The following is a 452,978-nucleotide window of genomic DNA, read 5'->3' as shown; positions in this document are numbered from 1 at the left end:
CTATTGCCCACGGACCGGCTGACAGGTATCGAGGACGCGCGGCTGTGGATCGTCGCGGGCGTCAACTACTGGCGCGCCGCCTACGAGAACTGGCGATACGTGGAAAAGGTGCTGAAGCTGCCGCTGTTGCGGACCCAGGTCGGTTTCGCCGCCAACTCCATCTATGGCCGTACGCAGGACCAGCTGCATATCCATATCACTTGCATCCGTCCCGACGTCGCGGCCACGCTGGCCGAGCGTATCGGCACGCTGAGCGACAAGCGGTGGACGTGGCTGCCGCCGATGGCCGGCAGCTCATATGCCTATCGGGCCATCCTGACGGACGACGCCGCGCTGGCGCGGACGGATCCGGTCCGCCTGTTGGCGCGCGACGTGTATCCCGACGGCTCCATGCTGCCCCACACGTTGTTCATGGCCCCCGTGACGTTGCCCGACGGCCGGCCGGGTTTTGCCATTCTGGACAGCGAAGCCGGCCAGGACGTCAGGCATGGCCAGGGAACGGCCGCCAGCAACCGCGGCGCCTCGGAGGAATTGCTCGACGATACCTGCGCAATCGCCAAAAGCGGTATCGCCGACCGATCCGCAAACTAGCCGCGCCGCCTCGTGTCGATCCGTCGGCGGCGCCTGATGGCGGGCGGACACGCCGCCTGTCGGGGGCGCGACGCATTGACGACGGATTGGGGCACCTTCAGGTGCGCGCCGCGCCGGCCGTCCGCTTGCGCCGGCGCGAGGTCAGCTCCGCTGCGAGGGGTCCCGTCCCTCGGCCAAGGCCTGCACGGGCGCGACGTCCGTGGGCTCGCAGCTGCCGGGCAGTACCCGCACCGGCTGGTGCGTGCGCCCGGCCGGCACCAGGCTGTCCGGAGACGCCGGATTGGTCCAGGCCGGGTCGTCGATTTCCGCGAATACCTGGCGCAGCTTTTCGCCCCAGCTGTTGCGGATCATGCGGAAGTAGGCATTGTTCTCGTCGATGTTCGCGAAGCGGGTGACCCGCAGCGTATCGGCTTCGTAGACGAGCAGGTCCAGCGGCAGCCCGACAGAGATATTCGAGCGCAGCGTGGAATCCATTGAGATCAGCGCGCATTTGGCCGCTTCGTCCAGCGTCGTGCCGGGCTCCAGTACCCGGTCCAGGATGGGCTTGCCGTACTTGGATTCGCCGATCTGGAAGTAGGGGCATTCGGCATGTGCTTCGATGAAGTTGCCCGCCGCATAGACCTGGAACAGCCGGCAGCGCTCGCGGCCGATCTGGCCGCCGAAGATCAGTGTGACGTTGAATTCCACGCCCTGTTCGTGCAGTGCCTCGGCATCGCGCCGATGCACTTCGCGGATGGCCTCGCCAACGATGCGGGTGGCCTCGAACATATTGGGCGCGTTCCAGATGGAACCGGGATCCGCGCTGTCGTGCATGGACAGCATGGTCATGATGGACTGGCTGATGGCCAGATTGCCGGAGGTCATCAGCACCATGACGCGTTCGCCCGGACGTTCGAAAACGTTCAGTTTACGAAACACGCTGATCTGGTCCACGCCGGCATTGGTGCGTGAGTCCGCGAGAAAAACCAGGCCCTCGTGCAAATGGGCCGCGACACAGTAAGTCATGGATGCTCGACAAGAGGCAATCCCGATATTTTAGTTATCCCCGGCATGCCACGCCAATCACCCCCCTTGAACTGCCGATAACCCATCGCCAGCAAACAACACCCGCACCTATCCCGCCCCGCAGCGCGCCGCCCAGCGCCTCAACCCTCCCCAGCCCACGCAAAAAACAGGTGTCCCCAGAGCAGTGACGCCGAGGACCCGACTCCGCCGGTCCCCAGCGCCACCCAGCGCCTCAATCCTCCCCACCCCACGCAAAAAACAGGTGCCCCCAGAGCGGGGACGCCGAGGATCCGGCTCCGCCGGTCCTCCAGCGGCGCCCCCCTGGGGGGGAAGCGCGCAGCGCTTCGGGGGGGAGCCTGCTTCAGGGGGAGCCTGCTTCAGGGGGCCTACTGCTGGACTTGCACCGTAACCACCATCGACTCATTGCCGCCGCCGTGGCGCACGCCGCGTACCGGGCTGGCGGAATCGTAGTCGCGCGCGACGGCCAGCCTGCAGTGACAGTCGGAAGCGAACTGGCGGTTGGTGATGTCGACGCTGCACCAGGCTCCGCCGGGCAGCCAGACGTCGGCCCAGGCGTGGCTGGCGGCATGGTCGGTAACGGTGTACAGATAGCCGCTGACATAGCGCGCGGGTACGCCCAGCGCGCGCGCGCAGGCCAGGAACAGGTGGGCATGGTCCTGGCATACGCCATGGCCGAGCGCCAGTACCTGGGAAGCGACGGTGGTGACGTCCGTGATGCCCGGCTCGTAGGCGACATGGTCGGAGATCGCCTGTGCCAGCTTCAGTACATCGGCCGGCTCGCGCAATCCGCCCGGCAGGACCCGCGCGCAGAAATCCAGGATCGTGGCGTCGGGCAGCGTCAACGGCGTGGGCACGCGGTAGGCATCCACGGGCAGCCGGTTTTCCTCGCTGGTGAGCAGGCCGTCGGTCAGCGGGTCGATTTCCACCTGGCCCGTGACCAGCAGGTCGATTTCGTCGTGCTGGCGGTTCAGCGTCAACGTATGGGTGGTGTTGCCGTAGGCGTCCACCTGTTCGGCCAGGTCGCCCGGCGCGTAGATGTGCCAGCGCAGCGAGCGCTGGTGGTCCTCGCCGCGCGGCGTCAGGCGCAAGGTCTGGATGCTGTAGCTGACGGGCGCGGTGTAGCGGTACTGGGTAACGTGTTTGATGAAGTGTCTCATGGCCGTTTTCCTGTGGCGGACGTGCCGCCTCGCTATGCCGAAAGCGGCAGCAGAAAGTCCTGGCTGATGCGATTGCCCAGGTCCTTGATCCTTTCCAGGAATCGTTCCAGGAAGTCGTGCAGGCCCGCTGCCATGATGTCCTCCACCTTGCCATAGCGCAGTTCGGAACACAGCATGCCGGCGCGGCGTTCGGTTTCGGCCGAACGGTCGTTGGACACCAGCGCCAGGTCGTCCCGGACGGATTGCACCGAGCTGAGCAGCGAGCGCGGCATATCGCCGTGCAGGATCAGCAGTTCGGCCACGCGATCCGGCGTGACCACGTCGCGGTACACCTTGCGATAGACCTCCAGCCCGGAGACCGAACCCAGGATCGCGGCCCAGCGGTAGAACTCCTCGCGCACCGCCATGCCGCGCTGCGCCCCGGTGCGGCCCGCTTCGGCATCGTCGGATTCGTGGAATTTGACGTCCAGCATGCGCGCGGTATTGTCGGCGCGCTCCAGGTTCATGCCCAGGCGCATGAAGTACAGCGCCTCGTCCTCCAGCATGGTGCCCAGCGTCACGCCGCGCGCCACATGCGAACGGAATTTGACCCATTCGAAGAACTCTCCCGGGTTGCGTTCGGGAAGCTCCGAGCGCAGGTGGCGCAGCAGCTCCAGCCAGGTGGTGTTGTAGGTCTCCCAGAGTTCGGTCGTCAGGCTGCCGCGCACCGCGCGGGCGTTCTCGCGGGCGGCGTGCAGGCAGGCGTAGATGGAGGACGGGTTGTCCGGCTCGCGCATCATGAAGCGCAGCACGTCGCGCGCGCTGCCCTCCGGATAGCGCTCGTCGAACAGGGTTTGCAGTTCGGAGATGCGCATCAGCGCGTGCCAGGACCGTTCGCGCGTGGCGGGGTCCTGCGGCAGCAGCGACATTTGCATGCTCACATCCAGCATGCGGGCCATGTTCTCCGCGCGCTCCATGTAACGGCACATCCAGAACAGATTATCGGCAGTGCGGCTCAGCATGGTCATTCCTCCAGCACCCAGGTGTCCTTGGTACCGCCGCCCTGGCTGCTGTTGACCACCAGCGAGCCCTCGGTCAGCGCGACGCGGCACAAGCCGCCCGGCACGGTATGGATTTCCTTGCCGCACAGCACATAGGGGCGCAGATCGACGTGGCGCGGCGCGACGCCGCTTTCGACGTAGGTGGGCACGGTGGACAAAGCCAGCGTGGGCTGCGCGATGTAGGCCGCGGGATTGGCCCGCACGCGTTCGCGGAAGGCATCGACCTGGGCGCGCGTGGACGCCGGTCCCACCAGCATGCCGTAGCCGCCCGCTCCATGTACCTCCTTGACCACCAGTTCATGCATATTGGCCAGGACATGGGACAGCTCGTCGGACCGCGCGCAGCGCCAGGTGGGAACGTTCTGCAGCAGCGGTTCCTCGCCCAGGTAGAAGCGGATCATGTCCGGGACGTACAGGTAGGTCGATTTGTCGTCGGCGATGCCCGTGCCGACGGCGTTGGCCAGCGTGATGCGGCCGGCGCGATAGACCGACATCAGCCCCGGCACGCCCAGCGCGGAATCGGCGCGGAAGGAGAGCGGGTCCATGAAATCATCGTCGACGCGGCGGTAGATGACATCCACGCGGCGCGGGCCGCGCGTCGTGCGCATATAGACGGTGTTGTGGTCGACGAACAGGTCGCGGCCCTCGACGAGCTCGACGCCCATCTGCTGCGCCAGGAAGGCATGTTCGAAGTACGCGGGGTTGTACATGCCGGGCGTCAGCACGACCACCGTGGGATCGTCGTTGCCGCGCGGCGCCACTTCCCGCAGGTTGTCCAGCAGCAGGTCCGGATAGTGCGCCACCGGCCCCACCTTCAGGCGGCTGAAGGCATCGGGCAGCAGGCGCATGGACATCTTGCGGTTTTCCAGCATGTAGGACACGCCGGACGGGACGCGCAGATTGTCCTCCAGGACATAGAAATCGCCCGCGCCGGTCCGCACCACGTCCACGCCGGCAATATGGCAGTAGATGTTCTCGGCGACATCGACGTCCTGCATTTCCGGGCGGTATTGCGCGTTCAGGAAGACCTGTTCGGCCGGGACGATGCCGGCGCGCACGATGTCGTGGCCATGATAGATGTCGTGAATGAACATGTTCAGCGCGCGCACGCGCTGCTTCAGTCCCGCGTCCAGGTGGCGCCATTCGGCGGCCGGGATAATGCGCGGAATCAGGTCGAAGGGAATCAGGCGCTCGGTGCCGGCTTCGTCGCCGGCCACGGAAAACGTGATGCCCACCCGGCGGAAATTGAAATCGGCTTCCAGGCGGCGGGCGGCCATGACCTCGTCGGTCTGGGTCGCGAGCCATTGCCCGAGGGCGCTGTAATGCGGACGCACTTCGCCCGCGCTGTCGTACATCTCGTCGTAGGCGCGGATAGTGCCGGACGGTTGGTCCATGGTTGCGCTCCTCCTGTCAGGGGCGGCCGGTCTCGCCCTTTGCCTGGGGCGATGGCCGGCATCGCTTGTTACACCGCAATGGAAGCAACACTTGTGCCAATTTTGCGGTTATGGGGGAAAGCGCATGGGGCGCCGACCTGGTGCGTCGCCGGCGTTCCGCCGGCGCCGGGCGGTGCACCGTGATGGTGCGGCGCCCGGCGGGGTGGCGGACGCCGGTTTGGTTGTGTCTGCGTTGCTCAGGGCGCCTTGGGCACCCAGCCGTCGGGAGTCAGGACGGCATCCAGCCGGACGTCGTGGGCCTCGGGTATGTGAGTATCCTCCAGTCGCCCTACCGTCCAGGCGATGCCGATCGTCGTGAATGCATGTCCCGCCGTTTTCAACGCCGACAGCGTGCGGTCGTAGTACCCGCCACCGTAGCCGACCCGGTCGGCCTGCCCGCTGTACCCCAACGTGGGTACCAGGATCAGATCGGGGATGACGGTGGCGCCGGGCAGCGGTTCCTGGATGCCGTAAGCCCCTTCCTGCATGGGCGCGTCGGGCACCCAGGGGCGGAATTCCAGGGGCTGGCCGGCGCCGCGCACGGCGGGCAGGGCTACGGTGATACCCGCTTCCGCCCATTGTGCCAGCAAAGGCCGCAGATCCGGCTCGTCCTGCAGCGGCCAGTAGGCGGCGATGACGGAAGGTCCCGGGCGGCCCGCGTTGCGCGCCGCTTCGCGCGCCAGCGCCACCCAGGTGAAAAGGCGGCCACGCATGAGCAGGCCACCGCGTTGACGCTGTGCCTCGTTCAACGATGCGCGCGCCTCCCGCAATCGCTTGCGCAGCGGTACTGCGTTATCCTTCAACGTGTTTTTGGTGGTCATTCGGGTCCAGGCGTTAAGGAGAACTGATGCGTAGGGGGGAATCGGGACGTTATCAGAAATCGCCCGGGGGCGATGGCGGGCGCTTGTTGCGTCGCGCATTGCCGCTGCTGGCGCTGCTGACGTCCGCCTGCGCGCCGGTGGATGCGCAGCAGCGCGCCGGCCAGGATTCGCCGGCGATCGCGGCGCCGGCCGGTACGTCCGCCGCCGCGATCGCGACGGATGCTCCGCTTACCACCCTGGCCGACGATCCCTCCGCCAGCGCGCGCCCCGAAGACGTGTCGATATCGAGCAACGAGCCACCGACCCCGGCGCGACAGGCGGTCATGACCGCGCGCGACGCCATGCTGCGCAAGCAGTGGTCGGCCCTGGCCGTGGTCGTGCCGCAGGCGCGCGACGATATCCTCGGCATGTATCCCGAGTACTGGCTGCTGCGCTACCAGGTGTGGAACATGCCGCGCGCGCAATGGCCGGTGGACCAGTTGCGGCGCTTCATCGAACGCAATCCGGACGCCTACCTGGCCGACAAGCTGCGGGCCGACTGGCTGCTGGCGGCGGCGCGTTCGGGCGACTACGACACCGTCAACAAGCTCGCGCCCGTCAAGAATGGCAACGCGCAGACCGAGTGCGCGACGCTGGAAGCCCGCTACATGACCGGCAGGAAAGTCGGCGGCGCCGAAGCAATGCGCGCCTTTGCCCCGGGGGTGTGGTGCTGGTCGCTGTATGACGACCTGGTCGCCAACCACATCCTGGGCTGGAACGACCTGCAGCCCAGGCTGCGCGATGCGATCGAGGACAACAAGCTGGCCGACGCGCGCAAGTACGCGGGTTATCTGTTCGAGCCCCCCGAACAGAAAGCCTACGACGCCATGATCAAGGACCCGATGAAGTGGCTGGTGCGGCAGTCCAAGCCGCCACGCACGCAGGCGGAGACGGAACTGGTAACCATCGCGCTGGCGCGCCTGGCGCGCGGCAACCTGGACGTGGCCGATGCCTATGTCCGGCGGGAATGGGCGCGCGCCTTGCCGCGCCAGGACCTGGCGTGGGTGCGGGCGCAGCTGGCGCTGGTGGCGGTGCTGAACCAGGATCCACGCGCCCACGACTGGTATGTCGAAGCCGGCCATATCCGGCTGACGCAGTACAACGAGGAATGGAAGGTACGCGCCGCCCTGCGGCAGCAGCGCATCGACTGGAAATGGGTGATCGCGTCCATCGAGGCCATGTCGCCGCAGGCGCGCGACGAACCCGCGTGGATCTATTGGCACGCGCGCGGACTGGCTGCGACCGGCCGGCGCGAACGGGCGCAGCAGGAATACGAACAGATCGCCGGGCAGTTCACCTTTTATGGCCAGTTGGCGGCCGAAGAGCTGGGCCGCACGATCACCGTGCCGCCGCGTGCCGCCCCGCCCACACCGCAGGAAATGGCGAGCGCGCGCGCCGACGCCGGCCTGCAGCGGGCGATCGCGCTGTTCCGCCTGGGCTGGCGCGGCGACGCTGTGCCGGAATGGAATTTCGCCCTGCGCGGCATGGACGACCGCCGATTGCTGGCAGCCGCCGAACTCGCGCGCCGCGAGAATATCTACGACCGGGTGGTGAATACCTCGGACCGTACCGAAAAACAGTTCGATTTCACGCAACGCTATATCGCGCCTTTCGAAGGCCGCGTGGCGGCCAAGGCCAGCCAGGTGGCGCTGGACCCGGCCTGGGTCTATGGCCTGATCCGCCAGGAGTCGCGCTTCATCATGGACGCGCGTTCCTCGGTGGGCGCGTCCGGGCTGATGCAGCTGATGCCGGGCACGGCCAAATGGGTGGCCGGCAAGATCGGGTTGAGCAATTTCACGCCGGGCCAGGTCAACGACTTCGATACCAATACCCTCCTGGGCACTTCCTACCTGAGCATGGTGCTGCAGGACCTGGACGGATCGCAGGTGCTGGCCAGCGCCGGCTATAACGCGGGCCCGCGCCGCCCCATCCGCTGGCGCGCCACGCTGACCCATCCGGTGGAGGGCGCGATCTTCGCGGAAACCATCCCCTTTACCGAAACCCGCACCTACGTGAAGAACGTCATGGCCAACGCCACGTATTACGCGGCGATGTTTACCGGCCAGCCGCAATCGCTCAAGCAGCGGCTGGGCGAGATCGCGCCGCAGCCGCCGGAACGGACGGATCTGCCGTGAACGGGGCCGGTGGCTGCTTCCCGGGAGTGTCCTGGTGACCGACCCGGTGCTGGAAGGTTTGCAGGCCTATATCGTCGGGGGCGCCGTCCGCGACGAGCTGTTGGGCCTGCCGGCGGGCGACCGCGACTGGGTGGTGGTGGGCGCGACGCCGGAAGCCATGACGCGACGTGGCTTCGTGCCCGTCGGCGGTGATTTCCCGGTGTTCCTGCATCCGCGGACCCACGAGGAGTACGCGCTGGCGCGCACCGAGCGCAAGTCCGGGCGCGGCTACAAGGGCTTTACGTTCTACACGGGCAGCGACGTCACGCTGGAGGAAGACCTGGCGCGGCGCGACCTGACCATCAATGCCATCGCGCGCGATGCCGACGGCCGGCTTATCGACCCCCTGGGCGGCGTGCGCGACCTGCGCGCACGGATTCTGCGCCATGTCGGCGAGGCCTTTGCCGAAGACCCTGTGCGTATCCTGCGCCTGGCGCGCTTCGCCGCGCGCTTCGACGATTTCGAGGTGGCGCCGGAAACCCTGGCACTGTGCCGCGCCATGGTCGATGCCGGGGAAGCGGACGCGCTGGTGCCCGAGCGGGTGTGGAAAGAGTTGTCGCGCGGCCTGATGACCGCGCGTCCCTCGCGCATGTTGGACGTGCTGGCGCAGGCTCAGGCCCTGCCGCGCATCCTGCCCGGCCTGCTCGTGGACGAGGCCGTCAAGGCCGACGTGGACGAGGCCGCGCGGCGCGGCTTGCCGCTGCCCGGGCGCTATGCCCTGTTGTGCCTGGCCTCGCCGCAACGCGCGGATCTGTCGGCGCGCTTGCGGGTGCCGACCGAATGCGCGGACCATGCGCGGCTGCTGCCTATCGTGCTGGACGATCCGCGCGTCCTGGCGGCGGGACCTGCCATCGCGGATGGCGCGGCTTCCGACGACGCCGCTCCCACGGGCGGCGCTGCCGACGCCCCTGACGCCGCCGATGCACGGCTGGCGCTGATGGAGCGTTGCGATGCCCTGCGCAAGCCCGATCGCTTCCTCGATCTGCTGCACGTGGCCAGCGTGCGGCAAGAGGTGGACCTGCCGGCGTGGCAGCGCGCGTTGGCAGCCATACGGGGGCTGGACGCCGGCGCCATCGCGCGGCGGTACCCGGGCCAGCCGCGGCAGATCCAGCAGGCGCTGCGCGCCGCGCGCCTCCAGGCGGTGCGGGCGGCCGCCGCGCAATAGCCGCGCAAACTGCTTCTACAGCATGGCGCGCCGGTCGCCGCGCCGGAAACCGAGCAGCGGCGGGTCCACGTCCCGGCCCACGGCCAGCACCTTGAACAATTCCCCCATCTCGGCCTCGGAGAGCAGTTTCTGCACCGGCGCCACGGCACGCGCATAGGCCGCGGCGTCGGCCGGGTCCAGGCTTCCCACGCGTTCCACCAGGCCGGCGTTCACCAGGAAATTCGCCTGCGACAGATAGCCCAGCACATCCAGGCCGCCGGCCAGCGCGGCGTCGGCCATGGCCGTGAAATCGACGTGCGCGGTGATGTCCTGCAGCCCGGGTGCCAGGAAAGGGTCGGCGTGGGCGTGATGGCGCAGGTGGCACATCAACGTGCCGGCGGCGCGCTGCGGATGGTAGTACTCGTGGCGGGGAAAGCCGTAATCGATGATCAGCGCCGCGCCGCGCCGCAGCCATTGCCCCATGCCGCGCAGCCAGGCCTCGCCTTGCAGATTGACTTCCGAGACATAGCCCTCCAGCGGGGGCATGCGCTCGCTCATGACTTGCAGCAGCCGCGGCGGCGCGGGCCGGTCCGACCAGGCAAAACCACCTTCGGCCGTGGCCACGACGCCCCGTTCAAGCAGGGCGCCGGTCTCGTCCCAGCGAAACACCTGCACCGGCATGGCGTCCAGCACTTCGTTGGCCAGCACGCACCCTTCGAAGGCGTCGGGCAAGCGGTCCAGCCAGGCGACGCGGTCGCCATGCGGCGCCAGCCGCGCCTGCTGGCGCGCGCGCAGGTCGGCGGAGACTTCGACGATGCGATAGCGCGCGTCCAGGCCCTCCGCGTCCAGCGCGGCCAGGACCTGTTCGGCCAGGGCCCCGGTTCCCGCGCCGAACTCCAGTACGTCCAGGGTGCCGGTCTGCCGCAGCACTTGCGCGGCCTGCGCCGCCAGCGTCGCGCCGAACAAGGGGGTCAGCTCCGGCGCGGTCACGAAATCGCCCGCGATCCCCGTGCCGCCGGCCGGCTGGGCCAGCTTGGCGCTGCCCGCGGCGTAGTAACCCAGGCCGGGCGCGTACAGGGCGTCGGCCATCCAGTGTTCGAACGACAACCACCCGCCGGCCTGGGCAATCGCCAGGCGCAGATGCGCGGCCATGCGCTCGGCGTGGGCGCGGGATGCGTCATCGAGTGGCGGGGGGAAGGTCTGTGGCATGAAAACCGGGGCGGAAAACGTCGAAACCGCCATTGTTTCAGGAAATCCGGCGGGTCGGAAATCGCGCCGCGGTCGGCAGCGGAACCCGGGCACCCGGGCCGTATCCCCGCCTGACGACGCGGTACTTCACGAACGGGATCGTTGCGGAAGCGGAAAAGAACACGGCGCGGTCATGCCGCGCCGTGTTCCAGCTACATACAGGTCAAGCCACTATCCGCCATGGGGCCGATAGCGGCTTGCGCGCCAGGTCAGTCCCGGCGGCCGGCGTAAGCCGGCTTGAAGGACTTGGCCGGACGGGCGGGGCGCTTGTCGAAGGCGGGCCGGGCGGCCCGTTCGGCAGAATGGCCACCCGCGCCGCCGCCTTCGCGAACAGCCTTGTCCGCGCGCAGGCCACCTTCCGAACGCGCCGCCCGGAAAGCACCTTCGGTGCGCTGTGGACGGTCGCCATGGGTGAAGCCGCGTTCGGGACGGGCCGCGCCTTCGGCACGAAAACCGCGATCGGCCGGACGGAAACCGCCTTCGGTGCGCGCAGCGCCCTCGGGCTTGCGGAAGCCGCCTTCCGACCGGAAGCCTTCGGCCGGCTTGCGATACCCGCCTTCCGGACGGAAGCCACGCTCGGCGCCACGGAATTCACCGTCGGCGCGGAAAGGGCGGTCGCCTTGCGGGCGGGCCGGGCGATCGCCGGCGGCCGGGCCGCTGTATTGCGGGCCGGCGCCTTCACGGCGCGGACGATCTTCGAAGGGGCGTCCGCCGGCGTACGAGCCGCGGTTGTCGCGGTTGAACGGCCGCTTGCCGAAAGACGGCTTGCCGCCGGTGCGCTCGTAGGCGGGGCGCGCCGCGCGCTTGGGTTCCAGGCCGGCGATGACCTGAGGGGTCAGCGTCTGGCCGGTGAAATGCTCGATACGGCGGACCTTATGGCGTTCGGCATGCGTGGCCAGCGTGAAAGCCAGGCCGTCGCGGCCCGCGCGGCCGGTGCGGCCGATGCGGTGCACGTAGTCCTCGGCCTGCATGGGCAGATCGAAGTTCACGGCGTGGCTGATGCCCTGCACGTCGATGCCGCGGGCGGCCACGTCGGTGGCCACCAGCACCTTCAACTGGCCACGCTGCAGCATGCCCAGCGTGCGGGTACGCTGGCGCTGGTTCATGTCGCCATGCAGCGCCGCCGCGGCGAAACCCTGGTCGGTCAGGCGATCGGCCAGGTCATCGGCGCCGCGCTTGGTGGCCGTGAAGACGATGGCCTGGTCCAGGGCGGCGTCGCGCAGCACGTGATCCAGCAATTGCATCTTGTGCGCGGCATCGTCGGCGTACAGCAGGCTCTGCGTGATATTGGAATGCTTTTCCTTGTGGCCGGCGATCTCGATGCGCTGCGGATCGCGCATCATCTTCGCGGCCAGCTTGGCGACCGTGCCGTCCAGCGTCGCCGAGAACAGCAGCGTCTGGCGTTCGGCCGGCAGGCGGCTGATGATGGTCTCGATATCCTCGATGAAGCCCATGTCCAGCATGCGGTCGGCTTCGTCCAGCACCAGCGTATGCACCGTGTTCATCTTGACGCGGCCGGCCTGCAAATGGTCGATCAGGCGGCCCGGGGTGGCGACCAGCACGTCGACGCGGCGCGACAAGGCCTTCAGCTGCGCGCCGTAGGGCATGCCGCCAACGACCGTGGCGGTCCGCAGGTCGCGCAGATTCTTGCCGTACAGGCGCGTCGCATCGTTGACCTGCAGGGCCAGTTCGCGCGTCGGCGTCAGAACCAGCACCTGCACGCCGGTGCCCTTGTTGGCGGGCATTTGCGCGATGCGATTCAACGCCGGCAGCATGAAGGCCGCGGTCTTGCCGCTACCCGTCTGCGAAGAGACCATCAGGTCCTGGCCGGCGATGGCTTGCGGAATCGCGGCGGCTTGTACGGAGGTGGGAGTGGTGAAGCCCGCTTCTTGCAGGGCGGACAACAGGGTGGGAGCGAGTCCCAGTGTTTCGAAAGACATGACTTTCCCTTGCCGCTTTTGGCGGCGAGTTTCTAGGCCGGGCCGGGGTGTGTGTGCCGGATCCAGCGCAGGTTGATGGAGCATCGACGCCGACCGGATCAACCATGCGCATGTCGCGTCCCAGTTTGGGACGCTGGCGAAAGGAAAGGGGTCAGGAAGCGATGAAGACCGGCATCACCGGGTTTGTTCTACCCGGGAAAGCTGCAGACACCGTGACTTGTTTCGAGGCCGCCAGGAGCGCTGGCGGCGGACTAACAGTAATGCCGAAAAATGCCGTTCTTTTTGTGCAGCGCAGAAATCATAACCTGAATTCCTGTTGCCGCGCCAGTGTTTTCTCGGGCAAACCCCAATCGACAATTTCCTGGCCGTGCGTCAGAAGCCACTCGTTGGCCTGGCGGAAATGGCCGCAGCCCAGGAAGGGCACTGGGGGGCGCGATGCCGACAGCGGCGAGGGATGGTTGGCCATGAGCACCAGCGTGTTGTGGTCATCGGGCAACAGCGCGCGCTTGGACTGGGCATGCGCGCCCCACAGCATGAAGACCTTGGGCTGGGGCTGGCGGGCCACCAGGGAGATCAGCGCGTCCGTGATGGCTTCCCAGCCGCGCTTGGCATGCGAGGCGGGCTGCCCGTCCTCTACCGTAAGCGAGGTATTCAGCAGGAGCACGCCTTGAGCCACCCAGGGCGTCAGGTCGTTGCCCGTGGGGATGCCCTTGTCCGGATACTCGGCGGCGATCTCCTTGAAGATATTGCGCAGGCTGGGCGGTCGCTTGCACTGGTCCGGCACGGAAAACGCCAGGCCCTGCGCCTGTCCCGGCCCGTGGTAGGGGTCCTGCCCCAGGATCACCACCTTGACCTCGCCGGGGCGCAGCATTTCCAGGGCACGGAACGGGGTGCACGGGTAGACGATGGCGCCGGCCTCGATGCGGCGGTCGACGTGGCCGCAGATTTCCGGCAGCGCCCGCGCGGCGGCGGGAATGGCCAGGGCCGGGGCCCAGTCCCGCGGCAGTTGGGCAACCAGGGCCGACAGGGACGTGCGAAGACGGTTTTCCATTCAGTAACAGACCACTTGCACCGCGCCGCCGGGCCGGCGTCGATCGGCCAGGTATTGCATCATGTCGCACTGGCTGATGTTGTCCGCGAGCTTGCGCACGGCCAGCAGGTTCGTATCCGTATAGCTGCACCCGATCCAGTAGCCCTGCTCGTCCGGCTGGAAATGCCAGGTCGAGGCGTAGCCGCGGACGGACCGCTTTTCGGTGTCCGGCGCCAGCGCGACCATATTGCGCGGGTCGCCGGCGAAGAAGGTAATGCCTTGCAGGTGATGATCGGTATCGCGCCGGGGGTCCGGCATCACCGACCACCCGCCCGGGGTATTGACCGGCGTCTGCGTGATTTGCAGCAGGGCGGGGCAGGGCGTGGTGACAGGCCGGGCGGCCAGGCATGCCGGCGCGGCGGCCGCCAGGCCGAGCGCGGCGACCAGCTGCTGGACGGAATGGACCGGAAAGCGGGATCTCATGGCACGCGTAATCATGTATTCAACGGCGATCGATCAATGGCGCGGCAGTGCGTTCAGGGTTTCGAGCAGCCGGTTGCGATAGCGCTGCATCACGGCCTGCAGGGCGGCCATGCGCGGCGCCCATTCGGGTGGTTCCTGGCCGCGCGGGATCCGCGGGGGCGCCCAGACGGCGTCCGGAAAATGCCGGTCGCCGCGCCAGCGCGGGATGATGTGCCAGTGCAAGTGCGGCACCATGTTGCCCAGCGAGGCGACATTGATCTTGTCCGGATGCAGTATCTCTCGCTGCGTTTCTTCCACGCGCCAGACCGCCTCCATCATCAGTTCGCGGCCGTGGCGCGACAGGCTGGTCATCTCCGCCATGTGCGCGTTCCAGATTACCCGGGTGTAGCCGGGATAGTCCGCGTCCTCGACTTCCACCACGCGCAGATGCGTACCCTGCCACAGCAGGGCGCCGCCGGGCTGCTGACAGAGCGGACAGTCGGGAAGCAGAGTGGCCATGGGCAGTCGGTCCAGGCGCCGTTCGGCGTCGATATGCGGAAAAGGCCATGATAGTAGGCCGTTTTGGCGACTCTTTGTAGGGGGCGGGCCGCGGCCATCCGGCCGCGGGTTCGCCGGTGCTATCCTTTTGCGGCTTCCCTGGAGATTTCTCATGACCCAAGACGCAAGCGCCGGCGCGGCCCCGCGCCTGACTTCGCTTTCGCACGGCGGCGGCTGCGGTTGCAAGATCGCGCCCGGCGTGCTGGCCGATCTGCTGGCCCGTTTCGCCCCCACGCAGGCCTTCCCGGGCTTGATGGTCGGCACCGAAACCGCCGATGACGCGGCGGTGTACCGCCTGAACGACGAGCAGGCGCTGATCGCCACCACCGACTTCTTCATGCCCATCGTCGACGATCCCTACGATTTCGGCCGGATCGCCGCCACCAATGCGCTGTCCGATGTCTACGCCATGGGCGGCACGCCCATCATGGCGCTGGCTATCGTCGGCATGCCCATCAACGTGCTGCCGCGTGAAGTCATCGCGGAAATCCTGCGCGGCGGCCAGGACGTCTGCGCGCAGGCCGGCATTCCCGTGGCCGGCGGCCACACCATCGATTCCGTCGAGCCCATCTACGGCCTCGCCGCCATGGGCCTGGTGCATCCGGCGCGCGTCAAGCGCAACGCCGACGCGCGCGCCGGCGACGTGCTGATCCTGAGCAAGCCGCTGGGCGTGGGCATCCTGTCCGCCGCGCTGAAGAAGAACCAGCTGGACGCCGCCGGCTACGACGCGATGATTGCCAGCACCACCCGGCTGAATACGCCGGGGCCGGCGCTGGCCGCCCTGCCGGGGGTGCATGCCCTGACCGACGTCACCGGCTTCGGCCTGTTGGGCCACGCCCTGGAAATGAGCCGCGGCGCCGGCCTGCGCGCGCGCATCGACCTGGCGGCGCTGCCCTGGTTGCCGGGCGTGCGGCAGATGGCGCAGGCGGGCATGATCACCGGCGCGTCGGGGCGCAACTGGGCATCCTACGGCGACGCGATTTCGCTGGCGCCCGGCGTGGACGAGGTGTCGCGCGCGCTGCTGACCGATCCGCAGACCTCCGGCGGCCTGCTGGTGTCCTGCGATCGCGAAACCGCGGCGCAGGTGCTGGCCGTGCTGGCCGAACAAGGGTTCACGCAGGCTGCCATCGTGGGCGGGATGGTGGCCGGCGAAGCGGGTGTGGAAGTCGTGGCAGGCTGACCGGACGGGAACAAGAACGCGTCGCGCGGCATACCGGCGCACGGTTCGATCGCGCGGAAGACAGCAGGCCGGTCGCTGGCCGGACCGGCCGTGGACAGGGCCCAGGCCCAGAGTAAGGGAGACAGCATGACCCAAGCGAACGGCGCATCCAATGGCGCGAAGCGGCTGGAAATCTGGTTCGACTTCGCCAGTCCCTATAGTTTCCTGGCGATCGAACGCATCGAAGCCATCGCCGCCGCGCAGGGCGTGACGGTGGACTACCGGCCCTTCCTGCTGGGCCCGATTTTCAAGGCGCGCGGCTGGGACGACTCTCCGTTCCGCCTGTTTCCCGACAAGGGCGAATACATGATGCGCGAGGTCGCGCGCCTGGCCGCCAAGTATGGCGTGCGCTATCGCCGTCCCACCGTCTTCCCGCGCGTGGGCGTGTTGCCCTCGCGGGTGGCGCTGATCGGGCTGGAAGCGGATTGGGGCAAGGCATTCTGCCTGTCCATGTATCGCGCCAATTTCGTCGACGATCTCGATATCCAGCAGCCCGGCGTTGTGCGCGAGCGTCTCGCGGCCCTGGGCGTGGATGCCGATGCCGTACTCGCGCGCGCCGGCAGCGACGAGATCAAGCAGGCATTCCGCGCGCAGGTCGATCGCGCGCAGTCGCTGGGAATATTCGGCGCCCCCATGATGTTCGCCGGTAGTGAAATGTTCTGGGGCAACGACCGGGTCGAAGACGCCGTACAGTGGGCGCGCGACGGCGGCGGCCGCGCTGCCGGGTGACCGCTGGCGCCCCCGGCCCGGGCAATCCCGGGGCGCGCGGGCGCTGACCTTTGCCTATGCGCCCGGTCCTGGCGTGGCCGTCTGCCACGTCCATGCGCCAGGGCATTCCGCCGATCAGGTGGAATTGATGCTTAAAGGCGGGCAAATGGGCCCCCTGGCCTGTTCGTGGACCTGCTCGCCGGTCCAGGATGATGCCCCGCGCCCGGGCGGAATGTTCCGTCCGCGCGCCTTGCTTATGGGACTGGTCCGAATATTGCCTCTGTGCTTGGCGATTTCGGGACGTTTGCCGGCTATCACGCACATACGCGGCCTCTTCAACCGGTAGGCCTTATGCAGACGCCTTTCCCTGTATTTTCGTCGCTGGCGGCCTCTGATGTCGCCGTTGCGATGGAACCCGCATCCGGTCGCATATCCGGTACCGCGGCCGCCCGTGATTCAGCGGCCTTGCACGCCGCTTGGCAATTCGAAAAAGCACAAGCGTCGCGCCCCGCCGTTGGCGGCGCCACGCCGCCGGACCGCTCGTCGCCCGCGATGGATGCGATAAGCAGCGTGCCGCCTGGCGGCGCACCGTTTATCGGAGACGACCCTCTCTATCGCTATCAATGGCACCTGAAGAACACCGGACAGCGCGTCTTTGCCGATGGCCTGCCCAAGCCCGGGATCGACTTGAATATCGGTACCCTGCATGACGACGGCGTAACGGGCAAGGGCGTGGTCGTGGGGCTGTCGGAATTCGGACGGCCCGATGCGACACACGAGGACCTTGCCGCCAATATGGCGCGGCCGGGCACCGGCGACAATGTGTCGGCGCATGCCACCATGACGGCGGGGCTGATCGCCGCCGTGGGCTGGAACGGCATCGGAGCGCGAGGCGTCGCGCCGCAGGCCCGCATTCTGGATATGACCGACGTCGATGACGAAAACGCCGAGGTTATCCCGCGGGTGATCAACACCAGCACCGGTTTTGCCGAACGCACGCTGGAGCCCTACCGCAGCGACCACGATCCGGTCGAATGGACCAGGCGCTGGACGACATACAACGGCCCGGTGCTGATCAAGAGCGCCGGCAACGATTTCCTGAGCGATCCGGATATCGGCGCGACCGAGCAGGTGTGCCAGGCGGCCACCCTCGATAGCGGCAGCGGTTGCGTGTCGCCCCAGACGGATAGGCAGAACGGCAATCCCAACACCGTTACGGTAGCCGCGGTAAACGCGATGGGCGTCAAGGCGTCGTATTCATCCGTCGGGTCGGTGATTTGGGTGTCCGGGCTGGGGGGTGAAACCGGGCTGGAACGGGCGTCGTCACCGGACGGCGTGACGCAGGTGCCCGTCGGCAGCGTGCCCGGTTTCGCGTTCGAACCGGCATTGGTGTCCCTGGACGTATCGGGCTGCGGAAACGGCATCGACCAGATGCTGCCCGCGAACACCTGGCCCAATCGCCTGGACCGGCCGGGCGGTTCGCCGCTGAACCGGGATTGCAGCTATACGGCGCTGGCGAACGGCACCTCGGCCGCCGCGCCGACGGTCGCGGGGGTGGTCGCCCTGATGCTGCAGGTCAATCCGGATCTGACGTGGCGCGATATCAAGTACATCCTGGCCGTCACGGCAAGAAAGATCGATCCCGGCCTGGCCCCCCGGCAACACAACGGCGTGCGTGTCGACGATGGCTGGGTGGTCAATGCCGCCGGTCGGCCTTTCAGCAACTGGTATGGCTTCGGCCTGGTCGATGCGACGCGCGCCGTGGAGCGGGCGCGCAACTTCACCACGCTGCCCGCGTTGCGAAGCACCGGCCAGTTGGCATCGCGGAGCGAGCCTATACCGATTACGTACGGGAAGGAAAGCGGCGGCTACGCGGAGATCGATGTTCCGGTCGATATGCGAACCGAAATGGCCTATGTGCGCCTGCGCACCACGCACAAGGAGCCGCAGTATCTGCGCATTGCGCTGACATCGCCGTCCGGTACGCGCAGCATCGTGCTGCCGCCGCTGACTTACCTGCGTAGCGAAGGCGGCGGCGACTTCACCACGGATGCGCTCTTGAGCAATGCCTTCCTGGACGAGAACGCCAAGGGAAAATGGAAGTTGCAGGTCGTCGATGTCCGCGAGCCTTGCGCCGACAAGGCCGCCTTGCTGTCCTGGGAATTGCAGGTACTGGGGCATTGAAACCGGCAAGTGCCCCGAATGCCGGGCGCTGCTATGCCGGCAGCGCCACCGTCGCGGGCTTGCCCTCGGCGCAGGCGTGCAGCGCCTGGCGCAGCCGTACGATGCCGGTGCGGATCTGTTCTTCGTTCATGGTGGCGAAGGACAGCCGCATCGCCTGCATGTCGGCCTGTGCCGGGTCGATATAGAACGCCTTGCCCGGCACATAGACCACTTCATGGTCGATGGCGTAGGGCAACAGCCGCGTGCTGTCGATGCCGCCGTTCAGGCGGGCCCAGCAGAACATGCCGCCTTGCGGTTTGCGAAAAGACAGCTGGTCGCCCAATTCCTCCGATAGCGCCCGGGCAAGGGCGTCGGCGCGCGCGGCATACGAGGCACGGATGCGCGGGACGTGGACGTGGTAGCGGCCGTCCTCGACGTACTGCGCGACGATTTCCTGTATCCATGCGGAGGACGCCATATCGTCGGATGCCTTGGCGCTGACGCAGCGCCGGCGCACCTCGGCCGGCGCGATCATCCAGCCTATGCGCAGCGCCGGCGCCATGGTCTTGGACATGCTGGAGATATACACCACCCAGTGGCGGGCGTCTCCTTCGGCCAGCGCCAGCAGCGGCGGGACGGTTTCGCCTTCGAAGCGCAGCTCGCCGTAGGGGTCGTCCTCGACCAGCAGGAAACGATAGCGCGCCGCCAGTTCGACCAGGCGCCGGCGGCGTTCGAGGCTTAACGTGGCGCCGCAGGGATTGGAGAACGTGGCGACCACGCTGACCAGCTTGGGCCTGACCCGCTCGACCAGTTCCTCCAGTGCATCGACGTCCACGCCGTCCGGCCCCGACGGCGCGGTGTACAGGGTGGCCCCGGTGTAGTGCAGGGCCTGGCGCGAGTTGGGAAAACAGGGACTCTCGATCACAGCGGCGTCGCCCGGTTGCAGCATCACCCGGGCCAGCAACGCCAGCGACTGCTGGGAACCGCCGGTCACGGCCAGTTCGGTATCGGGATCGCAGCGTATGCCGCGTTCCTCGGACAGCCGCGCCAGCTGCGCGCGCAGCGACGCCTGGCCGTCGATATTCGAGTACTGCAGGCAGTCGGACAGCCGCGCGCCCACCTTGGCCGACGCGGCGTTCAGGCCTTCTACGTCGAATAGGTCCGTGGCGGGATAGCCGCCCGACATGCTGATCGTGCCGGGGCGGTTGGCGTAGACTGCCAGCGAGCGGATGGGGGAAATGGCGGGAACGCGAAAAGGCGCCGCGAACGCGTAGTCGGGCACGGAGGATGGCGACATGGTGGTGTGTGCTGGGCCAGGAACGGGATGCCGCCGATGGCGGTCCGGATGCGGGAAGATTCTAAACTAGCGGCTTAATAACCGCTAATTTTCGTTCACAAACCTTTGTGCTGCATGTCCTGCCGCACACCTTGCCGATTTCCGTCATGTCCACCCCCGATACCTTCGCGGCCCGCCTGGCCGACCTGCAATCCCGCATCGCCGCCGCCTGCGGCCGCGCCGGCCGCGATCCCGGCGAGGTCGCCCTGCTGCCGGTCAGCAAGACCTTCGGCGCGGATCGCATCCGCGCGGCCGCCGCGCTGGGGCTGCGACGCTTCGGCGAAAGCAAAATGCAGGAGATCCGCGAAAAAGCCGAGGCCCTTGCCGATTGCGCCATCGACTGGGTGGTCATCGGCTATTTGCAGACCAACAAGGCCAAGGATGCCGCGCGGCTGGCCGCGGAGGTCCAATCGCTGGATCGCCTGGACCTGGCGCAGGCCCTGGACCGGCGCCTGCAGCAGGAAGGGCGGACGCTGGACGTGCTGGTGCAGGTCAAGACCTCCGACGAACCCAGCAAATACGGCCTGGATCCGGCGGGCCTGCCGGCGTTCGTCCGCGCGCTGGCGCGCGACTATCCCAGCCTGCGGGTGCGCGGCCTGATGACGCTGGCGGTCAATTCGGACGATACGGAGGCAGTCAGGGCCTGCTTTCGCGTCCTGCGGGGCTGGCGCGACCGGCTGCGCGACGAGGCGATCGAGGGCGTCGACATGACGCGGCTTTCCATGGGGATGAGCGGCGACTTCGAGCTGGCCATCGAGGAAGGCTCCACCGAGGTGCGCATCGGCAGCGCGCTGTTCGGCGCACGCGACTACGGCACCGCCGGGACTTGACGGCATAATGGGCGCCGACCCGCGCGTTTCGACGCGGGCGTCACGGAGATAACACCATGCACGCAATCCTCAGGCGCGCGGCCATGATCGCCGCGCTGGTCGCCGCTGCCGTCACATCCGCCCACGCGCAGAACTGGCCGACGCAACCCATACGGTGGATCGTGCCCTATCCCGCCGGGGGCGGCTCCGACGTCGTAGCCCGCACCGTCGCCAGCTCCCTGGAAAAATCCCTCGGGCAGACCATCGTCGTGGAGAACCGTCCGGGCGCCGCCACCATCATCGGCGCGACGGCCATTGCGCAAGCCACGCCCAACGGGGACATGGTGGGGACGGCCGACTCCGGCACGCTGGCCTACAACCCATCGCTTTACGCCAAGCTTTCCTACGATCCCGGCAAGTTCACCTATATCGGCGGTCTCGCGAAGCTGCCGCTGCTGCTGGCCGTCAACACGAATTCGCCGTACAAAACCGTCGCCGACGTGCTGGCCGCCGCGCGCGCCACGCCCGGCAAGCTGACCGTGGCGTCCGCTGGCTCCGGTTCGCCGCACCATCTGGCGCTGGAGCTGTTCAAGCAGCGCGCCGGCGTCGATTTGCTGCATGTTCCGTACAAAGGCGCCGCGCCCGCCATCCAGGATCTGCTGGGCGGCCAGGTGGACATGATGTTCATCGACCTGGCCGCGGGCCTGCCCAACGTCAAGGCCGGCAAACTGCGGGTGTTGGCGACCGCGACGCCGCAGCGCCTGCCGCTGTTGCCCGATGTGCCGACCATGGCTGAACAAGGGGTAAAGGACTTCACCGCCTACGCCTGGCAAGGCGTGGTCGGTCCGGCCGGGCTGCCGGATGCGGTGGTGAAGAAGTTCAGCGCCGATCTGCAGAAAACCCTGGCACAGCCCGAGGTTGCCGGCAAGCTCCAGGACATGGGCGTGATTCCCATGCCGATGTCGCCCGCGGAGTTCAAGGCGTATGCGGAGCAGGAACGGGCGATGTGGGCGGGCGTGATCAAGAAGGCCAATATCAGGCTGGAGTAGGGTGGGCCGTAAGCGGACGAGCGGCAAGTCCGGCGGCGGGTGAAACCTGGCTGCCGCCGCGGCGACATAGGGTCTCTCGACGCGATCACAAGGAGACATCGTGACCCCTCATGAAATGACCAGGCCCGGTTCATCCGATTCCGCGGACGCATGCCTGCTGCAGGCCCGCAATGGCGGCGTGCTGGTACTGACGCTGGATCGGCCCGAACGGCGCAACGCCTTGAGCCCCGCCATGTACGAGGCCTTGCTCGGCGCCTTGCAGGCCGCGGCTGCCGATCCAGAGGTCGGCGTCGTGGTTCTGACGGGGGCCGGTCCGGCGTTCTGCGCGGGCGGCGACGTGGCACGCATGGCCGGCAATGCCGGGATGCCGCCGTTGCCTTTCGAGGGCAGATTGCGCGATCTGCGCCGCCGCACCGGCATTTGCGAATTGCTGCACACCATGCCCAAGCCGACGATCGCGATGATGCGGGGATATGCCGTGGGCGCGGGCCTGAGCCTGGCACTGGCCTGCGACCTGCGTTATGCCGATACAACGGCGCGATTGCGAACCGGTTTTGTCGATGTGGGTTTGTCCGGGGATTTCGGCGCGCACTATTTCCTGCCCAGGCTGGTGGGGATGGCGAAGGCGCGCGAACTCTATTTCACTTCGCCGACGCTGGACGCCGCGGCGGCATTGTCGCTGGGCCTGGTCAATACCGTCTTCGAACCCGATGCATTGGAATCGGCTGTCATGGACGTGGCCGGTCGCCTGGCTGACGGTCCGCGTACCGCCATTGCCTATATCAAGGACAATCTGAACGATTCGGCGCATTTGCCCTTGGGCGACATGCTGGATCGCGAATGCTGGCGGCAGCTGCGCTGCATGGAAACGGCGGACCACCACGAAGCCGCCCGCGCCTTCGTGGCGAAGCGGCCGCCGCGTTTCGGCTCGAATCCGGATGCCGCCCATTCCGCCCCGGCACCGGTTGTCGCCACCAAAGGAGCCTGACGGTGCAAACCGCAATTACCCGGCTGCTCGGAATCGAGCATCCCATTGTGCAGGGTGGCATGCAGTGGGTCGGCCGCGCCGAGTTGACGGCGGCCGTTTCCAACACCGGCGCGCTGGGCGTACTGACCGCGCTGACCCAGCCTTCGCCCGAGGCCTTGCACGACGAAATACGGCGGGTCAGGTCGATGACGGATCGCCCATTCGCGGTCAACCTGACCATCCTGCCGACGCTCAAGCCCGTGCCTTACGAGGCTTACCGCGATGTCATCATCGATAGCGGTGTGAAGATCGTGGAGACCGCGGGGAACAACCCGGCCGCGCATGTGCCTGCCCTCAAGGCTGCCGGCATCAAGATCATTCATAAGTGCACGACGCCGCGCCATGCGCTCAAGGCCGAACAGATCGGCGTTGACGTCGTCAGCATCGACGGCTTCGAATGCGCCGGCCACATCGGCGAAGAGGATATCCCCGGCCTGGTCCTGATTCCCGCGACGGTGGCCAGGCTGCGTATTCCGGTCATTGCCTCCGGCGGCTTCGGGGATGGGCGCGGGCTGGTCGCCGCGCTGGCCCTGGGCGCCGAGGGCATCAATATGGGCACGCGCTTCATGTGCACCCGGGAATCCCCGGTGCACGACAACATCAAGCGTGCCATCGTGAACAATACCGAAGCAGACACCTGCCTGATTCTGCGCAGCCTGCGCAACAGCAGCCGGGTGGCGCGTACCGCGCTGGCGCAAAGCGTGATCGACATGGAAAAGGCGGGTGCCGGGATCGACCGGATCGGCCCCGCGGTGGCCGGCGCCAAGGGCCGGCGCGTCTACGAAGAGGGCGATGCGGAAGCCGGCATCTGGACGGTCGGCATGGTGCAAGGCCTGATCCACGACATACCGACATGCGCGGAACTCGTGCGGCGCATCGTATCCGAAGCGGAAGTGCTGGTGAACGAACGCTTAAGCAGGCTGGTGGGCTTGAGCCAGCCTTCGTCTGACAGGTAAGGGCAAGCCCCGCGATTGCGAACGGCAGCTGCTGTATCGCGGCTTCAGGTCGACGGACGGTTACGCACGTTTGATCCGCGAGAAGTGTGCGGGACAAATAAGGCCACTGGGTTACTTAGCCACGCCGTTGCCGCCAGGCGCGGTTGATGAAAGGCAAACAGAATACCAGTGGAGGCGATATGTACTTGTGCAGACGAGAGCTCGCGGCTATTACCCTAGTCGGAAGCATTCTTCCCTTCGGCGCGATGGGATCCGACACGGAAGCAACCTATCCGCAACGGCCGATCACCTTGGTAATCGGCTTTACGCCCGGAGGAACGACCGACTCGCTTGCTCGGCTGCTGGCAAAACATATGTCGAACGATCTGGGATACAAGATCATCGTCGACAACAGACCCGGCGCCGGAAGCAACATCGGCGCAGAAGCTGTCGCGCGTGCTGTACCCGACGGATACACGCTGTATTTCAGTTCACGTCCCAATACCATCCACAAAACCATGTACGGGAACCTGAAGTACGATTTCGCGCGGGATCTAACACCGATAGGTATGGTTGCGACTGTCCCGACGATAGCCGTGACCGGAAAGGACTCGCCAATACAGAGCATTCAAGATATCGTAGGACTCGCCAAGGCTTATCCGGGCGGGGTGGCCTGTGCGTCCCCTGGCATCGGTTCGACCAGCCACCTGCTATGCGAACTGTTTCAGCAGGAAGCACGGATCGATATGATGCATGTTCCCTATCGTGGCGATCTACCGGCTTTGGCCGATGTGATGGAGGGACGTGTGGATATGCAGTTTGTCACCTTGCCATCCGTACTATCCCATCTCAAAGCAGGGAGCCTTCGGGGTATTGCGATTATGTCCCGGCTCCCGATGCCTAGTGTCCGTCATATCCCTACTATTGAAGAGCTTGGATTTCCGGATCTTGCGCTTGACGCCTGGTTTGGCCTGATGGCGCCGACCGGGACACCCGAACATGTGGTCAGACGTCTGAACCAGTCCCTGAACCTGGTATTGAGCGACCCGGAGCTGCAATCTTCGATGATGCAATTGTCGTACATGCCTCCGTTGCAGCCGAACACCCCGGATGAATTCGCAGAACTGATCAGCGGGGAAACCGAGCGGTGGACGGCGATTCTGCGCGAGCGCAACATCAAACCGTTGCACTGATTTCACGTTCGCTATCAACGCAGCGTTCTGCCATCGGAGAGACAGGCCTGCGAATGGGCTTGCATGTGCGGTCTTTGAATCTCGCCCAGGTTGGTGACACTGATCATAATCGTTGGGTGGGCCGGCACGGCGGCGACTTCGTCGAACGTCATGCCTAGGGTATCCGCCCACCGGGATGTCAATGCGACATGTGGCCGCTCATGCCGCCCATATTCCCCATATTTCCCATATCGCCGCCGTGGTTCATGTGCCCGCCCATGGTCGGCGCCTTGTAGGTCAGGGGCTTCACCTTGAATTTGATCTCGACGTCGCCGGCCTGCCGGAAGGTCAGCGTGGCGGGGATTTCCATGCCCTCCTTGAACGGCGCCTTCAGCTTTTCGAACATGACGTGATAGCCGCCCGGCGAGAACTTGACCTCGCCCTTGGCCGGCACCGCGACGCCGCCATCGACTTCGCGCATGGTGGACACACCATTGGCGGTAACCGTCTGGTGGATGCTGACATTGTCCGCGGCGGGCGATTTGATGCCCACCAGTTGGTCGGGCGTCGTACCGTCGTTCTCGATCTCCATATAGCCGCCGCCCGCCGTCTGGCCAGGCGCGGTGGCCCGTACCCACGCATCGTCGATTTCGATGTCGCGGATCTTGTAATCGCTGGCCAGCGCGGTGCCGTGCAGGGCCAGTACGGTGGCCGCGAGGGCCAGGCGGGAAAGCAGCATACGAAGTCTCCAGGGATATTGAGGGTGTTCGCGCGGGGCTGGGCACCGGGTGCGCGTGACGCGCAAATGGAAATAACCGATCGCATAGTTTACCTAGCCGGCCGCGCGCAACGTCGTTGAAGATAGCGCCGTGCACAACCGCAACAGGCCGTGCGCATTAGATAATGCGTGCAGGCAACAGACCGTGCGCTGTCGCATCAGGTAATGCGTCCAGGCATCAGGCCGTGCGTTGACGCATCACAGTGCGTCGACGCATCGGGCGGCGTGCCGCCGCATCAGGGGCCGCGCCGGCGTATCAGGCCCCGCGAGGCCGCCAGCACCGCGTCCGTCAGTGCGGACATGGTGTCGGATTCGATACGCCAGTGCTGCCAGTACAGCGGCGTGTCCTCGAACGCGCGGGCGCGCAGCAGCACCAGGCGCCCGGTGTCCAGCTCGGCCTGGACCAGCGGCAGCGGGTTCATGGTCCAACCCAACCCGGCCAGGGAGGCGCGTACGAAAGCGCGCGCCGACGGCAGCCACCACACCGGTGGCTGCCAGGCGGCATCGCGCATGATGCGCCGCGCGAATCGGCCCTGGAGGGCGTCCTTGCGGTTGTAGACCAGGACGGGGGCCTGGGCCAGCGATCGCGCGTCCACGCCGGCGGCAAAATGGCGCGCATGGAATGCCGGGCTGCAGGTCGCGGCGTAGCGCATGCTGCCCAGCGGATGCAGCCGGCAGCCCTGCACGGGTTCGGCAAGCGTCGTGACGGCGCCCAGCACCGCGCCGCCGCGCAGCAGTTCGGCCGTATGGTCCTGGTCTTCCGCGCGCAGATCCAGGGTGGCACCGGTGCGCTCGGCAAAATCCTCCGCCGCATCCATGAACCAGGTTTCCAGGCTGTCGTGGTTGACCGCGACGGGCAGCGTGGCGCGCGGGATGTCCTCGGCCACCCCCAGGCGGTTCAGCGCATCGTGCTCCAGCAGGGCGGACTGCTCGGCCAATTGGACGAGGATCCGTCCGTCGGCCGTGGCGGCGGCAGGCGTGGTGCGCTGTACCAGCAGGCGTCCGACGCGATCCTCCAGCGCCCTGATCCGTTGCGACACGGCGGAAGGCGTGACGTGCAGCGCGGCTGCCGCGCGTTCGAAGCTGCCTTCCCGCACGACGGCGGCCAGCGCACGCAGCTGGGCGTGATCCAGGTTCATGATCGTCATTAGCGCCGCTAAATATGGATTAGGAACATTAGCTGTTCTTTATCCGGCCGGCAAGCCAGAATGCCGCCATCATGAACGCCGTTTTCTCCTTCTATCTTCCCTGGATATCCGGGCTGGGCACGGGCCTCGGCCTGTTCGCCGCCGTGGGCGCCCAAAGCGCCTTCATCCTGCGGCAGGGCCTGCAGCGTGCCCATATCGGCAGTGTGCTGGCCGTATGCGCCGCCGTCGATGCCCTGTGCATCGCGTCCAGCGTCCTGGCGTGGCGCGCGGTGGCGGACCGGGCCGTCTGGATGATGCCGGCGATGGCCTGGTGCGGGGCGGCCTTCCTGGCGATATACGCGGTGCGTTCGGCCCGGCGGGCATGGTCCGCCGGCGGCGCGCTCGCGCCCGCGCGCCGGATCGCGACGACGCGCCGGGATGCCATGCTGGCGGCGTTGGCGTTCACCGTGATCAATCCGCACTTCTGGCTGGACATCGTGCTGATTGGCACGCTGGCGCAGGCGTTCGGCCACAACGCGGCGGCCTATGCCGCCGGCGCGATCACCGCCAGCGCGCTATGGCTGCTGGTCCTGGGTGGAGGCGCGCGGCTGCTGCGGCCGCTGTTCCGCGATCCCCGCGCCTGGCGCGTCCTGGACGGCGGCATCGCCATCGTCATGGCGACGCTTGCCTTGCGCCTGCTGGCGCGCGTGGTGTGAGGCGCCCGCTTGTCGACATTATTCGCTCGCCTTACGACATAAACGCCACCGAACGGTGCTCGTTCGATGGCCGTAAACACGCATCGGCGCGATAGAACTTACGCGAAACTTTCGGCGCGCGGGCAATCCCTAATGCAACCGGCATTGAGCACGTGACGTGTGCTCACTATCATTGGACGCGGAGCGGACAGCGTGTCCGGAAGGACGCGTATCGAACACGGCAGCATGGCGCGACGGTGCCGTGCGCATACAAGAAGACCAAGGGAGACCGCATGATTTCCGCCACCGCGGAATACGAGCCCACGGACGTCGCCGTCGATGCGATGCGCCGGCCGCAGGCTCGTATCCACGGGCCGGTTCCCCACCTTACGAGCATCCTTCTTCCATTCCTGTCGCACCATCGCCGCGCATCGGCGCGGCGGCGGCAGCGCGTGCCCGCCGGGTGCGTCGCCGCCGCGATTGAACGCAAGGCCTCTGCTTTTCCAACGCAGCATCGATATCTATAACGGAGACAACGATGACTCATCGTATGAAACTGCTGGTAGGAACACTTGCTTTTGCATTGGCCGGTGGCGCATACGCCGCCGATCCCATCAAGATCGGGGTGTCGGGCCCGTACACCGGCGGGTCGTCCTCCATGGGCGTCAGCATGCGCGACGGCGTGCGCCTGGCCGCGGAGGAAATCAACAAGAACGGCGGTGTGCTGGGACGCCAGTTGGTGCTGGTCGAGCGCGACGACGAGGCCAAGAACGAGCGCGGCGTGCAAATCGCCCAGGAACTCATCAACAAGGAGCAGGTCGTCGCGACCGTCGGTTTCATCAACACCGGTGTGGCGCTGGCCTCGCAGCGCTTCTACCAGGACGCCAAGATTCCCGTGTTCAACAATGTCGCGACGGGCAGCGTCATCACGCATCAGTTCACCGATGCGGACAACTATGTATTCCGCAATGCCGCGCCCGACAATATCCAGGCGCCCATGATCGTCGAGGAAGCCGTCCTGCGCGACGGCTACAAGAAGGTCGCCATCCTGGCCGATTCCACCAATTACGGCCAGCTCGGCCGTGAGGACCTGGAAAAAGCCCTGGCCGCCAAGGGTGTCAAGGCGGTCGCCGTGGAGAAATTCAACATCAAGGATGTCGACATGACGGCGCAACTGCTGAAGTCCAAGCAGGCCGGCGCCGAAGCCATCCTGACCTACGGCATCGGCCCTGAACTGGCGCAAATCGCCAACGGCATGGCCAAGCTGGGCTGGAAAGTACCGATGGTAGGCAGCTGGACCTTGTCCATGGCCAACTACATCGACAACGCCGGACCCAACGGCAGCGGTGCCCGCATGCCGCAGACCTTCATCCAGGAGCCCAACACACCCAAGCGCAAGGCCTTCATCGACGCCTATCTGGCCAAGTTCAAGCCGAAGAACAACCGCATCGACTCCCCGGTCTCGGCGGCCCAGGGCTACGACTCCGTGTATCTGCTGGCCGCGGCCATCAAGCAGGCCAACTCCACGGAAGGTCCCAAGATCCGTGCCGCGCTGGAAAACCTGCAGACGCCGGTCGAGGGCGTGGTCATGACCTACGACCATCCCTTTACGCATGACGACCACGATGCGATAACGCCCAACCTGGTGGTGTTCGGCGAGGTCAAGGACGGCCGCGTCGTCTATGCCTACCCGGACGATATCAAGACCACTGCGCAGCCGCGCAAGAAGGACGTAAGCGCCAAGGTCGATTCCCCGCGTTCGCAATGAATCGGTAAACGGGCCGCGCGGCGTCCGGCGCCGCGCGTCCGCACCCGGCGCCAGGCCGATGCGGTCGCCGCCGGGGCGGATATGCCCGGACCGCCGCAACGCGGCCCGGGCGCCCGGCCGGCCTGTCCGCGCGCTGGCGGCGGACGATGTTCTCTTTCGTGGAAGCCCCATGATTCTTCTACAGCTTATCTACAGCGGTATCGCGCTGGGCATGATCTACGCGGTGATCGCCTTCGGCTACCAGCTGACTTTCGCTACCTCCGGGACACTGAATTTCGGCCAGGGCGAGGCGCTGATGCTGGGCGCATTGGTGGGCCTGTCCCTGGTGGGACTGGGCGTGAACTACTGGGTCATGATCCCGCTCGTGTGCCTGTTCGGTTTTGCCCAGGGTGCGCTGGTCGAACGCGTGGGCGTGCGGCCCGCGATCAAGACGCGATCCGAATTCGGCTGGATCATGGCGACCATCGCGCTGGGCATCATTTTCCGCAACGTCGCCGAAAACGTCTGGGGGCGCGACGACCTTCCATTCCCGTCGCCCCTGCCGATGGCGCCGATCCAGCTGGCCGGCGCCAACGTGCTGCCCATGGAGTTGCTGGTGGTGGTCGGCGCGCTCGCCATGATGCTGATCGTGGAGCTTTTCAACCGCAAGTCCATCTATGGCAAGGCCTTCGTGGCGACCTCCGCCGACCGCGCAGCGGCGGGCCTGATGGGAATCAACACCAATCTGGTCATCACCTTCTCCTATGCGCTGTCGTCGTTGACCGCCGCCTTCGCCGGGGTGCTGATCGCGCCGCTGACATTGACCGGGGCGACCATGGGCGCCGTGCTGGGCCTGAAGGCCTTCGCTGTGGCCATCATCGGCGGGCTGTCCAGCGGCACGGGGGTCATCGTCGGCGGGCTGATCCTGGGCATCGCCGAAACCACCACGGGGTTCTATCTCTCCACCGGATACAAGGACGTGCCCGGACTGGTGCTGCTATTGCTGGTGCTCGCGATCAAGCCCGCCGGCCTGTTCGGCAAGACCGCCATTAAGAAAGTATGAGGCCCACCCCCGAAGCGTTTCGCGCTTCCCCCTCAAGGGGGCGACGCCAGAGGACCGGCGGAGCCGGATCCTCGGCGTCCCGGGTCGGCGGCACCTGTTTTTTTCGTGGCGGTGGGGTGGGTTGGCCGCTCTCGAAGCGCTGCGCGCTTTCTTCGATGTGGTTGTACCCGATTCATGCGGTGTGGATGGCGCTAGGCGCATTGGACGACTGATATGAGATCTCTGACTTTCGCAGCTTCGATCGTGGGCATCGCCGTGCTGGTCGGGTTGCCGCTGGCCGTGTCGAATCCCTATTACCTGCACCTGGTCGAAACCATCATGATCTACGCCATCCTGCTGTTCGGGCTGGACATCGTGGTGGGCTATACCGGCCAGGTTTCGCTGGGTCACGCCGGCCTGTTCGGCATCGGGTCGTATGTCGCGGGCGTGCTGGTTTTCCATCTGCACATGCCGATCGGCATCATCCTGCCCGCCGCGATCGTGATCGCGGCGGTGTTCGGCGCGGTGCTGGCGCTGCCGGCGTTGCGGGTGACCGGTCCCTACCTGGCGATGGTGACGCTGGCTTTCGGCACCATCATCCAGATCCTGATCAACGAGATGACTTTCCTGACCGAAGGGCCACTGGGAATCAGGATCAACAAGCCTTCCTTCAATGGCCATGTCCTGACCAAGCAGGAGTATTTCTGGCTGGTGGCGGTCCTGCTGGTGCTCTCGCTCATTGTCGTGCACCGCATCCTGAAGTCGCATATCGGCCGCACCTTCGAAGCCTTGCGCGACAGTCCCATCGCGGCCGATTGCATGGGCGTTTCGGTGTACCGCTACAAAGTGGTTGCCTTCGTGATCAGCGCCGGCTTCGCGGGACTGGCGGGCGCCCTGTATTCCTACTCGGAGCAATACATCTCGCCCAATACCTACAATTTCGAGCTGACCATCCTGTTCCTGCTGGCCATCATCATGGGCGGACGCAAATCCCGTGTCGGCGCGCTGCTGGGCGCGACCATCGTCGTGCTGCTGCCCAAGATGCTGGATGACGTCGGCACGTTCCGCATCATCGCCTTGACGCTGGCCATCCTGATGGCGGTGGGCGCGGCGATCGCCATTTCCCGGGGGCGCGCCACGCCCAGGCGCCTGGCCGTGCCGGTGGCCGGCACCATCCTGCTGGCCGTGTTCTCGTTCTGGGTCGAGGCCTTGACGGACTGGCGCCTGACCATCTTCGGCGCCATGATCCTGTTCGTCGTCTACTACCTGCCCGACGGTATTGTCGGCTTCGTGCGCAGCCTGTTCTTCCAGACCGGCCGCAAGGCGCTGGCGGTCAGCACGGAACTCGCGCACCGTATCGAGGCGGTACCGCAGGCCTCGGGCACCGGCGCGGCCGGCGATGTCCTGCTCAACGCCCGGGGCGTGATCATGCAATTCGGCGGCCTGAAAGCACTGAACGAGGTGGACCTGGTGGTCAGGCGCGGGACCATCCATGGTTTGATTGGCCCTAATGGATCCGGAAAGAGCACGATGATGAATGTGCTGACCGGTATCTATATCCCCACCAGCGGCACGATCGAGTTCAACGGCCGCCCGTTGGCCGGCATGGTCCCGGCCGAGATTGCCGACGCCGGCATTGCCCGGACCTTCCAGAACGTGGCGCTGTTCGGCGAAATGACCGCGCTGGAAAACGTGCTGGTCGGCCTGCACCATAGCTTCGGCACCGGGCTGACCAATATCGCGCTGCGCACGTCGCGCTGGAAGGCGGAGGAAAACCGCGCCCGGGCCCGGGCGCTGGCGCTGCTCGAATTCGTCGGCCTGGAATCCTTCGCCGCCGAAGAGGCGCGCAATCTGCCGTATGGCAAACAGCGCCTGCTGGAAATCGCCCGCGCGCTGGCGCTGGATCCGCAACTATTGTTGCTGGACGAACCGGCGGCTGGCCTTACGGCGCCCGACATCGCGGAACTGCTGGAGATCATCCGCAAGGTTCGCGACCACGGCATCACCCTGATCCTGATCGAACACCACATGGACGTGGTCATGGGCGTCTGCGATACCGTGTCGGTCCTGGACTTTGGGCAAAAGATCTCCGAAGGCCAGCCGGCGCAGGTCCAGGCGGACAGCCGGGTGGTCGAGGCGTATCTGGGCGGCGCGGTGACGGCATAAAGGAGCGGACCGGTATGTTATCGATCAAGAACCTGGAAGCCGGCTACGGCAAGGTCAAGGTACTGCACGGCATCAGCATGGATGTGCCGCAGGCGAAGGTGGTGACGCTGATCGGCTCCAACGGGGCCGGCAAGACCACCACCATGCGCGCGCTGTCGGGCATGATCAGGCCCAGCGCCGGCGAGATCACGCTGGACGGCCGTCGCATCGATGGGCTGGAGTCCCATCGCATCGCGCGCCTGGGCCTGGCGCATTCCCCCGAAGGGCGGCGCGTGTTTCCGACGCTGTCCGTCACGGACAACCTGCTGCTGGGCGCCTACCCGCGATTGACGGGCAGCCGGCCGCGCGGCGATGTCCAGGCCGACCTCGAACGCGCGATGGACTTGTTCCCCCGGCTGAAGGAACGGCGCGAGCAATTGGCCGGCACCTTGTCCGGCGGCGAACAGCAAATGCTGGCGATGGCGCGCGCGGTCATGCTGAACCCGCAGCTGGTGCTGCTGGACGAACCGTCGATGGGGCTTGCCCCCATCCTGGTGGAAGAAGTGTTCCGCATCATCGCGCGGCTGAAATCGGAAGGCGTGACCATGCTGCTGGTCGAGCAGTTCGCATCAGCCGCGCTGAATGTGGCCGACTACGGCTACGTGCTGGAGAACGGGCGCATATCCGTGCACGGCACGCCGGAGAAGCTGAAGGGCGATCCTGCGGTCGTGGCCGCCTATCTGGGCAGCAGCCACTAGCACCCGTACGATAGCGTCGCCGCGCGCGGGGCGATCAATCCAGGTCGCTCAATCGCGGTCCGTCCGCATGCGATATCCCGGTCCCGGCCGGCGGCTTCGGCATGTTCGTGGATCTCAGGTCAGGGAGATGCGCGTCGATGTGCGGGCGGATCGCGGGATCGTCCAGCATGGCGTTATAGGCCGTGATGGCGGCGTTTTGGCCGTATAGCGTCGCGTACGAGAAGCCCGACGTTCCATCCTTGTTCTTCGTTGTCAGCAGGTGGGGTAGCATGCGCAGCATTTGCGGCGCGATCGTGGGGTCTTGCAGCAGGTCCTTCAATAAGGCGTGGTAGGTCTCTATGATGCCGGCGTGCCCGTTCTCCAGCGCATTCGAGAGGCCTGGCTTGCCCTGGGTATCCCGGCCGTTCAGCAGGTTCGGCATCACATGCCGGATGTGCGGCTTGATGCGAGGATCCTTCAGCATCGCGTAGAAGGCCTTGATGGTGGTGGTACCGCGGTTTCTCATCGATTGCGACAGCGCGGACGCGCCGCGGCAGACCCGGGCGGAGAGCAGGTCGGGCAGCGCGCTGGCGATAGTCGGAGCGATCTCCGGATCGTCCAGCAGGTTTATCACAAGGGTATGGAAGATCCCGATGATCGAGGTATTGCCGCTTTCCAGCGCGTACCCCAGCCCCGAATCGCTGTTGCCTTTCCTGCCGATCAGCAGGTCCGGCAATGCCGCCAGCAAGCCGGGGCGGATGGTCAGCGCCAGAAGCGGATCCGTCAGCAGGTCCTCCAGGCAGGCGTAGTACGCCTCGACAGCCCTGGTGTGTCCGTCCGCCATGGCATTCGACAATGCGGGGATACCATACCAATCCGTGGCGGCAAGCAGGCCCAGCAGTGGGCCCTTGATATGCCACCGTATCGTCGGATCCTTCAATAAATCCTTCACGAGGGCGTGAAACGCGATGACTGCGGCTGTCCGGCCGGCGTTCAATACATGCGAAAAGATCGGCGATCTCCCGCATCGGATTTCCAGTAAGTCGACCAGGCGCGGAGCGACCAGGGCCAGCAGGCCGGACTCCCGCAGCGGCCGATACCAGGCGTGCACGGCGGCCGGCGGGTCTTCCCCCTGCATCGCCAGATGAAATGCCGGGATGGCTTCGCGCGCCAGCACGTCATGCACCAGATCCACGCGCCTGGATTCATTCGGCACCCATAGTTCGGCCAGGGGGCGGATGGCATGGCACAGGTCCAGGCGAAGAAGTTCGGCGAACAGCTCATGGCGTTCCCGGTTCGTGTATCTGGCACCCACGGCGCCGAGCTCGGCAAGGTTGTGGGCCAGGTAGTCGCGGCCCGCGTCCGTGCCGAGTCGCCGCAACAAGCGTTGGAGGTCGGGAGCGTCCGTCAGCCAGCGCGCGGGCATGCGCGCGAGCTGCGAGGCGGCAGTGGCCCGGATGGCGTGGCGTATCGCGGCCGCAGGCGGATGCGCTTCGCTCGTCCGGGTGGCATGCCACAGACGGAGGTCGGGCTCGGTGACCGGTTCGATTTGCGTGTCCGCGCTGTTCCACACCGGATCGCCGAAGGACGCTCCGGCGTGGATCCTGACCACCCATGCGAGTTCGCCGTAGAGGAACAGGGCGGCGCGCATCCCTGCCTCATCCACCCATTCGCCGCCATTGCACGGGTATGTCTGCGTTTGCAGCAGTCGCCGATCGCCGAAGTTGCGCAGTACATCCAGGGCGATCAACGAAGGTTCCGCCCGCAATGCGTAGGTATAGGCGCCGTTGTTCTCGTCGAGCTGGAAAAAGCTTTTCATGCGCAGATCGCTGGCACGTAGCGTCGGGGTTTCGCCGTCGTCGCCGAGTTCCAGGCCGTCCGTCGAAGTCAATCCGAACTCGTCGCCGATTTCCTCCAACATCGCCGCGACTGCCGCTTCGGTGCCGGCTGTCCATGGACCGGCCGGCGGGGTGCGCGCATCGGCAAACCCGCTGTGGAGTCGCGCCTGGCATGCCTCGGCGATGAGAAGGGCAAGCCGGTCCGGTGTCAGCGCGGCGCTGATGCCGGCAGCACATAGCGCAAGGAAGTCATCGCCGGTTGTCTCCGCCATCGTGATACCGTCCGGGACTTTCTTCAGCCCGAACTGGTCGGCGAGAATGTTCCATACCGTATGGACGAAGTGGATCTCGTTGCCCTGGTAGTTTTCCTCGTGGCCGAATCGCTTATCCAGCAGTTCGCGCAATACGCCGCGTGCCGTCTCTTCCTTCAGTTCCCATAGCTTTCCACGGATGCCGCCGATGGTCTTGGCGAGCGTGCAGGCGGCGGACACCAGGTTCGATACGGCGCCATCGGCGCACAGCGTCACGCCTTGGGCCAGGTTCCGGATAGCGGATTTTCGCCGGTCCAGGTCGGCGGCTTCATTCAGGATAAGGGCACAGAATTCATCCAGCGAGCGCTTGCCGACCGAATCGACGATGCCGGCGCGGGTATCGAAGTAGTGATATTCATCGAAGCGATGGGCGAAGAAGATATCGAAATTTTTCTGGATGGCATCCGCGTCGGGCATGCGATGCCGCCGGCAGAACGCGACAAGGAATGCCAGTCTTTCGCGGACTTCTTCCCGGTATCGCGGGAACTCGTCGCTACCGCAGAAATCGGCGTGGGTGCCGTGCGATTCCGGCGTATAGCTCAGCCCCGGCGCGCGGGTGGCGGAGACGGTATCGCCCGGGCCCGCCGCCGGGATGTAGGGCTGCCAGAAATCCACGCTGAAACCGGGCAGGGGAATGGAAAGGGAATCGGGTGTCATGGCGACTCGAACGGGAAAGGATGAAAGGAAGGCGCCCGCCACCGGCGGACACGCGTGTGCGTCCGGCGCGCGGGACGCGGGTTCCTTTCCTTCGCCGTGCCTGTCTATCGTCGCTGTGCCGTCTCGTATCCCTTCAAACCTTCCAGATCCAGCACCCGTACACCCCGGTATTCCACCTTCAGCAAGCCGGCCCGCTGCAGGTTGCACAAGGCGCGATTGGCGCGCTGGCGCGACACGCGCGCCAGATAGCCGACTTCCTCCTGCGTGATGCTCAGGCGCAGCCCCATGCCGGGATACAGCATGGGGTTGAACAGTTCGGCCAGGCAGCGCGCCACGCGCGCGTCCGCGTCGAGCAGGCGGTCGTTTTCCGCCTTCCCGATGAATTGCGCCACGCGCTCGTTCAGCAACTGCAGCAGATAGCGATTGAAAGGAATGCTGCTATCCAGCAGCGATTCGAAGGTGGCCGCCGGCAGCCGTGCGATGACCGAATCGCGCAGCGCCACGACGTCGTACTTGCGCGCCTCGTGTTTCAGCAGCGAGCCTTCGCCGAACCAGCCGCCGGCCGGCACGCCGGTCAGGGAGGCCATTTTTCCTTCCGCATTGCCCACCGAGACCTTCACCAGTCCGGCCAGTACCCCGATCCAGGCCTGGGCCATCTGCCCTTTGCGCTCGATGATCGTTCCCGCGGGGACCTGCTGCACCGTCAGGTCTTTCTGCACGCGCGCTTGCTCGCCCGGAGTCAGGAGGCGGAACCAGGCTGCAGCCAATTGCAAGGAGTCGATGACCTGCATCGGGATATACCCTACTTCGTCCCTGAATCGCCCGGAATTGTCGCGATCGCGACAGTTGGGCCCGATGCAAGCTTATACCTTAACCGCACGTTAAAGCGCACCTCTCACCCATAAATGCGCGCTCCGCGTCTTCACGAATCCAGCGCCGGCCACAGCGGGCGCGACGGTCCGGTCGGGCGCGGAAACAGACAGGAGACAACGTGGCGCAATCCCAGCCCGCACCCCCGACGGGGCCGGCGGCGGATACCTTCCCCGCCTTGCTGCTCTTGCATGCGCACGCACGCGGCGACCGCCCCGCCATCCGCGAGAAAGACCTGGGGATCTGGCAAACGCTGACCTGGGCGCAGGTGGCGGAGCTGGCCGGTCGCGTCGCGCACGGGCTGACGGCGCTGGGCGTGCGGCCGGGCCAGCACGTGGCGGTCATCGGGGAGAACCGGCCGCGCCTGTACATCGCCATGATGGCGGCGCAGGCCCTGGGCGCGATTCCGGTGCCGCTGTACCAGGATGCCGTCGCGCAGGAAATGGCGTTCGTGCTGCGGGATGCGGAAGTCGGCGTGGCGATTGCCGAAGACCAGGAGCAGGTGGACAAGATGCTGGAGGCGCGCGCGCTCTGCCCCGCGTTGCGGCATGTGGTCTACGACGATCCGCGCGGATTGCGCCATTATGACGATGCCGTACTCATGCCTTTCGACGAGCTGCTGCGCATCGGTGCCGAACGCGCGCGCACCGACGCGGCGTTTTTCGAACGCAGCGCGCGGGCGGTCCGGCCCGAACAGACCGCCGCGATGTTCTATACATCCGGCACCACAGGCAAGCCCAAGGGCGTCGTGCTGACCCACGCCGCGCTGATCGACCGGGCGCGCGCGGTCCAGGCCATGGAGAACCTGACGGATCGCGAGGATGTCCTGGCCTATCTGCCGCCGGCCTGGATCGGCCAGAACATGTTTTCCTATACCCAGCTATTGGTTACCGGCTTCACCGTCAATCATCCCGAATCGCCCGCCACCGTGGCGATCGACATGCGCGATATCGGGCCGACCTATTACTTCGCCCCGCCGCGCATCCTGGAGGACCTGCTTACCCATGTGATGATCCGCATGGAGGACGCGGGCCTGCTGAAGCGGCGGCTGTTCCAGGGCTGCATGGCGCTGGCACGGCGGGTCGGCGTGCGCCTGCTGGACGGCCAGGCCGTGGGTTTGCGCGACCGCGCCTTGTACGCGCTGGGCAATCTGCTGGTGTACGGCCCCCTGCGCAATGCGCTGGGCATGAGCCGTGTACGGGTCGCCTACACCGCGGGCGAGGCCATCGGCCCGGACCTGTTCACCTTCTACCGTTCCATCGGCATCAATCTCAAGCAGCTGTATGGGTCCACGGAGACCTCGGTGTTCGTATGCGTGCAGCCGGACGGACAGGTGCGCGCCGATACGGTAGGGCCGCCGGTGCAAGGCGTGCGTATCCGCGTGACGGACAATGGCGAGATCCTGGTCCACAGCCCCGGCCTGTTCAAGGAGTACTACCGCAATCCCGAAGCCACCCGGGCCGCGCGTGACGACGAGGGCTGGTTCCATACGGGGGATGCGGGTTTCCTGGATGCCGATGGCCATTTGAAAATCATCGATCGCGCCAAGGACGTGGGCAAACTGGCCGACGGCAGCCTGTTCGCGCCCAAGTACATCGAGAACAAGCTCAAGTTTTTTCCCTACATCAAAGAGGCCGTGGCTTTCGGCGCGGGACGGGAGGCGGTGTGCGCCTTCATCAATATCGACCTGGAAGCGGTGGGCAATTGGGCCGAGCGGCGCGGGCTGCCTTATGCCGGCTATACCGACCTGGCCGGCAAGCCGGAGGTCTACGACCTGATCGCCGACTGCATCGAGAAAGCCAATGCCGAACTGGCGCGCGATGCCCGCCTGGCGGCATCCCAGGTGTGCCGCTTCCTGATCCTGCACAAGGAATTGGATCCGGACGATGACGAGCTGACTCGCACCCGCAAGGTGCGGCGCGCCTATATCGCGCAAAAGTACGCGGTGCTGGTCGATGCGCTGTTCGATGGCAGTCCATCGCGTTTCATCGAAACGGAGGTCAAGTTCGAGGACGGGCGCGTGGGGCGCATCGCGGCCGACCTGCCTATTCGCGACGTGCGTCGCTTCCCCGCCCTGGCCGGGAGTGGGAGCCCACCCCCCGAAGCGCTGCGCGCTTCCCCCCTAAAGGGGGGCGACGCTGGCGGACCGGCGGAGCCGGATCCGCGGCGTCCCCGGTCGACGGGCATCCGTTTTATGCGGCGCGCGTAGCGCTTGGCGTCTTGGAAAAGTGATATGACATACAGCGCTGCCATACCGATCCATGCCGCGGACGGTCAGGCTGTTGCGGACGCGGCGCCGTCCGTGCAGGCGGCACGTCCCATCCATCCGGAGCGCGCGCGGCGGATCGGCGGGGTGATCCTGGACATGCAGAACATCTCGCTGCGCTTCGGCGGGGTCAAGGCGCTGACCGATATCTCGCTGGATGTGCGCGAACACGAAATCCGCGCCATCATCGGTCCCAATGGCGCCGGCAAGAGTTCGATGCTGAACGTCATCAACGGCGTATACACCCCGCAGCAGGGGGCCATCGTCTTCCAGGGCCAGCGCTACACGCGGATGACCCCGCGGCGCGCGGCCGAGATGGGCATCGCCCGCACCTTCCAGAACCTGGCGCTGTTCAAGGGCATGAGCGTGCTGGACAACATCATGACCGGCCGCAACCTGCGCATGAAATGCGGGCTGCTGGCCCAGGCGCTGCGCATCGGCCCGGCCGCGCGCGAGGAGGTGCGCCACCGCGAATTCGTCGAGAACATCATCGACTTCCTGGAGATCCAGGCGTATCGGAAGGTGCCCGTGGGCCGCCTGCCGTATGGACTGCAGAAGCGCGTCGATCTGGGCCGTGCCCTGGCCATGGAGCCGCGCATGCTGCTCCTGGACGAGCCCATGGCGGGCATGAACATCGAGGAAAAGCAGGATATGTGCCGCTTCATCCTGGACGTGAACGACGAATTCGGCACGACCATCGTGCTGATCGAGCACGACATGGGCGTGGTGATGGATATTTCCGATCGCGTTGTGGTGCTGGACTACGGGCGCAAGATCGGCGACGGCGATCCGGAGCAGGTGCGCGCCAATCCGGATGTGGTGCGCGCCTACCTGGGCGTGTCCCACTGACGGCGCGGAACAAGGAGAGCACGGTGGGTTTCTTCCTGGAAACGCTGTTCGGCGGCCTGATGAGCGGCATGCTGTATGCGCTGATCGGCCTGGGCTTCGTGCTGATCTTCAAGGCATCCGGCGTCTTCAACTTCGCGCAGGGCGCGATGGTGCTGGTCGCCGCGCTGTCGATGGCGCGTTTTTCGGAATGGATTCCGCGCTGGCTGGGTTTCGACAACGCCCTGCTGGCCAATGCGCTGGCCTTCGTCGTCAGCGCCGCGTTGATGGTGGCGCTGGCTCGCGCGGTAGAGGGCCTGGTCCTGCGGCACCTGGTGAACCAGGAGGCGACGACGCTGCTCATGGCCACGCTGGGCATCAGCTACTTCCTGGACGGAGCGGGACAGATCGCGTTCGGCAGCTCGGTGTATTCGATCAACGTCGGCATGCCCAAGGACCCCGCGCTGATCCTGGACCGGGTGTTCGAAGGTGGCCTGCTGTTGAACCTGGAGGACCTGACCGCCGCCGTGATCGCGGCGCTGCTGGTGGCCGCCCTGGCGGTGTTCTTCCAGTACACGGGTACCGGCCGCGCGCTGCGCGCGGTAGCCGACGACCACCAGGCCGCGCAGTCCATCGGCATCCCCCTGAACCGGATCTGGGTCGTGGTGTGGAGCGTCGCCGGCCTGGTCGCGCTGGTGGCCGGCGTGATCTGGGGCTCGAAATTCGGTGTGCAGTTCACGCTTTCCACGGCCGCCTTGCGCGCCTTGCCGGTCGTGATCCTGGGGGGGCTGACATCGGTGCCGGGCGCGATCCTGGGCGGACTGATCATCGGCGTGGGCGAGAAACTGTCGGAGGTCTATCTGGGCCCCATGGTCGGGGGCGGCATCGAGATCTGGTTCGCCTATGTACTGGCCCTGGGCTTTCTGCTGTTCCGGCCGCAAGGCCTGTTCGGCGAGAAGATCATCGACCGGGTCTAGCGGGCACCGGCCCCGGAAAAGCGCGAGGCTCCTTTCACGTCAGCATTCCCGGACCACGGCGGGCACAAGGAAAGCACCATGCTGTATCGCGAGAACGGACAATTCAAGACCAGCTACCTGGCCGACCAGCAGATCTTTCCGATCCGCCAGGACCGGGTGTTCGTGGGTCTGCTGCTGGCGGTGGCTTTCGTTGCCGTACCGCTGCTGGCCAGCGATTACTTCCTGCGCGCGCTGCTGATTCCCTTTCTGATCCTGTCGCTGGCGGCCGTGGGGCTGAACGTGCTGGTCGGCTATTGCGGGCAGATATCGCTGGGGACGGGCGCCTTCATGGCGGTGGGGGCCTATGCCGCCTGGAATTTCGGCGTGCGCGTGCCGGCGATGCCGCTGCTGTTGCAGATCGTGCTGGGCGGGCTGTGCGCGACGGCGGTGGGCGTGGCCTTCGGCATACCCAGCCTGCGCATCCGCGGGCTGTACCTGGCGGTGGCGACGCTGGCGGCGCAGTTCTTCGTCGATTGGGCCTTCCTGCGCATCCCCTTCTTCACCAACTATTCGTCCTCGGGCAGCGTCTCGGTGCCGCCGCTGGAGGTGTTCGGCCTGCCGCTGCAGACCTCCGTGCAGAAGTATCTGTTCGTGCTGACGCTGGTGGCGGTATTCAGCCTGCTCGCGAAGAACCTGGTGCGGGGGGCGATGGGACGGCAATGGATGGCGATACGCGACATGGACGTGGCGGCCGCGGTCATCGGCATCCGGCCGATGTACGCCAAGCTGACCGCCTTTGCCGTCAGCTCCTTCATCGTCGGCGTGGCCGGCGTGCTGTGGGGCTTTATCCACCTGGGCTCCTGGGAGCCGCTGGCCTTCGACCTGACGCGTTCCTTCCAGCTGCTGTTCATGGTGATCATCGGCGGCCTGGGATCGATACTGGGCAGTTTCTTCGGCGCGGCCTTCATCGTGCTGCTGCCGGTGCTGCTGACGAATATTCCGCGCCTGTTGGGCCTGCCGCTGCCGGTCGATACCGCATCGCACATCGAACACATGGTGTTCGGCGCGCTGATCGTGTTTTTCCTGATCGCCGAGCCGCACGGCCTGGCGCGGCTGTGGAGCATAGGCAAGGAGAAGTTGCGCATCTGGCCGTTCCCGCACTGAGCATGCGCCGCCTCGATGCGGTACGCGCATCGGGGCAGGCCCGTCGGACCGTATTGAGTCATACCCATAACGTGCCGGCATCGCACCGGACATAACCGGTGTTCCGCACACCACCAGGAGGACATGGAGATGAAGCGCTTGAATATTCGATACGCGGCGATCGCGGCGGCCACCGCCGCCGCGCTGGGTACGGCCAGCCCGGCGGCCTGGGCGGACGAGCAATTCGTCCCGCTGCTGGTCTACCGCACGGGATCCTTCGCGCCGCTGGGCATACCCTGGGCCGACGGCAAGCTCGATTACCTGAAGCTGGTCAACGCCCGCGACGGCGGTATCAATGGGGTGAAGATCACCTACGAGGAATGCGAGACCGCCTATGCGACCGACCGCGGGGTGGAATGCTACGAACGCCTGAAGACCCATCCGCCTACCGGCGCGTCCGGTTTCGATACCCAATCGACGGGTATCACTTTCGCCGTCAGCGACAAGGCGCCGCTGGACAAGGTGCCGGTGGAAACCGTGGGCTATGGCTTGTCTCAGGCCGTGGACGGGTCGGTTTTCCCCTGGAATTTCCCCTTGCTTGGTACGTACTGGACGGCGGCGGATGTCATGATCCAGGACATCGCCAAGAAGGAAGGCGGCAACCTCAAGGGCAAGAAGATCGCCCTGGTGTATCACGATTCGCCCTATGGGAAGGAACCCATCCCGCTGCTTCAGCGGCGCGCCGCCAAGGACGGGTTCGAACTGCAGCTGTATCCGGTCACCGCGCCCGGGGTCGAGCAGAAATCCACATGGCTGCAGATACGGCAGTCGCGGCCCAGCTACGTCCTGCTGTGGAGCGCCGGCATCATGACGCCGACGGCGATCCGCGAGGCCCAGGCCAGCGGCTATCCGCGGGAGAAGATCTACGCGATCTGGTGGGCCGGTTCGGAAGGGGACGTCAAGGACCTGGGCGGCGTGGCCAAGGGCTATAACGCCATCACCATCCACAATAGCGGCGAACCCGGCAAGGTTTCGCAGGACTTGAAGAAGTTCGTGTACGACAAGGGCGAAGGCAGCGACAAGACGGGCAACTCCGTGGGCACCATCGCGCATATGCGCGGCATGATTATCTCCATGCTGCAGGTCGAAGCCATCCGCACGGCCCAGGAAAAATACGGGAAGGGCAAGTCCATGACGCCGGAGCAGGTGCGGTGGGGCTTCGAAAACCTGAACCTGACGCAGGACAGGCTGAACCAGCTGGGCTTCGGCGTCATCATGCGGCCCGTCAAGACCTCGTGCGCCAACCACCTGGGCGCGGACTGGGCGCGCATCGTGCAATGGGACGGCGCGAAGTTCAAGGTGGTGTCCGATTGGTACCAGGCCGACAAGAGCATGGTCGATCCCCTGGTGAAAGAGGCGGCGGCCAAGTATGCCAAGGAGAAGAACATCACCCCGGTCAACTGCGAGGCCCAGGGATGACGGGCGGGATCTTCCGCCGCCCGGCATGGGCGACCGCGCCGGCGCCCCTGCGCGAGCACCGCGCGCGCAAGGCGCCGCCGGGCCCGCTCCCGGCGGCTCGCCCCCTGCAAGGACGGGAGGACCAGGCATGAGCGCACAACCCGCCGCGGCCGGCGCGCCCGGCATCCTGCTGGACGTCAACGGCATCGAGGTGATCTACAACCACGTCATCCTGGTTCTGAAGGGGGTATCGCTGCACGTGCCTGAAGGGCGGGTCGTGGCGCTGCTCGGCGCCAACGGCGCCGGCAAGACCACCACGCTGCGCGCGGTGTCGAACCTGCTGCGCGGCGAGCGGGGCGAGGTCACCAAGGGCAGCATCCGCTACCGCGGCGAGCGCGTCGACCGCTTGTCACCGGCCGACCTGGTACGGCGAGGGGTGGTACAGGTGATGGAGGGACGCCATTGCTTCGCCCACCTGACCGTGGAGGAAAACCTGCTGACCGGCGCCTATACGCGGCGGCTGGACCGCGCCCGGACCGCCGAGGCGCTCGAACGCGTCTACCAGTATTTTCCGCGGTTGAAGCAGCGGCGGGGCAGCCAGGCCGGCTATACGTCGGGCGGTGAGCAGCAGATGACCGCCATCGGCCGCGCGCTGATGGCCAGTCCCGCGATGATCCTGCTGGATGAACCGTCCATGGGCCTGGCGCCGCAGATCGTGGAGGAAATCTTCCAGATCGTGCGCGACCTGAACCAGCGCGAAGGCGTCAGCTTTCTGCTGGCGGAACAGAACACCAACATCGCGCTGCGGTATGCGGACTACGGCTACATCCTGGAGAACGGCCGCGTGGTGATGGACGGCGACGCGCAGGCGCTGGCCAGCAATGAAGACGTCAAGGAGTTCTACCTGGGGATCTCCAGCGGGGCGCGGCGCAGCTTCCGCGACACCAAGTTCTACCGACGCCGCAAACGGTGGCTGGCCTAAGGCCCGTCAATGCTGGAGGGGAACCGCGCACGGGCATTCGCGCCCGCGCGGATTCGCGGAGATATCCATGTCTGATTCACCCTACTTCGACGCGCTGGAAACGCGCCCCGCGCTGGCGCGCGAAACCTCGCTGATGGCCGCGCTGCCCAATGCCATCGCACGGGCGATGGCGCGGGCGCCCGCCATCGCCGAGCAGCTGGCCGGCGTGGATCCGGCGCGCATCGTTTCGCGCGCGGCGCTGGCCGGTCTGCCGGTGTTGCGCAAGGCCGAACTGCTGGCGCGCCAGCAGGCCAGCCGGGACGGGCCGGCCGCCGCGGGCGCCGCCAGGTCCATGGGCGGGTTTTCCGCCGTCGGATGGGGCGAAGCGCTACGGGTCTTCGCGTCGCCCGGCCCGATCTACGAACCCGAAACCGCGCGGCGCGACTATTGGCGCTTTGCCCGCGCCCTGTATGCCGCGGGCATCCGCCGCGACCAGCTGGTCTATAACTGTTTCTCGTATCACTTCACCCCGGCGGGGTCGATGATGGAAACGGCGGCGCACGCCATCGGCTGCACGGTATTCCCCGGCGGTACGGGGCAGAGCGAACAGCAGGTGCGCGCCATTCTCGATCTGGCGCCCACCGCCTATACCGGCACCCCGAGCTTTCTGAAGATCATCCTGGACAAGGCCGATGAACTCGGGATGCCGCTGCCTTCGCTGCGCCACGCCCTGGTATCGGGCGAGGCCTTCCCGCCCGCCCTGCGGGACGCCCTGTCGGCACGCGGCGTCGACGCCTACCAGGCCTATGGCAGCGCCGATCTGGGGCTGATCGCCTACGAGACGACGGCGCGCGAAGGCCTGGTGCTGGGCGAGGAGATCATTGTCGAAATCGTGCGCCCGGGTACCGGGGATCCCGTCCAGGACGGCGAGGTCGGCGAAGTCGTCGTGACCACGCTGAACCCGGACTATCCGCTGGTGCGCTTCGGTACCGGGGACCTGTCCGCGGTGCTGCCGGGGCCGTCGCCCTGCGGCCGGACCAATACGCGCATCCGCGGCTGGCTGGGCAGGGCGGACCAGGCTACCAAGGTACGCGGCCTGTTCGTGCACCCGTCGCAGGTGGCCGATATCCTGCGCCGCCACCCCGAGGCGCTGCGCGCCCGCCTGGTCGTGGGCGGGCTGGTGGGGCAGGACACCATGACGCTGCACGTCGAAGCCGCCGGTACGCCCGATGGCCTGGCGGATGCGGTCGCGCGGTCGGTGCGCGACGTCGCCAAGCTGCGCGCCGACGTGGTCCTGTGCGCGCCGGGCAGCCTGCCCAACGACGGCAAGGTCATCGAGGACGTCCGCGATTACGGATGAGGTCCAAGGCAAATACCGGACGCCGCGCCGGGATTGCCTGTCCCGGGCGGCGGGCAGGGACCGGCCTTCAGGGGCTGCCGTGCGCGTGGCGCGCCAGCCGGTCCGCGGGACGCCTATAAGCTTACGGTTTTCACGATCGATGCGGGCGCGTTAAGCTTGGCGCCCGGCGGTCCCGTTCGCGCGGGGCGCACGCATTGAATCGAAGAAGGAAACACCCCATGCGTATCAAGCTTATCAAGGCATTCATCGGTGCCGTCCTGTTCGCCATTGCCGGACAGGCGGCGCATGCCGCCACCCTGGATACCGTGCGCCAGCGCGGCGTCCTGTTGTGCGGCACCACGACCGGCTTTGCCGGTTTCTCCGCGCCGGACGCCCAGGGCGTGTGGCACGGCCTGGATGTGGACCTGTGCCGCGCCGTTGCCGCCGCCGTGCTGGGCGACGCGAACAAAACCAAGATCGTTCCGCTGGATGCGCAGCAGCGCTTTACCGCGCTTCAATCCGGCGAGATAGACCTGCTGGCGCGCAACACGACCGTGACGCAGCAGCGCGATACGGCCCTGGGCATCATCCATGCCGGCGTCAATTTCTATGACGGGCAGGGCTTCATGGTGCCGAAGTCGCTGGGCGTGAAAAGCGCCAAGGAACTGAACGGCGCGACGATATGCCTGCAGGCCGGCACCTCGAACGAGAACACGCTGGCCGACTGGGCGCGGGCCAATCGCGTCGAATACAAGCCGGTGGTCATCGAGCAGTTCAACGAAGTGGTCAACGCTTTCGCGTCGGGACGCTGCGATGTGTTCAGCACGGATGCATCCGGCCTGGCATCGATCCGCATTTCCAAGCTGCAGCATCCCGACGACTACGTCGTGCTGCCGGAAATCATTTCCAAGGAACCGCTCGGCCCGTTCGTGCGCAAGGGCGACGACAACTGGCTGAATATCGTTTCCTGGTCGTTGTCGGCCATGATCGAGGCCGAGGAATACGGCATCACGTCGGCCAACGTCGACGATCTGAAGGCCAACAGCGTCAATCCGAATATCAAGCGCATACTCGGCGTCACCGCCGGGGCGGGAAGCAACATGGGGCTGCGGGAAGACTGGGCCTACAACATCGTCAAGCAGGTCGGCAATTACGGCGAAAGCTTCGAGCGCAACGTGGGGCAGGGCAGCCCGCTGAAACTGCAGCGCGGCCTGAACGCGCAGTGGAACAAGGGCGGGCTGATGTACGCGCTGCCGATACGCTGATCGCGTCAGCCGGCGGGCGGCGGCTTGCCCTGGTAAGTCGCCGCGATATGCATGAACGCGCGTTCGAGCTCGCGCGTTCCGCCCTGGAAGACCATGGGCCGTCCGGCACGGCTGATCACGATCAGGCGCTTGGAAAACACCAGGGAGACGAAGCGCGCGCTGCGGATATCGTCCCAGGCGATTTCACGCCGTGTCAGCCAGGTCTGGCGCAATCCCGTACTGTCTATCGTGGTGATCGAGGTCTGCATGGACCACGCGACCGCCGCCAGCGCCAGGAAGCACACCAGTACCCCGCCCAGCAGGAAAGGGTTGAGGCTGCCGTTGTACATCCGGATGATGGTGGTGACGATTTCCCACCCAAGGATGGCCAGCAACACCCATGTCAGGATTTTGACCCAGTCGGGCCAGGCCTGGCCGGTCAGCGGCAATGGGCCGATTTCCTGTAGCAGCGCGGCAAGCGGGATATAGGTCGGCGGCTCGGCGGGGCGGTTCATGGGATCGCGCGTCGGCGCCTCCAGGGACTGATGGGTGGCGGCGCTAGGCCGCCCGCTTGGCCGCGATGGCATTGCCCGCGCGGCTGGAAGATTTGCGATGCAAATGAGCGGACATCCATTGTCCGATATCGACGACGGCATCGAAGTCGATGCCGGTCTCGATGTCCAGCCCCCGCAACAGATACAGCACGTCTTCGGTCGCCACATTGCCGGTCGCGCCCTTCGCGTAGGGACAACCGCCCAGTCCGGCGACCGAGGTATGGAAGATGCCGATGCCGGATTCCAGCGCCGCAACGATGTTGGCCAGCGCCTGGCCATAGGTATCGTGGAAATGTCCGGATACGCGCGCCGGATCGACGATTGCCGTCACCGCGTCCATGACCTGGCGGACGCGCTTGGGCGTGCCCACGCCGATCGTGTCGGCCACATCGATTTCGTCGCAGCCCAGCGCCATGTAGCGCCGCGCCACGTCCACCACCGATTCCACCGGCACGTCGCCCTGGTAGGGACAACCCAGCGCGCAGCTGATGGAACCGCGCAGTCGCAGGCCCGCTGCCTTGGCGGCCGCCGCCACGGGCTCGAAGCGCGCCACCGATTCGGCGATGGAGCAGTTGATGTTCTTCTGCGAGAACGCTTCGCTGGCCGCGCCGAAGATTACGACTTCATCGGCGCCGGCGTCGCGTGCCGCCTCGAAGCCCTTCATGTTGGGCGTCAGGACCGAATAGATGACGCCCGGCTTGCGCGCGATGCCCGCCATCACCTGTGCCGCGTCGGCCATTTGGGGGACCCATTTCGGCGATACGAAGGAAGTGGTCTCGATATTGGGGAAACCCGCCTCGGCAAGCCGGTTCACCAGTTCGATCTTTACCTCTGTCGGGATGAATTCTTTTTCGTTCTGCAGGCCGTCGCGCGGGGAAACCTCGACGATCTTGACGCGGGATGGGGAAGACATGGCGTGTTTTCCTAGACTTGGTGCTGCGATATAGCGGGATATTAGCCCTTGCCGGCGCGCCGCGCTCCCGCCAAACGCTGGAAACGCCCGCCATCCAGCCGGGCGACGACACCGGCCAGTTCCAGGGCCAGCAAACGCGCGCCCAGCGCGGGGACGTCCAGGCCGGTGCGCGCCATCAGGGTGTCCATGTGGACCGGGTCGTGTCCCAGCGCCGCCAGCACCGGGTCGGCGTCGTCGTCGACGATGTGCGGAAGGTCCCGTCCGTCCGGGTCGTCGCCGGTCACCCGTCCAGCCGCGATATTCCGTGCGCCGGCGGCATCGGATCCATTCGCGGCATCCGGTCCGGCGGCGATGCCGCCCAATTCGTCGGTGATGTCGCGCGCGGTTTCGACGAGTTTGGCGCCTTGCCGTATCAACGCATGGCAACCGCGCGAAAGCGGCGAATGAATGGAACCGGGAATGGCGAAGACCTCGCGGCCGTTTTCCGCCGCCAGGCGCGCGGTGATCAGCGACCCGCTCTGCCGCGCCGCTTCCACCACCAGGACGCCGCGCGCCAGCCCGGCGACCAGCCGGTTGCGGCGGGGAAAGTGGCCGCGCAGCGCCGGGCTGCCCAGCGGCAGTTCCGTGACCAGGGCGCCTTCAGCGGCGATGCGCTCCGCCAGCCCGGCATGGCGCGGCGGGTAGACGCGGTCGATGCCCGTGCCCATGACCGCCACCGTGCCGGCGCCGCGTGGGCCGGCGTCCAGGGCGCCTTCATGGGCCGCCGCGTCGACGCCTTGCGCCAGCCCGCTGACGATGCACCAGCCGTGCTGGGCCAGGAAGCGCGCGAAGGCGCGGGCGTTTTCCATGCCCCCGGCCGTCGCGCTGCGGGCGCCCACCACCGCAAGGGACGGCCGGGCCAGATACGCCGGGTCGCCGCGGACGTAAAGGAGCAGCGGCGGGTCCGCGGTGTTCAGCAGCGCGCGCGGGTAGCGGGGATCCGCCAGGGGCAGGATGTGGCAGCCCGGGCCTTCCACCCACCGCAGCGCATCGTCGATCAGCGCGGCCATGTCCGGTGCGGGAGTTCTCGCCAATTGGCGCGCCAGGTCCGGCGCGACGTGGCGGGCCAGGGCAGTGGCACCCATGGCGTAGATATCTTCGGGCAGGCCCACCGCGCGTAGCAGGCCGATGGCCCCGATCGGGCCCAGATCGGGTTCCAGGGAGAGCCGCAGCCAGGCGGCCAATTCGTCGGGAGTATGGTCCAGAGGCATGCGCGCAGTGTCGCACGATCGCGGGCCCGGGCGGGCGGCCCAGTGACGGGAACGCGCCATGCGTCCCGCTATAACAGCCTTAGGGGGAAACTATTAGAAATCAAGCGCTTGATGAATTATCATTACATATCTCCCAACCTTTTCCGTGACCTCCCGCCCGTGTGAACGCGGCCGCGGGATATATCGCTTTCCATGGCTTTGCTCAATATCCTCCACTATCCCAATCCGCGGTTGCACATCAAGGCCAGGCCGGTGGCGGAAGTGGACGATCGCATCCGTCGGCTGGTCCGCGACATGGCCGACACCATGTATGACGCCCCCGGTGTCGGCCTGGCCGCCACCCAGGTGGACGTGCATGAGCGCGTCGTCGTCATCGACGTCTCCGAGGAAGGCAACGACCTGCTCGTCCTGATCAACCCGGAAATCACCTGGAAGAGCGAAGAACGGCAAACCTACGAAGAGGGCTGCCTGTCCGTTCCCGGCATCTACGACGAGGTCGAACGCGCCGCCCGCATCCGCTTCAAGGCGCTGGACGCCGACGGCAAGCCCTACGAAAGGGAAGCCGAAGGCCTGCTGGCCGTCTGCGTGCAACACGAACTGGACCACCTGGACGGCAAGGTATTCGTCGAGTACCTGTCCTCCCTGAAGCAGAACCGCATCAAGACCAAGCTGCGCAAGGCCGAACGCGAAGCTGTTCGCTGAGGGGTGAGGCCCCCCCCGAAGCGCTGCGCGCTTCCCCCCAAGGGGGGCGACGCTGCGGACCGGCGAAGCCGGATCCGCGCGTCCCCGGTCGGGGGCGCCCGTTCTTTGCGTGGCGATGTGTTTAGTGGGTGAGGTTGTGGCGCGGGCGGGTTTTCATTTGGGTTGGGTGATGCATAGCGCTATGGAGTATTGACACGATGCGCGTCGTTTTTGCCGGTACGCCGGATTTTGCCCGTCTGGCGCTGGAAGCGATCCTGGCGGCGGGCCACGCGGTTCCCCTGGTGCTGACGCAGCCCGATCGTCCGGCCGGACGCGGGCTCAAGCTGACGCCCAGTCCGGTCAAGCAGGCCGCGCTGGCGGCCGGCATTCCGGTGGCCCAACCCCGCAGCTTGCGGCTGGATGGGCGCTACCCCGAAGAGGCTGTCCTTGCGCGCGACCAGTTGCGGGCCGCTGAGCCAGACGTCATGGTGGTGGCGGCCTATGGGCTGATCCTGCCGCAGTGGGTGCTGGACCTGCCGCCCCATGGCTGCCTGAACATCCATGCCAGCCTGCTGCCGCGCTGGCGCGGCGCCGCGCCCATCCAGCGCGCCATCGAGGCGGGCGATACCGAAACCGGGGTGACCATCATGCAGATGGACGCCGGCCTGGATACCGGCGACATGCTGCTGGTGCGCAAGGTGCCTATCGGCGCGGAGCAGACCGCGGCGTCCCTGCATGACGACCTGGCGGCCGCGGGGGCTGCCGCTATCGTGGAAGCCCTGGCCGCGCTGCCCGCCGGCAAGCTGACGCGCGTGCCGCAGCCGGCCGAGGGCGTGACCTATGCGGCCAAGCTGGACAAGGCCGAGGCGGCACTGGATTTTTCCCTGGGCGCGGACGTCCTGGCGCGACGGGTGCGGGCGTTCGATCCCGTGCCGGGGGCAACGGCACGTTTGCCCGGCCTGGACGATCCGGTCAAGGTCTGGCGGGCCCAGGCGCTGCCGGGTGTATCCGCCACCGTACCCGGTACCGTGCTGCGCGTGCTGCCCACCGGCATCGATATCGCCACCGCGGACGGCATCCTGCGCCTGCTCGAATTGCAGAAGGCCGGCGGCAAACGCCAACCTGTCGACGTTTTCGTGCGGGGATGGCAGGGCGGGTGAGGGAAGGCGCGCCGCCGCGGCGGCGCGATTCAATACAGTGTTTTTTGCACGCGGTCCGGCAATTCGCGATCGTATTGTTCGCCGTCGAAGCCCGCGCCGATCAGGTCGCGCAGCATGCGGCCCGTGCTGGGCAGGGCGTCGCGCTGCAGTTGCGTGGACGGATCCCACAGCCTGGATCGGATCACCGCGCGCGAGCACTGGAAGAACACGGTTTCCACCCGAACGACCAGCACCGACCGGGGCGGCTTGCCATCCATGGCCAGCCGCTCCAGCAGGGCAGGCTCGATGCTGATGGCCGCGCGTCCGTTCACGCGCAGCGTTTCGCCGATGCCGGGAATCAGGAACAGCAGGGCCACGCGCGGGTCCGCGATGATATTGCGCAGGCTGTCGACGCGGTTGTTGCCGCGGCGGTCCGGTAGCAGCAGAGTGCTTTCGTCCTGGATCTCCACGAAGCCGGGCGCGTCGCCGCGCGGCGACACATCCAGGCCGCCTGGTCCGCTCGTGGCCAGCGCAACGAACGGCGCGGCGCGGATGAAGGCGCAATAGTTCGGATGCAAGGTGGCGCTTTCTTTCAGCACGGAGGCTTCCTTGGGTTGCCCGTAAAGCGCGGTCAGGGCATCCAGGTCGGTGATCCGGTGCGTGTCGTCGGTGGTCATCGCGGTCTGCTTGTCGATGGACAAAAGGAAGGGCGGCCGGGCGGCGCGCTGTGGCTATCGTAGCCCAGATGCCTGTCATCGAATTCCACCGTTCAGTGTTTTCCGACGCGCTTTTCAGCCGGGACTATGCCGCAAAAGCATGGATGCCGATGATGGTGCGCGGGCATGTCCCCTACGATGGCCGGTTGCGGCGCGGCGGCGATACGCCGGGGTTCGGCGGCGCGGGCGCGTAAGGGCCCGTGCATGGGGCCAGGCCGTATCCGGGAGAGCATGTGATGGCGGTAAGGGATGTGGGCCCTATCGGTGGTGTTTCCTACGCGGCGCCGGCGGTGGACGTCGGCAGCGCGGCCCCATTCCGGGCACGGGCCGGGCGGGGCAAGCGGCTGATGCGCCTGGCCCGCGACATACGCGAAGCGCCTTCCATGCGGGGCAAGCTGTCGCTGCTGTATGCCCGGGTGCGCGCCGATAGCCGGGTGCGCGAGCTTCAAAGATGGTCCGACATCGGGCGCGGCGCGGCGGTCAGCCACGACGACATGCGGCAGCTGGTGGATCGCGTCACCGGCAAATGCCGCGGGCCGGTGAACTCGCGCGTCTTTCTCCGCATCGCCGAGCGATTCTGCGAAAACAGCGATACGGGGCAATTGGCCGCGCTGCGCCGCAGGTTGGCGACCGCCACGCAAGACCCGGACGATTGGCTGAACGGCGCGCCCGGCAACGATGCGGCACGCCGGGCATGGACCACCTTGAGCGCCATGCTGGACGACGAACTCGCGCGGCGGACATTGCTGATGCCGCTCAAACAGATCGCCCGGGCCCTGTCCACCCCGGGCGATGCGCATACGCTGGATCTCGCCTGCGCCCGTCTCGGCGTCAGCCTGAGCCGCGTCTCCGACGAAGGTACTGTCCGAGGGCTGCTGGCCGCCGCCTTGCCGCAATTGACCCATGCCGAATTCCGCTTGCTGGCCCGCCACCTGGCGGCGACGCATCCATCGTCCGAAGGAAGCGACACGGAGCATTGCGCCATGGCGCGGGCGCTGCGCGGCCGGCGCGCCTCGTCGCAATTGTGGCAACAGCGGCTCGATCTTATCGGCGCGTTGCAAGGCGCGATGCGCGACGCCGTGGGCAAGCGCCTGGACTACTTCGTCGACACGACCGCGAAGCTGATCGATTTCCAGCTCGGGCAGGGGCGCTCGAGCCAGGAGGTCTACGACCTTGCCTTTGCCTCTCTTTCGAAAAGCCTGGAAGACGTCGGCTATACCGGTGTGTTGGTTCCAGACAGCAACGCGCTGGCGCCGCGGTTGATCGCCGCCGCGCTTATGGCTAAACCGCTGAAGGACGTCCTGGCCTTCGCCGGCAAGCTCAGTATCCAGACGCTGGGCACGCTGCTGCATGCCATGGAGGACGCGCGCGCCGATTACGCCGACGCGGCCTGGCTGATACGCGGCATGCGCGACGATCGCGTCCGGCGTTATCGCGACGAGCTTACCGGCTGTCTTGGCAATTTACGGCGGTGCACGGAGGACGGCGGACGCTGGTCGATCGTGCGGGCGCTGGAAGCCCTGGGGACTGCGCTCCAGGCCTGGGAAAGCGATGGACCTTGCGCGGGCCAGCCGATCCCGCAGCCCCTCCGGCAGGATCTGCGCATGGCCGTGCGCCTGGCCGTGCCGCGCATTGTCGGCGAGGCCGGCAGGCGCGCGGAAGCCCTGGATCTGGACAGCATCCGGATGCTGTCCGATGAAGAGATCCGGTGCCTGCGCAGGCACGAGTCCGTCCTGAAGCAATACGGCCTGCGCCTGGACCGGGGTGCGCTCGAAACCCTGGCACGGGAACGCGCGCCCTATGTCGCGGAAAGTATCGAGCACCTCGCCGCCGTGGCGGATGCCCTTTCCCGGTATGACGCCAGGCCCGACCTTACCATCCGGGCGCTGCGCGACGGCGCGGCGTCGCTGGCGTTGGCGTGCGCGCAGTACGGGTGCTTTGTCGATCTTGGCTCCGACGGCATCGCGAAGCTTTGCTCGGAGATCGCCGGCGCCGCCTGGCATGGCTTCCTGGAACGGCACCCGGCGCGCCGCGCGGACGCCAGCGCCGCAATGGCGAAGCTGGGCGCTCTCCTGGCCAATGGTTTGAGCGATGCGGCATCGTGCCTGGTCCCGGATGTCGGCGACCGATTCCCTGGCGATGACGAGCCGCTGTCCCACCCGGCCCCGCATGTGGCCTGGCGCCTGAGGCTGGCGTCGCGATTGATGGAGGCCATGGTCATCGCGTCCCTACCGGAAGACGACGACGCCGCGCGCGCCGCCGCGGGCGCCGGCTTCGTCGCCCATTGGGCGGCCGGGCTGGAGCAGCTGCTCCCGGAGCACTTCGGCGTACGCTACGACGCTGCGAGCGCACGGGCGGAACTTGTCATGGCCCCGGCGCAGCTGCACGCTTTTGCCCAGGAACTGCTTCGCCGCGAAATGACGGTCCCAGCGCTGGCGTCCCTGCAGATCCCCGGCCCGGACGGGCCCGTGGCCATCGACCTGGATCGTCAGTTCGTCCTGGATGGGATAGACCGGCCGACCATCGTGTTTTCCGTCACGGGCGTCGACCGCCTCGGCCACTACATTCCCTATACGAGCTCGCCACGCGTGCCGGGCGGCGAAGCGTCCAGCGAAGGGGTAGAGCGTGCGCTACTGGCCTTCCATCGACTGGCGGGCCCGGACATGCCGATGCTCTCGACGTATATGGTCCAGACGGTGGTGGCGGAACTTCTGAAAGGCCTGTGGGTATTGGGGCCGCAGGCGCCCATCAAGCTGGACGATGGCAGCCCCGTCTTGCCGGGCGGCCCCGGCCTGATACGCACGGACCTGGCCCGGCTGGCCGATGGTTCGTACCGGCTGCGCATCGCCGTGGCATGGAACGAGCTCGTCAGCGTGTGCGGATTCGCAGGCAAAGGCACGAAGATGGACGTCGCGCAGAGCTACGCCTACATGGCTTGCGACCTGCATTTGACGCCGGCGCCGGAAGGGGGCTGGCACCGCGAGGTCACCCGGCCTGCCGAGGTCGGCTATCGCTTTGTTCCGATCATCGAGTCCGACGACGAGGACTGATGGCGGAAGGGGACGGTGGCCGGTCGCCGGAACGATCCCTTAGCGCGCCAGGGTTCGCAGGCTTTCCAGGCCCGGCAGCGCCGGCATGCCGCGCAGGGACGCGCGATCCAGCCAGGGGTAGGGCAGGGACGTGATCCACGCGAACACGGCGGGCATTGTGTCGGCCGCCAGCGTTTCCATCGACTCGATGGTGATCGTCAAGTGCCGGACGCGATGCGGCTCGGCCTGGAAGCGCCAGTCATAGCGGCCGTGGCCCACGCGCACTTTCCCGGTCGCCTTCTCCGTCATCGCTACCATCCAATCGCAGCTGAACTCGGCCAGCACGGCACCCTGCGCCGGGCGATCGAAGTAGAAGGTGTATACGTTGTCGTAGGTCTGCCCGAAGGCGCGGACCAGCGTGTCGGCGATGGCAGGTTCGCCCGTGACCTCCGACGGGAAGGCGATGGCTGCGGTTTTCAGCACCATTTCCAGGCGGGCATCCGGCGCGAAGGTGTCCGCCATATACCAGGGGCGGTTTTCGTCCTTGGCATGGAAGTAATCGCGCAGCAGCTGTTCTGTGGTTTTCTTCATGGTTTATTTCGCCGGCTCGATCCATTTGGACACCGTCGGCGCCGTGTAGGCGGCGAACCGCTCCAGCAGCCTGGCCGGGTCGCTTTCTACGGCCAGCATCGCACGGTGTTGCGGGCGCATGAAAGCTTCCTGGACGGTGTGATCCAGGAAGGCGGTCAGCTTATCGAAATAGCCCGCGATGTTCAGCAGCCCGCAGGGCTTGCCGTGAAAGCCCAGTTGGGCCCAGGTCCAGGTTTCGAAAATCTCTTCCAGCGTGCCGACGCCGCCGGGCATGGCGACGAAGCCATCGGCCCTTTCCGCCATCATCGTCTTGCGTTCGTGCATGGAGGTGACGATGTGCTGCTCGGTCAGGCCCCGGTGGGCCAGTTCCTTCTTGACCAGGGCTTCGGGGATAACGCCGATGACGCGGCCGCCGTTTTCGAGCACCGCATCGGCCAGGATGCCCATGATGCCGGCGCTGGAGCCGCCATACACCAGGCCCACGCCTTGTTGCGCGAGTTCACGGCCGAAGCCGCGCGCGGCCTCCGCGTAGACCGGTTGCCGCCCGGCATTCGAGCCGCAGTAAACACAGATGTTTTCGAGTTTCATGGCTTTGCACCGCTTGCATCGTGGCGTCTGTCCGCCAGGCCATGGGTGTGGTGCGAGCTGTCGTGCGACGTACCCGCCACCAGGCCGGGCGGCCGGCCCGGGCGCGAAACTTGCTAACCGCCACGGACCGTAGACCGAAGCCCGGTAGTTTACGCATATTTTCCCGCGGCGATCCGCGGCCTTCGCCGGGCGGCGATACGTTTGGACACAGCGGCTTTTATCGAGCCGGCGGCGCATGGCGCCGGTCCGCCCAACCCCGATACAAGGAGAATACGGATATGGATATGCCAAGCAAAAAGACGGCCGATTTCCACGTCGATGTGCAGGCCATGCGCCAGAAAGCCCGCCAGGGCCTGAAGGATGGCGCGGTCACCGACACCTACCGCGCGGACCGGCAGACGGTACTGCGCCTGCTGAATGACGCGCTGGCGACCGAGCTGGTCTGTGTGCTGCGCTACAAGCGCCACTTCTTCATGGCGCGCGGCATGAATGCCGAGCCCGTGGCGGCGGAATTCGCCGAGCACGCCACGGAGGAGCAGGACCACGCCGATCGCATTGCCGAGCGCATCGTCCAGCTGGGCGGCGAGCCGGATATGAATCCGGCCAACCTGGCAAAGCGCAGCCACTCGGAATATGTCGAGGCCTCCACGCTGGAAGACATGATCAAGGAGAACCTGGTGGCCGAGCGTGTCGCCATCGACAGCTATCGGCAGATGGTCGAGTACCTGGGCGAGGATGACCCGACGACCCGCCGGCTGCTGGAAGAGATCCTGGCGGTAGAGGAAGAGCACGCCGACGATTTGTCGGACTTCCTGGCCTAATGCAGGCGTAACGCTGGCGTTACGCGAGTGGCGGTGCGGCCCCCTTTGCGATGGCGGGCCGCCCGCACCTGGACCGTTTACCGTGCTTCTACGGCATCGGCCCACAGGTCGTATTCGTCGGCGTCCGTGACGGTGGCGCGTATCAGGTCGCCCGGCTTGAGCGGTGCTTCCGACGCCACGTAGACCGAGCCGTCGATTTCCGGCGCATCGGCGCTGCTGCGGCCGATGGCGCCGTCTTCGTCCACCTCGTCGATCAGTACTTCGATTTCGCGACCCACCCGTGCCTGCAGGCGCTGGGCCGAGATGCCTTGCTGGTGCGCCATGAACCGTTCCCAGCGCTCCTGCTTGACCTCGTCCGGCACGGGGTTGTCCAGCGCATTGGCCGGCGCGCCTTCCACGGGCGAATACTGGAAACAGCCGACGCGGTCCAGTTGCGCTTCGCTCATCCAATCGAGCAGGTACTGGAAGTCCTCTTCCGTCTCGCCCGGGAAGCCGACGATGAAGGTCGAACGCAGCGTCAGGTCCGGACAGGTCTCGCGCCAGCGCTTGATGCGGGCCAGGGTCTTGTCCTCGAAGGCCGGGCGCTTCATGGCTTTCAGGATGCGGGGGCTGGCGTGCTGGAAGGGAATGTCCAGATAGGGAAGGATCTTGCCTTCGGCCATCAGGGGAATGACTTCATCGACGTGCGGGTAGGGGTAGACGTAATGCAGCCGCGTCCACACGCCCAGTTCGGACAGGGCCGCGCATAGCTCGGTCATGCGCGTCTTGACCGGCCGGCCGTTCCAGAAGCCGCTGCGGTATTTCAGGTCCACGCCATAGGCGCTGGTGTCCTGGGAGATCACCAGCAATTCCTTGACGCCCGCCTTGACCAGGCGTTCGGCTTCGTTCAGCACGTCGCCCACCGGCCGGCTGACCAGGTCCCCCCGCATGGACGGGATGATGCAGAAGCTGCAACGGTGGTTGCAGCCTTCGGAGATCTTCAGGTAAGCGTAGTGCCGCGGCGTCAGCTTGACCCCTTGCGGCGGGACCAGGTCCGTATAGGGATTGTGATCCGCGCGGGGCGGCGCGGCGTCGTGCACGGCACGCACCACCTGTTCGTACTGCTGCGGTCCTGTCACTGCCAGAACGCTGGGATGCACGTTCCGTATGGCGGATTCTTCCACGCCCATGCAACCCGTGACGATGACCTTGCCGTTCTCGGCCAGGGCTTCGCCGATCGCTTCCAGGGACTCGGCCTTGGCGCTGTCGATGAAACCACAGGTGTTGACCACCACGACGTCGGCATCGTCGTACGACGGCGTGACTTCGTAGCCTTCGGTACGAAGCTGGGTCAGGATACGTTCGGAATCGACCAGGGCCTTGGGACAGCCAAGGCTGACGAACCCCACTTTGGGAGTGCGGTCTTTGTTTTGCGTTGAATCAGAAAGGGTTTTCATGGGGCTTCCGTGTGCGGCCCGGACCGGGCGCAGCGGGGTGCCCAGAGATACGAAGCCAGGCGGCGATTTTAACTCGGCGCAATTTCACGGCTGCTGCGGCGGCGAAGAGGCCCGTTGGAAGACGGTGCGGCCCTGTTTTTTCCGCTTGAGGAGCCGCGCAGCCACCGCCCGTGGGACATGCTCTAGCGTGGCGACAATTGCGGCGCATAAGCGCCATCAGGGCACGCGGCTCGTGCCTTTTACGACGACCGGTCGTGCCGCATGCGCTTATGGAGTCTGGCCTCGCGCCGCAACAAGGCAAGCTGCGCGGTGCCAAGAAGAATGACCGCCCCGGCCTGCGACACCCATAGAGGGACTGTCGGCGGATCATTCATTGCAGTCGGGAATGCGCATGTCATCGCCGTACCGAGCGCACAAAGAATCCACCAGAGCGTTGTCGCCCGGAGCCCCAGGAAACGTTCGTACTCCGCAGGATTGCGGAAGGATGGTTGTATGTATGTAAGGCAAATGAAGAAAAGCGATGTGCTCAGGAAGACCACAATGGAAGGTGCGACTACAAGCCACATAAAGTAAGACCTTCCAAGGGGAGAAAACGGTATTGCCCCCAGTAATAGAAGTAGCCCGGCATAGAAGCCCAGGCGCGCTCGGTATACAGGTAGTGCTTGCATGCGTGTACGCCTAGGGGTCTGTATTAGCTGTCACCATCCTGGGTTGAAGAAGACACGATATAAGTGCAACCCGTCGTAGCCAGAACATTGATCAAGCCCTGCGGGTGTTTCCCGGCGGGAAGATCCCTAACGTAACCTTGCCCACGCTTTGCTCCACTACGACGATAAGATGCTCTTGAGAGTCGAGCTCCGTGGTCGTCAGTGGAGGAAGGTTCCTATCGGCTTGCAGGGGCCGGCGGCGGATCAAGGCACCAGGATGATCGCGCCGACGCCTTGGCGTTGTTCCGCGTATTCGTGTGCCCGGGCCGCCTCGTCCAGCGGGAACCGCGCGCCTATGTTCGGCTTTATGGCCCCGCTGGCCAGCGCATCGAACGCGTCGCGCGCGTTTTCGCGGAAAGTCCTCACGTCCGCGTTGTGGGGAAAGACGGAGGGGCGCGTCAGGAACAGGCAGCCCTTTTTGTTGAGGATCTCGGGGTCGATCGAAGGGGCCGGCCCGGAGGCCGCGCCAAAGAGGACGACGGTACCGAATTGGGCCGCGCAGTCCAGGGACCCCATGAAAGTGTGCTTGCCGACCGAGTCGTAGACGACATTCGCCTTGCGGCCTTGCGAGGCATCGATGACTTCTTTCACCCAGTCGGGCCGGCTGTAGTCTATGGCGACGTCGCAACCCGCTTGAACCGCGGTCTGGCATTTCTGGGGGCCGCCGGCCGTGCCGATCACATAAGCGCCGAGCGATTTCGCCCAGCTGCTCAGGATCTGCCCCACACCGCCCGCGGCAGCGTGAACGAGTACGACGTCGCCTTCGCCGACGCGATAGGTTTTTCTCAGGAGATATTGCGCCGTCATCGCCTTGAAAAATATCGCGGCGGCGACTTCATCGGTGATGCCGTCCGGAATCCTGACCAGCCGGTTGGCGTCCACATTGCGGCGATCGGCATATGCCCCTATGCCGGCATTCATGTACACCACGCGATCGCCGGCCTGGAAGCCGGCGACATCGCGGCCGACACGCTCGACGATACCGGCGGCTTCGTGGCCGAGGCCTGTGGGAAGCGGCAGCGGATACTTTCCCGAGCGCTGATAGACATCGATGTAGTTGAACCCGATTGCCGTCTGGCGCAATTGCACTTCAAGGGGAAGCGGTTCGGGAATCGACGTGGTTTCGACCTTCATCGCATCTGGCGAGCCGAACTGTTCAAGCACGATCGCTCTGGCCGGCGTACCGCTGGAGTCAGTCATCGAGTGGCCTCTTGGGATGTGGAAGTTGGAACGCCGACGCGATCGTCACGAGGGGCGTACACGTTCAATGCCGTTACGGTGCCAAAAGCATACCGTACCGTGGCTTCCAGTCCGCTGGCGAGCGCGAATCGTTTTCAACGAATCTTGTCCGTTTCGGTTCGATGCGCGAAGGCGATCGCCGCGCCAGCGGATTCCAATCCCGCGTGTTTTGAATCGTGGCGTCTATCGTCCGGCCAGGGCGCGCGCGGCGGCGGTCGGGCGACCGGCTTGCTGCTTCCATTGGGCGTCGTCCATCGCCAACCGGAAGCCGAGGTGCGACATGCTGTTGTAGGGATCGGTGCCGCGCCGGGCGCTGGGCCGATAGCTAAGGCAATACGACTCGTTGCAAAGGAAGGATCCGCCGCGGGTCACGCGCTTCGGCGCGTTGGCCGGCACGCCAGGCTCGTAGGGGTCGTAGCTATCGGTCGGGCCGCGGGGATCGACGATGGGCTTGCCCAGCGCCGCCTCGCGCGCGAACTGGTCGGCGCGATACCAATCGGCCACCCACTGCCATGCGTTGCCCGTCATGTCGGACAGTCCATAGCCGTTGGGCGGGAATGTCCCCACCGGGCTGGTGCCGGGGGAGGTCCGGGTATTGCCGGAAGCGACGGGAAAAGGTTGCTGCTGCTGCCCCTGCCATACATTGGCCATCTGTTTGCCGTCCGGCGCGAAGTCGTCGCCCCAGGCGTAAGTGGCCTGTTCCAATCCGCCGCGCGCGGCGTATTCCCATTCCGCTTCGGTCGGCAAGCGCTTGTGCGCCCAGTTCGCATAGGCCAGCGCATCCTCGTACGAGACCTGGACCACCGGATGATCGTCCTTTCCGTCGATGTTGCTGCCCGGGCCCAGGGGATGCCGCCAGTCCGCGCCCGGCACGTAGCGCCACCACAGCGCGATGTTATCCAGCGCGACGGGGCCCGACGTGCCGACGAACACCATGCCTCCGGCAACCAGGGCCGCGTCCGGCGGCCGCGGGGTGCCGGGCGGCAGCTGTACCCGCAATGTTTCCCAATCTGGCTTGCGCTCCGCCGTGGTCACATACCCGGTCGCTTCGACGAACCGGCGAAATTCCGCGTTGGTGACGTGATGCTGGTCGATCCAGTATCCGTGCACTTTCACCGGATGGGCCGGCCGCTCGTTCGGCTGGGCCGGGCGCGCGTCGCTGCCCATCTGGAAGGTCCCGCCTTCGATCCACACCATGCCGGCGGGACCGGAGACACCGTCGCCCACCCGCGGCTCGCGGTGTTCGCCGGACGCGAGGATACGGGAGGCGCCGATCGCCAGGCCGACGCCGATCAGGCTGGCCGCCGCCAGCAGCAGGTACCGTGATTTGGCCGCAAGCTTCATGGCTGGACTCCAGGAGGGCAGCAGGCTCAATTGCCCGCATGTGATTCCATGGCTCTTTGGATCTGTTCCTTGACGGCGTCCAGATTGAAGCTCGCGCCCCGTTGCATCGGCGGGAATTCGAGGGCCGTTTCAGCGAGCTTGGCGATCTCCTGTTGCACGAATTGGAAGCGCCAGAACTCGTAGATGAACCAGCTGTAGTAATTGAGCGATCCGCCGTTCGCGTTTGGAATGCCGGTCCGTTCGAAAGGATCCAGCCGCAGGTTGGACAGGATGGGCCAGTCGACTTTTATCGTTCCGCCCAGCCATCCGCTGGGCTGGTCCGTGAAGCGGTACTTGTAGTCGTCGATTCGCACCGCCGAAAGCGTGGTTTCCGTGAAGTAGATGATTTCGTGGCGCGCCGACGGTCCCTTGCCGGTGATGAGCGCGGTCTGGTCGTATCCATCCAGGTGGACCTTGTACGTCCTGTCGCCCAGTTGCTTGCCTTTTCTGAGTTCTTCGGCAATGTTCGGGTTTCCGGCGGCCGCGACGAAGGTCGGAAACCAGTCCATGCCGGACATGATGCCGTTTTCGACCTTGCCCGCCGGGACTTTGCCTGGCCAGCGCAGGATCGCCGGTACGCGGAAGCCGCCTTCCAGCGCCGTGCCCTTGCCGCCCGCGAACGGCGTCTGGCCGCCATCCGGCCAGGTGAAATTCTCCGCGCCGTTGTCCGTGGTGAACACGACGATGGTGTTGTCGTCGATGCCCAGGTCCTGCAATTTCTTCAGCACCAGGCCGACATCGTCATCGAGTTGCGCCATTCCGGCTTCATAGACGGACCAGCCGTTCTCGGGCGTCCGCATCTTTTGGTACTGCTCCGACAAATGCGTGACCACATGCATGCGCGTGGGATTGAGCCAGACGAAGAATGGCTTGCCGTCCGTATGCGCCTTGTCGATGAACTTCAAGGCGAAGTCGCGGATCTCGTTGTCCACGGTTTCCATGCGCTTCGGGTAGAGGGGGCCCGCGTCTTCGATTCTCTGCTTGCCGATCTTGCCCCAGCGCGGCTGAACGGTCGTATCGTCGGTGTCCGTGGCCCAGCTATGCACCATATTGCGCGGTCCGACCTTGTCCTTGAGTGCCTGCGGATAATTCGGATGGGCCGGGTCTTCCATCGCATCCAGGTGATAGAGGTAGCCGAAGAACTCATCGAACCCATGCACGGTCGGCAGGAACTTGTTGAGATCGCCCAGATGGTTCTTGCCGAACTGTCCCGTCGCGTAGCCCATGGATTTCAGGACCGTGGCAATGGTGGCCGCTTCCGCCGGAATGCCGAGTGGCGATCCGGCCTGCCCCACGGTCGTCAGGCCCGTGCGTATGGGTAACTCGCCGGTGATGAAGTTGGCCCTGCCGGCGGTGCAGCTGGCTTCCGCGTAATAGTCGGTGAAGCGCATTCCCTCCGTCGCCATCCTGTCCAGGTTCGGGGTCCTGCCGGCCATGATGCCCTGGTTGTAGGCGCCCACGTTGGACCAGCCGATATCGTCTCCCATGATGACGAGGATGTTGGGTGGGCGACCGTCGGACTGCGATTGGCTGCCGGTCTGGCATAGCGCCGGGGCGGCCCACAGCAGGGTCGCGGAAACGCACAGGCTCTCCAGAATTCGTTGCTTCATGTCAGCGCTCCTAGGTGGGTTTCACGCAGGAACCGGATCGAGAGCCGCGTAACCGTCCCGTATCCGCGTTCGGGGGGCGACATCGATTTATGAGAGCAGCAACAGTGAGGCTTCGTCAGGCAGCGCGGGCCGGGCCGGTAATGAGCCGAAAAGGAGGCGCCGCCGGATTGCTATACGCTGACATCGCGAAGGCTACGCGGCCGGCTTAGGGCGACGCAGCCTCGTTTACCCGGTCGTAGCCGTTAGTGGCTGCGCCTAACAACGTAGTCGAGCCGGGCGCATCCAGGCTCCCGCATCGAAGGGTCGGCGCCGGCGGTTTACGCCCTGCCGTGCCTGCCGCGGCCGCCCTGTGAGAAGAGGGCCTCTCGTTGGCCTCCGTGGGCATCGTCGCGAATATCGGATGCCGCCGGTGGGGCAAAGAGACACTTACGCGATCTTGATAAGTGGCTAATTATATTTAATAATAAGCTTATTTCCTGAAGTCATTAAATAGCGTCATGATCGCCACTCTGCTCGGCTTGTGTATCGGCATCTCGCTGGGGCTGACCGGCGCGGGCGGCGGCATACTCGCCGTCCCCGCCTTGATGTTCGGACTCGGCATGACCTTGGCCCAGGCAGCCCCGGTCGCCCTGATCGCCGTCGGCGCGGCCGCGGCGGTGGGGGCGGCGGAAGGCCTGCGCCGCGGGCTGGTCCGCTACAAAGCCGCGCTGCTCATGGCAGTCGCGGGCGGGCTTGCCGCCCCGGTCGGGCTCAGGCTGGCGCACCAGGTACCCCCGGCATGGCTGAACTGGGGATTCGCGGCGGTCATGCTGCTGGTCGCGGCGCGCATGTTCCGGCAGTCGCTGCCGCGTGCCGCCGGCGCCGGCCATACATCGGCGCCCACCGGCAAGGCGTGCCGGCTGTCGCCGGAAACGGGAAGGTTCGTCTGGACCCGGCGGGCGGCGACGACGCTGGGTTCGATCGGCGCGGCCTCCGGGCTATGCACGGGAATGCTGGGCGTGGGGGGCGGATTCATCATCGTGCCGGCGCTGGCCCATTTCAGCGACGCGCGCATGCACAGCATCGTTTCCACATCGCTGATGGTGATTGCGCTGGTATCGGCTGCGACCGTCGTCTCGGCGGCCGCGCATGGACTGTCGATCTCGGGCGCGCAGTGGGCTTTCGTCGCGGCGGCAGTCGCCGGCATGGCGGCCGGCCGTGTGCTGGCGCCCCGCGTGCCGCAGACGGCGCTGCAGCGGGTGTTCGCCGCGGTCTGCGCCGTCGTTGCCGCCGTGCTGATGTGGCGCGCCTGAGGCCCGGGCAATGTCCGGCTCGGCGGCGCTCGCTCAACTCTGCGCCGGCTCCAGGCGCCGCGGCGCGGTAAGCCATTCGCGGCCCTTGAGCATTCCCTTCCAATAGATCGCCGGCAGGGCCTCCGACTTCAGGTACCAGGCCAGGCGCGAAGGGCGCCGGCCATCGATCAACCATGTCGGGAAGCTGGGCAATAGCTTGCCACCATAGCCGAATTCGGCCAGCACGATCTTGCCTCGCTCGACGGTCAATGGGCAGGACCCGTAGCCATCGTAGGCGGCGGAAAGCGGCTTTTTTTCCAGGGTGGCGATGACATTCTCGGCCACGACGGGGGCCTGCTTGCGGGCCGCCGCGGCGGTCTTGGCGTTGGTCGTCCCGGCGGCGTCCCCCAGCGCGAAGATGTTGCTCCATCGCGCATGGCGCAGGGTTGCCGGGTCCACGTCGATCCAGCCGCTGGCCGCGGCCAGCGGGCTGGCGCGGATGAAATCGGGTGCCGTTTGCGGCGGGCACACGTGCAGCATATCGAACGGCTGTACCGTTTCCGTACGCTTGCCGTCGCCGTCGGTCCGCGCGAACGTCGCGGTCCGGCCCGGGCCGTCGACGGCCACCAGCGTGGATCCGAAGTTCAGCCCGATGCCATACCGCGTCACGTATTCCATCAATGCCGGCACATACGCCGGCACGCCGAACAGGACGCCGCCGGCGTTGTGAAACTCGATGCGCGTTTGCGCCAATGTGCCGTGCCTGCGCCAATGGTCGGCCGACAGGTACATGGCTTTCTGCGGCGCCCCCGCGCATTTGATCGGCATGGGCGGCTGGGTAAAGAGCGCCTTGCCGCCACGCAGTCCCTGTACGAGCTTCCAGGTATAGGGAGCAAGGTCATAGCGGTAGTTCGACGTCACGCCATGTTGGCCCAGCGCTTCGGCAAGGCCCGGGATGGCCTGCCAATCGAGCTTAAGACCGGGCGCGGCGACCAGGGCGCGGTACCGCATCCTGCTGCCGTCCTGCAGGAGCACCTCGTCGTTATCCGGATCGAATCCGGCGGCGGCCTGGCGTTCCCATGCGACGCCATCCGGGATCACCGAGCGCATCGGCCGCACGGTATGCGAAGGCGAGAATACGCCCGCGCCGACCAGGGTCCAGCCGGGCTGGTAATAATGCTCCGTGGCGGGTTCGATCAGGCAAATGCCCAATCGCGGGCGGCGCCGCAGCAGGCTGGCCGCGCAGGCGATGCCGCTGGAGCCGCCGCCGACGATCACGACGTCGAAGTGCCTGATGCCGCGTGGCGACGTGCCGTCCTTCGCGATCGGGGCTGGCGTGGCCGACGTTGGGCCGGATGCCGGCGCGCTTTCCTTGGTTTCCATACGCATGATTGCTCCGGGTAATGCTTTCAGGACCGGTCGCCGCGCGAGCCCGGGCGCGCCTGCCAGGCGCCCTGCAGGGCCATGCCTATCAGCATGGCGATCACGAAGAGAAAGAAGCGCGGATCCAATACCGTCAATGCCGCGATCGCGGGCCCCGGACACAAGCCCGCCAGGCCCCAACCGATCCCGAAGATGGCCGCGCCGGCCAGCAGGCGCATGTCGACCGGACCCCTGGGCGGGATCTGCAGCGGGTCGCCCAGGACCGTGCGGCCTCGCTTGCGCGCATACAGGTAGCCCAGGGCCGAGGGCACCAGCGCGGACGCCATGACCAGGGCCAGGGAGGGATCCCATGCGCCCGCGACATCCAGGAATGCCAGGACCCGCGCGGGATTCATCATGTCCGAGATGGCCAAACCGGCGCCGAACAGGGCCCCGCAAAACAGGGCGACGAGCCATTTCATGGGGTGCCTCCCGCGACATGCCGGACGATATATACGGTGATGGCCGCCGCCGCCATGAAGGTGATCGTGGCGGCGATGGAGCGCGGCGAAAGGCGGGCCAGGCCGCATACGCCATGGCCGCTGGTGCAGCCCGAGCCCATCCGCGTGCCGAAGCCGACCAGCAGGCCCGCGGCGGCGATCAGCGGCCAGGATGCCGTCATGGAAAGGACCGGCGACCTGACGAAATGGCTGGCGGCCACGGCGCCCAGCATCAAGCCGGCCAGGAATACGGCGGGCATGGCCTGCCATCGTCCCGCCGCGATGCCGGCGGCGGAGGCCGCCATCCCGGAGATTCCCGCGATGCGGCCGGCGAATACCAGGTATAGCGCGGCGGACAGGCCGATCAGCGTGCCGCCGACGACGGGCCAGAGCCAGAAAAGAGGTGCGGGTGCCATTGTCAGAGGACGTTCAGGGGAAGCTTGAGATAGCGCACGCCATTGGCTTCGGGTTCGGGCAGATGGCCGGCACGCATATTGACCTGCACGGAAGGCAATATCAGCCTGGGCATTGCAAGCCCGGCGTCGCGCTCGCGCCGCATCGCGACGAATGCGTCTTCGCCGATGCCTTCGCGCGCGTGGACGTTGCCGGTGCGTTCGGCGCCGATGGTGGTTTCCCAGGCGTAGGTGTCGCGGCCCGGCGCCTTGTAGTCGTGGCACAGGAATACGCGCGTCTCGTCGGGCAATGCCAGCAGGCGCCGGATCGACCGGTATAGCGTGCGGGCATCGCCGCCGGGAAAGTCACAGCGCGCCGTGCCGTAGTCCGGCATGAACAGGGTATCGCCGGTGAACACGGCGTCGCCGATCACATACGCCATGCAGGCCGGCGTGTGTCCCGGTACGTGCAGGGCAATGCCTTGCAGTGCACCGACGGAAAAGCGTTCGCCATCCTCGAACAGATGATCGAACTGGCTGCCGTCGCGGGCGAAATCCGACCCGGCGTTGAAGATCTTGCCGAAGACTTCCTGCACGGCGGTGATGTGCCGGCCGATGGCCAACCGGCCGCCGAGGCGCTGCTGCAGCAGGGGCGCGGCGGACAGGTGATCCGCGTGTGCATGGGTTTCCAGCTGCCATTGGGCGTGCAGTCCGTTTGCCCGCACATGGTCGGCGATCCGCGTGGCGGAGGTATCCGCGGTGCGGCCGCTGGCGGCATCGAAGTCGAGCACGCTATCGACGACGGCGCACCAGGACGAGTCGGGGTCGCGCACGATATGGCTGGCGGTGAACGTGGCTTCGTCGAAGAACGAATCGATGTGGGGCCGGGGCTGTTCGCCACGGCGCGCGGCATTGACGATCGCGATGGCCTCGCGCACCGAAGGGTCGGAGTGATGGGACGTCATGGCGACCTCCGGATCTCTTTGCAGGTGCTAATTACGCGATTAATGTAATATAGTAAATGTACCCAGTCCAGTTGTTTTTGGGTGCCTGCCGCCGGCGCGGTAGCATTGGCGCTCTTTCAGCCGCGTGATCGCCATGGACCTGTCCCCCTCGATTTCCCACCCTCCGCTGCGCATCAATGAACCGGCCCCGGGGTTCAAGGCGCGCACGACCATGGGCGAGGTCGCGCTGGGCGACTACCGCGGGCGATGGCTCCTGCTGTTTTCGCATCCCGCGGATTTCACTCCCGTCTGCACCAGCGAATTCATCGCCTTCGCCCAGGCCAAGCCGCGCTTCGACGCCTTGGGCTGCGACCTGCTGGCCTTGTCCGTCGATGGACTGTTTTCTCATCTCGCGTGGATCCACGATATCCATGCCCGGTTCGGCGTGAAGATCGACTTTCCCATCGTCGAGGACCCTTCCATGGCGATCGCGCGCGGCTACGGTATGGTCGACGCCGCCGCGGCGGACAGTTCGACGGCGCGCGCGACCTACGTGATCGACCCTGAGGGCATCGTGCGCGCCATGAGCTGGTATCCCGCGAATATCGGCCGTTCCATCGAGGAATTGCTGCGGCTGGTGGCCGCGCTGCAGACGGGCGACCGCGAGCGGGCGTCCACGCCGGAGGGCTGGCAGCCCGGCGAACGGCTGCTCGAACCGGCACCGGCCGATGCGGCCGCCGCGCTGGCCTGCGCGCCGGGTGAAGGCGAATCCTGGTACTTCCGCTGGAGAAAGCCGTGAACGGCGGCATGAGCGACGCCAAGGGCAACGCGCTGGACGCCATGAAGGCGGCGGTGCCCGAGGCCGCCGAGATCCTGCGGCTGCTCGCGCACCCCATACGGTTGCTGTTGCTGTGCGAGATCGCGCGCGAGGAATGTTCGGTGGCAACGCTGGAGCGTACCCTGGGCCTGCGGCAGCCGGGTCTTTCGCAGCAGTTGGCGGAGCTGCGCCAGAACGGCCTCGTGCGGACGCGGCACCAGGCCCGGTCGGTGTTCTACAGCATCGCGGATCCCCGCATCAAAACCCTGCTGGACTGCCTGTACGCGGTTTTCTGCGGCGGTCCCGCGGCGCCGTCCACGGGTGCGGACATCCCCGCGCCCACGCCGGCACCCACCCCCGCGGTCCGGCCGCAAGGTCCCGCCACGCCGGCCGACAGCGCCCGCTTCGCGCGGGTCGAACGCCAGGGTTGACCTATCCGCGGTTGGCGCCGGGCGCGCTATGGCGTGGCGCCGCGCAAGCGTCCGCCCGCAGGTGGCGCATGAGCCCCCAGCAATTGTCCATTGACCTCCAGGCCGTACAGGGAATCGCTGTCATCGTGATACTTCCTGCGGGTCTCGGCGACGTCGCCGCGATAGCGCGGATCCTGCGGACGCTCGTGCGCATTCATGAAATAGGCGACGTCCCAGGCCTCCTGCACCGACAGCAGGCCGCCCTGGCCCAGCGGCATATTGGCCTTGATGAAGCCCGCGGCGTTGCCCAGCTGGTGCATGCCGGCGCCCCAGTTGAACGAATCCGCGCCCCAAAGGGCGGGAAATACCCAGCGACCGTCCTGGGTTTTACGGCCTTCGCCGTTGGCACCGTGGCATAGCGCGCAGTTCTGCCCGTAGACTTCCTGCCCGCGCAGGTAGTCGGCCTTCAGGGCCGGCTGCGGCAGCTTGGGATAACCCTGGCCGGATAGCTTCACGCCGGTCGGCGCCTCGCTTGCCAGCCAGAACATATAGGTCTGCAGCGCGGTCATGATCGGATCGTCCTGCGGCGGCGCCTTGCCGTTCATGCTGTACATGAAACAGCCCTGGATTCTCTCGGCCAGGGTATTCACGTGCTTGTTCTTGCTGCGATACGCGGGGTAGACCACGTACGCCGCCCACATGGGCGCGGAGTCCGGCCGCCGGCCGGCATCGAGGTGGCAACTGGCGCAGTTCAGGTTGTTGCCGACGTACTGGGCCGCGCGCCCGGGCGTGTTCATGAAGATCCGCTCGCCTTCCCGCACGACCTTGCCGAATTCGTTATCCGGTATGGCCGACTCCGGCGGGGGCTGGAAGACGGGCGCTTTCCCGGCGGCCAGGGCGGCAAGTGGCAGGGCCAGGACGGCTGCGGCGACGATGCGCGCGAAGGACGGGCGGTATGCGCCGCGTGCCTCGCGGTCGGCCGGTGCGGTGTCACTCATGTTTGTCTCCCGCTTTAGCCGTGACGCCGGCCGATGTTCCCGGCAGGCCGGCGTAATACGCCGAGACGGCATCGATGTCCTGGGGGCTTAGCCGCGTGGCGATCGCTGGCATCAGGCCCAGCGGCAGCGGCGAACGGCGTCCCGCCTGCCAGGCCTTCAACTGGTTCGCCAGGTAATCCGCGGACTGTCCCGCCAACGCGGGAATGGCCGCGCCGACGCCCACGCCGCCCGGGCCATGGCACTGGTTGCATGCGGGCAGATTCTTGCCCCAATCTCCCCGCGTAGCCAGCCACGCGCCGCGCTGGGCGGGCGTAACGGCCGCGTCGGCGGAAGCCTCTACCGCCGCGGCGGAATAGGGCGGCGGCAGGCCGGCGTAATACGCTGCTACGGCCTTGCGTTGCGTCGGGTCCAGGCCTTTGGCGATCGGGGCCATGAGCGGGCTGGGCCGCACGCCGTCGGCGATGTCATCCAACTGCTTGGCGAGATACTCCGCGCCTTGCCCGGCAAGGCGGGGAAAGCCGCCCGCCGGGTTGCCTTCGCCCTTCGCGCCGTGGCAGGCCGCACAGGCCGCCACGCCATTGATGCCGTTGTCGGCGATGCCGCGTCCGGTCTGCACGCCATCCGCCGCAACGGCCAGGCCGCCGGACGCGGCGGAACAGGCCAGCAGCAGCGCGGCGCATCGTCGGTATGTCGTCCGGCGCGGCGCTTCCTGGCGCGGCGGCGTGCCCGTGGGTTGTCCCTTCATTCCTGTCCCCTGCTTGCGATTTTTTCGTATATTACATTCGATAATAAATATATATCCATATGGAATTAGCAGGCGCCGCGCCGCCCGGGACGGCGCCTTCCTAAGTCGGCGCTAAGTATTCGCCGCTAAGCTGCCGACCGATGAACCAAGAACCGGAATTCCAGGCATGAGAGTCCTGCTGGTCGAAGACGACCCCATGATCGCTTCTGCCGTCCTGATCGCCTTGCGCGACGCGGCTTATGCCGTCGACCACGTGGCGGACGGCGAGGCCGCCCTGGTGGCGGTTGCCACGCATGACTACGATTTCATGCTGCTGGATCTGGGCCTGCCGGGCCGCGATGGTTTGGGCGTGCTGGCCGAACTCAGGCGCCGGGGCGACACGCTGCCCGTGCTGGTCATCACGGCGCGCGACGCGCTCGCGGATCGCGTTGCCGGCTTGGACATGGGCGCGGACGACTACATCGCCAAGCCTTTCGAAACCGCGGAGCTGGTGGCTCGCATGCGGGCCGTCATGCGCCGCCAGGCAGGCAGTGCCGCGTCCGTGCTGACCAACGGCCACCTCAGCCTGGACCTGGTGCGCCGCGTGGCCGCCATCGACGGGCAGGAGATCCGGCTGACCGCGAAAGAGTTCGCGCTGCTGCAGGCCCTGATGCTGCGTCCGGGGGCCATTCTGTCGCGCCACGAGCTGGAAGAGCGGGTCTACGGCTGGAACGAGCAGGTTGAAAGCAATGCCGTCGAATACCTTATCCACGGCCTGCGCCGCAAGCTGGGCAGCGCGGCCATACGCAATGTCAGGGGGCTGGGATGGAGCGTCGCGAGCGCCCGATGAAGGTTTCGCTACAGGTTTACCTGTCCTGTTGGCTGGCCGCCATCGTCGCCGTCGCGGCGGTGCTCGCGGGCGTGTCTTCCTTCTTCACCGCCATTCATGAGGCGAATGAATACCAGGACGCGCAGCTGCGGCAGGTTGCCGCGCTGATGGACCAGAACGCGCTCTCGCCCATGGCGCCGGCGATGCCGTTCGCCAACGATCACGAGATGCGCAAGCGCGCGGTGGTGATCCAGTTGCTGGATCGAGGACAAGCCCGCGCCGCGGCATGGCCGGGCAGCCTGAGCCTGCCCGACGATCTGCCCGACGGCTTCCAGACCCTGGATGCGAACGGCGCCCGCTGGCGCTTCTACGTCACCCAGCTGCGGTCCGGCGAAAGGCTGGCCGTCGGCCAGCGCACCGCCGCGCGCGATGAGCTTGCGCGCGGCAGTGGGTGGCGCACGCTGGTCCCTTTCATGATCCTGATTCCCGTGCTGATCGCCGCGATCGCCTTGATGATACGGCGCGGCCTGTTGCCGGTCTCGCGCCTGGCGCGCGGCATCGACGCCCGCATCCATCATGATCTGCGTCCCTTGGACGACACGCAGGTGCCGCGCGAGATCCGGCCCTTTGTCGCGTCGATCAACGGCCTGCTGGGCCGCGTGCGCGAGTCCATGGAAATGCAGCGGCGTTTCGTGGCCGATGCGGCGCACGAGCTGCGCTCGCCGCTTGCGGCCATGTCGGTGCAGCTGGACAACGTGTCGGCCGCGCAGGTATCGCCGGACGCCGCCGCGCGCCTGGCGGAGTTGCGCGGCGGCCTGCGGCGCACGATCGCGCTGGCCGAGCAGTTGCTGTCACTGGCGCGTTCGCAGGACGCCGCGCCGCGGCCGGCGCCGTTGATCGATGCGAAAGCCGTGATATCGCGCGTCGTGGAAGACTTATTGCCGATGGCCGAAGCCCGATCCATCGACCTGGGCGTGCAGGTGGACGATGCCGTGCGGATCGCCGCGACGCCGGTCGACCTGGCCACCCTCGCGCGCAACCTGCTGGACAACGCCATCCGCTATACCCCCGCGGGCGGCCGCGTCGATCTGCGCCTGCGCGGCGACAGCTCGGGAACGGTGCTGGAGGTCGAGGACAACGGCCCCGGTATCGCGCCGGCGGAACGCGACCGCGTCTTCGACCGCTTCTACCGGATCGTCGGCAGCCGCCAAAGCGGATCCGGCCTGGGTCTCTCGATCGTCGCGGCCATCGTGAACCGCTGGCAGGCCCGCATCGCATTGTCCGATGCCCATGCATCGCCCCCCGTCGGCCTGAAGGTCAGGATCGACATTCCTCCCTATCCCATCAACAGTACGAACTGAGCCCGCTCACCAGACGCCATGTCCAATACAACCTTCCATGCGCCGGCCGCCGCGTTGGCCGCGCCCCGCTACGATCGGCTATCGATCGCTTTCCATTGGCTGACCGCCGTGCTCGTGGGCCTGGCCTATCTGGCCATCGAAATCCGCGGTCCGTCCGGTACCGCCTCACGGTCGCTGTGGACGTCCGTGCATATGGGCGCGGGCCTTTCCGTCCTGACGCTGTCGGTGGCGCGGCTGGCCTGGCGGGCCTTCCGGCGCGCGCCCCCGCCCGCGAACGAGACGCCGCTGCTGCGCCGCCTGGCCGCTGCCGCGCACGCGGCCCTGTATATCTTCCTCGTGGCACAACCCATACTGGGCATACTGATGCTGAACACAGGCGGCTACCCGGTGGTCGTCCCGGGCCTGGGGTGGTCCATCCAGGTTGTGCCGGCCTGGCCGCTGCTGCATGGCGTCATCAAGGAAGCGCATGAGCTGATCGGCAACGCCTTTTATTTCGTCATCGGGGCGCATGCGCTGGCGGCGCTATGGCATCACTTCGTCGTCAGGGACGATACGCTGCGCCGCATGGCGCCCCGCTAGGGCGCGGGCCGGCGCCGGCGGGCAGGATCGGCCTCGGCCTTGTTCGAGATCAATAACGCCCGGCGCGCGGGGCGGTACACATGGGGCACCGGCCGCGAACGCTCAGGTCGCTGCATCCCCATCGGCAGCGCAAGGACCTGGACCCGCGGCACATCCATCGTGAAGAGCGAGCCAACCTATGGATCAGCCGTTAGGCCTGGACGGCGCTGCCGGCATGGCGGTGCCCGATCGTCCCCACACCCTGGGGGTGACGGAGCTGCTCCATCGGCTGCGCGTCGCCAGCGCAGAGGGGCTGCGGGACGAGGACGTCCCCGCGCGGCGCCAGCGTTTCGGGCCGAACATCATCGCCTCGCCGCGCGCCGCCAGCATGACCCGGTTGCTGCTGCATCAATTCAAAAGCCCCGTGGTCTGGCTGCTGGGCGGCGCGGCCGCGCTCGGCTTTTATTTCGGCGAGCTGGAAGAGGGCTTTACCATCGCGGCCGTACTCGTCGTCAATGCCCTGATCGGTTTCGCCACGGAATTGAAGGCCACGCGCTCGATAGAGGCGCTGCGCGCGCTGGGTGGCCGTACCGCGCGCATCCGGCGCGATGGCCGGGTGCGCCTGGTCCCGGCGGAGGAACTCGTGCCAGGCGATATCGTCCTGCTGGATGCCGGAGACGCGGTGACGGCGGACGTGCGCCTGATCGAAGCGTCGCGCCTTGCCGCCGACGAATCCGCCCTGACCGGCGAATCGATCCCGGTCGACAAGCAGGTGAATCCGGTGGTCGCGGACGCGCGCATAGGCGATCGCGCATGCATGCTGTTCAAGGGCACCGCCGTCACGCGCGGCAGCGGCGCCGGGGTCGTGGTCGCCACCGGCTTGTCGACCGAGCTCGGGAAAGTGACGCGACTGGTCGTGGATGCCCATCCGGGCGATTCGCCGCTGGAGCGCCATCTGGCCCGGCTGTCCGCGCAGCTGTGCTGGGTGACGCTGGCCGTCGCGGCCGCCATCGGCACCGCAGGGCTGCTCGCGGGCCGGGCCGCCTTCACCATGATCGAGGCCGCCATCGCGCTGGCCGTGGCGGCCATACCGGAGGGCCTTCCCATCGTCGCGACGCTGGCCCTCGCGCGCGGGATGTGGCGCATGGCGCGGCAGAACGCGCTTGTGGAGCGGTTGTCCGCGGTAGAGACCCTGGGGGCGACGACTGTCATCCTGACTGACAAAACCGGTACCTTGACCGAGAACCGCATGACGGTGCGCCGGCTGTGCGTCGGTTCCGGCGATGTGGACCTGGCGCCCGCCCGCCCGAAGGCAGGAGAGCGCCCCTGGCCGGCCGACGACGCCCAGGTCGCGGCGCTGCTGCGGGTGGGGGTGCTTTGCAACGATGCCCACCTGGACCGTGCCGACGGTAGCGGCGGCACGGGCGACCCCATGGAGGTCGCCCTGCTGCGCGCCGGGCTGGAGGCGGGCATCAGGCGCGCTGCGTTGCTGCGCGGCCATCCCGCCGTCCAGAAGCATGCCTTCGATCCCGCCACGAAAATGATGGCGACCATACACAAAAGCGGGGACGGGTATCTGTTTTCGGTGAAGGGCGCGCCCGAGGCGGTCGTTGCCGCCGCAACGCGCGCGATGGGCATCGAGGGCGAAGCGGCGCTCGATGATGCCATGCGGGCCGAGTGGCTGGCCCGTGCCGACCAGCTCGGCCGGCACGGGCTGCGCGTGCTGGCCTGCGCGATGAAGATGGATACCCGCGCGGACGGCGAACCCTACGCCGGGCTGGTGCTGCTGGGCCTGATCGGCCTGGAGGATCCCGCTCGCGCCGATGTGCCGCAGGCGATCCGGGACTGCCGTCAGGCCGGCATCCGCGTCGTCATGGTGACGGGCGATCACGCGGTGACCGCGGCCAGCATCGGTCGCGCCGTCGGATTGGATGCCGATGCCGCGCGTATCGTCGAGGGCAGGCGCGTCGCGCACCTGATCGCGGAGGGCTGGCCCGCTTTGCGCGGGATCGGCATCTTCGCCCGCGTAAACCCGGCTGAAAAGCTGGCCCTGGTCAAGGCGTATCAGGCCGCGGGCGAGATCGTCGCCATGACGGGCGACGGCGTCAACGACGCGCCCGCCTTGCGGCAGGCCGATATCGGTGTCGCCATGGGCCTGCGCGGTACCGACGTCGCACGCCAGGCAGCCGCCATGGTCCTGCTTGACGATGCCTTTCCCACCATCGTCAAGGCGATCCGCGAGGGCAGGGTCATCTACGGCAATATCCGCCGCTTTGTCGTTTACCTGCTGTCATGCAATTTCGGCGAAGTCATGGCCGTCGGGCTGGCGGTGTTGACGGGGCTGCCTTTGCCGCTGCTGCCGTTGCAGATTCTTTATCTCAACCTGGTCACCGATGTATTCCCGGCCTTCGCGCTGGCGATGGGCGAGGGCGAGGCCGGCGTCCTGCGCCGCGCGCCGCGCGATCCCCGCCAACCGATACTGGGTCGGCGGCAATGGCTGGCGATCGTTCTATACGGAACCGCATTGAGCGCCAGCACGTTCGGCGCACTGGCCGCGACGCGCTGGCTGGGCCTGGACGCGCGGCAATCGGTCACGGTGACATTCCTGACCCTGGCCTTCGCCCAGCTATGGCATGTGCTGAATATGCGCGGCGCGGGATCCGGACCGGTCGTGAACGAAATCACGCGGAACCGCTGGCTATGGGGCGCGCTGCTGCTGTGCGCCGTGCTGCTGGCAGTTCCGCCTTATCTGCCTGCCGCGGCCTCCTTGCTGCAGATCGCCCCGCCATCCGCCGGCATGTGGTCGGTCATCGTCGCATTCAGCGTGGCGCCCCTGCTGCTCGCGCAAGCGGTCTTATGGGGAATAGGCCGCCGGCGCGCCGCCCGGTGAGCAGGTACCATTAGGGGTTCTGCATACCGGTCTTCCCCGTCCCATGTCCGACTCCACATCCTCGCCGGCGGCCGTCGCCGCCCCATTGCGCGATTTGCTCGCGGAAAGTGCCGGCGTTGTGCGAGCCGTGTTGGCGGGGCGGTCCATGACGGACGCCATCGGACAGGTACCCGCGCCATTGCGCGCCGGCACGCAGGCTCTGTCCTTCCATACCATGCGCCGGTTGGGCGAGGCGCGTGCGGCGCGCCGCATCCTGGTCCCGCGCACGCCGCCAGAACCCCTGGCCGAAGCCCTGTTGCTGGTCAGCCTGGCCCTGCTGCTGCCCGGCCCCACGGGCGCGGCGGCGATCGAACACGCGCCACAGGCGCCCTTTTACGTGCCGCCCGGGATTACCCAAGCGATCGCGCCAGAGACCGCCGGGACGCCTGCCGCCGGGGCGCCCGCCTATGCCCCGTACACGGTGGTCGACCAGGCGGTGGAAGCTGCCGGGCGCCTGCCTCGGGTGGCGCCCCTGAAAGGGCTGGTCAACGGTGCCTTGCGGTCTTTCCTGCGTGACCGCGACACTTTGCTGCCGCAACTGAGCCGCCAGATCGAGGCACGCTGGAATCACCCGCAGTGGTGGGTGGACAAGCTGCGCTCGGCCTATCCCGATGCATGGGAATCGATTCTGGCGGCGGCCAACGTGCCCGCACCCATGACGCTGCGCGTGAACTGCCGCCGCGCGACGCGCGAACAGGTACTGGCTGCGTTCCTGGCGGCCGGCGTCGACGGCCAGCCGGCCGGCGCGGCCGGCATCGTCCTGGCCCAGCCCCGGCCTGTGCAGCGTTTGCCGGGTTTCGAGGACGGCTGGTGGTCCGTGCAGGACGCGGGCGCGCAGCTGGCGGCGCCGTTGCTGGGCGTCAAGGACGGCATGCGCGTGCTCGACGCGTGCGCCGCGCCGGGCGGCAAAACGGCGCATCTGCTCGAACTGGCCGATATCGATTTGCTGGCTCTCGATGCCGACGCGGGGCGGCTGCGGCGCGTCGGCGACAATCTGCGCCGCCTGGGCCTGGATACGCCACGCGTGTCGCTGCGCGCGGGCGATGCCGCCAACCCGGATGACTGGTGGGACGGGCAGCCATTCGACGCGGTGCTTGCCGATGTGCCGTGCACGGCATCCGGCATCGTGCGGCGCCACCCCGATATCCGTTGGTTGCGGCGGCCCGATGATGTCCCGCGCACCGTCAAACTGCAGACGCGCATCGTCGACGCGCTGTGGCGCACTGTCGCGCCGGGCGGGCGACTGCTGTATGTCACTTGCTCGGTCTTCCCGGAAGAAGGCGAACGCCAGGCCGCCGCGTTCGCCGCGCGCCATGCCGACGCCCGCCGCCTGGAGGCGCCGGGGCAACTGCTGCCAGTGGCCGCCGGCGCAACAGAAACGGCGCAGCATGACGGCTTTTTCTATGCCTTGTTTGCCAAGGCCACCTGAATCGCCAAGAATAGTAGGGTCGCAGCGCTGATTCCTCGTATGCCCATTTCCACGCGCCTGTTTCTTTTGTTGCTGGCCACCGTGCTCTCGCTGCCCTGGGCGGTCACGGCGCGGGCGGCCGACCCCAGGGTCGTCAATGTCGACCCCGTCATCCGCAACGGCAAGGTCGAAATCGATGCGGACATCCGCTTCGAATTGAACGACCAGCTGCGCGAGGCCGCGGAACGGGGCGTTCCCCTCTATTTCACCGCCGACATCGTCATCACGCGTTCGCGCTGGTGGTGGCTCGATACCACCGTGGCCGATACCAGCATGACGTGGCGTATCATCTATAACGCCCTGACCCGGCAGTGGCGCGCCGGTGTCGGAGAGCTGAACCTGCCGGTGCAGTCCCTGGACGCCGCGATGGACATGGTGCGGCATATACGCGGCTGGCCCGTGGCCGACGCCGGCGATCTGTCCACGGGTGTCCGCTACGACGGCCGCCTGCGCCTGCGGCTGGACACCTCCATGCTGGCCCGGCCCTTCCAGGTCAACGCATTGAACAGCAGCTCGTGGTCCGTGGCCACGCCCTGGAAGGACTTCGATTTCGCCATCGCCGATCCATCGGGGGACAAGCGATGAGAATGCTCCTGCGCATCGCCTTGGTCGCGGGCGCGCTGGCGGGCATGCTGTTGCTGGGGCTGTTGGCCTGGTCCACCGGCAATGCCTCGCGCCTGGCCCGCTACTACGATGCCTTGCTGCTGTTGAACGGTGTGGTCGCGCTGGCGCTGTTCGCCTGGGTCGTGGCGCTGACGGTCAAGCTGGTGCGGCAGATACGGCGGCGTCAGTTCGGGGCGCGGCTCACGGCGCGCTTCGCGCTGGCCTTCACATTGATCGGCGTGGTGCCGGGCGCCCTGATCTACACCTTGTCCGTGCAGTTCATGTCGCGGTCCATCGAGTCCTGGTTCAACGTGCGGGTCGATAGCGCGCTGGAATCGGGCCTGAACCTGGGCCGCGCCGCGCTGGACTCGCTGCTGGCCGACCTGGACGCCCGGGCCCGTTCCATGGCCACGGAATTGAACCGCTCCAGCGATACCAATATCGCCCTGACGCTGACCCGCCTGCGCGAAGCCAATGGCGTGCAGGAAGCGATGGTGTTCACCGGCGGTGGCCGGATGATCGCCTTTTCGACGAATCAATACGGCCAATTGCTGCCCGAGCTGCCGCCCGCCACGGTCCTGAATCAGTTGCGGCTGTCGCGCGGCTATTCCGCCGCCGAGGCCGACGACCCGCTGGACCGCGGCCAGGGCGGCCTGCACTTGCGGGTGGTGATCCCGCTGGTCGCGCCCGATCGCTTCGACACGCTGGGCAACTCCGGGGGCGAACCGCGCTGGCTGCAACTGATCCAGCCCGTGCCGGAGCAGATCGCGCACAATGCCAACCGCGTGCAGCAGGGCTTTCGCGATTACCAGGAACTGGCGATCTCACGGCTGGGGCTGCGCAAGCTCTATGGCATCACCCTGACGCTGGCGCTGCTGGTTTCCGTATTCGCCGCCATTGCCGTGGCGCTGTCGCTGTCCAAGCGGCTGGTGCGTCCGCTGTTGCGGCTGGCGGCCGGCACGCAGGCGGTCGGCATCGGCGACTACCGCCCCTTGCCCGAGCCGCCCGAACGCGACGAGGTCGGCCAGCTCACGCGCTCCTTCAACGCCATGACGCGGCAGCTGGACGAGGCGCGCCGCATGGTCGAAAGCAACAGGCAGCAGCTCGAACGTTCGAACGTATATCTGGAAAGCGTGCTGTCCAACCTGTCCTCCGGTGTCCTGGTCTTCGATGAAAGCTTTCGCGTCACCACGGTCAACCAGGGCGCGCAGACCATCCTGCAGGCGGACCTGCGGTCGGTAATCGGCAGGCCGCTGGAAACCGTGGAGGGCATGCTGCCGTTCGCGCAAATCGTGCGGCAGGCGTTCGCCGCGCATACCGCGGTGGGGTCCGAGCGCCTGCACTGGCAGCAGCAGTTCGAAATCCAGCTCAGTCCGGCCGCGCATCCGGCCGGCGCGCCGCAGACCGTCACGCTGCTCGCGCGCGGTACGCACTTGCGCGTGGACGGACGCGGCAACGGCTACCTGGTGGTGTTCGACGACATCACCGAACTGATGTCGGCCAATCGCGCGGTGGCCTGGGGCGAGGTCGCGCGCCGGCTGGCCCATGAGATCAAGAACCCGTTGACGCCCATCCAGCTTTCCGCGGAACGCCTTGCCATGAAGCTGGCCGACAGGCTCGAGCCCAACGACCGCCGCATGCTGGAGCGTTCCACCAACACCATCGTCAACCAGGTCTCGTCGCTGAAGCACATGGTGGACGATTTCCGCGAGTTCGCGCGCACGCCGCCGGCCGTCATGAAGCGCATCGATTTCAACGACCTGGTGGCCGATGTGTTGTCCTTGTACGGCTGGGATCCGGTGGAAGGCGTGTTGCGCGATCACGTGAATTCCCTCAACCTTGAGGTCGAGCTCGAACCGGGCCTGCCGGCCATCGAAGGCGATCCCACGCAATTGCGCCAGGTCATACACAACCTGCTGGCCAATGCGCGGGACGCCATCGTGGACCAAAAGGACGGCAAGGTGCGCGTGTCGACGCAATTGACCCGTGCGCGCCAGGGCGATGGCGAGGAGCAGCTGGCGCTGCGGTTCACGGTGGCCGACACCGGGCCGGGGTTCTCTCCGCAGGTCATGCAGCGGGCTTTCGAACCTTATGTCACCACCAAGTCGCACGGGACTGGGTTAGGATTGGCGATTGTCCGCAAGATCGTTGAAGAGCACGGCGGGCGTATCGATCTCGCGAACCGCCGCGAGGGCGGTGCCCGCATTTCGATACTGTTGACCCGCCTGGCGGGCGGAGTCGATACTCTGGACGCAACCGCACAACAACAGGATAATGCGGCTACGCAATAGGTGGACGGGTTTATGGCCAGAATTCTGGTGGTTGATGACGAAGTTGGCATTCGCGAGCTTCTGTCAGAAATCTTGTACGACGAAGGACACACGGTTGAACTGGCCGAGAACGCGGCTCAGGCCCGTGCCGCTCGTCTACGGTCGCGCCCCGATCTGGTTCTCCTGGACATCTGGATGCCCGATACCGACGGCGTGAGCCTGCTGAAGGAGTGGGGTTCCCAGGGCCTTCTGGACATGCCGGTCATCATGATGAGCGGCCATGCCACCATCGACACGGCCGTGGAGGCCACCCGTATCGGCGCCCTGGACTTCCTCGAAAAGCCCATTACGCTGCAGCGGTTGTTAAAAACTATTTCGGCGGCGCTCTCGCGCGGCCGTGCACCGCACCCGGCGCCCGCCGCGGCATCCCTGGCGGCGGTACCGCTGGAAGACGAGCTGGACGCACCGTCCCTGCCCGCCAATTCGGTGGAAGCCCCTCCCGGCTCCAATGGCCTGTTGGGCAGCATCTCCCTGGACCAGCCCTTGCGCGAGGCGCGCGACGCCTTCGAGCGCATCTACTTCGAATACCACCTGGTGCGCGAAAGCCATAGCATGACCCGGGTATCCGAAAAAACCGGTCTGGAACGCACTCACCTCTACCGCAAGCTCAAGCAATTGGGCATCGAGTCCGCGCGCAAGCGCAGTACATGAAGATCCTCATCGTCGGGGCGGGACGGGTAGGCACCAGCGTGGCCGAGAACCTCGTCTCGGAACACAACGACATCACGGTTATCGACATCGATGCGCGCAACCTGCAGGACCTGCAGGAGCGCTGCGACCTGCGCGGGTTGCAGGGCGACGGCGCACAGGTTTCCGTGCTGCGCGAAGCGGGCGCGGAGGACGCCGACCTCTTCATCGCCTGTGCCGCCTCCGATGCGGTCAATCTGGTGGCCTGCCGCCTCGCGCGCCAGGTATTCAACATTCCCCGACGCATCGCGCGCATACGGTCCTCCGATGTGGCGGAACATCCCGAGCTGCTGGGCGACGAGGGTTTCTGCATCGACGCGCTGATCAGTCCCGAGCGCAGCGTCACCATCTATCTGCAGAGCCTGATCGAGTTTCCCGAAGCGCTGCAGGTGGTCGAATTCGCCGGCGGCCGCGTCAGCGTGGTCACCGTGCGGGTGGGGCGAGGCAGCGCCATGGCCAACCGGTCATTGGATGCACTGCGCGAGCTCTGGCCCGATGTTTCCGCGCGTATCGTCGATATCGTGCGCGACGGCCGGCCCTTGCTGGCGGGCCGCGACACGGTCATCCTGCCCGGCGACGAGGTCGTGGTGGTGGCGGACACGCGCCACGCTCGGCGCGCCGTGCGGCAGCTGCGCACGGCGGAAAAAACGGCGCGGCGCATCATGATCGCCGGCGGCGGCAATATCGGGCTGCGCCTGGCCAGGGAACTGGCCGACGAAAACTACAGCGTGCGCATCATCGAGCACGGCGCGGCGCGCTGCCAGTACCTGGCGGAAAAGCTGCCATCCAACGTCCTGGTCCTGCATGGCAATGCCACCGACGAAGCCTTGCTGGAACGCGAGAATATCCAGGATATGGATACCTGGCTGGCGCTGACCAGCGACGACGAAGACAACATCATGTCGTCGCTGCTGGCCAAGCGACTGGGCGCGCGGCGCGTCATCGCTCTGATCAACCGGCAGGCCTACGGTGAATTGATGCAGGGCAGCCATATCGACGTCGCGGTATCGCCCTCGCACGCCACCATGAGCGAACTGCTGCGCCACGTGCGCCGCGGCGACGTGCTGGCCGTGCATCGCCTGCGGCAGGGCGTGATCGAGGCGCTGGAAGCCGTCGCGCGCGGCGACCGCAGCACCTCCCGCGTGGTCGGGCGCCAGGTCTGCCAGCTGCGCCTGCCGAAGGGCGCGGTCATCGGGGCGCTGGTTCGCGATGACGAAATCATCATGCCCGAGCCCGACACCGTCATCCAGCAGGACGACCATGTCATCGTCTTCGTGCCGGGCCGCAATCAGATGGCCCGCGTGGAAAAGCTGTTCCAGGTATCCGCATCGTTTTTCTGACCCACCCGGCCCCATGCCTACCATCCGTCTGATCGTTTCCCGGCGGCGCAAGGCGCCGGCGATGTCCGCGCGGCGCCCGCGCCATGTCCTCCGCGCGGCCGGGCCCATGACGGGAGGCCGCGGGTGACCAGGCTCGCCTCCGTATTCAATCTGCTGGGCCTGATCATGGCCTTGTTCTCGCTGGCCATGATCCTGCCTTTGGGGCTGGCGATCTATACCGGCGACGCGGCCCGGGAAGCCTTTCTCTATGCTGCCGTGGCATGTATCGCGGCTGGCGGACTGCTTTGGGCGCTGACCCGCCGCCGCCGCTCGGAACTCCGTCCGCGCGACGGTTTCCTGCTGGTGTCGATGGTGTGGACCGTCCTGCCGGCGCTGGCGGCCATTCCGCTGCTGCTCTATTTTCATCGTGCCGGCACCCCGCTGTCCTTCACGGACGGCTACTTCGAGGCGATGTCCGGCCTGACCACCACGGGGGCGACCGTGCTGACCGGCCTGGATCGCCTGCCGCCTTCCATCAATCTGTGGCGGGCGACGCTGGTCTGGCTGGGAGGCATGGGTATCCTGGTCCTGGCGGTGGCCATCCTGCCGCTGCTGGGCGTGGGCGGCCATCAGGTTTTCCGGGCCGAAACTCCAGGACCGATCAAGGACGAAAAGCTGACCCCGCGTATCGCCAGCACCGCCAAGGCGCTGTACGCGGTCTATTTCGGCTTCTCCCTGCTATGCCTGCTGGCTTACCGGCTGGCCGGCCTGTCGTGGTTCGAGGCCTGGTGCCATATGGCGACCACCATGGGCCTGGGTGGGTTCTCCACCTGGGACGATGGCTTCGCGCATTTCGATTCGCTACCCGTCGAGATCGTGGCGATTGTCTTCATGCTGATCGCCGGCATCAACTTCGCCACCCACTTCGGTGCCTGGCACACGCGCAGCCTGCGGCCCTACCTGACCTGCCCGCAAACCATTCCTTACCTGGTCGTTACGCTTGGCGCCGCGCTGGCGATCGCGGTTTTCCTGTATGTCGACGGCATCTACAACACGCCCGGCGAGGCGATGCGGTATGGGATATTCAACGCCGTGTCCGTGATCACCACCACCGGATACGCCAATGTGGATTACACCCAGTGGCCGCTGTTCGCCACCTTGCCGATGCTGCTGTTGTCCGGCGTGGCGACCTCCGCCGGTTCCACCGGCGGCGGCATCAAGATGATCCGCGCCATCCTGCTGGCCAAGCAGGGGCGCACGGAACTGGTCACCATGCTGCATCCGCATGCGGTCAGCCCTGTGCGGCTGCGGGGCAGGGTGGTGGATAACCGCGTCATGGCTTCCGTGCTGGCGTTCATGTTGATGTACGGCATGTCCATCGCCGTATTGACCATTCTGATGCTGGCTTCCGGGCTGGATCCCGTGGTGGCCTTCAGCGCCGTGGTGGCCAGCGTCAACAACACCGGCCCGGGGCTGGGCCCCATCGGCCCCATGGGAAGCTTCTCGGTCCTGACGGACTTCCAGACCTGGCTCTGCACCTTCGGCATGCTGATCGGGCGCCTGGAGCTGTTCACGGTGCTACTTCTTTTTACGCCAGCTTTCTGGCGGAGGTGAGAAATCCCCGGAGATACCCTAAGAGGTAAGTACTTGCTTACCCCGCAGGGCGGAGAAGCCCGCAAGTTACGCGCGGTTGCGTATTAATGTCACGATTTTCACCGCTTATGACGCCAACAGGCGGCTAAACTGCGGCTTCGCGTCTCACACCAGGCACCCCGGGAACCGCCGGGCTTCAAGACCGCCTGACGCAGCCCCCCGACATAAGATACATAGGAGCAGGAAATGGAACAGATTCCGTTCGTCCCTTCCGCCCCCAATACCCTGGGCATCGAACTCGAACTGCAACTGATCGACCCACGGACGTTTGACCTGACCGCTGCTTCGGACGAACTGCTGGCCCAAATGGCCGATCATCCCATTGCCGACCGGGTCAAGCCGGAAATCACCCGCTCGATGATCGAGCTGAACTCCTCCGTGCACGAGCATCCCATGGGCTTGCTCGCCGAAATGCGCGAAATGCGCACCGCCCTCTGCGAAGCGGCCGATGCCGTGGGTGTCTCCGTCGCCGGTGGCGGGGCCCATCCCTTTATGCGCTGGCAGGAACGCTCGATTTCCGACACGCCGCGCTTCCAGTACCTGGCCGAAATGTACGGCTACCTGGCGCGACAGTTCACCGTATTCGGCCAGCATATCCACCTGGGCGTCAAAGGCGGCGACCAGGCGATCGCGCTGACGCGCCAGCTCTCGGCCTACGTGCCCCACTTTATCGCCCTGTCGGCCTCGTCGCCTTACTATGAAGGCGTGGACACGCTGTTTTCCTGCTGCCGGCTCAATGCCGTCAACAGTTTCCCGCTGGCCGGCCATATGCCGCCGGAGGTCACGGACTGGTACCGCTTCGAGGCCCATCTGGCCCAGCTGCGCAACCTGGGCCTGGCCGAAAGCATCAAGGACTTGTACTGGGACATCCGTCCCAAGCCGGAATTCGGTACCGTGGAAATCCGCGTGTGCGATACGCCGCTGACGGTCGAGCGCGCCTGCCAGCTGGCGGCTTTCGCCCAGGCGCTCGCCGTCCTGCTGCAGCGCGAGCCGCAGCCGGAAGGCGGCCTGTGGCTGGCCTATCGCAGCAACCATTTCCAGGCCTGCCGTTTCGGCCTGCAGGGCAGCTACGTCACCGCCGAAGGGCACCGCCTGCGGCTGATCGATCATCTGCGCGCGTTGTTCGGCCGCCTGATTCCGGTGGCGGACGAGCTTGGCACCACCGATATGCTCACCGCGCTGCGTGACGACGCCTTGCGCGCCGGCAACGACGCGCGCTGGCTGCGGGCCCAGTTCCATCGCCTGCGCGACCTGCCTTCCGTGGTGGAATCCATGACGGGCGCCTTCCGCGGCGAGATCGGGCTGGTGGGAATGGCCGGGACGGACCCCACCGCCGTGGTGCGCAGGCGCGTCCGGGCAACGTCCGAGCCCCTGGGTGGCGTGGGGGTGCAGACGCTGGCGGAGCCTGAGCCGGGCACCGCGCCGCGGCGCCTGCATTGACCGGGCTTGCGCCCCTGCCGGCTCCGAGCCGGCTTTACCCGCCGGCCCGCGCTATTGGGCCGTCCGCTGCCTGCCGCCTATCGCGCTGAAGGACAAGTGCGTTTCGCCTGGCGCGGCGCGCCGGGCTGCGGCGCGCCAGGCGTGTCCGTAGGCGACTTCTATCGTCAGCGCGATGGTGCCGTCCGGGCGGCGCTGGGCCTCCAGCGCCGCGCATAAGCGGTCGCGCCAGGCCCGCGAGGCCAGCGAGGCCTTGCGCCCCGCGACGGGGTTGCCGCCCAGTGCCCGCACGTCCTCCAGCAGCCGCTCCGGCGTCCGGTAGGTCAGCGTCAGGGTTTCCTGGTCCATCACGGGATCCGCGAAGCCGTTCTCCACCAGCAGGTCGCCGAAATCGTGCATGTCGACAAAAGAGGGCGTCGCCGTGCGCAGGCCGGCGTCTGTCACCGCCTGGCGCAGTTCCCGAAGGGTGCCCGGGCCGAGGCAGGAGAACATGGCCAACCCATTCACTTTCAGGATGCGCCGCCATTCCGCCAGGGCGGCATGCGGGCGTGGATGCCAGTGCAGGGCAAGGTTGGACCACACCAGCTCCAGCGATTCCGGCGGCAGGCCGGTATCGGCGAGATCGCCCTTGACGAAACGCGGGGCCGGGGTTTTATCTGCGCCGCGAACCAGGTTGGCCGCCAGGCGGCCCAGTCCCAGCAGGCCCGCGCGGCCGCGTGGGCCATGGCGCTGGCGGGCGATGTCCAGCAGCGGAGCACAGGCGTCCAGCCCGATGTATCCGGCCTCGGGATAGCGTTCGCGCAGTAGTGCAAGGCTGGCGCCGGCGCCGCATCCCGCATCCAGCAACTGCACCGGCTGCACCCGGATGTACCGCAGGCGTTCCAGCATGCGTTGCCCGATTTCGCCATACAGGAACTGGGCGTCTTCCAGATCGCCGCGGCGGGCGAACTGGCGCGCCACGTGGGCGCTGACGATGGGCAGGTCGGGGAGGGAGTCGGACATTTCGGTCGCACCGGATCGAAAACGGCGGCGCGCATGTGGTGAGATACGCCTTCCATTATTGCGCATGGCCGGGCGCGGGGCCGCGATGGGCCCCCCCGCCATGCGGGATTTCATCGATGGAGACACCATGCGAGGCTGGCGCGCGGCGCGATGCCGGATGCTTTCCATGATCGGCACGGATTGCCCGATGTGCGGCGGACGGTCCGCCGGCGGTGCACCTTGTGCGCCATGCCTGCGCGATGTGGTGGCGACCATGCATCCGGACCAGCCGCGTTGTCCGCGGTGCGCCTTGCGGCTGCGTGCCGCGCAAACCCCCTGTCCCGACTGCGCGCGGCGACCCTGGCCTCTGGCGGGGGTGACGGCCGGATTCGATTACGAATCTCCGGGCGACATGCTGATCACGCACTACAAGGTGCAACGGCGCTATGCGTTGGCAGAGCCGCTGGCCGATCTGATCCTGCGCGCGCCCGCAATGCCCCGCGAGCGGGATGGCCAGCCCGGATTGCCGGCGGATACCGTGCTGGTCCCCATCCCGTCCGCCCGCGCTTCGCTGCGCCGGCGCGGCTTCAGCCCGGCGGCGGAGCTGGCGCGTGCCATCGCGCATCGCACCGGGCGGCCCGTACAATCGCGCTGGCTGGCGCGCGGTCGCGAAGGTCCCAAGCAAAGCACCCTGACGCGCCGGGCCCGGTTGCATCTCGCGCCCGATGCCTACGTCTGCCCGGCATCCATCCCTGCGTGTACCATCGCCCTTGTCGACGACGTCATGACGACCGGCAGTACCCTGCATGCCGCGGCCCTCGCCTTGCGCGCGGCGGGCGCCGTCAGCATCATCGGGCTGGTCGCCGCGCGCGCGCCGGCGGATGACGGCGGCGTGCTGGCACAATACCGTTTGCCCTAGCGTTGACAGGGCCCTGGCTTTTACCGATATGTTCCACGTCATTCTCGTCGAGCCCGAAATCCCGCCCAATACCGGCAATGCGATACGCCTGTGCGCCAACACGGGCGCCCAATTGCACCTGGTCGAACCCCTGGGCTTCGAACTGGACGACGCGCGCTTGCGCCGCGCGGGCCTGGATTATCACGAATGGCAGCCGGTGCGCGTGCACCCCACGCTTCCCGATGCGCTGGCGGCCATAGGCGCGCCGGCGGATCGCGTATTCGCCTTGACGACGCGCACCGAACACTCCCTGGCCGACACCGCGTTCCAGCCGGGCGATGTATTCGTGTTCGGGCGCGAAACCGCCGGGTTGTCGGATGAACAACTGGCATTGTTCAAGCCCGCGCGGCGGCTGCGTCTTCCCATGCGTCCGGGGCAGCGCAGCCTGAACCTGTCCAATGCCGTGGCTGTCGTGGTCTTCGAGGCCTGGCGCCAGGCCGGCTACGTCGGCGGCGTCTAGCGTCCAAGGCCCGCGGCGCCATCGCGCCATGCAATGAACGATGTCGGTTTCCGTACTTGCGCGGACATCGTCAGAGGCTTGCGTCTCATTTTGCGAACGCGTCGATCCGGCGCGCGCTTGCGCGGAACCGCCTATCTGCGCCATGCACCCATAGCATGACTATTCGTGTCGCAGCAGAAGGATCGCATATGCTTCATCTCGTCTCCTCCCATTCCAACGCCGCCGGCGGCTCCGCGGGCTCGCTTCCATCGGACAGCATCGCGCAGCAAGCGCCATCCCATTCCGACGATAGTGCCGCCGCCACGCTCATCGAGGGCAAAGCGGACACGAAGCATCATCGCCTGTACCGCTACGCACGCAAGACCACCCGTGCCGTCACCGATGTCTGCGTCGTCGCTGCCACCGCGACGGAAGGACGGTTGCGCAAAAAGCTCAACAAGACGCTGGTCAAGGTGGAAAACCTCTGCATCGACACGGGCTTGCGCGCGCTCCAGACCGTGCAGCCCGCGTTGAAAGGCGTGCCGGCGCTGAAAGCCGCCGCGCCTATCGTCGATCCGACCTCCGTCCAGGCGCGCCAGCGCATCGATGCCGCGATCGCCGACCTGCGGTCCCATAAAAAATCCTTGAAGAAAGAGCAGCCCAGGTTCAAGGCCGCGCTCAAAAAGGTTGGCCGCCTGAAAGCCGCGGCCATCAAGCGGCGGATGGACGCGCGTTCGCACCTGGAAAAGGATTGCGCCTATCTGTGCAAGTCGCTGCCGGCGCTGGCGCAGGGACAGGCACGCAAGGATGGCGGCCAGGGTCCCGGCGTATTGCAGGCCGCGATGCAAAAGGGTAGGGAAGCGATGGGTTTTGCGTCCGGCCCGACTGCCGACGACGCTGCGAAAACTGTAGACCGGCTGTGGGAATACGGCTACGACGAAGCGCGCGCGGACGGCATCGACCGTGCGCTGGATCACCTGTACCGCGACATCGATCCGGGCAGCCGCCTGAAAGACGCGATCGGCGCATGCAGGGATCTGCAGGAACGCGGCCGGGCGCTGCGCTTGCAGTTCCGTCCGGACCTCACATCCTGGCAGGAAGCGGTGCGCGCCTTCGAGGATGGCCATGTCGAGTCCTGGCGCGCCACGCTGGAAGAAAAGAAATTGCTGGATGGCCTGCCGAATCCGGGCCGGCAAAGCTGGATCGCCGATTTGTCCGATGCGCTCAAGCTGCACGAGCCGGCGCCCGCCGAGGTCAAGCGGTTCGTCCAGAACCATGTCGCGCGCTCGTTGCGCGAATTGTCGGACAGCGCGTTCGACGATGTCTGCCGGACGGTGGCGCCCGGCGGATACATGGGAACGCTCCTGGTGCATACGGACCGCGCCAAGTCGGCCGATGTCCTGGATGCCTGGCGCCAGGCGGCGCAGGACGAACGGGTACGTCGATACGAAACCGAACCCCTGCATGCCTTCGCGGCACTGACCGAGCTGATCGAATCGAACGCCGTCCAGGGCATGAGCGACAGCGGCCAACATGCCAATGAAGTGCCCCTGCCGGATCAACCGGAAATCTACACCCAGGCGCGCGATGCCATGCACCGCCTGCTGCGCGGCATGTGCCTGGCGACACACGGCAAGGAAGGTCGCGCGGAATATCTGTCCACCCTGGTCTTCGAGCGCGCAGCGCCGGAAGACCGCGAAGCACTGCTGCGAAATACCACCTGGCGGCAACCCGATGCGATCCAGGGCAAGGAGCCTCCCGTATTCCAGGCGTTGATGGATCGTGTGCTGCGCATCACCCACAATGCGGAACTCATGGGGCCTCAATACAGGCGGCTGCTGCAGGAAATGCGGGTGGTGCTGGAACGCAATGTGCTGGCGGCGGCCGACACCCGCACGTACTCCGGCTGGCGCCAGCCATCGGACTACGACAATCTGCAGGGCGCGCTGCCGGAGCGCGCGCGCAGCGGATTGCGCGTGGCCTGGGACACCATCCGTTTCTGGAGCGGCTATTTCGTCTTCGGCAGCAGCGCCGAAATGGAAGCGAAGCGTTTCGCCTACCACCAGTCCCATGTGGACAAGGAATTGCGTGGCCTGGTCAAGCTGCTGTCGCGCGATTCCGTCGAGCCGCGCGAATTGCGGCGTGCCTATCGTGATTTCCTCGACGTGGCCGACGACTTGCGTGCCGAATTCGACGCCCGGCAATTCCGGGATACGGCTTGCGACGAGTATCTGCGGCTGGAGTTCTCGCAGGCAGTCAGCCGGCTTGGGCCGAAAGGCATCAAGAACCTCTACCAATGCCTGCAACAGCCGTGCCCCGACACAAGAAGCGCGCCTCCCCGCTTTCCCGCGCTCGCCGGCCTGCAAGCCTGGTGGCGCAACAAGTTCGTGGACGAGCATCGCGCGACGCCGCGCGATTCCGTGCAATGGCAGCGTACGGCCAGCCGCTGCTGGACCGAACTGCGTATCGCGGTAGAGCAGGAACCCGAGGCGCGCAGCTATGCCTTCCACCTGGAAAGGCTGGCCAGCAAATTCAGCCGCGACAGCCGCAAGGACTACGAAGGCATGAAGATCGCCCTGGACGGCATTATCCAGAGCGACGGCAACACCTGGTCGGCACCGGGCGCCGGCGCCTTCACGGCCTATGATGCGGCGTGGTCGCGTATCAGGCCGGAATGGAGGCAGAACCTGTTGAATCGCCTTGCCCGCTACGAAGCGCGCATGGACGACTTTCTGAAGGCGGATGCCGTGATCGGCTCGATCGCCGAGGAAAACCGCTTCATGTACCGCTACTTTCTGGAAGGACTCCTGGCATCGGGCAGGACGTTTGTCCAGCGTAATCCCATGAACCGCTATGCGGATCTGGGCGATGCCCACGCGATGACGGCAAGCGAACCGGCCCCGGGGGCGCCGGCCGCGGACAACCCGGCATCGACCTCGGCGGACGCGTCGGCGACCGCACTTGCCGCCGCATCCGCAAGCGCGGTCTGACCGGCAGCATGATCGCCCTGGGGGCCGGCGCCCCCAGGGCGATTATTCCAGCGACAGATTCAGCTTCTCGATCACCGCGTCCCAGCGCGCTTTTTCATCGCGCATGCGCGTGGTCAACTGTTCGGGCGACGATGGCGCCGGCGTGAAGTACTGCACCGCCATCTGTTCGCGGACCTTCTCGCTGCTGATGATACGGGCAAGTTCGCTATTGAGTCGTTCCACGATCCCACTGGGCGTCCCCGCCGGGACCAGGATGGCATCCCACGAGATCGCCTCGAAGCCCGGATAGCCCTGTTCGGCCATGGTGGGCACGTCGGGCAGCGTGTCTGCCCGCTCCAGGCTGGTGACCGCCAGTACCGTCGCCTTGCCATTGCGTGCTTGCGGCATGGCAATCGCCGGGACCATGAACGACGCCTGGATGTCGCCCGAAATGATGGCGCTGATCACCTGCGGAAAGCCGGGGTAGGGGATATGGGCGATGTCCAGTCCGGCCTGGCCCTTGAACATCTCCATGGCCAGCTGCGAGGCGCTGCCCGGCCCGACGGAGCCATAATTCAGCGCGCCAGGCTTGTCCTTGGCCAGTTTCACGAATTGGTCCACGGTCTTGATATTCAGGCTGCTGGGCACTACCAGCACGTTGGGGCTGGTCGCCACCAGCGTGACGGGCGCCAGGTCCGTGAACGGATCGTAGCCCAGCGTCTTGCGATACAGCGTGGGCGCGGTGGTCAGCGGCCCATTGATCGTGAACAGCATCGTATAGCCGTCCGGCTTGGCCTCGGCGGCGACGCGCGTGCCGATGTTGCCGCCGGCGCCCGGCTTGTTCTGCACGATGATGGGTTTGCCCAAGGCCTGGGATAGCGGCTCCGATACGATGCGGGCCAGCAGGTCCGGCGACGACCCGGCGGGGAAGGGCACGATCAGGTCTATGGGACGCTCCGGCCATTCCGCATGCGCCGGCGCGCCCATCGTCAGGGCGGCGGCAAGGGAGGCCAGTGCCAGCCACAACCGGGGCATGCGCGCACCGCGGCGGCTGGGGACGTACTGGAACATCGATTTCTCCTTAGGCTGATTGCGTCGGTCGCGCCGGGCGACCACTTTTAATCCGGTACGCGCAAGTCGCCGCTTTCCGGGCGGGCGTCGCGCGCCAGCAGGGTGGAGACGGCCGTCATGGGCGACACGCCGTCGAACAGGACCGCGCAGACGGCGGCGGTAATGGGTATATCGACACCGAGGGCACGAGCGCGGGCCAGGGCCGAGCGGGCCGCGCGCACGCCTTCCGCCGTCATGCCGCCGGCCAGGATATCGGCCAGTTTGCGGCCGGCGCCGATTTCCAGGCCCACGCGGCGATTGCGGGATAGCTCGCCGGTGGCGCTGAGCACCAGGTCGCCCAGGCCGGTCAGGCCGGAGAACGTATCCGCACGCGCGCCCAGCGCCACGCCCAGCCGTGTCATTTCGGCGAGGCCGCGGGTGATCAGCGCCGCGCGGGCATTGGTCCCCAGCATCAGGCCGTCAGACACGCCGCAGGCGATGGAAATGATGTTCTTCATCGCGCCGCCCACCTCCACGCCGACGATGTCCGAGCCGGCGTAGACACGCACGGCGCCGCCATGCAGGGCGGCCGTGGTGGCCGCGCACAGGGCGGCATCGCTGCTGGCAACCGTCAGGCCCACCGGCAGGCCCTGGGCGACCTCGCGCGCAAAGCTGGGGCCGGATAGCACACCGGTGCTGACGCCGGGGAGTCGGCCCAGGGATGACCGCGCCACTTCATGCGGCAGCCGTCCCTGTTCTTCGTCGAAGCCCTTGCAGGTCCAGACCACATGCCAGCCGTCGCAGCCCAGCGCGGGCAGGCGCGCGGCCAGCTCCTGGCACATTGCCTCCAGGCCGGCGACCGGCACCCCCAGGATGAGCAGCGGCACGCCACCGTCGGCGGCCGCCCAGGCCAGCGCCTGGCCCAGATCGCTGACGACGTCCAGCGTGGAAGGCAAAGAAACGCCCGGAAGATACCGGGCGTTTTCATGGGTAGCGTTAATGGCCGCGGCTTGCGCCGCCTGGCGCGCCCACAGCAGGGTGGGGCGGCGGCGCGCGGCCACCGCCGCCAGCGCCGTGCCCCAGCTGCCGGCGCCCAGCACCGCCACCCGGGGAGGCGCCGGCCGGCTGGCGGCCGGGCGCGGCGTTTCGCGCTCTTCGTTATTGGCGGGTGACATTGGGCGGCAGGATGATGCCGGAATCATTGCCGGACTGCTGCGATTGCTGCTGCTGCAGTTCGGCGATGCGTTGTTCGTACAGGGCCTGGAAGTTCACTTCCGCCAGGTGCAGCGCGGGCAGCGAGGTACGCGTGATGGCGTCGGCCACGTTGGCGCGCAGGTACGGATACACCATGGTGGGGCAGACGATGCCCAGCAGAGGATCCAGCTGTTCGGCCGGGATGTTGGCCAATTCGAAGATACCGGCTTGCGTGCCTTCCACCAGATAGAGCACTTTGTCGCTGACGCGCGTCGTCACGGTGACGGTAACGCTGGATTCGAACAGGGTCTCGGTAAGCCGTTGGCCGCCGACGTTGATGCTGACCTCCACCTGCGGCGTTTCCTGTTCCAGGAACACGTGCGGCGCATTGGGCATCTCCAGCGACAGGTCCTTCAGGTAGACGCGCTGCAGATTGAACGACGGAGCGTCGTCGCCCGGTTGCTGGTTGTTTTGATCGGCCATGAGAATTCCGGAAAGATAGGTAAAGCCCGGTCAGGCACGGGGGCCTGAGGCAGGCAGGGGGCGCCGCCCGCGGGGAGCGGCGCGAAAAAGTCAGCCCAGCAGGGGAACGAGCTTGTCCGCGCGATCCAGCGCGGCCAGGTCATCGTAGCCGCCGACATGCGTTTCCCCAATATAGATCTGGGGCACGGTGCGGCGGCCGGTACGCTGGATCATCGCATCGCGTTGCGACGGGTCCGTGTCGATGCGGATCTTTTCGATTTCGGCGACGCCACGCTGCTTGAGCAGGGCTTCGGCGCGGATGCAGTATGGACAGACGCCAGTGCTGTACATCAGGACTTTTTTCATCGTGGGCAGCTCTCTACGTTGAAAAGGGGCGGAAAGAAAGCGCGCGGGCGGGCGCGCTCAGGCCTTCTGCGTAACGGGCAAGCCCGCCTGGCTCCAGGCCTTCATGCCACCCTGCAGGGCGACGACTTCGGCGAAACCCTGGGCCTTCAGCCGGCTCACGGCACGGCTGGAGTCGCGACCCTGCTCGCAGACCACGACCAAAGGCTTGTTTTTCGGCAAGCCCGCGGCTTTCTTTTCCAGATCGGTGACTGGCACGCTCCGTGCCTGGGCGATATGCCCGGCCTGGTATTGTTCGGCGGGCCGCACGTCCACCCAGACGGCTTGCCGCTGGTTGACCATCTGGATGGCTTCCGCCGTGCCGATGGCTGAGCCGCCGCCGCTCTTGCGCAGGGCCGGAATGGCCAGCATGATGCCGGATACGACCGCTGCGGCGACGATAAAGATATTGTTCTGGCTTAGCAGAAAATGCAGAAAATCCACGGAACGTCCTGAAATATGACCGTTAATGGGCGGACCAACCGCCCATCGGGAGCCGCCGGTCCGGGCGTTCGCACGCGAGGGTCCGGAAGGGGCATAACCTTCCCAATTATAAAATGATGCCATCCCGGCATCTTTCAACTCTGTTTCAAGCGACCTGCACTATGCACAAACTCGTTCTGATGCGTCACGGCGAAAGCCAATGGAACCTGGAAAACCGCTTCACCGGCTGGACCGATGTCGACCTGACCGACACCGGCCGGGAACAGGCCCGCGCCGCCGGCCTGTTGCTCAAGCGCGAGGGCTATACCTTCGACCTGGCCTACACGTCCGTCCTCAAGCGCGCCATCCGCACGCTGTGGATCGCCCTGGATGCCATGGACGCGATGTACACCCCCGTCGGCAACAGCTGGCGCCTGAACGAGCGCCATTATGGCGCCTTGCAAGGCTTGAACAAGGCCGAGACCGCCGCCAAGTTCGGCGACGAGCAGGTGCTGATCTGGCGCCGCGCCTATGCCATCGCGCCGGACCCCATCCCCCTGGACGACCCCCGCCATCCGCGTTTCGACAGCCGCTACGCCCGCATCCCGGCGGACCAGCTGCCCGCCACGGAATGCCTGAAGGACACGGTCGCGCGCGTCCTGCCCTTCTGGAACGAATCCATCGCCCCGGCCATCCGCGCCGGCCGCCGGGTATTGATCTCGGCACATGGCAACAGCCTGCGCGCCCTGATCAAGCACCTGGACGGCATTTCGGACGACGATATCGTCGGACTGAACATCCCCACCGGCCAGCCGCTCGTCTACGAACTGGATGACGAACTGCGCCCCCTGCGCCACTATTACCTGGGCGATCCCGCCGAGATCGAAGCCGCCATGGCGGCTGTCGCCGCGCAAGGCAAGGCGAAAAAGGCCTGATCGATGCGGCTTGCTGCAAGGGGGTGGAAGGCCGCCGCGCTGACGCTGGCGCTGGCCGCCGGTAGCGTATGCGCGGCGCCGGCGGATCTCGCCGAAAAGCAGACGGAGGCGCAGCGCCAGCAATCGGCGCTGCGCGAGCGCATCCAGTCCCTGCAGAAGACCATCGACGAACGCGAGTCGGCGCGCAAGGAAGCCGCGGACGCCCTGCGCCAGTCCGAAACGGCGATCTCGCAAATCAACCGCAGGCTGGCCGAACTGGGCATCCAGAGCAAGCAGGCGGAAGCCGATCTGGCCGGCCTGGAGCGCCAGATGACGGCGCAGCAGGCCATCCTTGCCCAGCGCCGCGAAGAACTGGCCAAACAGCTGCGGGCCCAGTACACCAGTGGCCTATCGCCCTGGACCGCCCTGCTTTCCGGCGACGATCCGCAGCAGTTGGGCCGCAATCTGGCCTACCTCGGATACGTCTCCCAGGCCCGCGCCGAGGCCGTCCAGGCCTTGCGCCGCGACCTGGACGAGCTGGCCCGCCTGCAAGGCCAGGCCGATGCGCGGCGCCAGGAAATCGCCCAGGTCGTCAAGGAAACCGCCGACCAGAAGACCCAACTGGTCGCACAGCAGAAAGAGCGCGCCAGCGTACTGGCCCGCCTCGAAGGGCAGATCACCGCGCAGCGAGAGGAAGCGGTCAAGCTCGGGCGCGACGATCAGCGCATGACGCGGCTGATCGACGATCTGCAAACGGCAATCGAGAAACAGGCCGAAGAGGCGCGCAAGGCGGAAGAAGCCCGCCGCAAGGCCGAGGAGGCCCGCCGGCAGGCCGCGGCGGAGGCCGCCCGCAAGGCCGAGGAAGCGCGCCGGCAGGCCGTGGAGGATGCCCGCCGCAAGGCGGAAGAGGCCCGCAAGCGCGCCGATGACGCGCGCAAGGCGGCCGAGGCCGCACGCCGCGCGCAGGAAGCGCGTGATGCCACCCAAGCCCGCGAACAGGTCGAAGCCGCGGCCCGGCGCGATGCCGAGGCGGCAGCCGCGGCAGATAAGCAGGCCGCGGCCGCGGCCAAGCAGGCGGATGATGCGGAAGCCGCCGCGCGGCGCGCGGCGCAAGCCAGCCTGCCGGTCGCCCGCGGCAACATCGAAGGCTTAAAACCGGCTGAATCCTCAAGCGCGTCGCAGGCGCCCACCGCGCGCCCGCAACCGTCCGCCGGACGTGGCCTGCGGCAGGGCCTGCCGATGCCGGTGCAAGGGGCCACCATCCAGGGCCGCTTCGGCCTGGGACGCCCGGACGGCGGCGTCTGGCGGGGCATCGTCCTGCGCGTGCCGGAAGGCACGCCGGTGCATGCGGTGGCGCCCGGTACCGTGGTTTATGCCAATTGGCTTAGAGGCTTCGGCAACCTCATCATCGTGGACCACGGACAGCAATATATGACCGTATATGGCTATAACCAGTCGCTGCTGAAGCAGGTCGGCGATCACGTCGCCGCGGGGGACACTATCGCCTTGGCCGGCGCGACAGGCGGGCAGGTGGAATCGGGCCTATACTTTGAAATTCGTCATGGTGGCGCGCCGGTGGATCCAGCCCAGTGGTTGGCCCAGTAGAAGCGTTTGGCTAAACCAATTCAGGAAGTGTGCATGAGCACTCGCAAGTTTCGTAGTTTCGGCCTGGTATCGCTCGGCGTAGTGGCCGGGGTTTTGCTCAGTGTCGGCGTGACCGCGGTCGCGCAGCGCGGCGGCAGCCCCTTGCCTCTGGACGAACTGCGGCAATTCACCAATGTATTCGGTGCCATCAAGAACAACTACGTCGAGCCGGTCGACGACAAGACACTGATCGATAACGCCATATCGGGCATGGTGTCCGGCCTGGATCCGCATTCCGCCTACCTGGATGCCGATGCCTATCGCGACATGCAGACCGCCACGCAAGGCGAATTCGGCGGCCTGGGTATCGAGGTCGGCGCCGAAGACGGCTATGTGAAGGTGATCTCGCCCATCGAGGACACGCCGGCCGCGCGCGCGGGTGTCATGGCGGGCGATCTCATCACCAAGATCAACGACACACCCACCAAGGGCATGTCGCTGAACGACGCGGTCAAGCTGATGCGCGGCGCGCCCAAGACGCCGATCACGCTTACCATCATGCGCGCCGATCATCCGCAGCCCATCGTGCTGCGCGTCGTGCGCGACATCATCAAGGTGCGCAGCGTGCGCAGCAAGATGCTCGATGGCAACGTCGCCTATGTGCGCATCGCCCAGTTCCAGGAGAAGACCGGCGCCGACATGGCCCGCCAGCTCGCGGAACTTGGCGCGAAGCAGCCGCCGCGCGCGCTGATCCTGGATCTGCGCAATGATCCGGGCGGCCTGCTTACCAGCGCGATCGGCGTGGCCTCGGCGTTCCTGCCGGCGGATTCGCTGGTGGTCTCCACCGATGGCCGCACCCCGGACGCGCGCCACAAGTATCTGGCGACGCCGGCCGAGTACGCCCGCGGCGAAGGCAACTACCTGGCGGGGCTGCCTGGCTGGGTCAAGACCGTTCCCATGGTCGTGCTCGTCAACGTCGGTTCCGCCTCGGCTTCCGAGATCGTCGCCGGCGCGCTGCAGGACCACAAGCGCGCCAAGGTGATGGGCAACCGGACGTTCGGCAAGGGCTCGGTGCAGGTCATCCTTCCCTTGACCGAAGATACGGCCATCAAGCTGACCACGTCGCGCTACTTCACGCCCAGCGGCCGTTCCATCCAGGCAACCGGTATCGAACCGGATTACGTGGTTGCCGATACGGCGACCGGCGACCTGTTCCGCCTGCCGCGCGAAGCGGACCTGCAGCGCCATCTGGCCAACCAGCAGGCGCCCAACGGCGAGATCAAGTCGGCCAACGATCCCGCCAATATCGAGCTGCCCAAGACCTTCGAGTTCGGCGGCAAGGACGACTTCCAGCTGAAGCAGGCGCTCAATCTTCTGGATGGCAAACCCATCCAGAAAGCGATCCCCAAGACCGCGGCGAACGACAAGGCCTCCAGCCAGCAGTCCGCCGCGCGTCCCGGCACGGAGCCGCCGACGGAGCGCATGACCATCACGCCGTCCGGAGTCCAGCCCGCCAAGGCAAAATGAACGACCGGCAGTTGCTGCGCTACGCCCGCCATATCCTGCTCGACGAACTCGGTATCGAAGGGCAGGAAAAATTCCTGGCGGCGCACGCGCTGATCATCGGCGCGGGGGGGCTGGGTTCCCCCGCCGCCATGTACCTGGCCAGCGCGGGCGTGGGCCACATCACCCTGGTCGATGACGACGTCGTCGAACTCAGCAATCTGCAGCGCCAGCTTCTGCACACCACGGAAAGCCTGGGGCAGCCCAAGGTGGAATCCGGGCGCAGGGCACTGCATGCTTTCAACCCCGAAGTCGTCGTCGAGACCATCGCCCGACGCCTGCAGGGCGATGCGCTGGATGCGGCCGTGGCGCGCGCGGATGTGGTGCTGGATTGCTCGGACAACTTCACCACGCGGCACCAGATCAATCGGGCCTGCGTGCATCACCGCAAGCCCCTGGTATCCGGCGCGGCCATTCGTTTCGACGGACAGGTCGGCGTCTTCGATATGCGCGATGCTGCCTCGCCCTGCTATCACTGCCTCTTTCCCGAAGCCGACGATGTCGAGGAAGCCAATTGCGCCACCATGGGCGTGCTGGCACCGCTGGTCGGGATCATCGGCAGCGTGCAGGCCGCCGAGGCGCTGAAGGTCCTGGCGGGCATAGGGCAGACCCTGGCGGGCCGCCTGCTTTGCCTGGACGGCCTTGCCATGCAGTGGCGCAGCTTGAACGTACCGCGCGACGAAGAATGCGCGGTGTGTGCGGGTAGATAGTCCTACCCCCGAAGCGCTGCGCGCTTCCCCCTCAAGGGGGCGACGCTGGAGGACCGGCGGAGCCGGATCCTCGGCGTCCCGGGTCGGCTGCACCTGTTTTTTGCGGGGCGGTTGGTGGGTTGGCCCACCCCCGAAGCGCTGCGCGCTTTCCCCCTCAAGGGGGCGACGCTGGAGGACCGGCGGAGCCGGATCCTCGGCGTCCCGGGTTGGCTGCACCTGTTTTTTTCGGCGGTATGGTGGGTTGGCCGACCTCCGGAGCGCTGCGCGCTCCCCCTTACATCGGCGTCAGCCCAGTGCGAGGCGCAGTTGTTCGTCCAGGTGCGCGGTCGGCGCGACGCGCCAGCCGCTTTGTGCGTAGCGCAGCCAGCGGCCCAGCACGAAATGCGTCAACAGGCTCGCATGCGCGCTGACGTCGGCGTTGGCGGGCAGGCCGCCGTCATGGACCGCGGTACGCAAGGCCTGCCGAAAGGACGCCTCGATGCGGTCGTTGATATGGTTGATGCGATCCTGCAGGCGGTTGTCCTCGGTGACCAGCGCATCCCCCGTCAGCACGCGCGTCATGCCCTTGTTGCGTTCGGAAAACGTCAGCAGCATATTGACCATGCGCCGTGCCTGGCCCAGGCCTTGGGGCTCCGCCGTGCCGATCTGGTTGACCAGCGTGAATATGGTCTGCTCGATGAACTCGATCAGGCCTTCGAACATCTGCGCCTTGCTGGCGAAATGCCGGTACAGGGCGGCTTCCGAAACCTGCATGCGAGCCGCCAGGGCCGCTGTCGTGATTCGCGCCGCGTGGGGCTGCTCCAGCATCTCCGCCAGGGTCTGCAGGATCTGCGTTTTCTTCTCGCCGGGTCTGCTTGCCATGGGTCTGGCCGTCCGCGAGGCGGCCGATAGGGAAAAGTTCAGGAAGAAAGGAAAAACCGAAAAACAGGTTCGCTAGCGGCGCAGGGGCCGGCGTTGCAGGAGCAACTCGCTGACCGAGTTTACCCGCAAGTCCACATAGCCCGGCCGGTTGCGGCCGCCCTTGCTGAAGGGCGTGCCGGGGTGGTGAATGTGTACCGTGCGCAGTCCCACGCGGCGCGCGCCGCGCAGGTTTTCCAGCGTATCCTCGACCAGCACGGTATGCGCGGCGGCGACGCCTTCGCGCGCCAGTACGCGGCGCAGCAGCGTGGCCGAAGGCTTGGGCCGGAAGTTGCCGTGCCAGTTCATGTGTTCGATGGCCCACAGGCTGTCGAACTGCCCCAGCAAGCCAAGATGGCGCAGCACCGCGCGCGCATAATGCAGCGGCGCATTGGTCAGCAGCACCTTGCGTCCGGGCAGGCGGCGCAGCTTGGCGGGCAATCCGGTTTCCGCCTTGATCAGCGGACGGACATCGAAATCGTGGCTCATGCGCAGGAAGGCTTCGGCATTCACGCCATGGTGGCGCACCATGCCGATGACCGTCGCGCCATAGCGCTTCCAGTAGGTGGTCCGCAGGGTGTTGGCCGTGTCCATGTCGACCCCCAGCGTTTCCGCCACCGCGCGCGTCATGCCCGCGTCGATGCGCGGAAAGATGGCGTGCGAGGTGTTGTGCAGCGTGTTGTCCAGATCGAACAGCCACAAGCGCGCGGGCGCGGCGGCGGCGATCCGGCGCGAGCGGCGCAGGCGTGATGCCGGCCGCAACAAATACCGGTGTATGTGCATCAGCGCGACGTGATCATGGTGCCCACGCCTTGATCCGTCAGCAGTTCCAGCAGCAGGCAGTGGGGTACGCGTCCGTCGATGATGTGCACCGAATTGACGCCGCTGCGCGCCGCGTCCAGCGAGGAGGATATCTTCGGCAGCATGCCGCCCGAGATCGTACCGTCGGCGAACAGATCGTCGATCGCGCGCGCCGACAGGCTGCGCAGCAGCTGGCCATTCTTGTCCAGCACGCCCGGCGTATTGGTCATCATCAGCAGCTTTTCCGCGCCCAGCACTTCGGCCATCTTGCCGGCGACCACGTCGGCATTGATGTTGTACGCCTTGCCGTCCTGGCCGTAGCCGATGGGCGAGATCACCGGGATGAACTGGTCGTCCTGCAGCGCCTTGACGACGGCCGGGTCGACCTGCGTGATATCGCCGACGAAGCCGATATCCAGCGGCTGGCTGGGATTTTCCTTGTTCTCCATCAACTTCTTGCGCGCGCGGATCAGGCCGCCGTCCTTGCCCGTCAAGCCGACCGCCTTGCCGCCGGCTTCGTTGATCATCATGACGATGTCCTGTTGCACCTGGCCGCCCAGAACCCATTCCACGACTTCCATGGTTTCCGCGTCGGTCACCCGCATGCCCTGCACGAAGGTGCCGCTCTTGCCGATACGGCGCAGGGCATCGTCGATCTGCGGACCGCCGCCGTGAACCACCACGGGGTTCAGGCCGACGAGCTTGAGCAGCACGACGTCGTGCGCGAAGCTCTGCTGCAACCGTTCTTCCGTCATGGCATTGCCGCCGTATTTCACGACGATGGTCTTGCCGTGGAACCGCCGCAGGTAGGGCAGTGCCTCGGACAGCACGCTGGCCTTCAGCGCGGGGGACAGGGCGGCGGTTTCGGAGGTATCGGTCATGGCGGCAGCAAACGCGATGATGATGGATAAAAGGGGGTGGGTGCGGCAGGGGGCGCCGCTGACCGGCATTGTATTACCCGTTGGGTCTTATGCCAGCGCGTAATAAACAGATGGAGTACAAAAAACCCGGGTTCATGTAGATTTGATCCCTTTCGTTTTAAACGGTCCATGCTGGAACCCCGGACAAGGAGGAAAGAAATGACTCAACCATTGACGCGGCGCGCAGCCGCGCATCGCGCGGCGGACGCGATTTCCCACCTGGCTGTCGCCGGCCGCGTCCGCCGCCGGCTGGGCGCCTGGACGGCCATGCTCCTGGCCGGCCTGGCCACTGTCCTGATGGCCGCCGCGCCGGCCCTCGCGGCCGACAAACTGATCGTCGCCGCCACGCAGGTGCCGCACGCGGAAATCCTGGCCTTCGTCAAGCCAGCCTTGGCGAAAGAGGGCGTGGACCTGGACATCAAGGTATTCAGCGACTATGTGCAGCCGAACGTACAGCTGGTGGACAAGCAGGTGGACCTGAACTTCTTCCAGCACCAGCCCTACCTGGATACCTTCAACCAGGACCGCAAGGCCAACCTGGTCGCGATCGCGAAGGTGCACGTCGAGCCTTTCGGCGCCTATTCGCGGAAGATTGCCAACGTGTCGGAACTGAAGACCGGCGCGACCGTGGCCATTCCCAATGACCCCACCAATGGTGGCCGCGCCCTGATCCTTCTGCAGAAGCAGGGGCTGATCAAGCTGAAGGACCCGAAGAATATCCGCGCGACGCCGCTGGATGTGGTCGAGAATCCCAGGAAGCTGAAATTCCAGGAGCTCGAAGCCGCCATGCTGCCGCGTTCGCTGGACGATGTGGACCTGGCGCTGATCAACACCAACTATGCACTGGAGGCCGGCCTGGTGCCGACCAAGGACGCGCTGTTCATCGAGGGGCCCGACTCGCCCTATGCCAACATCCTGGTGGCGCGGCCGGACAACAAGGACAAGCCGGCGGTGCAGAAGCTGGTCAAGGCCTTGCACACGCCCGAGCTACGGCAGTTCATCCTGGACAAGTACAAGGGCGCTGTCGTTCCCGCGTTCTGACGTCCATTGGCGGGATCGCGCCACGGTGCGATCCCGCGTGTGGCATCAACGTCCGATGGTGGGCAGGCGGCGGCGCAGGGATTCGAAAAACAGCGTGGATTGCAGCCGCTCGCCCTGTATCTGCATGGCCACATGGCGTGCCATGGTTTCGGGCACCGGCTCCAGCGGCAGGCCCGTGGACAGCGCCAGCACTTCGGCCTGGCATGCCCGCTCCAGGAAATAGAGATCGTCGTAGGCGTAGTCGATCCGTTCGCCGCAGACGACCACGCCGTGATTGCCCAGGAAGAGCACGTCGGCGCCGCTCATGGCCCGCGCGATGCGTTCGCCTTCCGCGGTGTCGAGCGCCAGCCCGTCGTAGCGGGGATCGATCGCCACCCGGCCATGGAAACGCATGGCGTTCTGCGACAGCCGCGTGTCCAGGCCCCGGCGCGCGGTCAGCGTCAGCGACGTGGCGTATGGCATGTGCGTGTGCAACACGCAGGTCTTGCGCGCGATGCGATGGATCGCCGCATGAATGAACATGGCGGTCGCTTCGACGTCGTGCTGTCCGGCGAGTTTGGCGCCCTTGGCGTCGACCATGACGATGTCGTCGGAATCGATCTCGCTCCAGTGCAGGCCGCGCGGATTGATCAGGAAGCGGTCGCTGCCGTCGGGCAGGGCGACGCTGAAGTGGTTGCAGACCCCTTCCTCCAGCCCGTGATGCGCGGCCGCGCGCAAGGCCAGCGCCAGGTCGGCCCGCAGGGCCAGGGTCTCTGAAGAGTGGGGGAGGCTATCGGGTTGGGCGGACATGGTATCGGGGAGGGCAGGCAGGCAATGGCCGGAAGGCCGATTTAAACCGAAAGCCGCGGCGCCGCACAGCGGATTCCGTCCTGGTTGACCGGGCAGCTTAAGATCTCTGTCAGCCGGTCAGGCGATATAATAACGTAGGTTATTAGTTGTGCCCGCTCTCCGATGCCTTCGTCTTCCTTCGAGCCTTTCGAACAGGCCATGGACGAACTGTCGCTGCGACTGGCCTCGCGCCACCAGCTGCGCGAGTCCGTCCTCAGCCGGCTATTCATGCACGTCGCGGCGCGGCTCGGGGACCACATGGACGCGCCGCTGCGCGAGCATGGATTGAACTCCACCCTGTGGACGTCCCTGGTCGTCATCTATGCCAGCGATCAGCACCGCCTGAAGCCGTCGGACCTGAGCATCTTCATGAACTCCTCGCGAACCAACAGCACGAGGGTGGCGCGCGAGCTCGAACGCCAGGGCTACGTCGTTCGCCAGGTGGGCGAAAGCGATCGCCGCCAGGTATTCCTGCAACTGACGCCCAAGGCGCTGGCGTTCGTGCGGCTGTATCTGCCCAGGCGACGGGCGCAATTGAAATCGCTGTTTTCCGGCTTCGAAGCGGGAGAGGCCGACGAACTGGAGCGCCTGCTGCGCAAACTGCTGTCCCATGTCGATTGAACGCCAATGTCCGCCGTTTTTTTTGCCCAAATAGTAACGTAGGTTATTAATTTTATGTCCGCCACCGGTCGCCCGAGTGCCGTCCCGCACAAATCCATGATTACGGTCTCCATCATGCTGGCGACCATCATGCAGACCCTGGACAGCACGATCGCCAACGTCGCCTTGCCGCACATGGCGGGCGGCCTGTCCGCCTCCCAGGACCAGATCACCTGGGTTCTGACGTCCTATATCGTCGCCGCGGCCATCGCCACGCCGGTCACCGGCTGGCTCACCGGACGCTATGGACTGAAATCGGTCTTCCTCGTCTCCATCGCGGGCTTCACCGTCATGTCGCTGGCCTGCGGCGCGGCGGGCAATCTGGCGCAGATCGTCGCGGCCCGCCTGCTCCAGGGCGCCTTCGGCGCCGCGCTGGTGCCTTTGTCCCAGGCCGTGATGCTGGACGTCAACGAACCCAAGGACCATGCCAAGGCCATGGCGGTGTGGGGCATGGGTGTCATGCTGGGGCCCATCCTGGGCCCCACGCTGGGGGGCTGGCTGACCGACAATATGAACTGGCGCTGGGTGTTCCTGATCAACCTGCCGGTGGGTTTGCTGTCCTTTTATGGCGTGGCCCGTTTCATCCATGACGACGGCGCGCGCCGGGACGGGCGCTTCGATGTGTTCGGCTTCGCCACGCTGGCCGTGGCCATCGGACTGCTGCAACTGATGCTGGACCGCGGCGAGCAGGCCGACTGGTTCGATTCGATCGAAATCCGTGTCTACGCCATCTGCGCGTTCGTGTCCTTCACGTTTTTCATCCTGCACACCGCGACCAGCGGCGAGCATTCTTTCTTCAAGGTGGCACTGCTGCGCGACCGCAATTTCGCGATCGGCCTGTCGTTCTACTTTCTGCTGGGCCTGCTGTTGTACGCCACGCGGGCCTTGCTGCCACCGCTGTTGCAGACTCTGCTGGGCTATCCGGTCGTTACCACGGGCGTCGTCACCGCGCCCAGCGGCCTCGGCACCATGGTCTCCATGCTGGTGGCCGGCCGGCTGGTAGGCCGGATGGACGGGCGCCTGATCATCGCGCTGGGTTTCGGCCTGACCACCTTGTCGCTGTGGCAGATGTCCGGCTACACCCCGCAGATCACCGAATGGGATGTCATCGTCCCGGGCTTCATCCAGGGGCTGGGCCTGGGATTCACCTCGGTGCCGCTGACCACGATGACTTTCTCCACCCTGGACCGTTCCCTGCGTTCCGACGGCACGGCAATCTACAGCCTGTCGCGCAACATCGGCAGCAGCATCGGGATTTCGGCGATGCAGACGCTGCTGGTGCGCAATAGCGCCACGCTGCATGCGTCCCTCGGCGCCTATGTCACCGGCGCTGCATTGATGATGCATCCCGACGCGCTGTCGCGGACGTTCGATGTCCATACGGCCCAGGGACTTGCCGCGCTGAACGAAATCGTGACCAATCAGGCTTCCTTCATCGCCTACCTGGATGATTTCCGCTTCATGATGTGGATGACGCTGGCGGCAATACCGTGCCTGGCCTTCATGCGGACGCGGCGCGCGCAGTCCCCCGCGGAACAGGCCGCGGAGCAAGCCGAGTTGCAGCACGTGGCGGCGGAATGATCCGCTACGGCGACGGCAGGCCGGTCTAGCGCGGATCCGCCCGCGCGGGGCCGGATGCGTCCGCCGTGCGCGGCGCATCGGCCGCCTCCGGCGCGGGGCCGCCATCGTTTGCCGTGCTCCTGTCCGCCGACTGGCCATGCCGCGTCGTCGCGCCGTTGTGCGCCCCGGTGCCGTTGTGGGGCGCCGCGCTGCGCGATCGTTGCCGCGCGGGGCCCTGGGCCTGCAGCAGGTTGTATGCCGTATTGACCAGTCCGATGTGCGAGAACGCCTGCGGGAAGTTGCCCACCATGCGTTGCCGCACCGGGTCGTATTCCTCCGCCAGCAAGCCCAGGTCGTTGCGCAGGGACAGCAAGCGCTCGAACAGCGTGGCTGCCTCGTCCAGGCGTCCCTGCATGGCATAGGCGTCCGCGAGCCAGAAGCTGCACGCCAGGAATACGCCTTCGTTCTGCGCCAGGCCGTCATCCGATTGCTCGGGCACGTAGCGCATGACGAGGCCGTCGCGCATCAGACCTTTCTCGATCGCCTGTATCGTGCCCGCCACGCGCGGGTCATCGATGGCAAGGAAACCGACCTGCGGAATCAGCAGCAGGCTGGCATCCAGGGCCTTGCCGCCGTAGTGCTGCACGAAGCTGTTCATGCCGGCGTCGAAGCCATGCCGCAGGATATCGGCGCGGATCTCGTCGCGCAGATGGCGCCAGCGTTGCACCGGACCCTCCAGGCCGAAACGCTCGGCTGACTTGATGGCCCGGTCGAACCCCACCCAGCACATCAGGCGCGAATGCGTGAACGAGCGGGGTGCGCCCCGGACCTCCCAGATGCCGTGGTCCTGCTGTTTCCACTTTTCCTCCAGCGGCGTCAGCAGGATGCGCTGCAGGCGCCACGCCTGTTCCAGCGGCGCCAGTTCGGCCTCGCGCGCCGCGTGCAGCGTATCGATCAATTCGCCGTAGATATCCATCTGGACTTGCGCCGACGCCGCATTGCCGATACGCACGGGCCCGCTGTTCTCGTAGCCGGGCAGCCAGGGAATCTCCATCTCCGGCAGGCTGCGCTCGCCGGCGATGCCGTACATGATCTGCAACTGGTCGGGATGGCCCGCCGAGGCCCGCATCAGCCACATGCGCCAGGCTTCGGCCTCTTCGCGATAGCCGGCGTTCAGCAGCGCGTAGAGTGTCAGCGAGGAATCGCGCAGCCAGCAATAGCGGTAGTCCCAGTTGCGCGTACCGCCCAGGTTTTCGGGCAGCGAGGTGGTCGGCGCCGCCACGATGCCGCCGGTGGGCCGGTAGGTCAGCAGCTTGAGCGTGATCAGCGAACGCACGATGGCCTCGTGCCATTCCGGAAAACGATGGTCGGTGCGGCAATGCTTGGCCCATTCCTTCCACCAGGCTACCGTGCGGTCCAGGCTTTCCATGCGGTCCGGCACGAAGTGCGGCACTTTGTGCGAAGGATGATAGGACAGCGTGAAAGGAACGTGCTCGCCGGCCCGCACCTTGAAACGCGAAACGGTACGCAGATCCTTGCCCTGCAGCGGCGCCTGCGTGTGCAGCTCGACCGCATCGGGTCCCGCTATGGCGCTTAGCCCGTAATCGCGCCGGCGCACCCACGGGACGGCCTGGCCGTAGTTGAATCGCAGCACCAGCTCCATATCGATGTCGACGTGGCCGTGATCGCCGCGCACGATGCGCACCACGTCCACGCGTTCTTCGTCGTCGCTCAGCGGCATGAAGTCGAAGAGGGTGACGGTGCCGGTGGCGGTTTCGAAGCGCGTTTCCAGCACCGCCGTGCCGGGAATGTAGCGGCGGCGGGACTGGTATGCGTCGCTTGGACACAGCTTCCAGAAACCATGGTCTTCCGTGCCCAGCAGCGCGGCGAAACAGGCCGCCGAAGCGAAATGGGGCAGGCACAGCCAGTCGATGGAGCCGTCGCGCGATACGAGCGCCGCCGACAGCATGTTGCCGATGATTCCGTAGTCTTCGAGTGGTTTCGACATGAAGTCCGACCCTCCTTGTTGTCGTCGGGCCACCGAAGGAGTGCTCCGTAAAGGAAGCGGCGATGCCCGCGCGGCGTGGGGCCCGTCATGGATGAGCCTTAGCCTATCATGGACCCATCCCCGGGGCCGGCTGCGCTGCCGTGTATCGTAAGAAAATATCCCGCACCCGCTGCAACACGGCGTAACAGCCTCGAGCCCGGTCCAACTGCTGTAATGGTTGTACGAAGAAATGGGAGGCTCGGTGGATAAAGCCATGCAAGTATTGATACTGGCGCCGCAAGGCGAGGATAGCCAGGTCATACGCAGTACGCTGGCGAACGCGGGCGAGCAGTTCGTCGCCTGCGAGGATGCGCCGCAATTGCTCCGCGCCCTGCAGAGAGGCGCGGGGTGCGCCATTGTGGCGGGGGAATCCCTCACCGGCTCCGCGCTGGATGGCCTGGCGCAATGGGTCGGTCGCCAGGATCCCTGGTCGGACTTTCCGTTCCTGGTCATCGAGCCCGCGCGGGCGCCGGGGGCCGCGGCGGGACCCGATACGTACGAGCCGCTGGGCAACCTGATATTGCTGCAGCGGCCCTTGCGGGAAGACGTCATGCGCAGCGCCATTGCGACGGCGCTGCGCGCCCGCGGCCGTCAATATGACGCGCGGTCGGTGCTGCAGCGCCAGGCCGAAACGGAAGAAACGCTGCGCACCTTCAACGAGACGCTGGAAACGCGTATTTCCGAGCGCACTCACGCCCTGGCGCGCGCCAACGACCGGCTGATGAAGGAGATCCGCGAGCGCGAGCGTACGCAAAGCGCACTGGTGCAGTCGCAGAAGATGGAGGCGATCGGCCAGTTGACCGGCGGGCTGGCCCACGACTTCAACAACCTGCTCAACGTCATCATGGGCAGCGTCGAACTGATACAGCGCATCTCGGCCGACGACCGCGCGCGGCGCCTCGCCGTCAATGCGCGGCATGCCGTGGAACGCGGCGCCAAGCTCACGTCCCAGCTGCTGGCGTTTTCGCGCAGCCAGAACCTGGACCTGCGCCCCACCGACGTCAATGCGCTGCTGTCCGGCATGCGCGAACTGCTTGGGCTGTCGCTGGGGCCCACCGTGCGGGTACTGACCGATTTCGCCCCCGACCTGCCCATGGCTACCGCCGACGCCAACCAGCTCGAGCTGGCGGTGCTGAACCTGTGCCTGAACGCGCGCGATGCCATGCCCGCGGGCGGCGAGGTCACCTTGTCCACCGGGTTGCGCCAAAGCGGCGAAGGCGAGCTGGCCGCGGGCCGCTACGTGGTGATCTCGGTCAAGGACACCGGCACGGGCATTCCCGCGCAGACGCTGAGCAAGGTATTCGACCCGTTCTTCACCACCAAGCCCGTAGGCAAGGGAACCGGCCTGGGATTAAGCCAGGTCTACGGAATCGCCCGGCAATCAGGGGGCACCGCGTGCATCGCCAGCGAGGAAGGACGCGGAACGGAGGTGGAAATCTGGCTGGCGCTGGCGGATCCCGCCGCGGTGGACGATACGGTGGCGGCGGCCGGCACCGCCGCGGGGCAGCCGCGGGCGGTAAATATCCTGGTGATCGACGACGACGCGTCGGTGCGCCACCTGATCGTCGAATGCCTGGAGATACTCGGCTATGAGGTCAGGCAGGCCGCCGATGGCGAGGAAGGGCTGGCGATGATGCGCGAAGCGCCGCCGGACCTGCTGGTGGTGGATTTCATCATGCCCAAGCTTAACGGCGCCGAAGTCATCGAGCGGGCCCGCGCGATGCTGCCGGATCTGCCTGTCATCCTGGCGACGGGCTACGCCGACGCGCAGGTCGGCGCCAGCGTGCTGGAGCACGAGCGCGTGCTGCAGAAGCCGTTCAACCTGGACCAATTGTCGGCCATGGTCAGCGAGGCCCTGCGTCCGCCACATTCTGCTTGATGGTGACGTGGCGACGCTGCATTTCCTGCCGCAGCGCGCGGCGCTGGTCGGCGGCTTCGAAGCGTTGGCGTTCTTCTTCGTTGCGCGGCTCCAGCGGCGGTACCGGCGTCGGGTTGCCCAGCTCGTCCACGGCCACCATGGTGAAATAGCAGCTATTGGTATGGCGCACCAGCTTCTGGCGGATGTCCTCGGTAATCACCTTGATGCCGATCTCCATGGACGTCCTTCCGGTGTAGTTGACCGAAGCGAGGAAGGTCACGAGCTCGCCGACATGGATCGGCTCCCGGAATACGACCTGGTCCACGGAAAGCGTGACCACATATTGGCCGGCATAGCGGCTGGCGCAGGCATAGGCGACCTGGTCCAGGTATTTCAGGATATGCCCGCCATGCACGTTGCCGGAAAAATTGGCCATATCCGGCGTCATCAGGATGGTCATCGACAACTGGTGGCTGAAAGCTTCATCCATGGAAGAAGTGTCCTGTCTGGGGGGCTGGGGCAGGGACGCCCGGGATGGGCGCCGGTCCCTGCAAGCGGCCGACGCGCGGGCGCCACGCCGCGATCTTAGCAACCCCGGCCGTCGGGGAAACGGTCAAGAAATACGCCTGGAATGCCGTTGTTTGACTGGCGGCCGTCGATACCGGGGGCAGGCATGGGGCCTAGGGCCGGGCGGGCCGCGCGCGCCAGGGCGGCCAGGCAGCCTGGCGCGCGATACCCGGCCGGGGCGCCTGGTGGATTCAGGCGATGAGCCTGGCCAGTTCCGCGCCCGGATCCGCGGCGCGCATGAAGGCCTCGCCCACCAGGAAGGCTTCGACCTTGTGGTCGCGCATCATGCGGACGTCCTGCGGCCGCAGGATGCCGCTTTCGGTGACGATGCGGCGGCCGGCGGGCACTTGGGGCAGCAGGTCCAGTGTGGTCTGCAAGGTGGTCTCGAAGGTGCGCAGGTTGCGGTTGTTGATACCGATGAGCGGGGTGCGCAACTGGACCGCCACTTCGAGTTCGGCGGCATCGTGGACTTCGACCAGCACGTCCATGCCCAGGTCCATGGCGCACGCTTCGAGTTCCTTGAGCTGGGTCGGGGCCAGCGCCGCGACGATCAGCAACACGCAGTCGGCGCCCAATGCCCGGGAGAACACGACCTGGTAGGGATCGATGATGAAATCCTTGCGCAGGACGGGCAGGGGGCAGGCCGCGCGCGCCTGCCGCAGATGGTCGTGCGAGCCCTGGAAGAACTGCACGTCGGTCAGCACGGAAAGGCAGGCGGCCCCGTGCACCGCGTAAGAGGCCGCGATTTCGGCGGGGCTGAAGTTTTCGCGCAGCACGCCGCGCGACGGCGAAGCTTTCTTGATCTCCGCGATGATGCCGGGCTTGCCAGAGGCGATCTTGTCTTCGATCGCCTGGGCGAAGCCGCGCACGTCCTGCCGGGCTTGCGCTTCGCGCAGCAGCTCCGCCTCGCTGCGCATTTGTCGTGCGGTGGCGACTTCCTCCGCCTTGACGGCAAGGATCTTCGCAAGAATGTCGTTCATTTCAAAACTTCCGGGTGTAAGCGCAAAATTCTTCAAGCTTGCCGCGAGCGGCACCTGATGCAATCGTATCAGCCGCCAGTTTCAGGCCGGCTTCAATCGTTGGAGCGACGTTACCCGCATAGATGGCCAGTCCGGCGTTCAGGACGACGATATCGCGCGCAGGACCCGGTTTGTCGTTCAGCGCTTCCAGGATAAGGTCGCGCGACTCTTCACGATTGGACACCTTGATTCCCCGGTTGGACATCATGGATAGCCCGTAGTCCTCCGGATGGATTTCATATTCGCGGATTTCGCCGTCCTTCAGTTCGCCGACCATGGTCGCGGCCCCGAGGGATGCTTCGTCCATGCCGTCGCGGCCGTGCACCACTAGGACGTGGCGCGACCCCAGCCGCTGCAGCACCCGGACCTGGATACCGACGAGATCGGAATGGAAAACGCCCATCAGCTGGTTCTGCGCGCTGGCGGGGTTGGTAAGCGGTCCGAGGATGTTGAAAATGGTGCGCACGCCCATTTCCTTGCGCACGGCCGCGACATTCTTCATGGCGCCATGATGGGCTGGCGCGAACATGAAGCCGATGCCGACCTCGGCGATGCATTCGGCGACCTGCTGGGGGGCCAGCTGCAGGTTGGCGCCCAGGGCTTCCAGCACGTCGGCGCTGCCGGAGGACGACGACGCGCTGCGTCCGCCATGCTTGGCGACTTTCGCGCCCGCCGCGGCGGCGACGAACATCGCGGCGGTCGAGATATTGAACGTTCGGCTGCCGTCGCCACCCGTGCCGCACATGTCCAGCAGCCGTTCGGGGTAGGGGGTTTCGACCGGCGTGGCGAACTCGCGCATGACCTGCGCCGCCGCGGTGATTTCCCCTATGGTTTCCTTCTTGACTCGCAACCCCATGAGCAATGCCGTCGCGATCTGCGGCGAGAGCTCGCCGCTCATCAGCATGCGCATCAGGTGCAGCATTTCGTCGTGAAAAATTTCGCGGTGTTCGATGCAGCGCGTCAGCGCTTCGGTCGCCGTTATCGTCATGATCGATTCCCCCTCTTCGGAATGGTCTTTTATCGGATTTCCAGGAAATTCCGCATCAATGCATGGCCGTGTTCGCTGAGCACGGATTCGGGATGGAACTGTACCCCGTATATGGGCAGCGCTTTGTGACGCACGCCCATGATGTCGCCGTCTTCGGCGGTGGCCGTGGCCTCCAGGCAATCCGGCAGGGTGGCCGGATCGATGGTGAGCGAGTTGTAGCGGATGACGGTGTAGGGCGTGGGCAGCCCGGCGAAGATGTCGGTGCCGGTGTGGGAAATACGCACCGTCTTGCCGTGCATGATGCGCGGCGCGCGGACGATATCGCCGCCGAAAGCCGTACCGATGGCCTGGTGGCCCAGGCAGACACCCAGGATGGGCATCTTGCCGGCGAATTCGCGTATTACCGCCACCGAGATACCGGCCTCGGCGGGCGAGCAGGGACCGGGCGACACGCAGATGCGGTCCGGCTTCATGGCGGCGATCTCTTCCAGCGTGATCTGGTCGTTGCGCGCGACGCGCACATCTTCGCCGAGCTCGCCGAAATACTGCACCAGGTTGTATGTGAAGGAATCGTAGTTGTCGATCATCAGAAGCCTAGCCATAATAACTCCTTGATTTCAAAAGAAATTTTCATTACACACAAGCTCCGTTACACACTCTATTACACACATTGGCATTGGATTGCCTTGGAGTCAGCGTATCCATGATCCAGTGGTGCCACGATGTCGGGTGGAGTGATGCGTGTAGATGACGATAGTCGTCATGGGCGTGCCGGTCAGCACCGGCCCGTGCAGCGATCTGCGTGACCGCGCAGATCGCTGCGTCCCGCGATGTCGAGAGGACGCGCAGGAAGAGGTTCAACAGATAAGAAAGTTGGGGCATGAAAGCAGTCTCCTTGAAATTGGGAGCCGCCTTGCCGGGAGCGCGATGACACTGAGCCTTGCCGGTTCGGCGGCAAGGTGCGGCGCGATGCCGCAGCGACGTGCCGCTTCTATGAGAAGCGCCACCACCAACGGAGGTTGGACGTCGCGGAAAAATTCATCTGAAAGAAGATCCTATCGTTCTTTTCGTCAACTGGCCTGACGTAATTTGTCAGGCGCATGTACAGCGCGCTCCATTATAGCATCTGTCCAGAAGCTGGGCGATAGGCCAAGAAAAATTTCTACCTGCACCACAGCACGATACCGAAGCTTGTTCGAGTTGCGCAGCCAAAGCTTGCAATGGTTCAACGCCATTGACCTCGGGACGCTGGGGGTTCAAGCCCTTGGCAGATTGTCATTATTTTTATTTCATCTAACAGCATTCTTTTTAGACCCAGTCACTCTCCGTATCCCACCTAATAGCTGCGCTTTTACTCTGGAATCCACATCCCAAAGCGCATGGCTCACTCTCTTAGACCTATGTAGCCAAGCGGTTATGAAAATTCAGACTTGTTGAATATTGGTCTATCCATAACTCTCACGTAGGTGCGCAGAGTAAATGTCGAGCTGGTTGAACATTCCGCCATGACCTGGATTGGCGCTCGTCGATCGAACATAAATTAGCTCATATTTTCGACGAAACGATGACATTTTAAATACGTGTGCACGGCGCCAGCTAGTTCTTAAGGCTCTCGAAAAATCAAAATCCGAAAGTCGGAAATTAATCTGACTTACAGGGAATGATTTAGAGAACGCGATAGGAGATGGATGCATGCACGATAGTCCGCCTATTTCAAAAGTCTACTATCTTCCCATCGAAGCAGCTATACGCTGGGCCGGTTTATTGAGATATACGAATGAAATTCTGCCGTCGATATCTTCGTATCGACACTTACCGAAGACGATCGACTGCCCGAGATGGAATGAGCTGCGTTTGTTCTTGGAGCGAATCTATGACGCAATTCAGAACGGGGAACTCGCATATGGGCGCGATGGCATTACATCGAATGACAAATCGCTTTGGGATTCCCCAAACCTGACCGTGCGGCACGTGGACCTTAAGCGATGGATGCGTGAACACTATCCAGAGCACCGACCAGGGTTCCTCTTTACTCGCAGCGAGCGTATAGCTCATCCCATCATCACACTAGAAACCGGGCAAGCCATGCTTGTCGAACGGCTGGCCCTGAAATCCGCCTTGGACCAGTACAAGCGTCAACTGAACGAATTACAGGAAAAATACGACGCTCTGCTCAAACAGTCCACCATGATTCCCGCCTGCGCCCAATGCCCAATCAGTGATCGAGCCGAGGCCACCTATCTAAACATAATCGGCGGGATGCTGGATCTGATGCTCGGCCAGTCTCCATCGGGCACCTCGTACTCCAGTTTCAAAACCCAGGAGGCCGTGGTGAGCGCATTGGTGGCTCATCACAGCGGAGCCATGGGCATCGCGGAGCGGACGTTGAACGGCAAGTTCGCAACGGCAAGGCGTCGCCTGCGTAGCGCAAACGTTTGAGGTTTGCCAGCTTGTATGTGCAGTCGCGGATATTGCATTTGCAATGTCTTTCCGCAGCCATGTCTATTGAATAGAGGTCACGCCAACAAACGCCACTGAGCGTTCAGGAGTGACCGCCATGTCGCAAACACCTGTACTGCAACCGAACGAGCGCCGCATCCTGCGGCTGGATGAAGTCGAAGCCAAGTCTGGCTTCAAACGCGCCCACATCTACAACCTGATGAAGAAACGCCAATTTCCCCAGGCGCTGCGTCTAGGCGTGCGCGCGGTGGGTTGGGACTCGATCGAGATCGACCAGTGGATCGCCGAACGCCTCAACAACCGCACGTGACTCGCTCTCCCTCGGAATTCCCTATCCCCTGACGGAGAGCGCCATGCAGGTTGTATCCATTATCTCGACCAAGGGCGGTGTCGGCAAAACGACCACCGCCGCCAACCTCGGCGGACTTGCCGCTGACGCGGGTCTGCGCGTGCTGCTGCTCGACCTCGACGTGCAGCCCACCTTGTCCTCCTACTATGAGCTGGCACACCGCGCTCCCGGCGGCATCTATGAGTTGCTGGCCTTCAACGAGCGCGACCTCGTCCTACTTGTGTCCCGCACGATCATCGCCGGCCTAGATCTGGTGCTGTCCAACGACCACCGGGGCGAGTTGAACACCTTGCTGCTGCACGCGCCCGATGGTCGCCTGCGACTGCGGCACCTGCTGCCAGTGCTGGCCCCCCTCTACGACCTGGTGCTGATCGACACTCAGGGCGCGCGCTCGGTGCTACTGGAGATGGCCGTGCTTGCCTCCGACCTCGCGCTGTCGCCCGTGACCCCGGAGATCCTCGCGGCCCGTGAGCTGCGGCGCGGCACCATGCAGTTGCTGGAGGACATCGCACCTTACCGGCACGTGGGCATCGAGCCGCCACCACTGCACCTGCTCATCAACCGCGTTCATCCCGTATCGGCGAACGCACGGCTGATCCAGCAAGCCCTGCGCGATCTGTTCCAGGACCACGCCGGCATCCGCGTGTTGGCGACCGACGTGCCGGCCATCGAAGCCTATCCGCGCGCCGCGACGCGCGGTCTGCCTGTGCATCGGGTCGAGTACCGCCAGCCACCAGGGAGAGTCGCCCCCGCCGCGCTCGACACCATGCGCGGTCTGGCTGCCGAATTGCTCCCGCAGTGGCAGAACCGATTTGCCACGGTGTCCGGCCGTCCGCCACACCCTCTTGATACCAGGAGGCCTCATGGCGAACGCACATGATCTGGCCCGGGGCCACAAGCGACTGCGCGCCCTGATCGAGTTCGCTGTCGGTGAGGGCTGGCACGTCAAGCGCACGCCTGGTGGCCACCTCAAGTTCACCAAGACCGGTTGCGCCGCGATTTACACCAGCTCGACCGCCAGCGATCACCGAGCGGCGCTCAACGCCCGCGCGCAGATCCGCCGTGCCGAGCGCGAAGCGCAGTTCCAGGTGCAGGAAAACGACCATGGCTGAGATCACCTCCCAGCAGATGGCCGGCAAACTGCTTGCGGCGGGGTTCGAGCGCAGCGGCCCGTCCGCCTCGGCCCTAAGCGATCCCATCGCCGACACGCCGATGGTCGTGACCCTGGACCAGTTGCGCCCCTACGACCACGACCCCAGGAAGAAGCGCAACTCGGTCTACCAGGAAATCAAGGCGTCCATCCGCGAGCGCGGCCTGGACGCGGCACCGGCCATCACGCGGCGCCCAGGCGAGGACCACTACATCATCCGCAACGGCGGCAACACGCGGCTGGCGATCCTGCGCGAACTGTGGTCGGAGACGAAGGACGAACAGTTCTTCCGCATATCGTGCCTGTTCCGGCCCTGGCCCAGCCGTGGTGAAGTGGTCATGCTGACCGGCCACCTGGCCGAGAACGAACTGCGCGGGGGCCTGACGTTCATTGAACGGGCCTTGGGCGTGGAGAAGGCGCGCGAGTTCTACGAGCAAGAAAGCAGCGCCGCCGTGAGCCAAACCGAGTTGGCCCGCCGCCTCGCTGCCGATGGCTTCCCGGTCCAGCAGTCACACATCAGCCGCATGAGCGACGCGGTACGCTACCTCCTGCCCGCGATCCCGACCGTGCTCTATGGCGGCCTCGGCCGCCACCAGGTCGAACGCCTGTCGGTCATGCGCAAAGCTTGCATGTTCGCGTGGGAGCGCTACGCCAAAGGCCGCTCGCTAGTGCAGGACTTCGACGAGTTCTTCCAAGAAGTACTCTCGCAGTTCGACACGCAGGGCGACGAGTTCGCCCCTCAGCGCGTACAGGACGAGTTGATCGGTCAGATGGCCGAGCTGCTCGGCGTCGATTACGACGTGCTTGCTCTGGACATGACCGAATCCGAGAGTCGGCAGCGCGCGTTGGCCAGCGATCCGACACCGCTCTCGACGCCACCCGTACTGCCGGAGCCGCGTGCCATCGCGCGCCCACCTGCCACGACCGAGCCGCCCATCGCAGGTCCCGCACTTGCCGCACCGCCTGCAGATCGGCCAGCGGCCACCACTTCGACGCACGAGAGCGAGGCAAATGCCAGCCAGGCGGGCACGGCCAAACCCGCAGCGGATGGCGATCTGCTTGCCGAGCACATCGTCTCGCCGGCGCCGACGACCGAACGGCTCCAGTCCATCCAGCGCATGGTCGCCGACCAGTTGGGCGACGCGCTGCCACCGGACTTCTCGGAGAACGTCTTGCAGTCCATCCCCGTGCAGGCCGGCGGGCTCTATCCGATCTCCGATGTCTGGTACATCGAGCCCGGACTGGACACGCCCGAGCGTTTGCGCGCCCACATCGCGCAGTTCGCCCGCGAGATCGCGGGCGAGGCTGGACTGGACGAGTGCATCGATGACCGTCCAGACGGCATCGGTTTTGCCTGCCGGGCCCGCACCCAGGCCCCGGCGCCGCTGGGCCGTGCCGTCCTCACGCTGTTGGCGTGCCTGGCCGGTCAGCAGTCCGCCGACATCGGCCGGGGTAACGAACAAGTCCTCAGCAGCCTACCGGCGCTGCTGCACGGTCAAGGCGATGCGGCCAGGCGATTGAGCGACACCGCACTGGTCAAGCTGTTCCGGCTACTGCGGCTGGCCCGCCGCTTGCTCGATCTGGAAGCCGGCGCGGCTTCTGGAACGTGAGCGAGGGAAGCTAGCATGTCCGCACCCCACCCACTCAACCAGGCCGTCATTGCCCAGGCCCTCTACGACCTGCGCAATGGGCAACTGCGCCGCTGCAAGCTGATGGGGTTTGGCGAGGAAGAACTGGACGCCCTCAAGCATCCTGCGCTGATCAGCGTGCTGGCCAACGCCAACGTGTCCTGGTGCTCGGTGACGGTCAACCGCGAAGTGCTGCGGCGACTGCTCAAGCAGGCGCAGGATGTGGAGAAGGAAATCGCGACCGTTGATCGCATGCTACGCCTGGGGGGCAGCACGGAGATGGTCTGCCGCTTCTACGGACTCACCCACCAGGAAGTGGCGCTGCGCCGCGAAATCCTCGGCCTGCCCAAGCGCAAGGGCCGCCACCCCGTGCTGGATGAGAAGCAGGACACGGAACTGTGGCGGCAATGGAAGGCCGTGACCGGCAGCAGGAACGTCGATCTCGAAGACGAAACCTCCATCCTCGATGCCGCGATGGACTTGGCCGAAGGCATGTCACTGCCCCTGTCGGTGGTCTGGGCCTCAATCAAGGGCTGGGTCGATCAGGGATTGGGCTGAGCCATGGCCGTGGACGACACCGCACCACGCCGTGGCCCCATCCCAGTGGCAGACCTGTTCGACACTGCGCTGCAAGGCCTTGCGCCCAAGTCCCAGTCCCAACCCAGCCCCGGCGCACCTGCAACTGCGGCAGCACCATCGCCTACGCCCAGCACATCCGGCGATGCCTTCCTGTTCAGCGGGAATCGGCATGAGACCGTGCCGCGGCGGCTGTTCCTGGATCGCCGCCTGACGCCGCTGGAACGCAACGCCTGGCAAGTCTTCCGGCTGATGCTCAACCACGATGGCGTGACCGCATTCCCGACCTATGAGCAACTTCGACCGTGGCTGGGCTCGATGCCTTGCGCCGGGCAGGCATCGCATGAAACGGTGGCGCGGGCGCTGACGCTGCTGCGCCTCACCCGATGGTTGAGCCTGGTGCGGCGACGACGCGACCCGAAGACCGGCCGCATCCTCGGCAACCTCTATGTCCTGCACGATGAACCCCTGACGCCGTTCGAGGCCATGCAGCTCGACGCCGACTACTTGGCGCTGGTCAGCCAATCCCTGGGGCATTCGGCTAAGGCTGTGCAGATCGTCGGGCTGAATACGCTCAAGGAGATCGCGGACGATCCATTGCTCTCCGGTCGCACACTGCCTTCACGGTTGCAGGTCCTGGCCGAACGTCTCACCAGTCAGGACATCGCGATCAGCGAAAGTTATCCACAAGAGGATGCCTCTCACGATTCCGAAGAAGGGGTTGCGAGCCTTCTTCGGAATCGTGATGACCCCACTTCGGAATCCGAAGCAGGGACGAAACCCGCGCAAGACGCCTCTCTTCGGAATCCGAAGCAGGCCCGTACAGTACGTAGTAGTTGTATTAATGAAGTACGTACTACCGCGCACGAGCGCGGGCATGCGCGCGCACTGGGCGATCTGCAATGGCCCAAGCGCTTTACGGAATTGAAGGAAGAGCAGCAGACAGGTGCCAGGGTGGCATTGCAGCAGGTCGATGCCGCGCTGAGACAGGCCGTGCTGGACGAATGGGCCACACGATGCGGAAGCCACGGCATTCGCAATCCTGCGGGCTATCTGTTCGGCATCATCCAGCGGGCGATCCATGGCGAGTTCAACGCCTGGGCCAAGAAGGACGCGCCATCGGCACCCGTCACGCCAAACGAGCAGCGACCCGGAACACCACCACCTCAACCGCAGGGCAAGCCGGTGTCGTCAGAAGTCGCCAGGCAGCACATCGAACGGCTGCGCGATCTGCTCGCCAACAAGTGAAGCGGCCGGCAAGGCTGTGAAAGCAGACGCCCATGGATGCCAGTGGAACTATCCCCAGGGGATAAATCCACTGACGGCTACGGCATCGAAGCACTACGCACCAGGCCTTGATCGCCTGTCGAGGAATCAGCCTTGTCCGCGCTGATCCAGCGCCTGCAGCGTTCCTTGGCGCTCGATGGAACTATCCCCAGGGGATAGCTCGCGCCACATCAGCCCGCCACACCTTGAACCGGGGTCAGGCGGGTTTCGGTTTGTTGACTGACTGCCTTCCGCTTCCTGCCGAAGCTGGCTGCTCCTTTTCCAAAAACGAGCGGACACCATGGCAACCAATGAACCTCTGCAACTGAATCTCGGAGCGCTGCGCAGCGCGATGTCGCTCACGCTGCACACGCACCACGCTTCCCGCATCTGGCACGGCCGCGCCGCTGCCGAAGGACGACCGGGCATCGTCGGCTTGAACGGCTACATCGCCCAGATGAACAAGATGCGGCGCGGCTCGGAGCAGGACGACCCGTATTCGGACGGGTGGATGTTGCGCATCGAGGACAAGCTCGACCAGACCAAGGCCACGCTGCAATCGCTGCGCGAGCAGGTGGAACAGGCGCTGGCGAACGTGCCAGCGGCACTCAGCCTGGGCGAGAACCTCAACGTCCAGCCCGTCAAGCTGCCCCTGTTCGTCAATGCGCAGCTCGGCTTTGCCGCCGTCTATCTGCTGGCCGACTACGACGACATTGCCCGCAAGCTGATCCTCGCGCATCACACGGCGCTCATCGATCGCTCGACGCTCGAACGCTGGCTCAATGAAGGCGCGCATGCGTTGCGCAGCCTGTTCTCGCTGGCCCAGCAGTACCGCTATTCGGGCTGCACCCGCGACGACTTCGCCGCGAAAAATGCCGCAGCGCGGGCGGCGTTGGAGAAATTTGGCGAACTGCCGCAGGACGTACTGGAAGGCACACGCCGCTCGAAGTTTGCGCCGCCCATCGTGCGCCGTGGCCTGCAGCAGCGCGGTGATGAGCCTGCCGCAGCACCGTCCCCCGGCGAAGAAGCGCCTGCCGCCAATCCGGCCGAGGGCAACACCGGCGAGGACGAGCCGGCATGAGCGGCCCGAATCACGAAACCCGATACTTCCGGGATCTGCAACAGACAGCCTTCATGCGGCTGGAACACGCGGCCTCTCTAAAAGGCCTTTTAAAGCCTTTTAAAGGTAAAGGGGACTTGGAGGCCTGGGCCAGCCAGTGCTTCGCCATGCGCGACGCGTTGATTGGCCTGGCGCAGCGACAGGTGCTGCAACAGGCGTTCGGTCATCCCTTTCACCTGCTGCCTGTGGAACTGGCCCAGCAGACCACTGGCGCAGGAACAACCTTTCTGCGCTGGCGCAGGCACGACCGCTCGGTCATGGGCGTGGCCCTGTGGCAGGAACTGATGGCGAGCACCGCCACGCCGGTCAACCTGCTGGCCGATCTGCATGCCATCGAGCTTCAACGCATCACGCTGAACATGCAGATCAGCCTGTTGCACACCCTGGGCAGGCAGGCGCAGGAATGCGCCAGCAAAGCCGCCGAGGCGGATGACGCCTACCTGCGCCGGCTCAAGTCAACCCCACCCGCACTGCGCGATCAGTGATCGCGCCGGGCAACCTGCGCCCGCTGCCGACCAGGTGCGGGTATTTCAACCACCATGGAGATTGCAACATGAGCACGCATTTTTCCGGCGAAGGCAACATCGGTTCGCCCCCTGAGTACCGCGAATTTCCCAGCGGCAACGATGAACCGCGGCGCTTGCTGCGGCTGAACGTCTATTTCGACAACCCCGTCCCCACCAAGGGCGGTGACTTCGAGGACCGCGGCGGCTTCTGGGCTCCCGTCGAGATTTGGCATCGCGATGCCGAGCACTGGAAGGACCTGTATCAAAAGGGCATGCGCGTGCTGGTCATCGGCCGCATGGAGCGCGAACCCTGGACGGACAACGAGGAACAGCCGCGCGAAACCTGGCAGATCAACGCCCGTAGCGTCGGCATCCTGCCGTACCGCATCGAGTCTGTGACCCTCAGCCCGAAGCCGCAGCAGGAGGCAGCAGAGCCAAAGCCCCAGGCCAACGACGATTCGGCTGCGCCGAAAGAGACCAAGCGCAGGAAGTAACCCGGCATGGAGGGCGGCCAGCATTCTTCGCCGCCCTCCATGCAATCAGTGCGGAGAAGGCCGAACCCTCGGCAGGCAATCAAGACCTGGTGTACAGAAGTTCGGTGCCGTAGCCATTGGTGGAATTATCCCCTGGGGATAACTCCATGGAAGTCCACTGACTTCCACGCGCTCCCGGAAATCGCGGCTCCCGACGTACACACCCTCGGCCACGCGCCATTTCCCCTCCCGTCATTGCACCCCGTGAAAGCGGTCGCCACCGCATGCGGCTTGTTTGCTGCTGCCTCTGGCAGTGATCGGCATCCTCGAATCCAGCAACTCCATGAACTACGGAATTCGGATGGACGGACATGCGGCTGTTCTTGTGCGAGAAGCCCTCTCAGGGCAAGGATATTGGCCGTATTCTCGGCGCCACGCAGCGCGGTGAAGGCTGTCTCAACGGCTCCGGCGTCACCGTCACCTGGTGCATCGGCCATCTTGTAGAAGCAGCAGCACCCGAGGTTTATGACGCAGCGCTCAAGCGCTGGTCGCTGGAGCAGTTGCCCATCATTCCCCAGCAGTGGCGGGTCGAGGTCAAGCCGAAGACCGCCACGCAATTCAAGGTCGTCAAGGCCCTTCTGGCGAAGGCGACCCATCTCGTCATCGCGACCGATGCCGACCGCGAAGGCGAACTGATCGCCCGCGAGATCATCGAGCTTTGCGGCTACCGCGGCCCCATCGAACGCCTCTGGCTCTCGGCGCTCAACGATGCGTCGATCCGCACCGCGCTCGGTAAGCTGCGGCCTTCAGTCGACACGCTGCCGATGTACTACTCGGCGCTGGCACGCTCGCGCGCCGACTGGCTGGTGGGCATGAACCTCAGCCGGTTGTTCACCGTGCTGGGCCGGCAGGCAGGCTACGACGGTGTGCTTTCGGTTGGCCGCGTACAGACGCCGACATTGAAGCTCGTGGTAGACCGCGACCGCGAGATCGCGGCTTTCAAGTCGGTGCCGTTCTGGGCCATCGACGTGTCCCTGTCCGCAGGCGACCAGGCTTTCAGTGCGCAGTGGGTTCCGCCCGATGGCTGCACCGACGACGCCGGCCGATGCGTGCAGCAGCCCGTCGCCCAGCAGGCCGCGCAGCAGATTCGCGCCGTGGGTAGCGCCCAGGTGGTATCCGTGGAAACCGAGCGTGTGCGCGAAGGCCCGCCGCTGCTGTTCGACTTGGGGACGCTTCAGGAGGTTTGTTCCAAACAGCTCGGGCTGGATGTGCAGGAGACATTGGAGATCGCCCAGGCCCTGTACGAAACGCACAAAGCCACCACGTACCCGCGTTCGGATTCCGGCTATCTGCCCGAGAGCATGTTCGCCGAAGTACCTACGGTCCTGGACAGCGTGCTCAAGTCCGATCCCTCTCTGCGCCCAATCATGGACCAGCTCGATCGCTCCCAGCGCTCACGCGCCTGGAACGACGGCAAGGTCACCGCCCACCACGGCATCATTCCCACGTTGGAGCCCGCCAACCTCTCCGCCATGAGCGTGAAGGAACTGGCGGTGTACCGGCTCATCCGGGCGCATTACCTCGCCCAGTTCCTGCCCCATCACGAGTTTGACCGCACCGTGGCGAATCTCGCCTGCGGTCAGCAGACGCTGGCGGCCACCGGCAAGCAGGTCATCATCAGGGGCTGGCGTCTGGTGTTGGCCGAGCCGCAGGCAGACGAGGACAGCGAAGGCGCAGCGCGCAGCCAGGTACTGCCGGCGCTGCGTGACGGCCTGGCATGTCAGGTGGCCGAGGCCGACATCAAGGCGCTCAAGACGCTGCCTCCGAAGCCCTATACGCAGGGTGAACTGGTCAAGTCGATGAAGGGCGTTGCGCGCTTCGTGACCGACCCGCGCCTGAAGCAGAAGCTGAAGGACACGACGGGCATCGGCACCGAAGCCACGCGCGCCAACATCATCACCGGCCTGCTGACGCGGGGCTATCTCGTGAAGAAGGGTCGCTCCATCCGTGCATCGGAGGTAGCTTTCACACTGATCGACGCCGTGCCCGCAGCGATTGCCGACCCCGGCACGACTGCCGTGTGGGAGCAGGCGCTCGACATGATCGAGGCCGGACAGCTCACCCTGGATGTGTTCATCGGCAAGCAGGCCGCCTGGATCTCGCAACTGATCGCGCAGTACGGCAGCACCTCGCTGTCCATCAAGGTTCCCCAAGGACCGCCTTGCCCGCTCTGCGGTGCTCCCACGCGCCAGCGCACCGGCAAGAGCGGCCCATTCTGGTCGTGCAGTCGCTACCCCGACTGCAAAGGCACGCTGCCGGTCGAGTCCGGCACGTCCAAGCGTGGTGCCTCGCGCGCCCCGCGCCGCAGCGGCACAGGCCGCAAGGGCGCCTGACCGACCCCGTTCCCCGTGAGCCGTCCCCGCCATCGGCGGTGTGGCCCGTGTCCCGCATGCCCTGCGGGACGCCCAGCGCGCATTGCCTTCCCGATTCGTGTGCGCGTCCCGCCCGGCCGTCCCCGGCCGTGGGACCTGAAGGTGGCTTCTTCCGCGAACAGCGCTGCGCGCGTTCTCCTGATCTGCGCTTCTTCCGCCCCTGCGAAGGGTCCCCCGATGGCTTGCCTTTCCAGGCTGCGCGAACCATCGGGAGACCCTTCGTGGTCAGCGGTATTCGGTGCCGGTGCCCGCCGGTGCAAAAACGGGCTCCCTTTGTGCGCGGATGTGCGCCTAGACGATGCCGGCCCCAGCCACGACATGGGCCGGGTGTGATTGCTGACAGCAGACGGTTCTAGCGACGACCGGGCCTGCAACAGCCCACGGGTGGTTATTCATTCCTCCCGAGCCGAAGGCCGCAGGGCCTTCGGCACCTTTCTCCTGCCCATCAACGTCCCGGCCCGCCTTGACTCCAGTTCAAGCCCTGGGCCACACGAACAGGAGATCCGACATGCACCTTCAACACCCTTGCGTCACCGCTGCGCCGCGCGCCGCACCGCTGCTCTACGGCAGCGTGTGCAGCGGGATTGAGGCCGTGAGCCTCGCCTGGCAACCCCTCGGCCTCAAAGCCGCGTGGTTCGCCGAGATCGATGCCTTCCCGAGCGCCGTGCTCGCCCACCACTACCCCCGCGTTCCCAACCTGGGCGACATGACCGCGATCGCCCGCCAGGTGCGGGCCGGCGCTGTGCCCGCGCCGGACATCCTGGTCGGCGGCACCCCGTGCCAGTCGTTCAGCGTGGCCGGCGCGCGGCGCGGTCTGAATGACCCACGCGGCGCCTTGACCCTTGCCTATGTGGAGTTAGCCAATGCCATCGACCAAACCCGCCACCAAGACCGCCGCTCGCCGGCCACGCTCGTCTGGGAAAACGTCCCGGGCGTCCTCAACGACCGCAGCAATGCCTTCGGGCACTTCCTGGGCGCATTGGCCGGAGAAAGCCGTGCGCTCCAGCCGCCAGGGGATCGGTGGGCGCACGCAGGTTGTGTGTGTGGACCCCGCCGCCGCATCGCCTGACGCGTGCTCGACGCCCAACATTTCGGCGTCGCCCAACGCCGCAAGCGTGTGTTTCTTGTGGCAAGTGGTGGAGATGACCTCGATCCCGCCGAAGTACTTTTTGAGCGCGCAGGCCTGCTCGGGGATTCTTCTGCGGGCTGCGCGCCGTGGCAAGAAGCTGCCCGCACTGCTGGATCTGGCGCTCAAGCAGCAGGCAGCGGGTACGCAGGACTGAAGCAACCCTATGGCAAGGTCACGACGACGTTCGGGTTCAGTGGCGGCACTGGCCCCGTCGATGTTGCGGCATGCCTGATGGCCGCAGGCCCCAAACACGACATCCGCACCGAGACGTTCATGGTGCAGTCGATCGCCGGAGACATCGCCCACACCCTCGATACCGCCAACAACGGCAAGGGCAGCAGTGAGGACGGCACGGGCAAGGGTGTCCCGATCATCGCCTTCACCGCCCAGGGCAGCGGCGCGGATGCCACGCTCGACCGGTCGCCGACGCTGCGTGCCGGCGGGCATCGCAACAGCCATGCGAACGCCGGCGTCGTGCCCGCCATCGCCTTCGCGCAGAACAACCGCGGTGAAGTGCGCTTCGAGTCGGGCCATGGACAGGTGGCCTGCACCGTCCTGTCCAGCGGCAAGCCGGGATACGGAGTGCCAATGGTGGCTTGCGTTGCCCTGCGGGGACGGCAGCAGGGCCTTGCCGCCGAGCTGGGCGGCGACGTTGCGGCGGCCTTGCGCACCAGCGGCGGCGGTGCCGACAAGCTCCACGTGCTGGCTCCCGACTTCGAGGCGTATTTCCGCTACGACTGGAACGACCCGGGCCCCGGTGACTGGTCGCACTGGCGGGTGCGCCGGCTGATGCCGGTGGAGTGCGAACGGCTGCAAGGCATGCCCGACGACTACACGCTGATCCCGTATCGCGGCAAGCCCGCCGCCGACGCCCCGCGCTACAAGGCCATTGGTAACTCCATGGCCGTCCCGTGCATGGCATGGTTGGGCCAGCGGCTGGTGCAGCGCCTGCACAAGACGGACGCAACCGATTCGGATTGATGCGCGACGCGAAAGGCGGCTGACGCCATTCTCATCCCTGCATGGCCGAAGCGTCGGCGACTGCCAGCAGCCACGGTCTTTCAGGCTGCGCCGCGGACTCTCCCGCGTCGACCTCCTTGTCCGCATCGCACCGTGCCACGGACACGCGCCCGCCCCGGGCGTTGGTGCTGCATCTCCATCGGGCCTGTCCGCCCATTTCCCCCAGACCGGCCATTGCCGCCCAGCACGCCATCGCGGCGGGCTTCGGTGTGCGCCGCTTCCATCCCCGCGCCTGACCGGCGCACCACCTCATCCAAGGAACCCTGCCATGAGCACCATCCGTCTTCAGACGAACCAGAACCGCCTGATCGAAACCTATCGCTATGCGTTCACCCAGGCCTCGATGCTGGGCGAGCTGCTACAGAACGCCCGGCGCGCCAAAGCCCGCCACATCCACATCTCCACCGAAGGCGACACGCTCACCGTCAGCGACGACGGCGAAGGCATCGCCAACCTCCAGAGCCTCATCTGCATCGCCGAATCTGGCTGGGACGAGGAACTGAAGGTCCGCGAAAACCCTTTCGGCATCGGTGTCCTCTCCACGCTGTACTTCGCGCGCAGCCTGCGGGTGCATTCGCTGGACATGGCGTTTCGCGCCACCACCGCTGCGATCATCAGCGGTGAAGACATCGACGTCATCGCCGCGCCAGCGCGCATCGGCACCGAGATCCGCTTGTGCGGTGTCGAGCCCCCGTACAAAGGCCCGACACTGACCCAGTGGGTCGCCCAGCAACTGGTGCGGCTGTGCGAAGCCTTCCCCGTCCGCGTGACATTCAACGGCACGGAGTGCGAGCGCCCGCTGTCCCGGCCAGGTTTGGCCTGGCGGGATACGGACGTCGGTCAGGTGCTCATCGACCTGGAAGGAGCGCCGTCTCAGTACCGCTGCTACCTACAAGGACTTCCCATCGGAAGATGGCCATCTTCGCAGCGGCACCAGATCGTGAAGTTGCGTGACGACATGATCGCCCGTCCACCGGATCGCCAGCATCTGCTCCATGAGGAAGAGGATGGCAAGCGCATCCAGGCTGCGGTCGAGCTGGCCTTTCGGCAGGCACTGATCGAAGCCAAGGAGCGGCTGTCCGGGGCCGAGTTCGTAATGCTGTACGCATCCACGTGCCTGTCTTCATCGAACGCCGACCTGCTCAGCAGCATCCCCTTCGTGCCGCGCAGTTGGTTCCGCGACTGGCCCCATGAACCGCCAGGCTTTCGCAGTCACTGGGCCAGGTACTGGGATCGCCCTCATGCCGAGGGCGTTGTCGCTCGCGAAGCACTCCAAGAAGCCGGTGTCTGGTCCATCGACGCCGAAGACGATGACGATGTGCCAACCGCCGAGGTCTACCTGGCGGCCAGACAGGCATTTCTGCTGGAAGAACACCGTCTCGATGGCGACCACTGGCTGTTCGAGCTTCTCCACCATGCGGACCCGGATCAGGTCGGCATCCACCACGGCGAGGTTCTCCACGCGGATGACAACCTTCCATTCAACGGCGACATCACTGGCGTCACCTTAGTCGGAACACTGTCCGCCAGCTTTGGGGGAGACACCCGCGAATATGCGGTATCTGCCATCCGCAGGCACGGCCGACTCTACGTGACGCCCCACGCGGGAGACGTCACCAGTCTCTTGTCGGACTACATCTTCGATGACCGCTACGACCAGGCTCGCGAGGACGCGGATGCGCAGACCATCGCCACGTTCATCGCGGTCGGCTGCTCGGTTTCGCCTGCCCGTGCCATTGAGGAACTGCTGCCCAGGTCCTGGCGATACACCCCGCAGCCCAAGCTCGCCGGTGCCACCGTGCGCCTGAGCTTCGACGCCGATGGCAAGCTCGCCAGCGTGCAGTGATCCTCCTTTGCAGCTCCCTTCGGGGAGCTGTTTTTCATGGGGCACGCCAATCCGGTGGCGATGAATTCAGATTGCCGGATGACGCACGGCGACGCTGGGCCGATGCTCCATCGCATGTGTTGCTGCTGTCGCAGCGCCATGCCCGCAGCCAGGGTGTCCAGGCTGCCGTGGGGTCCGCCCACGCCACCCGCCAGTTCGCCTCGGCATCTCACCGGCGAACGCTGCCCACCGGGGCACCGATGCCTCCTTTCTCCAACCCACGGGATGGTCGCCACATCCCGCCAGGGGCGTGTCGCCTGCCGGTCAATTTCAGGACTTCCCATGGAAAACATCACCAAGCAAGACCGTATCACGCTGAAGAACCTCAAGGTGGCCGACTTCGCCAGCGAGGAAACGCTGTGCTTCACCGCCACCGTCGTGTTCGACGGCGCTGCCATCGCCGAGGCCCGCAACGACGGGCACGGCGGTTCGACATTCATCCGCGCGCTCACCGGCAAGGCCGCACTGCTGGCCGATGCCGAGTCGTTCGCCAAAGGCCTGCCGCCCGCCTTGTTCGACCCCGAGCACGAAGGCGCAGAGCCTCTTTCCATCGACATGTCGCTCGATTTCCTTGTCGATCAACTGGCCGATGCCATGCACTCGGAGCGCACGGTGCGTACCGCGTTCAACCGCGACATCGGCAACAAGGTGCTGTTCATCAAGGACGGCAAGCTGAAATACCTCAAGGGCATCAAGCTCAAGGCCATCGCCGACCGCGAGGCGTACTTTGCTGCGCTGCGCGACCGGCAAGACAAGCCCATCGTGATCCTCGCCGAGCTTGCGCCCGAGCAGGCATTCGACTTGTGGAAGCAGCATGTCCTGGGCGACAAGCCCGACTGACCCGGCGCCTTCGCTCCGTCCTGACGGCCCCGCACGACGCGCGGCTGTTTCTTTTTCTGCTGCGCATGAATCGGGACGGGGCCGGATGCGGTTTTTCAACTGACGCAGCGCGGCTCGCGCACGAAGCTGCCCGCATGTTCGCTGATTCGTCAGCACATGCCAGCAGCCAGGGTTCCAGGCTGCGCGGAATTCACTCCGTATCACCCACCAGTCCGCCCAGCATCGTCCTGCGGACGAGCGTCCTCGCGACGCCGATGCACCTTCGTCAACCCCAGCGGGAGCTGCCATCCCGTACGGGCCTGGTCGCCTCGCATCCTCCAAGGAGTCCGACCATGCCACGCGCCTCTTTCGGCGAACTCGCCTTGTTCTGCACCGGCAAGCAATTGCCGCTCGAAGTCCTGCATAGCGCCGCCGGTCACTACATCGGAACGCGCGATTCCCAAGGGCCTGTCTCGCGGGAGTCCCGCGAGTACTTCCGCAGCTTCGCTGCCGCGGAACGCGCCCTCGCAAGAGGCGGCTGGTCTCAGCTCGCCATCCCTTGATCCACTCTATAAGGAATCTCTCATGAGCCAGCTTCCCCTGGAAGTTGCCGAGCAGATCGCACGGGAGCGGCAGCACTTCGTTGCTGCTCCCGATGCGTTCTTCAAGGCATGGAAACGTGGTGTGCAGATCGCAGGCCCCCGGTGGTTTGGCGACTGCACCAAAAAGGGCTTTGAACAAGCCCGCGACAAATGGGATCTATGCCCCAACGTGCGGCAGATCAGCAGGTCCCTGGGCTTACTGAGCAGCGGGGAACGCATGTTCCTCGCCGCGATGGTGAGCTTCTACAACGCCCGCAGGAGCGCGTCTTTGCTGCGCCGCTGCGGGTTTGAAGGCCTGGCCGATCTGAGCGGCCTCGACCTTGCTCGCCGCCGGGTCATCGCCAGCCTGGTGCTGCACTACAACGGCTGGTAAGGCCCTTGCGGGTCACGCCGCCATTCCTATCCACCCCAAACGAGGGACACGTGCCCTCCGGGGGCCGTGTCCCTCCGACTTTTCTGAAGGAGCGACACATGTTCCCCCATCCCAGCTTCGCCGTCGTGCTCGAAGGCGGCCTTGTGCAATCCGTCCTGGTCCAGGACTGGCCGCCGTACAGCCCGACAGCGCCGATCTCGACGCATTGCTTCTGATCGCCACCTGTCTGAACGACGGCCATCACCTGACCGCCATTCAATTCGAGGGGTGCTGGTATTGCAGCAAACCGCGATTGTTCGAGTTCGGTGGCGACGGCAGCTATCTGAGCCGGGAGGTTCAGGTCGCCCGAGCGTCTTCACAGGCCCTCCAACTCGGAGACCAGTTGCGCAAAGCCATTCTGGCCTCCGACGCAGAAGAGGCCTCGGCCGTGATCGCCATGGAGGCCGGCAGCCTACTCGCCGGCATCAATGACGGGCAATTTCGTATGAATGTACGTCGCCGCGTTGCAGAGCGGCTGGCCCAAGCGCCAGCACTCAGTGCTGCCTGACGCATTTTCCACTTCCAACCCACCGGGGTCTCATTCCCCGATGGGGAGCGGCCTCGGTATTCTCTATCCAGGAGTAATCCATGTCCGAGGCCGACAACCCCTTCATCCGCGGTTATTCGAATCTGCGCATTGTTCGTACACTGCTCATCACCTGCGAGGACGATTCTCCGCCGGTATGGCGGCCGCTGCATTTAAGCCAGGCACACCTGCCTGACGATCAGGCAGCACAGTTCCCATGCCTGGTCGGTGCCGACTTCGCACTGATCACCGAGGGCCAGGAGGTACCTGCCGATCTGGAGGCACTGTGCCAAACCGAAGGCATCGTGCGCTCGGTGGTCTACGCAATCGAGGGCTATGACTTCGACGGTCGCCCATGCCATATCGGGGACACCTACTCTGAAGAGTCAGCTCGGGAGGTGATTCGACGGCTGAGCTTCGAGACCGGCTACTACAGCCGGTGCTGGGAAATCAGCAGTGCACACATCAGCCACGAAACCGGCCAGTACCTCGCCAATCTGGCAGACCTCGCCACGCCAGAGGCCTTCCTGTTCATCGCCTTCCGGGTGCCGTACAGCCCGGCGATCGGCATCAAGCTGATCTCCACGCCCTGGACGGATAAGAACCTGGAGTATTCCGAAGGCATCAGCGCGGAACAGCTTCGCCAAGAGCACCGGAGCAAGGGCATGCCCGACGACCTGGCGAACATCCTTGACCTGGCTGGCCAGGCCGATGTCCGCATCCTCATCCTCGACGCAGACGCGCCCGTGTTGCTGGGTCTGCCGTTGGGCGAGTCGTAGTAGCCGCGTTACGCGCCAACATTCCTCTTTGTCCCCCATGCCGGTCCGTCTCCTCACCAGGAGCCGGGCTAGTCCATTTTCATAGGAGCAACCCCATGTTCCCCGACCTCATCTCGCCCGCATGCGACTTCGAGCATCAGCTTGGAGCCTGCGTCAACGCCATGGGCCAGGACGACGCCATCGGCCAGATCCTGGTCTTCGAGCGTATGAGCGGCACGCTGCACATGCGCCATATCGACAGCGCCGACCTGGCGGACACCGACATTGACGACTACGAAATGGTCGTCTTCGACGGTGGCAGCACCAGCGGCGACACGTGGAAGCATGTGTTCTTCCCGCGTCAGCGCGAGCACTACTTCGTGTACGAAGCTTGACCTACCCAGCCCCTTCCGAGGGGCTTTTTCTTCTTGACCATGGCTCCAGATCGGTATTCGCTGAACTGCACCGCAGCTCGATAAAGTCGATTTATCAAGAAATACCGCGCGTGCATCACATGCATGTGCTTTCTGAAACTTGAACTGACGATGCTTTGCAGCCTCAACGAATTCCTGGCCTGCCGCTCAGATCGCCGCTTGACCGACCCGCCGGCTCAACGCCTCGGCGCTTTCCTTGCGCTCGCTGTACCGATCAACCAGATACGGCACCGCGTCGCGGGTGAGCAGCGTGAACTTCATCAGTTCTTCCATCACGTCCACGATGCGGTCGTAATAGGCCGAGGGCTTCATGCGTCCGGCCTCGTCGAACTCCTGGTATGCCTTGGCGACCGAGGACTGGTTCGGGACGGTCAGCATCCGCATCCAGCGGCCCAGCACGCGCATCTGGTTGACGGCGTTGAACGACTGCGAGCCGCCCGACACCTGCATCACCGCCAGCGTCTTGCCTTGGGTCGGGCGCACCGCGCCGACCGACAGCGGAATCCAGTCGATTTGCGTCTTCATCAGGCCGGTCATCGCGCCGTGGCGCTCCGGCGAACTCCACACCATGCCTTCGGCCCATTGCACCAATTCGTGCAGTTCCTTGACCTTCGGGTGATCGGCCGGCGCATCGTCCACCAGTGGCAGGCCGGACGGATTGAACAATCGGGTTTCGCCGCCCAGCGCCCGCAGGATGCGCGCGGCTTCTTCGGCTGCGAGGCGGCTGAACGAGCGTTCGCGCAGCGAGCCGTAGAGCAGCAGGAAGCGCGGCGCATGCGTGGCCCGTGCCGGCGCGAACAGGTGTTCGGTGTCCGGTTGCTGGAACAGCGCCGCGTCGATGTTCGGCAGGTCGAGACGGGATTCAGACACGGCGGCCTTTCTCATCGACCACTGGCTCGCCGTCCTCCTTGTTGAACGCGCCGCGCTGCGGCTGCGGCAGCAGGTCGAGCACGGCTTCCGAAGGCCGGCACAGGCGCGTGCCTAGCGGCGTGACCACGATAGGCCGGTTGATGAGGATGGGATGCTGGAGCATGAAGCCGATCAGGTCGTCGTCGCTCCACCTCGGGTTGCCCAGGTCGAGTTCGGCATAGGGCGTGCCTTTCTCGCGCAGCACGTCTCGCACCGGCACGCCCATCGCCGCGATCAGCGCCTGGAGCGTGTCGCGGTCGGGCGGCGTTTTCAGGTACTCGATGACGGTAGGTTCCTCACCGCTGTTGCGGATCAAGCCGAGCACGTTGCGCGAGGTGCCACAGGCCGGGTTGTGGTAGATCGTGATGGTGCTCATGGATGCCTCTTGGAGATTACGAAGTAGTCGGGCGGCGCTCGTACCAGCCGCGCGAGCGGTTGACCACGCGCACCACCAGCAGCATCACCGGCACCTCGATGAGCACGCCGACCACGGTGGCCAGCGCCGCGCCGGAATGGAAACCGAACAGGCTGATGGCCGCGGCCACGGCCAACTCGAAGAAGTTGCTGGCGCCAATCAACGCGGATGGTCCAGCGACGCAGTGCTTTTCGCCCGCCTGGCGGTTGAGCCAGTAGGCCAACCCGGAATTGAAGAACACTTGAATCAGGATCGGCACCGCGAGCATGGCGATCACCAGGGGCTGGCGGATGATGGCCTCACCCTGGAAGGCGAACAGCAGCACCAGCGTCAGCAGCAGCGCGGCGATCGACAACGGGCCGATGCGTTCCAGTGTCCGATCAAATGCGGCTTGGCCCCGGCGCAGCAGCGCACGACGCCAGAGCTGCGCAAGGATGACCGGAATGACGATGTACAAACCCACCGACACCAGCAAGGTGTCCCACGGCACCGTGATCGAGGACAGGCCCAACAGCAGGCCGACGATGGGCGCGAAGGCGAACACCATGATGGTGTCGTTCAAGGCCACTTGCGACAGCGTGAACACCGGATCGCCGCCGGTCAGCCGGCTCCAGACGAAAACCATGGCGGTACACGGCGCGGCAGCCAGCAGGATCAGGCCGGCGATGTAGCTGTCGAGCTGGTCGGCGGGCAGCCATTCGGCAAAGACGTGGCGGATGAAGATCCACGCCAGCAGTGCCATCGAGAACGGCTTGACGGCCCAATTGATGAACAGCGTGACCCCCATGCCGCGCCAATGCTGGCGCACCTGGCCGAGCGCGGCGAAGTCCACCTTCAGCAGCATGGGGATGATCATTACCCAGATCAGCAGGCCGACCGGCAGGTTGACCTGGGCAATCTCCATGCGGCCGATGGCCTGAAATGCGGCGGGCGCGAACTGGCCGAGCGCGATGCCAGCGACGATGCACACCGCCACCCATAGCGTCAGGTAACGCTCAAAGCCGCTCATCGCGGAGTTTGAGGGCGCGGCGCCGGCGGTATCGGTTGCGCTCATCGGGCGGGCCTCACTGGCGGCCGATGTCGCGCAGTTCGCGCTGCAACGACATGGCATCGAGACTCTTGATCGGCAGCGACAGGAACAACTCGATACGTCGGCGCAGCGTCATGGCGGTGTCGAAGAATGCCTTGCTTTGTCGTTCCAGGGAGCCTTCTACGGCTGCCGGGTCAGGCACGCCCCAGTGCGCCGACACCGGCTTGCCCGGCCACAGCGGACAGGCCTCGCCGGCGGCGTTGTCGCAGACAGTGAAGATGAAATCGAACACCGGCGCATCGGGCTTCAAGAATTCGTCCCAGCTCTTGCTGCGGTAGCCCGTTGTCGGCAGGTGCAGCCGCTCTAGCGTAGCGAGCGCCAGCGGGTGAACCTCGCCTTTCGGATGGCTGCCTGCCGACCAGGCGTGAAACCGCCCCTGGCCTATGTCGTTGAGGATGCCTTCGGCGAGGATGGAGCGGGCCGAATTGCCCGTGCAGATGAACAAGGCGTTGTAGGTGGTGGCGGTGGTCATGGCATCAGCAGTCGCAGTGGGTGGTGGTGTTGGAAACCTCGCAGACACCGCCTTGGCAGCAATGCTCGGTCAGGTAGCCAATCAGGCCGTTCATGTGGCTGTACTCGGCGCGATAGATCAGGTTGCGGCCCTGCTGCTCGATAGTGACGAGGCCGGCGTGGGCCAGCTCCTTCAGGTGGAAAGACAAGGCATTGCGGGCCACGTCGAGTTGGTCGGCGAGGACGCTGGGTGTGAGTCCTTCCGGCCCGGCCACGACCAGGGCGCGGAACACGCGCAGGCGTTGGGTGTGCGCCAGGGCGCTCAGGGCGGAAACAGCTTGATCTTCATTCATTATTCAATGATACATCATTTATTGAATTAATGAAGACGCAGCCCACCTTCAAGGCGAAAAGGCATCTCGGCAACAGGGCCAGCTGCGCTCCTCGCGCCAACCGCACGGGACAGCCAGTTGATGGTCCTTGCCATTACCGACGATCGCACCGCGCAGAAAACCTGCTTTCTACGACGCCCCGCAGTTCCTTGCACTTGTACGAACGCCTCGTCAAAAGGGAATTCGACGCCTACCGCCATCCGCTGGCATGCCTCATTGGTCTGGACAGCTACGAACTCACAGCGCGGGAAAGCGGGCACGGCGCGGTGCGGATTTCCACGAGCGCGCCGGTCTTTCCTGGGCCATCCTCGGCACCATGTTCGTCGGCGCTGCCGATACATGCCCAGGCAGTCGAGACCTTCGAGGCTGCAAGCGCGGGAAACCGTGTTGGTCGAATCTTCCTACGGACGCACCGCGTCTATCCACCCACAAGGGATCTCTCCCTTGTGGGCCGGGAATCCCTTGTTTCATCTTCAAGGAGATTTCCCATGGATCGCTCTCTCATCAAGACCCTGATGCCTTCGCTTGTCGCAGGCCATGTCCCCCGCAACGTGCGGTCGTTCAAGTACCGAGTGTTCGACGATCAGCCGAAGTCCTCGACGCTGGGCTTCGCCATCGATCCCCAGCCCTTCGACGGCAAGGTGGTTGCGGCGACCAACGACGCCATTGTCGTCAAGCTCAAGCCCAGCGAGTTCGCGGTGCTCGATCCCAACCTGGTGAGCACTGTTCCCAGTGAAGGCGCCAAGGTGCATGTCCAGCCCTACGCTCGGCGCCGTTTCGACGGCCTGCGCGCGGACACCCCGGAAGTCATCACCGAGACAACCTCGGACGGCAAGCCTTACACCATCACGAGGCACATCCTCGGCTCCGCGCCGGCCAAACTGCCCATCCCCGAGCCGAAGTGCATGGAACTGGGCCAGCTCATCGAGCAGATGGAGGAAATGCCGGCACCCGATGGCTTCCGGCGTATCACCCACATGCTGGTCGATGCGGGCGCCACCGACTTCACATGGGTCGATCCCGCCCCGTCCAAGATCATCGAAACGCCTCCGGCGATTAGCTTCACGGTCTCGACCGCGAAGTTCGTGGGCCAGGTAACGATCCTGTACGACCGCGCGGGCGATACCTACGTGGTGGAACTGAACCGCAATGATGGTGAATCACTCGAACTGGTCGATCGGCACGACGAGGTGTATTTCGACATGCTCGGTGAAGTGCTGAATCGGCTCATCGACGACGGGCGCTGGCGTCAGATCCAGGTGAACGTCATCGATGCCAAGGCGACCCGGCGACGTCAGGCGCTCTCGGCATGACGAGCGAAGTTGGCGACGCTTGGGTGGTGTATTCGCCCAACGAGTCGGCCGTCGGCGACAGCGCCGGCTTCTGGTCCAACGAGTTCGGCTGGGTCACGCTTGACCAGGCCACGTGCTTCTCGGCGGAAGAGATCGGGCGCTTGCAGCCTCCCATCTCAACTGGCGGCGATGCGTGCTTCGTCCCATGGCAGGAAGCGCAGCAGCACTACGGCTGAATACGCATGCCTCTACAGGCCTTCCATCCATTCGGGTGGAAGGCCCTTTCTTTGTGCGCCCAGCATGTGCGTGCTCCTGCGGGTGCAAGTCCCGCCGTAAGTGGATCACGACGAACGAAGCGAAACGCAACTGCATGAGGGCGACCAAATGTGGGGAGGAAGCGTGGAGCGTAAATCGCGAGCCGATGGACAAGAACCGCATAGAAGGCGTTGCCGAGCAGGGGGAGCGGGCAAGGAACCGCGAAGCTCTTGTGGTCAAGGCGAGGCGGCGTAGATGCGGCGGTTGTGCGATGAAGGAGTGCGTGCTTACCTGGGGAGGCCTCGCCTCGATCCTGAAAGGGTAACGGTGTTGAGCCGGAGCGAGGCGTCAGCAGAGGTCGTAGTAGTGCCGCCGTGTGGCCGGTGAGGCCGAAGCGGGGCGCGAAGGGCCGAACGAGAGGGAGTGTCTGAAACCATGTCGATATCTGGGGCCATGCGTCAGAAGCCTGCGCAAGCGGGGCGTTGTGCCGTAGGCCGGGGTGAAGCCCCGGCTGGGGTGTGTCGTGACGAAGCCGAGGGTCCGCGGCCTGGGCAGGAGGGCACAGGGTCGGCGCTGTTGGAAGCGGCGCTGACGCGAGAGAACCTGAAGCGGGCGCTCAAGCGGGTGCGGGCCAACCGGGGCTCGGCAGGCGTGGACGGTCTGGACATAGACCAGACGGTTCAACGGTTGAGGACCAAGTGGCCGCGCATCCGTGAGCGGCTGTTGCAGGGGACGTACCGGCCCAGTCCGGTACGGCGGGTGACGATCCCGAAGCCCGACGGGGGCCAGCGCGAGTTGGGCATCCCGACGGTGACGGATCGGCTGATCCAGCAGGCGTTGCTGCAAGTGCTGCAACCGTTGCTCGATCCGAGCTTCAGCGAGCACAGCTACGGGTTCCGTCCTGGGCGACGTGCGCACGACGCGGTGTTGGCCGCGCAGTCGTACGTGCAGTCGGGGCGGCGCGTGGTGGTGGACGTGGACCTGGAGAAGTTCTTCGACCGGGTCAACCACGACATCCTGATAGAGCGGTTACAGAGGCGCGTTGCCGATACTGGAGTGATCCGGTTGGTGCGGGCGTACCTGAACGCGGGGATCATGGATGGCGGGGTGGTGATGGAGCGGGACCAGGGAACGCCGCAAGGCGGTCCGCTGTCGCCGCTGCTGGCCAATGTGCTGCTCGACGAGGTGGATCGGGAGCTGGAGCGGCGGGGGCATTGCTTCGTGCGCTACGCCGATGACTGCAACGTGTACGTGCGCGGTCGTCTGGCGGGCCAGCGGGTGATGGTGCTGCTGCGCCGGTTGTACGGTCGGCTCAAGCTGAAGGTCAACGAAGCCAAGAGCGCGGTGGCCAGTGCGTTTAACCGCAAGTTCCTGGGATATGCCTTATGGGTGGCCCCGGGCAAACAGGTCAAACGCGCAGTGGCGGCCAAGCCGCTGGCGACGTTCAAGCAGCGTATCCGGGAGATGACCGGGCGCAGCGGCGGACGCAGCCTGGGGCAAGTGGTGCAGAAGTTGCGTGCGTACCTGCTGGGTTGGAAGGCCTACTTCGGGCTGTCGCAAACGCCGGGTGTGTGGCGCGGGCTGGACGAGTGGCTGAGGCATCGGCTGCGGGCAATCCAGCTCAAGCACTGGAAGCGCGGCAAAACCATGTTCCGGGAACTGCGTGCCTTGGGCGCGAGCCACGATGTGGCCCACCAGATCGCGGCCAATGGCCGCCGTTGGTGGCGCAACAGCGGCAAGTTGCTGGGCAGCGTACTGACCGTGGCCTGGTTCGACCGCCTGGGCCTACCTCGACTCGCCTGACCTCAACCTCTCGAACCGCCCGGTGCGGACCCGCATGCCGGGTGGTGTGGCAGGGGCGCAGCCCTAAAGGGCTGCCCCCTATGCCGATCTCTTTCCACACCGGAGATTTCAATCATGTCACTGCGATTCAAAGGCACCGACCTGCGCCCCGTACTGGCCGAAGCCATTGCCAACCAAGGCCGTATCGCCCTCGCCAAGGACCAAGGCGTGTACTTCCTCGCCGAGCACGGGGAACGCCGCCCGGACGGTCGGGTGAAGCTGCTGGCCTATGCCGTCGGCTGCAACCCGGACATCGATCCGTTCGATGACTGGTGGGAACTGGCGCGTACCGAACTGGGCGGCGACGACTTCGGCGAGTTCTTCGACCCGAAGGAAGGTGTCTTCGCCCGCATCCTGCACGGCACCGACGACCTGATGTTGTCCGCCACCGCCACGCACCTGTCGCTGGAGGTGGTTTCACCGGCCTGATGCGGCGATTGCCGCACAGCCTTCACAGCCCCCGACATACGCCACATACGGGGGCTTTCTTTTATCCGCACGCGCAGCCTTTGCCGCGCGTGCGCTTTCGTCTCCGGCCGCCATGGCCTGCCTCGTCGGCCCGACCGCCGACATGCCTACGGAGACGACCGCATGCACGATCCATTCAAGATCACCCAACCAACCTGCATCAGCTTTTCCGGCGGACGCACCAGTGCCTACATGCTCTGGCGTGTGCTGCAGGCCAACGGCGGCCTGCCTGCCGACACCGTGGTCTGCTTCGCCAATACGGGCAAGGAAGTGGAAGCGACTTTGCGCTTTGTGCGCGATTGCGCCGAGCACTGGCAGATCCCCATCCACTGGCTCGAATACCTGTCCACGGAACCAGGCTATACGCAAGTCGATTTTGACCGGGCCAGCCGCCAGGGTGAGCCGTTCGAGGCGCTGATCCGCAAGCGCCAGTATCTGCCCAACCCGGTGGCGCGAGGCTGCACGACCAGTCTGAAGATTCGCCCGATGCACCGCTATCTTCGGCATCTGGGCTGGACGGACTGGGACCAGATGATCGGCATCCGCGCCGACGAGCAGCGCCGTGTCGCCAAGATCCGTGCGCGCGGCCACTCGACTGAATCGATCCACGAGACCATGTGCATGCCGCTGGCGGACGCCCGCGTCACGGTGCGCGACGTGGGCACGTTCTGGCAGGCGCAGCCGTTCAATCTCGAACTGCTCACGGTGAACGGGCGCACGCTCGAAGGAAACTGCGACCTGTGTTTCCTCAAACCGCGCGGGCAGCGCCTGGCGCTCATCAAGGCCAGGCCCGAAGCCGCCGTGTGGTGGATTCGCATGGAGTCTCTGAACCTGGCGAGCAAGCCCAGCGGCGCCCGGTTCCGTGCCGACGGCCCCAGCTACGCCGACCTGGCGCGCTTCGCCGCCGCCCAGGGTGACCTGTTCGACGCTGCAGAGGAACCGATCGCCTGCTTTTGCGGCGACTGACAAATACGGAAGCCCCTGGATGCCGATTGATTGCGGCGATACGCGCAAGGCTCGGCCATGCTGTCCCCATGCCTGCTGACGTTGTCAGCGACATGCCAGGCAACCATCGGTCTTCGAGGTTGCGGCGCAGTTCCCACTGCGTGACCGAGCCAGCTCGCTCCGCATCCGTCCGCGAGCGGCCACCAGTTTCTGGTGGCGGATGCTTTCGCCTTATCAACCCACCGCGGGGTTACGCACCTTTCCCCGCATGCGTGGGGCCGGTGTGTCTCCGCTTCATCCCTATGGAGATTCACCATGAGCACCACGTCCAACGAACAATCCTATTTCGACATCCACACCTCGGGCATTGGCTACATCCAACGCGCCCGTGAAGTACCCGTCAAGGGCGGCCGCCGTGCACAGCCTTTCCTGGCATGCATGATCGCCGCGATGGTCGGCTCCCCCAAAGACCCGATCTACCGCTACTTCGACGTCAAAGTCTCGGGTGCCGAGGCCAAGAAACTTGTCGAGAGCTATATCGGCGTTGACGACCCGAAGCAGCGTCCGCTGGTGCGCTTTCGCACCGGCGATCTGCGCGGTGATCCATTCATCCGCGATAAGGGTGACAAGAAGGGCCAGGCCGGCGCGTCCCTCAAGGCACGTCTGCTCAAGTCCGAACTGTTGGACCGGGCCGAACTGGCTTCGATCAAGCAGCATGAACTGATCACCCGTGGCATCGGCTACCTCAGCCGAGTGAAGGACGTCACCCCCAAGGATGGCGATCCCTTCCTGTCGTGCACCATCGCCGCCCTGAACGGGCCCGTCGATGAACCGGAGTACCGGTACTTCGACACCATCGTCGCCACTCCTGAAGCCGAGCATCTGGTTCGCCGGTGCATCCAGGCCATCGAAGGGGACCGCAAGGTGCTGATCAGCTTCAAGTTGAACGACATGAAGATCGATCCGTACATCCGCACCAAGGGCGAGCGCGCCGGGGAACCGGGTGCGAACCTCGAATCGACACTGGTCCACATCGGTCTGATCAAGATCGATGGCGTCCAGGTCTATCCGACGAGCCAGGCGAAAGCCGAGCCGCCGCAAGCTGAGGACGCACTCGCGCCCGAAGCCGAGGACGTTGCCGACACCGCTGCCGAACAACCCGCCGAGTCCGCTGAGCGCGAGCCCGAGGCGCAAGTCGAAGAGCAGGAGCCGGCGCTGGCTGATCCGTTCTGATCCGGCATGGCCCCTCACGGGGCCTTGCCTTTTTCCTATTTCCCCAAGGAGAACCATCATGACAGCCACAACGGCACCCACAAGATCAGTCCTGCCCATCGTCGTCCCGGGCCAGCTCACGTTGCGGACCATCCGCGGCAAGAATGGCCCGTTCACGGTCGGTCGACTGACCACCCCCATCGGCGAATTCGCGGTCAAAGACGCGGAGCTGGAACAGTACCCCGAAGGCAAGTACGACGGGGACTTTGTCATTCGCTACATCTTCGCAAAGTCCTATCCGGTCGCGGGCGGTGCACGGTTAGAAATCCGCGCCAACCTCGACGGCATGACGCTCAATGGCATCGACAAACTGAGCCGTGACGAAGCTCGCAGCTTCGCCACCCAGGAAGTCGATCCGCTCGATGAAGAGCAAGGGGCGCAGCCTGCGGCAACGCCGACCAAGCCCGTCAAAGCATCCAAGCCCGCCAAGCCAGCACCCACGCAGGCGTCGGCGGACCCGCTGGTCGATACCACGCCCTTCGGAGTGGATGCGCCGAAGCCTGCTGCTGCCACTGTTTCCGGCAGTGCCGAAGACGGCGACGCCGCACTGTTCGGCATCCTGTGGCCGCTGGGCGAGTCCGTGAAACTGGATTCGACCATCGACCGCCGCGCCCTGCGCGCGCAGATCGCCCGCCTGGGCGAACTGCGCTATGCGTTGGACTTCAAGACGCAGGAGTGGAGCCGCGAGGCCGAACTTCAACCTGCATGACTTGTGCGTAAACACGGGCACCGCATCCGCAGTGCTCTTCATCACCCGCTGGGGCACCTTCCCCTCGCGGGGAAGGACTCCAGTTCCTTTCTGGAGGTTTTCACCATGTCCACCATCGCTTGCGATACCCCATCACAGCCCACCGCAGATGCCCGCCCGCTGGATGAACCCGCCTGGCGGGCGATCTGCGACACCACGGCTGAACAAGCAGCCAAGGGCTGCGGGCTGTCTTACGACTACTACGTCGAACGCTTCAGCTCGTCAATCGGCGCTCAAGCTCGTCAACTGCCCGAGGACCAGCGCACCCAGGCTCTGCAAATCGCACGGGAATGGGGCTACGAAACACCTGCCGAACGGCAGGAGACCCAAGACTGGAACGCTGCACACGGCTACTGCTCACATGGCATCGAACTGGGTTGTTGCCCGGCTGGTTGCGGTTCATAAGGCCGCACTGGCATCCATCGCCGCATAGACGGCATTTCACCACCCGCTGGGAGCTTTCCCCGGAAGGGAAGCCTCCAGCCTGACTTTTCCAGGAGGCTCTCATGGGCTGGTATTTCTCTCACCAATCGCGGTCCGAGCTGATCGCGGAACTCATCGCACCGCAGGAGACCGAGCGCGCGAGCGTGAAGGTCATCGCCCACACGCTGCGCGGCAATGTCCTTTGGTCCGTGCTCGAAGTGACGGCCAAGGCCGAAGGCGTGCATCGTGAGCTCGCGCCGGGCCAGTCCCTGCGCCATATCCGGTGCGATCTGCTCGAACGCAGCGACGGCCAATGGGGCTACAAGCCATTGGACGAGTCCATGCACCCGTACTACTACTCGTGCCCCTTGAGCTACCTCGACATGGCACCTGAACAGTCCGCCGACTGGCGTGCAGGCGTTCGCGCCTACCACGTGCGACGGCGCACACCCACGGCATCCGCCGAGACACTGACGGCCTGAGAACGGCATACGCCACCCAGCCCGATCTTCTTTTCCTGCATCTGCTGCATTTCACACACCCGCCGGGTCTGCTTCCCATCGGGGAAGCGACCGGCGATTTCAATCACGGAGCTTCACCATGAGTCAGCACTACTTCGAGACGTCCCACAAGGGATTTCCCATCACCGTCATTCTCGGCTGGGACCGGCCGATGCAGCACTTCTTCCTGCTCATCCGCAAGCCGGCCGAGCTGGAAGACGACACCATCCAGGCCCTGGACGAGAACTTCCTCTACAGCAACCTGTACGAGGCAGACCCGTTCGGCCATGACCTGGACTACTACCGCGAAGTCTTGCGGCGCTTTCAGGTCAGCGTGCCCGAAAGCATCTTCAACCAGGTTCAGATCGACGCCGTGATGAATGCGGGCAACCGTTTCGTCAAGCATGAGGCCGATGGTTCGTTCGCCGAACTGTCAGCCTGACGTCGCCTGCGACGCAGCCGGAGCATTCCCTCCGGGCACTGCGCGCTTTTCATCCCTAACGGGGCATTCACTGCCCTGGCGGGCGGTGCGCCCCTCACATTGAGGACACCACCATGCCTGCACCTTCATCCAACCAGCCCCTGTACCGCATCGACGAATGCACGGACCTCATGGCCGATGCCTGCGTCTGCAGCGATCAGGGCGACTTGATCTTCCTCTCGGTCTGGGCGCGCGACACCGCCATCCAGCAGTTCATCGGGCGGCTCACCCTGGGTCGCAGCGAAGACGGTCTGGACCAGTTCCACGTCATCACCGATCAGGGCGGCTCGCTGCCCGTATTCGTCGGTTCGGTCGAGCGCCTTGAGAAGCGCCTGACCCGCAGTTATCGCCGCACGCTGTTCGGCTCGATGGTCAATCTCTGGCTGTTCGACCGGCGCTGCATCCGGCCCGACAAGAGTTCGGCCAGCGCCTTGGCGCTGCTGCCGCGTTCTGCGGCCGATCCCACGTCACGCCTGTGGCACCTGGTCAAGGACACGTGCCCGCTGCCGCTGCTGGACCACTGGCAATCGCCAGTGCTGGCACTGCTGCGCGAGCGCGAGATGCTGCGTTCCCTGCCTATGGCCCTCGGGCCGCTACAAGGGTTCCGGCTCGCCATCGACGTGCCCGTGCTCACCAACGCGCTGGGCGACTTCATCCGTGACGGTGTGCTCACCGCCCATCCGCACCGGGAGCCGGCTTTGGCCGACCTGGAAACGACCGTCGCCTGACGTTCCGCCGATGGATGCGTGCCTTGCGCGCATCCGTCTTTCCCTTCATCCCCGCCAGACAGGAGACTTCCCATGGCATTGATGTTCCCCCGGCTCGCTCGGAATTTTGCCAAAAACGGCTACTACCCAACTGACGAAGCCACACTCGAAAGAACCCTCGGCGCACTGATGCCCAGCGATGGGCCGATGTGCATTCTGGACCCCTGCGCCGGCGAAGGCGTCGCCATCGCCGAAGCCGCTCATGCCCTCGGGCCTGAGCAGGCCAGCGCCTACGCGGTCGAGTTCGATCAGGAGCGGGCCAACCATGCCCGGCTGCTGGTCGACCACTGCATCCACGGTGACCTGATGGACACCATGATCTCGCGGCAGGCCTTCGGCCTCTTGTGGCTCAACCCGCCCTATGGCGATCTCGCAAGGGATGCCAACGGCAACATGGGCTACGAAGGCAAGGGCCGCGGCCGGCTGGAAAAGCTGTTCTATCAGCGCACGCTGCCCTTTTTGCAGTACGGCGGCATCCTGGTCTTCATCATTCCGTCCCACGTGCTGGATCAGGAGATGGTTGGCTGGCTGACACGGCATTTCGCCGATCTGTCCGTCTTCCAGGCTGTGGACAAGCAGTTCAAGCAGATCGTGATCTTCGGCCGTCGTGTCCGCCAGCGTGAGCAGGCGGGCGATGACGTGAAGGCCTCCCGCGCCCGACTGCTGCAGATCGGCCTGGCCGAACTGGAGCCGGACGAGCTGCCGCCCGAATGGACGCTGCTGCCGTATGTGGTCCCCACGGCTCAGGCCGAGCCGGAGTATTTTTACCGGATCAGCATGGAACCCGAGCAGTTTGCCGACGAAGTGCGGCGTCTCAAAGGCCTGTGGCCCGCGTTCGAGACTCATCTGGGTGCGACCCAGCAGACCCTGCGTGCTCCGGCACGCGCCTTGTCCCAATGGCACTTGGCTCTGGCCCTCGCGGCCGGCGCTATCTCCGGTGTCGTGCAGTCACCCAGCGGCCGCACCCTGGCCGTCAAGGGCGACACGTTCAAGCAGAAGTCTTCCGCCGTGGAGTACCGCGAGCGCGATGACGGCTCCTTGGCCGAGACCCGCATCCTCACCGACAAGTTCGTCCCGGTCATTCGTGCCTGGGACCTTACCCCTGACTCAGCCACGCTGGGACAGATTCTCACCATCCACTGATCCCTATGGGCGACTCACCGTCCGATCTTCAACCTTTGCAAGGAGTATTCCCATGCTGTCCATCTTCCAGGGGCGTAAGCCCCAGGTTCCACCACTGTTCGCACTGGGCACGCTCAAGCTGAGCGAGAAAGTGCATTGGCTGGCGAGCAAGAGCCTCATCGACCCCTTGCCCTATGTGCAGCGCCACGTGCGCGGCGACTGGGGTGAAGTCGGCGAGCCAGAGCGTCAGGCGAACAACACCGCGCTGGAGCAAGGCACGGCGATGACTTCGCGCTTTCCGATCACGGCGCGGCTGTACCTGCTGGTCGTCACCAGCGGCGACCAGCGCACCACGGTCGTGCAACTGCCAGAAGAAGGCGCAGTGAACTGATCGCCAAACACCCGCAGTCGCGGCGTTCTTTCTTTCCACCGTCCAGGCCCCGTTTGGGGCTTTGGGCCTTCCACCATCAGGAGCCCTTCATGGCACCTAATGTCTTTCCTGCAAACGCGCCCATTTCGGTGTCGCCAACGGCGCTATTCGCCACTGGACTTATAGTCCTGACGCCTGGGGTGAAAGCTCTGGCGCGTCGCGGCTACATCAATGTCCGCACCTGCCTCGACCGGCATCGGAGCGGAGATTGGGGCCAGATCGACGCCGATGAGCGTTTCATCAACGACCACATCGGTCTCAAAGGGCGAGAAAAACTCTTCTCGCGCTATCCCGTGTCACGCGGCATCTGGATGGAGATTTGGACCATGTACGACCGCAGCATGACGGTTCTTCTCCTGCCTTACGAGTAACCGCATTCGTGTACTCACCGAGCGCCTGCACCAGCGGCGTTCTTTCTTTTCACCCACCGGGGCACTTCACCCCGATGGGGCGAGGTGCCTCTTTTCTGAAGGAGTCACCTCCATGTCCACCCCTGTGCAACACGCTTTTCCCAGGTTCAGCCCCGGCCAGGTCGTCATGACCTCGGGTGTCGCCAACCTGGTCCAACAAGGCCAGCTCAATCCGCGTCCCTATCTGCTGCGGCATCTGTCCGCCGACTGGGGGGACCTCGATGACAGCGACCGACGTCAGAACGACGCCGCGTTGAAGTCGGGCGAGGACCGCTTGTTTTCGGCCTATGAGATCGGCCCAAGCCTGAAGGTCTGGGTCATCACCGAATGGGATCGCAGCGTCACGACGGTGCTGCTGCCCAGCGAGTACTGATCCTCTTAATCACCGGCCAGATCCCGAATCCAGCCGGCTCTTCCTTCCCACCCTGGGGCATGTCACCGCCCCTTGGGGACTGGTGCATGCCCCGTTTTCTTGGAGCATCACCATGAACGCACAAGTCATCGAAGCGGCCCCAGCCGTAGATCCTTCGTCCCTGGACGACGACCTGCTCGAACAGGAATCGTCCGAACTGTCCCTGAGCCTTCAGGACTTCGTTTCCGAGTTCGGCGACGAGTTGCTGGAATCCCTCAACCGGGCCAACCCGCCCGTCTACAGCGGCACGCCGCGCCCGCACCGCCAACTGGTGCTGGCCGGCCTGAAACGCCAGTTGTTCCCCGCCCAGGCCGAGGTTGTGCATGCGGCCTCGGAACTGCTCGTCAACCAAGGCGAGCGGGCCGTGTTCGTCAACGGCGAAATGGGCACCGGAAAAACCACGATCGGCATTGCGCTGGCCGCAGTCCTGCATGCCGAAGGATATCGCCGCACGCTGGTCCTGAGCCCGCCACATCTGGTCTACAAGTGGCGCCGGGAAATCCTCGAAACCGTCGCAGGCGCAAAGGTCTGGGTGCTCAACGGCCCAGACACGCTGCTCAAACTCATCAAACTGCGCGAGCAACTGGACGTGCCATCGCCAGCGCAGGAGTTTTTCGTCCTCGGCCGTGTGCGCATGCGCATGGGGTTCCACTGGAAGCCCGCATTCGCGCGCAAGCGTACCCGTCACGGTGACGTAGGGGTCTGCCCGCACTGCGGGGAGGTCGTCACCAACCTCGACGGCGAGCCGATTAGTGTTCAGGAGCTGGAGGCGGAGGAATTCCGTCGCAAGTGCAATGGCTGCGGCGGCGCGCTGTGGACGTTGATGCGTCCTCGGTCACTGTCCGGCAGCGACCAGTCCTCGGCCGTGCTGCGTGCCTTGAAGCGCATTCCGACCATCGGCGAAGCCACCGCGCAACGCCTGATGAAAACCTTCGGGGACAGCTTCCTGGCTTCGATGCTCGGCGACAACCTGCACAACTTCATCAACCTGATGGATGCGAGCGGGAAGTTGGTGTTCTCGGATCGTCAGGCACATCGCATGGAGCGGGCCATGGCGAACATGGAGTTCGGCTTCGGTGAGGGTGGCTACCAACCCAGCGAATATGTGAAGCGGTATCTGCCGCGCAGCACGTTCGACCTTTTGCTATGCGACGAGGCGCACGAGTACAAGACGGGTGGGTCTGCGCAAGGCCAGGCGATGGGTGTCATCGCATCCAAGGTGCGCAAGACGGTCTCGCTCACCGGCACGCTGATGGGCGGCTACGCGGAGGACTTGTTCCACCTGCTGTTCCGCGCGCTTCCGGGCCGCATGATCGAAGACGGCTACGTCCCCAGTCGCAACGGCAGCATGAACGCCGCCGCGATGGCTTTCATGAGGGACCACGGTGTCCTCAAGGACATCTATTCCGAGTCCGATGGTCCGGCGCACAAGACGGCCAAAGGCAGCAAGGTCACGGTCAGAACGGTCAAGGCCCCAGGCTTTGGCCCCAAGGGCGTGCTGCGCTGCATCCTGCCGTACACCATCTTCCTGAAACTGCGAGACATCGGTGGCGTGCTGCCGCCGTATGACGAGGAGTTCCGGGAGGTGCCGATGAGCGCCGAGCAAGGCGAGGCGTATCAAAAGCTGGCTTCCAGCCTGACCCAGCAGCTCAAGAAAGCCCTGCGCAAGCGGGACACCACCTTGCTGGGCGTGGTCCTCAACACGCTTTTGGCTTGGCCCGACTGCTGCTTCAGGGCAGAGACGGTGCGCCATCCACGCACGCGCGACGTGCTGGCGTTCACTCCGGCCCAGTTCAACGAACTGGCGGTGATGCCCAAGGAGCGCGAACTGATCGACATCTGCCGTCAGGAGAAGGAAGCGGGTCGCAAAACCCTGGTGTATTCGGTCTACACCGGCACGCGGGACACCACGAGCCGGTTGAAGATGCTGCTGGAGCAAGAGGGCTTCAAGACGGCGGTTCTGCGCGCAAGCGTCGATGCCAGCCAGCGAGAAGACTGGATTGCCGAGCAGATCGAACGGGGTATCGACGTGCTCATCACGAACCCCGAACTCGTCAAGACCGGGTTGGACCTGCTCGAATTTCCGACGATTGTTTTCCTCCAATCGGGCTGGAACGTGTACACGCTGCAACAGGCCGCGCGTCGCTCATGGCGCATTGGTCAGAAGCTCACTGTCAAGGTCATCTACCTGGGGTATGCCGCCTCTTCGCAGATGGCCTGCCTCGCGTTGATGGCCAAGAAGATCCTCGTGTCTCAAAGCACGTCGGGCGACGTGCCCGAATCCGGGCTGGATGTGCTCAACCCGGACGGTGATTCCGTCGAAGTCGCACTGGCCCGGCAACTGGTCGCCGCCTGATCCCCACGCCAACGCCGGCCTTGCGCCGCCGGCTTTTCATTGTTCCCACCTTGCAGCCATGCCCACGTTTTTCGTGGGCATGGCTGCGCTTTCTTTTTCAAGGAGCTTTCCATGAACACCCATACCCAAGCCATGCCCGAAACCGTCAAAGTTCGCCTGACGCTGGACGTGGCCTATGACCTCAACGGCGAAGAACTCGATGACGTCCTGATTCGCCTGCAAAAGCGCTGCGAACGTGCCATTGGCGACGGACTGCTGACGGGCGAAACGGACGCGCTGGTGGACACCTGGTCGATTGACGTATCCACTCCGCCTTCGATGCCTGACAGCCTCGCGCTGGAAACCAGTATCGCCACCTTCATGCAACAGCGCATCGAGGACGGCAACCTTGATGCAGAGGAAATTCCCACGCGCCTGGCGCGCTACGGTCTGATGGACCCCGAGGCGTTCGCCGACGAAATGCGCGAACGCATGGGCATGGACGACAAAGGCGAGGTCGAAGGCAAGGCCGTTGTCACTGCGTCGACTGCTTCCACAAATCCGCGTGAGTTCGACATGCAGATCGCGGTCGTCTGCGTCAACACGTCCGGCATCCCCGACATACCTGTCTTCTCCGTCAGGAGCACGACCGAGGAACATGTCCTGGGCATCCACTACGACAAGGCCAAGGAACTGGCCGAGGATGCCGGATACGAAAGGCCATTCATCTGCCTGGATGCAGCCGAGCAAGGCGTCGTCCTGTCGGCGGCACGCGAGTTGGGCCTTGTTCCGCAGGTCGTCGTGGTCGATATGACCGACGGCCAGATCCACTCGATCCGCTGCGACAGCGGCGAGATCAAGGTCATCTGCTACGACACCAGCGACACCGAGGAGTATTCGGCGGCGGTGGCAGACCGCCCGGTCGGCGAGAACGGCCAGTTCGTGCGCTGCTGGGCGCATACCCAGTTGGCGCAGGTCGATCCGGGTCTGAAATCGGCTCAGAACTGATCCGGCGATTGCAGCATTCCCTTTCACAGGCCCTTCGGGGCCTTTTTTCTTGGCAGACCTGGGAAGGTGCCCATGCCAGGTGACGGAATACGCCTCGCGCACGATCCGCCACCACCACCATCGATCCGAGCAGCGTGCCCAAGGGCCGTCACTGTGTCAGCAGGTCAACGTAAGCTTGGTAGCTGTAGCTGCGGTTCTTCTTCTGTCCCGTCACCTCGACCACGATGCCCAGTTGCTCCAACATCTGCACGGCTGCGTTCGCAGTCGGGAACGTGGTTTGAAGCTGTTGCCGTACCCGTTCCACGGTAAAGCGCGGCATCATCGGCAACAACTCGAACAGCCGGTAGCTGGCCGGACTGGCCTTCGGGGATTGCAACAGCTTGCGACGGTCGGCGGCGATCAGGCTGGCGACGGCGATGATGCTCTGTTCGGCTTGAGCTGCCGAGACCGCCACGCCTTCCAGAAAAAACGAGACCCACGATTCCCAATCGCCCTCGGTACGGATCACCGACAGGCGACGGTAGTACTCGGCTTGGTGTTGCTTTAGGTAGCCGCTGAGGTACATCAGTGGCTCGGCCAACAGGCGCCAGTGTTCCAGCAACGCTGCAATCAACAGGCGGCCGATGCGTCCGTTGCCGTCCAGAAACGGGTGGATGGTCTCGAACTGCGCATGGACCAGTGCGATCTTGACCAAGGCAGGCAGGTCGTCCTTCGTATCGTGGATGAACTGCTCCAGGTTGGACAGCAGTTCCGGCACGCGCTCCGGCGGTGGCGGCACAAACACCGCGTTGCCGGGCCGCGTGCCGCCAATCCAGTTCTGCGAATGCCGCAGTTCGCCCGGTTGCTTGCCTGCACCACGCGCACCATCAAGCAACAGTTGGTGTGCGTCGCACAGCAGGCGCACGCTGATGGGCAACCCCTTGGGGTCGCGCAACTGGTCCTGGACCAGGCGAAATGCACGCAGGTAGTTGCTGACTTCGGCCACATCATCGGTGTTGCTGACCTTGAAGCCCGCTTCCTCATCGAACAGGTCGGTCAACGTGGCCTGAGTGCCTTCGATCTGCGAGGTAAGCAGGGCTTCCTTGCGCACGGCGCTGTAGAGCAGCCAGTCCACCGATGGCACCAGCCCCGACACCCCCGAAAGCCGGGCCAGTGCCAGTTCCGCCTGACGGTTCAGGTCGGCAAAGGACGCCGCCGCCAGAGGCGGCTCGGCGGGCGGCAGCGGATGCGGCACGAAAGCCCGCACTGGCTCGCCCAGCGTGGTGGATGTGGCATAGGTGCCTGTGTTTCGTTTCATTTAAAGCTGGCTTTCACTGCGAACCATCACATTAAAGCACAGTTTAATTTGAATTTCCACAATGAAAGCAGACTTTGATAAGACCCCCGTGGCGAACGGCACCCGTTCGCCACTCGAAAAAACGGGCAAGCGCCAGTTCGCATTCCTGGCTGACCGCACGACAGTGCTCAGCCAAGGTGTCGGCACCGCAACAGAAGAGCCGATGCCATGTGCCCCTTTCCATCCTGGTTTCACCATCCCAAGCGCCGCCTGCTGGCGGGACTGCTCGGCCTGATCTGGTCGGCGCTGGCTGGCGGCTGCGCGACGACCACTGCGCCACGCGCACCCGATGTCATTGAAGAGGTCTCGGCTCCCGCCGAAGTCGAGGCACCGGAGTTCATCCCGGTCGTGCGCTATGGCCGCTACACGCTGGTCGAGTTGGCCCCCACGGCAGCGCAACGCGACTTGCTGCTGCAAACCATCGACGTGTCCATGCCCGAGGACGCCCGCGCCACGGTCGGGGATGGACTGCGGCATGTGCTCAAGCGCAGCGGCTACGGCCTGTGCCAGACGGCGAACGCGGTGATCGAGCTGTACGCGCTGCCGCTGCCGGCGGCGCATCTGCATCTTGGCCCCATGACCGTGCGCGACGCGCTGCTCACCCTGGCCGGGCCGGCCTGGGAACTGCATGCGGACGATCTGGCACGGCAGGTTTGCTTCGAGCAGCCCGGCAGCGACGTTGCCACCGATCCGGTTCCCGAACAACCCGCCGCCGAAGCCGTGCAGACGTTCCCGCTGATGCCGTCCATGTCGGGAGGCCAGCCATGAACGCCCCGCAGTCTCTGCGCCGCCCGACTACTGCTGTGGTGGTGCAAAGCCTGATCTGGCTTTGGTTGATCGGCCTCAGCATCTTCGTGGCCCTGGCCTACCAGGCGACGAACGACCAGGCCGGCCAGCAGCGGCTTGATTCCCGCCTGCAACGTCTCGAAGCGCAGGTCACCGCTCTGGACGAAACCGCCCAGGCCTTGCAGCAGCGGCCCACCGCCGCGACCGCCGCAGGCCTGCAAGACGCCCGCCAGGCCTTGGAAGCACGCATTACCCAGGTCGAGCAGGCGTTGAGCGGCCATGCCGCTGCCGATGCGCTTCAGGCGCTGCGCGCCGAGGTCGAGCAGATCAAGGCACGCCAGACCGCCGCGCGGGCCGCGCCACCCACCCAGCCTCGCACCACGAGGCAACCCGCCGCCAAGCCGGAACCGCCGCCGCTGCCGTTCCGTGTCATCGGCGCCGAACTGCGCGCCGGCCAGCGCAGCGTCTCCGTCGCGCCGAGCGCCGGGGACTTCTCGCCCGACCAGCTCCAGGTGCTGCTGCCAGGCGATGCGGTCGGCCCGTGGCGCTTGCTGTCCATCGAAGGCAGCACCGCCGTGTTCCAGGCCGGTGGCCATACCCGCCGCGTGGCGATTCCTTGAGGCCCATGCGATGAAACATTCCCTCATTCCCGTCCTGTTGCTGGCCACGCTGCACCTGCCGGTGTCGGCGCAGCAGACGCCGCAGCAAGCCGCCAACGTCCAGCCCGCCCGCACCAGCCAGAGCCAGATCACGCACAGCCAGGAAGCGCGTCAGGCGAAGGAATGGGGTTTGCGCGATGACGAATTTGCCCGTTACCGCGAGCTGATGGAGGGGCCGATCGGCGTTTATTCGCCCAACCTGGACCCGCTGTCGGTCCTGGGCATCGAGGCCCGCGCTGACGAGGAACGGCGACGCTATGCGGAACTGCAGGTGCAGGTCGAAGCACGCCGCGTCGAGAAGCTGCTCGCCTATCAGCGCGCCTATGACGACGCCTGGCAGCGTCTGAACCCCGGCATGCAGCGCGTGAACCTGCCCGACGACAAGCCTGGCGCTGCCACAAGCACCAGTCCCTTGCGCGGTAGCGGCCGGACTGCGGTGTTCGTGAAGGACGGCTGCGAAGCCTGCGGACAGCTCGTACAGCGCCTGCAATCCTCGGGCACCGAGTTCGACCTGTACATGGTCGGTAGCCGCCAGGACGACGCACGCATCCGCGACTGGGCCAAGCGCACGCAAGTCGACCCGGCGCGCGTGCGCGGTGGCAGCATCACGCTCAACCACGATGGCGGCCGCTGGCTGTCGCTGGGCCTGCCCGGCGAACTGCCCGCAGTCGTGCGCGAGGTGAACGGCCAATGGCAACGCCAACCCTGACGGCACGGTTACGCGCACTGGTGGTCGCCGCAGGCTTCTGCGCCTGCGCGGCCCAAGGCCAGGAGGTGCCGCCACCGGCCTACCAGCTTGCCGCGCAGCGTGCAGGCATCCCTTCGACCGTGCTCTACGCCGTGGCCTTGCAGGAAAGCGGCATCCGACGCAACGGGCGCCTCATCCCCTGGCCCTGGTCGCTCAACGTCGCCGGCCAGTCGCGCCGCTATGCCACCCGCGCCGACGCCTGCACTGCCTTGCAGCAAGCGATGGCGTCCACCCCGCACACGCGCATCGACGCCGGCCTGGGGCAGATCAACCTCGGCTACCACCAGCAGCGCGTTACCCGTGCGTGCGATCTGCTGGACCCGTACCGCAACCTCGCCATCGCCGCCGAGATCCTGAAAGAGCAGCACACCCCCGGCGAGGACTGGCTGTTGGCGATCGGCCGCTACCACCGTCCCGCAGGCGGCGAGCCTGCCGCCCGCTATCGGCGCAGCGTGTCGCGCCACCTCGCCCGCGTGCAGGGCACGCGCCCAACCGCCACGGCACTCGCCGCGCGCCAGGAGACCTCCCCATGACAAAACCCCATTTGCCCAATCTCACCTTGAAGGGCCTGCTCGTGTCGCTGGCAGTGCTGCCGCTGGCCTCGCTGGCCGGCGAGCCGCTGATCGTGGTCGAGGACCGCGGCGGCACGTCGGCGCTGCCGTACTACGAAGCCCTCAACCTCCAGCCGCGTGCCAATGCACCGGCCCGGCCCCCCGTCCCGACGCCCCAGATTCCCGCGACACCGGCGGACGAGGCCGCCATGCTGCCGGTGCGCAGTGCCAAGCTCACGCCCGGCACCGTTGCGCGGCGGGTGATCGAGGCCCCGGGCCTGCGTCCTTTCGTGGTCGTCGGTGACGACGAGGCTTCGCAGGCCTGGCTGCGCCGCCAGGCAGATTCGCTGCGCGAGCGCGGCGCGGTCGGCCTGGTGGTCAACGTCGAGACGGTGCAGGGCCTGGCGCGGCTGCGTGCCCTGGTGCCCGGCGTGCCACTGGCACCCGTGGCCGGCGATGACCTGGCCGAGCGCCTGGGCCTGCGGCACTACCCGGCGCTGATCACGGCCACCGGCATCGAGCAATGAAGCCATGTCGGGGAAACAGCCCGTCGAGGTGCTGCTTCGCCCAGCGGTGGAGCTATACACCGTCGCAGCGTGTGCAGGCGCCGCGTTCTTGTCCCTGGTGGCCCCGTGGTCGCTCGCGCTAAGCCCGGCCATGGGCGTCGGCAGCGCGCTGGCGTTCGCTGCCTACGGCGCGATCCGCTACCGAGATGCCCGCGTCATCCTGCGCTACCGGCGCAACATCCGCAGGTTGCCGCGCTACGTGATGACCAGCCGCGACGTGCCGGTCAGCCAGCAGCGGCTGTTTGTGGGACGCGGTTTCCTGTGGGAGCAGAAGCACACCCATAGGCTGGTGCAGACGTACCGGCCAGAGTTTCGCCACTACGTCGAGCCGACGCCGGCATACAAGCTGGCGCGCCGTCTGGAGGAACGGCTGGAATTCGCGCCATTCTCGCTGTCCCGGCTGCCTGCGCTCACGAGCTGGGACGTGTCTTTCAACCCGCTGCGTCCGCTGCCGCCCGTGGGTGGCCTTCCACGCTTGCACGGTATCGAGCCGGAGGAAGTGGATGTCAGCCTACCACTGGGCGAGCGCGTCGGGCACTCGCTGGTGCTGGGCACCACGCGTGTGGGCAAGACCCGGCTGGCCGAGTTGTTCGTGACCCAGGACATCCGGCGCAAGAACGCCGCAGGCGAGCACGAGGTCGTGATCGTCATCGACCCCAAAGGCGATGCCGATTTGCTGAAGCGGATATATGTCGAGGCCAGGCGCGCGGGCCGCGAAGGAGAGTTCTATGTGTTTCATCTCGGGTGGCCGGAGATCAGCGCCCGCTACAACGCAGTGGGTCGCTTCGGGCGCATCTCGGAGGTCGCCACCCGCATCGCAGGGCAGCTTTCCGGCGAAGGCAACAGCGCGGCCTTCAGGGAGTTCGCGTGGCGCTTCGTCAACATCATCGCCCGCGCATTGGTAGAGCTGGGGCAGCGTCCGGACTACATGCTGATCCAGCGCCACGTCATCAACATCGACGCGCTGTTTCTGGAGTACGCCCAGCACTACTTCGCTAAGCATGAACCGAAGGCTTGGGAAATCATCGTCCAACTCGAAGCGAAACTGAACGACAAGAACATCCCGCGCAACATGATCGGGCGCGAGAAGCGCGTCGTGGCGCTGGAGCAGTACCTTTCCCAGGCGCGCAACTACGACCCGGTGCTCGACGGTCTGCGCTCGGCGGTCCGCTACGACAAGACGTACTTCGACAAGATCGTCGCCAGCCTGTTGCCGCTGCTGGAGAAGCTCACCAGCGGCAAGATCGCCCAGCTTCTGGCCCCGAACTACTCCGACCTGACGGACCCGCGCCCGATTTTCGATTGGATGCAGGTGATCCGAAAGCGCGCCATCGTCTATGTGGGCCTGGATGCGCTCTCCGATGCAGAGGTTGCCGCAGCGGTCGGCAATTCCATGTTCTCCGATCTGGTGTCGGTCGCAGGCCACATCTACAAGCACGGGATCGACGATGGCTTGCCGGGGGCATCGGCTGGCACGCGCGTGCCGATCAACGTCCATGCAGACGAATTCAACGAGCTGATGGGCGATGAATTTGTGCCGTTGATCAACAAAGGCGGCGGCGCGGGGCTGCAAGTGACCGCCTACACGCAGACGCTCTCCGACATCGAGGCCCGCATCGGCAACCGCGCGAAGGCCGGTCAGGTCATCGGGAACTTCAACAACCTGTTCATGCTGCGCGTGCGCGAAACCGCTACAGCCGAACTGCTGACGCGACAACTGCCGAAGGTCGAGGTCTACACCACCACCATCGTGAGCGGCGCGACCGATAGCTCGGACATTCGCGGAGCTACGGACTTCACCTCGAACACTCAGGACCGGATCAGCATGTCCAGCGTGCCGATGATCGAGCCATCGCACGTCGTCGGCCTGCCCAAGGGCCAGTGCTTCGCGCTACTGCAGGGCGGCCAGCTTTGGAAGGTCCGCATGCCACTGCCGGCACCGGACCCCGATGAGGTCATGCCTCAGGATCTGCAACAGCTCGCGGGCTACATGCGCCGGAGCTACAGCGAGGCCACGCAGTGGTGGGAGTTCACCAGTTCCCCTGCCTTGCAGGATGCGGCCTTGCCCGATGACCTGCTGGATGATGCTGCTCCGGCCGAGCCTGCTGCGGTGGCCACCGACACCGACCACAGTGCCGACGAGGCCGCGCCATGAAGGACACCGCCTCGACCGCGCTGCGGGAGCAGAACCAGCGCCAGGGTCTGATCGTCGGCACTATCACCTTGCCGTTTCGCTTGCTCGGGGTGCTGATCGGCTCGCTGCTGTTCTCGATCGTGGTGGAGTGCGTCGGCATGCACCTGTTCTGGAAGGACCAGGGCTGGCGGCACTCCCAGCAGATGTTGCAATACGAACTGGGGCACCTGTCGGGGCATTTCCAGCGCAGCGTGGTGGTGCAAGAGCCAGGGCGCACGGCGCACGAGCTGGTGGATACCGGCTACGAATGGGTGTTCGTGCGCTCGGGGCTGCTGGACCGGATGAACAAGACCGCCGAACGTGCCCGCGTGCCCAGCCACGGACAGGCGCGCAACTTCCGTTACTACATCAGCCAGGTCTATGTCTGGACAGAGAGCTACCTGATCGCCGCGGCCTTCACCATGTTGACCTTCCTGGTGCGCCTGTTGGTGCTGCTGCTGACCCTGCCGCTGATCTTCACGGCGGCATTCGTCGGCCTCATCGACGGTCTGGTGCGGCGGGACGTGCGACGGTTCGGCGCGGGCCGGGAATCCGGCTTCATCTACCACCGTGCGAAAGCCAGCCTGATGCCACTGGCCGTGCTGCCGTGGGTCACGTACCTGGCACTGCCCATCTCGGTGCATCCGCTGCTGATCCTGCTGCCCAGCGCCGCCTTGCTGGGACTGGCCGTGAGCCTGACGGCGGGGAGCTTCAAGAAGTACCTCTAGGCCATCAATCCGGTTGTGGGCGAGTTCCTATTGTTTGCGGCCTAAATCCACCTCTTTCTCCACGATCGAGCCATTGCTGATCACACAGGAATGGCTCGATGTTGGCTCCGATCTGGCAGCGCGCCGCGCATTGCGGCGTGCCCACTTTTCTCGTGATGGCCCTCCTGCTGGGCCAGTCCCCGATGACGTTGGCCGAGTCCCCGGCGCAGCGCCAGGAGCTGGCTGCCGCGCTGCGCCAACTCGATGCGCTGGAGCGCACCGTCGCCGACAGCGCCTCGCATACCCCGATCCAGCCGGGCGAGCGCTACCACTTCGATTACCCGCGGCTGCTGGCTGACCTGGCGCGTGTGCGCGCCGGCATCCAGGCCCATCTCACACCGTCGCGTGCCCAGCCGCGCGATCTCTCTGAACTGGCCGGCAGCTACCGCACCGAGCGGGCAGCCGAGCCACTGCCGACGACGACTGCGCAGGGCAAGCCATGAACGGCGCCCAGGTCTCGGCATTTCAAGCCAACAGCGGCATCGCGCCTTCCGCGATGGCGACCGTCCTGGTCGGCGTCGTGTTCGCGGTCCTGCTCGTCTGGGGCGTCTGGGCCATCCGAACGGCCTACGTGGGGTGGTCCGAGAGCCGCCTCAACCAGCGCCAGTTCCTCGGCGTCTGCATCCGCTTCGTCGCGATGTACCTCGTACTGACGTTCTTCCTCCTCTCCTGACCTGAAAGGCCTGACCATGCAAAACCGCATCCTCCATTCCCGTCTTGCCCAGCGCGCCGCCGTGGCCCTGGGCACCGCCGCGCTGCCAGCGCTGTCGTTCGCACAGGGCCTGCCCCAGTTGGAGAACCCGACGCGCGGCACCGGCAACGGCATCATGGAGACCATCCGCAACTACGGCTACGACATCATCATGCTCGTGGCCCTGCTGGTGGTGGCATCGATGTTCATCGGCGTCTGCTACCACGCCTACGGCACCTACGCGGAAATCCACACTGGCCGCAAGACCTGGGGCCAGTTCGGCCTTACGGTCGCCATCGGCGCAGTCCTGCTGGTGATCGGCATCTGGCTGCTCACCGAAGCCACCGGCATCCTGTAAGGCGTGGCCGGTATGTCCGAGCAGCAGCACGTCCGTGCGGACGGGACCGTCACGTTCCTTCCGCACCGGCTCAACCGCCATCCCATTGTCGTGCGCGGCCTCACCGCCGACGAGCTGTGGATCTGCTGCGGCCTGTCCGGCGCCGCCGGCCTGCTGGTCGGCGCGCCGCTGTCGTGGGTGTTCCGCACCATCGCCATCGCGCCGACGTTCGTCGTCCTGGGCGTGGCCTTCGGCGTCTTCATCGGCGGCGGCATCCTGCGCCGCCTCAAGCGCGGGCGCCCCGACACTTGGCTGTACCGGCAACTGCAATGGCGCATCGCCACGCGCTATCCGCTGATGGCAGGCTGGGTGGGCGGCCATGTGCTGATCTCGCGCTCCGGCTTCTGGACCACCCGAAGGTCTGCTTCAAGGGGGGCACGATGAGTCGCTTCAAGAACGAGATTGCCCACCTGCAGGCGCACATCAGGACGCTTCGTCTGGGTGCCGGTGCGCTGGTCATCGTCGCCCTGGTCATGGGCGGCGGCTGGTGGAGCGCCCCGCGCGATCTGACCATCCATGTCCCGCCCGACCTGCGTTCCGGTAGCACCCGCAAGTGGTGGGAGGTGCCGCCCGAGTCGGTCTATGCGTTCACGTTCTACGTGTTCCAGACCCTCAACCGCTGGCCGACGAATGGTGAGGAGGACTACACGCGCAACCTCCACACGCTCTCGCCATACCTCACCCCATCCTGCCAGGCCTTCCTGCGCGCCGACTACGACTACCGCCGCAGCACGGGCGAACTGCGCCAGCGCGTGCGCGGGATTTATGAGATCCCCGGTCGTGGCTACGGCGACGACCCCACGGCGCGCGTGCGCGTGGTCTCCGACCGCGACTGGGTCGTGACGCTGGACATTAGCGCCGACGAGTACTACGGCGCCGAGCAGATCAAACGCGCCCTGGTGCGCTACCCCATCAAGGTCACGCGGGTGGACGTCGATCCCGCGCGCAACCCGTTCGGCCTGGCGCTCGACTGCTACGACGGCACGCCCCAGCGCATCAGCGCACCGGAGCCGACGCGCCCGGCATCCGGCGGCCTGTCTCCGCAAGCGCCTCAAGAAGGAAACTCCCCATGAAGCATCCTGTACTCGCGCTGTTGGGGCTGCTGGCCTTGGCTGCGGCTCCTGCTGTCCATGCGGTGGAAATCCTGCGCTGGGAACGCATGCCGCTGGCGGTTCCGCTGAAGGTCGGCCAGGAGCGCATCGTGTTCATCGACCGGAACGTCCGCGTGGGCGTGCCCGCAGGCATCGGCGAGCGCCTGCGCGTGCAGAGCGCGGGCGGCGCGGTGTACCTGCGTGCCAACGAGCCGATCGAGCCAACGCGGCTGCAACTGCAAGATGCCGACACGGGCGCCCTGATCCTGCTCGACATTGCGGCTGAGCCACCCAAGGACGGCGAGGCCGAGCTGGAGCCGGTGCGCATCGTCGAGGGCAACAGCCCCCCGGCGCGCTACGGCGATCAGCCCGGCGATGCCGACGAGACCCCGGCACGCACCCAGGATCACGCCGGCACGCGGTCGGCGCGGCGCGAAACCCCGGTGCCGGTGGTCCTGACGCGCTTCGCCGCGCAGAACCTCTACGCGCCACTGCGCACCGTCGAAGCCTTGCCCGGCGTCATGCGGGTGAACCTGCGCCGTGACCTCGATCTCGCCACGCTGATGCCGACGCTGCCTGTTCGTGCGATCGCGATCGCGTCGTGGCGCCTGGAAGACCAATGGGTCACCGCCGTGCGTCTGACCAACCGTGGCGCGGGTTGGGTCACGCTTGATCCGCGCGTGCTGCAGGGCGATTTCCTCACCGCCACCTTCCAGCATGAGGCACTTGGCCCCCGCGGAACGCCCGAGGACACGACCGTCCTGTACCTGGTGACGCGCGGGCGCGGCCTGGCGCAGTCGCTGCTGCCCGCGATCCAACGCTTCGACCCAGCCGTGCATCTGCCGCAGCCGCAATCTCCGCCGGAACAGGGACGCGAAGCTACGGAAAGCCAGGAGGCCGGCCATGCGCAGTAACGGACTTCTGAAGTGGTTGCTGATTCCCGTGGTCCTGCTGGTGCTGTTCATCGCCATCCGGCTGTTCTCGGGTGGAAGCGCGTCGGTGCCACCCGCTGGGGATACCAGCGCCCAACTCACGCCCGAGGAAATGAAGGCGCTGGGCATCGAGGGCGATACGCCCCGCGATACGGTTGCAACCCTGGTGGCGCAGGTGAAGCAGTTGCGCACCGAACTTCAGGGCGCGCTTTCGGACAACAAGTCACAGCGCGAGGAGAACCAGCGGCTGCGCCAACGCGAGAACGCCATCGACCAGCGCATCAATTCAGCCCTCGAATCCGAACGGTCCAACCTGCGCCGTGATCAGCAGCAGGCGGCCAGCGAGCGCCAGCAGACCGAGGGGCTGCTCGCCGATCTGCAGCGCCGTCTGGACGGCATCGGCGGGCGCGGCGGCCATGCCGATCTGCCCGTGGGCCTGGGGTTGCGGGATGGCGACGAGGCTGGAATGGAAGGCGGCATGCGCTGGGTCGAGCCGGACGACGCCAAGCCCGCTGAAGGGCGCAATGGCGGTCGCGGCACGGGCAGCGCCATGAACTTCCCGACGAGCTTCGGCCCCGCGCAGGGCACGCTGGAGAGTGCGGCGGAAACCGCAGCGAACGCGGGAGCCCGCGCCGCAGGCGTCAAGAGCGCCAAGCCTGTCTATACCGTGCCGACGAACTCGACGCTGATGGGGTCTGTCGCGATGACGGCGCTCATCGGCCGTGTGCCGATCGATGACACGGTGAACGATCCCTATCCGTTCAAAGTCCTGGTCGGGGCGGACAACCTCACCGCGAATGGCATCGACATCCCCGACGTGGCCGGCGCCGTGTTCTCCGGCACCGCCTCGGGCGACTGGACGCTCTCGTGCGTACGCGGCCAGGTGCGCAGCATCACCTTCGTCTTCCACGACGGCACGATTCGCACGGTCCCCGATGACCGCGACGGCAATCAGCAGAACAGCCAGCAGCAGAACGCTCAAAGTGGGGGCCTGGGCTGGATCAGCGATCCCTATGGCATTCCCTGCGTCAGTGGGGAGCGGCGCAGCAACGCCCAGCAGTACCTCGGCTCGCAAGCCCTGATCACGGCCGCTGGTGCCGGTGTGGCCTCACTGATCGACAGCGACAGCGGCCAGATGTCCTACGTGGGCGCTGATGGCTCCATCGGTAGCGTCGGCATCTCCGGCAACGAGGCCATGGGCCGCATTCTGGCCGGCGGCGTGCGCGACATGGCCGACTGGGTGAACAAGCTGTACGGCCAGGCCTTTGCCGCCGTCTACGTCCAGCCCGGCGCGAAGGTCGCCGTCCATCTCGAAAAACCGCTCGCCATCGACTTCGATGCCGAAGGCCGCAAGGTCGATCACCGCGCAGGAGAAAGCCATGCACTCGAACTTGACTAACCCGGCCCGGGGCCTGGTGCTGGCCGTTGCCGTCGCCGTACTCGGCGGCTGCGCCACCAGCAAGGAAAAGCTGCTGCCCCACGGCGACAGCACGATGATGGACATCTGGCAGCGGGAGGCCGGTGATAGCGGCGGCAGGGCCGGCCAGGTCGCGGGCAGGCAGTTGCTCGATGCACGCCAGAGCCTGCGCCGGCCTCTGACCGACGCTGACGTGCTGGCCGCGCCCGCCGAACAGATGCGCTACACGCGCACCGCACGCAACGAGGTCTATCGCCAGTTCCACCGGCTGCCCAATCCCGATCTGGTCATGTACGTGTACCCGCACCTGTCGGGCACGGACCCTGTCCCTGTGCCAGGCTACAGCACGGTCTTCCCGCTGTATCAGCGCATCCAGTACGCCATGCCCGGCGAGCGCGTGGAGGACTACTGATGCGGTGGAAACTCTCCTGGCCGAAGCTGGCCGCATCCGGCGCAGGCGAAGACGAACAGCCGGACGGCTGGCAGCGCCACGTCGAGACCTTGCGCCAGGCTGGCATCCCGGAACCCGGCGCAGCGGTCCAGGGCCGCAGGCCAGCGACCGTGGCCGACGAGAAAGCGCTGTATGACGTCGCGCCGTCGTTCGTGGAATTGCTGCCATGGGTGGAGTTCCTGCCCCAATCGAAGTCCATGCTGCTGGAGGACGGGCAATCGGTGGCCGCGTTCTACGAGCTGGTGCCCCTGGGCACCGAGGGCCGGGAACCCGGCTGGCTTGCCCATGCCCGCGATGCGCTCGAAAACGCCTTGCAAGACAGCTTCGATGAGCTGGACGAGAACCCCTGGGTGCTCCAGCTCTATGCCCAGGACGAACCCAACTTCGATCAGTACATGCAGACCTTGCGCGACTACGTGCAGCCGCGCGCCCGCGATACGGCCTTCACCGAGTTCTACCTGCGCTTCTTCGGCCACCACCTGCGCGCGGTGGCCAAGCCGGGCGGGCTGTTCGAGGACACGGTGGTCACGCGGCTGCGCTGGCGCGGACAGACGCGGCGCGTGCGCATGGTGGTCTATCGCCGTGCCACCAGCCAGGCAAGCCGCCGCGGCCAGACGCCCGAGCAGATGCTCAATATCGTCTGCGACCGCCTGTGCGGCGGGTTGGCGAACGCCGGCATCCAGGCCCGGCGCATGGTCGCGGCCGATGTCCACGACTGGCTGCTGCGGTGGTTCAACCCTAACCCCACGCTGCTCGGGCCTGGGGCGGAGGATCGGGAGCGTTTCTACGCACTGGCACGCTACCCCGACAGCATCGGGGACAGCGAAGACGGCGAGATCGAACTGGCGAGTGGGCGTGATTTCAGCCAACGGCTGTTCTTCGGCCAGCCTCGCTCCGACGTGAAGCACGGAACCTGGTCCTTTGACGGCATGCCGCACCGCGTGCTGCTCACCGACCGCTTGCGCATGCCACCCGGCACGGGGCACCTGACTGGGGAGACGCGCAAGGGCGATGCCATCAACACGCTGTTCGACCAGATGCCGGAAGACACCTTGATGTGTCTCACCATGGTCGCCACGCCACAGGATGTGCTGGAAGCGGACTTGAACCACCTGGCGAAGAAAGCCGTGGGCGAGACGCTGGCATCAGAACAAACGCTCAAGGACGTGCATGAGGCGCGCTCCCTGATCGGCAGCGCGCACAAACTCTACCGGGGAACGCTGGCGTTCTACTTGCGCGGGCGCGACGAGGCGGAACTGGATCGGCGCGGCCTGGACCTGGCAAACGTCATGCTCAATGCCGGCTTGCAGCCCGTGCGCGAAGACGACGAGGTGGCGCCGCTCAACAGCTACCTGCGCTGGCTGCCGTGTTGCTACAACCCCGCCCAGGACAGGCGCAAGTGGTACACGCAGTTGATGTTCGCGCAGCATGTTGCGAACGTGTCCCCGGTATGGGGCCGCGCTCAGGGCACTGGACATCCGGGCATCACCTTCTTCAATCGCGGCGGGGGCAGCATCACGTTTGACCCGCTCAACCGCCTGGACCGGCAGATGAACGCCCATTTGTTCCTGTTCGGCCCCACCGGCAGCGGCAAGAGCGCAACGCTCAACAACCTCTTGAACCAGATCACGGCCATCTACCGGCCACGGCTTTTTGTGGTGGAAGCCGGCAACAGCTTCGGCTTGTTCAGCGATTTCGCCAAACGCCTCGGCCTGACCGTGAACCGGGTCAAGCTGGCTCCTGGCTCGGGTATCAGCCTCGCGCCATTCGCGGACGCGCGCCGGCTGATCGAAACACCCAGCGATGTGCGGACGCTTGATGCCGATGCGCTGGACGAAGACCTGCCGCCGGATGCCACGGTGATCGAGGCGGACGAACAGCGCGATGTCCTCGGTGAACTGGAGATCACTGCGCGGCTGATGATCACGGGCGGCGAGGACAAGGAGGAAGCCCGGATGACGCGGGCCGACCGCTCGCTGATCCGCCAGTGCATCCTTGATGCTGCCGAGCACTGCCACGGTGGTGGTGGTAGCGAGAAGCGCACGGTACTTACGCGAGACGTGCGCAACGCGCTGCGCGAACGCGGCCAGGACCCGACGCTGCCCGAGATGCGGCGCGTGCGGCTGCTGGAGATGGCGGACGCGATGGATATGTTCTGCCAAGGCACGGACGGCGAAATGTTCGACCGCGACGGATCTCCGTGGCCGGAGGCCGACATCACCTTGGTCGACCTGGCAACGTATGCCCGCGAGGGCTACAACGCGCAGCTTTCCATCGCCTACATCAGCCTGATCAGCACGGTGAACAACATCGCCGAACGCGATCAGTATTTGGGCCGTCCGATCATCAACGTAACAGATGAGGGACACATCATTACCCGTAACCCGCTGCTTGCACCCTACGTGGTCAAAATCACAAAAATGTGGCGCAAGCTGGGGGCCTGGTATTGGCTGGCTACACAAAATATCGACGACCTGCCGCGCGCCGCGGAACCGATGCTCAACATGATCGAGTGGTGGATCTGCCTGTCGATGCCGCCCGATGAAGTAGAGAAGATCGCGCGGTTCCGCGAACTGAGCCCAGCACAGAAGGCGCTGATGCTCTCGGCCCGCAAAGAGGCCGGCAAGTTCACCGAGGGCGTCATTCTCTCCAAGAGCATGGAAGTGCTGTTCCGCGCCGTACCGCCGAGCCTGTATCTCGCGCTCGCGCAAACAGAACCCGAAGAGAAGGCCGAGCGCTACCAGCTCATGCAGCAATACGGCTGCACCGAACTGGAAGCGGCCTTCAAGGTGGCCGAGAAGATCGACCGGGCGCGCGGCATCGAATCGCCCGCCCTGAACCTACCGCAGTAGCAGCCGGAGAACATCATGAAGCCGAAGCGTCCTTCCATCCCGATACAGGTCCAGGCGTACCGCCGTCGCCGTGGGCGGCTTCATTGGCCTTTGGCCCTGGTCGCTGCACTGGTCGCGCTGCTGCTGATCTGGTTCGTGTCCCGGCCGCCCGGCGAATCCTTGCCGCAGCCGCCCACGCCAGTCAGCACGGCCCAGGTCGATGGGCCACCTTGGCAGATGGGCAACCCGGAGGGCCGTTTCACTCTGACGCTCTATGCGGACCTGGAATGTCCGTTCTGCCGGGAGTACTTTCCGCAGATCAAGCGGTGGGTGGGCAGCAACGCCGATGTGGCACTGCGATGGCACCACCAGCCGCTGGCCGCACACGAGCCTGCCGCGTTAACCGAAGCACGCCTGGCGGAATGCGCCGCCGAAGCGGGCGGACATGCCGAGTTCTGGCAAGCCGTCGAATGGGTCTATGCCCATACGCGCAGCGATGGCCAGGGCTTGCCTGATGGGTTGCGTTATCCCGAATCCACGCCGGCCATTGAGCAGTGCATGGCAAGCGGCCGGGCAGATGCCGCCATCCGCGCCCAGGCCGCTGAAGCCACGAAGAGCGGTGTGACCGCCACGCCATCGCTGCGTGTGCTCGATCGCCATACGGGACAAGCCATCCTGCTGCAGGGTCCAGTCGAAGGCGATGCCTTGCTTTCTGCCATGGACATGCTGGCGGTAGGCGAAGGTCCCGCCGCTCAAGCGAGCGAACCGCCTAACACCTCAATGCAGTAACCCCAAAAGAAGGTCGATTTACCGGAGCGAGCGGCATAACGCATGTCGACAATCCGGCTGCTCATTCGGCGGTCTGCTTGCGGGCCTCGCGCACACCCATCTTGAGCACTTCGCGCACACGCACCAGTTGCGCCTCGCGCGGGGTGACCTTCCCTGTTTCCCATTTGTAGACGCTCAGCGACGAGACACCAAGCAAGCTCGCCATTTCCTTCTGGGTCATGCCGAATGCCTGCCGCTTGGCCGCGAGCGCTTCATGGCTGAAAACAAATGCACGCCCCCGGCGCTTGCCTGGTTCCTGGCCGGAGGCATTCTCCGCTTGTTGCTGCGGTGCTTGGCGTCCGGCTGCCGCCATCGTTCTTTCCAGCGCCTTGGCCAGGCTGTGCACCTGGCTCGTGAGTTCCTTGACGTCGCGCTTGAGCGCAGCAATGTCTCCCCGCTGGCTCATTGCCGCCTTGCGCAGAGATGCCATCTCTTTCTTGTTGTCCTTGCGCGCAATGCGAGCAACCTCCGATCTGAACGATTCAGAAAATGCAGTCATGGCCTATGGCTCCGTCGCCGATGAGTTGAATGAAGGTCACTCGCAGAACCAATGCCGCCAAGTGTCCGCCACCCGCAGCAAGCCCCACGTGAACTTACTTACCCGCCTTGCGCTTCGCAGCCTTGGGATCGACAGCCGCCTTGAACCTGGCACCTGCCACGAACTTCGGCACGGTTGACGCAGGGATTTTCAGGGCCGCGCCGGTAGCAGGGTTCTTGCCGGTGCGCGCTGCGCGCTTCGTGGACTTGAAGGTGCCAAAGCCAACCAACTGGACGACATCGCCTTTCTTGACAGCCGTCTGGATGCTGTCGATCAGCGTATCGAGAACGGCATTGGTGGCCGCCTTGGACAGATCGTTCTTGGAAGCAAGGATTTCCACGAGTTCGGCGCGATTCATAGGAATGGGTATCCGGTGAGAGTGAAGAATCATGATTTATAACCGATCGTCAGCTATGTGTCGCCGAAGGCTGTCGCTGAGCCTGCGGACATCGTTTTGCGGCCGAAGCGGTTTGTCGGAATTGCACGGATCCATTCCGGCAATGTAGAAATTCAGCCTTCCTACTTCTCAATAAACCGTGATTCCCGCAATCCCAGGTTGACGCTTGGCACAACCTTTTGTGCCTGAGAACAAGCCAACCATTTCTTTGGGCTGCGTGGTGTCCACTGACAAATAGGACACGCCGGGTTGCGCATTGTTTTCCCCTGAAGAACCTGCATCAGCGTCTCATAGGGATCTGATCAATTTTAGGGGCAATCGACATGTCGGCATCTCATTCACGGTTCGCTCCGGGCTGGCGAACTCTCGGCCTGACCGTGGCACTGCCGGCCGCCCTGGCGGTTTTCAGCCCGGCCACCTTCGCTGCGGACGTGGTGGTCGTCACCGACAGCCATCACCCGGTCAAGGCCATGGGCGGCGAGCGGCTGATCGAGTTGGACGAAGCCCGCCAGATTGAAGCGGAGCTTTCAGGAGATCTGCCCACCAATCCCGAGCAGGCCACGGCCATCGTCAAGCGCCGGCTCTCCAGCGGCGGCGCTGATCTGCAGCGCCGCATCGCCTCCGCATACCAAGGCGTCACCGATGCCTGGAGCCTGGGCGTCACCAGCATTCCAGCGATCGTGGTGGACCAGCGCTACGTGGTCTATGGCGAGCCAGATGTGGCCCGCGCCGTAGCGCGCATTGAACAGCACCGGAGGGCCCAGCCGTGACTCGTTCATTTGACCTGATGCGCCGCTTGCGCGCAGGCGTGGCGTCCGTACTGCTGCTCAGCGCCACGGGCAGCTACGCCCTCAACACCGCCACCATCGTCGGCTCGGTGGCATCGCCCGACTGTCTCGAATATCGCGTCGTTGGCATCTGCTACTGGCTCTACTGCACCTGGACCGGCTGCACGGTACGCACGTCCATCAAGGTGCGCCACTACGTTCCCGATGCGGTCGTCTCCAGCTACAGCAACACCGGAGAGAACCCCTGGATCGAAGTTCGTGCCATGAGCACGCCCAACCCATCTGCCCAGGCCGGCGGGGACGGAACGACGAACGAAGACCATGAGAACAACCTCGCGAAGTTCAAGAACGCGGATGTGATCGGCCATCCTGGTTCTCTGGTCTTCAGCGAGTTCGCTTCATCGTCCGGCTACATCTGCGAGGGTGCAGGCACGGCATTCATGCCGTATCTGCTCAGCACCCTGGACACGCTGGCCTGGCGCTACAACGTACCGGAGATGGCCTACCCCGAAGCGCTGATTCCAGGGATGCGGGAGATCGGCGCACGCACCACGTTGAACCTTTGGGGCAACGTGTATCCACGCGGTGGGTTCCTGCACCAGAGCGACGACCACAAGGCAGGCGCGGTTGTTGCCCAGCGCGCGGGCGATGTCGTCACGCGCCGCGGGCAGATCCACGTCTACCAGCCGCTGCTCGCCAATTCGCGGCCCGGCTACTGGCCTGCCGGCGCACTGGTGGAAGGCGATGCCTCGACCGGCAAGTGGCAGGAACTCACCCCTGTTCTGTCCTCGTCCTGCACGGTCTTCCCTCGCAGCGGCTTCCTGACCCAGGCCCAGCAAGGCGACTACGCCTGGGCGCTGTGGCGGCCGTATGCCTGCTGCGAACGCCGCGGACAGGTGTTCCTTGGCAGCGTTGATTTCCTCTGAGGTGACGCGATGAAGCATCGTGAATTCAAACCGTTCTCCGTTCCGGTGCGTCGCGCGAGGAACGCTCTCGCGTTGGCGAGCGCACTGACGCTGGCAAGCGGCGTGGCCTGGGGCCAACTGGGCTACCAGACCAGCGGCAACGTCATCGGAGATGACGTCATGTACTCGATCGGCGGCGGCAGCGCGGTGTCCATGGGCCATGCGGCCGGCATGCGCTCGATCGGCGTCGGCGTAGGCTGGAACAGCAATCTGATCTGCGGTGACATGAGCATCCAGACCACGCTGAAAAACCAGCTCAACGGTATCACCAACGGCTTCCAACAGATCATGTCGTCTGTGATCCAGAGCGCCACCAGTGCGGTGGCGTCCCTGCCCGCGCTGATCATCCAGCGGGCCGATCCTGGCCTGTACAACCTGCTCACCAATGGCGTGCTGCAGGCCCGGCTGGATTTCGACCGCTCCAAGCTGACGTGCCGGGCCATGGCCGAGAGGATGGCCGACACGGCGGGCGGCCAACTCGGATGGAGCCAGATGGCCGAAGGTATGGCATTGCGCGATGCCGTTTCGAGTACCGATGCGGTCTCGGCCATCGAGCAGGCCGAAACGCGGCGGGGCAACGACGGAGTGCCCTGGGTGGGGGGCAGCAATGCTGGCGGTTCGGGGCAGTCCGCCATCAAGGTGGTCGGCGACGTCACCCGTGCAGGATACAACCTGGTCAATGGCCGCGGCGTGACCGACACGTCCTCCATCTCGACCGCCAGTTGCGCGAGCCTGTCTTGCCAAACCTGGACCTCGCCGCAACAAGCGGTTGAATGGGCCACGCGGGTGCTCGGGGAGCAGGAGCAGCGCACGTGCGATTCCTGCACCAAGACCGAGACGGTGCCCGGCGTCGGGCTCACGCCTTTGATTCAGGAAGAGTACGAAACCAAGCTGCAGGCACTTCAGGATTTGGTTTCCAAGACCAAGAGCACGACGCCTGAAAACCTGCGCGAGGCTGGCAGTGCTTCGCTGCCCATCACGCGCGGCGTCATCGAAGCGTTGCGCGACGAGCCGGACCAGCACCTGCTGTCGCAACGCCTGGCGTCCGAGGTCGCGCTGTCATCGGTGCTGGAGAAGGCGCTGCTGCTGCAACGTACGCTGCTGACCGGCAAGAAGGAGCCCAATGTGGCGGCCAACGAGCTTGCCGTGGAGGCCGTGAACAAGGAGAGCGACACGCTCGACCGCGAGATCCGCAACCTCAAGACGGAATTGGAACTGCGTCGCGAACTGGCGAACAACTCGCCGATGGCGATCATCCAGCGGCACAGCACGCGCGCGGCTGGGTCGCGCGGTATCTATCAGGGCGATCCGGTGCCTGACCGCCTCGACCAGTTGCGGAAGGGCAACCCGGGAGGCAACCCATGAGCCCGTTGCGCGCGAGCGGACTGCGGCCACGCCAACTGTTCAGCCGGCGTGCGGCGAAGGCGCTGCTGTGGACGGTAGTGATCGTGGCTGCCGTCGTGGGCGTCAACATCGCCGGCATCTACCTGGTCGGCAGCGTCGCTGGCTGGGAGCGGTGGCTGGCGGCCACTGCGGGCTACTTCCTGGTCTGGCGGCTGTGCCTGTACGGTGCGACGGCCTACGGCTGGGCGTGGATGCGCCGCCGGCTGTTGGCGCGCGAGGCCGATCCCACAGCCGTGCAACAGGCGCGGCGCCGCCTGCTGCGCAGCGAGGTCGCCGGCATCGTCGCCATCGTGGCGCTGGAAACCAGCCTGCTGATGCAGGGTTGAGGGAGGATTCGGGCCATGACGCTTTTTACGACAGATTACCTGGAGTACTACCTGACCCTGGTGTCCTGGATCGTCCACAACGGCATCTGGGCGGTGCTGGTATCCAGCGGGGTGTTCGCATTACCCTTCGTGGCGATCATCGTGCAGGAATGGCTGAAAGCGCGTTCCGAAGGCGCCGACGAAGGCAACAAAGGCGTACTCTCGGCCGCACGTATCGAGAACCGCGTGTTCGTCGCCATCGTGGTGGTGATGTTTGCCGGAATCCCGTTCATCGACGTCGACCTGAACACCATCAAGTACGACAACTCGCGCTCGACCCAATGCCAGGTCAGCGTACCGCTTCCCGCCGACACGGGCTGGTCGCAGTCCTTCAGCACCATTAACAATCAGTCAGCGAAGGTGCCGGTCTGGTGGGGGTTCATGCACGCACTCTCGCGCGCCGTTACCGGCGCTTCGGTGGCGGCAATCCCGTGTGGGACAGACCTGCGGCAGATGAGGATGGAAATCGACGCAACCCGCATCGACGACCCGGTACTGGCTCAGGAAGTGGTGGATTTCAGCCAGGATTGCTACGGGCCAGCCCGTGCCAAGCTGTTCATGCAGCGTCCGGACCTCGATGAGGATCAGATGCACGACGTGACCTGGATCGGTTCGCGGTATTTCACTGACACGGGCGGCTACTACGACAGTTATCGGTCCAGCACGGCACGGGAGTCCTGGCCCTATGACAGCAGCCGGGATGCGGGCTTGGCGCAGGTCGCCAACGGCGGCGGCTATCCGACCTGCCAGCAGTGGTGGGCCGATGGCAGCAACGGCCTGCGGGCACGGCTGCTCGGGCAAGTGGACCCGAGCCTTTTGAACCGCCTGGCGGGCTGGGCCGGGTTCCTGAGCCGCACCGAGGTTGACGACTCGGTGATCCGCGCGATCGCTTCGCCGCGGCAGCAGAAGCTGAACCAGGGCAGCGTCTATACCGACTATGGCGGCCAGATCGACAAGACCTTGCCGAACATCGTGACCCGGGCCACGGGCGACGTCGGGATGGCGGTCGGGGCGATTGCGGCGTTTCCCGCCATGGACGTGGTGCGCCAAGCTTTGCCCATGGTGCTTGCCTTGCTCAAGATGGCATTGGTCATCTGCATTCCGCTCGTGCTGGTCGTGGGCACCTACGACCTGAAGACGGTCGTCACTGTCAGCGTCGTACAGTTTGCGCTGTTCTTCGTCGACTTCTGGTTCCAGCTCGCGCGCTGGATCGACAGCACCATCCTCGATGCGCTCTACGGGTGGGGCTGGGGATGGAACCGGCCGCACAGCAATTTCGACCCGGTGGTGGGGCTGAACAACGCCTTTGGTGACATGCTCTTGATGTTCGTCATGGGCACGATGTTCCTGGTGTTGCCGACCTTCTGGGTCGCAGCACTGGGGTGGGCAGGTGTTAGGGCCGGTGCGATTGCACAGAATCTCGCGACGGGATCAAAGGAAGCGAAAGACAGTACTTCATCGGGGGTCAACAGGGTGACGCGCTGAACGCCTAGTCGTCATACGGATTGTTCGGGTCGTGCGGGTCGAGACGATGTCCGTCGGACGAATACAGGCCGAATCCTGCTTCACCATGGCGCAGTTCGTCTCGTGGCAGCGAGAAGTCATCAGTGCCTTTGCCAAGACCGCGAGCCACAACCAACAGGCACACCAGCAGCAGTGCCGGCCAGAAAGCAACGTACAACAGCAGTCCCAGCACAACCAGCTTGACCGCCCACAGCAGTACGGTGGTGCCCGTCACCGGAACTCCCTTGGAGACCAACCAGTTCGACGTGCGCCGCTCACCGTGCGCGTAAGCGCGCCACCCTCGGCCAAAGGCTCGGCCGATGCGTTCTGCGAAGCTGATGCGGGTTGTAGTGTTCATGGTCGTCTCCTGCTGCTGAGGAAGATTTATTCCAGTTTGCTCCACGTCATTCGGTTCGGGGCTTCAATGTGTTCTCTTGCTGTTTCAGGGCGCTTCGTCCGGCTCCACCGGGCCGGGGTCAGGTTCCACGCCGATGCGATAGGCGGCAACGAAACGCGGCCAATCCACATGGTCAACCAGGTCGATGTCCTCGATGACGCTGACCTTCGTTCCCGCACGCTCGAACAGAGCGATGCTCGTGTCGGGATAGTTGTTGCGCGACGGATAGAGCAACCCGTCGAACAGTGGCTGGCCGTCGTCATCGAGCATCGCATGCACCTGGGCAGACACCTGCTGCGTATGCGTGTAGTTGCGGTTGGCCAGCTGCTCCAGATTCAGGCCGAAGTAGCCCGCCATGATGCCCGGCGCCGTGAGGTCGGCCAGGAGCACGTCGGCCATCACGCCTACTGCGCGCACCATCCGGCCCTTAACTTCTTTCAGCGCGATCGAGCGCTCCGTGTCCGCAAGCCACTGGTGCTTGTGAAACACCGACTCCATCAGCGCCGTGGGCAGGTCGCGCCCCAGGTACAGCACGCCATAGTCCCGCGCCGGGTCATCGTAGCGATTGGTGCCGCTGCGGCCATAGTACAGCGGGCTGCCCCGATAGACGATGCGGCTCACATGCTGGAGCAGTTCACCGGCATCGATCAGGAACGAAGGCAGTTCGCGGCTCATGGCGGTCTTGCCTCAATGCACCTGGACGCCCAGCACGTTGAACACCGCTTCGGCCACGTCATCGATCGTGCCATGCGTCACCGCATCCACCGGCGAGCGTCCGCCCAAGCCTTCGAGCGGTTCGGATAGTGCGCGGTAGATCGTCCAGTGGTCGATGCCCTCGACCTCTTGAAGCACGGTTTGGGTCAACTGCTGCTTCACCGGGTCGAGCTGCCAGTCGGGCAGCTTCTGGCCGCGCGGCCCCACATTCAGCGCCAGCAGCCGGCGCGCGAGGATGTCCTTGTAGATCTGCTGGCGCGACTTGTCCGCCAGCTTGGCGTACTCGGGGATCGGCAGGTTGTGCGGCTGGTTGAAGGATTCCAGCAACACGGCGCGGCCTCGCTGGACGTCGGTTTCAGTCGGGGTCCAGCGCGTTTCGGTGCGCAGCGCGGCCGCCTTGCGCGCCAGGGCCTGCTCCACCGTTTCGCCTTCGAGGTTGGCTGGCAGTTTTACCGCCTCCACGCGCTCGTGAATGAACGCCTGCAACTCGGCCGCGAAAGCCGGCGCATCCAGGATTTCAACGGTATCCGCGAAACGGCGCACGTCCTCCACGGTGACGCGCGGCAGACGATCGGCAATGAATTCAATGGCGGTGGGCATGGTCATCTCCCAAGCAGGTTTGAGACAGGATTCACTCTAGTCGCCCTTGTCGCATTTGTCAACTTAGTCGCCTGAGCGAGAGCCTACCTGCCGGGGGTAGCGTCCCCGCAGCATAGGCAGGGGCCAGCGCCAGGTCTCCGTCCAATCCATTCGTGCGGGTTCCACATTGACGCTGGAGACGCAACCCAGGCCCGGCTATACCGAAACGGTTAAAGGCCAAAGGGCCGAAACGGCAAGGGAATGGGGTGCAAGGGGAAAGGCCCTACCTCGAAAAGGCGAAAAGGCCTCCCGGCCGGCCCCCCAGAGGACACCCGCATGCTCTCCCTGTTCCAGCGAAAACGGCCCCCGGTCGCTGCCCCGTCGCCAGCGCCCGCCACCGACCTCCCGAAAGGGTTGCTGCGGCCCGAATCGGCCGCATCGCTGCTGGCAACACCGCGCCGGCAGAAGCTGCTGGAACACATCTGGCAGCGCACGTCGCTGTCGCGGCGGCAGTTCGCCACCCTATACCGCACGCCGCTGGAGCACTACGCCGAGTTGGTCCAACAATTCCCCGCATCGGAAAGCCATCACCACGCTTACCCCGGCGGCATGCTGGATCACGGGTTGGAGATCGTCGCCTATGCGCTCAAGCTGCGGCAGTCCCATCTGCTGCCTATTGGCGCCAGTCCCGAAGACCAGGCGGCGCAGTCTGAAGCCTGGACTGCCGCAGTCGCCTATGCCGCGCTGCTGCACGACATCGGCAAGATCGCAGTCGATCTGCACGTCGAACTGGCCGACGGCAGCACCTGGCACCCGTGGCACGGCCCGCTGCACCAGCCATACCGATTCCGCTATCGCGATGATCGCGAGTACCGCCTGCACAGCGCCGCGACGGGGCTGCTCTACCGCCAACTGCTCGACCGTGAGGCCCTGGACTGGCTCAGCGGCTATCCCGACCTGTGGGGACCGCTGCTCTACGTCCTGGCCGGCCAGTACGAGCACGCCGGCGTGCTAGGCGAACTTGTCGTGCAGGCCGACCGGGCTTCGGTGGCCCAGGAACTGGGCGGCGATCCGGCCCGCGCCATGGCTGCGCCCAAGCACGCGCTGCAGCGCAAGCTGCTCGACGGGTTGCGCTACCTGCTCAAGGAACAGTTGAAACTGAACCAGCCGGAAGCCTCCGATGGCTGGCTCACCGAGGACAGCTTGTGGCTGGTGAGCAAGACGGTCTCGGACAAGCTGCGCGCGCACCTGCTGTCTCAGGGCATCGACGGCATCCCCGCGAGCAACACCGCCGTCTTCAACGTGCTGCAGGAGCATGGCATGTTGCAGCCCACGCCGGACGACAAGGCGGTCTGGCGCGCGACCGTGACCAGTGCGACCGGCTGGTCCCACTCGTTCACCCTGCTGCGCCTCGCTCCCGCGCTGATCTGGGAAGCCGGCGAGCGGCCGACGGCCTTTGTGGGCACGGTAGCGGTCGATGCGACACCCGCAGAAAACGACGTCGGTGCACCGGCCACGCCACCTGTGGCTGGAGCGCCGCCAGCCCCGGAGGGCCAGGAGACGCCGCCATGGGAGGGTGGCAACACCGTCGTCACCGCGTCGCCGCCCACCGCCCAGCCCATGCCTGATGTGATGGAGGACATGCTGGTCATGGTGGGCATGAGCGACACGCCCGACGTTCTCCGGGATGAGCAGACCGATTCAGCCAAAGTTGCTACCGCACGCTCCCAAGTACCCATGCCGACGACTGCCGTGACCTCGCCACCATCGCTTGCACCCATAGCTGCGTCGCCATCCTTGAGCGCACAGCCGTCCGGTGAGCATTTCATGGAGTGGCTGCACCAAGGGATCGCGTCGCGCAAGCTCATCATCAACGACGCGAAGGCGCTCGTGCATACCGTGAGCGATACCGCGTACCTGGTCAGTCCAGGCGTGTTCCAACGCTACGCACAGGAGCATCCGCTGGTGGGCACGTTGGCCAAGCAGGAAAGCCAGCAGGATTGGCAATGGGTACAAAAGCGCTTTGAGCGGCTGCAGCTACATCGCAAGCATCCCAATGGCCTGAATATCTGGACCTCTGACGTCTCGGGCCCAAGAAAGTCCCGCCAACTGCATGGGTATCTGCTGAAGGATGCTTCCCTTGTATTCGCCGAGATACCGCCAAACAACCCCTATCTTTCATTGGCCAAGGAAGGATGAATCATTTCGGAGAAGCCTGATGAGAGAGGGTCCGCGGCTAGATGCGACTATGTGACTGCATCAGCGTGGCCTTCACGCCATCGCAATGCCTCGATCACCAACGCAAGCGCCGGTGAAATCTGCTTGCGGTTCGCGTAGTACAAGTGATAGCCCGGAAACGACGGCCACCACTCCTGCAGCACCGGTACCAACCGGCCCTCATCAATGTGCGGCTGCATGATGTCGAGGGGCACAAAGGCAAAGCCCATGCCATCCAAAGCGGCCCGGAGCATCAGGAAGGTGTTGTTGAACGTGGTCTGGCCGCCCACGCGCACATTGATCGACTGCCCATCCTTCTCGAAGTCCCACGCATACAGGCCCCCGTGGGTTGGTAGCCGTAGATTGATGCAGCGATGGTCGGTCAAGTCATGCGGCGTGACTGGCAGCGGCTTGCCGGCGAGGTACTCGGGGGATGCGGCCACCGCCATGCGCAGATTCGGCGCGATGCGCACGGCGATCATATCCTTGTCCACGCGGTCGCCTATGCGCACCCCAGCGTCGAAGCGGTGCGCCGCGATGTCGGTGAACGCATAGTCCACGCTGAACTCGACGTGGACGTCGGGGTAGTCCTTCAGCAGCGGCAGCAACCGAGGCCAGAGGACGGTGGAGATGGCGTGGTCGTGCGCCGTGATACGCACCGTGCCGGCTGGCTTGTCGCGCATGGCGCTGAGCGAGCCCAACTCCAGTTCGATCTCGTCAAGTCGGGGCGCCACTGCATCCAGCAGCCGCGCGCCGGCCTCCGTGGTGGACACGCTGCGGGTGGTTCGCGTCAGAAGCCGCACGCCCAAGCGGGCCTCCAGGGCCAGCATGGCGTGGCTCAGCGCAGAGCGGGACAGTCCCAGTTGCGCCGCGGCCCGGGTGAAGCTGCGTTCACGGGCCACGGCGACGAACGCTTGCAGGTCGTTGAGGTTCTCTTTTGCCATTGGTGAATCCTTTGCATCACCGTATATCAATTTTACGGTCTTCTAAACCAATGAAGAGAGCACTACAGTTCCATACGGACGATATTGCCTGCCAAAGGCAGTGAGCTGTCGAGGGATTCCTTGGCAATTACAGGCCACGAGCGAGACCCTGCTTGGGTGTTCCGCATTTGCCAACGCAGGCCTCGATCAAACCAGGAGGAAACCGATGCGATCTCGCTGCGCATCTGCGGCTTTGCTATTGGCATTGGCGGGGGCAATCACGCTGGCACATGCCGAAAAAGGGACGGATGCACCTCGGTCCATGCCCGCGCAGCGTTCAGCAACACCGAATCAAGGAGCCAGCTCGATGAATATCAGTTTGACGATCAACGGACAGGTGCTCTCCGCGACCTTGGAGGACAACGCCGCTGCGCGCGACTTTCTCGGCTTGCTGCCGTTGACGCTGGACTTGGAGGACTACGCCTCTACCGAAAAGATCGCGCAGTTGCCCAAGAAACTCTCCACGGCTGGAGCGCCAGCGGGTATCACACCTTCCGTTGGCGACATCACCTACTACGCCCCCTGGGGCAACCTCGCCATCTTCTACAAGGGCTTCGGCCATGCCAATGGCTTGGTCAAGCTCGGCCGCATCGAAGGCGACATCCAGGTGCTACGTGGCCGCGGCCCGTTGAACGCTCGAATCGAGGCCGTCGGGAAAGACTGATGCGCCGGCCAACGCTCACCCTCAAACATTGAAAGGAACAGCCATGGAACTCAAACGCGCTGGATCTCAGCCTTCCACCAAAGGGCCTGCCGAGTGGTTCACCGGCACGGTTCGCATCGACCCGCTGAACAACCCGCCCGCACCGGCCCGCGTGTCGTGCGCTGCCGTCACCTTCGAGCCGGGCGCACGCACGGCCTGGCACAGCCATCCGCTGGGGCAGACGCTGATCGTCACCGCCGGCTGCGGCTGGACGCAGTGCGAGGGCGAGCCCATCGTGGAGATCCGCGCAGGCGATGTCATCTGGTGTCCGCCCGGTCATCGGCACTGGCATGGCGCTTCGCCGACCACGGCCATGACGCACATCGCGATCCAGGAAGCCCTGGATGGCAAGAACGTCGAATGGATGGAACACGTCACCGACGATCAGTACCTCGCCGGGCCGCGCGGCTGAGCCGTCTTACTTCAGGAAAGGAAACTCATGCACTCGTTCCTCAAACTCGCTCTATGCGCGACCGCTCTGCAGGCCACGATGGCCTTGGCTGCAGAGCCGCAGGCCAACACGTCCGCTGATGCGCAGCAGATCACGCGCGCGGGGGACCAGCCCTCGGCTGCTGGCCCCGCCGAATTCTTCACCGGCCGCGTGCGGGTCGATCCTGTCTGGCCCGCCGACAAGAACATCAATGCCTCTGGCGGCCTGGTCACTTTCGAGCCCGGCGCGCGTTCGGCTTGGCACACCCATCCAGCGGGACAGCGACTGGTCGTGACCTCCGGCGTCGGGCTGACGCAGGAATGGGGCAAGCCGGTGCAGGTCATCCGCCCCGGCGACGTCGTGTGGTGCCCGCCCGGCGTCAAGCACTGGCACGGCGCAGCGCCCGGCACGGCCATGAGCCATCTGGCCGTCACCGGCACGGTGGATGGAAAGAACGTCACATGGATGGAGAAAGTCACCGATGAGCAATACAACGCACGCTAAACACCGTGGGACGCGGGCTCGTGCCGGTGTGCTGGCCTTGGCGCTGACCGCCGCATTGAGCCACGCATCCCATGCACAGGAGACCCAGCCGATGAACCCAGCACCCGCCAGCGCGCCCAGCGCTTCCGAAACTCTTTCTGCACGCCAGCAGGCCATCGTGCCCATTGCGGCATTTGCCGCCGCAGGCGACATGGCCAAGCTGAATGCCGCGCTCACCCAAGGGTTGGACGCCGGCATGACGGTGAGCGACGCCCGTGAGATCCTCGTGCAACTCTACGCCTATGCCGGCTTTCCGCGCAGCCTCAATGCGCTGGGTGAGCTGATGAAGGTGCTGGAGGCCCGCAAGCAGCGCGGCATCCAGGATGCGCCGGGCAGCGCGCCCAGCCGCCCCATCCCGAAGGGCGACGCACTGCTGGCCGCGGGCACGGCCAACCAGACCAAGCTGTCGGGCGGGCCAGTCGAAGGGCCGCTGTTCGATTTCGCGCCGACGGCGAACGAGTACCTGCGCACCCACCTGTTCGGCGACATCTTCGAGCGGGACAACCTCGATTGGCAAAGCCGCGAGCTGGCCACCGTGGGCATGCTCTCGGCACTGCCCGGGGCCGATTCGCAACTGCAGGCGCACATGCGCATCAGCATGAACGTGGGCCTCACGGCCGGTCAATTGCGGCAACTCACCCAGGTGCTGGCTGCGCGAGTGGATGCCGAAATGGCTCGCCGTGCGAGCGCGGCATTGGATCGCCATCTGGCGACCACGAAGGGGAAGTGAACATGGCATCCCCCATCCAACGCCGGCTCGGATGGGCGGGTGGCCTGACAGGGGGCGCCGCCTTGGGAATGGCGGTGTGGGCCAGCGAGATATCCAGTCCCGTGCAGTTCCCCGAGAACTACAAGCAAGGCGTCCACTACGCCACCGTGGAGCGCGGCAACGTGCGCGAGGAAATCTATACCAGCCGCGAAGCCATCGAGGCTGCCAGCAAGAACCAGCCGTTGCCCGATGGGACGGTGATTTTCATGGAGGACTACCGCGACGGCAAGCTGCTGCGCTACATCGCCATGGAAAAGCGGGCTGGCTATGGTGATGCGCAGCCAGAGGACGTGCGCACCGGGGACTGGGCCTTCCAGTCCTTCGGGCCGGATCGCCGCATCAACCGCAGCGAAAACCTGGCCCGCTGCATGGCCTGCCACAAGCCGCAGGCCCGCAATGACTTCGTCTTTACCTATGCCCGCATGCAAACGTTGGGGAGCAAACAACCATGAAAGCCACCATGCTGTACGGGCCGCGCGACATCCGCTTCGAGGAGCGGCCCGACCCGGCCATTCTCAAACCGACCGACGCCATCGTGCGCATTGCCGCCACCTGCGTGTGCGGCTCCGATCTGTGGCCCTACCGGGGCATTCAGTCCACGCCCGATCCCATGCCGATGGGCCATGAGTATTGCGGCGTGGTCGAGGATGTGGGCAGCGCCGTGCGCAGCGTCAAGCCCGGCCAGTTCGTCATCGGCTCTTTTTTCGCCTCCGACAACGCATGCCCGGTCTGCAACCATGGCTACCAGTCGTCCTGCCAGCAGGCCGAATTCGTCGGTGGCGCCCAGGCGCCGCTCCTGCGCGTGCCGCTGGCCGATGGCACGCTGGTCGCCACCCCGTCGATGCCCTCGCAGGCCATGCTGCCTGACTTGCTGGCTCTGTCCGATGTGATGGGCACGGGTTGGTTCGGCGCGGCAGCGGCTCAGGTTCAGCCCGGCTCCACGGTGGCCGTGGTGGGCGATGGGGCGGTGGGCCTGCTGGCGGTGCTGTCCGCCAGGCAAATGGGAGCCGAGCGCATCATCGCCATGAGCCGGCACGCAGCGCGCCAGCAACTGGCACGCAGCTTTGGCGCCACCGACATCGTGGAAGAGCGCGGCGACGAAGGTGTTGCACGCATCCAGGACATGACCGAAGGGCTGGGCGTGGACTGCACCATCGAATGCGTGGGCACGCAAGAGTCCCTGTGGCAGGCCATCCATGCCACGCGCGTGGGCGGCCATGTGGGCTACGTGGGCGTGCCCCACGGCGTAGAACTCAAGGGCGAGGAACTGTTCTTCGAGCACGTGCATCTGCACGGTGGCCCGGCGCCGGTGCGCCAGTACCTGCCGAACCTGATCGGGCTGACGCTGGATGGCAAGATCCGTCCCGGCCAGGTGTTCGATCTGACCTTGCCGCTGGCGCAGGTGGCCGAGGGCTACCAGGCCATGGATGAGCGCCGCGCCATCAAGACGCTGCTGATGCCGTAATGTCGCTAAAGCCGAGCGGTGGGTTCACGCATGCAGCGGATGCCTTGGCGTCAACGGAACGGCGCCGCGCACAGGCGACACTGACTGCGGCACTCCTGGGGTTCTTCGTCATCACCCTGGATGCGGTGGTGGTCAACGTCGCCCTGCCAACGTTGGCCCACGATCTTGGCGCCAGCGTGGACGGGCTCCAATGGGTCGTTGATGGCTACACGCTGATGTTCGGCGCGCTGCTGCTTTCGGCCGGCGCGCTGGCTGACCGCATCGGCGCACGCCGAGCCTTCGGCATCGGTCTGGCGGTGTTCGTCGTGGCCTCTATGGCCTGTGGATGGGCGCCGACTCTGGCGGTATTGGTCGCGGCACGCCTGGCACAAGGCGTCGGCGCAGCGGCGATGATGCCGGCCTCCATGGCGCTGATCCGCCAGGCGTATCCAGACCCGGTTCGGCGCGGTCATGCGGTAGCCCTGTGGGCCATGGGCGGCTCCGTGGCGGCCACATCCGGCCCGGTGATCGGTGGCTGGCTGGTTTCGCTGGACTGGCGCTGGATCTTCTTCATCAATCTTCCCGTCGGCCTGCTGACCCTGATATTCCTGGCGCGCACACCAGCGTCACCGCGGCGTCCCGCGCCCTTTGATGCGGCGGGACAGATGACGGCTGTACTCGCCATGGGGGCGTTGATCTACGGGGCCATCGAGGCGGGTGCGCAGGGGCTGGGTGCAACGCCGGTGTGGCTCGCCTTCGCGCTGGCATTGTTGGCGCTGGGTGCCTTCGTGTGGTCGCAACGCCGTGGGGCGCACCCCATGGTGCCCTCGGGCCTGTTGGCGCCACGCAATGCCCGGATTTCCATGGCGGTGGGCTTCACGTTCATGGTCGGCTACTTCGGTCTGCCGTTCGTGATGAGCCTGTACTTGCAACAGCAGCGCGGCCTGTCGGCGCCTGCGACGGGGATCGCCTTCCTGCCGATGATGTTGATTGGGCTCGTGCTGACGCCGTTCAGTGCGCGGCTGGTGCGCCGCTTTGGCGCGCGAACCATGATCGTGAGCGGACTGATGAGCATGGCCGTCGGGCTGGCGGCCGTGGCAGCACTGCCGGCGTCGGCGCCGGTCGCCTGGATCGCCGCGCTGATGGTGCTGGTGGGCCTGGCCGGCCCGTTTGTTGCGCCGCCGGTGACGGCGGTGTTGCTGTCCAGCGTACCGGCGGCGCTGGCGGGCACGGCCAGCGGCGTGTTCAACACCAGCCGCCAAGTGGGCGGTGCGCTGGCGGTGGCGGTGTTCGGCGCACTGCTGACGCAGGCGTCCAGTTTCATGGCGGGGATGCGCACCAGCTTGTTCGTGGCGGCTGGCATCGCCCTGATCACCGCGGCCGTGGGAACGCGCCTTCAGTCATCCGGTTCATCCGAGACGCCCGAGAGCACCTAGGGTGTGTTAACAATCGTTTGCTATGATTTGAGGAGCAAAACTACAAATCTGTGCAATGGCGAGAGAGCTTCTAAGTGACGCCAAATGGGCAAGGATCGAGGCGATGTTGCCCGGCAAAGCCAGCGACAGCGGAGTCACCGCAGCAGACAATCGGCGATTTATAGAAGCCGTTCTGTGGATCGCCCGAACAGGCTCACCCTGGCGTGATCTGCCCACAGAGTTGGGCAACTGGCACAGCACATACACGCGCTTTAATCGTTGGTGCAAACGCGGCAGATGGCTGGGCATCATGAGCGTGCTGGGGGTGGACCAGGATTTGGAAGCCCTCATGATTGACAGCACCATCGTCAGAGCCCACCAACATGCAGCGGGAGCCCAAAAAAAGCAGGCGATCAAGCCCTTGGACGCTCCAGAGGCGGGCTGAGTACCAAAATCCATGCGGCAGTCGATGCGCTGGGCAACCCGCTGCGCTGTTTGCTCAGTGGTGGACAGGTAAGCGATGTGACGCATGCGCAGGCATTGATAGAAGGGTTTGAAGCCGATGCCGTGCTGGCAGACAAAGGCTATGACGCCAATCATGTGCTGGAGTACCTTGCGCAGCGCGATATTGAGGCGGTTATACCGCCCAAAGCCAATCGCGTGGAGCAAAGAGAGTATGACCGTCATGTGTATAAGGATCGCAATTTGGTGGAACGGTTCTTCGGTCGTCTCAAGCAGTTTCGCCGCATCGCCACGCGATACGAAAAACTGGCGCGTAACTTCTTTGGCATGCTCAGTCTCGCTTGTGCCTATATCTGGTTGGCTTGATTGTTAACACACCCTAGGCGGATCGTGTTGGCCCGCTCGGTGATACGCCGGACCATCTCGTCCGCGATGCTGCGCTGGACGATCAGCCGGGAGCCCGCCATGCATGTCTGCCCCGTGGCAGCGAAAATGCCGGCGATCACCCCGTTGACGGCCGACGGAATGTCGGCGTCATCAAACACCACCTGAGGCGACTTGCCACCCAACTCCAGCACGACGCCATTGAGCTGGGTCGCCGCAGCCTGCGCCACGGCGCGGCCAGTAGCGGTGGAGCCGGTGAAGACCACCTTGTTCACACCTGGGTGGCCCGCCAGATGCGCGCCGATGTGGGGGTTCATGCTAGTTACCACATTGAACACGCCGGGCGGAAATCCTGCTTCCGCTACCAGCCGAGCAAAAGCCAGCGTGGAGGCAGGTGCATGTTCCGAGGGCTTGATCACGAAGGTGCAGCCCGCGGCCAGTGCCGGTGCCAGCTTGAATACCATCAGCATCAATGGGGCATTCCACGGCGTGATGGCGGCGACCACGCCCACGGGCTTGCGCTGGGTGTAGACCAGAAAGTTATTCTTGTCGGTCGGGATCGTGCGCCCTTCAATCTTGTCTGCCAAGCCCGAGTAATAGTTAAACCACTCCGGCAGGTAACGCAGCTGGAAGATCATCTCGCGGTACAGCTTGCCGGAGTCCCGTACCTCCATGCGTGCTAGCCAATCGGCGTTCTGCTCGACCAGTTCGCCCAGGCGGCGCATGAGCTTCGCACGCTGGAAGCCGCTCATCCTGCCCCAAGGCCCGTTCAGGGCCCTGCGCGCGGCCGCCACGGCCTGGTCGATATCCTCGGTGTCGGCATCGGGCACGTTGGCCCAAAGCTCGCCGGTGTAGGGATTCACGGTGCCGAATGTCTTGCCGGAGCGTGACGACACGTACTTGCCGTCGATGAACAGGTCGAATGTCTCCAGATTTGTGGTTGGCGCGTCGGCCAGGGCTTCTTGATTCATATACTGCCTCCAGGTGAAAATTGCTTCGGACCCTCGTTCGAAGCACGGGATTTGGAATGGAGGCAGTCTAGAAAATTGCGGTCAAAAGCTGTACTGAAACGTTTTCCTGCGCGTATAACCGGAAGTGATAGGGCCCCGCGTCATTACCCATTCAAGGCTAGGCAATTCATCGGATGAGGGCGTCCGCGTCCCACTGCCAATGATGGAAGATCAAACGGTCGTGGTGGCAATTCGACGGCTGACAAGGCGCAGTTGCTCGATGAATGCGCGCGCGGCGGGCGTGGGTAAGCGCTTGCCAAGCCACACTACGCTGATCGGCGGTAGTGTGAGATCAAGAGCAAAGGGCAGCAACTGCGTCAAGCCCAACTTTACGTCGTCCTGGAACACCTCGACCGGCATCGGGCAAACGATATCTGAATTGAACATCAGCGAACGCATGACCAAGTAGGACGTGGATTCCACCGGAGTCTTTGGTGTCCCCACCAGTGCGCGACGAAACATGTCTTCGAGCGCCGGTCTCGTCCGCACACCGGTCGGAGGCAGTATCCAAGGATAGGCCAGCACGTCGCTCCATCCGGGATGGGAGAGAGTAGTCAATGGATGTCCTGTCCTCACACCCAACCGGAAGACCGATTCGTACAAGGCCTCGGTGCGCAGTTCCTTGTCCTGTCCCGCGTAGAAGCGCCCTACCAGAAGGTCAATGCCGCCGGCCTTGAGATCTCTGAACATGGCGTCGGAGTTACCTTCGAGCACGGTGGTCGTGATGCGGGGCGCAGCCTGTAAGAGCTGCGATAACGCCAGCGGAACCAGATGCGGCGTCGAGACCGGAAGCGTGCCAATAGTAATGTGCCCGGCGGCGCCACTGTGCCATAGTCCCAGCTCTTCTTCAGCATCCTGTAGCTCCGCCAACACCAGGCGCGCGCGACGACACAGTATTTCCCCTTGCGGGGTCAAGACACTGCCCATTCCGCTGCGCTGCACCAAAACCTCACCCGAACCTTGTTCGAGTTGCTGCAGTGCCTTGGTGGCCGCCGGCTGCGTCACGTGGATCGCTTCGGCCGCGCGTTGCAGTGAACCTGTATCAGACAGAGCCACCAAGAGTCGAAGCTGGCTGAGGCGGATGCGGTGGTGAAGCGGTGACGTACTCATGATCAGAAAGATCCTCTAACGACCATCAGATCATGCCCGAAAGGCGCGTCCTGTACGCCTGGACGCGTTAGCGGAGTTACTCCGGTTGCAGCCCCAGGCTCTGGATCAGCCTGGCCATTTTTTCGTCGTCGCGGCGCAGTTTCAGGGCCAGCGCCGCTGAGCTGGTATCCGGCACAGCCCCCATGCCTACAGACTTCATGCCTTTGACGACCTCCGGCTCGGAGAGCACCGCGGCGATGTCGCGGTTCAGGCGCTGTGCCACGGCAGGCGGTGTACCGGGAGGGGCGAAAACAGCGAACCAGAACTCGCTTTCGTACCCTGGGGCCACCTCCGCGATCGCCGGTATGGACGGAAAGTCCGTCAACCGCTTGGCGCCCGACACACCGAGTGCAACCAGTGCACCGCTCTTGATGTGCGGCTCTGCCGTGCTCATCACGATGAACATCAGGTCGGCATGCCCAGCCAGCACGTCGTTGAAGGCCTGCGGCCCCCCTTTATAGGGGACATGATTCTGCTTGAGTCCGAGTTGCTGCTCAAGCAGGGCCATGTTCAGATGGTGGGGTGACCCGAGGCCCGCCGAAGCGTAGGCGATCTTTCCCGGTTGGGCGCGCGCCTTGGCCACGTATTCCGCCATCGTGGCGACCTTCAGCGAGGGGTGCGCGACCAGCACCATCGGCGATGCTCCCAGCTCGATGATCGGAACCAGATCCTTGAAGGTCTGTGCGGCCGCACCCTTAAGCAAGCGCGGCGAAACCGTCAGGTACGAGTCCGCGACGATGACGAGCGTGTGGCCATCGGCTGGCCCCTTGGCGGCCTGTGCGACCCCCAGGGTGCCTCCCACCCCCGGCCGGTTGTCAACGACGACAGACTGGCCGAGCCGAGGACCGAGTCTCTGCGCGATCAGCCGTGCCACGGCATCCATTGCCCCACCGGGGACCGTAGGGGCAATCAGCGTAATGGCCTTGCTCGGAAATTCGGCCGCGGCTGCGGTGGCGGAAAAAAGCGACAGCGCCGCAGTGGTGATGGCCGTGGCGGCTGCGTAAAGCAGGCCGCGGCGACTGAGGTGCGTTCCGTACATGTCTTTGTTTCCTGAGGTCAATAGAGTGAGGATCGCCGTCAAGCGCGTCCCATCGGAAAAGGAGATCGATCGTCGGCCAGCATGAGTTCGCGCGCCAGTGTCTCGAACAGGGCGGCGCGCGCACTGGCATGCGCCGGATCGTCGATCAGGTTGACGCTCTCATCCGGATCCTTACGCAGGTCGTACAGCTCGCTCCAGTAGGGTTGGTCGTAGGTCGTGAGCCGATGGGTATCGGTGATGACTGTGCGTGCACGAACGGGTACCTTGAGGCCGAACGTCGGTGCATGGCCATCCTCCTCCACCAACACGGCGTCCCGGCCTGCCTTGCCGTGTTCTGAGAGCACCGGCAGCAGATCTCGCCCTTGCATTCCGTAGAAGGGGGCCAAGCCGGCCCTGGCCAGGATCGTAGCGGGTATATCGATGGTTGAGGCCAGCGCCAGCGTCGAATCGACTTTGGCTTGCGAAGATATCGTGCCTGGATCAGACCAGATGAAGGGCACGCGTACCAGACTCTGGTAGTGCAGCGCCGCTTTCAGTAGCAGACCGTGGTCACCCATGAAATCTCCGTGGTCGCTGGTGAAGATCACAATCGTGTTGTCGTCAAGCCCCAGGTTCTTCAGCTGCGCGAAGATACGGCCCACGACGTCATCGATCATTGTGATCATCCCGTAGGTCAACGCCAGCGCAACCTTTGCCTCACGTTCATGGGCTGCGAAGCTCACTGTCGAATGGATGCGCCCCACTCTTTCTGCACGTTCGCGATGCAATGTCGCCACGGGTGCAAAGGAGTCGTCGCCAGCTTGATAGAAGGAGCGCGGCAGAACCATTTGCGCCGGGTCATACATATCCCAGTACTTGCCGGGGGGCGTGAAGGGATGGTGCGGGTCGGCGAAGGAACAATGCAAGAAGAAGGGTTGCTCGCGTCGCGCTGCGTCGTCCAGGAACGCCAAGGTCCTGTCGCCTACCCAAGCCGAGGGGTACTGGTGCTCCGGCACCCGCGTGCGGTAAGCCTGTGGTGCCGGATACCGATCATCGGGAATCGCGTTCCCAGGCCCACGGAGGCGGTCAATGTCGCCAGCCACCTCGCCCAGCCAGCGCGCATAGTCGCCTTCGACCATGTCGCCATGCATCGTGCATAGATCGACGTGATCGAAGCCGTAGTAGGGGGTCTGCACGCGGTGTGTCGGGTCGGTGCGCCAGCGACGAACCATCTCCTGTTCGTAGCCGCCTTCGCTCCAGCGCGAGGTAATGGCATCCGCATGCGCGTCCTGGGGGGCCTGCATGCCATCGGGCACCGGATCACGTGGTGCTTCAGCCGGCATGTCGGTCATGTTCTGAAGATGGCATTTGCCGACCAGACCGGTTCGATAGCCGTCGTCGCGCAGCAAATCCACGAAGGTGGTGGCATTGCGTGCCAGTGGAATGCCATTGCAGCGCGTTCCATGCACTGATGGCATGCGGCCAGTCATTAACGACGCTCGATTCGCCATGCACACGCCCGTTGCGACGTACATGCGTTCGAAGCGTGTTCCACGTCCTGCCAGTGCGTCGAGGTGGGGGGTGCGTACCTGTTGGTTGCCGTAGCAGCCGAGGTGGTCGGCGCGCTGCTGGTCGGTAGTGATCAGGAGGAAGTTGGGCTTATGGCGCATGGAGGCTTGTCCTGTGGTCTGCGTGAGTCGATACGCGCTCGTGTGTGTGCGCCGCAGTCTAGGGATGCCTGCTCTGTGTCGGTAGTGAAACTAATTCCCTTGGCCATAACCAACGGTGATATGCCCGCAACTAGATTCGGGCGGCTGTGCGTGACGATCTGACGGAAAAACCTCCTGGCCACAGGCGGGTGGCGCGATGCTGCGAGCCAACAAGTCACCGGTGCGCCGCGTTCGGAGCACTCGCAGATACGGATTCAATTGGAGCGCCCCAAACTTCGGTCTGCATGGGAATCGGCGCCTGCTGATGGCGTTGGTACCGCTGACAGGCTTGCTGCGACGGCATCGTTGGGCGCCACTCGCGCCCACGTGATCCCATCTGTGCACGACGCCTTCGGTGGTTGCAGAGGCTCCAAGATGGCTAGGCTTGGGTCCAAGGTGTCGAGCACCTTGAAAATCTCGAGTACGCATTCGTTCGGTTGGCTGATGTTCGCTGTCTACCGTCTCTTGATAGGAATGGCGTTGCATCAATACCTCATCCAACGTCGTACAGGTGGCCGTGTTGGATCCCGGGATGGTGGATCCAGCCGCGTGTCGTGCTACTGACGATGTTGGTTGTCGCGGTGATGGCAAGCATTGCCACGCACATCATGATCCCCGACTTCAGATCGTGGCCAAGCGACCGGACTCCCGCGCCCGCTGGGCATCCGGGAAACGGTGACATCAGCGCGCTCGTCTTACGCTGCGGCAGACTCGCGCGTGGTATCCGCCCCGAACAACTCGAACACCATGCCGCGCAGCCATTGGTTGACTGGCGTACGGTGCACCCTGGCATGCCAAAACACATTGATCGGCACATCGGGCAGCTTGACCGGATGCGTGCGTAGCGTCAAGCCAAACGGATCGGTAAGCGTCTGCGCCAGGCGCTCGGGCACGGTGGCGACCAGCGCAGAGCGCTGCAGGATATGGCCCACGCTCACGAAGTGCGGCACCGTCAACCGCACCACACGCTCGATGCCCGCTTTCTGGATCAGCTCGTCCACCTTGCCATGTCCTGTGCCAGCCGACACGATCACCAGATGCTCGGCGGTCTTGTAGTCAGCCAGCGTCAGGCGCGGACGGTCCAGAGCATGTCCGCGTCGGAACAGACACACATAGCGCTGACGAAACAGGCGCCGCTGGAAGAAGCCGGCCTTCAACTGTGGAAGCAGCCCGATAGCCAGATCCACCTTGCCGGCTTCCATGTCGTCGCGCAGGTTCACTGCGGTGTTCCGCACGGTGTTCAGTACCACGCCAGGCGCCTCGCGCCCCAGCCGCTCGATCAGCGCCGGCAGAAAGACAATCTCGCCGATGTCAGTCATGCCGATCGTGACGGTTCGCTTCAAACTGGCAGGTTCAAACTGCGTCCCCTGGTTCAAGCTGCTGTGGATCATACCCAGTGCATATCCCACAGGCTCGCCCAGTTGCTCTGCGAACGAAGTGGGCACCATGCCGCTGGGCGTGCGAACAAACAGCTCATCGCCGAAGATGCGGCGCATCTTGGCGAGCGCATTGCTGACCGCGGGCTGAGTTAGGCCCATGTTTTCGGCCACCTTGGATACACGCCGCTCCACCATGAGTTGCTGAAACAAGACCAAAAGGTTCAAGTCGATGTCCGACAGTTCCATTGCCGCACTCCATCACTATGAATGATATGAAGAATGAATGTTATTGTAAATGGTGATTATTTGGCACAATCTGCGACAGTGCCTTCAGGCCACCATTCATGGATATCCTCGTTCAGCCTCTCAATCATGTGATCAGAGTCACGCCAGGTGCAAACCTGCTCGAAGCGCTGCGCGCGGCGCAGGTGCCGATGTCGTATTCCTGTTTATCCGGACGCTGTGGAATCTGCCGGTGCCGTGTACTCGATGGTGAGGTGCTGGATGTTGGTCGTGAGCAACAACGGCCCGTAGACGGCATGGACAGTACCGTCCTGGCATGCCAGACCTATTTGACCGAGCCGTGCACGATCGAGGTACCCGCGCCCAACGAAGCGGTAGTGCACCGCGCGCGCATCGTTAAGGCCACAGTTGTCAACGTCGCGCCGATCGCTCAAGACATCATCCGGTTGTTGATTAAGCCTACCAAGCCAATGGCGTTCTCACCTGGACAGTATGCGCAGATCGCGTTCACGCCGACGCACACGCGACCGTATTCAATGGCCGGCATCTCCGACGACGAACTGCTGGAGTTCCACGTGCAGCACATCCCCAACGGCAGGGTCAGCAGCTATGTTGCTAACAGCCTCCGCGTTGGCGATGTCGTGAAAGTCAGTGGTCCTCTGGGTGCCGCCTACCTGCGGCACCAGCATGACGCCCCGACGCTGTGCGTGGCCGGTGGCACGGGACTGGCACCCATCCTATCGATAGTCCGCGGCGCCGTTGCGGCCAAGATGCTCAATCCGGTCCATCTGTATTTCGGCGTGCGGTCACCGCGCGAGCTATACGGCATGGATTGGCTCTCCGATCTACAGCGAGCGTATCCCGCGCTGAAGGTTCATGTGGTCGTCGCATCAGGCGCGAACTCGGCGACGCAGCGCCGGGGCCTGGTTACTCAGGCGATTGCCCAAGACCATACCAGCCTGCACGGATGGCGCGCTTACCTGCGTGGCTCACCACCGATGGTGGAAACCGCTATGGTGGTGATGCGCAGCAAAGGCATGGAAGCGGCGCACATCTATGCCGAGGCGTTCTACATGCAGGGAGACTGAGAGCTTTTTAGCCCTCAGCCAGCGTCCGGCTGCACCCCTGGGGACGCCTTGCGAAACGCCTCCATTTGCGCACAGGCTGCATCGACCGCCTGCACCAGCGGCCAGCGCCCGATGTCCATCTTGAAGCGGCGTGCACTCTCGACCTGCGGCACCAGGTAGACATCGGCCAGCGTGGGGCTGTTGCCGAAGCAGAAGTCACCCCGCCGCGTATCGGCCGCCAGCAGCGCCTCGATGGCGTCGAAGCCCGCGCTGATCCAGGTGCCGCACCAGTCGTTGACCACCGCCTCGTCCGCTCCGAAGCGATGGCGCAGCGCCTCCAGGATGCGCCGGTTGTTCACCGGGTGGATGTCGCAGCCCACGATGGCCGCGAGAGCACGCACGTGTGCTCGCTCGCCAGCATCGACGGGCAGCAGCGGTGGGTTCGGATGTCGCTCTTCGAGCCACTCGATGATGGCCGGCGACTGTGTCATGCGGTGGCCATCGGCTTCGAGCACGGGCACGAACTGCTGCGGGTTGATGGCCTTGAAGGCGTCGGCAAGATGCTCCTCGCGCCGCAGGTCGATTGCGACCTGCTCGTAGCGGAGGCCCTTCAGGTTCAGCGCGATGCGCAGGCGGTGCGAGGTGCCGCTGCGAAAGAAGGTGTAGAGCTTCATGGTCACAGGTCCATCAGTCCAGAGAGATCTTGGCGCGTTTGACGACGTCGCTGAACATGCGCGAATCGCGTTCCATGGCCTTGGTGAGTTCACTCGGCGGGCCGATGTAAGGCTCGAAGCCGAAGGTAGCCAAGCGATCCTTAACCTCGGCGGTCGCCAGCACCTTGCCGACGTCGGCGTTGAGCTTGTCGATTGTCGCCTTCGGCGTACCAGTGGGCGCGAACAGGCCGACCCAAGTCTTCACCTCGAATCCAGCCGGGCCGCCCGCCTCGCTGACCGTCGGGACATCGGCGTAACCCGGCAGCCGCCTGGGTGCGGCGAACGCCAGGAACTTGACCTTCTTCGCCTGGAACATCGGCCCGGCGGTCGCCGCCGTACCGAAGGCCCACTTGATGTCACCCGTAGCGACCGAGGTGTATACGTTGCCCATGTCCTTGAAAGGCACATGCGTCATCTTCGTGTCAGTTGCTGCTTCGAGCATCGTTGCGCCGACGTGGGCTACGCTGCCGATGCCCCAGGAGCCATAGGTGATGTCACCAGGCGCCGTCTTAGCCGCCTTGATCAAATCGCCTACATCCTTCCACGGCGAATTGGCGGCCACGACGACAAAGAAGTTCGTGAAATAGACAGGTGCGACCGGTTCGAAGTCCTTCACTGGATCATAGGGCAGTTGCTTGAACAGATGCGGCTGCAAAGCCATGTGGGTGTTATCCACCTGAAGCACCGTGTAGCCATCGGGCGCTGCGCGCTTGGCGTCACCGATCGCGATGAAGCCGTTGGCACCTGGCTTGTTGTCGATGACGAGCTGCTGCCCCCCAGTTGCGAGACAAGCGCTCGCCGAGGATGCGCATTACTGCGTCGGGGCCACTCCCCGGCGAGTACGGTGCTACCGAGCGCACCGGCTTGATCGGGTAGGTCTGAGCCACGGCGGCGGGCAGGTGCGCCGCAACTGCGAAGGCGAACGCGCACATCGCAAGCGCGCGGGCGATGGAACGTGAACAGATATAGTCAGGCATGGCGGTGGCTTTCTGGAACGGTGTGGATGGGATTAGAGGGGCGTGATTTGCATGCGCTCTGCACGCTCAACCAAGCACCTGGCTGCGGTGCGCGTGGAGCGCCTCGAAGATCGGCGCGTCGCTGAAGCGGAACAAGTCCAGCGCCGTGGCGTCCGACGCCCTTGCCGTGAACGGCTGCCACGACGGCACCACGAACAGATCACCTCGCGTCACCTCCCAGGTGTTTTCACCCACGGTGACAGTGCCACCGCCATCAAAAACCTGGAACACCGACGAGCCCACTTCGCGATGCGTCAGTGTCGAAGCGCCTGCGCGCACGCGGTGCATTTCGGTCCGCATTGTCGGCAGTACATCGCCGCCTGTTGAGGGGTTAGTGAAGCGCACGGCCGCGTGGCCGGGGCTCACCGTGCCGGCCTGGCCTTCGGCCTCCAGCGCGAGTTGATCGGCCAGCGCTCGATCGGTATCAACCCAGCGGTAGGCCAGTAGTGGCGTGGCGGGCAAGGCCGACTTGCTTGAGACCGGACGCAGGCCTGGATGGCCCCACAGCCGCTCGGAGTACGAACGCTCGGCCGTGGTGCGCTCAGCCGGCGTGATCTTCTCGCGACCCACCTCGAAAAACTGGCTTTCGGTGTAGTACGAGAACGGGATGTCCAAGCCATCGATCCAGGCCATGGGCGCGGTGGCTGCGTTGTGGTGGGCGTGCCAGTTCCAGCCGGCCTGCGGCAGGAAGTCGCCACGCGACATGCGCACCGCATCGCCATTGACGACCGTCCAGACGCCTTCCCCCTCCACCACAAAGCGAAAGGCGTGTTGCGTGTGGCGGTGCTCCGGTGCATCCTCGCCCGGCATCAGGTATTGGATCGCCGCCCACAGGGTGGGCGTGGCGAAGGGGCGGCCGCCGAGCGCCGGGTTGGCCAGCGCGATGGCTCGACGCTCGCCGCCACGGCCCACCGGCACGATCTCGCCGGCCTGCGCAGCCAGCGCCTTCAGGCGGTCCCAGCGCCACAGATGTGGGACGGCCTTGGACTTCGGGTGCTTCGGCATCAGGTCGCCGATCTCGGTCCACAGCGGCACCAGCAGCTCCTGCTCGAAGCCGCGGTACAGCTGCTCCAACGCGGGAGACGGGTCGGGTTGCCCGCGGCCAGCGACTGCGTGCAGCCGCACGGGGGAAGGTGTCAGATCGATGGTCATGGTGGGGTCTTCTTGTTTCAGTTCACGGTCATTCGGCGGCACCGACGTTCAGCACAATCCCGCCCACGCCTTCGATTTGGCCGTCGATGCGGTCGCCCGGCTGCAGCGGGCCGACGCCCTCGGGCGTTCCCGTGAAGATCAGGTCGCCGGGCAGCAGGTGGTAGAACTTGGACAGGTCGGCGATCAGTTCGGGGATATTCCAGATCAGCTTGGACAGGTCGGACTTCTGCCGCACTTTGCCGTTGACCGACATGGACAGGTCTCCCTGGCTCAATACCGTTTTCGGCATGGGCACAATCTCAGAGACGATGGACGACTGTTCCACGTCCTTGCCCAGGTCCCAGGGGCGGCCCTTCTCGCGAGCCACGAGTTGCAAGTCACGACGCGTCATGTCCAAACCGCAGGCGTAGCCGTAGATGAGGCTGGGCGCATCGGCTTCGCTGACGCGAAAGCCGGGCGCACCGATGGCCAGCACCAACTCCATCTCGTGGTGATAGTCCTTGGTGCCGGGCGGGTAGGCCACGGTGGCACCGGATTCGACGAGCGTGGACGGGGCCTTGGTGAAGTAGAACGGCACCTCGACCGACTTGTCGACCGGACGGCCCATCTCGACCGCATGCGCGTGATAGTTGCGCCCGACGAAGAACAGGCGCTGGATCGGCAGGCGCTCGCTGCGGCCACGCACGGGCAGTGAGTAGACAGGAGGCGGGGTCCAAAGGTATGTGGTGGTCATGGAGTTTTCCTTTAAGGTTTAGGGGGTGGGATGAGGGATCCGGCGTTGGCGGCGCGCGCGTTTCGGGCTGCGGCCTCACGGGCTGCATGCTGTACCGATGCGGACTTGCCGTGGTCGATCAGCAGCACGGCCAACATGCCGATGGCGCCGGGGATGGCGATGGCAAAGAAGTTCTGCTGCAGAGGCAGTTGTAGGCTGACCAACACACCGATGACGATGGGCGCCAGGATCGCGCCACCGCGGCCGATGCCCAGCGCAAAGCCCAGACCGGTGGAACGGATCGCCATCGGATAAAACTGCCCGGTGTAGGCGTTGGCTACGATCTGTGTGCCAATGGTTGAGGCCCCTGCAAGGGCGATCACGATGAACAACAGTTCCTGCGGCATGGCAAAACCCAGCAGGCTGACAGACACCGCAGCCAGCGCGTACATGGACGCCAATACGGTCTTGATGTGAAAGCGGTCAGCCAGCCAGCCGCCGCCCACCGCGCCGACGATCGCACCGACGTTGAGAACCAACACGAAAGTCAGCGCCGAGCCTAAGCTGTAGCCAGCACCGGCCATCAGCTTGGTCAGCCAGGAACTCAGCGCATAAACCATGAACAGGCACATGAAGAAGGCTATCCAGAACATCAGAGTGCTCCAGCTTCGGCCCTCGGCGAACAGTTGCCGCGTGGGCGCGCCCTGTGCCTTGTCGCGCGCCGGCACGGTGAGATGGTCAGAGTCCTGCGGCTGGTAGCCGGGCTCGATGCGTGCGGCGATGCGCTTGAGCTCCTCGTGCCGGCCCTTGGCCAGAAGGAAGGGCATGGACTCGGGCAGCGACTTCAGGATGAAGGGGATCAGCAGCATCGGCAGCGCGGCGGCGAAGAATACCGACTGCCAGCCGTAGCTCTCGATCAGCCCTTTGCCCAGAAGCGCCGCCAGAATGCCGCCGACGGCGTAGCCGCTGAACATCAGCGTGACCAGCGTGGCGCGCACCTTCTTAGGCGCGTACTCGGTCATATGGGCGACCACGTTGGGCATGACGCCGCCGATACCCAGGCCGGCCAGGAAGCGCGAGGCGGCGAACAGCAGCGGATCGCGCGTCAGGCCCGCCGCCGCCGTGAACAGGCTGAACAAGGTGATGCAGATGACGATGGACCAGCGCCGGCCGATGCGGTCGGCTACCGCGCCCAGGAAGACGGCGCCAAAGGCCATGCCAAACAGGGACGAGCTGACCATGAGGCCGGCTTGCGTCGGGTCCACGCCCAGGTCTTTCATGATGGAGGGCAGTGCGATGCCGACCACCGCCAGGTCATAGCCATCGAAAATGATGATCAGGGCGCACCAGAACAGCACGAGGCCGTGGAAGCGGTTGAAGCGGGCATCGTCCGCGAGTTGGTGAACGTCGATGTGACGCATGGCTTTGTCTCCTTGAATTTCTTGCAACGGGTGGCCGTGCCGTCAGAGCTTGGCCAACGGCGTGCCCAAGTCGGCCAGGCGGGCCGCATCGACGTTCTTGCGCTGCTCGATCAGCCGGCGCGCAAAGCGCAGATCGCGCGCGGCGTTGATGCCGATGGCGGCTTCGATCACGTCGCCCGCCAGATAGAGCAGCAGGCCGCTGCCCGCGCCTGGGTCGCCGCGGGTGACGACCTGGTGTCCGGGCCTGGGCAGGCCATAGATCTGCAGATTCATGCCGTACTGATCGGACCAGAACCAGGGCAGCGGCTGGTAATCGACCTTCATGCCGAGGGCTGAGCGCGCGGCGGCAATGCCTTGTTCCTGTGCGTTCTGCCACGACTCCAGCCGCAACGGGCGCCCGGCCCAGGGGTTGGGCGCGACGGCCACGTCGCCGGCGGCCAGGATGTCGGGATCGGAGGTCTGGCAGCGCGCATCGACGATGACGCCGCCGTCGCAGGCCAGCCCCGCGTCCCGCGCCAGCTCATCGTTCGGGACCAGGCCCACGCCCAGCACGATGGTGTCGCAGCGCAGTGCGCCGCCATCGGCCAGCAGGACTTGTGCGCGCCCATCGGCATTGGCCGCAAAGCCCGCAACCCTGGCCCCGAGCAGCACCTCGGTGCCCTGCGCGCGGTGCAGCGCCAGCAGGTGCGCGGACACCTCGGGTGGCACCGTGCGTTCGCACAGGCGTGTCTGTGTTTCGAGCACCACGACCGCGGCGCCTTTCTTGCGCGCCGTGGCCGCCACTTCCAGCCCGATCCAGCCACCGCCGACCACCGCCACGCTGCGCCCTGGGGCGAGCAGCGGCGCCAGCGCCAGCGCGTCGTCGATGGTGCGCAGCGTATGGATGGCGGCGGCATCGGCGCCAGGCAGCGGCAGGGTGCGCGCGCGCCCGCCGGTGCACAGGATCAGCTTGTCGTAGGCCAGCCGCTCGCCGCCGGCCAGCACGACATGCCGAGCAGCGCGGTCGATGCGGCGGACCGTGGCGCCGGGGCGCCAGTCGAGCGCCAGCGCCTCGAAGGCCTGCGGCGGCATCAGCCGGGTGCTGTCCGGCAAGGCCTCGCCGGCCAGCACGGCCTTGGACAGCGGCGGGCGCTCGTACGGCGCATGGGCCTCATCGCCGATCAGCACGATGCGGCCGGCAAAGCCTTCCTGGCGCAAGCCATGGGCGGCCCAGCCGCCGGCCTGGCCGGCGCCGACGATCACGATGGTGGCGATCGGGCATGCGGCAGCCGCGACCGCAGGTCGCTCAGCGTTCATGCGGGTCTCCTTGTGGGTGGTGGGCGGCGTTCAGTCGAGGGCCAGCCAGACGCGGCCGCCCTCGATTTTCACGGGGTAGCTGCGCACGGCCTCGGTCACGGGCGCACAGGTCGGCCGGCCGTTGCGCACGTCGAACTTGCCCTGGTGCAGCGGGCATTCGATTTCGTGCCCTTCCAGAAAGCCGTCGCACAGCCGCGCATGGCCGTGGGTGCAGAGGTTGTCGGTGGCGAATACCTCGCCCCCGACCTCGTACAGCGCGATATCGTGGCCCGCGACGGCCACGCCGATCACATCGCCCTCGGGCACCTCGTCCCGCGCGGCGGCATCCGTCCAATTCAGGTTGTCGGTCGTCATGGCAGTGCTTTCAGATCGGGTAGATGAGCGAATTGGGGATCATCTCGCTGTCGTAGACCACGAGGCGGCTGGCGAATTTGAGGCCCTCGGGCGTGCGCACCACTTCGTCGAGGTAGCGGCCCACATTGAACACCGTGGATTCCTTGGACAGTCGGGTGCGCAGCACCGCATAGTTGGCCTCGCTGTGGATGCGGCCGTCCGCATCCACCCGGTGCACGATGGGCGCGCCGACCACATGGCGCTGGTAGTAGGGATCGTGGAACAGCGTCTCGCGGATGCCGTAGACGCGGTCCTTGAGCATGCCCTTGCTATCGAAGGCCAGCGTGGCCAGCGGAAAGCCGCGTTCATGGTTTTCGCGCGGCTGCAGCTTGTAGACGCAGGCTTCGGTGAAGAACTCGGGCCAGGCTTCCCAGTCGGCGGCGTCGAGCGTGGCAGCATAGCGGGCATAGAGCTGGGTCAGCTCGAAATAGTGGGGGAACTGCATGATCAAGCCTCCATCACCGTGCGCCAATATTCATACATGCCCCGGATCAGCGTCTCGGTGACCATGTGGTCGGTGTCGCCCACCTCGCGCCCGCCCAGCTCGGCCAGCGTGCGGTGGCTGGGCTTGGTCTCGAAGCCTTCCTGCGACCATTCGATGACCTCGCCGTCGTCGGCCGAGACGAAGCCGGCCGGGCCGAACAGATTGGCTTGGCGCAGGCGGCGCTGTGTCATCTCCTCGTTGTCGTCCTCGAAGCCGAAATGCGTCCAGACGAAATCGAAGGCGCCATGCCCGTCGGGCTGGATATGGCGCGTGGAGACGCTGTTGACTTGCTGCTGGAAGATAACGCTCGGGAACACGGTCATCATCACCGCCGTCGGCTCGCCCCACCAGTCCTCGTGGACGATGTCCAGAAAGCGTGCGTCATGGAGCTGCATACTGTCCTTGAAGCTGGATACCTGCGTGACCTGCTCGGCCTTGCCGGAGGCGCCGCGCCTGGAGACCATGGCGGCGTGGCGATGGCGCGCGTCCATCAGCATCTGCGACTTGTTGTCGGCGCGCCAAAGCCCGAAGGTGACGAACCAGGTGTGCAGCAGGCCCGGGTGGTACGGATCCTTGATGTTCTCCTGCATCAGCTTCCAGTTGCCGGGGATGCGCTGGCGGTTGTAGCCCAGGATCCTGAGCTTGCGGCCGTTGAACAGGCGATCGAAGTAGCCGAGGATCACCGGACCGAGGAAGTCCTCCAGCGACTCCACGTCATGGTCGAAAGACGCGAAGACAACACCGCCTCGCGTGGCCACCTTGAGCTTGGTCAGACCGTGGTCGGCTGGATTGAAGTCTGCCGGCATGCCACCGTTGACCTTGCCATCCTGCTTCACGCCGCGGCGAAACGGCACGCCCTGCAAATCGCCAGACAGTGTGTAGTTCCACTGGTGGTAGGGGCAGGTCAGGCTTTCGCGGTTGCCATGCCTCTCGCGGCAGAAGGCCATGCCCCGATGCGCACAGACGTTCTCGACGACATGGATCGAACCGTCCTTGTCGCGCACCAGCAGCACCGAGCGCTCGCCGATGACCGTGCGCTTGAAGTCGCCGGGGTTGGGGATCTCGGCCTCCAGGCCAACGTAGTTCCAATGGTTGCGGTAGAAGAGCCGGTCCAGTTCCTTGCGATACAGGATCTCGTCGGTGTAGGCCTGAAACGGGATGCGGCTGGTGCCGTCGGTTTCCCAGCGGATCTGCTGTGGAAAGACGGTGACGGGGCATTCATGCATGGGCGTCTCCTTTGTTGTGCTGTGGGTGCACGGCGCGCTGGCGATGCCACGCCGCGTGCTTTTCTGGACGCGATGACGGGCCTTATGTCGGAGAAAAACCGTACCTCGCGTCTGGATACGGATCATTCGCTACCAGGCTATATCAGTCAATGGAATGTCTGTGATACACAACATCACCGACATGAATGTAGACACGGATGCTGCGCCCCTCGCGCAAAAGCTGGGGCGTACTGAATCGATCTTCAGCAAACCGCCCACGCTCTCATGGTTTCAACACGTCCGCCTGTTTGAATTAGGTGCGCCGCAGAAAAAACAAGAAAATCAAGTACCCCGAAAGTCCATTGAACGCCCGAAACGATCACCAATCTCAGATCCGTGATTTCGCCTGCGACCTGGTCATCTCCCTTGAGTTCGTCCGACCACCCAGTCTGCCCGCCCGCCGCGCAAGTTCGCAGCGATGTGCTGCCCCAGCCGGTTTTCGATTACTGGCTTCCAGGGCACCAAGCTGAACCCCATACCGTCATCGAGCATGGCAAAGCGCCCGCTGGCCAGCATCACACTGCGCCGATAGATGCCGGCCACGCGCTGGCCGTCGGCCACGGGACGATGTTCCATACCAGTGTCGGCGGAAATGTCCTTGCCGGCCTGCGCCAGTTCCCGATTACGTAGCGTGCCCAGCAGGTTCCGGGCGAGGATCACGCGCTGTCCACGCCGTTCGGCCAGCCCCTGTTCGGCCAGGAAGTCGGCGCGCTGTTGCATTGCCTGCTTGGCCTCGCCGCCAAAGCCTAGGTCGCCCAGCCCTGAGCCACCGCCGAGCAATTGCTGATCGAGCCAAGTGGCGCCGATCACGCGCGCCTGCCGCTCGATGGGCAGGTGCGATTTCAACTCCACGGCCACTCCGCCCATCCGCTGCGCGTCGTGCTGGCGACCGCGTTCGGTCAGGTCATCAGGCACTTTCCATAAGCCCTCGGCCGCGCGCTCCACGATGCCCGCCCGGCGCAGAACTTCCAGCCGCCGTACGTGCGCGGCAACAACTTCCTGCGGATCGCGGCCCCGCACGGCCTGACCCTGCGCGATGGCGAGGTGATGATCGGCGCGGTACAGGCCATCGCTCGCCAGCGCGGCGATGTTGCGGTCGGCCGCACGCACGTCCGCCGACCCTTTCACTTCAACTACGGCGCCCGTCGGATAGTTTGCCTGCTCGTCACGGGCGTTGAGCGCGACGTAGTGAGTCTTGCCGTCCACCCCGTCGATGACCAGATAGCCCCGGTCGCGCAACTCGTCGACGAGTCCCTTCGCGGCCACGCGGCCGACGATGGTACGGCCATCATCGCCCGGCTCGAAAACCGCCAGCTCGCGTGGCTCGCCGTTCATGGCCCGCTGCATGGTACGGATGATGTCGCCGCGCTCGCCCAAGGCGCGCAAGGTCTTTTCAGCGTCGGCGTGAACGGCCCAAGTGCCAGGCTGCATTTCATCGGCCAGGCCCATGCGCTGTAAGCATTGCAAGCGGCCCACCAGGAATTGCCGCTGGCGTTGCAACGGAGGTTCGTTGAAGCGTTCGATATGCACCCGACCATCGTCGCCGGCCTCGCGTTGTAGCGTGCGATCCAGACTCGTCCACCGCTCCTGCTCCACCTCACGTTGCAAGGTCTGCTCGATTTCCAGCTCGGTGCGCGGCCCAAGCCATTCGGTCGCCAGCTCGGCCGCGCGATGCCGAAACCCATCGGCGATGTAGTCGCCCGCGATGATGAGATCTTTGCCCGTGTCGTCGCGCCCGCGCACAACGAGGTGGGTGTGCGGGTTGTCGGTGTTCCAGTGATCGACGGCAACCCATTCCAGCTGCGTGCCCAAGTCGGCCTCCATACGGCCCATCAGGTGCCGGGTGTAGGTGCGCAGGTCTTCCAGCTCAGCCCCGTCCTCGGGCGAGAGGATGAAGCGGAAATGGTGCCGGTCATCGGCGCAGCGTTCCTTGAAGGCATCGAGATCGGCTTCGTCGGTCTGTGGCCCATAGGCCCGGCCTGGTTCGCCGTCGCGGCCCACACCGTCGCGCTCGATGTAACGCAGGTGCTTGGCGAGCGATTGCGGGCTGGCTTGGCGCTGGTTCACCAACAGCGTCTTGATGGTCACGCGCCGCGACGTGGGCGTGAGCTTCGCGCCCGCAAACCGCGCCGTCGTATGGCCGCGCCCCAAGCGCGAGCCGGGCCGCTGGCCGGTGGTTTTCCCGCCGCCAGCCGATGCCGAGCTGCGCACCGAAGACTTGCCGCTGCTGGCCTTGCCGGTCTGCTGGAGCACCTTGGTGATGAAGCTCTGGCCCCGGCTCTTCGGGGCCTTTGGAGGGGTCGGGCGGATGCGGAAATCGTCGTCGCGGCGGTCGGTCATGGCTGCGCTCCCTGCAAGCTCTGGCGTGTCCGGGCGTGCGAAGCACGCGGACATGCCCGCATCGGCGCGGGCTTCGCGCCCCATGCGGCACGGCGGCGAAGCCGCTGCGTGCCGCGCTACCCCCACGTGCAGACAGGCTTTCGACGCGGCCCGGTGCCGCGTCCTTTTGTCTTGCCTTCCGCCTTTGCCCCTCGCTGGCGCTCCGGGCAGCGGCGGCCCGGCGGCGCTGCTGCACGAGCAGCCAGCACGCCGGCGAACGCGCGAACCAGCGCGATGAAGGCCGCAGGCCGGGCGCGTTCTAGGCAAGACACCTGCACATGGGAAGGCAGCGCGAAGTGCGGTGCGAATGCACCCGCACTGCACGCGCGACGACACGGCGACGAACAGCAGAACGACACGCCCGATGGCACGACAAGATGCACGGCAACGTGCAGCGAATCGTCGGCGATCATGGGCGTGACTCCAGCCAGACCGGACGCGCAACGCCGATCACGGCGGCTGTGCTGACCGGCCCGAAATACCGGCTGTCGAACGACGCCGGGTTGATCGCGCTCAAGAGGAACAGTTCGCCAGGCCGGAGCTGGCGGCATTGTCGCCAGGAAGGCAGCGGACGGCCCAGCCGGTCGGCGGCCAGCACGCCGGCCACCGGCACGCCATCGATCCAGACCAGCGCATCGAAAACGCACACAGTTTGCGGTGCGATGGCGCCCACGCGCTTGAGCAGCGGCACGCGCGCCGGCAGGTAGCGGCGCTGCGCAGCCAGCGCGGCGGTGTCCGCCGGCAACGTGGTCACGACGATGCTGCCAACGGACAAAGGCCGGGGCAGCGAGTCGGTGCGCTGGTGGAGCGGTTCCACGCGATACCAGCCAATCGCCACGCTGTCGGACGGGTTGTAGATCAGGCGCGGTAGCGGATGCACGAAGGACGCCCAGGCCAACGCAGCGAGGCCGCAGGCGGACAGGCCCGCCAGTACGAGGTGAGCGCGCAGGCGTGAGCGCGGACACGGCGCGGTGCCGGCAGTAGAAACGGCGGTCATGACAGCGCCCTCCCGGTCAACCAGGCAGCGTGCCGCTCGGCGGTGTATTCGGGCAGAGGCAAGCGCGCCGCGAGCCGGTTCGCGAGCGTGCGCCAGTACGCGGACGAGGCAGTAGCGGGAGCAATACCCAGCGCCTCGATGGCGTCGATGCGCTCCAGCACGGCGCGCACCTGATTCTCGCCCTCGGCGTGCAGCAGCAGGCGCGCGCCCGGCTGCACGCCGGGGAGGCGCTGCGCCGTGTCCAGCGGCGGGCAAGTCTGCATCACCATGAGCTGCCAGCGGATCGTGCCGTAGTCGTTGGCCTGCCAACGGATGCGGCAGAGCACGGCGTTCGGCATGAACATGGCGAGACTGCGCCAACGGTCGAGCCGCAGCGTGCGCGCGGGTTCGCCAAAGCGCAGGTAGAGCTTGAAGCGCGGTTCGATGTAAGCCAGCGCCACGCGCGTCAGCGGCGCGCTGGCAGGCTGGCCGGAAAGTGCTGCGAGCGCAGTCGTGGCCGCGCCAGCGACAGGCGAAGCGGATGCAGTCATGGGGTGTTCTCCCTATGGTGTTCTGGAAACTCTCTGTCCAACAGGCCGCGCAGCAAGTCGACCACCGTCACGCCCTGCGTGAAGGCCGAAACCTTGATGCGCGCCCGCATCGCGGGCGTGATGTCGAGGGTCAGGCGAGCCGTGTAGGTGTCGCCCTTGTTGAGTGCATCGCCGTCGCCCTGGCGAATCCACGCCTCGGCGTGCGGATTCGTGGGTGGGCGCGCGCCGATGCCGACGCGCTTGGCCGCGCGTTTGCTGTTTGGCGGCAGCTTCGCTGTCATGCCGGCCACCGCAGCAGTTCGTCCACCAGCGCGGTGATTTCGCGCGCAGCGGCACTGTCCGGCGCCGTCTCGCGGGCGAGCCGGCCAGCGGCCACGCTGTCGGCAAACACGATGCGCTGGCGCACTTCCGCGCGCAGCGCAGGAAGCGGCTGGTCGGCGAGCGCCTGGCGCGCTTCGCGCCCGATCACGGTGGTGCTGACGCGCCGGTTGATGACGAAGGCCGCGCGCAGCGCAGGCCGGAAGACTTGCGCCTCGCGGATCAGCGCCACCATCTCGACGCTGGCCCACAGGTCGTAGGGGCTGGGCTGCACGGGGATCAGCACGCGCTCGGCCGCCAGCAGCGCGGAGCGCGCCAAGGCGGCGATGCGCGGCGGCCCGTCGATGACGACGTGATCGGCTCGGCGGGCGAGTTCTGGGGCCTCCTGATGCAGCGTTTCGCGTGCGAGGCCCACGGCGCTGAACAGCCGTGGCAAGCCTTGCTGGCTTCTGCGCTGTGTCCAGTCGAGCGATGAACCCTGCGGGTCGGCGTCCAGCAGAACGACGTGCTGGCCGCGCATCGCCAGCTCGCCGGCAATGTGCGTAGCGAGCGTGGTCTTGCCCACGCCGCCTTTCTGGTTGAGCAGAGCGACGATCATGGCCTGGCCCTCCTTGCTGGAAAGCCGGGCTGTTGCTGCTGCGCTTCGTGCCGCGTGGCGGTTATCCACCGTGGCGCGGCGCTTCTACTATCAGTTAGAGAATTTAAGTTAGGGAAGTTAGGAGAGGCTGAAACCCGCGCCGTTATTGGCTTTGCGGCCGATCCGTACTCCTGATAGCACGATAGCCGTACTCCCAATAGCACGATACCTCGTACTCCTGATAGCACGAGTCCGTCCACAGGCAACGCACCGTTTATCCCCGTGCCGTGAACGGCACGGGCCGAAAGGTCAGCAGTTCGGCGCTGTTGTCCGGCATTCGCTCGATGCCCAGGACGTAGCCGGGCATCGACTGCCGCGCGACCAGCGCGCGCAGGTCGTAGGCGAAGTCCGAGAAGCGCGTGGCGCTGCCCGATTTCCGATACAGGTGCCGGAAGTCGAATTGCCAGCCGCCCGGCTGTCGCCCGCCGTGCTTGCGCACCAGTCGGTACAGCCACCGCTCGATGCCACCCGTGAGCCGGAAATATGCCGGGTCGATGGTCAGCACCAGCGCGGCATCCATGACACCCGCATAAAACCAGTCCGGCAGGATCAGCTCCAGCCCCAAGGGCGTGCCCATCGCATCGGCCAGCTCCTTCCACTCGTTGATCCACGAGAAGCGGTGCAGCCGTCTTCCCGTGGTCTCGCGGATCGACGTGGCCACCGTGGTGGACTGCAGGCGATCCAGCGCGGCCTTGAGGCGCTGGTAGTCGCGCAGCGACGTACCGCGCCCGATGAAGCGCAGGATCTCGTAGGGCGTGGCCTGCATCAGCCGCGACGGGCTTAAGCCCGCGTCGCGCGCCTCCACGATCTGCGAGGCAGCCCAGATCAGCACGTCCGCGTCCCAGATCGTGGCGATGCCGTGCTCCTGCGTGCCCTCCACTCGGATCGTGATGCCGCTGGCGCGGAAGTCGATCGGCGCCGTGCGCCGCGACTTCGCCAGCGAGAAGAACGGAAAGGCCATCAAGTCCTGGCTGTCGCGCGGCGCCATGTCGCCCGGCAGGGCGCGGAACAGGTCGAGCTGTTCGCGCTCCGGCACGGGCCGCTGCCGGGACGGCAGCGCAGGGCTGGACATGGCGAAGGCCACCCGCGCGCCAGCGATCAGCGCGCACGGCTGTCCGCCGAGTGCTGCTCGGCGTACTCGGGATCGGACGTGCTCTCGAAGCTGCGCTCGGCGGCCCAGGCATCGAGGTCGGCCACGGCGTACATGACGCGGCGGCCGAACTTGCGGAACTTGGGGCCGCCACCAAGCACGCGCTGCTTCTCCAGCGTGCGCGGCGACAGCCGCAGGTAGTCGGCGGCTTCGTCGTTGGTGAGATAGCGCTGCGGCTGCGCAGCGGAAGCAATGGGAGCGGCGGCAGGCCGCAAGGGAGCAGGACGCATGGTGAGAACCTCCATCGGTTGCAGGGCTCCGGCCACACAGCGCAACCGGATGGAGGCAGTCTCAGAAAACGAAGCCCTCTTGCTCAGGGTCGTTTTGCGCTCTCTTCAAAACGACCCTTCTCAAGCGGCGGCAGTTGTGCTAGGCGGCGATAGCCGCCGCGCATCAACGCATCGCCGCGCCGTACCAGGCGGCGAACCTTGGAACGCAGGCCGCCGTCGCTGTACCAGCCGGCCGCGGCATCGACGCCGAACAAGCCCTCGGCCACGTCACGCAAGGACGCGCCCGCGAGGGTGGCGTCGAGCGCCTGCAGGGTGTGTAGCTCCAGCAGCGCCGCAGGCGGTGGCCTGGGCCGCGCCATTGGCGCAGGCGTGTCGGGCACATGCGTGGTGCCGCGACCGCGGTGGGCGTAAGCCATGGCCATGCCGTCCTCCAGGCTAGGCGCCAGCGCATAGCGCAGGCAATGGCCTGAACTGCGCGCGATCAGCGCCAGGCCCTTGCCGTCATGCAACAGTTGCTTGTGACCGGGGATGCACCAGAAGGCGAAGGCCGCAGCGTCAGGCGGCGGATCGGCATCCGGGTGGAGCTGCACCACGGCCTCATGGCCGGGGAGCCAGGCCGGATGCGCGTCACGCGCATCCAGGGCCGGGTCTTCCAGCAGACGCAAGCCCCAGCGATGCGCAGCATCGAGGCGGCGCGCACGGTGCAGCCAGTCAAGCCGGTAATCGGGATGGCGGCGCAGATACTCCCAGGCCAGTGCCAGCGTATCCAGGCACAGCACGTAGAGGTAGGCGGCAGTCGGATACCAGTGCGCGAGGTGGTGCGGTTCGGCCATGACGCAAACTCCCGTAGAGCAGGACGGCCGTCACCGGTTTCACACGCAAACGTCACCGCATCGAACTAGCATCCAATCGTGAATAAGCTGGTAGATTAGTAACTTGCGTGTCAAGACGAAAGGCATCCGATGGATTGCATGGATCGTCTGAATGCGACGGTGGCGCGCGAGGAAATGCGCGCCTCCTGCGCTATCCACCGTGCCCGATGGCACGGCTGGCGTCATGACCGTTTGCGTCAGGGTGGCACTGGTTTGGTGCAACAGTGCGGACTAAGACCTGATGGGTCTGGAGCAAGACCAAAATAGCCTCAATGCGCCCGGCTTGGCTTCGGCGCGCACGGCTCAATCGAGGACGGAACCGTTCTCCTGAGCCAGCCGCAGGTACTCCGACAACGGGCGCACCGCCCGGAAATACCGGTCCCGCATGACGGGTTGCTGGCGTGGCCCGACGATGGTCGCCAGGTCGGAAAGTTTCACCGTCCCCAACTCGGGCATGCTGATTCCCAGGTCGATCAGGCCGTAGGCCGTGTCCCCATCGACGGGATCGAGCGAGGTCAGCAGCCAGGTGGCGTGCGCATCTGGCGTGAACAACCGCACCACGGGCAACGGGTCATTGGCCAAGCCAGCGGCCAGGACCCGGCCGTGTTCCAGCAGTTGCTTGCGCTCGTCCTCGGTGATGAGCTGGTTCATGGGCGTCCCCTCATTCGCACAGAACCGCCGAAGCGTGAAAGCGCAAAACCGCATCGGCGGGTTTGTGGAAAGGTACGGATGCGGCTTTGCGCCTCTGTGAGAAGCCGCAGATACGGATTTCCGTAAAAGCACGAAAGCGGCAGGCGGGCATAGTTGAACACTATAGATTGTAGTCCTATAGGGCGCAATCGGCTGTCATCTTGGATTTTGGGGAGATCCAGGGTTGGCAGCGAAACATACATTGTCGGAGGCACTAAAGACCATCAGGAAAGCACGTGGTTTGAGCCAGGAAGCGTTCTCGGACGTGTCCAGCCGCACCTACATGAGCACGCTGGAGCGCGACCTCAAAAGCCCTACCTTGAACAAGCTGGCCGAGCTGTGCGAGGTCATGGAGATTCATCCGCTCACGCTGCTGACGCTGGCCTATGCCGGCGGCGACCTGCAGCAGGTCGATCAGCTTCTGGTGCAGGTGCGCCAGGAGTTGGAGACTGTGGCGAAGAAGAGTGACACGCCATAGCGTGCGTCATCGCTGGCGTGGCCGATCCGGCGCCGCCGGTTCGGGGACTGCAGGGGCGCCAAGCATCGCGCGGCGGGGATAGGCCGCAGAGCTTTCCCCCGGAGGTAAGCGCAGCGCGCAGCGCCATCGGCGCGAAGCTGCGATAGGGATTGAAGCCGAATGGCCATGACGGCGAAGTCGGCATGGGGCGCAGCCCGCAAAGCCCGGTCGGCGCAGTGCGCCGAATCGCCCAGCATCCGCCCTGGCACCATGAGGTCATGGTGATGCTGCCCGACCACCACTATCACGAAGCTGGAAGAGCCAAGCCTTCCAGTCTGCTGATCCACGCAGTACAGCGCCCCGCCGCAGCGGGCGGGGCGCTGGCGGCCGTCAGGCCGCCTGGGGTTTGCTGCGCGACCAGATCAGGTCGTGCGTGCCGTTCTCACCTTCGATCAGGCGGGCGTAGACCGTGGCCGGGAACGAAGGATCGTCAAGGGTCACGGAGATGTACTCGCGCCCGGCCTCGCTGGTCTTCTTCCACGCCGCGCCGATGTCGTGACTGGCGGCCTGCAGGCGGAAGTCCGGAGCCTTCTCGTTGTCGCCCTTGTCGTTGGGCACCAGTTTGACCTTGACGTTGAGCATCAGGGTGCGAAGCGTGCCGGTGAAGCCGTCTTTGTCTGCGGTGAAGCTGCCGATGTTGGCCATGATGAAACTCCTTTTGGTGGAACAAGGTTCGCGCCCATCGCGTCCTTGTTGTGATCCGGCCGGCGGGGGACGGGCGGGCTGCACCGCTTGCGGTCGCAACGCAGTGGAGAGCCGGGAGGCGAAAAGAATTTGGCCCGCGAGGAATGCGCGCAGCGCAGGGGAAATTGTTTTCGCCGGACGGTTGCAGCCATGAAGCCCGAGGCGCAGCCGCGCCACCGCCAGGATTCACAACAACACAAGGACGCCTTGGGCCGAACCGCATCGAAAGGAGACAGAGCCGACTCGGCATCCCCGCATGAAGGCTGCACTGGCCCGCCCACTGACGCAGGCCAGGTCAACCACCCGACGACAAGCGAGAACGCCCCGGCCGCACCTTGCGGGGCCGGTCTTGAGGCGTGGCGTGGAAGCTCCATAGCGATGCCGGGCGGGATGTTCGTGAACCGTCCTTCGTGACGTGATGGGCAAGAACCGCCAGCGTTGAGGACGGCACGCATTCGCACAACCTGCCGCAGCAAGCACCAGCGTGTTCGCCAGCTCTGTCCATTGCGGCGGGGCGCTGGCCGGGCCGCAATGGCGCAGCCGGTTTGGCAGCATTGAGGGACACCAAGCTGTGGCACAGCGGGGATAGAACGTCTTTGGCACGATGCTGATGACGGTTGTTCCTGCGTCCTCACTATGCGCTGCATCTCCACTTCAAAAAATAGATCTCCCTGTTTTGGGCTTTGGAGCAGTTGGGCCGATTTATGATGCTGCGCGTCCAAGCCAAACCTTGTGTATTTTCTGGCCAAGCAAGTTATTGATTCATATAAATAAACCATGAACCCTAGGATGAAGTTCCTTTTGAAGACGATGCAAGGAGTGGCGCTGCTTGCAGCTTGTGCAGCAACATCGGCAAGCACGCTAACTCCCTATTTAGATTCAAACATCATCTACATCAAGCTTGAAGGCCGGATCGAAGAAGGTGATCCTTATCGCTTGATGCAAGTCCTAAATACCTCCAAGGCCAAGAACTTCAAGGTCTGGGGACTAATCCTCAAATCTCCTGGAGGAAGCGTTGAGGCTGGATTGCAACTGGCATCGATCGTCCGACAAAATGGCCTGTCGACCCACGTAAGCGCCAACGACATTTGTGCAAGTGCCTGCTTCTACCCATTTGCAGCGGGCGTTTATCGGTGGGCCGACACCAATGCGCGTGTAGGAGTTCATAGCGCCGCAGAAAACGGAAGGGAGACAGACAGAGCAACAGCCGCAACGATCCGTTTCTCTAGAGTGCTCGCCACGTTGGACGTGCCTGATGCCATTCTCGGCAAAATCGTCAAGACGCCGCCAGAGAAAACATACTTTCTCACGCCGCAAGACCTAGCCTCCATGGGCGTGCAGTTCATACCTACTCCTGCTAGCAAAATTCAGAACATCCTGGCAGATGCTGGTATGAGTGCGCAAAAAATACGTGACCCAATTCAAGACAGAAAGCGCGCTCGTGAGCTAAACCAGTTGGGATTGGATGAGCTGCGCGATGGCCGCATTGAAAAGGCTGTAGCTACGCTGACTGAGGCTGCAACGCTATATCCATTCGACGCGGAAATCCTTGGAAACTTAGGCTATGCACAATATTTGCAAGGCATACATGATGCAGCACTTGGCACACTTTTAACGGCGTTAAAAGTGCAACCCACCCGAGCTGCAACGCTCCAAAACCTGGGCTTGGTATACGCGGAACTAGGCAAATCAACGCAGGCGGCTCAATATTTCCTTGCCTACGTGAAAGCGGCCAAGAACACACAGGTGGCTCTGGATACGCTGCAAAAATGGGCCGTCGATACGACACGCCCGGAACGCGCGCAAGCAGCGCTGCTAGCTGTGAACTCACTCAACGATCCCAGCATGTGAGCATGCTTGGCTTTGTATTTGCAGATCGGGCGCGGTGCTAACGATGCTTATTCCTTCGTCTCGATGATCCACCACACGGCCCGCGCCAAGGCACGGCCCGTGATGGGGTGAATGTCGGTGAGGTCGGCGCAGGCCATCCAGCCCGAGGGCGGACGTTAGCCGCGCACGTCGCCCTCGCCGTGCCAGCGGCGTGCGCGCACGGTGCCGGGGACGTAGATTGCCGCCATGCGTGGGCAACTGGTGGTATTGATGGTGGGCATGGTTCGGCTCCCTGCGGCAAAGCGCCCCGGCCTTGGCCGGGGCGCTTGCCTTCGGCATGGGTCAGGCGGCCAATACTTTAGCGGGTTCATCCGCCTCGGTGGCGACGTCCTCCGCACCGTTCTGCGGGTCTGCCTCCGGCGCGTCTGCCGTATTGAAGATGGCAGGCATCCAGGCCGTGCCCTTCGCCAGCCGCTCGGCCTCGCTGGCAATGTCGGCCTTCTTGAGCTTCGCCAGCCGATTGACGCTCTCGGGCGCAAATTCGCCCACGGCTTGCAGAACCACAGCCTTCGGAACGTGTTTGAAATACCCCTCGGCGGTCGGCTGCCACCACGTGGCCATGTCAAGGCCCACGGCCTGCGCCAGTTCCGCGCCCGGCTGCTGCACCGTGGCACGCGGCGTCACCACGTCCACCGTCGAAGCCACGCACACGGCCAGCAGCTTGACCAGTTCGCCTTGCTCCATCTCCAGCAGCGCGGCGAACAGTTCGGCACTGTCCTCGGGCAGCTTACCGCTCCATGCCTCTTGCAGTTCGCGCAGGGCCACAGCGGCGGGCGACTCGGGCCAGTCCGGGGCCATGCCTTCCAGCCGGTCTTGCACTTTCAGGCTCACGCCCAGCGGCATATCGTGGCCGTAGTAGCGGCTCTGCAAGACGGTCTGCACCATGCCATGCACCAGCGCGGCCAACGCGACTTGCGGATGCCGGGCGGCTTCGATTTGCAGCGCGGCGGTGCGATGGGCGCTCAGGCGCTGGGCCAGTCGGTCGGAAATCGCTGCGGCCTTCGGCTGCATGTCTTCCTCGCCTTCGTCATCGTTCGCGGCATCTGGGTCGCTGAACCCTTGGCGCAGCCTTTCGAGCGTGCGCAGCGCCTTGGCCTCGGCTTCACGCAGCAGCCCCCGATGAATCACGGCCTCGCCGTTGCGGTCGATGGTGACGATGGCACCGGCTGCGGCCTTCACGTTCGCGCCGTATCCCTGCAAGCCTTCTTCCAGCGCTTGCAACTGCTCGCCCAGGGCTTCGCCTTCCTCCTGCAAGGCATCGGCCTTGTCCGCGTCGTCGGAGTCCGTCGCGGCATCAATGGCTTCGGCCACCTCCTGCATCTTGGCTTGCAGCTTCTCGATGCGTTGTGCTTCGCGCTTGCTCGGTTCGCGGCGCTCCCTCGGCGCACGCTGGAAAGCGTGCAGATCGGCATGGGTCATGCCCGGCGTGGCATCGGCCCAAGCCCAGCCCTCGGCCCTCACCTCGGCGGCGATGCCCGCCAGCTTGTCTTGCGCCAGCCGCTCCAGCAATGCGGCGTCGGTCAGGTACACGCCCGCATCGCCTTCCGCGAACAGATCACGGCGAACTCCGCCGCCCGCCTGCTCGTAGGCGTCCAGCCCGACGAAGCGCACCAGCGGATGCCGGTAGGCATCAATCTCGCGCTCGGTGAGGCGGTCGCGCAGGTCGGATGGCTGGCGCTGCCATTGCGGCGCATCGTAGAAGGCACTTTCCTGCGCGCCGTGGTCGTCGGTGATGGACAACGCCATCAACTGATCCAGCGTCACGGCATCGGCCCGATAGTCCGCCATCAGGCGTGGCGAAACATTCGCCAGCTTCAAGCGGCGCTGCACCACCAGCGGCGTGACGGAGAAATCCGCCGCAATGTCCTCGATGGGCCGGCCTTCGGCCACCAGCGCCGCAAAGGCTTCAAACTGGTCTGCGGGGTGCATGGCTTCGCGCTGCACGTTCTCGGTGAGGCTGGCGGTGCGTGCCGTGCCATCGGCCACCTGCAGGCAAGGCACCTGCCAATCCTTGGCGATGCGGTGTTTCTTCGCCAGCAGCTTCAAAGCTGCAAGGCGACGGCCACCGGCCACCACCTCGTAATGCTTGCCATCGGCGGATGCAATGACGATGAGGTTTTGCAGCAGGCCCACGCGCTGGATGGACGCCGCCAGTTCGGGGATGGGCATGCGCGGGACGGTCTTGCGCACGTTGCGGCCCGTGAGGCGCAGCACCAGCCGCGACAGCGGAACCAGAATCATGTGCTTGCTCGGGTCGGCGGCTTGCAGCACATTCGCGTCGCTGCTGGCTGCGGTGTTGACGGCGCGGGCTTCGGTGTAGGTAATAGCGTTCATGGTGAATCTCCAATCGAGTGAAACAAGGGAATGGAGGGGAAACCGCCCCTCCGGCGGAGGAACGGTCAAGCCTTGAGGGCGCGCATGCCATCGGCCAGCAGCCACAGGGCACGGTTCAGGCGAATGTCCGAATCAATGCCCTGCACGGGGCGGGTCTGCTGTCTGCGGCCATTGGCGGCGCGGCCATGCAATCCGCCCTTGGTCAGGTTCTCCTGCGTGCGGTTGAACACGCTCCACAGGTCGGGGCGGCGGTCGTCGAAGCGGCGCGGCATCAGGATTTGCGATTCCGTGATGGGCGCGGGCTTAGTCGGGTCGTCGTACTTGAGGGCCAGCGCGGCGCGGGCGAACACTTCCGATTCCCCGGCATCCAACGTGATGGCCTGCATGGATTCGCGCGATTCCTGCGCATGCTCGAAACCACTCAATACCTGATAGGCGCCCTCGATGACGTGCCCGGCCACGTCGCCTTTGTGGGGCACGCGCACATCGCCCACGGTGTCGCCGCAGACAAGGCCATTGCTGCAAACGAAGCGGAACATGCCGCCCAGCAATTGATAGCTGCTCGTGCCGTCGTGCGAGTTCAGCAGGATGATTTCGTTGGCTTCGCGGGCGTTGATCTGGTTGGCATGACGCAGGCGCAGCATGTGTTTCGTGTGCTCGCGCCGACCCTCGTTGCGCACGCGGGTCTGGCACACCCATGAAGGGTTGAAACCCCTCCTTGCGAAGCTCGGTCAACACGGCAGCCGTGGGGATGTAGGCGTATCGCTCGGAGCGGCTCTCATGCGGGGCATCCGCGAAGATGGACGGGGCCACCCTGCGAATCTGGTCATCGGACAGCGGGGTTTCGCTGCGCAGCGCGGGGGAGTGGGAAGCAAAACGGGTTGCAAGCATGTCGTTCTCCTGAACAAAAAGGCTGTTGAAGAAAACCGCACACCGGATTCCAAGATTCGGAGCCCAGCCTTTGTGGCTGTTCGGTGCGGTCGGCACGAGGAACCCGGTTGGCCCTGTTGCCACCGTCTTTCCTGAGTTCATCGCCCGCGGCCAAAGGAGCGCGCGGACGGGGGCCGTCAAGGAAACAAGCGCAGGGTGGGTGCGGCCCGCAGGCGCAGCCGAGGACACGGCCCTGCGCGCCTTGATGGCTCACGGGAGCGGGCTACAGTCGCGGACAAGGTGATGGAGTCAGGGAAGACGGCTGGACCTGGCAACGGTCCTCCCTGTGTGCCGACCGCACGGCAAGCGAAGCGCGCAGGCCCGGATCTGGAAGCCGGGCCGGAGGCGTCAGCCGAGCGGAGCGAGGGAACGATGGAAGCCCGAAGGGGGCGAGACGCCGTGGCCGAAGGGTGCGGCGGCTCGATGCGCTATGCGCACGACAGCGCGACCGGCCATGCCCCCTTGGCCGGGACGCCCACGCAAGTCACCCCAAACTTCAACAAATAAAGATACTTGTTGTAAATTGTGACTTGGACGGAAGTCGTATCTTTAGCCGCAAAGAAACATCAGGAGAAAAAATGACGCGTAGAGCCTTTTACAGCTTTCACTACCAGCCAGACAACTGGAGAGCTGCCCTGACCTGCCCCCTTTTGCCGTGCCATTCATAACGAGGAAGTCCGGGGTTGCAAGATTAGTTGATCTCGATGGTGGTTGAGCTGGTTTGAGCTGCATCGCCAGCGCGCTGGCGATGCAGCTCGGCGAACTTGGCCGGTGGCATTCGCCCGCAGCTGCTATGCGGGCGGACCTCGTTGTAGTCCTGGCGCCAGAGCGTGATGGCCGACCGGGCCTGCTGCAGCGTCTCGAACCACTGCTCGTTCAGGCACTCGTCCCTGAACTTGCCGTTGAAGCTCTCGATGTAGCCGTTCTGCATGGGGCGTCCCGGCTCGATCAGGATGTGACGGATGCCGTGGGCCTGCGCCCAGCCCATGAAGGCCCGGCTGGTGAACTCCGGACCGTTGTCGGTGCGCACGGCCTGCGGGTAGCCCCTGAACACGGCCGCTTGATCCAGCAGTCGCGTAACGTATTGCCCCGAGATTCCCCAGTCCACCGAGATGCTCACGCACTCGTGGCTGAAGTCATCGGCCACGGTCAAGCACTTGATGCGCCGTCCCGTGCTCAGGCTGTCGCTGACGAAGTCCATGCTCCACACCTCATTGACCGTCGTGGCCAGTTGCAGCGGCACGCGTTCGTTGGCGGGGCGTTTGACCTTCTTGCGCTTGCGCACCGCCAAGTTGGCGGCGCTGTACAGGCGGTAGACGCGCTTGTGGTTCACAGCCGGGAAGTGCGGGCGCAGCATGTCGTGGATGCGCCGATAGCCGAAGCGCCGGCGTGCATGCGCGATCTCGACGATCTTGCTGCTGAGCTCTTGGGTCATGGCATCGGTCTCGGGTGGGTGGCGGTAGCTGTCGCGGGAGAGCCCCACAAGCCTGCAGGCGCGCCGCTCGCTCAGATCGCATTGCTCGATCATGGTGGCGATGGCCGCGCGCTTGGCCTGTGGGGCTAGCGCTTTACCCCGAAGGCCGTATTCAGCGCGTGGATGTCCAGATGGGCCTCTGCCAACAGCTTCTTGAGCTTGTTGTTCTCGGCCTCGAGTTCACGCAGCCGCCGGGCGTCGGGCACGTCCATCCCACCGTACTTGGCACGCCATTTGTAGAAGGTCGCGTCGCTGAAGCCGCCTTTGCGGCACAGATCCTTGATCGGCAAACCGGCCTCGGCCTGCTTGATGAAACCGATGATCTGCTCCTCGGTAAATCTGCTCTTTCTCATGTCCGTCATTCTCCAAGTTGACGGACTTCGCTGCCATTACGCTGGTACGGCTGGGAGGGGGCAGGTCACGCTGCATCAAGATCAAATTCTTCCCAGGTCGATTTACGCAATTCGACAGTTCGGACATACGTCAGCGCCATTAGCTTTAATGCTAAGACCGTTGTGCGGTAACCACCCTCACCATCAACCCGATTCAGAAAATCGGGAATCTCGGCCCATGTCAGCGGGGGATTGTGGCGGACTTGCGGACGCTTCACCAACCCCTTTAGTAAGGAGGCCGGGTCGAACTCGCAGATTCCTTGAGCGGCAGCGTAGGAGAAAATCTGGCCGCACCACTGCCGGATCAAAATTGCGACAGTCTTTGCGCCTCTATTCGCCACCTCCTTGATTATCGGGCGGAGATGTGGCGCTCTAATGGTGCTGATCGGCAGCTTGCCGAGCTTTGGGAAAACGTCTTTTTCGAGGTAGGTTGTGACTTGCCCACGGTAGTAGTCACTCCAGTGTGCATTGCTGACGATCCACTCTTTGGCGGTTGACTCGAAAGTGTGTTCGTAAGCCTCGACCTGCAACGCGACCTTGGCCTTCTTTTCGACGATGGGGTCGATGCCTTGCCTGACAAGGGACTTGGCCCAGTCACGCTCTGCGCGCGCGAGCTCCAACGACACTTTGGGGTATACGCCGATGGAGTAGACCTGGGAGGCTCCTCCCAGACGATAGCGATACCACCATAGCTTGCTGCCGTTGGTTTGAACGCGAAGAAAGAGGCTTCCACCGTCACGAAGTTGGTAGACCTTCGGACCTGGCTGTGCTGTCTCGACCTTGCGAGCGGATAAGAGATTGAGTGCCATGTGTATAACGCCTCCACTTTGCCCCGTTACACACAGCATTACACACTTTAGCAGTGGATTTGTCCAGCTTTCAGTAGCCGTCCGCAGACACTCAACTCAATAAAATCAATAACTTATCTGAACTCAGTAGATGTTGTTGGATGTTGATGGACGCCAATGTTAGTTGTCGATCATCAAGAGGCTCATGGCTTCAACCCTTGTTATCCGTTCGGTGTGAAAGTCCCGCGTGGCGGCCGCGAGGCCGTCAGATGGGCTGGTCCAGTCCGTTCTGGACCTGTTCGGCCGCTCGCAGTACCGCGCGGGCCTTGGCTTCCGTTTCCGCCCATTCCGCTTCCGGGTTGGAGTCGGCGACGATGCCGGCCGCGGCCTGCACGTAAAGCGTGCCGTCCTTGATGACACCGGTGCGGATGGCGATGGCCACGTCCATTTCGCCGCCGTAGCTCAGGTAGCCCGCCGCGCCGCCGTAGATGCCGCGCCGCACGGGTTCGAGCTCGTCGATGATCTCCATGGCCCGCACCTTGGGCGCGCCGGTCAGCGTGCCCGCCGGGAAAGCCGCGCGCAGGACGTCCATGCTGGTCATGGCGGGATCGAGATCCCCGGCGACATTGGATACCAGGTGCATGACGTGCGAATACCGTTCGATGGCCATGGTGTCGGTGACCTTCACCGTCCCGGTTTCCGCGACGCGTCCGACGTCGTTGCGTGCCAGGTCGATCAGCATCACGTGTTCGGCGATTTCCTTGGGATCGGCGCGCAGCTCGGCGGCAAGCGTCGCGTCTTCCTCGGGCGTGCCGCCGCGCTTGCGCGTGCCGGCCAGCGGGCGGATGGTGACGCGCGACTTGGGCTTGCCGTCCTCGACGATGCGTTCCTGGCGTACCAGGATCTCTGGCGACGAGCCGACCACGTGGAAGTCGCCGAAATTCCAGAAGTACATGTACGGCGAGGGATTGAGCGAGCGCAGCGACCGGTACAGGGACAGCGGCGAATCGCGGAAGGGCTTGGTGATGACCTGCCCCACCTGTACCTGCATCAGGTCGCCCGCGGCGATGTATTCCTTCGCGCGCAGCACGGCGGCCAGGTAGTCTTGCTTCTTGAAGTCGCGCTGTTCGGCCGTCTGCATGCTGGCGTGGCTGTACGGGATCTCCACGGGCTTGCGCAGCTTCTGCCGCAAATCGCGCAGCCGCTGCTGGGCGCGGGCATAGGCTTCCGGCTGCGCCGGGTCCGCGTAGACCATCAGGTAGATGCGGCCGGCCAGGTTGTCGACGATGACCAGCTCGTCGACGTGCAGCAGCATGATGTCCGGCGTGCCTTCGTCCATGCCGGCAGGGAAGGGCTTGACCGCCGGGCCCAGGCGCGGCTCGATATGGCGCACCGTGTCATAGCCGAAGTAGCCCGCCAGGCCGCCGGCGAAGCGGGGCATGCCGGGCCGCAGCGCGACCTTGAAGCGCGCCTGGTATTGCTCGATGAAGGACAGGGGATCGCCGTGATGCGTTTCCACGACCTTGCCGTCGTGCAGCACCTCGGTGACGGTGCCGCGCGACTGGATCACCGTGCGCGCGGGCAGGCCGATGAAGGAATAGCGGCCGAAGCGCTCGCCGCCCACCACCGATTCCAGCAGGCAGGTCATGCGGCCGTTTTCCGGCCCGGAGTGCGCCAGCTTCAGGTAGATGCCAAGCGGCGTGTCGAGGTCCGCATAGGTGTCGGCGACCAGGGGGATGCGGTTGTATCCCTGGTGGGCAAGGGCTTTGAATTCCAGTTCGGTCATATCGGTCTCGTGTCGGTCTTTTGATGTCGAGCCGGGCGAAAAAGCAAAAAGCCCGGCCAGTGTTCTGGTTCCGGGCTTGGGGATTTTGCTGGATTCGGCGCCTGACCGCATACGCGTCGGACGCCGGGGAATGCCTTATCGCCACCCGGATGCCAAACGCCACCAGCGCCACGAGGCGCCAGGCAGTTGCGTCAGGACAGGGGCGATCATTTTTGCGATTCGGGTATGGATGTCAGTGGGCCGCGCTGGTGGACGGAAGGTTGTTTTCCCGATTGATCCAATGCGCGGCTTCAACGAGAGACGACACTATACCATCGACGTCCAGCGTTCGCACGTCCACCCCTTCGTTGTAGCCGTAGGGCACCACCAGCACCCGCGTGCCGGCGTCGCGCCCGGCCTGGGAGTCGTTGATGGAGTCGCCGATGGTCACAGCCCGTTCCGGGGAGACCCCCAGCAGCGAGCAGGCATGCAGCATGGGCTGGGGGTCGGGTTTCTTCCGCGCGCAGGTATCGCCGCAGACCACGGCGGCGAAAAAACCGGCCAGGCCCGTGCGCTGCAGGAGCGGCATCGTGAACTCGGTGGGCTTGTTGGTGACGACCGCCATCTTCAGCCCCTGGTCGCGCATGGTCTTGAGCCCGTCGAGCACGCCGTCGAATATCACGGCCTTGTCGCCGTTCACCAGGTGATAGTGACGGGAGAAAGAGGTGCGTGCCCGGGCGTACAGGTCCGGGTCCAGGTCGCCGTGTTCCTGGGCACCGGCCAGCGTGCGCTGCACGAGCCGGTCCACGCCCTTGCCGACGAAGGTCGCGATGACGTCCTCGCGAAGCGGCGGCATGCCGAGCTCCATGCGCATGGCATTGGCGGCCGTGGCGAGGTCCGGCACGGAATCCAGAAGGGTGCCGTCCAGATCCAACAGCGCGGCTTGGAAGAACTTCATGAGAGGGATCCCTTCAGGCGGACAGCGAGCCGGCCGCGGCGATCTGCTGGCGCATCGCGCCGATGATCGAGGCGTAGTCGGGGTGGCCGAAGATGGCGGATCCGGCCACGAACGTGTCCGCGCCCGCGGCGCGAATTTCGGCGATATTGTCCACCTTCACGCCGCCGTCGACTTCCAGGGCGATGTGCTGGCCCCCGGCGCTCGTCCAGCGGTCGATGCGCGCGCGCGCATCGCGCAGCTTTTGCAGCGCCGAAGGCAGGAAGCTCTGGCCGCCGAAACCGGGGTTGACCGACATGACCAGCACCACGTCCAGCTTGTCCATGACATAGTCCATGTGATCCAGCGAGGTGGCCGGGTTGAAGACCAGCCCCGCCTTGCAGCCGTGGTCGCGGATCAACGCGAGGGTGCGGTCCACGTGCCGCGTCGCTTCCGGATGGAAGGAAATAATATTGGCCCCGGCCTTGGCGAATTGCGGAACCAGTTCGTCGACGGGCTCCACCATCAAGTGCACGTCGATGGGTACCTCGACGTGCGGGCGGATGGCCGCACAGACCATGGGGCCGATCGTCAGGTTCGGGACGTAATGATTGTCCATGACGTCGAAGTGGATCCAGTCGGCGCCCGCCGCGACGACATTGCGCACTTCTTCGCCCAGGCGGGCGAAGTCGGCGGAAAGGATGCTGGGCGCGATGCGGGTGCCCGGGGATAGGAAAGACATGGTCGGCGGCATTCAAGGGATAATGTGCCAATATTGTAGTTTGCCGGGACCAGCGCCAGCCGCCATTGCCGCATCGGATATTGCGGCGCCGTACCGGCAGCAGTTGCCGTCGATCCAGACTAAAAGGCCGGAAAGCCAGTGAAACCCTATGACCTTACCGTGGCCGTGGAGCCGCGCTACGTGCCTGAACAGTCCAATCCCGGCGAGCAGGAATACGTTTTCGCCTATACGGTGCGCATCACCAATACCGGCGAACATCCCGCGCAGGTGATCAGCCGCCATTGGATCATCACCGATGGCAACCAGCGCGTGCGCGAAGTCCGCGGCCTGGGCGTGGTCGGCCAGCAGCCCCTGCTGGCGCCCGGCGAGACCTTTGAATACACCAGCGGCTGCCCGCTCCCCACGCCCGTGGGTACCATGCGCGGCAGCTATCACTGTGTCGGCGAAAACGGCATTCCCTTCGAAGTGACGATCGCGGAATTCCTGCTTGCCATGCCGCGCACCCTGCATTGATCCCGCATCGGCGGCCCAGTCCGGGCCGTCCGCATAATCTGTCCCCATTCACGATGAAGCGCTCATTGTCCCGACTGGCTCCGCTCCTGCTGCTTGCCGGCGCCCTGGCCGGTTGCTCGACCGTCGAAAACCAGATCCCCGCCGAGCAGGCCGCCGGCACGCCCGGCGCCGCCACGGTTGCGCCCGGCGCGGAGGCCCCCCTGGTCGTGCCCGCGCTTGCCGCCTTGCCCGATACGCCGACCCGCCCCCTTGCGGGCCGCTTCCAGCGTGTGAACTACAGCGAGATCCCGGCCTGGCGCGACGACGACCTGGCGCAGTTCTGGCAGGTATTCCTGCTCAACTGCAAGGGGCTGATGCGGCCGACCTCCGGCAACCTGACCTTGCCGGCGCGCGCCACCCCGCGCGCCTGGCAACCCGTCTGCGCCGCCGCCATCGACCCCGCGCGGCGTCCCGTTGCGACCGACCCCGAAAGCGTGCGCCGCTTTTTGCAAACCTACCTGCAGCCCTGGCGTCTGCTGGCCGCCGACGGCAAACCTGCTTCCAATATGGTCACCGGCTATTACGAGCCGCTGGTGCGCGGGTCGCGCGTGCAGGGCGGGCTGGATCAATGGCCCCTGTATATGCCGCCCAAGGATCTCCTCACCATCGACCTGGGCGCGATCTATCCCGAATTGGCCGGCAAACGGGTAAGAGGCAAACTGGAGGGCAAGCGCGTCGTCCCCTATGACACCCGCGCAGAGCTGGAAAGCAACCCCGCCCGCCGCCCGCCGGTGCTGGTCTATGTGGACGATCCGGTCGACAACTTCTTCCTGCAGGTACAGGGTTCGGGCCGCGTGCTGCTGACTGGCGGTCCCGACGCCGGCAAGACCATACGCGTCGCCTATGCCGATCACAACGGCCAGCCTTACGTTTCCATCGGCCGCTGGCTGGTCGACAAAGGCCAGCTGTCCTCCGACCAGGCATCGATGCAGAATATCCGCGCCTGGGCGCAGCGCAACCCCCAGCGGGTGCGCGAAATGCTGAACGCCAATCCGGCGGTGGTCTTCTTCAAGGAAGAACCCGTTACCGACCCCGAAGCCGGGCCGCGCGGGGCGTACGGGCTGAGCCTGACGGCGCGCCGGTCCATCGCGGTGGATACGTCCTTCGTGCCGCTGGGCACGCCGGTATTCCTGGGAACGACCTGGCCGGGGACGGACCGCCCGCTGGATAGGCTGGTGTTCGCGCAGGATACCGGGACCGCTATCCGGGGAGCCGCCCGCGCCGATTTCTATTGGGGCTATGGCGACGCCGCCGGACAAATGGCCGGGCGCATGAAGCAGCGCGGCCAGATGTGGATTTTGTGGCCGAAGCAGGCCGGGGAGCCCAGCGCGCGATGAGCCAGGGAATACTCGTTTGCGGCGCCGGCATCGTGGGCCTGGCGACCGCCCTGGCGCTGGCGCGCCAGAAGCAGCCGGTGACCGTGCTGGCGCCCGTCGCCACGGTGCCGCCGGCGCCGGCCGAACATTACCAGCCGCGTGTGTATGCGCTGTCGCCGGCCAGCCAGCGCTTTCTTGCCGGCCTGGGCATCTGGGATGCCCTGCCGGCCGCGCGCATCGCCCCTGTCGACGCGATGGAAGTGCATGGCGATGCCGACGGGACGGTAACGTTGAACGCCTGGCAGGCGGCCAAGCCGCATCTGGCCTGGATCGTCGAGGCCGCTGAAGTCGAGCGCGTGCTGGCCCAGGCCGTCCGCCTCTCGGGCATCCCCTGGATTCCGGACCGGTGCGTCGGGTACCAGCATGGCGCCGTGCTTACGGAAAACGGCGCCCAGTTGCGGACCGAGCTGGCCATCGGCGCGGATGGCGCGGCGTCGCCGCTGCGCTCGGCGGCCGGACTGGTGCAACATTCCCGGCCCTATGACGCCGTGGGCCTGGTGACGCATCTGGATGCGTCGCTGCCGCACCATGGCACGGCGATGCAATGGTTCCACGACGAGGGCGTGTTGGCGCTGCTGCCCCTGCCGGACACGGCACGGGGGCCGCAGGTTTCCATGGTGTGGTCGGCGCCCGCGGCGCGCGCCCGGGCGGTGCAGGCGCTGCCGTCCGACGCCCAGGCGGATGCCGTGCGCGCGCATCTTGCCGCGGTGACGCAGGGGCGGTTGGGCGATCTGCGCATGAATATTGCGCTGCACGGCTTTCCGCTTTTCCTCGAGCATGCCCAGATGGCCGCGCCCGGCGTGGCCCTGGCCGGCGACGCGGCCCACCGCGTGCATCCATTGGCGGGACAGGGCCTGAATCTGGGGCTGGGCGACGCCGAAACGCTGGCTACAATCGTCGCGCGGCGGGAACCGTACCGCAGCCCGGGAGACCCCCGTGTCCTGCGGCGCTACCAGCGCGCCCGCGCCGAACCGGTCCTGGCCATGCGGCTGGCCACGGACGGGCTGCACCGCCTGTTCGCCAGCCGTTCCGCCCCCGCGGCCTGGGCGCGGAATGCGGGCATGCGCTGGGTCGAGGCAATACCTCTTTTCAAAAGGCTGTTGATCGAGCAAGCTTCCGGCGGATGAACCCGCCGGCCATGCCGAGGTCCAAGCCAGCGTCCGGCCGCCGTTCAGGGGCTGGACTGTATCGAGCATCAAGGAGTCTCAAATGAATTTCCGCGCCTGGCTTTCGGCCGTCGGTGTCGCCGCCGCGGTAGCGGTATCCGCCCATGCCGCGGACAAGGTCATTTCCACCCAGTCGGCCGGCCAGCCCGTCCCCGGCGAAACGGTAACCAGTACTTCCGGCGCCGGCCCCTCGGCCAAGGTGACGAGCACCGCCGGGCCCAACCCCGGCGAGAAAGTGATCAGCACGGCTTCCGGACAGGGCAATGCGGGCGACACCGAGCAGGTCGCGGCGCTGTTCCACCAACGCTTTCCGGACCTGGCCGTGACCGCCGTGCGCCGCACGCCCTACGGTTTGTTCGAAGTGCAGGTCGGCATGGATCTGATCTACACCGATTCGAACGTGGGCTGGGTCATGGAAGGTCCCCTGATCGACGCGGCGACCCGCCAGGACGTTACGCGCGAACGGCAGGAGCAGATCGGCGCGGTGTCGTTCGACCAATTGCCGCTGAACCTGGCCGTCAAGCGGGTCACGGGCGACGGTTCACGCGTGCTGGCGGTCTTCGAGGATCCCAACTGCGGCTACTGCAAGCAGCTGCGCCAGACGCTCGAAGACGTCCCCAACCTGACCGTCTATACCTTCATCTACCCCATTCTGGCGCCCGATTCGCGCGTCAAGGCGCGCGATATCTGGTGCGCGCCGCATCCCGGCCAGGCATGGGACGACTGGATGGTGCGCGGCAAGATGCCCGCGCCGGCCAGCGGCAATTGCAGCGCGCCGATAGAACAGGTCCTGGCCCTGGGCCAGCGCTTGATGGTGCGCGGAACGCCGACGCTGTTCTTCCGCGATGGCAGCCGCGTCAGCGGCGCCTTGCCGCGCGAGGAGCTGCTGGCGCACCTGAATAAACCTACGCAGAAGGGCGGCTGAACGGGCACGCTGCCTCGCAACCCTACCATCCCACCAGGAGAAGGCATTGAAGATCGCCATTCTTGACGACTACCATGGCGTGGCCAAGGATTACGCCGACTGGGCCTCGCTGGGGCCGCAGGCCAGCGTACAGGTGTTTCGCGAGTATCTGCCCGAAGGCCCCCAGCGCGTATCCACGCTGCAGCCCTTCGATGTCATTGTCATCATGCGCGAGCGCACGCCGTTCCCGGCCGAGCTCGTCAACGCCCTGCCGAACCTGCGCCTGCTGGTGACCACCGGGCTGCGCAACAATTCGGTGGACCTGGCCGCGTGCAAGGCGCGCGGCATCGTGGTGTGCGGCGCGCCGGGTTCGGACAACGGCCTGAATGCCACCGCCGAACTGAGCTGGGCATTGATCCTGGCGCTGTTCAAGAACGTGTGCACGGAAGACGCCAATATGCGCAAGGGCCTGTGGCAGACCAGCATGCCGGTTCCGCTGAAGGGCAAGCGCCTGGGGGTGGTCGGCCTGGGCAAGCTGGGTAGCGCCCTGGCCAGGGTGGGGCGGGCCTTCGACATGGATATCGTCGCATGGAGCCCCAACCTGACGCCGGAGCGCGCTGAACAGGGCGGCGCCCGGTACGTCGACAAGCAGGAACTGTTCGCGACCTCCGACGTCGTCAGCATTCACTTGATCCTGTCGGCGTCGACACGGCAGGTCGTGGACGCGGCCAGTATCGCGGCCATGAAATCGACGGCCTTCCTGGTGAATACCTCACGGGCGGGGCTGGTGGACCACGACGCGCTCATGGATGCGTTGCGCAACCGGCGTATCGGTGGGGCGGGCCTGGATGTCTATCCCATCGAGCCGCTGCCCGCGGACGATCCCGTCCGCAAGCTGGACAATGTGGTGCTGACCCCGCATCTGGGCTACGTCAGCGCCGACAACTTCCGCACGTTCTACGAGAACGTGCTGGAGGCTATCAAGGCCTGGGCAGCGGGCGCGCCGATACGGACCTTGTAAGCCAACCGTTCAAAGCACGGCCGCCGTTTCCGCTGTAACGAGCGGTTCCGGCGGTTCCTCGCGCGGGGCGGTGCGCTGGCGCAGTTGCAAGGCGTGGTCCTCGCGGCTGCGCCACATCGCCCCGTGCACCCGGCTCAGCACCACGGGGTCGTCCAACAGCTTGATTTTCTGCGGTTCCGAAAGCGCGTCCACGCCGTATTCCATGACGCGGTCCACTTGTTCCCGGCGCTGCGCTTCGTTCAGCGGGTTGGGCTTGTGGCGCCCGGTGGCCATGGCGCAGGCCAGGGCATTGACCCCCGGGTCCACCACCGCGTCTTCGAAGTCCGGGGTATGCGCCACGTTGCGGTTCTGCGCGGTATAGCGCCGGGTCGCCTGCAGTTCCGTCGGCGGCTGGGTTTCCTCCGGTATGCGGAACAACCGCGACAGATAGGCGCGCCGGCCCAGGTCCACCCGGCTGGAATAGACCGAGAGCGGGATGATCAGCAGCAGGGCGGCCAGGATGGGCGCCATCCATAGCAGGAAGACCGGGTTCAGCCACGCCACCAGTGCGGCCCAGCACAGGCCCAGCAAGGTCTGCGAACCGTGCCGCTTGAATGCGTCGCCCCATGTCGTCTGGTCGTTGTCGCGGGCAGGTGAAATCCACTTCGCCGACAGGCCCAGGAAAGCCGCCACCACGAAGCGCGTGTGGAACAGCATGCGCACCGGCGCCAGCAACATGGAGAACAGCACTTCCATCAGCATGCTCGACAGGGCTTTCCGGCGGCCACCGAACAGCCGCGCGCCGCGCGCCCATACCAGAAGCACGCCCAGCACCTTGGGCAGGAACAGCAGCACGGCTGTCGTGGAAAACAATGCGATCGCCTTGTCCGGATGCCACTGCGGCCAAATCGGAAACAGCTGGCGGGGCTCGACGAAGTACTGCGGTTCGGTCAGCGTATGCACCGCAAGCAGCGCGGTGGACAGCAGCAGGAACAGGAACCACAGGGGCGCGGACAAATACGACATCACGCCCGTCAGGAACACCGCGCGATGCACCGGATGGAAGCCCTGGATGAAGAACAGCCGGAAGTTCATCAGGTTGCCGTGGCACCACCGCTGATCGCGCTGCAGTTCCTCCAGCAGATTGGGTGGCAGTTCCTCATAGCTGCCGGGCAGGTCGTAGGCGATCCATACCCCCCAGCCGGCGCGGCGCATCAGTGCCGCTTCGACGAAGTCGTGCGACAGGATGGCGCCCGCGAAGGCCCCCTTGCCGGGCAGGGGCGCCAATACGCAGTGGCGCATGAAGGGCGCCAGCCGGATGATGGCGTTGTGGCCCCAGTAATGCGATTCGCCCAGCTGCCAATAGTGCATGCCGGCCGTGAACAAAGGCCCGTACACCCGCGTCGCGAATTGCTGGATGCGTGCGTACAGGCTGTCCATGCCGCTGGCCTGCGGCGCGCTCTGGATGATGCCCGCATCGGGGCTGGCTTCCATCAACTGCACCAGCCGCTTCAGGCATTCGCCGCTCATGACGCTGTCCGCGTCCAGCACGATCATGTAGCGGTAATTACCGCCCCAGCGGCGGCAGAAGTCGTCGATGTTGCCGCTCTTGCGCTTGACGCGGCGGCGCCGGCGGCGATAGAAGATCCGGCCGAATCCCTTGACCGCTTTGCATAGATCCACCCAGGCGCGCTGTTCCGCCACGCAGATGTCGGCCTTGTAGCTGTCGCTCAGTACGAAAATGTCGAAGCGATCCAGCACATCGGTCTGGGCGAGCGATTCGTAGGTGGCACGCAGGCCGGCGAAGACCCGCGATACGTCTTCATTGCAGATCGGCATCACGATCGCCGTGCGGGCCGACCGGTCGATGGGAGCGTCCTCCGTGCCGCGCGCCGAGATACTGTAGCGGTCGCGGCCGATCAGCAGTTGCAGGAATCCCATCATCGCCGTCCAGAAGCCGGCCGATACCCAGCCGAACAGCAGCGCAAAGAGAAACAGGATGCCGACTTCCAGTACCTGCTTGCCCTGGTAGGGCAGCACGCCTTTCATGTAGTACGTCGCGACGACCGTCTGCAGGATCACCAGGAGCAGCAGGCACATGCGGCGCCGGCTGCCGGCCTGGCGCCAGCGCGGGTCCATGCGCGGCGCGGTGGCCATGTAGTCGTCCGACAGGTGCGGCCCCTGGCCGCGCAGGCGGCGCCAGAAACGGACCAGGGGATTGGGCACCCAGGGTTCCGGTGACATCGGCGTGCGCCGCAACGGCGGGGCCGACGGCAGGCAAACGCCCGAGTCCGGCGTTTGCCGGGCCATGCCGTCGATGTCCGGATCCCCGCCTTCGGCGGCGCGCAGCCGCTGCAGGCCGGAGGCCAATACCGGGTCGCCGCCGGGTGCGCCCCTGTCCGCCAGCGAGCGGTGCACGGCGTCCAGGGCGGACCGGCCTTCGCCTGCCGCTTCCGCCGCGCGAGCGGCGGCCGCCCCCCGCGCTTCGGGAGGCAGCGCCAGGCGGTCGAGATAATCTTCCACCGCGTCGTTGCCGGGCAGGCTGTTATTTGGCTTCAGGTTCATTCGGGATGCGATAAGTCCAGGTTTCCGACAAAGGCGCTTGCCCATTGGTCAGGAAAGCCCGCATTTCCACCGGCTTGGTGGGATCTTTCACGTTCACGCGCAGCGTCAGGCGCCGTCCGCCCGTCACCGGGTTGGGGCGCACACTGTTTTCGATGATCTGGCCGTTGCCGTCGACCCAGGTGTCCGCGGTGATGGTGGCATCCGCCGGCAGCGACTTCAAGGACGGACCGACGAAATCGATGATGTACGCGATGCTGCCGTCGGCGCGGCGGATAAGATCCGGGCCTTTCACTTCCTCGCGCGAACGGCGCGTTTGCATGACCCACGCCAGCGGGGTGGTGTGCGCCTTGCTTTCGTTCAAGGTCCACGTCATGCGGTAATCGGCATCCAGCGGTTCTCCCTTGGCCGGCTGTTTCTCCGGCACCCAGAACGCCACGATGTTGTCGTTGGTTTCATCTTTTGTGGGGATTTCCACGAGCTGGACGCTGCCCTTGCCCCAATCGCCCTGCGGTTCGATCCACAGGCTGGGCCGCTTTTCGTAGCGATCGTCCAGGTCTTCGTAGCGGCTGAACTCGCGGCCGCGCTGCAGCAGCCCGAAGCCGCGGGGGTTTTCCGCGCTGAATGCGCTGACGGCCAGGCGGCGGGGATTGACCAATGGCCGCCACAGCCATTCGTCATTGCCGGTATGTATGGCCAGGCCGTCCGAGTCGTGCATTTCCGGCCGGTAGTTCACCACCGGCGATGGCTGGTTGGAGCCATAAAGGAACATGCTGGTCAACGGGGCGATGCCCAGGCGGCCGACCTGGTCGCGCAGGAAAATGCGGGCTTTCACATCGACGACGGTACCGTCGTCGCCGGGCTTCACGACAAAGCGATAGGCACCGGTGGCGCGCGGCGAATCCAGCAAGGCATAGATCGTCAGCGTGGTGTCCTCGGGCGCCGGCCGCGCGATCCAGTATTCACGGAAACGGGGGAATTCCTCGCCGGACGGCAGGGCGGTGTCGATCGCCAGGCCGCGCGCCGACAGGCCATACACCTGGCCCTTGCCGATCACCCGAAAATAACTGGCGCCCAGAAAGGAAGCCAGCTCGTCGTCTTTTTTGTCCTTGCTATTGACCGGATACAGCACCCGGAAACCGGCGAAACCCAGATTCTTCAGGGCCGCCGCGTCGAGCTTCAAATTGCCGTAATCGAAATCGTCCGGATTGAATTTGATTTCATGCACGCCGGAGGCATCGATTTCGTTGATGCGGACCGGTGTATTGAAATGCATGCCTTCATGATAGAAGCTCAGCGTGAATTTCGTGCCCGCGTTACCCCAGTGCAGATGGTCATTCTTGAACCGCACCTGCTGGTAGCCCGCGAATTTCAATTCCTGCAGGGAATCCGGCAGATTGGGTTCCGGCGCCTTGTAGCTTTGGTCCGCCAGGTCGCGGGCCTGCTTCATGACATCGAAAAACGAGAAAGCCTGGGCGGATTGGCTGATGCCCATGCCGACAAAGGCGGCCATTGACACGCAAAGTGCGGACAGTGCGCCGGTCAGCCGGCGGGAAGAATGCGCAAACACGTGGGATTGCCTCTGGCTCCAAGGGTGGGGCGGGAATGCGATGTGACAGCGCGATTTTTGCACAATGTCCCTGTCGATTGGGCCGGCTCCCTGTCAAAGCTGAAATAATTTTTTGCGAACGCGGCATGTGCGCGGCTGCATATTGTTCATAATCGACGCGCATTAATGCATGCTGGCCCGCCGGTTTATGCGAATCCGGCGGGCAGTCCATGACGTTGAAAGCGGATCGCATTGCCGCCGCTCGCCCGCCGCGGGTGCCGCCGCCGTCGGGCAGGGGGCACCCGCGGGGGTGACGGACGGCGTCAGGCGTCGAAGTCGCCCGTGCCCAGGGTGGTCACGCCGTCGGTCGGCGTGTTGAAGGCGGCTTCGGCCACGGCCTGGATTTTGTCGCAGCCGCGTTCGAATGCGCGCAATAGCGCGCTGCCGGAGTTATCTTCCGCGCCGAAATTCTCGCGCAGGGCGTCTCCGGAAATCTCGAACTGGCGTTCCTCTCCATTAAGAGAAAGGAAAAAGACGACCACGTCGTCTTCGACCCGCGCGCGGGTCTTGTGGGCGAACGTCCCCATGATCGTTTCTCCATGCGCGAAGCAGGCACCGCCGATGGCGGGTTCGCCGGACGGCGCGCTCCGGGCGGTCGCAGAATGATGAAACGCCGGCCGGCGTGCGCCGGCCGGGAGGACTGTATTACTTGCCGGAGCCGGTGGCCGGGACCGACTTGGACGGCTGGGGAGAACCCGAAGTCGAGCTATCGGTTCCCATCGTGCCCGACCCCTTGTGCGTGCCGTTGCTCTTGGTGGTGGTATGGGAACGGTCGTGCCGCATTTCCTTCTTGTGGGTCGTCGTGCCCTTGCCCGTATTGGACTGCGGCGTGGCGGTCGAATTCACCGGCGGCGATGCCGTGCCGGGCGGGACCTTGGGGTTGTTGGGCGGCGTCGCCGTGGAATCGTTGGGCGTGGTGGACGGCGTGGTGGGCGCCGACGATTGCGCATACGCGCCACCCGCGGCGAGCATTGCGGCCAGCGTCAGGGCGGGGGTGATACGGCGTAGCTTCATGTGGATCTCCTTGCCGGTTGTTGGAACCAGGCAAGGAGCAAGCGCCATGCCGCCAGGGATGTCGCCGAACGGGCGACATCCGTTGCCGCGGCTGCCGCTTTTTGTTGCGTCTTTCTTTATTTCGTCTGGGATGCCAGGCGCTCGCCGCGGGCCCGGGGGCGAGCGGCCGGCAGTGTCCTGGTGCCGGCCGGGCGGCGCCATAGGGCCAGCAGTTCGGCCCAGCGCCGCGGAAGGAGGGGAACCGCGCGGCGAACCGCCGCCCGACGATCCAGGTGGACGCGCATCTGCTCCCCTACGGGAGTGGCCAGATAGGCCTGGAGAGGCGCGTCAGGGTGGGAAGAGGTCGGTATGCTCATGGTAAATACTGATTGCTTAATAGACAGAAAAATTATAGCTCGATCTGCAGGCCAAGTTCAACGTTTCACCCCTCCTTCCGGGGCTCTTTGGGCCCGGTGTGGTATGCAGTATTCAAACCTTGGCGTGCACACCTGCGGTGCCGGCGGCTATCTCTACGGGCGGCAGAGTCCGGAAAAGTGGAGTTCCTGGCGGCTAGGCGTTAACCCTAGAAGACAGAACACCTAAACGGTATACAATGTGCAAAAGGCGCCGCTATTCAAGCCGGAAGGCGCATACCCCCCCAACGTGCATCAGGAGCCCGCCATGGCCGAACTCATGAACAGAGACGAATTTCGCACCGCGCTGGAGAACGCCATCAAAGGCAAGAGCGCGAACGCTTCCCCTTTCAGCATCGCCTGGGCCACCGGGAAACTGAGCCGCGAGCATCTGTGCCGCTGGGCTGAAAACCACTACCACTATGTCGGGCCGTTCGCGGACTACCTGGGATACCTGTATGCGCGCACGCCCGACACGTACACCGAGGCCAAGGACTTCCTGTTGGCCAATATGTACGAAGAGGAAATCGGGGGCGACCGCCATACGGACTTGTTGATCCGCTTTGCCGAGGCTTGCGGCACCACGCGCGAACGGGTGACCAATCCCGACAATATGTCGCCGACCACCCGGGCGCTTCAAAGCTGGTGCTACGCGGTGGCCATGCGCGAAGACCCGATCGTGGCGGTCGCCGGGCTGGTCGTCGGCCTGGAATCCCAGGTGCCTTCCATTTACCGCAAGCAAACGCCGACCCTGCGCGAGAAATACGGTTTCACGGACGAGGAAGTGGAATTCTTCGACCTGCATATCGTCTCCGATGAAATCCACGGCGAACGTGGTTACCAGATCGTGCTGGAACACGCCAATACGCCGGAGCTGCAACAGCGCTGCCTGAAAATCTGCGAGATCGGCGCGCAGATGCGTTTGCTGTACACCACGGCGCTGTATACGGATTACGTGCAGAAGGACATCCCGCTGCCCGAACTGAAGATGGCCGCCTGAGCCGCGTTTGCCATGCCCACAGTCGTGTTCCACAAAGGCGGCCAGACCTACACGGACGTCGTCCAGGACAATGCCAATCTGGTCGTGCGGGCGGGCATCAAGCGCTTTCCCTATCCGCATCTGCGCTATGAGTGCGGCATGGGGAAATGCGCCAAGTGCGCCTGCCGGGTGCTCGCGGGCGGCGAGCATCTGCCTCCGGTCAACTGGAAAGAGAAAAAGCAGCTGGGCGACCGCATCGACCAGGGGTACCGGCTGGCTTGCCAGCTCTGGCTGACCGCCGACATCGAGCTGGCCCAGGACGACGACGAAGCATGATGGAAAAGGCGGCGCGCGCCAGCGGCTACGTGGTGCTGACCAGCAAGCCCGGACAGTATCGCAGCGAGGCCTCCGCGGACGTGGAGGTCGTGGAGATCTACGACTACGTGTTCTATGGCAGGACGAAGGCCATTTTCCAGGTCGCCCGCGTGGCGCCGGGTGCCCGGGTGCGCATCGTCGAGGAAGCCCCGCCGCATATCGTCAATATGGTGCCGGCCCGCGTCATGGAGCAATTCGCCACCGTGGAGGATGCCCGCCGCGCCATCCGCGAGCTGGCGGACTTCGGCACCCTGGACGCCACGCTGGTCAGGCGTTGAGCGGTCATTCCTTATTCCGGCAATTCATCGCCGCTTCATTCCTGTTTCATCATGGTCGAAATCACGTTTCTTACCAATGGCGGCAAAGTGGTTTCCGCCCCGCCCAATAGCAACCTGCTGCGCGTATCGCTCAAGGAAAAGGGCGGCATTCCCTTCAAGTGCGGCGGCGGGCTTTGCGGCACGTGCAAATGCCTGATCGAAGAAGGGCTGGAAAATACGGACGCGGTCAAACCCAAGGAGCGCCGGCACCTGAAGCCGGAAGACTTCGAGAAAGGCTACCGCATGGCGTGCCAGACCTTCGTCAACGGCGACATCAAGGTGTCGTGGGCAAGCCGGAGCGACAGCACGCCTTGATCGTGCCGCGGGCGGTAGCTACGTGCGGCCGCTACGTGCGGCGGCGTCGTAGGGGCGGCATGGCCGATCGCGGGCGTCGGGCGTGCCGGCCCTGGCCGACGATCCCGGACATGACGATGCCGGTCCTAGCCGGCCGCGGACTTCTGCTGTTGCGCCTCGACGTAGGCCTTGGCCGCGTTGTGGACGTGTTGGCTGGCGAGCAACGCGGCCAGGTCGCCATTGCCGGCGATGACCGCGTTCAGGATTTGCGCGTGCTCGTCCCAGTTCTGCCTGGCGCGGCGCATGTTGCTGGGGGCGAACAGCAAGGCGGTGCGGTCGCGCAGCGAACGCATCAGGTCGGTCAGCACGACATTGCCCGCGATGGTCGCGAGCATTTCGTGGAATTCCGAGTTCAGCGCGAGGAAGCGTTCCAGGCTGTCGGTGCGCGCGGCCGTGTTGCCCTCGGCCAGGAAGGCTTGCAGGCGTCCCACCGTGGCCTGGTCGCGGCGTTGCGCCGCCAGCTTGGCGTTCAGGCCTTCCAGCGTCGCGCGTACCTCGATCATGTCATGGGCCACATCGTCGGATAGCACCGAAACCGACGCGCCGCGCCGCGGTTCGATGGTGACCAGGCCTTCGGAAGCCAGGGCGCGCAACGCCTCGCGTACTGGGATGCGCGAGACCCCCATTTCATCGGACAGGCGTCCTTCGACCAGGCGATCGCCCGGCGTGAACTCGCCGCTGAGTATGCGCTCGCGCAGCTTGTCGCGTACGACCGCGAACAGCTGCGGGTGCTGCTCGCCTATCTTCAGCGTTCGCGCCGTCGGCGCGGGAGGTGCATGGGATGCCGGTGACGGATGGTTGGGCGTGGACATGGCGGCGTTGTGATCGGGAACGTTTATCTCCGGTGTCATTGTATTACTCCCCCTGGCGGCGGTCGGCAGACAGCATTCTGTACAGACCCTGCAAAGGTATACGGTATTCGACTGGCGCACGCGTCAACCGGCTTAAGGCGGCCGTCAGATCGCCGCAGCCGGCCTATCGTATTCCCTAGGCCCTCGATATTGCCGTTGGCGGCGTCCAAGATGCCATATAGTATACCGTTTATCTCAACAATGAACTGCCGGGACGGCAGCAAGGGGATTTGGTGATGCATACGGACGTGATCCTCAATGCCTCGCATTGGGTGTATTTGCTCAGCGTGGCGGCAATCATTCTTACGATGATCCTGCGCGCCAATGTGGTGGTGCCATCCGTCATCGGCACCTTCCTGGTGGTCCTGGCCATCACCGGAAATCCGATCAGCGCGCTGATCGGTATTTTCTCGGCCAGCTTCGTCGCGGCGAAAGAGCTGTTCAATATCTTCCTCGTCATTACCTTCATGACGGCGCTTCTCAACGCGCTGAAATCCATCCAGGCCGACGTGCGCATGGTGCAACCCATGCGGCGGGTGATGCGCGGGGGGCACCTTTCGTACTTCATCATCGCCGCCTGTACCTACGTGATCTCGCTGTTCTTCTGGCCCACGCCGGCCGTGCCGCTGGTCTCGGCCATCCTGCTGCCGGCCGCCATCGCCGCCGGCCTGCCGCCCCTGGCCGGGGCCATGGCCATTGCGATCGCGGGGCAGGGCATGGCACTGTCCTCGGATTATGTGATCGGCGTGGCGCCCGGCATCAGCGCCAAGGCCGCCGGCGCGGCGGTCAGCGCGGCCACCGTGGCGGACCGCGCGCTCGTACTGTCGCTGATTACCGGCGGGATCGCGCTGCTGGTCGCGTACTTCATGATCCGCCGCCATATCGTCCCTGGCAGCCCCGCGTTGCTGGACGCCTGGCAGGCCCGGGCGCAGGATGGCACGCTGGCGACAATCGAAGCCGAGGGCAGCTTCGACAAGGCGGAACTCGCGCGCGGCACCAGCTACGAGAAGCCGCCGGGCGCGCCTCCGCGCGTAGCCGCCACGCCGGAGGAGGCGCGCCGCATCAAGTGGTCGCGCGCCTTCGCGGTCATCACGCCGCTGGCTTTCCTTGGCGTGATCGCCGTCATGGTGCTGCCGCGGATGTTGCCGGGCTTGCCCGCGCTGCGCGGCGGCGATGCCGCGGCGCTGGTCGGTGGCGTGGCGCTGGCGCTGATGATGCTGGTCACTCTCGCGGCGGAGGGACCGCGCCGCATGCTGGACGTATGTCCGGACCACATCACCGACGGCTTCGTATTCGCCTTCAAGGCCATGGGTTCGGTGCTTCCGATCGCCGGCTTCTTCTTTATCGGCGCGCACGACACGGCGGCCCAGATCCTGGGCGTGGACGGCGCCCACGCCCCCGGGCTGCTGTTCGAGATCATCGCTTCCGCGCAGCAATTTATTCCCTCGAATCACTTCCTGGTGGCCTTCGGCGTGCTGATCGTCGGCATGGTGACCGGCATCGACGGTTCGGGTTTCGCCGGCCTGCCGCTGACCGGGACCTTGTCCGGCGCCCTGGGGCCGGTAGTGGGTATCGACCCGGCCACGCTGGCGGCCGTCGGCCAGATGGGTGCCGTATGGACGGGCGGCGGGACGTTGATCGCGTGGTCGTCCCTTATCGCCGTGGCGGGCTTTGCCCGGGTGCATGTGCTGGAGATGGTGCGCGCGCTATTGCTGCCCGTCGTGCTGGCGCTGTTCATATCGACGATCTGCGCGATCCTGATCTGGCAATAAGCGTCCTGCCGCGCTTCGGAAGAGCCCCTCCCGCGAGGGGCTCTTTTGCATGGGACCCCGTGTATTCCCCTAGTCGCGCGCGTCGTCGCTCAGCGGATTACAGTATACAATGTTCAATATGCCCCGATGCCTGCATGGCCAGGCCGGCCGTCCCTCTCACATCCAAAGGCGCCGTCCGTGGAAGACCTGAAAAATCGCGAGTTCACCAACTACATCGCCGGCAAATGGTCGCCGTGCGCCAGCGGCAAGACCGTACCCAATATCAATCCCGCCAATACCGACGACATTGTGGGTAACTTCCAGGCATCCGGCCCGGACGATGCGCAGGCCGCCGTGGCGGCGGCCCAGTCCGCCTTCGCGCAGTGGCGCGCGACGCCGATCTCCAAGCGGGCGCAGGTGCTATACCGGGCGGCGGATTACCTGGAAGCGCATGTGGCGCAGTTCGCCGAAGAGCTGACGCGCGAGGAAGGCAAGGCGATCGGCCTGAGCCGCGACGAAATCCTGCGTTCGGCCCAGACGCTGCGCTTCTACGCGGCGGAAGGGCAATCCTTTACCGGCGAGACTTTCCCCAATGACGATCCGGATATGGTCGTCTACAGCCAGCTTGAGCCGCTCGGCGTGGTGACGGTGATTTCACCGTGGAACTTTCCCGTTTCCATTCCGGCGCGCAAGATCGCTCCCGCCCTGATCATGGGCAATACCGTGGTCTTCAAGCCGTCGTCGGACGCGCCGCTCAGCGGTTACCGCCTGACGGAAGCCTTCGTCGAGGCCGGTATTCCCGACGGCGTGCTGAACTTCCTGACCGGGTCCGCGTCGGCGGTAGGGGCCGCCATTACCCAGGCGCCGCAGGTCAAGGCGATCTCTTTCACGGGGTCGACCGCCGCCGGGGAGCACATCCACCGGTCGGTCGGCATCACCACGCGCACGCAGATGGAGCTGGGCGGCAAGAACCCCCTGATCGTGCTGGCCGATGCCGACCTGGACAAGGCGGTCGACCTGACGATCAAGGGCGGATTCTCGCTGACGGGCCAGGCCTGCACCGGCACCAGCCGCGTGCTGGTCGATCGAAAGGTCAAGGCCGCCTATACCGAGAAGCTGCTGGCAAAGGTCAAGGCGATGAAGATAGGCAACGGGCTGGAGCCGGGCTGCGACCTCGGGCCGCTGGCCACCGCGCGGCAGCTGGACAACGTGCTTTCCTACATTGCCGTGGGCAAAAGCGAGGCCACGCATCTGTACGGCGGCGACCGCCTGCAGGATGGGCCGCTGGCCAAGGGCTATTACGTGTCTCCCGCGGTGTTCACCGACGTTACCCAGCAGATGCGCATCGCCCGCGAGGAAATCTTCGGGCCGGTGATCGCGATCATCGAGGTGGACGGCTACGAAGATGCCATTGCCCAGGCCAACGATACGGAATACGGGCTGTCGGCCGCCATCGCGACCAGCAATGCCACACACGCGCATCGATTCGCCAAGGATATCCAGGCCGGCACCGTCAAGATCAACCGCACCACTACCGGCAACCTGATCAACGCCCCATTCGGCGGATTGAAGCGATCCAGCACATCCACCTTCCGGGAGTCGGGCAGGGTGGGGCTGGAGTTCTACACCCAGATCAAGACGGTCTATCGCGCGGGCTGAAGCGGCGCGGGCGTCATTCATCATCGAACGACATACAGGCAGGATCGAGACATGAAACAGGTATACAGGCTGGAGTTGGAAGAAGCGCGCGCGATGATCGCGGCCGCGATCGCGAAGTCGCGCGAAATCGGCGTGCTGGAAACGGTGTGCATTGCCGACGATGGCGGCTATCCCATCGCCATGGAACGCATGGACGGCGCCCGCATTACCGGGCCGCAGATCGCCTGGAACAAGGCCTTCACCGCCGCCGGCCATAAGCGTTCCACGCACCTGTTCAATACGCCGCCCAACGGGCCGGCACTGCCCGGCAACGAAGCCTTCGGCATCCAGTGGAGCTTCGACGGCAAGTTCGCCGTGTTTGTCGGCGGGTTCCCCATCGTCGTGAACGACGAAGTGATCGGCGGCGTGGGCTTGAGCGGCGGCAATGGCGAGCAGGATACCGCGGCCGGCCTGGCCGCATTGCAGGCGCTTGCCGATCTGCTGGCGGACAAAGGCATGAAGGTGCTGGTCGCCGCCGACATCAAGAAATAACCCGCCGGAGTCAGCCATGGGCCATCGCGTCATCCTGCTCGAACCCGCGCACACGTTCACGGTGGACGATGGCGCATCCATCCTGGATGCGGCCTCGCGCGCCGGCGTGGCGTTGCCGCACGAATGCACCTTCGGCGGCTGCGGCACGTGCCGTGTCAGGATAGTCGAGGGCAGCGTCGCCTACGAGGAATTCCCGCTCGCCTTGAGCGAAGCCGAGCATGCGCAGGGATATGCGCTGGCCTGCCAGGCCAGGCCCGTATCGGACCTGGTCCTGTCCATACCGGCGCGCGGGCCGGTACTGCCCGATCCCGTCCGGGCCACCGCATCCCTGGCCCGTATCCACCGGCCTTGCGAGGACGTGCTGCATCTCGTGCTGACGTTGCCGCAGGGAAGCCTGCCCGATTACCAGCCGGGGCAGTACATGAACATCCTGCTGCCCGACGGCAGCGCACGCAGCTTTTCCATGGCGTCACCGCCGCGCGCCGGCGGGACGGAGATCGAACTCCATATCCGGCGCATACCGGGCGGCCGCTTTACGGATGCCGTGCTGGGACAGGCGGCGCCCGGTACGCCGCTGCATATCGAGGCGCCGCTCGGTACCTTCTGCTATCACGCCGAGGACTACCGCCCCTTGCTGATGGTCGCGACCGGCACCGGGCTGGCGCCCATCAAGGCTATCCTGGAATCGCTGCTGGACGATCCGGATTGTCCGCCGGTCAAACTGTACTGGGGCATGCGCACCGAGGCAGACCTATATATGCGCGATGTCATCGAAAGCTGGAAGGACCGGCTGTACGAGTTCGAGTTCGTGCCGGTGCTGTCGCGGGCCGATGCGTCCTGGCAGGGACGGCGCGGACACGTACAGGATGCGGTCGCGCAGGACTACGAGGACCTGTCCGAACACGCGATCTATCTGTGCGGATCTCCGGATATGATCGTCGAGGCCAAGGCCGTCTTCGCCACGCTGGGCGCCAGCATGGAGCATATCTACGCGGACAGTTTTACCTTCCAGCAGGCCGTTCCCGCCGCTTGACCTTATTGTTCCTGCATGCCGGCACGCTTCATCAAATCGCCGTAGGCGCGCACTTCCGTATCGATCCGCGTTTTCATGGCTTGCGGCGTGCCGCCCACCGGCTCGGCGCCCAGGGGCAGCAATTGCTTGCGTACCTCCGGGTCGGCCAGGTCCTTGTCGATCTGCGCGCTTAGTTTCTCGACGATCGCCGGCGGGGTGCCGGCCGGTGCCATCACGCCGAACCACGAAGCGATATCGAATCCCTTCAGGCCCGCCTCGGACAACGTGGGCACTTCCGGCAGCACGCTGGACCGCGTCGACGTGGCCACCGCCAATGCCTTCAGTTTGCCCGCCTTGATATAGGGCAGGCATGAGGACACCGTATCGAACATCATCGTGACCCGCCCGCCCATGAGGTCGGTCAGCGCCGGTGCGCTGCCCTTATAGGGAATGTGCATGATGTCCGTGCCCGTCATGGACTTGAACTGCTCGCCGATCAGGTTGTGCGCGGTGCCCGCGCCGTTGGAGGCGTAGGTCAGCTTGCCGGGGTTGGCCTTGGCGTAGGCGATCAGTTCCTGGACGTTGGATACGGGCAGGTCCGGACGCACGACGAGTACGTTCGGCACGATCGCGACCACCGATACCGGCGTCAGGTCCTTCTGGACGTCGTAGGGCAGGTGCTTGTAATAGGTGGCGGCAATGGTGTGGTGCACCGCCCCCATCAACAGCGTATAGCCATCCGGCCGCGCCTTGGCCACCGCGTCGGCGCCGATGGTCGCGCCGGCCCCGGGCCGGTTCTCGATGACGACGGGTTGTCCCCAGGCCAGGGTCAGGTGCTGGCCCACCGTACGGGCAAGGATATCCGTGGTACCGCCGGCCGGGAAGGGCACGATCAGGCGGATGGGTTTGTCGGGATAGGATTGCGCCGAGGCGGTGGCCCCCGCCAGGAATAGGGCGGCCGCGGCGACGCATGCGCGCAGGATGTCAGGCATTGTTGTCTCCTCTGGTTGGTCTGCGGTGGCCGCCGCCGGTAGTTATCGTTGTCCGGCGGCGGTTGCGGGCGCCGCGCGTCAGGCCATTCGGCCCAGCGCCGCGAGTACGGCCCGGGTAACGTCCGCCGTGGTCGCACTGCCGCCAAGGTCGGGGGTAAAGACACGAGCCGCGGTCACGCTTTCGATGGCCTTCATCAGCCGGGCAGACGCGGCAGGTTCGCCCAGGTGCTCAAGCATCATCGCGGCCGTCCAGAATGTGGCGATCGGATTGGCGATGCCCTTGCCGGTGATGTCGAAGGCCGAGCCGTGGATCGGCTCGAACATCGAGGGAAAGCTGCGCTCCGGGTTCAGGTTTGCCGTGGGCGCGATGCCGAGGCTGCCGGACAGGGCAGCCGCCAGGTCCGACAGGATATCGGCGTGCAGATTGGTGGCGACGACCACGTCCAGGGTGGCGGGTTTCAGCACCATGCGGGTGGTGACGGCGTCCACCAGTTCCCGGTCGGTGCTGACGTCGGGAAAGTCGCGCGCGACCTCGTAGAAGATCTCGTCCCACATCACCATGCCGAAGCGCTGCGCATTCGACTTGGTCACCAGCGTGAGGTGCCGGCGGGGCCGGCCGCGCGCGAGGTTGAAGGCGAAGCGATGGATGCGTTCCACGCCCGCGCGTGTGAAGACGGCGGTTTCGGTACCCACTTCTATCGGCAGGCCGCGATGCGCCCGGCCGCCGTTGCCGGCGTATTCGCCCTCGGAATTTTCGCGGATGATGACCCAATCGATGTCCTTGCCGTCGGCCAGCGGGCTTTTTACGCCGGGCAGTACGCGGGCGGGCCGTACATTGGCGTACTGGTCGAAGCCCTGCGCGATGGGCAGGCGCAGGCCCCACAGGGAGACATGATCCGGCACCTCGCGCGCGCCGACAGCACCGAAGAAGATGGCATCGAAGGCCTTGAGGCGCGCCAGGCCGTCGGGAGGGATGTAGTGGCCGTGTTCCTGGTAGTACGCCGAACTCCATGGGAAGTGTTCGATGCGCAGGCCGAAGCCACCGTCGGCTGCGGCGAGTGCCCGCAGTACTTCCAGCCCGGCCGCGATGACCTCCGAACCTATGCCGTCCCCGGGAATGGCGGCGATGCTGTATTCACGCATGAATTCTCCTCTGCTCGGGTTCCGTGTGCGGCGCTCGTCAGGCGGATCCTGCCCTTGATGCACGCCGCGGGCGGTGTCGCCGGTTATCCCCGCGCCCGCTTTCGAAGGGGAAATATGGACTGGTGCGCCGCCCCGCGGACGCGCCATAATTCAAATTGCTTTTTCTTTCCGGTTAACAATGGGTCATGGGTCATTCCAACGAACTCGTCCTGCTGGTGGAATTGGTCAAGGCGGGCAGCCTTACCGGCGCGGCGCGCGAAATGGCGTTGACCACCGCGGCGGTCAGCAAGCGCCTGCGGCAGCTGGAAACCCGCCTGGGAGTGCGCCTGCTCAATAGAACGACGCGCCGGATCAGCCTGACCGCCGAAGGCGAGCTGTACCTGGAGCACGCTCGCCGCATCCTTGGCGAGATCGAAGAGCTCGATGAGCTCGTCGCCAGCAGCGGGGTGCGTCCGCAAGGACTGCTGAAGGTGAATGCGCCGCTGGGTTTCGGCCGCACCTATATCGCGCCCGTCATCGCGGCGTTCTCGCAAGCGCATCCCGAAACAGCCGTGCAGCTGCACCTGAGCGATACGCCGGCCAGCTTCGTGGAAGAGGCCTTCGACGTGTGCATCCGGTTCGGGGAAATGCCCGACACGCGCTTGATCGCGCGCAGGATCGCGCCGAATCGGCGTTTGGTATGCGCATCGCCCGCTTACCTGAAAACGCACGGGATACCGAAGACGCCCCGCGACCTGCTGCGCCACCAATGCATCGTGCTGCGCCAGAATGAATCCGCGTATGGCGTTTGGCGCTTCACCAAGGGGCGAGAAACGCAGACGGTCAAGGTGAAGGGCAACCTTAGCAGCAATGACGGCGAGGTGACCCTGACGTGGGCCACGGCTGGGCTGGGCATCCTGCAGCGGGCGGAGTGGGACCTTGCCCGCTACTTGCGTAGCGGGCTTTTGCAGTGGGTGCTGGAGGATTACCGGCTGCCGCCGGCCGACATCTACGCCGTTTTCCCGACACGCCACCATCTATCGGCGAAGGTGCGTGTGTTCGTGGATTTCCTGGTGGAGGCTTTTCAATCCAGGCGCAGCGCGGCGGGCGGCAAGGGGATCTGGTAATGCGGATCCCCTTGGGTTGGCGTTTTCGCGACCCGTGGACTATGCGGGCGCGCGCGCCGCGATTGCCAGGGTTTCCAACTGGCTACGTCGGTATTGCAGCCACGCCGAGGGCAGGTAGCCGACCTGGTCGTCAATGCGCCGCATATGACGCTGGACGTCCTGGCGTCCCTGCAGGTGCTTCTGCAGCGTTACGCGGGCGGCATCGCCAAGGCGGCCCAGGGCATCCGTGCAGAAGTCCAGCTCGCTTTGCCTGGCCGGCGCCTGGTATTGGGCATCGGCCAGCATATCCAGTGCGCTCAGCAGCTTTTCCGGGCGCCGTGGCTGGCGCAGTGCCGCCAGTACCTGGCCCAGGGCCGCGGCGCCGCGACGGATCCCCGCTTCTCGTTCCAACCTTTCCTGTAGCGTGTCGTAGAACGCTTCCAGGGTTGCGTCTTCTTCCGCGGAGGACCGCGATCTATCGCGCGCCGCTGCCAGATTGATCTCGAGCTGGGCCAGTTGGCCAGGATCCAGCCGGCTCAGCTGGGCCTGGATCAGCACGCCATGGAAGGCCGTGCCCCTGGCCTGTCCCAGCTTGCCGTTCAGTTGCAGGCTGGTCGAACGCAGTGCTTCCAGCTGGTCCGCGGTAAGGCGATCGCCGGCGATCAGGGTACGGACCGCCTGATTGATCTGCGCCTTGGCAGCATCGCGGGTGGTGGGTTTGCGCCGGAATGTCGAAAGCACGCTGTCGCGCACACGCTGGAAGGTGGCCTGGAACGTTGCCGGCGGGGTGATGGGTTCCGGGTACTCGGTCGCGTCGGTATTGGCGTCGGGCCGGTGCCGGGACGAGGTCGCCCCGGCGTTCACGCCGCCCTGCGGGGCGGCGCGGCTGGCGGTCCGCAGATGGTCGATGAAGCCGAGCATCTGGCGCTGTATGACCGTGTCGCGTTCGAACTCCGCCAGGCGGTGTGCCTGGAACTCGTCGAACGTCGCCGTGGTGGCGTCCGCTGGCCTCGTCGCGCCCAGCATCGTGGCCAAGGCATGCCGCTGGCCCTCCGACAGGCGTCCCACCAGGTCCTTCAGCCGGCTGACGCGAGGCGTGTCGATTTTCGCGGTCCGCAGTTCGCCTTGCCACATTTCACGCAGGGCGCCATCAAGTTGCTGATGCTGCCCGTTGCGGGCGGCTTCCAGCGCCGCCGCCACCTGGCGGTCCCAGGATGCGGCGCGCGCGTGTTCGCGGGCGAGCTCGGCGACGACGCCGAGCAGGATCGATGCGATTTCCCGTTCGCGGGCGGCCTGTTGCGCCTTGGGGGTCTGGGCGCGCGTGCCGGCGCCGAGCAGCTTGCCGGCGTCGCGCAGCAGCGTATCGCCCAAGCCGTCGCTACGGTCATTCAATCGGCCCAGTTCGCACAGGGTTTCCGCGGGCAGGCTGTGAAGCATCGGCGTCAGCACGCGTTTGATCAGGTCCGTGTCGACGGCTTCATAGCCTTCGGCGGCCGCGCGTTGCGCCAAAGCGGCCAGCGCCAGCGCCGCGCGCTTTTGGGCCGATGTGCTCGGCCCGTCATACTGGCCGGGACGCGACAGCGTAACCAGCGCCTGGTAGAAATCCAGCGCGCGATGATGGAGGGCATCCGTGGAATGCCGCTGGGCGCGGGCAATGGCCCGCAGTTGGCGGGCCCCCGTGTACCGTGCGGGCCGGGTGGACGAGACCGGGGTTTGCACGGACGCCTGATCGAGGGCGGTGCGCAGAGCCTGGATGGCGATGTCGACATCCTGATGCTGATAGGCGCTGGCGATGACGGCGGGCGATCTCGCGGCGGCCGGCACGGCAGGCGGGCGCGAAGGCGCTTGTGCCCGGTCGTGGGAAATACCGTCCGCCACGGCGGGAACCGCGCCCGGCGGAATGCGTCCGGCACCGGCAGGCGCACGTCGCGCGGTCGACCGCTGAAGCGGGGGCGCGGTATCGCCGGGCGGCGGAGTGGCCCCGTCGACGTGCGGGCCTGTTCGCTCTTCCTGCACGCTGGTTTGCATGTCGATGGTCACCGCGGGTTCTGCCACGGGAGGGGGCTCGCCGCGGCTCGGCGCATTCGAGCGGTCCGTGCCAACGGACGTTGCGTCCTGGGCTGGATCCAGGTCGAACGAATCGACGGACATACCGTCGCCGAAGGGATTGACGCGGTCCGGATAGTCCGGCGAGTCCGGAAAGTTCGATGGGGCATCGCTGCGCGCGTCGCTGCTGTCCGAGCGCGTGCTGGATCGGCTGCGGGACGAACCCTGGTCATCGGCCTGGCGCCATAACGGGTCGCCGGCAAGATGGCGACTGGCCGGATAGGATCCGGTTGGCGTGCTCGGCGGCGATGCCGAATGGAGGCCGGAATCCGGTGTGCTGGCAAGGGATCCAGCGGGGTCGCGGGCGGCGGCCGGCGCCGCGTCCTGGCTGTTGACCAGAATTAATCTTCGCGGGGCCGGGACGGGGGGCTTGGGGGATTTCGCGGCGCGGGCGGAATTCTTTAGATCGTTCGCCTTGAAGCAATGGTCTCCGAGCTTGCCGGCTGGCGGCGGCGTATCGGTGCGGGCGAGATTGTCGGCGCTGCGGCTGACGGTGTTGGCATTGATGGCTGGCATGGTGTGCGACGTTGGATGGGTTGGAATTCCGGCGCCACGAAACGGTGCGGCCGGAGCGATGCCTCGATGGAATCACCGGTAGATCGGTTACCGCCGCCACGGCCTGGGTTCGAGCGCAGCTGTCTCGGATAAGGATGATTTGTCTGGAATCAATGAAACTCACCATGGCATCTCGTCGCGCCATCGCCGCCGGGTATATTCGGCAACACGAAGCCCGATCCTGGAGTCCGCGGAATGCCCCATCGCCACGACGCTGAAGAACATCATCGACCGCACGCCGGCCCCGCCCATGGGGTCGGTGGGCACGAGGTGCACGGCGATGGACAGGGCGCTTCCGGCCATGCGCCTGCCGGCGAACGGAAGCCGGGCCATGGTCATGCAGCGCACGGCCATGCCGGCCATGACCACGGCGTCGGCACGGCTGACGAGCGGCGGCTGGCGTGGGCGCTGGCCATCATCGTCCTGTTCATGATCGTCGAAGTCGCCGGCGGGTTGGTTTCCGGTTCGCTGGCCTTGCTGGCGGATGCGGGCCATATGGTCAGCGATGCGGCGGCGCTTGGCTTCAGCCTGGTCGCGCTGCGCTTCGGCCGGCGATCGGCGACCCAGCATATGTCCTACGGGTATCGGCGCCTGGAAATCCTTGCCGCCTTCGTCAATGGGCTCGCCCTGTTCGCCATCGCTGCCTGGATCATGGGCGAAGCCATCCAGCGTTTTTGGCAACCGGTCGACGTCATGGCCGGCACCATGCTGGCCATCGCCATCGCCGGGCTGGCGGCCAACATCGTGGCCTTCTTCGTTCTGACAGGCGGCAGCCGAAGCAACCTGAACACGCGCAGCGCCCTGCTGCACGTACTGGGCGACATGCTGGGCTCGGTGGCCGCCATCGTGGCGGCGGTGGTCATCATGCTGACGGCATGGACGCCGATCGATCCCATCCTTTCCATCTTCGTGGCCCTGATCGTCTTGAAAAGCGCGTGGCATCTGGTGCGCTCGACGGGGCACATCCTGCTGGAAGGGACGCCGCCGGGCCTGGAGCCGGGTGCAATCAAGGCCGATCTGGAGCAGAATGTCGCGGTGGTGCGCGTCGCGCACCATATCCACGCCTGGTCGATCACGTCGGAGCAGCATTTGCTGACTTTGCATGTCGTTCCCCGGGAAGGCGTCGCGGCGGGCGACGTCATCCGCGCGGTGCGGCAGCGGGTCGCGGAACGCTTCGGCATTTCCCATGTGACGGTGCAGGTGGAGGATCCCGACCACGGTAATGGGGATGCGGCCGCTATCGATGACTGCAACGGCGCCGCGCCCGGACAAGGATGTTCATGAGCGGAATACGTATCGGTATCGCGGGCTTCGGTGCCATCGGGCAATCGGTGGCCAAATCGCTGGATTCGGGCGTGTTGCCCGGCATGACGCTGGCTGCCGTCGCGGTACGCGACCCTTCGCGGCACGCCGCCGTTTCCTGGCAAGGCAAGCCGCCGGCGATCACCACGCTGGACGGCCTGGAGCCTTTGTGCGATGTCGTCGTGGAATGCGCGCCCGCCGCGGTATTCGCGCAGGCCATCGGCCCCGTGCTGCGCGCCGGCAAGAAGGCCGTCGTGCTCAGTTCGGGCGCCTTGCTGTCGCATCCCGAACTGATCGAAGCGGCGCGGGCCAGCGGTGGGCAGATCCTGGTGCCGTCGGGCGCCATCCTGGGCCTGGACGCGCTGACCGCCGCGGCGGAAGGGAAGATCCGTTCGGTGACCATGATTACCCGCAAGCCCCCTCGCGGCTTGCTCGGCGCGCCTTATCTCGAGGCCAACAATATCGATCTGTCGAATGTCACCCAGCCCACGCTGGTCTTCCGCGGTTCGCCGCGCGAGGCCGCCATCGGCTTCCCCGCCAATCTCAATGTCGCCGTCAGCGTTTCACTGGCGGGCATCGGTCCGGACAAGACCACGCTGGAAATCTGGGCCGATCCTTCGCTGGAACGCAATCTGCATCGCGTGGAAGTGGATTCGGACGCGGCGACTTTTTCGATGGAGATCCAGAACATCCCGTCGGAAAACCCCAAGACCGGACGCATCACGGCGCAAAGCGTGCTGGCCACGCTACGCAAGCTGACAGCGCCGTTGCGCATGGGAACCTGACCGAGTCGGCCCGGCGGGCCGTGCTGGGTAAATGCGGCCTGCCTACTTCGGCCACACCCCGGAAGCGCCGCGGCGGTGGCTGCCCACCAGGTGGGTATCGATAATGCCGGTCGCTTCCATCAGCGCATGCATGGTCGTGGGGCCGACGAAAGCGAAGCCGCGCTTGCGCAGCGCCTTGCTCAGGGCGATCGAGGCCTCGGATATCGTGGGTATTTCGGCCAGTGTGCGCGGCGCCGGCGTCTGCGCGGGCTGGAAAGACCAGATGAAAGCCGCCAGCCCGCCATCGTCGCGAAGCCGGATCGTGGCGCTGGCGTTGTTGATGGTGGCCAGGATCTTCGCCCGATTGCGGACGATGCCCGCATCGGCCAGCAGCCGATCGACATCCGCTTCGGTGTAGGCGGCGACCTTGTCCGGATCGAAGCGATGGAAGGCCTTGCGGAAGGCCTCGCGTTTGCGCAGGATGGTCGCCCACGACAGGCCGGACTGAAAGCCCTCGAGCACCAGCCGCTCGAACATCCCGTGCTCGTCGCGTACCGGCATGCCCCATTCCGTGTCGTAGTAAGCCTGGAGCAGGGGATCCACGGCGGCCCAAGGGGGGCGCGCCAGGCCGTCGATGCCGACGATCAGGCCGCTGTCCGCCGCGATATCGGCCACGGCCGAACGTTTCGCCGTGGCGTCGCCGTCCTGCCGGAGCGCCAAGGAAGCGGATTTCCCCATTACATCGGATGCGCGTCGGCGTTGGCGTAATTGCGCTGGGTGCTTGCCACGGGGAATGCGTTCTTCAGCATCGCGGTGCGCAGATGTTCCGCGTCCATGAAGTCCGCGTGCCGGCGATTGGAATGCAGCAGCACCATGACGATCGGGCGGTCCTCGATGGTTGCCTGCATCACCAGGCAGATCCCCGATTCATTGATGAAGCCGGTTTTCTGCAGGCCGATATCCCAGTCCGGCTTGCCCAGCAGGATATTGGTGCTGCGATAATCCAGGACGCCTTTGCCCGTATTCACCGTGTAGCTCTGGTCGGTGGAATACAAGCGGATCAGGGGATAGTGCGCGGCGGCCTGGACCATCTTCACCAGATCGCGCGCGGTCGACACGTTGTACTTCGATAGCCCCGCCGGATTCTCGAAATGGGTATGGGTCATACCCAGGGACTGTGCCTTCTGGTTCATCGCGGCGATGAAGGCAGGCCTGCCGCCGGGGTAGTAGCGCGACAGCGCCGCGGCCGCGCGGTTTTCCGATGCCATCAGCGCAATGTGCAGCATGTCTTCGCGAGACAGCACCGAGCCCACGCGCAGGCGGGATCCGGTGTGCTTCTCGAAGTCCTGGTCTTCGTCCGTGACGCGGATCGGCTCGGCCAGGGATGCGCCGGAGTCCAGCACGACCATCGCCATCATCAGTTTGGTGATCGAGGCAATCGGCACGACCTCGTCGGCATTCTTGTCCACCAGCGGCAGGCCGCTGGCTTCGTCGACCATGTAGGCGACTTCCGAGTGCAGCGTGCTGCCGTCCGGCGCATACGGCCGGGTGGCGTAGGGATCCAGCTCCAGCGCGGTGCGCGACGCGACCGCACGGTGCGCGCCGGCACGATGGTGCACCGCCGGTTTGCCGTGGGAACGGGACCGATAGATGATCTTGCTGGTCTTCTTGGCGGCGGTGGTTTTCACAGCCGCCTTTTTGGCGCTGGCCTTGTGGGTGCCTTGCGACGTATCGGCCGTGCCGGCATGCGCCGCCAGGGGCAGCGCCAGGAAGGCCGCCGCGGCGCCGTGCAGGATGAGGCCGGTGGAGACCCGGCGCGCGAGGGCGCGCAATGGAAGAAGGAAATCAGGCATGGTCAGGGGAAAGGGGCCATGGGAAGGCGGCGCCGTGCGCAAGCGCGGTATTGCGCGCGATGTACGGCGGCATCATGATGTTGTGGGATAAGGGAACGAGGACGCAGGGGCGGCCTGCCGCGGTCTTTGCGAAAGCGGGGCCGTTCACGGTCTTTCCCCTTGCAGGAATTGTTCGATCTCCGCGCGCTCTTCGCGCGTCACGTGCGCGCGCAGGGCGGCCAGCACCAGTGCCTTGCCGGAGCCGGAAAAGACTTTCTGGATCAAGTCCTTCAATAAGCCTGCCTGCAGCGCATTCTGGGTATGGACTGGCGCGTAGACATGCGATCGCTCGCTTGCATCGCGGTTGAGCAAGCCCTTGGCATGCATGATCTGCATCTGCCGCAGAACGGCGGCATAGCTCAGGTCGGGACGTTCCCTCTGCATGGCCTGGTGCGCCTGCTTCACGGTCGCGGGGCCGATCGCCCACAGCGCCCGCAACACATGCAGTTCGGCGGGCGTGGGCCTGGTGGAGGGAGGGGTGATGGTCACTGGGGCGGCGCGAAGAACAAAATTGCCGCGTAGAATACTTTTTCTAGAACAAATCGTCTACTTGTGCTCGTTTACCCGCAGTCGGATAGGGGGTACGCCCCCTAGGGGGGCGGAAGATCGGTCTCCCGCACCATCACAGGTTCACGGGCACCCTGCGCGATGCGTTGCCGGACCGCCGCCTCGATATCGTCGCGATGGCTGCGGTAGGTTTCCATGGGATCCTCGCCTTGGGCATCGGGACGGTAGTAGTAGTGCAGGACCTCCTTGCGTATGCTCGCGGCGACCCAGTGCGCGTCGATCTGGACCCAGAAGCGAACCGAGGATGACGCATGATCGAAGAAGGGTTGTTGGGACATGGTGGGCTCCGGATGGCGGAAATCGGCTGCTCCCGGCGCGGCCAGGCCGCGCCGGGGTGACGGCGGGCGGATCCGGCCTTGCCATTGCCCGATCGGCGCCCGCGCTCTTTTACTTGGCGCGCGTAAGCGTCATCAGAACGTCTGCGTACCATGCGCAGTTCAGGCCGAGCGACTCGTCTTCCACAAGGTCGCGCGTGCGCATATCCATGCGGGTCGAATGTACGCCCAGCAGTTGCCATGGCAGGGCGGAGTGCCCTGGCTGCTGCGCGCTGCGGCGTCTCAGGACAGGGGAACCGCTGCTGCCGCGGTGCGTCCTGGCATCCGTCAGGAAATAGCCCTGCTGCTGGAAACGCACGCCGTAGGCCGAAGCGACCGAGGCGCCCCGGGCGACGGCCAGGTGGTGGACCGTATCGTGGAATCCCAGCGGAAAGCCGATGACGGTCAAGGCGTCTCCGAGCGCGACTTCGTTTCCCTGCGGATCCAGGTGTGCCGGGTCGAACGCCTGCAACACGGACCGTTCAGGCAGGCGGCCGGTTTCGATTTCGATGGCCGCGACATCGACGGTGCCCGCGCTGTCGCTGGCCTGGATCCACAGCGCCCGGCCGTCGCGATAGAGGGGGATCGAGAAAGTCACGTACCTGGTCAGGTCTTGCGTGTCGGTATGCACTTCGATCTCGACGCGGTCCGGAAAATGGCCGCTTGTTTCGTCGACGAAAACATGGCGGTTCGTCACCAGGAACAGGCGCTGGTCGCGGCGGAAAAAGAAGCCGCTCGCGCCGGATAAGCTCTGCTGGCCCAAGAAGGTGCTGACGCGCGTCGTCGCCAGCAGGACCGCCTCGGTGCCAGAGGGAGTGTCCGGCAGGCCGGGCACGGGGGCGATCCCCGCCAGGACCGCCTGGGTCCTGGCGATCTCGCGCTCGAAAGCGGCCAGCACGTGCTCCGAAAGCGCCGAGTTAAGAATGACCGTCCGCGCCGCCTCGGCATGCGTTTCGAACGAACGCGCCAGGGCATCGTGGGCGGACGGTGGCAGCGTTTTCAGCAGCACCGGCAGCAGGACGTCCATCGCGATCAGGTTTCCCTTGAGTTCACAAATACGTTCGGTGGCTTCTTGCAGATTTTGCATCGCGAGAGCCCTCCACAGAATCAAACATGAAACATCCAATCTATAGCGTGATCACCACGCTATGCCGCCGGCCGTCCAGCGGCAAAGCTACCTCGCCGCCCTCGCATACCAAGGGCACGCCGTCCAGGTAGGCCGCCGACACGCCACGGCCCCGTCCCGAAACATTCTCAACGCGGATTTCATGGCGGCTACCCTCCATCGACAGGGATGCATCGAACCCTGGCCAGGCGCGTGGAATGCAGGGATTTACAGTTACCAGGCCGCCCGCGCGCTGTATGCCCAGGATGCCTTCGATGCCCGCGCGGTACATCCAGCCCGCCGACCCGGTGTACCAGGTCCATCCCCCGCGGCCGACATGCGGCGCCACGGAATACACGTCCGCCGCCACCACGTAGGGTTCGACCTTGTAGCGCTGCGCGTCCGCCAGGGTGCGCGCATGGTTCACCGGATTGAGCATCGAAAACAGCTCCGCGGCCTTATCGCCGTTTCCCATCCTGGCGTAGGCCAGGACCGCCCAGAGGGCGGCGTGCGTGTACTGGCCGCCGTTTTCCCGCAGGCCCGGCGGATATCCCTTGATGTAGCCCGGATCATGGTCGATACGGTCGAAGGGCGGGGTGAACAGCAAGGCGATGCCGTCTTCATGCCGGACCAGGTATCGGTCCAGACTGGCCATGGCCATGGCGGCGCGCTGGGGCAGCGCGGCGCCGGATAGCACCGCCCAGGACTGGGCAATGGAATCGATCCTGCATTCCTCGCTGTCCCGGGCGCCGAGCCAGGTCCCATCGTCGAACGTCGCGCGCCGATACCATTCGCCGTCCCACGCGTGGGTTTCGATCGCCTCGCGCAGGCGGTCGGCATGTCCGCGCCAGCGCGCGGCGCGGATGGGATCGCGCGCGTCGGCCAACGGCGCGAACATATCCACCGTCCGCAGCCACAGCCAGGCCAGCCATACACTTTCGCCGCGGCCCGCCTGTCCCACCCGGCTCATGCCGTCGTTCCAATCGCCGGTGCCGATCAGGGGCAGCCCATGCGCCCCGGTCAGCGCCATGCTCTGATCCAGGCCGCGCGCACAGTGCTCGAACAAGGACGCGGATTCCTCCGCCAGCGCGGGCTGGAAGAATGCGTCGTGCTCTTTTTCGCCCAGGGCCGGACCTTGCAGGAAGGGGACCTGTTCGTCGAGCACCGCCTCGTCACCGCAGCGCGCCGTGTAATGGGCCGCTGCGTAGGCCAGCCATACCCGGTCATCCGAAATGCGGGTACGCACGCCCTGTCCCGATTGCGGCAGCCACCAATGCTGCACGTCGCCTTCGACAAACTGGCGGGAGGCGGCGCGCAGGAGCTGCTCGCGAGCTGCGCCGGGCATGGTGAAGACCAGGGCCATGCTGTCCTGCAATTGGTCCCGGAACCCGTACGCCCCGCTGGACTGGTAGAACGCCGAGCGGGCCCAAAGCCGGCAGGCGATCGTCTGGTAAAGCAGCCAGCCGTTCAACAGGACGTCCATGGCGCGATCCGGGGTCTTCACCTGAATGGCGCCCAAGTGCGTTTGCCAATGCATTTTTACCTGGCCGAGCACCTCGTCCAGGTCCTGCCGCCGATAGCGCGCCAGCAGTGTGCGGGCCTCCTCGGCCGAGTCGCATTGGCCCAGGAAAAAAACGATTTCCACCGACTCGCCCGGCTGCAGTTCGATCGCGCATTGCAGGGCCGCGCACGGGTCAAGGGCCGCGCCGCAGCGGCCCGATAGCGCGACTTCCCCCACCAGCGCCGACGGCATGGCGGCGGCGCCGTTGTCACCCAGGAATTCGCGCCTGTCCGCGGTCCAGGACGTCTGCCGTCCCGCCATGTCCGCAAAGGCCACGCGCTGCCCGAAGCCCAGGCTCCACGGATTGGTGGCGAACATGGCGCCGGTGGCTTCGTCGATGCGGGTAATCAGGAACGGCGCCGTGACGGCGCGCGCCGTCCCCAGCACCCATTCCGCATAGCCGGTGATCGATAGTTCACGATGCCGGTCCGAGTGATTGACGAGCGTGAGGCGGGATATCTTGATCGGGTCCTGCAGCGGCACGTATTGCAGCAGTTCGCTGGCAATGCCGCCATGGTGATGCTCGAAGCGGCTGTAGCCGAAACCGTGGCGGACGATGTAGCTGCCGTCATCGCGTATGGGCAATGGCGTGGGGTTCCAGAGATCTCCGCTGGCCTCATCGCGAAGATAAAACGCCTCGCCAGGCGGGTCCGCCACCGGGTCGTTCGACCAGGGTGTCAGCTGGTTGTCCTTGCTGTTCTCGGACCAGGTGTAGCCGCCGCCATCCGCGGAGACCTGAAAGCCGAACCGCGGATTGGCGATGACATTGATCCACGGCGCCGGCGTATCCAGGCCCCCGTGCAGGCCGATGACGTATTCCTTGCCGTCCGAGTCGAATCCGCCCAGGCCATTGAAGAACTCAAGGCCGGGCGGGGCGGGTTGATCGGGCAAGACCTTCGTCAACGGCAGGGGCGCAGGGCGCCATTTCGGTTGCACCCGGGGCGTGGCGTCGACGATACGGGCCAACTGGTCCGCGACGGATCCATGTACCGCCAGCAGCACGATGCGGGCCATCGCCTGTATCAGCCCCAGGGCCTGGACGGTCATCAGATCGGCGCGCAGCGCATACACCGAGCCCTGCGCCATCTCCTGGCCGAACCCCGGCCGCCCCTGGCTGCTGCGCACGGCCGTATCGATGGCGTTCTGCAGGTCCTGCGTGTAGGAGGAAGCGCGCTCATTGATGATGACCAGGTCCACCGCCAGGCGCTTCATGCGCCAATATTCATGGGCGCGCAGCATTTGCCTGACCAGCGATATGTCCTGCACATCGTCGATGCGCAGCAGCACTGTCGGCAGATCGCCCGATATGCCGTGCGGCCATAGCCCGGATTGGCTGCCGGCGCCGCGGACGATGGCCGCCGACGGCGGCCTGAACCGTGAGTCCGGGTACAGCAGCGGGGCGGCAAGCCGCTGGAAGGCGGCCGCTTCATCGGCATGCATGCCCAAATGGCGCAGCTGGACCTGGGCCTGTGTCCAGGCCAGGGTTTCGGCCCGTTCGAAAGCGCTGCGGTCGTGGTGCTTGTCCACCAGGTCCAGCAACGCTTCGCGCGTGTGGGCCACCAAGGTCCAGAAGGACACCCGCGCCAAGTGGCCCGGCGCCACCCGCACGCTGTGCCTGAGCGAGAACACGGGATCGAGTACCGTCCCGACCGTGTTGGATAGCGGGCGTCCCTGGGCGAGGCTGCCGGACAGGTGCCCGGGCGCGCCCCGGGCGGCAAGGCGCGCCCGATCGGTTTCGTACTGTACCGGCGCGATGGCTTCGCCTTCGATCACCGCGAAATGCGCGGCCCACACCCGGGGCTCGTCCGGCGATCGCGGGCGCCGGGTGGCGATCAATGCCCCGAAGTCCGGCAGGAACTCCGTCACCACGAACATCTTGGAAAAGGCGGGATGGGCGCGGTCGGCGGCGGGCGTGGCCAGCACCAGTTCGGCATAGGTCGTCAGCTCGATCTCGCGCGCGCGGCGCCCGCTGTTCACCAGCGACACGCGGCGCACTTCGCCGTCGTCTTCGCCCGACACCAGCACATGTGTCGTCGTCGTCAGCGATCCGTCCCGGCGCATGAAGTCCGCCCGGTCTTCGGAAAAGCTGATCTTGATCTGGTCCACATCCGTCCAGGCCGGTTCCGGCACGGCGGACCATGTGGTGCCCTGCTGCATATCGCGCAGGAACAGGTAGGAGCCCGAATCGTCCCGCGTCGGGTCGCCGTGCCAGCGCGTGATTGCGGTCTCGCCCCATCGGCTGTAGCCCCCGCCTGCGGTGGTCAGCATGACGGTATAGCGCCCATTGGAGAGCAAATGGGTATGCGGGGGGCCGGCCGGCAGGTGCTCGAAGCGGCGCATGGCGCTGGTCGCGCCGTCCGCGGGTGCCGGCGAGGCCTTGACCTCTTCGGCACGTGCATGGGCCACCGCGATATCGCGCGGTACGCGTTCCTGCAGCAAAGGCTCGCAGGCCTGGATCATGGGTTCGCGATGAAAGCGCTCGCACATCCGTCCATCGAGCAAGGCATTGGCGATCGAGACGATCGTCATGCCTTGATGATGCGCCATGAAACTGCGCACGATGGCCACCGATTCTTCCTCGCGCAATCGGGATGGCGTGAAATCCAGGGCTTCATAAAAGCCGTAGCGGCCCAACGCGCCCAGCTGCGCCAGGCGGCGAAAATTCTCGCGCGCGCCTTCGGGGTCGATCATCGCCGCCAGGCCCGTGGCGTAGGGCGCCACGACCCGGTCGTCGGACAGGCCGCGTTTCAGCCCCAGGCCGGGAACGCCGAAGTTGAAATACTGGTACGTAAAGGCCATGTCGCGTGCGTTGTAGGCGGATTCGGAGAAGCCCCACGGAATCGCCAGGCCGGCCGCGTACTGCCGCTGTCGCCGCACCACCATGCGGTTGGTCTGCTCCAGCAGGCTGCCCGCCGGCGTGCGTATGATCAATGACGGCATCAGGTATTCGAACATCGAGCCCGACCACGAGATCAGCGCGGAGCCGCGGCCGACCGGCGTGCACGTGCGGCCCAGGCGCAGCCAGTGCCGCGAGGGCGCATCGCCCTTGGCGATGGCGAACAGGCTGGCGAGCCGGGCTTCCGAGGCAAGCAGGTCGTAGCAGGAGGTATCGCGGCGGTTGTCGGCCAAGGAATAGCCGATGGAGAGCAGCTTGCGTTCGGGATCCAGCAAGAACGCGAAATCCATCGCCAGGGCCATCTCGCGAGAGGTCCGCGCCACGGCCCGCAGGCGACCATTGAGTTCGGCCGGACGGTGGGCGGCCGTTTCCGCATCGTCGCCATACTCCTGCGCCGCGTTCGCCAGGGCGTCGGTCCAGAACGTCAGGTCCGTGCCATATCCGTCCATATCGGCGGGCACCAGGGCCCGGGCCGACCGGGCGGCCTTCGTCGCCAGCCGTCCCAGTGCCGGCAGCAGGGACGCCATATCCTGGTGGCCTTGCAACAGCCCATGCATCTCGTCCAACGAGGCCGTGAGCTGCTGCAGGCGTTCATCGCCGGGCGCCATCATCCCGGCCAGCGCATCGCGCGCCAAGGCCAGATTGTCGAGCAGGCCGCCGCGCGTATCCGGATTGGGAAAGTGGTCCACCCATTCGTCGCAGGCGTTGGCCAGGGTAATCAAGTGGCCGGCCAGGTTGCCGCTATCGACCGACGACACATAGGCGGGCGCCAGCACACGCAGGTCATCGGTGGCGTACCAGTTGAACAGGTGGCCGTTGTACCGCTCCAGCTTGCGCATGGTGGCAAGCGTGTCTTCCAGGCGTTCGACCGCGCGACGCGTGCCCGTCCACCCGAAGTCGCGTGCCGCGACGATGGACAGAAGATACAGGCCCATATTGGTCGGCGAGGTGCGGCGGGCCAGTACAGGCTTGGGGGTTTCCTGGAAGTTGTCGGGCGGCAGCATGTGGTCGTCCGCCGTCACGAACGTCTCGAAGAACCGCCAGGTCCTGCGGGCCGTGCGCCGCAACGATAGGGCAGTGGAAGCCGACACGCGCAGTTCGGCGGCGAGCGCGCGCGGCCGGCTTATCCACCACGCGCCGGTCGGCGCGGCCAGCCACAGCAGCGCGAACGGCACGGCCAGGGGCCAGGACGCCGGTCGGGCGAGCAGCACGCCGCCGGTCATGGCCAGCGCCAGGCAGACGCTTTGCCACATCATGCGATGGATACCCGCCAGGTCCAGCCGCGCCGTGCCGGCCGACTGCGCGGCGGTCGTCCATTCCAGGAGATGGCGGTGCGAGATCAGCAGCCGGAACAGGGTGCGGGAGATCGCGTCGGCCATCTTCCATGCGCCGTCGGCCAGGAAGGCGAATGACGCCAGGATCTGCTCCGCCGCAAGGGCCAGGTCCTGGCCGAAGAGCATGGCGCGATTGCGCAGCAATACGCCGCTGCGCCGAGATACGGCAAAGCTGAACGACGGCAGCGCGGCGGGGATGCCATGGCACAGCACGATCAGCAAGGTGGCGAGCGCGGCCGCCGGCATGGGCAGCATCCAGCCCGCGCCCAATGCCAGAAAGGTCGCGGGGGCCAGCAGCGAGCGGCGCAGGTTGTCCAGCATCTTGCCGCGTCCGACCTGCGGCACGGCGCGACGGCCGGCGGGGCGTCCGAACAGCCAGGGCAGCAACTGCCAGTCGCCGCGCGTCCAGCGATGGGTGCGCTTGGCCGCCACGTCATAGCGCGCGGGAAACTCTTCGACAACTTCGATGTCGGAGGCCAGGCCGGCCCGCGCGAATACGCCTTCGAACAGGTCATGGCTAAGCATGGTGTTCTCGGGCACCCGGCCGGCCAGCGCCGCCTCGAAGGTATCGATATCGTAGATGCCCTTGCCGGTGTAGGAGCCTTCGCCGAACAAGTCCTGGTAGACATCGGAAACGGCGGCGGCGTAGGGGTCCAGTCCCGCCGGACTGGAGTACAAGCGCTGGTAGGCGGAGCCGGCGCGGTGCGCCGGCAACGAAGGCGTCACCCTGGGCTGCAGGATGGCGTGGCCTTCGACGACGCGCTGCTGGACGGGATCGAAGCGCGGCCGGTTCAGCGGGTGCGCCATTTTCCCGATCAGCTTCTGGGCGGCGTCGCGCGGCAGGCGCGTATCCGCGTCCAGCGTCAGCACGTAGCGCACGTTCGCCGGCAGCTGTTGTGCCAGGCCGGGAATGGGCGTGTAGCTGGTATCGCGGGCGCCGCGCAGCAGCCGGTTCAATTCGTGGAGCTTGCCGCGCTTGCGCTCCCAGCCCATCCACTTGCCTTCGACCTGGTTGAGCAGCCTGCGCCGGTTCAGCAGCAGAAACCGGCTGCCTCCCGGGGCAGGGCCGTACTGCAGGTTGAGCTGCGTCATGGCGGCGGCGCCAGCGGCCAGTATGGGTGCATCGGCCGGGGTGGTCTCGGTATCCGCATCCGGGCCATCGGCAAGCAGCGCGTACACCAGGTCGCCGCCGGATCCCGAGAGGTAGAGGACCTCCAGTTGCTCGATCTGAGCCAGCATTTCCGCTTTGCTCGTCAACAGCGTGGGCACCGCGACCAGGGTCCTGTGTTCCTCCGGGACATTGCGCGTCAGGTCCATGCCGGGCAACATCGTCGCCCCCAGCTTCCACGTAATGATCCGGTTCAGGATGGCGGTAACGAGCTCGCTGAACGGGAAAAGCGCCAGGAACAGGAATACCCCCATCCAGCCGGCCGACATCCCGGGCGACCAGAGCGCCCACCATGCCAGGGCGGCCAGCCCCGCGCTCGCGGCCATGATCGCGCCGATATAGCCAGCGTTGCCGCTGCGTATGGCGATCCGGTCCACGCGGCGACGCCAGGGCGGCGTGTAGCCGACGCTGGCCTCCAGCGCCGGCCTGCCTTGCGCGATAAGGTAATAGCCGGGGTCTCCGACCCGCGCCCTTTCCTCTTCGGCGGCGCTGGACGCGGCCGCTTCCGCCGCGTCCAGCGCCGCTTGCGCCACCTGCAATTCGGTCAGCGACGAGCCCCGTGCAAGGTCTTCTATCGCCTTGCGGTACAGATCGCGCGTCGCGAAGTCCATGTCCGCGAAGGCGCTGAACCGCCGCAGGCGTTCGTCGGGCAGGCTGACGCTTTCGAACCAGTCGGCCCAATCGATATCCGAGATCAGCCGCATGCTGGTGATGACATTGCGCACGCTGACATTCGATGCGCCCTGCCGCTGCTGCGCCTGTTCGACCACCGTATCCCGGGAACTGCCTTGCTCCGCAAGGGTTTCCTGCAGCCATGCCAGGGCCGGTGTTTCGCGAGGATCGTGGTCCCGCAATCGCTTGCTCAGCTGCGCGGCGAACATTTCGGACAACGGTCCCCGCGAGCGGCTGGCGGCATCCGAGCCCAGCGTCGTGCGCGATGCTCCCGCGCGCAGCAGGGAGTCGGCCAGTTCGTCGGCGCTATCGCGCGCCTTGCGGCCCGCGCTGATTTCCTCCGCCAGGCGGCGCAGGTTCTCGACCAGCACGATGCGCAAGGTAATGGCCACGGCCCACAGCTCGCCGATGGTTAGGGGCTGCACCGATTGGTACGCCGACAGGAAGCGGCGCAGGGTTGCGGGATCGAAGTTGCTGTCGGTATGGGCCACGAAGGCCCATGCCATGCCCAATACACGCGGATAGCCCGTGAATGGTCCGTCCGCCAGCTTGGGCAATTGGCGATAGAAGCCGGGTGGCAGATCGTCGCGGATCTGGCGCACCTGCTCTTCCACTACGTGGTAGTTATCGAGCAGCCACTCGGCGGCGGGCTCGACGCCGCGACCGCTTTCGATTTCCAACGCGCTGGCGCGATATGCCGCCAGGAGGACGGCGGCATTGTCGTCCAGGCGCTTGCGCAGTTGGGGTACTCGCCGCGGCCGGGGCGTGACCGTCTGCGCCGCGGCCAGGCTGCGGGCATGTTGGGCTAGCCGGTCTCCACCGAAAAGTTCATGCCTGATTGGGGTCTTGTCGTCCCAGGGCGTGAGGCTTATTTTCGCTTGGACTCCGATGGCTGCGATCCTCCTTTGGAGGTTGACATGCCAGAGCCGGATACCGGAATGGGGGGAGCTTTGGGCGGCTGCTTGGGCTTTTTTGCTTCTTTATTGCCGCGTAGTTGACCTTTGGCCATGATGGAACTCCCTGAATGTGCGATGTGCGCGGTGCACAGTCCAGCATACGGGGTTCCTCGCCATAACGCTTATCTTCTTTTGTTACCGGAGTTCCGGGCGGAGCGGGCAACGGTCGCCATCCCGTTGATCGAATATGCATGGGATGCCGGGATAGCCTTCAGCAGCCGCCCCAGATGGCCGCTGTTGGCGAATCCCAATTCGGCGCTTACACGAGCGGGCGATTCACCCATGGAAATCTTGCGCCTGGCCGCGCGCGCAACGCATATGCGCCGCAGGGTGACGGGCGCATGCCCATAAGTGTGCAAGCAGGCCCGCTGCAATGTCCGTATCGATACGCCGAGCCAAGCGGCCGATTCGGCCACGGCGGGCAGCGGCCGGCCTTCACGCAGAGCCAGATCCAGCAGATTCAGCCACCGCTGCGCCAAGATCAGAGGGGATTCCGGCATCGGGCCCGCCGGACGGCTATCGGCCAGTTGTTCGACCAGCGCACGGACCAGGCCCGGCTGCGCCCGGGAAGCCAGGGCGGGCGCCCATAGGGCATCCAGCATGGCCTGGGCGGCGCCATCCACCTGCAATGCTCCCCGTGCTTCGCAGTCCCGCAATAACTCGGGCGCCAAATACAGTTCTCCGTGCTGCTGTGTGGCGCTATCCGAGCGCGTGCTGTGCGCCACGTAGGCCGGCAATAGCAAAGCCCGGCCCCGGGTGAAGCGGCCATGCTGTCGCGCGCCGCCGATCTCCCACGCGCTGTCCAGTGCGCCTTTGCGCGGCCAGAGCAACATGGCGCAGTCGTGCGCATGCCAGCAAAAGGCATAGCGCGGCTGGCGGCTGGCCGCCAGCGCGTAGCCGTCGCGGGCGATCAGGTCCAGTTTGGAGGAAAGAGGGATATTGCAGGACATGGAATGGCTCCGGACGCCCATTACCTTGCTGCTATCTTAAGCCGCACCGCCGCCAAACCGGTCGCCGGGCCGGCTAGGCATTTACCCGCGTGTTCGCCGCGCTGTCGCATTTTGGATCGGAAGTTGTCGCGTATGGGTTTTGCGGCAGCCCCGGCCCGCACATAGGATGGCCCCAATCTTTCAGGAGAGCCTTCCCATGTTCCGAGTGACTTCGTTAGTGCTGGCCTCATTGGCGCTGGTTGCCATGCCGGGCGCCGGTAATGCACAGCCGGCCTGGCCTCAAAAACCGATCACCATCATTGTTCCTTTCCCGGCCGGCGGGGGAACCGATCTGGTCATACGCTCGCTGCAACCGGCATTGAGCAGCAAACTGGCCCAGACCATCATCATCAACAACCTGGGCGGCGCCGGCGGCACCATCGGCTCTGCCCAGGCGGCGCGCGCACAGCCCGATGGCTACACGGCGCTGGCGGTGACCACCAGTACGCACGCGGTCAGTCCCAGCCTGTACAAGAACCTTCCTTACGATCCGGCGCGGGACTTTTCCTATGTCGGGTTCATCGGGACGTCGCCGTACGTGCTGGTCGCCAATCCGGCCTTGAAGGCGCGCTCCGTGGCCGAGCTTGCCCAAGTGCTGAAGGCGCGCGGCCAAAGTACCTTTGCGTCGGTGGGCGTCGGCACCGTGTCGCACCTGCTGGGCGAAATCTTCCGCCGCGATCAGGGCGTGCAGATGACGCACGTCCCCTATCGAGGGGCCGCGCCGGCCTATACGGACCTGATCGGTGGGCAGGTGGACATCATGTTCGACAATCCCGTCGGCCTGGCGCCATTTGTCCGCGGTGGCAAGCTGGTCGCCGTGGCGACGACCGGGGCGACGCCGATATTGCCCGGCGTCCCGACCTTCGCGCAGCAGGGTTTGCCGGCCTATACGCAACAGCTCTGGTACGGCCTGGCGTTTCCCAAAGGCACGCCGGCGGACATCGTCACGCGCATGAACGCCGCGCTCGATGCCGTCCTGCGGGACCCCGCCGTCGCCGCGGACCTGGCATCCAAGGGGGTGGACGTCCGCCCCGACACGCCAGAGGCACTGGCGCGGGCCGTCGCCCATGACACACCGTACTGGGGCGATATCGCCCGTTCCGTGGGGGCACAGCTTGATTGATTCAGATCGCCAATCCCGGCAAGCGCCGGGGCCGAGCCCGCTCGCCGCGGATGCCGCATACCGGCCGCACGCAAAGCCGCCTGCCGAACCGCTCGCCGGCCAGGCAATCCTGCTCGATGTCTTCATCGATTCCCGCGCCGGCAAACGCGGGGGCAACCCCGTGCCGCTCGTGCTGGACGCCGCTCGAATGACGTCCGCCGGGATGCAGGCCCTGGCCGCGCGATATGGCCACGAGTCCGCGTTCGTACTGCCGGCGCAAGGCGCCGGCGAGCAGGCATGGCGGCTTCGCTTCTTTGTCCCCGATCACGAAATGGAAATGTGCGGCCACGCCACGGTCGGTACTTTGTGGGCGTTGCGGCAGTGGGGGCGCTGGACCGCGCGAACGGCACGCGTGCAGACCTTGAGCGGCGCGGTGGATGTCGTTTGGGACGATGCGCGCGGGTGGGCATGGGTGTCCCAGCCCGGCGCGACGGTCGCGGCCCTGCGCGCGGATCATCTGGATGCCATCTGCGGCGTCCTGGGCATTGCGCGCGGAACCCCGGGGCTGCACGCGGTCAACGCCGGCACCAGTCGGGTAAAGACCCTGATTCGATTGCCCGACGCCGCGACGCTGGACGCGCTCGAGCCCGATTTCGGCGCCATCCGCGACTTGTGCGAAAGCATCGGCTCCACCGGACTCTATCCCTATGTGCAGGGCAAGGATGGCGCCTGGGCCCGTCAGTTCCCGAAAGCGTCGGGCTATCCCGAAGATGCCGCCACCGGCATCGCCGCCGCGGCGCTGTGGGGTTATCTGCGCCAGCAGGACCAGGTGCCTCGCGACGGCGTCTATACGGTGCGGCAAGGTGTCGCAATGGGCGCGCCGTCGGCCATCCACCTGAGGGCCCGCGAAGACGCCGCGGGCTGCTGGCTGAGTGGGGAGGTGCGGTGGCGCGAGCCTGGCGCGGATACCGCCGCGCCGGCCAGGACCGGGTGATCCGATGGACGCGGAACCTCAGGCGTCGCGCGAGGTGCCGGTAATCCGGGATTTCTTATCGAGATACATGGCTTCGTCGGCACGCCTGACCAGCTGTTCCGGCATCATGCCGTGCTCTGGATAAACCGCGGTGCCGATACTTGCGACCACCCGCAACTCGGCCTCGTCGACCGTGATGGGCGTGGCGATGGCGTTCCGGATCTTGTCCGCGATCGCCTGCGTGTCCGACGCGGCGGCGATGTCCTCGACCAATACGACGAATTCATCCCCGCCCAGCCTGGCCACCGTATCGTCCTCCCGCACGCATTGCTTCAATCGCAGCGCGACTTTCTTCAATAACAGGTCTCCGGTCGCATGGCCGAAAGAATCGTTGACCCGCTTGAATCCGTCGATGTCGATGAAAAGCACCGCGCCGCGGCTTTGCCTGCGGCGGGATCGCGCCAGCGCCGACTTCATCCGGTCGTAGAAGAGACGCCTGTTCGGCAGGCCGGTCAGCTCGTCGTATCGCGCGGAGTATGCCAGCTCATCGATCAAGCGCTTGCGCTCGATCGCGGTGGCGATCTGGGCCGAGACGAAATGCAGAAGTTTCTTATCCTTGTCGGAATAGCCGGTGCGGCTCGTCAGTATCAAGGCTCCGATCGCTTCTTTCCGCGTCACGAGCGGCATCACCAGATAGGCTTGATCGGCGCCGACCGTTTCTCCGGCCGGCCTGCCGGGTCGATCTTCATCCGGCAGGATGCTGGGGTTGCCATTCCGAACGATGTCGGTGCAGCACCGATTCAGGAACTGTTCCTGAATCTCCGGCGGCAATCCGGGGAAGTCCTTTTCGTAGGATATGCAAAGCTGCTTCGTGCCGGGCTTGTACGTGGCAACCGCCAATCCGGCCAGCGGAACCAGTTTTCCGATGATCTGGCTGATTTCCCGAAACAGGGTCGCCAGATCCGTCGCGGCGTGCGCCGCTTCGGATACCGCATAGGTCGCCGCCTGCAGCTCTTCCGCCTGTTTGTTCGCCGTGACGTCTCTTGCGACACCGACGCGCAATCGGTCGGTTTCCGACCAGCGGGCAGACCACATGATATGGACGTGGCGGCCGTCCTTCCGGATATATCGGTTCTCGAAACCGACCCGCGGATGCCCGGCCATGACCCGCTTCGCCTCTTCAAGGGTCCTTGCGCGGTCTTCGGGCACGACATGGTCGATCATGGATTGGCCGATAAGCTCTTCGGGGGAGTAACCGAAGATGCGTTCGCATGCGGCATTCACATAGACGATACGTCCGTCCACATCGACCAGGAGGACGGCATCGAGCAAAAGATCCACGAAGGACGCGGGGAAGTCCGGTACTTTATTCGTCATTTCCGGATAAGACGGCAAGTCGCCGGCTATCGAAGCACTTCCCGATGACTTGTCTAGCCGGTGGCAAAGAAGCTTGGGTGGTACTCGTTCTGCCCGGGATTTTCCATTATATGTTGCATCTGGTTTCGATTGTGCTAAGCCTCGGTGCGGCCACCGTTGGATGCCTTGGCCGTCATGCACTCCAGCACGGCATAGAACCGGTTCATCGCTTCCCCGCCGGACTGGTTCGCGTCCAGCAATGCCGCGGCAGCAAGCTGCAAGTCCGTATCGGCGAGGCGCCGATGCTTCTCCAGAACACCGTCCTCGTTCAAGCCCCATGGCGCGGGATCTGAAGAATCGCTGGTATCGACGGTAGCGGTAAGATCCAGGCCGCTGCGCATACGCAAAGAGAGGGTTCTGTCCTCCGAGCGCTGATGGCGGAACAATGCTCTGAAGCGAAGCGCGTCTGCCCGGTCATCGAATGAATCCCAGGCAGGGCCTGGGGCGATCCGCGAGATCATCAGGCTGAACGCCGCGGGCAAGCTGAACGCGATGTCCGCCGAGCCCAGGATCTCCGCGCGGCAGAACTTCTCGATCTCCTGCGGACCCGCGAGGGTGATGCCGGCGATCTGCTCGTCCGCCGGCATGGATGCCAGCATGTTCGAGAAGGTCTTCAGGTACTCCTGCATATGCCAGCAAACCGGGAAGGGCTTGAAGGCCACTCGCAGCATCGCGGGTTTGCCGCCCTGATGCCGCACAAATTCCCAGCGGTCGGAACCGGCCATTCGCCACATGCCGGCGTCGCCGTCGAGCGCATTCGTAATGCCTGTTTGCCCTGCCAGGGCCAGGTCGATCGAGAGAACCGCGCCCGCGGCCGCCCATCCGAAATTGTTCTTCATTCCCGGCACTGGACGCTCATACCATTTCGCCGTGTAGGGCAGGAGCGAATGCGGGACGGCGATCCCGATGGCACGCTGCAGGATGCCGTCTTCCAGGCCCAGTGCGATACCCGCGCCGATACTGGCCGCCACCGTGTCCCACACACCCACGGAGCGCACCTGCGCCGCGCGCTCGCGCGAGGGAGTAGCCGCGGCGGCGAGGATCCCGTGAACCTCGTATCCCGCGGCCATTCCACGCAAAAGCCGGTCCACGGGGAGATTCCCGCGCGCGCCGGCCGCCAACACGGCACCGATGACGGGAGCGCCGGGATGGCCAAGCAGCGTGTCGTCGTAGTCCAGGGCATTCGCAGCCTGGCCATAAAGATAGGCCATCAGAAATGGCGACGGCCGGGAGCCATCCGAAGCCGCTCCGAATAACTGCCTTGCCACATTCGCGCAGAGGGCATAGTGCTGCAACGAACGACCGGCAGAGAAGCATCCGAGGCTATCGAGAAGGCAAAGCTCGGCTCGCCGTTTTACGAGCCGATCCCAGGCGCCATCTCGAAATCCGGCGACATGCGATACCAGCTGGGCGGCCACATTCGATGAATGCATTATCGTTGGTCCCGTTATCTAACGGTATCGGCCGCGCCAGACTGGCGCACTACGTCCTGCCACTTCCGCGATTCAGCCTGGATGAATCCAGCCAGCTTTTCGCGCGGCATGTCCATGGGCACCAGGCCCAGATCGTTCAGCCGCCTGCGCACATCCGTCATCTTCATAATGGCATCGGTTGCATCGCCTAATCGGCGGACAACCGGTTCAGGCGTTCCCGCCGGAACAATCAGCAGGATCCAGCCTTGCAAATCGAAGTTCTCGACGCCTTGTTCTTTCAGCGTGGGGATGTTCGGCATCAGGGGCATTCTTTCGCTCGAAGCGACTCCTATCGCCCTGATCTGGCCACTGTTCAGCGGCGCCTGGACAATCGGAACATTGTCGGACATGAAGTCGAGTTGACCGCCCATCAGATCGACCAGCGCCTTTCCGCCGCCTTGATACGGAATGTGGTCCGCCTTGATCCCTGTCTGCCGGAGCAGCTGGGAAACCACCAGATGTCCCGTCGTTCCGTTGCCGGCGCTACCGTAGCGCAGCAGCGTCCCGGGCCGCTTGGCATAGGCCAGGAATTCCTTGAAGTCCTTGACGGGGATATCCTTTCTGACCACCAGAACCTGCGGGGCCCAGGCGATCGCGCCGACGGCCACGAAGTCTTTTTCCGGGCTATACGGCACGGTGGCCGCCCGAAGCGCCGGGGCAATGGCCAGTGGCCCGGTGGAGCCCATTGAGATCGTGTAGCCATCCGCCGGCTGCTTCGCGCCGTACGCGGTACCGATGACACCGCCAGCGCCGGTGCGGTTCTCCACCACGACCGGCTGTCCCAGCTCGCCCGACAGTTTCTCTCCGACGATGCGCATCGCGACGTCCGACGCGTTTCCAGGCGGAAACGGCACGACGATTTTTATAGGGCGTACTGGCCATTCAGCCTGCGCATTGAAAGCCAGCCCGATGGCGAGCGCGGCGGCGGAGAGTCGGTTCAGGATTTTCATTGGGTCGCCTGTTGAAAGTCTTGGACGAAGGAGCCGGGTCGGTGAGTGCGTGATTCAGGCATCCTGGAGAACCATCGCGGAAGCGCCTGAAAGGTCGCCCAGCTTCGCGCCGTTTTCCACCAGCCTGCGGTTTTCTTCGCCACGCGCTTGTTTTGCCGTTGCCCAGGCGGCTACTTCGTCCACGTCTTCCGGTGGCAGGACAAGTACGCCGTTCTCGTCGCAGATGACAATATCGCCCGGGCTCACGACCACGCCGCCACAAGAAACCGGCCGGTTGAGCATTCCGCCCAGGCCATAGATGCGGGTGGTGATGGCGGAGACCCCCCGGCACCACACGGGAAATCCCAGGTCTTCGATTTCATGCGGGTCCGTGCACATGCCATCGACAATCGCGGCCGTCGCGCCTGACGCTTTCGCGGCGTTGGTGACGCCGCCTCCCCAGCATGCATGCTTCTGGTCGCCAAGCCGGTCGATGACGATAATGTGGCCGGGTTGGATCATTCCAAGGGCGTGGTGCAGCAAGGTAGAGTCTTGGGACGGCAGCGCCAGCGTGACCGCGGTCCCGGTCAAGCGCCGCGGCGTCCCCAATGCGCGAATACCGGGATCCATGAATCCCCAGTGCCGGATGTGGCCGACCGTTGCCGTTTCCACGCCGGCGAGACGGTTCGCGACCTCGGGCGATATCGGTGCCGGCATCTCGCCGATGATGAATTTCTTCATGTCAGAGCACCTTGTGGGACGCAAGCGGAATCTGCTCGCGTGTTTCCATGATTCTTTGCGGATCGAGGCGCGCCGATACGAACCCCACGGCATCCGAAGCCTTCGCGATGACATGTCCCCAAGGATCGCAAACCAGGGAATGCCCGTACGTGAACCGCTTTCCTTCCGGGTGCTCGAATGGACCGAATTGCGCCGCCGCGAGGAAGTAGCACTGGTTCTCGATCGCGCGCGCCCTGCACAGCACTTCCCAATGATCCTTGCCCGTCTGCATCGTGAAGGCGGCCGGAAGAACGAGGACCTCCGCCCCATCCCTGACGAGCTGCTGGAATAGCTCGGGGAACCGGATGTCGTAGCAGATTGCGAGGCCGAACTTCAGGCCCTCGATTTCCACGACGGTCGTGGCGCTTCCGGGAGCGACCGCGTCCGACTCTCCATAACGCAGGCCATCCGGGGTATGAATGTCGAACAGGTGGATTTTCCGGTAGCGGGCGATCTCGCGGCCCTGCGGATCGAAGACGACGGAGGTGTTGTAAACCTTGTCGCCATCGGCGGTCCTTTCGTAGAAGCTTCCGCTGTGCACGTAGATGCTGCAGTCTTGTGCCAGCTTCCGGCACATCCGATAGGCCGGGCCTTCGCGCTCGTCCTCGCCGGCCGCCACCTTGTCCGCCGGCGTACCGCCCGCCCAATCGAAATGCTCGGGGAATACGACCAGCCGCGGGCCGTCCTGTTCGACGGCCTGACGCGCCAGCCGGTCCGCATCGCGCAGGTTCCTGGCCTTGTCGCGCACGGAGTTCATTTGAATCAAAGAGATCTTCATCATTCACCTATTTGTCATGCGACACCGGATGGCCGGCCTTGCGCGCCATGCGATTCGGGGTGGCGCCGCGTCATAGCGGGTTGTCCAGTCGAAGGAACTCGACCAGGGCCTGGACCGCGCGATTCGGATGTTGCGTGGCCGACGTGATAACGCCCACTTCTATCTGTTCCGGGGATGGCGCCAACGGCACCGCAACCAGGCCCAGATCCCGGACGTCGGGTACGTTGAACGTGCTGACGATGGTCGCCCCCAGGCCGCCCCGCACCAGCTCGATCGCCGTCCGGGGGTCGCCCACCTCGATGATGTGATTGGCAACGAGCCCCGCTTTGGCGAACCATTTGTCCACCGCCGGACGTACAACCCCGTTCTTCCTGAGCGACACCATGGGCGTGCCTTCCAGGTCCTGCGGGCCGACGTGGGTCCGTCCATCGAGGATGCCCGGAGAAGCCGCCACGCAAACGAACTCGCTGTCGAACAGCTTGGTGCCCGTCTCGGCGTCGCCATCCGGCGGTAGCGACAGAATGCCCACATCGCCCTGGCCGGAACGGATCCTGTGCAGGATGGCGGAGCGGCTGATGACGTCGATCTCCAGCTTCAATCCCGGATGTCCGGCGGCGAATCGTCCAATCCCATTGACGATCCGCCCGATCGAGAACGACGGCGTGATCAGGATACGGATGGCGGCGCGTTGATGATTCGCGATCTGCCGTGCCGCGGATTCGATTTCGTCCAGCCCTTCATAGACGCGATCCACCTCTGCCATAAGCTGTATGGCCTCTGGCGTCGGGCTCAGCTTTCCGCCTTGCCGGGAAAACAGCGGAAATCCCACTGTGGTTTCCAGGCTGCCGATCAGGTAGCTGACCGCGGGTTGGGTGATGGCCATCGCCGCGCCGGCGCGGACCATGCTGCCTTCCCGCATGACGGCCCGGAAGGCCTCGATTTGTCTAACCTTCAGCATCGCATCCCCTGGTGGCCGTGGGTGGCGGCGGCCGGCCGTCGTTTCGCTGGCGCCGTGTTGCCTGGGCCGCTGGCGCGACCCAGGTCCGTTTTAATGGGACACAGGCCGGCCTACAACTGATTGCGGTGGAACGCGAGGTCCCGGATCACCATGCAGCCATGGGCCGTTCGCCCTCGACTGTCGTGCGGTGCATCAGGCGGATCGCACCGGGATCGAAGGGATCGCGGCGATGCAGTGCGCAGCGGTTGTCCCACATCATCATGTCTCCCGGCCGCCACTCCTGGCCCCAGACGTGCGCGGAATCGGTGGCCCGCGCCCACAGCTCGTCCAGCAGCAGGCTCGCTTCATCCTGCGCCATGCCGACAATGGATTGATGTTTCCTGCTGCCGCCGAGGTATAAGCCGGTTTTTCCGGATTGCGCATGCCGGCGCAGGATAGGATGGTCCACCCCGGGCCAGTCCGCGTAGTTGGGCGATGCCGGGCGCGTCATGCCGAGGCGGACTTCGCCGCGCCCGTCGATGACCGTCTGATGATGAATGCTCAGGCCGACGAGTCTCGATTTAAGCGACGCCGGCAGCGCCGCATAGGCGGCGTACATATTCGCGAAGTAGGTGTTGCCGCCTTCCTGCGGCAACTCTATGGCACGAAGGATGGCGGCCGAAGGAGGGCGTTCCACGAACCAGGTGTCCGTATGCCAGTTCACTTCGCCATCGCCCAGATCGCCGGCGGCCGTGCCGTCCGCCTTCTTCTTATTGCTGATGACGAGGATTTCCGGGAATTCCTCGTTCTTGCCCTGCTGCAGCTGGCGGGGATGCAGCACCGGGCGCCCCAGGGCATGGCTGAATGCAATCTGCTCGCGATCGCCGATCGCCACGTTGCGAAACCGCAGAATGGGGTAGGCCGTCCATGCCGCCCGCAGTTCGCCGATAACCCGTTCGTCCATGGCTTCGAACGGAAAATCATCGATCTGGCCCACGAATGCCGGGACCACTTCCTTCACCGCTATCCTCATCGCGTACTCCTCGCTGCAACACTGAATTTGCTGGGTCGAGTGCATTCTGCGAGCGCGGCGTCCGGGCGACAAATCAATAGATTGGGGTCGGCTATAACCGGTTTTGATGGTGTTTGGGAGACCGGCGTACGGCGGCGGCAATGGGCGGTTCGAGGCGGCGAGCTTGCGAGCATCGCGCCGGGGCGCTTGGCATGGCGCCGGCCTTCGATCGCGATCCGGCCGCCTTGGGGCGTGGAGGTGGACTTTTCGTCTACATCCGTGGAGAAAAAGGGGACCGACTTCAAGCGCGACGATATGGGCGACGCACATGAAGTATATATACTTCATGTGGCGCAGGACTTACTTTGACCTCTGCGCAAGGAAAATGCGTTCGGTGCCCCCTGGGGTTGGGTGACATGATGTCTTCGTTGGGTCGCAGGATGTATATATACATCCTGCGATCCCATTGGCACTTCTGGGGCCTGTGCCCGGTCACGACATGGCGGTCAGACGGGTATACATACGACGCGTGACCGCACGCCTCCCCCGTTGCTAGGCTACCGAGCTGGGTTCAAGGTGCCGACCTTCCCGCCAAGCGGCTAACGGTCTCTCGACACGCTTGGAAAAATATAGCGTATACTAGGAAGTATATATACTTCCTAGTACAACATGACAACGGCTGCTCGCTCACGCATTCAGATCGCCAAGCCGGACATCTTTAAGTACTTGGCTGGCCAATCGCCGCCGGTCTTCAAGCTAACGGATCTACAGCAGATCTTGGCCGAGCAACGGGCAGGGTGGCGTCTTGCTCAGCGCACCACCACGCAGGACTTCATCGACTTCCTGGAAAAACAGGGCAAGCTCAAGACGCTCCGCTTTCCTTTCCCGCACCGGGCAGAGACACGCTTCGTCTGGGGGAGCGTGCCCTTGCTGGAAGTCTTGCTGACCCTCAAGCCAAGCTGCTACTACAGCCATTACACCGCTGTCCGTATGCATGGTTTGACCGAGCAGATCCCCAAGACGATCTACCTGAACCACGAACAGCATCTCAAGAGTCAGTCCACTGGCGGACTGGCCCAGGAACGCATCGACGCGGCCTTTAGGCGCAAGGCACGCGAGTCCAACAATGCCATTGATTTTGAAGGAACGAGGATCTATCTCATCAATGGCAAGAATACGGACGAACTCGGCGTGATCACAGAATCTGTGACCTATGACAACGAAACACCGATCACCGTCCGCCTCACGAACTTGGAACGCACGCTCATCGATATCACGGTGCGCCCGGCTTACGCCGGAGGGATCTTCGAGGTGCTAAAGGCGTTTCAGTTGGCCAAAGAGCAGGTGTCGGTCAATGCTTTGGCAGCCATGCTAAAGACGATCAACCACACTTACCCCTATCACCAAGCTATCGGGTTCTATTTAGAGCGAGCGGGTTATCGGTCCAACTTGTTGGACCTGATCAAGCGGTTCCCGATGAGCTACGACTTCTATTTAGCGCACAACATGGGAGATGTAGAGTACGTAAAAGCGTGGCGTCTATACGTGCCAAAGGGGCTGTAGCTGCGCAACGAGGTCAAGGGTGAAATCGAAATAGGTATCGAAATCTTCGAGCGCGAGATTCGGGCTCATCGTCGCCTGCACCGCGGCGAAGTCGGCGCGATGGAACTCACGATAGTCCCGGATACGGCCAAGTAAGGAAAGCGGCACGCGCTTGCGCTCGAACATTTCGGCGATAACCGTCCGGTATTCGTCCGTGGTCACATTCAGGTCAAGCATCTTGGTGAGGTAGTAGACATCGACGAAATCCCGGGCGCGAGCGCTACCGGGGCGCCCCCTGTGGATGATGGGGCCATACTCTGGCATCTGCTGGCAGATGGCGCGCAGCTTTTCACAGACGATCATTTCCGGGGAATACACATAGATGATGTATCCCTCAAACTCCATGCTCCGCTTATGTTCGACATACTCATGACGGCTGACGTCGATAAGGAATTTCTTGCCCTGTCCGAGGTTGAGCGCGTATTTGCGCAAAGCGTCTACGTTGGGCCCGTGCTGCTTGTGTAGCGCCTCGCTGATCAACTTGAACTCGAAGCAGTAGCCGCCCCAGAAGCCGGCCATGTCTTCGCTCAAGTGCTCGGGCTTTTCGAGCATCTTGAGATCGAAGACCCGATAGCCCGCCATACTAAAGATTCGGCGCAAGGCACCGTCTACACGCCGCCGTAGTTCATCGCCACCCCCAGGAAAATCGCCTGGCATGGAGAAATCGATATCGACCGATGCGCGTGCCGTGATCTGATGGATCAGATCGATCGCATTGCCGCCCTTAAGCACCAAGTTCTCGAATAGCGTGTCATCAGAGAGTATGGCTTTGACGACCAATCGCTTGATTTGGTCTATGGATTGGGCAGGCGGTTTGACCATGAAAAGTCGCTACTCCGATTTCCTTCACGTCATTCGGTATCCAGGTTCCGAATCCCGCCGCGAAACCCGACGTCTTTCGGTACGGACGAGCCACGATAACCTTGCGAGCATTGGTTGGCACGGGGATACGCTGTCGCGGCGTGGCCCCACTTTCCCGTTAATTCCACGCCGTTGGTTTCGGTCCGCATACGCGCAGAACCATGCAGCTTTTTTCCAGTGTAAGCGAAGCACCTCAGCCGTTTGTTCATGCTTTTGGGGATGCTGCCATGGGAAGCCGATCGCAATTGACGCGGCCGTACGTCAAAGTCCTGCCGACTCAATGTCCCTTCTTCCCTCTGCTTCATGCATACCATCTCGTCGGACATGCGCATACTCGCCGAGTCACATTGAAGATCCTCGTCGTGTGCCGTCTCCCACACAACGGCTTCATGTTCCAGATCGCGGTTTGAGACAACTTCTTCGTAGGGGGGGGCGCAGTCGGCCTAGCCTTGTCGCGTGCGGTGGTCAAACCTGCCAAGTAGCGTGACGGTCCAAGAGTTTCGACGGGATCTCCGGCGCTAAAGGCGTTCCGCAACATCTTCGAGCTCCAGCTCGAAAGCATGGGCCGCCTTTGTCACGATTTCCCGCCCGGCTTGGGAGGTTTTCGGCAAAGTTCTCACCGAAGTTGCGGGCGTACCAAACAAAATGCCCAGCCGTCAGGCTGGGCATCGAATCGTTTGGTGGCCTGGGGCGGAATCGAACCACCGACACAAGGATTTTCAATCCTCTGCTCTACCGACTGAGCTACCAGGCCAACCGAAGCCCGCAACTATACACAATTTTTTGAGGTCTTGCTGGGCATCCGTACCGATCGGTAGCGAGGCGCTATAATTCCACGCATTCCAGATAACGGCCCGCCGTCCGCGGCGGGTGGCGGCTGGCCCAACTACTCCGGCCCTGCGACCCGGCGCAGGCGATGGCAAATGTCGGTCGACGTTCTTACCTTTGGCTTGAATCACACGTCCGCGCCCGTTTCGGTGCGTGAGCGCGTGTCCATGCCCGTTGACTTGCTGCGTCCTGCCCTGGATGGACTGCGCGCCGCGTTCGGCGGCGCGGTGCGGGAAGCCGCCATTCTCTCCACCTGTAATCGTACGGAAGTCTATTGCGCGGCAGAGCCGCAGGTGGTCGAGCATTTGCCGGTCTGGTTGGCGGACGTCAATCAGGTCCAGGCCATCGATCTGCAGCCGCATCTGTATCAGCACCAGCAGGACGGCGCCGTGCGCCATGCCTTCCGCGTCGCCAGCGGCCTGGATTCCATGGTGCTGGGCGAACCGCAGATCCTGGGCCAGATGAAGGACGCCGTGCGCGCGGCCGACGAGGCCGGCTCCCTGGGCACCTTGCTGCACCAGCTTTTCCAGCGCACGTTTTCCGTTGCCAAGGAAGTCCGCTCGACCACCGACATCGGCGCGCATTCGGTTTCCATGGCGGCCGCGGCGGTACGCCTGGCCGAGCGGGTGTTCGGCGACCTGGGCGATGCGCGCACGCTGTTCATCGGCGCGGGCGAAATGATCGAACTCTGTGCCACCCATTTCGCGGCCCAGCGGCCGCGAGAAATGGTGGTGGCCAACCGTACCGTCGAGCGCGCCGAAACCCTGGCCAACCGTTTTTCGGCCGGCACCATGCGCCTGGCCGATCTGACGGAGCGGCTGCACGAATTCGACGTCATCGTGTCCTGTACGGCCAGTTCCCTGCCCATCCTGGGCCTGGGGATGGTGGAGCGTGCCACCAAGCAGCGCCGCCACCGCCCCATGGTCATGATCGACCTGGCCGTGCCGCGCGATATCGAGCCCGAAGTCGGCCGCCTGGACGACGTCTATCTGTATTCCGTGGACGACCTCGGCCGGCTGGTGCAAAGCGGCACGGACGCGCGCCGCGCGGCGATGGTGCAGGCCGAGGCCATCATCGAAACGCGGGTGCGCAATTTCATGCAGTGGATGGCCTCGCGGGCCATCGTGCCGGTCCTGCAGGACCTGCAGCAAGGCGCCGACGCGCTCCGCGCGGCGGAGCTGGAACGCGCCCGCCGCCTGCTGGCGCGCGGCGAGTCGCCGGAAGCCGTGCTTGAACAACTGGCGCACGGTCTTACCCAGAAGTACCTGCACGGCCCGCTGGCGGCGCTCAACCGCAGCGAAGGGGCCGACCGCGAACAGCTGCTGGCCGTGGTGCCGCGCCTGTTCCCCAGCCGCGACTCGCGGCGTTAGCGACGCTTGCCCATCACCGCCTCGCCGCGCGTATCGCGCGGGCCCGGCATGCATCGCTTTCGCCCATTCTATTTTTTCATTGCCTGAGTCCTTATGAAATCTTCCATGCGTGACCGGTTGGAGCAATTGTCCCGCCGTCTGGTCGAAGTGGATGCCTTGCTGGCCGAGCCGGAAACCGCGTCGGACATGGACCGCTTTCGCAAGCTGTCACGCGAGCGCGCCGAAGTCGAGCCCGTGGTGACTGCGTTCGCCGCCTACCGCGGCGCGGAGGACGACCTGGCGACCGCCCAGGAAATGCTGTCCGATCCCGAAATGAAAAGCATGGCGGAAGAGGAAATCAAAGTCTCGCGGCTCAAGCTGGAAGAGCTGGACGCCGCGTTGCAGCGCCTGCTGCTGCCGCGCGATCCGGACGACGGCCGCAGCGTGTTCCTGGAAATACGCGCGGGGACCGGCGGCGACGAGAGCGCGCTGTTCTCCGGCGACCTGCTGCGCATGTATTCGCGCTATGCCGAACGCCAGGGATGGCGCGTGGAGCTGATGTCCGAAAGCCCCTCGGAGCTGGGTGGGTACAAGGAAGTCATCGTCCGTATCGAGGGCGACGGCGTCTACGGGCGGTTGAAGTTCGAATCCGGCGCCCACCGGGTGCAGCGGGTGCCGGCGACGGAGGCCCAGGGACGTATCCATACCTCGGCGTGCACGGTGGCGGTCATGCCCGAGGCCGATGCCGTGGGCGAAATCGTCATCAACCCGGCCGATCTGCGCATCGATACCTTCCGCGCCAGCGGCGCGGGCGGGCAGCACATCAATAAAACCGATTCGGCGGTGCGCATCACCCACATTCCCACCGGCCTGGTGGTGGAATGCCAGGACGATCGCTCCCAGCACCGCAACAAGGACAAGGCGATGCAGGTGCTGGCCGCCCGGCTGAAGGACAGGCAGCAGCGCGAACGGCAAAGCAAGGAAGCCGCCGAACGCAAAAGCCTGGTGGGCAGCGGCGACCGTTCGGAACGCATCCGTACCTATAACTTCCCGCAGGGCCGCTTGACCGACCATCGCATCAACCTGACGCTGTACAAGCTGCAGCAGATCATGGAAGGCGATCTGGACGAGTTGACCGGCGCGCTGATCGCCGAACACCAGGCCGAACAGCTGGCGGCCCTGGGCGACGAGGTCTGAGTGGCCTGCGCCAAGGACATCCTGTTCGCGTCGGGGCTGCCCCGGCTGGAGGCACGCATGCTGCTGGAGCACGTGCTGCAGAAGCCGCGCGCGTGGATCCTGGCGCACGACACCGATCCCTTGCCCGCCCAGGACGTGCGCGCCTTTACCGTCCTGGCCGCGCGGCGCGCGGCCGGCGAGCCCATGGCCTACCTGATCGGCGAGCGCGAGTTCATGGGGCGCATGTTCAAGGTCAGCCCGGATGTATTGATACCCCGGCCGGAAACGGAACTGCTGGTCGAGGCGGCGCTGGAATGGCTGGCGGGCTTCGAATCGCTGTCCGTGCTGGACCTGGGCACGGGCAGCGGCGCCATCGCGATCTCAATAGCCCTGGCACGGCCCGACGCGGCGGTGCTGGCGACCGACCGCAGCATGAAGGCGCTGAAGATCGCCGCGGAAAACGCCGTCCGGCTGGGCGCCCATCTGCATTTCGCCGGGGGCAATTGGTATGGCGCGTTGACCGCCGCGCAGAAATTCGACGTGATCGTGTCCAACCCCCCTTATATCTCCGAGGGCGATCCCCATCTGGAGCAGGGAGACCTGCGTTTCGAGCCGCGCCTGGCCTTGACCGACGAGGCGGACGGGCTGGATGCCCTGCGGAGCATCATCGCGGGGGCGCCAGCCCATTTGAAGCCCGGCGGCGTGCTGTGGGTCGAGCATGGCTGGGACCAGGCCGAGGCGGTACGCGGCCTGCTGGCGCAGGCCGGCCTGCGGGGCGTGGACAGCCGGCGCGACCTGGCGGGCATAGAAAGGATTTCGGGCGGGTATCTGTGAAATGCTGGCAGGTACCTATAATTGAAAGAATTACCTCTTTGTGAGTGTGCATCATGAGCGACGTTCAAGAATTCATCCGCGATACCGTGACGCAGCATCCGGTCGTGCTTTTCATGAAGGGCACGGCGCAGTTTCCGCAGTGCGGCTTCTCCGGCAAGGCCATCCAGCTGCTGAAGAGCTGTGGCGTGAAGAAGCTGGTGACCGTCAACGTGCTGGATGACGACGAAGTGCGTCAGGGCATCAAGGAATTTTCCAGCTGGCCGACCATTCCGCAGCTGTACGTCGGCGGCGAATTCGTCGGCGGCTCGGACATCATGGGCCAGATGCACGAAAGCGGCGAACTGAAGACCTTGCTGGATAACGCCGGGGCCACTGCATGACGCAGCCGGCGCGCCGGCTGGTCGTCGGCGTGACGGGCGCCACCGGCTCGCTCTACGCCATACGGCTGCTGCAGATACTGCGTGACGTACCCGATGTGGAAACGCATCTGGTCGTCTCCGCGGCGGGCGTGCTGAATATCAAGCACGAACTCGATATGTCCCGGGCGCAGGTGCAGGCGTTGGCGGACCGCGTCTATAGCGTGCGCGATATCGGCGCCCCCCTGGCCAGCGGGGCGTTCCCCACCGCGGGGATGGTGATCCTGCCTTGCTCGATGCGCACGCTGGCCGCGGTGGCGCACGGGCTATCGGACAACCTGATCACGCGCGCGGCCGACGTGACGCTGAAAGAACGTCGGCGCCTGGTGATGATGGTGCGCGAGACGCCCTACAACCTGGCGCACCTGCGCAATATGACCGCGGTGACCGAGATGGGCGGCGTGGTGTTCCCGCCCTTGCCTGCCTTCTATTTCCGGCCCGCGTCGATCCAGGAAATGGTCGACCATACGGTCTTCCGGGTGCTGGAGATGCTGGGCATCCACGTGCCGGGCCCCACGTGGGAAGGGTCGGCCTGAGGCTTATTCGAAGCGCACGAAGCTGAGCGTCTGTTCGCGGCCGTCGCCGTCGGCATGCGCGCCTTCGGTGTCGCCACAGGCCGCGCCGGCCGTGTCCGGGTCTTCATGATCGAAGGCGGTGTCGCCATTCGCATCGGCGATCCCGCCGGGCTTCAGGCCCACGAAATCGAATAGCTGGCGGTCCATCAGGTGGGAGGGCACCACGTTCGCCAGGGCGTTGAACACATTCCAGGCACGGCCGGGATGCTTGCGGTCCCATTCCTGGATCATGCGCCCGACTTCCTTGCGCTTCAGGTTCTCCTGCGACCCGCACAGGTTGCAGGGGATGATGGGAAAGCCCTGGCGCTCCGCGTAGGCCGCCATATCCGCTTCCGGGATATAGGCCAGCGGGCGGATGACGGTGTGCTTGCCGTCGTCCGACACCAGTTTGGGCGGCATTGCCTTGATCTTGCCGCCGTAGAACAGGTTCAGGAAGAAGGTGCCGAGGATATCGTCGCGGTGATGGCCCAGGGCGATCTTGGTGGCGCCCAGTTCGCCCGCCACGCGGTAGAGGATGCCGCGGCGCAGCCGCGAGCATAGCGAGCACATGGTCTTGCCTTGCGGGATGACCCGCGTGACGACGGAATAGGTGTCCTGCGTCTCGATATGGAAGGGCACCCCCAGGCCGCGCAGGTAGTCGGGCAGGATATGGTCCGGAAAGCCCGGTTGCTTCTGGTCCAGGTTGACCGCGATCAGCTCGAAGGGGAAGGGCGCGCGTTCGCGCAGCCGCATCAGGATATCGAGCAGGCCGTACGAATCCTTGCCGCCCGACATACAGACCATGACGCGGTCGCCCGCTTCGATCATGTTGTAGTCCGCGATGGCGCGGGTGGTTTCGCGGGCCAACCGCTTGGCCAGCTTGTTGGCGTGCACGCGGGCTTTGTCGCGCGCGGCCCGGGACGCGGCGGGTTCGGCATCCCCCTGCGTTGCGGATGCGGCACGGAAGACGGAAGTGTCGGGAGCGTTCATGATTCGAAAGCGGTCATGAGCCGCGCGGCCCGGTGGGTCAGCGCGACGTATAAATCTCCACGCCGACGGCGGCGCAATCGGAAAATGCCATGGGCTTGCTGATGCGGATGCGCACGGCGCGGATGTCCTTGAAGTCCGCCATCAGGCGGTCGGCAACGCGTTCGGTCAGCGTTTCGATCAGGTTCACGTGGGCGTGGGTGCATTCGGCCACGATGGCCTCGCGCAGGGCGCGGTAATCCAGCACGCTGTGGATGTCATGGTCGTCCACGTTGCGGGTAATGTCCACGTCGATCTCCGCATCGATGTGCAGCGGTTGCGTGGCCCGGCGTTCGTGTTCCAGGATGCCGATGCGGGCGTCCAGGGCAAGACGGGTAAAAACGATGCGGCGAGTAGGCATGATGCAGGGGCGGCGCGCCCGTCGGGCGCACCTGGCGTGGGAATCGGGACGTGTGCGGCATTGTATGCTGCTGGCCGGACGGCGGCGCGACCGCGGGCGCTGTCGCTACAATCGTCGCGGAAGTCCATATTCAAAGCGGGGATCTGTACCGAATGCGGGATACATCCGATGCCATCATTGTAGGCGGCGGTCCGGCCGGCGCTTCTTGCGCGATCTGGCTGGCACGCCTGGGCCTGGCGCCGCTGCTGGTGGAGGCCGCGCCACGCCTGGGCGGCCTGGAGAACGACAATCCGTTCCGGGACGACTGGATCGCCGTCCTGCCGGGCGTGACAGGTCAGCAGGTGGCCGCCAACATCGCACAGAGCGTCGCGGCCGCGCGGGTGACGGCGTTGACCGGCCATCGCGCCCGCCAGGTCGCGCGTGCCGGCAACGGTTTCGACGTCGCCCTTGAAACGGCCGGCGGCGCGCCGTCGCGCGTGCATGGCCGCTTTCTGGTGATTGCCTCCGGGGTGCGGGCGCGTGGCCTGCCGGGGGCGGACGAGGGCAGGCAATGGCCTGGCGTGCTGGTCGGCCCGGGCGTCGCGATACACGAGCAGGATTATCGCGGCCTGTCGGTGGCGGTGCTGGGTGGCGGCGACAATGGCTTCGAGAATTACGCCTATGTGCGCGCGCGCGGCGCGCGGGAAGTGCATTTGTACTCGCGCACGGTGCGCGCGCGCCCGCAGCTGGTGGCCAGCGCCGCCACGCCGGATCTACACGTCGGCGACTATGTCGTCGATCCGCGCGCGCGTAGCGTCAATGGCCGCCGCTATGACCTGATCCTGGTGTTCTACGGCTGGGATCCGCAGGCCGGCTTCGCCGACAGCCTGCATCTGGAGCGCGATGCGCGCGGCTACATCACGACCGAACCGGCCACGGCGCGCACCAGCGCGGCCGGCGTCTATGCCATCGGCGAAGTGGCCAACCGCATGCATCCGTGCGTGGTGACGTCCATGGCCGACGGCGTGGTAGCGGCCAAGGCCATACAGGCGGAACTGGAGCGGGGAACGGCCGCGCGCTGAGCGCGGCGGAACAGGCGGGCTGGCGGCTACGAGCCGATCCGGTTGCGGGCGGCCTGCTCGCGCAGGTAATTCGCCACCGCGCCGGCGTCGCCGCGAAACACGATGCGCCCTGCTTTTTCCTGCTGATGGCGCGCGTACATGGGATCGTAGTATTCGGCCAGCAGCACGCGGATCCACGCGCGATGGGCGTCGCAGTCGCCGGTTTCCAGCTGGCGCGCCAGGGCGGCGCGCATCAGCGTCATCAGCCGCGCGTAGCGTTCGCCGCCGAGACGGCGGGAAATCGCCGTCAGGCTATCCTGCAGGCGCTGCGCGAACAGGACATCGCCCGCGTCCGCGTGGCGTGCGGCAAACTCCGCGCGCAGGTCGACCACGTATTCCCGCAGGATGCGTTCGATGCGCTCATCCAGGCCGGCGTCCAGCCAGACCAGGGGCGCGGTCTGGATGGTCTGCAGCAATTCCAGGGGCAGGGCGTTGACACCGATCAGCCGGCTTTCGTCTTCCAGCACCACCGTCTGCCAGCCGCGCGCCTGCTTGTGCAGCAGGTCGATCGCCACGCGATGCTCGAAATCGATCTGCGACGGTTGTGGCGTGACGCGCTTGCCGAAGCCCGAGCCGCGATGATTGGCATGGCGCTCCAGGTCCACCGCATTGTCGACGTCCCGCAGCACGTCCGTCTTGCCGCTGCCCGTCAGGCCGCCCAGTATCAGGTGGCCGGGCAGTGCCGCCGCGGCGCGTATGGCGTCCGCCAGGTAGGTGCGCATGGCTTTGTAGCCGCCGGCCACGCGCGGGTAGTCGATACCGGCTTCCTCTTTCAGCCATTGCTGCGTGATCTGCGAACGCAGACCGCCACGGAAGCAATACAGATAGCCCTGCGGGTTCGCCCGGGCGAAATCCGCCCAGGCCTGGATCCGGCCGCGCTTGATATCGCCGGACACCAGCCGGGTGCCGAGCGCGATGGCGGCCTGCTGTCCTTCCTCTTTGTAGCGCAGCCCCACCTGTTCCCGTTCCTGGTCGTTCATCAGCGGGATGTTGACCGCCGTGGGAAAGGCGCCCCGGTCGAACTCCACCGGGGCGCGTACATCCAGCAGCGGTACGCCGGACAGGAACAATTCGCGAAATGATCGGGCGTCCGGGCGGACGGCTGGGGCTGGCATGATGGTGAACCTGGGCGGCGGGATGGGCCGGATACGAAGGAAAGGTTGCGGATGCGGTCAGGACGATGGCTGCGGCCCGAGGGCTCAGGCAAGGACGCAATCCAGCGGCTGCTGCGCGGTCAGCCGCACACGGAATGCCCGCAGCTCGTCGCGGCGGAAGACGTGTACCGTCACGGTGTCGCCCGGACGATATTGCGCCAGCAGCAATTCCAGCCCCGCGGGGGCATCGACCCGCAGGCCGTCGATGGCCACCAGTACGTCGCCGGCCGACAGGCCCGCCTTGTGCGCGGCGCCGCCTTCCAGCACCGTGGCCAGCGCCACGCTATCGCCCTGCTTGCGGGTGCGCGCATCCAGCGTGGGCAGGTTGGAGGCGGCCTTCCATTGCAGGGTGATCCCGTGGTCGGCCAGCAGTTCGGCCAGCGGCGGGTCGGCGCGGCCCTCGGCGTAGCGGGCAATGAAAGCCCGCACGTCCACGCCCGTTGCCTCGCGCACCAGCGCCGGGAGGGCGTCTTCCGGGATGCCGTGGGGCGTGCCGCGATAGAAGTCGCGGCCATACCGGCGCCACAGCAAGCGCATGACGTCGTCCAGCGAGTGCCGTCCCCCGCTTTTGCGCCGCAAGGTCAGGTCCAGCCCCAGGGCGACCAGCGCGCCCTTGGTGTAGTAGCTGACGATGGCGTTGGGGGAATTCTCGTCCTGCTTGTAATAGCGCGTCCAGGCGTCGAAGGAGCTCTCCGCCACCGATTGCTTGGTCCGGCCCGGGGTGCGGGCCACGGACGTGATGGTCTTGCCCAGCAGGCGCAGGTAGTCCGCACGGGTGATGGTGCCGGCGCGCAACAGGAACAGGTCGTCGTAATAGGAGGTGAATCCCTCGAACACCCACAGCAGGCGGGTCAACGCGGGCCGTTCCAGGTCGTAGGGCGCGAAGGCGGCGGGCTTGATCCGCTTGACGTTCCAGGTATGGAAATATTCGTGGCTGACCAGGCCGAGAAAACCACGATAGCCTTCGCCCTGGCCGGTCTGGCCCTTTACCGGCAAATCCTTGCGCGCGGCCATCAATGCGGTGGAAGCGCGATGTTCCAGGCCGCCGTAGCCGTCCCCCGTCACCATCGTCATGAACACATAGCGATCGCTGCTGTCCAGGAAGGGCGCGCGGCGCGATTGCGGTTCGAAGAAGGCAATCTGGGTTTCGCAGATGCGCTGGACGTCGCGCGCGATGCGGGCCAGGTCCAGGCGCGGGATGCTGCCCGTGAAGACCAGCTCGTGCTCGGCACCGTGGGCGGAGAAGCGCGCGACCTGGGGCGTGCCCATTTCGACCGGATGGTCGATCAGGGCATCGTAGTCCGGCGCCTGGTACAGGCCGAAGCCATGACGGCGCGCGGCGCCCTTGACGCCGCGCGCCTCCGGCAGGCTGGTATAGACCTTCCAGCCCTCGATGCCCGGGGGCGGTTGCAGCTCTACCAGGCAAGGCTGATGGGCCTGTCCCTCCACGCACAGGAAGACGCTGGTGCCGTTGAAGAATGCGTGGCTTTCGTCCAGGTGCGCGCCCCGCACCGACAGGTCCCAGGCGTAGACCGTATATTCGACCGTCAGCGGCCCGTCGGCCGGCGCCGTCTTCCAGGTATGGTTGTCCGTCTTTGTCACGGCTACCGCGCGCCCGCCGGCGTGCGCCTTCAGCGTTTCCACCTGCCGCGAAAAATCGCGGATCAGATAGCTGCCGGGAATCCAGGCGGGCAGCCTCAGCGACTGCCCGGCGGGGTCGGGCGAATCGATCGTAAGAACGATGCGGAAGCGATGACCCGCCGGGTCATGGGGTTGCAGGCGGTAAATTAGCGGATGCGGGGCCATTGGTGCGATAGTGCGTCATCAATGGGCGCATTCTAATGGCTGGGGGCGTTGCGAGGCGTCTTGCCGGCACCGCGGACTCACCCCACGCTTTTTTTTGATCACAGGAGACATCCATGAGTGAATCGCTGGTTCTGATGGAGACGCGCGGCCGCGTCGGTTTGTTGACGTTGAACCGGCCCAACGCCCTGAATGCCTTGAACGACACCCTGATGGACGAACTGGGACAGGCCCTGTTGGCGCTGGAACAGGACGCCACTGTTGGCGCCATCGTTATCACGGGTAGCGAAAAGGCGTTCGCGGCGGGCGCCGATATCGGCGCGATGAAGGATTGGACGTACATGGACGTGTATGGAACCGACTACATCACGCGCAACTGGGAAACCTTGAAGCGCATCCGCAAGCCGGTGATCGCCGCGGTGGCCGGCTATGCCCTGGGCGGAGGCTGCGAGCTGGCCATGATGTGCGACATCCTGATCGCCGCCGAGACGGCCAAGTTCGGGCAGCCGGAGATCAAGCTGGGGGTCATTCCGGGCGCCGGCGGCACGCAACGCCTGCCGCGCGCGGTGGGCAAGGCCAAGGCCATGGACCTGGTATTGACCGGCCGCATGATGGGCGCGGAGGAAGCCGAGCGCGCGGGCCTGGTCTCGCGTGTGGTGGCGGCGGACAAGTTGTTGGAGGAAGCGATCGAGATCGGTACGGTGATCGCGGCCATGCCGCTGGCCGCCGCCATGATGGCCAAGGAATGCGTGAACCGGGCCTACGAATCGCCGCTGAACGAAGGCATGTTGTTCGAGCGGCGCTCCTTTCATTCCCTGTTCGGCACCCCGGACCAGAAAGAAGGCATGGCCGCCTTCGTGGAGAAGCGCAAGCCCAATTTCCACCATCGCTAGGGGGCGCGCCGCGGGGCCGGCGCAGCGCTCGTAGCGTCTTGATACGCTCTTGTAGAGGATGTTTCAAGGCGGCCCCCTATGCTTGGGAGTTCCAACGAACGAGGGCGGCCCCCGGACGCCGGTGTCTGATGAGCAGGCGCGCCGGTTGCTGATGGGGGCCGCCCGGCAACAACAAAGGAGCCCCTCCATGCGAACTGCCCCCCAATCCGGTAAATGGCGTCTGGCCGCGCTGGCGTGCGTTTTCGGCGTCAGCGGCATCGCCGCCGCGCAATCTCCCCAGCCTACGCTGCGCATGGTCTCGCCGGCGCCGGCCGCCATGTCCGTGCCGCTCGCGCCCATGAGCGCGCAAGAGCTGCACCAGACGGCCGTCGATGCCTACATCTATGCCTATCCCCTGGTATTGATGGAATTGACCCGGCGCAACACCACCAACGTGTCCTCGCCGCTGGATGGCAAGGCGCCCATGAACCAGTTCGGGCACAAGACGGCCTTCCCGGACGCCAGCACGCCCAACTCGCGCTGGCCGAACACCGACACGCTGTATTCCAGCATGTGGTACGACGTTAGCAATGGACCGCTGATCGTCCGCGTCCCCGACGCCGGCGACCGGTTCTATGTGCTATCCCTGCTGGACATGTGGACCGACGTCTTCGCGTCGCGCGGCACCCGCACCAACGGCAAGGGCCCGCAGGCGTTCGCGATCGTCGGGCCGTATTGGAACGGCACGCTGCCGCCGGGCCTCGACGTGGTGCGCAGCCCCACCTCGATGGGCTGGGTGGTGGGCCACGTCCAGACGGGCGGGCAGCAGGACTATCCCGCCGTAAACCAGTGGCAGGCCAATATCGCCGCCACGCCCTATGTCGCCCCGCCGCCCGTGCCGGGCCGGCCGGCGTCGCCGGGCTCGTTGACGCCCATGTATCCCGGCAGCCAGGCCGCGCGCCCTGTGGCCCCGATGCCGCCCGCGCCGGCTGCCTATGCGCCCACCACCCAGGTCGCGCCCAGCGCCGTGCCGCCGGTGGAGCAGATCGCCGGCATGGACGCGGCGACGTTCTTCGGGCTGTTCGCCGACGCCCTGCGCAGCAATCCGCCGCACGCCAATGACTACCCCATGCTGGATCGCCTGCGCCGCATCGGCCTGGGCACCACGCCGTCGCCGGCGTTCTCCCAGCTGGATCCGGCGGTGCAACAGGCCCTGACCCAGGCGGGGCCGGAAGCGGGGCGCCGCATCGCGGATTACGTTTCCCACTTGGGCTCCGGCATGAACGGCTGGAATACCGTGTCCGGTGGAATCGGCACCTACGGCACCAATTACCTGCGCCGCGCCGCCGTGGCGTACGCGGGCCTGGGCGCCGGGCTGCCGGAAGACATCATGTACCCAGTCACGCTGATCGATTCCGACGGCGACCGCCTGTCCGGCGACGAGGACTACGTGCTCCACTTCGACAAAGGGCAGTTGCCGCCCGTCAATGCCTTCTGGTCGCTGAACCTGTATGGCCCGGACCAGACCTTCGTCGACAACCCGGCCCGTCGCTACGCGATACGCAGTACGGATAACCTCCGCTACAACGCCGACGGTTCGCTGGATATCTACATCCAGCATCGCGCGCCGAGCCGCGAGCGTCAGGCCAACTGGCTGCCGGCTCCCGATTCCGGCCCGTTCATGCTGAACATGCGGCTGTATTGGCCGCGCGATATCGCGCTGGACCGGCAGTGGGCGCCGCCGCCGGTGCACGAGGACTGAAGACGCCAGGGGGGAGCGGAGGCCCTGCGGGGCCTCCGGTCGGGTGGGACAAAAAAGGGGCGGATGACCGCCTCTTTTTTTTCGTGCGCTCAGCGACTTGTCAGGGTGGGCGATTTGCGGGGTGCGCCCGATTACAGCTATACTCCAATAGTTTGACGCTTGCGGGATAACAGCGTGATCGCGTCGTCCGGGCACCGGTCTTCAGGCCGGGTTCGGCGGGCAGGGTCGACGAGTGGGTTCGAGGCTAGTGGGAATCCGGTGCCGGATTCGGACTGGACCAGGGCTGGATCCAGGATTCGGATTGGTACGGGTTGGGATCCGGTGTGCCGGGAGAGAGGCGGGGTTGACGGAATTAATCAATGATTCCAATGGCTTGCCACCGGACGGGGAGACCAGGCTGGTGCTCAGCGCGGAACAGAAGGCCGCGTTGCGCGCAAGAACAAGTCGAGGACTGGCAAGGGCTGTCGTGGCGCAATGTGTCATGGCGGTACTGGCGACGGTGATCGCGTGGGTGGTGGCGGGAACGGCGGCGGGTTTGTCGGCGCTGGTGGGGGCGGGAGCATATCTGGTGCCAAACACTCTGTTTGCACTGCGGTTGCTGCTGGACACGCACCGGCCGGGCCAAGTCAATCCGTTCACGTTCTTCCTGGGCGAAGCATTCAAGCTGGTCGCGACGGTTCTGCTGTTGTGGCTGGCGGTGCGTCTTGGGGGTGACAGGATAGTGTGGCCGGCCATGTTGATCGGCCTGATCTGCACGCTCAAGGGGTATGTGCTGCTCTTGATGTCCGGCAAGTTGTCATAGCGACGCTTCTAATCGTTCAAAATGGCTGGCGTGACGCGCCAGCGACAGCAAACAGGATAGGAAATAAATGGCTGCTGCCAGCGACGTGTCGCCCCAGTCCGAATATATTCAGCACCACCTGGTGCACTTCAACAATATTGGCGAGAAACAGACCGCGATCGCCAATTTTGGTGTCATCAATTACGACTCGCTGTTCTGGTCCCTCCTGATGGGGCTGGTCGTGGTGTTCTTCCTGTGGCGCGCCGCCCGCCGGGCCACCACCGGCGTGCCGGGCCGCTTCCAGATGTTCGTCGAATCGCTCGTCGACATGGTCGAAGAGCAGGCCAAGTCCATCGTCCCCAGCGAGATTTCCCGCCGCTTCGTCTCGCCGCTGGCGCTGACGGTGTTCCTGTGGATCGTCCTGATGAACGCGCTGGACCTGGTGCCGGTGGACCTGCTGGCCACCATCCTGCGCTGGACCGGCCTGGGCGCGCATCACGGCGACCCGCTGTACTACCACCGGATTCTGCCCACGGCCGATCTGAACGTGCCCATGGGCATGTCGCTGGGCGTGTTGCTGCTGATGTTCTATTACGGGCTGAAGATCAAGCGCCCGGGCGGCTTCCTCAAGGAATTGGTCGGCGCGCCTTTCCACGCGCACGGCATCTGGGCCCTGCTGCTGTTCCCCTTCAATCTGCTGCTCAACATCATCGAATACGCGGCGAAATCCGTGTCGCTGGGCATGCGGTTGTTCGGCAACATGTTCGCCGGCGAACTGATCTTCATGCTGATCGCGCTGCTGGGGGGGGCCTGGACGGGCTTCAACGGCACCAGCATCGGCCTGGGCATCGGGCAACTGCTGGCCGGTTCGATCTGGGCGATTTTCCACATCCTTATCGTGCTGCTTCAGGGCTTTATCTTCATGATGCTGACGCTGGTCTACATCGGCCAGGCCCACGAAGGACATTGACCGTTTTTTCGGCGCGGGTTCCGGCCCGCGCCGGGACGCAAGATCTTCTTGCATTGCGCTGTACCACTTCCAATCTCTTGACATTCAGATTTCTCAACAAGGAGTTGTCATGACCAACGTAGCTTTCGTTGCTCTCGCCTGCGGTCTCATCATCGGTCTGGGCGCTATCGGCGCTTGCATCGGTATCGCGCTGATGGGGGGCAAATACCTGGAAGCTTCGGCTCGTCAGCCTGAACTGATGAACGCCCTGCAAACCAAGATGTTCCTGCTGGCTGGCCTGATCGACGCCGCGTTCCTGATCGGCGTCGGTATCGCGATGCTGTTCGCGTTCGCCAACCCGTTCGTCGGTTAATGGCGCATGCCCATCGGCACGCCGGTGGGTCGAAGAAGCCGGTGACGCCTGGCCCTAATATGTAGCCCGATGTGGTCCATATAGGTGCCTTGCCACCGGCAAGTATCGAGTGCTCGACGGCGTTTCCAAGGAAACGCCGGAGCCTTAAGGTGTTAAAGGGAAACGACCGTGAATCTGAACGCGACGATCTTTTTCCAGATGCTCGTGTTCTTCGTTCTGGGCTGGTTCACGATGAAATTCGTGTGGCCGCCCCTGACGAAGGCGATGGATGAGCGCCGCCAGAAAATCGCCGACGGCCTGGCCGCGGCTGAAAAGGGCAAGGCTGACCTCGCCCAGGCGCAGGCGCGCATCAGTCTGATCGAGGCTTCTGCCAAGTCCGAAAACCACGCCCGCATGGTGGAAGCCGAAAAGCAGGCGAATCAGCTGCTCGACCAGGCTCGCCGTGACGCGGAAGCCGAACGTGCCCGCATCGTGGCGCAAGCCCAGCAGGACGCCGAGCTGGTAGTGCAGCGCGCGCGCGACAGCCTGCGCGACGAAGTCGCCGCGCTGGCCGTCAAGGGCGCGGAGCAGATCCTGCGCCGCGAGATCGACGCCCGCGCCCATGCCGAGCTGCTGGCTCAGCTCAAGGCGCAGCTTTAATCCGGAAACGTCATGGCTGAACTATCGACTGTCGCCCGGCCTTATGCCGAAGCCTTGTTCGCCGCCGCGCGCGACGACAAGGCCGGGCTGGACCTCTGGGCCGGCCTGGTGGATCAAATGGCCCAGGTCGCCGCCAATGCGGACGTCCGTGAGGCCATGTCCGACCCCCGCCTGGGGGACGCCGAACGCGCGCAGGCCTTCGCGGGCCTGCTGCAAGGCGAAGTACCGCAATTCGCCCGCAATTTCATCGACCTGCTGGTCGAGAACGGCCGTTTGCTGCTGCTGCCCGAGATCGCCGAGCAATTCGCGGCGCTGAAGAATCGCAACGAAGGCACGGCGCAGGCCAACATTACCAGTGCGTTCGAGATGACCCCCGAACAGGTCAAGGACTTGTTGAGCGCCCTGGAACTGAAGTTCGGCCTCAAGCTCAAGCCCCATGTAACCGTCGATTCCTCCCTGATCGGAGGCGTCCGCGTGGCCGTCGGGGACCAGGTACTCGATACATCCGTGCAAGCCCAATTGGCCCGCATGCGCGACACGCTGGCGGCATAAGCCCATAGCCAGGCGACTAACAGGATTCCAGGAGTCTGAACATGCAACTCAATCCCTCCGAGATCAGCGAACTGCTCAAGAGCCGCATCGAGGGCCTGGGCGCTTCGACCGATATTCGTACCCAGGGCACGGTCGTTTCCGTGACTGACGGTATTACCCGCATCCACGGCCTGTCGGACGTGATGCAGGGCGAAATGCTCGAATTTCCCAACAACACCTTCGGCCTGGCCCTGAACCTCGAGCGCGACTCCGTCGGCGCCGTGATTCTGGGCGACTACACCGGCGTGTCGGAAGGCGACCAGGTCAAGACGACCGGCCGTATTCTGGAAGTGCCGGTCGGTCCGGAACTGAAGGGCCGCGTGGTCAACACGCTGGGCGAGCCCATCGACGGCCGTGGCCCGATCAACACCAAGGAAACCGACGTGATCGAAAAGGTCGCGCCGGGCGTGATCGCGCGTCGTTCCGTGTCGCAGCCCGTGCAGACCGGTATCAAGGCGATCGATTCCATGGTGCCCATCGGCCGTGGCCAGCGCGAGCTGATCATCGGCGACCGCCAGACCGGCAAGACCGCGGTCGCGGTGGACACCATCATCAGCCAGAAGGGCAAGGGCATGACGTGCGTCTACGTCGCCATCGGCCAGAAGGCGTCGACGATCAACAACGTGGTGCGCAAGCTGGAAGAGCACGGCGCGATGGAATACACCATCGTCGTCGCGGCGTCGGCGTCGGATTCCGCGGCCATGCAGTACCTGGCCCCTTATGCCGGCTGCACGATGGGCGAATACTTCCGCGATCGCGGCGAAGACGCCCTGATCATCTATGACGATCTGACCAAGCAGGCCTGGGCGTATCGCCAGGTTTCGCTGCTGCTGCGCCGTCCGCCGGGCCGCGAAGCCTATCCTGGCGACGTGTTCTACCTGCACTCCCGCCTGCTGGAACGTGCCGCCCGCGTCAATGAAGAGTACGTGGAAAAATTCACGAACGGTGCCGTCAAGGGCAAGACCGGTTCGCTGACCGCGCTGCCGATCATCGAAACGCAGGCCGGCGACGTCTCGGCGTTCGTTCCGACCAACGTGATTTCCATCACGGACGGCCAGATCTTCCTGGAAACCGACCTGTTCAACGCCGGCGTGCGTCCCGCCATCAACGCCGGTATCTCGGTGTCGCGGGTCGGTGGCGCCGCGCAGACCAAGGTCATCAAGAAGCTGTCCGGCGGTATCCGTACCGACCTGGCGCAGTACCGTGAACTGGCCGCGTTCGCGCAGTTCGCCTCCGATCTGGACGACGCCACCCGTCGCCAGCTGGAGCGCGGCAAGCGCGTGGTCGAGCTGCTGAAGCAGCCGCAGTACCAGCCGCTGCAGGTCTGGGAACTGGCCGTCAGCCTGTACGCGGTCAACAACGGCTACCTGGACGATGTCGGCGTGACGCAAGTGCTGGCTTTCGAAAAGGCGCTGAAGGACCACCTGAAGTCCAAGCATGCCGATTTGATCCAGCGCATCGAGGATACGAAGGAACTCTCCAAGGATGATGAAGCCGTGCTGGCTGCGGAAATCCAGGAGTTCAAGAAGCACGGTGCTTTTTAAGACATTTTGACTGTGATGAGGTCGGCGGGCGCCATGCGGCGCGCCCGGCCTGCAGGCGGATGGGGTGATCGCCCCGCCGCCGACCGTCTCACCAGGAAAGCGCAATGCCCGGAATCAAGGAAATCCGTACCAAGATCAAGAGCGTGCAGAACACGCGCAAGATCACCAAGGCGATGGAAATGGTCGCCGCGTCCAAGATGCGCAAGGCGCAGGAACGGATGCGCGCCGGCCGTCCGTACGCCACCAAGGTGCGCGCCATCGCGTCGCACCTGATGCAGGCCAATCCGGAATACAGCCATCCCTTCCAGATCGAGCGCGACGAGGTCAAGGCGGTGGGCGTGGTGCTGGTGACCACCGACAAGGGCCTGTGCGGCGGCCTGAACACCAACGTGTCGCGTGTCACCCTGTCCAAGCTGAAGGAATTCCAGGAACGCGGCGTGAAGGTGCAGTTCACCGCGCTCGGTAACAAGGGCGTGGGCCTGCTGACCCGTATCAGCGCAAACCTGGTATCGCAGGAAGTCGGCCTGGGCGACCAGCCGCACCTGGATCGCCTGCTGGGCGCCATCAAGGTGCAGCTGGACGCGTACCTGGATGGCCGCATCGACGAGCTGTATGTCGCGACCACCCGCTTCGTGAACACCATGAAGCAGGAGCCCGTGTTCCTGCGCCTGCTGCCGCTGCCCAGCGGCGACCTGGAAGACCCTTTCCACGCGGGCGACGCCATCGCGGCGCTGAAGACCGAGTACAGCTGGGACTACATCTACGAGCCCGATGCCCGCTCGGTCATCGACGATCTGCTGCAACGTTATGTCGAAGGCGTGATGTTCCAGGCGGTCGCGGAAAACATGGCCTCGGAACAATCCGCGCGCATGGTGGCCATGAAGGCCGCCTCGGACAACGCCAAGAAAGTGATCGGCGATCTGCAACTGGTCTACAACAAGACCCGCCAGGCCGCGATCACCAAGGAAATTTCGGAAATCGTGGGGGGCGCCGCCGCCGTTTGACGCCGGGTAGACATTGTCACCGGCGTCCACGGACGCAGCATCCTGACAGGACATAGAGTTATCAAAGGAATCGACATGAGCAACGGAACCATCGTTCAGTGCATCGGCGCCGTGGTGGATATTCAGTTCCCCCGCGATCAAATGCCCAAGATCTATGAAGCGCTTTCCCTGGCCGAAGAAGGCAACTCCTTCGCCGAGAAAGGCCTGACCTTCGAAGTCCAGCAGCAGCTGGGCGACGGCGTTGTGCGCACGATCGCGCTGGGTTCCAGCGACGGCCTGCGCCGTGGCATGAACGTCGCCGCCACCGGCGCGCCGATCTCGGTGCCCGTCGGTACCGGCACCCTGGGCCGCATCATGGACGTGCTGGGCCGCCCGATCGACGAAGCCGGGCCCATCCAGCACGAGGAAAAGCGCGGCATCCACCAGAACGCCCCCAGGTTCGACGAACTGTCGCCTTCCGTGGAGCTGCTGGAAACCGGCATCAAGGTTATCGACCTGGTCTGCCCGTTCGCGAAGGGCGGCAAGGTGGGCCTGTTCGGCGGCGCCGGCGTGGGCAAGACCGTCAACATGATGGAACTCATCAACAACATCGCCAAGCAGCACAGCGGCCTGTCGGTGTTCGCCGGCGTGGGCGAGCGTACCCGCGAAGGCAACGACTTCTACCATGAAATGGAAGAGTCGAACGTTCTGGACAAGGTCGCGATGGTGTTCGGCCAGATGAACGAACCCCCGGGCAACCGTCTGCGCGTGGCGCTGACCGGCCTGACCATGGCCGAGAAGTTCCGCGACGAAGGCCGCGATATCCTGTTCTTCGTCGACAACATCTACCGCTACACGCTCGCCGGTACCGAAGTGTCGGCACTGCTGGGCCGTATGCCGTCCGCGGTGGGTTACCAGCCGACGCTGGCCGAGGAAATGGGCAAGCTGCAGGAGCGCATCACCTCGACGAAGACCGGCTCGATCACCTCCATCCAGGCCGTCTACGTGCCGGCGGATGACTTGACCGATCCGTCGCCCGCCACGACCTTCCAGCACTTGGACTCCACCGTCGTGCTGTCGCGTGACATCGCCGCGCTGGGTATCTATCCCGCCGTCGACCCGCTGGATTCCACCAGCCGCCAGCTGGATCCCCAGGTGGTGGGCGAAGAGCACTACGCCGTTGCGCGTGGCGTGCAGCAGACGCTGCAGCGCTACAAGGAACTGCGCGACATCATCGCGATTCTGGGCATGGACGAACTGTCGCCCGAAGACAAGCTGGCCGTGGCGCGTGCCCGTAAGATCCAGCGTTTCCTGTCGCAGCCGTTCCACGTGGCCGAAGTGTTCACGGGTTCGCCGGGCAAGTACGTGCCGCTGGCCGAAACCATCCGTGGCTTCAAGATGATCGTGGACGGCGAGTGCGACACCCTGCCGGAGCAGGCCTTCTATATGGTCGGCACCATTGACGAGGCCTTCGAGAAGGCCAAGAAACTGCAATAAGGATTCGGTATGGCTACCCTGCATGTCGACGTGGTCAGCGCGGAAGCCGCGATCTTCACCGGTGAGGCGAAGTTCGTGGTCCTGCCTGGCGAAGCGGGCGAACTGGGCATCCTGCCCGGCCACACCCCGCTGATCTCGCGAATCCGCCCGGGTACGTTGAAGATCGTCCGCGAGGACAATAGCGAAGAGAACGTCTTTGTCGCCGGCGGGATTCTGGAAGTCCAGCCCGGCAGCGTGACGGTACTGGCCGATACGGCCATCCGCGCTTCCGACCTGGACGAAGCCAAGGCCGAGGCCGCGCGTCAGAAGGCGGAAGAAGCCTTGCGCAATGCCAAGGACAAGGCGGATATCGCCGTGGTGGAAGCCGAGCTGGCCATGCTGGCGGCGCAGGCCGCCGCCGCGCGTCGCCTGCGGGCAAGTTCGGGCCGCCGCAACTAAGCCCACATGCCGTTTCCCGCAGCCCGCGCAACCGCGCGGTCCGCGGGCCAGCGGCACGGCGGCATGGCCGCTCGATGGGCCTCTGCCGGATGCGGGTACGTTTCTTCGTAAAAAAAAGCCAGGCTTTTGCCTGGCTTTTTTTATATCTCGCGTGGAGGCGTCCACCTTGAAGGGGCGCCGCTTGAACGGGCGTGCAACCTGGCGGGTAGCGCTTGAAAGAGCGTCCACCCTGGTGGGTCTCTGCTTGAAAAGACGTTCACCCTGGCGGACGCGCGGCGCGTGTTCCCTGGCGGTCGTCGGCCGGCTTACTTCAGGCCGGCCTTGCCCAGGCCGAACATCTCGTCCGCCGAGCCGGGAACCGGCCGGAATGCCACGCTCAGGCGGTTCCAGCCATTGATGCCGACGATCAGGAATGTCAGGTCGGAGACTTCCTCTTCGCTGAAGTGCTCGCACACGCTTTCGTATGCCTCGTCAGGCACGCCGTGGGCAGGCAGATGCGTGACGATTTCGGTCCAGGCCAGGGCCGCCTTTTCGCGTTCGTTGAACAGGGGCGATTCCCACCAGATGGCTACGTGGTGCAGGCGCAGCTCGCGTTCGCCGTGGATTTTCCCTTCCTTGACGTGCATGTCCACGCAGAAGGCGCAGCCGTTCAGCTGCGACGCGCGCAGCGTGACGAGGTGCCCGAGTTCCGCGATGACGGGGCGGTTCTTCAGGGACTGGCTGAAATCGATGTACTTCTTGGCGGTTTCGGCGCTGGCTTTGTAGTAGTTCAGGCGTTGGCTCATGGCACTTCCTTGTCGTAGGGTGGATCGGCGAGGAACTGCCGTCGATGCGCGGGCGGGGTGAGGTCCGGGATCGGCGGGGTACTGCCGGCTTGATGCCATGATGGTCCAACAAAATCCCCCTGTGAAGCACCAAGAATATGCACCGGGACTGGACCATTCCGTACAAGGCATCAAATGACTACAATAGTGAGATAGATTCTTATTATTAACATCGCGGACGCGGCCTGGAGCTCGGCAGCATGGGGAAACTGTCCCTCAAGACCTGGTTTGAAATACACAAGTGGAGCAGCCTGGTTTGCACGGTGTTCCTGTTGCTGCTGTGCCTGACAGGGCTGCCGCTGATCTTCTCGCACGAGATCGATCATTGGCTGGACGATGCCAAGCCGTATGCCGAGGCCGCGCCCGGGACACCGCGCGCGAGCCTGGACGCCATGGTGGCGGAAAGCAAACGGCTATATCCGGATGACGCCGTCGAATTCGTCTTCATCGATGACGACGATCCGCAAGTGGTGATCGGGCTGAACCCGGAGCTGGGAAACCAGGATCGCGCGCACCGCTTGCGCTTCGACGCGCATACGGGCGAGCTGCTGAAGCGATTCCCACCCGCCGAACAGGAGGGCCACGGCTTCATGGAGATCATGCTGCACCTGCATGTCGATATGTTCGCCGGGCTGGCCGGCGAACTCTTCCTGGGCTTCATGGGGCTGTTGTTCTGCATTGCCGTGGTGTCCGGCGTGGTGCTGTACGGACCCTATATGAAGAAGATCCCGTTCGGCAGCGTGCGGGCCGAGCGCTCGGCCCGCATCAAATGGCTGGACCTGCACAACCTGCTGGGCGTCGCCACGCTGGCGTGGGCGTTCGTGGTGGGGTTCACGGGCGTCATCAATGAGTTGTCGACGCCGATGTTCAAGTACTGGCAGGGCACGGCGATGCAGACGCTGCTGGCGCCGTACCAGGGTAAATCCACACCGCAGTCCGCGGAACTCAGCTCCGTCGATGCCGCCTACGCCGCTGCCCAGAAGGCGCAGCCGGGGATGAAGGTCAATGTGGTGACGTTTCCGGGCAATCCCTTCGGCAGTCCGTATCACTATTTCGTCTGGCTCAACGGCGATACCGCGTTGACTTCCCGTCTGTTCAGCCCCGTCCTGGTGGACGCGCGCACCGGCGCCGTGGACACGCAGCTGGAGATGCCGTGGTACCTGCGGGCGCTGGAGGTATCGAGGCCGCTGCACTTCGGCGACTATGCCGGCATGCCGCTCAAGATCATCTGGGCGGTGCTGGATGTGATCACGATCATCGTGCTGGCCACAGGCGTGTACCTGTGGATCGCGCGGCGCAAATCCGCGGCCGCCCGTATCGCGGAACTGGAAGCCCGGCATAAGGCATGGGCCCGGGAGGCCAAGGCCTGAGCCGGTTCCTGCGTGCTTTCCCTTACGTACAAGCCGCAGTGTGGACTTTGCGAATTGCCGGACACGGCACCGCTATCTAGGCTTGCTGCTTCGACCAATACGGAGGAGTAGCGATGCGCGAGACGCTAGATTGCGGCGTACTCATGGTGCCGGAACATACCGGCTGGATAAACGAATGGATGGAGCGGCACGCGGCGCATATGGCGCGCGTGCGGCTGCACGCGGTGACGCTGGATAACGGCGCGCTGCTGGTCGCCGCCGGCGGCGTGGCCGCCGCGTACTCGGGGCCGCAGGCGGCCACGCACTCGCTTGCCCGGCTGGCGATGTCCCTGCGTCGCTTCGACGCTTGCCTGTTGCCCGTGGCCCCCGACACGCTGGGCTGGACCCGGACGGCGCTGTCCTGCGCGCGCGGAGGCCTGCGCACCCCGCTGATCGGCCTGGCCCGGGGCCTGAAGGCGGCGGCGGTAGAGGACCTGCTGGCCCTGGGCATGTGCGATTTCGTGCGCGACCCCTTATGCCCGGAGGAGCTGAGGGTCCGTGTCGACCGGGTGGCGGGCGGCCGCCGGCCGCTCGCCGGACCGTCCGCGCCAGACGTGGCTGCCGCGGACACCGCCGACACCGCTCCTCGCGACGCGTTTGCCGCGCCATACGATGCCCGGGCGGACGCCGCGGATCCCGATCACGGAGCTGCCCCGGCACCAGCCGCCGGCTTGGCTATGCGTTCCTGCAAAACCCTGCGCGAAGCGGGCGTGCGCTATGCCGGCCATGATGCCGGCGCCACCGCCTGGGCCATCGCCGCCGCCCCCATGGCCGGCAGAATGGCATTGCCGCAAGGCGAAGGCCGGCCGCGCCTGCCGCGCGAGGCCATCGACAGCAGTTTGCTGGCCATCCAGGCCGCGCCGCGCGTCCATCCCGACGAACCGTTCCGCATCGCCAAGTCGCGCGTCGTCGATAGCTTCGAACGCGATTATGTGCGCACCGCGTTGTCGCGCCATGCCGGCAATGTCGCGCGTGCCGCCCGGGCTTCCGCCAAGCATCGCCGCGCCTTCTGGGCGCTGATGCGCAAGCACCATATCGATGCCGCGCCGTACCGCCCGCGCCAGTCGTGCAAGGAGCCGGCGGGTTGACGGCGTCCCGCCGGGTAAAATCCAGGCCGTGGATCTTTCAAGGAAAATCGTGTCAGCCGTCGCCTTGCAAAACGATGTATTCCTGCGCGCCCTGTTGCGCGAGCCCGTGCCTTACACACCTGTCTGGCTCATGCGGCAAGCAGGGCGATATCTGCCCGAATACAACGCCACACGGTCGCGTGCCGGTTCTTTCCTGGGCCTGGCGCAGAATCCGGAATACGCCACCGAAGTCACGCTGCAGCCGCTGGCGCGGTTTCCGCTCGATGCGGCCATCCTGTTTTCCGACATCCTGACGGTGCCGCACGCCATGGGCCTGGGCCTGGACTTCCGTGCCGGAGAAGGCCCGTACTTCGAGCGCCCGGTGCGTACCGAGGCGGATGTGCAGGCCCTGGCCGTGCCGGACCTGGACCGCCTGCGCTATGTATTCGACGCCGTCAGCCTGATCCGCCGCGAACTCGGCGGGCGTGTGCCGCTGATCGGCTTTGCCGGAAGTCCCTGGACCATCGCCTGTTACATGGTCGAAGGCAAGGGCAGCGACGACTATCGGCTCATCAAGGGCATGGCCTACGGCCGTCCCGACCTGATGCATCGGATCCTGCGCGTGAACGCGCAGGCGACCATCGAATACCTGAATGCGCAGATCGCCGCCGGGGCCCAGGCCGTGATGGTGTTCGACAGCTGGGGCGGGGTACTGGCCGATGGCCTGTTCCAGGAATACTCGCTCGCCTATACGCGGCAGGTCGTCGCCGGCCTGACGCGTGAACGGGACGGGCGGCCGGTCCCGGCGATCGTCTTCACCAAGGGGGGCGGCATGTGGCTGGAGCAAATCGCCGCCTGTGGGGCGGACGCGGTGGGCGTGGACTGGACGGTAAACCTGGCCCAGGCCCGCCGGCGCGTGGCCGACGCGGTGGCGCTGCAAGGCAATCTGGACCCCATGTCGCTATTCGGCGGCGCCGCGGTGGTGCGCGCGCAAGCCAGGCGAGTGATCGACGATTTCGGCCAGGTCGGGCAGGGCGGACACGTGTTCAATCTGGGGCATGGGATATCGCAATTTACTCCGCCGGATGCCGTAGCCGAGCTGGTGGACGAGGTCCATACCTACAGCCGCGCGTTCCACGGTGCTCTGCCATGAAGTAAGTGATTGCTTCGGTGGGGAAAGAGGCGATCCGCGCCTGATTTTCCCGACTTGTGCACAGCAGCGAATATTTGCCCTTGACAGCGCATCGCAGTCTGTGCCTTTTGAGTGCCGAATGTAAGTGCCTGATTTATCGAGAGAAACCTCTTGGGAGATTTCCTTTCCCACTTTGACGCTGTTGTGGTACATGCACCTCTATTCAAAAAGCCATGGCTTTTCCCCAAAGTTATCCACAGCGGCGTTCCGGCCACATTTTCTATCGCAGGCAGTACAGGCGCTTAGCGGGAACTTCGAGAATTCACTTTAAATAGAATGATGCGGGAACCCATGCTTTTGGCCTATGGCAATGATTGAGACAGCCGGGCAGGATTGCCCCCGCGCGGCGCCAGGGCAAGCCGGCGCCTGGGTGCGGGTGGCGCTGGACGTACCGCTGCAGGGACCGTTCGACTACAGCCACTCCAGCCCGCTCGCGCCCGGGGTAAGGGTGATCGTCCCGTTCGGCCGCCGCCGCCTGGTAGGTATTGTTACGGATACGCTGGAGACGCCCTCCATCGACCCCGTCCATATCAAGCCCATAGAGCGCGTCCTGGACGACCTTCCTGCCTTCACGCCTGACTGGATGCGCCTGGCGCGCTTTGCGGCCGCCTACTACCACCGGCCCCTTGGCGAGGTCATGCTGCCGGCCCTGCCGCCCCCCCTGCGCAAACCGTCCGCCTACGAAGGCAAGCGTTCCGGGGCGGGGCCGGTCGCGCGGCTGGATGCCAAGCACGCGAAGCGCCGCGGGCCGGCCCGCGCGCCCGAGGCTGCCGGCGACGAGGCGGCGGCCGAGACCGGCGTCGCGCCGGTGGAACCGGTCCTGAACCCGGAGCAGGAAACCGCCGTGCAAGCCATCCGCGGCCTGCGCGGTTTCAAACCGGTCCTGCTGCATGGGGTTACCGGCAGCGGCAAGACCGAGGTCTACCTGAGGGCGGCGCGGGATGTCCTGGCGCAAGGCAGGCAGGTGCTGCTGATGGTGCCGGAAATCAACCTGACGCCGCAGTTGCAGGCCGTGCTGGGCAGCCGCCTGGAAGCCGTGGCGGGACCGGACTGCCTGGCCGTGCTGCACAGCGGCCTTTCCGATGGCGAACGCCTGCAGGCCTGGGTGCGCGCCCAGCGCGGCGAGGCGCGGGTACTGCTGGGGACCCGCATGTCGATCTTCGCGCCCTTGCCGGAGCTGGGCCTGATCGTCGTCGATGAAGAACATGATGCGTCCTACAAGCAGCAGGATGGCTTGCGCTATTCGGCGCGCGACCTCGCCATATGGCGCGCGCGGGACCGCGATATCCCCGTGCTGCTGGGGTCGGCGACGCCATCCCTGGAAACCTGGCAGCAGGCCGAGCGCGGCCGCTACCTGCGCCTGACGCTGGCGGCACGCGCCAAGGCCAGCCAGTTGCCGGCCGTGCGGCTCGTGGATACGCGGCGCCTGCCCATGAAGCAAGGCATGTCGCCGCAATTGGTCGATGCGATCGGCAAGCGGCTGGAGCGCGGCGAACAGTCCCTGGTGTTCCTGAATCGCCGCGGCTACGCGCCGGTGCTGCATTGCGCATCCTGCGCCTGGGTCAGCCAGTGTCCCCGCTGCACCGCCTTCACGGTACTGCACCGGGGGGCGGGGCCGGGAGGGCACGTCCTGCAATGCCATCACTGCGGCTATCAGGCGCGTGTGCCGCGCGCCTGTCCCGAGTGCGGCGACCAGGATCTGCAGCCCATGGGGCGCGGCACCCAGCGTGTGGAGGAACACCTGGCCGATCTGTTTCCGCAAGCCCGCATCCTGCGCATCGACGCGGACAGCACGCGCCGCAAAGGCAGCGCGCAGGCGCTTTTCGCCAGCGTGCATGCCGGCGAAGTGGATATCCTGGTGGGCACCCAGATGGTGGCCAAGGGACATGACTTCGCCCGCCTGGGCCTGGTCGGCGTACTCAATGCGGACGCCATGCTGTTCGCGCATGACTTTCGCGCGCCGGAACGGCTGTTCGCCCAGCTGATGCAGGTTGCCGGCCGCGCCGGCCGGCATACGGAAGGCGGCGAGGTACTGATACAGACCGGCTACCCCGAACAGCCCGTCTACCAGGCGCTGGTGCGTCACGATTACGCCGGTTTTGCCGGGCCCGCGCTGGCGGAACGCGAAAGCACGGGGCTGCCGCCATTCGCCCATCAGGCACTGTTGACGGCGGAAGCGCGCGAACTGGCCCAGGCGCTGGCATTCCTGCAGGAGGCCCGCGATCTTCCGGATGCGGGAATGGCCGATCGATTTCCGACGGCGGACGCCGTAACGCGCTACGATCCGGTTCCCCTGCGGGTGGTGCGGGTGGCCAATATGGAACGGGCGCAGCTGCTGGTCGAAAGCGCCAGCCGTCCCGCCCTGCAGGCTTTCCTCGGCACGTGGTCCGCGATGCTGCACGGTCTGCCCGCCGCATCCCGCGTGCGCTGGCAGCTAGAGGTCGATCCCCTGGAAATCTGACGCCCCATGTCCGAGTCCCTACCCGCCGGCTTGAACCCCGCGCAACGCGAAGCGATCCTGTACCTGGGTGGACCCTGCCTGGTACTGGCCGGCGCCGGCAGCGGCAAGACGCGGGTGATTACGCAGAAAATCGCCTACCTGCTGCGCGAATGCGGCTACATGGGCCGCAATATCGTGGCGCTGACGTTCACCAACAAGGCGGCGCGCGAAATGGACGAGCGCGTCAAGACGCTGGTGGACCGCAAGCTCGCCAAGGGCCTGACCATCAGCACCTTCCATGCGCTCGGTGTACGCTTCCTGCGCGAGGAAGCGCGCAATGCCGGCCTGAAGCCGCAGTTCTCCATCCTGGACGCGGACGACGCCATGGGCATCATCCAGGAGCTGCTGGCGACGACGGATCGCGGCTGGCTGCGTACCGTGCAGACGACGATTTCGCTGTGGAAGAATGCCTTGCTGGACCCGGACGCCGCGGCGGCGCAGGCCACGACCAAGGCCGATGTGGAAGCCGCGCGCGTGTATCGCAGCTATGCCGCCACCCTGGCCGCCTATCAGGCGGTGGACTTCGACGACCTGATCCGCATTCCGGCCCTGCTGCTCGAAGGGAACGAAGAAGTCCGCACCCGCTGGCAGAACCGCGTGCGCTATCTGCTGGTGGATGAATACCAGGACACGAATGTGTGCCAGTACCGCCTGGTCCAGCTGCTGAGCGGCGATCGCGCCATGTTCACCGCGGTGGGGGACGATGACCAGGCCATCTACGCGTGGCGCGGCGCCACCATCGAAAACCTGGCCAAGCTGACGACCGACTACCCCAACCTGAAGCTGATCAAGCTGGAGCAGAACTACCGGTCGGTGCAGCGCATCCTGGCCGCCGCCAACAAGGTGATCGAAAAGAATCCCAAACTGTTCGAGAAAAAGCTGTGGTCCGATCTGGGTGTGGGCGAGCCCATCGTCATTACGCCGATGGATAGCGAGGAAGCCGAAGCGGAGGCGATCGCGATGCGGATCTCGGCCGCCCGCTTCGAACGGCAGGGGCAGTGGAAAGACTATGCCATCCTGTACCGCAGCAATCACCAGTCGCGGATCCTGGAGCAGGCGCTGCGCAACCTGAAGATCCCGTACACGATTTCCGGCGGGCAGAGCTTCTTCGACAAGGCCGAAGTGCGCGATGTGCTGGCCTATCTGCGGCTGATCGCCAACGACGAGGACGATCCCGCCTTTATCCGCGCGGCCACCACGCCCAAGCGCGGCATCGGGCAGGGCACCCTGCAGACGCTGGGGCAGTACGCCGCGGAACGCCAGCTTTCCCTGTTCGCCGCCGTATTCGAGCAGGGCGTGGATGCGCTGCTGCAGCAACGCCAGCTGGAATCCTTGCGCACCTTCGCCGAATTCGTCCGGCGCATGCAATGGCGGGCCGGACGCGGCGCTCCGGACGGCAGCAAGCCGGCATCGGCCGAGCCCGCGGGCGTGCTGCTGGACGACCTGCTGGGCGCCATCCAGTATGAACGCTATCTTTACGATATGTTCGACGAGAAGCCCGCGCAGACACGCTGGCAGAACGTCCTGGAACTTACCGGCTGGCTCAAGCGCAAGGCCGACGAGGACGGCATGACCTTGTTCGAGCTGGTGCAGCACGTCGCGCTCGTCACCATGCTGGAACGCGGCGAGGAAGAGGAACCCGACGCGGTCAAGCTTTCGACCCTGCATGCGTCCAAGGGGCTGGAGTATCCCCACGTCTACATGGCGGGGGTGGAAGAGGGCCTGCTGCCCCACCTGGGCAAGGACGACGAAGAAGGCGACCCTGCGCGCGCCGCCGAATCCCTGGCGAGCCGCATCGAAGAAGAACGCCGTCTGATGTACGTGGGCATTACGCGCGCGCAGCGCAGCCTGAACCTTAGCTGGTGCAAGAAGCGGCGTCGCGCGCGCGAAGATCTGGTGCGCGAGCCTTCCCGTTTTATCGAGGAAATGGGCCTGGGCGACGCGCGCTTTCCCGAAGACGAAGCGACGCGCGCCCTGAGTCCCAAAGAACGCCTCGGCATGCTGAAGGCGCTGCTTAACAAAGGCCCGGCATAAAGCAAAGGCCCGGCGGCCGTGGACATCGGCGCGAACGAACCCATGGCTGCCGGTGCGGCTTCCCGGCGATGCCCGCCTGGGCGGCGTCGAATCGCCGCTTGGAAGGCATTGAATCCTACACGGCGCCACGATCTTCGCCTCATTCAAACATCCGCTAGCCAGCCCTTCGTGAACGGTTCCTACATCGCGATGGGACTCTTATGACAGGTCGTTCGGCAATCTGCCCGAACGGCGTTTTTACCGCTGTGTTCGCCGTGACGCGTTCAGGATTTTCTCGTTAGGGCACGCGAGGAAACTCCCTATCCTGCCGCGACTCGAGTGCCGGAATACAAACCAGCGGCGGTGGAGATGGCGCGATGACGGGCATCGCTCACCAGGCCCCGCGGGTGGACGGCATTCTTCAATGAACGAATGCAGTGGGGTTCAAATGACAGTATTCACCGTCTTCAATCATGGGACATGCGCAAGCCGCGATGATCAAGGGGAAATCGTTGCGGAGTTCGGCCGCCTGGCCGCGGGCAGGGAATATCGCGATTTCCTGATATGCGATGGCCCGGGCAGCAGTCCGACCAGCAGCGTGACGCCGGGCCAGTTCAATCCCTTCACGCGCGACAAGCAGCCGAAGTCCGCCCTGGGCAACAAGGAACTTGGCAATACCCATATCAACTGGACCTTGACGGGGATGGCGACTGGCGCCGGCTGGGACGACAACGTCATACATGCCATCGCCACGATCGCGGAACTGGATCGGCTTCCTCACGTCATCAATATGCTGGGCTGGAGCCGGGGCGCGGTGACGTGCACGAAGCTGGCGTACAAGCTGAACGAGTTCTTTCCCCAGGTCGGCGTCAATATCTTCGCCGTCGACCCGGTGGCGGGCATCGGGCACAAAAGCGATATCGACACCAGCATGATCCCGCCCAACGTCAGGAACTACTGCGCCGTCCTCTCCATGCATGAGACGCGTGGGTTCTTCAAGCCCCAGGACGCGCAACGCGTGAAGTTCATGAGTCCGGCCACCAATGCCATCTTCATACCGTTCCCCGGCAATCACGGCGGCCAGGTCAATCTGGATAAGAACGTGAAGCGAAACCTCGGCGAGGCGGCGCAAATGACGTGGTTTCTTGCCTGGAAATTCCTGCAGCAGTTCGGGACCCGGTTCACCACGGCGCCTTCGCCATGCTACGACGGCCTGGAGCAATGCAACCTGTATGCCCGGATGAAGATCAAGATGCCGGAATACAGGGAAACCAGCCCTGGTGCCGGCGAGGCCTTGCTTATGGGTGGCGCGTCCACGCGCGACTTCCTGGCCAAGAACATCGATCGCTATGTGGAGCATGCGAAGTTCTTTATCAACGAGCATCATCGCCGCATATTCCAGCGCACGCTCCCGTATCTGTACAGCTGGGTTTTCGAAGGCCGCGAAACCGATCGCATCGCCGTGATGCAGGATTTCAAGAAGACGGAGTTCTATTCCGCGCTGAACCGGACCTTGCTGGATATCGGTTTCCAGCCGGCGAAGTCGGTGGCTTCGTCGGCGACGATTCCGCCCGGCGGGGTCGGCAGGCAGCCCATACAGATCGACCGCAGCCAGATCAGGGCCGACATGTCCAGGATGGGTTTCTACGCCTGAGGCGACGGCGTGACGGGGACCGCCGGCGGGCGCGCGGACACGCCTGCGCGGCGCGCGGGATGTACGGTGCGCCGCGGGCGTCCAAGGAACGGTGCGGTCGCCGGTGGCCCGGCGCTTCCTAGGGGGAATACCATGGCAAACCGGCGTCATCCCTGGTAAGGTGCGAAGCGCGCGTTTTTGTATCCAAGCGGATACCAAGCCTATCCATCGCCCATTCGTTTCCGTGTCCCTCGACGCTTCCGCAACTCCGGCCGTCCGTGACGGGGCAGTACCTGGCCCCATCATCGTGTTCGATCGCGTCGATGTGGCGCTGGGCGGCCAGCGCATCTACGACAAGCTCAGCTTCGAGGTCAGGCGGGGCGAATTCCTCTGCATCCTGGGCCCATCGGGCTGCGGCAAATCGACTTCCCTGCGTGTGATGGGGGGGCTGCTGCCGGTCGCCGGCGGCCAGGTCAGCGTGGCCGGCCGGGCTCCCGGCGAAGCCTGGCAGGAAATCGCCTTCGTGTTCCAGTCGCCCCGGCTGGTGTCGTGGCGCAATGCCATGGACAACATCCTGCTGGCGTCGGAACTCCGCTTCGGCAAGGCCACCCGGCTGGAGGCCGGGCGCCGCCGCGAGCGGGCCCTGGAGCTGCTGTCCATGGTGGGGCTTGCGGCCGACGCGCAAAAATACCCGTCCGCGCTGTCCGGCGGCGAACGCCAACGGGTGGCGATCGCCCGCGCGCTGGCCGTGGACCCGCAGATCATTTTCATGGACGAGCCGTTTTCCGCGCTCGATCCCAACACCCGCCAGCGCATGCGCGCCGAGATCGAACAGATCTGGCAGCGCACCGGCAAGACCGTGGTGTTCGTGACGCACGACATCGACGAAGCCTTGCAGCTGGCCGACCGCATCGTCCTTTTTTCCGGCAAACCGACCACCGTGCTGGAGACCCTGACGATCGATACCCCGCGGCCGCGCCGCGCGGACCACGCCGGTCTCGCGGCCCATCGCGATCATCTCGTCGGCCTGTTCCGCGCGATGGAGGCAATGCCCGTCGACGAGCGGGCCGCGATGTCCTAGGAGTTTGCCCATGCATCGTCGCAGTGTTCTGAAACTGGCCGCGCTGCCCGCGCTCTATGGGATCGCGGCGCCCGTACTGGCGCAACAGCGCCCCACCGTCACCTACGCGTATCTGCTGGACCCGGCCTACGACGTCGTTACCTGGGCGATGCGCAACGGCAAGGTGCCGTCCTCCACGATCGATGTGCAGGCGCGCGCGCTGGCGATTCCGCAATTGATCCAGGCCACATCGGCCAAACAATACGACGTCATCATGGCGGCGGTGGTCAGTCTGCCGGCCGCCGTGCAACGCGGCCTGGCGGTGAATGTCCTGGCGGCCTCCCTGCGCGCCGCCCCCGCCGGCGAAGGCGCCGGGGTATGGGTGCCGCGCGACAGCGCCCTGAAGACCCCCCAGGACCTGAAAGGCAAGACGCTGGGGTCCTACGGATTGCGCTCGACCGGCTATACGCAGATCCGTATCGCGCTGGCGAAGAAGTACGGCCTGAACATGGCGCTGGACGGCGGCGATGTCAACCAGGTGGAAATCCAGGCGCCCAATCTGCCGGGCGCGCTGGCCTCGGGCAAGCTCGACGCCGCGACGCTGATACACAGCCAGGCCTACCGCGCGCTGAAGTCGGGCGAATACCGGCTGATCGCGGAAACCGCGCGCGACAACAACGAGATCTTCAAGACGCGCTTCGTCAGCGCCGTCAATATCGCTTATCCGGAGCGCCTGTCCAAGCAGCCGGACGCCTACGTCGAATTCTGCCGCGTTTTCCGCGAGTCCCTGAAATACGCCATGGCGAACAAGGCGGAAGTTTTCGGCGCGGTGGGCAAGGAAAGCGGCCTGGAACCGGATTTCTTCGAGTGGTGGTTCAGCAAGAATTCCGAAGTGCCCGGCTACTTCAGCGAAGAACATGCCGAGGCGATCATGCTGTTCTACGAGCAGGCGCGCGACCTCGGTGTGCTGAAGTCCTATCCGGACATCCGCACGCTGGTCTGGGACAAGGCCCCACGCGCCTGAGACCGGCTTTATGTCATCCAGTCTCAGCGCGCGCGGCCCCGCGCCGGCCCGCATGCCGCGGCGGTCCTGGGCGCCGCATCTCTTTACCCTGGCGTTCCTGGCAGCGTGGGAAGGCGCGTCGTGGCTGCTGCCGCCGTTTCTGCTGCCGGGGCCGGGAGAAGTGGCGCGGGGGCTGTACCGCTTCCTGCTCAATCCGCACCAGTTGTGGCACCTGGCGGTGTCCATCGGCCACGTGCTGGGCGCGATCGCGCTGTCCTTCGTCATCGGTGCCCTGCTGGCCTTGCTGCCGTACTACTTTCCGGTCTGGCGCTTCGCGGTCCAGCACCGGCTCGCGCCCCTGTTGAACGCCTTTCCGGGCGTGGGCTGGACCTTGCTGGCGGTGATGTGGTTCGGCATCAACTCCGGCGCGGTGATCTTCGCCATCAGCGCCGTATTGACGCCGTTCGCGCTGGTGAACCTGTGGGCGGGGCTGCGCAGCATGGACGAGGATCTGCTGGAGATGTCGCGCAGCTATACCCGCTCGCGCTGGCGTCAGTTCCGCCATGTGGTCGTGCCGCTGCTCTATCCCTTTGTGTTCGCCACGCTGCGCATCATGTTCGGCGTGGCCTGGAAGGTGACCCTGACCGCCGAGCTTTTCGGCGGCAATTCCGGCCTGGGCTACCTGATCAACATGGCGCGCCAGGATTTCGATACCACGACGATTTTCGTGTCCATCGTGCTGATCGTGCTGTTCGTCTACGGCACCGACCGCTTCGTCTTCTCACCCCTGCAGCACCGGCTGTCACGGCAATATGCGCAATAGCTCCGCATCCGCGCGCGGCGCCGAGGCGCCCGGTTGGAAAGCCCGCCTGCTGGGCGAAGGCCTGGTCGTGGCACTGCTTGCCGGATGGTGGCTGACGGCGCGCGGCCTGCCGGAGTTCGTGCTGCCCGGGCCGTTGGCCGTCGGGCGGCGGTTGCTCGATCTGTTCATCGATCCGGCGTTCCTGGGCCACACCGCCATTTCGACGCTGCGCGTGGTCGTTTCGGTGCTGCTGGCCGGACTCATCGGCAGCGCGCTGGCCTTTTTGTCGCACGCCGTGCCCGCGTGCGAAGCGATCGTGCAGGAACGGATCAAGCCCGTACTGAATTCCTTTCCTTCCATAGGGTGGGCGATCCTGGCGGCCATCTGGTTCGATGCCGGGGACTTCAGTGTCATCTTCGTGGAAGTGGCCATCCTGATCCCGTTCTGCCTGGTCAACGTGACGGAGGGCCTGCGGGCGATCGACCGCGAGCTGATGGAGATGGGCCGCAGTTTCACGCGCCACGCGCTGCGGGTGTGGTGGCGCATCACTTTGCCGCTGCTGGTGCCCTACCTGTTGTCCGCCATTCGCATCGCCTACGGTATCGCCTGGAAGATCGCCCTGGTGTCGGAGCTGGTAGGCGCGCCCAGCGGCCTGGGATACCTGATGCTGCGCGCCCAGACCACGGCGGACAGCGTGACTTTCCTGGCGACCTGCTTCGCCATCGTGTTGCTTTTCGTGGCGGGGGAGCGGCTGGTCATCGTGCCGCTGGAACGCCGCTTTGCCGCGCGATAAGGCGCGGGTGACCACACCATGACATTGTTGACCCCATGCCGCCGGCCACCGGAATCCGGATTCCGCAAGGTGCCCGGCCCGCGGGTCGGGAGACTTTCATGACAGATGCAAGCCCATCCATGCCCGTTGTCGCCACCCGCGCCGGCAAGCTGCGCGGCCGTATGGAAAACGGCGTCGCAGTGTTTCGCGGCATTCCCTACGCCGCGCCGCCGGTGGGCGAGCTGCGCTTCGAGCCGCCGCGCGATCATGCCGCCTGGCCGGGCGAACGCGACGCGCTGGCCGACGGTCCCATCGCGCCGCAAGGCCGCTCGCGCCTGGCGCACATCATGGGCGACTTCGAACGGCCGCAAAGCGAGGACTGCCTGACGCTGACGCTATGGACGCCGAAGGCCGATGCCGGCGCGCGACCCGTCATGGTCTGGCTGCATGGCGGCGCGTATTCCAGCGGCGCGGGCTCGCTGCCGTGGTACACGGGCGACCGTTTCGCGGCCAACGGCGATGTGGTCTTCGTGTCCGTGAATTACCGCCTGGGCGCGCTGGGCTTCCTGTATTTGCCCGGTATCAGCGACGGCAACCTGGGCCTGCTGGACCAGATGCAGGCCCTGCGGTGGGTGCGCGACAACATCGCCGCCTTTGGCGGCGATCCCGGCAACGTGACGGTGGTCGGGCAATCCGCGGGCGGGGGTTCCATCGCGGCCATGATGACCATGCCGGATGCCAAGGGCCTGTTCCATCGCGCCATCCTGCAAAGCCCCGGCATGGGGCGCCCTTCGCGCGGCGCCGCGGAAGCCGCCGAACTGGGCGCGCGCTACGCGCATATCGTCGGCATCGAACCCGGCGACGAAGCGGCGCTGAAGCAGGTGCCCGTGGGCAAGCTGTTGTCCGCGCAGGGCGAACTTGCGCGCAGCCTGGCGGGCTTTGCCGTGCTGTCGCTGCCGTTCTCGCCGGTGCGCGACGGCCGCGTCATCGAGGGCAACATCGTCGAACGCCTGCAGGCGGGGGTCGGTGGCGACGTGGACGTGATGGTGGGTACGACGCGCGAGGAGATGGCTGCCTTCCATTGCGTGGACCAAGCCGTCCTGAATGCCGACGAGGCGGCCGCCCGGCAAGTATTCGAGCGCATCTGCGGCCCCCGGTTCCAGGACTACTACGACGAATTTCGCCGCCTGCGCGCGGTGCCCAGCCCCGCCGCCATGCTGGGCGACCTGACCACCGACCAGGTATTCCGCATGGGCAGCCTGAGGTTGGCGGAAGGGCAGGCGAAGGCGGGCCGTGCCGCCTATGTCTATCAGTTCGACTGGCAGTCGCCGGTACCGGGATTCAAGTCCTGCCATTGCCTGGAGATCCCGTTCGTCTTCAACAACCGCGACAACTGGCGCGACTCTCCCATGCTGGAGGGCGCGGACGACGCGGAGTTCGAAGGGATCGCCCACGCCATGCATCGGGCATGGATCGCATTCGCGCGTGGCGGGAACCCCAATCATGCCGGCCTGCCGCACTGGGAACCGTATGGCCTGGAGCGGCGCGCCACGATGCGCTTCGATACGCTGATCGGAACGGTGAACGACCTGGCGGGGCTGTCCTATCGCTTGCCCTGGCCGGCGATCTGATCCTTTCGATCCCTGGCGCGGTACGGCCCGCCGGAAAGGGACGCCGGGGGCCACTGCGTTGGACGGCCAGGCGCCTGCCCGTCGGGCAGGCGCCTAGGACTTCAGGAAAAACACCGCTTCGACTTCCACGGTGGCGTTGCGTGGCAGTACCGCCACGCCCACGGCGGTGCGCGCGTGTTTTCCGGCGTCGCCGAAAAGTTCGATCAGCAGGTCGGACGCGCCGTTGACGACGGCTGGCACGGCGTCGAAACCGGCCGCCGCCAATACGAAGCCGTTTACCTTCAGGCAGCCGCCCACGAGATCCAGATCGCCGTCGCAAGCCTGCGATAGCGCGGCGAGCAGATTCAGCATGCACAGGCGCGCCGCCGCGTAGCCGCGTTCCACATCGTCCGGTCCGTGCAGGGCGCCCGCATAGATCGCCTTGCCGTCGCGGGAACTGGTCTGGCCCGCGAGGTAGACGATATCGCCATGGCGGCGGAAGGGAACGTAGCTGCCGGCCGGTTGCGGCAGGCGGGGAAGCTCCAGGCCGAGTTCACGCAGGCGGTCGGTGATGGGAGTCGTCATGGCTGCAAGGGATGAAGTAAGCGAATGGGTAGCGTCAGGATACCTTCGACTATTCCAGGTCCTTGAGCAGCAGATGCCAGAATTTGGCGCGCGCCGCCAGCGTGCTGACCAGGATGTGCTCGTGCAGCGTGTGCGCGCCATCGCCGTCCGCGCCCAGGCCGTCCAGGGTGGGGACGCCCATCGCGGAGGTGAAGTTCGCGTCGCTGCCGCCGCCCGTCATCGGCGCGTCGTCCAGCGTGAAGCCGGCGGCGGTGGCGAACAGCCTGGCCTTGCCCAGCAGCTGGGTGGTGGCTTCGGTCTTCACCATGGGCGGGCGATTCAGTTCGACGTCGATGTCCAGGCTGACGTCCTGGCCGACGGGCGTCAGCCCGCGCATGCGCCTGAGCGTATCCTCGGCCGCGGGCATGTCGGGCACACGGAAGTCCACCACGCAGCGGCACAGCGCGGGCACCGTGTTGGTGGCCGTGCCGCCTTCGATGGTGCCGACGCTGACGGTGACGCCGCGCGCGTAATCGGTGATGCCTTCCAGCGCCAGTATCTGGTGCGCCATTTCGCGGATGGCGCTGCGGCCTTTTTCATGGGCGACGCCGGCGTGGGCGGCGTGGCCCTTGATACCAAGCCGCAGCATGCCGGTGCCTTTGCGGGCCGTCACGCATTTGCCGCCATTGGCGCGCGCCGGCTCGCACACCAGGCCGTAGCGGGCGTTGCGCGCGTAGGCTTCGATAAAAGGCCGCGAGGCATGGCTGCCGGTTTCTTCGTCCGGCACCAGCACCATGTCGACCGGTAGCCGGCTCGAACCCGGCGTCGCCAGCCGGCCCATGGCCAGCAGCGCCATGTAGATGCCGGCCTTCATGTCATAGCAGCCCGGGCCGTACAGTTTGTCCCCCTCGATGCGATAGGGCGTTTCCCGCAGCGTGCCGACGGGGTGGACGGTGTCCATGTGCGCCAGTATCAGGATGCCGGGCCGCGTATCGTCCGCGGCGCGATTGGAGACCACCAGCAGCGGGCCCGTCGTGTCGCCCAGCGGCTTCAGTTCCGTGCGCAGGCCGGCGGCGTGCGCCTCGGCCTGTACCAGGCCGGCCATGGCGGCGACACCCGCGGGGAAATGGGTGGGCGATTCGCATTCGATCCAGGATCGCAGCCCCGCGGCGATATCGGCCGACGAGGGCAGGGCGGAAAGTGAAGGTTGAGCGGACATGGCGTTTCCTTGTTGTGGGTTTGCTCAGGCAACCGTTTTGCCGGCCAGCGCGGCCATTTCCGTGTCGTCCGGCATGCGGCCTTCGAACCACAGGCTGGCGCAGACGGCGGACATGGCCTTGCCGTCATGGCCGATGCCGGGCACCGATTGCAGGGTCCAGTTGAACGGCACGCCCAGGCGGGTGGCCTCGCGCTTGCCGGCTTCGAAGTAGTTGTGGGCACGCGCGTAGCGATGCGGGCCCTGGCGCTGGGCTGCCGGTTCGGAGGGCAGGTTGGGATCGCTGGTGGCAATGTCCTGGTCGCCCGCCAGGATGGTCATCGGGTAGCCCAGCAGGCGCACCAGATGGTCCTGCGCCAGGCCCACGCCATCCAGTCCCTCGGGATAGGGATGATCGAAGGTGGGCAGGGTGTACCAGCCGGGATTGCCGATCGTGACCGCCTTGAAAGGGGCGTGCGATTGGCTGCTCATCAGCCGATGCACGAACTGGCCGCCCGCGGAATGGCCGAACAGATAGGCCTGCTCGACCTCGGTGACGCCGGCGGCGCGCAGGTCGTTGAATACGCGTTCGACCAGCACATACGTCCAGCCGGCCACGGGGCGCACATTGCCGCTGGGCGTGAACACGCGGCCGTTGTTGTAGCTTTCCGTGCCGGGCCAGATTTCGTTGGAGAAGGTGGGCGCGACGATCAGCACGTTGTGCTTGTCGGCGGCGGGAATCCAGAAGTCCCGGTAGTCGTCGCCGTTGCGCAGCACGCCATGCTGGACGAACACCACCGGGCGGTCGGGCGTGTAGTGGTACGGCCGATAGGTGTGCAGCGTGAACGGCCGGTCGCTGTTGCGGTCCTCGTCGACGTAGGGAATGGCGTTGCGGCCCGGGTGGTTCAGGTCCAGGCTGATGCGTTCGGCGTTGGAGGCATTCATGGTTGTCCTTGGGGCAATCGGGTCCGGCGGTATGCGGGGAGGTCGTTGTTGCGCGAATCCTGGTGTGCTGGCACGCGGGCGCTTTCAGCCGGGCGCATCGTTCAGGTGGCAGGCCGACCAGTGCGCGGGCGCGATTTCGGCCAGCGGCGGCGTTTGTTCGCGGCAACGCGGCATGGCGTGAGGACAGCGCGGATGGAAGGCGCAGCCCGGCGGCGGCGCCAGCGGCGAGGGTATCTCGCCCTGGATGGGCGTGAACCGGCGGCCGCGCCGCTTCACGTCGGGGACTTCCGCCAGCAGCGCCTGCGTGTAGGGATGGTTGGCCGCGCCGAAGATCTCCGCGGCCGGCGCGGTTTCCACGATGCGGCCCAGGTACATGATGGCGACGCGGTCGGAGATATGCCGCACCACTCCCAGGTCATGGCTGATGAACAAATAGGTGAAGTTGTTGCGTTCGCGCAGGTCCATGAACAGGTTGATGACCTGCGCCTGGATGGATACGTCCAGCGCCGCCACGGGTTCGTCGCAGACCAGGAAGGAGGGCGCCACCATCAGCGCGCGCGCGATGCCGATGCGCTGGCGCTGGCCGCCGGAAATCTGGTGAGGGAAGCGGTCGCGATAGTCAACGCCCAGGCCAACGTCGGCCAGGGCGCTGTCGACGCGCGCGGGGATCTCGGCCGGCGCCGCCAGCTTGTGCACCTTCAGCGCTTCTCCGAGGATCTGCCGCACGCGATGGCGCGGATTCAGCGAAGCCTGCGGGTCCTGGAACACCATCTGGACGCCCAGGATGTAGTTCAATCGCTCGCGTCCGCGCAGTTCGGCCACCGGTCGGCCGTGGTAACGCAGTTCGCCCTGCGTGGGCGCGTGCAGGCCCGCCACCACGCGGCCCAGCGTCGATTTGCCGCAGCCGGATTCGCCGACCAGGCCGACCACTTCGCCGGCAGCGATCGTCAGGTTGACGCCGTTCACCGCGTGGACCACGGTGCGGTCGTTGCGGCGGCCGGCCAGGGCGAGCAGGCGCTGCGCGAGATCGGGACGCTGCCCGAAGCGCTTGTGGATGTCGCGCAATTCGATGACGGGTGCGTTCATGGGGGAAGCGCTCATGGCTGTGCTCCCGCCCGCGCCACCGGCGCGTAGCAATGGAAGCTGCGGGCGCCTTCGCGCGTGGGGCCGGGGAATTGTTCCGTGCAGCGTGTGACCGCGTTGCCGCAGCGGGGCCGGAAAGGGCAACCCGAAGGGCGCGCGGCGAGGCTGGGCGCCATGCCGTCGATCTGCCGCAGGCGCGCGCCGGGTTGGGCGGTGCCGGGCATGGATCGCAGCAGGCCCTGCGTATAGGGATGGCGCGGCGCATCCAGCACTTCGTCCACCGGCCCGGTCTCGACGATGCGGCCGGCGTACATCACCGCGATGCGGTCGGCCAGTTCCGCGACTACGCCCAGATCGTGGGTGATCCAGATCAGCGCCGTATTCTGCGTTCGGCAGATCTCCTGCATGCGATACAGAATCTGTCCCTGGATCGTGACATCCAGCGCCGTGGTCGGTTCGTCGGCGATGATCAGGTCGGGCTTGTTCAGCAAGGCGATGGCGATCGCCACGCGCTGGCGCATGCCGCCGGAGAATTCGTGCGGGAAGCTGCGCAGGCGGGCCTCGGGCGAGGGGATGCCGACCATGGCCAGCGCCTGCGCGCAGCGCGCCATGGCGTCGGCGCGGCTGACGTTTTCATGCGTCAGTATGGTCTCGGCCATTTGCTCGCCGATGCGCAGCACCGGGTTGAGCGTCATCAGCGGATCCTGGAAGATCATGGCGATGCGGTTGCCGCGCAGGCGCCGCATTCCTTCTTCGTCGCGCTTGCGCAGGTCTTCGCCCTTGAAGCGCACTTCGCCGGCGACGACCTCGCCCGGCGGATCGATCAGGCCCATCAGCGAAAAGCCGGTCACGGATTTGCCCGAACCGGATTCGCCGACCAGGCCCAGGATTTCGCCGCGGCGCAGCGTCAGGTCCACGCCGTCGACGGCCGGCCACGCGCCGGCGGGGGTATGAAATGCGGTGCGCAGTCCGCGCACCTCCAGCAGAAGGTCGCTCATCGGCGCGGATCCAGGCTTTCCCGAAGGCGATCGCCCAGGATGTTGATGGTCAGGATAAGGAACAGGAGTGCCAGGCCGGGGAACAGGCTGATCCAGTAATCGCCGGACAGCAGGTATTGGAATCCGTTGGCGATCAGCAGGCCCAGGGAAGGCTCGGTGATCGGCACGCCCACGCCCAGGAAGGACAGCGTGGCCTCCAGCGCGATCGCGTGGGCGATCTGCACCGTGGCGTAGACCAGAATCGGGCCGACGCAGTTGGGCAGCAGGTGCACGAGCATGATGCGCCATGCCGGAAAGCCCAGGTTCATGGCCGCTTCGACGTATTCCTTGCGCCGCTCCTGCAGCGCGCGGCCGCGCATGATGCGGGCATAGTGCGCCCATTGCACCAGCACCAGCGCCAGGATGACCTTGTCGACGCCGCGGCCCAGCACGGCCAGCAGCACCAGCGCGACGAGGATGGAGGGAAAGCCCAGGACGAAATCGACCAGGCGCATCAGCATTGCATCCACGCGGCCGCCCGCGTAGGCAGCCAGCAGGCCGACGGTACTGCCGATGGCCGTGGCAATGGCCACGGCGGACAGTCCGACGATCAGGCTGATGCGTATGCCGTACAGGATGGCGCTGAGCATGTCGCGCCCCTGGTCGTCGGTACCCATCCAGTACGTATGTCCGTCCAACGATACGGAACGCGGCGGCAGCCGTCCGTCCATGATGCTCAGGTTGGCAAGATCGTAGGGGTTCTGCGGCGCGAAGAACGGCGCGATCAAAATGATCAGCGCCAGCACGGCGAGCACAATCAGCGTGCCGCGGGCGGTGGGCCGGCCGCGCAGCTTGCGCAGGATCGCGGCTCGCCTCGGTGTCTCGGCCAGGGGCGGGACGGTGCGCGTGCGGCCGGAGGAAGCGGAATCGGGCATGGCGTGGGGATGAGTATGTCGGATGCGGGCAGGGCGGCGCTTAATGCGCCGGCGCGGTCAGCTGCACGCGCGGATCGAGCACGGCATACAGGATGTCGACGATCAGGTTGATCAAGACGAACAGGAAGGTGACGAACATGACGTAGGCCACCACCACCGGCCTGTCCAGCTGGTACACGCTGTCGATCAGCAGCTTGCCCATGCCGGGCCACGCGAAGACGGTTTCGGTGATGGTCGAATAGGCGATCAACTGGCCGAACTCCATGCCGACCACCGTGACCACGGGGATCAGGATGTTGCGCAGGATGTGGCGGCTGACGATGCGGCCCGGGCGGATGCCCTTGGCGCGGGCGAACTTGACGTATTCCTGGCTCTCGGCTTCGGCCACCCCGGACGCGGTCATGCGCAACACCAGCGCCACGTTGGCCAGCGCCAGGTTCACGGCCGGCATCGCCATGTGCGCCAGGCCGTCGCGCGTCAGGAAGGAAAACGGGATGCCCAGCACGCTGACCGTTTCGCCCCGGCCCGAGGCCGGCAGCCATCCCAGCCAGACGGCGAACATCAGTATCAGCATCATGCCCAGCCAGAAGGCAGGCAGGGAAAAGCCCAGCACGGATGTCGCGAGGATGCCGCGGCCCAGCGCCGTGTCGCGCCGCAGCCCCGCCAGCAGGCCCAGCGGAATGCCCAGCAGACAGGTCAGCAGGATGGCGGCGACCACGAGTTCGAAAGTGGCCGGCAGGCGCTGCAGGATCAGGGAGATCGCCGGTACGCCCTGCACGAAGGATGTGCCCAGGTCGCCGTGCAGGGCGCGCCACACGAAGCCGGCATATTGCTGCCACACGGGCAAATCCAGGCCGAGCCGGGCGATCATCTGCTGGCGATCGGCCAGGCTGGCTTCGGGACTGACCAGGAGTTCGATGGGATCGCCGACGGCATAGACCGCGAAAAAAACGACGACGGATACGGCAAGCAGGACGAACAGGCTCTGTATGAGCCGGCGCAGGATGAACAATGCCACGCGGCAATTCCCCGGATAATGTCTTTGGATGCGGCGCAAGCGCTTGGCCGCTACTTTACTGCGTGCGGCAGCGGCGGGATAGCCCGGGACTGCGTGCGGCGGTGGTCGCGCCTTAGCCGTCGGCGGTAATGGGGCGCGCCAGCCGCACGACGGTGACGCCGGCCCGCACATTGGCTAGCGACGGCATGATCAGCACGCAGTCGTCGTAGGGGGTGACGACCGGCTCGCCCTCGGACCAGCCTATGACGGTGCCGGCCTTGGCCAGTTTTTCCAGGCCTTTCCAGGGTTCGGCGAAGCGGAAATCCGCGCTCTTGGCGGCGATGGCGTGCGTCACCAGCAGGGCCTCCTGGCTGGGCGCCGTGGGCGCGAACCAGGCGCCGGGCAGGTCGGTGGATTCGACGATGCCCGACGCGACCAGGAAACGCGCGGTCTGGTCCATAGCCACGTCGCGGGCGGCCAGCGCGCCATGAAAGCCGCATTCGATCAGCAGAGAGCGCGTGCCGTTGTCGCCTTCTTCGCCGAATTTGCCGTAGTCGCGCATGCGCACGCCGGCCGCGTGGCCAGCGTCGGCGATGATCTTCGCCGGATTGCCCAAAGTCAGGGCCAGATCGATGTTGCGCTGCTGCACGCCGGCCATTTGCAAGGGCACGACCGAATTGCTCATGGAATGGATGTCCAGCAGCCAGTCGGCTTTCTTCAGCCAGGGCAGGATCGCGGCGGCGCGGCGGCGTTCCTGGGTGCCGTCGTCGGCCAGCCTGTCGTCGGTCCAGATGCGGTTCATGTCTTCGTCGACATACCGCGATGCGGCGTAACTGGCCGCATCGAAGCGGTCGAAGGCCGCCAGGTTGCAGAACGCCAGCGTCAACGCGCCGGTTCGCGGCCGCACGCCGTGCGCCAGCACGGCCTTCAAGGCCCAGGCGCCGCACAGTTCGTTGCCATGGATGAGCGCGGTCAGCATGACGCTGCGCCCGGGCAGGCCGGAGTCGAAGTGCCAGATGCCTTCCGTTCCCGTATTGCCGGCGCGTTCCACGTTCAGGTCGGGGCAGGGTAGTTCAAAGGGACGAATGGGGAGGGGGGCATCGGCGGGCATCGGGGCTCCTGCGATACGGTTCAGGTTCGGCAGCATGGGAAACACAAGAGGCGGGCGGCGCTCGCCGGAATCGGGCGGCGGGTCGGGAGGAGGATTCTGTGATGCCATGATCCAAAAGCGAAAGCGGCAGCGCGGTGAACCTATGACGGGGGAAGCGGCCGGTTGTAACGGCATGCCCGTGAGGCAAGCGTCCCGGTGCCGACGCCGATGTTGCGGTTACATCGGCTTTGCGATCCCCATGTGATGGCTTTTTCTTTCGATTCTAAGGGCCGCGCGAGGCCCAGGGCTATTAGAATATTTCGTCCTTGTATTGCCAAAAAGGCAAACCCTTGCCTTGCCGTCCGGGAGGTCGCCCATGCACGGTGTCGCTCTGAAATATTTCGCCGAGGTCGCCGCCACGGGTAGCCTGAGCGCCGCGTCGGAACGCCTTTTCGTGGCGGTGTCGGCGATCAGCCGGCAGATCGCCAAACTGGAGGCGGAGGTCGGCACGCCGCTGTTCACCCGCATGTCGCGCGGCATGGTGCTCAGCGAAGCCGGCGAACTGTTGCTGGCCCATGCCCGCCGCACCCTGCTGGAAGCGGATGCCGTGCTGCAGGACATCACCAGCCTGCGCGGCGCGCCCAGCGGGACCATCCGGGTGGTCGCCACCGACGGCCCGGCGCATCATTTCCTGCCCGAGGTGATGTCGGCTTTCCGCACGCGCCATCCGCATGCGCGATTCAGCCTGCATGTGTGTCCGCAGGCCGAGGCGGTGCGCCGGGTGTCGCAAGGCGAGGCCGACCTGGCCGTGTCCTTCAGCTCGGAATCGAGCCTGGGCACGGTGGCGCGCCATTCCATGCCCGCGCCGATCTACGCCGTTATGTGCCGTACGCATCCCCTGTCCCGCCAGGCTTGCGTCGTCCCGCGCGAGCTGCTGCCTTATGCGCTGGCGACCGGCGACGCCACATCGGCCACGCGCAAGCTGCTGGAGCGCTGCTGGCGGATGGAAGGCCTGAGCTTCGAACCCGTGTTCGTCAGCAACCTGTCGGCCGCGCTGATGTCGTTCGTGCGCAACTCCGACCGCGTGATGCTGGGGGCGTATCTTCCGGCGGAATCCGCCCTGCGGCGCGGGGGCCTGGTGGCGCGGCGGCTGGACCACCCGAAAATGGCGATGCGGCGGCTGCAGGTGCACACCATGGAGGGCCGCCTGCTGCCGGGGATGGTAGAGGAATTCCTCGGGCATATCGCCACATCGCTGCAAAATGTCGCCGATAGCATCCCAGCCCTGGGGCGGAGCCGGGCGGGCGCCCCCGCCACGCCGCGCGCGCGGCGGGCTTCGTCCGCCGGCAAGACACCTGCATTGGTGTGATACCCCCACGGCGGGTTATAGTTTCCGGCCACACTCCCTACGGCGGACGCCATCATGCACACCGACTACGCCGAGCTCGTCCGGCGCACCATCCGCAGCGTGCCCGACTGGCCCAAGCCAGGAGTGGTCTTCCGGGACATCACACCGGTACTCCAGGATCCGCGCACTTTTCGCGTCCTGATCGATCTGTTCGTCTACCGCTATATGCGGCAGCGGCTGGACCTGGTCGCGGGCGTGGACGCGCGCGGCTTCATCATAGGCAGCGTGCTGGCCTATGAGCTGAACCTCGGTTTCGTCCCGGTGCGCAAGCAAGGCAAGCTGCCTTACCGCACGGTGGCCGAATCCTACGCGATGGAATACGCCAACGCCGCCGTGGAAATGCATGCGGACGCCGTGCGCCCCGGCCAGCGCGTGCTGCTGGTCGACGACCTGATCGCCACCGGCGGGACCATGATCGCCGCGATCAAGCTGCTGCAGCGCCTGGGCGCCAATGTCGTCGAAGCGGCCACCATCATCGACCTGCCGTTCCTGAAGGGCGCGGCGGCCGTGGCGGAAACCGGCACGCCGCTGTATTCCGTCTGCCGTTTCGAAAACGAAACGGTCTAGGCCGGGCGCGCATACGGATCATGCGGTACGGCGGCGGTTTCCGAACGGGAGCACGATGAGCGTCAAGACGGCCCTGCGGGTTATCGAGATCATCGAGGTCTATGCGCGGGAAAAGCGGCCGCTGGCACTGTCGGAATTGGCGCGCCTGCTGGAAGTGCCGGTATCCAGTTGCCTGGCGCTGATCCGCACGCTGGCTGAACTGGGTTATCTGTACGAGGTGGGCCGCCGCAACGGCTATTACCCCACCAGCCGGCTGCTGGCCATGGCGCAGCAGATCGCCCGCAACGATCCCGTGCGCGACCGCGTGTATCCCAGCCTGCTGGAATTGCGCGAAGCCACGCGGGAAACCGTGGTGTTCGGCAAACTGACGCCTGATCACCGGGTCGTCTACCTGGAAGTGCTGGACTCCCCGCACACCATCCGCTATGCCCCGGTGGCCGGCGAATTCCGGGAGCTGCATGCCAATTCGCTGGGCAAGGCGCTGTTGTCCACGCTGCCGGTGGAAAAGCAAAGAGAGCTGCTGCGGCGCGGGCCGCTGGTCCGCTTCAACGACAGGACCATGGTAGAGCCCGAAGCGGTGGAGGCCGATATCGTCGCGTCGCGCCAGCGCGGCTGGTTCCGCAACCTGGGCGAATCGCTGGCCGAGGTCGGCGCCATCGCCTGGCCATTGGCGCTGGGCGGCGAACATTATGCGATTTCGGTGGGAGCCCCCGTCTATCGCATCGAACCCAACCAGGACGCCTACGCGCGCATCCTGCGCGCCGCCTGCGCCGCCCTGGAACAGAACGCGCAATAAAAAGTTGCCTCCCCGACCGCGGACGCCGCGGATCCGGCTCCGCCGGTCCGCCAGCGTCGCCCCTGGGGGGCGCGCAGCGCTGGGGGGGCTCCATCCTCTCCGCCAGCGTCGCCCCCTGGAGGGGGAAGCGCGCTGCGCTTCGGGGGTGGGGCTTTCCTAGTAGGATTTAGGCAGGCCCAGCACTTTTTCCGCGATAAAGCACAGGATCAATTGCGGGCTGACGGGCGCGATGCGCGGGATATAGCTTTCGCGCAGCAGGCGTTCGACATGGTATTCCTTGGCGTAACCCATGCCGCCCAAGGTCATTACCGCGGTCTGGCAGGCGTTGTGGCCGGCTTCCGCCGCCAGGTATTTGGCCGCGTTGGCATAGGGCGCGCAAGGCTGTCCCGCGTCGTACAGGGATGCGGCCTTGAACACCATCAGATCGGCGGCTTCCAGCTGCATCCAGGCCTGGGCCAGCGGGTGCTGCACCCCCTGGTTTTGCCCGATGGGGCGGCCGAATACCGTGCGTTCGCCGGCATAGCGCACGGCGCGGTCCAGCGCCGCGCGGCCGATGCCCACGGCTTCGGCGGCGATCAGGATGCGCTCCGGGTTCAGGCCGTGCAGGATATATTCGAAGCCGCGCCCTTCCTCGCCGATCCGGTCCGCGACCGGGATGCGCAGGCCGTCGATGAACAGCATGTTGGAGTCGACCGCCTTGCGCCCCATCTTGTCGATTTCGCGGACTTCCACGCGTTCGCGATCCAGGTCGGTATAGAACAGCGAGAGCCCGTGCGTGGGCTTGTCCACGTCCGCCAGCGGCGTAGTGCGCGCCAGCAGCAGCATCTTGTGCGCGACCTGCGCCGTCGAAATCCAGATTTTGCGCCCATGCACAACGTAGTGGTCGCCTTCGCGCACCGCGCGCGTGGCCAGGCGGGTGGTGTCCAGGCCCGCGTCGGGCTCCGTGACGGCGAAACAGGCCTTGTGCTTGCCGGCGATCAGGTCGGGCAGCCAGCGGGCGCGCTGTTCCGCGTCGCCGAACACGACCACCGGATTCAGGCCGAAGATGTTCATATGCACCGCCGAAGCCCCAGCGAAGCCGGCACCGGAAGCGGCGATGGTTTGCATCATCAGCGCGGCTTCCGTCATGCCCAGGCCCGCGCCGCCGTATTCGGCGGGCATGGCGATGCCCAGCCAGCCGTCGCGCGCCAGGTCGGCATGCAATCCGTGCGGAAAGCCGCCTTCGCGATCGCGTTCCAGCCAATAGTCGTCCGGATAGCGGGCGCAGATCTGTTCCACCGCGTCGCGGATCGCGATTTGTTCCGGCGTGAATGCGTAGTCCATCAGCGTTTCCCATCGTAGGTGGCCTGGGCGTCCAGCAGCGCCTGGATGGCCGATTCGGCGAAGCCCGCTTCGCGCAGGACTTCGATGCTGTGTTCGCCCAGGCGGGGCGCGGGCCGGCGCAGCGCCGTCGGGGTCGCATCGAAGCGGCCCAGCGGTGCCGGTGTGCGCAGGCGCCCTTCCGTGGGGTGCTCCACGGTGCGGATAAACCCCGTGGCCCGCAGATGCGGGTCGGCGACCAGATCCTCGATGCCGTACAGGCGCGAGGCGGGGATGTCCGCGGCGGCCAGCAGCCGCAGCCAGTCTTCCGTGTCGCGTGTCAGCATGACCTCGGCGACGTAGGCGTAGACCGCGCCGATGTGTTCGGCGCGCGCCGTATGCGTGCAAAAGCGCGGGTCCGCCGCCATGGCGGGCTGGCCGATGGCCTCGAAGAAATTGCGCCAGTGCTTGTCGTTGTAGATCAACAGGCAGATGTGGCCGTCGCGCGTGGCGTAGGGTTTGCGATGGGGCGCCAGCAGCCGCGCATAGCCGGTTTCCCCGAGCGGCGGGTCGAAAGTCCAGCCGCCCAGATGATCGCCCAGCACCATGTGGGCCATGCCCTCGAACATGGGGATTTCCAGGCTCTGGCCCTGGCCGCTCGCGCGCGCGTGCAGCACGGCGGCCAGCAGCGCGATCGCCATGTGCAGGCCGACGGCGCGGTCCGCCAGGGTCAGGGGCGCGTAGCGCGGTTCGCCTTCGCTTTGGCGGCGGAACAGGTCGGCGATGCCGGTCTGCCCCTGGATCAGGTCGTCGTAGGCCGGACGCCCCGCATACGGGCCGTTTTCGGCATACCCGTAGGCGCCGGCATAGACGATATCCGGCCGCCGCGCCGCGAAGGCGGCGTAGTCCAGGCCGAGCCGCGCCATGGCCCGCGGGCGGATGTTGTACAGCACCGCATCGCAATCCCGCGCCAGCGCCAGGCAGGCATCGCGTCCGGCGGGCTGCTTCAGGTCCAGCACGATGGAGCGCTTGTTGCGGTTCAAGTGCAGGTACAGGTGTCCCATGCCGGGGTTGCGCATGGGGCCGACGGCGCGCATGTTGTCGCCCGCCGGGGATTCCACCTTGATGACATCGGCACCCAGGTCGGCCAGGACCTGGGTGGCATAGGGGCCCATCACCACGGCGGTCAGGTCCAGGATGCGTACCCCGGCCAGCGGGCCGGCGATGGGCTCGCCGGCGGGCCCGCGCGCTGCGTCGTCTTGTCTCATTGCTGCTCTATTCCCGCGTCCTTGATCAATTTGCCCCACAGTTGCAACTGCTGCGAGACGAAGGCGGAGAAGTCCTCGGGTGTGCCGCTGAAGGCATCGAAGCCCAGGCCCGCCAGCTGCTTGCGTACCTGCGGGTCGGCGACGATCTTATTGATGGCGGCGTTCAGCGTATGGACCACGTCCTCCGGCATCCCGGCCGGGCCGAAATAGCCGTTCCAGGAATTGATGTCGAAGTCGGATATCCCCTCGTCTTCCATCGAGGGGATGTCCGGCACCACGCTGCTGCGCGCGGCGGTCGAGACGGCCAGCGCGCGCATCTTGCCGGATTGGACGAAGGGCAGCCCGGACGCGACGTCGGTGAACATCATGTCGACCTGGCCGCCGATCACGTCGGTAATGGCCTGGGGGGTACCCTTGTAGGGGATATGCACGATATCGATGCCGGCGCGGTGCGCCAGGGTGGCGCCCGCCACGATGCCGGTGCTATTGCCGCTGGCATAGGTCAGTTTGCCGGGATGGGCCTTGGCATAGGCCACCAGCTCGCGCACCGTCTTGACGGGCAGCTTGGGGTTGACCACCAGGATGAAGGGCAGGTTGCCACCGCGCGCGATCGGCGTGAAGTCCTTGACCGGATCGTACGGGACGTTCTTCATCAGGTACGGCGCGGCCGAATGGGAAGTATTGGTGGTGACGAACAAGGTGTATCCGTCAGGCTTGGCGCGCGCCACGTAAGAAGCGGCGATCGTGGCGTTGCCGCCCGGCTTGTTCTCCACCACGACCTGGCCGTTCAGCAGACGGCCCAATTCGGTGGCGAAAATCCGCCCCACGGCATCCGTGCCGGAGCCGGCCGGGAAGGGCACGATCAGCGTGATGGGCCGGTCCGGATAGGCGGCCCGGGCCTCGGGCTGGGCCAGCAGCGCGGCCAGCCCGAAAGCGGCGGCCGCCATGGCGGCCAGGCGGCCGACGAAGCGAATGCGGTTCATGGTGATTGTCTCCTGTATGGGTTTTCTTATGCCTGCCGGATGACCCGGTCAGGGTTTTCTTCGTAAGGCGGGGTGTAGATCACCAGCAGGCGCGCCGGCTGTTCGCTGGTGACGGTGAAGACGTGCGGGATGTCGGGCGGGAAGTAGCAGCAGTCGCCGGCCTGCATGTCGGCGGCGACGCCGTCGACCTCCGCCCGCGCGGTTCCGGAAAGCAGGTAGCAGACCTGCTCGATGCCGGGATGGGCGTGCGGCAGCGCCCCCTTGCCCTTTTCGATGACGCCCAGGATCACTTCGACATTGCGGGCGCCCACGTTTTCGCGGCCGATCAGCCGGCGATTGGTGGTACCCAGGTGGTTGGCGGGGTGGTAGCCGGGTACGTCGGCCTCGCGGACCAGCCAGGGGGGAAGGGAAGTGGCCATTGTGTCTCCAGTTTTCTCCATTGTGAATGTATTTTCACAACCATGAAAAATAGAGTCAAGGGCGAATTCAAGCACGGGAGGCGGGCGGGCCGCTTCCCGGTGGGCAAGGCGGTGGGGGCTAGCGCTGTTCCCGCAGGCGCGGCTGGATGAAATCCAGGAAGGCGCGGGTCTTGGCGGGAATCGTGCGCGAGGGCAGCAAAGCGAACAGCGGCAGGGGCGTCAGGCCCCACTCGGGCAGCACCCGGACCAGGCCCACCGCGGCGATGGCCTTTTCCATTGCGTGGAATACGGGCAGCGGTACGATGCCCATGCCGCGTGCCGCCAGGCGCGCCAGCATGCCGGTGTTATTGGCGATCAGCCTGCCGAACACCGCCACCCGTTCGACGCGTTCGCCGGAATGGAGCATCCAGTAGGACGTCGCGCCTTCGCCGGAGGGAAAGCGCAGGCAGTCGTGATGGCTGAGATCCGCCGGGGTCAGCGGTTGTCCGTGGCGGGCCAGGTAATCGTGGGACGCATAAAGGTGATGGTCCATCAGCATCAATTGCCGCGAAATCAGGCTGGAATCCGGCTGCTGGCCGGCGCGCAGGACCAAATCGAAGGGATTGCTGATCGGGTCCAGCGGGCGGCCGCTGAGGTCGAATTCGCATTCGATGTCCGGGTATTGCTCCGTGAATTCGCGCATGACGACCGGCAGCACCAGGTGCGCCAGGCTGACGTACATGGAAACGCGCAGGCGGCCGCGGGGCAGTGCCGCCATATCCTGAAGCTGCTCGTGGGCCACGCGGGCCTCTTCGATGATGTGGCGGCAGCGTTCGAAGTACAGGGCGCCCGCTTCGGTCAGGTCGATGCGGCGCGTCGTGCGCGTCAGAAGTTGCAGGCCGACACGGCGCTCCAGTTCGGTAACGCGCTTGGAGAGCGTGGCCGAAGGAATGCCCAGCGCTTCGGCCGCATGGCTGAAATTCTTGCGCTTGGCGACTTCGACGAACAAAGCGATGTCATTGAGCTGGATGTCCATCCGGCGCGTCCCGCTGGGTATGCCCGCGACTGCGGGGTCGATCAGAGTATCAGTTTATAAGCCGGATTTTCCGTCTCGTTCCAGCAGGGATACGCCAATTCGGCGATGAACTGCTTGAACTGTTTCTTGTCCGACGGCGGCACCTGGATGCCGACCAGGATGCGGCCGTAGTCCGCGCCCTGGTTGCGGTAATGGAAAAGGCTGATGTTCCAGCTGGGATTCATGGCGCTCAGAAAGCGCATCAGCGCGCCGGGGCGCTCGGGGAATTCGAAGCGGTACAGCAGTTCGTCGTGCGCCAGGGACGACCGGCCACCCACCATATGGCGCAGGTGGGTCTTGGCCATTTCATCGTGCGTGAGATCCAGCGTGTCGAACCCGTGGCGCCGGAAATTGGTGGCCAGTTTTTCGGGTTCCGCCGGCGACGACACCTGCAGCCCGACGAAAACGTGGGCACGCACGGCATCGGATATCCGGTAGTTGAATTCCGTGACGCTGCGGTCGCCCACCAGTTCGCAGAACTTGCGGAAGCTGCCGCGCTGTTCGGGCATGGAGACGACGAACACCGCTTCGCGCATCTCGCCGACCTCGGCACGCTCGGCGACGAAGCGCAGGCGGTCGAAATTCATGTTGGCGCCGCAGGCGATCGCCGCCACGGTCTTGTTCTTCCACTTATGCTGGGCCAGGTACTGCTTGGCGCCGGCCACCGCCATCGCGCCGGCCGGTTCCAGCACGCTGCGGGTATCCTGGAATACGTCCTTGATCGCCGCGCAGATGGCATCCGTGTCGACGACCACGAAGTCGTCCACGTATTTGCGCACTAGCTTGAAGGTTTCCGCGCCCACCTGCTTGACCGCCGTGCCGTCGGAAAACAGCCCGACGTCGTTGAGCACCACGCGCCGTCCGGCGCGCACGCTGCGCAGCATGGCGTCGGAGTCTTCCGTCTGCACGCCGATGATTTTTATCTCCGGCCGCAACTGCTTGATATATGCCGCCACGCCGGAAATCAGGCCGCCGCCGCCGATGGCGACGAAAACCGCATCGAGCTGGCCCGGATGCTGGCGCAGGATTTCCATGCCCACGGTGCCCTGTCCGGCGATGACGTCCGGATCGTCGAAGGGGTGTACGAACGTCAGCTTCTGCTTGCGTTCCAGTTCCTTGGCATGGGCGTAGGCGTCGGAGAAGCTTTCGCCCGCCAGGACGACTTCGCCGCCAAGCCGCCGCACGGCGTCGACCTTGACGTCCGGGGTGGTGGTCGGCATGACGATGACGGCGCGGCATCCCAGCCTGCGGGCCGACAGCGCGACGCCTTGCGCATGGTTGCCGGCCGAGGCCGCGATCACGCCGCGCGCCAGTGCCGCGGGCGTCATGTTGGCCATCTTGTTGTAGGCGCCGCGCAGCTTGAAGCTGAACACCGGTTGGGTGTCCTCCCGCTTGAGCAGCACCGTGTTCGAAATTCGCTGGGACAGCAGGGTGGCCGGTTCCAGCGGGGACTCGACGGCGACGTCGTAGACCTTCGAAGTGAGGATGCGTTTCAGATAGTCGGTGGACATGGACTGCAAGGCACGGGTTTGGAAAGCGTCGGGCAGATTACCACAGGGTTCCGGCTACACTGCGCGGCATGGAAGCAGCCTTGACGTCCGCCGTGAACTGGCTCCTGGCCACGTTGGCGCTGCCCAACGTCGGCCTCAGCGCCATATTCATTATCAGCCTGGTTTCCGCGACCCTGCTGCCCCTGGGCTCGGAACCGGCGGTGTTCGGCTACGTGAAGCTGGTGCCCGATATGTTCTGGCCGGCCGTCCTGGTCGCCACGGCGGGCAATACCGTGGGCGGGGCGATCAGCTACGCCATGGGCTGGGGCGCCTGGCGCGCCGCCGAACGCTGGAAGGAAAAACACCCGCACCGCGCCCACGAGGCCCGCGCCGGTGCCGGGCAGGGACGCTGGCACCAGAAAGCCCACGACTGGCTGCACCGCATGGGTCCGCCGGCGCTGTTGCTTGCCTGGATGCCGGCCGTGGGGGACCCGCTGTGCGCCGTGGCGGGATGGCTGCGCCTGGCATTCTGGCCTTGCCTGGTCTACATGGCGATCGGTAAATTTCTGCGCTACCTGGTGATGACCGGCAGCCTGGTATGGATGTTTCCGCACGCCTGAGCGCGGGCGGGACCCTGCCGGGCGCCGCCCGCTTGCGCGCTGCGCGAAACCGGCGGGCTGCCGGCCGGTTGCCGGACGCCGGCTTCAGCACGGTGTCAGCCGGTGCCGCCCTGGGGTTTTTCCGGAGCGGCATCATCCTATGGCTTAAAATGATTTTTTAAGGGCCACCCTTCAGCTTCCATGAACGCCCCCCTCGCCAGCCAGCTCTTGACCGCGGCGGTTCCGCCGGCACCCGGCACCCGCCTGCGTGAAATCCCCTACAACTACACCTCGTTCTCCGACCGCGAAGTCGTCGGCCGCCTGCTGGGCGAGGACGCCTGGCAATTGCTGGCGGATTTGCGCGCCGAGCGCCGCACGGGCCGGTCCGCGCGTATGTTGTACGAGGTGTTGGGCGACATCTGGGTGGTGCGCCGCAATCCTTATCTGCAGGACGACCTGCTGGACAACCCGAAGCGCCGCCGCCTGCTGATCGAGGCGCTGCATCATCGCCTGGGTGAAATCGACAAGCGCCGCGAGCCCAGCCGCATCGACTTCCAGGAAGGCCGCGACCTGTACCGCGACGAAAAGGTGCTGCAGCTGATCGATCGCGCGCGCGCCGCCGTGGCCAGCTTCGAGGCGCAGTTCGACCTGACCGCGCAGTTGCGCCGGCAGACGCAGAAGGTGCTGGGACGCGTCACCGCGCGCGACAACATCAAGTTCGATGGCCTGTCCCGGGTATCGCACGTGACCGACGCCACCGACTGGCGCGTCGAGTACCCCTTCGTGGTGCTGACGCCCGACAGCGAGGACGAAATCGCGGCGCTGGTGCGCGGCTGTTTCGAGCTCGGATTGACCATCATTCCGCGTGGGGGCGGCACCGGCTACACCGGCGGCGCGATCCCGCTGACCTGGAAATCGGCGGTTATCAATACCGAGAAATTCGAAACGCTGGGCAAGGTCGAACTGACCCCGCTGCCCGGGGTCGCGGATCCCGTGGCCACGGTGTTCACCGGTGCCGGCGTGGTGACCAAGCGCGTGGCCGACGCGGCCGCCCAGGCCGGCTATGTCTTCGCCGTGGATCCCACCTCGGCCGAGGCGTCCTGTGTGGGCGGCAATATCGCCATGAACGCGGGCGGCAAGAAGGCCGTCCTGTGGGGCACCGCGCTGGATAACCTGGCCTGGTGGCGCATGGTGGACCCGGAGGGCAACTGGCTGGAAGTCACCCGGCTGGAGCACAACCTGGGCAAGATCCACGACGTGGACGTCGTCCGCTTCGAGCTCAAATGGTTCGATGGCCGGGGCAAGCCCGGCGGGACGCCGCTGCGCAGCGAAACCCTGGAAATCGAAGGGCGCCGTTTCCGCAAGGAAGGGCTGGGCAAGGACGTCACGGACAAATTCCTGGCCGGGCTGCCCGGCGTGCAGAAGGAAGGCTGCGACGGCCTGATCACGTCCGCGCGCTGGGTGCTGCATCGGATGCCGACGCACATGCGCACCGTCTGTATGGAGTTCTTCGGCCAGGCGCGCGATGCGATCCCGTCGATCATCGAGGTCAAGCATTACCTGGACACCGAGGGCAAGCAGCGTGGCGCCATCCTGGCCGGGCTGGAACACCTGGACGAACGCTACCTGCGCGCGGTGGGCTATGCCACCAAGAGCAAGCGCGGCCAGTTGCCCAAGATGGTGCTGATCGGCGACATCGTCGGCGACGACGAATCCGCCGTGGCCACCGCCGCCAGCGAAGTCGTGCGCCTGGCCAATACGCGCCACGGCGAAGGCTTCGTCGCGGTCAGCGCGGAAGCCCGCAAGCAATTCTGGGCCGACCGCTCGCGCACCGCCGCCATCGCGCGCCATACCAACGCCTTCAAGATCAACGAAGACGTGGTGATCCCGCTGGGCCGGATGGGCGAGTACACCGACCATATCGAACGCATCAACATCGAGCTGTCCACGCGCAACAAGCTGCGCCTGCTCGACGAGCTGGAAGCCTTTCTGGGCCAGCCGCTGCCGCTGGGCAAGGCCGAAGACGCCGAGGACGCGGAAATCACGCGCGCCGAAGTCCTGGCCGAACGCACCCGCCAGGCGCGCGAGCTGATCGCCGCCACGCGGGCCCGCTGGCAGTATCTGCTGCACGAGTTGGACAAGCCGCTGACCCAGGCGCTGCCGGACCTGGCCGGTCTGGGCATGAGCCACATGCAATCGACTCTGGCCGACCGCATCGGGGCACAGGCGGACGCGCGGGTGTTCGACGTCGTGCAGGACCGCACGGTGCGCGTGTCCTGGAAGACCGAGGTCCTGGCGCAGTTGCAGGGGATATTCTCCGGTTCGGCCTGCCAGAAGGTGCTGGACGAGATGCGCGCCATCCATGCGCGCGTGCTCAAGAGCCGGGTTTTCGTCGCGCTGCACATGCATGCCGGCGACGGCAACGTGCATACGAACATCCCGGTCAATTCCGACGATTACGGCATGCTGCGCGAGGCCAACGAGGCCGTCGCCCGCATCATGCGGATCGCCCGCGACCTGGACGGCGTGATTTCCGGCGAGCACGGCATCGGCCTGACCAAGTACGAATTCCTGACGCAGGAAGAACTGCAACCCTTCCAGGACTACAAGCGCCGCGTCGATCCGCACGATCGCTTCAATGCGGGCAAGCTGATGCCGGGCGCGGACCTGACGCATGCGTGGACGCCCAGCTTCAACCTGATGGGCCACGAGTCGCTGATCATGCAGCAAAGCGACATCGGCGCCATCTCTTCGTCCATCAAGGACTGCCTGCGCTGCGGCAAGTGCAAGCCGGTATGCGCCACCCATGTGCCGCGCGCCAATCTCCTGTATTCGCCGCGCAACAAGATCCTGGCGACCTCGCTGCTGGTAGAGGCCTTCCTGTACGAAGAGCAGACCCGCCGCGGCGTCAGCCTGAAGCACTGGGAGGAATTCGAGGACGTGGCGGACCACTGCACCGTCTGCCACAAGTGCTACAACCCCTGCCCGGTGGACATCGACTTCGGCGATGTGTCGATGAACATGCGCGCGCTGCTGCGCCGCATGGGACGCAAGTCCTTCAATCCCGGCACCACGGCGGCGATGTTCTTCCTGAACGCCAAGGATCCCGCCACCATCAACGCCACGCGCAAGGCGATGGTGGGCGTGGGCTACAAGGTGCAGCGCGCGGCCCACGACCTGCTGTCCGGGCTGGCGCGCAAGCAGACGCGCCATCCGCCGGCCACCGTCGGCAAGGCGCCGCTGCGCGAACAGGTGGTGCATTTCATCAACAAAAAAATGCCCGGCGGCCTGCCCAAGCAGACGGCGCGCAAGCTGCTGGATATCGAGGACGCCAACTACGTTCCCATCATCCGCGACCCGCGCGCCACATCCGCCGATACCGAGGCCGTGTTCTATTTCCCGGGATGCGGGTCGGAGCGCCTGTTCTCGCAGGTGGGCCTGGCGACGCAGGCCATGCTATGGCATGCCGGCGTGCAGACGGTGCTGCCGCCGGGCTATCTGTGCTGCGGCTATCCGCAGCGCGGCAACGGCATGAACGACAAGGCCGAGCAGATCATCACGGATAACCGCGTGCTGTTCCACCGCGTCGCCAACACGCTGAACTACCTGGACATCAAGACGGTCGTGGTCAGCTGCGGCACCTGCTACGACCAGCTGGCGGGCTACGAGTTCGACAAGATCTTCCCGGGTTGCCGCCTGGTCGACATCCACGAATACCTGCTGGAAAAGGGCATCAAGCTGGACGGTGTGCAGGGTGTGCGCTACATGTACCACGATCCTTGCCATACGCCCATGAAGCTGCAGGATCCGATGAAGACCGTGAAGTCGCTGATCGGCGACGGCACGCTGAAAAGCGACCGTTGCTGCGGCGAGTCCGGCACGCTGGCCGTCACGCGGCCCGACATCTCCACGCAGGTGCGCTTCCGCAAGGAAGAGGAATTGCGCAAGGGCAACGAGGCGGTGCGCGCGGACGGGTTCGACGGCGACGTCAAGGTGCTGACCTCCTGCCCGTCGTGCCTGCAGGGCTTGTCGCGCTACAAGGGCGATACCGCGATGGAGGCGGACTACATCGTGGTGGAAATGGCGCGCCATATCCTCGGGCAGGATTGGATGCAGAACTACGTCAGGCAGGCCAACGCCGGCGGTATCGAACGCGTGCTGGTGTAGCGGACTGGCCTTGGAAACCGCGGCCTCGGCCGCGGCGTTTTTGAATTTTGGCGGGAAGCCGATTTCGGCCTCTATCGGGTTGTATCATTGTGTTATGCGCCACGAGCGCGACCGAATGATTGCCTTCAGGAAGGGGTATGGAAATCAAGGCGCCGGCCACTATTCCGTACCTGCTCTACGAGCAGGTGCGTCAGATGATTATCGACGGCACCTTGGCCCCCGGCCAGCCGCTGCGCGAGCAGGAGCTGGAACGGCGTTTCGGTACCAGCCGCAGTCCCATACGCGAAGCGCTGCGCCTGCTCGAGCTGAGCGGGCTGGCCACGCATGCGCAGCGGCGGGGGTTTCGCGTGGTGCTGTACACCGAGCGTGAAATCCGCCAGCTCTATTTGCTGCGCGCCGAGCTGGAAGGCTATGCCATTCGCGGCTTGTCCGAGCACGAGGACCTTGAACCGCTGCTGGGCCGCCTGCGCGAGGTGCATGCCCGCCTGGAGCGCTGCGAGCCGAAGCGCGCCGTGCTGAGCTATCTATCCACCGTGCGCCATGCCTTCCTGGAAATCGTCGATTTTGTCGGCAACGAGCCTTTGCGCGAGGCCGTGCATCGGCTGAACGAGCGCTGCGAGCCCTTGCGCTACAACCTGTACCGCCGCGGCTTTTCCGACGTGGGCGCTGTGGCTTCTTTCGTCGGCCGGGTGAGCGAAGCGATCGCCGGCCGCGAATTCGACCGGGCGGCGGCGGCCCGGCGCGAATGCGCGCAGTGGATGTTGCCGCTGGTACTGCGCGCCTATGCCGAAGAAGTCAGCGCGCGTGGAACCGGCGCGGCCTGACGGACCGCGCGCCGTTGCCGGAACGGCGCGCGCCGCCGGCAAATCGGCCTTCAGGCCGGCGTGCGCGCCGAGGCCACCGTTTTGATCGCGATGCCGGCTTTTTCGAGCGCCGCGCGGATGCCGCTGGCGAACACCAGCGCATTGGGCTGGTCGCCATGGATGCACAGGGTGTCGGCCCGCACCGGCACGTCCTTGCCGTTGACCGAACGGACCGTGCCGTCCTGCACCATGCGTAGTACCTGCTCGACCGCCTTGTCCAGGTCCGTGATCATGGCGCCCGGGTGGCTGCGCGGGGTCAGCGAGCCGTCGTCCTGGTAGGAGCGATCGCCGAAGACTTCCTGCGCCACCGGCACGCCCAGTGCCTCGGCGGCGCGGATATGTTCGCTGCCCGCCAGCCCGTACAGCACCAAGCCGGTATCGACGTCGCGCATCGCGCGGCAGATCGCGTCCGATAGCGGGCGGTCCTTGGCCGCCATGTTGTACAGCGCGCCGTGCACCTTTACATGGTGCAGCCGCGCCCCCTGCGAAGCGGCCACGCCGGCCAGGGCGCCGATCTGGTAGACCATGAAGTCGTAGGCTTCGGACGGGCTGATCTGCATGACGCGGCGACCGAAGCCGGCCAGGTCGGGCAGGCTGGGATGTGCGCCCAGCGCCACGCCGCGCGCCAGCGCCCCGGCCACCGTGCGGCGCATGGTGCCGGGATCGCCGCCATGGAAGCCACAGGCGATATTGGCCGACGATACGTACTCCAGTACGCCTTCATCGTTGCCCATTTTCCAGGCGCCGTAGCTTTCGCCCATGTCGCAGTTCAAATCTATGGATAAACCCATGGCTATGCTCCGTCAGTCCGGTTCGTATGTATGGCGCGCATACAGCGCGCGCAGGGGCGCGAGGGCCGCGGCAAGGTGCGCGAATGCGGTCTCCCGATCGCTGTCCAGCCGCTGCGCCTGCTCCAGGGAAATCATTTCAAAGCGTATGGTGCTACCGGGCGCCGTTTGTGCCAAGGCCGGGAGATCGACGCTGGCGACCTGGGCGATTTTGGGATAGCCGCCGGTGGTCTGGCGGTCTGCCATCAGCACGATGGGCGCGCCATCGGCGGGGACCTGGACAGTGCCGAAGCAGGTGGCCTCCGACAGCATCTGGCGTGGGGTGTCCATGCCCAGCGCGGGGCCGTCCAGCCTGTATCCCATGCGGTCGGACTGCGGCGTCACGGTGAACGGCTCCTGGCCGAAGGCCGCGCGCGCCGCGGCGCTGAAGTCTTCCCACTGCCGTCCCGGCATCGCCCGCACCGTGGCCCGCGTCCGCGCGGCCAGCGTGCCCGGCAGGTACAGCCGCGTCTGCCATTGGGCATCCTCCAGCGCGTCCAGGCCGTCTTCTCGCAGGTGCAAGCGCAGCTCGATGGTGTCGCCCTTGGCCAGCGCCCGCCCATGGTGGCCGCCGAAACCGCTGCGCAGATAGGTGCTTTCGCTACCCATCAGCGGCGGTACCGCGAAGCCGCCATGGACCGCCAGATACGCGCGCAGGCCCGGCGCCGCGCCGGGCGCGGTCTCGTCGGGCGCGAAGATGGGCGCGCCGAAAGAGAGCTCGTCGCCCGCCCGGGCCAGCAGCGGCCGGTTCACCGGTAACGGCTGGCCGTTCAGCGCTGCGCCCAGCGATGCGCCGCCCAGGGCGAAACAGGCGGCACGTTCGAAGCGCAGCGTCGGCCCCTGCAGGGTGATTTCCAGCGAGGCGGTGCGGGCCGGGTCGTTGCCCGCAAGGAGGCTGGCCAGGCGGTGGGCCCTGGCGTCCATGGCGCCAGCGGCCGGTATGCCCTGGTGCTGGTAGCCCAACCGTCCCAGGTCCTGCAAGGAGGACAGCAAGCCCGGCTTCAACACGCGAACGCTCATGCCTGCTCCGCCCGCATGCGCGCGAAGGTGGCCGCATCGATCGGAACGAAGCGGATCCGGTCGCCGGGCTGCAGCAGCGACGCCGGTTCGCGCGCCGCATCGAACAGCTTCAATGGCGTGGCGCCGATGATGTTCCACCCGCCCGGCAGGCGGCTGGGATAGATCACGGTCTGACGGTTGGCGATGGCCACCGATCCCATCGGCACGGCGGTGCGCGGCGAGGCGCGCCGCGGCAGGTTCAGGCGCGCGTCGTGCACGCCGATATAGGGATGGCCCGGTGCGAATCCCAGCATGAACACCATGCTGCCGGGCTGCGTATGCAAGGCGACGATCTCGTCCGGCGTGACGCCGACGGCGCGCGCGACTTCCGCCAGGTCGGGGCCGTGCTCGCCGCCATAGCAGACGGGCACATCCACGTCCCGGGCGGTGCTGTCCGTGTCGGGTATGCCCGCGGCCAGCAGGGTTTCGATGCGGCGGGCCAGGAATGCGAAGGTCGGGCCGGCGTTATCCGGCCCGGGCGCGTAATGCACCGCCACCGCGACGAACGAAGGGACGACATCGGTGACGCCGGGCAAGCCGGCGTCGCGCAGCAGGCCCGCCACGGCCAGGCAGCGCCGCCCGACGCCGGCGTCGATGGAATCGCCGAACACGATCAGCAGGCAGCGATCGCCCTGCGGGTGGATACGCCAGACCGGCGCCGGCTGACCGGGCGCGGTGTCCACGTGCCGCCGCGCCTTATTTGGCGAACAGCGAGTCCATGTTCTTGAAGGCCTTGAACTCCAGGGCGTTGCCCGACGGATCCAGGAAGAACATCGTCGCCTGTTCGCCGACTTCGCCCTTGAAGCGGATATAGGGCTCGATGACGAACTTGGTGCCGGCCTTGGTCAGCTTGTCCGCCATGGTTTCCCATTGCTCCATGGAGAGCACGGCGCCGAAGTGGCGCACCGGCACGTCATGGTCGTCGACGGCGCTGGTCTGCTTGTGGCCGCATTCGTCGGGCGCGAGGTGAGCGACGATCTGGTGGCCGTAGAAATTGAAGTCCACCCATTCCGGCGCGCTGCGCCCCTCCGGACAGCCCAGCAGGTCGCCATAGAAGCGCCGGGCTTCGGCGATATCGCGGACCGGGAAGGCCAGGTGGAAAGGGGGCATGGCAGCTTGGGCACTCATTCGGGACTCCGGGGTGGGTAGAAAGCGAATGCTAGTTTAAGGATTGTTTTTTTGATTGAAAAACGATATTTATTTGGACTTACAATCGATTTTAATGATGCTTACCGAGTTCCGCACCTTCGTCGCCGTGGCCCGCGACGGCACCTTCACCGGGGCCGGGCGCCAGCTCGGCCTGACCCAGTCCGCCGTCAGCGCGCAGATCCGCCGGTTGGAAGAGTTCCTCGGCGTGTCGTTGTTCGACCGGACGGCGCGGTCCGCCACGCTGAATGACGCGGGGCGCGACATCCTGGCGCAGACCGAGGAAGTGCTGGGCCTCGTTAACCGCATGGTGGCGCAGGCGGGCAGCGGCCACATCACCGGCTCGCTGCGCGTGGCGGCCATCGCCTCCGTCCAGCAGGATCTGCTGGTGACCGCCTTGCGGCTGTTCAGGGCGGATTTCCCCGACGTCAGCGTGCGCATCGTCCCCGGCGTGTCGCTCTCGCTGCTGGCCCATGTGGACGCCGCGGAAGTGGACCTGGCGGTACTCATCCGCCCGCCGTTCAACCTGCCGCCGGAGCTGGCGTGGCAGCCGTTGCTGAGCGAACCCATGGTCCTGGCCGTGCCGGCCTCGATGCCGGAGATGGGCTGGCGCGATGCCCTGGGCGCACGGCCTTTCATCCGCTACGACCGCGCCTCGTTCGGCGGCCGGCTGGTGGACGTGTTCCTGCGCCGGCATCGCCTGGCGGTCCACGAAGCCGTGGAGCTGGATGAAATAGACGCCATCGCGAATCTGGTGCGTGCCGGGCTGGGCGTGGCGCTGTTGCCGCGCACGCGGCACCTGGACACGCGCGACCTGCGCCTGCTGGACCTGGGCGCGGCCGGCTTCGAACGCGAAATCGGTATCGTCAGCCGCCGCGCCACCGATGCGGCAGGGGTGGCGGCGCGCATGGCCACCTGCCTGCGCGCCGCGGTGCAGGCTGGCGCCGGAACGGCAGCGGCAGGCCCGGCGGGCGGATAATCCAGGGCCTTAGATACGCTGGCAGCGGATCGTCACCGGATGGCCGCACAGCGTCTTCATGATGTCGTCGTTCACGATGCCATCGACGTCGGTGACGACATAGCCGATATCGCCGCGGGTCTGCAGGTTCTGGCTAAGGATGTTCAGGCCGTGCTGCGCCAGCAGATTGTCCAGCGTGCCCAGCGCGCCGGGTACGTTGCGATGGATATGCAGGATGCGCGCGCTGCCGGTGCGTTCGGTGAACGGCAGCTCGGGGAAATTGACGGCGCCCTTGGTGGTGCCGGCCTGCAGGTAGCGGACCAGCTTTTCGGCGACCTCGCGCCCGATGTTCTCCTGCGATTCCTGCGTGCTGCCGCCGATGTGCGGGGTCAGGATCACATTGGGCATGCCGATCAGCGGGCTGGCCAGGGGCTCGTCCACGCTTTTCGGCTCCGTCGGGAACACGTCCAGCGCCGCGCCGGCCAGATGCCCGGCGGCCAGCGCGCCGTGCAGCGCGTCGATGTCCACGACCGTGCCGCGCGATGCATTGATGAGGATGGCGCCGCGCTTCATGCGCGCCAGCGTGTCGGCGCTCATGATGTTCTGCGTGTCGCGCCCGCCCGGGACGTGCAGCGTGACGACATCGCTTTGCGCCAGCAGTTCGGCCAGCGTGTTCACGGCGTGCGCATTGCCCAGGGGCAGCTTGGCCTCCACGTCGTAATACACCACGCGCATGCCGACGCTTTCGGCCAGCGTGCCCACCTGCGAACCGATGTTGCCGTAGCCGATCACGCCCAGCGTCTTGCCGCGCGCCTCGTAGGCGCCGGATGCGGTCTTGTCCCAATGGCCCTGATGCACACGCGTGCTTTTTTCGGGAATGCGGCGCAATAGCAGGATGGCTTCGGCCAGGACCAGCTCCGCCACCGAGCGCGTATTCGAAAACGGCGCGTTGAACACGGGCACGCCGTGATGCAGGGCGCTGTCCAGGTCGACCTGGTTGGTACCGATGCAGAAGCAGCCCACGACCCGCACATCGGGAAACTGCTCGAAGTGCGACGCATCCAGGTGCGTGCGCGAGCGGATGCCCACGGCATGCGCGCCGCGCAGGGCGGTGCGCAATTCGTCCGGCGGCAGCGAGGACGAATACGTTTGGATATCCGTGTAGCCGGCGTCGCGGAATACCGCCACACCGCTGGGATGGATGTTTTCGAACAGGACGATACGCGTCATGCTGCATGCTCCCTGTAAATCCGAGGATCCGGATGCGCAATCATCATGCCAGGGAAGCGCGCTGGGACGCGGCTTGGCCCCACCCGGAGCAGGGCGAATCCGCATGGCGTATCGCCGCGGCGCCGCCCCGATAAGGGCCGCGCGGGTGTCAGGTCAGGCCCCGTCGCTGTCGACCACGCGCTCGGGCGGGAAAAGCAGCGAAAACGTGCTGCCCTTGCCCACTTCGCTGGCGATGCTTAGCTCGGCATCGTGGCGCATGGCGATGTGCTTGGTGATCGCCAGCCCCAGGCCGGTGCCGCCCACCGCGCGCGAGCGGCCGCGGTCCACCCTGTAGAAGCGTTCGGTCAGGCGGGGGATGTGCCGCGCGGCGATGCCGATGCCGGTGTCCTGCACGCTGTAGCGCGCGCCGCCTTCCGGCAGGCGTTCCCAGCGGACCGTGATCGTTCCGCCTTCGGGCGTGTAGCGCACCGCGTTGGTCAGCAGATTCGAAATCGCCGACGATAGTTCGCTTTCCGAACCCAGCAGGTCCAGGCCTTCATCGAGATGCCAGGCCACGGCATGGCGGCCGGACGACAGCGCCTCGGTCTGCTGGCGGGCGGTCTGCAACAGCGCGGCCATGCGCACGCGGTGCGGCTCGGCGTTGGGCGAGGATTCCAGCGTCGACAAGGTCAGCAGGTCGGCGACGATGGCCTGCATCCGTTGCGCCTGCTCGTGCATCATCGTCAGGTACTGCTCGCGCTGTTCCCGCGTCAGGGCTTCGTCGGGCATTTCCCGCATGGTTTCCAGGAAGCCCGCCAGTACCGTCAATGGCGTGCGCAGCTCGTGCGAAACGTTGGCCACGAAGTCGCGCCGGGTCGTTTCCAGTTTCTCGATCTGCGTGACGTCGCGCGTGATCAGCAGGCGCTGGTCGCGCGCGTAGGCCGTCAGCTGCATCATCAACAGGCGTTCCTGGCTGCCTACCGCCATCCTGACCAGAATGGGCTCGGGCCAGTCTTCCTGGCGGCTGTACTCGATGAACTCGGGCGCGCGCACCAGGTTCAGCAGGTTGCTGCCGCGGTCGGCCGGCAGGCGCAGCCCCAGGTGCTGGCGCGCAACGCGATTGCACCAATCGATCTGCAGATCCTGGTTCAGGGTGACCGCGCCATCGGGCAGCGCCTGCGCGGCCGCCAGCATGCCCTGCATCGCATCGCGGCTTTCCGTCAGCTGGCGCGCCTGTCCGCGCAGGTAGCGATACAGCGGCGCCAGGATATCGTCCCAGGGGCCCACCGCGGCGGGCGGCGCCGTTTCGGGATTGCGGGCCCATTGCGCCACCCTTTGCAGGCGCGTGCTGCGCGCCAGCAAGGTCAGGGCCAGGCCCACGCACATCAGCGCCCAGCCGATGGGGTTGCCGAGCAGCCATTGGGCCAGCGCGGCCAGGATCGCCCACAGGGCGATCAGGAGTATCGTGCGCAACAAAATCATTGTGCGCTGGTTTTACCGGGCGGAAGCTGTGCTGTAAACCGGTAGCCGCTGCCGCGGACGGTTTCGACGTGCATATCGTGGCCGGTCGGCTCCAGCGCCTTGCGCAGGCGCCGGATATGGACGTCGACGGTGCGCTCTTCGACGAAAACGTGATCGCCCCATACCTGGTCCAGCAGCTGCGAGCGGGAGAACACGCGTTCCGGATGCGTCATGAAGAAATGCAGCAGGCGGAATTCCGTCGGCCCGATCTGCAGGGGATGGCCGCCGCCGTTCAAGCGATGCGTCACCGGGTCCAGTTTAAGGCCGGCCACATCGATGACGTCGTCGGTCAGCTGCGGCGCACGGCGGCGCAGTACCGCCTTGATGCGCGCCATCAGTTCCTTGGGCGAGAACGGCTTGGTGATGTAGTCGTCGGCACCGGCTTCCAGGCCGTCCACCTTGTCCTGCTCCGAGCCCTTGGCGGTCAGCATGATAACGGGGACGGTGCGAGTGCGTTCCTCCGTTCGCAGCTTGCGGGCCAGCGACAGGCCGGAAGTGCCCGGCAGCATCCAGTCAAGCAGGATCAGGTCGGGCAATTCTGCCCGGATCAAGGTCTGCGCCTGGTCTGCATCGAAGGCGCGCAGCACTTTATGCCCGGCGAAGGACAGGTTGACGGCGATCAGTTCCTGGATGGCCGGTTCATCTTCGACTACGAGTATGGTGCTGGACATGTTGTGTGCTGCGTAACGGTGGCGGCCCTGGGGAAGGAAGGATGGGCGCGAACGTTGCGATAGTATGGCCGTAATATTTCAGGTATGTGACGCAGCCTGGCTCGATGCGCCTGTTCCACCGCCGGGAAGCCTGCGCCATCGGCTACCATACCCGGTTGATTCGGGAATCCACTATGCAAAACCCCAATTCCGCGCCCGGCGAGGACGCTGCGTCCTCCGGGACTACCCATTTCGGTTTCAAGACCGTGCAGGAAACCGAAAAAGCCCGCAAGGTCGCCGAAGTCTTCCATTCCGTGGCCTCCCGCTACGACGTCATGAACGACTTGATGTCGGCCGGCCTGCACCGGGTCTGGAAAGCCTTCACCATCGGTCGCGCCGCCGTGCGCCCCGGCATGAAGGTACTCGATATCGCCGGCGGCACGGGAGACCTGGCGCGCGCGTTCGCGCGGCGAGCCGGTCCGGAAGGGCAGGTGTGGCTGACCGACATCAACGATTCCATGCTGCGCGTGGGACGCGACCGGCTGGCGGACAGCGGGCTGCTGCTGCCGGTGGCCGTCTGCGATGCCGAGCGGCTGCCATTCCCGTCCGGCTACTTCGACCGGGTCAGCGTGGCCTTCGGCCTGCGCAATATGACGCACAAGGACCGGGCGCTGGCCGAAATGGCGCGCGTGCTCAAGCCCGGCGGCAAGCTGCTGGTGCTGGAGTTCTCGCGCGTCGCCAAGCCGCTGGCGCCGGTCTACGACTGGTATTCGTTCAACATCCTGCCGTGGCTGGGGCGCAAGGTGGCCAAGGACGAGGCGAGCTATCGCTATCTGGCCGAATCGATCCGCATGCATCCTGACCAGGAAACGCTGGCCGGCATGCTGCGCGACGCGGGGCTGGAGCGCGTGCAGTACTTCAACCTGAGCGCCGGCGTGGTGGCGCTGCACGAAGGCATACGGCTGGGCTAGGGCGCGCCCGCGCCTGCGTCGCTTGTTGCCCAGGCAAAAGTCGGATATCCTGTAGTTGTTCAGGTTTCTGTAAGAAAGCTTTTTCCCTCTGTGGCGGCCCGGCATCCGCGGCCGCCAGCCCGGGAAAAGGCCGCACCGGAAACCCAGGCAAAACCCAATGACGTGCGCGAGGGGGCAACCCCGTCCGCGCAAGGGGCGATACGAGCCATCCGGCGCCGGCGTCTCGCGCACGACTACAGGAGCACACCATGTCAGGTTCTTTTTACCGTCGATTCCTGGCCGCGGCGCTTATCGCCGTGACCGGTATGGCCATGATCGCCACCTCGTTCGACGCCGAAGCCCGCCGCGTCGGCGGCGGCGGCAGTGTCGGCCGCCAATCTCCCAACGTGACCATGCAGCGCCAGGCGACCACCCCGCCGGCCAGCACCAGTCCGGCTGCTTCGGCCGCGGCGCCCGCCGCCGCCGGTGCCGCTACCGCGGGTGCGGCAGGCGCCGCCCGCAGCGGCGCGTCGCGCTGGCTGGGGCCCATCGCCGGTATCGCTGCCGGCCTGGGCCTGGCGGCGCTGCTGTCGCACATGGGCCTGTCGGGCGCGTTCGCGGAAATGCTCTCCAGCCTGCTGCTGATCGGTCTGGTGGTCTTCGCGGTCCTGTTCATCGTTCGCCGCCTGCGCGGCGCCGGTCCGCGGCCGGCCATGCAAGGTGCCTACGGCATGGCGCGCCAGGCCGATACCGATACGCCGGCCCGTCCGGCCGCTTCGTGGCGTGATGCGCTGCCCGCCGGCGGTGCCGCCGCAGGGGCCGCCTCCGCACCCGCGGCGTCGTCCGATTTCGGTGCCTCCGCCGCCGCCCCGCGCGCCGGTGCCGAAGGCAACTGGTTCATCCCCGGCGATTTCGACACGCAAGGCTTCCTGAAGCAGGCCAAGGAACAATTCGTCCGCATCCAGGGCGTGTGGGATAGCGGAGATACCGAACGCCTGCGCGAATACCTGACCGACGACCTGATCGTCGAACTCAAGCCGCAGCTGATCGAACGCCAGGGCGCCCCCAACCAGACGGAAGTGGTGCTGCTCAATGCCGAGATGCTGGGTATCGAGGCGGTGTCGGATGGCCACCTGGCCAGCGTCCGGTTCTCCGGCATGTTGCGCGAAGCGCCGGGTACCGAAGCCTTCCGTTTCGAAGAGGTCTGGAACCTGTTCAAGCCCACGCAGGGCGGATGGCTGCTGGCGGGTATCCAGCAGATTCCCGTCCAGTAAGCCAGCTGATTAGCCGCGCTATTTCTCCGTGCTTCCGCGGTTTGCCTTGCTCGGGCAACCGCCCTCACGCCGGCTCCACAGGGGCCGGCTTTTTTTCGGCTTCGCCCGGCCAGTGGCCGGCGGGGCCGGCCTGCCGGCATGGCTTTCCGGTCCCGACAATGCGGGCGCCGGGCGGGCTGGCCGGGCGACCCGTTAAACTTGCGGTCTGACCATCCCAGGGCGCCGTCGCCTTCCGTCGTAAATCCATGCTTCCGATCCCCGCCTTGCCCGATCCCGGCCGTCCTGCCGTACGCGCGCTCAACGCCTTGCTGCGGCGCGAGGACTGGGCCCGTGCTCGCCTGACCCGCCATGCCGGCAAGACCGTGCGCCTGGCCGTCGGCGCGTTCAAGCTGTCGCTGACCATCGACAGCGAAGGCTATGCGGATCTCGCGGATCCCGCGGTGGTGCCGGATGTGACCCTGACGGGGGACCCCGCGCGTTTCCGCATCGCGCGGCTGTTCCAGGCCGGCACGGAAAGCGCCGACCCCGCCGCCGCGGCCCGTGCGCGCGCCGACGCCATCGCCGACATGACGCACATATCCGGAGACGCCGGCCTGGCCCAGGTCGTGGCGGAACTGGCCGCGCAGTTGCGCTGGGATGTCGAGGACGACCTCGCGCGCTGGTTCGGCGATATCGCCGCGTCCCGGCTGGTCGGCGGGGCGCGCGCCCTGTCGTCCGGCCTGCGCGGGGCCGCCGCCCGGCTGGGGAGCAATCTGGCCGAGTACCTTTCGCAGGAGCGGCCCGTCCTGACGCCGCGCGCGCTATTGGAAAACTGGGCCCGCGATATCGGGCGCGCCGATGCGGCGCTGGACGCCGCGCAGGCGCGCGCCGCGGCGCTGCAGGCCCGGCTGCAGCGCTTGCAGGGCGCCCAAGGCGCGGCGGGTGCCCGCAATGGTGGCGCCTGAGCGATGCTGACTTTTCTTCGTTTCGTGCGCATCGTGGTCGTCGCCCTGCGCTACGGCCTGGACGAGCTGGTACTGTCCAGCCTGAATCATCCGCTGGCGACGCTGCTGCTGCGTGTCAGCCGCTTCGGCACCCGGCCGAGTTCGCCGCGCGGCGTACGCCTGCGCCGCGCGCTGGAATCCCTGGGTCCGATCTTCGTGAAGTTCGGCCAGGTACTGTCTACCCGGCGCGACCTGATCCCCGCCGACATCGCCGCCGAACTGGCGCTATTGCAGGATCGCGTTCCTCCCTTCCCGTCGGAGCAGGCCGCGCAATGCATCGAAGCCGCGCTGGGTGCGCCGCCGGCCACCTTGTTCAAGCATTTCGAAGTCGATCCGGTGGCATCGGCGTCCATCGCGCAGGTGCATTTCGCGGTGCTGCACGACGGCCGCGAAGTCGCGGTCAAGGTGTTGCGGCCCGGCATGCTGAACATCATCGAGAAAGACCTGACACTGCTGCGCACCGTGGCGGCGGTGATCGAGCGGCTTGGGCCGGACGGCCGCCGCCTGAAGCCGCGCGAAGTCGTGGCCGAGTTCGATAAATACCTGCACGACGAATTGGATTTGGTGCGGGAGGCGTCCAACTGCAGCCAACTGCGGCGCAACTTCGGTCCCGAAAGCGGGCGCGGCAGGATGCTGATCGTGCCGGAGGTCATCTGGGAATTCACCGCCAATACGGTCTTCACCATGGAGCGTATGTACGGCATTCCCGTGGGCCAGACCGAGCGGCTGAGGGCGGCCGGGATCGATATCCAGAAACTCGCGCGCACCGGCGTGGAAATCTTCTTCACCCAGGTGTTCAGCGACGGCTTTTTCCACGCCGACATGCATCCCGGCAATATCTACGTATCCGATCGCGACGATACGCTGGGCCATTACATCGCCCTGGATTTCGGGATCGTCGGTTCGCTTTCGGAATTCGACAAGAACTACCTGGCGCAGAATTTCCTGGCCTTCTTCCGCCGCGATTACCGGCGCGTGGCACAGCTGCACATCGAGTCGGGCTGGGTGCCGGCGGATACGCGCGAGGAAGAACTGGAAGGCGCGGTGCGCGCGGTATGCGAGCCGTATTTCGACCGGCCCCTGTCGGAGATTTCGCTGGGGCAGGTGCTGCTGCGCCTGTTCCAGACGTCGCGGCGCTTCAATGTGGAAATCCAGCCACAGCTGGTCCTGCTGCAGAAGACCTTGCTGAACGTCGAAGGGCTGGGGCGCGAGCTGGACCCGGACCTGGACCTCTGGAAAACCGCCAAGCCCTACCTGGAGCGCTGGATGCGCGAGCGCATCGGCCTGGCGGGGCTGAAGAAGCAGATGGAGAAGGAAGCGGCGCAGTGGTCCCAGATCCTGCCCGCGCTGCCGCGCCTGGTGCACGACCGCCTGAACCGCCCGAACGTCGAACCCGCCGTGCTGCTGGAGCTGGATCGGCTGCGCAAGGCCCAGGAGCATACCAACCGGCTGTTGTCCGTCGTCGCGGCGGTGCTGGCGGTGGGTGTCGCGTTGATTGTCTGGTTTTCCACCCGCTGAGGACCGCCGCGCCTGAACGCCGGTCCGTCCGCGCCCGTTTTTTCACCCCCTGTTGTTCAGTCAGCGGGCATACAACCCGGCCTGTTCGTCAGCGCGCCCTGCATACGCGGGCGACAGGCCTCTCGTCATAGTTCTGCCATGTATCTGTCATCAAGTATTCGCATGTAAAAGCGATAAAGGAATACCGCGAATGGGACTTATCGCCCATGCGCGTTTTTTGCCCGGCTTTAACTCGCGTACGCACCACAAATCCATAAGCGATGCGCGCCCGCGCGGCCATGATATGGGGCCATACGAGTGCGGGGGACACTTACTATCTTTTCGGACCCGAACCATGCTTTATCCGCAACTTTTCAAATCCATGGAAGCCGTGCGCTGGAATATGTCGACCGACATTCCATGGGATGACTTCGATGGCGCCAAGCTGTCCGATGAACAGGCGCGGACCATCAAAATGAATGCGATCACCGAGTGGGCGGCGCTGCCCGCGACGGAGATGTTCCTGCGCGACAACCACGGCGACAGCGATTTTTCCGCCTTCATGTCGGTCTGGTTCTTCGAGGAGCAGAAGCATTCCCTGGTGCTGATCGAATACCTGCGCCGCTTCCGGCCGGACCTGATGCCCACGGAAGAAGAGCTGCACAAAGTACGCTTCGAATTCGATCCCGCTCCGCCGCTGGAAACCCTGATGCTGCATTTCTGCGGCGAAATACGCCTGAACCACTGGTACCGCTGCGCCGCCAACTGGCATACCGAGCCGGTGATACAGGCCATCTACAAGACCATCTCGCAGGACGAAGCGCGTCATGCCGGCGCCTATCTGCAGTACATGCGCCGCGCGCTTTTCGATCGCGGCGAATCCACCCAGGCGCAGGCGCGCCTGGCATTCTCGAAGATCGGCATGCTGATGGCGTCGGCCGGCCGCACGCAGCAGGCCATGCACCCGACCAACCTGCATGTGAACAAGGCCCTGTTTCCCAACGACACGGTGCAGTGCCGCCTGCCGGAACCCGGCTGGCTGGAACGCTGGCTGGATACGCAGATCCGCTTCGACGGCGTCTGGGAAAAGAAGGTCGGCGACCGCATCCTGCATATTCTGTCCAGGCTGCTGGACCGCAGCTTCGAGTCGGTCAAGGACCTGAACCGCTATCGCAAGGAAATCATGTCGCTGATGGAGCGCGCGGGCGATACCGGCATGGCCGACGCGCGCGGGATGCCGTCCCTGGTCTTGGGCTGAAGCACGGCCCGGGCAGCGGGGGGCGCCGTGCGCGCGGCCGCACGGCGGCGGGGCGCGCCACGCAGACCTCGCGCGCGCCGGCACGCGCGCCCCGCGCGCATCGTTAAAATGCGCCCATGACAGCCCGCTTCGAATCCAAAATCCTGACCCCTCGGCAATGTGTGGACGCACTCGCCGACGGTCGTCTGCCGCGGCCGCTGGTGTTCACCAACGGCGTGTTCGATATCCTGCATCGCGGCCACGTCACCTATCTGGACGAAAGCGCCCAGTTGGGTGCCGCGCTGGTGGTGGCGATCAATACGGATGCGTCGGCGCGCAGGCTGGGCAAGGGGCCCGAACGCCCGCTCAACAGCCAGGAGGATCGTGCCGCGCTGCTGGCGGCCCTGGCTTGCGTGGACGCCGTTACGTTCTTCGATGAAGACACGCCCGAAGCCTTGATCGGGCTGCTGCGGCCCGACATCATCGTCAAGGGCGGCGACTACGATATGGAAAAGCTGCCGGAAACCGCCCTGGTGCGCAGCTGGGGCGGGCGGGCGGTGGCCGTGCCCTTCGAATTCCAGCGCTCTACGACGGCGCTGGTTCGCAAGATACAGGGCGGCTGAATGCCCCGGTAGCGGGACGGCCCGTGCTGCCTAGAACTTGAACTGGGACACCGTCGCGCCGCGCAGAGGCTTGATCACCGTTTCGAACAGGTTGACCGTCTCGAAGCTGGCCGCCGTCGTGCGCGTGATGCGGCAGGCAGTCATGACCGGGGCCGTCCCGACCACCACCACCATCCGGCCGCCGATGCGCAGCTGATACTTCAGGCCGTCCGGCACCACGGGCACGGAACCGGTAAGCAGGATGGCGTCGTATTCGGTCGTACCCCAGCCGTTGCGGCCGTCGCCCGTCTCGACCTTGACGTTGGCGACATTGTTCATCTGCAGATTCTGCTGCGCGAAGGCCGCCAGCCGGCTATCGATCTCGATCGAGGTGACCTGTTGGGCCAGGGCGCCCAGCAGGGCGGCCTGGTAGCCCGAGCCGGTGCCGATTTCCAGCACGGCGTCCGTCGGCGCCAGCAGCAGTTCCTGGGCGAGCCGTGCCTCGACCTTGGGGGCGAGCATGGTTTCGCGCGTATCCACCGCGTTGATCTGCAAGGGAATTTCCAGGTCGGAGAACGCCAGCGATCGCAGCGCGGGCGGCACGAAGAGCTCGCGGCGCACCTTGAAAAGGGCGGCCAGCACTTTCTCGTCCAGCACGTCCCAGGGGCGGATCTGCTGTTCCACCATGTTGAAGCGGGCTTGTTCGACGTCGGGCAGGGTTGAGGCGTTCATGACAGCGGAAAAAGAGTTCGGAGGCGAGGTAATTGTACCGATTTGCGTCCCGGGCCTACCACCACGCATGGAAATGATGTACCGGCCCGTGGCCCTTGCCGACGTCCAGCCGGTCCGCGTGGCGGATGGCCTCGGTCAGGTAGGCTTTGGCGCGGCGCGCCGCCTCCGGGATATCGCCGGTCTGCGGGATCAGCGCGGCCAGGGCCGCCGAGAGGGTGCAGCCGGTGCCGTGGGTATTGCGGGTGGCAAGGCGCGCCCCGGGAAGCTCGATCATGCGGTCGCCGTCATGCAGCAGGTCGATCGTGTCGTCGCCGGGCAGGTGGCCGCCTTTCACCATGACCCAGCGCTGTCCGTCGTGGGCCATTTTGTTGCGCAGGCGCTCGGCGACGCGGCGCATTTCCTTGACCGTCTCGACCGGTCTTTCGTCGAGCAGGACGCCGGCTTCGGGCAGATTGGGGGTAAGCAGGGTCGCCTGCGGCAGCAGCGCTTCGCGCAGCATGCCGATGGCGGTGCGTTCCAGCAGCAGATCCCCGCTCTTGGCCACCATGACCGGGTCCAGCACCACATGCGCGGGCCGCCAGCGCGCCAGTTTTTCGGCGACCACCTGGATCACGGGCTGCTGGCCCAGCATGCCGATCTTCACGGCGTCGATGCGCACGTCGGCAAACAGCGTGTCGATCTGCTGGCCGACGAATTCAGCCGGTACGGGCGCGACGTGGCTGACGCCCTGGGTGTTCTGCGCCGTCAAGGCGGCGATCACGGCGCAGCCGTAGGCACCGAGCGCGCTCATGGTCTTCACATCGGCCAGTACGCCGGCGCCGCCGGATGGGTCGACGCCGGCGATGGAAAGCGCGTTGGGGATCATCGCACCACGCCTTCCGTGGGCGAGGACGGCGAGGCGCTGTAGAGCTTCTTGGGCATGCGTCCGGCCAGGTAGGCTTCCCGGCCCGCCTCGACGGCCTTCTTCATGGCGCTGGCCATCAGGATGGGGTCTTTGGCGCCGGCGATGGCGGTATTCATCAGCACGCCTTCGCAGCCGAGTTCCATGGCAATGGCGGCGTCGGAAGCCGTGCCGACGCCGGCATCGACCAGGACCGGCACGCGTGCCTGATCCAGGATCAGGCGCAGGTTCCATGGGTTCAGGATACCCATGCCCGAACCGATCAGCGAGGCCAGCGGCATGACGGCGACCGCGCCCAGGTCTTCCAGCATGCGGGCCTGGATGGGGTCATCCGTGCAATACACCATGACCTTGAACCCATCCTTGACCAGGATTTCCGTGGCCTTGAGCGTTTCGGGCATGTTGGGAAACAGCGTGTGCGGGTCGCCCAGCACTTCCAGCTTGACCAGGTCGTGGCCGTCCAGCAGTTCGCGCGCCAAACGCAAGGTGCGCACCGCTTCGTCGGCCGTGTAGCAGCCGGCGGTGTTGGGCAGGTAGGTAAAGCGCGACGGCGGCACGAAATCCAGCAGGCTGGGTTCGTTGGCGTTCTGGCCCAGGTTGACGCGGCGGATGGCCACGGTGACGATCTCGCAGCCGCTGGCGTCCAGCGCCTGGCGGGTTTGCTCGAAATCCTTGTACTTGCCGGTACCGACGAGCAGGCGGGACCGGAACGTACGGCCGGCGACGGTGAAGGTATCTTGGGATGGCATGGCGGATGAGGAGTAACTGCCGTCGCCCGGATGGCGCGCGGCACACCCCCTCATGATAAAGCAGCGGGGCGGCAGCGGCGCTGCCTCGGCACTGCGACTTGACCGCATCGTGGCCAACCATGGGTTTTTGATCGATCAGCGCCGGACTGCCTCGGCGCTGGCCTCGCGGGCCCGATCCAGCGCCGCGCACAGCGTTTCCGCCGCGTCGATCAGGCGTGGGCCCGGGCGATACAGCACGTCCGCATCGATACCGATGACGCGGCCGGCCAGCGCCGCCGGCAGGCCGAGCGCGCGCCAGGCTTGCGTGGTGGCCGCCAGGCTGGCCGGGTCCGCCATGCCGGCGACGACGATGTCGGGGCGCGCCGCCAGCACGGCTTCCTGCGTGACCTGCGGTGCGGTGACCGGCGCGTCGGCGAACACATTGACGCCTCCGCACACGCGCAAGGCGTCGCTGACGATGCTGCTGCCGTTCAGTGTGTAGACGGGCTCGCGGCCTGCCTGGATGAAGACGCGCACCGGCGCGCGCCCGGCGTAGCGGGCCGCCAGCGCGTCGATGCGAGCCCGCAGCGATGCCGCTGCCGGTTCGGCGACCGCCTGCGTGCCGAACAGCACGCCCATGCGTTCGACGGCTTCCGGGATGTCGCGCAGGGTGCGCGGATCGCTGTAGTACACCGGGACGTTCAGTGCCCGCAGGACGGGCAGCAGAGGCGCGGCGCCACCCGGCAGCCAGGCGAGCACCAGGTCGGGGCGCAAGGCCGCGACCCGTTCCGGGTCGGGCGCCAGGCCGTCGCCGACGGACGCCAGCGCACGCGCCGGCGGCGGATAGTCGCTGCCGCGCGCCACGCCGACCAGCTTGCCGCCCGCGCCCGCGGCGTAGGCCAGTTCGGTGGCGTGCGGCGCCAGCGATATGGCGCGCTCGGCCGGGTGCGGCAGCTCGACGGTGCGGCCATCGTCGTCGCCGACCGAGATGGGGCCGACGGCGGCAGCTGTCGTCATCGCGGCCGTCGCCGCGGATGCCGGCACCGATGCGGCCGCCGCGAATGCCAGCAGCGCGGCCGTGACCGCTGTTGTACGGCTACGCGCACCCATCGCCGCGCCTTACATGCGCCAGGTCAGGTTGACGAAGGCATTCGAACCGGGCGTGTTGTAGCCGTTGGCCAAGGTGTACTCCTTGTCGAAGACGTTGTTCCAGCGGACCTGCATCTGCAGGCTGCGCGTCAGGTCGTAGGATGCCACCAGGTTATACAGCGTATACCCGCCCAGGCGGACCCCGCTGCCATCCAGCCGATTGCCGCTGGCATACATCTCCGCGCCCAGCAGCAGATCGCCGAAGCGGTGGTCGGCCGACAGCCGCAGCACCTTGCGCGCGCGTTGCGGCAGGCGGGTGTCTTCATCCGTATTGCGCGGATCGCTCAGGTCCAGGCTGGCGCGCAGCCGGGTGTTGCCGAGCTTTTTCATCCCCGTCAGCGTGACGCCTTCGAGCAGCGCATTCGACACGTTGACCGCCTGATACAGAAAGGGATTGTCGGCGGTCGGCTCGTTCAGGATCAGGTTCTTGACCCGGTTGTGATAGTAGGTCACCCCCAGTTCGGTGTCGTCGTCCTGGTAGCGCAGGCCGGCCTCGATATTGCGCGAGGTCTCCGGTTTCAGGTCGGGATTGCCGACGAAGCCGCCGTCGTTGGGCCAGTAAAGCTCGTTGAAGTTCGGCGCGCGAAAGCCCGTATTGGCACCCACCGTCGCGCGGATCGCGCGGGTGATGTCGTAGCCGTAAGTCAGGCCGCCGGTCGTGCGGTTGCCGAACTGCGAGTTGTCGTCGTTGCGCAGGCTGGCCTGTACATGGTGGGCGCCGAAGTCGCCCAGGTACACGCCGGTGAACGAGTTCACATGGCGGCTGGTCCGTGCATAGTCGCCGAACGTCACGGGGAAGGTGTTGAAATCGCCGATATCGCCGGCGACGCGCTGGTCCAGGTGTTCATAGGCCAGCGTCAGCTTCTGGTCTTTCGTGAGTTGCAGGTCGTTTTGCCACAGGTATTGGTTCTGGCGCGTGCGGAACGTGCTCTTGCCGCTGGGCGTGTCGAAGGGATTCTCGTCGGCGGGCGCGTTTTCGTTGCGGTTGCGGTCCAGCGTGCTGCCGACTCGCAGCGTGCTGGTCCAGGTATCCGTCAGCCGGTTCGTGCTGGTCAGCGAATAGCCCTGCAGGTCCTGGATGGACCGGTCGTTGAAATAGGGTTGGCCGTTGTCGTATCCGCCGTTCAGGTGGGTCTGATAGAACTGCGCCGTCAGTGTCTGGCCGCGCATCCATTCGTAGCCCAGCGAGCCGGCCACGTTGTTCTCGTAGTAGCTGTCCCGGTCCGGGTTATGCAGGAAATTCTTGCCGTTGGTCGCATCGAAGCCCCGGCTTTGCTGGTAGCCGCCGGACAGGCTGTAGGTCCACCCTTGCGCGGCGCCGGACAGGCCCGCGCTGTAGCTGCTGGTGCCGTAGGTGCCGCCGCCGACGGTCGTATAGGCCGATAGCGGGCGGTCCGCGTCGCGCTTGGTGATGATGTTGATCACGCCGCCCAGCGCGTCCGCGCCGTACAGGCTGCTGGCGGCGCCGCGCACGATTTCCACGCGGTCGATGCTGTTGGTCGGGATGGCGTTCAGCGCGGCCAGGCCGTTGGTGGCGTTGTTGACGCGCTGGCCGTCCACCAGCACCAGCGTCTGGTTGCTGTTGGCGCCGCGCATGAACAGGCTGGTGACCGTCTGCGGGCCGCCGTTGTTGGCGTACTCGATGCCGTGGGTGCGCGACAGGACTTCGGCCAGGCTGCTCTGGCCGGCGCTTTCCAGGGTGGCGCGGTCGATGACGCTGACATCGCCCAGTACGTCCTTCAGCGGTTCGGCCGACCGGGTCGCGGTGACGACGACGGTGTCGAGCTGGGCGACGGGCGGAGTGGCGGCGGGAGAGGGGCTCTGTTGGGCAGCGGCCCAGACGGGGGCCAGACAGGCGAACAGCCCGGCGCAGCGCCGGGTAAAGAGGGGCTTCATAGCGAGACCTGGTGATGACGCGCGACCCCGCACGTCGTTCAAGGGATCGGAAGACGGCGGCGCGAGCGCCTCGTGCCGTCCGTCTTCCCCGGACGAACCGGCCGGTATCGGGCTGTCCCGCCGTGCCGGCGATCCAGGGACGGATCGATGGCGGGCGAGATGACCGTTGCGGGGGCAGCACAGGCTGGGCATCCGTGCCGCGCGCTTCATGGGCGGCGGTCGCGATCCTTCCTGTTTCCCGTTTATCTTTCTCCACGCGGCGCGCCGAGGGCGCGCTGATGCGTCGAAAGCACCGGTTCGAGGGGGCGGAATTTATCACGGTCCCGCATTTCCGCGCGCTTTGTTACCATTCCAGGTTGCTTCTTTGCAATCCATCCCGCTTTCCACCAGGAACGCCCGTGTCGTCCTATCCTGCCCTGCCTTATCCCATCGACTCCTATACCCATGGCGCCGGCTTCGTGCGCGCCCTGGCCTCGCGCATCCTGATCCTGGACGGCGCGATGGGCACCATGATCCAGCGCTACAGGCTGTCGGAGGCGGACTTCCGTGGCGAGCGCTTCGCCGGACATGGCAAGGACCTGAAGGGCGACAACGAACTGTTGTCGCTGACGCGGCCGCAGGTGATCGCCGAAATCCATCGCCAGTACCTCGAAGCCGGCGCGGATGTCATCGAGACCAATACCTTCGGCGCAACGTCCATCGCCCAGGGCGACTATGACCTGCCCGAGCTGGCCTATGAAATGAACCTGGCCTCCGCCAGGCTGGCGCGCGAGGCCTGCGATGCCTACAGCACCCCCGACCGGCCGCGCTTCGTCGCCGGCGCGCTGGGGCCGCAGCCCAAGACCGCCTCGATATCGCCGGACGTGAACGACCCCGGCGCGCGCAACGTGACTTTCGACGAACTGCGCGCGGCCTACGTCGAGCAGTTGAACGGGTTGCTGGACGGCGGCATCGATGTGGTCCTGATCGAGACCATCTTCGACACCCTGAATGCCAAGGCGGCGATCTTCGCCGTCGAGGAAGTCTTCGAGCAGCGCGGCGTGCGCCTGCCGGTAATGATCTCCGGCACGGTCACCGACGCGTCGGGCCGCATCCTGTCGGGCCAGACGGTCGAGGCATTCTGGAATTCCGTGCGCCATGCGCGGCCCGTGACCATCGGGTTGAATTGCGCGCTGGGCGCGGCGCTGATGCGGCCCTATGTGGCCGAGCTGTCCAAGATCTGCGACACCTACGTGTGCGTCTACCCGAATGCCGGCCTGCCCAATCCCATGAGCGACACCGGCTTCGACGAGTCGCCCGAGGATACCTCCGGGCTGCTGGAGGAATTCGCGCGCGCCGGCCTGGTGAATATGGCCGGCGGCTGCTGCGGTACGACGCCGGACCACATCCGCGCCATCGCGCGCCGCGTGGTCGACCTGACGCCCCGCGCGGTGCCGCAGGTGCCGGTCAAGACGCGCCTGTCGGGCCTGGAGCCGCTGAACATCGACGAAGACACGCTGTTCGTCAACGTCGGCGAGCGCACCAATGTCACCGGCAGCAAGATGTTCGCCCGCCTGATCCGCGAGGAAAAATACGACGAGGCGCTGGCCGTGGCGCGCCAGCAGGTGGAAAACGGCGCGCAGATCATCGACATCAACATGGACGAGGCCATGCTGGATTCGGTGGCCTGCATGACGCGCTTCCTCAACCTGATCGCGTCCGAACCGGATATCGCACGCGTGCCGGTGATGATCGACAGCTCCAAGTGGGAAGTCATCGAAGCCGGGCTGAAGTGCGTGCAGGGCAAGCCGGTAGTCAACTCGATCTCCATGAAGGAAGGCATCGAGCCCTTCCTGCACCACGCGCGGCTGTGCCGGCGCTATGGCGCCGCCATGGTCGTCATGGCCTTCGACGAGCAGGGCCAGGCCGATACGCTGGAGCGGCGCAAGGAAATCTGCGGACGGGCCTATGACCTGCTGGTCAGGCAAGAGGGCTTCAATCCCGAAGACATCATCTTCGATCCCAATGTGTTCGCCGTCGCCACCGGCATAGAGGAACACAATCGCTACGCGCTCGACTTCATCGAAGGCGTCACCTGGATCCGCCAGAACCTGCCGCACGCGCGGCTGTCGGGCGGTATTTCGAACGTCAGTTTTTCCTTCCGCGGCAACGAGCCCATGCGGGAGGCCATCCATACGGTATTCCTGTACTACGCCATCCGCGAAGGCCTGACGATGGGCATCGTCAACGCCGGCCAGTTGGGCGTGTATGCCGATCTCGATCCCAAGCTGCGCGACCTCGTCGAGGACGTCATCCTCGACCGCGCCGAGCCGGTCGGCAAGACCGAGGCGGACGACGAGCGCACGCCCACGGAACGGCTGGTGCAGTTCGCCGAGACGGTCAAGGGCAGCGGCGCGCGGAAGGAAGAAGACCTGGCCTGGCGCGCGCAGCCGGTGGAACAGCGCCTGGCGCACGCGCTGGTGCATGGGATCACGACGTTCATCGTCGAGGACACGGAAGAGGTGCGCCAGCAGATCGCCGCGCGCGGCGGCCGGCCCATCGAGGTGATCGAAGGGCCGCTGATGGACGGCATGAATATCGTCGGCGACCTGTTCGGCGAGGGCAAGATGTTCCTGCCGCAGGTGGTGAAATCGGCGCGCGTGATGAAGCAGGCGGTGGCCCACCTGGTGCCTTTCATCGAGGAAGAAAAGCGCCAGATCGCGGCGGCCGGCGGCGACGTGCGCGCCAAGGGCAAGATGGTCATCGCCACGGTCAAGGGCGACGTGCACGACATCGGCAAGAACATCGTGTCGGTGGTCCTGCAGTGCAATAACTTCGAAGTCGTGAACATGGGCGTGATGGTGCCCTGCGCGCAGATCCTGGAAAAGGCCAAGGCGGAAAACGCCGACATCGTGGGCTTGTCCGGCCTGATCACCCCCAGCCTGGAGGAAATGGCCTACGTCGCCAGCGAGATGCAGCGCGACGACTATTTCCGCGAACGCAAGATCCCCTTGATGATCGGCGGCGCCACCACCAGCCGCGTGCATACCGCCGTGAAGATCGCGCCCAATTACGACGGGCCGGTCGTCTATACGCCGGACGCCAGCCGCGCGGTCGGGGTGGCGACCAACCTGGTCTCCGACCAGGCCGACGCCTACGTCGCCGAGTTGAAGCAGGAGTACGAAGACGTGCGCCGGCGCCATGCCAACCGCAAGGCCACGCCGCTGGTCTCGCTGGCCGAGGCGCGCGCCGCCCGGCCCGCCATCGATTGGTCCGGCTACGTACCGCCGCGGCCCAAGTACATCGGCCGCCGCACGTTCAAGCACTACGACCTGGCCGAGATCGCCACTTATATCGACTGGACGCCGTTCTTCCAGACCTGGAGCCTGTTCGGCCAGTTCCCGGCCATCCTGGACGACAAGGTGGTCGGCGAGCAGGCCCGCAAGGTCTACGCCGACGCCCAGGCCATGCTCAAGCGCATCGTCGAAGGCCGCTGGCTGACCGCCAACGGCGTGGTCGCCTTTTATCCCGCCAATCGCGTCAACGACGAAGACATCGAGATCTATGCCGACGAGAGCCGCTCGCGCGTGCTGTTCACCTGGCGCAACCTGCGCCAGCAGGGCGCCAAGCGGGAAGGGGTCAGCAACAAGTGCCTGGCCGACTACATCGCGCCCAGGGAGAGCGGCCTGGTGGACTACATCGGTGTGTTCGCGGTGACCGCCGGTCTGGGGATCGAAAAGAAGGAAGCGGAATTCGCCGCGGCCAACGACGACTATTCCAGCATCATGCTCAAGGCCCTGGCCGACCGCCTGGCCGAGGCATACACCGAGTGCCTGCACGCGCGCGTTCGGCGCGACCTGTGGGGCTACGCGGCCGGCGAGACGCTGGACAACGATGAATTGATCGCCGAGAAATACGTCGGCATCCGCCCCGCGCCCGGCTATCCCGCCTGCCCGGAACACGTCGTCAAGCGCGACATGTTCGACACCCTGGACGCGGCCGAGGTCGGTATCGATCTGACCGAGAGCTACGCCATGTTCCCGGCTTCCAGCGTCTGCGGTTTTTTCCTCAGCCACCCGGAATCGCAGTACTTCAATGTGGGGACCATAGGCGAGGACCAGTTGAAGGACTACATCGCCCGGAGCGGACGCGCGGAAGCGGACGTCAGGCGCACCCTGGCCCCCGTGCTGGGCTGACCGCGGCCGCTCAGCGGCCGGCCTGGCCGCGCCGGGCCGGCGCGGCGGCCGGCGCCGGCCGCGCGCCGCCCTGGCGCGCCAGGAATATGCCGGCCAGGATCAACGCCAGACCGACGGCGTGATAGGGTTGCGGGGCCACCCCCAGCATCACCACCGAGAGCAGCACCGTGAAAATGGGCGTCAGGTTCATGAAGAATATCGGCTGTTGCGGGCTCGTGCGCGACACCGCGGTCTGCCAGCAGAAGAAGGCCACCAGCGAAGGGAATATGCCGATATAGCCGACGATGGCGGCGGTTTTCCAGTCGATCGCCATGGGCGCATAGCCGCCCCAGGCATGCTCGGCCAGCATGAAAGGCAGGCTCCAGCCCAGGCCCGCCACGATCTGCGCGCAAAGCAGCACGTCCGTCGGCAAGCGCGACGGGTGGCGTTTCAGCAGCCAGGTATAGATGCTCCAGGCACACGTGCCGGCCAGCATGAACAGATCGCCCCGCACGAAATGAACGGCATCCAGGCCGTCCAGCCTGCCGCCCAGCATGACCCAGGCCACCCCCGCCACCGACAGGGCGGCGCCGCAGGCACTGCGCGCGCCGATGGCGGCGCCGAACAACAGGCGCCCCAGCAGCAGGATGAAGACAGGCGCGGACGAACCGATCAGCGAGGTATTGATCGGATTGGACGTGGTCAGGGCCAGGTACTGCAGGGCGTTGTAGCAGGTAATGCCCCAGAAGCCTCCGACGGCAATGGACCGCCATTCCGCGCGCAGGGCTGCCCGGTGTCGCGCCATGCGGCGGATCGCGAAAGGCAACAGCACCGCCAGCGCCATGGTCCAGCGCAGCACGTTCAGCGTGATGGGCGGTATCAGGCCGGCGGCCATCTTTCCCACGATGGCATTGCTGCCCCACAGGAACGGCGGCAGCAGCAGCGCCAGGAACAGCCGGACGTTCATCGCGCGCTCACCGTGAATTGGCCAGAACCAGATCGGCGAAGGCCTTGCCCTTGCCGATGATGTGCTCGCGCATGGCCTGCGCCGCGGCTTCGCCGTCGCCCGCGCGGATGGCGGCCACGATGGCTTCGTGTTCGGCGCACGAGACCCGCAGGCGGCCCGGTTGGTCGAAGACATTGCGGCGGAAGTTGGCCAGTCGCAGCCGGGCATCGGCGATCTCGTCGCGCACGATGGTGTTGCCGCTGCCCGCGTAGATCAGCCGGTGCAGCGCCAGGTTGGCTTCTTCGTAGCGCGGGCGGTCGTCGTTCGTGGCCAGCGCGCCCGCCCGGGCGTGCAGGGCGCCCAGCTCTTCGCGTTGCGCCACGGTCATGCGTTGCGCCGCCAGGCGCGCGGCCACGCCTTCCAGCTCGCCCAGGTATTCCAGCAGGGCGATCAGCTCGGCCGGGCCGGGCTTGTAGACGAAGGTCCCCGCGCGCGGAACGATGGCCACCAGCTTGCGGGCGGCCAGCATCAGGAGTGCCTCGCGTACCGGCGTGCGCGATACCTCGAAGCGTGCCGCCAGCGCCTTTTCGTCCAGCGGCATGCCCGGCGGGAGGGCGCCCTCGGCGATGTCGCGTTCGATCAGCGCCCGTATGCGCTCCGGGGTATTGACCGCCGCGGTAGGGTTTTGCTCCATGTTGATTATTTTAGACTCTGTACTCATAATTACCGAAGGCATACAAATAATTATTACGAGGAGACACGATGCGACGTACTCGAATGGCCGCGCTCGCGGCCGCAGCGGCCCTGCTTTCGATTTTCCTTGGCGCGCCCAGCCACGCCACCTATCCCGAACGTCCGATCCGCGTGGTCGTGCCGGTCCCGCCGGGAGGGATTATCGACCAAGTGGTCCGCATAATTACACCGCCCATGGCCGAAATGCTGAAGCAGTCCATCATCGTCGAAAACCGCGCGGGCGCCAGCGGCAATATCGCGGCATCCTATGTCGCGCGCTCGGCGCCGGATGGCTACACGGTGCTGGCGGGTTATTCCATGTTCCATGTGGGCAATCCGGTGATGTTCCACAAGCTGGACTGGGATCCCGTCAAGGACTTCGCGCCGGTTGCCATGCTGGTCTCGTCGCCGCACGTGATCGCCGTCAATCCCAAGCTGCCCGTCCACACCCTGAAGGAACTGGTCGATTACGCCCGGGCCCACCCCGGCGAACTGAACTACGCGACGTCCGGCAATGGCTCCGTGCCGCATATCGGCATGGAATTGTTCAAGCAGAAGACCGGCGTGCAGATCACGCACGTGCCCTACAAAGGCGCCGGCCCGGCGGTACAGGATGTTCTGAGCGGCAACGTGCAGATGACGGTAGCCACGCCGCCGTCGCTGGCCGGCTTCGTGACCACCGGGCGGCTGCGGCCGCTGGCCATCGCGGCCAAGTCGCGCATTCCGATGCTGCCCGATGTGCCCACGACGGCCGAAGCCGGTTTCCCGGGGTTCGAGCTGGAAGCCTGGGTTGCGCTGTTCGCCCCTGCCGGCACTCCCAAGGAAGCGGTGGCCGCCCTGAGCGATGCGGCGCGCAAGTCGCTGCAGACGTCCAAGGTCAAGGAGGCGCTGGCGGCCGCCGGCGTATCCGGCTGGTACCTGGATCCCGCGGGACTGGACCGGCAGGTGCGCGAGGACATTGATTACTGGCAGCCGGTCATCCGCAAGGCCAACATCATCGTCGAATAGCGGGCGCGACGCCCAGGGAGTCTATGCATGAATATCGATACCAACGACGCCAATGTCGTACGGGCCTCCAGGCTGGATTGCGGCGCCTTGAGCGATGCGCTGGATCGCCTGGGCATCGTGGGGCAGTGCTACAAGATCAAGCCTTGCGATCCGTCTTTTCGCCTGGCCGGACGCGCGTACACGGTGCTGTACGAACCCACCACCATCGAAACCGGCAATGTCGGGGAATACATGGACGACGTCCCGCCGGGACGGGTCATCGTCATCGATAACCGCGGCCGCGATGAAATGGGCACCTGGGGCAACATTCTGACCGAGCTGGCCCATCGCCGCGGCATGGCCGGCACGGTCATCGACGGCAATAACCGCGATGTCGCGCTGTGCCGTGAGCTGGGCTATCCGATCTTCAGCCATGACACGTGGATGCGCACCGGCAAGGGCCGTATCCAGCTGAAGGCGCTGGAAGTCCCGGTCATCGTCGGCGGCGTGGTGGTCAACCCGGGGGATATCCTGCGCGGCGACGCCGACGGCGTCGTGGTCCTGCCCAAGGTCAGGGAAGACGAGCTCCTGGATGTGGCCGAGCACATCGCCAGCCAGGAGAAACAGCTGCGCGATGCCATCCGCGGCGGGATGCGCATGGACGAGGCGCGCAAAAAATACCGTTACCACGACCTGCAGAGCCCCGCGTACGCCGGGGCGGCTCAACGATAAGGCCGCGCCCGGGCTGCGAACGGACGCCCCGCGGCGCGGGGCGATTACGCGGGGATCGCTCCCGCGTGCAGGCGTTGCGTACCGCGCCGGAGAACAGGCAGGGCGTGTAAGATACCGGACCATACAGGTACAAGATTCCTGCTTATCCTGGTATGTCGCACGCTTCGTCCTTGAACGCCCTATCCGCCGAAGGTGCCACGCTGCGGCGTCGTACCCTGGGCGATTTCATCCGCACCGCCCGGGCGCGCATCACGCCGCAGATGGCGGGCTTGCCCGCCGGATTGCGCCGCCGCACGCCCGGCCTGCGCCGCGAAGAGGTCGCCCAGCTGTGCGGCATCAGCGTCACCTGGTACACCTGGATCGAGCAGGGGAGGGAAGTGTCCGTCTCGCCCGCCGTCTGGGGCCGCATCGCCAGCGTCCTGCAATTGGCCCGCGCGGAACGCACCTATCTTTTCGAACTGGCCGAATGCGCGGATCCCCAGCATCCCCGCGACGAGCCGACGGGCGTGTCGGGCATCCTGGATGCCAGCGTGGAGGCGATCGATGCGCCGGCCTATGTACTGGATCGCGCCTGGAACGTGATGGCCTATAACGAACCGATGCGGGACCTGTTCGACAATTGGCCCGCCATCGACCCGGCTCCCAACCTGTTGCGCTATATCTTCCTGGATCCGGCCGCGCGCGGCCTGGTCGTCGACTGGGAACAGCGGGCACGCCGCGCCGTCGCCGAATTCCGCCATGACGCCGGGCCGCATCTGGACGAACAGGACGTCCGCGAACTGCTGGACCCGCTGCTGCGGGACAGCCCGGCCTTCGAGCACTGGTGGACGCGCCATGCGGTCGTCGAACGCGAAGGCGGGCTGCGGGAATTCCAGCATCCGCGGCAAGGACTGCTGCGCTTCCAGCAGGTAACGTTTCGCCTGGCCACGCATGCCGATCTTAAGCTGATCATGCTGCTTGCCGAGCCGGCCGACGGCGCGGCGGCGCAGCTTCAGCGGTGATGCGCGCCGGGGCGGGGCCCCGGCTTTTCGATACGCCGGATCAGATATCGATGCCCAGGGCCATCAGCGCCTGGAAGATGTCGGCCATGCCGTCCAGCGGTTCTCCGGATAGCGGCGGATTCGGCAAAGCGAAGATGACTTCGCGCAGCTTATCGACGCGCTGTGCCTGGCTGGGGCCGGCGAAACGGGCCCGTCCTCCTTCCAGCAGCAGCGTGCGTCCCAGCGGGCCGTGGTCGTAGCTGCCCGCCGCGAAAGAGGGCAGTACGCTATCGAAGTGTTTTGCCGGCGGTTCTTCCAAGCCGTCCACCCGGATATTGAAGTGCGGCAGCTTCAGGCTGCTTTCGGCCAGCTCGCCGAGTACTTCCGCGGGGGATTCGCCCCGCAGGGTGCGATCGATCGCCGTCTTGAACAGCGCGATGTCGTCCACGCGGTGGCCGGTCGCTGCCTTCAGGTAGCGATCCAGCAGCGCGCCGGCCGCGTCTTTTTCTTCCGCGCTCGCGGTTCGCGCATAGTGGGCCACCGCGGACAGGGTTTCCGCCACCCCCGGAACGGGCTTCCACTGTAGCGCCTGCCCAGCCGTGCAGATGGTGGGCATTTGATGACGTATCGCCGCAAGGGCAGGATGCTGCGGCGTGTCGCGCAGGTCCGGGACGCTGCTGCTGTAGGCACTGGCTGCCTCGTCCCGCCTGAAGCGGTAGATGATCGATGGGATCTCGCGTCGCCCGGCCGGCGGCGCGGAGGCTGACCGTTGCCGGCCTGTGACGAGCCGTGGCGTGCCTATGGCGCTGTTTCTTTCCGTTTGGTCCAGGCTGGCTGGAAAGTAGGAATGGGTGAACACGGAAATGCTTTGCATGGAAGAGCTCCTTGGAAGACGCGACATGGCACCGGAGTGCTAGGTGTCACCTCTCCGTCGGGAATTCCTGCGTGCGCACCGGCATCGCCGCTTTCTCAGCGGCGTCAGTCCTCGTAGCGGGTCAAAACGCCGTCGCGCCACACATACAGCATCGCCGACAGGCCATAGGGCGAGCGCGCCATGATATGCGCCGCGATATTCCGTATGCGATTCTGGCCGTGGCGGTCTTTCGTCCCGCACACCAGCAGTTCCTCGCGCGCGGGAATCGCCAGTACCGGATCGCCTTCGATCTCTACACGGTCGCGCCAGTCATCGACCAGGAACGCCAGGCTGGCGTCGTAGTTGCCGTCCAGGCGCACGCCATAGCAGCCATCCTCGCCCTCGATGGTCAATTGCGGCAGCAGGCGGCGCAGGTTGTCCCGCGCCAGCGGCATCATGGCCTCGCGCGCCACTTCCAGGCCGGCCAGGTGGTCCGGCGAGACATAGCTCATGGCATCGGGACGGTCTTCCACATAGACCGTCATCAATTCGTCGGCAAGCGGTTCGGCGACGAAGCGATCGCCATTGCCGGCGCCGGCCGCCTGCAATTGCCGTGTGCTGGACGAAAGCCACATCCTGGTCTTGATCACCGGCAGGATCGCGGCGCGGCGCGTGGCCGCGTCCGGCTTGGCCGCCGCCGGCGCGGCGTCCAGATGCGCGGCCAGGATGGCCTCCAGATCGGCCGGCGCCTTGGTATAGGCGGTGTAGGCGTTGCCCAGCGATTGCATGACCTGCTGCCCATCCGGCAGCGACCAGCGGACCTGCACGTCTTCGCCCGCGGTGTCCGCCTCGACACTGACGCCTTCCTTGGGAAAGCGCGCCTGCGCGGCGTCGGCGTAGGCTTGCGCGAACTGGCCGGCATCGAGCGTGCGCGATGTCCGCGGGGTCAAGAAGCGTTTCAATAGACTCATCGCATTTCCATCGGCGGCCGGCCCGGCCGCCGTGCTTTCACAAACGTGGTTATCAGGTCTGATGGTAGATTTCGGAGCCCTTGCGCACGAACTCCACCGCTTTTTCCTGCATGCCCTTCTTCAGCGCTTCCTGTTCGGCCACGCCCTGGCTGGCGGCGTAGTCGCGCACGTCCTGCGTAATCTTCATGCTGCAGAAATGCGGGCCGCACATCGAGCAGAAATGGGCCACCTTCATGGAGTCCTTGGGCAGGGTCTCGTCATGGAAGTCCTTGGCCGTGTCGGGATCCAGTCCCAGGTTGAACTGGTCGTCCCAGCGGAACTCGAAGCGCGCCTTCGACAGGGCGTTGTCGCGGATCGCCGCGCCGGGATGGCCCTTGGCGAGGTCGGCGGCGTGGGCGGCGATTTTGTAGGTGATGATGCCGTCCTTGACGTCCTTCTTGTTGGGCAGGCCCAGGTGCTCCTTGGGCGTCACATAGCACAGCATGGCGGTGCCGTACCAGCCGATCAGCGCGGCGCCGATGCCGGAGGTGATGTGGTCGTAGCCGGGCGCGATGTCGGTCGTCAGCGGGCCCAGCGTGTAGAACGGGGCCTCATGACAGTGCTCCAGCTGCAGGTCCATGTTTTCCTTGATCATCTGCATGGGCACGTGGCCCGGGCCTTCGATCATGACCTGCACGTCGTGCTTCCACGCCACCTGCGTCAGCTCTCCCAGCGTCTTCAGTTCGGCGAACTGCGCTTCGTCGTTGGCGTCGTAGGCCGAGCCCGGACGCAGCCCGTCGCCCAGCGAGAAGCTGACGTCGTAGGCCTTCATGATTTCGCAGATTTCCTCGAAACGCTCGTACAGGAAGCTTTCGCGGTGGTGCGCCAGGCACCACTTCGCCATGATCGAACCGCCGCGCGAGACGATGCCCGTCATGCGGTCCGCCGTCATGGGGATGAAGGGCAGGCGCACGCCGGCGTGGATGGTGAAGTAATCCACGCCCTGTTCGGCCTGCTCGATCAACGTATCGCGGAAGATCTCCCAAGTCAGGTCCTCGGCCTTGCCGTCGACCTTTTCCAGCGCCTGGTAGATCGGCACGGTACCGATGGGCACCGGCGAATTGCGCACGATCCATTCGCGCGTTTCGTGGATATGCTTGCCCGTGGACAGGTCCATGACGGTATCGCCGCCCCAGCGGATCGCCCAGGTCATTTTCTCGACCTCTTCGCCGATGCCCGAGCTGACCGCGGAGTTGCCGATATTGGCGTTGATCTTGACCAGGAAGTTGCGCCCGATGGCCATGGGCTCCAGCTCGGGGTGGTTGATATTGGCCGGGATGATGGCGCGGCCGCGCGCCACTTCATCGCGCACGAATTCCGGCGTGATGGACGACGGGATGGCCGCGCCGAACGACTGGCCCGGATGCTGGCGCAGCATGCGCTTGACCAGCTTTTCGCCTTCCGGGCCGCTGGCGCGCAACGATTCCAGGTATTGCTCGCGGCGCAGGTTCTCGCGGATGGCGACGAATTCCATTTCCGGCGTGACGATGCCGCGGCGCGCGTAATGCATCTGCGTGACGTTCGCGCCGGCCTGGGCGCGGCGCGGCGGGCGCTGCAGGTCGAAACGCATGGCCGTTAGCTTGGGGTCGGTCAGCCGCTCGCGGCCGTAGGCGCTGGAGGGGCCGGACAACACTTCGGTGTCCTTGCGTTCTTCTATCCAGCCACGGCGCAGTTCGGGCAGGCCGCGGCGGATGTCGATCTTGACCGTGGGGTCGGTGTAGGGGCCGCTGGTGTCGTAGACCGTCAGCGGCGGGTTCTTTTCGCCGCCGAACATGGTGGGCGTGTCGTGCTGCTCGATTTCGCGGAACGGCACGCGGATGTCCGGGCGCGAACCCTGCTGATAGACTTTGCGGGACTTGGGCAGCGGGGCTACCGCGGCGGCGTCGACGGCGGCCGTGGCGGCCAGGAATTTCGGGTTGGCGTTCATGGAAGCTCCAAGCGAGGGTTTGGAGCCGAATAGGGTCGGATTCCGGCGGTTTCCGCCGGAACGCTCCCAGCATCGGCATTATCCGTACTGGTACGAAGGGACTCTCTCAACCTCTGGTTCCGGGTGCCGCCATTTTCGAAAGAATCCGGCGGAACCGCAGTCGGACCGTGAAGTACCCCTGCGTGCACGCGACAGTATAGACAACATGTCGGGGACATTACATCTGGAAGCAGTCTGCGTTATGCCGCGCCTTGCGTCCCCTGTACACTTTTTTCGCAACCTCCACCAATAAGGAAAAGCTGTTATGCACATCAAATTCCGTACGATCGCACCCGTGGTATTGATGGCTACGGTCCTTCTGGCGGGTTGCCAGACGCCTGGCAACAAGGCCGGTGGGACCGCGTCCACGCAATCCGGTGGAACCACGACGCCAGCGGGCGGCACGCCGCCCGGTACCGCGCCCGGCACACCCGCGCCCTCGACCGCCCCCGTGGCGTCGTCGGTCGGCTTCTATATCGCGCAAACGGAGGCCGGGCCCAATCTCATGGAGGTCAAGCTCAGCGATGCCACGGTTTACGTGCAGCCGCAGCCCGTGCTCACGCGCGCCGACCTGACCGAAGCGGCGGCCCTGGTCGATCGCCAGGGGCAGAATTTCGTCGGCCTGCGCTTCACCCCGGAAGGCGCGCGCAAGCTCGCCCAGGTCAGTTCGCAGAACGTCGGCAAGCTGCTGGTGCTGGTCATCAATGGCCAATTGGTCGCCGCGCCGCGCATCGCCGAACCGTTGAATCGCGGCGTGCTGGCCTTCGGCGTGGATACCGCGCAAACGGCGACCGAGATCGCGGCCCGCGTGCGCGGCGATGCGCCGGCTGCCTCGGGCAGCGGCACGCCGGCGGTGCCTCCGGCATCTGACCGGTCCGCCCCCGCGTCGGGTACCGCGGCACCCGCCCGCTGAAGCCCGCGTCCTGGGGCGGGCCCCAGGACGCGCGGCAAATCATCGCGCCCCGGCGTCACGCGCCGCGGCGCGATTTTTTTCGCGCCAGGTGTGCGATGTTTTTACGCGGCGCGCGCGATTTGCTTCTGTCCGTCGTGCGCGATGGGGCCATCCGACGGTGGGTATCCGACGGTGGGTATCCGCCGGGCAGGTCGGTTTCCGGGATCACTCGCCGCGGCGCGTCTTGCTTTTGGATTTGAGCGGCGCGTAGTTGCTGTGGCAGGCTTCGATGAAGGCGGCCACCATGTTTTCCAGATGGCGCTTGTCGCGCGCGGTCAGGGTTTCGTAGCGGCCGCGCGGGATGTGCTGGAAGGGCCAGTCCGCATCCTTGCGGGCGTCGCCGAACATGCCGTGCGCGCCATCTTCCATCAGGGCGTAGCGCTGTCCGCCGGTGGGGTTCGCGTAAACGTCGGCGGGACGTTCCATCGGCCCCTTGCCGGTGTCCAGCCACTGCGCTTCGACACCCAGCGCCGCCGCCAGCTTGAACAGCGCCCTGCTGGATTTGCGTTCGCCGCTTTCGTAGCTGGCGACCGCGCTTTGCGACAGGCCCGCCAGACGCGCCACTTCGGCCTGCGTGTATCCGCGCAGTGAACGAGCGTGCCTCAAACGGTCTGAAAATTTCTTCACGGACCGATTGAAGCTTGCACCGTTGCCACGTTGGTGTTTATATAAATCACATTCGTGGTTTTGTCGTGTGCAGGAGAAAGAACATGATGGATTACCGGGACGTCATCGTGCTGCAGGACGCGCGGGCGGTAAGAGACAACCTGGCGCAGGAGCTGGCCAGGCGGGACTTCACGGTGCGCTCGTGCGGCAGCCTGGCCGGCCTTCGGCATCTGTACGCCGCGCAACCTTCGCCCCTGATCGTGCTTACCGGCGAATCGGACGACCTCGCCTGCGATGCGCAAAGCGTCCGCATGGCGGCGCCCACTGCCATTGTCATTGCGCTGGGCACCGCGGCCGACACGGCGTGGCGCATGCACGTCATGGCAGCGGGCGCGGATGCCTGCCACGCCGCATCGATCGATATCGCCGAACTTACCGCCATCCTGTTGTCCTGGGGCCGGCAAGCCACGCGCGCCTACCGCGCGCAACCGCAACTGTCTGGCAACGCTGCCGAGCGCCCGTCCCGTCGTCCCGTGGACCACATGGAATCCGTGCCACGAGCCGGGCCGGCCCGCGTCGACGTCGCGCAGGCGCCCGCTCAACCGGCGTCCTGCCACGATGGCGGCGCCAGGGGACCCCGGCATCCTCGGGATGCCGGGCATCGGTCGTCTCCCCTCGGCGCCATGCAGCGAGCGGGCAGCCCTGGCGCAGGCTGGAACCTGGATGCAAGCTGCCGCGTGCTCATATGTCCTGGCGGCCGCACCTTATTGCTGACCGTGGCGGAAAACGGCTTTCTCATGCGTATCGCATCCAGCGAGGCCCAGTTGGCGCGTCGCGGGCGCCGCGCCTCGACGGGCCAGGACGCGCGGATCGGCGAGCCCTCCGGGCCGGAATTGGACCCGCGCAGCATGGACGTCCTGGTGTCGCGGTTGCGCCGCAAGGCGCGGCTCGCCGGCATCGAACTGCCCTTGTTGGCGGTGCGGGGCTGCGGCTATCTGTTTGCGGAGCCATTGGCGGCAAGTCCGTCATCGTTACGCTCCTCCGTCATGGTGCCCGGCGTTCCCGGCATGCCGCGATCTACGCCAAGACACCTTCCACTCGCGGATTCCGGCGCACGCATGTTGGCGACACGGCTGCTTGCCGCGTGATTGCACGTAAGCTTCCTGCATCCGGGTTCTCCGAAAGGGTCCGTTTTCTCAATCCCCGACCCGATCCCAGCCGCGGTTGACGGATGTCCGGTTCAGGCATCGGCGGTTCACCCATCGGCAGGCCTCTTTCCTGTCGGCAGTACATCTCAAGTCGTTCATTTACAGGTCACTTGTCTACAGGTCGTGCATCTGCAAGTCGTTCACCTACCCGCAGTTCACCTGTTCGTCGTCGCCCACCTGTCGTTCACCCAGCGGCAGTTTCTTTATTCCCGGTTCGTTCCAATTCTGTTCGCTATCGCGCGTCGGCACTGTGCGGTCCATCCCGCGCGCGACTCCCCCGTCGGTTTCACGGCGGCCCAGTCCTGCTTGACGCGCGGGAAGGGTGTATGCGGCCTATGGTACCGACGCGCCACACCCATAAAGCACAAATCCCTACCGGCGATATTGCCCGGTAGGGATTTGCAAGGCCGTCCGTTTGCGCTTACTTGGCTGCCTGCACCATGTATTCCACGGCGGCCCGGATATCGGCGTCCGACGCGTTGGCCGCGCCGCCCTTGGGCGGCATCGCGCCCTTGCCCGTGATCGCCGTCTTGACCATGGTGTCGAGGCCCGTCTGGATGTATTTGTCCCAGTCGGCCTTGCTACCGAACTTCGGCGCGCCTGCTACCCCGGTGCCATGGCAGGCGAAGCAGGTTGTCTTATAGAGCTTTTCGCCCGCGGGGTTCACCGCCGCCTGCTGGGCGGGCGCCGGTGCCGGCGCCTGTGCCTGTGCGGCAGGAGCGGGGGCCGGCGTGGCTGGAGCCGCAGCCGCTGCCACAGCGGGGGCGGGTGCAGGAGCGGGTGCGGCGGCCTGGCCCTGGTTCGCGGCGGGTTGGGCGGGCGCTTCGGGTTCCTTGAAGTTGCCGCCCGACTTATTGGCCATGAAAACCACGGCGCGTTCGACTTCGTAGTCGCTCAGCGAGGGGTTGCCACCCTTGGGCGGCATGGCGCCCTTGCCGTGCAGGGCGATGTTGAACATCGTTTCCAGCCCTTCCTTTATGCGGGGCGCCCAGGCGGCGTTGTCGCCGACTTTCGGCGCGCCGGCCACGCCCGCCGTATGGCAGGACGTACAGACGGAACTGAAAACCTGTTCGCCGGTCTTAAAGACCTTGGGCGCGTTGGCATCGACCAGGTCGAAACCCGCGACGGGGGCAATGCGCTTGTCGATGGCTTCCGGTGTCAAGGCGTTGGACCCCGCACCGCTGCGGCCGTAGGAGGCCACCATATTGACGAGCATCAGGATGATGATGATCGGCACTAGAAAGGCCAGAACCACCGTGACGATCAACTGCTTCGGGGTCTTGATGAGTGAGGCGTGTTCTTCTACGTGTTCCTGCTCTTTGCTCATAACCTAATCCTGCTGTCGGGTACCGGGGCGCCTGGGGCGGATAAAGTACTACGGACTTGCGGAGACCTCCTCAGCTCTCCGCCTGCACGCGTGCAAACGCTGGATTATATAACGCGGGGTGATGCCCCTTTGGCCGACGGCGTGCCGTCACGCCCGGCCGCCCTCGTCGCGGCGCAGCAATCGAGATGGGCCGCCGGATGCCGGCGTGCATTTCCGCTCGGTGCATGGGCGCCGTTGCGCCGCCAGGGGCGTCCCGACCGGCATCCGGCCGGCGTCCCGGGCGCAGTAAGATCCGGGGCTGCGAGGGGCTGGGCGCGGGGCGAATCCAGGCAGGCCGCGCGGCGAAATGACGCCCGCCGGCAGTCGGCCAAGCGCGTAATCCTGTTTTGGGTACAATACTGCCTCTTCGCGCCCGTAGTTCAATGGATAGAATGAGAGTTTCCGAAGCTCTTGATACAGGTTCGATTCCTGTCGGGCGCGCCAAGAAATCAATGGGTTACCCGGACTTTGCGTCCACGTTGTGCCCAAATCGCGGTTCAAGCTAGTGCTGCGAGGACTTAACCTCCGGCAGCATCCATTGGCACATACCGCGCGACAAGGCTTCGCACCTTGTCCTTTTCCAGTTGGTTGGCGGCGCCGTCGATCCACTTCGAATACACCTCGAAGAACATCTTGGCATTCGTGTGGCCCATCGGCCGCGACAGCTAGCCGGGATTCATTCCGGCATGCGGTGCCGGTCAATCGCTCCAACGCCGCTCGCGCAATGGGAGAGGACTGACTGACCGATTTTTCAGTCCATAAGATGTGAGATTTCACCTGCAACGTCTGCGGCGGTTTGCCTGAGAAGCTTCAACGTCTGCACGGTTCTCCTCGCACCATTCTCTCCAAGGAAAAACATGTGGTTGCCCGGTAGCGTCGCGCTCAGCCGCTGGGCGGCGTGCCCGACATGCTCGACCAGCAACGCCCATCTCTCGGCGGGAAGCGCGGCGAGCTTGTCCGCTTGCGAGAAAACGAGACCTTCACAAAGCTGCTGGGTGATATAGACGCCCCATGTGGAGCGGTCCGTGAGAGCGTGCCGGGCGTCGATCGCAGAGGCGTGCGTCATCAAGGCGAGCGGCGGAAAGGCTCGATAGCGCGCGGTGCCGACCTCACGCGCGTCTCCGGCCGGGTCGGAAACGAAAGCTCCGGCCCTGTAGCGCATTGCCGATGCCGCAAGCCCGACCGGAAAATCGCCGGTCATCCCGCGGACGAACTCGTCGGCATCGAGTGCCGAATGGCCGGTCGCGGCGTTCTGATCCGTCAGGCACTGGAGCAGCCAGTCGAGGTAGGCACCCCGGATCGAGGCGAGGCCGCTTGCGGCTGGCTTCAAGTGGTCGAGACCGGGCAGGGTATTGGGAAGCGCCGATGCGCCCGCCATCGCGACGAAAAGTTCGATGCCCTTTCCCCTGCCTCGCAGCGCAGCATGAAGCGGCTCGGCAATTCGCCCCGCCATGCTCCAGCCGAGCACGATGGCGTTCGCCGGCAGGCCATTGCGATCCATATACCGGGCGATGATCCCGGCGCTTTGCTCCGCCCAGTCGGTGATCGAAAACTGCGGGAATGCGGTGTCGAACACACCCCTGCTGTCGATGGGATAGGACAGGACCAGCGACCCGAAGCCTTCTTCATGCAGCCAGTGGCAAAGGAAATCGGCAGCCCTTCCCCCGGGCGGTCCGTAGGCGATGCGGCCGAGCACCCCGCCTCCTGTGATGAACACCACGACGGGAAGCTCCGGTCGCCCGGGTTCGAACCGCACCAGCGCCGGATAGCCAGCCGCCTCAGTCAATTCCTCGCCCGGATAGAGCATGGGAGATCTCTTCTGTGCTTGCGCCGGAGCGCGCAATGTCGTGGACAAGGCTAAGGCTACGCCGAGCATCGCAACTTCACGACGATTAAGTTCCCGGATCACCACCCTCGTGCCTCCGTGTTGCATCCGGCCGTGGGCGCATATTAGCCGCACGTTGCGGCGCGTTGCGGGAGGTCATCCGAATGGCGCCGACAAAATCGGCGAGATTACGCTCCGTGTCTTTCACGTTTGGGCAGCCTCGAAGGGCGCGCTTCGACGAGGCGGAGAGGCAGCGCCTGACCTTCGAGCTGCCGATGGACTAAGAGATGAAGCCGGGCGAGTGGACGCGTCTGGATATAGCAAGCCGCACCGGCCCTATGCGCTGCGATGTAAGCTACGGACACGTGCTGTTCGACATGCAGGTGCCTTCTCACTACCCCGCAACACACTCCATTACCGGCCTGATACCTACATCGAGCTCGCTCGGACGGGCGAAGCCAGGAGCGATCTTCATGTCCGATGCAACCGTCGCGCCCATGACCACCGAATTGAGCGGATACGAATTGCTGGCCGATCCCCAGCTCAACAAGGGCACCGCCTTCTCAGAGGAAGAGCGCGACGCATTCCACCTGCACGGATTGCTGCCGCCGCATGTTTCCACCCTGGACGAGCAGGTCTCCCGCGCCCTGCAGTCGCTGCGCCAGTTCGAGACCGATCTCGAACGCTACGCCTTCCTGCGCGAGTTGCAGGACATCAACGAGACTCTGTTCTACGCGACGTTGGTGGAGAACCTGGAAGAGTTGCTGCCCATCGTCTACACGCCCACGGTCGGCGCCGGCTGCCAGCAGTTCAGCCGCCTCTACCACAAGCCGCGTGGCCTCTTCCTTAGCATCCCCCACACGGCGCGGCTCGACCAAATCTTCGCGCAGCCGCGCTTCGATGCCGTGGAGGCGATCGTGGTGACCGACGGAGAGCGCATCCTTGGGCTCGGCGACCAGGGTGCGGGCGGCATGGGGATTCCGATCGGCAAACTCGCGCTCTATTCCGGCTGCGGCGGCCTGCATCCGGCGACCACCCTGCCGATCCTGCTCGATGTCGGGACCGACAATGCCGACTGCCTTGCCGACCCACTCTATGTGGGCTGGCGGCACGAGCGGGTGCGGGGCCAGGACTACGACGACTTCATCGAGGCGTTTGTCTCGGCCGTCATCCGGCGCTGGCCGCGGGTTCTGCTGCAGTGGGAAGACTTCGCGAAGACCAATGCGACGCGCCTGCTGGAGCGCTATCGCGACCGGCTTTGCACCTTCAACGACGATATCCAGGGCACGGCCGCCGTGGCGACCGGCACCCTGCTGGCAGCCATCAGCGTCACCGGCGTGCCGCTCACCGAACAGCGCGTCGCCGTGTTCGGTGCCGGCTCGGCCGGCTGCGGCATCGCCGGCCTGATCCGCTCTGCCATGTGTGATGCCGGCCTGTCGGAAAGCGAGGCGGTACAACGCTTTTTCATGATCGATCGCGACGGGCTGCTGATGGAAGGCATGCCCGGCCTTGAGCCATTCCAGATTCCCTTCGTGCAGAGCAAGCGGGCGATCGAAGGCTGGGCGCTCGAACATTCCGACAAGGTTGCGCTCCTGGACGTGGTGCGCAATGCGCGGCCAACCGTGCTGATCGGCGTCTCCGGCCTGGCGGGTGCCTTCGGCGAGCCGGTCGTCCGCGCCATGGCCGAGTGCAACGAGCGGCCGATCATCTTTCCGCTGTCGAACCCGACCTCGCGCGCGGAGGCGACACCGGCGGATATCGAGGTCTGGACCGGCGGGCGGGCTCTGGTGGGCGTCGGCAGCCCGTTTCCCCCGCTCCTGCGGGACGGCACCCGCTTCAAGGTGGACCAGACCAACAATTCCTATATCTTTCCCGGAGTTGGCCTAGGCGTCCTGGCGGTCGGCGCGAGCCGCGTGACGGATGGCATGTTCATGGCGGCCGCGAAGGCGCTGGCAGATGCGTCGCCGGCGCGCAACAACCCTCGGCACAATCTCTTGCCCCCCGTGAGCGCCCTGCGTGAAGTCGCGGCAAGGGTCGCTCTCGCGGTTGCGATGCAGGCGCGCCGGGAGGGCAACGCGCCCGACGTCGCGATCGATCAGATCCAGCAGCGCTTGCGCGCCAAGGTCTGGACGCCGCACTACGTACCGCTCACCGCAAAGGGGACATAATCGCCCGCCACTCGGCCGCGCTCCTCGGGGCAGGGTTTCTATTGTTCGTAGACTGAATCGAGCCTTCTGAGGAAGCCGTCCGAGATGGCCCGGATCGTTGTGGGAGTGGCGAACTCTTCCACATATACGATGTTGGCGATCAGCGTGCCGTCGTAGACCGACACGGAGACATTGGGAAATTTCTTCATCCAGCCCAATGCATACTCGAATCCCGTCACTACCAGCCGCTCGACCTGCCAGTGAAACTTCACCGTCTGGATGTCGGAAACATTGATGGCCACCGGCGATTGCCGAGGGCTGCCGAATGCCCGCGGATAATTGATGTAGTCGTGGAAGATGCTGCCGTTGGCCAGTCCCTGATGGATATCGTCAAAGATGAAACGGGCGATCTCGACCATGGGCAGGTCGAGGTCGGGGACGGGCGTGATGTGCCCGGTGATGGCCGTGAAGACCAGTTCGGGGGCAACGTGGGGCTCGAGCCGCCGGCGCATGTCCACCGATGATCGCATGAGGATCTGGCGCGGGTGTCCGTCCGCGACGTCACGTATGGCGAGAGCGAACGCGGCCAGCAGGAACGAGTGCACGGACGAGCCGGTTGCATGGCTTGCCTCCTTGATCCGCTGCATCGCGTCCGCCCCGATCACGACGCGCTCGAGCCGATGGGTCACGGGACCGCCATCATGGGGCGCGCGCATGGGGATCTCGGCGAATAATCCGGAATAGGAAGAGGGGGGCGCATACGCTCCAAGCGCAGCCAGGCTGCGGCTCACCGCGTCGTCGACGGGGGTCGGAAACGGCTGCACACCGAGGACCGGTACCTTGCCGCGCACGACGCAGTCGCACATGTAGGCGAGACAGGAATGCAGCTCGATCAGCGATGTTGCGTCCGTGATCGCATGGGAGGTGAGCATGAAGATATCGAGCGCGTCATCGGCGGCGATGACGTGGATGGCATAGAGGGTCTTTCCGGTATCGAGGTCGGCGTTCAGCAATTGCGCGTACATGGTCTCGGCGGAGCAGGTATCGGCGGGCAACCAGGCCTCGATTGCCGATCGGTCATCCAGCCTACCTACGAAATGTCCGTCCTCGACCACCGAGCGCAGGATTCCGTATCGGGCTTCCAGGTGGGCGACGGCCGCCTCGAACTGCGCCCTGTCGACCATCCCCGAGAGGCTGCTGCGGCTTACCACGATCATGCGCGTGGCGATGTAGATCAATTCCGTAGGCGAGGCTTTTCGATAGACGCGCCTTTCGCGCCCGATCTGTCCCTGTGGCGTCCCTTCGTTATTAAGATCATCGAGCATGCTTGTCTCCCCCGAGGTCGGTGCACTAAGGCCACACGGCCGCTGAACCGGATGGCGATGCAAGGGCGCCGCCATCTGGGCACCATCAGAAACTTGCGCCATCTGCGGCGAGCCGCGCGATCTCCCCGACGACGCGCACGCGGACCCGGCGCGCATTGCCGGGAAGATAGGCGATAGGGATGTCCTCCACGTCGAACGTCTGTACGCTGCCCGATGACGTCGTCGTCGGCCGGTTCGTCCGGGGCGAGAAGGGCGATCGGGACGCCGTCCTCATAGCGGGCTGCTTGAGCGTCGGCCGCTGGCGGCGACGCAGATGCGGCCGCCTTAATCCGTGGGCTGGTCGTTTTTGTTGACGGGCGGCCCGAGGAACTCCACGTGCCACTTCAGCCCGAAGGCATTGAGCGCTGCCTGATCGGGAATGCCATCATGCATCACGCCGGCCAGTTCGGTGAAGAAGGCCGCCGCATCGAGCGCCGGGGCCATCAGGATGTACTGGCGTGCGGGCTTGTCGGTGACGTTGCAGAAGCCGTGCTCGACCCCGCCGGGAATGCTGACCACGTCGCCCGCCTCGGCATGGAAGCGCCGGCCGTCCGCCTCATAGAGATATCGCCCCTCAATGACGCGGAATATCTCCGCTTCGCGGTGGCGATGGCGGGGAGGACCCGCGCCCGGAGCATTGATGGTCTCGATAAAGCAGAACTCGCCCGAACTTGCCGCCGGCGGCATGCGCACGAACAGATCGAGCCCGATGGCCGGGATCTTGATGGGCGCGTCGGTTCCTTTTGAATGCAGGAAAGAGATGGGCATGGAAGCCTCCTCGAGACTGCGGCCGGTGAAACCGTATTATTTTGATCCTGGTTTTCTTCCTCGAACAGCCATATTTCGGTGGTGGGCTGATGCATGACCCCAAGGCCTTCACGCAACCAAGGAAGGCGGGGATGCGGCGCTGCCGCACCGGCGTGAGCGAGGCAACGGGGGATTCCCGCGGCTCTGGAATTCTACTGGCTGATGTTTACGGAGTGGGGGAGCTTACGCGCTCTGCAATCATGGCAAGCTCAAGTCCAACCCGAGCTTGCTGCCGAGGACGAAGGTGAGGATCAGCAGGCTCATGAGCGAGAGCACGAAGATCGCGGCCACCTTGCCCACCATGGGCAGCACCGCGCGCATCTCTTTCTCTTTCTTCCCTTGGTCGTAATGCCACTTGATGGCGAAGAACACGCCCGTGCCGAATACGAGAACCTTGAACGTACCGAAGACTATAGGGGTCCAATCCATCATTTTTAAGTGTTTCCAGGCTATTGCTTGACACGATCCATCGTGAGGCGCGTTCCCTCGAAGCGCGATATGACGTGTCTATCGAAGCCGGTCTATTTTAGGTTAAGCCACCGGCGAGCAACATTGGACATAAAGTCCCAGGGTATCGCCGTCGCGCGGTGTGTCGTAACCCATGGGGATCGCCCGCAAAGGCACTGATCAGCACCCCATGCCCTCGTAGCCACCAGCGTTCAAGCTTCCGGATCCGGTTCAAGATAGGCCTGGCGCGTAGCAGATTAATGTAAAGCGTCAGCAGGAAATCGCCAGAAACGGCCTCACGCGTGGCCAACATCACATTGGCAATGCGCCACTTCCCTATGGATGTAGAAAGAACCTGACATCGACGGGCGGGTACTTTAGACTGAATGCGTCGTGATCGACCTGCTCTCCCGGAGAACGCGCACCATGGAGCAAACGTCCCGTTCTTCAGAATTGCGTTGTCTTTACTGCCACTCGACCGGCGCATCCGGCACGCGCAGTTCCGTAAAGTCGGTGCAATGGCTCTTGTGTATCATCCCGGCGGACCGGACCATCGCGCATGCGAGCGCCGTCGGAGGCAGCGAACGCTCCTGTCACCGCATTAGCGTCAGAGCGCCGTTCATCGGTATCGTGCCTGCCTGGGCACGCATCGAAACGGACAACGACGACGATCCGCGCGGCCTGGTCCTCGCGCTGGATTCGGCCCGGGTGAGGAAAGCCGCTCGAAATGGACTCGGCATCGGGGCCTGCGATATCCCGTGCTGGTTCACGGCTTGGGACCCCTTCCTGCGCGAAGCGGCCGACACCGTTACCGCATTGCATTCCGGCATAAGCCCCGACCCGGTGTGTCTCGATGCGTTCGCCGACGTCATCTCACTTCATCTCGCCCGCCGGTATGGACGCCACGCCGATGAGCAGGAAGTGGGTACGAGTCTCTCGCAGCTAAAGCTGAGCGTCGTGGAGCACTTCATACACGAACACATCGCGGAGCACCTCCCGATCGAGCGCCTTGCCGCGCTCGTGCATATGAGCGCATCGCATTTTGCGCATGCTTTCAAGAACGCGACGGGGCTTACGCCGCACTTTTACCTGACCACCAAGAGGTTGAGATTCGCGGAGTCGATGCTCTTCGAAGGAAGTCTTCCGCTGGTCGATGTCGCGGCACGCGCGGGCTTTCAGACGCAGCAGCACTTCAGCGCGGTGTTTCGTCAGTATGCGGGATGCACGCCCCGGGCTTTCCGGCTCGCACATAACCGCCAGACGATCCGGTGAAGACTCGCGACTCAATGCGCAAGTGATCGACGCACGCAGGAATTCGACATCTCTGGGCAGGAACTCGAAAGAACCGTGGTTCCCCCGGACGTATGCTTCCGAGATGTCCCGGCAGAACAGTCGCGGCATAACAATCGCGCGCCCTGTCTCGGTGCGTTGGTGCCGGGCCTGTACAGCAGCACTGCGATCCTGATCGCCGGCGCCGCGCCAGGTTTTCCGGCGGTCGTGCTGAGCGCAGTCATGTTTATCCCGCTGCGCATCCCGGAGAACACCATGAAGACTCACCTCATTTCGGCCGCAAGGCTGTCGACGTTCGTACTTGCGCTGGCCGCTGGCGGCCTGGTGGGCAGCGACGCGACAGCGCAGGGTGCACCTATTGTGGGCAAGGCGACACTTGGCGTATCCGTCACCGAAGCGCAGCTGGTGGCAACGGGCTGGCGCGCATCGAAGCTGATCCATACCGATGTCTATAACGACAAGGACGAAAAGATCGGCCGGGTGGACGACCTGATTGTGGCACCCGATGGCACCCTCTCGGCCGCAATTATCGATGTGGGCGGCTTTCTGGGGATGGGCACGCATCGTGTCGCCATCCCCGTTCAGCATTTCGAGCAGATAACGCCAAAGCCGATTCTCCCGGGCGCAAGCAAGGAGGCGCTGAAAAAGCTGCCGGAGTTCGAGTACGCCAAGGGCTGACACCGGGCGGTAAGACCTTCAATCCTCCAGCATCCTCCCAACGGAGATCATCATGGCCACTTGCAGCGTTTGCGGAAAGCCGGCGACTTCGCAGATCACGATCGCCGAAAACGGCCAGCGTCGGCAGTTGACGCTGTGCGACCAGCACTACATGGAGTTCATGGCACGCAACCAGCGCAGCCTTTCGCCGCTTGAGTCGCTCTTTCACGGCGGCCTCTTCGATAGTTTCTTCGACGATATGTGGTCACCGCTCGAGGGCAGGCGGGGCGGCTTGCCTTCCCTTGATCAGGCGGGCGGGACGCGCGCGAGTCCCGGCGCGAGTCCCGGTGAAGGCGGCAACAGGGGCGCGGGCATGAGCACCCCCGCGAGCTCGCCCGGCGCTCGGCCGGGTCGGCATCGCCGGGCGCGCGAAGCGGTTGACCTGCGCACACTCCTGAGCGAGAGCGGCCTGGACCGCTTGCAGGCGGCCGCGCAAAAGGCGGTCGAGTATGGCAAATCCGAAGTCGATACCGAACACCTGCTGCTCGCGCTGACCGACAATAACGTCGTGCGGGAGATCCTGCGCGAATTCAAGCTGGACGCCGAGGAAATCAAAAAGGCCGTCGACCAGAGCGCCCCGCGTGGGGCTCGCGCGGAGACAACGGACGATGAAAACATCGGCGTATCGCCGCGCGCAAAGAGCGCGCTGGAGAACGCGCTTACCGCGTCGCGGGAGCTCGGTCACAGTTATGTCGGGCCGGAGCATATCCTGATCGGGCTCGTGGAAGAGGAAGACGGTTTCGCGGGCGAGTTGCTGCGTAAGTACGGGCTATCGTCGCACGCGCTTCGGCAGAAGACGGTCAAGGTGGTCGGCAAGGGCGCCGAGGAAGGCACCGTCGAGGGGCGCTCCACCACGCCCACGCTCGACAAGTACGCACGCGATCTTAGCGATCTCGCGCGGCGCGGCAAGCTGGATCCGGTGATCGGCCGCGACAAGGAAATCGAAACGACGATCGAGGTGCTTGCCCGCCGGCGCAAGAACAACCCGGTGCTGATCGGCGAACCGGGCGTCGGCAAGACCGCGATCGTGGAAGGGCTCGCGCAACGTATCGCGCAGGATCAGGTCCCGGAAGTGCTGCGCGGCAAGCGCGTCGTCGAGTTGAACATCAACAGCGTGGTGGCGGGGGCGAAGTACCGCGGCGAGTTCGAAGAGCGCGTGAAGCAGGTGCTCGATGAGATCGTCGAGAACCAGGACCGGCTGATCGTCTTCATCGATGAACTGCATACGATCGTGGGTGCCGGCCAGGGCGGCGGCGAAGGTGGGCTGGACATCGGCAATGTGTTCAAGCCGGCGCTCGCGCGCGGCGAACTGCATCTGGTAGGCGCCACGACGCTTAACGAATACCAAAAGTACATCGAGAAGGATTCCGCGCTCGAGCGCCGCTTCCAGCCGGTGAACGTGCCGGAGCCGAGCGTCGCGGAAACCATGGAAATCCTGCGCGGGCTGCGCGACCGCCTCGAGGCGCATCATAAAGTGAAGATCACCGAGGAGGCCATCGCGGCGGCGGCGAAGCTGTCGGACCGCTATATCGCCGCGCGATTCCTGCCGGACAAGGCTATCGACCTGCTCGACCAGGCGGCCGCTCGCGTGCGCATCGCATCGAATTCCAGGCCGATGCAACTGCATAGCATCGAGGAAAGCATCCGCCGCACCCGCCGGGAACAGGACGCGGCAAGCGCCACCAAGCAGTTTGACAAGGCGAAGGAACTGGAACAGAAGATCATCAGCGATCAGCAGCGCCTGAACGATGCGACGGAAGCGTGGAAAAAGGAACGCGGCACCAGTTCGCAAAAGGTGACGGCGGAGGACATCGCGCAGGTCGTGGCGTCGCTCACCGGCGTGCCCGTGTCCGAACTTACCGCTGAAGACCGGGAGAAGCTGCTTCGTCTCGAAGATCGTCTAAGAGAGCGTGTGGTCGGCCAGGACGAGGCAGTCAGCGCCGTCGCGAAGGCCGTCCGGCTCTCGCGTGCCGGTCTGACCGAAGGCGGCAAGCCGACCGCGAGCTTTCTGTTTCTCGGGCCGACCGGCGTGGGCAAGACCGAGCTTGCCAAGGCCCTCGCCGCCTCCGTGTTCGGCGACGAGAACAGTCTGGTTCGTATCGACATGAGCGAATATTCCGAGCGGCATACCGTGGCGCGGCTGGTGGGTTCGCCTCCGGGCTATGTCGGTTATGAGGAAGGCGGTCAGTTGACCGAGCGAGTGCGGCGCCGCCCCTATAGCGTGGTGTTGCTCGACGAGATCGAGAAGGCGCATTCGGAGGTGCACAACATCCTGCTGCAGCTCTTCGATGAAGGCCGTCTCACCGACGGAAAAGGACGTCTCGTGGATTTCACGAACACGATCATCATCGCGACAAGCAATATCGGATCGCAGATGATCCAGGACAACATGCGTGCCGACAAGAAGCAGCTCGAATACCCCGCGCTGCGAGACCGTCTGATGGAGGTCCTGCGGCATCATTTCAGGCCCGAGTTCCTGAACCGCGTCGATGAAGTGGTGGTGTTCCATGCACTCGGCAAGGCGCAGATCCGCAGTATCGTCGATCTGCAGCTCGCACGTGTGCAACGCACCGCGGCCGGACAGAATATCGAGTTGTCGTTCGACGATCCGCTGCGCGATTATCTCGCCGAGATCGGCTACGACCCCGAGTTCGGTGCGCGGATGCTCAAGCGCAAGATCCGCGCGGAGGTGGAATCGAAAATCGCCGATGCGCTGCTACGGGGCGATGTGCGCGACGGCGACAAGGTGATGGTTACCTACGATCCGGGCGTGAATGCGGTGCGTGTGCAGAAGGCGTCCGCCGATGCGGAGGCGCCGCGCCAGGTAGAAGAGCGGAAACCGGCGCACGTGTGATAGGAAGGCCCCTGGGCGATGCCGTTTATGCGGGGTCGCCCTCCGGGCCTTGCCCATTTCATGAAGGTGGATCCCGGACAGGGACGGCGCGCCGGGTTACCGGAAAAGCGCCATTACGCCATTACATCAGCAGGCGGGACTCCATCTCTTCCGCTTCCTTCACGATCCAGGCTTCAAACGCCTGCACGCGTTCCGGCTTGGGCCGGTCGCTGCGATACGCCAGCACATAGGCGCCGCCGGTGTCGGTGCGCTGGGGCAGCGGCGCCACCAGCCGCCCTGCCAGCAGGTCGTCGCTGACGAAGGCCAGCTGCGCGACCATGACGCCCAATTGGTCGATGGCGGCCTGGTAGGCCAGGGCGGCGTTCTCGAACTTCAGGCCGCTGTTGCCGTCGATATGGCCGACGCCTGCCGCCGATAGCCACGTGGGCCAGTCGTTGGGGCGGTTCAAGGAACACAGGAGGACGTGATCGGCAAGGTCTTCCGGCCTTTCCAGCCGCGGTTCCTTGTTTAACAGCCCGGGCGCGCAAACGGGCAGCAGCGTTTCGCCGAACAATCGGCGGTAGCCGGGGCCCGACGGTGTCCGCGCCTCCGAGTGGATGCTGATGTCCACATCCTCGCGATCGAAATCCGCGCGCAGATGGGATGTGGTGATCTGTACGTCGATGTCGCGCCGCGCGGCGTGAAAGCGCGCCAGCCGGGGCACCAGCCATTTGATGGCGAAGGTCGGCGGCAGCTTGATGCGCAGGCAGCGGTCGTCCGGCTGCTGCTGCAACTGCCGGGTCGCCTGTTCGATCTGGTCCAGCGCGGCCTTGATCGTGCGGAAGTAAGCCTGTCCCGGTCCGGTCAGTTCGATGCCATGGCGGCCGCGCACGAACAGTTGCGCCTTGGTCCAGTCCTCCAGCGAGGCGACATGGCGGCTGACCGCGCCCTGGGTGACGCAGAGTTCTTCCGCGGCACGGGTAAAGCTGGCATTGCGCGCGGAAGCCTCGAAGGCGCGCAGTGCGTTCAGTGGCGGGAGGCGACGGGTCATGGCCTGCTCCAGAGTGCTATGAGTATTGATCATAGCTGACATGCCTTAATTTGCCTTGCCCGCCAGAAGGCGACAGCCAAGAATAACGCCCGTATCACCACAAAAAATACGGAGACAACCATGAACAAACTGCATGCCTGGCTGGCCGCCCTGATGCTGGCCGCCTGTAGCGCCGCGCAGGCGCAGTACCCCGACCATCCCATCAAGATGATCGTCCCCTGGCCCCCGGGTGGGGGGGTGGACACCATGGGGCGCCTGGTCGCGCAGGGCTTATCCCAGGAGCTCGGCCAACCCGTGATTGTCGACAATCGGTCCGGCGCGGGGGGCAACATCGGCACCGAGCTGGCGATGCGCCAGCCGGCGGACGGCTACAACCTGTTGATGGGCTCCATCAGCCCCAACGCCATCAACGTCTACCTGTATTCCCACCTGGGGTTCGACCCGGTCAAGGACTTCACGCCCATTACCTATGTATCGGCGGTGCCCAACATCCTGGTCGTGCCGGCCGCGTCGCCGTTCAAGACCATGCAGGACCTGGTCGCTTACGCCAAGGCCAACCCCGGCAAGCTGAACTATGGTTCGGCCGGCGTGGGATCGTCGCAGCACCTGGCGGCCGTGCAATTCATGGACGCGACCAAGATCAACATCGTCCATGTGCCGTACAAGGGCACCGCGCCGGCCGAAGCCGACCTGATGGCGGGCCACGTGTCGCTGATGCTGGACACGACGACCTGCCTGCCCCTGGTCAAGGCCGGCAAGCTGCGCGCGCTGGCGGTGGCATCGCGCCAGCGCAACGCACAACTGCCGGACGTGCCGACCCTGGACGAGCTGGGCGTGAAGAACGTCTATGCCTCGTCCTGGTATGGCCTGATGGGCCCCAAGGGCATGCCCCAGGACGTCGTCGACAAGCTCAGCAAGGCGACCAACGCGGTGCTGAAGAACGCCGAAATCCGCCAGCGCATGCTGGACTACGGCGCGGAGATCGGCGGCGGCACGCCGGCGGACTTCACCAGCTTTATCAACGAAGAGATCCAGCGCTACAAGCCCATCGTGGAACTGTCCGGCGCCAAGCTCGATTGAACGCCCCGATTCCCTCAACCTTTATCAGCCTGCCATTCAGCCATGTCTTCTGCCCCCGCGCCTAGCACGCTGTTCGACAAGATCTGGTCGCGGCACCAGGTCCTGCAGCGTGACGACGGCACCAGCCTGCTTTACGTCGATCGCCATCTGGTCCAGGACGGTTCGGCGCCCGCTTTCGCGATGCTGCGGCAACGCGGCCTGAAGGTGCGCAGTCCGCAGCGCAGTTTCGCCACGCCCGACCATTACGTACCCACGGATACGCGCGACCTGTCCACGATCGCCGACCCGGAAAAACGCGCCATGGCCGATGCCTTGCGGCAGGATGCCAAGGATGCGGGCATGCAGTTCTTCGGGCTGGACGACCCGCGCCAGGGCATCATCCATGTGGTCGGGCCCGAGCAGGGCCTGAGCCTGCCGGGCATGCTGATCGTGTGCGGCGACAGCCATACCGCCACGCACGGCGCCATGGGCGCCTTCGCCTTCGGCATCGGCGCATCGGAAGTGGCCCACGTACTGGCGACGCAATCGATCTGGCAGCGCAAGCCGCCGACGATGCGTGTGGTGGTGCAGGGGCGCCTGCAACCGGGGGTGGCCGCCAAGGACATCATCCTGGGGATCATCGCCAGGATCGGAGCCGCGGGCGCGACCGGCCACGTCATCGAGTACGCCGGCCCGGCTATCGAGGCGCTGTCCATGGAAGGGCGCATGACCGTCTGCAATATGTCGATCGAGGCCGGCGCGCGTGCCGGCATGGTGGCGCCCGACGATACGACCTTTGCCTGGCTGCATGGGCGGCCCTATGCGCCTTCGGGTGCCGAATGGGACCGCGCGATCGCGCAATGGCGCGCGCTGCCCACGGACCCCGGGGCGCGCTTCGACCGCGAAGTGGTACTGGACGGTTCGTCCTTGCAGCCCATGGTGACCTGGGGCAACAGCCCCGAGGATGCCTTGCCCATTTCCGGCCGGGTGCCGGATCCGGACAGCGCCGCCGATGCCGGACGGCGGGCGACGATGGCGCGCACCTTGGAATATATGGGATTGAAGCCCGGCATGCCCCTGACGGACGTGACGGTGGACCGCGTGTTCATCGGGTCCTGCACCAATGGCCGCATCGAGGATCTGCGCCAGGCCGCTGCCGTGGCGCGCGGCAAGCGTGTCGCCCAGGGGGTACGCGCGTGGGTCGTGCCCGGTTCGCAGCAGGTCAAGTTGCAGGCCGAACAGGAGGGGCTGGACCGGGTCTTCCGCGACGCCGGTTTCGAGTGGCGCTACGCGGGCTGCTCGATGTGCCTGGCGACCAATGGCGATACCGTCGCGCCGGGCCAGCGCTGCGCCTCGACGTCCAACCGCAATTTTGTCGGACGGCAAGGGCCGGGTTCGCGTACCCACCTGATGAGCCCCGCGATGGCGGCGGCCGCCGCCGTGACCGGCCATCTGGCCGATCCGCGCCCCTTGCTGGACAGGAGCTGATGATGGAAGCCTTCCAACGAGTCGATGCCGTGGCGCTGCCGGTGCCGCGGTCCAACGTCGATACCGACCAGATCGTGCCGGCGCGCTATCTGCAGAAGCCGCGCACCGACGACTTCGGCGCCTATCTTTTCCGCGACCTGCGTTTTGCCAAGGATGGCTCGGAAAATCCCGATTTCATCCTCAACCAGCCGTCCTACCGGCCGGCCCGCATCGTCGTGGCGCAGCGCAATTTCGGTTGCGGCTCGTCGCGCGAGCACGCCGTATGGGCGTTGTACGACTACGGCGTGCGCGCCGTCATTGCGCCCAGCTTCGGCGATATTTTCTTTTCGAACTCGCTGAAGAACGGTCTGTTGCCTATCGTCCTGCCCGACGAGACCGTCGCCGCGCTGCTGCGCGCGGTGCAGGACAGCCCGGGCGCGCATATCGTGGTGGACCTGGTTTCGCAGACCGTCACGGCACCGGACGGCGGCACGCACGCGTTCCACATCGATGCCTTCTCCCGGCAATGCCTGCTCGAAGGCATGGACGAACTCGACTACACCCTTACGCTGGGCGATCGCATCGCCGCCTTCGAGCGGCAGCATGATGCATCCGCCGCCTAGCGCCGCTTTACTCCTGAATACCGAACAGAGGGAATACCCGTGAAAATCGCAGTCATGCCGGGCGACGGCATCGGCAAGGAAGTTACCGCGCAGGCGGTCAAGGTGTTGCACGCCGTGCTGGGCTCCGGCGCGAACGTGGAATTGGTCGAGGCCGCGATCGGCGGCGCGGGCGTCGATGCCGCCGGCGATCCGCTGCCGGCCGCGACGTCGGAGATCGCGCGCAAGGCCGACGCCATCCTGTTCGGCGCGGCGGGCATTCCCGGCGACGAGGCGATCCCCTACGCGATGCGGCCGGGTGCCAGCCTGCTGCGCCTGCGCAAGGAACTGGAGCTCTTCGCCAATTTCCGACCCGTGTTCCTGTTTCCGGAGCTGATCGACGCGTCCACGCTCAAGCCCGAAGTCATCGATGGCCTGGACCTGCTGATCATGCGCGAGCTCAACGGCGATGCGTACTTTGGCGAGCCGCGCGGCATCCGGGTCAACGAGAAGGGCGAGCGCGAAGGGTTCAACACCATGCGCTACAGCGAATCCGAAGTCGAGCGCATCGCCCACGTCGCCTTCAAGGCCGCGCGCGGCCGCCGCAAGAAGGTGTGTTCGGTGGAAAAGGCGAATGTGCTGGAAGTCGGCCAGCTATGGCGCGAGGTCGTGATCAAGGTGGGCAAGGACTATCCCGACGTCGAACTGACCCATCTGTTCGTGGACGCGGCGGCGATGATGCTGATGCGCAATCCCAAGCAGTTCGACGTGATGGTGACCGGCAATATCTTCGGCGACATTCTTTCGGACGCGGCGGCGATGCTGACGGGCTCGATCGGCATGCTGCCTTCCGCGTCGCTCAGCTACGGCCAGAAGGGGCTGTACGAGCCGGTGCACGGGACGGCGCCCGACATCGCGGGCAAGAACCTGGCCAACCCGATCGCGTCCATCCTGTCCATGGCGATGATGCTGCGCTACAGCTTCGACCAGGCGGCCAATGCCGACCGGGTGGAAGCCGCCGTGCGCGCCGTCCTCGCGGAGGGCTATCGCACGCCCGATATCATGCAGCCCGGCTGCCAGCGTGTCGGCACGGAGGAAATGGGCGACGCGGTGGCGATGGCCGTCAAGAAAAGCCGCTAGGATCGGCCGCCGGCGCGGGAGGCTGGTTGCGCGACAGGCGACTCCTATAGGAAGCCGATCCAGCGTCCCGCCACGATGGCACCCAACCAGAACACCAGGGACGCGGCGGCATGCAGGCGCAAGGCGCGCGGGATCTCCGGTTCCCGCAGCGCGCGGCGCCAGTGCGGACCGGCGTGCAGCCACACGGCGTTCAGGATGGCCAGGCCGATCACGGCAAGCTTGATCAGGAAAGCGGGGTTCTTTACGTACTCGTCCGCCTTCACGGAAAACAGCAGCATGCCCGTGACGATGGCGCAGGCCAGCGCGGCCGCCGCCAGGTGCGACAGGTAAGGGCCGAACTCGCGCAGCGGCAGGGTGCCGCGCCGGCGCAGCAGGCGCAGGTCCAGCGCCGTGATCGAGCCGGCCAGCACACCCAGGGCCACGATGTGCGCGGCATTGACCAGCAGGTAGCCGATGCTGGAATCGCGCAGGAACTGGGCGGGCGGCAGGCCGGTTACCCATTGCACGAAGGTGTCCAGGCTCATCGCCGGATGCGCTCCGGATAAATGTCGTAGGTTTTTCCGCCCACGGAGATCTGCACCGCCTTCATGCGTTTTTCGGCGTGGTCGCGGGCGCGGTTGCCGACCACCGTGACGGATTGGCCAATGCGGGCGGACTGTTCGTTGAAGCCGGATTCCCGCGTCTGGGTGGGATTGCCCAGCTCTACGCGCCATAGTCCGTCATCGGGTGTTTGCACATCCAGGTGCGGGTGTGGCGGCGCGATCACTACCTTCTTTACGACGCCGGCCAGCTTGATCTGGTCCGTGTCGGCCCAGGACCAGCCGTGATGGGCGGCGGCGCTGGCCGTCAGTGCCAGGGCGAACGCCGCCATGCAGGCGGAGATGGCGCGATGCGGCTTCATGGTGTGTCTCCGGTTCAGTCGTACAGCAGTTTGGGAAGCCACAGGCCGATGCCGGGGAAAGCGTAGAGCAACAGGATGGCGACGATCTGTATGCCCATGAACGGCATCATGCCCAGGAAGATCTGGTTCAGGGTGACGTGCCGCGGGGCCACGCCCTTCAGGTAGAAGGCGGACATGGCCACCGGCGGGGAAAGAAAGGCCGTCTGCAGGTTCAGCGCGACCAGCAATCCGAAGAACAGGGGGTCGATGCCGAAAGCGGCCAATAGCGGCACGAAGATCGGCATGAAGATCACGATGATCTCGGTCCATTCCAGCGGCCACCCCAGCAGGAAGATGATGACCTGCGCCAGTACCAGGAATTCCAGCTTGCTCAGGCCCAGCGAAAGCACCCAGGATTCGACCAGGGCCTGTCCGCCCAGCAGGGCGAAGGCGGCGGAGAATATCGACGAACCGACGAACAGCCAGCAGACCATGGCCGTGGTCTTGGCGGTCAGGTAGACGGATTCCTTCAGCATCGGCAGCTTCAGCCGGCGATAGGCGAGGGCGAGCAAAGCGCCGCCCAACGCGCCCATCGCCGCGGCCTCGCTGGGCGTGGCCAGGCCGAAGGTGATGGACCCCAGTACGGCGCCGATCAGGATGGCCAAGGGGAAGAACGATTCCATCAGGAGGCGAAAGATCAGCAGCCGCTGCCAGTTCAGCAGCAGGTAGAAGACCGCCACGATGACGGCGCATATCGCGAACCCTATCCAGTAGCCGTTCGGCGCCGGCAGGCGTGGGCTATCGCCCGAAGGGGCGTCTTTCGATGGTGCCGCCGCGCCGCCGGGCGTTGCGGCGCGCGGCGAGCCCATAACCGGCGCCAGGGACGGGCTGGCCGCGCCAGGTGGCCCGGCCAGGGCGGCGGGCGGCTCGGCCAAGGTGCCCGCCCCGGGCGGTTCCGCCAGCTCGCCCGGCTGCGGGGCGGCTTGCATCGCGCCCGCGGGCTTCGCAAGCCCCGGGGGCTCGGCCAGTCCGCCCGGCTCGCCCAGGCTGGCGGGATAAGGCGCGTCGGTGCCCGATCCCAGCCGCAGTTCTTCCGGGACTTCATAGACTGCGGCGGGTGTCGTCACCATCTTGTGCACGGTGCCCATGACCAGGGCGAACAGCGCCAGCGGCGCCAGCGCCACGGCCAGATAGGTCCACAGGAACGGGCGCGACGCGGCGGTGGCGGCCGGACGCGGCCGGAACAGCGCGCCCAGCAGGCCGGCCATGGCGTTGCCCGGATGCGCGCGCGCCACGCGGGCGGCATCGTCCGGCAGGGGGATCAATCTTTCGGCGGCGGCCAAGGGGGGCGCGAGGTCCGGCCGCAGCGCGGAAAGAACGATGACGTAGACGACATACAGACCCGCCAGCATGATGCCGGGGAACAGCGCACCGGCGTACAGCTGCACCACCGATACGCCGGTGGTGGCGCCGTAGACGATCAGCATCACCGAAGGGGGAATCAGAATGCCCAGGCAGCCGCCCGCCGTGATGGAGCCGGACGTCAGGCCGATGCTGTATCCCGCCTTGAGCATGGTGGGCATGGCCAGCAGGCCCATCAAGGTCACTACGGCGCCGACGATGCCCGTCGCCGTGGCGAAGATCGCGCAGGTCACCAGCGTGGCCACCGCCAGCGCGCCGGGCAGGCGCGCCAGCGCCAGGTGCATGGAACGGAACAGTTTTTCGATCAGGTTGGCCCGCTCGACCAGGTAGCCCATGAACACGAACAGCGGGATGGAAATCAGCGATTCGTTGGTCATGGTGGCGTAGGTACGCTGCACCATCAGGTCCAGCGTCTGCCTTACCGCGCGCGGCGAGAACCCGTCGCCTTGCATGGAATAGGAGAGAAACGTGAACAGCACGCCCATGCCCATCAGGGTGAATGCCGTGGGGAACCCCAGCATGATGGCCACGACGATCAAGGCCAGCATCAGCAGCCCGATATGGGCGGAAGTGAGGCTGCCCCATGGCGTCAGGAAAGCGATCATCGCGACGACGATGCCGATGCAGGAAAAGCCGAACCACACGGCCCTGTTCGTCTTCATGAGCGATATCCCTGGTCCGGTACGGCGACGTCCTTGGCCTGTACCATCTGCTTCAGCTTGTCGACGTCGACCTCTTCGACATCGTCGGCCCGCCGCGGCCACGCGCCGTGGCGCAGGCACAGCAGGCAGCGGCAGATTTCCGCGCTGCCTTGCAGCAGCAGGAAGGCGCCGGCAAGGGGAATGAAGATCTTGAAGGGATAGATGGGCGGGCCGTCGGCCATCAGCGACGAGTGCTCGCGAATGGCGATGGATTCCCCCGCGTAGTACCAGCCGGCCCACACCAGCGCGGTGACCCCCGGCACGAAGAACACCAGGTACAGGATGAGGTCCAGTCCCGCCTGTACCCGCGGCCGCAGGAAGCCGTAGAGGATGTCCCCGCGGACATGGCCGTTCTTCGCCAGCGTGTAGGCGCCGGCCATCATGAACATGATGCCGTAGTACATCACCTGCATGTCGAAGGCCCAGGCGCTGGGACGATGGAAGAGATAGCGCGCCAGGACTTCCCAGCAGATATGCAGGGTCAGCGCGAGGATCAGCCAGGCGAAGGCCTTTCCCACGGCGGTCGATAGCCGGTCGATGAAACGGATGAACGCCATCATGGGAAAGGCAGGCCTCCTGCGGTCGCGCCGTGGCGGATGATGTCCGGCGACTTCGTCAGGCCCTGGCAGGGGCGAAATAATGGTTGTAGGCCATGCGATAGTTCACCTGCGTATCGCCCTGCCATTTGCCGGCGCGTTGGGCGAAGGCCTTTTGCGACTCCAGCACTTTCTTGAACAGCGGATTTTCCGCCGAGCGCCGCGCGATCATCTCGTCCCAGATCTTCAATTGCTGCTGCAGGATCGCATCCGGCGTTTTGTAGAACTTGACGTTGCGCTGGTTCTGCAGGACCAGATAGTCCTCCGAATAGCGGTTCACGGCCTTCCACGACATGTCCGCGCTGGACGCTTGCGCGGCGTAGCGCAGCAAATGCTTCAGGTGTTCGGGCAGGGCGGCGTACCGGTCCTTGTTGAACAGGATTTCGAATTGTTCGGCGCACTGGTGGAAACTTTGCAGCATGCAGACCTTGGAAACATCGGCAAAGCCCAGCGCCAGGTCGGACGAGGCATTGTTGAATTCCGCGCCGTCGAGCAGGCCGCGATCGAGCGCGGGCACGATCTCGCCGCCGGGCAGCGCGTTCACCGCCGCGCCCATCGCCGTATACATGTCGATCGCAAGCCCTACCGTGCGGAACTTCACGCCCTTCATCTCTTCCACCCGCGACACCGGTTTCTTGAACCAGCCGAAGGGTTGTGTCGGCATCGGGCCGTACATCAGCGACACCACGTTGACGCCCATCGCCTTCTGGATTTCTTCCAGCAACTCCTTGCCGCCGCCGTATTCATGCCAGGCCAGCAGCATGTTGGCGTCCATGCCGAAGGCCGGTCCCGATCCCCACAGCGCGACGGCGGTGTTCTTGCCGTACCAGTACGCGACCACGCCATGACCGCCGTCCAGCGTCCCGGCGGATACCGCGTCCAGCAGGTCGAAGGCCTTGACTACCGCGCCCGCCGGCAGGACTTCGATACGGAGCTGGCCGGCCGCCATATCGTTGACCTTGCGGGCGTAGTCCTGGGCGAACTCGTGGAAAATGTCCTTGGAAGGCCAGGTGCTTTGAAAGCGGAGGGTGATCGGTGCTTGCGCGGGGGCGATCGCCGGAAAGCCCAGGGCGGCCGCGCCGGCCGCCGCGGTGGCGCCCGACAGGAATGTGCGGCGAGAACGAGTCTGGCGTTGCATGGCATGTGTCTCCTGTTGGCTGCTAGAGGACCATCGTTTTGTATGGAACCTGACTTCCCAACCAGTGCTCTGCCTATCCGCCAGCTTCGAGGCACGCGTCCGGCGCGCATCGTGGATATCGTTCCATTTGTCGCTTCTTCGCGCGCTTACCTGCTGGCTTTCGTTCATTACACGCGCATGCCGCCATGTTGACAATTGGCTGAACGTCGGGACTAACCCGAAGAGATCAGCCCGACAGCCTAGGCGGGATGATGGTGTCGCCGCCTCCGGGCCGGCGCATGGCGGGCGCCGCCCCGTTTTCGGGGGCCGCCTGATGGCGTTTGATGGCGTTTGATGGCCCTTGGCCGCAGCAGGGGGCGCCGCGACGTAACGCGCGCTATTGCGCCGCCGCCTTGGCGTCGCTTTGGGGCGTGTACACCAGCTTATCGACGGGGTAGCCTTCCGACTGCGCGATGGACCTGGCCTTGTTCAGCTCGGCCGGTGGCAGCCGCGGCGTGCGGGACAGGATCCATAGCGACTTGCGCCCGGGGGAGCCGACCACGGACCAGCTGTAGTCGGGAGCCAGGCCGATGATCCAGTAATCGCCGGTAAACGGAGGCAGGAAGGTGACCTCCAGTTTGGCGTTATTGCTGCCGGGAACCGGTTCCGCCCGGCCGTGCGCCGTCCGGATGTCGCCTTCCGCGGTGCGGCAGCTGTTTTCGATGTCGATGCGGCCGGCGTCCCGCGCCGAATACCGGGCGATGCTGTCGCTGGCGCAATAGCGCTGGTAGAAACGGGGCAGCCGGGCGATTTCGTACCATTTGCCCAGGTAGCTGTGCAGGTCCACGGAAGGGACCGGTACGGGATCGGCCGGCTGTGCCGCCATTGCCGGTATCGCGGCGGCCAGGCCGCCTACACACAAGCACGCTATACACGCCCGAAGATGCATGGGTATCCCCGCGGACAGGATGCACGCAAGCCGGGACGATACGCCCGGCGCCGCGCTACATCATACGCGCGTCGCGGCCGCCGTCGGCGGTTTCAGGGCTTGATGGAAACGTGACACGTATGTGTCAAAGTCGATCGTGTCGCCGGCCTCGATGGCGGCCTGACCGGCCAGCGAGGCACGGGCCATTTCCGCATACGCCGCCGCCTTGTCGGACGGCAGGGGCGTATCCAGCAGGGTGCGCGCGTGGCGGCTGCTCTGCGCCAGCGTGTATTCCAGGAAGCTGGCACCCGTGCGCTTCAGGTCGTCCAGCAAGCGGGCCGACGGAGTCGACTGAGGTTCGTCCAGTTTGCCCGCCTGCGCGGCGACGGCTTGCCGGTATGCCTGGCCGCCATAGGCCGCGTCCAGCAATTCGGCATAGGGCGTGATGCGGTCCAGCAGTTCCTTGCCCCACTCGCGCAAGGAAGTCGGCGAGCCGTCGCGCATGAGCTCCAGGCCGGGCTTGCGGCCTTCATTGACCACGCGGTTGAAATTGCTCGCGCTTTTGCTACAGAAGCCCGCTTCGTCGAAGTAGGGGCTTTCGGCGGTGGCGCAAAACAGCAGAAACGCATCGACGAAACGCGCGGTGTCGGCGGCGATACCGACGGGTTCGAAGGGATCGATATCCAGGCAGCGCACTTCGACGTACTGCACGCCACGCTCGGCCAGGGCCGTGATCGGGCGTTCGCCGCGCCCGGTGGCGCGCTTCGGTCGGATGCTGGAGTAGTACTCGTTTTCGATCTGCAGGATGTTTGTGTTCAGCTGGATCCATTCGCCATCGCGATGCGTGCCGATCGCCTCGTAGGCGGGCCAGGGCATGGTAACGGCCGAGTACAGGCGCTGCAGGAAGGTGGACAGGTCGTTGTAGCAGGGCTTGAGCTGCGACTGCGCCGGGTTCTGGTAGCCCAGGTCGCCCATGCGCAGGCTGGTGGCGTAGGGCAGGTACAGGGTATCCGCGCCGAGCGTCTGCAAAGGATGATCGCGGCCGCGCAGGAAGTCTTTCGACAGGGCGGGCGCGGCACCGAACAGGTACATCAAGAGCCACGAAAAGCGCGTGAAATTGCGGATCAGGGCGATGTACCCGGAGGAACGGCGCTCCTGCTCGTCGGCGCCGGTGTGTTCGAGAAGATCCCAGATACGGTCGTCCAGCGAAAAGTTGTAGTGCACGCCCGCGATGCACTGCATCGTCTTGCCGTAGCGATGGGCCAGGCCGCGCCGGTACACATGCTTGAGCATGCCGGTATTGGAGGTGCCGTACCAGGCAATGGGGATGTCGGCCTCGTCCGGCAGCGCCGCCGGCATGGATTGATTCCAGATGAGTTCATCGCCCAGGTTGGCATAGACGAACCGGTGGATGTCTTCGAGTTCGCCGATAAGGCCCGCCACATTGCCCTGCGTGCCGGTGATCAGTTCCAGCAGGGCCTCGGAGTAGTCGGTCGTTACGTGTTCGTTGGTCAGCGCCGAGCCCAGCGCCACCGGGTGGGGCCTGCGCGACAACCGGCCATGGGCGTCGATCCGCAGGCCTTCTTTTTCGATGCCGCGCAGGGTAAGGGATAGCAGATCCCGATTGGCATCCAGGCGGGCAAGGCGACGAGCGGAGATATCGGTCACGGCGGGGCTTCTTATGGTCCAGGTAGATGGAAGCTGATTTTACGGGGTGCGTCCACGGCTGCGTGGAGTAACCCGCGCCCGCCAGGGATAATGGCCATGGCGTTCCGATGCCGGATCCGGCATGGGCGACAATGGCATATCACCGTTATACCGCCAGTTGGCCGGCAATATGGACGAAGCGATCAGGCAACAACCATACGCGATGCGCGGAACCGGGCGCCCCCGCGACGCCGGCGGGAAGACCGCGCGCCGGTCCTCCCGGCGCGCGGCCTGTGTGGCGCTGTGCGCGCTGTTGCTGGCCGCGTGCTCGCCTACGTATAACTGGCGGGAAGTCCTGATCGCCGACGGCGCCGCGCGCGCCACGTTTCCGGACCGTCCGGCCACCGACACGCGCGATATCCGGCTGGGAGGCCGCGACCTGCGTTTTTCCCTGACGTCGGCACGCGTCGGCGACGCGGTGTTCGCGGTGGGCTACGCGCCGTTGCCGCCGGCCCTGGCCGCGGATCCCGCGGGCCAACGCGAATTGGCCGACGCCCTGGTGCGTGCGCTGTACGCGAACCTGGGCGCCGAGCCGCCCGCCACGCCGCCGGCCTATGGGACCGATATCGAGGTGCGCGGCCATGCCGGGGGCCGGCCCGTCTGGGCCCTGGGGCGGGTCTGGGTGCAGGGCGGCCTGCTGGTCGAGGCGGTGGCCACCGGGTCGGAGAAGGGCCTGCCCGCGGCGCCGGCGCGGGAATTCGTCGGTTCCTTGCGTTTCGCGCAATGAGGGCGCCTTGCCGGAAGCGCCGTCCGCCGCGCGGATTGCGGCGCTGCGTGCCTGCCGCGCGGGCGGTTGCGGCGGTCCGCGCTTCAGTGGCTGCCGCCGCCGATGCGGCACGCGGCCAGCAGGCCGCAGGTCAGGGCCGTGGCAACCGCCGCGCGGCGGTTGCGCGCGCAGAGTTTTCTGCAGGCGTTCTGCAAGTGGAAGTTCACGGTCCGCTCGCTGACGCCCAGAATCATGGCGGTTTCCCGGCTGGTCTTGCCGGCGGCGGCCCACTGCAGGCAGGCGGCCTCGCGTTCTGACAACTTCATTTCTGGCATCGGGGGATCGCTGCCGTCGCGGCGAGGGGTGAAGCGTGGGAAGGCGGGATGGCGGCGATCTTGCAATAGCGGGGCGGGCACTGCCCAGGGATGACACGAAGGGGAATTGCGGCCGCGATTCCGCGGGCCTGCCCGACCGGCATCCGCGCCGGTGCTAGAATCTGCCATTCATTCGGTTGGCGCCGATTTGCCTGATCCGCTTGCGGGCGCCTGATAAATCCAGCTAAAGAGGTCTGCATGACTGCAACCATCGAGCAATCCCCCGGCGTGGCCGTTTCCCCGGAATCCGCCGGTACGCAATCCAGTTCTTCGCCATCCCCGGTTTCCGGTTCTTCGCCATCCCCCGCCGCGGGCATGGCAGATGGCACGCCCGCGGCCGGCATTGCCGGTGGCGCCGCGGCGGCCGGACCCGAAGCCGCCGCGCGTTCCGTCGGTGTGGTCGCGCCGCTCTTCCTGAAGTTCACCGAACCCCTGCAATTGGCCAGCGGCCAGTCGCTGCCGTCCTACGAGTTGGCGGTGGAAACGTATGGCACCCTGAATGCCCAGCGCAGCAACGCGGTGCTGGTGTGCCACGCGCTGAACGCTTCGCACCATGTCGCCGGTATCTCCGCCGACGACCCCGCGGACATCGGCTGGTGGGACAACATGGTCGGGCCGGGCAAACCGGTGGATACCGAGCGCTTCTTCGTGATCGGCATCAATAACCTGGGATCGTGCTTCGGTTCCACGGGGCCCGCCAGCATCAATCCGGAAACCGGCAAGCCCTGGGGCGCCGCGTTCCCCGTCCTGACCGTCGAAGACTGGGTGCACGCGCAGGCCAGGGTGGCGGACCACTTCGGCATCGAACGCTTCGCCGCCGTCATGGGGGGATCGCTGGGGGGGATGCAGGCGCTGGGCTGGGCCACCGCCTGTCCCGAACGCGTCGCGCATTGCGTGGTGATCGCCAGCACGCCGCGCCTGTCGGCCCAGAATATCGGCTTCAACGAAGTGGCGCGGCGCGCCATCATTACCGACCCGGATTTCCACGGCGGCGATTACTACGCGCACGGCACCGTACCGCATCGCGGCCTGGCCGTGGCGCGCATGATCGGGCACATCACGTATCTGTCCCAGGACGACATGGCCGAAAAGTTCGGCCGCACGCAGCGGGCGCCGGGCGCCAACGGCGAATACCGCTATGGCTATGACGTCGAATTCGAAGTGGAGTCCTACCTGCGCTACCAGGGCGAGAAGTTCTCGCGCTACTTCGACGCCAATACCTATCTGCTGATCACGCGGGCGCTGGATTACTTCGATCCCGCCCGCACGCACGGTGGCGATCTGGCCCGCGCGCTGGCGGCCGCGCGGGCCGGTTTCCTGCTGGTTTCGTTCAGCACGGACTGGCGCTTCCCACCCGAACGCTCGCGCGAGATGGTGCGGGCGCTGCTGAAGAACGGCCGGCCGGTCACCTACGCCGAGATCGACGCGCCGCACGGCCACGATGCTTTCCTGCTGGACGATTCCCGCTATCACGCGGTCGTGCGGGCCTATTACGACCGCATCGCGCATGAATTGGGGCTGCCGCCCCGCGCCATCGAGCACAAGGGGGCGGAATGAGCGCGTCCGCGATGACGACGACCGAATTGCGCGCCGACCTGGCGCGCATCGCCAGCTGGATCACCCCCGGTTCGCGGGTGCTGGACCTGGGGTGCGGCGACGGCGAGCTGCTGGCCTGGCTGCGCGACGAGCGCCAGGTCCGTGGCGCCGGCGTTGAAATCGATGACAACTATGTGATCGCCTGCGTGCGCAGGGGGGTGGACGTCATCCAGCAAAACCTCGAAGATGGCCTGGCCCTGTTCGACGAAAAGCAGTTCGATACGGTGGTGCTATCGCAGACGCTTCAGTCCATGCATCGCAGCGAACACATCCTGCGCGAAATGGCGCGCGTCGCGCGCTACGGCGTCGTATCCTTCCCCAACTTCGGCTACTGGCCGCACGGCTGGTCCATCCTGCGCGGGCGCATGCCGGTGACGGGGCAAATGCCGTACGAGTGGTACAACACGCCCAACATACACCTGTGCACGCTGCGAGATTTCGAGGACCTGGCCGCCAAGCTGGGGCTGCGCATCCTGCAGCGGGCAACCTTCAACGACGACCGCGAGGTGCGGCTGCTGCCGGGCTGGCGCAGTACTCTGGCGGTCTATCGCTTCACCGCCGGCTAAGCCCGCGCGTTCGCGCTACCCGTCACGGAGATCACGTATTTCACAAGCTGCCCACATTTATGCCAGCCGACGTGTCGCGCCCATGCTGGCGCTCGGTTTTTCCAGCGGCCTGCCGCTGGCGCTGACCGGCGGGACCTTGCAGGCCTGGGCCACCGTGGCTGGCGTGTCGCTGCAGGACATCGGATTCCTTACCCTGGTGGGCACGGCCTATACCCTGAAATTCCTCTGGGCGCCGCTGGTGGACCGCTATGCCGTTCCCGTGCTGGGGCGGCGGCGCGGCTGGATGCTGGCCACCCAGCTGGCGCTGGCGGTGGGTATTGCCGGCATGGGGCTGCTGTCGCCGGACAGCGCCCTGTTGCCGCTGGCGATGCTGGCGGTGGCCGTGGCGTTCTTCTCGGCAACGCAGGACATCGCCTTCGACGCCTACAGCACGGACGTGCTGCGCAAGCAGGAGCGGGGCGCGGGCGCGGCGGTCAAGGTGCTGGGCTATCGCATCGCCATGCTGGTGTCCGGCGGCCTCGCCCTGATCCTGGCCGACGGCTGGCTGGGTTGGGGAAATACCTACGTGCTGATGGGCGGCCTGATGGCGGTGGGCATGCTGGCGACATTGTGGGCGCCGGAGCCCGAGCACCCCGCGGCGGCGCCGCCCAGCCTGATGGAAGCCGTGGCCGACCCGCTGCGGGAGTTCTTCTCGCGGCGCGGCGCGCTGGGCCTGCTTACCCTGATCGTGCTGTACAAGCTGGGCGACGCCTTCGCGGGCGCGCTGTCGACCACTTTCCTGCTGCGCGGCGGCGGTTTCACGCCCACCGAAGTGGGAACGGTCAACAAGGTACTGGGCCTGGTCTCCACCATCGTCGGTGCGCTGGCGGGCGGTTCCATCATGGTCCGCATCGGCCTGTATCGTTCGCTGATGCTGTTCGGCGTGCTGCAGGCGGTTTCCAACCTGGGCTACTGGCTCGTGGCGCTCCATCCCGGCAGCCTGCCCTTGATGGTCGGCGCGGTCGGCATGGAAAACCTGTGCGGGGGGCTGGGCACGGCGGCGTTCGTGGCCCTGGTCATGGCCCTGTGCCGCCAGGAATTCTCGGCAACCCAATATGCGCTGCTGTCCGCCGTCGCTGCGGTGGGACGTACCTACCTGGCCGGCCCGCTGACGCCGGTGCTGGTGGAAAGGATGGGCTGGGCGTGGTTTTTCCTGGTGACGGTGCTGATCGCGCTGCCTGGACTCGTCCTGCTTTACCTGCGGCGCCAGGAAATACAGGCGCTGGACCAGGCGTAAATCCGTCGCGGCGGGTGATAATGGTTTCACGGCACTCCGGAGACCATCATGTCGACGTTCCCGCATACGCAGGCCGCTGCTCCCATTCTTCTTGTCACCGATCTCAGCGCACAGGGCGACCGCGCGCTGGACCGCGCCGTGGTGCTGGCCCGGCAGCGGAAAGCGCGGCTGATTGCCGTGCATGTGCTGGAGCCGGGCATGTCCGCCGCCGCGGGCGGCGCGCCGTCGTGGCATCGCCTGAGCGAGGATCACCGCGAATGGGCGCGCTACCGGATGGACCTGGACCTGGCCGGCGCCGGTATCGATAGCGAGATCCGCGTCGAAAGCGGCGATCCGGCGGAACAAATCCTGCTGCTGGCGCAAGCATCGGGTTGCGGGTTGGTGGTGACCGGTGTCGGGCGTAACGAATCGCTGGGCAAATTGCTGTTGGGGTCCACCGTCCGCAAGTTGGTGCGGCACCTGGCCCTGCCGGTGCTGGTGGTCAAGAATCGCCCGCACGGTCCGTATCCGAACGGCATCGTGGCGACGGATTTCTCGCCGGAATCCGGCCAGGCGCTGCGGATGGCCGCGCAGTGGATGACGGGCACGCCTTTGACACTGTTCCATGCCTGCGACACCGCGCTGGGCATGCCCGGCGATGCCGCGCGGGCACCCGAATCGCTGCAGCGCGATCTGGACCACGAAATGCACCGGTTCCTGGAAGGCGTCGCGGGGCTGCCGCCGGGTGTCCCGGCGGATAGGGTCGTGCAGTATGGCGAACCGGAAACGCTATTGTCCGAGTATGTCTTCCGCACGCGTTGCGATCTGGTCGTCGCCGGGGCGCAGCGCATGAAGGGAATCATGGGGGCGATGGTGGGCAGCGTCGCCGAACGGCTGCTGGAATCGCTGCCCAGCGATGTCATGCTGGTGCGCGGGCAAGCCGTGCCGTAGCCGCGCGGCCCGGGAAGGGCGGCCGCGGCGATAACAAGAATGAACCACGGGGGCGGGGAATCATTCGGGGAGACCATCATGCAAAGCTTTTCTGGGCCCATTCTCCTTGCCACGGACCTCAGCGCGCGCGGCGACCGCGCCCTGGATCGCGCGCTGTTGCTGGCCCGTCAATTCGGTACGTCCGTGATCGCGCTGCACGTCATCGATTCGCAGGTGCGCGCGTTGCCCACACCTCAGCGGCCGGCGGCCGAAAGGGAATCCCAGGCGCGGCGCGCGCTGCTGCGCGACCTGGACGGCGTCGATGCCGGCGTGGAAATCATGGTTCGCTGCGGCGATCCGGTCCGTCTGCTGCAGCAGGTCGCCGAAGAGCGGCGCTGCGGCCTGATCGTCGCGGGTGTCGCCCGTGACGAAACGCTGGGCCGCATCCTGCTGGGCACGACAGTGGAAAAGCTGGTTCGCATATCGTCCACGCCGATCCTGGTCGTCAAGCGCCGCGCCCGGCGCCCTTATCGCAACGCCCTGGTCGCCTGCGACTTTTCCGAGGGCGCGCGCGTCGCGCTGCGCGCGGCCCTGGCGCTGGTTCCGGTGGAGGAACTGACGCTGTTCCATGCTTTCGATCTGCCCGGCAATCGGAATGACGCGCTCACGGCCAAGGGGTTTCAGCGCACGGCCCAGGAGGCTGCCGACCAGTTCCTGGAGAACACGCCGGAATTGCACGGGAGCGAAAAACCGCGCATAGAAGTGGCCGCGGGCCTGGCCGAGCGTGTGCTGATCGCATACGCGGACCAGTCCGACTGCGATCTCCTCGTCACGGGGACGCATGGCGCCACCGGCTTGCTGCGTACCGCCATTGGCAGCGTGGCCGAAGCATTGATCGAGAAAGCGCCGTGCGACGTGCTGGTGGTCCGGCAGCCCGATGGACGCGCATAACGTACATAAATTACAACAATATGTTAATGGGATTTAACTTGCCAGGAGGCGCTGCCGATATTCCGTGAGGGGCGGTTCCCGCTTGATAGCGGGCGTGGCCGGATGCCACAGCCCGTGTCTTCAAGGAATCGGATATGTACGGGGCGAGCTATAACAGCGCGCTGGTGTTGTGCTCGCTGGCCGTGGCGGTCCTGGCCTCGTACGCGGCGCTCGATATGGCGGGCCGCATTGCCACCGCACGGGGACATGCGGCGCGGTGGTGGCTGGGTGGCGGCGCCGTCGCGAGCGGGGTGGGGATCTGGGCCATGCATTTCGTGGGCATGCTGGCCTTCAGCCTGCCCATCCCCCTGGGCTACGACGTCGGCCTGACCGCGCTTTCCCTGCTCATCGCCATCGTTTCCGCCGCGTTCGCGCTGTGGCTGGTCTGCCAGCAGACCTTGCCCTGGACGCGCCTGTGCGCCGGCGCATTGCTGATGGGGGCCGGCGTGGCCGGCATGCACTATACCGGCATGGCGGCGCTGCGCATGATGCCCGGTATCGACTACGAGCGGGGGCTGTTCACGCTGTCCGTGCTGATCGCCGTCGGCGCTTCCGGCTGCGCCATGTGGATCGCCTTCCGGCTGCGGGGGGCGGTACGCCGTGCACGGTCCCTGCGCGCCGCCGCCGCGCTGGTCATGGGCGGGGCCATCGTCGGCATGCATTACACGGGCATGGCCGCCGCCCGGTTTCCGCTGGGCAGCGTGTGCGGCGCGGCGAGCGGCGGCGTGGACAGCAACTGGCTGGCCATCGTCATCATCGTCGCCACGCTGGCGGTGATCGCCATCGCGCTGATCACCTCCGTGCTCGACCAGCGGATGGAGGCGCGCACCTCCATCCTGGCGTCGTCGCTGGCCGAGGCCAACGAGGAACTGACATACCTGGCGCTGCACGATAACCTGACCAAGCTGCCCAACCGGCTGCTGCTGGAAGACCGCTTGCAGCAGGCGATCCATACGTCAGCCCGCGAACGCACCAGCTTCGCCGTGATGTTCATGGACCTGGACGGTTTCAAGGCCGTGAACGACGCCTATGGCCATCACATCGGCGACCGTTTGCTGATCGAAGTGGCGGCGCGCATCCGTGCCAGTATGCGCGCGCAGGACACCATCGCCCGCCTGGGCGGCGATGAGTTCGTATTGGTGGCCCAGGTCGAGGGCCCGGCGGATGCCTCCACCATCGCGTCCAAGCTGGTCAGGATCATCGAGGACGAGTTCGAGGTCGATAGCCACCAGCTGCATGTATCGGTCAGCATCGGCATCGCTGTCTATCCGGGCAACGGGAGCGACCACCACGAACTGCTGGCCAACGCCGATGCCGCGATGTACTACGCCAAATCGTCCGGGCGCAATACATACTGCTATTTCGAGGCATCGATGAACCAGGACGTGCAGGCCCAGGTGGAGCTGCTGCGCGATCTGCGCCGCGCCCTGGTGCGCGACGAACTCATACTGCAATACCAGCCCAAATACCACGCGGCGTCCAGCGCCGTGATCGGCGCCGAGGCGCTGGTGCGCTGGAACCATCCGGTGCGCGGCATCGTGCAGCCGTCGGTGTTCATACCCCTGGCGGAAAAAACCGGGTTCATCATCCAGATCGGCGAATGGGTACTGGACGAGGCGTGCCGCCAGATGAAGGCCTGGTATGAATCGGGCCGGACCGAGTGGTCCATGGCCGTGAACCTGTCGCTGCAGCAGTTCAATCACGCCGGGCTGGTGCAGGTGGTGCGCAGCACGCTGGCGCGGCACGGGCTGCCGGCGCGCAACCTGACGCTGGAAATCACCGAGTCCACGGCGATGCGCGATGTGGAGGCCACGCTGGCCACGATGGGCCAGCTGCACGAGATGGGCGTGAAGATATCGATAGACGATTTCGGCACCGGCTATTCCAGCCTGATGTACCTGAAGCGGCTGCCGGCGACGGAATTGAAGATCGACCGTGGCTTCGTGCGCGAGCTGGAGCGCGATCCGGAGGATGCCGCTATCGTTTCGGCCATCGTCGCGCTGGGGCAGACGCTCAATCTGCAGATCGTCGCCGAAGGCGTCGAGACCCGCGAACAGCAGGAATTCCTGACCCGGCTGGGTTGCGATTCGCTGCAGGGCTTCCTGCTGGGCCACCCCATGTCCGCGGAACGCTTCATGCAGGCCGCGGTGGCCGCCGGGGACCTGCGGGTGGCCTAGCCGGGCGAGGGGGCTACAGCGACGTGTCGTAGTCGATCGTCAGCGGGGCATGATCGCTGAAGCGTTCGTCCTTGTAGATGGAGGCGGCCTTCGCCGTGGCGGCGATTTCGGGCGTGGCGATCTGGTAGTCGATGCGCCACCCGACGTTCTTGGCCCAGGCCTGGCCGCGGTTGCTCCACCATGTATAGGCCTCGCCGGTGGCCTCCGGATGCAGGCGCCGGTAGACGTCCATCCAGCCCAGGTCGGCGAATACCTTGGTCAGCCAGGCGCGTTCTTCCGGCAGGAAGCCGCTGTTCTTCATGTTGCCCTTCCAGTTCTTCAGGTCGATCTCGTTGTGCGCGATGTTCCAGTCGCCGCACAGCACGACCTGCCGTCCGCATTTCACCAGCGTGGCCAGGTGGGTGTAGAAGTGTTCCATGAAGGCGAACTTGGCGGTCTGGCGGTGCTCGCCGCTGGATCCGGACGGCAGGTAGACCGAAATGATCGAGTGCCGGTCGTAGACCAGCTCCAGGTAGCGGCCTTCGCTGTCTATCTCGGGCACGCCCAGGCCCTCGATGACCTGTAGCGGCTGGGTGCGGGCGTAGATGCCGACGCCGCTATAGCCTTTCTTTTCGGCGTAGTGGAAATAGCCGTACAGGCCCGGCGGGTTGAGCATTTCCAGGGTCATGTCGGCGGCCTGGGCCTTCAGTTCCTGCAGGCAGATGAAGTCGGCGTCCTGCTTGGCGACCCAGGGGAAAAAGCCTTTGTTGGCGGCCGAGCGGATGCCGTTCAGATTGGCGGAGATGATGCGCAGCATGGCGGGGACAGGTAGGGAGACGGCCGCTAGCGTACCTGAAATTGAGCCCACCCCCGAAGCGCTGCGCGCTTCCCCCTCAAGGGGGCGACGCCAGAGGACCGGCGGAGCCGGATCCTCGGCGTCCCCGGTCGGCTGCACCCGTTTTTTGCGTGGCGGCGTGGTGGCTAATCCCACCCCCGAAGCGCTGCGCGCTTCCCCCTCAAGGGGGCGACGCCAGAGGACCGGCGGAGCCGGATCCTCGGCGTCCCCGCTTGGCCGCACCCGTTTTTTGCGGGCGGTGTGGTGGCTAATCCCATCCCCGAAGCGCTGCGCGCTTCCCCCTCAAGGGGGGAGGCGTCAGCGGACCGGCAAAGCCGGATCCGCGGCGTCCCGGGGCGGGGCGATCTGTTTCGTGCGGCGAGGATGGGGGCGGCTACCCGCAGGCTCGGGATAGGGGGCGGGCGGCACGGGCGGGTTCGGCCTGCGCCGCGGGATGGAGCAGGCATAATTCCGGTTTCTTCCGAATTCCCTCGTCTCCGGTGACCGTATGACCGCTTCCGCCGCCCCATCCGTCCAGTTCGTCCGTTTCGCCCTCGACCAGGGCGTGCTGCGCTTCGGCAGCTTCAAGGTCAAATCGGGGCGCATCAGTCCGTATTTCTTCAATGCCGGATTGTTCAGCGACGGCGCCTGCATGAACCGCCTGGGGGCCTTCTATGCCGGGGCCCTGCTGGATTCGGGGCTGTCCTTCGACATGCTGTTCGGCCCCGCCTACAAGGGCATCCCCCTGGCCACGGCGACGGCCATGGCGCTGGCCGCCGACCCGCGCGCGGCCGGGCGGACCATCCCCTTCGCCTACAACCGCAAGGAAGCGAAAGACCACGGCGAAGGCGGCACGCTGGTCGGCGCGCCGCTGAAGGGCAAGGTCGTGATCATCGACGACGTGATTACCGCCGGCACGTCGGTGCGCGAATCCGTGGACATCATCCGCGCCGCCGGCGCCGAGCCCGCGGCCGTCCTGATCGCGCTGGACCGCATGGAGCGCGCCGGGCCGGACGACGCGCTGTCCGCGCATTCCGCCGTGCAGGACGTGGCGCGCACCTACGGCATCCCCGTCGTCAGCATTGCCACGCTGGCGGACATCCTGAAGCTGATGGAGCACGCCCCGGAATTCGCCGAGCACCGCCAGGCCGTGCTGGCCTACCGCCAGAAGTACGGCGTGGCCGCCTGACCGCGGCGGCGCGCCTAGCCCAGCTTCTGCTTCAACAGGTCGTTGACCTGCTGCGGGTTCGCCTTGCCCTTGGCGGCCTTCATGATCTGGCCGACCAGGGAATTGAAGGCCTTCTGCTTGCCCGCGCGGTATTCCTCCACCACGGCCGGATTGGCGGCCAGCACCTCGTCGATCATGGCGCCGATGGCACCCGTATCGCTGATCTGCTTCAGGCCGCGCGCTTCGATGATGGCATCGGGCTGGCCGCCCTGTTCGCCCGCCCACATTCCGGCGAAGACGTCGCGGGCGATCTTGTTGGAGATCGTGCCGTCCAGGATGCGGCCGATCAGGGCCGCCAGCGCCGGCGCCGCCACGGGCGAGGCCGCCACGTCGATTTCGGAGCGGTTCAGGGAGGCGGCCAGCTCGCCCATGATCCAGTTGGCCGCCTGCTTGGCCTGGCCCGCCGGCAGGGCCCGGGCGACCGCTTCGAAGTAGTCCGCCATGTCGCGGCTGGTGGTCAGCTGGGCCGCATCGTAGGCGGACAGGCCGTACTCGCTTTCGAAGCGCGCGCGCTTGTCGGCCGGAAGTTCCGGCATGGTGGCGCGGACCTCGTCCACCCATGCCTGCGAGATCACCAGGGGGGGCAGGTCCGGATCGGGGAAGTAGCGGTAATCGTGCGCGTCTTCCTTGCTGCGCATGCTGCGGGTTTCGTCGCGGTCCGAATCGTACAGGCGGGTTTCCTGCACCACCGTGCCGCCGTCCTCGATCAGCTCGATCTGGCGCCGCGCTTCGTACACGATGGCGCGTTCCAGGAAGCGGAAGGAGTTGACGTTCTTGATCTCGGTGCGGGTGCCGAATTCCTTCTGGCCCATCGGGCGCACCGAGACGTTGGCGTCGCAGCGGAACGAGCCTTCCTGCATGTTGCCGTCGCAGATGCCCAGCCATACGACCAGGCTGTGCAGCGCGCGCGCGTAGGCGACCGCCTCGGCGGCGGAGCGCATTTCCGGTTCGCTGACGATTTCCAGCAGGGGGGTGCCGGCGCGGTTCAGGTCGATGCCGCTGGCCGGCGCCCCGTTGGCCAGGTGGAATTCATCGTGCAGGGATTTGCCGGCGTCTTCTTCCAGGTGGGCCCGCGTCAGCTGCACCGTTTTGGCGGTTTCGCCGACGAAAAACGAGATGGCACCGCCGACCACGACCGGGATCTCGTACTGGCTGATCTGGTAGCCCTTGGGCAGGTCGGGGTAGAAGTAGTTCTTGCGCGCGAAAATGGAGCGCGGCGAAATGCTTCCGCCGACCGCCAGCCCGAAGCGGATGGCCCGTTCGGCGGCGGCCCGGTTCATCACGGGCAGGCTGCCGGGCAGCGCCAGGTCGACCAGGTTCGCCTGCGTGTTGGGCGCGGCGCCGAAGCGCGTGCTGCTGCCCGAAAAAATTTTCGAGTCGGTGGAAAGCTGCGTGTGCGTTTCCAGCCCGATGACGATTTCCCAGTTCATGTCAGTAATCCATTGTCCTTCGCATCCCCCGCATTAACGGGTATATCCCTATCCCGGGACGCCGCGGATCCGGCTTTGCCGGTCCGCTGGCGTCGCCCCCTTGAGGGGGAAGCGCGCAGCGCTTCGGGTGGGTCTTCCTTCCGGTCCTCCGGCGTCGCCCCCTTGAGGGGAGGCGCGCAGTCCTTCGGGGACTAGGCGCCATTACAGTCCCCCGCAAAAAACAGATACCGCCGATCCGGGACGCCGAGGATCCGGCTTTGCCGGTCCTCCGGCGTCGCCCCCTTGAGGGGGAAGCGCGCAGCGCTTCGGGGGTGGGCTATTCCGGCGCGCGCTGGTGCCAGTCGGTCACGTGTTGGTAGCGGTCGGCGATCGCCAGCAGGCGTCCTTCGTCGAAGTAATTGCCAATGATCTGCAGGCCGACGGGGCGGCGGGCATGGGCGCCGCCACCGAAGCCGCAGGGCACCGACATGGCGGGCAGGCCCGCCAGGCTGACGCCCAGCGTGTAGACGTCGGCCAGCCAGTCGGCGGTGGGGTCGTCGCGGTTTTCGCCGATATCCTTGGCCACCGTCGGCGCCACCGGCCCCATGATGACATCGCATTGCGCGAACGCGCTCTGGAAATCCTGGGCGATCAGCCGGCGCAGGCGCTGCGCCTGCAGGTAGTAGGCATCGTAATAGCCATGCGACAGCACATAGGTGCCGATCAGGATGCGCCGCCGCACCTCGTCGCCGAAGCCTTCGGCGCGGGAGCGGCTGATCATTTCCGTCAGGTCGCCGTAGTGCGCGGCGCGATGGCCGTAGCGCACGCCGTCGTAGCGCGCCAGGTTGCTGGATGCCTCGGCCGGCGCGATCACGTAGTAGGCCGGGATGGCCAGTTCGGTGCGCGGCAGCGAGATATCGACGCGGCGGGCGCCCAGGGCCTCGAATTGCGCCAGGGCGGCCTCGACCGCCGCGCGCACCTCATCGGACAGCCCGGTGCCGAGGTATTCGGCCGGCACCCCGATGCGCAGCCCGGCCAGCGGTTGGCCGCCGGCGGCGCCGTAGGCGGCCTGGGCGGCATCGAAGTCGCGCCGTACGCGGCCCGGTTCGTTGGCGTCCTTGCCGCAGCGTTCGACGCTGGTGGCGTCGCGCGGATCGAAGCCCGCCATGGCGTCGAGCAGGGCCAGGGCGTCGCGGCTGCTGGCCGCCAGGGGGCCGGCCTGGTCCAGGCTGGACCCGAAAGCGACGATGCCGAAGCGCGATACCGTGCCATAGGTGGGCTTGATGCCGGTTACGCCGCACAGCGCGGCGGGCTGCCGCACCGAGCCGCCGGTATCGGTGCCGGTGGCTGCCGCCACCAGGCGCGCCGCCACCGCGGCGGCCGAGCCGCCCGACGAGCCGCCGGGCACCGCCGCGGTATCCCAGGGGTTGCGCACGGGGCCGAAGGCGGAGTTTTCGTTGCCCGAGCCCATGGCGAATTCATCGCAATTGAGCTTGCCGATGGACACCGCGCCCGCCTGGCGCAGGCGTTCGACCACCGTGGCGTCGAAGGGGCTGAGGTAGCCGTCCAGCATCCGGCTGCCGGCGGTGGTGCGCCAGCCGCGGGTGACGAAGGCGTCCTTGTGGGCGATCGGGACGCCGGTCAGCGGCCCGGCGGTGCCCGCCGCCAGGGCGGCGTCGGCTTCCCGGGCCTGTTCCAGGGTCAGGTCGGCGTCGATGTGCAGGAAGGCGTTCAGCGCGGACGCCGATTGCGCGGCGTCCAGCGCGCTGGACGCCAGTTCGACGGCGCTGACCTCGCGCCGGTCCAGGGCCTGCCGCAGGGCGGCGATATCGGCGAATTGGGTATGCAGTGCGGGTTTGCTCATGACTACTCCAGCACCTTGGGGACCAGGAACAGGCCGTCCTGGGCTTCCGGGGCGTTGCGCATCAGGGCCGCCCGCTCGCTTTCCGAGCCGGCTTCGGTCACGCGGTCTTCGCGCAAACGCAGCGCCACGTCTTCGAGCGCGGACAGGGGGTGCGCCATGGGTTCGACGCCCTTGGTGTCTTCCTGTTGCAGGCGCTCGATAATATGGAGCATGCCGTTGAGCTCCTGCAGCGCATGCGCGCGCCGTTCGGGAGTGAGCTCGATTCTGGCCAGCCGGGCGATGCGGGCCACGTCTTCGTCATTTAGCGCCATGGGGAGGTGTAAAAAATGTGGAGCCGCCGGAGCAGCCGTTACATGACAGGCCAGCAGTAGTAACAAAGCCTGGAATAGCCGGGATTTGCGGTCTATTTCCCCTGAAATTATAAGTTATCATTCACGGTTTAATCGCTGCACCCGCAGGCGCGCCGTTCTGGCTGGCGCCCGGTCGCAGTCATGTCCCAAATTCCTTGATCTAGCTGAGCCTATATCCATGTTCGGATTCCTGCGTAGTTATTTTTCCAGCGATATGGCGATCGACCTCGGCACGGCCAATACGCTGATCTACGTTCGCGGCAAAGGCATCGTGCTGGATGAGCCATCCGTAGTCGCGATCCGCCACGAAGGCGGCCCGAACGGCAAGAAAATCATCCAGGCCGTCGGCCACGAGGCCAAGCAGATGCTGGGCCGGGTGCCCGGCAACATCGAAGCCATCCGCCCCATGAAGGACGGCGTCATCGCCGACTTCACCGTTACCGAGCAGATGCTCAAGCAGTTCATCCGCATGGTGCATCCCCGCAACATGCTGGCGCCCAGCCCGCGCATCATCGTGTGCGTGCCCTGCGGCTCCACCCAGGTCGAACGCCGCGCCATCCGCGAATCGGCGTTGGGCGCGGGGGCTTCCCACGTCTACCTGATCGAGGAACCCATGGCCGCGGCCATCGGCGCCGGCCTGGCGGTTTCCGACGCCAGCGGCTCCATGGTCGTGGATATCGGGGGCGGCACGACGGAAGTCGCGGTCATTTCGCTGGGCGGCATGGTGTACAAGGGTTCGGTGCGCGTCGGCGGGGACAAGTTCGACGAAGCCATCGTCAACTACATCCGCCGCAACTACGGCATGCTGATCGGCGAACCGACCGCCGAATTGATCAAAAAGCAGATCGGCTCGGCTTTCCCCGGGTCGGAAGTCCGTGAAATCGAGGTCAAGGGCCGCAACCTGGCCGAAGGGGTGCCGCGCAGCTTTACGGTGTCGTCCAACGAAATCCTCGAATCGTTGACCGATCCGCTGAACCAGATCGTTTCGGCCGTGAAGATCGCGCTGGAGCAAACGCCGCCGGAACTGGGTGCCGACATCACCGACAAGGGCATCGCGCTGACCGGGGGCGGGGCGCTGCTGCGCGATCTGGACCGCCTGCTGCAGGAAGAAACCGGCCTGCCGGTGGTGGTGGCGGACGATCCGCTGACGTGCGTGGTTCGAGGCTGCGGCGAAGCGCTCGAACACCTGGAAAAGCTTGGCGCCATTTTCATCAACGACTGATCCATGCGCCTGGCCGCGGCCGCTTCGCCCGAAGCGGCTACGGTGGGCGGCCGGCACCGGGCCATAAGCCCGTGAGTATCCATGCCCCAACTTAACGCCACCACACCGCGGCTGTTCCGACACGGCCTGCCGGCCGAAGCCAGGCTGGCCATCCTGGTCGTTCTGGCGCTGGCGCTATTGGTGAGCGATTCGCAGTGGCGCGTGCTCGAGCCCGTGCGGCGGGTCGTTTCCGTCGCCCTCTATCCCTTCCAGCGTGCCGTCCTGCTGCCGCGCGATGTGGTCCAGCAGATCAACGAGTGGTACAACGCCGCCAATCTGGTTCGTTCCGAAAACGAAGCCCTGCAGCGCCAGCGCATCGAGCTGGCGCAGGTCGCCACCCATGCCGCCCAGATGGCCGCGGAAAACGCCCAGTTGCGCCGGCTGCTGGGTGTGACCGATACCTTGTCGCAGCAGGCGGTGGTGGTCGAAGTCCTCTACGAACCGCCCAACGCCTTCAATCAGCGGCTGGTGTTCAACAAGGGCAGCCGCCAGGGGCTGGCCCCCGGCATGCCGGTCATCGACGAAGGCGGCGTGGTGGGCCAGATCGTGCGGGTGACGCCCATGACCGCCGAAGCGGCGCTGGTCACCGATGAGCAGGTGTCCATCCCGGTGCAGATCCTGCGAAACGGCCTGCGGCTGATCGCTTTCGGCAGCAACCAGCCCGGCAAGATGGAAGTTCGCTATCTCGCGGCCAATGCCGACATCAAAGAGGGCGATACTATTATCACCAGCGGTGTCGGCGGCCTGTTCCCGGCGGGCCTGCCGGTGGCCAAGGTGACGAAGGTCGAACGCGATACCGCGTCCGGCTTCGCCCGTGCCCTGGTCGAGCCGCTGGCCCATCCGGAACGGTACCGGCACTTCCTCGTTCTGCAAGTCGACGTCAAGCGCGCCGAAGTCAACCGCCAGGAGGCCGACTCCATTGAGTCCGATAAACCGGAGTGAATCCCAGGGCGCGGTCCTGCGCCCGCGCCGGACGGTCGAACCCGAACGCGTCGCGCGCCCCGCGCATCCCGTGATGGTGTGGGGGTCGGTGTTCGTGGTCTGGCTGATCTCGCTGCTGCCATGGCGGCTGTGGGAACAATCGCCCGATATCCTGATCCTGGTGATCGCGTTCTGGTGCGTACACGAACCGCGGCGCATCGGCATGGTGACTGCTTTCGCCTTCGGCCTGCTGATGGACGTGCACGATGCCGGGGTGCTGGGGGGCAATGCCCTGTCCTATACCGTGGTCGCCTACGGCGCCGTCATCCTGCATCGCCGCCTGCAGCGCTTCGACCTGTGGAGTCAGGCGATGCACATGCTGCCCATCTTCTTCGTGGCGCGGCTGCTTACCGTACTGATCAAGGCGTGGATCGCCGGGAGATGGCCGGGCTGGGACTGGGCTGTCGGCACGGCGCTCACCGCCGCGCTGTGGCCCGTCGTGGGCTGGCTCCTGCATCTGCCGACGCGTGGCGCCGACGATGCCGAATCGCCCTCGGTCTGACCCTTTCCAGACATGTTTGAATTCAAGAAAACCGGCGCGCAGCAGAAACAGCGCTTCCGACTGCGCGCCTGGGTGGGCGGCATCGCGGCGCTGCTGTGCTTCAGCCTGCTCATCGGCCGCTTCTGGATGCTGCAGGTGGACCGCTACGAGGGCTTGTCCGAGCGCGCGGACCGCAATCGGATCGCCGTGGTGCCCATCCCGCCGCGGCGCGGCGAAATCCTGGACCGCAACGGCGTCGTGCTGGCGCGCAACTACCGCACGTACACCCTGGACATCGTGCCGGCGCAGGTGGGCAATATCGATGCGCTTTTCAAGGCGCTGACCCCCGTGGTCTACCTGAGCCCTTCGGATCAGCGCAGGCTGAAGCGGCGCATCGCGGAAAACAGCCGCTACGCGACGCTGACGCTGCGCGACAACCTGAACGACACCGAGGCTGCCTGGTTCGCCGCCCATGCCTTCCAGTTTCCCGGCGTGGAGCTGCGCGCCCGCTGGGTGCGCGAATATCCCGAGGGCAAGTCGGCGGCGCACGTGGTGGGGTATATCGGCCGTATCTCCGACAGCGATATCGAGGAACTGGAAGCCAACGGACAGCTGGGCAATTACCGCGGTACCGATGTCATCGGCAAGAAGGGCATCGAGAAAAGCTGGGAAGCCCAACTGCATGGCCGTACCGGGCTCGAAGAAGTCGAAGTGACGGCGGGCGGGCGGCCCGTGCGGACCCTGCGCCGCATCGACCCGGTGCCGGGTTCGGACATCGAGCTGTCCATCGACCTGCGGCTGCAGAAAGTCGCAGAGGAAGCCTTCGGCGACCAGCGCGGCGCCCTGGTCGCGCTGGATCCGGATACCGGCGAAGTCCTGGCTTTCGTCTCGCAACCGTCGTTCGACCCCAATCTGTTCGTCGACGGCATCGACGTGGACAACTGGCGCATGTTGAACGAATCGCCGGACCATCCCCTGATCAACCGGCCCATTTACGGTACCTATCCGATCGGGTCGACGTACAAGCCTTTCGTGGCCATGGCGGCCCTGGAGCTGGGCAAGCGCCGCGCGACCGACCGTATCCCGGATCCCGGCTATTTCGAATTCGGCGGGCAGAAATTCCGCAACGCGGCGGGCGCGGTGTTCGGGCCCACCGATATGCACAAAGCCCTGGTGGTGTCCTCGGATACCTACTTCTTTTCGCTGGGGCCGGAGATCGGCGTGGATGCCCTGCACGATTTCACCAAGCAGTTCGGTTTCGGGCAGATCACCGGCATCGACCTGGACGGCGAAAAGCGCGGCGTGCTCCCCTCGACCGCCTGGAAGCGCGCGGCCTACAAGGACAAGGACAAACAGCGCTGGTACGCCGGCGAATCGGTGTCGGTCGCGGTGGGGCAGGGCTACAACGCCTTCACCATCATGCAGCTGGCGCAGGCCACCTCCACGCTGGCCGACAACGGCCTGTATCGCAAGCCCCATCTGGTGCATGCGGTGGAAGACCCGCGCACCGGCAAGTTCGCGGATATGCCTACCGCGCCCACCTACCAGATACCGCTGCACCAGGCCAACCTGGACATAGTCAAGGGGGCCATGGCGGATGTGGTTCGCGTGGGGACGGCACGGCAGCCGTTTCGCGGCGCCGCCTACCAGGCCGCCGGCAAGACCGGCACGGCGCAGGTTTACAGCCTGCGTGGCGCGCGCTACCACGCCAGTGCCGTCAACGAACGCCTGCGCGACCACGCCTTATTCATGGGTTTCGCGCCGGTGGACCATCCGCGCATCGCCGTCGCGCTGATCGTGGAAAACGCCGGCTGGGGCGCCAGCGCCGCCGCGCCGATCGCCCGCAAGGTGTTCGATGCCTGGCTCGTCGAGGAGCATCCGGACACGCCGCCCAAGCAGCCGGACGTCGCCGCGGGCAAACCGGGCCAGCAGACGGCCGTCGCGGTAGGCAAAGCCGGCCCGCGGCCGGCCGTCGCCGCGGTCAGGCCGGCCGCGCCATCCTCGCCCGCCAGGCTCGCGGACAACAGGCCCGATAGCCCGCCACGCCGGCCCGATGCCGCGCTCAACCAGTCCGACATGCCGCCGCGCCAGCCCGCCGTTGTCGTCAATACGGATGCCGCCATGACGGGAACCGCGCGATGAAGCGCCTGGCATTGATCCTGCTGCGTGTGGTCACGGCCTTCGATTGGCCCATGCTCTTCATCCTGGTCCTGCTGACCGCCCTGGGGCTGACCGTCATGCATTCGGCGGTGGGCAGCACCGATTGGCGTTTCGCCGACCAGTCGCGCAATTTCGTCATCGCTTTCTTTGCCATGTGGGTGGTGGCTCTGATCCCGCCCAAACTCTTGATGAAGTGCGCGCCGCCGGCCTATGTGCTGGGCGTGGCGCTGCTGGTGGCCGTGGAGCTGTTCGGCGAAACGAGCAAGGGCGCCACCCGCTGGCTGAACCTGGGCGTCACGCGCATCCAGCCGTCGGAAATGATGAAGATCGCGCTGCCCTTGATGCTGGCCTGGTATTTCCAGCGGCATGAAGGGCAGGTCCGCATCAGGGACTTCCTGTTCGCCGGCCTGCTGCTGGGCGTGCCCTTCCTGCTTATCGTGCGCCAGCCCGACCTGGGCACGGCGCTGCTGGTGTTTGGCGCCGGCTTCTGCGTCATCTACTTCGCGGGGCTGTCCTTCAAGCTGCTGGTGCCGGTGGTCGTGGCGGGCGTTATCGGCGTGGGCGCGCTGGTCAGCTACGAAGGCCAGCTATGCCAGCCGGATGTGGACTGGGTCGTCCTGCACGACTACCAGAAGCATCGTGTATGCACCTTGCTGGATCCCAGTTCGGATCCGCTGGGCAAGGGTTTCCATACCATCCAGTCGATGATCGCGGTGGGATCGGGCGGCCTGTACGGCAAGGGCTATATGAAAGGCACCCAGACGCACCTGGACTTCATTCCCGAGCGCACCACCGACTTCATCTTCGCGGTCTACGCGGAGGAATTCGGCCTGTATGGCGGCGTGCTGATCCTGGTGCTGTATGGATTGCTGATCGCCCGCGGCCTGACCATCGCCACGCGGGCCACCACGCAATTCGGCCGCCTGCTAAGCGGATCCCTGACGATGATGTTCTTCATCTATGTGTTCGTGAACATCGGGATGGTGACGGGCATCCTGCCCGTGGTGGGCGTGCCCTTGCCGTTCATGAGCTATGGCGGGACCGCCTTGCTGACCGTGGGGGTGGCCTGCGGGATGCTGATGAGCGTGAACCGGCATCGATCGGCCAAGACCTAGGGACCGGTCGCGGCGGCCGGCGCCATCAGTGCTTCCGGCAACCCGGCCGCGAACAGGCCGTCCACGAGCTTGCGCACCGGCGCGGGCAGGGCGATGCGGGCGCACGCCTCCGCGTCCACCCATTGCCATGGCCGCTCTTGTTCGATGCGCGCTTGCGCCACGGCGACGTACCAGGGGCGCACGTGCAGGCGAAAGTGCGTGAACGTATGCGAGAACGCCGCCAGTTCGAAAACCGTGCCCGGCGAGGCGCCCAGGGCGGCGCAAGCCGCCGCCGCGTCCAGGCCGGCGTCGAATTCCGGCAGGCTCCACAACCCCCCCCAGATACCCGGCGAGGGGCGCTGTTCCAGCAGTATCCGGCCCTCGTGTCCCAGCACCAGCATACCCGTGCGCCGCTCCGGCGCTACCTTGCGCGCCTTGGGTGTGGGGAGTTCCGCCTGGCGGCCGTCGCGCCGCGCGACACAGGTTTCGCGCACGGGACAGCGGTCGCACAGCGGCTTGCCGCGCGTGCATATCGTGGCGCCCAGGTCCATCAGGCCCTGGGTATAGGCCGCCATGTCGATGCCGTGTCCGGCACCGTCGGCCAGTTGCGCGTCGGCCAGGGCCCAGAGGCGGATTTCGGTTTCGCGCCGCGCCGGGTCCCCGGCGACGCCGAAATGGCGCGCAAACACGCGCTTGACGTTGCCATCCATGATGGGCGATCGCTCGCCATAGGCAAAGGCAGCGATGGCGGCGGCGGTGGAGCGGCCTATGCCCGGCAGCGTGGCGATGGACGAGGCGTCCGGCGGAAATGACCCGCCCCAATGCTGCACGATGTCCTGCGCGCAGCGATGCAGGTTGCGCGCGCGCGCGTAGTAGCCCAGGCCGGCCCAATAGGGCATGACGGCTTCCTGGTCGGCGGCGGCCAGGGCCGCCAGGTCCGGGAAGCGTTCCAGAAAGCGCTCGTAATACGGGATGACTGTGCTCACCTGGGTCTGCTGCAGCATGATTTCCGACAGCCAGATGCGGTAGGGATCCCGGGTGTTCTGCCATGGCAGGTCGTGGCGCCCGTGGCGCTGCTGCCAGGTGGCGATTCGGGTTGCGAAGTCCATGGCGCGATTATGGCATCCTCGGGAACACCGATTGCGCGGCCGCATGCCCAGGAGTAAAACACCCGTACAGGCAGGATGGAAAAGCCTGGTTGACTGTTTATGCCGGCCGGTAGGCCTTCACAAGAGGCGATCCCCCGCCCGGCACGAGCGATCCAAGACAAACGGAGACTGCATGAATGCCCCCCTTACGCCGGCGCAGCGCGCCGCGCTCGATTCGGTCCAGCTGGACGACAAATACTCCCTCGAAACCGGCCGTGCCTGGATGAGCGGCATCCACGCCCTGGTGCGTCTGCCCATGATGCAGCGCACGCGCGATGCACGCGCCGGCCTGAACACGGCGGGGTTTATTTCCGGCTATCGCGGCTCGCCCCTGGGGGGCGTGGACCTGAACATGTGGAAGGCGGCCAAATACCTGAAGGCCCACCACGTGGTATTCCAGCCGGGCGTGAACGAAGACCTTGCCGCCACCGCCGTATGGGGATCGCAGCAGGTAAACCTGTATCCGGGGGCGCGCTACGACGGCGTATTCGGCATGTGGTACGGCAAGGGCCCCGGCGTGGACCGTTGCGGCGATGTATTCAAGCATGCCAACGCCGCAGGTACCTCGCGCCACGGCGGCGTGCTGGTGGTGGCCGGCGACGATCATCCGGCGAAGTCGTCCACGCTGCCGCACCAAAGCGATCATTTGCTCAAGGCCTGCCTGATCCCGGTGCTGTTCCCCTCCACGGTGCAGGAAGTCCTGGATTACGGCCTGCATGGCTGGGCCATGAGCCGCTACGCGGGCGTCTGGGTGGGCATGAAGTGCATTACCGACATCGTCGAGGTTTCGGCGTCGGTCGAAGTCGACGCGGACCGCGTGGGCATCGTGTTACCGCACGACTTCCAGATGCCGGCGGACGGCCTGAATATCCGGCTGCCCGATACGCCGCTGGAACAGGAAGCGCGCCTGCTGGACTTCAAGCTGTATGCGGCGCTTGCCTATGCCCGGGCCAACGGCCTGAACCGCGAACTCTGGCATGTGCCGCAGGAATCGGCCCGTTTCGGCATCATGACATCGGGCAAGGCATACCTGGATACGCGCCAGGCGCTGGCCGACCTGGGGCTGGACGACGAGACGTGCCGCCGCATCGGCGTGCGCCTGTTCAAGGTCGGCATGGTGTGGCCGCTGGAAGCCACCGGCATGCAGCGCTTCGCCGAAGGCCTGGACGAGATCCTGGTGGTCGAGGAAAAGCGCCAGGTGCTGGAGTACCAGCTGAAAGAAGAACTGTTCGGCTGGATCGGCAGCGGCAAGAAGATTCCGCGCGTGGTCGGCAAGTTCGACGATAAGGACGGCGGCGAATGGGCGGTGCCGCAAGGCAACTGGCTGTTGCCGGCCCACTACGAGTTTTCGCCGGCCATCGTGGCGAAAGCGATCGGCACGCGCCTGTTGAAGTTCGAGCTGCCCGCCGACGTGCGCGCCGGCATCGAGGCCCGCCTGGCCTTCATCGATGCGCGCGAACGCGCCCTGTCGCGGCCGCGCGTGGTGGCCGAGCGCAAGCCCTGGTTCTGTTCTGGCTGCCCGCATAACACCTCCACGCGCCTGCCGGAGGGTTCGCGCGGCATGGCCGGCATCGGTTGCCATTACATGGTTCGCTGGATGGACCGCAACACGGATCTCTTCACCCACATGGGCGGCGAGGGCGTGCCGTGGGTGGGCCATGCGCCGTTCACGGATGAAAAACACGTGTTCGCCAATCTGGGCGATGGCACCTACTATCATTCCGGCCTGCTTGCCATCCGCGCCGCGGTCGCCGCCAAGACACCCATCACGTACAAGATCCTGTTCAACGATGCGGTCGCCATGACGGGGGGGCAGCCGGTGGACGGGCCGATCAGCGTACCGATGATCACGCGCCAGCTGGCCGCCGAGGGCATCGAGAAAATCGTCGTGGTGACGGACGAGCCGGAGAAGTACAAGAACATGAGCGGCATGGCGCCGGGCGTGCCGGTCCTGCACCGCAACGAATTGGATAGCGTCCAGCGCGAACTGCGCGACTATCCCGGCGTGTCCATCCTGATCTACGACCAGACCTGCGCGACGGAAAAGCGCCGGCGGCGCAAGCACAACGCCTATCCCGATCCGGCGCGGCGTGTGGTCATCAACGAACGCGTGTGCGAAGGCTGCGGCGATTGTTCGGACAAGTCCAATTGCCTGTCGGTGGAACCCCTGGAAACCGAATTCGGCCGCAAGCGCACGATCAACCAGTCCAGCTGCAACAAGGATTTCTCGTGCCTGAACGGCTTCTGCCCCAGTTTCGTGACGGTGGAAGGCGGCAAGCTGCGCAAGCCCAAGGGCGTAGGCGCCCAGGAAGCCATCGACGCGGCTTTGCCGGAGCCGGAGCAACCGGCTCTCGATCGCCCGTATGGCGTGTTCATCGCGGGCGTGGGCGGTACGGGCGTGGTGACCATCGGGCAGTTGCTGGGCATGGCCGCGCATCTGGAGGGCAAGGGCTGTTCGGTGCTGGACATGGCGGGCCTGGCGCAGAAAGGCGGCGCGGTGCATTCGCACGTCATCCTGGCCCAGTCGCCGGGTCATCTGCTTAACACGCGCGTGGCGATGGGCGAGGCCGACCTGGTGCTGGCCGGAGACCTTGTCGTGGCCAGCAGCCGCGACGCGCTCGCGCGCATGCGGCCGGAACGCACGCGGCTGCTGCTCAATAGCGATGTGGCGCCCACCGCCGCTTTCATTTCCAATCCGGACTGGCGCCTGCCGTCCGATAGCCTGCAGCGCGATATCGATGGCGCATGCATGCCGGGGCAGGTGGATACGGTCGATGCCGCCGAACTGGCCGTGGGTCTGCTGGGCGACGCCATCTACGCCAATCCCTTGATGATGGGCTATGCCTACCAAAAGGGCTGGATTCCGCTGGCGCGCGAGACGCTATTGCGCGCGATAGAGCTGAATGGCCAGCAGGTCGAAAACAATAAGGCGGCCTTCGCGTGGGGCAGGCGTGCCGCCCAGGACCTGGCAGCGGTCCAGCGCTTGATCGCGCCGGCCGGCGACCCGGCCGACGATGCCGGCGCCACGGGCGCGGAAATTATCGAGATCCGCCGCGGCGCCGCCCTGGCCGGCGGCGATGGCGGCCAGGCTCGACGCTGGCCAGCGGATCTTGCTTCGCTGGTCGGCCGGCGCGAGCGTTTCCTGGCCGACTACCAGAACAAGACCTACGCGCGCCGCTATGCCGATTTCGTCGAGCAGGTCGCGACGGCCGAACTGGCCGCCACCGGGACCACGCGCCTGGCCCAGGCCGTCGCGCGAAACTACTTCAAGCTAATGGCGTACAAGGACGAATACGAGGTGGCCCGCCTGTACAGCGATGGGGTTTTCCTGCGCCGCATCGCCGAACAATTCGAAGGCGACTGGAAGCTGAACTTCCATCTGGCGCCGCCGGCCTTTTCACGCCGCGATGCCCAAGGCCATTTGGTCAAACGTTCCTTCGGGCCGTGGATGATGAAAGCCTTCGGCATCCTGAGCAAGGCGCGCTTCCTGCGCGGCACGCCGCTCGATCCCTTTGGATACACCAAGGAGCGGCGTACGGAACGGGCGCTGGTGGCCGAGTATCGCGACACCATCGCGGCGCTATTGCCTCGTCTTGGCCGCGGCAACCTGGATATCGCCGTGGCGCTCGCCAGCCTGCCCGAAGAGATCCGCGGCTATGGCCATATCAAGGACGCGGCGATCGATAAGGCGCGCGCGCGGCGGTCGGCGTTGTTGCAGCGCCTGGAGGGCGGCGCGCATGCGAATGCCGGAGGCACCGCCCGCGCCGCATAGCGGTTCCCCCTATTCCCGATTCAAGCGACGCGCCCTGCGCGTCGTTTTTTTTGCCGTTTGCCCGCATCGCCGCCGCGGCATGGCATGTGAACCGGGGTGCCCTCGCGGTGCACGGTGCGCGGGACGGGCGGCGCCGTGCCGCATGCGCGACGTGGGGCTGCGCTCGACAGCGCAAATGCCCGACACAAAAGATTATGGTCGCGGACTCGCTTCGCGTACGTGGTGTGACCACAATGGCTGCGACTGGATGGACGGCGCTTTACTGTCTTGTCATCACAGAAGCAGGATCCAGAGAGGCGCTTACTGCTCTGGATGTTCTCACAGCACTTGCCAGGCGTTCGATTTGCAATCCGCCTGACAGAACCGGGAGTTAAAGATGGCTGATCTTCAATACGGCGAGACGTTCCAGTTGGCGTGTGCCGGCAATGAGGTCTCGCTTGCCGCGCCACCCAACGGGGGCTACCTTGCGTTGGACGGAAGTGAGATGGCGATCACGACCGCAACGCCACTGGCATTCTGGAAACTGGAATCCGCGGACGGCAAAAAGGGCGGTGTGTCGGTCGGGGACGCGGTCAGGATTGTGAGTGCGGGCCCGAATCCTCCTTACAAGTCCGCGCTTGCGCTGAAGTGCGGGGCAGCAGTCAACACACAGGCTTCCGGCGCCAATCTATCGTCGAAGGAGGACGACACGATATGGTATGTCGCCATGTGTTCTGTGCCGGGTAGTACCGTCCCGGAAGAATCCTATATCGTCTTGTGCAACAAAGTGGGATGGGAGGGGGTCGGTGCGGTCACCGGCAATTTCCTCAATGTGTGGTACCCGACCGGCATGGTACCGCCCGGTACGACCTATGACGGCGTGAATGTCATCATGAAGGTTTACACGCGCTATCCGCTGGATACCGCTCAGGGCGGGAACACATGGTGGCAGGTCATTAAAGCGGCCGCGCCGTCGCATTCCCCGTCGCCCGCGCCGTCGCATTCCCCGTCGCCCGCGCCATCGCACTCGCCGTCTCCTTCCCCCGCGTTAACGACCGGGAAGAAGTGCTGCTTCGATATTCCGGCCCATACAGACTTCACTGTTGCCTTCACCAACGAGGAAAAGTGGACCAGGACGGTAACGGTGTACATCGACGGGAAGGCCAGCAATATCCCAGTGCCGGTCGGCCATAGCACGGGGTCGAAGGGCTTTGTCTCAGGCGCGGGGACCGCCGCCCATAAAGGCAAGAGCACGGTCTGCATCGAGGTCGAGGACAGCCAGTCGGGGCAGATGCTGTTGGGCTGGCAACCGCCCGTGACCGCGGGCGACAGCAAGTCCGTTCACATCGGCGCGGAAAAGGATTATCCGTCGGGTGGCAATGGCGCGCCGGAAACCCGCTTCAACGACGTGGTGGTCACGGTGTCCTGGGTGGTAAGCCAACCGGCCGGCTCGGCCGGCTAAGTAGCTGAGCAGGCCGTAGCCTCGTGGCTACGGCCTGGCACTTTGCGGAGGACAAGTGCGATATGGGAGGGGGAATGGACGCGGTGAACGCTGAGGCGGCTGCCGAAGTGCGTGGCGATGTGATGGACGGTATCGGTGCCATGGCGTGGTCTGGTTGTCCGGAGCCGGCGCTAGGCCTTTCCCCCCAGCGTATCCACGTGGGGGATCGTGAAGTCCGCGTGTTGTTTGCCATGCGCGATCCCCGCATCGTTCTGTTCGCGGATTTTCTTTCCGACGAAGAGTGCGATGCCCTGATTGAGGCGGCACGGCCCCGGTTGCGGCAATCCACCGTGGTCGATAACGAAACCGGTGGCGACAGTGTGCTCGCCAACGTGCGGACCAGCGACGGGATGTTCTTCCATCCGGGCGAAAACGAACTCGTACGCCGTATCGAGACGCGCATCGCACATATGGTGAACTGGCCCGTGGAACGCGGGGAAGGCATGCAGGTGCTTCATTACCGCGTCGGCGCGGAATACCGGCCTCATTTCGATTTCTTCCCGCCGGATGCCCGGGGGACGCCGGTGATACTCCAGCGCGGCGGGCAACGTCTCGCCAGTGTATTGATGTATCTGAACGAGCCAACGTGCGGTGGCGGTACCACTTTTCCAGAGATCGGCGTGACCGTGGGCGCACAGCGTGGGCAGGCATTGTTCTTCAGCTACGCCGACCCGCATCGGGACACCAAGACCTTGCATGGCGGCCAGCCGGTAATCGCCGGCGAAAAATGGCTGGCGACGAAATGGCTGAGGCAGGGCACATTCACGTGAGCGCGCATCGGGTCTTCGTGCAGATCGGATGGCGGCGCGGATGCGAATGCCGGAGGTGCCGCGCGGCATCGTGCGCACAATGGCCGCGACAGGGGCTAAGCCGGCGCGGCAAGCGTCACGCGGCGGCTTCTTCCGCGTATGAACGTAATGGCATCCGGGGAAGCGCATCTTCCTGCGGGCAACTCAAATTCATCTGCCAAGGCGATTCCGGTTTTGGAATTTTGCATGGCAGGACCGGGAGCTCAAGATGAGTGATCTTCAATATGGCGATACTTTCCAGCTGCAAGGCCTCGGCGATCAGCCGGCTACCAATCTGCCACCTGCCGGCGGATATCTTGCGTTCGATGGGACGGGGAACGCGGTAACGACCGCAAGTCCGGTGGCAACCTGGAAATTCGAATCCTGGGACGGCAAGAAAACAGGCAACGTGATGGTGGGAGACACCGTCAGGATCGTGGGCGTCGCGCCGAAATCCGTTGCCGGGAAGGAGCTTCAGTGCGTGAGGGAATCCAACGCACAAGCACATTCCGGCGCCGGCCCGACGAAAGATTCGAGCTTGACATGGGTCATCTACGGTGTGTCCGGGCCGAGTATCCCACTTGGATACACACCGCAGGTCATCCCCACGGCGAATGCCTTTGTTGCTTTATCCAGCAGTCTTGCGGGAACGCCGGTCCCTCTGGGGACGCAAGATGCCATTGGCGAGTTCCTGTGTATCCAAGGGAGCGCCGCCGGTGTTATCCAGGGCGGGATGTATATGGCCTACACGCGGCAACACTTGAATGCAGGCGTAGGCGGCGACACTTGGTGGAAAATCGCCGACGTCCAACGGGCTTCGTCATCACATTCTCCCTCGCCGTCGCATTCTCCTTCGCCGGCACCGTCACATTCTCCCTCGCCCGCACCGTCGCACTCGCCGTCTCCTTCCTCCGGGGTGACGACCGGGAAGAAGTGCTGCTTCGATATTCCGGCCCATACGAACTTCACCGTTGCATTCACCAACGAGGAAAATTGGACCCGGACGGTAACGGTGTACATCGACGGGAAGGCCACCACTATTCCCGTCCCGGTCGGCCACAGCGCGGGATCTAAGACCTTTGTCTCGGGACCGGGGACCGCCGCCCAGAAAGGCAAGAGCATGATCTGCGTCGAGATCGAGGATAGCCAGTCGGGCCAGATGATGTTGGGCTGGCAACCGCCCGCGGTCGTCGGCGACAGCGAATCCATCCACATCGGCGCGGAAAAGGATTATCCGTCGGGTGGGAATGGCGCGCCGGAAACCCGCTTCAACGACGTGGTGGTCACGGTGTCCTGGGTGGTAAGCCAACCGGCCGGCTCGGCCGGCTAAGTAGCTGAGCAGGCCGTAGCCTTGTGGCTACGGCCTGCACTTTGCGGAGGACGAGCGCGATATGGCCGACCCGCATCGGGACACGCAAGAACGTGCGTGGCGGCCAGCCGGTAATCGCGGGCGACAAATGGCTGGCGACAAATGGCTGGCGACGAAATGGCTGAGGCAAGGCACGTTCACGTGAGCGCGCAGCGGGTCTTCGTGCAGATCGCGAGCTATCGCGATCCGCAATTGATACCCACCCTGGCAGACTTGATCGAGCAAGCGGCGCAACCCGGCACGTTACGTGTCGTGGTCTGCTGGCAGCATGCCAGGGAGGAAACCCTGGATGCGTTCTTCGCCAGCGGATTTGTCGGTGCCGGTATCGACGCCGGCGGGGAACATCCCGTACACCGGCTGGGGCGCGCAGGCGCCATCATCGAACTCATCGATGTGCCGCAGCTGCAATCGCAAGGCGCCTGCTGGGCGCGCCACCTGATCCAGCAACGCTACCGCGGCGAAGAATATACATTGCAGCTGGATTCGCATCATCGCTTCGTTCCTCGCTGGGACGCCATATTGATCGAGATGCTGGAATCCCTGCGGACGGAAAGTCCCAAGCCCGTGTTGACGACCTACCTGCCGGCTTTCGACGCACGGAATGACCCCGACAGCAGGGTAGCGCTTCCCGCGGTATTGACGTTCTGCGAGTTCGACTACGACGGCATCCTCCTGCTTTCCGGCAGGTACGTCGCCGAATCCGAGCATGCGCGTCCCATCCCCGTCGCTTTCTACAGCGCGCACTTCGCGTTCGCGGACGGCGCGTTCGCGCGGGAGGTGCGGCATGATCCCAAGCTGTTTTTCTACGGCGAAGAGATCTCCATCGCGGCGCGCGCCTACACGCGCGGCTATGATTTCTATGCGCCGCATCGCCTGGTTTCCTGGCACCAGTATGGGTGCGAAGGCCGTGTGACCATCTGGCAGGACCATACGGAAGAGGCTAAAGCCAAGGGCGAGGTCGAGTGCGCCTGGGCAGAGCGGAACGACAGCGCACGCCTGCGCGTGCGGCGTCTCTTGGGCATAGACGGAACGCCTGCGGAGGACATCGATTTTGGCCCCTATGGGCTGGGTGCTGTCCGCAGCCTTGCCGATTACGAGCGGTACGCGGGCATATGCTTCGCGCGGCGCCTGGTACACGAAGCCACCCTAGACGGACGCTTGCCGCCCCGGGGCGATGCGACGCAGGACGACGATGTTTGGCGCGCCTGGCCGCGCCGCGCGTCCGATGCCTGATCCGCCGTCCCGGCCGTTTGTGCGGGGCTTGATCGTCCTTCGCCGGACCACGCGCGCGAGACGTGATCGGCAATGCCGGCGCGGTGACGTTTTGTGCGTCGAAGTTACGGGTGCCGCGCGGTCGCGCCCAGGGGTTCGGCGTTAGGCTGGCATCATCGGTGTAGTTCCAGTCAACCTGCGCGCGCCAACCTGATCACCGTAGCGCGCGTGCATTCCGTCAAAGCGTGAGGTATGGCAATGAGCAACAGCAACCCAGGCAAAGAATGCGATTTCACCGTGCCGGCGGACAGGCCGCTGTACATCTCCGTCCATAACGAGGAAAAGTGGAAGCGGACCGTCAAGGTCATCATCGACCGGAAGGAAACGCAGCAGATAGAGGTGGCCCCCGGGGGCATCCAGGGCAGTGTGCTTCGCCCTGCGCAAGGCGCCAAAAGCGGGGATACCCGCAGCGTGCAGGTGCAGATGTACGACAGCCAGATGGGGCAGATGCAGCTGAGCTGGATTCCTACCCAGACCATGGGCCACGGCAAGTATGTGAATATCGGCGCGGAGAAGAACTATCCTTCCGGCGGCAGCACTCCGCCGGAATCGGGCTTCAACGATGCCACCCTCACGGTGTACTGGAGCACGGTGGCGCCGTCCGGCGCCGCGAGCTGAGGCCCCGAGGATAGCCGCGGCGGGGCCGCCGCTTCAGGGAGTGGCGGCGCGCCGCGCCGTGCGGCCGGGCATGTTGAAAAGCTCCAGGCGGGGCTTGGCCGCGGTTTTTTCCTTCAGTGTCTGCACGACGGCGACTTCGCGCTTCGCGATGATCTCCGTGGCCCGGGTCTTGGTGGTCATCTTGCGTACCATGACGCGGCCATCGTGGGGAAAGAAACTGATGCGGCGCGCGTAGACATCGCCCAGGTCCTTGGCCAGCACGGGGATGTTTTCCATCGCCAGGTAATTCAATACGAACTGGCCATTGCGCTCGCCGATGTTCATCTGCTGCATCGCCTCCAGCACCGCGCCGCCGCCAAAGACCTTGGCCTGCAGCCGCTCGCGCGCGGCGCCCGCCTTCAGGACTTCGTTGATCAATACTTCCATGGCGAAGGCGCCATAGCGCATGGTGGCCGAGGCGGGCGACTGGCTGTCGCCTTCCGGCAACATGAAGTGGTTCATCCCACCCACGCCGGTTTGCGGGTCGCGGATACAGGCGGCCACGCAGGATCCGAGCACGGTGGTGATCATCAGGTCGTCGCCTGTGACGTAGTACTCATTGGGCAGCACTTTGACTGCCTGATAGTTGAAGGCACTATCAAAATAGTGGCGCGTCGCGCGGGCGTCACGGGCAGACATGGCGGGGCAGGTTTCTAGAGAGCGATAGGGCGGAGTGCCGATATTACTAAATTTGTCTGAAAGTTCAGCTTTATTTCTGTCTTTGTGAAGATATCCGCCACGGAAGGGTCTCCCACGCGGGGGCCGGCAGGGGGGCACGCCGGCCACCGTTCCACTATTCCACGGAAGCGGCTGCCCGATTTGGTCGATTAAGCGGGCTAAAAGCGGGTACTGCGGGTGACTGACCAGCGCGCGGACAACGCCGCCAGCACGGCAGCCCCCACCACGGCCACGGCCAGCCATGGGGTTTCCGGCAGATGTAGGGCGAAATCGGCCCCGTAGCTGTGCGCCAACGTCGCCAGGGCGTCGTTCAAAGGCGTCAGCGCCAGTACCGCGATCAGTATGCCCAGCAGCGAGGCCAGGGCCCCGGAGAGCGCGCCCAGGTAAAGGAAGGGACGGCGGACGAAGGATTCGGTCGCCCCCACCAGGCGCGCCACCGCGATCTCTTCGCGTTGCGTCAGCGCCTGCATCCGCACCGTGTTGAAAACCGTCGCCAGGACGACGACGGCCACGCAGGCGGCCAGGAATACCAGGCCGATGCGCCCGAACCGCAGCAAGGCTTCCATGCGCTGGACCCAGTCGCTGTCCAGCTGTACCTGGTCGACCTGGTCCAGGGCTTTCCAGGCCTGCGCCAGGCGGGCCGCCCGTCCCGCGAGATCGTCGCCGTCGCGCAGGGTGGCGACGACCGCGTCGGGCAGCGGATTGCCGGGCAGCACGGCCAGGGCCTCGGCCCAGCTGGGATTGCGCCGCAGGGCGGCCAGGGCCGCATCCCGGCCCACGGTGCGGACGTCGCGCACCTGGTCGCTGTAATCCTTGCGGATGCGGTCCGCCACCGCCTGGGCCGCTCCGTCCGGAGCGCCCACTTTCATGAAAACGGTCAGTTCCGGGGTGACCGACAGCTGGCGGGCGACCGGCTGGACCGACACCAGGATCGCCGCGCCCAGCACGGGCAGCGCCAGCGCCAGCGACATGACCATCAGGTTGGCCAGCGAGGAGAACGGTTGGGCCAGCATGCGCCGCAGGGTGATGCCCAGGGCATAGCGATGTTGCCGCAGCCATGCGTTCATGCTTGCCCCTCCTTGGACAGATCGGCGAAGCGGCCCGGTTCGATGCGCAGGACGCGCTGGGCGTAATGCGCCATCAATTCCTGGTCGTGGGAGGCGATCAGCGTCGTGACGCCGACCCGGTTGAAGTCGCGAAACACGTTCATGATGCGTAGCGCGCTTTCGTGGTCCAGGTTGGCGGTCGGTTCGTCGGCGATCAGGATGGCGGGGCGATTGACGATGGCGCGCGCGATGGCCAGGCGCTGCTGTTCGCCGCCCGACAGTTCGATGGGGTTCAGGGTTTCCTTGCCGGACAGGCCCACTTTGTCGAGGGCGGCGCGGGCGCGGGCGGCGGCCGAGTCCCAGGGCTGGCCGATCACCGCCAGCGGCAGCATGACGTTTTCGAAGGCATTGCGGTCATAGAGCAGGTGCGTGTCCTGCAGGATGACGCCGACCGCGCGCCGCAGGTAAGGGCGCGCGCGCTGCGGCAGCTTGTCCAGCCGCTGTCCGTTCACCTGGATGGAACCCCGGCTGGGCGGCTCCAGCCCGCCGATCAGTTTCAGCAGGGTGGATTTGCCGGCGCCCGACGGCCCCGATACGAAAACGAACTCGCCCGCGGTGATGCGGAAGTTGATGTCGGCCAGGATGTTGCGGCCGCGTCCATACGATTTGAAAACGTGCTGGAATTCGATCATGGCGGATAGGCGGATGAAGCCGCAATAGTACCGTGTGCGGCGCGGCGCCACCCGCGCGGCATCTCGCGCGCGCCGTCAGGGCGCGAGATGATGCGTCCCTTATATAAACGGCAAGGGCCGCAGGGATTTCCCCCATGTCCCTGGTTTTTACGCGGGGCTACCATGCGCCGCAGTAAAGGCGATGCGCGCACTGCGGGCGCGAGGCTCCTGCCAGGGTGGGCAGCCCCCCAAGGTGCGCCCTTGCCCCCGACTTCGATCCACTTCGCAATGGAGACCACCATGAAGACCTGGAAAACGGCCGCGCTGGGCGCCGCCTTGCTGGCCCTGTGCGGTGCGGCCCACGCCGGCGCGACCTTCGACAACGTCAAGAAAAAGGGTTTCGTCCAGTGCGGCGTCTCGACCGGCGTGCCGGGCTTTTCCGCCGCCGACAGCAAGGGGGAATGGAAGGGACTGGATGTGGATATGTGCCGCGCCATCGCGGCAACCATGTTCAACGATGCGAGCAAGTTCAAGGTCACGCCGTTGAATACCCAGCAGCGCTTCACCGCGCTGCAGTCCGGCGAGATCGATGTCCTGACGCGCAACACGACGGAAACCCTGACGCGCGACACGACCCTCGGCCTGATCGGCACCGGCGTCAATTATTACGACAGCCAGGGCGTGATGGTTTCCAAGGAGCTGGGGGTCAAGAGCGCCAAGGAGTTGAACGGCGCGACGGTGTGCGTGCAACCCGGCACCACCACCGAACTGAACCTGGCCGATTGGTTCCGCTCCAACAAGATCGACTTCAAGCCGGTCGTCATCGAAAAATACGATGAGATCGTGCGGGCGTTTTCGTCCGGTCGCTGCGATGCCTTCACTACCGACAAGTCGCAGCTTGCCTCCACGCGTACCACGCTGGAGAACCCGGACAAGTACATCATCCTGCCGGAGGACTTCTCCAAGGAGCCGCTCGGCCCCATGGTGCGTCAGGACGATGTCCAGTGGTTCAACGTGGTGCGCTGGGCCCTGAACGCCATGCTGGAAGCCGAGGAATACGGCGTCAAGTCGGATAACGTCGAGGCGATGCTGAAAAGCACCAATCCCAATGTGCAGCGCATCCTGGGCGTGACGCCGGGCATGGGCAAGAACCTGGGCGTGGACGACAAATGGGCCTACAACATCATCAAGCAGGTCGGCAATTACGGTGAAAGCTTCGAACGCAATCTCGGGCAGGACAGCCCGATGAAGCTGCCTCGCGGCCTGAACGCCCAATGGAAGCAGGGCGGCCTGATGTACGGTTGGCCCATCCGTTGATCATCCGTGAGTCGGGCGCGCGCGCGGGTCGGCGCCGCGCCGCATTTCGCCGCGTGGCATGGTGTATGGTGGTGACATGACCCCCGCTCCGAAATCCCCTCCGACTGCGGCACCTGTCCGCAAGCTGTCCTGGAACGATCCGGGGGTGCGCGCCATCGTGTACCAGGTCATCGCCGTGTCGGCCGTGGCCTGGCTCGTGTGGTTCCTCGTATCGAATACGCTGAACAATCTCTCGTCGCGCCATATTTCGACCGGCTTCGGCTTCCTGGGGCGGGAGGCCGGTTTTGCCATCGGCGAGACGCCGATCTCCTACACGCCGGCCGATACCTACGGCCGGGCCATCGTCGTGGGGCTGATCAACACCTTGCGCGCGGCGGTGATCGGGATCGTGCTGGCGACTCTCATCGGCACGCTGATCGGTATCGCGCGCCTGTCGCGCAATTGGCTGATCGCCAAGCTGGCGTCGATCTACGTCGAAGTCATGCGCAATATTCCGCTGCTGCTGCAGCTGTTCTTCTGGTATGCGCTGATCACCGAAAACATGCCGGGTCCGCGCCAGGCGCATCAGCCGCTGCCCGGGGTCTTTCTTTCCAATCGCGGGTTGAAACTGCCGACGCTGCAGGGCGATGCCCTGGACTGGGTGCTCGGCGGCCTGGGGCTGGCGATCGTCGCCATCCTGTTGCTGGCGCATTGGGGCAATAAGCGGCGCGAAGCGACGGGCCGCATTTTCCCGCTGGCGCGCTGGGCGCTGGCGCTTCTGATCCTGTTGCCGGTGCTGGGATGGCTGATCAGCGGCGCGTCGCTCAAGCTGGACGTCCCCGTGTTGCGCGGTTTCAATTTCTCCGGCGGCATGACCCTGTCTCCGGAATTCGCGGCGCTGCTGGCGGGACTGGTCAGCTATACGGCGGCTTTCGTCGCCGAAGTCGTGCGGTCGGGCGTGCAGGCGGTGAACATCGGCCAATGGGAAGCCGCCGGTTCGCTGGGACTGCGCCGCGGCCTGGTGCTGCGGCTGGTGGTCCTGCCGCAGGCGCTGCGCGTCATCATCCCGCCGATGACCAGCCAATACCTGAACCTGACCAAGAATAGTTCGCTGGCGGTCGCGATCGGCTACCCCGATATCGTATCCGTCGTGAATACCACCTTGAACCAGACCGGCCAGGCCATCGAAGGCATCCTGATCATCATGGGCGCCTATCTGACCGTCAGCCTGTCGATTTCCGTCCTGATGAACTGGTACAACAAGCGCATCGCGCTGGTGGAGCGCTAGATGAACGCGTCCGGCCAGCCGCCCCGCCAGGAAGACGTCGATCCGCGCAGCCTGCCGCTGTCCTCGATCGACGGATTGCCGTCACCGGTCCCCGGCGGGCCGGCCGGCGCGGCCTCGCCCGCCGTGGATGCCTTGCCGCCGCCGGCAAGCCAGACCGGCCCGATAGGCTGGCTGCGATCGCGGCTGTTTTCCTCGCCCCTGAACATCCTGCTGACGGTACTGATCGCCTGGTTCCTGCTGCTGGCCGTCCCGGCGCTGTTGGAATGGCTGCTGGTCAAGGCGAACTTCTCGGCGACCACCGCGCAGGAGTGCCGCGCGTCCGGTGGCGCCTGCTGGGCCTTCATCCGGGAAAAGCACCGGCTGATTCTGTTCGGCACCTATCCTTACGATGAGCAGTGGCGTCCGCTGCTGGCCACCATCGTCCTGATCGCGATCATTATCTGTAGCGGCATCCGGCGTTTCTGGACGCCGATGCTGGGCGTGTGGTGGGTCGTCAGCCTGGCGGTGGTGGCGCTGCTGATGTGGGGCGGCGTGTTCGGCCTGACCTACGTGGAAAACGAGCGCTGGGGCGGCCTGCCGCTGACGCTGATACTCGCCACTTTCGGTATCGCCTTCGCGTTTCCGTTCGGCGTGTTGCTGGCGCTGGGGCGGCGCTCGCGCCTGCCCGCCATCAAGGCGCTGTGCGTGGTGTACATCGAACTGATACGGGGCGTGCCGCTGATCAGCCTGCTGTTCATGTCCTCGGTCATGCTGCCGCTATTCCTGCCGGAAGGCTTTTCCATCGACAAGCTGCTGCGTGCCCAGATCGCCATCATCATGTTCGCCGCGGCCTATATCGCGGAGACCGTGCGCGGCGGCCTGCAGGCGATCCCGAAGGGCCAGTACGAAGGCGCGGCTTCGCTGGGCCTGACCTACTGGCAGCAGATGCGCAAGATCATCCTGCCGCAGGCATTGCGCATCGTGATCCCGCCGCTGGTGAGCATTTTCATTTCGCTGTTCAAGGATACGTCGCTGGTGGTCATCATCGGCATCTTCGACCTGACGCTGGCGGCCAAGGCTGCGCTGTCCGACGCCGCCTGGCGCGGATTCGGCGTCGAGGCCTATCTGTTCATCGCATTCATCTACTTTATTTTCTGCTTCTCGATGTCCAAGTACAGCCAGGCGCTGGAGCGCAGGCTGGCCCAGGGTTATCAACGATAGGACCGCGAACCGCCCGGATCGAAGTCCGGAGCGGCGCCGGAGGCAAGGGAGCGCCCGCATGGCCGACGCTATTATCCGTATGCAGGATGTGAACAAGTGGTACGGCCAGTTCCACGTCCTGCGCAATATCAACCTGGACGTCGCGCCGGGCGAACGCATCGTCATTTGCGGTCCATCCGGGTCGGGCAAATCGACCCTGATCCGTTGCATCAACCGGCTGGAAGAACATCAACAGGGCCATATCGTTGTCAGCGGCACCGAGCTCACCAACGACCTCAAGCATATCGAAATCATCCGCCGCGAAGTCGGCATGGTCTTCCAGCATTTCAATCTGTTCCCGCACCTGACCGTCCTGGAGAACCTGACCCTGGGGCCCATGTGGGTGCTGAAGAAACCGCGCGCCGAGGCGGAAGCCACCGCGCTGAAGTTCCTGGAGCGCGTGCGCATCCCGGAGCAGGCCAACAAGTTTCCCGGCCAGTTGTCCGGCGGCCAGCAGCAGCGTGTGGCGATCGCCCGTTCGCTGTGCATGAACCCGAAGATCATGCTGTTCGACGAGCCGACTTCCGCGCTGGACCCGGAGATGGTCAAGGAAGTGCTGGACGTGATGGTCAAGCTGGCCGAGGAAAGCGGCGTGACCATGCTATGCGTGACCCACGAGATGGGTTTTGCCCGCAAGGTCGCCGATCGCGTGATCTTCATGGATCGCGGCGAGATCATCGAGCAGAACACGCCGGACGAATTCTTCGATCATCCGCAAAACGAGCGGACGAAACTCTTCCTTAGCCAGATCCTGCACTGACCCGTCCGGGGCGCATGCCGGTGGCGGTGGCGAAGGCCGCGACAGCGCCGCACGCCAACGCCGTCGGGCGCCTGGCGGTGCAAGCGCGCCAGACGCTAGCGCGCGCTGGCCTGCCGGGCGCGCTGGCGATGCGCGGCGACCTTGGCGCGATTGCCACACACGGCGGTGCTGCACCATCTGCGGCGGTGGCCGCGCGTGTGATCGGCGAACAGCAGGGTGCAACGGGCGCCCTCGCAGTGCTTCACGTACGTGAAATCCTCGCTGGCGACGAAGCGCGCGAGCGCCTCGCCGATGGGCAACAGCAGCGATTCCGGCGAACGCCAGCGGCGCGTGACCTGTAACCGCAACGCGCCGGTCGCGTCGGCGGGCGAAGCGGCCGGCGTGTCCGCGGTGGCGGCGTCCGCATCGTCCGTCCCGGCCGCCGCAAGGCTGCCAACGACCACCTGCGTATAGCTTTCGTCGCGCTCCAGCAGACGATTCAGCGGTTGCAGCGCCTGCAGGGCGTCCTGCGTAAGCGGGCGGCCCATGTGTTGCCGTACGAACTCCCTGAACCATTCCCGTAAGGCCCGGGCCTGGGCGGCGACGCCGTCCAGTTCGCCCGGCATGGCGCGCGCGCGCAGCGCCGCGAGCTCGCCGGACGGTACCAGGCCGGCCTGTTCCAGCCACGCAAGCAATCCTTCCCCGCTATCGATCCAGTCGATTGTCGTATCGACCGGCGTGGCGATCGAGTTCAGGAAATCCAGGGCCGTCGCGTCGGCGATGAAGATCGCCGGCGGGTGGTTGTGCTCGTGCATTCGTGTGTCCTTTGCCGCCTTGGATGGCGGCCGGATGCGGTAACTCATTAAAAAGCTGTTGACAGGTTATCATCCTCGCAAGTAACCTTGCAACAGCTCGCAGATAGGTTACATTGAGTTGGGTCAGAGAAGCAGGCCGGAAGGGTGGGCATAGCGCCTTTCTGCTCGGATTTCCCGGCTGGTACACACAGATTTCAGTTGCCTGGGAAGGCGCTGGATGTGCCGGGCCCGCTGGCGGATCCGTCAGGGAACGCCCCGTGGAATCCGATGGATGATTTTGATTATGTAACTTATTAAAAATAGTTAGATAGGTTTCAAATTCGCCGGCAAGCCGGCACGACCGTTCCGCAATCCATAGACCGAAGGAAAATGCCATGACGACGACTTATCGCCGCACCCAGGCCGGTGGCCTGAATGTGTTCTATCGCGAGGCGGGCACGCCGGGCGCGCCCAAGCTGCTGCTGCTGCACGGCTTCCCCACGTCCAGCCATATGTTCCGCGACCTGATTCCTTTACTGGCGAGGGATTTCCACATCGTCGCGCCCGATCTGCCGGGCTTCGGCCAGACCGACATGCCGTCGCGCGAGGTCTTCGATTACACCTTCGACAACTTCGCGCGTGTGATCGAAGCCTTCACCGAGGCGGTCGGCTTCGATCGCTATGCGATGTACGTATTCGACTATGGCGCACCGACGGGCTTTCGCCTCGCGCTGCGCCACCCGGAACGCATCCGCGCCATCATCACGCAGAACGGCAACGCGTATGAAGAAGGCTTGAGCGAAGGCTGGAATCCGATCCAGGCGTACTGGCGCGATCCTTCGCCGCAGAATCGCCAGGCCTTGCGCGCGCTGCTGGCACCGGAAACCACGCTGTGGCAATACACGCACGGCGTCGCCGATCCGGCCGCGGTATCGCCGGATGGCTATAGCCTGGACGATCATTACCTCGCGCGGCCGGGCGCCGACGAAATCCAGCTGGACATCTTTGGCGATTACAAGACCAACGTCGCCCTGTATCCCGAATTCCAGGCGTACTTCCGCCGTCACCAGCCGCCGCTGCTGGCGGTGTGGGGCAGGAACGACCCCTTCTTCCTGCCGCCTGGCGCCGAGGCCTTCAAGCGCGACATCCCGGCGGCCACGGTGCGGTTTTTCGATACGGGGCACTTCGCCCTCGAAACGCACGCCGGCGAGATCGCCGGCGAGATCCGCGCCTTCCTGCATTCCCTCGCGTGAAAAGGACCGGCCGTCGTCGACGGCCGGCGTGGACTTATTCCCGCGGGGCCGGGCAGGCCGGCCGCTGGGACCTTCATGATCGGAGATCAACAATGCGTGCAATCGTTCTCGAAAAATTCGGCGGGCTGGACAGTCTCGTCTATCAGGACATCCCGGAACCCGAGCCCAAAGACGGCCATGTGGTCATCGAGATCAAGGCCTTCGGCATCAACCATGCGGAAATGCATATGCGGCGCGGCGAATGGGCCGAGGCCGCGTCCGTCAGCGGCATCGAATGCGTGGGTGTGGTGAAGTCCTGCCCCGGCGGGGAATTCCCGGTGGGGGCGAAGGTGGCGGCATTGATGGGCGGCCTGGGCCGCACCATCAACGGCAGCTATGCCGAGTACACACGGGCGCCCGTCTCCAACGTCGCGCTGATCGACGCCGACCTGCCGTGGGACGTGCTGGCCGCAATCCCGGAAACCTATGCAACCGCGTGGACCTGCCTGTTTCGCAACCTGGATCTGCGGGACGGCCAGACGCTCGTGATACGCGGCGCGACCTCGGCCTTCGGCCAGGCCGCGGTGAAGCTGGCGGTCAATGCGGGCGCGCGCGTCATCGCGACGACGCGCAATCCCCAGCGCTTCGAGATGCTGCGGGCGCTGGGCGCCGAGCGGGTCGAACAGGAAGGACCGGACCTGTCCAGGCGCATCGCCGAAGCCGGGCAGCTGGACGCGGTGCTGGACCTGGTGGGCAACAGCACCATCCTGGATTCCCTGGCGATGCTGCGACGCGGTGGCAAGGCGTGCCTGGCGGGTTGGCTGGGTGGCCTGGCGCCCATCGCGGATTTCAATCCCCTGCTGCAAATGGCCAGCGGCGTGTACCTGACGTTCTTCGGCAGTTTCGTGTTCGGCACGCCGGGATTCCCGCTGTCGGATGTGCCCTTGCGGGACATCGCCAGGGATGTGGCGGCGGGGCGCCTGCAAGTGCGGCCGTCGCGCGTATTCGGCTTCGAGGAAATCCATGAGGCCCATCGGGTGATGGAAGCCAATGAAGCCGTGGGAAAGATGGTTGTGGTCCACCGTTAGAGCGAGTCTGGGAGAAGAGAAATGGAAATGCATAAATCGGTGGCGATCGTGACGGGCGCCAGCCAAGGGATCGGGCGAGCGACCGCGTTGCGCCTGGCGCGGGACTTCGACGCCATTGCGCTGGTTGCGCGCAACCGCGCCAACCTGGACGACACCGCCGCGGCGGTGCGGGCGGCCGGAGCCGAGGCCCTGGTCATCGGCGCCGACCTGGCGGACCCGTCCGCGCCCGCCATCGTGGTCGATGCCACCGTGACGGCGTTCGGCGGTATCGACGCGCTGCTGAATATCGCGGGCGCGGTGCCTCAGATCGATCTGTTCGAGATGTCCGACCGGCAATGGGATGACGGCATGGCCTTGAAGCTGCATGGCGCGCGTCGGCTGACCATCGCTGCCTGGCCGCATCTGCGGACGTCGAAAGGGGCGGTGGTGCTGATGTCGGGAAATACCGCCGAACAACCGAAAGCCCCGTCCGCGGCGGTCGGGGCCATCAATGCGGCGATCGCTGCGCTGGCCAAGGCGTTCGCCGATCGCGGGATCGCGGATGGCGTGCAGGTCAACAGTGTCCTGCCGGGAGCCGTCATGACGGCGCGCCGCCGCGCCTTCCTGGAGCAATCGGCGCCACGGCGGAACATGACGCTGGAGCAAGCGATGGCGACCTTCCCGCGGGAGGCGGGGATCGCGCGATACGGCCAGGCCGAAGAGATCGCCGAACTGATGGCGTTCCTGGTTTCGCCGGGCGCGCGCTGGCTGACGGGCGCGGCGTTGCGCATGGACGGCGGGGAAGTCCGGACGGTATGACGCCACGGGGATGTGTCATGGGCGCCCGGCGATAGGGCGCCCGTACCGGGGTCTGGGCGGCCAGATCGGCCTTGTTCTGCAAATAGCGCGCGTAGCTTCTCAGTTATGCTACTGGCTATTTCAAAACATGTGAGGGAGGAGAACATGTCCCCTAATTTGCTCAACCGCCTGGGCCGCGTGCTGGCGTGCGGTGCGGTCGCGCTGGCCGCCCTGGCGCCTGTCGCCGGCCATGCCGCCGACAACTATCCCAGCAAGCCGCTGCGCTTCATCGTTCCCTACCCCCCTGGCGGTCCGCTGGATACGATGGCCCGCATGCTGGCCGAGAAAGTACGCGGCGACCTGGGCCAGCCGGTCATCGTGGAAAACCGCGCCGGCGCGGGCGGCAATATCGGCGCCGACCTGGCGGCCAAGGCGCAGCCGGACGGCTATACGCTGGTGATGGGCGCGGTGGCCACGCATGCCATCAATCCCTGGCTGTTCAAGAACCTGCCCTACGACCCGATCAAGGACTTCGCGCCGGTGACGATCGTGGCGTCGGTGCCCAATGTGCTGGTCGTCAACGTCGACTTCGCCAAGAAGAACCACATCAACAGCCTGGGTGATCTGATCGCCTATGCCAAGGCCAATCCGGGCAAGCTGAACTACGGCTCCGGAGGCAACGGCAGCGCGGGACATCTGGCCGGCGAACTCCTGAAGGCGCGCGCGGGCGTCAGCATCGAGCACATCCCCTATCAGGGCGCGTCCCCGGCCCAGTTGGCATTGCTGTCGGGCCAGTCGGACTTCATGTTCGATAACCTGGCGGCGTCCGCGCCCCTGATCAAGGACGGCAAGGTGAAGGCGCTGGCCGTGACGACCAAGGAACGTTCTTCGCTGCTTCCCGACGTCCCGACCGTCGAGCAATCCGGCGTCAAGGATTTCGACCTGGGCACGTGGTTCGGCGTGTTCACCACGGGTGGCACGCCGGCCGCCGTGGTCGACAAGTTGAACAAGGCATACAGCGCGGCGCTGATGCAGCCGGATGTACGCCAGCGGCTGCTGACCATGGGTTCAGAAATCAAGCCCATGTCGCCCACGCAGTTCGCCGACTTCGTGCGCAACGAGAAGAGCAAGTACAAGGAAATCGTCCAGGTCTCGGGCGCCAGCACGAACTGAACGACGACCGTTGCGCGTCCCGGGCGATCCCGCCCGGGCGTGTGATGGGCAGGCGGCGGCGCGCCGCGTGCCCATCCCGGCCGCTATTTGATGAAGTCCGGCTGCCTGGCCGGCGCCGCGCGCTGGAAGGCCGGCTGCGCGTCGCAATGCGCGTAGACCGCCATGGCGCGCGGATAGGCCGACATATCGCAGCCCATGCGTTGCGCGTTGGCGATCTGCGGCACCAGGCAGACATCGGCCAGCGTGGGCGCTTCGCCGAAGCAGTAGGGGCCGTGCCCATGACGGGCCAGCAGCCCTTCCACCGCCCGCATGCCGTCCGCCACCCAGTGCCGGTACCAGGCATCCTTCTGTTCCGCCGACACGCCCAGCACGTCGGTGAGATAGCGCAGGATGCGCAGGTTGTTGACCGGATGGATATCGCAGGCGATGACGCTGCTCAGCTCCAGCACGCGCGCACGCCGCTCGATGTCGCGGGGAATCAGCAGCGGCTCCGGATGGGTGCTGTCCAGGTAGTCGATGATCGCCAGCGACTGGCCCAGGTCCATCTCGCCATCGCTCAGCAGCGGCACGGAGCCGGACGGGTTCCGGTCCATGTAGTCTGCCGCGCGGTGTTCCAGCGTGCGGATGTTGATGGGCCGGTATTCCGGGTCCAGGCCTTTCAGGGCCAGCGCGATGCGGACCCGATAGGAAGTCGAACTGTTGAAGAAACTATAGAGTTGCATGAAGCCTGTTCCGTGTATTCCCTGACGGGCGTCATTCCGCCTTGATGCCGGCGCGCGTGACGACATCGCTCCAGCGTTTGGCGTCCTTGGCGATCAGGGCGGCGAATTCCTCCGGCGTGGAGGTGGCCGGTACCATGCCCTGGGCTTCGAAGGCGGTGGCCGTGGACGGCGCCTTCAGTGCTTCGGCGATCTGCTTGTTCATGCTGTCAACGATCGCGGCCGGGGTGCCCTTGGGCGCCAGCACGCCGTACCACATATCGACATCCGCACCCGCGAGTCCCGATTCGGTCAGGGTCGGTACGTCGGGCAACTGCGGAATGCGCTTGGGGCTGCCGGTGGCGATGGCCTTCAGCTTGCCTGCCTTGATCTGCGGCAGCGCCACGTGCACGGGCAGGAACATGTAGTCCAGCCGTCCCGCCAGCATATCGGTGACGGCGCCCGCCGTGCCCTTGTAGGGCACATGCAGCATTTCGGTCTTGCTCTGGTCCAGCAGCAGCGCCATGGCCAGATGGTGCGGCGTGCCGACTCCCGGCGTGCCGTAGGTAAGCTTGCCGGGCTGCTTGCGCGCGGCGTCTTCCAGCTGTTGCACGGTGTTCACCGGGTTGGACGGGTGGGTGACCAGCAGCAGCGTGCCCCAGGATGTCAGGCTGACCGGCGCGAAATCCTTGACCGGGTCGTAATGCAGCTTTTCCTTGTACAGCGGCTGGTTCATCACGAAGGTATTCACCGTGACCAGGAAGGTATAGCCATCGGGCGCGGCACGGGCGACTTTCTCCGTACCGATGTTGCCGCTGGCGCCGGCCAGGTTTTCCACGATGACCGATTGCCCGAGCGTCTTGGGCAAGGTGGCGGCCAGTTGCCGCGCCACCAGGTCGATGCCGGTGGCCGGCGTGAACGGTACGATCAGCGTGATCGGCCGGTCCGGCCAGGCGGCCTGGCTGACGGATGCCGTCGCGGCAAGAACCAGCGCGGCCAGGGCGCGAAACAGGGTTTTCATTGTTATCTCCTTGCGGGCGCGGTGTCTCGGCCGCGCCCGTCGGGTGGTACTGCGGGAATCAAAGGAAGGACGGCCGCGAGGTCAGCGTCGCGGGATCGAATCCGGCGACCTGTTTGTAGCGGTCCGAGATGGCTTGCAGTTCGTCGCGGCTGATCACGTCCTCGATACGCTCGAAGCGTTGGTCGTGAGAGCGCTCGTAGGCTTCCCGCAGGATGGCGTCCGGCGGATTGCTGCGATTGGTCAGGACCACCTTGGTGGTCGCCGCCACGCGCGCCTTGTCGTATTCCTGCAGCGCCGCCGGGGTCAGGCCCTGCTTCTTGAGCTGGCCGGCCAGGAACCGCGCGTCGATGATGGCCTGGCCCGCGCCATTGGAACCGCGCGGCACCATGGGGTGCGCGGCATCGCCCAGCAGGGTCATGCGGCCCTGCGTCCAGGTGGGCAGGGGATCCTGGTCCACCATGGGATATTCCAGCACCGAATCGGCGTTCTCGATCAGCGCGGCCACGTCCAGCCAGTCGAAATGCCAATCGGCAAAGGCGGGGAAGAAGTCTTCCAGGCGGCCCTGGCGGGTCCAGTCGCGCACCGCCGGTTCGGGCGATTCGATTTCGGCGACCCAGTTCACCAACTGGTTGCCTTCGGCATCGATGTTGTCGCGGATCGGGTAGATCACCATCTTGCCGATCGACAGCCATCCCGCGCGCACCATGCTGCCGCCGCTGAGGAAGGGCTTGCAGCGCGTGACGCCGCGCCACATGTTGACGCCGGAATAGCGCGGCGCGCCTTCGTTGGGATAGAGCTGCTTGCGCAATGCCGAGTGGATGCCGTCGCACCCCACGACGATGGCGCCGCGCACCGATGGACGCGCCTTGCCGGCGCCGTCCGTCATGTGTACGGTGACACCGTCGGCGTCCTGCTCCACGCGGACGGCCCGGTGGTCGGTCAGGATGCTATCGGCGCCGAGGCGCTGGCGCACGGCGTCCAGCAGGGCCATCTGCAGATCGCCGCGGTGTATGGAGTATTGCGGCCAGGCATATCCGGCCGCCTTGCCCGCCGGTTCGCTGTAGATGAACTGGCCGTGCCGCGTGAAGAAAATCGATTCCTTCGTATGCACGCCCAGCTTGTCCAGCGCGGGCAGCAGGCCGAGCTCGTCGAGCTCGCGCGCCGCGTGCGGCAGCAGGTTGATGCCCACGCCCAGCGGTTTGATTTCCGGAACGGCTTCGTACACCCGGCAGGCGATGCCTGCCTGATGCAGGCTCAGGGCCAGTACCAGGCCGCCCACGCCCGCGCCTACGATGATGACGTCGGTATCTTTCATGATTTACACCACCCGTGCGCGCAAGGTACCCAGACCATCGACCCCGCCTTCCATGAGGTCGCCCTTGACCACCGGCCCCACGCCTTCGGGGGTGCCGGTGTAGATAAGATCGCCCGGTTCCAGGCGGAAGTAGCGCGACAGGTAGCTGATGGTCTCGGCCACGGACCAGATCAGCTTGGACGTGTCGCTGCGTTGCTTGTCCTGCCCGTTCACCTTCAACCAGATGTCGGCCTTCGGGAAGTGGCCCTTGGCGGCGACGGGATAAAGCGGGCCGATCGGCGCGCTGTCGTCGAATGCCTTGCCCAGTTCCCACGGGCGACCGGCCTCGCGCATCTTCATTTGCAGGTCGCGGCGGGTCATGTCCAGCCCGACCGCGTAGCTGTGCACGTGGCCCAGCGCATCGTCCACCGCGATATTGGCGCCGCCCTTGCCGATGGCCGCGACCAGTTCGATTTCGTAGTGGTAGTTCGACGTTTCGGTCGGGTAGGGCAGGTTCAGCGTCTCGCCCTCGGCCACCGGCATGACGGCGTCGGCCGGCTTGCAGAAGAAGAACGGCGGTTCGCGGTCCGGATCGAAACCCATCTCGCGCGCGTGGGCGGCGTAGTTGCGGCCGACGCAGTAAACGCGGCGCACGGGAAAGCTATCGCCGGTTCCGGCGACGGGCACGGCGACGGTCGCCGGCGGAGCAAAGACGTAAGGCATGTGCGAAGAAACCTTAATTGGCAGGACAAAAAAATGGCGACCGACTACATCGCATGAAACCGTGTTCCCATGAAGGGAAGCGCGCAGCGCTTCGGGGGTGAGCCTTCCCCCCCCCCGCAAAAAACAGGTGCATCCAACCCGGGACGCCGAGGATCCGGCTCCGCCGGTCCTCCAGCGTCGCCCCCTTGAGGGGGAAGCGCGCAGCGCTTCGGGGGTGGGCTACCCTCTCTCTTCCCGCAGCAGGCCGAGCGCCGCCTGCACGGGGCGGTCGGAATAGCTGAACAGGATGGCGTCGTCCATGGCTGCCAGTTGTACCGGCTGCCAGGAGGGCGCCACGAAGACATCGCGGGGTCCGAAATGGAATTCCTGGTCGCCTACGCGCGCGGTGCCGCGGCCTTCCACCACGGAATACACGGTGGAGTCGGTGCTGCGATAGGTCTTGCCCTGGAAACCGGCCGGCAGGAATTGCATGAAGGTCGCCATGGTCGGCATCGGATAGCCGCCGGTCGCCGGATTGACATAGCGCAGCTTTACGCCGTCCCATGCATCCAGTTCGCCGTAGCGGTACAGCTGGTCCAGGGCCTCGCGGCTGCGCTCGTAGGGATAGTTGAAGATGGGCGAATTGCCGTTGGCCGGCACATGGCGCACAGGCGCCATGTTGTTGCCGAACCGGGCGAAGCTGTCGCCCTCGTGGCGCGTCACGGGCTGCGTGGCCGAGGGGTAGTTTTCGGCGAAGCCGGCATCCAGCATGCGCAGCAGCGGGATATCGAGTCCATCCAGCCAGACCACGGGCTCGCCGCCCTCGGCGGCTTCGATGTTGCCGTGATCGTGATAGGTCCACGACGGCGTGATGATGAAGTCGCCGGGATGCATGGTGGTGCGTTCGCCGTTCACCGCCGTATAGGCGCCGGAGCCTTCCACGATGAAGCGCAGCGCGGACTGCGTGTGGCGGTGGCTGGGCGCGATCTCGCCGGGCAGGATCAGCTGCAGGCCGGCATATAGCGTTTGGGTGATGCTGGCCTGGCCGGGCAGGCCGGGGTTCTCCAGGATCAGGACGCGGCGCACCGCTTCCTCCGCGCTGATCAGCGTGCCGGCTTCCATGACGTCGGCGCGCACGTCGTTGTAACGCCACATGGCAGGTACGCAACGTGGCGTCGGGGTGCGCGGTACCAGGTTATGCAGGGATTCCCACAACGGCGCCATGTTCTTGCGGGCGATCCGTTCGTAGTACGCGGCACGATCGGCGCGCGTCGATGTTCCTTCGGCCATGGCCTTGTCTCCTGAACGTTTTTTCGTATTATGTGAGCCGCGATATGCCTTCGGAAATGAATTTATCTTATTATCCATACATAAATATGTATGGCTGACGGGCACCCCATGGACTGGACCTACCGACTGCGCCTGCGCAACCTGAAGATGCTGCTCAGCCTGGCACAAACGCGCAATATCAGCCATTCCGCCGCGATGCTCAATACCACGCAGCCGGGCTTATCGAAATGGCTCAAGGACCTGGAAGACGACATCGGCCTGCCGCTGTTCGAGCGGCACGCGAGGGGGCTGCGTCCCACGCCTTACGGCGAAGCCCTGATCGCCCATGCGCAGCGCATCGATGCCCAGCTGGAGCGCGCCAGCGGCGATATGGCCGCGTTGCGCCAGGGCGGCGGCGGGCGGGTGGTGATCGGTGCGTCGGGCGCGTCGGCATCGGACACCGTGCCGCTGGCCGTCATGCGGCTGCTGGAACTGATGCCGCAGGCGCGCGTCAAGCTGGTCGAATCGACCATGGATCACCTGCTGGGCCAATTGGCGCAAGGCGAGCTGGATATCGTCGTCGGCCGCTCCGCGCCGGAGCATCACGACCCCGCCATTCTGTCGGAATCGCTGTATCTGGAGCCGGTCCACATGGTGGCGCGGCCGCGCCATCCGGTGTTCAATCTGCCGGCCATCGCATGGGAAGACCTGATGGCCTATCGCTGGATCGTCTGGCCCAAGGGAACGCCGATCCGCAATGCGCTGGATACGGCGCTGGCCGCCGCCGGCAAGACCATGCCCGCGGATCACGTGGAATCCAACTCGGTTACGGTGAACCTGACCCTGATCAGCAACAGCGATCTGATCGGCGTGGCCTCGCACCGCGCGGCGCTGCGGTTCACGCACATGAATGTCATGCGCATCCTGCCGATCCGCTTATCGGGCTTCGGCGCGGTCGCGATGTATTGGCGGCAGGAAACCTTCCAGCCCGTCGCCGTGGAAATGGCGCTGCAAAGCCTGCGCGACGTCGTGGGAGAACATCAGGGATAGCGACGCTGGCGGCCGCCATGACGGCTGGCATGCGGGCGCATCGATGACTATCGTGGCAAGGAGGAAAGGTCGTTATGTCCTGGGAACATTGGCTGGCCTTCGTGGCCGCTTCGGTCGTCCTGCTCGTCATTCCGGGGCCGACCATCCTGTCCGTCATCAGCTATTCGCTTGCGCACGGACGGCGCGCGCGCTGGCCGCTGGTCACGGCGGTGGCGCTGGGCGATTCCACCGCGCTGTGCGTATCGCTGCTGGGCCTGGGCGCCTTGCTGGCGGCATCGGCCTTCTGGTTTACGGTGGTGAAGTGGATGGGCGGCTGCTATCTGCTTTACCTGGGTATCCGCATGCTGCGCGCGGGCGCGGCGGGCGGCGCCGCCGCCGACGTAGCGCCCGTGCCGTTATCGCGCTGGAAGCTGTTCGCCAATACGTGGCTGGTGACGGCGCTGAACCCCAAGGGCATCGTGTTCTTCGTCGCCTTCCTGCCGCAGTTCATCGACCCGGGCCGCGCCACGGAGACCCAGATGTGGATCCTGGCGACGACGTTCGTGGTGTTGGCAGCGATGAATGCCAGTCTTTACGCGCTGTTCGCCGGTGCCGCCAGTCGCTGGCTGGCGGCACCGCGCGCGCGCCGCGGCTTTCATCTGGCGGGCGGATCGCTATTGTCCGTGGCCGGACTCTGGGCTTTGCTGGCCCGCCGGCCGTAACGCGCGATCGTATGTCGCGGCAACGGGATAAGGCGGGGAGCTTGCCTGCTCCCGCCTCGGCCTGTCGATGCGGGGACCGCGCCGTCGCTCAGTTGGCCGTGATGTGGGCCTTTTCCACGACGGCCTTGTAGCGCACCAGTTCGTCCTGCGTGTACTTCGCCAGCTGTTCGGGGCCCATGAACTCGGCTTGCGCGCCTTGCTCCGCGGCTTTTTTGCGGAACTCGTCGGTCTTCATGATTTTCTCGATTTCACCGGCGAGTTTGTCGACGACGGCCTTGGGCGTATTCGCCGGCGCGTACATCGCGAACCAGGACGACACCAGCAGGTCGGGATAGCCGGCTTCGGCCGCGGTCGGGACATTGGGTAGCGATTCCAGGCGGGTCTTGCCGGTGACGGCCAGCGGGCGCAGCTTGCCGGCGGCGATCTGGCCCAGCAGCGGCGGCGGCGTGGTGATCGTCATGTCGACCGAACCGCTGAGCAGATCGGCCAGGGCCGGACCCGTGCCCTTGTAGGGAATATGCGTGGTCTTGATGCCGGCCATCTGGTTCAACAGCTCGGTGGCGACCTGCTGCAGCGAGCCGTTGCCCGACGACGCGTAGTTCAGTTCGCCGGGATGCGCCTTGGCGTAGTCCACCAGCTCCTTCATCGATTTGATCGGCAGCGTGGGGCGCACCACGACGACCTGCGGCGCCGACAGCACGTTGGCGACGGGCGTGAAGGACTTGATGGGGTCCCAGTTCAAGCCGCTGGTGATCAGCGGCGTGATGACCTGATATCCGGAATATTGCAGCAGCAGCGTGTAGCCGTCGGGATTGGCGCGGCTCACGGCCTGCGCCGCGATGCTGCCCGATGCGCCGGGCTTGTTTTCCACGACCACGGATTGTCCAAGCGCCTGGGCCAGCGGCTGGGCGATCAGCCGCGCCGCGATGTCCGTCGTGCCGCCGGGGGCGGCGGAGACGATCAGCGTGATCGGGCGGTCGGGATAGGCGGCGCCGGCGGCCAGGGGCGCGGCGGCCATGGCGGCAAGGCCCGCGGCGGCCAGCAGGCGGCGCAGGGATGTGGTCAGGGTGCGGTCATGCATGTCGATGTCTCCGTCTTGTTGTGCGGGATGATGGCGGGTACTGCGTCGCCGGTACGATGAAGCGTCGGTCCGCGATGCGCGCGGCGTTGCCGCGCGAAGCCGGTACCGGTTGGGTGCTGATGTGGAAATGATGCCGATTCAGTGCCGAGATAATTTCGATTCGATGCCGATGCGGTGCTGATGCGGTGCTGATGTGATGCCGATGCGGTGCTGATGCGATGTGCGGACGCGGCTTTCTATCCGATGATTCCGGCGGCGCGCAGCGCGGCGCGCTGTTGGTCGTCCACGCCGGCCTCGCGCAGTACGGCATCCGTGTCCTCGCCCAGGGTGGGTGCGCGATCGCGCACCGTGCCGGGATTGCCGGACAACAGCGGAAAGACGGCCGGCATTTCGACCGCGATGCCGCTGGCCGATTCGACTGTCACGATCGCCTGGCGCGCGCGGTAATGCGGATCCTGCGCGATGTCGGCCACGCTGTAGATGCGTCCGGCCGGCACGCCCGCTTCGCGCATCGCGTCCAGCACCTGGTCGATGGTGCGGCCGCGCGTCCAGGCGCCGATGGCGGCATCGATTTCCTCCACGCGGGCGACGCGGCCGTCGTTGCGGGCCAGCGCGGGATCGCGCGCCAGGTCCTCGCGGCCGATGCGCGACATCAGCCGCGTATAGATGCCGTCGCCGTTGCCGGCGATGAGGACGAATCCGTCCTCGCAGGGATAGGCGTTGGACGGCGCGATGCCCGGGAGCGCCGCGCCGGCGGGTTCGCGCACCGCGCCGAACACGGAATATTCCGGCAGCAGGCTTTCCGTCAGGTTGAAGATGCTTTCATACAGCGCCGCGTCGATCACTTGCCCGGTGCCGCCGCGCGCGTCGCGCTCGTACAGCGCCAGCAGCACACCCAGCGCGCCGTGCAGCCCGGCAATGGTGTCGCCCAGCGACACGCCGGCGCGTACCGGCGCGCGGCCCGGTTCGCCATTCAGGTAGCGCAGGCCGGCCATGGCTTCGCCTATCGCCGCGAAGCCCGGTTCACCGGCCTTCGGGCCGGTCTGCCCGTAGCCGGAAATGCGCAGCATGATCAGGCGCGGGTTCAGCGCATGCAGTTTTTCCCAGGACAGGCCCCATTTCTCCATGGTGCCCGGGCGGAAATTCTCGATCAGCACGTCGGCTTCGGCGGCCAGCAGGCGCACGATGTCCTGCCCTTCCGGCTGGCGCAGGTCGACGCAGACGGATTGCTTGTTGCGCGATTGCGCTTCCCACCAGACGGACGTGCCTTCGTGCAGCATGCGCCATTTGCGCAAGGGGTCGCCCACGCCGGGCGGTTCTATCTTGATGACCTGGGCGCCGAAGTCGGCCAGTGTCTTCGCTGCGAACGGGCCGGCGATCAATTGCCCCAGTTCCAGCACGCGGATACCCGCGAGAATTTGTCGTGCCATGTCTCCTCCCCGCGTACAGCCGTCAGGGACCGACAGTGTGCCGTGGGAAGGGAAGCCCCGGGAATGATGCATTCGCCAAAGGGGGTTTCCGGAAACGAGAAAGCCCCGGCCGCGTGCCGGGGCTGGCGGACCGCGGGCCCGCCGCCAGGCGCGCAGGCCATGGCGGCGGCCGAGCGGCGCCTGTACGTAGCGCGTTCTACCCGCTTCAGTCGACCTTTTTCGCCTCGGCGATGATAGCCGCCGCGACGGCGGCCGGATGGCTCAGCATGGCGACATGGCTGGACCGCACGTGGGTGACCGTCGCGCCGATGGCGGCCGCCATCCTGGCCTGCGCGGCGGGGTCGATCATATGGTCGAGGTCGGTCACGACGAAGGCGGAGGGCTTGTTGTGCCAGGCAGCCTTCGAAACCTTATCGTCCAGGGCGCTTGCCGCCCAGGGGCCCTGCGTGGCGGCGAGCACCCGGGCCGACGCCGCGGGCAGGTCCTGCGCGAATTGATGCAGGATTCCATTCGTCGACAGGGTCAGGAAGCCGCCGGAATCCTTGCGCAGTTCGGGCGCCCATGCGGGGGCGGGCGCGCCCCGCATCAGATCGTTGACCGATTGACCGTTGTCCGGCGCGAGGGCGGCGACATAGACCAGGGCTTTTACCTTGTCGTCGTTGCCCGCTTCCGTGATGACCGAGCCGCCCCAGGAGTGTCCGACCAGGATGACCGGCCCCTGCTGCGCGTCGATGACGCGGCGTGCCGCCGCGGCGTCGTCGGCCAACGAGGTCAGCGGGTTCTGGACGGCCACGACGTGGGCGCCGTGCGCTTCGAGCAGGGGGATGACCTTGTTCCAGCTGGAACCGTCGGCGAAGGCGCCGTGCACCAGCACGATGTTCTTGCCTTTCAGGTCCTGCGGCGGGGGTGCCGCGTGCGCGGCCGCGGCCGCCAGGGCGCCGCCCAGGAGCAGGGCGGAAAGGGATTTCTTCAGCTGGGTTTTCATGATGCTATTCTCGATGCGGTTCAAGGAGACGCCAGCTTGACGCATGGGCCGGAATAAATGCATCGGATGAACATCCGATGCCCGCCCATTCCTTCCATGGCTGCGACCCGCGCGGCGTGTGGGGCGGGCGATACGGAGTATTCGCGGATGGACGCGCGTAGCGACCATATCCCGGTTTTCGACGGCATACGGGCATTGGCCTTCATCGGCGACCTCAGCATGGGACAGCCGACGGACCACTCGCCACGCGTGGCATGGCTGGCCTGCCGCATCGCGCGCGCGGCGGGGTGGAGCGCCGACGAGCGGCACGCGGTGCAGGAGGCGGCCTTGCTGCGATGGTCCGGCTGCACCGCCAATGCGGGGGACGTCGCCAACGTGCTGGGCGATGACATCGCCAGCCGCGAGGCGATGCTGGCGATGCGTCCGGGGTGGTCGGCGCCGCTGGCGCGGCACGGCGGGGCGGTGGCCCTGCGTCCCCTGGCGGAAATCCATTGCGAGGTAGCGGCCCAGGTCGCCGCGATGCTGCGGCTTTCCACCGCCGCGCAGGACATCCTGCGCAATACGTTCGAAAGCTGGGATGGCGGCGGCCTGCCGGCGGGCAGTGCGGGCGCGGCGGTGCCGCGCGGCCTTTTCGCCGTCACTTTGGCTGGCGACCTTGATGTACTGGCCCGCGTATATGGCATGGACCGGGCGCGCGAGATGATCCGGGGCAGGGCCGGCGGCGCCTATCCGGCCGACCTGGCGGACATCGTCCTGGCCCAGGCCGGGCAGTGGATGCGGGAGCTCGATGCATGGGAAGGATCGCGCCCACCCGGCCCGGCGTCGGCCGTCGATGCCCCGGACGGCAACCCTGCGGCCGCCGATGCGGATGGCGATGCGGCGGATGGCTTGCCGCCTACGCCCGCCTCGCTGCGGCCCGCATCGTTGGAACTGGTCGCCGATATCGTCGACCTGAAACTGCCGTGGATGACGGGCTTTTCGCGCGGGGCCGCGACGGCGGCCGCTGTCTGTGCCCAACGGCTCGGGGCGGGGGAAGAGATCGTCCGGGCCGTTTACCGCGCCGGGCTGGTACATGGCATCGGCCGCGCCGCGGTGCCGAACGCCGTCTGGAATACCCCGGGCCGGCTTTCCGCCCAGGCCTGGGAAAAAGTGCGACTGGTGCCATACTGGACGGCGCGTGCCGGCAGGCAGACCGGTTCGCTGGCGGATGCCGCGGAGCTCGGTTCGCACGCCTATGAGCGTGCCGACGGCTCAGGCTATTTTCGCTCGATCGGCGCGCCGGCCATCGGTCTGCCCGCCCAGATCCTGGCGGCGGCGGTGGCCTGGGTCGCGCTGCGGTCGCCGCGGCCCTGGCGCGTAGCCATGGCCGACGAAGCCGCCACCGCCTGCCTGCGCGACGAGGCGGATCGCGGACGCTTCGACCGCCGTGTCATCGAGGCGCTGGTTTCCATCCATGCCGCCGACGGCGTGGACTCGCCGAAGGCGTCCACCGTCCTCGCCGGCATCGATGCGGCGTCACGCGCTGACAGCGCCTTGCTGACCCATCGCGAACGCGATGTGTTGCGCGCCATCAGCCTGGGCGCCACCAACAAGGAAGCCGCGCGCCAGCTGGCGCTAAGTCCCAGCACGGTGCGCACCCACGTCGAAAACGCCTTTCGCAAGCTGGAGTGCTCGACCCGCGCCGCCGCCACGTTGAAGGCGACGGCGCTGGGCCTGCTATGAGAAAGTCAGCCGGCTATGAGAGGGTCAGCCGGCCAGAGGGTCAGTCGGCCAGAGGGTCAGTCGCCCAGAGGGTCAGCCGGCCGCGCGCAGCTGTGCCAGCAGCATGCGCGAGGCCAGGGTCAGCGTATCCACGTCGCGCACGCCCAATAGCAGCCAGCGCCGCGTCCAGTCGTCGGTAAGCGGGATCAATCGCAGCTGCATGGAACGCGCATGCGGTTCGGCCGCGATGCGCGGCAGCACGCCCACGCCGCGCGTGGCGACCACCATGCGGCAGATGGCGTCGAAGCTGCGGACCTGGATGCGCAGTTTCATGGCGGTATCCAGGCTTGTGCAGGCCTGCGCCAGCAGGCTGGCCAGCGATGTGCTGGGCGGCAGCCCGACATAGTCGTATTCCAGCGTTTCGGCGAAGGCCACGCTGGCGCGCGTGGCCAATGGATGACTGTCGGGCACGACCAGCATCAGTTCGTCGCGCTTGTACGGAAAGGTCTGCAAGCCCGCTTCGGGCGTGTGTTCGCCGAAGATGCCGATATCGGCGCGGTTCTCGACGACGGCGGCGACGATCTCGCTGCTGTTCTGTTCTTCCAGGTCGATGCGCACGGCAGGATGTTCCGTCATGAAGCGCGACAGGTCATCCGGCAGGAATTGCGTGATGGAAGACGTGTTGGCGGCGATCCGCACCTGGCCCCGCACGCCTTGCGCGTAATCGGATAGCGTGCCCGCCATCTGGTCGACTTCCTGCAGGATGCGGGTGGCGTGCGCCAGGCAGGCCTGGCCGGCATCGGTAAGCTCCACGCCGGCCGCCTTGCGGAACAGCAGCGGCGAGCCCAGTGCGGCCTCCAGGTCGGAAATCCGCTTGCTGGCCGCCCCCACCGCCAGCCGCGCCTGCCGCGCGCCGGCCGATATGCTACCCAGCCGCGCGACGGAAGCGAACAGCGCGAGCGTGACAAGATCGATGCGGGCAAGATTCATATCAATTCCTCCACGCGCGTAGCACTCCCATCACCCACCTCGTGACACTGCGGACCCGACTCCGCCCACCGACGTGCCGCGCGCCCGGAACGGGAAAGCGCATAGCGCTTCGGCGCAGGAACAACCCACCACAGCCCCGCGCAAAAAGCAGGTGCCCCCGACCGGGGACGCCGAGGATCCGGCTCCGCCGGTCCTCCAGCGTCGCCCCCTTGAGGGGGAAGCGCGCAGCGCTTCGGCGCAGGAACAATCCACCCCAGCACCGCGCAAAAAACAGGTGCATCCGACCGGGGACGCCGAGGATCCGGCTCCGCCGGTCCTCTGGCGTCGCCCCCCTGGGGGGGAAGCGCGTAGCGCTTCGGGGGGGGGTCACTTCATCCAGCCTTTGGACAGCTCGACCGCCTGGCTCCAGCGGCGCAGGCGCGCCTCGCGCTGGTCGGCGGACCAGGCCGGCTCGAAACGGCGCTCCGCCTCCCACTGCGCGGCGAAGGCGTCCATGTCGGCCCAGAACCCCACCGCCAGGCCGGCCAGGCCCGCCGCGCCGCGCGCGGTGGATTCCGAGACGCGCGGCCGCACGACGGGCACGCCGAGCAGGTCGGCCTGCATTTGCATCAGCAGGTCGTTGCGGGCCGCGCCGCCATCGACGCGCAGTTCGGACAGGTCTATGCCGCAGTCGGCCTTCATGGCCGTCAGCAGTTCGGCGCTTTGCAGGGCGATCGATTCCAGGGTGGCGCGCGCGATATGGGCGCGGGTGGTGCCGCGTGTCAGGCCGACCAGGGTGCCGCGCGCGTAGGGATCCCAGTGCGGCGCGCCCAGCCCGGCGAAGGCGGGTACCAGGAACACGTCGTCCGTGTCGGCCACGCTGCCGGCCAGCGCTTCGACGTCTTCCGAGCGCTGAATGATGCCCAGGCCGTCGCGCAGCCATTGCACGGCGGCGCCGGCCACGAATACGCCGCCTTCGAGCATGAAGGTGGGCGTCCAGGCGGGCCCGCCGCTGGCGAAGACCTGCGCGTCGGCCGTATCCTGCGCCGGGGCCGGCAGGCCCCAGCCCACCGTGGACAGCAGCCGGTTGCGCGAGGCCACCGGCTTGTCGCCGACGTTCATCAGCATGAAGCAGCCGGTACCGTAGGTGTTCTTGGCCATGCCGGGCTTGAAGCAGGCCTGGCCGAAGGTGGCGGCCTGCTGGTCGCCGGCCACGCCGGCGATGGGAATGGCACCGCCGAACCACTGCGGCAGCGTCTCGGCGACCACCGCGCTGCTGGGCGCCACCGTGGGCAGCACCGAGCGGGGAATGTTCAGGCATTCCAGGAGCTCGTCGCTCCAATCCTGGGTATGGATATCGAACAGCAGCGTGCGCGATGCATTGGTGCAATCCGTGCTGTGGACCTTGCCGCCGGTCAATTGCCAGACCAGCCAGGTGTCGACGGTGCCGAACGCGATCTCGCCGCGTTCGGCCGCGGCGCGCGCGCCCGGTACGTTGTCCAGCAGCCAGGCCAGCTTGGTGCCGGCGAAATAGGCGTCCAGCACCAGGCCCGTGCGCTGTTGCAGGAAGTCGGCGCGACCTTCGCGCCGCATGCGGTCGCAGGCCTCGGCCGTGCGCCTGTCCTGCCAGACGATGGCGTGCGCCAGCGGGCGGCCGCTGGCGCGGTCCCAGATCAGCGTGGTCTCGCGCTGGTTGGTGATGCCGATGGCGGCGACGTCGGCGGCGGTCGCCCCGGCGTTGTGCAAGGCCTCGCGCGCAACCTCCAGCTGGCTGCGCCAGATTTCGCCGGCGTCGTGCTCGACCCAGCCGGGATGCGGGTAGTACTGTCGGAACTCGCGCTGTCCGACCCCGCGCGCCCGGCCTTCGCGGTCGAATACGATGGCGCGCGAGCTGGTCGTGCCCTGGTCCAGGGCAAGAATGTATTCATTCTTCATCGCTGGTCTGCGCCTTCTGTCCGTTGAGTTGACTGCCGGCCGCCGGATCCAGCCGGCGGAAGGAGAAAAACGAGGCCCCGCACAACAGGCCCACCACCAGGAAGCCGGCGACGATATCGGCGATGCTGGCGCGTTCGGAGCCGCGCAGGGCCATGCTGACATTCAGGGTGACGGCCGCCACGCCCACGCCCAGGCTGACGCCCAGCTGTTGCGCCATCGCCGCGAAGCTGCTGGCCCGGCTCATTTTGTCCGGGCCGATATCGGCATAGGTCAGCGCGTTCACGCCGGTGAACTGCAGCGAACGGAAGAAGCCGCCGACGAGCAGCACCAGGATGATCAGCCACGAAGGCGTGTCCGGCTGGAACAACGCGCACACGCAGATGAATGCCCCCGTCAGCACGGCGTTGACGGTAAGCACGCGCCGGAAGCCGTAGCGGCGCACGATCGGCGTGGCGACGAATTTCATCAGCAGGGCGCCGGCCGCGCTGGCGAAGGTAATCATGCCGGCGGCAAACGGCGTCAGGCCGAAACCCACCTGCAGCAGCATGGCCAGCAGGAAGGGCGTCGCCCCCACCGAAAAACGGCAAAGGTTGCCCGCCAGGGTCGAGATCTTGAAGGTGGGGATGCGCATCAGCGACAGGTCGATGATCGGATGCGCGGCCTTGCGCGAGTGATGCACGTACCAGAAGCCGCTGAGCAGGCCGATGACCACCACGCCCAGGGCGTGCGCATTGCCGGCGGCGTCCTGCCCGACGGCCTCGAAGCCCCCGACCAGGGTGGCCATGCTGATACCGCTGAGCACGAAGCCCAGCCAGTCCAGGCCGGGCACGTCTTTTTCGCGGATTTCCTGGATATACCGCAGGATCAACGCGATGCCCAGCACGCCCATGGGCACATTGATCAGGAAGATCCAGTGCCAGGATGCATAGGTCACCAGAAAGCCGCCCAGCGGCGGGCCGATCACCGGCCCCAGTAGGGCGGGAATGGAAAGGAAGGACATGGCCTTGAGCAGGTCTTCCTTGGGTACGGTGCGCAGCAGGATGATGCGTCCCACCGGCACCATCATGGCCCCGGCTATACCCTGGGCGACACGCGACAGGATCAGTTGCGCGACCGTTTGCGACAGCGCGCAGGCCACCGAGCTGAGCGTGAACAGGCCGATGGCGGCGATAAAGACGCGGCGCGCGCCGAAGCGGTCCGCCGCCCAGCCGCTGACGGGAACGAACACGGCGGCCGCCAGCAGATAGGAGGTGATCGCGACGTTCAGCCGCACCGGCGTGGAATCCAGCGACGCCGCCATGGCAGGCAGCGCGGTGGCGACCACGGTCGCGTCCAGCATCTGCATGAACAGGGCGCAACCTACGATGAAGGGAATCATTTTGGCCGCCCGCAAGGCGGCGGGATCGGCGAGCGGGGGGACGGAGGCCAGCGTTTTGGTGGACATGTCGGGGGAGGGCGGCGGGGTGCCGGGTCATTGTAACGCCGCGCTTTCGGCTGCCCTGAAGTAAACTGCCGGGTAACGCAACTGCCCGAAGCATGGTCCCATGGCCAACAACTACGAATCGGAAATCACCCGTTTCCTCAAGGATTTCAAGAAGACGCATCCCGATGTGGAAAAGCGGCAGCGCGAAGGCCGCGGCCTGCTTTGGGATAAGCCGCAGGATCCCGAGCTGCTGGAAGGCTTCCGTGCCGCGCGTGTCCCGCAAAGGCCATACGTCTATCAGAACGACTGAGCGGGCCCTTCTCGCTTATGTCGAAGAACGCTTCCGTGCCGGGGAAGGACCTGGCTGCGCTCGTGGAGCCGCCGGTGGATAGCACGCCCGACACCGTCGACAGCGTGGCTTTCGCGCGGTTGTACGGCGAGCCGCTGTTCCAGTTGCCGCAGGATCTCTACATCCCGCCCGACGCGCTGGAAGTGTTCCTGGAGGCCTTCGAAGGCCCCCTCGATCTGCTGCTCTACCTGATACGCAAGCAGAATTTCAACGTGCTGGACATCCCCATGGCGGATGTCACGCGGCAATACCTGTCCTACGTCGAACAGATCCGCGTGCATAACCTGGAGCTGGCCGCCGAATACCTGCTGATGGCCGCGATGCTGATCGAAATCAAATCGCGCATGCTGCTGCCCGTCAGGAAAAGCGATACCGGCGAAGAGGTCGAAGACCCTCGCGCCGAACTGGTGCGCCGGCTGCTGGAATACGAGCAGATGAAGCTGGCGGCGCAGAAGCTGGACGCGCTGCCGCAGCTGGGCCGCGACTTCCAGCGCGCCCAGGCCGTGGCCGACCTCAGCGTCGAGCGCGCCATGCCGGACGTATCGCCCGAGGACCTGCGCCAGGCCTGGGCGGACATCATGAAGCGGGCCAAGCTGAACGCCCACCACCACATCACACGCGAACAGCTGTCCGTGCGCGATCACATGACGCACATCCTGCGGCGCCTGAGCGACGTGCGGTTCATGGAATTCAGCGAAATGTTCATGGAGCGCATCGATGAAGGCGCGCCTGTCGCCGTGGTCGTGGTGCATTTCATCGCCATGCTGGAGCTGGCGCGCGAATCGCTGCTGGAGATCACGCAGGCAGAGCCTTACGCGCCCATCTATGTGCGGCTGGCTTATACCAGCGTAGCGGCCGAAGCGGCCTGATCTACGGCGCCCGCCACGCGGTGCGCTTATTCCCGGAGACATCCTTGAAAGTCGTACACAGCATCCAGGAACTGCGCGATCACCTGCGCGGCCAGAACCGGGTGTCCTTCGTGCCCACCATGGGCAATCTGCACGAAGGCCACCTGGCGCTGATGAAGCTGGCGCGCCAGCATGGCGACCCGGTCGTGGCCAGTATTTTCGTCAATCGCCTGCAGTTCGGGCCGTCGGAGGATTTTGACCGCTATCCGCGCACGCTGGCCGAAGATGTCGAAAAGCTCGAGCGCGAGCGCGATGTCTACGTGCTGTTCGCGCCCGACGAGCGCGAGATGTACCCGGAGCCGCAGAACTACCGCGTGCGTCCGCCGGATGACCTGGGCGATATCCTGGAAGGCGAGTTCCGCCCCGGTTTCTTTACCGGTGTATGCACCGTGGTGTTGAAGCTGTTTTCCTGCGTGCAGCCGCGCGTGGCGGTATTCGGCAAGAAGGACTACCAGCAGCTGATGATCGTGCGCGCCATGTGCCGCCAGTTCCAGCTGCCCGTGGACGTGCTGGCGCACGAGACCGTGCGCGCCGAGGACGGCCTGGCCCTGTCGTCGCGCAATCGCTATCTCAGCGAAGCCGAACGCGCCGAAGCGCCGGCTTTATACGCCCAATTGCAGCAGATCCAGCAACAATTGGCTGGCGGCCAGCGCGACGCCGCCGCGCTGGAAGCGGATGCCACGGCGGCGCTGGCCGGCCGTGGCTGGAAGGTGGACTACATCGCCGTGCGCCGCCGCCGCGACCTGAAAACCCCGGACGCCGCCGATATGGCCGCGGGCGAACCGCTGGTCGCCCTGGCGGCCGCCAAACTGGGTGCCACGCGCTTGATCGATAATCTGGAGTTGTAACGCAGGACGGGCGGCGTCGGATTAGTCCGATCTCGCGGCTTCGCCGGGCTGGGGCCATTCGGTCTCCGGCCAGCGTTCTCCCTCTGGAAATCCGCCATCTGTACTGGTTCCGTGACGAAATCGTCACCCTGTCAGAACTGACAGCTTTCGGCGTCCGGGTATCCATGCAAGACTACCGGCCCACCTATCACCAGGGAGGCCAGCATGGTTCAGGCGCAGGGGTGCGCAAGAAAACGCGCGGCGGCATTGACGCCCCGCGAACGCGATATCGCGACGTATCTCGTTACCGGCAAATCGAATAAATACATCGCCATCGAGCTGAATATCTCGTCGCGGACGGCGGAGGCGCACCGGGCGCGCATC

General features: G+C 65.6%; 416 protein-coding genes, 2 tRNA genes, 3 pseudogenes and 1 riboswitch (2 of these 422 running past the window's edge). Of the genes and pseudogenes, 234 read left to right on the top strand and 187 right to left on the bottom strand.

The annotated features are described in order from the left end of the window. Positions 1-591 carry the 3' portion of a CDP-diacylglycerol diphosphatase gene (locus tag CAL28_RS27705; RefSeq protein ID WP_094844199.1) on the top strand. The gene continues 411 nt to the left of window position 1, outside the view, so only the last 591 of its 1,002 coding nucleotides appear in the window; its start codon lies off the left edge, out of view; its stop codon occupies positions 589-591. A gap of 141 nt (positions 592-732) precedes the next feature. Here the strand turns inward: CAL28_RS27705 and CAL28_RS27700 are convergent, their stop codons facing one another. The 5 genes from CAL28_RS27700 to CAL28_RS27680 all read right to left on the bottom strand — a co-directional run bounded on the left by CAL28_RS27700 (position 733) and on the right by CAL28_RS27680 (position 6,068). Continuing rightward, entirely contained in the window at positions 733-1,596 is an 864-nt protein-coding gene (locus CAL28_RS27700) for a proteasome-type protease (RefSeq protein ID WP_094844198.1), read from the bottom strand. A 386-nt stretch (positions 1,597-1,982) separates the two neighbouring features. Further along, positions 1,983-2,774 carry a transglutaminase family protein gene (locus CAL28_RS27695; protein ID WP_094844197.1) on the bottom strand — a complete coding sequence of 264 codons (792 nt, stop codon included), beginning with the start codon at positions 2,772-2,774 and terminating at the stop codon, positions 1,983-1,985. Between the two features lie 32 nt (positions 2,775-2,806). Beyond that, positions 2,807-3,775: an alpha-E domain-containing protein gene (locus tag CAL28_RS27690; protein WP_094844196.1), complete on the bottom strand. Its 969-nt coding sequence runs from the start codon at positions 3,773-3,775 to the stop codon at positions 2,807-2,809. A 2-nt stretch (positions 3,776-3,777) separates the two neighbouring features. Further along, a complete protein-coding gene (locus tag CAL28_RS27685) occupies positions 3,778-5,208 on the bottom strand; it encodes a circularly permuted type 2 ATP-grasp protein (RefSeq protein ID WP_440588422.1) in 1,431 nt (476 codons plus the stop codon). Between the two features lie 236 nt (positions 5,209-5,444). Next, entirely contained in the window at positions 5,445-6,068 is a 624-nt protein-coding gene (locus CAL28_RS27680; protein ID WP_094844195.1) for a 5-formyltetrahydrofolate cyclo-ligase, read from the bottom strand. Between the two features lie 26 nt (positions 6,069-6,094). Here CAL28_RS27680 and CAL28_RS27675 point away from each other — a divergent pair, with 26 nt between their 5' ends. After that, positions 6,095-8,242 (top strand): lytic transglycosylase domain-containing protein, encoded by a 2,148-nt coding sequence (locus CAL28_RS27675; RefSeq protein WP_094844194.1) that lies wholly within the window; start codon positions 6,095-6,097, stop codon positions 8,240-8,242. 31 nt (positions 8,243-8,273) lie between these two features. After that, positions 8,274-9,446 carry a CCA tRNA nucleotidyltransferase gene (locus CAL28_RS27670; protein WP_094844193.1) on the top strand — a complete coding sequence of 391 codons (1,173 nt, stop codon included), beginning with the start codon at positions 8,274-8,276 and terminating at the stop codon, positions 9,444-9,446. A 15-nt stretch (positions 9,447-9,461) separates the two neighbouring features. On the opposite strand, the gene CAL28_RS27665 is transcribed toward CAL28_RS27670, so the two are convergent. The 5 genes from CAL28_RS27665 to CAL28_RS27645 form a co-directional block, all read right to left on the bottom strand. Next, positions 9,462-10,634 (bottom strand): class I SAM-dependent methyltransferase, encoded by a 1,173-nt coding sequence (locus CAL28_RS27665; RefSeq protein WP_094844887.1) that lies wholly within the window; start codon positions 10,632-10,634, stop codon positions 9,462-9,464. Positions 10,635-10,882: 248 nt separating this feature from the next. Then, entirely contained in the window at positions 10,883-12,613 is a 1,731-nt protein-coding gene (locus CAL28_RS27660) for a DEAD/DEAH box helicase (RefSeq protein ID WP_094844192.1), read from the bottom strand. Positions 12,614-12,911: 298 nt separating this feature from the next. After that, positions 12,912-13,664: a uracil-DNA glycosylase gene (locus tag CAL28_RS27655; RefSeq protein WP_094844191.1), complete on the bottom strand. Its 753-nt coding sequence runs from the start codon at positions 13,662-13,664 to the stop codon at positions 12,912-12,914. Beyond that, positions 13,665-14,126 (bottom strand): STY0301 family protein, encoded by a 462-nt coding sequence (locus CAL28_RS27650; RefSeq protein WP_094844190.1) that lies wholly within the window; start codon positions 14,124-14,126, stop codon positions 13,665-13,667. A gap of 33 nt (positions 14,127-14,159) precedes the next feature. Continuing rightward, complete coding sequence (locus CAL28_RS27645; RefSeq protein ID WP_094844189.1) at positions 14,160-14,624, bottom strand: HIT family protein; 465 nt, start codon at positions 14,622-14,624, stop codon at positions 14,160-14,162. A 151-nt stretch (positions 14,625-14,775) separates the two neighbouring features. Between CAL28_RS27645 and selD the strand changes: the two genes are divergently transcribed. The 3 genes from selD to CAL28_RS30160 all read left to right on the top strand — a co-directional run bounded on the left by selD (position 14,776) and on the right by CAL28_RS30160 (position 18,774). Continuing rightward, the gene (gene selD / locus CAL28_RS27640; RefSeq protein WP_094844188.1) at positions 14,776-15,843 is read left to right on the top strand and encodes a selenide, water dikinase SelD; all 1,068 of its coding nucleotides are present in this window, start codon (positions 14,776-14,778) and stop codon (positions 15,841-15,843) included. Between the two features lie 126 nt (positions 15,844-15,969). Further along, complete coding sequence (locus CAL28_RS27635) at positions 15,970-16,611, top strand: 2-hydroxychromene-2-carboxylate isomerase (protein WP_094844187.1); 642 nt, start codon at positions 15,970-15,972, stop codon at positions 16,609-16,611. Between the two features lie 444 nt (positions 16,612-17,055). Continuing rightward, positions 17,056-18,774 (top strand): S8 family serine peptidase, encoded by a 1,719-nt coding sequence (locus tag CAL28_RS30160; protein ID WP_176464118.1) that lies wholly within the window; start codon positions 17,056-17,058, stop codon positions 18,772-18,774. 31 nt (positions 18,775-18,805) lie between these two features. Here CAL28_RS30160 and CAL28_RS27625 read toward each other — a convergent pair whose 3' ends face one another. Then, positions 18,806-20,050 (bottom strand): aminotransferase-like domain-containing protein, encoded by a 1,245-nt coding sequence (locus CAL28_RS27625; RefSeq protein WP_094844185.1) that lies wholly within the window; start codon positions 20,048-20,050, stop codon positions 18,806-18,808. Positions 20,051-20,196: 146 nt separating this feature from the next. On the opposite strand from CAL28_RS27625, the gene CAL28_RS27620 reads away from it, so the two are divergent. From CAL28_RS27620 to CAL28_RS27600, 5 genes are all read left to right on the top strand, one after another. Beyond that, entirely contained in the window at positions 20,197-20,919 is a 723-nt protein-coding gene (locus CAL28_RS27620) for a YggS family pyridoxal phosphate-dependent enzyme (RefSeq protein WP_094844886.1), read from the top strand. Between the two features lie 56 nt (positions 20,920-20,975). Beyond that, the gene (locus CAL28_RS27615) at positions 20,976-21,947 is read left to right on the top strand and encodes a Bug family tripartite tricarboxylate transporter substrate binding protein (RefSeq protein ID WP_094844184.1); all 972 of its coding nucleotides are present in this window, start codon (positions 20,976-20,978) and stop codon (positions 21,945-21,947) included. Between the two features lie 100 nt (positions 21,948-22,047). Next, the gene (locus CAL28_RS27610; protein WP_254926251.1) at positions 22,048-22,935 is read left to right on the top strand and encodes an enoyl-CoA hydratase; all 888 of its coding nucleotides are present in this window, start codon (positions 22,048-22,050) and stop codon (positions 22,933-22,935) included. Positions 22,936-22,937: 2 nt separating this feature from the next. Further along, complete coding sequence (locus CAL28_RS27605; RefSeq protein ID WP_176463919.1) at positions 22,938-23,930, top strand: NAD(P)H-dependent flavin oxidoreductase; 993 nt, start codon at positions 22,938-22,940, stop codon at positions 23,928-23,930. Positions 23,931-24,076: 146 nt separating this feature from the next. After that, the gene (locus tag CAL28_RS27600; protein WP_094844181.1) at positions 24,077-25,102 is read left to right on the top strand and encodes a Bug family tripartite tricarboxylate transporter substrate binding protein; all 1,026 of its coding nucleotides are present in this window, start codon (positions 24,077-24,079) and stop codon (positions 25,100-25,102) included. Positions 25,103-25,116: 14 nt separating this feature from the next. Here CAL28_RS27600 and CAL28_RS29860 read toward each other — a convergent pair whose 3' ends face one another. From CAL28_RS29860 to CAL28_RS27590, 3 genes are all read right to left on the bottom strand, one after another. Further along, positions 25,117-25,254, bottom strand: coding sequence for a hypothetical protein (locus tag CAL28_RS29860; RefSeq protein WP_176464117.1), 138 nt, complete (start codon positions 25,252-25,254; stop codon positions 25,117-25,119). Between the two features lie 26 nt (positions 25,255-25,280). After that, complete coding sequence (locus CAL28_RS27595; RefSeq protein WP_094844180.1) at positions 25,281-25,820, bottom strand: copper chaperone PCu(A)C; 540 nt, start codon at positions 25,818-25,820, stop codon at positions 25,281-25,283. Between the two features lie 275 nt (positions 25,821-26,095). Continuing rightward, positions 26,096-26,998 carry a LysR family transcriptional regulator ArgP gene (locus tag CAL28_RS27590; RefSeq protein WP_094844885.1) on the bottom strand — a complete coding sequence of 301 codons (903 nt, stop codon included), beginning with the start codon at positions 26,996-26,998 and terminating at the stop codon, positions 26,096-26,098. Positions 26,999-27,078: 80 nt separating this feature from the next. Between CAL28_RS27590 and CAL28_RS27585 the strand changes: the two genes are divergently transcribed. The 5 genes from CAL28_RS27585 (at position 27,079) to CAL28_RS27560 (ending at position 33,373) form a co-directional block, all read left to right on the top strand. Beyond that, on the top strand, positions 27,079-27,702 hold the full coding sequence (locus CAL28_RS27585; RefSeq protein WP_094844179.1) for a LysE/ArgO family amino acid transporter: 624 nt from the start codon (positions 27,079-27,081) through the stop codon (positions 27,700-27,702). 517 nt (positions 27,703-28,219) lie between these two features. Continuing rightward, positions 28,220-29,449, top strand: coding sequence for an ABC transporter substrate-binding protein (locus tag CAL28_RS27575; RefSeq protein WP_094844177.1), 1,230 nt, complete (start codon positions 28,220-28,222; stop codon positions 29,447-29,449). A gap of 169 nt (positions 29,450-29,618) precedes the next feature. Then, the gene (locus tag CAL28_RS27570; RefSeq protein ID WP_094844176.1) at positions 29,619-30,491 is read left to right on the top strand and encodes a branched-chain amino acid ABC transporter permease; all 873 of its coding nucleotides are present in this window, start codon (positions 29,619-29,621) and stop codon (positions 30,489-30,491) included. A 213-nt stretch (positions 30,492-30,704) separates the two neighbouring features. Next, the gene (locus CAL28_RS27565) at positions 30,705-32,636 is read left to right on the top strand and encodes a branched-chain amino acid ABC transporter ATP-binding protein/permease (protein ID WP_094844175.1); all 1,932 of its coding nucleotides are present in this window, start codon (positions 30,705-30,707) and stop codon (positions 32,634-32,636) included. Between the two features lie 14 nt (positions 32,637-32,650). Then, positions 32,651-33,373 (top strand): ABC transporter ATP-binding protein, encoded by a 723-nt coding sequence (locus tag CAL28_RS27560; RefSeq protein ID WP_094844174.1) that lies wholly within the window; start codon positions 32,651-32,653, stop codon positions 33,371-33,373. Between the two features lie 34 nt (positions 33,374-33,407). Here the strand turns inward: CAL28_RS27560 and CAL28_RS27555 are convergent, their stop codons facing one another. Together CAL28_RS27555 and CAL28_RS27550 are read right to left on the bottom strand one after the other, a co-directional pair. After that, positions 33,408-36,158, bottom strand: a complete 2,751-nt coding sequence (locus tag CAL28_RS27555; protein ID WP_094844173.1) for a hypothetical protein — start codon at positions 36,156-36,158, stop codon at positions 33,408-33,410. Positions 36,159-36,262: 104 nt separating this feature from the next. Then, positions 36,263-36,949: a Crp/Fnr family transcriptional regulator gene (locus CAL28_RS27550; protein ID WP_094844172.1), complete on the bottom strand. Its 687-nt coding sequence runs from the start codon at positions 36,947-36,949 to the stop codon at positions 36,263-36,265. A 200-nt stretch (positions 36,950-37,149) separates the two neighbouring features. Between CAL28_RS27550 and CAL28_RS27545 the strand changes: the two are divergent. From CAL28_RS27545 to CAL28_RS27510, 8 genes and pseudogenes are all read left to right on the top strand, one after another. Continuing rightward, positions 37,150-39,120, top strand: a pseudogene (locus tag CAL28_RS27545) (AMP-dependent synthetase/ligase); the annotation flags it as partial. A 273-nt stretch (positions 39,121-39,393) separates the two neighbouring features. Continuing rightward, complete coding sequence (locus CAL28_RS27540; protein WP_254926337.1) at positions 39,394-40,143, top strand: ABC transporter ATP-binding protein; 750 nt, start codon at positions 39,394-39,396, stop codon at positions 40,141-40,143. Positions 40,144-40,166: 23 nt separating this feature from the next. Continuing rightward, positions 40,167-41,096 (top strand): branched-chain amino acid ABC transporter permease, encoded by a 930-nt coding sequence (locus tag CAL28_RS27535; protein ID WP_094844169.1) that lies wholly within the window; start codon positions 40,167-40,169, stop codon positions 41,094-41,096. Between the two features lie 78 nt (positions 41,097-41,174). Then, the gene (locus CAL28_RS27530) at positions 41,175-42,239 is read left to right on the top strand and encodes a branched-chain amino acid ABC transporter permease (RefSeq protein ID WP_094844168.1); all 1,065 of its coding nucleotides are present in this window, start codon (positions 41,175-41,177) and stop codon (positions 42,237-42,239) included. A gap of 123 nt (positions 42,240-42,362) precedes the next feature. Next, a complete protein-coding gene (locus CAL28_RS27525; protein ID WP_094844167.1) occupies positions 42,363-43,697 on the top strand; it encodes an ABC transporter substrate-binding protein in 1,335 nt (444 codons plus the stop codon). A gap of 127 nt (positions 43,698-43,824) precedes the next feature. Beyond that, positions 43,825-44,658, top strand: coding sequence for an ABC transporter ATP-binding protein (locus CAL28_RS27520; protein ID WP_094844166.1), 834 nt, complete (start codon positions 43,825-43,827; stop codon positions 44,656-44,658). A gap of 67 nt (positions 44,659-44,725) precedes the next feature. Beyond that, on the top strand, positions 44,726-45,997 hold the full coding sequence (locus CAL28_RS27515; protein ID WP_094844165.1) for a phenylacetate--CoA ligase family protein: 1,272 nt from the start codon (positions 44,726-44,728) through the stop codon (positions 45,995-45,997). 218 nt (positions 45,998-46,215) lie between these two features. Next, complete coding sequence (locus CAL28_RS27510; RefSeq protein WP_094844164.1) at positions 46,216-47,241, top strand: amino acid ABC transporter substrate-binding protein; 1,026 nt, start codon at positions 46,216-46,218, stop codon at positions 47,239-47,241. A gap of 5 nt (positions 47,242-47,246) precedes the next feature. On the opposite strand, the gene CAL28_RS27505 is transcribed toward CAL28_RS27510, so the two are convergent. The 3 genes from CAL28_RS27505 to dprA are packed head-to-tail and all read right to left on the bottom strand — an operon-like array spanning position 47,247 to position 49,937. Further along, complete coding sequence (locus tag CAL28_RS27505; protein WP_094844163.1) at positions 47,247-47,735, bottom strand: hypothetical protein; 489 nt, start codon at positions 47,733-47,735, stop codon at positions 47,247-47,249. A 43-nt stretch (positions 47,736-47,778) separates the two neighbouring features. Continuing rightward, positions 47,779-48,687, bottom strand: coding sequence for a hydroxymethylglutaryl-CoA lyase (locus CAL28_RS27500; protein ID WP_094844162.1), 909 nt, complete (start codon positions 48,685-48,687; stop codon positions 47,779-47,781). Between the two features lie 41 nt (positions 48,688-48,728). After that, positions 48,729-49,937: a DNA-processing protein DprA gene (gene dprA, locus CAL28_RS27495; protein WP_094844161.1), complete on the bottom strand. Its 1,209-nt coding sequence runs from the start codon at positions 49,935-49,937 to the stop codon at positions 48,729-48,731. A 192-nt stretch (positions 49,938-50,129) separates the two neighbouring features. On the opposite strand from dprA, the gene def reads away from it, so the two are divergent. Together def and fmt are read left to right on the top strand one after the other, a co-directional pair. Further along, a complete protein-coding gene (gene def, locus CAL28_RS27490; protein ID WP_094844160.1) occupies positions 50,130-50,639 on the top strand; it encodes a peptide deformylase in 510 nt (169 codons plus the stop codon). Between the two features lie 197 nt (positions 50,640-50,836). Further along, the gene (gene fmt / locus CAL28_RS27485) at positions 50,837-51,778 is read left to right on the top strand and encodes a methionyl-tRNA formyltransferase (protein ID WP_094844159.1); all 942 of its coding nucleotides are present in this window, start codon (positions 50,837-50,839) and stop codon (positions 51,776-51,778) included. A 29-nt stretch (positions 51,779-51,807) separates the two neighbouring features. On the opposite strand, the gene CAL28_RS27480 is transcribed toward fmt, so the two are convergent. Then, positions 51,808-52,434 (bottom strand): pyridoxamine 5'-phosphate oxidase family protein, encoded by a 627-nt coding sequence (locus CAL28_RS27480; protein ID WP_094844884.1) that lies wholly within the window; start codon positions 52,432-52,434, stop codon positions 51,808-51,810. A 275-nt stretch (positions 52,435-52,709) separates the two neighbouring features. On the opposite strand from CAL28_RS27480, the gene CAL28_RS27475 reads away from it, so the two are divergent. Continuing rightward, positions 52,710-55,523 (top strand): hypothetical protein, encoded by a 2,814-nt coding sequence (locus CAL28_RS27475; protein ID WP_094844158.1) that lies wholly within the window; start codon positions 52,710-52,712, stop codon positions 55,521-55,523. A 39-nt stretch (positions 55,524-55,562) separates the two neighbouring features. Here the strand turns inward: CAL28_RS27475 and CAL28_RS27470 are convergent, their stop codons facing one another. Together CAL28_RS27470 and CAL28_RS27465 are read right to left on the bottom strand one after the other, a co-directional pair. Further along, complete coding sequence (locus CAL28_RS27470) at positions 55,563-56,093, bottom strand: hypothetical protein (RefSeq protein WP_094844157.1); 531 nt, start codon at positions 56,091-56,093, stop codon at positions 55,563-55,565. Positions 56,094-56,096: 3 nt separating this feature from the next. Then, positions 56,097-56,681, bottom strand: coding sequence for a TIGR00730 family Rossman fold protein (locus CAL28_RS27465; RefSeq protein ID WP_094844156.1), 585 nt, complete (start codon positions 56,679-56,681; stop codon positions 56,097-56,099). A 284-nt stretch (positions 56,682-56,965) separates the two neighbouring features. On the opposite strand from CAL28_RS27465, the gene CAL28_RS27460 reads away from it, so the two are divergent. Continuing rightward, complete coding sequence (locus tag CAL28_RS27460; protein WP_440588421.1) at positions 56,966-57,502, top strand: ferritin-like domain-containing protein; 537 nt, start codon at positions 56,966-56,968, stop codon at positions 57,500-57,502. Between the two features lie 77 nt (positions 57,503-57,579). Here CAL28_RS27460 and rimO read toward each other — a convergent pair whose 3' ends face one another. From rimO to CAL28_RS27435, 4 genes are all read right to left on the bottom strand, one after another. Next, the gene (rimO, locus tag CAL28_RS27455) at positions 57,580-58,938 is read right to left on the bottom strand and encodes a 30S ribosomal protein S12 methylthiotransferase RimO (protein ID WP_094844154.1); all 1,359 of its coding nucleotides are present in this window, start codon (positions 58,936-58,938) and stop codon (positions 57,580-57,582) included. A 911-nt stretch (positions 58,939-59,849) separates the two neighbouring features. Next, positions 59,850-60,845 (bottom strand): quinone oxidoreductase family protein, encoded by a 996-nt coding sequence (locus CAL28_RS27445; protein WP_094844152.1) that lies wholly within the window; start codon positions 60,843-60,845, stop codon positions 59,850-59,852. Positions 60,846-61,067: 222 nt separating this feature from the next. Continuing rightward, positions 61,068-62,228, bottom strand: coding sequence for a formylglycine-generating enzyme family protein (locus CAL28_RS27440; protein ID WP_094844151.1), 1,161 nt, complete (start codon positions 62,226-62,228; stop codon positions 61,068-61,070). Positions 62,229-62,254: 26 nt separating this feature from the next. Beyond that, positions 62,255-63,877: an arylsulfatase gene (locus CAL28_RS27435; protein ID WP_094844150.1), complete on the bottom strand. Its 1,623-nt coding sequence runs from the start codon at positions 63,875-63,877 to the stop codon at positions 62,255-62,257. 497 nt (positions 63,878-64,374) lie between these two features. Between CAL28_RS27435 and CAL28_RS27430 the strand changes: the two genes are divergently transcribed. After that, positions 64,375-65,169, top strand: a complete 795-nt coding sequence (locus tag CAL28_RS27430) for a sulfite exporter TauE/SafE family protein (RefSeq protein WP_094844149.1) — start codon at positions 64,375-64,377, stop codon at positions 65,167-65,169. Positions 65,170-65,202: 33 nt separating this feature from the next. On the opposite strand, the gene CAL28_RS27425 is transcribed toward CAL28_RS27430, so the two are convergent. Genes CAL28_RS27425 through CAL28_RS27410 form a run of 4 tightly spaced genes read right to left on the bottom strand, consistent with a single transcriptional unit; the run spans position 65,203 to position 68,367 of the window. After that, positions 65,203-66,531 carry an FAD/NAD(P)-binding oxidoreductase gene (locus CAL28_RS27425; protein WP_440588449.1) on the bottom strand — a complete coding sequence of 443 codons (1,329 nt, stop codon included), beginning with the start codon at positions 66,529-66,531 and terminating at the stop codon, positions 65,203-65,205. Positions 66,532-66,557: 26 nt separating this feature from the next. Further along, positions 66,558-66,992, bottom strand: coding sequence for a DUF6691 family protein (locus CAL28_RS27420; protein ID WP_094844148.1), 435 nt, complete (start codon positions 66,990-66,992; stop codon positions 66,558-66,560). Continuing rightward, a complete protein-coding gene (locus CAL28_RS27415; protein ID WP_094844147.1) occupies positions 66,989-67,426 on the bottom strand; it encodes a YeeE/YedE family protein in 438 nt (145 codons plus the stop codon). The genes CAL28_RS27420 and CAL28_RS27415 overlap by 4 nt, the downstream gene beginning before the upstream one ends. A 2-nt stretch (positions 67,427-67,428) precedes the next feature. Continuing rightward, positions 67,429-68,367, bottom strand: coding sequence for an MBL fold metallo-hydrolase (locus CAL28_RS27410; protein ID WP_094844146.1), 939 nt, complete (start codon positions 68,365-68,367; stop codon positions 67,429-67,431). A 133-nt stretch (positions 68,368-68,500) separates the two neighbouring features. On the opposite strand from CAL28_RS27410, the gene CAL28_RS27405 reads away from it, so the two are divergent. Continuing rightward, the gene (locus tag CAL28_RS27405; protein WP_094844882.1) at positions 68,501-69,145 is read left to right on the top strand and encodes a peroxiredoxin; all 645 of its coding nucleotides are present in this window, start codon (positions 68,501-68,503) and stop codon (positions 69,143-69,145) included. Then, positions 69,142-69,594: an ArsR/SmtB family transcription factor gene (locus CAL28_RS27400; RefSeq protein ID WP_217906602.1), complete on the top strand. Its 453-nt coding sequence runs from the start codon at positions 69,142-69,144 to the stop codon at positions 69,592-69,594. The genes CAL28_RS27405 and CAL28_RS27400 overlap by 4 nt, the downstream gene beginning before the upstream one ends. Before the next feature lie 26 nt (positions 69,595-69,620). On the opposite strand, the gene CAL28_RS27395 is transcribed toward CAL28_RS27400, so the two are convergent. Together CAL28_RS27395 and CAL28_RS27390 are read right to left on the bottom strand one after the other, a co-directional pair. After that, on the bottom strand, positions 69,621-70,571 hold the full coding sequence (locus CAL28_RS27395) for a c-type cytochrome (RefSeq protein ID WP_094844145.1): 951 nt from the start codon (positions 70,569-70,571) through the stop codon (positions 69,621-69,623). Then, positions 70,564-71,316 (bottom strand): c-type cytochrome, encoded by a 753-nt coding sequence (locus CAL28_RS27390; protein WP_094844144.1) that lies wholly within the window; start codon positions 71,314-71,316, stop codon positions 70,564-70,566. Before CAL28_RS27390 ends, CAL28_RS27395 begins: the two co-directional genes overlap by 8 nt. A gap of 166 nt (positions 71,317-71,482) precedes the next feature. Here CAL28_RS27390 and CAL28_RS27385 point away from each other — a divergent pair, with 166 nt between their 5' ends. From CAL28_RS27385 to CAL28_RS27335, 11 genes are all read left to right on the top strand, one after another. Continuing rightward, complete coding sequence (locus CAL28_RS27385) at positions 71,483-72,145, top strand: response regulator (RefSeq protein ID WP_094844143.1); 663 nt, start codon at positions 71,483-71,485, stop codon at positions 72,143-72,145. Next, the gene (locus CAL28_RS27380) at positions 72,142-73,485 is read left to right on the top strand and encodes an ATP-binding protein (protein WP_254926250.1); all 1,344 of its coding nucleotides are present in this window, start codon (positions 72,142-72,144) and stop codon (positions 73,483-73,485) included. The genes CAL28_RS27385 and CAL28_RS27380 overlap by 4 nt, the downstream gene beginning before the upstream one ends. Before the next feature lie 18 nt (positions 73,486-73,503). Beyond that, a complete protein-coding gene (locus CAL28_RS27375; RefSeq protein WP_094844141.1) occupies positions 73,504-74,064 on the top strand; it encodes a cytochrome b in 561 nt (186 codons plus the stop codon). Positions 74,065-74,242: 178 nt separating this feature from the next. Beyond that, positions 74,243-76,933, top strand: a complete 2,691-nt coding sequence (locus tag CAL28_RS27370) for a cation-translocating P-type ATPase (protein ID WP_094844140.1) — start codon at positions 74,243-74,245, stop codon at positions 76,931-76,933. Between the two features lie 43 nt (positions 76,934-76,976). Next, positions 76,977-78,401, top strand: coding sequence for a 16S rRNA (cytosine(967)-C(5))-methyltransferase RsmB (rsmB, locus tag CAL28_RS27365; RefSeq protein WP_094844139.1), 1,425 nt, complete (start codon positions 76,977-76,979; stop codon positions 78,399-78,401). A gap of 39 nt (positions 78,402-78,440) precedes the next feature. Next, positions 78,441-79,025 (top strand): DUF4390 domain-containing protein, encoded by a 585-nt coding sequence (locus tag CAL28_RS27360; protein WP_094844138.1) that lies wholly within the window; start codon positions 78,441-78,443, stop codon positions 79,023-79,025. Continuing rightward, positions 79,022-81,334 (top strand): sensor histidine kinase, encoded by a 2,313-nt coding sequence (locus tag CAL28_RS27355; RefSeq protein WP_094844137.1) that lies wholly within the window; start codon positions 79,022-79,024, stop codon positions 81,332-81,334. Before CAL28_RS27360 ends, CAL28_RS27355 begins: the two co-directional genes overlap by 4 nt. Positions 81,335-81,346: 12 nt before the next feature. Next, positions 81,347-82,024, top strand: coding sequence for a response regulator (locus tag CAL28_RS27350; RefSeq protein WP_094844136.1), 678 nt, complete (start codon positions 81,347-81,349; stop codon positions 82,022-82,024). After that, positions 82,021-83,400 carry a Trk system potassium transporter TrkA gene (gene trkA, locus CAL28_RS27345; protein WP_094844135.1) on the top strand — a complete coding sequence of 460 codons (1,380 nt, stop codon included), beginning with the start codon at positions 82,021-82,023 and terminating at the stop codon, positions 83,398-83,400. Before CAL28_RS27350 ends, trkA begins: the two co-directional genes overlap by 4 nt. Before the next feature lie 165 nt (positions 83,401-83,565). Further along, positions 83,566-84,993: a TrkH family potassium uptake protein gene (locus CAL28_RS27340; RefSeq protein ID WP_440588448.1), complete on the top strand. Its 1,428-nt coding sequence runs from the start codon at positions 83,566-83,568 to the stop codon at positions 84,991-84,993. A gap of 225 nt (positions 84,994-85,218) precedes the next feature. Continuing rightward, positions 85,219-86,472 carry a YbdK family carboxylate-amine ligase gene (locus CAL28_RS27335; protein ID WP_094844133.1) on the top strand — a complete coding sequence of 418 codons (1,254 nt, stop codon included), beginning with the start codon at positions 85,219-85,221 and terminating at the stop codon, positions 86,470-86,472. Positions 86,473-86,523: 51 nt separating this feature from the next. On the opposite strand, the gene CAL28_RS27330 is transcribed toward CAL28_RS27335, so the two are convergent. Beyond that, positions 86,524-87,471, bottom strand: a complete 948-nt coding sequence (locus CAL28_RS27330) for a methyltransferase domain-containing protein (RefSeq protein ID WP_254926249.1) — start codon at positions 87,469-87,471, stop codon at positions 86,524-86,526. Positions 87,472-87,862: 391 nt separating this feature from the next. Between CAL28_RS27330 and CAL28_RS30115 the strand changes: the two genes are divergently transcribed. The 3 genes from CAL28_RS30115 to CAL28_RS27315 all read left to right on the top strand — a co-directional run bounded on the left by CAL28_RS30115 (position 87,863) and on the right by CAL28_RS27315 (position 91,837). Continuing rightward, positions 87,863-88,369 (top strand): ComF family protein, encoded by a 507-nt coding sequence (locus tag CAL28_RS30115; RefSeq protein WP_254926248.1) that lies wholly within the window; start codon positions 87,863-87,865, stop codon positions 88,367-88,369. A 28-nt stretch (positions 88,370-88,397) separates the two neighbouring features. After that, the gene (locus CAL28_RS27320; protein WP_094844130.1) at positions 88,398-88,868 is read left to right on the top strand and encodes a tRNA (cytidine(34)-2'-O)-methyltransferase; all 471 of its coding nucleotides are present in this window, start codon (positions 88,398-88,400) and stop codon (positions 88,866-88,868) included. Positions 88,869-89,056: 188 nt separating this feature from the next. Next, positions 89,057-91,837, top strand: a complete 2,781-nt coding sequence (locus tag CAL28_RS27315; protein ID WP_094844129.1) for a hypothetical protein — start codon at positions 89,057-89,059, stop codon at positions 91,835-91,837. 42 nt (positions 91,838-91,879) lie between these two features. Here CAL28_RS27315 and CAL28_RS27310 read toward each other — a convergent pair whose 3' ends face one another. The 5 genes from CAL28_RS27310 to CAL28_RS27290 form a co-directional block, all read right to left on the bottom strand. Further along, entirely contained in the window at positions 91,880-92,851 is a 972-nt protein-coding gene (locus tag CAL28_RS27310) for a Bug family tripartite tricarboxylate transporter substrate binding protein (protein WP_254926336.1), read from the bottom strand. 83 nt (positions 92,852-92,934) lie between these two features. Continuing rightward, entirely contained in the window at positions 92,935-94,041 is a 1,107-nt protein-coding gene (locus CAL28_RS27305) for an NAD(P)H-dependent glycerol-3-phosphate dehydrogenase (protein ID WP_094844127.1), read from the bottom strand. Next, the gene (gene secB / locus CAL28_RS27300; RefSeq protein ID WP_094844126.1) at positions 94,025-94,543 is read right to left on the bottom strand and encodes a protein-export chaperone SecB; all 519 of its coding nucleotides are present in this window, start codon (positions 94,541-94,543) and stop codon (positions 94,025-94,027) included. Before secB ends, CAL28_RS27305 begins: the two co-directional genes overlap by 17 nt. Positions 94,544-94,633: 90 nt before the next feature. Continuing rightward, on the bottom strand, positions 94,634-94,888 hold the full coding sequence (grxC, locus tag CAL28_RS27295) for a glutaredoxin 3 (protein WP_094844125.1): 255 nt from the start codon (positions 94,886-94,888) through the stop codon (positions 94,634-94,636). Positions 94,889-94,945: 57 nt separating this feature from the next. After that, a complete protein-coding gene (locus CAL28_RS27290) occupies positions 94,946-95,368 on the bottom strand; it encodes a rhodanese-like domain-containing protein (RefSeq protein ID WP_094844124.1) in 423 nt (140 codons plus the stop codon). 161 nt (positions 95,369-95,529) lie between these two features. Between CAL28_RS27290 and gpmA the strand changes: the two genes are divergently transcribed. From gpmA to CAL28_RS27270, 4 genes are read left to right on the top strand one after another with little or no spacing between them, the layout of a single operon-like run. Further along, the gene (gene gpmA / locus CAL28_RS27285; RefSeq protein WP_094844123.1) at positions 95,530-96,282 is read left to right on the top strand and encodes a 2,3-diphosphoglycerate-dependent phosphoglycerate mutase; all 753 of its coding nucleotides are present in this window, start codon (positions 95,530-95,532) and stop codon (positions 96,280-96,282) included. A gap of 3 nt (positions 96,283-96,285) precedes the next feature. Continuing rightward, a complete protein-coding gene (locus CAL28_RS27280) occupies positions 96,286-97,866 on the top strand; it encodes a murein hydrolase activator EnvC family protein (protein ID WP_094844122.1) in 1,581 nt (526 codons plus the stop codon). A 33-nt stretch (positions 97,867-97,899) separates the two neighbouring features. Continuing rightward, entirely contained in the window at positions 97,900-99,372 is a 1,473-nt protein-coding gene (locus CAL28_RS27275; protein ID WP_094844121.1) for a S41 family peptidase, read from the top strand. Continuing rightward, positions 99,369-100,118 carry a HesA/MoeB/ThiF family protein gene (locus CAL28_RS27270; RefSeq protein WP_094844120.1) on the top strand — a complete coding sequence of 250 codons (750 nt, stop codon included), beginning with the start codon at positions 99,369-99,371 and terminating at the stop codon, positions 100,116-100,118. The genes CAL28_RS27275 and CAL28_RS27270 overlap by 4 nt, the downstream gene beginning before the upstream one ends. A 285-nt stretch (positions 100,119-100,403) precedes the next feature. Here the strand turns inward: CAL28_RS27270 and slmA are convergent, their stop codons facing one another. The 3 genes from slmA to argB all read right to left on the bottom strand — a co-directional run bounded on the left by slmA (position 100,404) and on the right by argB (position 102,697). Further along, positions 100,404-100,979, bottom strand: coding sequence for a nucleoid occlusion factor SlmA (slmA, locus tag CAL28_RS27265; protein ID WP_094844119.1), 576 nt, complete (start codon positions 100,977-100,979; stop codon positions 100,404-100,406). 72 nt (positions 100,980-101,051) lie between these two features. Beyond that, positions 101,052-101,798, bottom strand: a complete 747-nt coding sequence (locus tag CAL28_RS27260; RefSeq protein ID WP_094844118.1) for a pyrimidine 5'-nucleotidase — start codon at positions 101,796-101,798, stop codon at positions 101,052-101,054. Continuing rightward, positions 101,798-102,697 (bottom strand): acetylglutamate kinase, encoded by a 900-nt coding sequence (argB, locus tag CAL28_RS27255; protein ID WP_094844880.1) that lies wholly within the window; start codon positions 102,695-102,697, stop codon positions 101,798-101,800. The genes CAL28_RS27260 and argB overlap by 1 nt, the downstream gene beginning before the upstream one ends. Positions 102,698-103,003: 306 nt before the next feature. Between argB and CAL28_RS27250 the strand changes: the two genes are divergently transcribed. Then, positions 103,004-103,777 carry a MetQ/NlpA family ABC transporter substrate-binding protein gene (locus CAL28_RS27250; RefSeq protein WP_094844879.1) on the top strand — a complete coding sequence of 258 codons (774 nt, stop codon included), beginning with the start codon at positions 103,004-103,006 and terminating at the stop codon, positions 103,775-103,777. A gap of 45 nt (positions 103,778-103,822) precedes the next feature. Here the strand turns inward: CAL28_RS27250 and CAL28_RS27245 are convergent, their stop codons facing one another. Continuing rightward, positions 103,823-104,566, bottom strand: a complete 744-nt coding sequence (locus CAL28_RS27245; protein WP_094844117.1) for an aldolase — start codon at positions 104,564-104,566, stop codon at positions 103,823-103,825. Positions 104,567-104,728: 162 nt separating this feature from the next. On the opposite strand from CAL28_RS27245, the gene CAL28_RS27240 reads away from it, so the two are divergent. Together CAL28_RS27240 and CAL28_RS27235 are read left to right on the top strand one after the other, a co-directional pair. Then, entirely contained in the window at positions 104,729-105,226 is a 498-nt protein-coding gene (locus CAL28_RS27240) for a MarR family transcriptional regulator (RefSeq protein WP_094844116.1), read from the top strand. 96 nt (positions 105,227-105,322) lie between these two features. After that, complete coding sequence (locus CAL28_RS27235; RefSeq protein WP_094844115.1) at positions 105,323-106,846, top strand: DHA2 family efflux MFS transporter permease subunit; 1,524 nt, start codon at positions 105,323-105,325, stop codon at positions 106,844-106,846. A 25-nt stretch (positions 106,847-106,871) separates the two neighbouring features. Here the strand turns inward: CAL28_RS27235 and CAL28_RS27230 are convergent, their stop codons facing one another. Next, complete coding sequence (locus CAL28_RS27230; RefSeq protein ID WP_094844114.1) at positions 106,872-108,833, bottom strand: glycoside hydrolase family 15 protein; 1,962 nt, start codon at positions 108,831-108,833, stop codon at positions 106,872-106,874. A gap of 253 nt (positions 108,834-109,086) precedes the next feature. On the opposite strand from CAL28_RS27230, the gene CAL28_RS27225 reads away from it, so the two are divergent. Then, entirely contained in the window at positions 109,087-110,751 is a 1,665-nt protein-coding gene (locus CAL28_RS27225; RefSeq protein ID WP_254926246.1) for a response regulator, read from the top strand. Here CAL28_RS27225 and CAL28_RS27220 read toward each other — a convergent pair. From CAL28_RS27220 to CAL28_RS27205, 4 genes are all read right to left on the bottom strand, one after another. Then, complete coding sequence (locus tag CAL28_RS27220) at positions 110,717-111,220, bottom strand: acyl-CoA thioesterase (protein WP_094844112.1); 504 nt, start codon at positions 111,218-111,220, stop codon at positions 110,717-110,719. The two genes, CAL28_RS27225 and CAL28_RS27220, sit on opposite strands and share 35 nt — an antisense overlap. A gap of 268 nt (positions 111,221-111,488) precedes the next feature. Further along, positions 111,489-112,277: an indole-3-glycerol phosphate synthase TrpC gene (gene trpC, locus CAL28_RS27215; protein ID WP_094844111.1), complete on the bottom strand. Its 789-nt coding sequence runs from the start codon at positions 112,275-112,277 to the stop codon at positions 111,489-111,491. A gap of 1 nt (position 112,278) precedes the next feature. Then, positions 112,279-113,304 carry an anthranilate phosphoribosyltransferase gene (trpD, locus tag CAL28_RS27210; protein WP_094844110.1) on the bottom strand — a complete coding sequence of 342 codons (1,026 nt, stop codon included), beginning with the start codon at positions 113,302-113,304 and terminating at the stop codon, positions 112,279-112,281. A 29-nt stretch (positions 113,305-113,333) separates the two neighbouring features. Then, entirely contained in the window at positions 113,334-113,906 is a 573-nt protein-coding gene (locus tag CAL28_RS27205) for an anthranilate synthase component II (RefSeq protein ID WP_094844109.1), read from the bottom strand. Between the two features lie 1,090 nt (positions 113,907-114,996). Between CAL28_RS27205 and CAL28_RS27200 the strand changes: the two genes are divergently transcribed. The 21 genes from CAL28_RS27200 (at position 114,997) to CAL28_RS27105 (ending at position 132,810) form a co-directional block, all read left to right on the top strand. Further along, complete coding sequence (locus CAL28_RS27200; RefSeq protein WP_066123920.1) at positions 114,997-115,743, top strand: hypothetical protein; 747 nt, start codon at positions 114,997-114,999, stop codon at positions 115,741-115,743. 118 nt (positions 115,744-115,861) lie between these two features. After that, positions 115,862-116,074 carry an AlpA family transcriptional regulator gene (locus tag CAL28_RS27195; RefSeq protein WP_066123919.1) on the top strand — a complete coding sequence of 71 codons (213 nt, stop codon included), beginning with the start codon at positions 115,862-115,864 and terminating at the stop codon, positions 116,072-116,074. Positions 116,075-116,117: 43 nt separating this feature from the next. After that, a complete protein-coding gene (locus tag CAL28_RS27190; protein WP_066123916.1) occupies positions 116,118-116,993 on the top strand; it encodes a ParA family protein in 876 nt (291 codons plus the stop codon). After that, positions 116,977-117,225, top strand: a complete 249-nt coding sequence (locus CAL28_RS27185) for a hypothetical protein (protein WP_066123913.1) — start codon at positions 116,977-116,979, stop codon at positions 117,223-117,225. Before CAL28_RS27190 ends, CAL28_RS27185 begins: the two co-directional genes overlap by 17 nt. Beyond that, a complete protein-coding gene (locus CAL28_RS27180; RefSeq protein WP_066123910.1) occupies positions 117,218-118,873 on the top strand; it encodes a ParB family protein in 1,656 nt (551 codons plus the stop codon). The genes CAL28_RS27185 and CAL28_RS27180 overlap by 8 nt, the downstream gene beginning before the upstream one ends. A 15-nt stretch (positions 118,874-118,888) precedes the next feature. Continuing rightward, positions 118,889-119,449 carry a DUF2857 domain-containing protein gene (locus tag CAL28_RS27175; RefSeq protein ID WP_066123908.1) on the top strand — a complete coding sequence of 187 codons (561 nt, stop codon included), beginning with the start codon at positions 118,889-118,891 and terminating at the stop codon, positions 119,447-119,449. Positions 119,450-119,452: 3 nt separating this feature from the next. Beyond that, positions 119,453-120,715, top strand: coding sequence for an STY4528 family pathogenicity island replication protein (locus tag CAL28_RS27170; protein WP_066123904.1), 1,263 nt, complete (start codon positions 119,453-119,455; stop codon positions 120,713-120,715). A gap of 319 nt (positions 120,716-121,034) precedes the next feature. Continuing rightward, positions 121,035-121,814: a PFL_4669 family integrating conjugative element protein gene (locus tag CAL28_RS27165; protein ID WP_066123901.1), complete on the top strand. Its 780-nt coding sequence runs from the start codon at positions 121,035-121,037 to the stop codon at positions 121,812-121,814. Continuing rightward, positions 121,811-122,338 carry a DUF3158 family protein gene (locus CAL28_RS27160; RefSeq protein ID WP_066123898.1) on the top strand — a complete coding sequence of 176 codons (528 nt, stop codon included), beginning with the start codon at positions 121,811-121,813 and terminating at the stop codon, positions 122,336-122,338. The genes CAL28_RS27165 and CAL28_RS27160 overlap by 4 nt, the downstream gene beginning before the upstream one ends. Positions 122,339-122,406: 68 nt before the next feature. Next, positions 122,407-122,853, top strand: coding sequence for a single-stranded DNA-binding protein (locus CAL28_RS27155; protein WP_066123895.1), 447 nt, complete (start codon positions 122,407-122,409; stop codon positions 122,851-122,853). Between the two features lie 350 nt (positions 122,854-123,203). Continuing rightward, a complete protein-coding gene (locus CAL28_RS27150; RefSeq protein ID WP_066123892.1) occupies positions 123,204-125,225 on the top strand; it encodes a DNA topoisomerase III in 2,022 nt (673 codons plus the stop codon). Positions 125,226-125,772: 547 nt separating this feature from the next. Continuing rightward, the gene (locus CAL28_RS30330) at positions 125,773-126,333 is read left to right on the top strand and encodes a DNA cytosine methyltransferase (RefSeq protein ID WP_440588420.1); all 561 of its coding nucleotides are present in this window, start codon (positions 125,773-125,775) and stop codon (positions 126,331-126,333) included. 73 nt (positions 126,334-126,406) lie between these two features. Next, positions 126,407-126,547, top strand: a complete 141-nt coding sequence (locus CAL28_RS30325; RefSeq protein WP_440588419.1) for a hypothetical protein — start codon at positions 126,407-126,409, stop codon at positions 126,545-126,547. 77 nt (positions 126,548-126,624) lie between these two features. Then, positions 126,625-127,374: a DNA cytosine methyltransferase gene (locus CAL28_RS30320; RefSeq protein ID WP_440588418.1), complete on the top strand. Its 750-nt coding sequence runs from the start codon at positions 126,625-126,627 to the stop codon at positions 127,372-127,374. A gap of 307 nt (positions 127,375-127,681) precedes the next feature. Further along, entirely contained in the window at positions 127,682-129,259 is a 1,578-nt protein-coding gene (locus CAL28_RS27135) for an ATP-binding protein (RefSeq protein ID WP_066123891.1), read from the top strand. A 321-nt stretch (positions 129,260-129,580) separates the two neighbouring features. Continuing rightward, a complete protein-coding gene (locus CAL28_RS27130) occupies positions 129,581-130,138 on the top strand; it encodes a hypothetical protein (protein ID WP_066123890.1) in 558 nt (185 codons plus the stop codon). A gap of 332 nt (positions 130,139-130,470) precedes the next feature. Beyond that, positions 130,471-130,680 (top strand): hypothetical protein, encoded by a 210-nt coding sequence (locus tag CAL28_RS27125; RefSeq protein ID WP_066123887.1) that lies wholly within the window; start codon positions 130,471-130,473, stop codon positions 130,678-130,680. A gap of 22 nt (positions 130,681-130,702) precedes the next feature. Then, positions 130,703-131,092 (top strand): hypothetical protein, encoded by a 390-nt coding sequence (locus tag CAL28_RS27120; protein ID WP_066123883.1) that lies wholly within the window; start codon positions 130,703-130,705, stop codon positions 131,090-131,092. Positions 131,093-131,297: 205 nt separating this feature from the next. After that, positions 131,298-131,639, top strand: a complete 342-nt coding sequence (locus CAL28_RS27115; protein ID WP_440588417.1) for a hypothetical protein — start codon at positions 131,298-131,300, stop codon at positions 131,637-131,639. An 80-nt stretch (positions 131,640-131,719) separates the two neighbouring features. Further along, a complete protein-coding gene (locus CAL28_RS27110) occupies positions 131,720-132,436 on the top strand; it encodes an ABC transporter substrate-binding protein (RefSeq protein WP_066123880.1) in 717 nt (238 codons plus the stop codon). A 95-nt stretch (positions 132,437-132,531) separates the two neighbouring features. Continuing rightward, the gene (locus tag CAL28_RS27105) at positions 132,532-132,810 is read left to right on the top strand and encodes a uridylate kinase (protein ID WP_066123877.1); all 279 of its coding nucleotides are present in this window, start codon (positions 132,532-132,534) and stop codon (positions 132,808-132,810) included. A gap of 186 nt (positions 132,811-132,996) precedes the next feature. Here CAL28_RS27105 and arsH read toward each other — a convergent pair whose 3' ends face one another. The 5 genes from arsH to CAL28_RS27080 are packed head-to-tail and all read right to left on the bottom strand — an operon-like array spanning position 132,997 to position 136,066. Beyond that, positions 132,997-133,719 (bottom strand): arsenical resistance protein ArsH, encoded by a 723-nt coding sequence (gene arsH / locus CAL28_RS27100; protein ID WP_066123874.1) that lies wholly within the window; start codon positions 133,717-133,719, stop codon positions 132,997-132,999. Beyond that, complete coding sequence (gene arsC, locus CAL28_RS27095) at positions 133,712-134,134, bottom strand: arsenate reductase (glutaredoxin) (RefSeq protein ID WP_066123871.1); 423 nt, start codon at positions 134,132-134,134, stop codon at positions 133,712-133,714. The genes arsH and arsC overlap by 8 nt, the downstream gene beginning before the upstream one ends. A gap of 16 nt (positions 134,135-134,150) precedes the next feature. Then, complete coding sequence (gene arsB, locus CAL28_RS27090; RefSeq protein WP_066123868.1) at positions 134,151-135,227, bottom strand: ACR3 family arsenite efflux transporter; 1,077 nt, start codon at positions 135,225-135,227, stop codon at positions 134,151-134,153. Between the two features lie 10 nt (positions 135,228-135,237). Beyond that, positions 135,238-135,735, bottom strand: a complete 498-nt coding sequence (locus CAL28_RS27085) for an arsenate reductase ArsC (RefSeq protein WP_066123865.1) — start codon at positions 135,733-135,735, stop codon at positions 135,238-135,240. Positions 135,736-135,739: 4 nt separating this feature from the next. Further along, a complete protein-coding gene (locus tag CAL28_RS27080; RefSeq protein WP_066123862.1) occupies positions 135,740-136,066 on the bottom strand; it encodes an ArsR/SmtB family transcription factor in 327 nt (108 codons plus the stop codon). 527 nt (positions 136,067-136,593) lie between these two features. On the opposite strand from CAL28_RS27080, the gene CAL28_RS27075 reads away from it, so the two are divergent. From CAL28_RS27075 to CAL28_RS26990, 17 genes are all read left to right on the top strand, one after another. Then, complete coding sequence (locus CAL28_RS27075) at positions 136,594-137,418, top strand: GTPase (RefSeq protein ID WP_066123859.1); 825 nt, start codon at positions 136,594-136,596, stop codon at positions 137,416-137,418. Further along, a complete protein-coding gene (locus tag CAL28_RS27070) occupies positions 137,415-137,633 on the top strand; it encodes a hypothetical protein (protein WP_066123857.1) in 219 nt (72 codons plus the stop codon). Before CAL28_RS27075 ends, CAL28_RS27070 begins: the two co-directional genes overlap by 4 nt. A gap of 454 nt (positions 137,634-138,087) precedes the next feature. Next, on the top strand, positions 138,088-139,455 hold the full coding sequence (gene ltrA, locus CAL28_RS27060) for a group II intron reverse transcriptase/maturase (protein WP_066123854.1): 1,368 nt from the start codon (positions 138,088-138,090) through the stop codon (positions 139,453-139,455). 114 nt (positions 139,456-139,569) lie between these two features. After that, positions 139,570-139,923: a DUF3085 domain-containing protein gene (locus CAL28_RS27055; RefSeq protein ID WP_066123853.1), complete on the top strand. Its 354-nt coding sequence runs from the start codon at positions 139,570-139,572 to the stop codon at positions 139,921-139,923. 162 nt (positions 139,924-140,085) lie between these two features. Further along, positions 140,086-140,928: a phosphoadenosine phosphosulfate reductase domain-containing protein gene (locus CAL28_RS27050; RefSeq protein ID WP_066123850.1), complete on the top strand. Its 843-nt coding sequence runs from the start codon at positions 140,086-140,088 to the stop codon at positions 140,926-140,928. Positions 140,929-141,222: 294 nt separating this feature from the next. Further along, complete coding sequence (locus CAL28_RS27045; protein ID WP_066123847.1) at positions 141,223-142,140, top strand: DUF3577 domain-containing protein; 918 nt, start codon at positions 141,223-141,225, stop codon at positions 142,138-142,140. Positions 142,141-142,198: 58 nt separating this feature from the next. Beyond that, positions 142,199-142,888 (top strand): DUF3275 family protein, encoded by a 690-nt coding sequence (locus CAL28_RS27040; RefSeq protein ID WP_066123843.1) that lies wholly within the window; start codon positions 142,199-142,201, stop codon positions 142,886-142,888. A gap of 105 nt (positions 142,889-142,993) precedes the next feature. Then, complete coding sequence (locus CAL28_RS27035; protein WP_080323941.1) at positions 142,994-143,332, top strand: conserved plasmid protein; 339 nt, start codon at positions 142,994-142,996, stop codon at positions 143,330-143,332. 101 nt (positions 143,333-143,433) lie between these two features. Continuing rightward, the gene (locus CAL28_RS27030) at positions 143,434-143,832 is read left to right on the top strand and encodes a hypothetical protein (RefSeq protein WP_066123840.1); all 399 of its coding nucleotides are present in this window, start codon (positions 143,434-143,436) and stop codon (positions 143,830-143,832) included. Between the two features lie 118 nt (positions 143,833-143,950). Next, positions 143,951-144,292 carry a hypothetical protein gene (locus CAL28_RS27025; protein WP_066123837.1) on the top strand — a complete coding sequence of 114 codons (342 nt, stop codon included), beginning with the start codon at positions 143,951-143,953 and terminating at the stop codon, positions 144,290-144,292. Positions 144,293-144,405: 113 nt separating this feature from the next. Next, entirely contained in the window at positions 144,406-145,059 is a 654-nt protein-coding gene (locus tag CAL28_RS27020) for a hypothetical protein (protein WP_066123832.1), read from the top strand. Between the two features lie 72 nt (positions 145,060-145,131). After that, positions 145,132-146,241 carry a DUF6094 domain-containing protein gene (locus CAL28_RS27015; RefSeq protein ID WP_066123829.1) on the top strand — a complete coding sequence of 370 codons (1,110 nt, stop codon included), beginning with the start codon at positions 145,132-145,134 and terminating at the stop codon, positions 146,239-146,241. A 52-nt stretch (positions 146,242-146,293) separates the two neighbouring features. Beyond that, positions 146,294-146,611: a methyltransferase gene (locus tag CAL28_RS27010; RefSeq protein WP_066123827.1), complete on the top strand. Its 318-nt coding sequence runs from the start codon at positions 146,294-146,296 to the stop codon at positions 146,609-146,611. 89 nt (positions 146,612-146,700) lie between these two features. Further along, positions 146,701-147,021, top strand: coding sequence for a hypothetical protein (locus CAL28_RS27005; RefSeq protein WP_066123824.1), 321 nt, complete (start codon positions 146,701-146,703; stop codon positions 147,019-147,021). Positions 147,022-147,133: 112 nt separating this feature from the next. After that, positions 147,134-147,433: a hypothetical protein gene (locus CAL28_RS27000; RefSeq protein ID WP_066123821.1), complete on the top strand. Its 300-nt coding sequence runs from the start codon at positions 147,134-147,136 to the stop codon at positions 147,431-147,433. Positions 147,434-147,545: 112 nt separating this feature from the next. Beyond that, on the top strand, positions 147,546-149,828 hold the full coding sequence (locus CAL28_RS26995) for a helicase-related protein (protein WP_082852879.1): 2,283 nt from the start codon (positions 147,546-147,548) through the stop codon (positions 149,826-149,828). 111 nt (positions 149,829-149,939) lie between these two features. Then, positions 149,940-150,815 (top strand): hypothetical protein, encoded by an 876-nt coding sequence (locus CAL28_RS26990; RefSeq protein ID WP_066123819.1) that lies wholly within the window; start codon positions 149,940-149,942, stop codon positions 150,813-150,815. A 148-nt stretch (positions 150,816-150,963) separates the two neighbouring features. On the opposite strand, the gene CAL28_RS26985 is transcribed toward CAL28_RS26990, so the two are convergent. Continuing rightward, the gene (locus tag CAL28_RS26985) at positions 150,964-152,112 is read right to left on the bottom strand and encodes a Fic family protein (RefSeq protein ID WP_066123816.1); all 1,149 of its coding nucleotides are present in this window, start codon (positions 152,110-152,112) and stop codon (positions 150,964-150,966) included. Positions 152,113-152,319: 207 nt separating this feature from the next. On the opposite strand from CAL28_RS26985, the gene CAL28_RS26980 reads away from it, so the two are divergent. From CAL28_RS26980 to CAL28_RS26900, 17 genes are all read left to right on the top strand, one after another. After that, entirely contained in the window at positions 152,320-152,919 is a 600-nt protein-coding gene (locus CAL28_RS26980; RefSeq protein ID WP_066123808.1) for a PilL N-terminal domain-containing protein, read from the top strand. Continuing rightward, positions 152,916-153,557 carry a hypothetical protein gene (locus tag CAL28_RS26975; protein ID WP_066123805.1) on the top strand — a complete coding sequence of 214 codons (642 nt, stop codon included), beginning with the start codon at positions 152,916-152,918 and terminating at the stop codon, positions 153,555-153,557. The genes CAL28_RS26980 and CAL28_RS26975 overlap by 4 nt, the downstream gene beginning before the upstream one ends. A gap of 10 nt (positions 153,558-153,567) precedes the next feature. Next, positions 153,568-154,305: a TIGR03759 family integrating conjugative element protein gene (locus CAL28_RS26970; protein WP_066123802.1), complete on the top strand. Its 738-nt coding sequence runs from the start codon at positions 153,568-153,570 to the stop codon at positions 154,303-154,305. Next, positions 154,287-154,877, top strand: coding sequence for a transglycosylase SLT domain-containing protein (locus tag CAL28_RS26965; RefSeq protein WP_066123799.1), 591 nt, complete (start codon positions 154,287-154,289; stop codon positions 154,875-154,877). Before CAL28_RS26970 ends, CAL28_RS26965 begins: the two co-directional genes overlap by 19 nt. Then, positions 154,874-155,422 (top strand): integrating conjugative element protein, encoded by a 549-nt coding sequence (locus CAL28_RS26960; RefSeq protein ID WP_066123796.1) that lies wholly within the window; start codon positions 154,874-154,876, stop codon positions 155,420-155,422. Before CAL28_RS26965 ends, CAL28_RS26960 begins: the two co-directional genes overlap by 4 nt. Positions 155,423-155,426: 4 nt before the next feature. Then, positions 155,427-157,616: a type IV conjugative transfer system coupling protein TraD gene (gene traD / locus CAL28_RS26955; protein WP_094844107.1), complete on the top strand. Its 2,190-nt coding sequence runs from the start codon at positions 155,427-155,429 to the stop codon at positions 157,614-157,616. Continuing rightward, a complete protein-coding gene (locus tag CAL28_RS26950; RefSeq protein WP_066126613.1) occupies positions 157,613-158,362 on the top strand; it encodes a TIGR03747 family integrating conjugative element membrane protein in 750 nt (249 codons plus the stop codon). The genes traD and CAL28_RS26950 overlap by 4 nt, the downstream gene beginning before the upstream one ends. A 98-nt stretch (positions 158,363-158,460) precedes the next feature. Further along, the gene (locus tag CAL28_RS26945) at positions 158,461-158,844 is read left to right on the top strand and encodes an RAQPRD family integrative conjugative element protein (RefSeq protein ID WP_066126612.1); all 384 of its coding nucleotides are present in this window, start codon (positions 158,461-158,463) and stop codon (positions 158,842-158,844) included. Then, positions 158,841-159,074 (top strand): TIGR03758 family integrating conjugative element protein, encoded by a 234-nt coding sequence (locus CAL28_RS26940; RefSeq protein WP_013520781.1) that lies wholly within the window; start codon positions 158,841-158,843, stop codon positions 159,072-159,074. Before CAL28_RS26945 ends, CAL28_RS26940 begins: the two co-directional genes overlap by 4 nt. Positions 159,075-159,090: 16 nt before the next feature. Continuing rightward, positions 159,091-159,450 carry a TIGR03745 family integrating conjugative element membrane protein gene (locus tag CAL28_RS26935; RefSeq protein WP_066126610.1) on the top strand — a complete coding sequence of 120 codons (360 nt, stop codon included), beginning with the start codon at positions 159,091-159,093 and terminating at the stop codon, positions 159,448-159,450. 12 nt (positions 159,451-159,462) lie between these two features. Beyond that, the gene (locus CAL28_RS26930) at positions 159,463-159,873 is read left to right on the top strand and encodes a TIGR03750 family conjugal transfer protein (protein WP_066126608.1); all 411 of its coding nucleotides are present in this window, start codon (positions 159,463-159,465) and stop codon (positions 159,871-159,873) included. Beyond that, complete coding sequence (locus CAL28_RS26925) at positions 159,870-160,562, top strand: PFL_4703 family integrating conjugative element protein (protein ID WP_066126607.1); 693 nt, start codon at positions 159,870-159,872, stop codon at positions 160,560-160,562. The genes CAL28_RS26930 and CAL28_RS26925 overlap by 4 nt, the downstream gene beginning before the upstream one ends. Then, a complete protein-coding gene (locus CAL28_RS26920) occupies positions 160,559-161,494 on the top strand; it encodes a TIGR03749 family integrating conjugative element protein (RefSeq protein ID WP_066126605.1) in 936 nt (311 codons plus the stop codon). Before CAL28_RS26925 ends, CAL28_RS26920 begins: the two co-directional genes overlap by 4 nt. Then, positions 161,484-162,911, top strand: a complete 1,428-nt coding sequence (locus CAL28_RS26915; RefSeq protein ID WP_066126604.1) for a TIGR03752 family integrating conjugative element protein — start codon at positions 161,484-161,486, stop codon at positions 162,909-162,911. The genes CAL28_RS26920 and CAL28_RS26915 overlap by 11 nt, the downstream gene beginning before the upstream one ends. Continuing rightward, positions 162,892-163,341 carry a TIGR03751 family conjugal transfer lipoprotein gene (locus CAL28_RS26910; RefSeq protein WP_066126602.1) on the top strand — a complete coding sequence of 150 codons (450 nt, stop codon included), beginning with the start codon at positions 162,892-162,894 and terminating at the stop codon, positions 163,339-163,341. Before CAL28_RS26915 ends, CAL28_RS26910 begins: the two co-directional genes overlap by 20 nt. Continuing rightward, on the top strand, positions 163,341-166,232 hold the full coding sequence (locus CAL28_RS26905; protein ID WP_066126600.1) for a conjugative transfer ATPase: 2,892 nt from the start codon (positions 163,341-163,343) through the stop codon (positions 166,230-166,232). The genes CAL28_RS26910 and CAL28_RS26905 overlap by 1 nt, the downstream gene beginning before the upstream one ends. Positions 166,233-166,247: 15 nt before the next feature. Then, the gene (locus CAL28_RS26900) at positions 166,248-167,000 is read left to right on the top strand and encodes a DsbA family protein (protein WP_066126599.1); all 753 of its coding nucleotides are present in this window, start codon (positions 166,248-166,250) and stop codon (positions 166,998-167,000) included. A 61-nt stretch (positions 167,001-167,061) separates the two neighbouring features. On the opposite strand, the gene CAL28_RS26895 is transcribed toward CAL28_RS26900, so the two are convergent. After that, a complete protein-coding gene (locus CAL28_RS26895; protein WP_066126597.1) occupies positions 167,062-167,538 on the bottom strand; it encodes a helix-turn-helix domain-containing protein in 477 nt (158 codons plus the stop codon). Positions 167,539-167,632: 94 nt separating this feature from the next. Then, positions 167,633-167,935, bottom strand: coding sequence for an HU family DNA-binding protein (locus tag CAL28_RS26890; protein WP_066126595.1), 303 nt, complete (start codon positions 167,933-167,935; stop codon positions 167,633-167,635). A gap of 362 nt (positions 167,936-168,297) precedes the next feature. Here CAL28_RS26890 and CAL28_RS26885 point away from each other — a divergent pair, with 362 nt between their 5' ends. The 5 genes from CAL28_RS26885 to CAL28_RS26865 are packed head-to-tail and all read left to right on the top strand — an operon-like array spanning position 168,298 to position 172,981. Further along, on the top strand, positions 168,298-168,744 hold the full coding sequence (locus CAL28_RS26885) for a TIGR03757 family integrating conjugative element protein (protein ID WP_066126593.1): 447 nt from the start codon (positions 168,298-168,300) through the stop codon (positions 168,742-168,744). After that, positions 168,741-169,688, top strand: a complete 948-nt coding sequence (locus tag CAL28_RS26880; RefSeq protein ID WP_066126591.1) for a TIGR03756 family integrating conjugative element protein — start codon at positions 168,741-168,743, stop codon at positions 169,686-169,688. Before CAL28_RS26885 ends, CAL28_RS26880 begins: the two co-directional genes overlap by 4 nt. A 9-nt stretch (positions 169,689-169,697) precedes the next feature. Beyond that, the gene (locus CAL28_RS26875) at positions 169,698-171,092 is read left to right on the top strand and encodes an integrating conjugative element protein (protein WP_066126589.1); all 1,395 of its coding nucleotides are present in this window, start codon (positions 169,698-169,700) and stop codon (positions 171,090-171,092) included. Further along, complete coding sequence (locus CAL28_RS26870) at positions 171,089-171,457, top strand: hypothetical protein (RefSeq protein WP_094844106.1); 369 nt, start codon at positions 171,089-171,091, stop codon at positions 171,455-171,457. The genes CAL28_RS26875 and CAL28_RS26870 overlap by 4 nt, the downstream gene beginning before the upstream one ends. A gap of 15 nt (positions 171,458-171,472) precedes the next feature. Next, positions 171,473-172,981 carry a conjugal transfer protein TraG N-terminal domain-containing protein gene (locus tag CAL28_RS26865; protein WP_066126584.1) on the top strand — a complete coding sequence of 503 codons (1,509 nt, stop codon included), beginning with the start codon at positions 171,473-171,475 and terminating at the stop codon, positions 172,979-172,981. 4 nt (positions 172,982-172,985) lie between these two features. On the opposite strand, the gene CAL28_RS26860 is transcribed toward CAL28_RS26865, so the two are convergent. The 3 genes from CAL28_RS26860 to CAL28_RS26850 all read right to left on the bottom strand — a co-directional run bounded on the left by CAL28_RS26860 (position 172,986) and on the right by CAL28_RS26850 (position 174,710). Then, complete coding sequence (locus tag CAL28_RS26860) at positions 172,986-173,357, bottom strand: DUF3742 family protein (RefSeq protein WP_066126582.1); 372 nt, start codon at positions 173,355-173,357, stop codon at positions 172,986-172,988. Positions 173,358-173,441: 84 nt separating this feature from the next. Then, the gene (locus CAL28_RS26855) at positions 173,442-174,071 is read right to left on the bottom strand and encodes an RES family NAD+ phosphorylase (RefSeq protein WP_066126581.1); all 630 of its coding nucleotides are present in this window, start codon (positions 174,069-174,071) and stop codon (positions 173,442-173,444) included. Positions 174,072-174,083: 12 nt separating this feature from the next. Further along, on the bottom strand, positions 174,084-174,710 hold the full coding sequence (locus CAL28_RS26850; RefSeq protein ID WP_003090221.1) for a hypothetical protein: 627 nt from the start codon (positions 174,708-174,710) through the stop codon (positions 174,084-174,086). 315 nt (positions 174,711-175,025) lie between these two features. On the opposite strand from CAL28_RS26850, the gene mobH reads away from it, so the two are divergent. Continuing rightward, complete coding sequence (gene mobH / locus CAL28_RS26840) at positions 175,026-176,888, top strand: MobH family relaxase (RefSeq protein ID WP_066126579.1); 1,863 nt, start codon at positions 175,026-175,028, stop codon at positions 176,886-176,888. Positions 176,889-176,935: 47 nt separating this feature from the next. Here mobH and CAL28_RS26835 read toward each other — a convergent pair whose 3' ends face one another. Next, positions 176,936-177,850 (bottom strand): LysR family transcriptional regulator, encoded by a 915-nt coding sequence (locus CAL28_RS26835; protein ID WP_066126576.1) that lies wholly within the window; start codon positions 177,848-177,850, stop codon positions 176,936-176,938. A gap of 346 nt (positions 177,851-178,196) precedes the next feature. On the opposite strand from CAL28_RS26835, the gene CAL28_RS26830 reads away from it, so the two are divergent. The 8 genes from CAL28_RS26830 to CAL28_RS26795 all read left to right on the top strand — a co-directional run bounded on the left by CAL28_RS26830 (position 178,197) and on the right by CAL28_RS26795 (position 184,021). Continuing rightward, entirely contained in the window at positions 178,197-178,553 is a 357-nt protein-coding gene (locus tag CAL28_RS26830) for a cyclophilin-like fold protein (RefSeq protein ID WP_082853007.1), read from the top strand. Positions 178,554-178,596: 43 nt separating this feature from the next. Then, a complete protein-coding gene (locus tag CAL28_RS26825; RefSeq protein ID WP_066126572.1) occupies positions 178,597-179,004 on the top strand; it encodes a (R)-mandelonitrile lyase in 408 nt (135 codons plus the stop codon). Positions 179,005-179,031: 27 nt separating this feature from the next. Then, complete coding sequence (locus tag CAL28_RS26820; protein ID WP_082853006.1) at positions 179,032-179,526, top strand: (R)-mandelonitrile lyase; 495 nt, start codon at positions 179,032-179,034, stop codon at positions 179,524-179,526. Positions 179,527-179,617: 91 nt separating this feature from the next. Next, entirely contained in the window at positions 179,618-180,295 is a 678-nt protein-coding gene (locus tag CAL28_RS26815; protein ID WP_066126570.1) for a carboxymuconolactone decarboxylase family protein, read from the top strand. Positions 180,296-180,297: 2 nt separating this feature from the next. Further along, entirely contained in the window at positions 180,298-180,786 is a 489-nt protein-coding gene (locus CAL28_RS26810; protein ID WP_066126569.1) for a cytochrome P460 family protein, read from the top strand. After that, entirely contained in the window at positions 180,783-181,799 is a 1,017-nt protein-coding gene (locus CAL28_RS26805) for a zinc-dependent alcohol dehydrogenase family protein (protein WP_066126567.1), read from the top strand. Before CAL28_RS26810 ends, CAL28_RS26805 begins: the two co-directional genes overlap by 4 nt. After that, the gene (locus tag CAL28_RS26800; RefSeq protein ID WP_066126564.1) at positions 181,799-183,214 is read left to right on the top strand and encodes a DHA2 family efflux MFS transporter permease subunit; all 1,416 of its coding nucleotides are present in this window, start codon (positions 181,799-181,801) and stop codon (positions 183,212-183,214) included. Before CAL28_RS26805 ends, CAL28_RS26800 begins: the two co-directional genes overlap by 1 nt. 55 nt (positions 183,215-183,269) lie before the next feature. Further along, a protein-coding gene (locus CAL28_RS26795) for an IS5 family transposase (RefSeq protein WP_231885967.1) occupies positions 183,270-184,021 on the top strand; the annotation gives its coding sequence in 2 pieces (ribosomal slippage) (positions 183,270-183,594 and positions 183,594-184,021; 753 coding nt in all). Here CAL28_RS26795 and CAL28_RS26790 read toward each other — a convergent pair. The 5 genes from CAL28_RS26790 to CAL28_RS26770 form a co-directional block, all read right to left on the bottom strand. Next, complete coding sequence (locus tag CAL28_RS26790) at positions 184,003-185,010, bottom strand: aldehyde dehydrogenase family protein (protein ID WP_066126561.1); 1,008 nt, start codon at positions 185,008-185,010, stop codon at positions 184,003-184,005. The two genes, CAL28_RS26795 and CAL28_RS26790, sit on opposite strands and share 19 nt — an antisense overlap. A gap of 210 nt (positions 185,011-185,220) precedes the next feature. Beyond that, positions 185,221-186,159, bottom strand: a complete 939-nt coding sequence (locus CAL28_RS26785; RefSeq protein WP_066126560.1) for a LysR family transcriptional regulator — start codon at positions 186,157-186,159, stop codon at positions 185,221-185,223. A 76-nt stretch (positions 186,160-186,235) separates the two neighbouring features. Next, positions 186,236-187,237, bottom strand: a complete 1,002-nt coding sequence (locus tag CAL28_RS26780) for a Bug family tripartite tricarboxylate transporter substrate binding protein (protein WP_066126558.1) — start codon at positions 187,235-187,237, stop codon at positions 186,236-186,238. A 38-nt stretch (positions 187,238-187,275) separates the two neighbouring features. Beyond that, positions 187,276-188,886 (bottom strand): sulfatase family protein, encoded by a 1,611-nt coding sequence (locus CAL28_RS26775; protein WP_066126556.1) that lies wholly within the window; start codon positions 188,884-188,886, stop codon positions 187,276-187,278. Positions 188,887-189,620: 734 nt separating this feature from the next. Further along, positions 189,621-190,550 carry a LysR family transcriptional regulator gene (locus CAL28_RS26770; protein WP_066126554.1) on the bottom strand — a complete coding sequence of 310 codons (930 nt, stop codon included), beginning with the start codon at positions 190,548-190,550 and terminating at the stop codon, positions 189,621-189,623. Between the two features lie 98 nt (positions 190,551-190,648). Between CAL28_RS26770 and CAL28_RS26765 the strand changes: the two genes are divergently transcribed. Continuing rightward, entirely contained in the window at positions 190,649-191,635 is a 987-nt protein-coding gene (locus CAL28_RS26765) for a 2Fe-2S iron-sulfur cluster-binding protein (protein WP_066126552.1), read from the top strand. A gap of 14 nt (positions 191,636-191,649) precedes the next feature. Here the strand turns inward: CAL28_RS26765 and maiA (CAL28_RS26760) are convergent, their stop codons facing one another. The 19 genes from maiA (CAL28_RS26760) to CAL28_RS26665 all read right to left on the bottom strand — a co-directional run bounded on the left by maiA (CAL28_RS26760) (position 191,650) and on the right by CAL28_RS26665 (position 207,830). Then, positions 191,650-192,288: a maleylacetoacetate isomerase gene (maiA, locus tag CAL28_RS26760; protein ID WP_066126550.1), complete on the bottom strand. Its 639-nt coding sequence runs from the start codon at positions 192,286-192,288 to the stop codon at positions 191,650-191,652. 13 nt (positions 192,289-192,301) lie between these two features. After that, on the bottom strand, positions 192,302-193,051 hold the full coding sequence (locus CAL28_RS26755; RefSeq protein ID WP_231885968.1) for a Bug family tripartite tricarboxylate transporter substrate binding protein: 750 nt from the start codon (positions 193,049-193,051) through the stop codon (positions 192,302-192,304). 319 nt (positions 193,052-193,370) lie between these two features. Further along, a complete protein-coding gene (locus CAL28_RS26750; RefSeq protein ID WP_066126620.1) occupies positions 193,371-194,495 on the bottom strand; it encodes a cupin domain-containing protein in 1,125 nt (374 codons plus the stop codon). Positions 194,496-194,523: 28 nt separating this feature from the next. Further along, complete coding sequence (locus tag CAL28_RS26745; protein WP_066126548.1) at positions 194,524-195,228, bottom strand: fumarylacetoacetate hydrolase family protein; 705 nt, start codon at positions 195,226-195,228, stop codon at positions 194,524-194,526. Between the two features lie 11 nt (positions 195,229-195,239). After that, positions 195,240-196,628: an MFS transporter gene (locus CAL28_RS26740; RefSeq protein WP_066126546.1), complete on the bottom strand. Its 1,389-nt coding sequence runs from the start codon at positions 196,626-196,628 to the stop codon at positions 195,240-195,242. Positions 196,629-196,670: 42 nt separating this feature from the next. After that, positions 196,671-197,924 (bottom strand): NAD(P)/FAD-dependent oxidoreductase, encoded by a 1,254-nt coding sequence (locus tag CAL28_RS26735; RefSeq protein WP_066126542.1) that lies wholly within the window; start codon positions 197,922-197,924, stop codon positions 196,671-196,673. Between the two features lie 30 nt (positions 197,925-197,954). Continuing rightward, positions 197,955-198,278: a non-heme iron oxygenase ferredoxin subunit gene (locus CAL28_RS26730; protein ID WP_066126540.1), complete on the bottom strand. Its 324-nt coding sequence runs from the start codon at positions 198,276-198,278 to the stop codon at positions 197,955-197,957. A gap of 10 nt (positions 198,279-198,288) precedes the next feature. Beyond that, the gene (locus CAL28_RS26725; protein WP_066126538.1) at positions 198,289-198,762 is read right to left on the bottom strand and encodes an aromatic-ring-hydroxylating dioxygenase subunit beta; all 474 of its coding nucleotides are present in this window, start codon (positions 198,760-198,762) and stop codon (positions 198,289-198,291) included. Between the two features lie 2 nt (positions 198,763-198,764). Beyond that, positions 198,765-200,027: an aromatic ring-hydroxylating dioxygenase subunit alpha gene (locus tag CAL28_RS26720; protein WP_066126536.1), complete on the bottom strand. Its 1,263-nt coding sequence runs from the start codon at positions 200,025-200,027 to the stop codon at positions 198,765-198,767. Positions 200,028-200,423: 396 nt separating this feature from the next. Further along, complete coding sequence (locus CAL28_RS26715) at positions 200,424-202,406, bottom strand: relaxase/mobilization nuclease domain-containing protein (protein ID WP_066126534.1); 1,983 nt, start codon at positions 202,404-202,406, stop codon at positions 200,424-200,426. 116 nt (positions 202,407-202,522) lie between these two features. Next, entirely contained in the window at positions 202,523-202,858 is a 336-nt protein-coding gene (locus CAL28_RS26710; RefSeq protein ID WP_231885966.1) for a hypothetical protein, read from the bottom strand. Then, positions 202,855-203,442 carry a S26 family signal peptidase gene (locus CAL28_RS26705; protein ID WP_066126530.1) on the bottom strand — a complete coding sequence of 196 codons (588 nt, stop codon included), beginning with the start codon at positions 203,440-203,442 and terminating at the stop codon, positions 202,855-202,857. Before CAL28_RS26705 ends, CAL28_RS26710 begins: the two co-directional genes overlap by 4 nt. Beyond that, positions 203,439-203,972, bottom strand: a complete 534-nt coding sequence (locus tag CAL28_RS26700; protein ID WP_066126528.1) for a DUF2840 domain-containing protein — start codon at positions 203,970-203,972, stop codon at positions 203,439-203,441. Before CAL28_RS26700 ends, CAL28_RS26705 begins: the two co-directional genes overlap by 4 nt. Beyond that, positions 203,969-204,253: a chromosome partitioning protein ParB gene (locus CAL28_RS26695; RefSeq protein ID WP_066126618.1), complete on the bottom strand. Its 285-nt coding sequence runs from the start codon at positions 204,251-204,253 to the stop codon at positions 203,969-203,971. Before CAL28_RS26695 ends, CAL28_RS26700 begins: the two co-directional genes overlap by 4 nt. Continuing rightward, positions 204,250-204,888, bottom strand: coding sequence for a ParA family partition ATPase (gene parA / locus CAL28_RS26690; protein ID WP_066126527.1), 639 nt, complete (start codon positions 204,886-204,888; stop codon positions 204,250-204,252). The genes CAL28_RS26695 and parA overlap by 4 nt, the downstream gene beginning before the upstream one ends. A 253-nt stretch (positions 204,889-205,141) precedes the next feature. After that, positions 205,142-205,999 (bottom strand): replication initiator protein A, encoded by an 858-nt coding sequence (locus tag CAL28_RS26680; RefSeq protein ID WP_066126617.1) that lies wholly within the window; start codon positions 205,997-205,999, stop codon positions 205,142-205,144. A gap of 26 nt (positions 206,000-206,025) precedes the next feature. Beyond that, positions 206,026-206,307: a helix-turn-helix transcriptional regulator gene (locus tag CAL28_RS26675; protein WP_066126615.1), complete on the bottom strand. Its 282-nt coding sequence runs from the start codon at positions 206,305-206,307 to the stop codon at positions 206,026-206,028. 83 nt (positions 206,308-206,390) lie between these two features. Next, complete coding sequence (locus tag CAL28_RS26670; RefSeq protein ID WP_066126525.1) at positions 206,391-207,140, bottom strand: DUF2285 domain-containing protein; 750 nt, start codon at positions 207,138-207,140, stop codon at positions 206,391-206,393. 342 nt (positions 207,141-207,482) lie between these two features. After that, positions 207,483-207,830: a DUF2958 domain-containing protein gene (locus CAL28_RS26665; protein ID WP_066126524.1), complete on the bottom strand. Its 348-nt coding sequence runs from the start codon at positions 207,828-207,830 to the stop codon at positions 207,483-207,485. A gap of 223 nt (positions 207,831-208,053) precedes the next feature. On the opposite strand from CAL28_RS26665, the gene CAL28_RS26660 reads away from it, so the two are divergent. Continuing rightward, a complete protein-coding gene (locus CAL28_RS26660; RefSeq protein ID WP_082853004.1) occupies positions 208,054-208,347 on the top strand; it encodes a helix-turn-helix domain-containing protein in 294 nt (97 codons plus the stop codon). A gap of 369 nt (positions 208,348-208,716) precedes the next feature. Here the strand turns inward: CAL28_RS26660 and CAL28_RS26655 are convergent, their stop codons facing one another. Beyond that, entirely contained in the window at positions 208,717-209,031 is a 315-nt protein-coding gene (locus tag CAL28_RS26655; RefSeq protein WP_066126521.1) for a DUF736 domain-containing protein, read from the bottom strand. Between the two features lie 828 nt (positions 209,032-209,859). On the opposite strand from CAL28_RS26655, the gene CAL28_RS29650 reads away from it, so the two are divergent. Next, on the top strand, positions 209,860-210,921 hold the full coding sequence (locus tag CAL28_RS29650; protein WP_175218203.1) for a tetratricopeptide repeat protein: 1,062 nt from the start codon (positions 209,860-209,862) through the stop codon (positions 210,919-210,921). A 47-nt stretch (positions 210,922-210,968) separates the two neighbouring features. Here the strand turns inward: CAL28_RS29650 and CAL28_RS26645 are convergent. The 8 genes and pseudogenes from CAL28_RS26645 to rpe all read right to left on the bottom strand — a co-directional run bounded on the left by CAL28_RS26645 (position 210,969) and on the right by rpe (position 220,319). Further along, positions 210,969-211,181, bottom strand: a pseudogene (locus CAL28_RS26645) (hypothetical protein). A 61-nt stretch (positions 211,182-211,242) separates the two neighbouring features. Beyond that, positions 211,243-213,294, bottom strand: a complete 2,052-nt coding sequence (locus CAL28_RS26640; RefSeq protein WP_066126520.1) for a ParB/RepB/Spo0J family partition protein — start codon at positions 213,292-213,294, stop codon at positions 211,243-211,245. Between the two features lie 65 nt (positions 213,295-213,359). Beyond that, positions 213,360-214,185, bottom strand: a pseudogene (locus CAL28_RS26635) (DUF932 domain-containing protein). A 730-nt stretch (positions 214,186-214,915) separates the two neighbouring features. Further along, positions 214,916-216,051 (bottom strand): IS3 family transposase gene (locus CAL28_RS26630; protein WP_407922726.1). Its coding sequence is split into 2 segments (ribosomal slippage): positions 214,916-215,796 and positions 215,796-216,051, totalling 1,137 coding nucleotides; the frame shifts between segments, so codons are not numbered across the junction. A 65-nt stretch (positions 216,052-216,116) separates the two neighbouring features. Next, positions 216,117-216,899: a tyrosine-type recombinase/integrase gene (locus CAL28_RS26625; RefSeq protein WP_254926244.1), complete on the bottom strand. Its 783-nt coding sequence runs from the start codon at positions 216,897-216,899 to the stop codon at positions 216,117-216,119. A 244-nt stretch (positions 216,900-217,143) separates the two neighbouring features. Beyond that, positions 217,144-218,664, bottom strand: coding sequence for an anthranilate synthase component I (gene trpE / locus CAL28_RS26620; RefSeq protein ID WP_094844105.1), 1,521 nt, complete (start codon positions 218,662-218,664; stop codon positions 217,144-217,146). Positions 218,665-218,896: 232 nt separating this feature from the next. Beyond that, positions 218,897-219,601, bottom strand: coding sequence for a phosphoglycolate phosphatase (locus tag CAL28_RS26615; RefSeq protein ID WP_094844104.1), 705 nt, complete (start codon positions 219,599-219,601; stop codon positions 218,897-218,899). 13 nt (positions 219,602-219,614) lie between these two features. Beyond that, a complete protein-coding gene (rpe, locus tag CAL28_RS26610) occupies positions 219,615-220,319 on the bottom strand; it encodes a ribulose-phosphate 3-epimerase (RefSeq protein WP_440588416.1) in 705 nt (234 codons plus the stop codon). A 138-nt stretch (positions 220,320-220,457) separates the two neighbouring features. On the opposite strand from rpe, the gene apaG reads away from it, so the two are divergent. The 5 genes from apaG (at position 220,458) to CAL28_RS26585 (ending at position 225,338) form a co-directional block, all read left to right on the top strand. Further along, positions 220,458-220,832, top strand: a complete 375-nt coding sequence (apaG, locus tag CAL28_RS26605) for a Co2+/Mg2+ efflux protein ApaG (RefSeq protein ID WP_094844102.1) — start codon at positions 220,458-220,460, stop codon at positions 220,830-220,832. Between the two features lie 65 nt (positions 220,833-220,897). Continuing rightward, a complete protein-coding gene (mltA, locus tag CAL28_RS26600) occupies positions 220,898-222,208 on the top strand; it encodes a murein transglycosylase A (protein WP_176464114.1) in 1,311 nt (436 codons plus the stop codon). After that, the gene (locus CAL28_RS26595) at positions 222,205-223,374 is read left to right on the top strand and encodes a UbiH/UbiF family hydroxylase (protein ID WP_094844100.1); all 1,170 of its coding nucleotides are present in this window, start codon (positions 222,205-222,207) and stop codon (positions 223,372-223,374) included. The genes mltA and CAL28_RS26595 overlap by 4 nt, the downstream gene beginning before the upstream one ends. A gap of 82 nt (positions 223,375-223,456) precedes the next feature. Then, positions 223,457-224,338, top strand: a complete 882-nt coding sequence (locus tag CAL28_RS26590; RefSeq protein ID WP_094844099.1) for a DsbC family protein — start codon at positions 223,457-223,459, stop codon at positions 224,336-224,338. Between the two features lie 46 nt (positions 224,339-224,384). After that, positions 224,385-225,338, top strand: a complete 954-nt coding sequence (locus tag CAL28_RS26585; protein ID WP_094844098.1) for a D-2-hydroxyacid dehydrogenase family protein — start codon at positions 224,385-224,387, stop codon at positions 225,336-225,338. Between the two features lie 9 nt (positions 225,339-225,347). Here the strand turns inward: CAL28_RS26585 and mdoH are convergent, their stop codons facing one another. The 4 genes from mdoH to CAL28_RS29645 form a co-directional block, all read right to left on the bottom strand. After that, on the bottom strand, positions 225,348-227,882 hold the full coding sequence (mdoH, locus tag CAL28_RS26580) for a glucans biosynthesis glucosyltransferase MdoH (protein ID WP_094844097.1): 2,535 nt from the start codon (positions 227,880-227,882) through the stop codon (positions 225,348-225,350). Continuing rightward, positions 227,863-229,392, bottom strand: a complete 1,530-nt coding sequence (locus CAL28_RS26575) for a glucan biosynthesis protein G (RefSeq protein WP_094844096.1) — start codon at positions 229,390-229,392, stop codon at positions 227,863-227,865. Before CAL28_RS26575 ends, mdoH begins: the two co-directional genes overlap by 20 nt. Before the next feature lie 359 nt (positions 229,393-229,751). Continuing rightward, the gene (locus CAL28_RS26570) at positions 229,752-230,015 is read right to left on the bottom strand and encodes a DUF1488 family protein (RefSeq protein WP_094844095.1); all 264 of its coding nucleotides are present in this window, start codon (positions 230,013-230,015) and stop codon (positions 229,752-229,754) included. Between the two features lie 118 nt (positions 230,016-230,133). Beyond that, entirely contained in the window at positions 230,134-230,502 is a 369-nt protein-coding gene (locus tag CAL28_RS29645) for a hypothetical protein (RefSeq protein ID WP_141218251.1), read from the bottom strand. A 660-nt stretch (positions 230,503-231,162) separates the two neighbouring features. On the opposite strand from CAL28_RS29645, the gene CAL28_RS26560 reads away from it, so the two are divergent. The 4 genes from CAL28_RS26560 to CAL28_RS26545 are packed head-to-tail and all read left to right on the top strand — an operon-like array spanning position 231,163 to position 232,880. After that, positions 231,163-231,894, top strand: coding sequence for a TenA family transcriptional regulator (locus CAL28_RS26560; RefSeq protein ID WP_094844094.1), 732 nt, complete (start codon positions 231,163-231,165; stop codon positions 231,892-231,894). Between the two features lie 12 nt (positions 231,895-231,906). After that, positions 231,907-232,209 (top strand): 2Fe-2S iron-sulfur cluster-binding protein, encoded by a 303-nt coding sequence (locus CAL28_RS26555; protein WP_094844093.1) that lies wholly within the window; start codon positions 231,907-231,909, stop codon positions 232,207-232,209. After that, entirely contained in the window at positions 232,206-232,526 is a 321-nt protein-coding gene (locus CAL28_RS26550) for a ferredoxin (protein ID WP_254926243.1), read from the top strand. Before CAL28_RS26555 ends, CAL28_RS26550 begins: the two co-directional genes overlap by 4 nt. A 51-nt stretch (positions 232,527-232,577) precedes the next feature. After that, on the top strand, positions 232,578-232,880 hold the full coding sequence (locus CAL28_RS26545) for a 2Fe-2S iron-sulfur cluster-binding protein (RefSeq protein WP_094844091.1): 303 nt from the start codon (positions 232,578-232,580) through the stop codon (positions 232,878-232,880). A gap of 125 nt (positions 232,881-233,005) precedes the next feature. Here the strand turns inward: CAL28_RS26545 and CAL28_RS26540 are convergent, their stop codons facing one another. Then, the gene (locus tag CAL28_RS26540) at positions 233,006-233,770 is read right to left on the bottom strand and encodes a GntR family transcriptional regulator (protein WP_094844090.1); all 765 of its coding nucleotides are present in this window, start codon (positions 233,768-233,770) and stop codon (positions 233,006-233,008) included. Between the two features lie 236 nt (positions 233,771-234,006). Here CAL28_RS26540 and CAL28_RS26535 point away from each other — a divergent pair, with 236 nt between their 5' ends. From CAL28_RS26535 to CAL28_RS26520, 4 genes are all read left to right on the top strand, one after another. After that, entirely contained in the window at positions 234,007-235,542 is a 1,536-nt protein-coding gene (locus tag CAL28_RS26535) for a hypothetical protein (protein ID WP_094844089.1), read from the top strand. A gap of 177 nt (positions 235,543-235,719) precedes the next feature. After that, a complete protein-coding gene (locus tag CAL28_RS26530; protein WP_094844088.1) occupies positions 235,720-237,180 on the top strand; it encodes an aldehyde dehydrogenase family protein in 1,461 nt (486 codons plus the stop codon). A 51-nt stretch (positions 237,181-237,231) separates the two neighbouring features. Further along, positions 237,232-237,711, top strand: a complete 480-nt coding sequence (locus tag CAL28_RS26525; protein WP_094844087.1) for a GlcG/HbpS family heme-binding protein — start codon at positions 237,232-237,234, stop codon at positions 237,709-237,711. 16 nt (positions 237,712-237,727) lie between these two features. Further along, a complete protein-coding gene (locus CAL28_RS26520; RefSeq protein WP_094844086.1) occupies positions 237,728-238,744 on the top strand; it encodes a 2Fe-2S iron-sulfur cluster-binding protein in 1,017 nt (338 codons plus the stop codon). 2 nt (positions 238,745-238,746) lie between these two features. Here the strand turns inward: CAL28_RS26520 and CAL28_RS26515 are convergent, their stop codons facing one another. After that, the gene (locus CAL28_RS26515) at positions 238,747-239,715 is read right to left on the bottom strand and encodes a tripartite tricarboxylate transporter substrate binding protein (protein ID WP_094844085.1); all 969 of its coding nucleotides are present in this window, start codon (positions 239,713-239,715) and stop codon (positions 238,747-238,749) included. A gap of 78 nt (positions 239,716-239,793) precedes the next feature. Beyond that, positions 239,794-240,858, bottom strand: coding sequence for a tartrate dehydrogenase (locus CAL28_RS26510; RefSeq protein ID WP_094844084.1), 1,065 nt, complete (start codon positions 240,856-240,858; stop codon positions 239,794-239,796). 185 nt (positions 240,859-241,043) lie between these two features. Here CAL28_RS26510 and CAL28_RS26505 point away from each other — a divergent pair, with 185 nt between their 5' ends. Continuing rightward, complete coding sequence (locus CAL28_RS26505; protein ID WP_094844083.1) at positions 241,044-241,964, top strand: LysR family transcriptional regulator; 921 nt, start codon at positions 241,044-241,046, stop codon at positions 241,962-241,964. 39 nt (positions 241,965-242,003) lie between these two features. On the opposite strand, the gene CAL28_RS26500 is transcribed toward CAL28_RS26505, so the two are convergent. After that, on the bottom strand, positions 242,004-244,565 hold the full coding sequence (locus tag CAL28_RS26500) for a hypothetical protein (protein ID WP_094844082.1): 2,562 nt from the start codon (positions 244,563-244,565) through the stop codon (positions 242,004-242,006). A gap of 234 nt (positions 244,566-244,799) precedes the next feature. On the opposite strand from CAL28_RS26500, the gene CAL28_RS26495 reads away from it, so the two are divergent. Together CAL28_RS26495 and CAL28_RS26490 are read left to right on the top strand one after the other, a co-directional pair. After that, positions 244,800-245,888: a cation diffusion facilitator family transporter gene (locus tag CAL28_RS26495; protein ID WP_094844081.1), complete on the top strand. Its 1,089-nt coding sequence runs from the start codon at positions 244,800-244,802 to the stop codon at positions 245,886-245,888. Beyond that, positions 245,885-246,691, top strand: coding sequence for an aspartate dehydrogenase (locus CAL28_RS26490; protein ID WP_094844080.1), 807 nt, complete (start codon positions 245,885-245,887; stop codon positions 246,689-246,691). Before CAL28_RS26495 ends, CAL28_RS26490 begins: the two co-directional genes overlap by 4 nt. Positions 246,692-246,733: 42 nt before the next feature. Here CAL28_RS26490 and CAL28_RS26485 read toward each other — a convergent pair whose 3' ends face one another. The 7 genes from CAL28_RS26485 to CAL28_RS26455 form a co-directional block, all read right to left on the bottom strand. Continuing rightward, positions 246,734-247,345: a DNA-3-methyladenine glycosylase I gene (locus CAL28_RS26485; protein WP_440588447.1), complete on the bottom strand. Its 612-nt coding sequence runs from the start codon at positions 247,343-247,345 to the stop codon at positions 246,734-246,736. Positions 247,346-247,407: 62 nt separating this feature from the next. Further along, complete coding sequence (locus CAL28_RS26480) at positions 247,408-248,523, bottom strand: serine hydrolase (protein WP_094844878.1); 1,116 nt, start codon at positions 248,521-248,523, stop codon at positions 247,408-247,410. A gap of 144 nt (positions 248,524-248,667) precedes the next feature. Beyond that, positions 248,668-249,051 carry a BlaI/MecI/CopY family transcriptional regulator gene (locus CAL28_RS26475; RefSeq protein WP_094844078.1) on the bottom strand — a complete coding sequence of 128 codons (384 nt, stop codon included), beginning with the start codon at positions 249,049-249,051 and terminating at the stop codon, positions 248,668-248,670. A 101-nt stretch (positions 249,052-249,152) separates the two neighbouring features. Continuing rightward, positions 249,153-249,407, bottom strand: coding sequence for a DUF1488 family protein (locus tag CAL28_RS26470; RefSeq protein WP_094844077.1), 255 nt, complete (start codon positions 249,405-249,407; stop codon positions 249,153-249,155). 109 nt (positions 249,408-249,516) lie between these two features. Then, a complete protein-coding gene (locus CAL28_RS26465; RefSeq protein WP_094844076.1) occupies positions 249,517-250,530 on the bottom strand; it encodes a S1 family peptidase in 1,014 nt (337 codons plus the stop codon). Between the two features lie 40 nt (positions 250,531-250,570). Next, on the bottom strand, positions 250,571-259,078 hold the full coding sequence (locus CAL28_RS26460; RefSeq protein WP_094844075.1) for a GH36-type glycosyl hydrolase domain-containing protein: 8,508 nt from the start codon (positions 259,076-259,078) through the stop codon (positions 250,571-250,573). A 179-nt stretch (positions 259,079-259,257) separates the two neighbouring features. Next, on the bottom strand, positions 259,258-260,085 hold the full coding sequence (locus CAL28_RS26455; RefSeq protein ID WP_094844074.1) for an AraC family transcriptional regulator: 828 nt from the start codon (positions 260,083-260,085) through the stop codon (positions 259,258-259,260). 196 nt (positions 260,086-260,281) lie between these two features. Here CAL28_RS26455 and CAL28_RS26450 point away from each other — a divergent pair, with 196 nt between their 5' ends. Both CAL28_RS26450 and CAL28_RS26445 read left to right on the top strand, forming a co-directional pair. Further along, complete coding sequence (locus CAL28_RS26450) at positions 260,282-261,247, top strand: Bug family tripartite tricarboxylate transporter substrate binding protein (RefSeq protein WP_094844073.1); 966 nt, start codon at positions 260,282-260,284, stop codon at positions 261,245-261,247. Beyond that, complete coding sequence (locus tag CAL28_RS26445; protein ID WP_369597692.1) at positions 261,240-262,220, top strand: PhzF family phenazine biosynthesis protein; 981 nt, start codon at positions 261,240-261,242, stop codon at positions 262,218-262,220. Before CAL28_RS26450 ends, CAL28_RS26445 begins: the two co-directional genes overlap by 8 nt. Positions 262,221-262,238: 18 nt before the next feature. Here CAL28_RS26445 and CAL28_RS26440 read toward each other — a convergent pair whose 3' ends face one another. The 7 genes from CAL28_RS26440 to CAL28_RS26410 all read right to left on the bottom strand — a co-directional run bounded on the left by CAL28_RS26440 (position 262,239) and on the right by CAL28_RS26410 (position 269,871). Beyond that, the gene (locus tag CAL28_RS26440; protein WP_254926241.1) at positions 262,239-263,756 is read right to left on the bottom strand and encodes a GGDEF domain-containing protein; all 1,518 of its coding nucleotides are present in this window, start codon (positions 263,754-263,756) and stop codon (positions 262,239-262,241) included. Next, complete coding sequence (locus CAL28_RS26435) at positions 263,711-265,048, bottom strand: MmgE/PrpD family protein (protein ID WP_094844070.1); 1,338 nt, start codon at positions 265,046-265,048, stop codon at positions 263,711-263,713. Before CAL28_RS26435 ends, CAL28_RS26440 begins: the two co-directional genes overlap by 46 nt. A gap of 14 nt (positions 265,049-265,062) precedes the next feature. Further along, positions 265,063-266,037 carry a Bug family tripartite tricarboxylate transporter substrate binding protein gene (locus CAL28_RS26430; protein ID WP_094844069.1) on the bottom strand — a complete coding sequence of 325 codons (975 nt, stop codon included), beginning with the start codon at positions 266,035-266,037 and terminating at the stop codon, positions 265,063-265,065. A gap of 54 nt (positions 266,038-266,091) precedes the next feature. Then, entirely contained in the window at positions 266,092-266,757 is a 666-nt protein-coding gene (locus CAL28_RS26425; RefSeq protein ID WP_094844068.1) for an RraA family protein, read from the bottom strand. 1 nt (position 266,758) lies between these two features. Beyond that, a complete protein-coding gene (locus CAL28_RS26420; protein WP_254926240.1) occupies positions 266,759-267,577 on the bottom strand; it encodes a carbon-nitrogen hydrolase family protein in 819 nt (272 codons plus the stop codon). Between the two features lie 67 nt (positions 267,578-267,644). Next, a complete protein-coding gene (locus CAL28_RS26415) occupies positions 267,645-268,532 on the bottom strand; it encodes a LysR family transcriptional regulator (RefSeq protein ID WP_094844067.1) in 888 nt (295 codons plus the stop codon). A 145-nt stretch (positions 268,533-268,677) separates the two neighbouring features. Next, positions 268,678-269,871: a TauD/TfdA dioxygenase family protein gene (locus tag CAL28_RS26410; protein WP_254926239.1), complete on the bottom strand. Its 1,194-nt coding sequence runs from the start codon at positions 269,869-269,871 to the stop codon at positions 268,678-268,680. A 321-nt stretch (positions 269,872-270,192) separates the two neighbouring features. Here CAL28_RS26410 and CAL28_RS26405 point away from each other — a divergent pair, with 321 nt between their 5' ends. Continuing rightward, positions 270,193-271,086: a type IV toxin-antitoxin system AbiEi family antitoxin domain-containing protein gene (locus CAL28_RS26405; RefSeq protein WP_094844065.1), complete on the top strand. Its 894-nt coding sequence runs from the start codon at positions 270,193-270,195 to the stop codon at positions 271,084-271,086. Here the strand turns inward: CAL28_RS26405 and CAL28_RS26400 are convergent. Both CAL28_RS26400 and CAL28_RS26395 read right to left on the bottom strand, forming a co-directional pair. Next, positions 271,063-271,947 carry a nucleotidyl transferase AbiEii/AbiGii toxin family protein gene (locus CAL28_RS26400; RefSeq protein WP_094844064.1) on the bottom strand — a complete coding sequence of 295 codons (885 nt, stop codon included), beginning with the start codon at positions 271,945-271,947 and terminating at the stop codon, positions 271,063-271,065. The two genes, CAL28_RS26405 and CAL28_RS26400, sit on opposite strands and share 24 nt — an antisense overlap. Positions 271,948-272,664: 717 nt before the next feature. Beyond that, positions 272,665-272,740 (bottom strand) — tRNA-Phe (locus CAL28_RS26395). A gap of 169 nt (positions 272,741-272,909) precedes the next feature. On the opposite strand from CAL28_RS26395, the gene hemA reads away from it, so the two are divergent. The 5 genes from hemA to CAL28_RS26370 all read left to right on the top strand — a co-directional run bounded on the left by hemA (position 272,910) and on the right by CAL28_RS26370 (position 277,125). After that, a complete protein-coding gene (gene hemA, locus CAL28_RS26390; protein WP_094844063.1) occupies positions 272,910-274,184 on the top strand; it encodes a glutamyl-tRNA reductase in 1,275 nt (424 codons plus the stop codon). Positions 274,185-274,277: 93 nt separating this feature from the next. After that, positions 274,278-275,360: a peptide chain release factor 1 gene (gene prfA, locus CAL28_RS26385; protein ID WP_094844062.1), complete on the top strand. Its 1,083-nt coding sequence runs from the start codon at positions 274,278-274,280 to the stop codon at positions 275,358-275,360. Next, entirely contained in the window at positions 275,361-276,173 is an 813-nt protein-coding gene (gene prmC, locus CAL28_RS26380; protein ID WP_094844061.1) for a peptide chain release factor N(5)-glutamine methyltransferase, read from the top strand. A 53-nt stretch (positions 276,174-276,226) separates the two neighbouring features. Further along, positions 276,227-276,553: a Grx4 family monothiol glutaredoxin gene (gene grxD, locus CAL28_RS26375; RefSeq protein ID WP_094844060.1), complete on the top strand. Its 327-nt coding sequence runs from the start codon at positions 276,227-276,229 to the stop codon at positions 276,551-276,553. After that, positions 276,550-277,125, top strand: a complete 576-nt coding sequence (locus CAL28_RS26370; protein ID WP_094844059.1) for a UbiX family flavin prenyltransferase — start codon at positions 276,550-276,552, stop codon at positions 277,123-277,125. Before grxD ends, CAL28_RS26370 begins: the two co-directional genes overlap by 4 nt. A gap of 3 nt (positions 277,126-277,128) precedes the next feature. On the opposite strand, the gene ttcA is transcribed toward CAL28_RS26370, so the two are convergent. Further along, on the bottom strand, positions 277,129-278,133 hold the full coding sequence (ttcA, locus tag CAL28_RS26365) for a tRNA 2-thiocytidine(32) synthetase TtcA (RefSeq protein ID WP_094844058.1): 1,005 nt from the start codon (positions 278,131-278,133) through the stop codon (positions 277,129-277,131). A gap of 37 nt (positions 278,134-278,170) precedes the next feature. After that, complete coding sequence (gene folB / locus CAL28_RS26360; protein ID WP_094844057.1) at positions 278,171-278,530, bottom strand: dihydroneopterin aldolase; 360 nt, start codon at positions 278,528-278,530, stop codon at positions 278,171-278,173. A gap of 152 nt (positions 278,531-278,682) precedes the next feature. Between folB and CAL28_RS26355 the strand changes: the two genes are divergently transcribed. Next, a complete protein-coding gene (locus CAL28_RS26355) occupies positions 278,683-279,591 on the top strand; it encodes an NAD(P)/FAD-dependent oxidoreductase (protein ID WP_094844056.1) in 909 nt (302 codons plus the stop codon). Between the two features lie 26 nt (positions 279,592-279,617). Here the strand turns inward: CAL28_RS26355 and mnmH are convergent, their stop codons facing one another. Together mnmH and CAL28_RS26345 are read right to left on the bottom strand one after the other, a co-directional pair. Next, positions 279,618-280,745 (bottom strand): tRNA 2-selenouridine(34) synthase MnmH, encoded by a 1,128-nt coding sequence (mnmH, locus tag CAL28_RS26350; RefSeq protein ID WP_094844055.1) that lies wholly within the window; start codon positions 280,743-280,745, stop codon positions 279,618-279,620. An 84-nt stretch (positions 280,746-280,829) separates the two neighbouring features. Beyond that, the gene (locus CAL28_RS26345; protein ID WP_094844054.1) at positions 280,830-282,590 is read right to left on the bottom strand and encodes a M61 family metallopeptidase; all 1,761 of its coding nucleotides are present in this window, start codon (positions 282,588-282,590) and stop codon (positions 280,830-280,832) included. Between the two features lie 113 nt (positions 282,591-282,703). On the opposite strand from CAL28_RS26345, the gene CAL28_RS26340 reads away from it, so the two are divergent. The 11 genes from CAL28_RS26340 (at position 282,704) to CAL28_RS26290 (ending at position 293,016) form a co-directional block, all read left to right on the top strand. Further along, a complete protein-coding gene (locus tag CAL28_RS26340; RefSeq protein WP_094844053.1) occupies positions 282,704-283,480 on the top strand; it encodes an enoyl-CoA hydratase in 777 nt (258 codons plus the stop codon). Between the two features lie 187 nt (positions 283,481-283,667). After that, positions 283,668-285,221 carry a DUF1254 domain-containing protein gene (locus CAL28_RS26335; protein WP_094844052.1) on the top strand — a complete coding sequence of 518 codons (1,554 nt, stop codon included), beginning with the start codon at positions 283,668-283,670 and terminating at the stop codon, positions 285,219-285,221. A 343-nt stretch (positions 285,222-285,564) separates the two neighbouring features. Next, a complete protein-coding gene (locus tag CAL28_RS26330; RefSeq protein ID WP_254926238.1) occupies positions 285,565-286,023 on the top strand; it encodes an ATP synthase subunit I in 459 nt (152 codons plus the stop codon). 67 nt (positions 286,024-286,090) lie between these two features. Then, a complete protein-coding gene (gene atpB / locus CAL28_RS26325; RefSeq protein WP_094844050.1) occupies positions 286,091-286,972 on the top strand; it encodes a F0F1 ATP synthase subunit A in 882 nt (293 codons plus the stop codon). A 109-nt stretch (positions 286,973-287,081) separates the two neighbouring features. Then, positions 287,082-287,324 (top strand): F0F1 ATP synthase subunit C, encoded by a 243-nt coding sequence (gene atpE, locus CAL28_RS26320; RefSeq protein WP_003815363.1) that lies wholly within the window; start codon positions 287,082-287,084, stop codon positions 287,322-287,324. A gap of 168 nt (positions 287,325-287,492) precedes the next feature. Beyond that, positions 287,493-287,963 (top strand): F0F1 ATP synthase subunit B, encoded by a 471-nt coding sequence (locus CAL28_RS26315; protein WP_094844049.1) that lies wholly within the window; start codon positions 287,493-287,495, stop codon positions 287,961-287,963. A 12-nt stretch (positions 287,964-287,975) separates the two neighbouring features. Beyond that, a complete protein-coding gene (locus CAL28_RS26310) occupies positions 287,976-288,515 on the top strand; it encodes a F0F1 ATP synthase subunit delta (protein WP_094844048.1) in 540 nt (179 codons plus the stop codon). A 41-nt stretch (positions 288,516-288,556) separates the two neighbouring features. Next, on the top strand, positions 288,557-290,098 hold the full coding sequence (gene atpA, locus CAL28_RS26305; RefSeq protein WP_094844047.1) for a F0F1 ATP synthase subunit alpha: 1,542 nt from the start codon (positions 288,557-288,559) through the stop codon (positions 290,096-290,098). A 104-nt stretch (positions 290,099-290,202) separates the two neighbouring features. After that, positions 290,203-291,102 carry a F0F1 ATP synthase subunit gamma gene (atpG, locus tag CAL28_RS26300; RefSeq protein ID WP_094844046.1) on the top strand — a complete coding sequence of 300 codons (900 nt, stop codon included), beginning with the start codon at positions 290,203-290,205 and terminating at the stop codon, positions 291,100-291,102. A 75-nt stretch (positions 291,103-291,177) separates the two neighbouring features. Beyond that, positions 291,178-292,578 (top strand): F0F1 ATP synthase subunit beta, encoded by a 1,401-nt coding sequence (atpD, locus tag CAL28_RS26295; RefSeq protein ID WP_094844045.1) that lies wholly within the window; start codon positions 291,178-291,180, stop codon positions 292,576-292,578. 9 nt (positions 292,579-292,587) lie between these two features. Further along, entirely contained in the window at positions 292,588-293,016 is a 429-nt protein-coding gene (locus CAL28_RS26290; protein WP_094844044.1) for a F0F1 ATP synthase subunit epsilon, read from the top strand. Positions 293,017-293,321: 305 nt separating this feature from the next. Here the strand turns inward: CAL28_RS26290 and CAL28_RS26285 are convergent, their stop codons facing one another. Next, entirely contained in the window at positions 293,322-293,801 is a 480-nt protein-coding gene (locus CAL28_RS26285; protein WP_094844043.1) for a carboxymuconolactone decarboxylase family protein, read from the bottom strand. Positions 293,802-294,040: 239 nt separating this feature from the next. Between CAL28_RS26285 and CAL28_RS26280 the strand changes: the two genes are divergently transcribed. The 11 genes from CAL28_RS26280 to CAL28_RS26230 all read left to right on the top strand — a co-directional run bounded on the left by CAL28_RS26280 (position 294,041) and on the right by CAL28_RS26230 (position 308,922). Beyond that, positions 294,041-295,210 (top strand): PepSY-associated TM helix domain-containing protein, encoded by a 1,170-nt coding sequence (locus CAL28_RS26280; RefSeq protein WP_094844042.1) that lies wholly within the window; start codon positions 294,041-294,043, stop codon positions 295,208-295,210. Positions 295,211-295,323: 113 nt separating this feature from the next. Then, positions 295,324-296,337, top strand: a complete 1,014-nt coding sequence (locus CAL28_RS30110) for a hypothetical protein (RefSeq protein ID WP_254926237.1) — start codon at positions 295,324-295,326, stop codon at positions 296,335-296,337. Positions 296,338-296,386: 49 nt separating this feature from the next. Beyond that, positions 296,387-297,469 carry a uroporphyrinogen decarboxylase gene (gene hemE / locus CAL28_RS26270; RefSeq protein ID WP_094844041.1) on the top strand — a complete coding sequence of 361 codons (1,083 nt, stop codon included), beginning with the start codon at positions 296,387-296,389 and terminating at the stop codon, positions 297,467-297,469. 349 nt (positions 297,470-297,818) lie between these two features. Next, positions 297,819-299,969 carry a primosomal protein N' gene (locus tag CAL28_RS26265; RefSeq protein ID WP_094844040.1) on the top strand — a complete coding sequence of 717 codons (2,151 nt, stop codon included), beginning with the start codon at positions 297,819-297,821 and terminating at the stop codon, positions 299,967-299,969. A gap of 6 nt (positions 299,970-299,975) precedes the next feature. Further along, positions 299,976-302,042, top strand: coding sequence for a UvrD-helicase domain-containing protein (locus tag CAL28_RS26260; protein ID WP_094844039.1), 2,067 nt, complete (start codon positions 299,976-299,978; stop codon positions 302,040-302,042). 427 nt (positions 302,043-302,469) lie between these two features. Further along, positions 302,470-303,675 carry a DUF5621 domain-containing protein gene (locus tag CAL28_RS26255; protein ID WP_094844038.1) on the top strand — a complete coding sequence of 402 codons (1,206 nt, stop codon included), beginning with the start codon at positions 302,470-302,472 and terminating at the stop codon, positions 303,673-303,675. Positions 303,676-303,961: 286 nt separating this feature from the next. Then, positions 303,962-304,735: an ABC transporter ATP-binding protein gene (locus tag CAL28_RS26250; protein WP_176464113.1), complete on the top strand. Its 774-nt coding sequence runs from the start codon at positions 303,962-303,964 to the stop codon at positions 304,733-304,735. 10 nt (positions 304,736-304,745) lie between these two features. Beyond that, on the top strand, positions 304,746-305,738 hold the full coding sequence (locus CAL28_RS26245; protein WP_094844036.1) for an ABC transporter substrate-binding protein: 993 nt from the start codon (positions 304,746-304,748) through the stop codon (positions 305,736-305,738). Positions 305,739-305,748: 10 nt separating this feature from the next. Continuing rightward, positions 305,749-306,540 (top strand): ABC transporter permease, encoded by a 792-nt coding sequence (locus tag CAL28_RS26240; protein WP_094844035.1) that lies wholly within the window; start codon positions 305,749-305,751, stop codon positions 306,538-306,540. Further along, complete coding sequence (locus CAL28_RS26235) at positions 306,530-307,312, top strand: ABC transporter permease (RefSeq protein WP_094844034.1); 783 nt, start codon at positions 306,530-306,532, stop codon at positions 307,310-307,312. Before CAL28_RS26240 ends, CAL28_RS26235 begins: the two co-directional genes overlap by 11 nt. A gap of 98 nt (positions 307,313-307,410) precedes the next feature. Then, on the top strand, positions 307,411-308,922 hold the full coding sequence (locus CAL28_RS26230; protein WP_176464112.1) for a carboxylesterase/lipase family protein: 1,512 nt from the start codon (positions 307,411-307,413) through the stop codon (positions 308,920-308,922). A 93-nt stretch (positions 308,923-309,015) separates the two neighbouring features. Here CAL28_RS26230 and CAL28_RS26225 read toward each other — a convergent pair whose 3' ends face one another. The 8 genes from CAL28_RS26225 to CAL28_RS26190 form a co-directional block, all read right to left on the bottom strand. Further along, on the bottom strand, positions 309,016-309,486 hold the full coding sequence (locus tag CAL28_RS26225) for a RidA family protein (protein ID WP_094844032.1): 471 nt from the start codon (positions 309,484-309,486) through the stop codon (positions 309,016-309,018). Between the two features lie 49 nt (positions 309,487-309,535). Continuing rightward, a complete protein-coding gene (locus CAL28_RS26220) occupies positions 309,536-310,684 on the bottom strand; it encodes a M20 family metallopeptidase (protein ID WP_094844031.1) in 1,149 nt (382 codons plus the stop codon). 24 nt (positions 310,685-310,708) lie between these two features. After that, on the bottom strand, positions 310,709-311,605 hold the full coding sequence (locus tag CAL28_RS26215) for an alpha/beta hydrolase (RefSeq protein ID WP_094844030.1): 897 nt from the start codon (positions 311,603-311,605) through the stop codon (positions 310,709-310,711). Positions 311,606-311,689: 84 nt separating this feature from the next. Beyond that, on the bottom strand, positions 311,690-312,706 hold the full coding sequence (locus tag CAL28_RS26210; RefSeq protein ID WP_094844029.1) for an ABC transporter ATP-binding protein: 1,017 nt from the start codon (positions 312,704-312,706) through the stop codon (positions 311,690-311,692). Beyond that, positions 312,703-313,686 (bottom strand): ABC transporter ATP-binding protein, encoded by a 984-nt coding sequence (locus CAL28_RS26205; protein WP_094844028.1) that lies wholly within the window; start codon positions 313,684-313,686, stop codon positions 312,703-312,705. The genes CAL28_RS26210 and CAL28_RS26205 overlap by 4 nt, the downstream gene beginning before the upstream one ends. Further along, complete coding sequence (locus tag CAL28_RS26200; protein ID WP_094844027.1) at positions 313,683-314,600, bottom strand: ABC transporter permease; 918 nt, start codon at positions 314,598-314,600, stop codon at positions 313,683-313,685. The genes CAL28_RS26205 and CAL28_RS26200 overlap by 4 nt, the downstream gene beginning before the upstream one ends. A gap of 40 nt (positions 314,601-314,640) precedes the next feature. Continuing rightward, the gene (locus tag CAL28_RS26195; protein WP_094844026.1) at positions 314,641-315,618 is read right to left on the bottom strand and encodes an ABC transporter permease; all 978 of its coding nucleotides are present in this window, start codon (positions 315,616-315,618) and stop codon (positions 314,641-314,643) included. A 112-nt stretch (positions 315,619-315,730) separates the two neighbouring features. Beyond that, a complete protein-coding gene (locus tag CAL28_RS26190) occupies positions 315,731-316,708 on the bottom strand; it encodes a succinylglutamate desuccinylase/aspartoacylase domain-containing protein (RefSeq protein WP_094844025.1) in 978 nt (325 codons plus the stop codon). Positions 316,709-317,063: 355 nt separating this feature from the next. Between CAL28_RS26190 and CAL28_RS26185 the strand changes: the two genes are divergently transcribed. The 3 genes from CAL28_RS26185 to CAL28_RS26175 are packed head-to-tail and all read left to right on the top strand — an operon-like array spanning position 317,064 to position 319,458. Beyond that, positions 317,064-318,056: a LysR family transcriptional regulator gene (locus tag CAL28_RS26185; protein WP_094844024.1), complete on the top strand. Its 993-nt coding sequence runs from the start codon at positions 317,064-317,066 to the stop codon at positions 318,054-318,056. Positions 318,057-318,110: 54 nt separating this feature from the next. Beyond that, entirely contained in the window at positions 318,111-318,662 is a 552-nt protein-coding gene (locus CAL28_RS26180) for an adenine phosphoribosyltransferase (RefSeq protein ID WP_094844023.1), read from the top strand. Between the two features lie 55 nt (positions 318,663-318,717). Further along, the gene (locus CAL28_RS26175; protein ID WP_094844022.1) at positions 318,718-319,458 is read left to right on the top strand and encodes an IclR family transcriptional regulator; all 741 of its coding nucleotides are present in this window, start codon (positions 318,718-318,720) and stop codon (positions 319,456-319,458) included. A gap of 156 nt (positions 319,459-319,614) precedes the next feature. On the opposite strand, the gene CAL28_RS26170 is transcribed toward CAL28_RS26175, so the two are convergent. The 6 genes from CAL28_RS26170 to ilvA all read right to left on the bottom strand — a co-directional run bounded on the left by CAL28_RS26170 (position 319,615) and on the right by ilvA (position 325,992). Further along, positions 319,615-320,781: an acyl-CoA dehydrogenase family protein gene (locus CAL28_RS26170; protein WP_094844021.1), complete on the bottom strand. Its 1,167-nt coding sequence runs from the start codon at positions 320,779-320,781 to the stop codon at positions 319,615-319,617. Beyond that, entirely contained in the window at positions 320,781-322,025 is a 1,245-nt protein-coding gene (locus CAL28_RS26165) for a CaiB/BaiF CoA transferase family protein (protein WP_094844020.1), read from the bottom strand. The genes CAL28_RS26170 and CAL28_RS26165 overlap by 1 nt, the downstream gene beginning before the upstream one ends. Next, positions 322,022-323,008, bottom strand: coding sequence for a Bug family tripartite tricarboxylate transporter substrate binding protein (locus tag CAL28_RS26160; protein WP_440588415.1), 987 nt, complete (start codon positions 323,006-323,008; stop codon positions 322,022-322,024). The genes CAL28_RS26165 and CAL28_RS26160 overlap by 4 nt, the downstream gene beginning before the upstream one ends. A gap of 26 nt (positions 323,009-323,034) precedes the next feature. Continuing rightward, positions 323,035-323,427: a cupin domain-containing protein gene (locus CAL28_RS26155; protein ID WP_094844019.1), complete on the bottom strand. Its 393-nt coding sequence runs from the start codon at positions 323,425-323,427 to the stop codon at positions 323,035-323,037. 118 nt (positions 323,428-323,545) lie between these two features. Then, positions 323,546-324,442: a LysR family transcriptional regulator gene (locus CAL28_RS26150; RefSeq protein ID WP_094844018.1), complete on the bottom strand. Its 897-nt coding sequence runs from the start codon at positions 324,440-324,442 to the stop codon at positions 323,546-323,548. Between the two features lie 41 nt (positions 324,443-324,483). Next, entirely contained in the window at positions 324,484-325,992 is a 1,509-nt protein-coding gene (ilvA, locus tag CAL28_RS26145; protein WP_094844017.1) for a threonine ammonia-lyase, biosynthetic, read from the bottom strand. Between the two features lie 68 nt (positions 325,993-326,060). Here ilvA and CAL28_RS26140 point away from each other — a divergent pair, with 68 nt between their 5' ends. The 3 genes from CAL28_RS26140 to CAL28_RS26130 all read left to right on the top strand — a co-directional run bounded on the left by CAL28_RS26140 (position 326,061) and on the right by CAL28_RS26130 (position 331,561). Beyond that, positions 326,061-326,591, top strand: coding sequence for a YqaA family protein (locus CAL28_RS26140; protein WP_094844016.1), 531 nt, complete (start codon positions 326,061-326,063; stop codon positions 326,589-326,591). A gap of 180 nt (positions 326,592-326,771) precedes the next feature. Beyond that, positions 326,772-330,737 carry a DUF3683 domain-containing protein gene (locus CAL28_RS26135; protein ID WP_094844015.1) on the top strand — a complete coding sequence of 1,322 codons (3,966 nt, stop codon included), beginning with the start codon at positions 326,772-326,774 and terminating at the stop codon, positions 330,735-330,737. A 137-nt stretch (positions 330,738-330,874) separates the two neighbouring features. Then, positions 330,875-331,561: a GntR family transcriptional regulator gene (locus CAL28_RS26130; protein ID WP_094844014.1), complete on the top strand. Its 687-nt coding sequence runs from the start codon at positions 330,875-330,877 to the stop codon at positions 331,559-331,561. Between the two features lie 50 nt (positions 331,562-331,611). Here CAL28_RS26130 and CAL28_RS26125 read toward each other — a convergent pair whose 3' ends face one another. From CAL28_RS26125 to CAL28_RS26110, 4 genes are read right to left on the bottom strand one after another with little or no spacing between them, the layout of a single operon-like run. Beyond that, positions 331,612-332,391, bottom strand: a complete 780-nt coding sequence (locus tag CAL28_RS26125) for a LamB/YcsF family protein (protein WP_094844013.1) — start codon at positions 332,389-332,391, stop codon at positions 331,612-331,614. A 12-nt stretch (positions 332,392-332,403) separates the two neighbouring features. Continuing rightward, positions 332,404-333,447, bottom strand: a complete 1,044-nt coding sequence (locus tag CAL28_RS26120) for a biotin-dependent carboxyltransferase family protein (protein ID WP_094844012.1) — start codon at positions 333,445-333,447, stop codon at positions 332,404-332,406. Continuing rightward, a complete protein-coding gene (pxpB, locus tag CAL28_RS26115; protein WP_094844011.1) occupies positions 333,444-334,169 on the bottom strand; it encodes a 5-oxoprolinase subunit PxpB in 726 nt (241 codons plus the stop codon). The genes CAL28_RS26120 and pxpB overlap by 4 nt, the downstream gene beginning before the upstream one ends. Positions 334,170-334,182: 13 nt before the next feature. Continuing rightward, positions 334,183-334,614 carry a VOC family protein gene (locus CAL28_RS26110; RefSeq protein ID WP_094844010.1) on the bottom strand — a complete coding sequence of 144 codons (432 nt, stop codon included), beginning with the start codon at positions 334,612-334,614 and terminating at the stop codon, positions 334,183-334,185. 97 nt (positions 334,615-334,711) lie between these two features. Between CAL28_RS26110 and CAL28_RS26105 the strand changes: the two genes are divergently transcribed. Next, positions 334,712-335,611, top strand: coding sequence for a LysR family transcriptional regulator (locus CAL28_RS26105; RefSeq protein ID WP_094844875.1), 900 nt, complete (start codon positions 334,712-334,714; stop codon positions 335,609-335,611). A 9-nt stretch (positions 335,612-335,620) separates the two neighbouring features. Here the strand turns inward: CAL28_RS26105 and serA are convergent, their stop codons facing one another. The 3 genes from serA to phoB all read right to left on the bottom strand — a co-directional run bounded on the left by serA (position 335,621) and on the right by phoB (position 338,991). Continuing rightward, positions 335,621-336,820 (bottom strand): phosphoglycerate dehydrogenase, encoded by a 1,200-nt coding sequence (serA, locus tag CAL28_RS26100; protein WP_094844009.1) that lies wholly within the window; start codon positions 336,818-336,820, stop codon positions 335,621-335,623. A 153-nt stretch (positions 336,821-336,973) separates the two neighbouring features. Further along, on the bottom strand, positions 336,974-338,281 hold the full coding sequence (phoR, locus tag CAL28_RS26095) for a phosphate regulon sensor histidine kinase PhoR (protein ID WP_094844008.1): 1,308 nt from the start codon (positions 338,279-338,281) through the stop codon (positions 336,974-336,976). Then, the gene (gene phoB, locus CAL28_RS26090; RefSeq protein ID WP_094844007.1) at positions 338,278-338,991 is read right to left on the bottom strand and encodes a phosphate regulon transcriptional regulator PhoB; all 714 of its coding nucleotides are present in this window, start codon (positions 338,989-338,991) and stop codon (positions 338,278-338,280) included. Before phoB ends, phoR begins: the two co-directional genes overlap by 4 nt. A gap of 173 nt (positions 338,992-339,164) precedes the next feature. Between phoB and ubiE the strand changes: the two genes are divergently transcribed. The 6 genes from ubiE (at position 339,165) to rfaE2 (ending at position 345,534) form a co-directional block, all read left to right on the top strand. After that, on the top strand, positions 339,165-339,941 hold the full coding sequence (gene ubiE, locus CAL28_RS26085) for a bifunctional demethylmenaquinone methyltransferase/2-methoxy-6-polyprenyl-1,4-benzoquinol methylase UbiE (RefSeq protein WP_094844874.1): 777 nt from the start codon (positions 339,165-339,167) through the stop codon (positions 339,939-339,941). 248 nt (positions 339,942-340,189) lie between these two features. After that, positions 340,190-341,194, top strand: coding sequence for a Tim44 domain-containing protein (locus CAL28_RS26080; protein ID WP_094844006.1), 1,005 nt, complete (start codon positions 340,190-340,192; stop codon positions 341,192-341,194). A 245-nt stretch (positions 341,195-341,439) separates the two neighbouring features. Beyond that, complete coding sequence (locus tag CAL28_RS26075; RefSeq protein WP_094844005.1) at positions 341,440-342,138, top strand: ubiquinone biosynthesis accessory factor UbiJ; 699 nt, start codon at positions 341,440-341,442, stop codon at positions 342,136-342,138. Between the two features lie 3 nt (positions 342,139-342,141). Next, positions 342,142-343,695, top strand: coding sequence for a ubiquinone biosynthesis regulatory protein kinase UbiB (ubiB, locus tag CAL28_RS26070; RefSeq protein WP_094844004.1), 1,554 nt, complete (start codon positions 342,142-342,144; stop codon positions 343,693-343,695). A 334-nt stretch (positions 343,696-344,029) separates the two neighbouring features. Beyond that, positions 344,030-344,932 carry a ferritin gene (locus CAL28_RS26065; RefSeq protein WP_094844003.1) on the top strand — a complete coding sequence of 301 codons (903 nt, stop codon included), beginning with the start codon at positions 344,030-344,032 and terminating at the stop codon, positions 344,930-344,932. A 116-nt stretch (positions 344,933-345,048) separates the two neighbouring features. Further along, positions 345,049-345,534, top strand: coding sequence for a D-glycero-beta-D-manno-heptose 1-phosphate adenylyltransferase (gene rfaE2, locus CAL28_RS26060; RefSeq protein ID WP_094844002.1), 486 nt, complete (start codon positions 345,049-345,051; stop codon positions 345,532-345,534). A gap of 30 nt (positions 345,535-345,564) precedes the next feature. Here the strand turns inward: rfaE2 and CAL28_RS26055 are convergent, their stop codons facing one another. From CAL28_RS26055 to CAL28_RS26035, 5 genes are all read right to left on the bottom strand, one after another. After that, positions 345,565-346,245 carry a protein-L-isoaspartate O-methyltransferase family protein gene (locus CAL28_RS26055; protein WP_094844001.1) on the bottom strand — a complete coding sequence of 227 codons (681 nt, stop codon included), beginning with the start codon at positions 346,243-346,245 and terminating at the stop codon, positions 345,565-345,567. A gap of 55 nt (positions 346,246-346,300) precedes the next feature. Continuing rightward, on the bottom strand, positions 346,301-347,110 hold the full coding sequence (gene thiD / locus CAL28_RS26050) for a bifunctional hydroxymethylpyrimidine kinase/phosphomethylpyrimidine kinase (RefSeq protein ID WP_094844000.1): 810 nt from the start codon (positions 347,108-347,110) through the stop codon (positions 346,301-346,303). Beyond that, positions 347,107-347,895 (bottom strand): thiazole synthase, encoded by a 789-nt coding sequence (locus CAL28_RS26045; RefSeq protein WP_094843999.1) that lies wholly within the window; start codon positions 347,893-347,895, stop codon positions 347,107-347,109. The genes thiD and CAL28_RS26045 overlap by 4 nt, the downstream gene beginning before the upstream one ends. A 135-nt stretch (positions 347,896-348,030) precedes the next feature. Then, entirely contained in the window at positions 348,031-348,984 is a 954-nt protein-coding gene (locus CAL28_RS26040) for a cobalamin-binding protein (RefSeq protein WP_094843998.1), read from the bottom strand. A gap of 9 nt (positions 348,985-348,993) precedes the next feature. Continuing rightward, positions 348,994-350,919, bottom strand: coding sequence for a TonB-dependent receptor domain-containing protein (locus tag CAL28_RS26035; protein ID WP_094843997.1), 1,926 nt, complete (start codon positions 350,917-350,919; stop codon positions 348,994-348,996). A 398-nt stretch (positions 350,920-351,317) separates the two neighbouring features. On the opposite strand from CAL28_RS26035, the gene metH reads away from it, so the two are divergent. Continuing rightward, positions 351,318-355,094: a methionine synthase gene (gene metH / locus CAL28_RS26030; RefSeq protein ID WP_254926236.1), complete on the top strand. Its 3,777-nt coding sequence runs from the start codon at positions 351,318-351,320 to the stop codon at positions 355,092-355,094. A gap of 10 nt (positions 355,095-355,104) precedes the next feature. Here the strand turns inward: metH and CAL28_RS26025 are convergent, their stop codons facing one another. Continuing rightward, positions 355,105-356,040, bottom strand: coding sequence for a DMT family transporter (locus CAL28_RS26025; protein WP_094843995.1), 936 nt, complete (start codon positions 356,038-356,040; stop codon positions 355,105-355,107). A gap of 7 nt (positions 356,041-356,047) precedes the next feature. Further along, positions 356,048-356,713, bottom strand: a complete 666-nt coding sequence (locus CAL28_RS26020) for a GntR family transcriptional regulator (protein WP_094843994.1) — start codon at positions 356,711-356,713, stop codon at positions 356,048-356,050. A gap of 68 nt (positions 356,714-356,781) precedes the next feature. Here CAL28_RS26020 and CAL28_RS26015 point away from each other — a divergent pair, with 68 nt between their 5' ends. From CAL28_RS26015 to CAL28_RS26005, 3 genes are all read left to right on the top strand, one after another. Further along, positions 356,782-357,759: a Bug family tripartite tricarboxylate transporter substrate binding protein gene (locus CAL28_RS26015; protein ID WP_094843993.1), complete on the top strand. Its 978-nt coding sequence runs from the start codon at positions 356,782-356,784 to the stop codon at positions 357,757-357,759. Between the two features lie 27 nt (positions 357,760-357,786). After that, positions 357,787-358,470: an RraA family protein gene (locus CAL28_RS26010; protein WP_094843992.1), complete on the top strand. Its 684-nt coding sequence runs from the start codon at positions 357,787-357,789 to the stop codon at positions 358,468-358,470. Between the two features lie 152 nt (positions 358,471-358,622). Then, entirely contained in the window at positions 358,623-359,471 is an 849-nt protein-coding gene (locus tag CAL28_RS26005) for a helix-turn-helix transcriptional regulator (RefSeq protein ID WP_094843991.1), read from the top strand. Positions 359,472-359,511: 40 nt separating this feature from the next. Here CAL28_RS26005 and CAL28_RS26000 read toward each other — a convergent pair whose 3' ends face one another. From CAL28_RS26000 to thiC, 3 genes are all read right to left on the bottom strand, one after another. Further along, complete coding sequence (locus CAL28_RS26000) at positions 359,512-360,324, bottom strand: hypothetical protein (protein WP_094843990.1); 813 nt, start codon at positions 360,322-360,324, stop codon at positions 359,512-359,514. Between the two features lie 104 nt (positions 360,325-360,428). Continuing rightward, a complete protein-coding gene (locus CAL28_RS25995; protein ID WP_094843989.1) occupies positions 360,429-361,274 on the bottom strand; it encodes a hypothetical protein in 846 nt (281 codons plus the stop codon). Positions 361,275-361,326: 52 nt separating this feature from the next. After that, positions 361,327-363,240, bottom strand: a complete 1,914-nt coding sequence (thiC, locus tag CAL28_RS25990) for a phosphomethylpyrimidine synthase ThiC (RefSeq protein ID WP_094843988.1) — start codon at positions 363,238-363,240, stop codon at positions 361,327-361,329. Positions 363,241-363,544: 304 nt separating this feature from the next. On the opposite strand from thiC, the gene CAL28_RS25985 reads away from it, so the two are divergent. Further along, complete coding sequence (locus CAL28_RS25985; protein ID WP_094843987.1) at positions 363,545-364,192, top strand: SecDF P1 head subdomain-containing protein; 648 nt, start codon at positions 363,545-363,547, stop codon at positions 364,190-364,192. Positions 364,193-364,396: 204 nt separating this feature from the next. Here CAL28_RS25985 and CAL28_RS25980 read toward each other — a convergent pair whose 3' ends face one another. Next, the gene (locus tag CAL28_RS25980; protein ID WP_094843986.1) at positions 364,397-364,858 is read right to left on the bottom strand and encodes a helix-turn-helix domain-containing protein; all 462 of its coding nucleotides are present in this window, start codon (positions 364,856-364,858) and stop codon (positions 364,397-364,399) included. An 83-nt stretch (positions 364,859-364,941) separates the two neighbouring features. Here CAL28_RS25980 and CAL28_RS25975 point away from each other — a divergent pair, with 83 nt between their 5' ends. Continuing rightward, the gene (locus CAL28_RS25975) at positions 364,942-365,985 is read left to right on the top strand and encodes a helix-turn-helix domain-containing protein (RefSeq protein ID WP_094843985.1); all 1,044 of its coding nucleotides are present in this window, start codon (positions 364,942-364,944) and stop codon (positions 365,983-365,985) included. Positions 365,986-366,466: 481 nt separating this feature from the next. Here CAL28_RS25975 and CAL28_RS25970 read toward each other — a convergent pair whose 3' ends face one another. After that, positions 366,467-367,372, bottom strand: coding sequence for a c-type cytochrome (locus tag CAL28_RS25970; RefSeq protein ID WP_094843984.1), 906 nt, complete (start codon positions 367,370-367,372; stop codon positions 366,467-366,469). Positions 367,373-367,780: 408 nt separating this feature from the next. Here CAL28_RS25970 and CAL28_RS25965 point away from each other — a divergent pair. After that, positions 367,781-367,855: transfer RNA gene (locus CAL28_RS25965), tRNA-Arg, on the top strand. A 307-nt stretch (positions 367,856-368,162) separates the two neighbouring features. On the opposite strand, the gene CAL28_RS25960 is transcribed toward CAL28_RS25965, so the two are convergent. Beyond that, positions 368,163-369,218 (bottom strand): hypothetical protein, encoded by a 1,056-nt coding sequence (locus CAL28_RS25960; RefSeq protein WP_094843983.1) that lies wholly within the window; start codon positions 369,216-369,218, stop codon positions 368,163-368,165. 491 nt (positions 369,219-369,709) lie between these two features. On the opposite strand from CAL28_RS25960, the gene CAL28_RS25955 reads away from it, so the two are divergent. Next, positions 369,710-371,404: an NAD-dependent malic enzyme gene (locus tag CAL28_RS25955; RefSeq protein ID WP_094843982.1), complete on the top strand. Its 1,695-nt coding sequence runs from the start codon at positions 369,710-369,712 to the stop codon at positions 371,402-371,404. A 38-nt stretch (positions 371,405-371,442) separates the two neighbouring features. On the opposite strand, the gene CAL28_RS25950 is transcribed toward CAL28_RS25955, so the two are convergent. From CAL28_RS25950 to CAL28_RS25935, 3 genes are all read right to left on the bottom strand, one after another. After that, positions 371,443-372,708: a phthiocerol/phthiodiolone dimycocerosyl transferase family protein gene (locus CAL28_RS25950; protein ID WP_094843981.1), complete on the bottom strand. Its 1,266-nt coding sequence runs from the start codon at positions 372,706-372,708 to the stop codon at positions 371,443-371,445. Between the two features lie 324 nt (positions 372,709-373,032). Next, a complete protein-coding gene (locus tag CAL28_RS25940) occupies positions 373,033-373,515 on the bottom strand; it encodes a cupin domain-containing protein (RefSeq protein WP_094843979.1) in 483 nt (160 codons plus the stop codon). A 237-nt stretch (positions 373,516-373,752) separates the two neighbouring features. Next, entirely contained in the window at positions 373,753-373,986 is a 234-nt protein-coding gene (locus CAL28_RS25935; protein ID WP_094843978.1) for a hypothetical protein, read from the bottom strand. A gap of 441 nt (positions 373,987-374,427) precedes the next feature. Between CAL28_RS25935 and CAL28_RS25930 the strand changes: the two genes are divergently transcribed. The 3 genes from CAL28_RS25930 (at position 374,428) to CAL28_RS25920 (ending at position 378,862) form a co-directional block, all read left to right on the top strand. Continuing rightward, the gene (locus tag CAL28_RS25930) at positions 374,428-375,273 is read left to right on the top strand and encodes a helix-turn-helix transcriptional regulator (RefSeq protein WP_094843977.1); all 846 of its coding nucleotides are present in this window, start codon (positions 374,428-374,430) and stop codon (positions 375,271-375,273) included. A gap of 75 nt (positions 375,274-375,348) precedes the next feature. Continuing rightward, positions 375,349-375,969, top strand: coding sequence for a PRC-barrel domain-containing protein (locus CAL28_RS25925; protein ID WP_254926234.1), 621 nt, complete (start codon positions 375,349-375,351; stop codon positions 375,967-375,969). A 52-nt stretch (positions 375,970-376,021) separates the two neighbouring features. Continuing rightward, entirely contained in the window at positions 376,022-378,862 is a 2,841-nt protein-coding gene (locus CAL28_RS25920) for an ATP-dependent Clp protease ATP-binding subunit (RefSeq protein WP_094843976.1), read from the top strand. 121 nt (positions 378,863-378,983) lie between these two features. Here CAL28_RS25920 and gcvA read toward each other — a convergent pair whose 3' ends face one another. Further along, positions 378,984-379,892: a transcriptional regulator GcvA gene (gene gcvA, locus CAL28_RS25915; protein WP_176464111.1), complete on the bottom strand. Its 909-nt coding sequence runs from the start codon at positions 379,890-379,892 to the stop codon at positions 378,984-378,986. A gap of 120 nt (positions 379,893-380,012) precedes the next feature. Here gcvA and CAL28_RS25910 point away from each other — a divergent pair, with 120 nt between their 5' ends. Genes CAL28_RS25910 through leuB form a run of 4 tightly spaced genes read left to right on the top strand, consistent with a single transcriptional unit; the run spans position 380,013 to position 384,157 of the window. Then, entirely contained in the window at positions 380,013-380,972 is a 960-nt protein-coding gene (locus tag CAL28_RS25910) for a Bug family tripartite tricarboxylate transporter substrate binding protein (protein WP_094843974.1), read from the top strand. A gap of 42 nt (positions 380,973-381,014) precedes the next feature. After that, positions 381,015-382,439 (top strand): 3-isopropylmalate dehydratase large subunit, encoded by a 1,425-nt coding sequence (gene leuC, locus CAL28_RS25905; protein WP_094843973.1) that lies wholly within the window; start codon positions 381,015-381,017, stop codon positions 382,437-382,439. Positions 382,440-382,441: 2 nt separating this feature from the next. Continuing rightward, positions 382,442-383,041: a 3-isopropylmalate dehydratase small subunit gene (gene leuD, locus CAL28_RS25900; protein WP_094843972.1), complete on the top strand. Its 600-nt coding sequence runs from the start codon at positions 382,442-382,444 to the stop codon at positions 383,039-383,041. Between the two features lie 39 nt (positions 383,042-383,080). Beyond that, a complete protein-coding gene (leuB, locus tag CAL28_RS25895) occupies positions 383,081-384,157 on the top strand; it encodes a 3-isopropylmalate dehydrogenase (protein WP_094843971.1) in 1,077 nt (358 codons plus the stop codon). 44 nt (positions 384,158-384,201) lie between these two features. On the opposite strand, the gene CAL28_RS25890 is transcribed toward leuB, so the two are convergent. The 7 genes from CAL28_RS25890 to gshA form a co-directional block, all read right to left on the bottom strand. After that, positions 384,202-384,681 (bottom strand): DUF6644 family protein, encoded by a 480-nt coding sequence (locus tag CAL28_RS25890; protein WP_094843970.1) that lies wholly within the window; start codon positions 384,679-384,681, stop codon positions 384,202-384,204. Continuing rightward, complete coding sequence (locus CAL28_RS25885; RefSeq protein ID WP_217906600.1) at positions 384,678-385,058, bottom strand: DUF6152 family protein; 381 nt, start codon at positions 385,056-385,058, stop codon at positions 384,678-384,680. Before CAL28_RS25885 ends, CAL28_RS25890 begins: the two co-directional genes overlap by 4 nt. Before the next feature lie 14 nt (positions 385,059-385,072). Next, positions 385,073-387,121, bottom strand: a complete 2,049-nt coding sequence (locus CAL28_RS25880) for a TRAP transporter large permease (protein WP_094843969.1) — start codon at positions 387,119-387,121, stop codon at positions 385,073-385,075. Next, positions 387,118-387,720, bottom strand: a complete 603-nt coding sequence (locus tag CAL28_RS25875; protein ID WP_094843968.1) for a TRAP transporter small permease subunit — start codon at positions 387,718-387,720, stop codon at positions 387,118-387,120. The genes CAL28_RS25880 and CAL28_RS25875 overlap by 4 nt, the downstream gene beginning before the upstream one ends. Positions 387,721-387,775: 55 nt before the next feature. After that, a complete protein-coding gene (locus CAL28_RS25870; RefSeq protein WP_094843967.1) occupies positions 387,776-388,894 on the bottom strand; it encodes a TRAP transporter substrate-binding protein in 1,119 nt (372 codons plus the stop codon). Positions 388,895-389,270: 376 nt separating this feature from the next. Then, on the bottom strand, positions 389,271-389,759 hold the full coding sequence (locus CAL28_RS25865) for a lipocalin family protein (protein WP_254926233.1): 489 nt from the start codon (positions 389,757-389,759) through the stop codon (positions 389,271-389,273). 123 nt (positions 389,760-389,882) lie between these two features. Beyond that, complete coding sequence (gshA, locus tag CAL28_RS25860) at positions 389,883-391,469, bottom strand: glutamate--cysteine ligase (RefSeq protein ID WP_094843965.1); 1,587 nt, start codon at positions 391,467-391,469, stop codon at positions 389,883-389,885. Positions 391,470-391,590: 121 nt separating this feature from the next. Between gshA and CAL28_RS29855 the strand changes: the two genes are divergently transcribed. Next, positions 391,591-392,235, top strand: coding sequence for a hypothetical protein (locus CAL28_RS29855; protein ID WP_254926232.1), 645 nt, complete (start codon positions 391,591-391,593; stop codon positions 392,233-392,235). Positions 392,236-392,318: 83 nt separating this feature from the next. Here the strand turns inward: CAL28_RS29855 and CAL28_RS25850 are convergent, their stop codons facing one another. Continuing rightward, complete coding sequence (locus CAL28_RS25850) at positions 392,319-392,549, bottom strand: helix-turn-helix domain-containing protein (RefSeq protein WP_094843964.1); 231 nt, start codon at positions 392,547-392,549, stop codon at positions 392,319-392,321. A 169-nt stretch (positions 392,550-392,718) separates the two neighbouring features. Continuing rightward, positions 392,719-392,797: riboswitch (SAM riboswitch) on the top strand. Positions 392,798-392,903: 106 nt separating this feature from the next. Between CAL28_RS25850 and metX the strand changes: the two genes are divergently transcribed. From metX to CAL28_RS25820, 6 genes are all read left to right on the top strand, one after another. After that, entirely contained in the window at positions 392,904-394,145 is a 1,242-nt protein-coding gene (gene metX / locus CAL28_RS25845; protein WP_094844870.1) for a homoserine O-succinyltransferase MetX, read from the top strand. Beyond that, positions 394,142-394,750 (top strand): methionine biosynthesis protein MetW, encoded by a 609-nt coding sequence (gene metW / locus CAL28_RS25840; RefSeq protein WP_094843963.1) that lies wholly within the window; start codon positions 394,142-394,144, stop codon positions 394,748-394,750. Before metX ends, metW begins: the two co-directional genes overlap by 4 nt. Positions 394,751-394,787: 37 nt before the next feature. Next, complete coding sequence (locus CAL28_RS25835) at positions 394,788-396,026, top strand: muropeptide transporter (protein WP_254926334.1); 1,239 nt, start codon at positions 394,788-394,790, stop codon at positions 396,024-396,026. A gap of 48 nt (positions 396,027-396,074) precedes the next feature. Then, positions 396,075-396,956, top strand: a complete 882-nt coding sequence (locus CAL28_RS25830; protein ID WP_094843961.1) for a universal stress protein — start codon at positions 396,075-396,077, stop codon at positions 396,954-396,956. 78 nt (positions 396,957-397,034) lie between these two features. Further along, positions 397,035-397,886 carry a universal stress protein gene (locus CAL28_RS25825; RefSeq protein WP_094843960.1) on the top strand — a complete coding sequence of 284 codons (852 nt, stop codon included), beginning with the start codon at positions 397,035-397,037 and terminating at the stop codon, positions 397,884-397,886. A 134-nt stretch (positions 397,887-398,020) separates the two neighbouring features. Further along, the gene (locus CAL28_RS25820) at positions 398,021-400,102 is read left to right on the top strand and encodes a putative bifunctional diguanylate cyclase/phosphodiesterase (protein ID WP_094843959.1); all 2,082 of its coding nucleotides are present in this window, start codon (positions 398,021-398,023) and stop codon (positions 400,100-400,102) included. 13 nt (positions 400,103-400,115) lie between these two features. On the opposite strand, the gene CAL28_RS25815 is transcribed toward CAL28_RS25820, so the two are convergent. Then, on the bottom strand, positions 400,116-400,898 hold the full coding sequence (locus CAL28_RS25815) for an exodeoxyribonuclease III (RefSeq protein ID WP_094843958.1): 783 nt from the start codon (positions 400,896-400,898) through the stop codon (positions 400,116-400,118). A 526-nt stretch (positions 400,899-401,424) separates the two neighbouring features. Between CAL28_RS25815 and pyrE the strand changes: the two genes are divergently transcribed. After that, positions 401,425-402,105: an orotate phosphoribosyltransferase gene (gene pyrE / locus CAL28_RS25810; RefSeq protein ID WP_094843957.1), complete on the top strand. Its 681-nt coding sequence runs from the start codon at positions 401,425-401,427 to the stop codon at positions 402,103-402,105. 14 nt (positions 402,106-402,119) lie between these two features. Here pyrE and gatB read toward each other — a convergent pair whose 3' ends face one another. The 3 genes from gatB to gatC form a co-directional block, all read right to left on the bottom strand. Further along, positions 402,120-403,574 (bottom strand): Asp-tRNA(Asn)/Glu-tRNA(Gln) amidotransferase subunit GatB, encoded by a 1,455-nt coding sequence (gene gatB, locus CAL28_RS25805; protein ID WP_094843956.1) that lies wholly within the window; start codon positions 403,572-403,574, stop codon positions 402,120-402,122. A gap of 316 nt (positions 403,575-403,890) precedes the next feature. After that, positions 403,891-405,417: an Asp-tRNA(Asn)/Glu-tRNA(Gln) amidotransferase subunit GatA gene (gene gatA, locus CAL28_RS25800; RefSeq protein WP_094843955.1), complete on the bottom strand. Its 1,527-nt coding sequence runs from the start codon at positions 405,415-405,417 to the stop codon at positions 403,891-403,893. Positions 405,418-405,419: 2 nt separating this feature from the next. Continuing rightward, complete coding sequence (gene gatC / locus CAL28_RS25795; RefSeq protein WP_094843954.1) at positions 405,420-405,728, bottom strand: Asp-tRNA(Asn)/Glu-tRNA(Gln) amidotransferase subunit GatC; 309 nt, start codon at positions 405,726-405,728, stop codon at positions 405,420-405,422. A 217-nt stretch (positions 405,729-405,945) separates the two neighbouring features. On the opposite strand from gatC, the gene CAL28_RS25790 reads away from it, so the two are divergent. The 5 genes from CAL28_RS25790 to rodA all read left to right on the top strand — a co-directional run bounded on the left by CAL28_RS25790 (position 405,946) and on the right by rodA (position 411,765). Then, entirely contained in the window at positions 405,946-406,989 is a 1,044-nt protein-coding gene (locus tag CAL28_RS25790; protein ID WP_057653883.1) for a rod shape-determining protein, read from the top strand. An 81-nt stretch (positions 406,990-407,070) separates the two neighbouring features. Then, positions 407,071-407,970 (top strand): rod shape-determining protein MreC, encoded by a 900-nt coding sequence (gene mreC / locus CAL28_RS25785; RefSeq protein ID WP_094843953.1) that lies wholly within the window; start codon positions 407,071-407,073, stop codon positions 407,968-407,970. A 73-nt stretch (positions 407,971-408,043) separates the two neighbouring features. Beyond that, complete coding sequence (mreD, locus tag CAL28_RS25780; protein WP_094843952.1) at positions 408,044-408,511, top strand: rod shape-determining protein MreD; 468 nt, start codon at positions 408,044-408,046, stop codon at positions 408,509-408,511. A 12-nt stretch (positions 408,512-408,523) separates the two neighbouring features. Continuing rightward, complete coding sequence (gene mrdA / locus CAL28_RS25775; protein ID WP_176464110.1) at positions 408,524-410,632, top strand: penicillin-binding protein 2; 2,109 nt, start codon at positions 408,524-408,526, stop codon at positions 410,630-410,632. After that, a complete protein-coding gene (gene rodA, locus CAL28_RS25770) occupies positions 410,629-411,765 on the top strand; it encodes a rod shape-determining protein RodA (RefSeq protein ID WP_094843951.1) in 1,137 nt (378 codons plus the stop codon). Before mrdA ends, rodA begins: the two co-directional genes overlap by 4 nt. On the opposite strand, the gene mutY is transcribed toward rodA, so the two are convergent. Then, positions 411,762-412,853 carry an A/G-specific adenine glycosylase gene (gene mutY, locus CAL28_RS25765; RefSeq protein WP_094843950.1) on the bottom strand — a complete coding sequence of 364 codons (1,092 nt, stop codon included), beginning with the start codon at positions 412,851-412,853 and terminating at the stop codon, positions 411,762-411,764. The genes rodA and mutY overlap by 4 nt on opposite strands. Positions 412,854-413,025: 172 nt before the next feature. On the opposite strand from mutY, the gene CAL28_RS25760 reads away from it, so the two are divergent. The 6 genes from CAL28_RS25760 to CAL28_RS25735 all read left to right on the top strand — a co-directional run bounded on the left by CAL28_RS25760 (position 413,026) and on the right by CAL28_RS25735 (position 422,191). Continuing rightward, positions 413,026-416,664: an indolepyruvate ferredoxin oxidoreductase family protein gene (locus tag CAL28_RS25760; RefSeq protein ID WP_094843949.1), complete on the top strand. Its 3,639-nt coding sequence runs from the start codon at positions 413,026-413,028 to the stop codon at positions 416,662-416,664. A 376-nt stretch (positions 416,665-417,040) separates the two neighbouring features. Next, positions 417,041-418,105, top strand: coding sequence for a fucose-binding lectin II (locus tag CAL28_RS25755; RefSeq protein ID WP_141218249.1), 1,065 nt, complete (start codon positions 417,041-417,043; stop codon positions 418,103-418,105). A gap of 74 nt (positions 418,106-418,179) precedes the next feature. Further along, complete coding sequence (locus CAL28_RS25750; RefSeq protein WP_440588414.1) at positions 418,180-418,914, top strand: 2OG-Fe(II) oxygenase; 735 nt, start codon at positions 418,180-418,182, stop codon at positions 418,912-418,914. A 247-nt stretch (positions 418,915-419,161) separates the two neighbouring features. Then, the gene (locus CAL28_RS25745) at positions 419,162-420,262 is read left to right on the top strand and encodes a fucose-binding lectin II (protein ID WP_094843946.1); all 1,101 of its coding nucleotides are present in this window, start codon (positions 419,162-419,164) and stop codon (positions 420,260-420,262) included. A gap of 156 nt (positions 420,263-420,418) precedes the next feature. Next, positions 420,419-421,534: a GlcNAc-transferase family protein gene (locus tag CAL28_RS25740; RefSeq protein WP_176464109.1), complete on the top strand. Its 1,116-nt coding sequence runs from the start codon at positions 420,419-420,421 to the stop codon at positions 421,532-421,534. 237 nt (positions 421,535-421,771) lie between these two features. Further along, on the top strand, positions 421,772-422,191 hold the full coding sequence (locus CAL28_RS25735) for a hypothetical protein (protein ID WP_094843944.1): 420 nt from the start codon (positions 421,772-421,774) through the stop codon (positions 422,189-422,191). A gap of 33 nt (positions 422,192-422,224) precedes the next feature. On the opposite strand, the gene cheD is transcribed toward CAL28_RS25735, so the two are convergent. The 3 genes from cheD to CAL28_RS25720 all read right to left on the bottom strand — a co-directional run bounded on the left by cheD (position 422,225) and on the right by CAL28_RS25720 (position 424,646). Beyond that, positions 422,225-422,869, bottom strand: a complete 645-nt coding sequence (cheD, locus tag CAL28_RS25730) for a chemoreceptor glutamine deamidase CheD (RefSeq protein ID WP_094843943.1) — start codon at positions 422,867-422,869, stop codon at positions 422,225-422,227. Positions 422,870-423,066: 197 nt separating this feature from the next. Further along, a complete protein-coding gene (locus CAL28_RS25725) occupies positions 423,067-423,975 on the bottom strand; it encodes a cell division protein FtsX (protein ID WP_094843942.1) in 909 nt (302 codons plus the stop codon). Then, complete coding sequence (locus CAL28_RS25720) at positions 423,972-424,646, bottom strand: cell division ATP-binding protein FtsE (protein ID WP_094844869.1); 675 nt, start codon at positions 424,644-424,646, stop codon at positions 423,972-423,974. Before CAL28_RS25720 ends, CAL28_RS25725 begins: the two co-directional genes overlap by 4 nt. Before the next feature lie 279 nt (positions 424,647-424,925). Between CAL28_RS25720 and CAL28_RS25715 the strand changes: the two genes are divergently transcribed. The 4 genes from CAL28_RS25715 (at position 424,926) to CAL28_RS25700 (ending at position 429,208) form a co-directional block, all read left to right on the top strand. Then, on the top strand, positions 424,926-425,942 hold the full coding sequence (locus CAL28_RS25715; protein ID WP_094843941.1) for an amino acid ABC transporter substrate-binding protein: 1,017 nt from the start codon (positions 424,926-424,928) through the stop codon (positions 425,940-425,942). Positions 425,943-426,018: 76 nt separating this feature from the next. Next, positions 426,019-427,209, top strand: coding sequence for an amino acid ABC transporter permease (locus tag CAL28_RS25710; RefSeq protein WP_094843940.1), 1,191 nt, complete (start codon positions 426,019-426,021; stop codon positions 427,207-427,209). Then, the gene (locus CAL28_RS25705; protein WP_094843939.1) at positions 427,210-428,409 is read left to right on the top strand and encodes an amino acid ABC transporter permease; all 1,200 of its coding nucleotides are present in this window, start codon (positions 427,210-427,212) and stop codon (positions 428,407-428,409) included. A gap of 58 nt (positions 428,410-428,467) precedes the next feature. Then, complete coding sequence (locus tag CAL28_RS25700) at positions 428,468-429,208, top strand: amino acid ABC transporter ATP-binding protein (RefSeq protein WP_094843938.1); 741 nt, start codon at positions 428,468-428,470, stop codon at positions 429,206-429,208. Positions 429,209-429,303: 95 nt separating this feature from the next. Here the strand turns inward: CAL28_RS25700 and CAL28_RS25695 are convergent, their stop codons facing one another. Next, positions 429,304-430,002 (bottom strand): CGNR zinc finger domain-containing protein, encoded by a 699-nt coding sequence (locus CAL28_RS25695; RefSeq protein ID WP_094843937.1) that lies wholly within the window; start codon positions 430,000-430,002, stop codon positions 429,304-429,306. A 374-nt stretch (positions 430,003-430,376) separates the two neighbouring features. Here CAL28_RS25695 and CAL28_RS25690 point away from each other — a divergent pair, with 374 nt between their 5' ends. The 4 genes from CAL28_RS25690 (at position 430,377) to CAL28_RS25675 (ending at position 434,251) form a co-directional block, all read left to right on the top strand. Continuing rightward, the gene (locus CAL28_RS25690) at positions 430,377-431,234 is read left to right on the top strand and encodes an alpha/beta fold hydrolase (protein WP_094843936.1); all 858 of its coding nucleotides are present in this window, start codon (positions 430,377-430,379) and stop codon (positions 431,232-431,234) included. Positions 431,235-431,326: 92 nt separating this feature from the next. Beyond that, positions 431,327-432,301, top strand: a complete 975-nt coding sequence (locus tag CAL28_RS25685) for a zinc-binding alcohol dehydrogenase family protein (protein ID WP_094843935.1) — start codon at positions 431,327-431,329, stop codon at positions 432,299-432,301. A 21-nt stretch (positions 432,302-432,322) separates the two neighbouring features. Continuing rightward, entirely contained in the window at positions 432,323-433,099 is a 777-nt protein-coding gene (locus CAL28_RS25680; protein WP_254926231.1) for an SDR family oxidoreductase, read from the top strand. Positions 433,100-433,243: 144 nt separating this feature from the next. After that, positions 433,244-434,251: a Bug family tripartite tricarboxylate transporter substrate binding protein gene (locus CAL28_RS25675; protein WP_094843934.1), complete on the top strand. Its 1,008-nt coding sequence runs from the start codon at positions 433,244-433,246 to the stop codon at positions 434,249-434,251. Between the two features lie 83 nt (positions 434,252-434,334). Here the strand turns inward: CAL28_RS25675 and maiA (CAL28_RS25670) are convergent, their stop codons facing one another. The 5 genes from maiA (CAL28_RS25670) to gtdA all read right to left on the bottom strand — a co-directional run bounded on the left by maiA (CAL28_RS25670) (position 434,335) and on the right by gtdA (position 439,256). Next, positions 434,335-434,973, bottom strand: coding sequence for a maleylacetoacetate isomerase (maiA, locus tag CAL28_RS25670; protein ID WP_094843933.1), 639 nt, complete (start codon positions 434,971-434,973; stop codon positions 434,335-434,337). A 31-nt stretch (positions 434,974-435,004) separates the two neighbouring features. Continuing rightward, positions 435,005-435,970 (bottom strand): tripartite tricarboxylate transporter substrate binding protein, encoded by a 966-nt coding sequence (locus tag CAL28_RS25665; RefSeq protein WP_094843932.1) that lies wholly within the window; start codon positions 435,968-435,970, stop codon positions 435,005-435,007. Positions 435,971-436,028: 58 nt separating this feature from the next. Beyond that, complete coding sequence (locus CAL28_RS25660) at positions 436,029-437,285, bottom strand: flavin-dependent oxidoreductase (RefSeq protein WP_094843931.1); 1,257 nt, start codon at positions 437,283-437,285, stop codon at positions 436,029-436,031. 3 nt (positions 437,286-437,288) lie between these two features. Further along, the gene (locus tag CAL28_RS25655; protein ID WP_094843930.1) at positions 437,289-437,987 is read right to left on the bottom strand and encodes a fumarylacetoacetate hydrolase family protein; all 699 of its coding nucleotides are present in this window, start codon (positions 437,985-437,987) and stop codon (positions 437,289-437,291) included. Between the two features lie 219 nt (positions 437,988-438,206). Further along, a complete protein-coding gene (gene gtdA / locus CAL28_RS25650; RefSeq protein ID WP_094843929.1) occupies positions 438,207-439,256 on the bottom strand; it encodes a gentisate 1,2-dioxygenase in 1,050 nt (349 codons plus the stop codon). A gap of 108 nt (positions 439,257-439,364) precedes the next feature. Between gtdA and CAL28_RS25645 the strand changes: the two genes are divergently transcribed. Both CAL28_RS25645 and CAL28_RS25640 read left to right on the top strand, forming a co-directional pair. After that, entirely contained in the window at positions 439,365-440,285 is a 921-nt protein-coding gene (locus CAL28_RS25645) for a LysR family transcriptional regulator (RefSeq protein WP_094844867.1), read from the top strand. 74 nt (positions 440,286-440,359) lie between these two features. After that, positions 440,360-440,986 (top strand): LysE family translocator, encoded by a 627-nt coding sequence (locus tag CAL28_RS25640; RefSeq protein WP_094843928.1) that lies wholly within the window; start codon positions 440,360-440,362, stop codon positions 440,984-440,986. An 88-nt stretch (positions 440,987-441,074) separates the two neighbouring features. Here CAL28_RS25640 and CAL28_RS25635 read toward each other — a convergent pair whose 3' ends face one another. From CAL28_RS25635 to CAL28_RS25625, 3 genes are all read right to left on the bottom strand, one after another. Next, positions 441,075-442,067 carry a Bug family tripartite tricarboxylate transporter substrate binding protein gene (locus tag CAL28_RS25635; RefSeq protein WP_094843927.1) on the bottom strand — a complete coding sequence of 331 codons (993 nt, stop codon included), beginning with the start codon at positions 442,065-442,067 and terminating at the stop codon, positions 441,075-441,077. 236 nt (positions 442,068-442,303) lie between these two features. Continuing rightward, positions 442,304-443,497 (bottom strand): CaiB/BaiF CoA transferase family protein, encoded by a 1,194-nt coding sequence (locus tag CAL28_RS25630; protein ID WP_094843926.1) that lies wholly within the window; start codon positions 443,495-443,497, stop codon positions 442,304-442,306. 205 nt (positions 443,498-443,702) lie between these two features. Further along, positions 443,703-444,482 (bottom strand): alpha/beta fold hydrolase, encoded by a 780-nt coding sequence (locus tag CAL28_RS25625; protein WP_094844866.1) that lies wholly within the window; start codon positions 444,480-444,482, stop codon positions 443,703-443,705. A gap of 147 nt (positions 444,483-444,629) precedes the next feature. On the opposite strand from CAL28_RS25625, the gene CAL28_RS25620 reads away from it, so the two are divergent. Continuing rightward, the gene (locus CAL28_RS25620) at positions 444,630-446,204 is read left to right on the top strand and encodes an HD domain-containing phosphohydrolase (RefSeq protein ID WP_094843925.1); all 1,575 of its coding nucleotides are present in this window, start codon (positions 444,630-444,632) and stop codon (positions 446,202-446,204) included. Between the two features lie 72 nt (positions 446,205-446,276). Here CAL28_RS25620 and CAL28_RS25615 read toward each other — a convergent pair whose 3' ends face one another. The 3 genes from CAL28_RS25615 to CAL28_RS25605 all read right to left on the bottom strand — a co-directional run bounded on the left by CAL28_RS25615 (position 446,277) and on the right by CAL28_RS25605 (position 450,465). Then, positions 446,277-447,173 carry a LysR family transcriptional regulator gene (locus CAL28_RS25615; RefSeq protein ID WP_094843924.1) on the bottom strand — a complete coding sequence of 299 codons (897 nt, stop codon included), beginning with the start codon at positions 447,171-447,173 and terminating at the stop codon, positions 446,277-446,279. Positions 447,174-447,539: 366 nt separating this feature from the next. After that, the gene (gene glpK / locus CAL28_RS25610; protein WP_094843923.1) at positions 447,540-449,087 is read right to left on the bottom strand and encodes a glycerol kinase GlpK; all 1,548 of its coding nucleotides are present in this window, start codon (positions 449,085-449,087) and stop codon (positions 447,540-447,542) included. Continuing rightward, positions 449,077-450,465, bottom strand: a complete 1,389-nt coding sequence (locus CAL28_RS25605) for a DHA2 family efflux MFS transporter permease subunit (protein ID WP_094844865.1) — start codon at positions 450,463-450,465, stop codon at positions 449,077-449,079. The genes glpK and CAL28_RS25605 overlap by 11 nt, the downstream gene beginning before the upstream one ends. A 166-nt stretch (positions 450,466-450,631) precedes the next feature. On the opposite strand from CAL28_RS25605, the gene CAL28_RS25600 reads away from it, so the two are divergent. The 4 genes from CAL28_RS25600 to CAL28_RS25585 form a co-directional block, all read left to right on the top strand. Continuing rightward, positions 450,632-450,820, top strand: a complete 189-nt coding sequence (locus CAL28_RS25600) for a DUF3460 family protein (RefSeq protein ID WP_094843922.1) — start codon at positions 450,632-450,634, stop codon at positions 450,818-450,820. A gap of 17 nt (positions 450,821-450,837) precedes the next feature. Then, a complete protein-coding gene (locus CAL28_RS25595; protein ID WP_094843921.1) occupies positions 450,838-451,728 on the top strand; it encodes a segregation and condensation protein A in 891 nt (296 codons plus the stop codon). A gap of 44 nt (positions 451,729-451,772) precedes the next feature. Further along, positions 451,773-452,615 (top strand): pantoate--beta-alanine ligase, encoded by an 843-nt coding sequence (gene panC, locus CAL28_RS25590; RefSeq protein ID WP_094843920.1) that lies wholly within the window; start codon positions 451,773-451,775, stop codon positions 452,613-452,615. A gap of 204 nt (positions 452,616-452,819) precedes the next feature. After that, positions 452,820-452,978: the 5' portion of a response regulator transcription factor gene (locus CAL28_RS25585; protein WP_094843919.1), read on the top strand. 75 nt of this gene lie beyond the right edge of the window; 159 of the gene's 234 nt are visible here — the first part of the coding sequence; it begins with the start codon at positions 452,820-452,822; its stop codon lies off the right edge, out of view.

Source organism: Bordetella genomosp. 11 (assembly GCF_002261215.1).
Classification (GTDB): domain Bacteria; phylum Pseudomonadota; class Gammaproteobacteria; order Burkholderiales; family Burkholderiaceae_B; genus Bordetella_C.
This window is presented reverse-complemented; position numbering and strand designations above follow the sequence as displayed.

Coding starts and splice junctions, on each gene's coding strand:
- CAL28_RS27700 (WP_094844198.1), bottom strand. CDS start 1,596: ATGACTTACTGTGTCGCGGCCCATTTGCACGAGGGCCTGGTTTTTCTC.
- CAL28_RS27695 (WP_094844197.1), bottom strand. CDS start 2,774: ATGAGACACTTCATCAAACACGTTACCCAGTACCGCTACACCGCGCCC.
- CAL28_RS27690 (WP_094844196.1), bottom strand. CDS start 3,775: ATGCTGAGCCGCACTGCCGATAATCTGTTCTGGATGTGCCGTTACATG.
- CAL28_RS27685 (WP_440588422.1), bottom strand. CDS start 5,208: ATGGACCAACCGTCCGGCACTATCCGCGCCTACGACGAGATGTACGAC.
- CAL28_RS27680 (WP_094844195.1), bottom strand. CDS start 6,068: ATGACCACCAAAAACACGTTGAAGGATAACGCAGTACCGCTGCGCAAG.
- CAL28_RS27675 (WP_094844194.1), top strand. CDS start 6,095: ATGCGTAGGGGGGAATCGGGACGTTATCAGAAATCGCCCGGGGGCGAT.
- CAL28_RS27665 (WP_094844887.1), bottom strand. CDS start 10,634: ATGCCACAGACCTTCCCCCCGCCACTCGATGACGCATCCCGCGCCCAC.
- CAL28_RS27660 (WP_094844192.1), bottom strand. CDS start 12,613: ATGTCTTTCGAAACACTGGGACTCGCTCCCACCCTGTTGTCCGCCCTG.
- CAL28_RS27655 (WP_094844191.1), bottom strand. CDS start 13,664: ATGGAAAACCGTCTTCGCACGTCCCTGTCGGCCCTGGTTGCCCAACTG.
- CAL28_RS27650 (WP_094844190.1), bottom strand. CDS start 14,126: ATGAGATCCCGCTTTCCGGTCCATTCCGTCCAGCAGCTGGTCGCCGCG.
- CAL28_RS27645 (WP_094844189.1), bottom strand. CDS start 14,624: ATGGCCACTCTGCTTCCCGACTGTCCGCTCTGTCAGCAGCCCGGCGGC.
- selD (WP_094844188.1), top strand. CDS start 14,776: ATGACCCAAGACGCAAGCGCCGGCGCGGCCCCGCGCCTGACTTCGCTT.
- CAL28_RS27635 (WP_094844187.1), top strand. CDS start 15,970: ATGACCCAAGCGAACGGCGCATCCAATGGCGCGAAGCGGCTGGAAATC.
- CAL28_RS27625 (WP_094844185.1), bottom strand. CDS start 20,050: ATGTCGCCATCCTCCGTGCCCGACTACGCGTTCGCGGCGCCTTTTCGC.
- CAL28_RS27620 (WP_094844886.1), top strand. CDS start 20,197: ATGTCCACCCCCGATACCTTCGCGGCCCGCCTGGCCGACCTGCAATCC.
- CAL28_RS27615 (WP_094844184.1), top strand. CDS start 20,976: ATGCACGCAATCCTCAGGCGCGCGGCCATGATCGCCGCGCTGGTCGCC.
- CAL28_RS27600 (WP_094844181.1), top strand. CDS start 24,077: ATGAAAGGCAAACAGAATACCAGTGGAGGCGATATGTACTTGTGCAGA.
- CAL28_RS29860 (WP_176464117.1), bottom strand. CDS start 25,254: ATGACGTTCGACGAAGTCGCCGCCGTGCCGGCCCACCCAACGATTATG.
- CAL28_RS27595 (WP_094844180.1), bottom strand. CDS start 25,820: ATGCTGCTTTCCCGCCTGGCCCTCGCGGCCACCGTACTGGCCCTGCAC.
- CAL28_RS27590 (WP_094844885.1), bottom strand. CDS start 26,998: ATGAACCTGGATCACGCCCAGCTGCGTGCGCTGGCCGCCGTCGTGCGG.
- CAL28_RS27585 (WP_094844179.1), top strand. CDS start 27,079: ATGAACGCCGTTTTCTCCTTCTATCTTCCCTGGATATCCGGGCTGGGC.
- CAL28_RS27575 (WP_094844177.1), top strand. CDS start 28,220: ATGACTCATCGTATGAAACTGCTGGTAGGAACACTTGCTTTTGCATTG.
- CAL28_RS27570 (WP_094844176.1), top strand. CDS start 29,619: ATGATTCTTCTACAGCTTATCTACAGCGGTATCGCGCTGGGCATGATC.
- CAL28_RS27565 (WP_094844175.1), top strand. CDS start 30,705: ATGAGATCTCTGACTTTCGCAGCTTCGATCGTGGGCATCGCCGTGCTG.
- CAL28_RS27560 (WP_094844174.1), top strand. CDS start 32,651: ATGTTATCGATCAAGAACCTGGAAGCCGGCTACGGCAAGGTCAAGGTA.
- CAL28_RS27555 (WP_094844173.1), bottom strand. CDS start 36,158: ATGACACCCGATTCCCTTTCCATTCCCCTGCCCGGTTTCAGCGTGGAT.
- CAL28_RS27550 (WP_094844172.1), bottom strand. CDS start 36,949: ATGCAGGTCATCGACTCCTTGCAATTGGCTGCAGCCTGGTTCCGCCTC.
- CAL28_RS27540 (WP_254926337.1), top strand. CDS start 39,394: ATGCAGAACATCTCGCTGCGCTTCGGCGGGGTCAAGGCGCTGACCGAT.
- CAL28_RS27530 (WP_094844168.1), top strand. CDS start 41,175: ATGCTGTATCGCGAGAACGGACAATTCAAGACCAGCTACCTGGCCGAC.
- CAL28_RS27525 (WP_094844167.1), top strand. CDS start 42,363: ATGGAGATGAAGCGCTTGAATATTCGATACGCGGCGATCGCGGCGGCC.
- CAL28_RS27520 (WP_094844166.1), top strand. CDS start 43,825: ATGAGCGCACAACCCGCCGCGGCCGGCGCGCCCGGCATCCTGCTGGAC.
- CAL28_RS27515 (WP_094844165.1), top strand. CDS start 44,726: ATGTCTGATTCACCCTACTTCGACGCGCTGGAAACGCGCCCCGCGCTG.
- CAL28_RS27510 (WP_094844164.1), top strand. CDS start 46,216: ATGCGTATCAAGCTTATCAAGGCATTCATCGGTGCCGTCCTGTTCGCC.
- CAL28_RS27505 (WP_094844163.1), bottom strand. CDS start 47,735: ATGAACCGCCCCGCCGAGCCGCCGACCTATATCCCGCTTGCCGCGCTG.
- CAL28_RS27500 (WP_094844162.1), bottom strand. CDS start 48,687: ATGTCTTCCCCATCCCGCGTCAAGATCGTCGAGGTTTCCCCGCGCGAC.
- dprA (WP_094844161.1), bottom strand. CDS start 49,937: ATGCCTCTGGACCATACTCCCGACGAATTGGCCGCCTGGCTGCGGCTC.
- def (WP_094844160.1), top strand. CDS start 50,130: ATGGCTTTGCTCAATATCCTCCACTATCCCAATCCGCGGTTGCACATC.
- fmt (WP_094844159.1), top strand. CDS start 50,837: ATGCGCGTCGTTTTTGCCGGTACGCCGGATTTTGCCCGTCTGGCGCTG.
- CAL28_RS27480 (WP_094844884.1), bottom strand. CDS start 52,434: ATGACCACCGACGACACGCACCGGATCACCGACCTGGATGCCCTGACC.
- CAL28_RS27475 (WP_094844158.1), top strand. CDS start 52,710: ATGGCGGTAAGGGATGTGGGCCCTATCGGTGGTGTTTCCTACGCGGCG.
- CAL28_RS27470 (WP_094844157.1), bottom strand. CDS start 56,093: ATGAAGAAAACCACAGAACAGCTGCTGCGCGATTACTTCCATGCCAAG.
- CAL28_RS27465 (WP_094844156.1), bottom strand. CDS start 56,681: ATGAAACTCGAAAACATCTGTGTTTACTGCGGCTCGAATGCCGGGCGG.
- CAL28_RS27460 (WP_440588421.1), top strand. CDS start 56,966: ATGCCAAGCAAAAAGACGGCCGATTTCCACGTCGATGTGCAGGCCATG.
- rimO (WP_094844154.1), bottom strand. CDS start 58,938: ATGAAAACCCTTTCTGATTCAACGCAAAACAAAGACCGCACTCCCAAA.
- CAL28_RS27445 (WP_094844152.1), bottom strand. CDS start 60,845: ATGACTGACTCCAGCGGTACGCCGGCCAGAGCGATCGTGCTTGAACAG.
- CAL28_RS27440 (WP_094844151.1), bottom strand. CDS start 62,228: ATGAAGCTTGCGGCCAAATCACGGTACCTGCTGCTGGCGGCGGCCAGC.
- CAL28_RS27435 (WP_094844150.1), bottom strand. CDS start 63,877: ATGAAGCAACGAATTCTGGAGAGCCTGTGCGTTTCCGCGACCCTGCTG.
- CAL28_RS27430 (WP_094844149.1), top strand. CDS start 64,375: ATGATCGCCACTCTGCTCGGCTTGTGTATCGGCATCTCGCTGGGGCTG.
- CAL28_RS27425 (WP_440588449.1), bottom strand. CDS start 66,531: ATGGAAACCAAGGAAAGCGCGCCGGCATCCGGCCCAACGTCGGCCACG.
- CAL28_RS27420 (WP_094844148.1), bottom strand. CDS start 66,992: ATGAAATGGCTCGTCGCCCTGTTTTGCGGGGCCCTGTTCGGCGCCGGT.
- CAL28_RS27415 (WP_094844147.1), bottom strand. CDS start 67,426: ATGGCACCCGCACCTCTTTTCTGGCTCTGGCCCGTCGTCGGCGGCACG.
- CAL28_RS27410 (WP_094844146.1), bottom strand. CDS start 68,367: ATGACGTCCCATCACTCCGACCCTTCGGTGCGCGAGGCCATCGCGATC.
- CAL28_RS27405 (WP_094844882.1), top strand. CDS start 68,501: ATGGACCTGTCCCCCTCGATTTCCCACCCTCCGCTGCGCATCAATGAA.
- CAL28_RS27395 (WP_094844145.1), bottom strand. CDS start 70,571: ATGAGTGACACCGCACCGGCCGACCGCGAGGCACGCGGCGCATACCGC.
- CAL28_RS27390 (WP_094844144.1), bottom strand. CDS start 71,316: ATGAAGGGACAACCCACGGGCACGCCGCCGCGCCAGGAAGCGCCGCGC.
- CAL28_RS27385 (WP_094844143.1), top strand. CDS start 71,483: ATGAGAGTCCTGCTGGTCGAAGACGACCCCATGATCGCTTCTGCCGTC.
- CAL28_RS27380 (WP_254926250.1), top strand. CDS start 72,142: ATGAAGGTTTCGCTACAGGTTTACCTGTCCTGTTGGCTGGCCGCCATC.
- CAL28_RS27375 (WP_094844141.1), top strand. CDS start 73,504: ATGTCCAATACAACCTTCCATGCGCCGGCCGCCGCGTTGGCCGCGCCC.
- CAL28_RS27370 (WP_094844140.1), top strand. CDS start 74,243: ATGGATCAGCCGTTAGGCCTGGACGGCGCTGCCGGCATGGCGGTGCCC.
- rsmB (WP_094844139.1), top strand. CDS start 76,977: ATGTCCGACTCCACATCCTCGCCGGCGGCCGTCGCCGCCCCATTGCGC.
- CAL28_RS27360 (WP_094844138.1), top strand. CDS start 78,441: ATGCCCATTTCCACGCGCCTGTTTCTTTTGTTGCTGGCCACCGTGCTC.
- CAL28_RS27355 (WP_094844137.1), top strand. CDS start 79,022: ATGAGAATGCTCCTGCGCATCGCCTTGGTCGCGGGCGCGCTGGCGGGC.
- CAL28_RS27350 (WP_094844136.1), top strand. CDS start 81,347: ATGGCCAGAATTCTGGTGGTTGATGACGAAGTTGGCATTCGCGAGCTT.
- trkA (WP_094844135.1), top strand. CDS start 82,021: ATGAAGATCCTCATCGTCGGGGCGGGACGGGTAGGCACCAGCGTGGCC.
- CAL28_RS27340 (WP_440588448.1), top strand. CDS start 83,566: ATGGCCTTGTTCTCGCTGGCCATGATCCTGCCTTTGGGGCTGGCGATC.
- CAL28_RS27335 (WP_094844133.1), top strand. CDS start 85,219: ATGGAACAGATTCCGTTCGTCCCTTCCGCCCCCAATACCCTGGGCATC.
- CAL28_RS27330 (WP_254926249.1), bottom strand. CDS start 87,471: ATGTCCGACTCCCTCCCCGACCTGCCCATCGTCAGCGCCCACGTGGCG.
- CAL28_RS30115 (WP_254926248.1), top strand. CDS start 87,863: ATGCTGATCACGCACTACAAGGTGCAACGGCGCTATGCGTTGGCAGAG.
- CAL28_RS27320 (WP_094844130.1), top strand. CDS start 88,398: ATGTTCCACGTCATTCTCGTCGAGCCCGAAATCCCGCCCAATACCGGC.
- CAL28_RS27315 (WP_094844129.1), top strand. CDS start 89,057: ATGCTTCATCTCGTCTCCTCCCATTCCAACGCCGCCGGCGGCTCCGCG.
- CAL28_RS27310 (WP_254926336.1), bottom strand. CDS start 92,851: ATGCCCCGGTTGTGGCTGGCACTGGCCTCCCTTGCCGCCGCCCTGACG.
- CAL28_RS27305 (WP_094844127.1), bottom strand. CDS start 94,041: ATGTCACCCGCCAATAACGAAGAGCGCGAAACGCCGCGCCCGGCCGCC.
- secB (WP_094844126.1), bottom strand. CDS start 94,543: ATGGCCGATCAAAACAACCAGCAACCGGGCGACGACGCTCCGTCGTTC.
- grxC (WP_094844125.1), bottom strand. CDS start 94,888: ATGAAAAAAGTCCTGATGTACAGCACTGGCGTCTGTCCATACTGCATC.
- gpmA (WP_094844123.1), top strand. CDS start 95,530: ATGCACAAACTCGTTCTGATGCGTCACGGCGAAAGCCAATGGAACCTG.
- CAL28_RS27280 (WP_094844122.1), top strand. CDS start 96,286: ATGCGGCTTGCTGCAAGGGGGTGGAAGGCCGCCGCGCTGACGCTGGCG.
- CAL28_RS27275 (WP_094844121.1), top strand. CDS start 97,900: ATGAGCACTCGCAAGTTTCGTAGTTTCGGCCTGGTATCGCTCGGCGTA.
- CAL28_RS27270 (WP_094844120.1), top strand. CDS start 99,369: ATGAACGACCGGCAGTTGCTGCGCTACGCCCGCCATATCCTGCTCGAC.
- slmA (WP_094844119.1), bottom strand. CDS start 100,979: ATGGCAAGCAGACCCGGCGAGAAGAAAACGCAGATCCTGCAGACCCTG.
- CAL28_RS27260 (WP_094844118.1), bottom strand. CDS start 101,798: ATGCACATACACCGGTATTTGTTGCGGCCGGCATCACGCCTGCGCCGC.
- argB (WP_094844880.1), bottom strand. CDS start 102,697: ATGACCGATACCTCCGAAACCGCCGCCCTGTCCCCCGCGCTGAAGGCC.
- CAL28_RS27250 (WP_094844879.1), top strand. CDS start 103,004: ATGCTCCTGGCCGGCCTGGCCACTGTCCTGATGGCCGCCGCGCCGGCC.
- CAL28_RS27245 (WP_094844117.1), bottom strand. CDS start 104,566: ATGTCCGCCCAACCCGATAGCCTCCCCCACTCTTCAGAGACCCTGGCC.
- CAL28_RS27240 (WP_094844116.1), top strand. CDS start 104,729: ATGCCTTCGTCTTCCTTCGAGCCTTTCGAACAGGCCATGGACGAACTG.
- CAL28_RS27235 (WP_094844115.1), top strand. CDS start 105,323: ATGATTACGGTCTCCATCATGCTGGCGACCATCATGCAGACCCTGGAC.
- CAL28_RS27230 (WP_094844114.1), bottom strand. CDS start 108,833: ATGTCGAAACCACTCGAAGACTACGGAATCATCGGCAACATGCTGTCG.
- CAL28_RS27225 (WP_254926246.1), top strand. CDS start 109,087: ATGCAAGTATTGATACTGGCGCCGCAAGGCGAGGATAGCCAGGTCATA.
- CAL28_RS27220 (WP_094844112.1), bottom strand. CDS start 111,220: ATGGATGAAGCTTTCAGCCACCAGTTGTCGATGACCATCCTGATGACG.
- trpC (WP_094844111.1), bottom strand. CDS start 112,277: ATGAACGACATTCTTGCGAAGATCCTTGCCGTCAAGGCGGAGGAAGTC.
- trpD (WP_094844110.1), bottom strand. CDS start 113,304: ATGACGATAACGGCGACCGAAGCGCTGACGCGCTGCATCGAACACCGC.
- CAL28_RS27205 (WP_094844109.1), bottom strand. CDS start 113,906: ATGGCTAGGCTTCTGATGATCGACAACTACGATTCCTTCACATACAAC.
- CAL28_RS27200 (WP_066123920.1), top strand. CDS start 114,997: ATGCACGATAGTCCGCCTATTTCAAAAGTCTACTATCTTCCCATCGAA.
- CAL28_RS27195 (WP_066123919.1), top strand. CDS start 115,862: ATGTCGCAAACACCTGTACTGCAACCGAACGAGCGCCGCATCCTGCGG.
- CAL28_RS27190 (WP_066123916.1), top strand. CDS start 116,118: ATGCAGGTTGTATCCATTATCTCGACCAAGGGCGGTGTCGGCAAAACG.
- CAL28_RS27185 (WP_066123913.1), top strand. CDS start 116,977: ATGGCGAACGCACATGATCTGGCCCGGGGCCACAAGCGACTGCGCGCC.
- CAL28_RS27180 (WP_066123910.1), top strand. CDS start 117,218: ATGGCTGAGATCACCTCCCAGCAGATGGCCGGCAAACTGCTTGCGGCG.
- CAL28_RS27175 (WP_066123908.1), top strand. CDS start 118,889: ATGTCCGCACCCCACCCACTCAACCAGGCCGTCATTGCCCAGGCCCTC.
- CAL28_RS27170 (WP_066123904.1), top strand. CDS start 119,453: ATGGCCGTGGACGACACCGCACCACGCCGTGGCCCCATCCCAGTGGCA.
- CAL28_RS27165 (WP_066123901.1), top strand. CDS start 121,035: ATGGCAACCAATGAACCTCTGCAACTGAATCTCGGAGCGCTGCGCAGC.
- CAL28_RS27160 (WP_066123898.1), top strand. CDS start 121,811: ATGAGCGGCCCGAATCACGAAACCCGATACTTCCGGGATCTGCAACAG.
- CAL28_RS27155 (WP_066123895.1), top strand. CDS start 122,407: ATGAGCACGCATTTTTCCGGCGAAGGCAACATCGGTTCGCCCCCTGAG.
- CAL28_RS27150 (WP_066123892.1), top strand. CDS start 123,204: ATGCGGCTGTTCTTGTGCGAGAAGCCCTCTCAGGGCAAGGATATTGGC.
- CAL28_RS30330 (WP_440588420.1), top strand. CDS start 125,773: ATGCACCTTCAACACCCTTGCGTCACCGCTGCGCCGCGCGCCGCACCG.
- CAL28_RS30325 (WP_440588419.1), top strand. CDS start 126,407: ATGACCTCGATCCCGCCGAAGTACTTTTTGAGCGCGCAGGCCTGCTCG.
- CAL28_RS30320 (WP_440588418.1), top strand. CDS start 126,625: ATGGCCGCAGGCCCCAAACACGACATCCGCACCGAGACGTTCATGGTG.
- CAL28_RS27135 (WP_066123891.1), top strand. CDS start 127,682: ATGAGCACCATCCGTCTTCAGACGAACCAGAACCGCCTGATCGAAACC.
- CAL28_RS27130 (WP_066123890.1), top strand. CDS start 129,581: ATGGAAAACATCACCAAGCAAGACCGTATCACGCTGAAGAACCTCAAG.
- CAL28_RS27125 (WP_066123887.1), top strand. CDS start 130,471: ATGCCACGCGCCTCTTTCGGCGAACTCGCCTTGTTCTGCACCGGCAAG.
- CAL28_RS27120 (WP_066123883.1), top strand. CDS start 130,703: ATGAGCCAGCTTCCCCTGGAAGTTGCCGAGCAGATCGCACGGGAGCGG.
- CAL28_RS27110 (WP_066123880.1), top strand. CDS start 131,720: ATGTCCGAGGCCGACAACCCCTTCATCCGCGGTTATTCGAATCTGCGC.
- CAL28_RS27105 (WP_066123877.1), top strand. CDS start 132,532: ATGTTCCCCGACCTCATCTCGCCCGCATGCGACTTCGAGCATCAGCTT.
- arsC (WP_066123871.1), bottom strand. CDS start 134,134: ATGAGCACCATCACGATCTACCACAACCCGGCCTGTGGCACCTCGCGC.
- arsB (WP_066123868.1), bottom strand. CDS start 135,227: ATGAGCGCAACCGATACCGCCGGCGCCGCGCCCTCAAACTCCGCGATG.
- CAL28_RS27085 (WP_066123865.1), bottom strand. CDS start 135,735: ATGACCACCGCCACCACCTACAACGCCTTGTTCATCTGCACGGGCAAT.
- CAL28_RS27080 (WP_066123862.1), bottom strand. CDS start 136,066: ATGAATGAAGATCAAGCTGTTTCCGCCCTGAGCGCCCTGGCGCACACC.
- CAL28_RS27075 (WP_066123859.1), top strand. CDS start 136,594: ATGGATCGCTCTCTCATCAAGACCCTGATGCCTTCGCTTGTCGCAGGC.
- CAL28_RS27070 (WP_066123857.1), top strand. CDS start 137,415: ATGACGAGCGAAGTTGGCGACGCTTGGGTGGTGTATTCGCCCAACGAG.
- ltrA (WP_066123854.1), top strand. CDS start 138,088: ATGTCGATATCTGGGGCCATGCGTCAGAAGCCTGCGCAAGCGGGGCGT.
- CAL28_RS27055 (WP_066123853.1), top strand. CDS start 139,570: ATGTCACTGCGATTCAAAGGCACCGACCTGCGCCCCGTACTGGCCGAA.
- CAL28_RS27050 (WP_066123850.1), top strand. CDS start 140,086: ATGCACGATCCATTCAAGATCACCCAACCAACCTGCATCAGCTTTTCC.
- CAL28_RS27045 (WP_066123847.1), top strand. CDS start 141,223: ATGAGCACCACGTCCAACGAACAATCCTATTTCGACATCCACACCTCG.
- CAL28_RS27040 (WP_066123843.1), top strand. CDS start 142,199: ATGACAGCCACAACGGCACCCACAAGATCAGTCCTGCCCATCGTCGTC.
- CAL28_RS27035 (WP_080323941.1), top strand. CDS start 142,994: ATGTCCACCATCGCTTGCGATACCCCATCACAGCCCACCGCAGATGCC.
- CAL28_RS27030 (WP_066123840.1), top strand. CDS start 143,434: ATGGGCTGGTATTTCTCTCACCAATCGCGGTCCGAGCTGATCGCGGAA.
- CAL28_RS27025 (WP_066123837.1), top strand. CDS start 143,951: ATGAGTCAGCACTACTTCGAGACGTCCCACAAGGGATTTCCCATCACC.
- CAL28_RS27020 (WP_066123832.1), top strand. CDS start 144,406: ATGCCTGCACCTTCATCCAACCAGCCCCTGTACCGCATCGACGAATGC.
- CAL28_RS27015 (WP_066123829.1), top strand. CDS start 145,132: ATGGCATTGATGTTCCCCCGGCTCGCTCGGAATTTTGCCAAAAACGGC.
- CAL28_RS27010 (WP_066123827.1), top strand. CDS start 146,294: ATGCTGTCCATCTTCCAGGGGCGTAAGCCCCAGGTTCCACCACTGTTC.
- CAL28_RS27005 (WP_066123824.1), top strand. CDS start 146,701: ATGGCACCTAATGTCTTTCCTGCAAACGCGCCCATTTCGGTGTCGCCA.
- CAL28_RS27000 (WP_066123821.1), top strand. CDS start 147,134: ATGTCCACCCCTGTGCAACACGCTTTTCCCAGGTTCAGCCCCGGCCAG.
- CAL28_RS26995 (WP_082852879.1), top strand. CDS start 147,546: ATGAACGCACAAGTCATCGAAGCGGCCCCAGCCGTAGATCCTTCGTCC.
- CAL28_RS26990 (WP_066123819.1), top strand. CDS start 149,940: ATGAACACCCATACCCAAGCCATGCCCGAAACCGTCAAAGTTCGCCTG.
- CAL28_RS26985 (WP_066123816.1), bottom strand. CDS start 152,112: ATGAAACGAAACACAGGCACCTATGCCACATCCACCACGCTGGGCGAG.
- CAL28_RS26980 (WP_066123808.1), top strand. CDS start 152,320: ATGTGCCCCTTTCCATCCTGGTTTCACCATCCCAAGCGCCGCCTGCTG.
- CAL28_RS26975 (WP_066123805.1), top strand. CDS start 152,916: ATGAACGCCCCGCAGTCTCTGCGCCGCCCGACTACTGCTGTGGTGGTG.
- CAL28_RS26970 (WP_066123802.1), top strand. CDS start 153,568: ATGAAACATTCCCTCATTCCCGTCCTGTTGCTGGCCACGCTGCACCTG.
- CAL28_RS26965 (WP_066123799.1), top strand. CDS start 154,287: ATGGCAACGCCAACCCTGACGGCACGGTTACGCGCACTGGTGGTCGCC.
- CAL28_RS26960 (WP_066123796.1), top strand. CDS start 154,874: ATGACAAAACCCCATTTGCCCAATCTCACCTTGAAGGGCCTGCTCGTG.
- traD (WP_094844107.1), top strand. CDS start 155,427: ATGTCGGGGAAACAGCCCGTCGAGGTGCTGCTTCGCCCAGCGGTGGAG.
- CAL28_RS26950 (WP_066126613.1), top strand. CDS start 157,613: ATGAAGGACACCGCCTCGACCGCGCTGCGGGAGCAGAACCAGCGCCAG.
- CAL28_RS26945 (WP_066126612.1), top strand. CDS start 158,461: ATGTTGGCTCCGATCTGGCAGCGCGCCGCGCATTGCGGCGTGCCCACT.
- CAL28_RS26940 (WP_013520781.1), top strand. CDS start 158,841: ATGAACGGCGCCCAGGTCTCGGCATTTCAAGCCAACAGCGGCATCGCG.
- CAL28_RS26935 (WP_066126610.1), top strand. CDS start 159,091: ATGCAAAACCGCATCCTCCATTCCCGTCTTGCCCAGCGCGCCGCCGTG.
- CAL28_RS26930 (WP_066126608.1), top strand. CDS start 159,463: ATGTCCGAGCAGCAGCACGTCCGTGCGGACGGGACCGTCACGTTCCTT.
- CAL28_RS26925 (WP_066126607.1), top strand. CDS start 159,870: ATGAGTCGCTTCAAGAACGAGATTGCCCACCTGCAGGCGCACATCAGG.
- CAL28_RS26920 (WP_066126605.1), top strand. CDS start 160,559: ATGAAGCATCCTGTACTCGCGCTGTTGGGGCTGCTGGCCTTGGCTGCG.
- CAL28_RS26915 (WP_066126604.1), top strand. CDS start 161,484: ATGCGCAGTAACGGACTTCTGAAGTGGTTGCTGATTCCCGTGGTCCTG.
- CAL28_RS26910 (WP_066126602.1), top strand. CDS start 162,892: ATGCACTCGAACTTGACTAACCCGGCCCGGGGCCTGGTGCTGGCCGTT.
- CAL28_RS26905 (WP_066126600.1), top strand. CDS start 163,341: ATGCGGTGGAAACTCTCCTGGCCGAAGCTGGCCGCATCCGGCGCAGGC.
- CAL28_RS26900 (WP_066126599.1), top strand. CDS start 166,248: ATGAAGCCGAAGCGTCCTTCCATCCCGATACAGGTCCAGGCGTACCGC.
- CAL28_RS26895 (WP_066126597.1), bottom strand. CDS start 167,538: ATGACTGCATTTTCTGAATCGTTCAGATCGGAGGTTGCTCGCATTGCG.
- CAL28_RS26890 (WP_066126595.1), bottom strand. CDS start 167,935: ATGAATCGCGCCGAACTCGTGGAAATCCTTGCTTCCAAGAACGATCTG.
- CAL28_RS26885 (WP_066126593.1), top strand. CDS start 168,298: ATGTCGGCATCTCATTCACGGTTCGCTCCGGGCTGGCGAACTCTCGGC.
- CAL28_RS26875 (WP_066126589.1), top strand. CDS start 169,698: ATGAAGCATCGTGAATTCAAACCGTTCTCCGTTCCGGTGCGTCGCGCG.
- CAL28_RS26870 (WP_094844106.1), top strand. CDS start 171,089: ATGAGCCCGTTGCGCGCGAGCGGACTGCGGCCACGCCAACTGTTCAGC.
- CAL28_RS26865 (WP_066126584.1), top strand. CDS start 171,473: ATGACGCTTTTTACGACAGATTACCTGGAGTACTACCTGACCCTGGTG.
- CAL28_RS26860 (WP_066126582.1), bottom strand. CDS start 173,357: ATGAACACTACAACCCGCATCAGCTTCGCAGAACGCATCGGCCGAGCC.
- CAL28_RS26855 (WP_066126581.1), bottom strand. CDS start 174,071: ATGAGCCGCGAACTGCCTTCGTTCCTGATCGATGCCGGTGAACTGCTC.
- CAL28_RS26850 (WP_003090221.1), bottom strand. CDS start 174,710: ATGCCCACCGCCATTGAATTCATTGCCGATCGTCTGCCGCGCGTCACC.
- mobH (WP_066126579.1), top strand. CDS start 175,026: ATGCTCTCCCTGTTCCAGCGAAAACGGCCCCCGGTCGCTGCCCCGTCG.
- CAL28_RS26835 (WP_066126576.1), bottom strand. CDS start 177,850: ATGGCAAAAGAGAACCTCAACGACCTGCAAGCGTTCGTCGCCGTGGCC.
- CAL28_RS26830 (WP_082853007.1), top strand. CDS start 178,197: ATGAATATCAGTTTGACGATCAACGGACAGGTGCTCTCCGCGACCTTG.
- CAL28_RS26825 (WP_066126572.1), top strand. CDS start 178,597: ATGGAACTCAAACGCGCTGGATCTCAGCCTTCCACCAAAGGGCCTGCC.
- CAL28_RS26820 (WP_082853006.1), top strand. CDS start 179,032: ATGCACTCGTTCCTCAAACTCGCTCTATGCGCGACCGCTCTGCAGGCC.
- CAL28_RS26815 (WP_066126570.1), top strand. CDS start 179,618: ATGAACCCAGCACCCGCCAGCGCGCCCAGCGCTTCCGAAACTCTTTCT.
- CAL28_RS26810 (WP_066126569.1), top strand. CDS start 180,298: ATGGCATCCCCCATCCAACGCCGGCTCGGATGGGCGGGTGGCCTGACA.
- CAL28_RS26805 (WP_066126567.1), top strand. CDS start 180,783: ATGAAAGCCACCATGCTGTACGGGCCGCGCGACATCCGCTTCGAGGAG.
- CAL28_RS26800 (WP_066126564.1), top strand. CDS start 181,799: ATGTCGCTAAAGCCGAGCGGTGGGTTCACGCATGCAGCGGATGCCTTG.
- CAL28_RS26790 (WP_066126561.1), bottom strand. CDS start 185,010: ATGAATCAAGAAGCCCTGGCCGACGCGCCAACCACAAATCTGGAGACA.
- CAL28_RS26785 (WP_066126560.1), bottom strand. CDS start 186,159: ATGAGTACGTCACCGCTTCACCACCGCATCCGCCTCAGCCAGCTTCGA.
- CAL28_RS26780 (WP_066126558.1), bottom strand. CDS start 187,237: ATGTACGGAACGCACCTCAGTCGCCGCGGCCTGCTTTACGCAGCCGCC.
- CAL28_RS26775 (WP_066126556.1), bottom strand. CDS start 188,886: ATGCGCCATAAGCCCAACTTCCTCCTGATCACTACCGACCAGCAGCGC.
- CAL28_RS26770 (WP_066126554.1), bottom strand. CDS start 190,550: ATGGAACTGTCGGACATCGACTTGAACCTTTTGGTCTTGTTTCAGCAA.
- CAL28_RS26765 (WP_066126552.1), top strand. CDS start 190,649: ATGGATATCCTCGTTCAGCCTCTCAATCATGTGATCAGAGTCACGCCA.
- maiA (WP_066126550.1), bottom strand. CDS start 192,288: ATGAAGCTCTACACCTTCTTTCGCAGCGGCACCTCGCACCGCCTGCGC.
- CAL28_RS26750 (WP_066126620.1), bottom strand. CDS start 194,495: ATGACCATCGATCTGACACCTTCCCCCGTGCGGCTGCACGCAGTCGCT.
- CAL28_RS26745 (WP_066126548.1), bottom strand. CDS start 195,228: ATGACCACCACATACCTTTGGACCCCGCCTCCTGTCTACTCACTGCCC.
- CAL28_RS26740 (WP_066126546.1), bottom strand. CDS start 196,628: ATGCGTCACATCGACGTTCACCAACTCGCGGACGATGCCCGCTTCAAC.
- CAL28_RS26735 (WP_066126542.1), bottom strand. CDS start 197,924: ATGAACGCTGAGCGACCTGCGGTCGCGGCTGCCGCATGCCCGATCGCC.
- CAL28_RS26730 (WP_066126540.1), bottom strand. CDS start 198,278: ATGACGACCGACAACCTGAATTGGACGGATGCCGCCGCGCGGGACGAG.
- CAL28_RS26725 (WP_066126538.1), bottom strand. CDS start 198,762: ATGCAGTTCCCCCACTATTTCGAGCTGACCCAGCTCTATGCCCGCTAT.
- CAL28_RS26720 (WP_066126536.1), bottom strand. CDS start 200,027: ATGCATGAATGCCCCGTCACCGTCTTTCCACAGCAGATCCGCTGGGAA.
- CAL28_RS26715 (WP_066126534.1), bottom strand. CDS start 202,406: ATGACCGACCGCCGCGACGACGATTTCCGCATCCGCCCGACCCCTCCA.
- CAL28_RS26710 (WP_231885966.1), bottom strand. CDS start 202,858: ATGATCGCCGACGATTCGCTGCACGTTGCCGTGCATCTTGTCGTGCCA.
- CAL28_RS26705 (WP_066126530.1), bottom strand. CDS start 203,442: ATGACCGCCGTTTCTACTGCCGGCACCGCGCCGTGTCCGCGCTCACGC.
- CAL28_RS26700 (WP_066126528.1), bottom strand. CDS start 203,972: ATGACTGCATCCGCTTCGCCTGTCGCTGGCGCGGCCACGACTGCGCTC.
- CAL28_RS26695 (WP_066126618.1), bottom strand. CDS start 204,253: ATGACAGCGAAGCTGCCGCCAAACAGCAAACGCGCGGCCAAGCGCGTC.
- parA (WP_066126527.1), bottom strand. CDS start 204,888: ATGATCGTCGCTCTGCTCAACCAGAAAGGCGGCGTGGGCAAGACCACG.
- CAL28_RS26680 (WP_066126617.1), bottom strand. CDS start 205,999: ATGTCCAGCCCTGCGCTGCCGTCCCGGCAGCGGCCCGTGCCGGAGCGC.
- CAL28_RS26675 (WP_066126615.1), bottom strand. CDS start 206,307: ATGCGTCCTGCTCCCTTGCGGCCTGCCGCCGCTCCCATTGCTTCCGCT.
- CAL28_RS26670 (WP_066126525.1), bottom strand. CDS start 207,140: ATGGCCGAACCGCACCACCTCGCGCACTGGTATCCGACTGCCGCCTAC.
- CAL28_RS26665 (WP_066126524.1), bottom strand. CDS start 207,830: ATGAACCAGCTCATCACCGAGGACGAGCGCAAGCAACTGCTGGAACAC.
- CAL28_RS26655 (WP_066126521.1), bottom strand. CDS start 209,031: ATGGCCAACATCGGCAGCTTCACCGCAGACAAAGACGGCTTCACCGGC.
- CAL28_RS29650 (WP_175218203.1), top strand. CDS start 209,860: ATGAAGTTCCTTTTGAAGACGATGCAAGGAGTGGCGCTGCTTGCAGCT.
- CAL28_RS26640 (WP_066126520.1), bottom strand. CDS start 213,294: ATGAACGCTATTACCTACACCGAAGCCCGCGCCGTCAACACCGCAGCC.
- CAL28_RS26625 (WP_254926244.1), bottom strand. CDS start 216,899: ATGGCACTCAATCTCTTATCCGCTCGCAAGGTCGAGACAGCACAGCCA.
- trpE (WP_094844105.1), bottom strand. CDS start 218,664: ATGACCGAACTGGAATTCAAAGCCCTTGCCCACCAGGGATACAACCGC.
- CAL28_RS26615 (WP_094844104.1), bottom strand. CDS start 219,601: ATGAAGTTCTTCCAAGCCGCGCTGTTGGATCTGGACGGCACCCTTCTG.
- rpe (WP_440588416.1), bottom strand. CDS start 220,319: ATGTCTTTCCTATCCCCGGGCACCCGCATCGCGCCCAGCATCCTTTCC.
- CAL28_RS26595 (WP_094844100.1), top strand. CDS start 222,205: ATGAGCCAGGGAATACTCGTTTGCGGCGCCGGCATCGTGGGCCTGGCG.
- CAL28_RS26590 (WP_094844099.1), top strand. CDS start 223,457: ATGAATTTCCGCGCCTGGCTTTCGGCCGTCGGTGTCGCCGCCGCGGTA.
- mdoH (WP_094844097.1), bottom strand. CDS start 227,882: ATGAACCTGAAGCCAAATAACAGCCTGCCCGGCAACGACGCGGTGGAA.
- CAL28_RS26575 (WP_094844096.1), bottom strand. CDS start 229,392: ATGGCCGCCTTTGTCGGCATGGGCATCAGCCAATCCGCCCAGGCTTTC.
- CAL28_RS26570 (WP_094844095.1), bottom strand. CDS start 230,015: ATGGGGACGTTCGCCCACAAGACCCGCGCGCGGGTCGAAGACGACGTG.
- CAL28_RS29645 (WP_141218251.1), bottom strand. CDS start 230,502: ATGAAGCTACGCCGTATCACCCCCGCCCTGACGCTGGCCGCAATGCTC.
- CAL28_RS26560 (WP_094844094.1), top strand. CDS start 231,163: ATGGCCGAACTCATGAACAGAGACGAATTTCGCACCGCGCTGGAGAAC.
- CAL28_RS26555 (WP_094844093.1), top strand. CDS start 231,907: ATGCCCACAGTCGTGTTCCACAAAGGCGGCCAGACCTACACGGACGTC.
- CAL28_RS26550 (WP_254926243.1), top strand. CDS start 232,206: ATGATGGAAAAGGCGGCGCGCGCCAGCGGCTACGTGGTGCTGACCAGC.
- CAL28_RS26545 (WP_094844091.1), top strand. CDS start 232,578: ATGGTCGAAATCACGTTTCTTACCAATGGCGGCAAAGTGGTTTCCGCC.
- CAL28_RS26540 (WP_094844090.1), bottom strand. CDS start 233,770: ATGACACCGGAGATAAACGTTCCCGATCACAACGCCGCCATGTCCACG.
- CAL28_RS26535 (WP_094844089.1), top strand. CDS start 234,007: ATGCATACGGACGTGATCCTCAATGCCTCGCATTGGGTGTATTTGCTC.
- CAL28_RS26525 (WP_094844087.1), top strand. CDS start 237,232: ATGAAACAGGTATACAGGCTGGAGTTGGAAGAAGCGCGCGCGATGATC.
- CAL28_RS26520 (WP_094844086.1), top strand. CDS start 237,728: ATGGGCCATCGCGTCATCCTGCTCGAACCCGCGCACACGTTCACGGTG.
- CAL28_RS26515 (WP_094844085.1), bottom strand. CDS start 239,715: ATGCCTGACATCCTGCGCGCATGCGTCGCCGCGGCCGCCCTATTCCTG.
- CAL28_RS26510 (WP_094844084.1), bottom strand. CDS start 240,858: ATGCGTGAATACAGCATCGCCGCCATTCCCGGGGACGGCATAGGTTCG.
- CAL28_RS26505 (WP_094844083.1), top strand. CDS start 241,044: ATGGGTCATTCCAACGAACTCGTCCTGCTGGTGGAATTGGTCAAGGCG.
- CAL28_RS26500 (WP_094844082.1), bottom strand. CDS start 244,565: ATGCCAGCCATCAATGCCAACACCGTCAGCCGCAGCGCCGACAATCTC.
- CAL28_RS26495 (WP_094844081.1), top strand. CDS start 244,800: ATGCCCCATCGCCACGACGCTGAAGAACATCATCGACCGCACGCCGGC.
- CAL28_RS26490 (WP_094844080.1), top strand. CDS start 245,885: ATGAGCGGAATACGTATCGGTATCGCGGGCTTCGGTGCCATCGGGCAA.
- CAL28_RS26480 (WP_094844878.1), bottom strand. CDS start 248,523: ATGCCTGATTTCCTTCTTCCATTGCGCGCCCTCGCGCGCCGGGTCTCC.
- CAL28_RS26470 (WP_094844077.1), bottom strand. CDS start 249,407: ATGTCCCAACAACCCTTCTTCGATCATGCGTCATCCTCGGTTCGCTTC.
- CAL28_RS26465 (WP_094844076.1), bottom strand. CDS start 250,530: ATGCAAAATCTGCAAGAAGCCACCGAACGTATTTGTGAACTCAAGGGA.
- CAL28_RS26455 (WP_094844074.1), bottom strand. CDS start 260,085: ATGTCCTGCAATATCCCTCTTTCCTCCAAACTGGACCTGATCGCCCGC.
- CAL28_RS26450 (WP_094844073.1), top strand. CDS start 260,282: ATGTTCCGAGTGACTTCGTTAGTGCTGGCCTCATTGGCGCTGGTTGCC.
- CAL28_RS26435 (WP_094844070.1), bottom strand. CDS start 265,048: ATGCATTCATCGAATGTGGCCGCCCAGCTGGTATCGCATGTCGCCGGA.
- CAL28_RS26430 (WP_094844069.1), bottom strand. CDS start 266,037: ATGAAAATCCTGAACCGACTCTCCGCCGCCGCGCTCGCCATCGGGCTG.
- CAL28_RS26425 (WP_094844068.1), bottom strand. CDS start 266,757: ATGAAGAAATTCATCATCGGCGAGATGCCGGCACCGATATCGCCCGAG.
- CAL28_RS26420 (WP_254926240.1), bottom strand. CDS start 267,577: ATGATGAAGATCTCTTTGATTCAAATGAACTCCGTGCGCGACAAGGCC.
- CAL28_RS26415 (WP_094844067.1), bottom strand. CDS start 268,532: ATGCTGAAGGTTAGACAAATCGAGGCCTTCCGGGCCGTCATGCGGGAA.
- CAL28_RS26410 (WP_254926239.1), bottom strand. CDS start 269,871: ATGAAGTATATATACTTCATGTGCGTCGCCCATATCGTCGCGCTTGAA.
- CAL28_RS26405 (WP_094844065.1), top strand. CDS start 270,193: ATGACAACGGCTGCTCGCTCACGCATTCAGATCGCCAAGCCGGACATC.
- CAL28_RS26400 (WP_094844064.1), bottom strand. CDS start 271,947: ATGGTCAAACCGCCTGCCCAATCCATAGACCAAATCAAGCGATTGGTC.
- hemA (WP_094844063.1), top strand. CDS start 272,910: ATGTCGGTCGACGTTCTTACCTTTGGCTTGAATCACACGTCCGCGCCC.
- prfA (WP_094844062.1), top strand. CDS start 274,278: ATGAAATCTTCCATGCGTGACCGGTTGGAGCAATTGTCCCGCCGTCTG.
- grxD (WP_094844060.1), top strand. CDS start 276,227: ATGAGCGACGTTCAAGAATTCATCCGCGATACCGTGACGCAGCATCCG.
- CAL28_RS26370 (WP_094844059.1), top strand. CDS start 276,550: ATGACGCAGCCGGCGCGCCGGCTGGTCGTCGGCGTGACGGGCGCCACC.
- ttcA (WP_094844058.1), bottom strand. CDS start 278,133: ATGAACGCTCCCGACACTTCCGTCTTCCGTGCCGCATCCGCAACGCAG.
- folB (WP_094844057.1), bottom strand. CDS start 278,530: ATGCCTACTCGCCGCATCGTTTTTACCCGTCTTGCCCTGGACGCCCGC.
- CAL28_RS26355 (WP_094844056.1), top strand. CDS start 278,683: ATGCGGGATACATCCGATGCCATCATTGTAGGCGGCGGTCCGGCCGGC.
- mnmH (WP_094844055.1), bottom strand. CDS start 280,745: ATGCCAGCCCCAGCCGTCCGCCCGGACGCCCGATCATTTCGCGAATTG.
- CAL28_RS26345 (WP_094844054.1), bottom strand. CDS start 282,590: ATGGCCCCGCATCCGCTAATTTACCGCCTGCAACCCCATGACCCGGCG.
- CAL28_RS26340 (WP_094844053.1), top strand. CDS start 282,704: ATGAGTGAATCGCTGGTTCTGATGGAGACGCGCGGCCGCGTCGGTTTG.
- CAL28_RS26335 (WP_094844052.1), top strand. CDS start 283,668: ATGCGAACTGCCCCCCAATCCGGTAAATGGCGTCTGGCCGCGCTGGCG.
- atpB (WP_094844050.1), top strand. CDS start 286,091: ATGGCTGCTGCCAGCGACGTGTCGCCCCAGTCCGAATATATTCAGCAC.
- atpE (WP_003815363.1), top strand. CDS start 287,082: ATGACCAACGTAGCTTTCGTTGCTCTCGCCTGCGGTCTCATCATCGGT.
- CAL28_RS26310 (WP_094844048.1), top strand. CDS start 287,976: ATGGCTGAACTATCGACTGTCGCCCGGCCTTATGCCGAAGCCTTGTTC.
- atpA (WP_094844047.1), top strand. CDS start 288,557: ATGCAACTCAATCCCTCCGAGATCAGCGAACTGCTCAAGAGCCGCATC.
- atpG (WP_094844046.1), top strand. CDS start 290,203: ATGCCCGGAATCAAGGAAATCCGTACCAAGATCAAGAGCGTGCAGAAC.
- atpD (WP_094844045.1), top strand. CDS start 291,178: ATGAGCAACGGAACCATCGTTCAGTGCATCGGCGCCGTGGTGGATATT.
- CAL28_RS26290 (WP_094844044.1), top strand. CDS start 292,588: ATGGCTACCCTGCATGTCGACGTGGTCAGCGCGGAAGCCGCGATCTTC.
- CAL28_RS26285 (WP_094844043.1), bottom strand. CDS start 293,801: ATGAGCCAACGCCTGAACTACTACAAAGCCAGCGCCGAAACCGCCAAG.
- CAL28_RS26280 (WP_094844042.1), top strand. CDS start 294,041: ATGGGGAAACTGTCCCTCAAGACCTGGTTTGAAATACACAAGTGGAGC.
- CAL28_RS30110 (WP_254926237.1), top strand. CDS start 295,324: ATGCGCGAGACGCTAGATTGCGGCGTACTCATGGTGCCGGAACATACC.
- CAL28_RS26265 (WP_094844040.1), top strand. CDS start 297,819: ATGATTGAGACAGCCGGGCAGGATTGCCCCCGCGCGGCGCCAGGGCAA.
- CAL28_RS26260 (WP_094844039.1), top strand. CDS start 299,976: ATGTCCGAGTCCCTACCCGCCGGCTTGAACCCCGCGCAACGCGAAGCG.
- CAL28_RS26255 (WP_094844038.1), top strand. CDS start 302,470: ATGACAGTATTCACCGTCTTCAATCATGGGACATGCGCAAGCCGCGAT.
- CAL28_RS26245 (WP_094844036.1), top strand. CDS start 304,746: ATGCATCGTCGCAGTGTTCTGAAACTGGCCGCGCTGCCCGCGCTCTAT.
- CAL28_RS26240 (WP_094844035.1), top strand. CDS start 305,749: ATGTCATCCAGTCTCAGCGCGCGCGGCCCCGCGCCGGCCCGCATGCCG.
- CAL28_RS26235 (WP_094844034.1), top strand. CDS start 306,530: ATGCGCAATAGCTCCGCATCCGCGCGCGGCGCCGAGGCGCCCGGTTGG.
- CAL28_RS26230 (WP_176464112.1), top strand. CDS start 307,411: ATGACAGATGCAAGCCCATCCATGCCCGTTGTCGCCACCCGCGCCGGC.
- CAL28_RS26225 (WP_094844032.1), bottom strand. CDS start 309,486: ATGACGACTCCCATCACCGACCGCCTGCGTGAACTCGGCCTGGAGCTT.
- CAL28_RS26220 (WP_094844031.1), bottom strand. CDS start 310,684: ATGTCCGCTCAACCTTCACTTTCCGCCCTGCCCTCGTCGGCCGATATC.
- CAL28_RS26215 (WP_094844030.1), bottom strand. CDS start 311,605: ATGAATGCCTCCAACGCCGAACGCATCAGCCTGGACCTGAACCACCCG.
- CAL28_RS26210 (WP_094844029.1), bottom strand. CDS start 312,706: ATGAGCGCTTCCCCCATGAACGCACCCGTCATCGAATTGCGCGACATC.
- CAL28_RS26205 (WP_094844028.1), bottom strand. CDS start 313,686: ATGAGCGACCTTCTGCTGGAGGTGCGCGGACTGCGCACCGCATTTCAT.
- CAL28_RS26200 (WP_094844027.1), bottom strand. CDS start 314,600: ATGCCCGATTCCGCTTCCTCCGGCCGCACGCGCACCGTCCCGCCCCTG.
- CAL28_RS26190 (WP_094844025.1), bottom strand. CDS start 316,708: ATGCCCGCCGATGCCCCCCTCCCCATTCGTCCCTTTGAACTACCCTGC.
- CAL28_RS26185 (WP_094844024.1), top strand. CDS start 317,064: ATGCACGGTGTCGCTCTGAAATATTTCGCCGAGGTCGCCGCCACGGGT.
- CAL28_RS26180 (WP_094844023.1), top strand. CDS start 318,111: ATGCACACCGACTACGCCGAGCTCGTCCGGCGCACCATCCGCAGCGTG.
- CAL28_RS26175 (WP_094844022.1), top strand. CDS start 318,718: ATGAGCGTCAAGACGGCCCTGCGGGTTATCGAGATCATCGAGGTCTAT.
- CAL28_RS26170 (WP_094844021.1), bottom strand. CDS start 320,781: ATGGACTACGCATTCACGCCGGAACAAATCGCGATCCGCGACGCGGTG.
- CAL28_RS26165 (WP_094844020.1), bottom strand. CDS start 322,025: ATGAGACAAGACGACGCAGCGCGCGGGCCCGCCGGCGAGCCCATCGCC.
- CAL28_RS26160 (WP_440588415.1), bottom strand. CDS start 323,008: ATGAACCGCATTCGCTTCGTCGGCCGCCTGGCCGCCATGGCGGCCGCC.
- CAL28_RS26155 (WP_094844019.1), bottom strand. CDS start 323,427: ATGGCCACTTCCCTTCCCCCCTGGCTGGTCCGCGAGGCCGACGTACCC.
- CAL28_RS26150 (WP_094844018.1), bottom strand. CDS start 324,442: ATGGACATCCAGCTCAATGACATCGCTTTGTTCGTCGAAGTCGCCAAG.
- ilvA (WP_094844017.1), bottom strand. CDS start 325,992: ATGTCCACCGACTATCTGAAACGCATCCTCACTTCGAAGGTCTACGAC.
- CAL28_RS26140 (WP_094844016.1), top strand. CDS start 326,061: ATGGAAGCAGCCTTGACGTCCGCCGTGAACTGGCTCCTGGCCACGTTG.
- CAL28_RS26135 (WP_094844015.1), top strand. CDS start 326,772: ATGAACGCCCCCCTCGCCAGCCAGCTCTTGACCGCGGCGGTTCCGCCG.
- CAL28_RS26130 (WP_094844014.1), top strand. CDS start 330,875: ATGGAAATCAAGGCGCCGGCCACTATTCCGTACCTGCTCTACGAGCAG.
- CAL28_RS26125 (WP_094844013.1), bottom strand. CDS start 332,391: ATGGGTTTATCCATAGATTTGAACTGCGACATGGGCGAAAGCTACGGC.
- CAL28_RS26120 (WP_094844012.1), bottom strand. CDS start 333,447: ATGAGCGTTCGCGTGTTGAAGCCGGGCTTGCTGTCCTCCTTGCAGGAC.
- CAL28_RS26110 (WP_094844010.1), bottom strand. CDS start 334,614: ATGAGTGCCCAAGCTGCCATGCCCCCTTTCCACCTGGCCTTCCCGGTC.
- CAL28_RS26105 (WP_094844875.1), top strand. CDS start 334,712: ATGCTTACCGAGTTCCGCACCTTCGTCGCCGTGGCCCGCGACGGCACC.
- serA (WP_094844009.1), bottom strand. CDS start 336,820: ATGACGCGTATCGTCCTGTTCGAAAACATCCATCCCAGCGGTGTGGCG.
- phoR (WP_094844008.1), bottom strand. CDS start 338,281: ATGATTTTGTTGCGCACGATACTCCTGATCGCCCTGTGGGCGATCCTG.
- phoB (WP_094844007.1), bottom strand. CDS start 338,991: ATGTCCAGCACCATACTCGTAGTCGAAGATGAACCGGCCATCCAGGAA.
- ubiE (WP_094844874.1), top strand. CDS start 339,165: ATGCAAAACCCCAATTCCGCGCCCGGCGAGGACGCTGCGTCCTCCGGG.
- CAL28_RS26080 (WP_094844006.1), top strand. CDS start 340,190: ATGTCAGGTTCTTTTTACCGTCGATTCCTGGCCGCGGCGCTTATCGCC.
- CAL28_RS26075 (WP_094844005.1), top strand. CDS start 341,440: ATGCTTCCGATCCCCGCCTTGCCCGATCCCGGCCGTCCTGCCGTACGC.
- ubiB (WP_094844004.1), top strand. CDS start 342,142: ATGCTGACTTTTCTTCGTTTCGTGCGCATCGTGGTCGTCGCCCTGCGC.
- CAL28_RS26065 (WP_094844003.1), top strand. CDS start 344,030: ATGCTTTATCCGCAACTTTTCAAATCCATGGAAGCCGTGCGCTGGAAT.
- rfaE2 (WP_094844002.1), top strand. CDS start 345,049: ATGACAGCCCGCTTCGAATCCAAAATCCTGACCCCTCGGCAATGTGTG.
- CAL28_RS26055 (WP_094844001.1), bottom strand. CDS start 346,245: ATGAACGCCTCAACCCTGCCCGACGTCGAACAAGCCCGCTTCAACATG.
- thiD (WP_094844000.1), bottom strand. CDS start 347,110: ATGATCCCCAACGCGCTTTCCATCGCCGGCGTCGACCCATCCGGCGGC.
- CAL28_RS26045 (WP_094843999.1), bottom strand. CDS start 347,895: ATGCCATCCCAAGATACCTTCACCGTCGCCGGCCGTACGTTCCGGTCC.
- CAL28_RS26040 (WP_094843998.1), bottom strand. CDS start 348,984: ATGGGTGCGCGTAGCCGTACAACAGCGGTCACGGCCGCGCTGCTGGCA.
- CAL28_RS26035 (WP_094843997.1), bottom strand. CDS start 350,919: ATGAAGCCCCTCTTTACCCGGCGCTGCGCCGGGCTGTTCGCCTGTCTG.
- CAL28_RS26025 (WP_094843995.1), bottom strand. CDS start 356,040: ATGAACGTCCGGCTGTTCCTGGCGCTGCTGCTGCCGCCGTTCCTGTGG.
- CAL28_RS26020 (WP_094843994.1), bottom strand. CDS start 356,713: ATGGAGCAAAACCCTACCGCGGCGGTCAATACCCCGGAGCGCATACGG.
- CAL28_RS26015 (WP_094843993.1), top strand. CDS start 356,782: ATGCGACGTACTCGAATGGCCGCGCTCGCGGCCGCAGCGGCCCTGCTT.
- CAL28_RS26010 (WP_094843992.1), top strand. CDS start 357,787: ATGAATATCGATACCAACGACGCCAATGTCGTACGGGCCTCCAGGCTG.
- CAL28_RS26005 (WP_094843991.1), top strand. CDS start 358,623: ATGTCGCACGCTTCGTCCTTGAACGCCCTATCCGCCGAAGGTGCCACG.
- CAL28_RS26000 (WP_094843990.1), bottom strand. CDS start 360,324: ATGCAAAGCATTTCCGTGTTCACCCATTCCTACTTTCCAGCCAGCCTG.
- CAL28_RS25995 (WP_094843989.1), bottom strand. CDS start 361,274: ATGAGTCTATTGAAACGCTTCTTGACCCCGCGGACATCGCGCACGCTC.
- thiC (WP_094843988.1), bottom strand. CDS start 363,240: ATGAACGCCAACCCGAAATTCCTGGCCGCCACGGCCGCCGTCGACGCC.
- CAL28_RS25985 (WP_094843987.1), top strand. CDS start 363,545: ATGCACATCAAATTCCGTACGATCGCACCCGTGGTATTGATGGCTACG.
- CAL28_RS25975 (WP_094843985.1), top strand. CDS start 364,942: ATGATGGATTACCGGGACGTCATCGTGCTGCAGGACGCGCGGGCGGTA.
- CAL28_RS25970 (WP_094843984.1), bottom strand. CDS start 367,372: ATGAGCAAAGAGCAGGAACACGTAGAAGAACACGCCTCACTCATCAAG.
- CAL28_RS25960 (WP_094843983.1), bottom strand. CDS start 369,218: ATGCTCTATCCGGGCGAGGAATTGACTGAGGCGGCTGGCTATCCGGCG.
- CAL28_RS25955 (WP_094843982.1), top strand. CDS start 369,710: ATGTCCGATGCAACCGTCGCGCCCATGACCACCGAATTGAGCGGATAC.
- CAL28_RS25950 (WP_094843981.1), bottom strand. CDS start 372,708: ATGCTCGATGATCTTAATAACGAAGGGACGCCACAGGGACAGATCGGG.
- CAL28_RS25940 (WP_094843979.1), bottom strand. CDS start 373,515: ATGCCCATCTCTTTCCTGCATTCAAAAGGAACCGACGCGCCCATCAAG.
- CAL28_RS25935 (WP_094843978.1), bottom strand. CDS start 373,986: ATGATGGATTGGACCCCTATAGTCTTCGGTACGTTCAAGGTTCTCGTA.
- CAL28_RS25930 (WP_094843977.1), top strand. CDS start 374,428: ATGGAGCAAACGTCCCGTTCTTCAGAATTGCGTTGTCTTTACTGCCAC.
- CAL28_RS25920 (WP_094843976.1), top strand. CDS start 376,022: ATGGCCACTTGCAGCGTTTGCGGAAAGCCGGCGACTTCGCAGATCACG.
- gcvA (WP_176464111.1), bottom strand. CDS start 379,892: ATGACCCGTCGCCTCCCGCCACTGAACGCACTGCGCGCCTTCGAGGCT.
- CAL28_RS25910 (WP_094843974.1), top strand. CDS start 380,013: ATGAACAAACTGCATGCCTGGCTGGCCGCCCTGATGCTGGCCGCCTGT.
- leuC (WP_094843973.1), top strand. CDS start 381,015: ATGTCTTCTGCCCCCGCGCCTAGCACGCTGTTCGACAAGATCTGGTCG.
- leuD (WP_094843972.1), top strand. CDS start 382,442: ATGGAAGCCTTCCAACGAGTCGATGCCGTGGCGCTGCCGGTGCCGCGG.
- CAL28_RS25890 (WP_094843970.1), bottom strand. CDS start 384,681: ATGAGCCTGGACACCTTCGTGCAATGGGTAACCGGCCTGCCGCCCGCC.
- CAL28_RS25885 (WP_217906600.1), bottom strand. CDS start 385,058: ATGAAGCCGCATCGCGCCATCTCCGCCTGCATGGCGGCGTTCGCCCTG.
- CAL28_RS25880 (WP_094843969.1), bottom strand. CDS start 387,121: ATGAAGACGAACAGGGCCGTGTGGTTCGGCTTTTCCTGCATCGGCATC.
- CAL28_RS25875 (WP_094843968.1), bottom strand. CDS start 387,720: ATGATGGCGTTCATCCGTTTCATCGACCGGCTATCGACCGCCGTGGGA.
- CAL28_RS25870 (WP_094843967.1), bottom strand. CDS start 388,894: ATGCAACGCCAGACTCGTTCTCGCCGCACATTCCTGTCGGGCGCCACC.
- CAL28_RS25865 (WP_254926233.1), bottom strand. CDS start 389,759: ATGGCGGCACAGCCGGCCGATCCCGTACCGGTCCCTTCCGTGGACCTG.
- CAL28_RS29855 (WP_254926232.1), top strand. CDS start 391,591: ATGGGCGACAATGGCATATCACCGTTATACCGCCAGTTGGCCGGCAAT.
- CAL28_RS25850 (WP_094843964.1), bottom strand. CDS start 392,549: ATGCCAGAAATGAAGTTGTCAGAACGCGAGGCCGCCTGCCTGCAGTGG.
- metX (WP_094844870.1), top strand. CDS start 392,904: ATGGCAGATGGCACGCCCGCGGCCGGCATTGCCGGTGGCGCCGCGGCG.
- metW (WP_094843963.1), top strand. CDS start 394,142: ATGAGCGCGTCCGCGATGACGACGACCGAATTGCGCGCCGACCTGGCG.
- CAL28_RS25830 (WP_094843961.1), top strand. CDS start 396,075: ATGTCGACGTTCCCGCATACGCAGGCCGCTGCTCCCATTCTTCTTGTC.
- CAL28_RS25825 (WP_094843960.1), top strand. CDS start 397,035: ATGCAAAGCTTTTCTGGGCCCATTCTCCTTGCCACGGACCTCAGCGCG.
- CAL28_RS25820 (WP_094843959.1), top strand. CDS start 398,021: ATGTACGGGGCGAGCTATAACAGCGCGCTGGTGTTGTGCTCGCTGGCC.
- CAL28_RS25815 (WP_094843958.1), bottom strand. CDS start 400,898: ATGCTGCGCATCATCTCCGCCAATCTGAACGGCATCCGCTCGGCCGCC.
- pyrE (WP_094843957.1), top strand. CDS start 401,425: ATGACCGCTTCCGCCGCCCCATCCGTCCAGTTCGTCCGTTTCGCCCTC.
- gatB (WP_094843956.1), bottom strand. CDS start 403,574: ATGAACTGGGAAATCGTCATCGGGCTGGAAACGCACACGCAGCTTTCC.
- gatA (WP_094843955.1), bottom strand. CDS start 405,417: ATGAGCAAACCCGCACTGCATACCCAATTCGCCGATATCGCCGCCCTG.
- gatC (WP_094843954.1), bottom strand. CDS start 405,728: ATGGCGCTAAATGACGAAGACGTGGCCCGCATCGCCCGGCTGGCCAGA.
- CAL28_RS25790 (WP_057653883.1), top strand. CDS start 405,946: ATGTTCGGATTCCTGCGTAGTTATTTTTCCAGCGATATGGCGATCGAC.
- mreC (WP_094843953.1), top strand. CDS start 407,071: ATGCCCCAACTTAACGCCACCACACCGCGGCTGTTCCGACACGGCCTG.
- mreD (WP_094843952.1), top strand. CDS start 408,044: ATGGTGTGGGGGTCGGTGTTCGTGGTCTGGCTGATCTCGCTGCTGCCA.
- mrdA (WP_176464110.1), top strand. CDS start 408,524: ATGTTTGAATTCAAGAAAACCGGCGCGCAGCAGAAACAGCGCTTCCGA.
- rodA (WP_094843951.1), top strand. CDS start 410,629: ATGAAGCGCCTGGCATTGATCCTGCTGCGTGTGGTCACGGCCTTCGAT.
- mutY (WP_094843950.1), bottom strand. CDS start 412,853: ATGGACTTCGCAACCCGAATCGCCACCTGGCAGCAGCGCCACGGGCGC.
- CAL28_RS25760 (WP_094843949.1), top strand. CDS start 413,026: ATGAATGCCCCCCTTACGCCGGCGCAGCGCGCCGCGCTCGATTCGGTC.
- CAL28_RS25755 (WP_141218249.1), top strand. CDS start 417,041: ATGGCTGATCTTCAATACGGCGAGACGTTCCAGTTGGCGTGTGCCGGC.
- CAL28_RS25750 (WP_440588414.1), top strand. CDS start 418,180: ATGGACGCGGTGAACGCTGAGGCGGCTGCCGAAGTGCGTGGCGATGTG.
- CAL28_RS25745 (WP_094843946.1), top strand. CDS start 419,162: ATGAGTGATCTTCAATATGGCGATACTTTCCAGCTGCAAGGCCTCGGC.
- CAL28_RS25740 (WP_176464109.1), top strand. CDS start 420,419: ATGGCTGAGGCAAGGCACGTTCACGTGAGCGCGCAGCGGGTCTTCGTG.
- CAL28_RS25735 (WP_094843944.1), top strand. CDS start 421,772: ATGAGCAACAGCAACCCAGGCAAAGAATGCGATTTCACCGTGCCGGCG.
- cheD (WP_094843943.1), bottom strand. CDS start 422,869: ATGTCTGCCCGTGACGCCCGCGCGACGCGCCACTATTTTGATAGTGCC.
- CAL28_RS25725 (WP_094843942.1), bottom strand. CDS start 423,975: ATGAACGCATGGCTGCGGCAACATCGCTATGCCCTGGGCATCACCCTG.
- CAL28_RS25720 (WP_094844869.1), bottom strand. CDS start 424,646: ATGATCGAATTCCAGCACGTTTTCAAATCGTATGGACGCGGCCGCAAC.
- CAL28_RS25715 (WP_094843941.1), top strand. CDS start 424,926: ATGAAGACCTGGAAAACGGCCGCGCTGGGCGCCGCCTTGCTGGCCCTG.
- CAL28_RS25710 (WP_094843940.1), top strand. CDS start 426,019: ATGACCCCCGCTCCGAAATCCCCTCCGACTGCGGCACCTGTCCGCAAG.
- CAL28_RS25705 (WP_094843939.1), top strand. CDS start 427,210: ATGAACGCGTCCGGCCAGCCGCCCCGCCAGGAAGACGTCGATCCGCGC.
- CAL28_RS25700 (WP_094843938.1), top strand. CDS start 428,468: ATGGCCGACGCTATTATCCGTATGCAGGATGTGAACAAGTGGTACGGC.
- CAL28_RS25695 (WP_094843937.1), bottom strand. CDS start 430,002: ATGCACGAGCACAACCACCCGCCGGCGATCTTCATCGCCGACGCGACG.
- CAL28_RS25690 (WP_094843936.1), top strand. CDS start 430,377: ATGACGACGACTTATCGCCGCACCCAGGCCGGTGGCCTGAATGTGTTC.
- CAL28_RS25685 (WP_094843935.1), top strand. CDS start 431,327: ATGCGTGCAATCGTTCTCGAAAAATTCGGCGGGCTGGACAGTCTCGTC.
- CAL28_RS25680 (WP_254926231.1), top strand. CDS start 432,323: ATGGAAATGCATAAATCGGTGGCGATCGTGACGGGCGCCAGCCAAGGG.
- CAL28_RS25675 (WP_094843934.1), top strand. CDS start 433,244: ATGTCCCCTAATTTGCTCAACCGCCTGGGCCGCGTGCTGGCGTGCGGT.
- maiA (WP_094843933.1), bottom strand. CDS start 434,973: ATGCAACTCTATAGTTTCTTCAACAGTTCGACTTCCTATCGGGTCCGC.
- CAL28_RS25665 (WP_094843932.1), bottom strand. CDS start 435,970: ATGAAAACCCTGTTTCGCGCCCTGGCCGCGCTGGTTCTTGCCGCGACG.
- CAL28_RS25660 (WP_094843931.1), bottom strand. CDS start 437,285: ATGAAAGATACCGACGTCATCATCGTAGGCGCGGGCGTGGGCGGCCTG.
- CAL28_RS25655 (WP_094843930.1), bottom strand. CDS start 437,987: ATGCCTTACGTCTTTGCTCCGCCGGCGACCGTCGCCGTGCCCGTCGCC.
- gtdA (WP_094843929.1), bottom strand. CDS start 439,256: ATGGCCGAAGGAACATCGACGCGCGCCGATCGTGCCGCGTACTACGAA.
- CAL28_RS25645 (WP_094844867.1), top strand. CDS start 439,365: ATGGACTGGACCTACCGACTGCGCCTGCGCAACCTGAAGATGCTGCTC.
- CAL28_RS25640 (WP_094843928.1), top strand. CDS start 440,360: ATGTCCTGGGAACATTGGCTGGCCTTCGTGGCCGCTTCGGTCGTCCTG.
- CAL28_RS25635 (WP_094843927.1), bottom strand. CDS start 442,067: ATGCATGACCGCACCCTGACCACATCCCTGCGCCGCCTGCTGGCCGCC.
- CAL28_RS25630 (WP_094843926.1), bottom strand. CDS start 443,497: ATGGCACGACAAATTCTCGCGGGTATCCGCGTGCTGGAACTGGGGCAA.
- CAL28_RS25625 (WP_094844866.1), bottom strand. CDS start 444,482: ATGAAAACCCAGCTGAAGAAATCCCTTTCCGCCCTGCTCCTGGGCGGC.
- CAL28_RS25620 (WP_094843925.1), top strand. CDS start 444,630: ATGGACGCGCGTAGCGACCATATCCCGGTTTTCGACGGCATACGGGCA.
- CAL28_RS25615 (WP_094843924.1), bottom strand. CDS start 447,173: ATGAATCTTGCCCGCATCGATCTTGTCACGCTCGCGCTGTTCGCTTCC.
- glpK (WP_094843923.1), bottom strand. CDS start 449,087: ATGAAGAATGAATACATTCTTGCCCTGGACCAGGGCACGACCAGCTCG.
- CAL28_RS25605 (WP_094844865.1), bottom strand. CDS start 450,465: ATGATTCCCTTCATCGTAGGTTGCGCCCTGTTCATGCAGATGCTGGAC.
- CAL28_RS25600 (WP_094843922.1), top strand. CDS start 450,632: ATGGCCAACAACTACGAATCGGAAATCACCCGTTTCCTCAAGGATTTC.
- CAL28_RS25595 (WP_094843921.1), top strand. CDS start 450,838: ATGTCGAAGAACGCTTCCGTGCCGGGGAAGGACCTGGCTGCGCTCGTG.